The sequence below is a fragment of the Sorangium sp. So ce693 genome (genome assembly GCF_051521375.1).
Classification (GTDB): domain Bacteria; phylum Myxococcota_A; class Polyangia; order Polyangiales; family Polyangiaceae; genus Sorangium; species Sorangium atrum.
This window is the reverse complement of sequence record NZ_CP150347.1, coordinates 4845415-5306787: the sequence shown is the minus strand read 5'-3', so window position 1 is coordinate 5306787 and position 461373 is coordinate 4845415. Positions and strand designations below refer to the sequence as shown.

Sequence of the window (461373 nt, the reverse complement as noted above, 5' to 3'; positions counted from 1 at the left end):
TGTGAACCTCGCATCTCAGCGAGGTGTTTCCGGCTGCACGGCGGCGAGCGCGTCGTTCATCGGCACGTTGAAGACCATCGTCACGCCGATGATGCCGACGAGGAAGATGACACCTGAGCTCGAGCTGAAGCCTGCGTGTTCTCGTCTCGGCGTTCGGCGATCCGTTGGGCCTCGAATGATTCGCCAGCCTACCGGTGCGCGCCACGATTGGGAACGAAACGATGGCGGCGAATTCCGCTCTCCGGTGGGGCACGAAACCTTGGCGGCTGTGAGCTAGATCCATGGCGAAAGAGGCCGGCAGCTGCGGCCTTTGGTTCTCCGCCGCGAGAACGAAATCGGCCGAACCTGGGCCGTGGTCAGCTTTCGGATCAAGTCTGACCGCGGCGATCACGCATGAGCCGCCCTGGTGCGTGGCACGCTGCCTCGAGATCGAGGTCGCACGTCAGTGCGAGACGGTCGAGGACGCGCTCGCCGACCTCAAGGAGGCTCGATCTCTGCTTCGAGGGTGCCCCCGTCCCCAACGTGACAAAAATCTCCGATCATCGCCTCGGTCGATGACCGATGGACGACAACTTCGAACTTGGTGAGATTCGGGTTGACTCGACCGGTGGGGAGCCGCACTATCCGAAGTAACTGGACATTGCCCTTTGTGATGGCCGCAACGAGTAGCGGGCACCGCTGCCAGGGTAAGCGTTAGAAAGGAGCTTCGTCGTCCACCGACGCTCCTCCTACGCGGCCGTCGACCAAGGCCCAGTGAACACGGGGGGATCACATGCGCAAATCACGGTTGCTCGTTGCGGTGTTGACCGTTTTCGCGGTCGGAGCCGTCGCCAATTCTGGCTACGCAAAGGCGACCAAATCGGTGCGGGGGCAAGGGACAGGGACAGTTATGTGTACCTCAGGAGGTCCTACCCTTGCCGCAAGTATTACCTTCACGGGCACTTTCCAGAAGGGAAACGTGACGGGAACGATGCAAATGACCGGTACTACCGTCAACAAATCTGGAACTGTTGTCACGGGAAACGTAGGCAGCTCGACCTACACGCTTCATGGGATCGAGACCAACGCCTTTTGCGCCGGTGTGCGCAATGCGCCTGCGGAGTTTACGATCAGTGGGGACTGTGGACAAGGCGTAGAGATCGACTTCGTTTCATCGAACGGAGAGAGCGGGTCTTTCGTCGGCAATGTCGCCTGCCAATAAGCAAATCTGTGAGAGATCGACGCTTCGCGCGTTCGACGGCGAGCGCGATCGACTCGGCGGAAAGAGCTAAGGACCCGGGCCGCAGGTCGTGCTCGTCCTGCCAAAGCTCCGGAGGCCGCTCTTCGAACAGCGACTCGTACGTTGCGGCGAACTCATCGAACGCTACCTTCGCGTGCAGCGTGCTCTCCAGCCAGTAGCCCGGCTCGTGGTGCACGTACCGGTCAGAGAACCGTTTGCAAAAATCGATGTACTCGTTCGTGAAGAGCACGAATTGATGCCACGCCTCGTCAACGCGCGGGGAGAACGTGGGGACCGTGCGTGGAACCATGGCGTCGACCACGAGGAGATAGGGCATCATCTCGCCGAACAGCACGTTCGCCTCATGCGCGCTGACACGGATACCCGCCGGAGTCGAGCGTCTCACCTTCCGTTCGGTTGTGCGCTCCCCGCAGGCTGTGAACCTCGGTGTTTCCTATGCGGCCTCCCGGGCGGATCATTCGACCAACGGACGGGCGAGCGCGCCGTACGCCGCGCGCCGCGTGCGGCCCTCTGGCGCCGTACGACGGTCACCCAGCGAGGACAGTTTCGAGGGTTCGTTGCCCGGCGGCGCGATCCCGTGTAGGTCGAGTTTCCAAGGTGTTTCGATCGTCACCGTCCTCTTCGCCCCGCCCGGCCGGCGCCGCGGAGCTCGTCGTCGTCGGGGCCGGCTCGGCGGGCGCCGTGATCGCGGCGCGCGTCACGGAGCGCGCGGATCGCGAGGTCCTGCTGCTCGAGGCTGGCCCGGACTACCCGGACCCGGAAGGCCTGCCCGCCGATCTGCGGGACGGCACCCGCAACTCGTGGCTCGCGCACGACTGGGGCTATCGCCACCGGCCGACGCCCGGGCAGATCATGTTCCTCTTCCCGCGCGGCAAGGTGGTCGGCGGCTCGTCGGCCGTGAACACGTGCATCGCGGTCCGCGGCCAGCCGTACGACTACGACGAGTGGGCGGCGCTCGGCCTTCCCGAGTGGGGCTTCGACGCCTGCCTGCCCTATTTCAAGCGCCTCGAGGACGATCTCGACTTCGGCGAGCCGTGGCACGGCAAGGGCGGTCCGGTGCCGATCCGCCGCGCCCGGCGCGAGGAGCTCGTGCCGTGGCAGGCCGCGTTCGTCGACGGGTGCAGGGCGCTCGGCCACCCCGAGTGCGCGGACACCAACGATCCGCGCGCGCCCGGCGGCGTCGGGCCGCACGCGATGAACAAGATCGACGGACAGCGCATGAGCGCGGCGCGCTGCTACCTGACCGCCGAGGTGCGCCGGCGCGAGAACCTGCGGCTCCGGCCGCGCACGACGGTGCGGCGGGTGCTCGTGCGGAACCGCCGGGTCGAGGGGGTCGAGATCGAGACGGACGGGCGCGTCGAGGTCGTCGCGACGCGGAAGGTGGTGCTGAGCGCCGGCGCGATCGCGACGCCGGGGATCCTCCTGCGCAGCGGGATCGGGCCGCGGGCCGAGCTCGCGCGCCTCGGGGTCACGCTCGTGTCCGACGTGCCCGCCGTGGGGGCGCGGCTGCTCGACCATCCGGGGGCCGCCATCGGCCTGTGGCCGCGCCGCCGCGGCCTGATCGACGTCCTGCGCCAGCCGCTCGTCCAGACGATGCTCCGCTACACGTCGCGTGGCAGCTCGTACCCGAACGACATGATGCTCCAGCCGGGCTCGTTCTTCCCGCTGCACCCGCGCCTCACGATACCGGCGTTCGCGATCGCGTGCTGCATCGGCAAGCCGCGCGGCGTCGGCCGCATCGAGCACCTGAGCGCCGACCCGCACGCGCGGCCCCGCATCGTCTCGAATTTTCTCGTCGACCGCGACGACCTGTCGCGCGCGGTCGACGCGCTGGAGCTCGCGTACGAGATCGCCCGCACCGCGCCGATGCGCGAGCTCGGCTGGTTCGTCTGGCCGATGGAGCGCACGCTGAGGCGGCGCGAGGCGCTGGAGCGGTGGATCTACCGGAGCTGCGGCTCGGGCTACCACCCGTGCGGGACGGCCCCGATGGGGCCCGAGGGGGACGTCTCGGCGGCGGTCGATGGGCGCGGGCGGGTGCGCGGCGTCGAGGGCCTCGTCGTCGCGGACGCGAGCATCATGCCGACCATCCCGAGCGTGAACACGAACCTGACAGCGCTGATGATCGGCGAGCGGTTCGGCGAGTGGCTCCGCGACGGCGCGGTGTAGCAGCAACAGGCGCGCGCCTGGACGCGCTTTCGGCGTCGCCACCTCGCGCGCGCGGCGCTGGATGTGACGAAGGCGTTCCTGTATGACGACATCCACGACCCCTCGGCCCGCGGATGGTCGCAGGCTGAGATCGTTACCCCGGAGGTTCCATTGCCGTACCCCCCACACGTCATCCAACCCTTCAAGGACGAGCTCATCTCCATCGGTTTCCGAGATCTCCTGACTTCGGACGACGTCGACTCCTGGATGGCTGAAAAGACCGGTACGTCGCTGTTGGTCGTCAACGCAGTCAACGGCGTCGCGGCCGGGATGACGCGACCGGCTGTCCGTATGGCGCTTGAGGAGTCGACGATGAAGCCGAGTCGACTGGCGACGGTCTTTGCTGGGCAAGATCTCGACGCCACGGCAAAGGCCCGCGGCTATTTCGCCGACATACCGCAGTCCGAGCCCTCGATTGCCTTGTTCAAGGACGGCGAGTTGGTCTACTTCCTCCCTCGCCACCGCATGGAGCACCGCCTCGCCGACGACCTTGCGAAGGAATTGGCCGCCATCTTCGAGGAGCACTGCTCCTGAACGAGGCGAGGCCCCTATGTGCCGTAACGCAGCAGGATCGAGCCTACACGGCCACGATCCTGAACATCTCTACCGCCACGCCTGATCGCGGGAGGGGCTATCCGGCCGGCCAGATCTTCCACTTCTGCTGGGGAACGTTCGTCCATTGATACTGCTGGATCACGCCCTTATTCGCCGTGGACCCACCCCTGACGTCCAGCACCTTCCGGCTGTGTCTCGCGACGATGCGAAACCAGTGATTGCCAAGCGGGTCCAGACGGAACTGCTGTCTGTAATGCCAGCCCCACTCCCATAGGACGAGCTCGACCCCGTTGGACTGAGAGGCGGCGGTGACGTCCAGGACCATCGCGCGGGGCAGGCAATGCGCCGCGACGAACCTGAAGTGCCCTTGGCCCGTGTAGTTCAAAATGAACTGCTGGTGAGGTTGGTTGCTCCATACCCACTGATGGACCTCGGCTCCTCCCCAGGTGTTGCCGGCATCGATGGTGATGTCCATGTTGCTGTGCTGCGCGACGATCCGCATGGGCGTCCCGAGGGGGATCGTGGCGAACCTGAGGTAGAGATCCTGGATCCCCATGCCACGATCGGTTTCCCCATCGAAGCGGAAGCGTTGCTCTGTGTTGTTGAGCGACAAGAGGGCTGCCCTCGTCCACCCGAGGGTTCTGGTCGCCACGTGATCGTCCTCATTGTTGAAGAGCTTCAACAGCTCTGCCACAAGGGCCGAGACGATCGCGATGAGAGCAGCCCAGCCGGCCGCGTCCGTGTCCGGATCGCCCGCGAGCTCATTGGAGGCCTTCACGCACGCGTCGGCCACCTTGAACAGCGCGTTGGAGATTCCATCGAAGATCGCTCCTGCGTCTTTTTCCCAGCACTCGATGGTCATGGTGAGCCTTCCGTCGACCCGCCCGCAGAAGGCAAGATCTCCGAGAGCGAACCAGTCCCAGTCCCCATCGTCGCAGCTTCCGAACTCCCTGGACCTGAACTCCCATTTCTCACCGGTATCGCTCCCGGCGCCCATGGCCCAGAAGATCTCGTCGGAAGGTCCAAAAACCGTGTCGCCTGAACGTTTGATGGTCTGCATCTTGAACGGCTGGATGATGAAGGCCTCACTAGAGCTCAGGACCTCGCCGGACCCCGCCTCGGCAGGCGCGGGATCCGGCGCAGGCTTCGCCTTTGCTGCGCTGTTCATGAAACAGGTGACGCTGATGCCATACTCATTCTGGGCGGCGACGAACGCTTCGTCCGTCAAATCGATCCCCTGGTCCGGGGCCAGCTTGGCGACATCCACGATCCGCACGTTCGGCTGGGCCGCGACCTCTCTGGTCAGCGCGGGGAGAGAGTCTGCCAGGTTCTGCAGGGTGTAGGCCGTGTCGAGCGACAGCTCGGCGATCGTGTCGGGCAAGAACTCCCGCCTCCGGGAGCTTTGGGTCTCCTGGTACGCCTTGCCCCACGCCTTGACCTCCTGCCGGGAGATCCCGCACTCAAGGGCATCGACGAGGTCTTGCTCGAGGTCGCTGAGCTCGTGTCCCGCCTCGAGGCGCGCCGCGGCGTGGAGGGCCACGCCGAGGAGCGGGTTCGCCGCTCGGTTCTTCTGCAGCCTCCCGACCGACCTCGAGTTGGCGGTCGCGCCGCCCGACAAGTGGTCGCGGAGCTTCTTCACGCGCTCGGCCGCGCTATGGCCCAAGGGCTTCTCGGTCTTCGTCGTTGTGGTCATGACACACCATCTTTCGGGTTGATTTGTAGACTTTTCCGCGGCCCCGCCGGCCGCGGGGCGCTATCCTAGCGAACGGCCGGCGTAATGAACAGGGCCTTGGTCCGACGGGTCTCACGCCGGTAGCACTGCCGCATCCGGCATCTGACCCGTCGAGGATCCTCCGCAAATATCAACGTCAGGGGACGTGCAACCCAGAAACGAGTCGCTTGCTTCCAACTCGGTCAGCTCATGCGCTCCTTGCCATGCGGCGACTTCGGCGGCGAGGGAATTCATGCAATACTCGATGCCTCTGCGTAAATCGGCGAGCGTAGTCATCCGGCTCATGTCGATGCCGAGGGACACCATCGTCTGCGCCACGGTGGGCCGCGAGCACGCGATCCCAGACCTGGATGACGGGGCTGGAGAGTCCCGAATGGTTTCCTGCTGCCTCCGGGACTGCTCTACGGGGAAGAGCGCCTTGGGAACGTCGATGTGCTTGGTGGCTGTCAGGTTCCAGGATAAATCGACGACGCCGGTCACGTCGCCCTGCGGATCGCGCGCGGGGCAATACCAGGTCTCGAACTCGACATGATGAACCATCGATATCGACTGATTGAACTCACCGACGAAAGCCCGCTTCAGCGACACGTCCTCCCCAAAGAGCTCGAACAAGTTTTTTCCCGACAAGCTCCCCTCGCTTCATCCCCATCGTCTCCACGGCGACGCCGTCTTGGAACGTATACGTCCCGCGGCTGTCCAGGGCGAAGACTGCGAGTGGCACAGAGCGCAGGAGAGGCTGCAGAATACTGAGCTGCAGTTCCGCCGAGCCGGTCGGCGGTGCGTTCGGCGCCGCCCGCAATGATGCGAGTACTGACCTGCGATCCGAGGACGGCTGAATTCGCCATGAGAACAGGCCCGTCGCGTGCTGGAGCTGACCATCGCATGCGACAGGCGCAGCACTCTCGAGAACGCGCCGCCACGCTTCGTTGAAGGCGCCTCGGTCGTCGGGATGGACGACGCTCGCGAGGGGCGTACCCTCGACGGCGATGGGCCCAAGGATCCTTCGCGCCTCGCGGCTCCAGCGCCCCTGCGTTGTCGGTGATGATTACGGCATCCGACGACAGCGCGAGTACATCCTGAAGAAGATCCATTCGCCCACTATATTGGCTTAACATGAAAAGCACGAGAGATTGCTTCCACTCGCGCGTGAGTGTGTCCAGGGCGAATAAGCGGCGATTGGCCGATGACGCGTCTACGTTGCCCGGCGTCATCGAGCCGTCGTCGTGTCCTCACGCACATGAAGAATGCGCTCCTGCTCACCGGCGATCATCGACGCTTCAGCCATTTGATTTTTCTTGATGCGCATACGCATATATGCATTCGCGCTGGCAAGCACGAACGCAACCCCACGCAAGATGCGTCACTCCTTCAGGCCCGACGCATCTCCGGAAATGGAAGCGAGAGCTGCCCGAGCGGCGCCCTCTTGCGGTAGCCGCTCCGCGGACCGCGTTCCGAAGCATGCTTGTGGAAGGCGGCCCCGTGGGTAGAGTCGCGGTGCGATGACGAAGCGGCTGAGCGGGGAGGAGGGAGTCGAAGTCCCGAGCCTGACGACGGCGGTGCTGAAGCTGTCTGCGCCGCACGTCGCGTGGCCAGGCCGCGTGGACGCCCCCGCCCGCACGACGGGGCGCCCGCGTCGCGCGGCCGGGAAGGAGGAGCGCTCGGGAGCGGCCGAGGCCGCCGGCGTGCGGCGCCGCAAGCGCGCTGCCCAGCCGTCCGCGGAACGGAGCGCACGCTGAGGCGGCGGGAGGCGCTGGAGCGGTGGATCACCCGGAGCTGCGGCTCGGGCTACCACCCGTGCGGGACGGCCCCGATGGGGCCCGAGGGGGACGTCTCGGCGGCGGTCGACGGGCGCGGGCGGGTCCGCGGCGTCGAGGGCCTTGTCGTCGCGGACGTGAGCATCATGCCGACCATCCCGAGCGTGAACACGAACCTGACGGCGCTGATGATCGGCGAGTGGCTCCGCGACGGCGCCGTGTAGCCGCCGCCCGGCTGCGAGAGACCCCCTCGCCGGCCGCGACCACCCAGAGCAGGTGCCTGCGGCGGCAGGACCGGGTCGCCTGCCTCGTCGAAGCACGACTCCTAGAGGACCGATCAGGTTGATTTTGTGATAATTCTGGTCGCTTCGATGGAAGGCTCGACGGTCTCGTCGGGCCATGATCTCGTCCGCGTCCGGAGGTGCACGGATGGAACGATGGTCGCCGCCCGTGGAGCTGTCGCGGCAAGAGCAGGCGCTGATGAAGCGGCTGACGCGCGTGAGAGCACTGTTCGGCTTTCTCAGGCAGCACCGGCACGAGCTGTTCGATGAGACGTTCCAGGAGCAGCTGGAGGGCATGTACCGGACGACGGGGGCAGGCGAGCCGCCGCATCCACCGGCGCTGATGTGCATGGTCACGCTGCTCCAAGGCTACGTCGGCGCATCGGATGCCGAGGCGGTGGAGTTGTCCGTCGTCGACCTGCGCTGGCAGATGGTGCTCGGGTGCCTGGGTGCGGCGACGCCCCCGTTCTCGCAGGGCGCCCTGCAGGCGTTCCGAGAGAGGATGGTCGCGCACGAGATGGACCGGATGCTGCTGGAGAGGACCGTGGCGCTTGTTCGGTCCGGCGCGATGACGGAGGGCGAGAGGCGTGCGGTGTCCAAGGCGCTGCGCGTGGCGATCGATAGCCGCCCTTTAGCGGGGGCCGGGCGGGTTGAGGACACGATCAACCTGCTCGGCCATGCTGCACGCAACATAGTCCGCGTCGTGTCGAAGATCACGGAGCGTCCGCCCGAGGAGATCTGCCGCAAGGCGGGTATCCCGCTGCTTCTGGCTCCCAGCATCAAGGCCGGGCTCGACCTGGACTGGAGCGACCCGAAACAGAAGGCGGCAGCGATTCAGATCCTGGAGCGGCAGGTCTCGTCGCTGCAGCAGTGGGTCGACCGCCACCTGGACGACGTCGTCGAGCAGCCGCTTCGCACCTATCTGGAGGCGGTCACACAGGTTCGAGACCAGGACCTGGAAACAGCCGAGGATGGGACCGTTCGCATCCGGCAAGGCGTTGCACCTGACCGCCGTGTCTCCATTGAAGACGCCGAGATGCGCCACGGTCGCAAGAGCCGCTCGAAGCGCTTCGACGGCTACAAGGAGCACATCGCACGCGACCTTGACCTTCCCGTTATTGTCGCCTGCGCGGTCACGCCAGCGAATCGGCCCGAAGAAGAGGGTGCCGCGCCGATCGCCGAGGACGTCCAGCATCAGCGGCTGCGCCTCGTCGAGCTGCACATCGATCGCGCCTACGTCCACAGTCCCGTCGTTGACGACGTGATCCGCGCTGGCGGCCAGGTGTTCTCGAAGCCTTGGGGCCAGCGGGCTCGCAGCCCCGATCTATTCAGCAAGCGCGACTTCAAGATCAACCTGCGCGCCAAGACAATCACGTGTCCAGCGGGACAGATCGAGGTGTTCGAACCGGGCGATACTGTCGAGTTTGACCCTGAGGAGTGTGGCGCGTGCCCCCTCCGAGCCAAGTGCACGCAAGCTGCCTCGGGGCGAGGGCGGACCGTGTCCATCGCCGAGGATGAAGCTCTGCAGGGCAAGTTCCGGAAGTTGCAGCAGACCGGGCCAGGACGCGCCGTGCTCCGGCAGCGGACAGCTGTGGAGCATGCGCTCGCCCATATCGCGGCGCGGAAAGGACACTGCGCGCGCTACATCGGCGCCAGGAGAAATCTGTTCGACCTCCGGCGCACCGCAGCCATCCAGAATCTTGAGGCGGCCCAGCGGCTGATCCGGGAGGCTGCATAACATGTCGAAATTAGACGATTTTCAACATGTTCGGCGTTCTAGAAGGGGGAGGGCAGCAGGGGCACGGACCATTCATCGTCCTCCTGACTAACTTTGCGCGGACCGAGCGCTATGCCGACGTCATTCGCCGGAGTGTCGCGGTCTGATGCTCGGTTGACCGGGGCCGACAGTGAGGACGATGATCGCCAAGAGTTTGCGCGCGCTCAGGCTGCTCCTGGCTGTCAGCCTGCTTGCCATTGCCGTCATCGCCCTGCAGCACCTGGTCCGCCCGACGGTGGCGGCCGAGGTCGTCGCGAGCCTCCGCCTCGTGCCCGGCCGACGGGTCGCGCTTGCCGCCCTCGTCACGGCGGTGAACTACGCGGTCTTCAGCGGATACGAATGGCTGGCGGTCCGCTATGCAGGGGAGCGGCTCTCCTTCAGGCGGGCGGCGTTCGCTTCCTTCGTCGCGTATGGGATCAGCCAGAGCCTGGGCATGTCGCCCTTGACCGGCGGTGCTGTGCGATGGCGCCTTTACTCCGGTTGGGGAGTCTCGCCATGGGCGGTGGCCAGGATTGTTGCCTTCAACCTCCTGTCCTACTGGATGGACATGGCCGTTCTGGCGGGGCTGCTGTCTCTCGCTGTGCCCGTCACCCGGTTCTCGGTGGTCTCGGTGTGGCAGCGGGTCATCGGGGGAGTCCTCCTCGTGCTCGTCGCCGTCTACGTGGGGCTCTGCGCGCGAGGACGCCCGCTGCGCCTACGGAGCCTCACGCTAGCGCCGCCCGCGCCCCGGTTCGCCCTGGCTGGGATCGCGTTCGGCGTCATCGACTGGGCTCTGGCTGGCTCGGTCCTCGCCGCGATGGCCGGCGATGTGCTTCCGATCTCGATTCCGCGCCTCCTCACTGCCTTTCTGCTCGCGCAGCTCGCGGGCATCGCGAGCCAGGTGCCAGGGGGCATCGGCATCTTCGAATCGGTCTCGCTGCTGCTCCTCACGCGTTCAGGCGCTGCGTCCGCCCCCGCCCTCGCGGGGCGGCTGATCGCCTACCGAGCTCTCTACTACCTCGTGCCGCTCGCGCTCGCGCTGCTCGCGTGGCTCCTGCGCGAGCTGCAGGAGCGCGGCCGCGCTCTCTCCAGGATGGCCGTCGCCGGCCTGCAGGTCTTGTGGGACTTTTCCCCGTCGATCTCCGCGGCAGGCACGTTCCTCGCGGGAGCCGCGCTCGTCCTGACGAACGCCTATCCCGGCGGCGCCGCCTTCGGCCGGCTCAGCCGCTTCATCCCCGACACCCTTCTCGAGCTCTCGCGCCTGCTCGGGAGCGTTGCGGGAGCGGCGCTCCTGTTCCTCGCTCGGGGCATCCGGCGCCGGCTGGCCGGGGCCTTCCATTTGACCGTCGCCCTGCTCGTGGTGGTGACTCTCCTCGGCGCCGCCCGGGGACACCCGCCCTGGCACGCGACCGGCGTAGCCTGTCTGCTCGCCCTCCTCGTGCCCTTGCGGGCCCGCTTCTACCGGCGGTCGTCGCTGTTCGACGACGTCTTCTCCCCGGCCTGGAGCGCGGCGATCTCGCTGGTGATCATCGGCGGTGTGAGCCTCACCGCCTTCTCTCGGCGTCACGCCGCCTACTCGGCCCAAACACTCTGGCAGTTCCTGACCGCCAGCGACGCCCCTCGGGCGCTCAGGGCGTCGGTGGCCGCTCTGGCGACCGCGATGCTCCTCGCCTGGGCGAAGCTCATGCGACCACCTCCCGTCCGGGCACGCGCGGCGAGCCCGAGCGATCTCGCGCGCGCCGAACGGCTCGTCGGCGCCGCTCGAGATACCCTCGCCTGCCTGGCGCGCCTCGGGGACAAGTCGCTTCTCTTCAGCGAGAGCGGCAAGTCCTTCTTGATGTTCAGCGTCCAGCGGCGCAGCTGGATCTGCCTTGGCGATCCGATCGGGCCAGGCGACGAAGCGGCGGAGCTGCTCCGGCGCTTCCGGGAGCTCTGCGACGAGTACGACGGCTGGCCGGTCTTCTACCAGGTCCGGCCAGAATGGCTCTTCCGCTACGTCGATCTGGGCCTTCGCCTCGTCAAGATCGGGGAGACGGCGCGGGTGGATCTCGGCGCCTTCTCGCTGGAGGGTCATGAACACAAGGCGCTCCGCCAGATCCAGCGCAAGTTCGATCGCCCGCCTTACCGGTTCGAGCTGGTCGCCCCGGCGGACGTCCCGCCGATCCTCCCCGCGCTGAAGGCGACCTCTGATCTGTGGCTCCGCGCCAAGGAAACGCGCGAGAAGCGCTTCTCGAACGGCTATTTCAGCCCGAGCTACCTCGAGCGCTCACCCATCGCGCTTCTCCGCGACGAGAGCCACATCCTCGCCTTCTGCAATGTCCTGATGGTCGCCGAGGAGCTGTCCATCGACCTCATGAGACACCGGCCCGATTCGCCGCGCGGGGTGATGGATTACATGCTTCTACAGCTGCTGCTCTGGGGGCAGCGGGAAGGCTACCGCTGGTTCGACTTTGGAGTCGCGCCCCTGTCCGGCTTCGAGCAGCACCGGGGCGCGCCCGCGTGGACCCGCATCGCGCACATCTTGTTCGAGACCGAGAGACCCTACCACTTCAAGGGACTGCGAGCGTACAAGGAGAAATTTGGACCCGTCTGGTCTCCCCGCTATCTCGCCTATCCGCCGGGGCTGAATCTCCCTCAGGTGATCTCGGACCTCATCGTGCTCCAGTCCGGGGGCATCAAGGGGGTGCTAGGCCGCTGAGCCGCTTCGAGCGGCCCCTGCTCCGAGACTTTGTCGTGGCGGCGCTGGGGGAGAGCCGAGCGCGGGAGCGGGCCGCCCGTTCGGCCGGGTCAAGGTGTCACTGGATCGCCTCCAGCGCGTGCAAGGTGTATCGTTCTGGTCCTGCCCGTGACGCCGGGCGGAAGGCGAAGGGCGCCTCCGCCATCACGCGGCTCGCCGCGAGGCCGGCGCAATGGCGGCGCATGGATCCGCGAGGCAACTGGAAAGGTTGAGTCGTCGGATGGCGCTCCAGATTGAAAGCGAGGTCGTACGGGAGCCACATCATGAGATATGCGGCTCGGGATGCGCCCCGCCGCTCCCTGCTGCTGAATGCTCAACCGCGAAGGGCGCGACTCACCCCCCGTGAACGATCGCGGCGATTCTGCCGAGATCGATGGCGGAGCGTCCATCCGCCGTCACCGTCCATCGCGTCAGGCGAAATTGCAACCGTGAAGGTTGCGTCCGCGTGCTCATCTTGCCGTTCGTGGACAGCTCGCTGCCGTTTCTGGACAGGCGAATGGTCACGAGGCCCCCTGGCGACGGCGAATCTCGCTCCTCGTCCCAATTGCGTTCGCGAGAATCCGGAGGCGCGCATGGAGGGAATGCAGCTTGACGTGCCCGGATGTTTCTTCTAGTAACCGCCGCCGAAAGGCTCGAATTCGCACGGAGATGTTCAGAATGATGAAGGCGTTCATTAGGCCCGTATCGCTCGCTCTGCTCGCGGGCGGCTCGCTCGGCTGCGAGCCCAGCACCGCGAACGACCGCAGCCAGAACGACGTCGGCGGCGGCGGGAGCAGCGGCGCGTGCACCCCCGAGGACGACGGCAACCCCTGCACGGAGGACGTCTGCGAGGGCGGCGTGCCCACGCACGAGCCCACGGTGACGGGGACCGCCTTGCCCGATCAGGTGACCGGCGATTGCCGGCAGGCCGTGTGTGACGGCAATGGCGCCGTGACCCAGCAGAACGACGACGCCGACCTGCCCGACGACATGAACGCCTGTACCGACGACGTGTGCAGCGCGGGCGCGCCGTCGAACCCCCCGATTGCGGCGGGCGCCGCCTGCGGCCAGGGCCTCGTGTGTGACGGCAACGGCATGTGCGTCGGCTGCAACACGCCGGCCGACTGCGCGGGCACCGATGACGCGTGCAAGGCGCGCACGTGCGAGGCCGGCGTGTGCGGCGTGAGCTTCACTCCCGCGAACACGCCCGCGGGCATGCAGACCCCCGGCGATTGCAGCGCGATCGTGTGCGACGGCAACGGCGACACCACGACCATCGCCGACGACGCCGACCTTCCGCCCGACGACGCCGACCCCTGCAAGGTGCCCGCGTGCAGCGCCGGTCAGCCGGCCGTCGCCGACGCGCCGGACGGCACCGCCTGCGCGGACGGCGACGCGTGCACGCAGACGGACGCCTGCCAGGCCGGCGTGTGCGTCGGCGGGGACGTCGGCACGACCTTCGTCATGGGGTCCGTGGCCGTGGATGTCGAGGTCGCGGACCTGGATGGAGACGGCAAGCTCGATCTGATCACCGTCGAGAACGCAGGGAGCGGCAACGTCAGCGTGCGCCTCGGCCTGGGCGACGGCACGTTCGGCCCGCTGGTCAATTACGCCGCCGCGAGCAGCAACAGCGGCGTCACCGCAGCGGACCTGAACGGCGACGGCAAGCCGGACATCGCGCTCGTCTCCTCCCTGACCAAGAACGTGCACGTGCTGCTGAACCAGGGCGACGGCACCCTTGCCGCCGCCGTGGGTTACCCGACGAACGCGGGCCCGTATGACATCGCGGCCGCGGACGTGAACGGCGACGGCGCGGTCGATCTCGCCGTCGCGTATTTGGGCAACAACAACGTGAGCGTGTTGCTCAACCGGGGCGACGGCACGTTCGCGGCCAAGGTCGACTACCCGGTGACGAGCGGGATCGGCGCCGCCGTGCTCAGGGCCGGGGACCTCAACGGCGACGGCAAACCCGACCTCGTGTTCTCGCGCGGCAGCACGGCCAACGTCCTCCTCAACCAGGGCGACGGCACGTTCGGCGCCGCGACGTCCTACCCCGTGGGCGACCCGGCCATCCGCGCCCTGGACATCGCCGATCTGAACAATGACGGGAGCATCGATCTCGCGGCGGCCTACAGCAACGGGAGCACCTCCGGCGTGAGCGTGCTGCTGAACCAGGGCGACGGCAGCTTCGCCGCCGCGGTCAACCATGCCGTGACCCCGATCGCCAACGGCATCGCGGCCGGTGACATCGACGGCGACGGCGACGCGGACCTCGCCGTCGCCAGCTCGAACTCCAACGTCGTGTCGGTGCTCCTCAACGCGGGGGACGCGAGCTTCGGCGCGCCGACCACGTACTCCATGCCAGGCGGCGTCTACCGCATGACGGCGGGCGATCTGAACGCGGACGGCCGGTCGGACTTCCTCGTCGCGAACGGCGCCGTGCGGGTGTACCTCTCGACCTGCATGCCCTGACGCGCCGCGCCCGCACCCGCGGGCGCTTCCAATCCCAGCTTCACCACCATGGCCATCACGGCGCCAGCTCTCACAGGCTGCTCTCCGCGCGATGCTGTTGCTCCTGGGTGCCAGCGCTCGTGAACGTTCACGGCCGGCGTCGCGGCTGGAGGCGCGGAAGGCCCGCGGCCGCGCGCCCCGCGGACAGGGTCTCGGAGGGGCTCTCGCCGAACCGGCGCCTGTATTCAACGCTGAACCGCCCCGGGTGACCGAGCCCGAGCGCGGCCGCGACGCCCGCGACCGACGCACCGGCCGAGGGCTCGGCCAGATGGCGGCGCGCGAGCTCGAACCGGCGCCGACGCAGGAAATCCATCGGGGGCACTCCCCGGCACGCCACGAAGGCTGCCCGCAGGGACCGCTCCGGCACGCCCGCCGCGGCGACGATGTCGGCCAGGGTGATGGGCTCCGCGGCGTGCGCGGCCATGTATTCTTCCGCCTTGCGGACGCACGCCGGGGCCACGCGCGGCTGCGGCGCATCGAGGATCGCCGATTGGCTGTGACGGGCGTGCACCAGGAGGCTCGTGAAGAGCGCGCCGCGCAGCGCCGTGAGCAGCACCGGCGAGGCCCATGCCTGCTCGATCTGGCGGCGGAAGAGCTGCGCGATCTCGTGCACCGTGCGGCCCGGTCCGTTCTCGAGGTCGAGCGCCACATCGAAGCAGATCGGGCCGCGCAGCGCAGCGCCCGTGAGCGCGGTGAAATGGGCGTCGAGCGCTCCGCGATCGATCACGAGGGTCCGCCCGTGAAACTCCGCGTCGATATCGAGAACGCAAGATCGCCCTGGTGAGAAGAGCGCGCCCCGCCGGTCCGGCACGACGCGGAACGTCTCGCCCGCGTGGTGACCGGCGCTCTCTCCTCCGGCCGAGAGAGACAGGATGTAGTGCTTCCCGATGTCCGGCAGGGAGGCCTGCCCTCCGCCGGTCCAGTCGCCCATCACGACACGGGTCGCGCCGAAGGAGACGACCTCCAGCGCACAGCCGAAAGGTGTACCGCGCGTGGGCTCGAGGGTCGCCTCCGCGTAAACGCGGCTGAAGACCTCCCGGGCCTCGCAGACGTCGCGGGTGCGCACGAGCTGGGCCCGCGCGATCCCCGCCCCCGGCGCCTGCTCGGCGCGCGATGGCCCTTCACCCCGATAGCTCGTCCGGACAAAACGAAGCCCATCCCCCGGCATGAGCCAAGGGAGCGTGAATGTCTCGAGGATGTCAAGCCTTTATGAGCCAACCAGGTAGGACCGGCCGCGCGCGCCTACGCACCCGGGACGCTCATCGCTTTCTGCCCATCGAAATGCAGCAAGTTCGAGAGGCCAGTATAGATAATGAGCACACGAACTCTCACCCTTGCAGCTTCCTCGATCACGCCCGCCCGACCGATAAGCAGGCGACCGTGACAGCAATCCACGAACAATCGGAGAAAGGAGGGAGCGGGCGACGAGGCGGATCGAGGTGAGGAGGAGGTCCACGGTCATGGCGGCGTCGTGCTCGGCACGTCGGCCTCACGCGGCCAGCGGCGGCCGTGCGAGGATGTGCGGCGTGACCACAACGCCGCAGAAGCCGCGCAAGGATCCGCGCCAGGAGCGCTCGCGCAGCACGGTCGACGCCATCCTCGAGGCCGCCGGTCAGCTGATCGAGCGCGAAGAGGAGGCGAAGCAGGGCCGTGTATCGACCACGCACATCGCCGAGCGCGCCGGCGTCAGCGTGGGCTCGCTGTATCAGTACTTCCCCAACCGCGAGGCGCTGGTCGCGGCGCTCCTGCGCCGCTTCGTGCAAAAACGCTTCGCCGAGATCCGCCGGGTGCTCGACGAGGTCGAGCCGCTCCCGCTGGAGGCGGCGTTGCACCGGCTGGCCGGCCGGCTGATCGAGCTCGAGCTGGCCCACGCGCGCGTGATGAGGGCGCTCATGAAGTGGTTCGTGCGGGTGGGCGACTTCGATCTGATCGCCGACGCCGACCGCGAGGCCGAGGCCGCGCTGGCCGAGCTCCTGGTGCGCATCCGGCCGAAGACCCGCGCGGTGGATCCGCAGCTCGGCGGCTTCTTCCTGTTCCACGCAATGCGAAACACCCTGGGCATGGCGGCCTTCCGCGAGGACGACATGCTGCGCGCGCCGGCCGCGCAGGCCGAGCTCACCCGGCTTTTGTACGGCTATTTACGGCCGGACTGACGGCCGCCGGCGCGCGCGGGCGCGGCGCCGGGAATGCGAATGGGCGGCGCCGGTCGCGCTGCCTAGATCGAGGCGCATGCGTTCCTTCCAATGGGTCACGCGCGCCGAGCCACACCGGGCGCGCCGGCGCCGCATCCTGCGCGAGCACCCCGAGATCCGCGCGCTGTTCGGCTACGACCGGCGCACCATCGCGGTCACGCTGGCGGTGGTGCTCGCGCAGTTCGCCGTCGCCTGGTCGCTCGGCGTGCTCGCCGCGCCCTGGTGGGTGGTCACGCTGGCGGCGGCGACGTTCGGCGCGGTGCTCTCGCACTGGTGCGCGATGGCCATCCACGAAGCGGCGCACGATCTGGCCGCTCGCCGCGCGCGCTCGAACAAGCTGCTGGCGCTGTTCGCCAACCTGCCGATGGTGCTGCCGGCGGCGATGAGCTTCCGCCGTTACCACCTCGCGCACCACGCGCTGCTCGGCGTGGCCGGCGAGGACACCGATCTGCCGCGCTCGCTCGAGGTGCGGCTGATCGGCACCGGCCGCGTGCGCAAGTTCCTGTGGCTGTTCTTCTACTTCGTGGCCTACCTGGGCCGCGCCGCGCGCTTCGCCAAGCTGCCGAACCGCGACGAGTGGATCAACCTGGCCATCCAGCTGCCCGCCGCGTGGCTCTCGTGGCGCCTGCTCGGCGCGCCCGGCTTCGCCTACTTGCTGCTGTCGACCTTGATCGGCCACAGCCTGCACCCGGTGGCCGCCCACTTCGTGCACGAGCACTACGTGTACGCGCCCGACCAGGAGACCTACAGCTACTACGGGCCGCTCAACCACGTGACGTTCAACGTGGGTTACCACGTCGAGCACCACGACTTCATGAACGTGCCCGGCTGGCGCCTGCCCGCGCTGCACCGCATCGCCAAGCGCCACTACGACACGCTGGTCTCGCACCGCTCGTGGACCTGGGTGCTCTGGCACTTCATCACGGATCCATCCCTGGGCCCGCACGCCCGCATCGTGCGCTCCCGCGCCGTCCATGATGGCGCCATGAGGCGGTCGATCCAGGTCGGCGCCAGCGATGTGTAGCCGCCGCCCGGAGGCGATAGACCCGCCGCTGTCGGCGGGACGACCTCAGGACGGGCTGGACAAGGGGCAGGAGGCGCCGCCCGCGGGAGCGCTCAAGGCGCCGTTGCGCAGCCGCGACCTCGGAAGACGACCAGACCGCCGAGCTGGACACCCACGACGTCAGGGCACCCATTGCAGTCAAAATCGGTGATGCCGACGCCGAAACCGTCGATGTCCTCGAACGTGCCGGGGAATGGCGCTGGCTGGGCCTCGAACGTGCCCTCCGGCGTCTGGAGGAACGACCACATCTCGGCGGTGTTTCGGCTGACCGCGACGAGATCGCTCCGCCCATCGAGGTTCAGATCGGCGATCTGAAGGCCCCCGGAGACGAAGTACTGGTGATCATCGATGGTGAGCAGCGGCTGCGGCGCCGTCAGGTGGCCGAGATCGTCTTGCAGCAGGATCCAGACCCGCATCGGCCCGTCGGTGTACTCGTGCGTGACGGCGGCGACGTCCTGGCGTCCGTCGTTGTTCACGTCGCCCACCGCGACCGAGACGAACGAGACACCTGAGCTCGGCGGCGTGGTCTCGAAGAATACCTGCTGTCCGGACGTGTCGAAACCGCGCTCGACGTCGAGCGGAAAGACAGCGATGCCCGCGCCCACGCCGCTCATCGCGATCACCGCGTCGGGGTACCCGTCCCCGGTCACGTCGCCGGTGACGATGCCGGACATGAACACGCCGGCCGGCTGCTCGTGTGTCAGCTCGAAGCCGCCGCCGCCGTCGCCCCGGTAGATGAGGATCTTGCTGTTGTACCCGAGCCCGACGATGTCGAGGACGCCATCCCCGTCATGGTCCACGGCGGTCGGGGAGAACGTGGTTGGCCCGGCGATCGTCCTCGGGGGGTCGAAGGCGCCGCCGCCCTGGTTGTGGAGGAAGACGAGCCCTCCCTGCTGCGCGACGACGACGTCGAGCACGCCGTCGTCGTCCGCGTCGAGCAGCAACGTGTCTTCGACCGAGTTGGCCGGCGTGGAAGGGGTGTAGATGACTTCGCCGTTCAGCTCCCGCACCCGCGGATGCGTCTGCAAGTACAGGGCTTTGCGATCCGTGCTCACGAAGTCGAAGCGCCTGTCCCCGTCGATGTCGCCCAGCGACAGCTGACCCATGTACACGCCCGAGGACTCCGCGGGATAGAGGAGGCCGGGTTTCAGGTAGTAGCCGCTGCCGTCGCTCGGCTCCTCGCCAGGGAACGGGCCCGCGCATCGATCGCCCGCGCCGCCGCCGTTCGGCACATGGGCGCCGCCGCCGTTCGGCACATCGACGAGGCGCTCGGCCGTCCCCGGCCGGGCAACGGGCCTGTCCGCCGAGCCGACGTCAGCCTCCTCGTCGTCCTGCGGCGGATCGACCTGCGGCGGATCGAGCGAGTCGCTCTGGGAAGATGGCTCGGGAACGACAACAGAGCTCTCGCACCCCGAGCTGAATCCGACAAGCAAACAACAAGCTACCCACATGCTTCCGCTGCCGCGTCGCGCACACCTCATAGGTTACCTCCGCAAGACAAGTGAACCCCACGAACCTGAACGTCTCCAGGACACGCCCGTCCCCCCACGCCCTCAGCGGCTCGGCGACTACGATGCCGTGAACGGGCTATGCATTCATTGGAGAAGGAAAATCGCAGCGCGTCATCAGGGACGCGGCCGCGCGTTCTTGCCCGGAGCCGCTGTTCGGCGTCCGGAGCGCTCACGCCGCGCCGCGGGGGCGTTCCTCCCATGGAGGCCGGGACCTCCAGCTGAAGGCTGGCCGCGTGCACGTGGAAGTGGCTCTACTATGGCCCGGCCACCCGGAGCGCCCTCCGCAAGCGGCGCGAGCGCGCGGCCGAGGCCTCGACGGAGGGGCGCGAGCGCGCGGCCTGGTCGCCCAGCGTGTTGCTCGACCGCGAGATGCTGCTCCGCTCGTACCTGCCGTATGCCCTCGTGCACTTCGTCCTCCTGCCGCTCGCGTTCCTGCCGCTCGGCCGCGGGGCAGCGCTCGGCGTGCTCGTCAACAGCGTGGTGGCGGAGCTCCTGTCGAACCTGCACAGCTTCGCGGTGATCGCGCCGACCCACACCGGCCTGGATATCCCCATCTTCGAGGGCGCCGCGCGCAGCCGCGAGGAGTATTACGTCCGGCAGATCGTCGGCTCGGTGAACTACGAGAGCCCCGGCAGCGCCGCCGACGTCCTGCACGGCTACATGGGGTATCAGATCGAGCATCACCTCTGGCCGGACCTGCCGCTCCGGCAATACCCCGAGGTCGCGAGGGAGGTCGAGGCGCTGTGCCGCGAGGTCGGGCTCCCGTACCGCAGGGACTCCGTCTGGAGGCGGATCACCGAGATGGTCCGCGCGGTGATCTGCGACGAGGAGGTGCAGGCCGCGCGCGTCGCGATCTCCGACGCCGGCGCGCGCCGCGCCGGGCGGAAGGACGGCGGTGGCCTTGAGCTCGCTGCCTTGCACGGATAGGCTCCGAGGATCATCGATCTCGGGCTCGCGCGGACGTCACGGGCGTCACGGACGTCGGATTCAGGAACAGGGAGAGAGGGAGTCATGACGACGAATCAGGAACGACAGCTGGTGGTGACGTGGCAAGATCCTGCGCCGGCCGTGGAGAGGGTGAGATCGATGTCCGGCCTCGCCTACCTCACAGCCATGATGAACGGCGAGCTGCCGATGGCGCCCATCGCGAGCCTCCTCGGGCTGCGGGTCGCGGCGGTGGAGGCCGGCCGGGTCGTCATCTCCGGATCTCCCGGCGAGCAGCACCACAATCCGATCGCGATGGTCCACGGCGGCTATCTGAGCACGATGCTCGACTCCGCGATGGGCTGCGCCGTGCACGCGTCGCTGGAGGCGGGGGTCGGCTACACGACCGTCTCGCTCCAGGTCAGCTTCGTGAAGGCCCCGCGCGCCGGCGGGCCCGAGCTCATCGCCGAGGGCCGGGTCGTCCACCTCGGCAAGCGCCACGCGACCGCCGACGGGACGCTGCGCGACGCCGACGGCACCCTCTACGCCCACGCCACCACGACGTGCCTGATCCTGCGGTGAGCGCCGCCCGCGATGCCCGCAGCGCACGAAGGCGGGAGAGACGGAGAGATAGAGAGACAGAGAGACGGAGAGCGTGGCGGATCGCGGGGCCTGCCCCTGTCAGACGCTCCTCGTCTGCGACGTCCTCCCGGGACGCGGGACTCGGCACCTCGTCCCGCAGGAAGCGGAATCCTGGAGCGACAAACGGGTTGAAGTCTCACGCAAACAGCGAGAAGCCGAAACCCCAAAAGACGCCAGATTCTTGTTGTTTTCTTGGCGTCTTCTGGCGTCTTGGCGGTTCATTCCTCTGGTTTCCAAGCTGATCGGTGTTCCAGGAGCACCGAGGAATCCCAGCCGATCGCAGAGAATCGCTGTGCGCTCCTTGCCCTCTGTGCTCACTGCACCTCCCTGGCCGGATGCCGGGCGCTCGATCGACGGGGGCGAAAGGCATGTCCCGGAGGAGGCCCGTGGCTTGCTCTCTCCAGCGCAGGTGCGGTCGATGGCACCGGGAGGGGCGCATGTGGACTTCGAAGACGGGGAGAACCAGCGGTAGGTCAACAAGGGGGAAAGGCGTCGTCCAAGGGCTCGCCGGGCTTCTCGGGATCGGCCTCTGTCTCGGCGTCTCCAGCGCTTCCGCCGCTGGCACGACCCAGGCCGTCTCGCCTCAGACCCCGGCGCAGGGTCGTGCCGCGCCGCCGCAGCGGGCCGCGACCGTCACGCAGCGCGCCCCGCAGCGGGCCGCGAGCGCCACCTACGTCGCGAACCCGCGGAGGGCGCGCTGGATCATCGCGGGCGCGTCGACCCTGGGCGGCTTCTGGGCCGCGTCGGCCGTCCGCGGCGCCGCCCTCTCCCTCGGACAGCCGGAGGTGCGGATCCGGCTGGTGCCGCAGTGCTCCCAGGGCGCCTGCTTCCTCGTCCGGCGCCTCGAACGCACCTCGGCCAACCCCGCCTCGCTGCTGATCCCCCTCGCGGGTCCGTGGATCCACCTCGGCACGGGGCGGCCGACGGCGGCCAGCGCGGTCGGCCTCTCCCTCCTCGGCGCAGGGCAAGCCGTCGGCCTGGGGATGCTGCTCGGCGGCGTCGCCATGCCTCGGCAGCTGCGCGTGCCGCTGCAGCGCGGCCAGGTCCTCCAGGTGGGCGCAGCGCCGCTCGTCACCCCCGGCGGGCTCGGGCTCTCGATCAGCGGATCGATGTAGGCGCGGCCGTCACCGGGCGAGACCCAGGATCACCCCCACGCGCAGCCGCTCCTCGGGCGTGAACGAGCGCTCGAGGAGCGCCTCCTCGGCGGAGCGCCGCGCGTCGGGATCGGCCACCGTCGCCTCGATGTCGGCGCGCGCGCCGGTGAAGGCGTCGAGGCGCTGCCGCCAGGCCGCCCGCTGCCGATCGAGCTCCGCGAGCCGGTCCGCGGCCTCGGGGCCCACCGTCGCGACCCGGTGCGCGTGCATCTCCTCGTCCGAGGCGCCCGCGTCCCGGAGCGCCTGCTCCTCGGCCTGCTGCGCGAGCGGGCGCGTCGCCGCCTCGCGCGCCTCGCGGACGGGCTCCGGGAGCGCCGCCTCGACGTCGGCGATCCGCGCGTCGCGCTCCTCCGGCGAGAGGGCCTCGTCCGCGAGGATGCGGGACTCCTCGATCGCCGCCTCGATCTCCCGCTCCTCGTCGCCGAACAGCCGCTCCGCGGCCTCCTCGCCGAACCATGCGCGCCGGGTCTCGCGCAGCGCGGCGAGGCGCGCCGCCGGATCGGCCTCCTGCTCCACGCGCGCGCCGGCGGCCGCCTCGCGGTAGCCGAGGTACCGGTCGAGGAGCGCGATCGCCTGCTCCGCGGCGGGCCCCGCGGCCCGCTCGCGGATCGCCGCGACGATGCGGCCCCTGATCGCCGGCGCCGGCTCCTCGCCGGTGGCGCTGAGGAAGTAGTCGAACAGCCCGAGCAACTCCGGGCCGACGACCAGATCGCCGCGCTCGTCGACGGTCACCGCGCCGTCGACGTCGGTGCCGCGGAGCGAGGGCGGCGCGGCGTTCGTCGACGGGCGCGGCGCCGCGGGGGGCCGCGAGACCGACAGCGCCTGCCGGAGGCGCGTGGGAGACGGCGCCACGGAGAGCGCGGGCAGCGTCTCCTTCCGACCGACGCGCGCGGCCCCGTTCGACCGGCCGGAGGGCGCGGCCTGCCGGTGCCGCTCCCCCGAGACGAGGCGCCCCACGCCGATCGTCGCGACGAGCGCCATGGCCACGAGTAGAGCTGTCCTGCGACGACGCACCACGAAGAGCCCCCAGGAGGCTAGAGACCGATGCCCTTCAGCCGGCTCGCGTGCGACCGGAACACGGACTTCGGGTTCGGCCCAGACAGGTTGATAAACCCGAAGAGCTGATTGACCTCGTCGAGGTGGTTCATCCCATAGTCGTCGCGGAGCACCACCCCGAAATGGGAGCTGCACCTGCCCACCATCCCGTCGTTCGACTCCGAATACAGCTTGGAGATGAGCCCGAGCGTCAGGTCGGTCGGATCGATGAGGCTCGTGACGATCGATGTCCCCGACCACGAGAAGAAGCGCACGCCGCCCTCCTCGGCGGGGCCCTGCCCGCACCGGCCGTCGGGCAGCCCGGCCGGGTAACGCGCGTTGAACTCGCGCATCCCGGCGGCGGAGAGCGATCTGACGGCGGCGATCGCGTCCTGGGGCGCCGTGTGCCCGCTGAGCAGGCTGAGCACCGCGCCGAGGCTGTTGGCGAGGAACGAGAGCGCCCCCTCCGCGAACCCGCCCTCCCGCAGGTTCTCCTGGAGGAAACTGGCGAGCTCGGCCCCCTGATGCGGAGAGCCGATGGTGGTCACCGAGGCAATGAGATCCGGCCGCACCGCGGCGACATACCGGGCGTCGAGCCCGCCATGGCTGTGCCCGACCAGGTTGACCTTCCCGCTCCCGGTGCGCGCGACGATATCCTCGACCTGCGCGAGCAGCGCCTCCCCCCGCGCCTCGGTGCTGTCGAACTGGGGCACCTCGGTGGCATACACCTCCGCTCCGCCGGCGCGCAGCGCCGCCGCGATCCCACCGAAGTAGTCGATCACCCCGAACATCGCCTTGAAGCCGGCCATTCCGTGACAGAGCACGATCGGATACCGCGTCTGTGCATAGCTCTTCATCGCCAGCGCGCCCTCGCCGACCTCGGCGCGCTCCGCGTCCGCCGGCTCGTCCATCGACGCGGCGCATCCTTGCGAGAGCAGCACCACGACGGCTCCCGCCGTGCACCGCAATGCGTCAATCCACATTCGGCGCCCGGCCCATCGTTTTCTCTCGACTCTCTCCTGATTTCGAGCGGGTGTGACGGCGGTGGGGAGTGCAGCGCGCGTGCTGGAGGAATGAGCTCGTCTGATCACCTGTCACCTCTGATAGAGTATTTTTTTAATTCGAATCAAGCAGAACTCACAGGCTCTCAGCGCAACAAGCACCTCGCGTATCCTGGACAATCGGCAGGCCGGTGTCCTCCCCTCCACCGGTCACGTCGGTCCAGGCGGCGCGACAGGGCATCAGCGCAGGGGCGCCCAACCCCCCATGTCGCCGGCGAGGGCCGGGGATACGCGGGCGGACGAGGCGGAGGGCGCGAGCCCTCGGGGCGGCTAGGTCGCCGTGGCGCCGAGGACGATGCGCGCGTTCTCGGGCACCGCCGTCAGGAACCGCTCGCGCCGCCGCGGGTCCGCGATCCGCCGCGCCCGCGCGAGCAGGATCTCCCTGGCCTCCGAGAGCACCGCGGACGCCTCGCCGTGGGCGCCGGACGCCGCGAGCGCCTCGGCGTAGGCGAGCCGCACGAGCGACTCCCCTTCTTCCAGGGATCCGAGCGCCGCGAGCTCGCCGAACGCCGCCCGCGCCGCGCCGAGCGCCGCCGCGGCCTCGCCCGCGGCGAGCAGCGCCCGCGCGCGCACCGCCACGGCGGCCGCGCGCAGCCGGGGGGCCACGTGCAGCGCCGCCTCGGCCGCGCGCGCCTCCCGCTCGGCGGTCGCGGCGTCGCCGGAGAGGAGCGCTATCTTCGCGAGGTAGGTCCGCGCCACGCCCTCCATGCGGAGGTCGCCGCGCCGCTGGAACGCCTCCACCGCGCGCCGCTCGACGAGCAGCGCCTCGTCGAGCTTGCCGAGCAGCCCGAGCGCGTGGCCGAGGTTGTGCAGCGCCACCGTCTCGAGCTCGCGCAGCCCCATCCGGTCGGCGGCCTCCAGGGCGGCGCGCAGGACGGACTCGGCCGCCCCGAGCTCGCCGAGCTCGGCGTAGATGAAGCCGAGGTTCGCGCCGATCACGCACGCGCTGCGCCTGTCCCCGGCCTGCTCGAAGGCCGCGAGCGCCGCCTCCAGGCCCTCGAGGCACGCCTCGGGATCGCCCCCGGCCGAGGCGCGGATCGCCCGGAGCTGCTGCGCGATCGCGACGAGCTCGGCGTCCGGCGGCGGAGGCGCGCGGAGGTCCTCGTCGATGCGAGCGAGCAGCGCGTCGGCCTCGGCGTAGCGGCCGCCGAAGACGAGCTGCGCGCCGCACTCGCAGAAGCACGCGATCCGGGCGCGGCGCAGCGCGGCCGCGCCGGAGGACAGCGCCCCGGACACGGCGGATGGCGGCCCCGCGGGCGCGGCGGAGGTCGGCGCCGGAGGCGCGCAGGACGGCGGCGCCGCGGACGCGTGGGAGGGCGGCGCCGCGGACATCCCCTCGGCCACGGCGGCCCACCGCGCCACGCGGTCGACAGCGCCGAGCTTCCCGGCCGCGGCGGCGATCTGGGTGAGCGCCCGGAACCACCCGGCGCAGCCGGCGGGGAGCAGCTCGGCCGCGGACGCGCCCAGCTCCTCGGCCGCCGCGAGGTCGCCCGTCCAGACGCTGGCCTCGGCCGCGACCAGCCGGAGCGCGCCGAGATCCTCGCCCTCGGCGCCGCACGCCTCGCCGCACGCGGCGCGCTCGATCGCGGCGCGCAGGTCGTTCGCCTCGAGCGACTGCTCGGCCGCGCGGCGGTACCAGCGCACCGCGCGGCCGGGCTCTCCGCCGCGGCGGAAGTGCTCCGCCACGCCCCCCGGATCGGCGGAGGCGCTCCGCTCGAGCCACGCGCCCGCGAGCCGGTGGCCGAGGGCGCGATCGCGCTCGGTCAGCATGGCGTACGCGGCCTCGCGGACGAGCGTGTGGCGGAAGACGTAGTCGACGGCGTCGGCGAGGCCCGCCGACGCCGAGGCCGGCGCGACGAGCTCGCGGTCGGCGAGCGCCGTCAGCCAGGCCTCCACGTCGGCGAGGCGCTCCTCGCCGCCGAGCAGCGCCGCGACGCCGCGCTTCGAGAAGCGATCGCCGAAGATGCTGGCCGCCCGGAGCACGCGCTTGCCCTCGTTGCCCTCGGCGTCGAGCCGCGCCTCCACCGTGCCGAGCACCGAGTCGGGCAGGAGCTCCTCCTTGCCGCTCGCGACCGCGCGGATGAGCTCTTCCAGGTAGAACGGGTTGCCGCCGGCGCGCTCGACGAGGTGCGCGACCACGCCCTCGGGCACGGGCTCGCCGAGCGCGGCGCGCACGAGCTCCGCGCTCGCGCGGCGCGGCAGCGGGCCGAGCTTGATCGTCTGCACCTCGCGCTCGGCCCACAGGCTCGGGAACTGCCGGTGGACGTCCGGGCGCGCGAGCGCGAGCAGCATGAGCGGGAGCTCGCGGAGGTTCCGCAGCGTCGCGTCGAGCAGGCGCACGGTGGCGGCGTCGCCCCAGTGCAGGTCCTCGAGCGCGAGGAGCACGGGGCGCGCGGCGCACTCGGCGGCGAGCCAGTCCTCCCAGGCGGCCCCCACGCCGTCGCTCATGCCGGTGGCGCTCTGGCGCGCCGCCCGCACCATGCGGGCGTGCTCCGGCGACGGCGCGCCGGTGATCTCGCCGAGGAACGCCGCCGCGCGATCGAGCGCCGGGCCGCCCAGGTGACGCCCGAGCCGCTGCTTCAGCTTGCGCTGCCGCGCCCACGCCGGGTCGCGCGCGCGGAGGCCGGCGGCCCGGCAGAGCACGTCCGCGATCATGCCGAACGGCGAGCCGGGAGAGCCCGAGTCGGCGCGGCCCCAGAGGATCTCGATCGGCTCGTCCCGCTGCCGCAGGGTGGCGAAGAGCTCCAGGCGGAGCCGGGACTTGCCGGCGCCGGGCGGCCCGAGGACGAGCACCGCGCTCGCGAGCGCCTCGGAGATGCAGCCGGCGAGCACGCCGTGGAGCATCGAGAGCTCGCGGGCGCGGCCGACGCACGGGGTGCGCTTCCCGAGCAAGGCGGGGGCGACCTCGTCCACGGCGCGCTCGCCGTGAAGGAAGAGCGGCCCGCTCCGCGCCGCGGGTGCGGCGTGCGCGACGACGAAGCGCGGGCCGAGCATGTCGGCGGTCGCGCGGTCGATGCGCACCGCGCGCACCTCACGTTGATCGAGCGCCGCGCGGAGCTCGGCGAGGCCGCGGTCGATGACGTCGCCCTCGGCGAGGCCCGCGGAGATGACGCCCCGCCCCGTGATGACGCAAAGCGGTGCGCCCGGGAGCTCGCCGCGGAGGGCGAGCGCGCACTGGGCGGCGCGCTCGGCGCGATCCACGGCGCTGCCGGGGCCGGACATCATGACGAGCTCCACGCCCGGGACGAGCTGCGTGAGCCTGCCGCCGTGGAGCTCGACGAGCGAGCGGATCTCCGCGGCCCGCGCGCTCGTCGTGGGCGGCTGCCACCTGCTCGATCCGGGCGGCGGCTGCGACCTGCAAGAGGCGGGCGGCAGCTGCGACCTGCGCGATCCGGGCGGCGGCTCGCCAGGGGCCTCCTGCGCCGGCGGGGCGGGCTGCGGCGCCCGGGCTGCGCCGTGGCCGGGCTCGCCGAGGCCGGGCTCGCCGAGGAGGACGAGGCTCACGACGCGCTGCTCGCCCAGCGTGAGGGCGGCGCGGTCGCGCGGGGCGAGGCCGTGGGCCGGCGCGTCCAGCGGCGCGCCGCCCGAGAGCGTCGGCGCGTCGGGCGGCGCCGTCCACCCGCCCCCCATCGCGGCGATCCGGTCGAGCTCGGCCGCGACCTCGGCGCCGTCGCGCGGGCGGTCGCCGGGCTGCCTGGAGAGCATGCGCGCGACGAGCTCGTCGAGCGGCGCAGGCGCGTCCGCGCGCACGTCGCGGAGGCGGGGCGGATTCATCAGCAGCACCCTGCTGAGCGCGGCCATCGGGCTCGCGCCCGCGAAGGCGGGGCGGCCGGCGAGGCACTCGAAGAGGACGCACCCGAGGGAGAACACGTCGCCGCGCGGGTCGGGCGCGCTGTGCGCCTCGATCTGCTCCGGGGCCATGTACCCCGGCGTGCCGAGGACGCCGCCGGTGACGGTGACGCGCCCGGCGTCGCTGCTGGGCCGCGCGATGCCGAAATCGACGAGCTTGACCCGCCCGGCGTCCCCGCCCGGGAGGAAGAGGTTGCTCGGCTTGATGTCGCGGTGGACGATGCCGCGCGCGTGCGCGAACGCGAGGGCGTCGGCGGCCCGGCGCACGAGCAAGAGCCCCTCGCTCGCCGGCAGGACGCGGCGCGCGAGGCGCGCGGCGAGGTCCTCGCCGTCGAGCCATTCCATGGCGAGGTAGCGATCGCCTTCCGGGGTGCTGCCGTGCGCGACGTAGCGCACGATGCCCGGGTGGACGAGCGCGGCGAGGAGGGCGGCCTCCCGCTCGAACCGCTCGATCTGGATCTCGTTCCTCAGGCGGACGATCTTGAGGGCGACCGCCGCGCCGCCGAGGCGGTCGTATGCCTTGTAGACGGTGCCCATCCCTCCGGAGGCGGCCTCGCCCTCGACGGCGAAGCGCCCCGCGATGATCTCCGCGTGGCCCACGTCAGTCGTCCATGAGGAACACGGTGACGGAGCCGGGGTTCGGCGTCTTCTCGACGATGAGCTTGCCCGAGCCGCTGCGGATCTTGCCGCGGCAGTTCGGGAAGCTCCCGTCGCTGTTCGGCGCGTCGCACAGGCTGCCGCACGAGCCGGCGACCTGGATCGCGCACGTCTCGAGCGACGGCCCGCAGGAGCGCACGAGCGACGAAGGCTCGGGGGGGAGGCACGCGTGGTAGCGGCGCTGCGGGGCGAAGATGTTGCCGTAGTAGGTGGCCTCGCGCCTCGGGTAGGCCGCGCGCTCGCCCTTGTCGGCCCGGAGCTCCTCGCGATCCCCGCGGACGGAGATGCTCACCCTGTGCCCGAGATAGTTGACGCGGGCGAGGACGCAGCCGCTGACCCAGGACCGGCACGCTTCGTCGCAGGCTCCGCCCTCCTCGCCCCAGCTCGCCGCGAGCCCGAGCTCCCCCGGGAAGGAGAACTCGTCGTCGCCGACGGCGACGGTGAAGCCTTCGCCCGCGGGGAGCGCGCATCCCGCGACGTACTTCAGCAGCGTGCGCGCGGCCGGGTCACGGAGCGCCTCGGCCGTGAGCGGGTGGCCGGAGAGCGCCTCGGCCGTGAGCGCGTTCGAGATCAGCGCCTTCGACGTCAGCGCGTTCGACGTCAGCGCGTTCGACGTCAACGCGTTCGACGTCAGCGCGTTCGCCGTCTGAGCGGCCTGGGACGCGGCGTCCCCGGCGTCCTCGGCCGGGGCGTCCGGATCGAGCGCCACCGCGCACGCGCTCGCGAAGAGCGCCGCGATGGCCAGGAGGAGTGCAGCCAGCTTCGGCGAATGCTCCATGGATAACGCCCCCCTGGGATGCCCATGAGCGCATGGCCCACGAGCTCCCGAAACGACCGGCGCCGAGGCGCGGGCCAAGGGGTGCGCGCATCGAACGCCGGTGCGTGATCTTGTTCAGATGCACGAGCCGCGAAGAAGCCCACGAGTCGGAGCGGCCGATGGGGCCATCTCCGCTACAGCGACAAATGGAAAGATGTCACTGATACCCCGCCGGGCAAAGACCGACGCGCACGCAAGGGTCGCTTTTTTTGTGTCGAGGTGCGATCGCTCTGTTGGCGCTGTCGGCGCGAAACTCCCGCTCTGTCCAAGGCATCATGGACAGCGATGCTGGCACCGGGGACGGAGGAGCGATGGGGCGAGGTCGAAGTGCGATTGGCGGCGACACGATGGCCTGTCGCTGACAGCCAACCTTCCGGCCGGGAGGCGCCCCGAAGGCGCTCGGCGGGGTCGATCCATCCGACCGATGACGGCCTGGGCCTGCGCCTCCCGGGCCCCCGCGGTCGGCTTCCTGAGCTCCCTCGACGGACCTGCGGGCCGCCGGGGCGGCCGGCAGGAGGCGCCGAGGCCGGCCGAGCGCCGAGCCGACCGGTGCGTCGCGCCCCACGGCCGTCCGCAGCGGTCGCTCGACGGAGGGCGTGCGCAAGGCCCGGCGTGGGCGTGGATCGGCGTGAGACGTGGGACGTGGGACGTGTGAAAGGACGGCGGCTGAACGGGCTGCTCGGCGCGGTGCGTCGGCGCGCACGCGCACTTGACGCCGCTGCGTGTCGAGCATTACATGCCCCGGACCATGAAGGGCCATGCGCGCAATCTGATGACCGAGCGCGTGATTGCTTTGGAGCACGGCACGCCGGTCCTCGACATGTTGCAGCTGTTCGCCAACCATCGCCTGAGCGGCGCGCCGGTCATCGACGAGGGGCACCGCATCATCGGGTTCGTCAGCGAGACGGATCTCCTGGGCGTGCTCCTGCGCAAGGAGTACGCAGGCATGACGGCTGCAGACGTGATGAGCACCCCGCCCATCTGCGTGGACGAGTTCATGCCCACGGACGAGGTGATGACCCTGCTGCGCGCGAACCGGATCCACCACCTGCCGGTGGTGCGCGAGGGGCGCCTCGTCGGGATCATCACCCCGCAGGACATCCTGCGCTATTTCGTGGAGTGCGTGATGCCGCTCCCGCCGACCACCGCCTGACGTCGCGCGCCCGCCGGCGCGAGGCGTGAGGGGGACCGAGGACACCTGCCTCCCCGCGCGGCGCCCGACGCTGACGCGGCGGTGGGTCAATGTAGACGAGAGGTCACGAACCACTCCGGGGAGATGTACCCGTCGGGGCTCGAGATGGGGATCGTGCAGGTCTCGTCGAGCGCGGTATAGGACTCGATCCGCGTCTCCGTGTCGAGGTATCCGACCGCCGATGCGGTGTTGCACCCATCGTACCCAGGCGGCGCGCCGCCCCCGTCGTCGAAGCGCGCGCACTCGGCGTGGGAGAGCACCGCGTAGTGCAGGTGCGAATTGCCCGGATCGCAGGGGAAGCTGTCCTCCCCCGGGCACTCCGTCCACTTGGTGTCGCAATAGAGGTTGTGTTGCCTCGGGATGTCGTCCCAATAGGCGATCTTCCCGAGCGGCGTGTCGGTGCCGACGTCCTGTCCCACGAGGGCCATCGCCAGCTCATCCACGTCGAGGTGCCCGTAGAAGGAGCAGAACCGCTTCTCCTCGCCGTTCTCCTTGAAGCGGTGCTCGACGAGCGCGATGCCGAGGTACTGCGAGCAGTTGATGCCCGCCCGGAGGAGCTTGCCAGGGGCGATCGGGAAGACGTAGGTGCCCTCCGTCCGGCCGCTCGCCTTGCCGATGTCCTCGCCGAGGTGCCGGCCGTCATTCCAGTCCGGCTTGTGGCCTATGTTCTGGATCATCTTGTGGTCGGGAAAGGGGAACTGGAGGGTGCCAGTGGGCGCGATGCACGCGTCGTTCACCCTCTTGTTGACCATGCACCCCATGGGGCAGTAGGTCGCGTGATCGAAGCGGTAGACCCGCGTCCTCTCTCGCCCGTTCTGGCCGTCGCCTTCGCGCCCCTCGCACGGCACCCAGCGCGTCGCCGCGCCGTCCTCGCGCTCGCAATACGCCTTGCAGGTGTAGAGCATCCACGGGTCCCCCGCGGCGTGCAGGCCGGGGTTGTGGCCGCAGTAGGCAGGGTCGTTCAGGAGGACGTCATCGCTGTTGTTGCACAGGATCGCCTCCGGGTCGGAGGTGATGTCGCTGCACGTGTTGCCGAAGAACTCCGCGATCGACCTGCAGAACGAGCTCTGGGTCCCGTACGGATCCGGGCCGCAGATCCCGCACGCCGTGCCGCACGAGATCCCCGTGGCGTGCCAGCCGTCGGGGCGGTAGAGCTGCCGATCGCGGCACTCGAACACCTGCCCGCCGCGGCCGCAGACGCTCGCGCCCCGCCGCCTCGACGTCACAGGGACCTCGTTCCCCTGGTAATCGACGATCGCGTCGCAGCGCGACGACGGGCTCGGCTCGGGCGCCGGATCCGGGATCCCGAACGGCTCCTGAGGATCCACGGAGGAATCGCACACGTCGTGATGCCCCTTGGCGTTGCGCGGAAGGCACGCCTCAGAGCACTCCTGGTACGGCACCGGACGGCCCACGACGGCCTTCGTGGACTCCTCGGACGGCGGACAGTACGTCCAACCTTCGTAGGCGCACTGGTACAAGGTCCCGACGCGACCGGTGACCCCGTGTTGCCCGCAGAACAGATGGCGGCAGTAGCGGTTGCCCTCCGGCCCCGCGGCGGCGTACACCGCGTCGGGGACCGCGGGGCACCCCTCATCGCAGCGGTCCCAGTCGCGGATCGTCCTGGCGCCGTCCTGGGGCTGCGCGCCCGTGACCTCGTGGTAGTGCATGCCCGGCAGCTCCCGCACGGGCTTGCACTCGCCGCTGCCGCCGAGCGCGGAGCAGTCCCGATAAGGCACAGGGCGGGCGCCCGGCCCGGGGCAGGCGAAGAGCTGCGTCGCCTTTCCCTTGATGCGGATCAAGGGCTCGCCAAAGCTCCGCGCCAGGTCGTTGTTCCAGGGGCTACGAAAGACCTGATCACCGCAGAAGGTCTGGCCTTGCTCGACCGACTTCCATTTGCCGTCCTTGTCCTGGAACTGCTCCGGGCAGCGGCCGAACTCAGCGCCCTCGTCCTCCGGCGTGCCCGGTTCGCAGGGGCGATTGAGGTCGAGCCACCCCGCTTCTCCGCAGATCCATTCGCTGCGGTTGCCGTGCCCGAGGCCGCAGATCGTCTCGCCGCACGCGGTCGTGGTCACCTCGTTGTCGAAGCTGTCCTGCACCCCGCGGCAGGCGCTGCAGGTGCCTGCGCGCTGCGTGCACGAGAGCCCCAGGCTCTGCCACCCGTCCGCGGTGCACACCATCTTCACCCCCTCGCTGCCAGCGCCTGTCGGGAAACACACGCGTTGCCCGCACGTGCGCGGGATGTGCTCGCCGCCGGCCACGGGCGGGACCTCGCACGGGCACTCGCTGGTCGCGGCTTCGGTGCACGCCCCGCGCCGGCAGCCCCCCTCGCAGATCGTCCACTCGAGCGGGATCTGGCCCGCGCCCGCGCACTGGTACAGGGCCGCGGGCTCGCCGTTCACGACGTCCGCGCCGCAGAAGGTGCCTGCGCCAGGACAGGAGAGATCACCGCACCTGTTCCCCGGGAAGCTGCGCCAGTTGTCGTTCGCGCCGAGGTCGACGCAGTGATAGGCGATGAGGTCGCGCCCGCACACGAAGCTGTCACACCGGGTGTCCTCGATCGGGATCGCCTCGCCGTTGTAATAAAAGCCGCCGCTGCACGCGCACGCGTCGTCGTTCGCCTGCGCGCCCAGGGGCGGCGCCGCGACGGCGGGCGGGGGCGGCTCCCTGCCGCAGCCCATGCCGGCCACCACCCCGGCGGCGAGCAGCACGGCGAGCGTCCCGAGGAGGCGCACCGCCGGCACACGCCGGAGGCGGCTCGAGACAGGGCTTCGGTGCGACGGACTGCCCTCGACGCGATCGTGCATGCGCTGCATCTCCCGGCTGCTCTCAGCTCACTTCGCGATCTTGCGGACGTCCCCCGCCCGGGTCGCCCAGTAGACGAACGCCTCGTCGACGGCGATCGCGATCGCGTCGCGCTGGCCGACGGCGAGCGTCGTCACGGCGCCTCCGGCCTTCGGGACCTTGCGGATCGAGCCGACGCGGTTGGCCCAGTAGACAGCGCCGCCGTCGCCGGGATCGACGGCGATCCCGGCGGGGTTCGGCTGGTCGTCGGCGAGCACCGTGAGGTCGGCGCCGTCCTTGGCGAGCCGGAACACGAACCCGTTCGGGCTGCTCCAGAAGAGGTGTCCGGCGTCGACGGCGAGGGTGTGAGGCGTGAGGTTCGTCGTGTCCACCACCTGTCCGGACGCGATCTGGCGCCGCTCGGTGCCGTCCTTGCGGAGCTTCACGACGGTGCCGTCGGTCCGGGACCAGTAGAGGTGCTCCGCGTCGCTCGCGAGCGCGCCCCCGGGCTCGGAGAACACGCCGGTGATCTCCTGCGCGCGCTGTCCGCTCGCGAGGGCGTCGACGCGGTAGATCCCGCCCTGGGAGAGCGAGGTGAACCAGACCTCGCTGCCGTCGGTGACGACGGCCCAGGGGTCGGGGATCTCTGTGGTGAGCGGGATCGCGGCGCCGCCGGACAAGGGGTACCGGACCACGCCGGATGAGCCGGTGACGACGGCGTCGGCGCCGAGGAGCGCGATGTCCTCGAAGCGGTCGGCGCTGCAGCCCACGACCCCGGGAGGAGCGCCGTTGGCGAGGCACGTCGCGCCGCCGGAGACCTTGTCGACGCGGACGGCGATGCCGCCGGCGTGCTGGAAGCCGACCAGGTAAAGGGCGCTGTTGTCGAGGACGAGGGCCGAAGGCACCGCGAGGCCCGAGGCGAGCGAGGTGGCGCCCGGGGCGCACCCTCCTGCGCCGCAGACGCCGCCCGCGCAGTCGTTGCCGCACGCCCCGCAGTTGAACGGGTCCGAGGCGAGCGCGACCTCGCAGCCGTTCGCAGGCTCGCCGTCGCAATCGGCGTACCCGGCGTCGCACGCGACCTCGCAGGCGCCCGCGACGCAGGTCGCGGCGGCGTGGAGCGCGCTGCAGGTGTTGCCGCAGGCCCCGCAGTTGTTCGCGTCGCCTTCGACGTCTGCCTCGCAGCCGTTCGCAGGCTCGCCGTCGCAGTCGGCGTGGCCGAGGTCGCACGCGAGCGAGCACCTGCCGGCCGCGCACGAGGGCGTCGCGTGCTGATCGCCGCAGACGTTGCCGCAGAATCCGCAGTTGTCCACGTCGCTCGACGTGTCCCCGCAGTCGTCGCCGCCGCCCCCCGCGCCGTCGCCGTCGAGGCAGAGGCCGAACGCGCGGATCGAGCTGGTGAACGCCGCGCAGCGGGCATGGCCCCCCGACATCGCGGCCAGATCGCACTCGACCGCGAGCTCAGGCTCGAGCGTCGCGCAGCACGTATCGAGCAGCGCCTCGCACGGAGCCGCGCTGAACGGCTCGTCCGGGGCGAGCCTCGGACAGCGGCCCGCGTCCGCTGCGCCGCCGAGGTAGTCGAGGCACCGCGCCGCGTCGGACTCCCCCGCGAGGGCGGCGCAGCGCTCGCGCGCCCCCTCGGGGAGCGAGGGACAGCACCGCTCCGACAGATAACCGCAGCTCTCGGCCGCGGGGTCGACGTCGGCGCAAAAGCCGTTGTCCTTGGCGTCGCTCTCCAGGAACCGGTGACACAGCTGCTCGTTGCCCCGGAATCCGGTCGCGTGGCACGCTTCTCTGAGCTGCGCCGGCAGCGCCGCGCAGCACGCGTCGAGCAGGCCGGCGCAGCTCGGGCCATAAGGGACCACCGGCGCGCCGCCCTCGCCGGGCCCTCCGGTGCAGAGATCGACCGCGTTGGCGCTCGCGAGGAAATCGTCGCACGCGGCGTCGTTCTCCTGGCTCGCTGCGGCGTGGCAGCCCGCGACGAGCTCTTCGGGGAGCGCGGGGCAGCACGCTTCGTCGAGGTGTTCGCACCCTCGTCGAGACCCGCTCGCCACGGGGGCACACGCGCCGAACGCGGTGCCATCCGCGTTGCACTGCTGCGCGCCGAGCGACCCGTCGGCGAGGAAACAGGCGGACAGGGCGCCTGGCGAACAGATGGCGTCGTCACCGCAATCGGCGCCGAACAAGGCGAGCGCGAGGAGGAGAGCGGGGCGGAGGCGGGAGTCGTTGCGACGCATGAAAGTCGAGAATAACGCTAAAGTGCCCCGGAATGAGGTGTCAATTGGAGTTCCGAGCCGACGCACGCCTGAAACCGACGATCGGAACCGGGCATTGGCGCGGATCTCTCGGCCGATTACCGGCCGGGCCGGCGACGCGCCGCGCTCACGACATCGGCTGAATCGGCGGGCGCCGGCTGAGGCGTCCCCTCGAATTTCTCGGGAAATTCACAGGGAGGCGGGGAGACGGGGAGATTGGTGGGATGTCACTCCCCGTCTCCCCGCCTCCCTGTTCAATTTGCCGCTCGGGCGCCCTCCGCCCCCTACCGCCGGTCGAACTGGTACCGCGCCCGCTCGGCGCCCTCGATCTCCACGACGATGCGCTTCGGGCCGAGCCGCACGACAGCGTGCGCCGCGGCGGGGCGGCCCGGCGCGTCGTCGTCGAGGTTCTCGATCAGGCTCTGGAGCGTCACGTACGGGATGCCGCGGATCACGTCGAGGTGGTTCCAGTGCAGATGACCGTTGAAGACGGCGAGCACGCCGTGCTCCTCGAAGAGCTTCCGCATCGCGCGCCGCTCGCGCACGAGGCAGATGTGCGGGCTCCCCTCGAACCAGCGGTTGCCCCGGAGATCCTGATCGGTCGCGCTGTGGTGCATCAGCACGATCTTGGGCAGCGAGGACGCCGCGAGGTCCTCTCCGAGCCAGGCGAGCTGCTCTGGCCCGAGCGAGATGTCGTGATCCTTGCGCTCGCGCGTGTGGAGGACCGTGAAATGGAAGCCGCCGCGGTCGAAGGCGTAGTGGAGCCGCGTCGCCTCGGGTCTGCCCCAGGCCGACAGCAGCTCGGCCTCGCTCAGGTGGATCACGTCATGGTTGCCGGCGACGTGGAAGAGCTCGGCCTTCAGGCCGCCGAGCGCGGCCATGCAGGCGCCGTAGCGCTCCCGATCGGCCTCGGGCCCCTCGTCCTCGATGTCGTCGCCCAAGTTCACGACGAGATCGGGCCGCGTGACCTCGTTCATCCGCCTCACGAAGGCGCGGGTCAGGGCGGGCGCCTCGCCGGTGAGCTTGCGCAGCTTGCCCCCGAACGATGCCTCCGGGCCGAAGTGAAGGTCCGATACGAGCGCGACGACGAGCTCCATGCGCGCCTCGCCGCTCAGCCGGACTTGGCGCCGGGCTCCGGCGCCGCCTTGGAGCCGCCCAGGCACGCGGGAGAGCGGAAGTCCGCGCCCCCCTGCCGCTCCCACTCGTCCGGTGTCATCGCGCGGATCGTCAGGGCGTGCAGCCCGGCGCGGAACTCCTCGCGCACCACGTCGTTGACGCGGCGGTGGCGATCGAGCGGGCTCAGGCCCCGGAATGCCTCGCTCACCACGAGCACCTTGAAGTGGGTCTCCGAGCCCACCGGCACGCTGTGCATGCGGCTCTCGTTCTCCACCTCGATGTGCACGGGCTCGAGCGCGCGAACGAGCTTGCCGTGGATCGACTCCTGCTTCGTCCCTGTCGTCATGGCCGCGCGAAGCTTACCCTCCGCCGCGCCGCCGGTCACCCGTGCGACGCGGCCGCTCGCCGACAAAGGGATCGCCCGGCGCCCTGCCAACGGATGAGCCGCCCGGCGCGCCCCGGCCGAGCGTCACTTCGCCTGGGGATCGGCGCGCGGCAGACCTCGCTCATCGAACAGGAGAGCGATGTCGACGTGGAACTGCGCCCTGCGAGAGGACGGGGGCGCCTGATGGGAGCTCGGCGGCGCTTGATGGGAGCTCGGCGGCGCGCGATGGGAGCTCGGCGGCGCTTGATGGGAGCTCGGCGGCGCGCGATGGGAGCTCGGCGGTGCTTGATGGGAGCTCGGCGGCGCGCGGTGGGAGCTCGGCGACGGCGCGGAGTGACCGCGGTGCGCCTCGCCGTCCTGCGAGCCCATCGCGAGCACGTCCCGCTGCGGGGATGCCGCGCCTGGCTGCGGCCCGATGTTCTCCTCCCACGGCTGCGCGTCGCGCTGCTCCCACGGCTGCGCGTCGCGCTGCTCCCACGGCTGCAGGTCGCGCTGCTCCCACGGCTGCGCGGCAGGCGACGGAGGCACCTGCCGCGGAAGCGCATGCGCCGCCGGCGTATCCCGGCGTGGAGCCACCCCGGCCTGCTGCCGCGAGCTCGGAACGGCCTGTTGCGCGGACGTCTCCCGCCGTGCAGACGTCGCGGCGGGCGCCTCCCGATGCGCGTACGCCCCGGCCTGCTGCGAGCCAGCCACCGGTGTATCCCGCCGCACGTAGGCCTCGGCCGGATGCGAGCCCGCCAGCGGCGTATCCCGCCGCACGTAGGCTCCAGCCGCCGGCGATGCCTGCACCGGCACATCCCGCCGCGCATGGGCGCCCCCCCTCACCGAGGGCGGCGCAGACGCGTCCCGGCGCGCAACCACCGGGCCGGCGGCCGGCGGCGGCGGGAGCGGCGTCGGAGCGGGCAGCTCACAGCGCGCGCGCGACGAGGGCGGCCCCACCGTGACCCCCAGGCGCTCCGAGCGCGGCACGGGCGCCTCGCGGGCGCGGTACGCCGCCTCCCCCGGCGCCTCCGCGCGTGAGCGCTCCGGCCGCTGCGCAGCCACGGCAGCCGCCACGCGCTCGCGGTACGCGAGCTCCTGCGCGCCTGCGCTGCGCGGCTCCTGCGCGCCCGCGCTGCGCGGCCCGGAGCGCGGCAGCGGCGTCGCCTCGGGGTCGCGCCGCGACGAGGGGGCCGCCTTCATCACCCCGATGGTCATGCGCTCCGAGCGCGGCACCGACGCGCCCTCGTCCGCAGGCATCATCGAGTAGCGACCGGGCGTCTGCTGCCGCGAGCGCTGCTTGCGGCTCTCGCGCGCCGCCGTGGCCAGCATCGCCCCGAGCTCGTCCTCCACCATCGCCTCGTCGACCCGCACGAGCGTGCTGACCACGTCGCGCGCGATCTCCTCGAACGCCTCGGGAGCGAGCGCGTAAGTCGACGACGTGACCACGATGACCACCGGACGACGCTCTTCCGCGAGCGCGGCGGCCATCGATACAGGGCACGCCTTGACGATGATCCCCACATCCATCGCCGCCGTCTGGCAGCGCTGGAGCAACGCCTGATCGCCGCCGATGAGGAGGGCCGTCGGGATCTGGGCGCGAAGCGTGGCGTCGGAGATTCGCGGCATCGGTCCCAGGATCCTAACCCCGCTGCTGCACGCAGAGGTCAGGAAAATCCTGTCATCGGACATTCCACGTCATGTCTGGACAACGAGCTCAGCCGATGTGGGGTATTGCGCGCCGCCGGATCACATCACGGATGCATAGGTGCCGTGGGCAACTCCGTGAGATGGCACGCGGCCCAGTGTCCAGGGCGACGCTCCTCCAGCGGAGGGGCCTCGGCGCTGCACCGGTCCATCGTATAGGGACAGCGTGTGTGGAAATGGCACCCCGACGGCGGGTTCAGCGGACTCGGCACTTCGCCGACGAGGGGCAGCCGGCGGCGTGTGCGCTCCACGTCGGGATCCGGGATCGGGATCGCCGAAAGCAGGGTCTGCGTGTACGGATGTTGCGGTGAACGGAAGAGCTCGTCTGGACGAGCGCGCTCGACGATCCGGCCGAGGTACATCACCGCGATCTCGCTTGACAGGTGGCGGACCACGGCGAGGTCGTGCGCGACGAACACGTACGTGAGCGAGAGCTCGCGCTGGAGCGACGCGAGCAGGTTGACGATCTGGGCCTGGATGCTCACGTCGAGCGCGCTGACCGGCTCGTCCGCGATCACGAGCTTCGGCTTCAGGGCGAGCGCGCGGGCGATGCCGATCCTCTGCCGCTGGCCGCCGGAGAACTCGTGCGGATAACGCCGCATGTACGAGGGCGATAGCCCGACGAGCTCCATGAGGCGCGCCACCTCGCGGAGCGCCTCGTCGCGCGACGAGACGAGGCCGTGGGTGGAGAGCGGCTCGGCGATGAGGTCGTGGACCGTCATGCGCGGGTTCAGGCTCGCGTACGGGTCCTGGAAGATCATCTGCATCTCGCGGCGCGCCTTCCGCAGCGCGCGCGGGTCGAGCGACAGGATCTCCCGGCCGTCGATCTTCACGCTCCCCGACGTGGGCGGGACGAGGCGGAGGATGCCCCGGCCGGTCGTCGACTTGCCGCAGCCGGACTCGCCGACGAGGCCCAGCGTCGCGCCCCGGTCGACGTCGAACGAGACGCCGTCGACCGCGCGCACCGTGCCGACCTGCCGCTGGAGCAGGCCGCGGCGCACCGGGAAGTGGACCTTGAGATCGCGCACCGAGAGCAGCGGCGGGGGTGTTGCGGCGGTGGTCATGGCGCTCGTCCTGCGACGTCCTCGACGTGGCACCGCACGACGTGCAGCGCCTTCCTGTTGCCCTCGCCCGAGACGACGCGCGGCGGCGGCGCCTCCTCCCGGCACGCCGCGATCGCGTGCGCGCAGCGCGGGTGGAACGGGCAGCCCGACGGCAGGCGCGCGAGCGAGGGCGGCATCCCGGGGATGGGCACCAGGTCCGCGCCGCGCGCGTCGTCGAGCCGCGGGATCGAGCGCGACAGGCCGATCGTGTAAGGGTGCCGGGCGGCGTGGAAGATGGCGCCGACGGGGCCCTCCTCGACGATGCGCCCGGCGTACATGACCGCGACGCGATCGGCCATCTTCGCCACGACGCCGAGATCGTGCGTGATGAGGAGGACGGCCGCGCCGAGCGCCTCCTTCCGCTCCCCGATCAGGTCGAGGATCTGCGCCTGGATCGTGACGTCGAGCGCCGTCGTCGGCTCGTCCGCGATCAGCAGATCCGGGTCGCACAGGAGCGCCATCGCGATCATCACGCGCTGCCGCATCCCGCCCGAGAGCTGGTGCGGGTAGTCGTCGATCCGCGACGCCGCCGCGGGGATCCCGACCGCCTGCAGCATCTCGACGCAGCGCCGGCGCGCCTCGGCGCGGCCCATGCCGCGGTGGAGCTCCAGCACCTCGATGAGCTGCTCGCTCACCCGGAGGTAGGGGTTCAGCGACGTCATCGGGTCCTGGAAGATCATCGCGATCCGGTCGCCGCGGACGCGCTCCATCCGCGCCTCGCTCGCCTCCACGAGGTCCTCGACGACGCCGCCCTCGGACTCGAGCAGGATCTGGCCGCCGACGATCCTGCCCGGCGGGTCGGGGATGAGCCGCAGGAGCGAGAGGCTCGTCACGCTCTTGCCCGAGCCGGACTCGCCGACGATGCCGAGGACCTCGCCGCGATCGAGGCTGAAGGAGATGCCGTCGACCGCGCGGACCACCCCCTCCTCGGTGAAGAAGTGGGTCTTCAGGTTCTTGACCTCGATCAGCATGGCAGCATGGTCCGTGCCGGCGCGCGTCCCGGGAGGGGCGCGCCGCCCTTCAGTCCTTTCGGATGCGAGGATCCAGGGCGTCGCGGAGCCCGTCACCGAGGAAGTTGAAGCAGATCAGCGTGAGCGCGAGCATCAGCGCCGGGAAGATGAGCTGCCAGGGGAAGAGGTCCATCGCGTCGGCGCCTGTGGACGCGAGCAGGCCCCAGCTCGACAGCGGCTCCTGCGTGCCGAGGCCGAGGAAGCTGAGGAACGCCTCGGTCATCATCACCTCGGGGATGGTGAGCGTCGTGTAGACGATGATCGGGCCGACCGCGTTCGGAACGAGGTGCCGGAAGATCAGCGCGGCGTGCCCGACGCCGATCGAGCGCGCCGACTCGATGAACGGCTGTCCGCGCAGCGCGATGACCTGGCCGCGGACGATGCGGGCCATCGTGAGCCAGGAGATGCCGCCGAGGGCCGCGAAGACGACGACGATCTGGAAGACGGGGAAGTAGCTCGGGTCCGACGGCTCCTTGACGAAGAGGCCGAGCGCGACCTTCCAGGCGCGGTAGAGGACCGTCTGGTCGTTCGCGAAGAAGACCATGAGCAGGATGACGAGGATCAGGAACGGGAACGTGTAGAGCACGTCCACGATGCGCATCATGATCGCGTCGACCTTGCCGCCGAAGTAGCCGGCTACCCCGCCCCAGCTCACGCCGATGACGAAGCTCACGAGCGTCGCGACGATGCCGACCGCGAACGAGATGCGCCCGCCGAAGAAGACGCGAGCCATCAGGTCGCGGCCGAAGTAGTCGGTGCCCATCCAGTGGGCGAGCGACGGGGGCTGCGCGCCGAGCTTGAGATCCGCCTTGTCGTACCGGTAGCTCGACAGCTCGGGGACGAGGATGCAGGCGAGGATCATCGCGATGAGCACGACGCCGCAGGCGACCGCGGCGCGGTTCTTCCGGAGCCTCCGCCACGCGTCGCGACCGAGGCTCGAGCCCTGCTCCAGCGCGTCGAGCCGCAGCGGGCCGGCAGGGCTTGGCGCCGCGCCGCCCGCGCCGCCGGGGACAGCGGGCGGATCGCCGGGGGCGGCGGGCTGCGGGAGGGCGGCGTGGAGCATGGTCAGCGCAGCTCCACGCGCGGGTCGATGAAGGCGTACGCCACGTCGACGATCGCGTTGAAGAGCATGAGCAGGAAGCCGTAAACGAGCATGACCCCCATCACGAGGTTGTAGTCGCGGTTCGTGGCCGCCTCGACGAAATAGCGGCCCATGCCGGGGATGTTGAAGATCTTCTCCACGACGAGGGAGCCGACGAGCAGGCCGCTGAAGCCGGGGCCGAGGAAGCTCACGACCGGGAGCAGCCCGCCCCGGAGCGCGTGCTTCAGGACGACCTTGCGCTCGGAGAGCCCCTTGGCGCGGGCGGTGCGGATGAAATCCGAGCGGATCACCTCGAGCATCCCGCCGCGCGTCAGCCGGGCGATGTAGGCCGCGACCGGGAGCCCGGCGCAGATGACCGGCAGCACCATGTGCCGCCACGTCTCCCAGCGCGCCACAGGGAACCAGTAGAGCTTGAGCGAGAAGACGAGCATGAGCAGCGGGGCCAGCACGTACCGCGGCACGCTGAGGCCGACCATGGCGACCCCCATGGCCGCCGTGTCCTTCCAGGTGTTCTGGCGGATCGCGCCGACGATGCCGAGCGGGATGCCCATCGCGAGCGCGAAGAGCATCGCCCAGAAGCCGAGCTGCATCGACACGGGCAGGCTGAGGGCGATGATCTCGTTGACGGTGCGGTTCGGGTACTTGAACGTCGGGCCCAGATCGCCTCTGGTGACGAGCGCAAGGAGCCAGTCGCCATACTGCTTCAGCACCGGATCGTTCAGGTGGTACTTGGCGTCGAGCTGCCGCTGGACCTCGACGGGTACGGCCCGCTCCTGGTCGAACGGGCCTCCCGGAACGATGCGCACCAGGATGAACACGAGGGTGGCGACGAGGAAGAGCGTGGGAATGATGGAGAGCAGCCGCTTGATGGCGTAGGTGCTCACGGCGCGCCGCCTCCCGGCCGTCGAGCCGCGCCGTTCACCTCGTCATCCCGCCGCCTTCCGTGGATCCCGAGCGATGTCACGAGGTGCCTCCGTGCTGCCTTCCTTCAGCGCGGCGACCGCCGCGAGGGCGCGCCGCGCCTTCCCGCATATCACGGAACCGCCGGTCGACCGCGGCGTTTCGCGCGGCGCGACGTGACGCGTGGAGCGCCGCGGCCGAGGCGGCCTGCGCGCTGTGCCCGGCGTTCACCCGCGCCTGATCGCGGCTACCCCTTGAGCTTGCCCTGGTCGCGGAGCTTCACGAGCTCCGCGTAGCCGCCTTCGAGGACGCCGCCGACGAACACCATGGGGAACGTCGGAAAGCCGGCCCAGAGCTTGATGGCGAGCCGCTCCTTCCACCTGGAGAGGTAACTCCCGTACTCCAAATAGGTATATTTCACGCCCTCTCCGTCGAGCAGCTGGCGCGCCTTCTTCACGAAGGGATTCTGGGCCATCCCGACGACGACCACCCGGTCGCGGCTCACCGCGGCCGCGACCTCGTCGATGATGGACCGATGAAAGCCGGCGAGCTGCGATTTCACCGTGTCCGAGACATTCTCGGGAGCAAGCGTGGGACGTTCTGCCATGGAATGAGCACCTCCGCGCCGGCAGCGTACCGGCCCGAAGACGACACGGTCAACGGCCGGATCGCCCAGGCACGGCTCGAGTACAGCGCACGTCTGCACGCCCGAGAGAGGACCCTGGAGACACGGAGCGCCCGCGGCGGGGCCGCACTCCCCAGCTCCTCCGCGCCTCGAATCGAACCTCCGCGCGACGGTTCCGTCCGCTACGGGATGAGCAGCACCTTCCCCGTCGTCGCCCGCCCGGCGAGCGCGCGGTGCGCCTCCGCCGCCTCGGCGAGGGGGTATGTGGCGCCTATCGAGATCGCGAGCTCGCCGCGCGCGATCGCGCCGAGCACGTCGGCGGCGCGCTCGAGCAGCTCCTCGCGCGTCGCGGTGTAGTGGACGAGGCTCGGCCGCGCGAGGTAGATCGACCCCTTCTGGCTCAGGATCTGCGGGTCGAACGGCGGCACCGGGCCGCTCGACTGGCCGAAGAGCACCATCGTGCCACGCAGGCGGAGCGCGCCCAGGCCCTTCGCGAACGTGTCGCTCCCGACGCCGTCGTAGACGACGTGGACGCCGGCGCCGCCCGTGAGCCGGCGCGCCTCCGCCTCGAAATCGGCCTTCGTGTACAGGATCACCTCGTCGGCGCCCGCGTCTCGCGCGAGGCGCGCCTTCTCCTCGGTCGAGACGGTGCCGATCACGCGCGCGCCGAGCCGCTTCGCCATCTGGCACAGGAGGAGGCCGACCCCGCCCGCGGCCGCGTGGATGAGGCACGTGTGGCCGGGGCCGAGCGGGAACGTGGAGCGCACGAGGTACTGCGCCGTGATGCCCTGGAGCATCGCGGCCGCGGCGCGCCTCGCGCCGACGCCCGCGGGCACGGGGACGAGCTTCGCGGCCGGGATCCGGACGTGCGTCGCGTACGAGCCGGGGCCGCCGGTCCACGCGACCTCGTCCCCTACCCTCACCTCGGTGACGGACGGCCCCACCGCCTCGACGCGCCCCGCGCCCTCGAGGCCGAGCGGGATGGGCGGATCGAGCGTGTACAGGCCGCTCCGCTGGTAGATGTCGATGAAGTTCACCCCCGCGGCCTCGACGCGGACCACGGCTTCCCCCGGGCCCGGCGTGGGCGTCGGGAGCTCCTCCAGCGTCATCACCTCGGGGCCGCCAGCGGCTTTCGGTCGGATCGCGAGCATGCTGCCCATGTTGTCGAGCCGCGCTGGGCCGTCAAGCGACCGGCGCGATCATCGACCCGCATCGAAGCCGACGCGCATCGAACCCATTGATGTCCCGCGCACGCCGTGGATGATGCCCCCATGGCCCTCCATCCTTCCGAGTCGCTCTCCGCGAGCAACGCCTCTCCCGCCTCGCCGTCCTCCGCGCCCCCGCCTGTGACCGCCGCCTCGGCTGGCCTAGGCCGAGCAGACGCGACGGCCGCGCCGTTTCCCGCGGACTTCCTGTGGGGCACGGCCACCGCGGCCTACCAGATCGAAGGCGCCGCGAGCGAGGACGGCCGGACGCCCTCCGTGTGGGACGTCTTCTCGAAGACCCCCGGGAAGGTCTTCGAAGGGCACACAGGAGACGTCGCGTGCGACCACTACCACCGCTACAAGGAGGATGTCGGGCTCCTCTCGGAGCTCGGGGTCAAGAGCTACCGCTTCAGCGTCTCGTGGACGCGGATCCTCCCGGACGGCACGGGCAAGGTCAACCCGAAGGGGCTCGACTTCTACGATCGCCTCGTCGACGAGCTCCTCCGCGCCGGCATCGTGCCCATGTGCACGCTGTTCCACTGGGACTTCCCCCAGGCGCTCCAGGATCGCGGCGGGTTCCTCCAGCGCGACGTCGCCGACTGGTTCGCGGACTACACGACCGTCGTCGCCCGGCGGCTCGGCGATCGCGTGCCCTGGTGGGTGACGCAGAACGAGCCGCAGGCGTTCATCGGCAACGCGCTCCTCAACGGCGTCTTCGCCCCCGGGCTCAAGCTCCCCTACCGGGAGTACCTGACCGCCGCCCACAACCAGATGCGGGCGCACGGCAAGCAGGTGGACGCCCTGCGCGCCGCGACCAAGGCCGCGAAGATCGGCTACGTGCTCGCCACCCAGGTGCAGCGCCCGGCGACCGAGGATCCGGGAGACATCGAGGCGGCGCGCGAGGCGATCTTCTCGGTCTACGACAGGAACCCGTGGAACAACGCCTGGTGGATCTGTCCGGTGCTCGAGGGGCGGTATCCGGAGAGCGGCCTCCGGCTCTTCGGCGACGACATGCCCGAGTTCCCCGCCAGCGACTTCGACCAGATCAAGCGGCCGATCGACTACCTCGGGCTCAACATGTACTCGGCGGGCACGTGGCGGCAGGGCAAGGACGGCAGGCCGGAGCGCGTCGTCTCCCCGCCGGGCTACCCGCGCGGGACGCTCGACTGGCTGCAGATCGTCCCCAGCACGCTCTACTGGGGCTCGAGGTACTTCTGGGAGCGGTACAAGCTGCCCATCGGGATCACCGAGCACGGCCTGGCGACGCGGGATCAGGTCTTCCTCGACGGCAAGGTGCACGACCCGAAGCGCATCGACGTCATGCACCGGTACCTGCTCGGCCTGGCGCGGGCCGTCCAGGAGGGCGTCCCGGTCGTCGGGTACTGGGCCTGGTCGCTGCTCGACAACTTCGAGTGGGCCGAGGGCTATAAAGATCGCTTCGGGCTCGTCTACGTCGATTACGCCACGCAGCGACGGATCCCGAAGGATTCGTTCTCCTGGTACCGAGAGGTCATCGCGAGCGGCGGACGCTCGCTCCTCGGGCCGACCGCCGTCGCGTGGGACAACGTGACCGGCTGATCCAGGCGGCCCGCGGCCCGGTTCCATCCCGGGCCGCGCGGCCCGCCGCGCTGCGCCGCGGCCCGTCGCACCTCCGGCCCAAAGCGCGTCCCGAGGGCGCACCGGCGTCGATATCCGGCTTTCCCGAGGGCCTCATCCGTGCCCTCCTCGAACGATGATATCGTCGCGGCGAGGGAGGCAGGGATGAACAGAACCGCGTCTTACTTGAGGCATCTTTCTCTCGCGGCCGTGCTGGCCACGCTCGGATGCAACGTCAGCGTCAGCGTCGACGATGGGGAAGAGATGTCTGGGAGCGGCCCGGAGACAGGGGAAGGCGGCGCCAGCAGCAGCGTCAGCGCCAGCAGCAGCATCAGCGCCAGCAGCAGCAGCGTCGGCGTGGGCGGCAGCGCTCCCGTGTGCGAGGCGGGTTGCCTCGCGCTCGATTTCGCCCGCCAGTTCGACAACGTCGAGCCCCACGCCCTCGCCGTCGATGCTCAGGGCAACATCCTCGTGACGGGAGGCTTCGATGGCACCGTCGACTTCGGGGGCGGTCCTCTCGTGGGCACGGGCGACGTCGACGCGTTCGTCCTCAAGCTCGATCCGCTCGGCAACCACCTCTGGAGCCGGCGGTTCGGCGATCTCTCCGGGATCGAGACCCAGGTCGGGTTGGCCATCGCGGCCGACGCGTCGGGGAATATCGCTGTCGGGGGCCGGTTCGGTGGAGCGACCGATCTCGGCGGCGGCCCCGTGCAGAACGGGTGGAACTCGAGCGGCTTCGTCGTCCTGCTCGACGCTTCGGGACAGCACGTCTGGAGCAAGCACTTCGGAGAGGAGTCCGTGGCGGTCCGCAGCGTCGGCTTCCATCCGGCGGGCGGCGTCGTCGTCGCCGGTGACTACGTGCGAACCATGGATCTCGGCGGCGGGCCCTTGCCCGACGTGACGACGCAAACCGCCTTCGTCGCCAGGTTCGATGCGTCGGGCGGCCACCTCTGGAGCAAGAGCTTCGGCGGGCCGGGGGGCGCGATCGCCGAGACCCTCGCCCTGGACGCGGCGGGGAATATCGTCGTCGGGGGGAGCTTCCATGGCTCCATCGACTTCGGCGGCGGCCCGCTCCTCGCCGCGGGGCTCCCGGAGAACGGGGCGTCCGACGTCTTCGTCGCCTCGCTCGATCCAGCCGGCGAGCACCGATGGAGCCATAGGCTCGGCGGCGTCGACGGTGACGATCACGTCGGCACGGTCCTGGATGGGGCAGGCGGTGTGGTCACGCTCAGCTCCTTCTTCGAGACGTTCTCGGTCGGTGACACCACGCTGACGGGCGACGGGAGCAACGTGTCCGTCGCCAGGCTCTCCGCCGGTGGCTCCGCGATGTTCGCCAGGAGCTCCGCGAGAGCGCAAGCGCTCGCCGCCGACGCCGCCGGCAACACCTGGCTCGCCGGCACCTTCCTCGAGGGAACGGACCTCGGTTGCGGTACGATGCCCACGAATTTCTTGGGCCTCTTCGTCGCCGGGCTCGACCCGCGCGGCGAGGACTTCTGCAACGTCGCGTTCGAACCGTCCGAGTACGGAGGACTATCCCAGATTGCCGTCGGCCCGAACGGAGCCCTTGTCGCCGTCGGGAAGTTCAAGGGCACGATCGATTTCGGCGCCGGACCGATCTCGAGCCCCGAAGCGTCTGAATCGATGATCGTCGTGAAGCTCACCCGGTGACCACGCCCGGCTCGGCGCCGGGATGTGGTCCCTTCTCCATGGACGGCAGCGCGGCCCGTCAGGCGGCGCATCGAAAAGGAATGCAGCGCGACCCGCAGGACGGGGCGCGCTGCATCCCTTGGTCAGCCGGGCTTGCGGCCGATCGCGATGTTCGCCGTCACCGGGACACGCACGGCCCCGCCTGGCTCGGCGAAGGGCTCGATGACGGCGCGCAGCGGGCCGCGTAGCCGAGCGCGCCCATCGCCGTCCAGCGCGACGTAGAGGGGCATGAAGCGCAGGATCTCGTCGAGATCCGCCATGAGCTGGTCCACCGAAGCTCCGCCCCATGCGCCCTCGACCGCGTGCACGGCGACCTCGCCGCACCCGGCCCCGAGCATCTCGGCCTTCAGGCCCTCCGGCGAGCACAGCACGGTCATGCCCTGGGGCGGCGGATGGATCGGCGCGTCCGGGAAGGTGCGGCGATAGGCCTGCAGGAAGAGCGGCGCCGGGCCTGCCCCCTCCGGGCTCGACCATGTCGCCACGATGATCCGGCCCCCGGGCCGGGTCGCGCGGACGAGCTCGGCCATGCCGCGGCGCCAGTCGGGAAACATCATGACGCCGAAGACGGAGCAGCTCACGTCGAAGGTCGCGTCCTCGACCTCCAGCGCCTGCCCGTCCATCACCCGCGCCTCGCTCCCTGCGAAGGGCTGCAATCGCTCGCGCAGGCGCGCCGCCATGCCGCGCGAGATGTCTGTCGCGAGCACGCGCGCGCCCGCCTCGGCCGCGGCCAAGGTCAGGGCGCCCGTCCCTGCGGCGACGTCGAGCACGCGCACGCCGTGCCCGATCCCGCCCGCGAGCGACAGCGCCGCGCGCGCGAAGCCCGCCGTCAGCGGCTCGGCCCAGCGCTCGTAGCTGGCCGCCAGGGCCGTCCAGCGCGCTTCATCGCTGAAGTTGAGTGGTTCAACGCGGTTGGTCATCGGCCAGTCCTCTTGTCATCGATCATGGGAGACGAGCCTGTCACCGCCCGAGGAGCGCGTCACTGGCGGCGCTTTCGGTGGATCTGGCCTCCTTTTCGATCGCCGCACCTCCCCCGCGGCCACGCCACGGCGAGGGCGGCGCGCTCCGCAGGATTGTCGCTGGCTCCCTTTCGTGCTCCCCTGGTGATCGCGGAGGAGCCCGTGACATCGGTCGCTCCCTCGCCGGCGCGACGCGCAGCTCGGGGTCCTCCCCCACGCTCCGCCGACCGCCGGCCCGTCAACGCAGTCGTGTGGAGGCTCCCATGTCGATCGCTGGTCCCCTCTTAGGAATCGTGATCACCCTCGTCGTGCTGGGCGTCATGGCCGTGGTGTTCGTCACCGTCTTTCTGCCCATGATGAAGAACGCGAACAAGATGCTCGCGGGCGCGAACGAGATGATCCAGGCGCAGACGGCGGCGGCCAACCTCCGCATGACGGGCCTGCCCGCGCAGGCCCGCGTGCTCATCGTCCAGCCCACCGGCACGATGATCAACTACCAGCCGCAGTGCCGTGTCGACCTCGAGGTGTATCGCCCGAACGCGCCCCCGTACCGCGCGGCCATCCTCGCCGTCATCCATCAGATGGCGATCCCGCGCGTGCAGCCGGGCCTGGTCGTGCCGGTCAAGATCGACGCCGCCAACCCCAACAACATCGCGCTCGACGTCTGAATCCGCGTGGCGGGCGAACTGGGCTCAGGCCTGCGGGAGGGCGCGGCCCGAGCCCGGATGCCTCACAGGGGGATGTCGACGGGCACGAAGCAGGAGATGTTGGTCTCGATGCGGAAGTTCGATCCGTCGGTGTGGCGCTCCGCGTGGAAGATGTCCATCGCGTAGCTGTTGCCCGGGAAGATGCCGAGATCCTGGGCCTGAGCATCGAAGTCGATGACGCCCTCCGCGGGCCCGTGCATGCTGCCGAGGTCGAGCGCGAGCTTGCCGTTGATGAAGATCCAGATGTCGTCGTCGCCAATGAAAGTGAACTTCTGACCGGCGACGTAGCCGAACATCAGGTGGATCTCGGTGGTGAAGAGGAAGTTCTTGTCTCTGCCGGCCGGGGAGGGCCCGAACCCCTCGTCCGTTCCCAGCGGGAAGAACGCCGCGCTCTCGAACACGTACTGCCCCGAGCCGGGCGGCGACTCCTGGAGCGTGAGCTCCTTGGCCAGGGTCATGTTCACGCCCGGCACGTCACGGTACCACTGGTTGAAGCTCTCCTCGCTCGTGATGGTCTTCTGGGGGCCGACCCCGTCCCTGCAGCTGAGCGGGGTCGTCAAGTCCGCAAAGCAGCCCACCGAATCGAGGAACACCGGCTTCCGATCTCCGTCGAGCGTCGGCTCGATGAGGTGGCGACGGGGTTCGTCGCCCCTGAAGCTGGCCATCTCGAAGTCGGGGTGCGTCTCCTTGAAGTCGCGATAGGTGACGTCGAGGACGCTCTTGCAATCGCCGCCGCCGCCGCCGCCGGCGCCGGTGGTCACGTTGCCCCCCGTGATGGTCCCGAAGTCGTCGCCGGTCGAGCTGCTAACGCCGCTCGTCGGCGTCCCGCTGCTGCTCGCGGGCGTCCCGCTGCTGCCGCCGGATCCGGAGGTGGGGCCGCTGCTCTCGTCGGGCGCCGAAGAGCACGCCAGGGCCGCGGCTGCGAACGTCAGAAGAAAGAAAGAACGAGGGTACATGGTGCACTCCTAGGGAGCAGTAGCACAACCATATTTCGCGGCTTTTGTCAACCACGTCTCATGGCGATCGCGTGGTGAAGCGCTGCGGCAAGCTCGTGGAACATGCCTTGTTCGATGGAACAGGCGGTGGCCACGGCTCTTCCCCGCGCGTCCCGCGCCTCCCGCGCTTTTCGTGCTTCCCGCGCCTCCCGCGCTTGCCTTCCCCGGTTTCGCACGTATCGAATCCGGCCACCTCCCAGGGCGGGCTCAGGCTCAAACGAGGCGGTGTCCCCCGTCGACGCGCAGCACCTCGCCTGTGGTGAACCCGTTCCCCATGAGGAAGAGCGCGGCGTGGGCGATGTCCGCGGGCGCGCCGACACGGCCGACCGGGAGGCGGCGCGCGTGCTGCTCGAAGCGCTCCTGCTTGGCGCCGCCCGCGAGGGAGTCCCAGACCGGCGTGTCGACCCAGCCCGGCGACAGCGCGTTCACGCGCACCGGCGCGAGCTCCACGGCCAGGGCGCGCGCGAGCGCCATGAGCGCCCCGTTCACCGCGGCCACGACCGCCCCGCTGGGCCCCGGCCGCTCCGCCGCGATCCCCGCCGTGAACGTGAGCGAGCCGCCCGGCTCGATCCGCGCGTGCTTGGCGACGTGGAGGGCCGCCACGAGCTTCGAGTCGATCACGCGGCGCGCCGCGGCGATGTCCAGCGCGCGAATCGGCTGATAATGCCCCTCCACCGCCGTCACCACCACATGGCGCGCCGGCGGATGCTCGTCGAACAGACTCTGCATCTCGGCCTCCTGCGTCGCGTCGGCCGCGAAGGTGCGCACCCGGCGTGGCTCGCCGAGCTCGGCCGCGGCGCGCGCGAGGCGCTCGCGCGAGCGGCTCACGAGCGTCAGCGACGCGCCGCGCTCGAGGCAGGCCCTGGCCACGCCGAGGCCGATGCCCGACGAGCCGCCGATGACGACCACATGCTGATCTTCAAGGTTCATGAGCGAGGGGTAGCGCGCGCGCCTCGGGCAAACCATGGGATGCTGTGGCATGATCCATCCCATGAGCGGGATGATCTCCCTCGAGGACGTGCGGCTCTTCGCGGCCGTCGCTCACCACCTGAGCTTCGTGGAGGCCGCGCGGCGCACGGGGGTGCCCACGAGCACCGTGAGCCGCCGGGTGGCGCAGCTGGAGGAGGCGCTCGGGGTGCGGCTGCTCCAGCGCACCTCCCGCCGCGTCGGCCTCACCGGCGAGGGCGCGCGGCTGATCGAGCGCGCCGGGCCCCTGCTCGACGAGCTCGGCTCGGTGCTCGACAGGGCCGCGGATCGGGAGGACGAGCCCGCGGGCAGGCTCCGGGTGACGGCGCCCGTGATGACGGGCGCGCAGCGGATCGCGCCGGCGCTGTTCTCCTTCGCCGCCCGGCACCCGCGCCTGTCGCTGGAGCTCACGCTCACGAACGCGGTCGTCCCCCTTGTCGAGGAGGGCATCGACCTCGCCTTCCGCGCCGGGCCCGTTCAGGACGCCGACCTCGTGGCGCGGCGGATGTGGTCGCTCCCGTACGCGCTGGCCGCGTCGCCGCGCCTCGTGCAGGACGCGCTCGAGGGCCGTTCGCGGCTCGCGCGCGCGTCGCTCGGGTCCGTGCCCGCGGTCCTGAGCCACCCGGGCGCCGCGTGGCGCCTTCGCCGGCGGGACGGCTCCGTCGAGGAGGTCCGGCCGCGCGCGAAGCTCTGCGTGAACGACCCGCGGGTGGCGATCACGGCCGCGGCGCAGGGGCTCGGCGTGGTCTGCGCCCCCCGCGAGGTGATCGAGCAGCAGGGCAAGGCGCTCGTCGAGCTCACGGTCACGGGGCGCACCGTCGAGCCCCGCGAGCTCTTCGCTGTGTACCCGTCACGGCGGCTGCTCTCCACGCGGGTGCGGCTGGCGATCGACTGGGTGATGAAGCACCGCTGACCGCCCCGGCGCGCGGCGCTGCCGCGATCAGGACAGCTGGAGCTCGATCCGCTGCCAGTCGGCCGCGACCTCGATCTCGACGCCCCCGTCGATCGCGCGGTGCGACCTGGCCCCGACCACGGACCGCGGCCCCGGCACGCCGTGGACGCGGATCGTCTCCACCTCGCGGACCAGCGGCAGATCGCCGGTCGCGCTGCGCTCGAGCGCGAACGCGGCGCCGTCGAGGCCGCCCTCGATCCGGGTGACGCGCGACGCGCCGTGGCCGTCGCCCTCGTCCTCGACAAGGCGGCCGCTCACGCGCTCCGCCGCGTGGACGTGCCACGTGATCTCCTCCCAGCTGGCGCTCGTCGTGTGCATCCGAGGCGCGGTGAGCGCCACCGCGCCTCCGGCGCGCAGCCACACGGGGACCACGCCGAGCGGCGCATCGGCGATCACGTGGCGCCCGCCCCGATCCACGCTCCCCGCGCGCTCCAGGTTGGCGAAATCCATCCATGCGCCGGCGGGCAGGTACGCCAGCCGCTTCGACTGCCCTGGCCGCACCACGGGCGCCACGAGCAGATCGCCGCCGAACAGGAGCTGATCGGAGGCGTGGAGCGCCTCGGGGTCGTCCGGCGCCGCGAAGGACAGCGGCCGCAGGACGGGTATCCCCGTCTCCGCCGCCTCGTGCATGAGCGTGTACAGGGTCGGCAGGAGCCGGTAGCGCCGCTCGAGCGCCGCGCGCGCGAGGCCGAGGTACGGCTCGCCGAAGCGCCAGGGCTCCTGCGCCGGCCTGCCCCTCGCCGCGTGGTTGCGCATCAGCGGATAGAACAGCCCCGCTTGCATCCAGCGCACGAGCAGCTCGCCGTTCGCGCGCCCCGTGAAGCCCGGGATGTCCGCGCCCACGAACGGCACGCCCGAGAGGCCGAGGCCGATCAGCATCGGGATGGACGCCTCCAGGTGCGTGAAGTTGCTGGCGAAGTCGCCCGTCCACACAGCGGCGTAGCGCTGGATGCCGGCGAAGGCGGCGCGCGTCAGCACGAAGGGGCGCCGCCCCGGCGCGTGGCGCGCGAGGCCCTCGTGGGCGGCCCGCGACATGCCGAGTCCATAGACGTTGTGGACCTCGAGGTGGCGCCGGGCGCCGTGGCGCGCGTCGTCGGGGAGCGTGCTGCCCTCGATGGGGCCGAGGCCCGCGGTGCGCCCGCCGCTCGGCGCCGGCAGGCCCCTATCGGGGCGGACGGAGAAGCACGCAGGCTCGTTCATGTCGTTCCAGATGCCGGCGATGCCCGCGTCGACGAAGGGCTTCTGCAGATCGCCCCACCAGCGCTGCACCTCCTCGCGCGTGAGATCCGGGAAGACCGCCGGGTCGGGCCAGACCTCTCCCACGAGGGGGCCGCCGCGAGGCAGCCGGACGAGGTAGTCTCTCTCTCTCGCCTCCTCGTAGACGGCATATCCCTCATCGGCCTTGATCCCCGGATCGACGATCGTCACCAGCCTGACGCCCTCGGCCGCGAGCTCGCGCGCGAGCCGCGCCGGGTCGGGGAAGCGCGAGCGGTCCCAGGTCCAGACCCGATAAGCATCCATGTAATCGATATCGAGGTGAACAACGTCGAGCGGGAGGCCGCGCGATCGGTAGCCGCGGACGACGCCGCGCACGTCGTCCTCGGTCTCGTAGCCCCAGCGCGACTGGTGCGCCCCGAGGCTCCAGAGGGGCGGCATGGCCGGGCGCCCGGTGAGCGCGGCGTAGCGCCTCAGGACGTCGGCCGGGTGCGGGCCGGCCAGGAGGTAGACGTCGAGCTCGGGGCCCCGCGACTCCCATTCGATGCGCGTGGGATCGTTGAGGGCGATATCGACCTCCGAGCGCCACGGCTCGTCGAGGAAGAGGCCCCAGGCCGCCCCGCCGCGGAGGGCGATGAAGAAAGGAATCGAGGCGTAGAGCGGGTCGGACTCCACGTGCGGCGGGAAAGCGTCGGTGTTCCAGAAGGTGAATCGCAGGCCGCGCTTGTCGAGCGGGCCGACCTTCTCGCCGAACCCGAGGTAGGCCTCGCCCGGCGGCGCCGCGAGCGAGATCCGGGAGCGGATCTCGTCCACGGGGAACGCCGGCCGGACCTCTCCGGAGACCCCCTCGCACCGCGCTCGGATGTGGCCCTGTCCGTCGCCGAAGGTCCATGTGCCCGAGGCGAGCGATACCTCGAGAGAGGCGCCGTCGGCGCTCACGTGGAGCGCGTCGCCCTCGCGACGGGCGGAGAGCGGCAACGCGCCTTCGGCCACCACGGCGAACGAGCGCTTGGGAGGCAGCTCGGGGTGCGTGAAGCTCGTCACGGCGGACGAGGGGGCGTGGCGCACGCGCAGGACGCCGGGGCCTGGACAGCGGATCTCGATCGCGGCGCGGGCGCCGGAGAGGAGCACGTGAGTCGCGCCGATCGAGGCGTCGGTGAGGTGCATCGCGCGAATCTACCCGGGCCTGGCCGTCCTCGCCACGATCGCCCGTGAACCGCCGAGATGCCGTCTCGGTGGGTCCTTCCCTTGTTGACCTGGCGCTCGCCGAAGCAGGCGAATGGGCTGGCGCCGTGAAGGGCGCCCCGGGTCTGGATCCTGTCATTTCGTCCCGCGCCGCCCGCAGGCTACGCCGCGTTACGCGCGCTTCTGCGGTCGCGCGGCCTTGACGGCGCCCGCGCGCGCCGTACTCCTCGACGACATGAGCAAGCCGCCCGTCCTGCTGGTGCACGGCATCTGGGATTCGGCGGCGCGCATCGACTGCCTGCGCGCCGGGCTTGCGGCCCGCGGCGTCGATCGCGCCCGCGCCTTCGATCTCGTCCCCAACGACGGCCGTGCGTCGATCGAGCGCCTCGCCGCCCAGCTCGACGCCGCCGTGGAGTCCACGCTCGCCGGGGCGCCCGGCGGCGCGGTGGACGTGGTCGGCTTCAGCATGGGCGCCCTTGTGACACGCTATTACATCCAGCGCGGCCGCGGCCGCGCGCGCGTCCGGCGCTTCGTCTCCATCTCGGGCCCGCACCGCGGCACGCTCAACGCCATGTGGCTGCCCCACGAGGGCGTGCAGCAGATGCGCCCGGGCAGCCCTCTTCTGCGCGACCTCGCCGCGGACCCGGATCCCTGGGGCCCGGTCGAGGTGCACGTGCTCTACACGCCTTTCGACGTGATGATCGTCCCCGCCCGCTCCAGCGAGCTCCCCGGCGCCAGCACCACGCGCGCCGTGCCGGTCGCGCTGCACCGCTGGATGCTCTCGGACCGGCGGGTGCTCGACTCGGTGGCGGAGCTGCTGGAGCGCTGAGCGCCCGGCCCGCCGCTACTTCAAGGGTGGCGCGCCGGGATCGCTCACTGCCCCCCTCCCAGCCGCCCCGGCGGCGGCAGCTCCAGCACCGGCGGCGGCTCTCCGGCCGGCCCCTTCTGCCAGTCCGGGTCGATCCAGAGCCATTTGATGAGCTGCGTGTTCCGCGCGTTGGGGATGTACCCCCTCACCCACGGCTTCACCAGGGTCGGCTTCTCCTCGAAGTAGAGCGGTATCCTGCACATCCCGTCGAGCGCCCGCCGCTCGGCAGCCCGGAAGCGCCGGATGCTCTCCCCGAGATCGGCCGTCGCGGCCGCCTCGGCGACCGCCTTGTCGAACTCCGCGTCCGCCCAGCCGCTCCGGTTCTGGGGGCTCTGGGACAGGAACGTCCCGAGCCACGTCTGAGGATGGTTGTAGTCGGCCAGCCAGCCCAGCCGGATCACCTGGAAGTTGCCGTCGCGGAGGTCCTTGAGCATCACCCGCCACTCCTCGCTCCGCAGCGCCGCGGAGACCCCGAGGTGGCGCTTCCACATGTCCTGGATGGCCACGGCGACCTGTGCGTGCCCCTCCCCCGTGTTGTAGAGGATCTCGAGCGGCGGAAACCCCTTCGCCCGCAGCTCGTCTCCCTCGCGGACGACCTCGTACCCGGCCTCGGCGAGCAGCGCGCGGGCGCGCGCCGGGTCGTGGCCGACCTCGGGGCTCGAGAACGGATCCGCGCCGCGCGCCCTGTCCTCCGCCGCCTGCTCGGCATAGCCGGATCCGGTGATGTCGGGCACGTAGTGGGTCGCCGGCTTCCCGAGCCGCGTGATCTTCTCGACGAGCTCCCGCTTGTCGATCGCGAGGTTCAGCGCCCACCGGACGCGCGGATCGTCGACCGGCGGCTTCCTCGTGTTGAGCTCGTAATACACCGTGGAGAGGAACTCGGTGCGCCGGAGATCCTTCTTCCCGGACAGCCAGCCGAGGTGGTCATAAGGGAGCTCGCAGTTGTCTCCCAGGTAGTCGATGTCCCCCGCCTTGTAGAGCTGCAGCGTGGCGTTGTACTGGGCGATCTCCATCCAGACGATCCGGTGGATCCGGAGCGCGTCATGGCCCCAGTACGCCGGGTTCCGGTCCATCGTGATCTCGTACCGGAACTTCCACTCGTCGAGCCGATAAGGCCCGTTGACCACGATGTTCTCGGGGCGAAACCAGAGCTCCGGCTCGCCGCGCGCCTCGAACGGCTCGACGACGTCGCGGCGCACCGGGAACAGGGTGACGAAGCTCGTGAGATCGGTGAAGTACGGGGTCGGCTTCTCGAGCTCGACGTCGAGGGTCAGGTCGTCGCGGGCCCGCACGCCCACGGCGGCGTCGTCCTCCACGAGCGACGACGAGGCGATGAACCCGGTCGCCCCTCCGGAGCCGGAAGGCGGCGCGTCGTGCCGAGGCGCGGCCGGGTCGTACGTGGGGAGATCCGCGTGGGGCGCGACCAGCGCGTAGGCGGCGGCGTCCACGGGGGCGAGCAGGCAGCCCGGGAGGAAGCCGCGGCCCGCTGGCCCCTCGATCTCGAACCAGCGGTCGGCCGCGCCGTTGCAAGCGACCGGCGGACCGGCCGCGAGGAGGGCGACCTCGGCGCCCCGCCACCCGCCGCCTGGGGTGGCGTCGCGCGGCGCGGGCGGCGGGGCCGCGCCGGCCGCGTCGAACGAGAGCCGCTCGCCGGCGCCGGTGGCCTCGTCGGGCTCGGCGTACGTCACCGAGGTCACGCCGGGAGGCGGCGCCGCGAGGGGCGCCACCGCCGACGTCGCCCGGGCGGGCGACTGGCCGAGCACGACGACGAACGCGCCCCGCGGCAACGACAGCGCGGGCGGCGCGTCGGGCCGAGGCGCGCGGCGCAGCGTCGCGTCCTCGCGCAGCGCCTTCAGCTTGCCCAGGTTGAACAGCTCGCCGTTCTTGAGGACGTGCAGGTTCGTCGCGGCGAGCGAGGCCGTGGAGGGCCGCAGCACCCGCTTCCACGCGTACTCGAAGTCGTGCGCCGTCACCGGCTTGCCGTCGGACCAGCGCGCCTCCGGCCGCAGGTGGAACCGGAAGAACCGGTTGTCGTCGCTGCGCTCCCAGCGCGCCGCGACCCCCTGCGCCGCGTGGAGATCGCCGGGCGCGTAGCTGGTCAGCCCCTCGAACAGCTGGTGGAGCAGCGTCATGCTCACCGTGTCGGCGGCCTTGCCGGGATCGAGGTACTCCGGCTCGTCGGCGTTGTTGACGTAGAAGGTCGTGACGTCCTTGCCGACGCGCGCCGTCGTCCCGACGTAGCCCTCGGCCTCGCCCGCGCAGGCCGCGAGCGGGCACGAGAGGGCCGCGAGCAGCAGCGCGCCGCAGCGGCGCGAGGGCACAAGGGAGAGATCCGCGGCCCTAATCGGCGAACCCCTTCGGGTTCTGCTCCTGCCAGCGCCAGCTGTCGCGGCACATGGTCTCGAGATCTCGCTCCGCGCGCCAGCCGAGGAGCTCCACCGCGCGCGCCGGATCCGCGTACACCGAGGCGACGTCGCCGGGGCGGCGCGCCACGATCTCGTGGGCGACGCGCCTCCCGCTGACCTTCTCGAACGCGGCGACCATCTCCAGCACGGAGTGTCCCCGCCCGGTGCCGAGGTTGACGGTGAAGCTGTCGCCGACGGTGAAGATGCGGTTCAGGGCGGCGAGGTGCCCGAGCGCGAGGTCGACCACGTGGATGTAGTCGCGCACGCCGGTGCCGTCCGGCGTCGGCCAGTCGCCCCCGAACACCCGGAGCTTGTCGCGCCGCCCCACGAGGACCTGGGTGATGAACGGCGTCAGGTTGTTCGGGATCCCGTTGGGATCCTCCCCGATGAGCCCGCTCTCGTGGGCGCCCACGGGGTTGAAGTAGCGCAGCGATCCGAGCGACCAGCCCCCGGTGGCCGCCACGTCCCTCAGGATCTGCTCCACCATGAACTTGGACTGCCCGTAGGGGTTGGTCGGCCCGAGCCGGCTCCCCTCATCGAGCGGCACGCGCTCGGGATCGCCGTACACGGTGGCGGACGAGCTGAACACAAGCTTCCGCGCGCCCCGCGCGTCGAGCGCCTTGAGCAGGCACACGGTCCCCGCGACGTTGTTCTCGTAGTACGAGAGCGGCTTCTCGACCGACTCGCCGACGGCCTTCAGCCCCGCGAAGTGGATCGTCGCGTCGATCGGGTGCTCGGTGAGCAGCCGATCCAGGAGCGCCGCGTCGCGGATGTCGCCCTGGATGAATGTCACCGGCTTCCCGGCGATCCGCTCCACCCGCTCCACCGCCGCCTTGCGGCTGTTGCAGAGGTTGTCGAGGATCACCACCCGGTAGCCCGCGTGGAGGAGCTCCACGCAGGTGTGCGAGCCGATGTAGCCCGCGCCTCCGGTGACCAGGATCGTCTTGCTCATGTCGTTCTCCCGAGAGGGTCTGTACCGCGCTCGCGTCGATGAGGCCACGGCACAGGCCGCCGCGTCAACGGGGACCTCAGGGCGCGGCCGGCCCGGCGCCGCAGTCACGTCAGGGCACGTCAGCCACGTCAGGGCACGTCAGCCACGTCAGGGCGCGCCGAGCCGCCCCGGCGTCGGGAACTCGAGCTCCGGAAATGCGGTCTCGTTCGACGGGTTGTCGCGCCAGCTCGGGTCGTTCCACAGCCACCTGACGAGCTGCACGCCGCGCGAGTTGCCCTTGAACCCCTTGACCCACGGCTTCACCAGCGTCGACTTCGTGTAGAAGTAGAGCGGCAGCTTGGGCATGCCGTCGAGGGCCCGCTTCTCCGCCTTGCGGAACGCGCGGATGCTCTCCTTCGGATCGGCCGTCGCCGCGGCGGCGCGCATCAGATCGTCGAACTCCTGGTCGGCCCATCCGGTCCGGTTCTGTGGGCTGTACGAGAGCAGCGTGCCGAGCCACGTCGCCGGGTGGTTGTACTCGCCGATCCAGCCGAACCGCACGACCTGGTAGTGACCGTCGCGCACGTTCTTGAGCATCACCTTCCACTCCTCGTTCCGCAGCGTGACCGAGATGCCGAGGTGACGCTTCCACATGTCCTGGACCGCGACAGCGATCTGCTTGTGGCCCTCGCTCGTGTTGTAGAGGAGCTCGAGCGCCGGGAAGTTCTTCGCCCGGTACCCGTCGCCCTCCCGGACGACCTCGTACCCCGCCTCGGCGAGCATCGCGCGGGCGCGCTCGGGGTTGAACGAGACGTCCGGCGACGAGAACGGATCGACCCCGAGCTTCCTGTCCTCGGCGACCGCTTCGTCATAGCCCGATCCTGTGTAGTCCGGGACGTAGTGCGTGGCCGGCGTCTGCCCCGCCCGCGTGACCTTCTCGACGATCTGCCGCTTGTCGACCGCGAGGTTGAGCGCCCAGCGGACGCGGGCGTCGTCGACCGGCGGCTTCTTCGTGTTGAACTCGAACCAGTAGATGGAGAGGTACGGGTACCGCTGGAAATCCCGCTTGGTCGACAGCCAGTCCATGTGCTCGGCGGGCAGCGAGGTGTTGTCGCCCAGGTAGTCGAGATCCCCCGCCTTGTAGATGTTCATCGTGGCGTTGTAGAGCTCGACCTCCAGCCACACGACGCGGTGGATCTTCAGCTTGTCGTGGTTCCAGTACATCGGATTCCGCTTCATCGTGATCTCGTAACGGAACTTCCACTCATCGAGCGTGTAAGGGCCGTTGACCACGATGTTCTCGGGGCGGAACCAGAGCTCGGGCTCGCCGCGCTTCTCGAACGCCTCGATCACGTCCTTGCGCACGGGGAAGAGCGTCACGTAGCTCGTGAGATCGGTGAAGTAGGGCGTGGGCTGCTCCAGCTGCACGTCGAGCGTCAGGTCGTCCGTTGCCCGGACGCCGACAGCGCCGTCGTCCTCCACGAGGAGCGCGTCGGGCACGAAGCCCACGGGGGGGTCGCCTTGCGCGGCGCTGCCGGAGGGCGGCGCCGCGGGTTCGTACGTGGGGAGGCTCGTGTGCGGCGTGACGACGGCGTACGCCTCCGACCGCGGCGCGCCGCCCGCGCTCTCCTTGCCCGGGTTGCCGTTGCCCGCGGGGGGGACGAGCGCGCAGCCCGGGAGGAAGCCGCGCGCGCCGCCCCGCTCGATCTCGAACCACCGGTCGGCGGCGCCGTTGCACTTGCACGGCGGGCCCACGCGGACGATGTCGACGACGGCGCCCTGCCAGCCGCCGCCGGGCGCCGAGCCGAGCGGCGCCGCGTCGCCCCCTGCCGCGCCGCCTCCTGCTGAGCCGAACGAGAGTCGATCGCCTGCGCCGCCCTTCGCGTCGCCCTTCGCGAACGTCACGGCGGCGGAGCCCTCCGGCAGCGCCGCGAGGGGCGCGATCGCTGTGTCCACCTGGATCGGCGAGCGCGCCAGCACCACGACGAACGCCCCCTTTGGCAGATCGAGCGCGGACGGCGCGTCGGGCCTGGGGGCCGCGCGGAGCGGCGCGGCGTCCCTCAGCGCCTTGAGCTTCCCGAGGCTGAACAGCTCGCCGTTCTTCAGGACGTAGAGGTTCGTCGCGGCGAGCGAGGCCGTGGAGGGGCGCAGCACCCGCTTCCACGCGTACTCGAAGTCGTGCGCCGTCACCGGCTTGCCATCCGACCAGCGCGCCTCCGGCCGCAGGTGGAACCGGAAGAGCCGGTTGTCGTCGCTCTGCTCCCAGTGGGTCGCGACCCCCTGAACCGGGCGGAGGTCACCGGCGCCGTAGGTCGTCAGCCCCTCGAACATCTGCTGCACGAGCGTGGAGCTCGCCGAGTCGTTGGATTTTCCTGGATCCAGGTACTCGGGCTCGCTGCCGTTGTTGATGTAGAGCGTCTCTGTGTCCTTGCCGACGCGCGCGGTCGTCCCGGCATACCCGCCTTCGCCCTCGCTGCACGCCGAGAGCGCGAGGATCGCGAGCCCGATCGCCGCGGCGGCGCCGCGCGCCCCGCAACCGGCGCTCCCGCCGCCCCCCGCGCCGCCGGCACCTCGTCGCTCCGAAGCCCGTTGCATATCGCGCAAGTAGCATGGCGCTCCGGGGGCAGGAAGACAGGGTTGCCCGGTCCGGGCGCCGCACCGGAGATACGCGCCCTCCCGCGAGGCACGGCAAGGCTCCGCGGAACGCGTCCCAGACGGCACGGGCGATCGACGACAGCAAGGAAAGTCGACGACCGGTGTGCGATCACCGGCGCCAGAGCGCCTGCAAATCGAACGAGAGCTGGCGATGGTGCTTGATGGCCAGCAGATGGATCCGCTCACCGCTGAGCACGTAGAGCAACAGGTACTCACCAGCGATGTACTCCCGCAGCGACGAGTCGGAGCCGAGGCGGCGCTTCAGCGCCAGGATCCGCGCCTCGACCTCCGCGGACTGTGGCGCACGCGCAAGGAAGTCGAATCCGAGCAGGGGCGAGACTTCCAGGCTCGGGATCACGTCCTCGAAGACGAGATCCAGAAGATCGCCGAAAGCGGAAGAGAGCCCCGCCTCCTCCAGAAACCGCCGGATCTCGTCCAGGTTCCGCTCGAAGTTCACGGTGACCCGAACGGTGGCGCGGCGGCTCATCGGCCGTACTTGGCGCGGAGCTCCTCCACACTCATCGTGCGCCCGGCCTCGATATCGTCGAGGCCCCGATCCACCTCCTCCAGGAGCGTGAGGTGAATGTGCTCGCGTTCGAGGCGGTGATAGTGGTCCAGCCTGCGTGCATCGACGAGGGCGATGTAACCCTCCCCGTTCCGCGTGAGGATCTTCTCGTGACCCGCGCGAACCTCGTCTGCGAGCTCCGTGAGCCGGGCCTCCGCCTGGCTCAACGGAACGATGTCCTCGGGAGAAATCGCCATGCGGTGCCTCCGTCGCGTCGAGGTGCAACGATCTGGTAACGGATCCTTGGGGACATCGCAACCTGGCGGGGTGCAGCGGCCGACCTCCTCCGCCCGCGAGACGATCGCGGCCATTCCGAGGTCTTCGTGTAAGGTCGCGCGCGCGCCATGTTGCACGATCGCGTGTCCTCCTCGCCGCGCGCTCTCCCGCTCTGCTCCGCGGTGCTCCTCGCGCTGCTCGCCGCCGGCTGCGGCGGCGCGGCCTCCCCGGGCGCCGCGCCCCCGCGGGACGCCCAGTGCGATCCTGCGCACCTCGACGCGTGCGAGCGCGCCCTCGCCGCGGCCCTCGCAGAGGGCCGGCCCCCGCGCGAGCTCGCCCTCGGCTACGTCGCGGCCCGCGCCTCCCGCGACGCCGACGACCCGTGGGCGCTCTTGCTCCGCGACCTCGACCGGCGCGGCGGGACCGGCCCCCGCGCCGCGGTCATCGTCGAGGCGGGCGCGGAGCCCTCCGCCACGGCGCGAGCGCGTGCGGACGCGGCGAAATGGCTCCGTTCCGCGCCGCTGCCGCCCCCCGGAGCCCTCGGCGCCGACGCGCTGCTCCTCGCGCTCGGTGAGGCCCTCGGGTACGAGCACCTCGTCCACGCGCGCGCTCGCCACGGCGCGGTCCAGCTCTTTCCGGCCGATCCGCTCGCGCCGTTCATGGCCGGCCTCGCGCCGATCGCGCGCGGCGACGCGTCGCTCTCGCGGGTCGCGGACGACATCGCGCTCGCCGCGCTCGTCCGCCGCGCCTTCGGCGCCGCCGCCCGCTTCCGCTACGTCGAGGCCGCGGCCGCGGCCGACGCCCTCGCGGCCGCGGTGAAGGGGCGCGACCCGAACGACGAGCCGGTCCTGCGCGGCCGCTACGCGCTGCAGCTGCTCGCGACCGCCGGCGTCGCGCTCGAGGAGCCCGAGGACGACGCTCCCTTCGCGCCCTCGGCTCCCCGGCTCGACCCCCCGCCCGCGCCGGGCGACACGCCTTACGGCGACCTCCTCCGCGTGCGCACGGCCCGCGACGGCCGCGCGGCGTGGCGCGCCCGCGGCGCGGCCGTGCTGCGGGCCGTCCCCGCGGACCGGCGCGACGCGCTCGACGACCTGCTCGGCAAGGCGCCCGGCTGCGGCCGGGACCTCGCGCCCCCCATGGAAGGCCCGCGCGACCTCGTGTTCGCCGCGGCGCTCGCCGGCGCCCTCGCTCCGGGCGACCCTGCCGCCGCGCCCGCCGCGCCCGGGAGCTCTGCTGCGCCCGCGAGCACCGCGGCGGCGCCTGGACGACGGCTCCCGCTCGACATGTGGCTGCCGCGTTACGAGGCGCTCGTCCGCGCCGTCGACCAGACGAGCACCACGTGGGCCCTCGCGCCCAGCCTGCTCCACGAGCGCGGCCCCGCGCCCGCCGCAGGCCAGGCGGGCAGCGCCGTCCACCGCCGCGCCACCGAGCTGGGCCTCGCGCACCTCGCGGCGCTGCGCGCCCTCGCGGAGGCCGAGCCGCGCCGCTACCGCGCGCTCGCGCTGATCCCCCTCGCCTACAGCCCCGGGGTGCTCGCCGACGAGCCCCTCCGCGACGCCATCGTCGATCTCACGCAGGTCGCCGTGCAGCGCCGCATGGCCGAGGCGCACGACCCGGAGGCCGTCCTCGGCGCGGCGCTCGCCGGCGTCTTCGCGGGCATGGCGTACCCGCCCGAGGTGCAGCCCCCGCACTTCCTCGCGCTGCAGGGCGCGCTCACCGCCAAGCTCCGCGGCGAGCTCACCGAGCAGGCCGGCTGGGGCGTCGCCGGCCTCTACGCCGCCGACGCGCTGTACCGGCTCGCCTCCGGTCAGGCGCCGGATCTCGCGTTCTCGTCTACGCAGATCGAGCGCGCGCTCGCGTCCGCCCCGGCGCTGCCCTACCCCGGCCTCGCGGCGCTCGCCGCGAGCCTCTCCCGCTACGCCGCGCTCGGCGCCGCCGGCGGGCTGGATCCGCAGGCGACCGACGCAGCCAGGTTCCCCCCGGAGCGCCGGCAGGCGCGCGACGCGCTCCGGCGCGCCGTCGCTGGGCTCGCGGCGCGCGATGCCGACGTCGGCGCCGGCGCGGCCGACGCCGCGGAGGCGCCGCCGCCCCAGCTCGTCGAGGACGTCACCGCGCTGGCCGACGGCGTCCTCGCCGTGCTCCTCACCGAGCGCTCGCGCAAGCCGCCCCCGACCGGGGCCGCCTGCGCCGCCGGGCGCGGGCCGAGCCCCGAGGCCCGCCGCGCCCTCGCGCGGCTCGGCGACGTCCGCCGGCGGATCCTGCTCGCGCCGAGGTACAGGCAGGGCGACGGCCCGTGGGCGCGCCGGGCGCGGCTCCTCGTGACGCTCCTCTCCGACGCGATCGATCTCCTCTCGGCGCCCGCACGCGCGCCGCGCGCCGCCGGCGCGGCCGAACGCGTCGCTCCGCCGCGCTTCACCCTCCCGACCGCGGACGCCGAGGCCGCCGTCGCCGCAGGCCTCTCCGGCTGGGTCGACCGCGACCTCGCGGACGCGCTCACCGGCGGCTACGCGCTCGCCCGCGCGCTCCTCGAGTCGTCCACCGCGGAGCGCTTCGCCGAGCGGAGCGGCGCCCCGCTCGGCCGGGTGCTCCGCGGGCTCTCCGCGGCGTTCCGCGACGATCCGGCGCGGCGCGGCGGCGCCGGACGAGGCCCCGCCGGCGGCGCGCTGCTCGACGCGCTCGCGTCGCTCCCCGCCGCGCGGGACGGCGGCGACCTCAGGGGCCTGTTCGTCGGCTACGCCCGCGCGTTCTCGGCCCTCGGGCTGCGCGACCAGGCCGACCTCGCGCTGCTCGCCTCGCTCCTCGGCGCCGCCGTGCTGGGTGGGCCGCCGTCGCCGGACGCCATCGCGCTCGCGAACGACAGCGGCAGCCGGGTCGCCTGGGCGCTCTCGTACCTCGGCGAGATCGCGAAGGCCCGCGCCGGCATTGCCCCGGATCCGTCAACCTACGCGAGCGCCATGAGCAAGGCGTCGGACGACGCCTGCCAGGCGGCCGACACGGGCGACGTGCTCGCCCTCGTCGGCGCCGTGCGCGACTTCGCCGGCGGCCGGCGCGCCGAGGCGCGCGACGCCCTCGACAGCGTCCTCGCCGCCGCCGACGCCCGCGGCCTGCGCGTGCCGCGCATGACCTACCGCTACGAGGAGAAGACCGCGACCCGCGTCTTCTCGCTCAGCTTCGACGTCTCGTACGGCGCCGGGCTCCTCGAAGGCGCGAACAGCTTCCAGCTCGGCCTCGGCCTCCGCACCCGCGGCGAGCCCGAGGGCTCCCTCACCGCGGCGCTCGCGCCCGAGGGCTCGCCCCGGAGCGACGAGGACGCGGCGCGCGCCTACGTCAGCGCCGCCGCGCTCGCGGCCGCCTACCACTTCCTCGAGGGCGACGCCGAGCGCGGCACCGCCGCGGCGCGCCGGGCGATCGCCGCGCTCTCGTTCGGCCTCCGGTTCGGGCGGCGGGGGCTGCGCCCGGATCAGCCGCTCGCCTGGGGCCGGGACGCCCGCGCGCTGCTCGCGATCGACGCCCAGCTCGCGGCCGAGGCCGGTCACCCCTTCCTCGCGGGCGACCTCTGGACGCTCGTCCGCGGCCTCCTGCCGCCGGACGCGGACGACGCCGCGGTCGCGGCGCTCCTCGCTCCGCTCCCGACCGGCCTCGCCGCGGTCCCTGGGCTCGACCCGCTCGTCGCGAGGACCGCGCGCTCGCTCGCCGCGGTCGCCAGACCGCTCGCGTGCACCGAGGCCAGGGTCGAGCTCGGCGGCTACGAGGAGCCCGCCTGCGACGCCTACCCCCTCGCGCTCTCGCTGCGCATCGCCGACGTCCTCGGCAAGCTGCCGCACCTCCGGCACGCGGGCAGCGCGGCCGCGTGCCCTGCCCTGCGCAGCCTCGACGGCTTCCTCACGGCGGCGGAGCGGGGGACGTACGACCCCGACGCGTTCACGGCGGCCGTGGAGGCGCTGCGGCAGAGCGGCCGGCTCTACGACGCCGGCGTCATGCTGGCGCGGCAGCGCCGCGAGGGGCACTGCGGCCCCGTCGTGCTCGCCGCAGCGCGCGCGCTCGGCCGCGCTCCCTCGCTCGGCCCCGCGCTGCGCGCGGATCTGCTCAGCGTCGCGGTGCGCTGCGCGGCCGCGGCGCTCGACGCGAGCGTCGTCGACGATCTCATGGCGCTCGACGCCGAGACGCGCGCCCTCCCCGACCTCGGCCGCAACCTGAAGGTCGTGCTCTTCGCGACGGAGCTCGCCGTGCGCGAGCAGCGCTGGGACGTCCTCTCGCGGCTCTCGAAGCAGCCCGACTTCGTCGGCCGCTTCCGGGGCGAGAGCGAGAGCGCCGCGACGACGGCGCGCCTCATCGAGGCCGCCGCGGCCGTGCTCTCCGGCGAGCCTGCGCCGCGCGACGCCCCCGGAGACGGCGCGCGCGCCGCGCCGTGCGGCGAGGCTCTCGCCGGCGATCGCGCCGCGCTGTGCGCCGAGATCCAGCGCCTGCGCCCGGGCGCGCTGCCCGAGCCGCAGCGCCGGCAGGCCGCGCTGGAGGCGCTCACCAACCTGCTCGCCGCCGCGCGCGGACAGGCTCGCTAGCCTGCCCGCTGCCCGGCGCCGGGGTCATTCCGGCGGAGGTGGGGGCTCTTGAACCGCCAAGACGCCAAGACGCCATAAGGCGCCATGATTCTTGTGTTTTTCTTGGCGTCTGATGGCGCCTTGGCGGTTCCATCATGGCCGCAGGGCCGGGGACTCCTTCACCCCCGGCGCCGCGCGCCTACTTCACGCTGGCGGGCTTCGTCTCGGCCGGCTTCGTGTCCGCAGGCTTCGCAGCGGCCGGCTTCGTGTCCCCGGGCTTCGCAGCGGCGGGCGCGGCGGCGGCAGGCTGCGCTGCGGCGGGCGGCGCGGCGGCGGGCGCCGGTGCGGCAGGCGCAGCGGCGGGCTTCGCCTCCGCCGGCTTGGCGGCGGCCTTCGGGTCCACCGGCTTCGCGTCGGAGGCCTTCGCGGCGCCCTTCGGCGCGGTCGCGGGCACGCCGGCCGGCTTGAGGCCCTTGGTGGCGGCCGCGGCGCAGGCGAGCTCGACGCCGGTGTCCTTGCCGTCGAGCCGCATGATCTTGATCTCGACGCGGCGATTCTTCTCCTTCGCCTCCTCGGTCTCGCCCGGATCGGTCGCGCAGTGCGCCCCGTAGCCGGCGGCCCGCACGCGGTTCTTCTCGACCCCGAGCGCGGTGAGCGCCTTCACCACCGCCTCGGCGCGCTTCTTCGTGAGCGTCACGGCGGCGGCGTCGTTGGCGAGCTTCTCGGAGTAGGCCGCGACCTCGACGAACTGGATCTGCGGATGGTCCTTGAGGACCTGCGCGATGTTCGCGAGGAGTCCCTGCGAGGCGGGCTCGATATCGGGCTTGCCGGCGACGAAGGCGATCTTCTCGTTGAGCTTCACCTCGTTGCCGAGCACGGCGACCGGCGGGACGTCAGGACAACCGTCGTCGTCCTTGTAGCCGTTCTTGACCTCGGCCTCGGTCGGGCACTTGTCGGCGTCGGCAACGAAGCCGTCTCCGTCCGGGTCGGTCGACTTGCAGCCGTCCTTGGCGTCGGGCGGCAGGCCGTCTTCCTTCTCGGCGACGCACTTGTCGGTGCCATCGTCGAGCACCCCATCCGCGTCCGCGTCAGGGGGCGGCGCAGGCGGCGCAGGCGGCGGCGGCGCGGGCGGCGGTGCCGGCGCCTTCGCGGTCTGCTGCTGGGGCTCGACCGCGCAGCCGGCGTTCGCCGCGAGCAGCGACACTGCGAATGCCATTCCAAGCCATCTCGTCGTTCGCATCTCCTGGGCTCCTCTCCTTGGCGTCGTTGATTGGCGCCGAGCGCCAGCGTGTTTAGACGACTACGCCGGAAACTGCGAGATGGATTCGTACGGCGGCGCGCCCCGCTCCCCCTCGAGAGCGCGTCGGCCCCCCGCTCCGGAGGCGACGGCGCGCCGTCGCGATCGGCGCGATCTCGGCGCGTCGTTTGCCCCTCGGCGCGAGCCGCTAGAGCTTCCCCGACGGGAGATCCATCTCGTCGAGCCCGCCGCCCGCCTTCGATTTCGGCGCTGCTTTCCTCGACTTGAGCATCTGTTCCTTGAGCATCTGCTCCGCGGGCACCGACGAGGTGGGCTTCTGTGCGGGCGGCGGCGCCACCTTCGGGCGCGGCTTCGGCGCGGGGCGCGAGTTGCTCTCGTCCTTCTTGTCGAGCTTCTCGTGGACGGGCCCCGGCGCCGGGGCCTTCTCCGTCGGCGCGCGGAGCGCCTCGAGCGCGCGCTCGCGCGCCGCGGCGATCTCCGGCGCGTCGCGGCCCGCCGGGTCGAGCCGATCCGCCTCGTCGAGCTGGTCCAGGCACCGGCGGAAGGCCGCCTCGTCGCACGCGCGCAGCGCCTCGGCCCGGAGCGACCTCGCGCGCTCCAGCGCGTCGAGCGGCGAAGGCGGCGCGACCGGCGGCGGAGGCCCGTCGGGCGGCGCGCTCGGCTGCGGCTCGGGCAGCGGCGCGATCATCGGCGCTTCGCTCGTCGACCGGAGGAGCCGGGCGATGAGGATCGCGAGGATGGCCAGCGCCGCGACCGCGGCGAGCTCGGCCATCCAGCGCTCCCGCATCCATCGCCGCATCCGCGACACGCGCTGCCGCACCCGGGCGGCGGGCACCTGCTCCTCGGCGGCGATGCTCTCGAGCTTCTCGCCTTCGCCTTCGCGGGCCATCCACGACAGCGTCTGCCGGGCGTCGCGGCTCGCGGAGGCCTGCTCTTCCGCCCAGCGCGCCAGCTCCCGCGCCTCGATGGGCGGCGGGCTGACCGGCAGATCGGGCAGCTCCGTCGCGGCCTCCCGCGCCGAGCGCCGGTGATGGTCGGCCACCTTGTGGCGCGCGATCCCGAGGAGCCAGCGCCGGAGCTCCGTCGGGTCGACCGGGCGCCCCGGCGAAGCGAGCGCGTCGCAGAGGACGGTTTGCACCACGTCGTCGACCTCGCCGCTCGGGACCCGCCGCCGCACGAAATCCTCGAGGGCTCGGCGGAGCCCCGGCTCTGCCAGGGGGTTCGTCGCGGGGGTGCGGTCCTCGGTGGTCATCGGCGTGCTCATCGACCCTGCATCGCGCCGCGGCCGCGCAGTGTGACGCGCCCGATCGAGAATACTGCAGGCCCCGGCCGGGCGTCACACTCTCCGGCGCGGCGCCGACGGTCGGGCATGCTCCTCAGGCCCCCTCTCGTCCTCGCCGCGGCGTTGCTCGCCGCTTCCCTCACCCACACGGTCCCCTCCCTGACCGCCGCCCAGGGCGGTGCCCCTCGTGCGGCGCCGTCCGAGCGAACGCCGCCCGCCACGGCCGCGCGGCGCGCTCCGAGGGCCGCTGCCTTGCCGCCGGTCACCGAGATCCGGATCGACAAGAGCGAGCACACGCTCGATCTCGTCGCGGGCGGCAAGATCGTCCGGTCCTACCGGGTCGCCCTCGGGCCTGGCGGGCCGGGGCCGAAGCGCTACGAGGGCGACAAGCGCACCCCCGTCGGCACGTACCGCGTCGCGGGCCGCATCGACGGCCTGTTCCATCGGTTCCTGATCGTCAGCTACCCGAACGACGAAGACCGCGCGCGCTTCGCCGAGCTCAAGCGGCGCGGCGAGGTCCCGCCGGGCCGCGGCGTCGGGCACAGCATCGGCATCCACGGCGTCGGCAGCGCGCAGCTCGCGGGCGTGCACAAGGAGAGCGACTGGACGCTCGGCTGCATCGCCCTCGACGACGACGAGATTGACGAGATCGCGCGACGAACGCCGGACGGCGCCAAGATCGTGATCACCGACTGAACGGGCGGTGCTAGGGTAGCCGGTCAAATCGACGGGCTGTCCGTCGAGGATGAGAGCGCGACGGCCAGGCCGGCGCCGCCCTCGCGCCTGCCCTGGAGATCGTGCATGTCTCGCCGTTACTGGCTGATGAAGAGCGAGCCTCAGAAATATTCGTTCGCGCAGCTCGTGCGCGACGGCCAGACGATCTGGGACGGCGTCCGGAACTTCGAGGCCCGCAACAACATGCGGGGCATGAAGCAGGGGGATCTCGTGCTCTTCTATCACTCGAGCGAGGGCAAGGCGGTCGCGGGCGTGGCGCGCGTCAAGCGCGAAGCGTACCCGGATCCGACGGCCGACGCCGACGAGGACTGGAGCGTGGTGGACATCGAGCCGGTCGCGCCGCTCAAGGTGCAGGTCAGCCTCGACACGATCCGCGGCGACGAGTCGCTGGCCGAGATCTCGCTCTTGAAGCGGTCGCGGCTCAGCGTGGTGCCCGTCTCGAAGGAGCACTTCGATCGGGTGCTGAAGCTGGGCAAGACCAAGATCGCTTGACGCGCGGACCCGGGGAAACGAGTAATCCCGGCGTGAACCTCCGCCCCGGAGCCCGACCCCTCGCCGTCTTCTTCCTAGGCAGCATCCTCGCCAGCGCCGCGTGCGGCGGCCCGCCCACGCCGTCCCCGATCGAGGGAGAGCCGATCTGCCCCGATTTCGAGGTCGGCGCCTCGCGCGCCCACATGCGCGGGAGCCTTCGCTTCCCCGTCACGCTGACGGTGCGCGAGGGCAAGGAGCCGATCACCCGGACGACGCTCACCGGGCGCCGGTCCAAGGACGATCCGCCGAGCCGCATCCTCCTCTCCGACCAGGACGCCGAGTACGAGATCGAGTGGGCCCAGTGCGAGAACGAGCGCGCGCCTCGGACGCACGTGGTGGGGCGCGAGGCGAAGCACACCGCGGAGTACGCATGCGGCCACGCGACCGTGTACAAGACCGACAAGCTCGTCACCCGGAAGGGCGACGCCGCGTCACGCACGGTCCACTTCGCGGCGCCCCCGAAGGTGGAGTGCTGGGAGAGTGAGCTCCCCCCTGCGCCCCCTCCGCCCGCGCCCCCCGCGGTGCCCGAGGAGACGCCGCCGGACGCGGGCACCGACGCCGACGCGGGCGCCGCGCCGGTGGACGCCGGCGCCACGCCGGCCGACGCGGGCGCCAAGGCGACGGACGCCGGCGCGCCCCGCGACGGGGGCGCAGGCGGCGTCGCGAAGCCTCGCCGCGCGGGGGCCGCGGATGCCGGCACGACCCCGCCCGGCCCCTAGGGGCTCATCGCGCTCCCGAGGCGAGACAAGCCTCGATCCATCGCCGGCCGGGTTGCGCACGTAGCAGCATTTCGATGGCCGCCGAGAGCAGGTGAGAGCATCCCCGCATAGGCGTTAACCAAGCGCGTTCGGTCACGCTCAGGGCACGAAGCCCGGCCCCCCATTCACCCCATCATCGGTCACCAACGTAGACGTTTACGTAGTCGTAGTCGTGGTCGTGGTCGTGGTCGTGGTCGTGGTCGTGGTCGTGGTCGTCGACGGTAGGCCGTGAACGACCACGACCACGACCACGTTCACGTAAACGACCACGTTCACGTAAACGACCACGACCACGTTCACGTAAACGACCACGTTCACGTAAACGACCACGACCACGTTCACGTAAACGACCACGTAAACGTTCGGATGTAGGAGAACGCGGCGCGAAGCTTGGTGAACGTCTATGGGAGCATCCCCGAGGGGTGCGCCCATGAGCACGTAGGACCTGCCCTGCTCGGCCGCCCGCAGGTTCCGCCACGAGCTCCCGGAAGTGCCGCTTTTTCTCCCCCGAGATGCGGGCGATCTCGGCCGCCGAGACCTCGGGACCGATCCGTCAGCGCACGAGATCGTCGTTGCGCATCCCGAACACCGCATCATGGTCAGCGTGGTCGTCGGAGCCCCCCGCGGCCCCGACCGCCTCGCGCCAGGCCATGAAAAGGAGCTCGCTGGAGTCGAACAGCTCCCCGTCCAGATCCCAGAGAACGGCCTTCGGATGCGATGGTGACATGAACGAGCGCAGGGAACCGTCGGTCGCGCCGCCCCCCATTTCTTGCTATCGCTGCCCCGCGCGCCTCCGCCGCCGACTGGACGTCGGCCGCGCGCCGTCGCTGCCCCGCACGCGACCGCTGTCCTCCGGGGATCCCGTTCCCTAAGAACGTGGTCCACCGGCGTTTCCAACGCCCCTTCCAACCTCCCTTTCCGCCCCGGATTCACACACCGTCTCATGTCCGCTCCGCACATGCCACCGCCTCCGGCGCCCCGCCCGTCTCCTTCACCTGAGAGCTCCCGTGAAGCTTCCGGCGAGAGCTCTCCCCGGCTCCCGCCGCCCTCGTCGCGCGGAGGCGGGCTCGCGTCGCGCCTCGCCGAGCTCCAGGTGAAGCGGCCGGCGCTGCCGCTGCTCGTGACCGGGATCCTCACCGTCATCGCCCTCTTCCTGGCGACGCGGCTCCATGTGCTGACGGGGTTCGAGTCGCTGCTGCCGGCGTCGCGGCCCAGCGTGCAGGAGCTCGACCGGGTCGCGGCGAAGACGGCCGGCGTGTCCACGCTCTTCGTCGTGCTCCAGGGCGGCGAGGGCACCCCCACGGCCGCGCTCCAGCGGGCCGCGGACGCGCTCGTCCCGGAGATCGAGAAGATCGGCCCCCCGTGGGTCGGCAGCGTCGAGGACGGGGTGCACGAGGCCTACCGCTTCCTCTCGCCGCGCGCCGGGCTCTACGTCGAGCGCGACAGGCTCACCAAGCTCCGGGACGACATCGAGGCGCGCTACACCTACGAGGTCAGCAAGGCGACGGGCGCGCTGCTCGACGACGAGCCGCCCCCCGAGATCAACGCCAGCTCGATCGAGCAGAGCCTCGGCCTCCAGGGGGTCGACACGGGGCGCTACCCCGACGGCTACTACCAGTCGAAGGACGGCAAGACCGTCGTCGTCGCCATCCGCTCGAAGGTGATGGCCAGCGATTTCGCCGCCGGCTCCGAGGCGATCCGGCGCGTGAGCGAGGTCGTCGAGCGCGTGCGCCCCGCCTCGTTCGACGCGGGGATCACCCACGGCCTCGCCGGCGATCTGCAGACCGGGATCGCCGAGTACGCCGCGATCAACGAGGACCTGACCGACGTCGGCGTCTCGGGCGCGGTCCTCATCGCCGCCGTCGTCTTCCTCTACTACCTGCGCCTGCGCACGCTCGTCGCCATGCTGATCACGATCGGCATCGGCGTCGCCTGGACGTTCGGCGCCACCCAGCTCGCGCTCGGCCACCTCAACATGGCGACCGGGTTCCTCTTCTCGATCGTCGCCGGCAACGGCATCAACTTCGGGATCATCTACATGGCGCGCTACCTCGAGGCGCGCCGCGGCGGCGCGAGCCTGCTCGAGGGCGTGCGCATCGCCCACCGCGAGACCTGGCTGCCCACGCTCACGGCCGGCTGCGCGGCCGCGGCCGCCTACGGCTCGCTGCTCGTCACCGAGTTCCGCGGGTTCCACGACTTCGGCCTCATCGGCAGCGCCGGCATGGTGCTCTGCTGGGTCGCCACGTTCGTCGCGCTGCCGAGCATCCTCGCGGTGATGGACCGGATCGTCCCCCTCGAGCAGGAGTCGCCGGGCCTCCTCGGCAGGCTGCGGCGGCGCGCCCAGGGCGGCCTCGCGTTCGGCGCGCCGTTCGCGCGGCTGGCGTCGCGGAGCCCGGTCACGCTCACGCTCGCGGGCCTCGCGCTGGCCGCGGCCGGCCTCGTCGCCACGGTGAGCTACGTGCGCGCCGATCCGATGGAGTACAACCTCCAGAACCTCCGCAACGACGAGGGGGCCCGCGCGGCGCAGATCCGCCTGAGCTCGCTCGCGGAGGAGATCACCGGCTACGTCGGCACCGACGGCATGGCGATCCTCGTGGAGCGGCCCGAGCAGGTCGAGCCGCTCCGCGCCGCGCTCTACGCGAGGCGCGACGCGGCGCCCGAGGGCGCGAAGCCGTTCAAGGAGATCTACGCGCTCCAGGATCTGGTCCCGCGGGATCAGGAGGCGAAGATCCCGCTGCTCCAGGAGATCAAGGATCGCGTCCTCAGGGCGCGGAAGCGCGGCCTCGTGGGCGACGAGGACTGGCGCCGCATCCAGGCGGTCATCCCGCCGGACGATCTCGCGCCGTTCGGGATCGGCGATCTCCCGGCGGGCGTGGCGCGCGCCTTCACCGAGACCGACGGGACGCGCGGGCGCATCGTGTACATCAGCCCGATCACGCCCGAGAGCGTGCACGACGCGCACTACCTCTTCCGGTGGGCGGACGCGTACCGCGAGACGCGGCTCCCCGACGGCAGCGTCGTGCGCGGCTCGGGGCGCGCGGTCATCTACGCGGACATGTGGGCGGCGGTCATCGACGACGTGCCGCCGGCGGTGCTGTTCTCGCTGGCCGCGACGGTCCTCGTCGTGCTCGTCGCCTTCCGCGGCGGCCGCCCGGCGTTCGCGGTGCTCGGCGCGCTGCTCGTCGGCGTCTCGTGGATGGCGGGGTTGCTCGTGCTGATGAACGTGAAGCTCAACTTCTTGAACTTCATCGCCTTGCCGCTGACGTTCGGCATCGGCGTCGACTACGCCGTGAACATCGTGCAGCGGTACGCGCGGGAGGGCGCCGGCGGCGCGCTGACCGCGGTGCGCGAGACGGGCGGCGCGGTGATCCTCTGCAGCCTCACGACGACGCTGGGCTACCTCGCCCTGGTCCGCTCGCAGAACTACGCGGTGCGGAGCCTTGGCGTCTCCGCGGTCATCGGCGAGCTCGCGTGCCTCTTCGCGGCCGTGCTGATCTTGCCCGCGGCGCTCGTCTGGCGCGACCGGCGGCGCCCGAAGGGCGAGGAGGCCTTCCTCGCGGTCGGCCGCCCCACGACCTGAGCGCGCGCCGCGGCCGGATCAGGCCGCGCGGCGGCGCTTCGCGAAGTACGCCTTGATCGCCGCGACCTCCTTCGCTGTGAGCGCGGCGATGGCCGGGACGACCTGCGCTGGATCGTGACCTGCCGCGACCCCGAACTCCCGTGGAAACTCGAGGAAGGTCTTGTCCGGCCCGGTCGTGACGCGCCGGAGTCGGTAGGTCCCGGTGTAACGTTCGATGCCGAAGATCTGCCCGTGGATCCGGTAGGTGACGGCGTGCTCGGTCTCGGAGCGCGCGACCACCTCCTCCAGCGAGCTCTCCCCCGAGACGAGCGTGAACGCGAACCGCGACGGCACCTTCTCCGCGGAGCCGCCCTCCACGTAGCCGTACTCCTTGACGTTGTCCCCGAAGACGACGGGGATGAGCTTCGTGATGTCGCGGACCTCTTGCCAGACCTCCTCGATGGAGGCGTCCAGCACCGCCGAGTCGTAGACGTGATAACGCGCGTCGATCATGGCTCCCTCCTCCCGATGCCGCCGGCGCGACACCGCCATGCGCGGCGGAGCGATGTTATCAGGGGATGTCGCCGCCTCTCGAGCGCGCCCTCGTCACGGCGGCGTGCGCTCGGAAAGTGCGAATCGCGCCGACGTGGACGGACGGCCCGGTGCTCGCGCGGCGGCAAACCCGGGCCCTGGCCGCCCCCAGCGGAGTCGATCCGTCGTGGACCCGTCGCTCGTGCTCGCTCCAGCACACGCGATCCGTTGAAGACCCCCGGGCGCGGGCCCGTCGCGCTCACTCGATCCGTCGAAGACCCCCGGCGGCGGGCCCCTCGCGCTCACGCGATCCGTTGAAGACCCCCGGCTGCGGGCCGCTCGCGCTCACGCGATCCGTTGAAGACCCCCGGGCGCGGGCCCCTCGCGCTCACGCGATCCGTCGAAGACCCCCCTGCGGCGGGCCCGTCGCGCTCACTCGATCCGTCGAAGACCCCCGGCGGCGGGCCGCTCTCAACGGTTGCGATCCGTCATGGCCCCCTGCGCCGGGGTAGTGCTCAAAATTGAACATGAAGGCGGGAAGGCGGGAAGAAAAGATCAATGATCTTCCCGCCTTCATGTGAACTCTCTTCGGGCAAATTTGAGCACACTCTGCGCCGGCCCCCTCCTGACGGTTGCGATCCGTCATGGCTCCCCGGAGCTCTCTCCATGCCTCCTCGAGGGGCGCGTCGAGCACCGCTGAATCGTAGACGTGAGTTCGGGCTGCGAGCATCGATGGTCCTCCCCGAGGTGTCGCACGAGCGCGACGTCCTCCCGCGCAGCGGCCGATGCTCCCAGAACGCCCCGCGCCGCCGCGACCGCGCGCCCGTCACGGCGGCGCGCGGAGATCCGCGCAGCAGCGGACACCGGTCGAGTAGTCGAAATAGGTGAAGTCGTGCGACGCGACGCGCGCCATGCACCCCTCCCGGGTCGCGCGCGCGTAGAACCCGCCGACGAACGTCCCCTCCGGATCGTCGATCCACTCGTCGAGGTTGCCGACCATGTCGGCGACCGCGTCGTCCTCCCACGCGCTCGCGCACGTCGCGGTCTCGCCCGTTCGCCGCAAGAGAGGGGCCCCGGCGACGCGCACCAGGTTGAGCCGCGGATCGCTGTGCCCGAGCGTCACGTCGCGGTGGAGCACGCCGGCCGGGTGAGCCTCGCGGAACACGTTGCACCGCCCGTCCGCGTAGGTCGGTCCGTACGGGAACTGCTCGTCCCGCTCGCCGCGGCACGCCGTCCGCCACTCCTCGAGCGAGCAGAGCCGCTTGCCCGCGTTCCGGCACGCGAGCTCCGCCTGCGCGCCGGTCGTGTAGCCCTGCGGGAGCACGCCCCTGCGCGACACCGCGCGCGGCTCGAACTCGCGCTGCTTCTGCCAGCCGGGCAGCAGCGGCAGATCCATGCGGCGCGCCTCGTCGTCCCCGAGCTGCAGCCGCATCTTCGACCACACCCGCTCGACGGACGCGGCCGCCTGGCGCGACGGAGGATAGAACGCGGAGATCTCGAGCCCGGTCTCCTTGTCGAGCAGCACCGCCTCGTAGCGATCGACGCAGAACCGGCGCGCGACCCGCACCATCTCCGGCGGACAGCGCGGCTCCGCCGGCGGCGCAATCGGCCTCGGCCTCGGAGGCGCCCCCACGAGCGGCGGCGCCACGTCCGGCGCCCCGGCCCCGGCGTCCGCCGCGCTGGCTCCCGTGTCCGCCGCGCTCGGCCCCGCGTCCGCCCCGCCGCGCTCTCGCTCCGAGCGGCAGCCCGCGAGCCCCGTCCACGCGAGCGCCGCTGCGCTGACGTAGGCGAGCGCCGCTACCGCGAGGCGGCGGCCGGCGCGGGGGCACGTGGGGCGCTCGGCGGATCGCGCCCGCATCGGTTCAGCGGATCGCGCCGGCATCAGTTCAGCGGATCGCGCCGGCATCAGGTCAGCGGATCGCGCCGGCATACGGGTCGATGGACGCGGGCTCGCGGCAGAAGAAGCGGCGGAGCACGAGGTAGTGATGGATCGGCAGCAGCCGCGTCTCCTCCTTCATCGACAGCCCCATCCGGCTGATCTCGGCGCCCGGGAACGGCGTCTTCGGATAGCAGCGGACGATCCCGGAGAGCGCCTCGTACTCGTCGAGCAGCCCGAGCACGTGCCCCACCTCGTGAGCCAGCACGGGCAGCGACCAGCCGGCCCGCATCGCGCTGAAGTACGGCGTCCTGCCGCACGTCGGCGAGAGCGGCACCGCGAGATCGACCCGGAGCGCCCGTGCGCGCGCCTCGTCCGCGAGAACGAAGTCGAAGTCGTAGCGCACCGGCAGCCCGAAGGCGCGCGCGTCGCGGTTCCAGTACCCCTCGGCCTCGTCCGACCAGCGCGCGAGCAGGGCGCGGATCGCGGCCGGCGTCGCCCTCGCCCTGAACACGCCGGACCCAGGGCAAGCGTCCGTCGATCCCGAGCGCGCGTACGGCGTCCCGCGGCAGGCGATCGCGCCCCCGAGCCGGGCGGCCAGCCCGCAGTCGGGCAGCTCGAGCCAGCCCGCGCGCTCCGGCGGGTCGACCGCGATGCGCACGCCGACCTCCCAGGCGCCGCCGCGCCGCCGCACGAGGTAGCTCATCGGACCGAAGAAGAGGCCGTAGTGCGGCATCACCCCGGCGATCCGCCGCTCCCCCTCCGGCACGTCGCCGCGCGCTCCGGAAAAGACGCGGCGCGGCGCCGGCTGGCACAGGTACGCGTCCTTCGCGAGCGCGTCGGCCAGGATGTCCCGGAACGTCGCTTCCCGCCCTTCGAGGATCGCGCCGCTCAACGCCTCGAGCTCGGCGGCGATCGCCTCGACAGGGACCTCGCGCCCGGAGGCCGCATCACCCGCCGCGCTGCCCGGCGTGCCGGCCCCCCCACGTGGAGCCCCCCCGCTCGGGGCCCCCCCGCAGCCGGCCGCCCCCAGCGAGAGCGCCGCGAGCACCGGGAGCGCCCCGCGACACGGGTGAACGAGGACTCGCCACGGCGCCGGCGCGCCGCGCTGGACGCTTTGTCTTGCGCCTCCCGTCCGAAGCGAGTTACGTCGTGCATGGAACGCTGCACGCTGGCCGCGCGCCCCAGCCACCGAGGCTACGCCGCCGGACGCCGTGCACGCAGGGGGGGCTCGCGTGGGCGTGGAGGTCAACCCCGCTCACTTACGGGGAGTTGAATGAAGAATCAACGCGTCCGGAGTGAAACCGTGGAACCGGTCGGGCGTAGTGACGCGTAGCCGATGGGCTCAGCGCGGTCGAGAGGCCGGCGAGACCCGACGGGCTCCAGCGTGCGGGCGCGCCATTCTGGCGGGGCGCGCGGTGGGCTCGGTGATCGCGACGAAGACGAGCGTGGAGGATCAGATGACGATCGACATGGGCAAGACGTTGGCGTTGACGGCGGTGTCGGGCATGGTGGCGGGCCTCGCGGGCTGCGCCTCGTCGCCTCCGCCCGCGCCTGAGACGAGCGGCGCCGCCCCCGCGGCCGAGCCGGCGGCGACCGAGGCGCCTGCGGCCGCCGCGAAGGAGTGCTGTGCCGGCAAGAACGAGTGCAAGGGCAAGGGCGGCTGCAAGGGCGCCGGCCACGAGTGCTCGGGCAAGAACGAGTGCAAGGGCAAGGGCGGCTGCAAGCCGGCCGACTGCTCGTCGTAAGTTCGGCGCGCCCGGCCCGGCGGAATCCGGCGGATCCACGCGGATCCGCCGGACCCGTCGGGCCGATCTGCACGGATCCGCCAGGGCCCTTGGGCCGAGCTGCGCGGATCCGCTGGGCCGTGAGGCGCCGCGGCGCATCCCTCCACCCCTGATCCAGGCTCGCGGTGAACCATGGTGAACCTCGAACGGATGCGGCTGGGACTCCCCGACCTCGGCGTCGGCGTCGGGCTGCGCATCCCGCACTACCGCCACATCTTCGAGCACCAGCCCCGGGTCGACTGGTTCGAGATCATCAGCGAGAACTTCATGGTGGACGGCGGCATGCCGATCGCCAACCTCGAGCGCTTCCTCTCGAGCTACCGCCTCGTCCAGCACGGCGTCTCGCTGTCGATCGGCAGCACGGATCCGCTCGATTTCGACTACCTGCGCCGGCTGAAGGCGCTGCTGGCCAGGGTGGGCTCGCCCTGGGTGAGCGATCACCTGTGCTGGACGGGCGCGCACGGGATCAACCTGCACGATCTGCTCCCGTTGCCGTACACCGACGAGGCCGTGCGGCACGTCGCGGCGCGGGCGCGGGTGGTGCAGGACTTCCTCGAGGTCCGGCTCGCGCTCGAGAACGTGTCGAGCTACCTGACCTTCACGGCGAGCCGGATGAGCGAGTGGGAGTTCCTCTCGGCGGTCGCGGAGGAGGCCGACTGCGGCATCCTGCTCGACGTCAACAACGTGTACGTCTCCTCGTACAACCACGGCTTCGATCCGGAGGCCTACATCGACGGCGTGCCGCACCACCGGATCGTGCAGTTCCACCTCGCCGGCCACACGCACCAGGGCGCGTACATCCTCGACACCCACAGCGATCACGTGGTCGACGCCGTGTGGGCGCTCTACCGGCGCGCGGTCGCCCGCGCCGGCGACGTCTCGACGCTGATCGAGTGGGACGACGACATCCCCTCGTTCGAGGTCCTCGCCGCCGAGGCGGAGAAGGCGCGGGCGATCCGCGAGGAGGTGGCGCGTGCGCGCGCCGCCTGACCCCGCGCCCCCGGCCGGCCTCTCCGCCCTGACGCGGCAGCTCACCCGCATGTTCACGGCCGGCGCGCCGCTCGCGGACGACGCCGTGCTCGCCGGCCTGTGCCGCGAGCACGTCGCCGGGAGCGAGCGGCTCGCGCCCGCCGAGCAGGCCGACATCTACCGGCGGCAGTTCTGGCTGCGGCACAGGGACGCGCTCCGCGAGGACTACCCCGCGCTGGCGCACGTCCTCGGCGACGACGGCTTCGACGCGTTCGCGCGGGCCTACCTCGCGGCGCACCCGCCCGCGAGCTTCACGCTGCGCGACCTCGGGCGAGACGTCGCCGGTTTCGCGGGCGCCCACGAGGGGTTCCCCCCTGCCCTGCGGGATCTCGCGCGCGACGTGGCGCGGTACGAGCACGCCCTCGTCGATCTGTTCGACGGCGCCTCGCCCCCTCCGCTCGATCCGGCGAAGGTGACGGGCATGCCGGCGGACGGCTGGTCCACCGCGAGGATCGTCCTGCACCCGCTGCTCGCGCTGGTGCGGCTCGGCCATCCGGCGCACGTCCTCCGGAGCGAGCTCAAGCAGGGCCTGTCGCCCGCGCTGCCCGCGCCCCGCCCGGTCCACCTCGCCGTGTTCCGCGGCGCCGACCTCACGATCCGCTTCGAGGAGCTCGATCCTCAGGCGTTCGCGCTCCTCGAGGCGCTCGGGCGGGGCGTGCCGCTCGTCCCGGCGTGTGAGGAGGTGGCGAGCAGAGCTCGGGAGCCGGCCGGCACCGAGGAAGAGGGCGCCGGAGAGGGGGCGGGCGCGGCGCTGGCCGAGCGCGTGGGCGCCTGGTTCCAGCGCTGGACGAGCTGGGGGCTCATCGTCGACGTCGTGCCGGGCGCGCGCGCTGAAGGCGGCTAAGATGGCGCGGTGACCACCATCGTCCAGCGCACGCTCGAGATCCGCACGAACGGCCGGGGTTTCGTCGATATCACGCGCGAGGTCGCGCGCGTCGTCGCCGGCGCGGGCGTCGACGTCGGGCTCTGCGCCGTGTTCCTGCAGCACACGTCGGCGAGCCTCATCATCCAGGAAAACGCGGATCCGGCCGTCCTTCGCGACCTGGAGCGCTGGATGTCGCGCCTGGCCCCGGAAAGCCGCGACTACGAGCACGACGACGAGGGCCCCGACGACATGCCGGGCCACCTGAGGAGCGCCATCACCCGCTCGAGCGAGGTGATCCCGATCTCCGGCGGCCGCCTCGCCCTCGGGACCTGGCAAGCCCTGTATGTCTGGGAGCACCGTAGTTCTCCCCACGGGCGCCGCGTGGTAGTGACCGTGACCGGCACCACAGCCGGGGGTTGAGTGGTATACTTTGCGGCGTTCGCATACGGACGAGTGCTGGATGAGCGCTGCATGAGCACTGGATGAGCTCGGCGCCCCTCGGGGGCTGCTTGCCCGCCGCGTAAGGCAGGGCCTGCTCGGTCGTCGGCGCGCCACGCGATCCCCTCACCTTTCAGCGGAATCAGCGGGAAGAGAGCGATGAGCCTTCAGACGACGTTCATGGGAATCTTCGACACTGCCCGGATCTGCTTTCCGACCGTGGTGGACGCGATGATCGGGCGTGTGACCCTCGAGCGCTGCGATGAGCGGCTGGACTGGTGGGCGCGCAAGGTGCTCGAGGACGCGGACGTGGATCTGGTGGTGCGCGGGCGCGAGAACGCCTCGGGCGCGCGGCCGTTCGTTGTGATGTCGAACCACCAGAGCCTCTTCGACATCCCGGTGGTGTTCCGCGCGATCCCCGGGCGGCTCCGGATGATCGCCAAGAAGGAGCTGTTCAACGTGCCGATCTTCGGCCAGGCGATGAAGGCGGCCGGGTTCATCCGGATCAACCGGGGCGATCACGTCCAGGCCAGCGCGAGCCTGCAGGTCGGCGCGTCGATGCTGCAGGACGGGACCCGGGTCTGGATCGCGCCGGAGGGGACGCGGAGCAAGACCGGCGCGCTCCTCCCGTTCAAGAGCGGCGGCTTCCGGATGGCGATCGAGACCAACACGCCCATCCTCCCGGTGGCGATCGACGGCACGCGGCACGTGCTCCGGGCGAAGGATTTCGTGGTGCAGGAGCACCACCGGGTGGTTGTCACGATCATGCCGCCGATCGATCCGGCGCCCTACGGCGCCGGGGGCCGCAACCGGTTGATGCGGGACGTGAGGGCGGCGATCGCAGGGGCGCTCGGCCACGATCCCGGGCTGATCCACCGCGGCGCGGGCGTCGCGACGTCGCCGGCGTAGGGCGCCGGCCGGTCAGCTCGGAGTCACTCCGCCCGCCGCTCCGACACCTGCTCGCCCCGATGGGCCGCGCTCTCCGGGGCGTCCGCGCGGGAGCGGTGCTCCTCCGGCGGAGACGGCCGGAGCGCCCAGGGGCTGCGCTGCGGCGCCGCTGCGCCTTCTTCCCCGCCGGCCGGAAGGTGCTCCGCCGTGAGCCAGCCCCAGAAGGCCTCGGCCCAGCGCGCGCCGCCCACCTCGTTCGGGTGGATCTTGTCCTTCTGGCGCGGGAGGGGGCCCGGCACGAGCGCGTCGGAGTCGAAGAAGCGGCACGGGGCCGAGTTCGTCCGGATCACGTCGATGATGCCGGTGTCCTTGCGCCAGAGCGGCGGCGAGACCCACACGCAAGGGCGGCCGCCGATCGCCTTGACGATGCGGCGGATCGCGCCGGCGTGGGCCGGCGGGTTGACGTTCTCCACCTCGTTGGCGCCGAGGCTGATGATCACGAGGTCCGGCTGGTAGTTCGCGACAAGGAGCTCCATCCTCGAGGCCCACGTCACCGTGTACGAGCTCGTCTCCGCCTTCACCGCGTAGCGCACGTGGTGCTCCTGCATCCGCGGGCGGAGCGCCTGCGCGAAGCCCGCCACCGCGAACGAGTCGCCGACGTGGAGGACCGCCGTGTTGGGCGGGACCTCGAACTCGGGCGGCAGTGCGGCCGTTGGCGCGGCAGCGGCCTCGACCGGCGCGGAGGCCGCGGGCGGGCGGGCGGCGGCCGGCGCGGAAGCCTCGGACGGCGGCGCGGGCGCCGCCGCGGCCCCGGGGGACGGCGCGGGCGCCGGTGCGGCCCCGCACGCGATGCCCGCCGCGGCAACCCCGGCGAGCGCCCAACTACTGACCCGGATCTCCCTGCCCATGCTCGCTCCCGACGCCGCTTCCGCGCGGCCAGAGAGGGGCACGGCGCGCCCCGATGGGCACGCGCGCGCGGCTGCGCGGAAGATCGCGGCGCACTCTACGGCCGGCCGCGTCCGCACGGCAATCATTGAGCGAACGGCCCGCACGGCTTATTACATGCGCATGAGCTTCCGTCTGTTTGGAGTCTCGGTCGACGTCCAGCTCGGGTTCTGGCTCTCCGCCGCCCTGCTCGGGTACGGAATCCTGGCCAGGCAGCAGTACCAGACGTTCCTCGTCTGGATCCTGGTCGTCTTCCTGTCGGTCCTGATGCACGAGTTCGGGCACGCGCTCGCCATCAAGCGGCACCGGATCGAGCCGGAGATCACGCTGCATTTCATGGGCGGGACCACGACCTGGCGCTCGCTCCTGCCCGTCGGGCGGCTCCAGCACGTGCTGATCAGCCTGGCAGGCCCCTTCGCCGGCTTCCTCGTCGCCGGGCTCCTGCACCTCGTGCTCAGCTACACCCCGGCGCTCTACGCCCTCCCGGCCATGCTGCTGAGCGGGATGGAAATGCTCATCACGGTCAACGTGTGGTGGGGCCTCCTCAACCTGATCCCCGTGCTCCCGTTCGACGGCGGCCACGTCCTCGAGCACGCGCTCGGCCCGAAGCGGGCCCGGCTGACGGCGGCCATCTCGGGCGTCGCCGCCGTGCTCCTCGCCATCCTCTTCCTGAGGGCGGGGTTCTTCTTCTTCTCCTTCATCCTCGTCATGTCCGCGTTCCAGAGCCTTCAGAGGTTCCGCAGCGAGCCGGCGGCGTCGTCGCCCGCCATGAACCGCCGGCGCGCGGAGCTCCAGGAGGAGCCGATGCCGCCCGAGACGGCCATGCTGCTCGAGCGGGCGCGCCGGGCCGTGGAGGACGAGCGGACGGGCGAGGCGATGGCGCTCGCCGCCGAGGTGCTCGCGCAGTCGCCGGCGCCGCCGAAGCGCGCGCTCCGGGAGGCGCACGAGCTCGTCGGCTGGTCGCACCTGCTCCTCGGCGACGCGAAGCGCGCGGGGGAAGCGGTCGCGCAGGCGCGCAAGCACGGCGAGCCGGACCCGGCGCTGGTCGGCGCGGTGCACCTCGCGCTCGGGGACCTGAAGCAGGCGCGGAAGGCGCTCGAGGCGGCCCGGGAGGCCGGCGACGACCGGAAGGAGGTCGCGGGCCCGCTGATCCGGGTGCTCGTGGACCAGGGCGAGGTGGCGCGGGCCGCGGCCGTGGCGCTGGACATCGTGGAGCAGCTCTCGGAGGACGACGCGCGGCGGATGGCGGAGATCGCGTTCGAGCGCGGCGCGTTCGACTGGTCGGCGCGGCTCTACGAGGCGATCTTCCGCCGTGTGGGCCTCGGCGAGGACGCGTACGGCGCGGCGCGCGCGAGCGCCAAGGACGGGAACCTCGAGGGGGCGATCGAGCTGCTCCGGCGCGCCGTGGAGGCCGGGTTCTCGGATCGGGCGCGGGCGTGGTCGGACTCGGCGCTCGAGGCGCTCCGGGGCTCGGCGCTCGAGGCGGTGCTGCCGCGCCCGTGACCGGCTAGGCTCCGCCGCGTGCGCATCCAGGTGCCTTTCCTTCGCGTGGGGCCGATCGAGGTCCCTCCCCCCGCCTACCAGTCCGAGGGAGCCGTCGGGCTCGATCTCTGCGCGGCCATCGAGGCGCCGGTGACGCTCGCGCCCGGGGAGCGGAAGCTCGTGCCCACGGGCTACGCGGTCGCCCTCCCCGACGGCCACGAGGGGCAGGTGCGGCCGCGCTCGGGGCTCGCGCTGCACCACGGCGTCACCGTGCTGAACAGCCCCGGGACGATCGATCCGGACTACCGCGGGGAGATCAAGGTCGTCCTGATCAACCTGGGCGCAGCGCCGTTCACGGTGCACCGGGGCGATCGGATCGCCCAGCTCGTGATCTGCCCGGTCGCCCTCGCCGACGTGGTCCTGGTCCCCGCGCTCGCGTCGACGGCGCGCGGCGCGGGCGGCTACGGTTCGACGGGCGTGCGGCGCGAGGAGCCCTAGCTCCGCCGCTCGCGAGGGGCGCGAGGGGCGACAGAGCTCACGGCGACCTGAGCTCGTCGATCAGGAAGCTCCACACAGCGGCGACGCGGGGGACGTCGCGCAGGGCGCGGTGGCCGACGAGCCAGAGATCGTCCGTGGGCCACTCCGCCGCGCTCGCCTCGAGCGCGCTCGCGAATCGGAGCGGCGCGAGGGCGTGCACATGCAGGTACGGCTCGGGGACCAGCAGGGCGCCGAGCCCGATCTCCGCCGCGGTGAGCTGCGAGACGAAGAAGCTCGTGCGCAGGGCGATCTCCGCCCCGGGGGCGTGGCGCGCGAGCCAGCGCGCCGCCGGGAAGCTGGTGAGGTCGCGATCCCAGGCGATCCACGGCACGGCGTCCCACGCCGCCACGGGCCCGGCGTCCTTCACGAGCTGCTCCGAGGCGGCGGCGATCCAGCGGGCCGACGCGAGCTTCGTCACGACGAGGTCGGCGCCCTCCGGCCGGATCGAGCGGAGGGCGAGGTCCGCCTCGTGCCGGGTGAGATCGAGCACCCGGACGGACGCGTCGAGCTCGATGCGGATCCTGGGGTGGCGGGCGCGGAGGCGCGGGAGCCTCCGGGTCACGAACGAGTCGGCGAAGCCCGGCGCGACGCTGAGGCGGACGACGCCCTCGGCGTCGGCCTCGGCGCCCGAGGCGTCGCGCGCGAGGCGCCGGTGCGCGGCCTCCATCGCCTCGGCGGCGGGCAGGACGAGCTCGGCGACGCGCGTGGGGACGAGGCCGTCGCGGGTGCGGTCGAAGAGGCGCGCGCCGAGCGACGCCTCGAGCGCCGTCAAGCGGCGGCTGACGGTGGACGTGTCGAGGCCGAGGCGCGCGCCCGCCTGGCCCAGGCTCCCGTGCCGGTGGACGGCGAGGAAGACGCGGACGTCGTCCCACCGCGTGTCGCCCAGGTCCTGCGGCTTCGCGGGCATGGGCTGCGCTAGCGGTCCGACGAGAACAGCCGGAACACCGCGACCCCGATGCCCAGGACCACGAGGCCCACCGCGACGTGGAAGAGCCCGATCGGGCCCACGCCGATGCGCTGGCCGTCGAAGAGCAGCGACGCGGCCGCGAGGTCGAGGAGGGTGATGACGACGCCCGCGCCGGCGAGCCGCACCGGCAACGCGAACATCGCCATGAGCTCCGCGGTGCTCGGGCTGGGCCGGGCGGGCGCGCGCTCCATCATCGGGGGCGGCATCCTCGACGGCGAGTAGGACGGCCTCGCGAAGGGCGAGGGCGCGGGAGGAGACCAGTCGAGCGCGAGCGGCACCACCGGCTCGGTGGGGAGGCTGTGCGGCGGCAAGCGGCCGCCGCCGCGCTCCGGCAGGTGGAGCTCCCGGGCCGCCTCCGTGAACGCCGCCGGCGCCGCGAGGCCGGTGCTCTGGAGGAGATCCTGCGACCGCGTCGACCCCGGCGACGAGGGCGACGCGGGCAGCACCGAGGAGCGGGCGCGGGCGGCGGGCGGCGCGTGGCTCCGGCTGGGCACCGCGATCGGCGGAGCGCTCCGCGGCAGCCCGAGCGCCTGCTCGACGTCGTCCCAGAACGCCCCGATGTCCCGGAAGCGCTCGCGCGGGTCCACCGCCAGCGCCCGCCGGAAGGCGGCCTCCAGCGCGTCGGGCACGAAGATGCCCTCGCTCCTCGGCGTGGGGCGGCGCTTCTCGTCGAGCACCGTGCCCATCATCGCCACGTGATCCCCGCCGATGATCTCGCGGCCGGCGAGCGCCTCGACGACCGTCACGGCGAGCCCCCAGACGTCGGTCCAGGGGCCCGTCTTGCCGAAGCGCTTCGGCGCCCACTGCTCGGGCGCCCCGTAGGCCGGCGTGAACGCCGTCGAGAGGCCGCCCGACGTGGTGGCGGTCTGGCCGGCCATGACCGTCGCGGCGTCGCGGGCGCGGGCGATCCCGAAGTCGAGGATCTTGACGACCTCCGCGCCGTGGATCTGGGCGAGGAAGATGTTCGCCGGCTTGAGATCGCGGTGCACGACGCACGTGGGGCCGCTCGGCCCGGGGAAGTGGTGCGCCGCCTCGAGCGCCCGCGCGACGGGCGCGAGCAGCCGGATCACCTCCGCCGGCGAGAGCTGCGGCGCTCCGATCGCCGCGCGGGAGGCGATGTGGCTCGCGAGCGTGCGGCCCTCGAGCCACTCCAGCGCGATGAACGGCACGAAGGCGCCGGTCGCGGCCGAGATCACGTCGTGGTGCAGCGGCCTGACGACGGCAGGGATCGCGGCCGACAGGCGGAACAGCAGTTCCGCTTCCTCACGAAATTTTTCAAGAAACTGCACGCGCAGCTGCTCGGGCAGCGTCGCCGGGACCTTGAGGCATTTCAGCGCGACCGGCGCTCGAAAAGCCTCGTGGTACGCCCGATAGACGACGCCGAACCCACCTTCGGCGACGACCCGCTCTACCTTGAACGCCCCCTGGGTCGTGCCGACGATCCCGAACACATCATCGGCCATCCGCTGAGGGTACACGAGCTCGACGAGGCTTCGAAAGGGCGCGGATGAACGGATGATGCACGGACCGTGCTCGCACCCCAGCCCACCCGGCGGGTCCCGAGGAGCGCCCCCCGCCCCGGGGGGCCCGCCCCCTCGAGGCCACGGACCATCCGCCCAGACCACACTCGGTGGTCCGTTTTACGCCGCATCGCGCTAGGCTGGCCGCCATGCCGCCCCGCCGTCGTGAGGTCGATCGACCTCTTCGCAAAGAAGTTCGCCTGCTTGGACGCCTGCTCGGGGAAGTGTTGATCGAGCAGGAGGGAGAAGAGCTCTTCGCCATCGAAGAGCGCATTCGCACGCTGGCCATCCGTCGGCGCCGCGGCCCCAGCGACGGCCGCGCGCACGCGGCCGCGGAGCTCAGCAAGCTGCTCGCAGAGCTGCCCCACGATCGCCTCGAGCCCGTCATCCGCGCGTTCACCGTCTACTTCCGGCTCGTGAACCTCGCGGAGCAGCACCACCGGATCCGCCGCGCGCGCGCGTACGCGACGGATCCCGGCGCGCGGCCGCAGCGCGGCTCGATCGAGGCCGCGATGCACACGCTCAAGAAGGCCGGCGTGCCCGCCGAGCGCGTTCGCGCCGCGCTCAGGACGCTCGACGTGACGCTCACGCTCACCGCGCACCCGACCGAGGCAGCGCGGCGCACGGTGCTCGAGAAGCTCTACCGCATCGCGAAGAACCTCGAGGAGCGCGACCGCTGCCAGCTGACGCCCGACGAGTCGGCGCGCAAGCTCGCCGAGATCCGCGAGGAGATCACGGCGCTCTGGCAGACCGACGAGGTGCGCCGCGATCGCCCCACCGTCGGCGACGAGGTGAAGAACGTCGCCTGGTACATCGAGGAGATCCTCTGGGATCTGATCCCCGATCTGCCCACCGTGATCGGGCGCGCGTTCGAGGCCGCCTACGGCGAGCCGCTCGACGCGGAGATCGCGCCGCTCCGGATCCACTCGTGGGTCGGCGCCGACATGGACGGCAACCCGCTCGTCGTGCCCGCCGTGCTCGAGGACGCGCTGTTCGCCTACCGCATCCGCGGGCTGCGCCGGCTCATCCGGGCGGTGCGCGACCTCGGCGGCGCGCTGTCGCAGTCGGTCCGGCACGTGACGCCGCCGCCCTGGCTGCTCGCCTCGATCGAGGAGGACGCCGCCGCGATGCCCGAGGTGGCCGCGCACTTCGGCCCGCGCACCGAGGGCGAGCCGTGGCGCCGCAAGCTGCACTTCATCGAGGCGCGCCTCACCGCCACGCTCGAGCACGCGGAGCACGGCCGCGCCGAGGCGCGCGCGCGCTCCGGGCAGGGCCCCGCGCGCGAGGGGCGCGCGTTCGTGCGGCCCGAGGAGCCGACGGTCGGGGCCCCCTACCGCGAGCCCGCGGAGCTCGAGCGCGACCTCACGGTCGTCGCCGACAGCCTGCGCGCCGCGCGCTGCGCGAGCTCGGGCGAGCGGCGCGCGCGGGCGCTGCTCACGCAGGTGCACGCGCTCGGGTTCGCGCTCGCGGAGCTCGAGATGCGGGCGCCGGCCGAGGACGCGCGCGCCGCGGCGGCCAGCGTCGCGGAGGGCCGCGTCGAGCCGGCGCAGATGACGCCCGAGGCGCGCCGCGTGTTCGAGGCGCTGCAGCGCATCGCCGCGGCGCAGCGCGACGGCGGCGAGTCGTCCTGCCGCACGCTCGTGCTGTCGATGACCCACAGCGAGGACGACGTCCTCGCCGCCCTCGCGTCCGCGAAGGCCGCCGGGCTGTGGGACGAGGCGCGCTCGTGCGCGCGGATCGACGTCGTCCCGCTGTTCGAGTCGCTCGCCGCGCTGAACGACAGCGCGAGGATCCTGCGGGCGCTGCTCGCGCACCCGGAGTACCGGCCGCACGTCCTCGCGCGCGGCGTGCAGGAGGTGATGATCGGCTACAGCGACTCGGGCAAGGAGGTCGGCCTGCTCGCGGCGAGCGCGGCGCTGCGGCGCGTGCAGGAGACGCTGCCGAAGATCGCCGCGGAGGCGGAGCTGCCGCTCCGCGTCTTCCACGGCCGAGGCGAGTCGGTGGCGCGCGGCGGCGGACCGGCGCACCAGGCGCTGCTCGCCCTGCCGGCCGGCAGCGTCGGCGGCCGCTACAAGGCGACCGAGCAGGGAGAGGCGCTCGACCACAAGTACGCCCGCCCCGAGCTCGCGATGCGCACGCTGGAGATCATGCTGAGCGGCGTCCTCCTGCACACGCTGGGCGCGCAGCCGCGGCCGCCCACGGCGTCCGAGCTGCGCTACGCCGCGGCGTTCGACGAGCTCGCCGAGACGGGCCGGCGCGCCTACCGCGGGCTCGTCTGGGAGGAGCCCAAGTTCGTGGAGTTCTTCACGGCCGTGACCCCGATCGACGAGATCGCGCGCCTGCCGCTCGGCTCGCGCCCGAGCAAGCGGCGCGCGGGCGGCCTGGAGTCGCTGCGCGCGATCCCGTGGGTCTTCGCGTGGACGCAGAACCGGGCCATCCTCCCGGGGTGGTACGGCGTCGGCAGCGGCCTGGAGGCGATGGGGCAGCGCCCCGAGGGCGCGGAGCTGCTGAAGGAGATGATGGCGTCGTGGCCGTTCTTCCGGGCGGTCATCGACAACGTCGAGATGGTGCTCGCGAAGGCCGACATGACGATCTTCGCGGGCTACGCGGAGCTCGCGCCGGCCGCCGCGCGCAAGGCGGTCGCGCCGCGGATCATCGCGGAGTACAAGCGGACGCGGTCGTGGCTCAAGCGGCTCACGGGCAACCGGCGGCTGCTCGAGGGCAACCCGACGCTCCAGCGCTCCATCTCGCTGCGCAATCCTTACGTCGATCCCCTTTCATTCCTGCAAGTCGAGCTCCTGCGGGCGAGCCGCGGCGGGGACTCGGGGCGCGATCGCTCGCTCCTGCTCACGCTGAACGGCATCGCCGCCGGCATGCGCAACACGGGGTGAACTGCGCACGCGCGGAGCGCCACGCGGCGCGGCGCGCTCGCTCGACGCCGCGCGGCGCTGTCGTTCAACGCCCGGCGTCGTCAAACAACGAGTTCGATCGCGTGACAATCGCTCAGCCAACCTCGTCGTCGCGTGGTAGAAGGCCGGCGCCATGACCAGCATCGTCGAGTTCGGACGTCCCGACACCCTCCCGGCATCGGACAAGCGCCTGCTGCTCGTCTTCGACGGCGGCAACGCCCCTGGCTACTCCTCGGTCGCCGTCGCGCTGACGGAAGAGGCGGCGCGGCGAGGCTACGAGGTGTGGGCCGCGACCGAGGGCTTCCGCTCTCTGACCGCGGACGCGCGCGCCCAGCCCCAGTTCGAGCGCCTCATCATGAGCCGCCGCCAGCGCTACGACCTGCTCGCGCAGGGCATCCCCGCGCGCTCGATGGGGCGGCGCGTGCTCGACGCGGGCAGCGATTTCCGCAGCGAGCGCTACTCCGGCTTCCTCGATCGCGAGAAGCGCAAGCAGGCCGCCGCGACCTTCAAGGCGCAGGGGTTCACGCACCTCATCTGCGTCGGCGGCAACGGCACGTTCGAGGGCATCAAGGCGTGGCTCGACGAGTTCGAGGTGCGCCCGCAGGCCGGCTTCGTGAACGTCTCCATCGACAACGATCTGGAGGGCGATCGCGCGATCGGCTTCCTGTCCGGCGTGGAGACGGGCGCGACCATCGCGCGCGGGCTCTACGAGGACGCCTACACGCACAAGCGCATCTACATCCTCGAGATGATGGGCAACCGCAGCGGGCGGCACGCGCTGCACTGCGCGGTGGCTGCCCGGGCGCACCTCATCGTGCTCCCCTTCTTCCGCTTCCCCCAGGACGTGCTGAGCGAGCTCGCCGACGGCCTCAAGCGCGCCGACTACGCGCTCGTGATCGTCGCCGAGGGCTACGAGGCCGAGCGCCGCCGCAAGGAGCACCCCGGCGTGTCGGCGAGCGACTACCTGAAGATGCAGCTCGAGGGCGCGGGCCTCCGCGACTCGCCGGACAAGCGCGTGATCGCGGAGCCGTTCAGCCGGTACATCCGCGGCATCCGCCCCGCCTTCCTCGACGTCTCGGCCGCCTTCCTCAAGGGGTCGCTGCTGCTCGCGGCCTTCGACGAGGGGCGCACCGAGGTGATGCCGTACGTGCTCGCCGCGAACGACGTCGGCGTGCTCGACTTCGCCTCCATACGTCGCGAGGACGGGGTGGAGCGGGCGTTCCTGCCGCTGCTCGACCGGCTCGACCTGAACCGCTTCAAGACCTGGATCCTCGACCACTTCATCAGCCTCGGGGCGGCCCGACCGAGCCGCGCTCCGTCGCACGTCGGATGAGCTCCGCGCCCGCGCGGGCCGGGTGAGCCCCGCGCGGGCCGGGTGGACCACGCGCCGGACCGACGCGACGCCCTCGCAGCTTCACGCGACCGCTCGGGTCAGCGCGCCGGCGAGGTGCTCGCGCGCCCAGTCCTCGAACCGCCGCCACCCGACCTCCGGGTAGGCGGCGTGGAGCGCCCCGAGGTCCACGCCGTGGCCGACGCGCGTGAGCCAGCGGAACATGGCCGTGAGGTCCTCGCTGCGCGCGCGCACCTCGGCGAGCGGCACCTCGGCGTAGCGGATCTCGCGGCCGGCCACGCGGGACAGCGCCGAGACGGCCTCGGCGCCGGTGAGCTCGTCGGACGCGAGCTCGATGCGGCGCCCGAGGAAATCGCCCCGGCGCTCGATCACGAGCGCCGCGAACCGCCATACATCGTCCGCCGCGATCTGCTGCAGCGGGCAGCCCGCCGGGAGCGGGGCCGCGTACACGCCGCGCCGGAGGCCGAGGAGCGCGGCGGGCGTGAGCAGGCTCTCCATCAGGCAGACCGGGGCGAGGATCGTGCAGGGCACGCCGAGCGCGGTGATGTACCGCTCGACGGTCGCCTTGCCCTCGAAGTGGGGGACGCCCGTGCCCCGGTCGGCGCTCGCGACCGACGTGTAGACGAGGTGCGCGCCGCCCGCCGCCCTCGCGGCCTCGGCGGCGGCGAGGCCGAGCCGCAGCTCCGCCTCGGCGGCCGCGAGCCCGCCCTCGAGCGGCGAGCCCATGGCGAAGACCGCGTCGACGCCGGCCGCCGCGCGCGCGATCGAGCGGGGCTCGTCTGCGCTGCCCTGAACGATCTCGACGCCGAGCTCGATGAGCCGCGCCGCTGTCGGATCGCCAGGCCTGGCGGAGAACGCGCGGACGCGGTGCCCGCGGGCGAGCAGCGCCCGCGCGACCGCCCCTCCCGGCGCCCCCGTCGCCCCCATCACGAGCGCCCGCATGGTCGCGCTATGGAGATCCGCGGCGCGCTTCGTAAGTCCCGGGGCGCGCCGCGAGCGCCGTCGTCTGGAGCGCGAGCGAGGCGCCGGCTCGCCTGCGTGGCGTCACGCCGCGCGGCGCCGCGCTCGCCTGCGCGGTCAGGGCTGGCCGCTGATGACGTTCGCGACGGTGTAGGCGACCGCGGCGAGGGCGGCCGAGGCGGGGATCGTGAAGATCCAGGCCCAGACGATGCGCCCGGCGACGCCCCAGCGGACCGCGGAGAGGCGCCCGCTCGTGGCGCCGACCCCGACGATCGCGCCCGTGATCGTGTGGGTCGTGCTCACGGGGATGCCGAGCGCGGTGGCGCTGAACAGCGTCGCCGCGCCGGCCGTCTCGGCCGCGAAGCCGCCCACCGGCTTCAGCTTCGTGATCTTCATCCCCATGGTCTTCACGATGCGCCAGCCGCCGGAGAGCGTGCCGAGGCCCATGGCCGCGTGGCAGACGAGCACGACCCAGAGCATCGGCTTCGGGTCCTTGCCACCCTCCTGGAGGCCCGCGGAGATGAGGAGCGCCGTGATGATGCCCATCGTCTTCTGGGCGTCGTTGCCGCCGTGCCCGAGCGAGTAGGCGGCGGCGGAGAGCAGCTGTAGCCGCCGGAACCGGGAGCTCACTTTGCCGGCGGTCCAGCCCCGCGCGAGCCGCCGGATGGCGTGCATGAGCGAGAACCCGATGACAGCGCCCAGCAAGGGCGAGACGAGGATGAACGCCGCGGTCTTGCCGAAGACCGTCGCGTCGAGCACCGACAGCCGCCCCGCGCTCTTCACCGCCGCCCCGGCGAACGCGCCCATGAGCGCGTGCGACGACGACGACGGCAGCCCCCACCACCACGTGAGCAGGTTCCAGATGATCGCGCCGAGCAGGCCGCCGAGGATGACGTTCGGCGTGATGAACCCCGGCTCGACGCCCTTCGCGATGTTCCGCGCCACCGTGGGCTCGAACAGCGCGAACGCGATGAAGTTGAAGGCGGCTGCCCAGAGCACCGCGGTGCGCGGCGACAGGACGCGCGTCGAGACGACCGTGGCGATCGAGTTCGCGGCGTCGTGAAAGCCGTTGATGTAATCAAACACCAGCGCGATGATGAGGATGGCGAGGATGTAGGTCGTCATGCGTGCTCGAGCACGATGCCCTCGATGATGTTCGCGACGTCCTCGCAGCGGTCGGTCGCGTGCTCCAAGAGGTCATAGATGTCGCGCCACTTCATCACGAGGAGCGGGTCGTTCCCCTTCTTGAAGAGCGCCGCCAACCCGTTGCGGTAGTGCCTATCCGCCGCGTTCTCGATCTTGTTGATCTCGACGCAGAGCTCGAGGAGGGTCGGCTGTTTCTTCAGATCCCTGAGGGACTGGATGGCGGAGCTCATGACGGTGCACGCGTCGACGACATCCTGCGCGAGCAGCCGCGCGTCCGGCAGGGCGCTCGTGATCTCGAAGAGCACGAGCCTCACGCTCGCCGCCTCGATGCAGTCGAGCACGTCGTCGAGGCGGGTGATGAGCGAGTGGATCTCCTCGCGATCGAGCGGCGTGATCCACGTCTGGTGGAGGGCGGCCAGACACTCGTGGGTGATCTTGTCGGCCTCGTCCTCGAGGTCGGAGATCCGCTGCACCAGGGCCGGGGCTTCGTCGAGCCTGTCGAGCATCTCCAGGAGGAGCTCGCTCGCTGCGACGCTCTGCCGTGCGTGGTTGGCCAGCGCGTCGAAGAAGACTGCGTCACGGGTCAATCCCATGGGGCCGGGCGTTTACCCGTCTCCCCGCATCACGTCAACGAGTCGTCATGGGACGGACAAAAGCAGGTAACCTAAGGATCTTCGCCCACGTCGCGCGCGGCGTGGGTCCGGCACGCGGGTGACATGGGTATAAGAAGCAAGCTCATCGCGTTCGCGGTGGGGATCGCGATCCTCGCGGCGTTGGTGTTCGACGGCTATGTCCTGAAGACGCTCGGAGCAGAGCTCTCGGCGCACACGGAGGCCAACCTGACGACGCGGACGGCGCTCGTCACCGAGGTCGCCGCGAGATCAGGCGACCTCGCGGCCGAGGCGCCCGCCCTCGCGGCGGCGCTGTCGAAGGTCGCCGGAGCGCGCGTCACGTTGATCGATCCGCGAGGCGCGGTGCGGGGCGACTCGTCGGTCGCGCCGGAGGGGCTCGGCCAGCTCGAGACGCACGCGACGCGCGACGAGGTCGCCGAGGCGCGGCACCTGGGCACGGGGCGCAGCGAGCGCGTGAGCAAGACGACGCAGATGCGGATGCTCTACGCCGCGCAGCGGCTCGATCGCCCGGACGGGCCGTGGGTGGTGCGGGTCGCGTTCGAGCCGGTCGCGATCGATCGCAGCCTGTCCGCCGCCCGCACGCGCGTGGTGGAGGGCACGATCCTGGCCCTGGCGCTCGCCGTCGCCGCGGCGCTCGCCGGGGCGCGCGCCCTCTCCGGGCGGCTCGTCTACCTGACGGGCGTCGCGCGGGAGATGCGGGCCGACCTGGGCCGGCGCGCGCGCATGCAGGGGCGCGACGAGATCGCCACGCTCGGCGGCGCGCTCGACGACCTCGCCGAGAGCCTGGAGCTGTCGCGGCGCGAGCTCGGGGGCGAGGGCGAGCGCTTCGGCGCGGTGCTCGAGTCGATGCGCGAGGGCGTGCTCGTCACGGACGAGAAGGGCGACATCACGCTGGTCAACCCGGCGCTCTCGCAGCTGCTCGGCATCCGCAGGGACCCGGTCGGCCGCCCGCCGCTCGAGGTGCTGCGCTCGTCGAGCCTGCACGAGCTGCTCGAGGAGGTCGCGCTCGCGCGCGCGGCGGCGACGCGCGAGATCGAGATCGCGCCCGCGGCGCCAGGCGCGGCCGGGCCCCCTGGGCGCAGGATCCTGCTCGTGAACGCCGCGCCGCTCGCGCTGCCGGCGCAGAGCCGCGGGGCGGCGGGGGTCGTCGCCGTCTTCTTCGACGTGACGGAGCTGCGGCGCATCGAGGGCCTGCAGCGCAACTTCATCGCCAACGCGTCGCACGAGCTTCGCACGCCGGTCGCGTCGATCCGCGCGAGCAGCGAGACGCTGCTCGGCGGCGCGCTCGACGACCCGGAGGCCGCGCGCGATTTCGTCGAGGTGATCGAGCGGAACGCGACCCGGCTGCACCGGCTGGTGGACGATCTGCTCGACCTGTCGCGCATCGAGGGCGGCGAGCGGCCGCTCTCGCCGGGCACGCTCGACCTCTCGGTGCAGGCGGAGGCGGCGGTGGCGCTCCTGCGCGGGCGCGCCATGGAGAGGGACACCGACGTGACGATCGACGTGGCGCAGGGCACGCTGGTCGCGGCGGATCCACGCGCGCTCGACCAGATCTTGACCAACCTCGTCGACAACGCGATCCACCACACGCCGAACGGCTCGCACGTGGTGGTGCGCGCGCGGGCCGCGAACGGGCGCGTCGTCCTGGAGATCGAGGACGACGGTCCGGGCATCCCCCCGGTGCACCAGGCCCGCGTCTTCGATCGGTTCTACCGGGTGGATCCGGGCCGCTCTCGCGCGTCGGGCGGCACCGGGCTCGGCCTGTCCATCGCGAAGCACCTCGTCGAGGCGATGAGCGGCGACATCACGGTGACCACCGGCGCGGCCGGCGGGGCGCTCTTCCGGATCACGCTGCCGAGCGCGTCAGCTGGCGCCGCCCAGAAGAAGTAGGCCGGCGGCGGCGCTGGAGCCGGCCTCGTCGAGGCGGGGCGGGAGCTACGGCGCGCAGGCGGTGCGACAGGCGTCGAACGAGCTCTGGCACGCCGCCGGATCGGCGAGCGCGGGCAGGCCGCCGTCCGCGGGGAACTTCGGCGTGAGGCAGGTCTGGAGGATCGACTGGCACTTGGCGGCGCACGCCGCGAGCTTGGCCGAGAGCGCCCCCGCGTCGGCCGTGGTGGCGGTGCCGCCGTCCGTCGGCGCGCCCGCGTCCTTCGGCGCGCCCGCGTCAGGCTTCGGGGCCGCCGGGGCGGCCGGGGTCGGGGCGGCCGTCGTGGTCGCTGGAGGCGCGGCCGGGGTCGGCGTCGCGGCCGGCGCGGTCCCGGTCGCTGCGGGCGGCGGCGCCGTCGCGGTCGGCGCTGTGACGGCGCCTGGCGCCGGGGTGACCTCCTCCGGCTCGTCGCTGGACTTGCAGGCCGCGATCAGCAGCGCTGGCGAGGCGATCATCACGGCGAAGGCGGCGAGGAGCTTGTGAGCGCGCATGGGAGCTTCATGCTGCGCCTCCGCCGGGAACGCAACCCTTGCGCGCTCGGCCCGCGAGGCGCCGTGGCGAGGCGTGGCTCGCCGCGGCGCCGTGACGAAGCGTGGCCCGCGAGGCGAGGCCTCGCGCGGGCAGGCAGCGAGGTCTCCGGCGGGAGGCTCGCTCTCGGCAGGAGGGCTATTCCGTCCTGAAGATCACGTGGAAGCCATAGCGGGTCTCCACGACGTCGCTGAGCTGCTGGATGTCGAGCTCGAACGCCGCGTCGGCGAACGGCGGCAGGACGTCGGCGCGCTCCACGGTGCCGAGCGAGCCGCCGCGCGACCCTGCGCCGGCCTCGTCGCTGTACTGCGCCACCACCTCGCCGAAGTCGGCGCCCCCACGGATCTTGTCGCGCGCCTCCACCGCGCGCAGGCACGCCTCCTCGCGTGTGCGCGTCGTGCCCTCGGCGTGATCGGCGCCGGTATAGCGGACGAGGATGTGCTTCACGCCGATCCGCGGCGGCTCGTCGGGGCGGGCTTGCCGCGGCGCGCTGGCGGCTGCGAGGCACGCTGCGGCGCTCGAGGCGCTCTCCTCGGCACGGGCGGCGCTGTCCGGAGCGACGTGCGGCGCCGCCTGAGGGGCGCTGCACGCGGCGGCGAGCGCCGCGCCGAGGAAGGTGAGGAAGCCGAGAGGAGCGGATCGCTCGAGCTGGCGCATCGCGCCGCGAAGCATAGCCAGGCGTTCACGAGATCGGAACATCGGATGGGGCGATCGCGGCGGTGGCGACGTGGCGTGGCGGCCCGGCGACGCGCACGGCGTCAGGCGCGGATCCACCCCCGAGCAACCTGCGAAAGGCGGCGTGCCGCCGGGTCGGCCGGCGTCCCCGGTGCACGTCGGCTGCGTCCATGATGCACGGGGTTTGCATCGCGCGTCGCATCGCTGGTAAGAAGGCAGCATGCAGCGCCTCCTCCTCTCGGCGGCCCTGGGTGCCGCGCTCATCGCCGGTTGCAGCACCGCTTTCCGAGACAAACGCACGCCTTCCGGCGAGTTCTGCAGCGACATGCACGTCGTGCCGGCGGGCCAGCTGCCCGATCGCGAATACCATCGCCTTCAGCCGATCGCGAGCGATCCGACGGCCCGCACGGAGGCGGAGCGCCTCGAGTCGCTCCGCAAGGCCGCGTGCGGCGTCGGCGGCGACGCGGTCATCGAGGCGGTCAACGAGGAGATCCGCACCGAGGACGGCCGCTATGCCAGCGTCGCGAGCGGGACGGCGGTGATCTGGGTCCGCCGCACCGAGGGCGAGGCGAAGCCGTTGACGTTGCACCCGGCGACGCCGCCCGCCGACTCGGCCGCGCCTTCCGAGCCGGAGGCGCCGCCGGCAGAGCAGCCTGCTGCTCCTCCTGCTGCATCCGACGAGCCGTACGATGACGCGCCCGCGCCTGCGACCTCGGCCAAGCCCGGCAAGCCGGGGGCGAAGCCCCTGTCGTCCACCCCGCCGTCATCGGCCAAGCCTGCCTCCTCTGCCGTGCTGCCGACGCCCGCCCCGTCGTCGTCGGCCAAGCCCGCCACGTCATCGGCGCCCGTGAAGCCCGCGCCGAAGAAGTAAGCGCACCAGAAGACGTCAGCGCCGCGCGCGGCCTCCTGCCTGACGTCCAGCTCCCCTCTCCTCCCCGAGGCGCTCGCGATCGAGCTACGCCCGCTCTTCTCGCATCGGCGCTCGATCGCCATCGAGCCCCCTTCCATCAATCTCCGTAGGCCCGAGGAGGGAGTGGCCTTCGCGCAGCGCGCGCAGGGCCGATGTCTGAGCCCAAATGACAACGCTCCTCCGGCGTAGCCGGAGGAGCGTTGTCCCAGGCGAGTTCGGCCCTGCGTGCGCTGCGCGAAGGCCACTCCCTCCTCGGGCCGGGCCCCCGGATCGACGGCCTCCTAGCGACTCCCGCCGCCTCCAGGAGCAGGCGGCTGGCTCGACGAGGACGGCGCGGGCGCTGGTGCCGGCGCAGGGGTACCGGATCGCGGCAGCACGCCCGTATTGCTCGGAAGACCGCCCGCGTTGCCGCGGTTCGGCAGCGGCGCCGCACCGCCGGGCGCCCCGCCTGCAGGCGGAAGAGCGGATCCGCCGCTCGGCAGCACGTTCGACTTGAGGACCCCCTGCCCCGGCAGCGTGCCCTGGTTCGGCAGCGTGCCCTGGGTCTTCTGCGGCAGCACCCCGCCGGACGGCAGGAGCTGCTCGCCCCCCTCGGGCGCGCCGGTGAGCGGCTTCGCCCCCGCGGCGCCGTAGCGCAGGATGCGGAAGACGACGCGCCGGTTCTTCGACGTCATGAACTGGCAATCGGGCGACAGCTGATCGTCGTGCCCCTGGCAGCCGGTGTCGTCGTAGATCGGCTGCGTGTGCCCGTAGCCGACCGCCTGGAGCCGCGACGGATCGACGCCCTTCGCGATCAGGTACGCCATGACGCTCGCCACGCGGCGCTGGGACAGGGCCATGTTGTACAGGTCGGTCGCGCGCACGTCGGTGTGGCCCTCGATCCGCACCTCGCGGATGTCGGGGTTGTCGATCAGCACCTGCGCGACCGCTTCGAGGGTCGAGTTCGAGTCCTCGAGGATGATGTCCTTGTCGGTCGCGAAGTGGACCTGCTCGGTGATCACGATCTCGTCGCCCCGGATGAAGGCGAGCGGACAGCCGTCCTTCCCGTGCGGACCGGCGGGCTTGTCGGGGCACTTGTCGTCGCGATCGAAGATGCCGTCGCCATCGGTGTCCAGGTCCGGACAGCCGAAGTTCTCGGGGCTCCCGGGCACGTCGGGGCAGCGGTCCGCGGCGCCGATGAGGCCGTCGCGATCCGGATCGTCGTTGTCGCGCTGCTGCAGGCGGTTGATCTCCTCCTGCTCCTGGGACGTCTTCGGCTGCCACGTGATGACGTTGAAGAAGCGGATGGAGGGCGCGCCGAAGCCGCACGCCGCGCCGAAGCTCCCGCCGAAGGTGATCGTGATGCCGTGCTTGGTCTGCCAGCGCAGCCCGAGGAGCGCCTCCGCGGGGATCTGCCCCGGGTCGTCGGGGTAGCTCGTGAGCGAGGGGTAGCCGTACACCTCGCCGATGACCGACAGGCCCCAGCTCTGAACGACGTACTGCTCGGCCGCCACGCCGAACTGCGCCATGTCGCCGACGCGCACGCCCGCGAACTGGTTGTCGGGCCGCAGCCAGATGCCAGCGTTCGCGGCGAGGAGCAGGCCGAAGTTGAACCGGTAGTCGCCGATGAGCGTCGCGCCGCCGCTCAGCGCGCCGTCGCTGGTGAACGCGTTCTGGTCGCCCGTGGGGAAGTTGAGGTTGCCCGCGATGGCCATCCCGAACCCCTCCTTGACCTGCTCCTTCCGGTTCAGGTACGGGAGCGAGATCTTCGTGGACAGGCGGAGATCGCCGACCGAGGAGCTCTTGACCGACCCCTCGGTGCCGAAGCGGCGGAGGTTGCCGCCCTCCTGGAAGAGGACGAGCGGCATGGTCATCGTGACGTCGAACACGTCGAAGAAGCCGATGCCCGCGAGCAAGGCGAGCTCGAGCCGCCCCGAGATGGCGTCGACGGCCTGCCTCGTGTCGTCGCCCGCGACGAGCAGCACGAGCGGGTCGGCCGCGATGTCGCTGTAGAGGCCGACGGTCGGCGAGAGGTTCCCGATGACCTCGGACTTCTGGACCATCACGAGATCGCGCGGGGCCGCAGCCGGGCGGAAGACCTGGGCATCGAAGCGCCCCTCCTCGGCGAGCGCGGGGCCCCCGGCGAGGAGCGCCGACAGCGCGAGGAGCGGGGCGAGCAGCGGACGCGTTCTCACGAGGCACCTCCGCTGCGCCGGCGGCGCTTTCGCTCGAGCAGCGCCAGCGCCGCGAGGGCGACGAGCCCGGCGGCCCGCGGATCGGCGCCCTTCTGGCCGACGACCGACACGCTGCAGATCTCGGCGAGGGTGCCGCCGCACGCGACGTTGTCGGGCATCGGGCCGAGCGCGCACTCCTTGGCGTCCGCCTCGTCGGTCCAGCGGCAGTGCTCGTTGCCGAGGCAGTCCAGGTTCGACTTGCAGGAGACGTCGCAGGTGTTCGTCGCGAGGTCGCAGGTGTTGCCGCACGGACACTGCGTGTCGGCGTAGCACTCGACGCACTTCTCGCCGTCGCAGTGCGGGGTGTCCTCGGCGCAGGTCGCCATGCACCCCGGGTCGCACTCGTGGGTCTCGCGGTTGCACGTCGTGCCGGCGCACTGCTCGTCCGACGTGCAGCGCACGCAGACCGCGACCTCGGAGAACTGTCCGAAGCAGAACGGCGTGTCGCCGCCGCAGCTCTCGCAGCGCGGCCCGCAGCGCCGATCCTTGACGCACTCCTTGCACTCGCCGCTCAGGCAGTACTGGCCGTCGGCGCAATCCATGTCGTTGCGGCACGCGGCGCACGCCGTCCCGACGGGCCCGGGGAGACAGAACGGCACCGGGGGCGACTGCGGGTCGTTCGGGTCCTCGGGGTGCATGCAGTCGACGCAGCCCTCGCCGCAGCAGTTCGGCTGCGCGTTGCTCGGGATCTCGTCGACGCAGTGGCCCGTCGGGGTGTGGCACTTCTTGCCGTCGGGGCACTCGTCGTCGACGAGGCACTCGACGCACATCGCGACGCCGCCCGGCTCGACCGCGGCGCAGTTCATCTGGGCGCCGCTGATGCCGTTCGGACAGCAGTTGCAGGAGTTGCCGGCGCACCGATCCGCCGTGTCGCACGGGACGCAGGAGTGCTCGACGCAGATCTCGCCCCGCGGGCAGTCCGGGTCGATGTTGCACTCGTACTCCTCCTTGCACTCGTGCGACTCGGGGTCGCAGACGAAGCCGTCGCGGCAGTCCTCGCTGGTGCGGCACTGGGCGCACTCACGACCCGCGTTGGTGTTGATGCAGAACGGCGTGTCACCCTTGCAGGGCGAGCACTCCTCGCCGCAGTAGAACGCCGTGTCGCACGGGGCGCAGAGGGCGGCCTCGTTGCAGTAGTAGCTCCCAGGACAGCCGTTGGTCCCGGCGTGGCCGACGAACCTGCGCTCGCACTGCAGGCACTGATCGATATCGGGGAACGACGGCGAGCCGAACAGCGTCTGGAAGAACTGCGTCGGCTGGAAGACGGTGAAGCCGGCCTCGTTCAGCTTCACGACGGGCGGCTCGTCCGCAGCGCGGTGGAAGTCCTCGAACTCGCCGACGAAATAGGACATCTCGAGCGCCGCGTGCTCGGCGATCTCCGCGTGGTGGATCTCGATTGGGTACAGGCCTGGCTTCTCGAACGTCACGGTGTTCGTGAGGCGCCAGGTCGGCAGGCCGAGCTCCGGCGGCCGGGTCATGACCGGCTTCACGGTCGTGATGCTGTCGTAGAACGTGAGGCTCACGGCATCATCGGTGTAGAAGCCGATATGGACCGGCTTACCCGCAAGATCCTCCGTGACTTTCAGGAACCCGCGAAGGCGGGAGCCAAAGGGGATCTCCGTGTAGTTGACACGATCGTCCCACGGGAAGCTGCAGCCGCCGATCCCGCAATCCGGCGACAGGCCCCTGAAATCGCCATAACTCCGCGGGTTGTTGATATCACCAGCGGTGTTGTTGTTGCTCAGATCAAGGAGGGTTCGAATGACGTAGTCGAGACGTGGCTCCCCGTCCCTGTGCTTCGTGGGATCATCGATAAGCCCGTTGGTCCCGCCGACGAAATCGGGCAGGAAGACTTGCGCCGGCCTGTCTTTCGGGATGACCGACGCGGCGCAGAGACCGGTGCCCTCGACCTCAGGCAACTGCTCGATGGCGGGCTCTGAAACGGTGACCGGTTGCGGCGTCGGCTCCTCCTGCGCGTGCAGGGGCGACGACAGCGCCGCAGACAGGGCCACAGTCGCCGCAGCGATGCCTCGAATGCGCACGGCTCGCTCGCGGGTCCGCTGCGTCGCTCGCGGGTCGTCTGCACCCGAAGTTAGAAACACACTCCACAGGCTAGCCGCTGCGCGCCGCGGTCTGCAAGAGGAAGACGGCCAACAAGCACACGCTCCAATGTAGGGGGCGGTCCTCTATCGCCCCATGCTCCGAGGCTGCCCAGTGTGCGGGACGGCTGACCAGTCGCACGGGCGCACGGGCGATCGGCTGCATGCGCGCCGGAGGGGAACAGCGTGATCACGAGAACGGCACAAGGTTGACCTCCACGTGCGACGCGCGGCTCCCCCCGCACCGGATGACGCGCACGAGGCATCGGCACGATCTTGGCGCAATGCGGCGAGCCGCACAGGGGCGCCGGCGTTGGGGACATCCGCCGGTCAGGGCCACGGCCCGCTCGCGATCCTGGACGAAGCCGCCTAAAGGATCGCTTCATGACGACTACCTCGGGCCTCGCCATCGTTACAGGCGCCTCGTCCGGCATCGGCGCGGAGATCGCACGGCAGCTCTCGGCGCGCGGGCAGCCGGTGCTCGCCATCGGCCGGCGGGCGCACCGGCTGAAGGAGCTCTCCGCTCAGGCAGGCGCCGCCGGGCACGCGCCGATCCACCCGCTCGAGCTCGACGTCACCACCGAGGGCGCAGCCCTCCGCGTGCGGGATCGGGCGCGCGAGCTGGGTGGCGCGGCCTGGCTGGTCAACAACGCAGGAACGACGCGGCTCGGGCCCTTTCTGGAGGGCGACCCGGCGGCGCTGGCGATGCTTGTGCGGCTCAACTGCGAGACCGTCGTCGCGCTCTGCGCGGCGATCGTCCCCGACCTGGTGTCCCGCGGCGGAGGGCGCGTGCTCAACGTCGCGTCGCTCGCCGCGTTCCAGCCGACCCCGGGACATGCGGTGTATGGAGCGACCAAGGCGTTCGTGCTGTCGCTCTCGGAGAGCCTTGCCGTGGAGCTCGAGGGGACCGGCGTCACGGTGACGGCGCTGTGCCCAGGGCCGGTGACCACGGAGATCTTCGACGTAGGCGCGCCCGGCGTGCCGCGCAGAAAGCTGCCGTTCGAGCTCACGGCCGAGGGCTGCGCGGCGTACGCCATCGCGGCGGCCGAGCGTGGTAACGTGGTCGCCGTCCCGACCGCATTGAGCAAGGCAACGGCCCAGCTCTCGCGCGTCCTCCCTCGCGCGGCGCTACGCCGGCTCTCGGCACGAATAGGGCTCTCGGTCCTCGGCTATGGCGCTCGGGCGCGAGGCGTCCGAGGCTAGTGACGAGCGCCCGGCGACGATCGAAACCATGCTCCTGCGCGCCGCGTCAGTGTGATATCCTCCGCGCTAGCGTCGGGAATCTCGCCTTGCGGCTTCCGGGCGCGCACAAGCCCATGCAACGACAAGCACGACCTTACGCGCTCGCTTCCCTCCTCGGTCTGAGCCTGTGCGCCAGCGGGTGCGCGCAGCTCCTCGGTCTCGACGAGTTCTCCGACCGGGCGCCGGGCGGCACGGGTGCCGGCGGTCTGGGGGGTGCTGACCCCATGGGCGCCGGCGGCGCGGGAGGCGCTGAGGAGGAGGCGCCCACGTGCACGCCGGACGCTTCGGAGGTGTGCTACGCCGGCCCACTGGGCACCAGGAACAGGGGCGCGTGCCGAGAAGGAACGCGTACCTGCGGCGCCGACCGGACCTGGGGCGCCTGTGAGGGCGAGGTCGTCCCCGCGGTGGAGCGCTGCGATGCCGCGGATGACGAGAACTGCGACGGCCTCGAGTGCATCGTGTGGGTGACAGGGTACGAGCAGACCGGCGACGTCTACCCCATGGGCATCGCGAGCGATGCCGAGGGGAACGTATTCGTCAGCGCCGCCTTCTTCAAGACGATCATCATCGGCGAGGAGACCTTCTCGTCGGCCGATAGCACTGACGTGCTGCTCCTCAAGCTGAGCCCTGCCGGAGAGCTCCTGTGGGCCAAGCAGTTCGGGGACATCAGCGCGGACAACCCGTGGGGTCTCGCCGTCGACTCCCATGGAAACCTGGTTGTGGTCGGCGAGACGAACAGCGGGGCCCTCGACCTCGGCGACGGTCCGCTGCGAGCGGGGGCGTTCGTCGCCCAGTTCGACACGTCGGGTGAGCACATCTGGAGCAAGGGCCTGGGAGGGAGCAGCAGGTTCACCGCGGTCGCGATCGCTCCAGATGATGACATCGTCGTGGGGGGACATTTCTACTTTCCAATCGACTTCGGCAGCGGTGCGATCGAGCCTGCCGGCGGCGCGGACATCATCGTGGCGAAGCTCGACGGTGCAACGGGCCTCGTGACCAAGCCGGGCTGTTGGACACGAAGGTTTGGCGACACGGGATCTGAGACCACCAGCGCCGTTGCGGTCGATGCATCGGGGAATATCTTCGTAGCTGGGAGCTCCGACGGGGAGATCGACTTCGGCACGGGTAGCCCGCTCTCTCTCGAAAAGAGGCATTTCGTCATGAAGCTGACGCCGAGCGGGAGGATCGGTTGGGTCACGAAGCTCGATGGATCGGGCCTGGTGTCCGCCTCTGGCCTCACTGTGGATGCGTCGGGGCGTTCCGTTGTGGTGGGAGCCTTTTCCGGCGAGCTACGCGTGCAGAATTTCACTCTGACCGAAGCAGATCGCGGAGATGCCTTCCTGGTGCAACTCGAGGCAGATGGCGCGGTTGGCTGGGTGCGCGCATTCCACGGCGCCGGCGCTCAAACGGCATCTGGAGTCGTCGTGGACCAGCTTGGCAATCTCATCGTCCGTGGATCCGCCGAGAAACAGCTCGATCTCGGGGGCAACCCGCTCGTGGTGAACGACAACCCAGGCTTCATCGTCAAGCTGACGCGCGAAGCCGAGCTCGTATGGCGTCGCCTTCTGCCCGCGCAGACCAACGTGACAGCCGTCGCCAGCTCCCCCGCCGGTGAAACGCTCTTTGCGGGCTGGACCAAAGCGGTGGACGCCGACCTTGGCACAGGCCCCCTTCCCGGAACCAGCGACGGTTACAAGCAGCGCCTCGTCATCGCCAAGCTGGGCCGGTAACAAGCGCCAAGCTGGGCCGGTAGCAAGCGACCGCCCCGGCGGGCGGATCTCCGCATGGACCGAGGCCTTCGCGTGGCGAAACGCCCCACTGTGGCGCGCGCGCCGAGATGCCCGCTCCCTATCAGGCGGGGCCATCGGCCTCCTGAGCGCAGATCCCCGCCTCCCCTCGGCCAACCGAAATGGCACCCGCGTTGTCGCGTGGGACCATCGGTCCCCGCAAGCAGGTCTCGCCTTCCCTTGGCCGTCCGAGATGGCACCCACATTGCTTCGCTCATCGAACACCCCGACACGGGGCCGGAGGTCATTCGATGAGCAAGATTCTGCGTGGGATCGCGGCAGGCTACGGCGCGAAGAAGCTCGGCGGCGGGTGCTTCAGCACCATCCTCATCTTCGTCCTGCTCTGGTGGGTGCTCGGCCACTTCGGCGTCTTCCGCTGAGCGCCGCCCGCGCGCCGCTCAGCGCGCCCGCCCCTTCTTCCGCTGCGCCTTGCGGGCGAAGAACGCCCTCCGCGCGTCCGAGGACTTCGCGCTCTGCCGCTTCTTCACCTTCGGCGGGAGCTTCGCGAGCGGGACGTCGCCCAAGATGTCGCTCGCGCCGCGCGGCCCGCCGAGGAGGCCGCGCGACGTGAGCGACGCGCGCTGGTACGTGATGAGCTCGCCCGCCTTCTCGAAGGAGTCCTCGCGCACGCAGACGAGGCCCGCCCGCACGAGCCCGCCGAGGAGGTGCTCGAAGTCGCGCCGCTCGAGCGAGCCGTCGGCGAACGCCTCGCGGTAGAGCCGGCCTGTCGGCTGCTCGCTCTCGCGAAGGGCCGCCAGGATCTTCGCGATCGCCTGCGCCTCGTCGCGGCTCGGCGCCCGGAACTCCCGCGCGGCGCAGGCGGCAGGCGCGCAGACGTCGCAGAGGCCGCAGGGCTCGCCCGTGTCCTCCTGGTCGCCGAAATGGCGGACCAGGTGGAGCATGCGGCAGCCGTGGCCCTCGGTGAACCGCGCCATCTGCACGAGCTCGGCGAGCTTGTGACGCCGCTGCGCCTCGTAAGGCCCGCGCCACCCCGGCTCGCCCAGGGCGACACCGCCGTCCGGATCCACGCGCGCGCCGCCGTGGATCCAGAGCTTCTCGAGGGCCTTGTCCGCCACCTCGGGATCCATGTCGAGATCGCCCAGGATCGCCTCCTTCGGGCGGGGCTCGTCCGACAGGACCTCTTCGATCCGCTGGAGCACCGCCGGATCAGGGTAGTCGCGCTCGTGGAAGAACTCGTGCATTCGCCGGTCGACATACGAGTGCATCAGCACGGCCCGCGAGGGGAGCCCGTCGCGGCCAGCCCGGCCGATCTCCTGGTAATAGCCCTCGACGCTCCCGGGCAGCCCGGCGTGGACGACCGTGCGGACATCGGGCTTGTCGATGCCCATGCCGAAGGCGATCGTGGCGACGATGATCTCGGTGCTGCCGTCCAGAAAGGCCGCCTGGATCCGGTCGCGCACCGGGGCGGCGAGGCCCGCGTGGTACGCCTCGGCCGGGAGATCTTCCGAGAGGCCGGCGGCGAGCGCCTCGGCCTCCTTCCGCGTCGGCGCATAGACGATGGCCGGCGTCCGGCCCTCCTGGCCGAGCAGCGCGCGCACCCGGTTCAGGCGCTCTCCCGGGCTGACCTCGAGGATCTCGATACCCAGGTTGCTCCGCCTGAAGCCGTGGATGAACCGCGCCGCGGACGCGAGGCCGAGCTGCTCGACGATGTCGTCCTGCACGACCGGCGTGGCGGTGGCGGTCAGCGCGATGACAGGCGCCGGACGGAGCGCCGGGAGCCGCTGACCCAGCATCCGGTAATCAGGGCGGAAGTCGTGGCCCCATTTCGAGATGCAATGGGCCTCGTCGACGGCGACCAGCACGGGCTTCCGGCGGGCGAGCATCTCGGGGAACCCGGGCACGCGGAGCCGCTCGGGGGCGATGAAGAGGAAATCGAGCGCGCCTTCGAGGTAATCGATGCAGGCCTGCCGCGACTCGGCCCGGCTCCGGCCGGAGTGGATCCGCTCGGCGGCGAAGCCGCACGCCCGGAGCTTCGAGGCCTGATCCTCCATGAGCGCGATGAGCGGGCTCACGACGAGCGTCGTGCCGCCTCGGGCGATGCCGGGGAGCTGGTAACAGAGCGATTTGCCGGCGCCCGTGGGCATGACGAGCAGCACGTCGCTCCCCGCGGCTGCGGTCCGGCAGACGGCCTCCTGGTAGGGGCGGAAGGCGCTGAAGCCGAAGCATTGGTGGAGCAGCTCGACGAGATCCTCCGGCCGGCGCGCGGGCGACGAGGCGACCGCCGGCGAGGACGCGGCGCCCACCCCACGCGCCGGGGAGGACCCGACGGCCGCCGCGCGCGCGGGCGACGGCGCTACCGCGGCGGGGCGCGCCGGCGGCGACGTCGCTGCCACAGGTCGCGCGGGCATCGATGCTACCGCCGCGGGTCGCGCGGGCGACGGCGCTATCGCGGCGGGGCGCGCCGGCGGCGACGTCGCTGCCACAGGTCGCGCGGGCGACGGCGCTACCGCCGCACGGCGCGCCGTCGCCCCGGCCGCCGCAGGTCGCGCTGACGACGGCGCCGCCGCCGCGCGCGACCGCGCCTGCGCCCGAGCCGGCGCCGATGCTGCAGCCGCCGCGACCGCCTGCAGCGCGCCAGGCGATGCATCGCCCAGCCCGACCCCTGCGCTGCTGCCCGGAGCACGGCGAGGCGTCGCCTCGCGGCCTCGACCGGTCCCCGGCGCAGCGGCCGCGGTGCCGCCCCTCTTCTCGCGCGACCGCGCCTCGCCGCGCTCCTGGAACGGCGATGCCCCGACCTCCGGGGAAAGCGCACCGTCCCCTGCTGCGCGCCGCCCCCCGCTCACCTCCGCGACCACGTGGCGCACGTACGACTCGATGTCCGCCATGAACGACGGCAGATCGCCCTTGCCCCGGGCCATGCGGGCGAGCTTCGCCTCCCAGGCGCCCGTCATCGCGGGGCTCTTCACGTCCGCGTGGACGACCTCGATCAGCCCGACGCCCTTGTCGGTCGCGTGCAGCAGCTTGCCCTTGCGCACGATGTACTCGCGCCGGAGGAGCGTCTCGATGATCGCGGCCCGCGTGGCCGGCGTGCCGAGGCCCGAGTCCTTCATCGCCTCGGAGAGCTCCTTCTCTTCGAGGCTGCTGCCCGCGGTCTCCATGGCGGTGAGCAGCGTGGCCTCGGTGAAGCGCGGCGGCGGGCGCGTCTTCTTGGCCTGCGCCTCCGCGTCCAGCACGAGCTGCACCTGCCCTTTCGCGAGGCCAGGCGGGAGCCGCTGATCCGCGGTCTCGCGCTCGCCCTCGCCCGCTCCCCCGTCGCGCGCGTCGGGCCCATCACCGTCCGATTCCGCCTTCTTGCTGGGCCTCGCAGGAGGCTTGCCGAAGCCGATGTCGAGCACCTTCCACCCGACCTTCTCCACGACGCTGCCCGCGCTGTGGTAGCGGTCCACGATCGGCTCGCCGCCGCGCGCGCCCGCGCCGCCGCGCGTGGTGATCGCGGTGATGACGGTGGTGATCGAGGTGACGTGATCCTCGTGCCACGCCGAGAGGAGGCGCCGGCAGATGAGATCGAAGATCTTCTGCTCGTCGGTCGAGAGCTCCGCGCGCGAGGAACGAGCCCCCGTGGGGATGATGGCGTGGTGATCCCCGACCTTGCCGTCGTCGACGAAGCGCTTGCCGAGCGGCCGAGCCCCCGTCCCCGGGGCGAGCATCCCCCGATACGAGCCCTCGATCGCCTGCACCACCGCGCCGAGCGTGGCCGCGACGTCCGTCGAGAGGTGCCGGCTGTCGGTGCGCGGATAGCTGATGAGCTTCCTGCGCTCGTACAGCGCCTGGGCCACCTCCAGCGTCTTCTGCGCGGAGAAGCCGTAAAGGCGGTTGGCGTGCCGCTGGAGCTCGGTCAGGTCGTAGAGCAGCGGCGGCGGGAGGCGGCGAGACTCCGATCGGACCGCCTCGATGCGCGCCTCGCCGCGCCGGGCCCGCTCGATGATGCGCCGCGCCTCCTCGCCGTCCGGCGGCAGGCGCCTCCGCGACGGCGCGGTCTCGGGCCGCTCGCCGGCGTTCGGCGGCCCGCCGGCGGCCGGCGGCTCGCCTGCGAGCGGTTTGTCGTTGAAATACGTGCCCTTGTAGGACTCGTCGGCCGCGCCCGAGCCGTCCTCCCGGAGCGGGCAGAAGGTCGCGACGACCTCGAGGTACGGCTCGGGGACGAACCGCCGGATCGCGAGCTCGCGCTCGACGACCATGGACAGCGTCGGCGTCTGCACACGGCCGACCGAGAGATCCTGGTCGAAGACCAGGCTGTAGGCGCGCGAGAGGTTCATGCCGACGAGCCAGTCGGCCCGGCTACGCCCGCGCGCCGCGTCGGCGAGGCCGTCGTAGCCGCGCGCGTCCCGTAGCCGCCGGAGCCCGTCGCGGATGGCGTCGGGCGTGAGGGACGAGATCCAGAGCCGCTCGACCGGCTTCTTGCACCCGGCCGCCTCGTAGAGGTACCGGAAGATGAGCTCGCCCTCGCGGCCGGCGTCCGTGGCGCAGACGACGCGGTCGACGTCGCGCCGGCCCAGGACCTTCCGGACGATCTCGAACTGGGCCCGCGTCCCGGGCAGGACGACGAGCGGGAACTGGCCGGGAAGCATCGGGAGGAGGTCGAGGCGCCAGCGCTTCCAGGCGGGGTCGATCTGGTGCGGCTCGGCGATGGCGACGAGGTGCCCGATTGCCCACGTGACGACGTAGCCGCCGCCCTCGAGGAAGCCCTCGGCGCGCTTCGAGGCCCCGAGCACCGCGGCGATGTCGCGGGCGACGGCGGGCTTCTCTGCGACCACGGCGATCATGCGGCGACCATGCGAAACAGGCGAAACATGCGAGGACTGCGAGCGGCGGGCGTCGCCCGCGCCTCGCGCAGGTGCGTTGATAGCGCGAGCCGCGGGCGGGCGGTATGGGGAAGCGAGCGGGCAGCGAGGCCCGCGCCCGCCCGGCGCCTTGACACGCTGGCGCCGAGCGGGTTCACGTAGTGTCTGGACGCTCGCCGCCGCGCGAGGGCGCGCGACGGCTCAGGAGAGGGGCATCGAGATGCGAGACCTGAAGGGGATCGTCGAGGTGGAGCTGCTCGTCGAGGAGGGCGGCGCGCTCACGCCGACGCGGGAGTTTGTCCATCGAGAGACGACCTATGTCGAGGGGCGGTCGGGCCAGCGCTATGTGCTGCGCGTGCGGAACCTGACGGGCGCGCGCGTCGAGGTGGTGCCCACGGTCGACGGCCTCGACGTGCAGAGCGGCAAGGACGCGTCGTTCGACGCCCGCGGCCTGGTGATCAGGGCGCACGAGTCGTTCGATTTCACCGGGTTCCGCATCAGCCACACCGAGGTCGCGACGTTCCGGTTCGGGAGCATCGAGCAGTCGTACGCCGCGCAGATCGGCAAGCCCCGCAACGTGGGTGTCATCGGCCTGGCGGTGTTCGAGGAATTCGCGCCCCCGCCGCCGCCACCCCCGCCGCCCTTCGCGCCGCCCCCGCCGGCGTTCGGCGGGCCGCAGGGCGGTGGACTGCCGCCGCCGGCTCCGGGGTTTGGACCGCCCGCGCCCGCGCCTGCTGCTCCGCCGCCAGCCCCCGCGCCGGGCGCCGCGCCGGCCCCCGCGGCGCCGAAGGGACTCGGCACGACCTTCGGCGAGCGGCGCGAGTCGCGCATCACGTCGACGCAGTTCACCCGGGCGACACCCAAGCCCGCCGCCGTGCTGGTGATCCGCTACGAGCAGCGCGACGGGCTGAGGGCGCTCGGCATCGAGGTGGACGGGCTGCACCAGCGCGAGACCGCAAGCCCCTTCCCCGCCGAGACCGGCTTCGCCAAGCCGCCGCCCGGCTGGAAGGGCTGAGCGCCGGCGGAGCTCGCGGCAGACGGCTGCCGGTCAACACGCGGTTGACACGGGAGCCGTCCTTGCTGTCAAGCACGTCAACCCGTGGTTGACGTCGCGGCGCCACGACGCGCCGCGATGAGGATGTCCACGCCACGAGCGCTGCGCAGCCCCCAGCCACACACGTGAGCCGTCGGCAGGCGGGTCCGGGCAAATGGCATTGTCGTTGCTGGTCTCGCGGCGCGCGGAGGAGGCGCGGCGCCGGCCTGGTTCGGCGGCCGCCACCTCACGCGCGACCCGGACTGCGCGACGGGCTGGGCTCGAGTCGCCTCGTGCGTGCATCCAGCGCAACGACGGTGAGCCGCGCCATACGCCGTTGTCGCCCGCGGGAGCGCGGCGCCTTCAGCGCCCACGCGAGTTCTCTCGATTCGAAAGGAATCATCTCATGAAGGCCGCCGTCCTCTCGTTCGTCCTCCTCGGTTGCACGGGTTGCACGTTCCTGGCCGGTTGCTCCCGCGCAGCGAGCTCGCCTGGCCCAGGCGATGAAGCGGCCGGACAGGGCGGCGCCGGAGGTACCACTCCGGGCGCGGGCGGCCACGGCGGCGCGACTGCAGGCGCCCAGACCGGAGCCGGCGGCGCGCCGGGAGGCGGCGCAGATGCCGGCGGCTCCGCCACCACCGGCTCCGCGGGCGGCACCGGCGGCTCCGCCACCACCGGCTCGGCGGGCGGCGCCGGCGGCTCGGGGCCCGTCGATGGCGTGGGTACGATCCTCAAGGTGACGAACCTCGACGCCGACGGCCCGGGATCGTTGCGCGAGGCGATCGAGACGCGGGGGCCGCGCACGATCGTGTTCGAGGTCGGCGGGATCATCGACCTGAACAAGACACGCCTCGACATCACCGAGCCGTTCGTCACGATCGCCGGCCAGACAGCGCCCTCGCCGGGCGTCACGCTGATCCGCGGCGGGATGAAGATCCGCACGCACGACGTGCGGATCCAGCACCTCCGCTTCCGGATGGGCGACGCCGGGGCTGCGCCGGCGTCGGGGTTCGAGCCCGACGTCACGACGGACGGCGCCTCGGCGTACAACATCGTGATCGACCATTGCTCCGTGGCGTGGGGCGTCGACGAGAACCTGTCCGTCTCGGGCCCCCGCTTCGACGGTCCCGACGGCACCTCGCGCCGCGTCACCCTCAGCAACAACATCATCGCCGAAGGGCTCCTCGAATCCATCCACGAGAAGGGCTCTCATTCCATGGGCACCCTCGTGCACGACCACTGCACCGACGTCACCGTCGTCGGCAACCTCTACGCCAACAACAACGAACGAAACCCCTGGTACAAGGGGTTCGCGACCGGGGCGATCGTGAACAACGTCGTCTACAACCCCGGCAAATGGGCGATGCGCCTCGGCCCCGTCCTCAAGGAGTGGGAGAGCTCGGGCGTCACGCCGGAGCCACCGAGGGTCAGCATCGTCGGCAACTACATGCGGCACGGCGCCAACACCTTGCCGGGCCTCCCCATGATCGGCACCAACTCGCTGGGATCCGCCTACCTCGAGGACAACATCGCCGTGGACGCCCTCGGCGCAGCGGCGCCCATCGCCTCCCCGGACATCATCGTCCTCACCGAGAAGCCCGCGTGGCCCGACGGCCTCGTGGCGCTCCCCGCAGCGTCGGTCCTCGACGCGGTGCTCGCGCACGCGGGCGCGAGGCCCAGAGACCGCGACGAGGTCGATCTGCGCATCGTCGAAGACGTCCTGTCCGGCGACGGAATGTTCGTGAACAGCCAAGACGAGGTAGGGGGCTACCCGGCGGCAGCGCCGACCTCGCGACCGCTCGACGCGCCGACCGAGGACATCGAGGGCTGGCTCGATCGCCTCGCCGACGAGCTCGAATAGCAACCGTCGCCCGCGCCGTCGCCGAGCCCCGCAGCTCGTGGCCGCCGTTCGTGGATCGAGCGCAGGCCCGGGAGCGGGGCTCGCGATGACGTCGCCAGGATTCAGATTACAGGAGGCATCATGTTGAGAGCATCAGGGGGTTCGTCGGGGAACAATCGATCATGCAAGACACCACAGGCACGGGTGGATGGAACTACACGGGGCCAGACACGATGACGATCAAGCTGTACGGCGCCGCGTGGGAGCAGGTGGCGAGCAGCGGCGCCGGCTCGGTCAAGGTCATCTTCGGCTGCAAGGACGACCCGATCTTGGGCACAGCCTGCCGGGCGCTGCGCTCGGCGGGCTCTGGACGCCGATCGTGGGCTCGCCCCCGCCCAATGCGCGCCCTCCCCCGGAGCTCAGCGGCGCGGAGCACCCGCGCGTCAACCCGATCGTCAACCGGTGTCGACCGCCTGTTGACACGCCCACCCCAGCGTGCCTCCGCGCGATGCTCGATGTCCTGCCGCGCACCCTGGATCGCCGCTTGCATTCACCTCGACGAGCTCGACGCAGAAGCCAGCTGAGCGGCGCGAAGCGCGAGTTCCTGGTTGCCACCTCGACGGGTTGCGTCGAGGAGTCGACAGCGCCGTACAAGCGCTCCCGGGCCGCGGGTCGCCCATCATGATGCCGGAACGAGAGGTAACGAGATGAGATCTGGAATGAAGTCCGCTTTCACTTTGCTGTTCGTGCTCGGCACCGTCGGAGCCATGCAGCTCGGCTGTTCAGACGACGCCGCGACGCCGGACGACGGCCAGGGAGGCAGCAGCTCGAGCAGCAGCAGCGCCGCCGCGACCGGCGGGAGCACCAGCAGCACGGGCGTCGGCGGCGGCAGCAGCACCGCCGCGACCACGAGCAGCTCCAGCACCACGAGCGGCGCGACCACGAGCAGCTCCAGCACCACGAGCAGCTCCAGCACCACGAGCGGCGCGACCACGAGCTCCAGCACCACGGCCGCGAGCACCACGAGCAGCGGCGCGGGTGGAGAGGAGCCGCTCGGCGACGAGCTCCCGATGGAGATCCCGACGCCCACGAACGGCAACGGCGAGATCAGGACGCAGACGACGGTGCTCAAGAACGCCTCCCACGGCGGGCAGGACGTCTACGACTTCAACAACCAGAAGATCGGCGTGAACAACACGGAGGACTGCGACGACGGCGAGGGCCAGAAGACCGTGTTCGAGGTCGAGGACGGCGTCACCGTGAAGAACCTCATCATCGCCGGCGGCCTCCCCGGCGGCAACGGCATCGTCTGCAAGGGCGACTGCACGCTCGATCACGTCTACTGGGAGGATGTCTGCGAGGACGCCGCGACCAACAGCGCCGACGGGGCGACGATGCGCATCAACAGCTCCATCGCGCTGCACTCGGCCGACAAGATCTTCCAGCACAACGCCAAGGGCGGCTCCACGACCATCGTCACGAACTCGTACATCGCCGACTTCGGGAAGCTCTGGCGCTCGTGCGGCGACTGCACCGCGAACGGCGGCCCGCGGCACCTGATCCTCGACAACGTCAGGGTGGACCGCGTGAAGACGACGGTCGCCGGCGCGAACCAGAACTACGGGGACACGGTCACGATCACGAACCTCTACGTCAAGGGGGGCTATGACGCGGGCGACGACAAGCCGAAGATCTGCCAGGAGTACAAGGCCGTCACCGATCACATGGGCGAGTCCGAGAAGCTCCACGGCGGCGCGAGCCAGTGGGGCACCGCAACGTGCCGCGTGAGCAAGAGCGACGTGAAGAGCTGGTGATCGCGCGAGGGGCAGCGCGCGCCGGCGTCGCTGCCCCGGGCCCCCCGGCGCAACCCGCCGGCGCGGACCGCCGCGCCCGTGACGACCGCGCCGTCCACCGACGACCCCCGCGCAGCGCCGCTACGCGCCCGCGTCGAGCTTCCGGCGCAGGTTGTCGCGCGCGCTCGCCTCGAGGCGGGCGTGGAAGTACGGCGAGAGGAAGATCCGCTCCGCCGCGAGCAGCTTCTCGAAGAAGCGCCGCCGGCCTGCAGCGTAGAGCTCGGGCGGCACGGCGCTGTACTCCGCGGCGATCGCGCGGTCGTACGCGTCGAACACCGCCGCGTCGCTGCCCAGGATGGCCATGTCGCAATCGAGGAAGAGGGCCTCCTCGTCGCCGACGTCCGCCGGCCCGAGGGCCCCGTGGCGCGCCGTGAGCAGGATGAGCCGCTCGATGAAGCCCTCGTCGAGCCCCTCGCCGGGCAGCCAGCGCGCCACCGCCTCGCGCGCGAGCTCCGCGCTGCGCGCCTCGTTGTCGTGGCGGCCGGGCACGTACACGGCGTCGTGGAAGAGCGCGGCCAGGAACACCTCCCGCGGCCTCCGCCAGCCCAGGTCGCGGGCGACCTCGCCCACCCGGCGGAGCACCTCGCTCACGTGCGCCAGGTCGTGGTACGCGCGCCCAGGCTCGCCGTAGGCCGCGCGCACCGCGCCCCACAGCGGCTCGGGCAAAACCAGGCCGTCCGGGGCCTCCGGCGGCGCATCCCCGCCGGCGCGCGCCTCGATCGCCGCGCCCGCTGCGCTCTCACCGTCCGGCCTCACGCGAGCACCAGATCCTCGGGGCGGAACAGCTCCCCGTCGTACGTGGCGACGCGGCCCTTCTCCGTGGCCTTCGCGTGGTTCTTCGCGAGGTTGGCGCGCCCCTGGATCTCGCGATCGGTCAGGAAGCAGTCGACGTCGGCGACGCACAGCCCGGCCGAGATCGTCGGCGACCGCTCGACGCGGCGGTAGCGGCGGCGGGCGAGCCGCTCCTGGAGCGCGCGCAGGAAGTCCACCGCCCACGCGCGCGTCGCGTTGGGCAGCGTGATCATGTACTCGTCGCCTCCGAACCGGTACGCGTGCCCGTGCGCGAAGACGTGCGCCTCGATGCTCTCCATGAACGGCGGGAGCACGTGGAGATCGACCGCGGTCTCGGTGTGCTGGACGTTGAACGCCTTGAAGTCGTCGATGTCGATGAACGCCACGGCGATCGAGGCGCCGCGCAGCGCGCAGCGCGCCCGGTAGTGCGCCAGATCGGGGAGGAAGAGCCCGGGCGCCTCGAGGATGTGGAACTTCTCGTCGTACTCGCGCGGCCGGAGCGGCGGCGCCTCCGGCGTCACGGCCTCGGCGTGCCGGATCGACATGTAGTCGGTGAGCTGCGGCACCTTGAGCGCGCGCGTGGCCGCGAACCAGGGCGCGGCCATCAGCTGCTCCAGCCCGTGGACCTCGCGCCGGAGGTGCCGGATCGTCTCGGCGTTCACGGCCTTCTGCAGCGGCTCCTCGATCGCCGTGGCGCTGTCGCGCCGGAGGTCGATCAGGATGCGCTTGAGCAGCGGGCCCTGCGTGTCGTGGATCTGCGCGTGCGGCGGGCGCAGCTCGAGCTGCCGCCCGAGGAGGCTCAGCTGTCCGATCAGCTCCGTCACCTCCGGCGGCTCGTAGCCGCGGAACTCCTGCCGGATCACGTCCGCCACGTCGCGGCGGAACGCGTCCGTGAAGCGGGTGACGCACTGGGACAGGACCTTGGCCTCGGACTGCGTGAACTCGAGCACCTCACGAGGATAACCCGGCGGTGTGCGTCCAGCGCCCCGGGCGCACCGCGCGCTGGAAATCCGCCGGAAATTCGGAGATGCTGCCACGTCTCCCTCCCGCGCGATCAATGCACGACCCCACCCGGACGATCACGACCCTCCGAAGCGACGCGGTCGAGCTCCCGGACCTGCGCATCCTCGTCACCCCGCAGAAGAGCCCGCCGATCGAGGCCACCCTCGGCGTCGCGCCGATCGTGCTCGGCACGAGCGGCGAGTGCGACGTCATCATCCCCGACTCCCGCGTCTCGCGCCGCCACTGCCAGCTCCGGTTCTCGCCGCGCGGGGTCGTCCTCACCGACCTCGGCAGCAAGAACGGCACGTTCATCAACGACGTCCTCATCGTCGAGGGCTTCCTCACCCCGAGCGCCGTGGCCTCCCTGGGCGGCGTGCCCCTCACCATGCGCGTCGGCGGCGCCCCGGTCGTCGTCCCGCTCTCCACGTCGGCCAGCTTCGGCGAGGCCCTCGGCAGCAGCGTCCCCATGCGCGCGCTCTTCGCCCGCCTCGAGCGCGCCGCGGCCACCTCGGAGACGATCCTGCTGCTCGGCGAGTCCGGCACCGGCAAGGAGGTCCTCGCCCGCGCCATCCACGAGGCGAGCCCGCGCAGCGGCGGCCCCTTCGTCGTGTTCGACTGCAGCGCCGTCGCCCCGAACCTCATCGAGGCCGAGCTCTTCGGCTACACGAAGGGCGCGTTCACGGGCGCCCAGAGCGCGCGCGCCGGCCTGCTCGAGGAGGCGAGCGGCGGCACGCTCTTCCTCGACGAGATCGGCGAGCTCCCGCTCGATCTCCAGCCGAAGCTCCTGCGCGCGCTCGAGGCCCGCCAGGTGCGCCGCATCGGCGCCGCCGCGTACACGTCCTTCGACGCCCGCGTCATCGCCGCCACGCACCGCGATCTCCAGGGCCGCGTCGCGTCGGGCTCGTTCCGCGAGGATCTCTACTACCGGCTCGCCGTCGTCGAGACCGTCGTGCCCCCGCTGCGCGAGCGCAAGGAGGACATCCCGCTGCTCGTCGAGCGCTTCCTCGCGGCGCAGGTGCCGCCGCGCTCGCTCGCCGACCTGCCGCCGAACGCGCTGGAGCTGCTCCGCGGGCACCACTGGCCGGGCAACGTGCGGGAGCTCCGCAACACCGTCGCGCGGCTCATGCTGTTCCCGCACCTCGCCGAGGAGGCGATCGTCAAGGTGGCGCCGCGGCCCGCCGACATGAGCGTCGGCCAGTTCGCCGCGCTGCCGCTCCGCGAGGCGCGCGACATGGTCGTCGAGCAGTTCGAGCGCACGTACATCGCGATGAAGCTCCGGGAGAGCGGCGGCAACGTGGCGCGGGCCGCCGCGTCGATGGGCGTCTCCCGGCAGCTCGTCCACCGGCTGATGGAGCGCTACGGGATCCGCAGCAAGGGCTGACGAGCCGCGCGGCGCGGCGCGGTGCTCGGGCCGCGCGGCGCGGCGCTCAGAACGCGCCGCGGAGCGAGAGCCCGGGGCCGCCCGGCGCGAAGGAGAAGCCCGCGACCGGCGCGGCGGGCGCGACGGGATCGAGCTGGAAGTAGAGCACCGCGCCCAGGCCGGCCGCGAGGATCCCCACGCCCGCGGAGATCGCGCCGGCCTTCCACGTGAGATCGATCGCCTCGACGTCCTCCGCCGGGCATCCGGGCGCGCACCGCGTGCGGAGCTCGCTCCGGTCGAGGTGCCCCTTGACGCCGAGGACCGCGCCCACGCCGAGCCCCGCCGCGCCGACGCCGACGAGCACGAGCGGCCAGCGCTGCCGCACCCGCGGCGCGTCGGCGCCGGCCGCGGGGCGCGACGGCGCCGGCGCAGGGAAGCGCACCGCGATCGGCAGCGCCTTGTCGCCCGGCGGCACCGTGACCACGGTGACGACCCGCGTCCCCGCCGCGTCCTCGAAGGTCAGCGTATGGCGCCCGGGATCGAGCTCTATCGGGTCCTTCGGGAGCGCGTCGACGAGCGGCGCGCCGTCGAGGAGCACCCGGACCCGGCCCGGAGCGTGGCCGTCCGCGGACGTGGCCGACAGCGCGACGCTGGGCATGTCGCGCTCGACCTGCTCGCTCCAGCTCTGGCAGTCGCGGGCGAGCGTCGCCGGGCACGAGCTCACGCAGACGCGGAGCTCGGCGCGGGCGCGCAGCAGCGCCCTGTCGCGGAGGAGCTGCTGCGCCTGCTCATACGAGGCCGCGCACGTCTCTCCCACGCCCTGAGCGCGGGCGCGTGAGCCCGCGAGGAGCGTGACGGCCGCGGCGAAGGCGGCGAGGAGGCGCCCGTTCATCGCGGCGCAGGCTACACGCTTCCGTCGTTCACAGGCACTCTCGCTTGATCCGCCGGATGCCGTTGGCGTCCAGATAGTACGGAGGCACGCAGCGCGAACGCGGCCGCGCGCTGCGCGCGGGGGAAGCGGCGCGCACGCCCGCGGCGCGATCCGGCGCGGCGGCGCGCGCGGCCGGCTCCGGCGCCGGTGCGGCGCTCGCGGAGGCCCCCGGCGCGGTCGCGTCCGGCGCCGGCGCTGGCGAGGCCGCCGATGCCTCGGGCGCCGCCGACAACGCCGCTGGCGCCTCCGCAAGGACCTCCAGCGCCCCGACGCTCGCGGCGGGCGCCGCCACCGCCGGCGGCGAGGCGGCGGGCCGCGAGGACTCGCCGGCGCCGGCGCGCCCGTCCTGCGGCGCATCGGGCCCTGGACGCACGCTACAGCTCCTGCCGAGGGCGACCGCGAGCACCAGCGCGCTGGCCCCGAGCGCGAGCGTGGAGGCGCGGACGAGCTGCGCGCTCGCCAGCCGCGGCGGCGCCGCAGCGGCGACCGGCGTCGCGAGCGCCGACGCCGCGGGCCGCGCCATGTCCTCGACCGTCCTCGTCATGGTCGGAACCGTCACCGAGGTCCGCAGCGCGCGCCCGCGGCTGCCGGACGGCTGCGCGAGGCGCGCCTCGACGTCCCGCGGCGGCGCGTCGTCCACGGCGGGTCTCGGCGTCGGCGGCGTCGGGGCCGCGCTCCGCTGCGACGTCTCGATCGCGGCGAGGCTCTTCGCCCGCGCCTCGAGGAGCGTCCCCGCCGTGGTCTCGACCCACGCCCCGACCGCGCGCGGGCTCGCCGGCGGCAGCGCCTCCTCCAGCGCAGCGGCCATCTCCAGCGCGGTCGCGTAACGCCGGGAGGGATCCCTGTCGAGGCCGCGGAGCACCACCTCGTCGAGCGCCTTCGGCACGTCGCCGTACGCGCTCGGTGGCTGGACGACGCCCTCGAGGATCCGCCCGAAGATCTCCGCGTCGCACTCCCCGGTGAACAGCCGCCGCCCGGTGAGCACCTCCCAGAGCACCACGGAGGCGGCGTAGATGTCGGCGCGGCGGGTCAGGGGGGCTCCGCGCAGCTGCTCCGGCGCCATGTAGCTGAGCTTGCCCTTGAGCTGCCCGACGCGGCTCACCTGGCTCCGCACCGCCGCCCGCGCGATACCGAAATCGAGCACGCGCGCGATGCCGTCCTCGCCGACGAGGAGGTTCTGCGGCGACACGTCGCGGTGGACGATCTGGAGCGCGGCGCCCTCCTCGTCGGTCGCCTCGTGCGCCGCGTGCAGGCCCGCGAGGGCGCCGGCGATGATGGCCGAGCCGATCGGCTGCGGCACCTGGGCGCCTCGCCGGCCGGCCTCGCGCAGCAGGCTCGAGAGCGATTCGCCCGCGATGTACTCCATGACCACGAAGAGCTCGTCGTCGGCCTGCACGCTGTCGAGCGTTGTGACGACGTTCGGGTGGCGGATGCGCACGGCGAGCCGCGCCTCGTCGAGGAGCATCGACGAGAACTCGGGGTCCCTGGCGAACTGCGGGTGCAGGCGCTTGATCGCGACGGTGCGGGCAAAGCCATGCGCGCCCACGAGCCGCCCGAAATGGACGGAGGCCATCCCCCCGGAGGCGATCACGCCATGGAGCGTGTACCGATCGAGGGTCCGCCGCTCGCGCTCCTGGGCAGGTGCCATGGTGGCTCTGTTCTACAACATCTCGGCAGCGTTGCTGGACGGTAACCTGCGCGCCGCGCTGGCGTCAGGCGGCCAATGACGCCGGGCAGCGGAGAGCGCTCGACGCGGCAGATGGGTGTCTGCCGCCCCTGCCGAGGTGGGACCGGTGGAGATGCAACTGTATGTGTCCACAGTGTCAACTCACGGTTGACATGGATCAGCCTGGCGGCGCGCGCGCCGCCAGGCGAGGCCGAGCGCGCCGCGCGGTAGGGGTGCGGCGGCCTGCGGTTACAGGGGAACCTCGATCACGCTCTCGCAGGTGAAATCGACGCTCAGCTTCGCCACCATGTCCGCCTGGACCGTGGAGCAAGCGTCGACACACAGCACGATCTGCGTCGGACTCGCGGGGTCGTCGTAGCGCCAGGCGCCCTCGGTCGAGCAGCTCTGGTCGTACACGAGCTCCGTCGCCGCGCTCGATCCGCTCGTGTAGAGCACGCGGACCTTCTCCTTGTCGAAGGTGCTCCCGTCCGGCGGGAGCGGGATCGCCATGGTGCACGAGACCGAGGCGCCGCGGATCCGGTCGACCGCCGCCTTGAAAGCCGCCGTGGTCTGCGAGGGATCGCCGGTGTCGATGAGCACGGCGCGCTCCGTGCCGCCGGCCGCGGCGATCTCGTGCAGGTCGTCGAGGGTGTCCGGCGCGCCCTCGATCCGCGGGTTCTCGACGCCGATGACGTAGGTCGGGACGCCCTCCGCCAGCGCCGCCTGGACGTCGGCCACGACAGCGTCGATCGTGTCGGAGGCCTCGTCGCAGCCCTGCGGGTAGCCGTCCGTCACGAGCACGATCGCGTATTTCCCGGGGTTCTTCTGCCGCTGCGCCCCGATGAACGCGCTCGTGCCCCGCATCACCCACGCGGTCGGCGTACCGCCGCGCCAGTCATCCGAGCTCGCCGGCTCGATCGCGTCGATCGCCTCGGTGAAGGCCTCCGACGGGAGCGGCGTCAGCGGCACGTCCGGCGTCGCGTAGATCTCGGTCGAACACTTGTCGTCGTCGGCCGGGAAGAACGAGAGCGAGGCCGTCAGCCCTTCGGACCCGGGATCCGAGAAGAACTGCTTTGTCGCAGCGACGACAGGATCCCACTTGAGCGACTTGTCGTGCCAGTCCTTGTCGCCCTTGCCCATGCTGCCCGACACGTCGAACGCGAACGCCAGGTACACCGGCTGAAGGGATGCCGCCGCCGTCTGGGTGGCGCACGCTCCGCCTCCGCCCGTGGGGCTGGCGCCTCCCACACCGCTCGATCCGGGCCCGATCTCGCCGCCGATATCGAGCGAGCCCCCCTCGCCGGAGCCGGAGCCGACGCTTCCGCCGGAGCTCGCCCCTTCACCTTCTCCTTCTCCCCCGTCGCTCGGGCTGCTGCCGCACCCGAGCCCGACCGCAGCCACGGTCAGCACCGCCATGGCAACTCTAAGCAATCTCATGCCTCGACTCCTTGCACCACCGCGCGCCGGCACCGCGCCGCCGGCATCAAGCCACCTGGATTGCGTGTGGCCCCCAGGCGTCAGCTCTCCAAGCACACGAGATGCCAGGGCGCGGGGGCTCGGAGGCCGCTCACTGCACGGGCGCAACGTAGGAGATCAGCACGCCCATGTTCTTGATGAACGACTCCACCGAGATGCCCATCGGCGACTCCTCGGCCGGGTACGTCGCCGGCGCCTTGGCCGGGTCGTAGGGCGAGGTATCGTTGCGATCGCCCACGTGCGTGGTGGCGTAGGTGTCCTCCACGAACGGCTCGGCGGCGCCAGGACCTTTGTAAGGGTTCGTGATCATCGTGATCTTGGTCGGCCAGTAGCCCTCCGCGTTGAGCTCGCCGACGAGCCTCTGCGCGTCCTCCGCCGTCACCGGCGCGGTCGTCATCGTGGCGCCGGCGTACAGGTCCTCGAGCTTCACCTCGCGCAGCGAGAAGTACCGCGGCAGCGCCGCCGGCCCCGTGATCTTGAGGGGCGAGCCCGCCGTCAGCGCCTCGGGCGACATCGCCGCGAGCTCCTCGTAGCGGGCGCGCATGGCGTCGACGTCGAGCTTGCGCGCCTGCCCGTAGTGGCCGATGGGCTTCGCAGGGTCCTTGTCGAAGTAATACTCGCCGTTGACGACGTTCGATCCGCGCCGGTGGACGTAGAGCGGAATGTCGGTCCCGATCTCAATGTACGTGGGATGCGTCCGGTCGGGGAAGATCTCCAGCAGCTCCGAGGGCAGCTTGACCTTGTCCAGCCAGTCCAGCGCCTCGGGCACGCGGGCGATGTACTTCTCGTCCCCGGTCATGTTGTAGAAATTGAGGAGCTGCTGGATGTTGTTGGCCGTCGTGTGTGTGGTCAGCGCCTCCGGCTCGTAGGTGCGCGCCCCGGCCGGCTTGCCGTCCTGCGTGAATTGAAGGCCCCACGCGGGCTGCGGCGCGGGCTGCTGCAACGCGACGAAGTTGTCCATGGCGCGCTCGATGTTCCCGAGCAGCTGCGACTCGCCCAGCGCGAGGTGGCACATGATCAGGAACTTGATGTTCTCTCCGGCCACGTCGTCGTTGAAGGTGATGTGGCTCGTGTAGTCGGGCTCGCCGCCCTTGCCCATCAGCGGGAAGCGCTGCGGCCAGCCGCCCCCCTCGTACTGGCTCTCGGTGACGAAGCCGATCGCCTTGTAGAGGGGCCCGCGGAACCGCTCGTCCTTCTTCTCGAGGTACATGCGCAGGAGGAGCTGCGAGGCCACGGCGGTGCCCGCGTCGTCGAACGTCGCGTTGCCGTAGTAATGCTGGAACTCCTCGAGCCGCCAGCCGTTCTTGCCGATGGTGTCGTACCAGTCCTTGAGCGACTCCTCGCCCGCGAAGTCATAGATGTAGTTCCAGCCGCCGGCCTCGTGCTGCGCCTCGATCAGGGCGAGCGCGACCTGCTCGGCGGCCTTGTAGTAGAGCTCGTCGCCGGTGGCGTGGTAGGCGTCCAGGTAGAGGTGCCCCATCGACGGCGTGCCGGGCGGCTGCACCCACAGCATGGTGCGCTTCGCCTCCATCTCGCCCCAGCTCCTCGAGAGATCCGGGAGGTAGCTCCACACGTAACCGCCGTTGTACGCGACCTCCTCGCTCATGAAGGTGGCCGCGCGCTTCATCGCGTCGACGTACGGGACCATCTCGGGCGGCACTTCCTGGCCGGGACCAGGGCCCGGCTCGCTGTCCCCCCCGCAGGCGGCCAGCGCGAAGGGCAAGAGGATCGACATCGCGAACGTTCTGCGTTTCATAGGCTCCTCAATCGCACAGGGCCGCTGCGTCGGTCGCAGGGCCCGTCGAAAAGACATGATGATCTTGGTGAGCTGGCGTGGCTGACCGGATCCCCGCGCTCAGGGCATGTACTCCTCGCGCGCGGGGGTAAACACGTCGAGCACGACGGACGGCTCGAGCGCCCAGGCCTGGTGCTCGACGCCCCCGCGGACCACGAAGCTGTCCCCGGCCCGCGCCTCGAACTCCTCGTCTCCACACGAGAACTTGAGGTGTCCGGAGATGACATAGACCAGCTGATCGTGGGGGTGGCTGTGGCGCGCTCCGGCCCAGCCGACCTCCATGTGGTGCTCGACGAGCATCATGTTGGGGTTGTGGGCCAGCACCCGGCGCTTGAGCCCCGGCTCGGGCGTGAAGAACTCCACCGCATCGCCCGACACGCGAGCCAGGCTCGGGACATCGCTTCTCTTCAGATGAATCATGCTTCCTCCAGCGCCTCGCGGCGGCCCCGCTCAGGCGCGCTCCTCGATCCCGGCCCGCGCGGACCGGACCACAGCCAGGAACTCCCGCGCGCGCTCCGTGAGGACCTCGTCGCAGCCGGCCTCCAGCGCGGCGGCGTCGACGAGCTCGCCGCCGACGCCGAGCGCCACGGCGCCGGCCTCGATGAACTCGCGCGCGGTCGCGAGGTTGACCCCGCCAGTCGGCAGCAGCTTCACGTGCGGGAGCGGTCCGCGCAGCGCGCGCAGGTACTTCGCGCCGCCCATCGCGGAGCACGGGAACACCTTCACCGCGTCGGCGCCGGCGCCCCACGCGGCGATCACCTCGGTCGGGGTGAGCGCCCCGGGGAAGACAGCCTTCCCGAGCTCGCGGGCCGCATGGATGACCTCGAGGTTGAGCCCCGGGCTCACGATGAACTGCGCGCCGGCCTCGATGCACCCGCGGGCTGCGTCCGCGGTGAGCACCGTGCCCGCGCCGACGAGGACGCGGCTCCCCATCCGCGAGGTGATCTCGTGCATGACGGCGAGGGCGTCCGGGACCGTCATCGTGATCTCGAGGACCTCGATCCCTCCGGCGCACAGCGCGCGACCAGCCCGCACGGCGAGCGCGCCGCTCGACGCGCGCACCACGGGGACGACGCCGATCTCCTCGATGCGGCGGACGACGTGCTCGCGGTCCATCGCATGATTCATCGCGTGATTCATCGCTCGATCCTCGCGCTGGCCCCGCTCATTGCCCGCCGCACCTCGGCGAGCGACGCCATCGACGTGTCGCCCGGCGTCGACATCGCGAGCGCCCCGTGCGCGACGCCGCACTGGAGCGCCCACTCCGGGCTCTGCTCCGAGAGGAGCCCGTAGATGATCCCCGAGGCGAACGAGTCGCCGCCTCCGACGCGGTCGAGGATCTCGATGTCTCGCTGGGCGACCTCGTAGAACTCGCCCTTGCAGTACAGGATGCCTCCCCAGCCGTTGACGCTCGCGCTCCTGGCCGTCCTGAGGCTCGTGGCCACGACCGAGATGTTGGGGTACGCCGCGACGACCTCCGAGATCATCCGGCGGAACCCCGTCGTGTCGAGATCGCGATAGCCCTCATCGACGCCGGGCACCTCGAAGCCGAGCGCCGCGACGAAGTCCTCCTCGTTGCCGAACAGGCAGTCGACGTAGGGCATGAGGGCCCGATTGACCTCGCGCGCCCGCTCCTGACCGCCGAAGTTCTTCCAAAGCGAGGGCCGGTAGTTGAGATCGTAGGAGATCCGCACGTCGTGCTCGCGCGCGACCTCCATGGCCTCGCGCGCGACGCCGGCGGTGGTCTCCGAGAGCGCGCAGAAGATGCCGCCCGTGTGGAACCAGCGGGCGCCGCGCTCCCCGAAGAGGGCCTTCCACGGGAGGTCGCCGGGCTTCAGCCTGGAGGCCGCGCTGTGGCCGCGATCCGAGCACCCCACGGCGGCGCGCGGCCCGAACCCGCGCTCCGTGAAGTTGAGGCCGTTGCGCGCCTCGCGGCCCACACCATCGTAATCGACCCAGCGCACGGGGTAGGTGTCGACCCCGCCCTGCAGCATCAGATCCTCGATCAGCCGCCCGATCGGATTGTCCGCGAGCGCCGTGACGATGGCTGTCCGGAGCCCGAAGCAGCGCCTCAGCCCCCGCGCCACGTTGTACTCTCCCCCGCCCTCGCCAATGTCGAACGTCCGCGCGGTGTGAATCCGCCGCTCTCCCGGGTCGAGGCGCAGCATGACCTCCCCGAGGCTCACCTGGTCCCACGCACAGCTCTTTGCACTTCGGATCTTCATCTTCGCGCTCCTCAACGGCTCATCCACCCGCCGTCCACGACCAGCACGTGGCCGTGGACGTACCTGCTCGCCTCCGAGCACAGGAACAGCGCCGCTCCGGCGATGTCGCTCGGCTCCCCCCAGCGCCCCGCCGGGATACGATCGAGGATCTGTCGGCTGCGCGCCTCGTCGGACCTGAGCGCCGCCGTGTTGTCCGTCGTGATGTAGCCCGGGGCGATCGCGTTCACGTTGACGCCCCTCCCGGCCCACTCGTTCGCGAGCGCCTTGGTCAGCTGCGCGATCCCGCCCTTGGACGCCGCGTAGGCCGGCACCAGGATCCCGCCCTGGAACGAGAGCAGCGACGCGATGTTGACGATCCTGCCCGACCCTTGCTCCAGCATCTGCTTCCCGGCGAGCTGCGAGAGGCGGAACGCGGACGTCAGGTTGACCTCGATCAGGAGATCCCAGTCCTCCTCGGAGTACTCGACGGCCGGCGATCTCCGGATGAGACCTGCGTTGTTCACGAGGATGTCAATGCGCCCGAGCTCGGCCTTCGTCCTCCGGACGAGCTCCGCGTGCGCGGCGCGATCCGCGAGATCCGCGGCCATGCCGGCGGCGCGCCGCCCGAGCTTCCGCACCGCCGCCATGGTGGCCTCGCCCGGCTCGTCCTTGCCGTGACAGGCGATGTCCGCGCCCGCCGCCGCGAGCGCCGTCGCGATCGCGGCGCCGATCCCGGTGGCCGAGCCCGTCACGAGCGCGACCTTGCCGTCCAAACGAAACGGATCATTCGTCATTGTCTTATCCCTGCTTCAGCCGCGCGGCCTCGAGCCGCGGCACGAGCGCGTGAATGATGGCGAGCGCGAGCACGTAGGCGGACGCCGCCATGATGAACAGCGTCGAGTAGCTCCCGGTGAGCTGGAGGACGCGGCCCGCGATCTGCGCGATGAGCATCCCGCCGATGGCCCCGGCCATGCCCCCGAACCCGACGGCGGACCCCACCGCTTGCGACGGGAACATGTCCGTTGTGAGCGTGAACAGGTTCGCCGAGAAGCCCTGGTGCGCGGCCGTGGCGAGGCCCAGGAGCAGCACGGCGACCCACAGCGAGTCGGTGCGCGTCGCGAGGAAGACGGGCGCCACGCCGAGCGCGCAGACGAGCATCGCTGTCTTGCGCGCCGCGTTCGCCGTCCAGCCGCGGCGCATCAGCATCGAGGAGAACCAGCCGCCGGCGATGCTGCCCACGTCGGAGAGCAGGTAGATCGTGACGAGCGGCGGGCCGATCTGGAGGAGGTTCAATCCATGCTTGCGGTTCAGGAAGTCGGGGACCCAGAACAGGTAAAGCCACCAGAACGGATCGGTCATGAACTTGCCGATCGCGAACGCCCACGTCTGGCGGTGCGGGATCAGGCTGAGCCAGCCGACCTTGCCGGGCACCGGCGACGGCTCGCTCGTGATGTAGGCGCGCTCCTCCGGCGTGACGCGCGGGTTCTCCGCGAGGGGGCGATACAGGATCATCCAGGCGACGATCCACAGCGCGCCGATCGCGCCGGTCAGCGCGAACGCCGCGCGCCACCCCCAGGCCACCGCGATCCACGGGACGGCGAGGGGGCACACGATCGCGCCGATGTTCGTGCCGGAGTTGAACAGGCCGGTCGCGAGCGCGCGCTCCTTCTTCGGAAACCACTCCGCGATCGTCTTGAGGGCGCCCGGGAACATGCCCGCCTCGCCGATGCCGAGGGCGAACCGCGCCGCGGAGAGCCCCCCGGCGCTGCCGACGAGCGCGTGCGCCGCCGCCGCGAGGCTCCAGAACCCGACGGCAAACGAGAACCCGCGCCGCGTCCCGATGCGATCCATGAGGCGGCCCATCGTCAGCATGCCGATGGCGTAAGCGGCCTGGAACGACGTGACGATGTTGCCGTAATCGATATCGTTGTAGCCGAGGTCCTTCTGCAGCGTCGTCTTGAGGACGCCGAGGACCTGTCGATCGACGTAGTTGATCGTCGCGGCCGTGAACAAGAGGGCGCAGATCACCCACCGATATCGCCCGATGCCGGCCGAGAGCGGCGCGGCGCCGGCGCCCGCGTCGCGCGGCACCTCCGCGGGCGCGTCGGCGATGGCCGTCGTGGACTCCGTGTTCATCACCATGAAGCTATCCTCCTGAGTTCGAGCCGCCTGACGCTGGCCCGCTCCCCTGCTCGCTACTTGAGGCTCGCCTCGAGCCCGGAGCCGCGCTGGGCGAACTCCGGCTGGACGTTGACCACCCCGAACACCCGATCTTCGCGCTCGCGGTGCGCGGCCATGAGCCAGACGAAGTTGATGGAGTGCCCCGGCGCGGCGACGTTCGGGTGATACCCCGCCGGCATCAGCACGGCATCGCCGTCCCGCACCACCGTGACGACCTCGGGCGCCTCGGGAGCCGTGTAGACGAGCTGCACGCCGAACGCCGGTGGCGGCATATCGAAATAGACGTACATCTCCTCGAGCAGGTCCGTGTGCTCGTGCGGGGGCCAGCTGGTCCAGTGCCCCGGCGCGGAGCGCGTGAAGCCCGCGACGATGCGGCCGGCCTGCACGTTCTTGCCGAGCAGGATGCTGAGCTCGCGCGTCGTGGCGTCGCCGCCCGCCTTGAACTTGAGCGACGTGTTCTGCTCGACGTCCTTGTAGCGGACGACCTGGAGGGGATAGTCGCCCTCCACCTCGGCGCCGCACTCGACGAGATCGACGGCCGAGCTCGTGCGCACCTCGACGGCCGAGCCGCGAGGCACGTAGAGGGCGTCGTACTGCCCGAGCGCGATCACCTCCTCGCCGTTCACCTTCACGGCGCACTCGCCGGCCATACAGAGGAGCCCTACCTCGCGTCCGGAGGTCTCGAACCGCGCCTCCGGCGTGGTCCCGTCGAGCAGGATCCGACCGTAATGGAGGCGCTTCATGGGGCTGTCCGCCGGCGTCACGGAGAGCTTTCGCCCCGTGTGCGACGCCGTCGCGCGGACCACGACCTGCCCAGCGTTCACTGGCTTCATGGATAAGTACCTTCCCTCGATTCGTTAACGGAATTTACGAATGGACGCGGTGAATCCCCGGAGCCCCGCGGCTGCGTCAGAACGCCGGGCTGGCCTTGATGTTCCACTCGACGTTCAGGCCGATGAAATGCTCCCACGTGCGCTGGCTGAAGACGTCGTCCTGCGGATAGAGCGCCTTCGCGCCGTCGTCGCGCCGGGTCACGAGCCAGATGAACCGGAATTGAGGGCGCTTGAAATCACCCTTGCCTGCCACGTTCAGGAACGGCACGAGCCCGAGGCGTACGACGCTCGCGCTGTGGTGGCTCGCCGCGGGGTGCGCGCCCGCCGCCGCGGGGTCGGCCGGCGGCGGGACCCTCCCCCGCCGCTGCGCCTGATACGAGGCCTCGACGGCGACGCCTCCCCAGTCGCGCAGGTAGAGGTGCGGCCGCACGAGCAAGATACCCTCGTCGAGGTCGGCGAAGTCGAACGGCTCGCTGGCGTTGCGGAAGGAGCGCACGTATCCCGCGGCCATGAGGCCGAGCGGCCCCGTCTCGTAGTTGCCGCTCAAGGTGAAGAGGAGCTCGTGCGCGCCGGTCGCGGTGCCGTCCGGCGCGGGCTGGGTGGGCGCGCCGAACTCGCCGTACGCCGCGAGGTCGCCCGCATAGCGGAGGAACAGGTGCAGGTGCCCGTTGTTCACGCCGGTGAACGGGCTGATCTGCGCGCCGACGACGTACCCGGAGTCGCGCGGCAGGCGCTCGACCACGCCGGCCTCCGCCGTCTCGCGCGTGCCCGACGGCAGCTGGTGCAGCTCGCCGTACAGGACGCCCTTGACGCCGCCCTTCTCCCCGACCGGGACGGTGTGGCTCGCCTTGACGCTCGAGATGAGCCGCTGGCGATCGAGGAGGTTGACGTTCGCCGCGCCAGGCTGGTTGAGCGCCGGCGGGCGCTCCACCGTCTGGAGGTAATAGGGCGAGAGCGGCCGGTTGACGCCTGCGTGCGCCGCGAAGTACGTGCGTTTCGAGGGCAGGTCGTAGCGGACGCCTCCGCCCAGCGTGTTCAGCCAATCGAGCGGCCAGAAATCGAGCAGCTCGGCGTTGTCACCGCGGTAGAGGCGCGAGCCGACCCACACGGACAGGCCCTTGACGCCGAGGTCTCGCTCCTCGACGAAGGCGTTGCGCACCGACATGTTGATGTTCCACGGCCGCGCGTTGTTGTAGTGGAGGACGGGGGCGTCCACGACCAGGCGGACGGCGACGCGCGTGGTGGCGCCGGTGGACTCCCAGTGATCCTGCCGCTCCAGGTCCATCTGGATGTACGTGGACTCGTCGAGGCGCGAGCCTCTCCAGACGATATCGGCGTCCCGCCCCGGCCCCATCTCGGCGTCCGTGGCCGCGACGACGCGGCCGACGCCGCCGAAGAAGAAGCCGCTCTCCGGCACCGGCGCAGGTGCCGGGGTCGGAGGGGGCGGCGGCTGCCCGTTCACGGCTGCTGGAGGCGCCTCGGGCGCCGGAGTCGGAGTCGTCGTCGGCTGCGCGTTCACGACCGCTGGAGACACCCAGAGCGCCGCGCCGAGAAGGGCGGAGACCGCGCCGCGCCGCGGAGCGCGGCGGGCATCGTGCTCAGGGTCGCGAGAGAGATGGATGAGGGGATTCAAGGTGCGCCGATCTCGTGGTGTGTTGGAGCGGCAGCAGCGCAAGCAGCGGGGTTGTCGTCAGGGCAAAAGCGAGCCCGACGAGCACGCTTGGCGTGGCTCGCTCATCGATTGGAATGCTCGCAGCGCTCGCGCTCAGGCGCGCTCGCCAGCGTCCGTCAACGTTCACAACGATTCAAAGCAAGCGATGGGCCAGAGACGACCGGCTCGGTCGCAGCGCCACGATCCAGGCGTCCTCGCCGCGGCCAGAGTGCGAATTCCGATTCAGATGGGCAGCCGCCGTGGAGAGCCCCGTAAACCTCGAGTTGACACGGTTGACGTGACCGATACCGGCGGTTGACGCGCACCTCCCGCGAGGAGCCCGCGCGGCGCGCGGGCACGCGGCGATGGCGGCTCCTCGCGCGGGGCGCCCCCGCCGCGGTGGGGGTCGTCGAGCCTCCGGATCCCGCGCGCGGCCAGGCCGAGGGGCCGGGGGCGGCGCGGGAGGTCAACGTCTTGCGTTGCCATGGCCTTCGCGGTAAGGGGGCGGCAATGAGTGGTCCCGAACTCGGCCGCCTCATCGACGAGGTCGATCGCACGGTGGACGTCCAGTTCGCCGCAGCCGGCGATCTCGATGAGCTGAACCGCCTGTATGCCAGCCTGCTCGGGCGCCGCGGGTCGCTCAATGCGCTGATGAAGCAGCTGCCCGGCGCGGCGCCCGAGGAGCGCAAGGCGCTCGGCCAGCGCCTCAACGCCGTCAAGGGCCGCGTGGAGCGCGCCCGCGAGGAGGCGACGGCGAGGATCAAGCGCGCGGCGCGCGATCGCGAGCTCTCCGCGCCGCCCCTCGATATCACCCTGCCCGGCCGCTGGCGCGCGCCCGGGCGGTCGCACCCGATCATGAGGACCCTCGACGAGATCGTCGATATCTTCGTCGGGCTCGGGTTCGACGTGGCCGAAGGGCCGCAGATCGAGCTCGCGCGCTACAACTTCGATCTCCTCGGGTTCCCGGCGGATCACCCGGCCATGGACATGCACGACACGTTCTACATGGCCGGCGATCCCGGCCAGAACGTGCTCCTCCGGACGCACACGAGCCCGGTCCAGGTGCGCGAGATGCTCTCCCACCCTCCGCCGGTGATGATCGTCGCGCCCGGGGTCGTGTATCGCCGCGACGACGACGCGAGCCACAGCCCCATGTTCGTGCAGATCGAGGGGCTCGTGGTCGACCGCGACGTGTCCCTCGCCGATCTGAAGGGCCTGCTCGAGGTCTACAGCCGCCGGATGTTCGGCGAGGCCACGAGGACGCGCTTCCGGCCGAGCTACTTCCCCTTCACCGAGCCCAGCGCCGAGCTCGACGTGTCCTGCCTCGTCTGTTTCGGCGAGAACCGCGCCTGTCCGCAGTGCAAGGGGACCGGCTGGCTGGAGGTCCTCGGGTGCGGCATGGTCCACCCGACGGTGCTCCGGAACGTCGGGATCGACCCGGAGGAATACACGGGGCTGGCGTTCGGCATCGGCGTGGATCGCACGGCCAACATGAAGTTCGCCGTCGACGATATCCGCGCCTTCTACGAGAACGACGTCCGCTTCCTCGGAAGCCTCTAGGCCACTGCCCCTCGCCCGCAGCCCCGATTCCCCATGTTGATATCCTACAAGTGGCTTCAAGAGATCCTCGGCGCCGATCCCGGTGTCGACGCGGTGACCTCGGCGCTCGGCCGCGGCGGGCTCGAGGTCGACCGCGTGACGCACGTCGGCGCCGCGCTGCGCTCCGTGGTCCTCGCGAGCGTCGTGGCGACGCGGCCGCACCCGGCGGGCAAGAAGGGCCTCACGGTGGTCCGCGTGGACGCGGGCGGAGGCGGAGAAGGCGTGGAGGTCGCGTGCGGCGCGCCGGTCATCCCGGCGGCTCCGGCGCTCGTCTGTTATGCGCCCGTCGGGGCGCAGGTGCTCGACCGCAACGGCGCGCTCGTGACGTTGACCGAGAAGGCGGTCGCCGGCTTCGCGTCGCCCGGCATGCTCTGCGCCGAGGACGAGCTCGGGCTCGGGTCGAGCCACGAGGGGCTCCTGACCGTGGAGGGCGGGCGCCCGGGGCAATCGCTGCTCGACTGGGAGCCTCGCCTCGAGGACTGGATCATCGAGCTCAGCGTCACCCCGAACCGGCCCGACGCGCTGGGGCACCTGGGCGTGGCGCGGGATGTGGCCGCGGTGCTCGGCCTACCGTTCCGGCCGCCCGCCGTCGCCGCGCCGCGGGCGAACGGCGCCGGAGCGCCCGCGGCCGTGCAGACACGCGCCGCCGTGGAGGTGCGCGACGGGGACCGCTGCCCCCGGTATGACGGGCAGGTGATCGAGGGCGTCGGCGTGGGCCCCTCGCCGCTCTGGGCGCGGGTGCGGCTCGGCCGCCTCGGCGTGCGGCCGATCGCCAATGTCGTCGACGCGACCAACCTGGTGATGCTCGAGCGGGGGCAGCCGCTCCACGCGTTCGATCTCGACACGCTGCGGCTGCCGATCGAGATCCGGCGGGCTCAGCCGGGCGAGGCGTTCGTCGCGCTCGACGGGCAGAAGCTGTCCCTGGACGAGGACGACCTTGTCATCGCCGACGCGGACCGCGTGGTGGCCCTGGCGGGCGTCATCGGCGGCGCGGACAGCGGCGTCACCGCGACGACGCGGCGCGTGTTCCTGGAGTCGGCGTACTTCGAGCCGCGCGGGATCCGCAGGTCGGCGCGCCGGTACGGCTTCCACACGGAGGCGTCGCACCGCTTCGAGCGGGAGGTGGACCTCTCGGGGGTCCCCCTGTCGCGCGACCGCGGGAGCGCGCTCATCTGCGAGCTCGCGGGCGGTGAGGCGGCGGGCGAGCCGATCGACGTGTACGTGGCGCCGCGCGCGCCGCGCCGCCTGACGCTCCGGCTCCCGCGGTACCAGCGGATCATCGGGGCCGAGGCCCCGGCGCGGGCGCGCGAGATCCTGGAGACGCTGGGGCTCTCGGTGCTGGAGCAGAAGGCGGACCGGCTCCTCGTCGAGGTGCCGGAGCACCGGCCCGACATCGCGGAGGAGATCGACCTCATCGAGGAGGTCGCGCGCATCGCTGGTTACGACCAGATCCCGAGCCGGCTGCCGCGCGTGGGGGCCGCGCCCGCGGGCGCCAGGGGCGATTACCGGCTGCGGCGCAGGGTGCGGCAGATCTGCACGGGGATCGGGCTGCACGAGGCGGTGACGTACTCGTTCCTGTCGCCCCAGGAGCTGAAGGCGGCGCGCTACGACGACGGGTCGCTCCTGCGGCTGCTCAACCCGCTCTCCGAGGAGAAGTCGGTGATGCGGCCGTCGCTGGTCCCTGGGCTGCTCACGGTGGTGCAGCGCTCGCAGCGGTACAACGTGCCGCGGGTGCGGCTGTTCGAGGTGAGCCAGGTGTTCCTGCCGTGGCAGGACGAGGCGAGCGGCGCGAGCCAGCTGGCGCGGGTCGAGCGGCCGCCGGTGAACGAGCCGACGCGGCTCACGATCTTCCTGGCGGGTCCGCGCGACAGCTACCTGACGCGGCCCGAGGACGTCGATTTCTACGACGGCAAGGGCGCGGTCGAGGCGGTGGTCGCGGAGCTCGCGGGCAGCGTGACGCCGGCGTTCGACCTCTCGGGCGAGGCGCCGCCGTGGGCGCACCCGAAGAAGGGCGCCCGCGTCCTGCTCGACGGCCGCGAGGTCGGGTACGTGGCGGAGCTGCACCCGGACGTCCGCGAGGCGCTGGAGATCACGAGCGGGGCCGTCGTGGCGGAGCTGGATCTCGCGGCGGTCGCGGCGGCGTACCGCGCGCCGGTGGCCGCGAAGCCGAGCCGGTTCCCGGCGATGCGGCACGACGTGGCGCTTCTCTTGCCGCTCGACGTGCCGGCGGGAGAGGTGCTCGAGGTGCTGCGGACGACCGCGGGGGAGCGCTGCGAGAAGGTCGAGATGTTCGATCGGTACCGCGGCGAAGAGCTGCCGGCGGGGACCCACTCGCTGGGGTTCGCGCTGTGGTTCCGGTCGGCCGAGCGGACGCTGACGGACGACGAGGTCGACAAGTGGACGAAGGCCGCGGTGGACGCGGCGAAGGCGCGATTCGGGGCGCAGCAGCGCTAACCGAAGCTCGTTCGGTCACGCTCAGGGCACGAAGCCCGTCGCCCCCACCCCACCATCGCTCACGAACGTAAACGTTTACGTTCACGTTTACGTTCACGTGGTCGTTTACGTTTACGTGGTCGTGGTCGTGGTCGTGGTCGTGGTCGTGGTCGTGGTCGTTCACGACCTGCCGTTGACGACCACGACCACGACCACGACCACGTAAACGTAAACGACCACGACCACGATTACGTAAACGTTCTCAGGCCTTTCCTGGAGAAGGGGCCCCGCCGTACGCTCGAGCGACAGGCAAGCTGCGGGGCGGTCGGTCGAGGGCGAAGCGAGGGGACGATGCACGCATTGACGCGGAGATCGGGCGTGAAATCGAGCAGGAGCGCCGCGGGCCGCCGGCGGGGCGGCGCGCTTCACACTGCGACGGCGATGGCCTTCGTGACGGCGCTGCTCGCCGTCGCCGGCGCGTGCCTCGAAGGAGGGCTCCGCTGCGGCGAGGGCTCGTGCCCGATCGGCCATACATGCGCCGTGGACAGGGACGGCAACCCGGCATGCATCGTCCCGACCGAGGTCAATACCTGCGGCAACCGCGTCGTCGAGGACGGCGAGGCCTGCGATGACGGCAACGGCGAGAGCGGCGACGGGTGCAGCTTCGACTGCAGCTCCGACGAGCGCTGCGGCAACGGTATCGTCGATACGATACGCGAGGAAGAGTGCGACTGCGGCGCTGGCGAGTTCGGTCCCACGGACGCTCGATGTCGCGGTCGACAGAACGCGGATTCCGACGGTTATTGCCGGAAGGACTGCAAGGCACATTGCGGCGACGGCGCGGTCGCAGAGCACGAGCAGTGCGACACCGGCGCGCCGGTCGCCGGCTCCTGCGTGAACCTGCGCTATGATTTCGGTCGCCCCGGGTGCACGAGCACCTGCGACGCTCTCTCCACAGCTCCATGCGGCGACTGGAACTGGCGGTTCGAATCCATCGGCACGGTGTTGTCCTTCATGAGCGTGTGGGGGAGCGGGAAGGAGGATGTGTTCGCCGTCCTGGGAAACACGACCGCGCACTACGACGGCCAGAGCTGGCAGATGATGGACTCGCCGACGACAGAATTTGTCTTTGGCATATGGGGTACTGGACCGGATGACGTCTTCGTCGCCGGTCAGGACGGCACGATCCTGCACTACGATGGCCAGAGCTGGCAGATGATGGACTCGCCAACAGGGGAGAATCTCTTCTGCGTGTGGGGGAGCGAATCGAACGACGTCGTTGCCGTCGGTGACAACGGCGCGATCGTCCGCTACGACGGCCAGAGCTGGCACAAGATCGATGCGGAGATCTCAGCGAACTGGCGTCGCGTGTGGGGGAGCGGACCGGATGACGTCTTTGCTGTCGGCCTGGCAGGCGCCATCATGCACTACGACGGCGAGAGCTGGCACGAGATGGATTCACCGACGACGACCAGCTTGCTCGGCGTGTGGGGAAGCGGACCGGACGACGTCTTTGCTGTCGGCCTGGCAGGCGTCATCCTGCATTACGACGGCGAGAGCTGGCACGAGATGGAACACCACCTGTCGGCCGAGCTCTCCTTGGCTGGCGTCTGGGGCAGCGGACCGGGCGATGTCTTCGCCGTCGGTGATGCCGGCACGATCGTCCACTACGACGGCCAGCGCTGGCACCAGCTCGATGCGCAAACGACGGCCGACTTCATCGGCGTGTGGGGCAGCGGCCCGGACGACGTCTTTGCCGTCGGTCAGCTCGGTACGATCGCGCGCCACGACGGCCAGAGCTGGCAGAAGATGGAATCACCGGTGCCGGACGAGCTGGAGCTGCACGCCGTGTGGGGCAGCAGTCCGGACGACGTCTTCGCCGTCGGTCAGGCCGGCGCGCAGGACGGCGCGCAGGACGGCGCGATCCTGCACCACGATGGCCAGGTCTGGCGGACGATGGATTCGCCGACGTCGGCTCGTCTCGGCGGCGTCTGGGCGAGCGGACCGGACGATGCCTTCGCCGTCGGCCAGGCCGGCACCATCCTGCGCTACGATGGCCAGAGATGGCAGACGATGGATTCGGGCACCCTGGATTATCTCGATGGCGTGTGGGGGAGCGGTCCGGACGATGTCTTCGCCGTCGGTCAGGCCGGCACGATCGCGCACTACGATGGTGACAGCTGGCAGGTGACGCTCCTGGACTCAGGGGAATACCTCAATGCCGTCTGGGGGAGCGGGCCAGACGATGTCTTCGCCGTCGGTGACGAGGGCACGATCGCGCACTACGACGGCGAGAGCTGGCAGGTGACGCACTCGGACTCAGGGGAATATCTCCAGGCCGTCTGGGGGAGCGGGCCGACCGATGTCTTCGCCGTCGGGCTGGAGAGCGCGATCTTGCACTACGACGGCGAGAGCTGGCGCAGGATGGAAGCGCCGACGCTGGCATCGCTCTACGGCGTGTGGGGGAGCGGGCCGACCGATGTCTTCGCGGTCGGCACGGGCGGCGCGCTCTTGCGCTACGACGGCATCTCCTGGCTGACGCTCAACTCCACGACGAACTCCACGCTCGACGCCGTGTGGGGCCAGGGCCGGATCTCCTTCGTCGTCGGCCAGGACGCCGCGATCTACCGTCACATCGGTCCGCCGCCAGCGCGGTAGCAGCGCAGCCTCGCCCGCGGCGCGCCCGCTACTTCAGCGTCGGCTTGATCTTCCCCGCCGTGCGCTCGATCAGCTGCTCCTGCTCGCGCTTGCTCCGCAGCGCCGTCTCGGCCGCTTCCCTCGCCTTCCGCTCCTCCTCGGTGGCCTTGACCTGCGCATCGCGCACCTCGGCCTCGGACCGCTGCGCCGTGTCCCGCGCCGTCCTCGCCTCGCCCGCCGCCACGCGGGCCCGCCCGGCCTCGGCCTCCGCGCGCACGCGGGCCTCCTCCGCCTCGCGCTGCATCTTCTCGGCCCGCCTCCGCTGCGCCTCGCTCTCCTGCTGCGCCCTCTCGGCCGCGCTCCGCTGCGCCTCCTCGCTCGCCAGCGCCTTTTTGAGCGTGTCCTCCGTCCTCCGGATCTCCTCGAGCTGCTCCGTGATCACCGTGTTCTGGCGGGTCAGCTTCACGATCCCCGCCCCCGCCGCGACCACCAGCAGCGACAGCGCCGCGATGATCCCGGACACGAGGCGGCGCCTCCCGCGTTGCTGCTGATCGGCGAAGCGGAGCACCTCCTCCAGATAGAGCCTCTCCCGCTCCGGCAGCTCCCCGCGGTAGCGCTCGCGAAAGCCGCGCGCCTCCTCGGCGACCTTGCCGCGCCACAGCGTGTCCGCGGCGCGGCCGCTCGCGTCCCAGAGCCTCGCCGCCGCGCGCAGCCGGTCCAGGAACGCGGCGTCTTCCTGGTTCTCGTCGAGCCAGCGTCGGAGCGTCGGCCACCGCTCGATCAGCGACTCGTGCACGATCTCCACCGTGCTGCCCGCGCGGTCGCTCCCCGTCTCGATCGCCAGGAGCCGCGCGTCGGCGAGCAGCTCCACCACCCGCTCGATCTCGCCTCGATCCCCGGGCAGCTCGCAGAGCTCGCCCAGACTGGCCACCGCCCGCGTCCGCTCCGGCGTCACCAGGCGCTCCAGCACCGCCCGCGCGAGCTTCGCCCGGTGCCCGCTCATCCCGGCCAGCACCGTGTCGGCGTGGCTCGCCAGCGCGCCCGCCACGCCCCCGAGGGCCTCGTAGCTCGCCCGCGTGAGCAGCTTGCGCCCCCGATCGCGCATCTCCCACAGCCGGGCCGCGGTGAACTGAAGCAGCGGCAGCGCGCCGCGCGTCGTCTGCAGCGCGTCGAGGATGCCCTCGATCATCGCCGCATCCTCGATCTCGTGCCGCGCCGCCTCGACCGGGCTCATCAAGGCCTCGCGCAGCCCCTCGCGCCCCATCGGCCGGAGGAACACGAGGCCTCGCGTCATGATCGCCATGAAATGCTCGTGCTCGGCCATCCGCTCGAGGAAATCGGACCGCACGGACAGGACGACCCGGAGCGGCGAGGAGGCGTCGTCGGCGATCCCCGCCAGGCACGCGAGGAACGCCGCGCGCTCGACGGCCGGGGCGCCGAGCGTGAAGAGCTCCTCGAACTGATCGATGAACAGCACGAGGCGCTTCTGCGCGCGGCCCGCCCCCCCGCGCAGCGCGGCCCCGAGCAGGCCGGGCTCGGCGCGCAGCCGCTGGATCAGGGCCCCGCGCATCGCCGCGCCGCCCTGCGGGGAGAGCGCCCTCACGTCGGTGTTGAGGGTCACGCCGGGGTGGTCGAACAGGTCCGCCAGCACCGCCATCGGCTCGCGCCCGGGCCGCACGACGAGCGCCTCCCAGCCCTCGCCGGAGCGCTTGAGCGCCGGGATCACCCCCGCCCTCACGAGCGACGACTTCCCCACGCCAGAGGCCCCAGCGATCGCGAGCAGCGGCTGGCTCCGGAGGCGCGCGACCACGCCCGCGAGATCCTGCGCGCGGCCGAAGAAGCGGTCGGCGTCGGCCTCCTGGAACGAGGAGAGCCCCGCGAACGGGCTCTCGTCGGCGCCGAGGAGGATCTCACGGCGCCCGGGCAGCAGCGGCAGGAGCTCGACAAGGAGCTCCTGCGCAGAGGCGAACCGCTCGGACTTCCGCTTGCGCAGGCAGCGATCGATGATCGCGCCGAGCGCGCCGATCTCCGGACGGCGCGCGCCGACGGTGGGCATCGGCTCGTCGAGCGCCGGCACCGCGAGGAGGTCCATCCGGCCGCACGGGGCGAGCGGGTGCGCGCCGAGCAGGAGCTCGTGGAGCATGACGCCCACGGCCCAGACATCGCTCCACGGGCCGATGTCGATCCCTCTCCACTGCTCGGGGGACATGTACGCCAGCGTCCCGATGATCGCGCCGTCGCGCGTGAGCCCCGTGTCCCCGGCGACGGCGCGATCGCCCGAGAGGATCACCTCTTCCTCGAGCAGCTTGGCGATGCCGAAATCGACCACCTTGATCGCGCCCGCCGCGTCCAGCATGACGTTCTCCGGCTTGAGGTCGCGGTGGACGATGCCGGACGCGTGCGCGCTCGCGAGCGCGCGCACGATGGGGACCACCATGTCGACGGCCAGGCCGGGCGGCACCGGCGCCGTGGACACCGCCTCGCCCGCGTCCGCGGGCCTGCGCTGGTTCATCCAGGCGCGGAGGCTTTGCCCCTCGATGTACTCGAGCACCATGTACGGGGATCCGTCGTGCTCGTTCACCTCGTGGATCGTCACGATGTGCTCGTGCTTGCAGCGCGCGGTGGCCTGCGCTTCGACCAGGAAGCGCTGGACCCCGGCGCTGCTCAGCATGGTGAGGAGCTTGATCGCGACGAGGCGGGCGAGGCGGGTGTCGCGCGCGAGGAAGACCACGCCCATGCCGCCCCGGCCGAGCTCGCGCAGGAGCTCGTAATGGCCGATGCGGGCGCCGGCCGAAGGCGCCGACCTGGCCTGCGCCAGCAGCGAGGGCGGCGGTTCGGCCGTCGCGGTCATCCCGTGGCGCTGCGGCTCGCGGGCGCCCGCGACCACGCCGTCGGCCCTGGCGGTCTCCATGCCGGACAGCGCGGCCGCGGGGGGCGCTGCGCCGGCGATCACCGTGATTGCGTAGCCCGCATCCTCTGGCGAACTGCCGCTCATCGCAGGAGGCTTCTCGTCATCGTGATCGTGGGGCACCGCACCGCCGTGAAAGCATAGACGCGTCCGAGTTCACCAGCACAGCGTTTGCGCGCCGCGGCTCCGGCCCGCCCCCTGCACCGCGACCTCCTCGTGGCCGCCGGGCGCCCCGGGTAGTTCCAACAGCACCCCTGGCCCCGGCCACTTCACAGGAGGACCAGCACGGGTGTAGCCTGAACCACGACGTCTGCTCGTCGCGCCCAGGGCGGCCAGCGCGCGCTCGAGGTTCCGCGGCGCTCCGGAGGAGAGGCACTTGGCTGTCATCACGACGACCCGCAAGCGACCCGCTCAGGTCGGCCTCTCCTGTGTGAAGCGCCTCGTGCCCATCGCTCTCGTGGCCCTGTACGCCTCGCCTGCGGGAGCGCAGGCAGCGCCGCCAACGGCGGAGTCGTCAGCGCCGCCAACGGTGGAGTCGTCAGCGCCGCCGCCGAGCGCTCCAGCGCCGCCAACGGCGGAGTTGCCCCCATCGCCGCCGGCGCCAGCGCCTTCGCCAGCGGCGGAGCCGTCATCGCCGCCACCATGGCACCGGGGAGTCTCCGAGGATCGGAAGCAGAAGGCCCAGGCGCTGTTCGAGGAGGCGCGGGAGCTGCACCGGCGCATGATGCTCGCGGAGGCGCGGGCGAAGTACGAACAGGCGCTGGCTTCCTGGGAGCACCCCGAGCTCCGTCTCTACCTGGGGCGGGCGCTCGCGAGCATCGGTCTGCCGCTGCTGGCCTATGAGAACCTGCGCATGTCGCTGCAATGGGGCCCGGGGGCGCTCGATCCCGAGGCGGAGCAGGAGGCGCGCGCGGCGATGCGCGCGCTCGTGGAGCACGAGCTCGCGGTCATCGAGGTTCGCTGCGACGAGCCGGGCGCCGCCCTGCTGGTCGACGGCAAGCCTTGGTTCGTCGGCCCCGGCACCCGGCGCCGGATCGTGACGCCGGGAGAGCACGTCGTCACGGCGAGAAAGACGGGTTACTTCACGGTCGTCAAGCCCGTCGTCGTGCTCGCCGGCAAAGAGGCTTCGGGCCTGCTCGCGTTGAGCCCCGATACCGTCGTCACCAGCCAGAGGTGGCCCGCATGGATCCCCTGGGCCACGCTCGGGGCCGGCGCCGCCCTGGGCTCGGCCGGCGCCCTGCTGAAATGGCACGCTGGAGCAGCTCACGACGAGGCGGATAAGCGCTTCCAGACCAGCTGCACGCCGTCGTGCATGCCATCCGCCGGCGACGAGTACGAGGGCAGCGTCCTCGAGGACCGGCTCGCGATCGGCGCCCTCATCGCCGGCGGAGCGAGCGCGATCACAGGCACGGTCCTGCTCCTCATGAACAGGCCACAATCGTACCGCACCGACGATCGCGGCGGCGTGAAGCTCGAGATCCTCCCCGCCGCGTCGCTCGACGCTGCGATGCTGTGGGCCCGCTTCGTGCTCTGAGACGCGCCGCCGGACGGTGCCTCGCCCCGGCCTTCCCTCCGGGAGCGGAGACCCGGCGCGGGGCCTTCCCAAGAGGAGGCGCCCCGCCGTACGCTCGCGCCGCAGGCGCCCGGCGCGCCGCGGCGACCTGGGCGAACGGTGGGTTGGCACGACGAGCTGAGGGACGAGCAGAGGATGCGCGCATTCATCCGGAGATGGGGCGTCGAGCGGAACGGGGACGCCGCGGGTCGCCGGCACGGCGGCAGAGCGCTTTGCTACGCGGCTGCGCTGGCGTCCGCGATCGCGCCGATGACCACCCTCGGCGCGTGCTTCGACACCGGAGCCGCGTGCGGCGCGAGCTTCTGCCCGGCCGGCTATGTGTGCGACCCCGACCGCGAAGGCAACCCGACGTGCTTTGCGCGAGCCACGGGCAAGCGCTGCGACGTCCCGCTTACGCCGGACGGCAATACCTGCTTACAGGAAGACCTGAAGAGCGTGTGGGGGAGCGGGCCGAACAACATATTCGCCGTTGGCAAGGGGGGCACGATCCTCCACTACGACGGCAGCAACTGGAAATTCATGCCGCTCGGATCGATCCCACGGAATTCGCTGAACGCCGTGTGGGGGAGCGGGCCCAAAGACGTGTTCGTGGTGGGCGAAGAAGGCACCATCCTTCACTTCGACGGCGAACGCTGGGAAATCATAAAACACGAGTCGATCCCACAAATAACATTGAATTCAGTGTGGGGGAACGGGCCGCGAGACGTGCTCGCCGTCGGCGACGAAGGCACCATCCTGCGCTTCAAAGACGGGCAGTGGAAGGCCACGACACACGAGTCGGCTCCGCGAGCATCATTGAACGCCGTGTGGGGAAGCGGGCCGCAAGACATATTCGCCGTCGGCGAAAACGGCACCATCCTGCACTTCGAGGGCGAGCGCTGGGAAGCCGTGAACCACGAGTCAATCCCGCCAAAATCATTGAATTCCGTATGGGGGAGCGGGCCGCAGGACGTATTTGTCGTCGGTGAGGGCGGCACCATCCTGCACTTCGACGGCACAGACTGGACGGCCATCACATCGGCGCCGACAACACAGAAAACGTTGAATTTCGTATGGGGAACCAGGTGGGACCTTAGCCAGTATGTCGTCTACGTCGTCGGAGATGACGGCATGCTCCTGCGTCACGACAGCCTCGGCTGGAGTCGCCGCCTCCCCGCGGACGCTTCGCTCAATGCCATATGGGGCGACGCCCTGAAATTCCATATCGTCGGCGACAACGGCGTAGCCATCTCCGAGAGCGTCTCCGTGTCACCGTGGTAGCAACAGGCTACTTTAACGTCGCGTCGATCTTCCCCACGGCGCGCTCGATGAGCAGCTCCAGCTCGCTCTTGCTCCGCAGCTCCGCCTCGACGGCCCTGGTCTTCTGCTCCTCCTCGGTGGCCTTGACCTCGGCCTTTCGCGCCTCGGCCTCGGCCTTCTGCGTCTCACCCCGCGCCATCCGCGCCTGGTTGGCCGCGACGCGGGCCCTCTCGGCCTCTGCCTCCGCCCGGTCCCGGGCCTCCTCGGCGTCGCGCTGCAGCCGCTCGGCCCGCCGCCGCTGCGCCTCGCTGTCCTGCCGCGCCGCCTCGCTCTCCTGTCGCGCCCTCTCCGCCGCGCTCCGGGCCGCCTCCTCGCGCGCGAGCGCCTCCTTCAACGTGAGCTCCGCGGTCCGGATCTCCTCGAACTGTTTCATGATCACCTGGTACTGGCGGGTCACCTTCACGTATCCGCCCCCCGCGGCGAAGGCCAGCAGCGACAGCGCCGCGATGATCCCGGACGCGAGCCGGCGCCTCCCGCGTTGCTGCTGGTCGGCGAAGCGGAGCACCTCCTCCAGATAGAGCCTCTCCCGCTCCGGCAGCTCCCCGCGGTAGCGCTCGCGAAAACCGCGCGCCTCCTCGGCGACCTTGCCGCGCCACAGCGTGTCCGCGGCGCGGCCGCTCGCGTCCCAGAGCCTCGCCGCCGCGCGCAGCCGGTCCAGGAACGCGGCGTCTTCCTGGTTCTCGTCGAGCCAGCGCCGGAGCGTCGGCCACCGCTCGATCAGCGACTCGTGCACGATCTCCACCGTGCTGCCCGCGCGGTCGCTCCCCGTCTCGATCGCCAGGAGCCGCGCGTCGGCGAGCAGCTCCACCACCCGCTCGATCTCGCCTCGATCCCCGGGCAGCTCGCAGAGCTCGCCCAGGCTCGCCACCGCCCGCGTCCGCTCCGGCGTCACCAGGCGCTCCAGCACCGCCCGCGCGAGCTTCGCCCGGCGCTCGCTCATCCCGGCCAGCACCGTGTCGGCGTGGCTCGCCAGCGCGCCCGCCACGCCCCCGAGCGCCTCGTAGCTCGCCCGCGTGAGCAGCTTGCGCCCCCGATCGCGCATCTCCCACAGCCGGGCCGCGGTGAACTGCAGGAGCGGCAGCGCGCCGCGCGTCGTCGCCAGCGCGTCGAGGATGCCCTCGATCATCGCGGGATCGTCGATCTCGTGCCGCGCCGCCTCGATCGGCCTCATCAAGGCCTCGCGCAGGCCCTCGCGCCCCATCGGGCGGAGGAACACGAGGCCGCGGATCATCGCCGCCATGAAATGCTCGTGCTCGGCCATCCGCTCCAGGAAATCGGCTCGCACCGCCAGGACCACCCGGAGCCGTGACGAGGCGTCGTCGGCGACCCCCGCGAGGCACGCGAGGAACGCCGCGCGCTCGACGGCCGGGGCGCCGAGCGTGAAGAGCTCCTCGAACTGATCGATGAACAGCACGAGGCGCTTCTGCGCGCGGTCCGACCACGCGCGCAGCCACGCGCCCAGGAGGCCGGGCTCGGCGCGCAGCCACGGGGCCAAGGCCGAGCCCGCCGCCGCGGCGCCCTCCGGAACGGGCGTCGGCGGAGCTGCGCCCAGCGTCGCGGCGGCATGGCTGGACAGATCCGCGAGCGCTGCCATCGGCTCACGCCCGGGCCGCACGACGAGCGCCTCCCAGCCCTCGCCGGAGCGCTTGAGCGCCGGGATCACCCCCGCCCTCACGAGCGACGACTTCCCCACGCCCGACGCCCCGGCGATCGCGAGCAGCGGCTGGTTCCGGAGCCGCGCCGCCACGCCCGCGAGGTCCTGCGCGCGGCCGAAGAAGCGGTCGGCGTCGGCCTCCTGGAACGAGGAGAGCCCCGCGAACGGGCTCTCGTCGGCGCCGAGGAGGATCTCACGGCGCCCGGGCAGCAGCGGCAAGAGCTCGGTCAAGAGCTCCTGCGCGGAGGCGAACCGCTCGGATTTCCGCTTGCACAGGCAGCGATCGATGATCGCGCCGAGCGCGCCGAGCTCCGGGTGGCGCGCGCTGACCTGGGGCATGGGCTCATCGAGGAGCGTCACGCCCAAGAGCCTCCCCGGGTTGACGGGCGCGAGCGGGTGCGAGCCGATCACGAGCTCGTGGAGCATGATGCCGACCGCCCAGATATCGCTGGCTTGATCGATGTCCGTCCCCCTCCACTGCTCGGGGGACATATAAGGCATCGTTCCGATGACCGCTCCTTCGCCGGTGAGCCGCGTATTCTTGTGCTCGGCGGCCTCGCGCTCGACCGCGAGGCTCGCCTCGTCGTCGCGCAGCTCCGCGATGCCGAAATCAACCACCTTGATCGCCCCCGACGCCTCCAGCATGATGTTCTCGGGCTTGAGGTCACGGTGGATGATGCCGGACACGTGCGCTCGCGAGAGCGCGCGCACGACGGGGACCATCATGTCGACCGCCAGGCCGGGCGGCACCGGCGCCGTCGACACCCCTTCGCCGGCGTCCGCGGGCCTGCGCTGCCTCATCCAGGCGCGGAGGCTCTGCCCCTCGATGTACTCGAGCACCATGTACGGGTATCCATCGTGCTCGTTCACCTCATGGATCGTCACGATGTGCTCGTGCTTGCAGCGCGCGGTGGCCTGCGCCTCGATCAGGAAGCGCTGTAGACCGCTCCTGCTGAGCCTCGTGAGGAGCTTGATTGCGACGAGGCGAGCGAGCCGGATGTCGCGCGCCAGGAAGACCACGCCCATGCCGCCCCGGCCGAGCTCGCGCAAGAGCTCGTAGTGGCCGATGCGGGTGCCGGCCATGGGCGGATCGGCTCGCGGAATCGACGAGGACGGCGGAGCGCTCGCGTCGCTCACCGCGTCGCGCCTCGCCCCATGAACGCCGGCCGGCACGACACTGACCGTCGCCCCGGCGGCGGCGAGCGCGGTCCGCGGGAGCCCCCTGCCCACGAGCGCCGCGCCGGAGTCGGCCACGTCCACGAGGCTCTCGGTGCTGATGCCAGAGCGCCCTTCACGCTCGAGCGGCGCCGCGCCGGAGGATCGACGGACCGACTCCAGGGTGATCAGCTCGGTGGGCACCGCCACTCCTCCCTGTAAAAAGACATGTCCATCAAAATCGTCGCCTCCGCGACGGCTGGCGCGATGACGAGAGCATAGGCGCCCAGCGCAGCCGTGTACACACAGACCCGCCGCCAGAGCGCTTCACACAGGACATGCGCGGGCATATCCTGGAGCGCGGAGCTTGCTCATCGGCCCGGCGAGCGGGGCGAACGCACGATGTGGCATGACGGGCGAGCCGGAGGAGAGCGATTGGCTTTCATGGCGACGACCCGTAGACGACCTGTCCACGTCTCCCTTCCGTCGGCGAAGCTCCTCCTGCCCATCACCCTCCTGGCCCTCTGCGCTACGCCTGCGCTCGCCCAGGCGCCGCCGCCGTCATCGTCCTCATCGCCGCATCCTCCAGCGACAGCGGAGTCGCCGTCGCCCCCGGCATCGTCGGCGCCCCCGTGGCATCAGGGCATCTCCGAGGATCGAAAGCAGATGGCCCGCGCGCTCTTCGAGGAGGCCCGGAATTTTCACCGGCGCATGATGTTCGCCGAGGCGCGGGCCAAGTACGAAGAGGCGCTGGCTTTGTGGGAGCACCCCGAGCTCCGGCTCTATCTCGGGCGGGTGTTGAGGAGCATCGGCCTGCCGGTGCTGGCCTATGATAACCTGCGCCTCTCCCTGCGATGGGGGCCTGGCTCGCTCGACGCCGAGAAGGAGCAGGAGGCGCGCACGACGCTGCGGGCGCTCCTGGAGGAGGAGCTCGCCGCCATCGAGATCCGCTGCGACGAGCCGGGGGCCACCGTGCTGATGGATGGCAAGCCCTGGTTCGTCGGCCCCGGCGCCCGGCGCCAGATGGTCACGCCCGGAGAGCATGTCCTCACAGCGAGAAAGGACGGCTACTTCACCGTCGCCAAGCCCATCTTCATGGTCGCCGGCAAAGAGGCCTCCGGCCAGCTCGCCCTGAGCGCCGATACCGTCGTCGCCAGGCAGCGCTGGCCCGCCTGGCTCCCCTGGGCCACGCTCGGGGCTGGGGCGGCCGTCGCCGTCATGGGTGGCCGGTTGATGTGGCAGGCCGATGACCTTCATGGATACGCCCAGGAGCGGAGCGTGCGCGAGTGCGGTCGGTCGTGCCCTCCGTCCCCCGGCTTCCAGTACGACGCCAGCGTCAACGAGAGCTGGCTGGCTGCCGGCTCCCTCCTCGCCGGCGGAGCAACGGTGATCACGGCGACGGCCATGCTCTTCATGAACAGGCCACAGATCTACCGCACCGAGGACCGAGGTGGCGTGAAGGTCGAGATCCGGCCCGCCGCGGCGCCCGACGCTGCGATGGTGTCGACCTGGCTCGCGTTCTGAGCCGGCGGCGATGAGCCGGCAGGATCGAGCGGCGCGTTCACTCGCAGATGTCGATTGCCGTCTTGCACTTGCCAAACTGGCAATAGCCGCGCCTCCCGAGCGCCGGGTCCGGACATTCGACATCTGGACAATCGGCGTTCGTCGTGCACGCCTGGCCCGTCGCGGGAGTCGTCGCCAACGCCATGGCCCTCTCATAGAAGAAGACGCACAGGGCCCCTGCGTCGGGCTCGTGACGCTGATCCTCCACCTCCTGCAAGGCCTTCTTGTAGCTCTCGTTCTCCTCGAAGCACGGGTGTTCCTGCGGGAGATCGGCGGCCTCCATACCGACGTCGCTCTCGCAACCCTCCTGCTGCGCCGCACAGGCCATGAGGCTCTGGATCTGGTTGAAGACCGGCGTGCAGACGTTCATCTCCTTCACTGCCTGGTCGTGGAGTAGGCTCATCCTGGCCGCGCACTGCTCGGCCGCCACGCCCTCGCTCAGCTTCCCGCACTCGGCCAGCTTGTCGCAGCGGATCTCCTCGGGATCTGGCGGCGCTCCGGGCTCGCTCGAACAACCCGGCAGGGCCACAGCGACGGCGCAGACGAAGGGACCGCAGAGGAGGATGTTCTGGATCGTTCTCATGATTTTTTACCTTTCGCTGTCATCTCCGGCGAGCCGGGTTGGCAGAGCGTCATCGCATCCGGCGTGCCGCCCCTGCGCGCGATGGCGATCCGCAGCAGATCGGCCGCGCGATCGAAGAAGATCGGCCGCACAATCGAGCGGTCGGCCCGCGGCCGCTGTCCCGTCCTGGGCCAGCGCGCGGGTGGCAAACTTTGCCGTCGTGGCAAAGCTTGCCAGCCCTCGGAGGAAGAGGCGGCAAGGATTGCCATCGCGCGCCGCCCCCGCGCCCCGGACGCGCCGAGGCGACCACGACTTCCCTCCCGGACCGACGCCCCTTCCTCGGGCCGGCTCGCGACCCATCAGATCTCCGTGGTCTACTGTTTGCGTGCGCCGCTCGGGGTGCCCCCGGCGAGCTGAGGACGTCGTTCCAATCGCGAACGGGGCAACCGATTCGTTGGATCTCGAGGTGTCCTCGATGGCATCGAACCAGCCCTCAGCCGAGGTGCACGGTCGCTGAGCGAGGGCGAAGGCGAGGGTAGAATGCGACTACGGGGCAAGGAGCCGAGCCCAGCGGTCTCGGGTCGTCGGCGAGGCGGAGACGCGCTCCGTCATGCAGCGACGTCGGCGTTCGTGATGTCGTTGATCTACACCCCGAGTGGCATGCCGACAGGGTGCGCACAGGGCTCGGCTCGTGTTCTGAGCCCGAGCCTCACGCGCTCCGCTTCCCCTCCCGCGCCGAGATACCGAATTGCTTGAGCTTGAAGGTGAAGGTGCGGACAGGCATCCCGAGGAGCGCCGCCGCCCGCTTCTGGACCCCGTCCGCGGCGTCGAGCGCCTGACGCATGCGCGTGCGCTCGATTTCCCGGAGCTCCTCGGCGATGGGCTTGAAGCGGGCGGGCGCCGCGGCGGGCGGGGCCGAGGTGTTGTCCACCGTGGTCCGCGGCGGGACATCGAGCCCGGCGATGCGCTCGGGCAGCCCCCAGGGCTCGAGCGCCGGGCCGTCCGCCGTGGCGGCCGCGTACTCCATCGCGTTCTTGAGCTCGCGCACGTTGCCAGGAAACGGGTGAGCGAAGAGCGCGGCGAGCGCGGCCTCCGAGAGCTCGAGCGCAGGCCGCCCGGTCCGAGCGCACGCCTCGGCGAGGAACAGACGGGCCAGGATCGGCAGCTCACGCCGCCTGTGCCGGAGCGGGGGCAGCTCGACGACGGCGGCGCTCAGGCGGAAGAGCAGGTCTTGACGGAAGCGGCCGGCGTGGACCTCGGCCTCGAGATCGCGGTTCGTGGCAGCGACGATGCGGATGTCCACCTCGCGATCGCGGACGTCGCCGAGGCGGGTGATCCGCTTCGCCTCGAGCGCGCGGAGCAGCTTGGCCTGCGCGCCGAGGGGCAGCTCGCCGATCTCGTCGAGGAAGACGGTGCCGCCGTGCGCTCGCTCCAGCAGGCCGGGCTTGGGCGCCCGCGCCTCCGAGAACGCGCCCTTCTCGTAGCCGAAGAGCTCGCTCTCCACCAGCGCGTCCGGGAGCGCGGCGCAGTTGAGCGTGATCAGCGTCTTCTGCGCCCGCGCAGACCAGTGGTGCACGGCCGCGGCGGCGTTCTCCTTGCCCGCCCCCGTCTCGCCGAGGACGAGGACCGGCAGATCGCTCGCCGCGAGGCGCCGGATCAGCTCGAACAGCCGGATCATGGCCGAGTCGGCCACCACGATGGTGCGATCGCCGATGACGTGCCGGACGGCGGTCTGCGAGGCGAAGGCGATCGCCCCCGGAGCCGCGATCGACGCGGCGGTCCGCGCGCCCGCCAGGAGCGTCTCGGTGTCGCCGCCGTCGAACGGGTAGGAGGCCAGTCCGCCGCGCGCCTCGGGGGCCAGCGGCGCGATCGCCTCGAGCACCTGGAGCACCGCGGCGCGCGCCGCCTCTCCGCCGAGTTCGGGAAACCCGATCGCCAGGTGAGAGGCGCCGTCCCAGGCGACGATGTCCACGAGCCGGAGCGCCGAGAGCGCCCGATGCGCGAGCATCGTGCGCATCTGCACGGACCCGAGGGACACCACCGCCAGGCCGAACGGCCGCGCCGAGTCGGCGGCGCGCTCGATCTCCTCCTCCACGCGCCGGCGCAGCCGGCCCATCTCGATGAGGGTGCTGCCCCGGGGCGGCGCCTCGCGCCGGAGGATCAGCGTTGTATCGCCCATGGTGATGACATCGCCGGAGCCGAGCGCGCACGAGCCCTCGATGCGCTCGCCGTTGACGAGCGTCCCATTGTGGCTGCCGAGATCGGTGATCCGGATCTCGCCTCTGGAGAAGACGAGCTCGGCGTGCCGCCGGGAGACCGCCGCTGTGTCGAGCCTCACGTCGGCCTCGTCGCTGCGCCCCACGACGAGCACGCCGTCGTCGGGCAGGGCGCGCCTGTACGATGAGGAAGCGCCGATGACGAGGAGGTAGGAGTAGATTCCCGGGCTGTCCGGGGACTGCCGCAGATCGAAGGTCTGCGTCGTCAACGGCGAGCTCTCGGGGCCGCTCATCAGGCCGAGGCTATAGTCGAAGCCCGCGCCCATGCAAGCTGCGAGCCTCTCGGGTCAGCGACGGACCACAGCGCTTTCCGCGGCTCAAGCGTGGATGGCGTGGCCGGGGCGCTTCGAAGGAACCCCTCTCCCGCCCCGGAACCTTCGCCGCCGGCGCCTGTCAAGAGCGCTATCGAAGGAGGCACTCGTCATGGCTGAAGCTTTCCACATGGGCGGCTGGGGCATGTTTCCGACACTCGTCTTCGGGCTGCTGCTCCTGGCCGCATCCGTCCGTTATGCCATCTCGCCCGAGCGGCGCTTCGTACCCCTCCAGGTGAGCCTCGGTATCCTGACGCTGGTGGCCGGCGGGCTCGGGTTCGTCAGCGGCACCATCAAATCGCTCACGTACATCGGCGCGGTGGACCCCGACACGCGCTGGATATGGCTCGTCGGCATCGGCGAGTCGCTCAACAACATCGGGCTCGCGCTCGCGCTCCTCGTCCTCTCGTCCATCGCCGCCACCGTGGGGGCTTACCGCTTCTCGCAGATGGAGCCTGCCCGCTGACGGGGAGGCGTCCTGCTGCGGTCTCCGGCCCATCCCGCCGCCGACGCCGCGCTCGTCCGCCGTCGGCCAGCAGCCTCAGGGGGCCGGGCGCCCGACCGCCGCGAGCGCGACGCGCCGCTCGATCCCCAGGAACAGCAGCGGCAGCGCCACCGTGAACACGATCGACAGCCCCGCGACGACCGGCATGCCGTCGAGGCGGTGGTCCGGCAGCTCGTGGAGCAGCCTGGCCGACGAGAACGCGGCGAGCGCGGACGCCATGTGCTGCACGGCCGACTGCATCGAGGTGAAGCGCGCTCGCTCGGCGGGGCGCGGCACCTTCGACGTCAGCGTGTTGTGCGAGACGTTGCGGAACGTCATGCCCAGCATGAAGACGATGAAGATGGCGAGCACCGGCAGCCCCGGCGTATACGAGACGAACCCCGCGTACAGGACGCTCACGAGCACCACCGCCCCCACCGAGCCCGTCTGGAACGCGCCGAAGCGGTCCACCAACGGGCCCACGGCCCGCATCGCGAAGAAGCTCACAAGGCCCCCCACGAAGTAGAGCAGCCCGAGCCGCTCGCGCGGATACCCGAGGTTGTACTGCACGTACGCAGAGATGTTGGGGATCACCAGGAACGACGCCACCGTCAGGATCGCCGTCGTCGCGTACGAGAGCAGCACGATCGGCCGGCCGAGGAGCGCGCCGAGATCGCCGAGCGAGCTGCCGGACGGCCGCGCGTCGGTCAGGTGATCCCGCATCGAGGGCAGGAGGAAGATCGCGAGCCCGGCGACGAGCAGCCCGAGCGCCGCGACCGCGAAGAACGGCAGCGGAAAGCCCCCGCGACGCGCGAGCTCCAGCCCGGCGGGGACGCCGAGCACCGAGGCGACCGAGAACGAGGCCATCACGACGCCCATCGCCTTGCCGCGCCGCTCGGGCGGGATGACGTCGGCGACGATCGAGAACGAGACGGACGTCGCGGGCCCGCCGAACGCCCCCGCGAGCACGCGCGCCGCCATGAGGCTCGGGAGCCCCGTCGCGAAGCCCCCGGCCGCCGTGCCGGCGACGAGGCCGAGCATCGCCACGGCGAGCGCGCTGCGGCGGTCGAAGCGGTCGAGGAAGAACGCGCCGGCGAGGCCCGAGATCGCGGCCGCCGCCGTGTAGCTGCCGCCGATGAAGCCGATGCTGGACATCGGGATGCCGAGCGCGACCGCGAAGTCGGGCCCGAGCGGCATCACCATCACGAAGTCGAGGATGTTGATGAACTGGACCGCTGCGACAAGGAAGATGATGCTCGATTCGGAGCGCTGTCTGGACACGAGGGTTGACTCTAGTCGACTCCGAGCGCGCCCGCCCCGCCTCGACGCGAAAAAGCGCCGCGACTCGCCGCGCCCATGCCCTCACGCGCACCCTCACCGCTCCCCTGCTCACGTCGGCTCGCGCGTTGCGCGGGTTGCTCCCGGCGCAACGCCGCGTTGCGCGCTCGCACCGTTGTCCCTCCATGAGGTCCACCTTACGATGAGACGATGAGCCCCATGGATCGCCGCACCGCCCTCGGCGCCCTCGCCGCAACGCCCGTCGTCGCCGCGTGCGACCCCTCCCCGCCCTCGCCCGAGCGCACCGACGAAGCCGCGCTCGCCGCGGCGGACGTCGTCCGCGACGTGGCGCCGCTCGGGTTCCCCTGGGAGACGCTCGACCCCTTCCTGTTCTGCGTCCACCACGACGACGCGTATCCGGCCGGCAACGAGCGGATGGGGCCGGCCGCATCGCTCGCGGGCCGCGCCATCGGTCGCGACTTCGCGGGCAAGGACGGCTGGCGCATGTACCACGGCGACGTGGTCCCCGGCTTCCCGCAGCACCCGCACCGCGGCTTCGAGACCGTGACGGTCGTGCGGCGCGGGCTCGTCGATCACGCGGACTCGCTCGGCGCGGCCGCGCGCTACGGCCGCGGCGACGTCCAGTGGCTCACGGCGGGGGGCGGCATCGTCCACGCGGAGATGTTCCCGCTCGTCGAGAAGGACGGGCCCAACCCGCTCGAGCTCTTCCAGATCTGGCTCAACCTGCCGCGCGCCGACAAGCTCGCCGAGCCGCACTTCGTGATGCTGTGGGGCGACACGATCCCCAGGCAGATCGCGCGCGACGCCGCGGGCAAGGCGACGGAGATCACGATCGTCGCCGGCCGCCTCGGCGAGCTCCGCCCGCCGGCCCCGCCGCCGAGGTCGTGGGCGGCGCGCGCGGCGTCCGACGTGGCGATCTGGACGCTCAAGATGGCCCCGGGCGCGCGGTTCACGCTGCCGGCCGCCTCCCCCGGCACGAACCGCGCGCTCTACTTCTTCCGCGGCGCCGAGCTGCGCGTCGGCGCCCGCCGCGTCCCCGCGGCCCACAGGATCACGCTCCGCGACGGCGCCGCCGCGCTGCTCGAGAACGGCCCCGACGAGGCCGAGCTCCTGCTCCTCCAGGGCCAGCCCATCGGCGAGCCCGTCGCGCAACACGGCCCCTTCGTGATGACCTCGATGGCGGAGGTGCAGCAGGCCTTCCTCGACTACCGGCGGACGGGCTTCGGCGGATGGCCGTGGCCGAGCGACGGCCCGGTCCACGGGCGCGCGGAAGGCCGCTTCGCGCGCTACCCCGACGGCCGCATCGACAAGGCGGGCTGAGCCCCTCGTTACCGCGTGCCGGGGCGCCGATCCCTCACCTCGCGTCGAGCTCGGGCTCTTCGCTCCAGCAGTCGTTCGCGCTCGCCCGGTGTCGCGCGCGGTACTCCGAGGGGCTGACCCCCTCGGAGCGCCGGAACTGCTCGGCGAAGCGCGACGCCGAGTCGTAGCCGCAGGCCGTCGCGACCTCCAGCACGCCGTGGCGGCCCGAGCGCAGGAGCGCCTTGGCGAGTTCGAGGCGCTCCTTCCACAGGAGGGCCCTGAACGAGACCCCCTTCGCGCCGAGCCGGCGGCGCAGCGTCGCGTCGCTCACCCCGAGCGCGCGCGCGACCTCCGGGGCCGCCCACGGGCGCGCCGGATCGCGGCGCACCAGCGCCCGCACCGCGAGCGTCGGATCGAGCGACAGCGTCGACGAGGCGGCGCGCGCCTCGTCGAGCTGCTCCCGGTGCTGCAGGAGCAGGGTCAGGATGAGATCCTCCAGCCGGTGCTCGATGAGCAGCGCGTGCGCGCCGGGCAGGAGGAGCGTGTTCACGAGGTGGATCAGCGCCTGGATCGACGGCATCGCGGAGCGCAGGAGGTGCGGCCGATCCGCCTCGAAGCCGCCGAGCCCCCGCTGGACGCAGAGCGTGGGATAGCGGCGCTGGAGCCGCTCGTCGACCTCGCTCAAGAGCTCGATCGTGAACGAGCGGTACGCGCCGCGCTCCGGATCGGGCTCGTTCACCAGCTCGAGGGGGATGCCCTGCGGCACGAGCAGTATCTGCCCCTCCCGGGCGACGAGGCGCGTGTTGCCGTCCGGGCCGTCGAGGAAGATCCGCTTCGCGCCGTCGAGGATGAGCACGACGAGCGGCCGGGAGAGCCGCTGTATCGTTATCCGCTCGCGCGTGCGGGTGAAGACGCCGAGCCATCGGGCCAGGCCGGCGCCGCTCGCCGAGGACGTGCGCTCCAGGCGGGAGATGGCCTCTCTGAGCGCGCCCCAGGCCTGGGCTTGATCGGTGGGCTCGAGCAGTCGGGTGAGATGGGTCTTCATCGTCGCTCCTGATTGAAAAGGGCGCGTCTCTCGCCGCGGAGACACAGCGCAGGGCCGGCCGGGGCGGCGCAGCGTAACCGCGCCGCCCCTCGGCCCAAAGCGCTGCTCCGCCGGCTCACTTCACGTCGAGCAGGACGATCTCGCCGTCGTTGAAGAGCGGGACGAGCAGGCGGTCTCTCGCGCGGTCCCAGCCGAGATCGGCGGGGCTCGGGAGATCCGCCGCGAGCGTGGAGACGCGCGGCGCCGCGTCCCCGGCGGGGTCGATCTCGAAGACGGCGCCCGCGTCCCAGCTCGACACGAGGAGCCGGCCGTCGTCGAGGCGCACGAGGCCGTCCAGCGTGCCGGCGGGCAGGGAGATCTCGCGCTGGAGCTTCCCCGAGGCGTCGAGCGCGTCGACCCGCGCTGCGCCGAGGTAAGCCACCCAGATCTCGCCTTCCGCGCACGCCACGCCGTTCGGGTGCGGCAGCGCGGGATCCGCGATCAACCGGGAGACCTCCCCGGCCGGATCGACCGAGACGAGCGCATCGGTGCCGATCGAGGCGAACGCCCCGTCCTCGATGGCCACGCCGGAGTCCGAGACCACGATCGACCCGTCGGGCATGGCCGCGACGTCGTTGAGCAAGCCGGCGCCGGCCACCTCGATGTCCTCGATCGGCGCGCCGTCGCTCGCGTCGAAGACGCGGATCGCGTCGATATCGGCCACATAGAGCCTGCCGCCCGCGATGGCCATGCCCTTCGGGGCGTTCAGCGTCACGCCCTCCGACGCGCCGTCGATCCATGTCAAATCGAGGACCTCGCCGTCCGGCGAGACGCGCGAGATGAACGCGCGGTCGTCCTTCTCGACGGGTGAGCCGACGATGTTCGAGACCAGGTAAACGTCGCGCTCCTCGTCGTGGAGCACGGACTCGGGTGTGCTGAAGCCGCCGACGCGGCGGAGCTCCGGCGCGGCCGGGGCCGCGCTCTCGGCGCACGCCGGGAGGACGGCAGAGAGGCAGGCGAGGACCGCGGCGGCGCGTTTCGATTGCGTTTTCATGGTGTGATCTCTCGTGTGAACGGGCCGGCGACGCGCCGGCTGGTGCGCCTACCCTGCGCCGGGTCGCCGCGCGGCGCGCGCCCGCGGCGCTCATTGGTGCGCCCGAAACGCTCACGCCCCGGTCTGCGCCGCCGCCGGCGAAGGCACGGCGGCCCGCGCGAGCCGCGGAGCCACGCCCGGCCACGGCTCGTCTCGACCAGGGGAGAGCCGATCGTTCAAGGCGTCTCGGTCGTGCCACCCGACCCGAAATTGAAACCTGCAAGACAACGAATTACACGTCCACGTCGCTTGCTCGACCCCACGCGGCGCCGCCATGCATCGTCCGTGCTGAACGACGCGAACCCCCGCTCTCCGCAGGTGCGGTGCTGACGAATGAGCACGGGTCCAGCTCGAACGACGCGTGACGCGGGCGCCGGCGCCCGCGCGGGGCGAGCGCGCGAAACGTCTTGGTCGACATGCCCCGCACCTCCCGGGCCGCACCGGCGACACGCCGTGAGTCGAGAGCGGATATCGAATACTTGACAAGTGTTGCGCCCCCGACAATCATGCGTTCACTGTGGTCCGGCCGAAACGTGGTCCCCTGTAATGCAGTGTTTTTCAGATCCAGATCCCCAGACGCTGCTCAACGAGCAGGTCGCGGCGCTCCGCAGGCGCGTCGCGGAGCTGGAGCAGGCGCTGGCCGAGGCGCAGCAGCCGGGCGCGGCGACGCACGAGGCGCAGCCAGACGAGCGCGATCCTGGGCTCCTGGCCAGCCTCTTCGCGGCGGAGGCCTCGGGGTACGCCGCGATGCTCGACGCGATCCCGGCGATGGTGTTCTTCAAGGATCGACACCACCGGTACCTCGCCGTCAACAAGGCCTACGCGGCGCACTATCACCTCTCGGCCGACAGGATCATCGGGAAGCGCGATGAGGACATTTTCGTCGAAGAGGTCGCGCGCAGCTACCGCGACAACGACGAGAACATCATGTCGGAGGGGATCCCGCGGCTCAACGTGGAGCTCCAGTGGAAGCTCGAGGACGGGAGCGACGGCTGGACGCTGGAGAACAACGTCCCGTTCCGCGACGCGAGCGGGCGCGTGATCGGGATGGTCGGGGTCGTGGTCGACATGACCGCACGAAAGAGGACGGAAGAGGCGCTGCGGAGCACCGAGGCCGATCTCCTCGCCATCCAATCGCGCCTGCTCGAGACGATAGCCGCTCTCTCGACCCCGGTCCTGCCCATCGAGCACGGCATCATCCTCGTGCCGCTCATCGGCCATCTCGACACGGCGCGGGGCAGCCAGCTCATGGAGGCCCTCCTGCAAGGCGTGGAGCGCCACGACGCCGAGCTCGTGATCGTCGATCTCACCGGCGTCCCGATGATCGACAGCGCCGTCGCGCACCACCTCCTGCGCACGGTGCACGCCGCGCGCCTGCTCGGCGCCGAGTGCATCCTGGTGGGGATGTCCGCGAGCACCGCCGCAGCGCTCGCGAGCCTCGGCGAGACGCTGGAGGGGATCGTCCTCCTGAGAGATCTCCGGGCCGGTGTGCGTTACGCGATGGCGCGGCGGAAGGCCATGGCCCGCGTGCATTCGATGGCGCCACGTAGATGACGAGAGACATCGAGAGACACAAGGAGATCTGTCCCACTCCCCCGCACATATTCTTCCACTCATCCTTCCACGCGGCCTTCTCCGCGGCCTTCCACGCAACGGCCGGCCTCGCGCCCCTTCGAAGTCCTGACGCGCCAGGTCTCGCTTGACCCTCCAGCGAGGCGCCGGTTACATTCCGTTCAGGCTTTCGACGCTTCATTCCCGGCTGGTGTAGAGCGGGCCGGTTCACCTCTTCACCACCCCTCAGCGAGCTCGCCGCGCCCGGTGTCCCCCGCGCGTCGAGCGGTCAGACCCGCGATGACGCCGCGTATCCGCCCGTTGCCCCTCGACAAAGTCCACCCTGCCAATACCGCCCTCCTCGTCATCGACATGCAGCGGGACTTCGTCGAGGAGGGCGCGCCCTGCGAAGCGCGCGGGGCGCTCGAGATCGTGCGGAGAATCAACGCGCTCGTCGCGTGGGCGAGAGGGCGTGAGCTGCCCGTCGTCTTCACGCAGGAGATGCACAGGGCCGATCGGTGCGACTTCGGCATCGAGCTGGAGTTCGAGCCGCTGCACTGCCTCGAGGGATCCCGCGGCGCCGAGATGGTCGATGGGCTGCGGATCGAGCCGCAGGATCATCGGATCTTCACCAAGCGGCGCTACGACTGTTTTCTGGGCACCGACCTCGACCTGCTGCTCCGGTGCAAGCGGGTGGAGAACCTCATCTGCTGCGGTGTGTGCACGAACATCTGCGTGCTCAGCACCGTGCTCACCGCGAGGAACCTGGATTACCGCGTGCTGCTCCCGGTCGACGCCGTGGCCGGGACCTCACGGGAGCTCCACGACGCCGCGATCCTCTGCATGAGCAACGCGTTCGCCTACGTCACCGAGAGCGCCTCGGTGATGCAGCTCTTCGGCTGACGGATGCCCGGCGACCGAGCGCCGCGGGCCCCGTCGCGACAGTGCGAGCGACCGCCGCCGCGCTGGCTCGCGCTCGGCCGCCCCGTTTCCGCCCGGGTCCGTCTCGCGCTCGGCGCGGCGAGCTTCCTCGCCACCCTCGCGGCGTACGCCTGGCTAACGGGCCGCGACGGGGTGAACACCGCCCTCGCTCCCACGCTCGCGAGCATCGGGCGGGCGACGGCCGACGCGCTCGGCTCGGCGGAGCTCTGGCTCGACGTCCGCTACAGCTTCCTGCGGGTCACGGCCGGGTTCGTGGCCGCCGCGCTCCTCGCGGTGCCGCTCGGCGTGCTCGCCGGCGCGTTCCGATCGATCGCCGCGCTGATCGAGCCGCCGACCGAGTTCCTCCGCTATGTCCCGGTGCCGGCGCTGATCCCGCTCGTCATGATCGCGGCGGGCATCGGCGAGGGCGCGAAGGTCCTCCTCGTCTTCCTGGGGACCTTCTTCCAGCTGCTGCTCATGACCGCGGACGAGGTGCGGCGGGTCCCGGCGCCGCTGCTCCAGGTCAGCCAGAGCCTCGGCGCCACCCGGCGGGAGATCGTCTGGCGCGTGCTGGCCCCGGCCGCCCTCCCCGGCATCTGGAGCGCGCTGCGCATGTGCAACGGGTGGGCGTGGAGCTACGTCGTCGTCGCGGAGCTCGTGGCCGCCACCGAGGGCCTCGGCTTCCGCGTCCTCAGGTTCTATCGCTTCATCCAGACGCCCAGCATCTACGCGTACCTGGCGGTGCTGGGCGCGATCGGCCTGGGGCTCGACTGGGCGTTCGGCGCAGCGCACCGCCGGCTCTTCCGCTGGGCCAGGGGGCGCGACGCGTGACGCTCTCCGTGCGCGGCGTCAGCAAGGCGTTCGCCGGCCGTCGCGGCGAGACCAGCGCCCTCTGCCCGCTCGACCTCGATGTCGGCGAGGGCGAGTTCGTGAGCCTCGTGGGCCCCTCCGGGTGCGGGAAATCGACGCTGTTGCACATCGTCGCGGGGCTCGAGCCGGCGACCACCGGGACCGTCACGCTCGGCGGCGAGCGCGTCCTCGGCCCCGGCGCCGAGCTCGGCGTCGTGTTCCAGCAACAGACGCTCTTCCCGTGGCTCAGCGTGCGGGAGAACGTCCGCTTCCCGCTGACGCTGGCCCGCCACCGCGGCCGGGCGCGGCACGCCGGCCCCGAGCGAGAGGCGGACCGCGTCGAGCGCCTGCTGCGCCTCGTCGATCTGTGGGAGTTCCGCGACAGCGCGCCCGCGGAGCTGAGCGGCGGCATGCAGCAGCGCGCCGCGCTGGCGCGGGCGCTCGCCGCGCAGCCGGAGGTGCTGCTGATGGATGAGCCGTTCGGCGCCCTCGACGCCCAGACACGTGAGGAGATGCAGGGGCTCCTGCTCCATGTGATCCAGCATCACCGGATCACGACGCTCTTCGTCACCCACGACGTGGATGAGGCCCTGATCCTGTCCGATCGCGTGGTGGTCTTCTCCGAGCGCCCCGGCCGCGTCGTGGCCACCTTCGACGTGCCGGTACCGCGGGCGGATCGCTCGCCCGACCTCAAGCTCGACGAGGCGTTGCTGCGCCTCAAACGGGATATCCTCTCGCTCCTGCGGGGGAGGGCCCGCCCCGAGGAGCAGCGCCGCAGCTTGCTCCTCGGGCTCACGCATACGCCGAGGGGAGAGGATCCATGAACCGAAGGACCGTCGTGCTAGAGCTCGGGGCAGCGCTCGCCTGCCTCGTCCTGTCGCCAGGCTGCTCGAAGAAGGACGAGCCAGCGCGCGAGATGCCCGCCGCCGCGCCGGGCGAGAAGCCCGGGGCCGCGGCGAACGCGCCGGTGAAGCTGACCGTGGGACACGACATGTGGATCGGTTATGCGGGCGTGTTCATCGCGAACGAGCTCGGGCTGTTCAAGCAGGCTGGCCTCGACGTCGAGCTCAAGCCGTTCTCGAACCCCGGGGACACGCTGCCGGCGCTGGCCGCGGGGAAGCTCGATATCGGCCTGACGACCCTGCAGAACCTGGCCGTGCTGAGCGGCAACGGCGACACGGACGTCGTGGCCATCGCGCTCATCGACAGCTCGAACGGCGCGGATGCGGTGGTGGCGAAGGAGGGGGTCGCGTCCATGGCCGATCTCAAGGGCAAGACGGTCGCGCTCACCCTCGGCGAGGTCAATCACATGCTGTTCCTCGCCGGCCTGAAGAAGTCCGGGCTCTCCACGGACGACGTGAAGGTCACGAGCATGAGCGCAGACGATGCCGGGGCCGCGTTCGTGGCGGGGAAGGTCGACGCCGCGGTCACCTGGGAGCCGTGGATCACCAAGGCGACCAAGGGCGGCGGTCGCGTGATCTTCTCGAGCGCCAGCGTCCCCGACACCATCATGGACGCGGTGGCCGTGCGCCGATCGCGGCTCGCCGAGTCCGGTGACGCCTGCTCGAGGTTCATCGGCGCCATCGATCAGGGGGTGCGCGTCCTGCGCGGCGAGCCCGACAAGGCGATTCCCATCATCGGCAAGTACTTGAACGCTCCGCCCGAGGACGTGAAGGGCATGCTGGCCGGCGACAAGATCTACGATCTGGCCGACAACAAGCAGCTCTTCGGCACGGCGGAGAAGGCCGGCCCCGTGTACGCCTCGATGAAGGCGGTGGTCGACTTCTCGGTCGAGTCCAAGCTCGTCAAGAAGGCGCCGGCGCCGGAGTCGCTGCTCGACCCGAGGCTCGTCCGATGAGCCGCGACGAGGAGCTCATGGCGCGCGCGCTGGAGCTCGCGCGCGGCGCGCAGCGCGCGGGCGAGCCGCCGTTCGGCGCCCTGGTGGCCGCCCCCGACGGCACCGTCGTCGCCGAGGCGACCGACGAGGTGAACGCCCAGCGCGACTTCACGTGGCACGCCGAGGTCGGCGCCGTCCGCCGCGCCTGCGCGGCCGCCGGGCCGGACCTGACGGGCTACACGCTGTACACCACCGTGGAGCCCTGCCCGATGTGCTTCACCGCCGCCTGGCTCGCCCGGGTGAGCCGCGTCGTCTTCGGCTGCACGATGCAGGAGGTGACGGCGGCGACAGGCGGCGCGCAGCGCGAGCTGGCCGTCCCCGCGCGCTGGATGAACGAGAACTCCGGCGCTCCCGTCGATCTCGTTGGCGGTGTCCTCGCCGACTGGTGCCTCGCGCTCTTCAGCCCGTCGTGACGCGCTCGCCCGCGCCGACAGGACCGGCGATCCAGCGTTCAGGAAGCGCTTTCTGGAGAGCATCTCCGCCGACGCCCGCACGCTGACGCTCGCCCGCGCGTGGCTCGGGGAGGATCCCTCCTCGGCCCGGCACGTGCCCTCGTAGGGTTCCCGCGCGGGCGGACAGCATTGGTCCGGATTGAGTGTTGCTCAGGAAGCAGCCGCGCTGAATCGGTGCTCGATTCCGAGCAACGCGCGGGCAGAGCGCGCCGGAGAGACGCCGAGATCCGCGGTCAAACAGCGACATGGCGGCAACGGCGTCAAGGCACGCAGGTTGCAGATTGCCGCGCGCCAGCACGGCCATCGATCTCACACCGGCGACATCGGCGCGCCCAACCCCTTTCCGGAGTCTTTCATGACTGACCGTATCGCTCGTCTCAAGGCCTCGCCCTCCGTGGCTGTCAAGGAGAAGCTCGATTACCCCGTCATCGACACGGACATCCACACCAACGATTACTCGCCGGCGCTGGAGGATTTCGTCGCCACCTACGGAGGCGCCAAGCTCGTCGACGACCTGCGCAAGGCGCTGAGCTCCCGCCGCCGCAACGCCGAGAACAGCAGCGGCAAGGACTGGTACAGCCAGACGCCCGAGGAGCGGCAGCACTACCGCACGGTCAGGTCGCCGTGGTGGGCGCGGGTGACGCGCAACACGCTGGACGTGGCCACGTACCACCTGCCGGAGCTGCTCGCCGAGCGCCTCGAGGAGCAAGGGTCCGATTACTCGGTCCTGTTCCCGAACAACACCCTCGCGCCGCTCGCTGTGAAGGACCCGGGCTCGCGGCAGGCGCTCCAGCGCGCGATCAACCACTACCACGCGGAGCTGTTTCGCAAGTACAGCGACCGCCTCACCCCGGTCGCCGGCATCCCGCTGAACACGCCCGAGGAGGGCATCGAAGAGCTGGAGTTTGCCGTCAAGAAGCTGGGGCTCAAGGCGATCAACATCGCCGGCGGCGTGCGCCGCCCCATCAAGGCGATCGCGGAGAAGTATCCGCCGGCGCACCACCCGGAGATCGCGAAGTACGCGACGTACATCGATTTCTACGGCATCGACAGCGAGTACAACTACGATCCTTTCTGGGCGAAGGTTGTCGAGCTCGGCGTTCCTGTCCTCACCCATTATGGGAGCCAGGGCTGGACGGGGCGCTCGTCGATCAGCAACTACATGAACAACCACGTCGGCCACTTCGCCGACGGCTCGGAGGCGTTCGCCAAGGCGCTGTTCTTCGGCGGCGTCACCCGCCGCTTCCCCGGGCTGCGTATCGGCATGCTCGAGGGCGGGGCGGACTGGGGCGCGCGGGTCTACATCCACCTTGTCGACCGCTTCCAGAAGCGCGGCCCGGAGGGCCTGAAGCATTACGACCCGTCGGCGACCGACCGCGCGCTCTTCACCGAGCTCTTCCGGCGCTACGGCGCGGATCTCGCAAAGCTTTCAAACGGGCGATCCATCGAGGGCGAGCAGCTGATCGCCGACACGCTGGGGGCCGGGTACACGAGCGACGCCCGCCAGCCTGCGCCGGAGTACCGCAATGACTTCGCGGCCGCGGGCATCGAGAAGATCGAGGACATCCGCGACCGCTGGGTCAACAACTTCTTCTTCGGATCCGAGTCGGACGACCGCACCATCGCGTCCGCGTTCAACGCCAAGGCGAACCCGCTCGGCGTGAAGATCAACGCCATCTACTCCTCCGACGTCGGCCACTGGGACGTCCCCGACCTGACCGAGGCGCTCGCGGAGAGCTGGAAGCTCGTGGAGGAGGGCGTCCTCAGCGCCGAGGACTTCAAGGCGTATGTGTTCGAGAACCCGTACAAGCTCTATACGGAGGCCAACGCGAGCTTCTTCAAGGGCACGCGGGTCGAGGAGAAGCTGAAGCGCAAGGCGGGCGCCGGTGACGAGCGGCGCGGCCCGCAGCCGGGCGCGAGGAGCGAGGGTCTACCCGGCAAGCCGGTCGAAATACGCGCGTAGCGCCGCAGCGTCGAGCCCTGCCCCGAGCGCGAACATCAGCGCGAGCCTCGCCTTGGGCCCCGAGAGCGCGCCCGCGGCGATCACCCCGAGGTCCCGGAGCCGCCGCCCGCCGCCGGGCGCGCCGTACGTCGGCGTGACCCGACCGCCGGGGCAGCGCGAGCTCAGCACCACCGGCGTGCCGGCCTGCACCAGCGCGCCGATCGCCCCCTCCCAGCTCCCGCAGACGTTCCCCGCGCCCGAGCCCTCGATCACCACCCCGCGCGCCCCGGCATCGAGGAGCGCGCGCAGGAGGAGATCGTCCATCCCGGACGCCATCTTCACGAGGTAGACCCGCGGCTCGGGCGGCGCGAGCGGCAGCGTCGGCGTCCTCGCGAGGCGCGCGTGGACGCGGACGCCCTCGCCGTCGACCCAGCCGAGCGGCCCCACGCCCGGCGAGGCGAACGTGCCGAGCGCGGTCGTGTGGGTCTTCATCACGCACCGCGCGGCGTGGATCTCGTCGTTCAGCGCGACGAGCACGCCGAGCCCCCGCGCCGACGGGTCGACCGCGATCCGCGCGGCCGAGACGAGGTTGCGCGGGCCGTCGGTCCCCGCGGTGCTCGCGTCCCGCATCGCCCCTGTGAGCACCACCGGGGTGTCCCCGTCGAGCAGCAGATCCAGCGCGAACGCCGTCTCTTCGAGCGTGTCCGTGCCGTGGGTGACGACGACGCCGGCCACCTCGGGGTCACCCTGAAGATCGCGCACGGCGCGCGCGAGCGCCGCGATCCTGTCCGGGCCGAGGTTCCAGCTGCTCTCGAGGCAGAACTCGGTGACCGCGATCTCGGCGATGCGGCCGAGCGCGGGCACGTCGGCGACGAGCTCCTCCGCGCGGACGGCGGGCACGGCGGCGCCCGTCTTCGGGTCGACGCGGCTCGCGATGGTGCCGCCGGTGGTGACGAGGTGAACACGAGGCATGGATGGTTGTTCGCGTGAAGCCGATCAGCGCATGTGCGCGAGCGGGAGCCCCGCGACGGGCGCGCGGAACGTGAGGAGGTGGGGCATCGCCAGCGACCCCATGTAACACGTGCGGAGATCGGGGCCGCCGAACGCGATGCTCGTGGGCAGCTGCAGGGTGTTTCCCGCGCAGGCGCCGAGATCGGCCGGCTCGATGGTCCCGTTCCTCTGCTTCAGGGTCATCGTCTCGAGGACTGCAGGGCGCGGATCCTCGAAGACGGTCTGGTAGCTGCCGTCGGGGAAGATCACCGCGAGGCCGTTGCGACAGACGGCCGCCACCCAGATGTTGCCCTCGGCGTCGAAGGCGAAGCCATCCATGTACCCGCCGATGCCGAGGCTGTCGGGCCCGAACTGCTCGGGATCGCCGAGGCTGCCGTCGTCGCGCACCGGGAACCGGAGGAGGCGGCCGGGGACGGTCTCGACGGCGTACAGGAACCGCTCGGCGGCGTCGAGGCGCACCTCGTTCGTCAAGCTGAGGCCGTCGGCCACGATGCGAGCGCCCTTCTCGTCGACGAGCACGATGTACCCATCGCGGATGCTGCCCACGACCGCTGTCCACCACGGGAGATGCCGTGTCGTGACGGAGATCCAGAGGCGATCCTGCGAGTCGATGAAGCAGAAGTTCACGGCGCCGAGCGGCTTGCCGTCGATGGAGTCGAGGAGGACCTCGGACCGGCCGTCGCGGTGGAGCTTGTGGATCTTGCCGCCGGACATGCTGGCGACGATGAGGTTGCCCTGCCGATCCATCGCCATGCCGTTCGGCTCGGGCACCTCGGGGCCGAGGGTCGCCTGCCTGCCATCCGGCTCGATGCGCGTCGCGATACCGCGAGCATCCGAGGTCCAGAGCGTGCCGCCGGGCTCGACGATCACGCACTCCGGCCGGACAAGGCCTTGCCCGACGTACTCGATCCGAGACAGCTCGAGGGTGAAACCCCTGACAGATGACATCCAACGACCTCCCGGCACGGCGCCGCGCCGCGCTCGCTCGACGCGGACCAGCATAACACCCCCCTCGCCGATGGGGACATCTCGATCAGGCGCACCGCCCCGAGGCCGACAGGCTCGGGAACGAGATCGCTCAGGAGTTCGCCTTGAGCGCGGTGAACTCGCCTGGATCGTGGATGGTAGGGGGATTGGTCCCGCCGCCGATGAAGTCCTCCGTCCGGTCGTACATGCCGAAGTGGGTCACCGGCCTCGAACCGCCCCGCGCCGGGAAACCGTCGGCGCCTGCCTTGACACCGAGGGCGTTCATCAAGCTGCAGTAGTCCTTGTTGATCGGCGCGCTGGCGAGCGACGGATCGGTCCCCGTTTCTTGGGAGATCGCGTCGACCTGGTCCGAAGTGCCGTCGGAACACGTGATCTCGCTGTTGCCGGTCGTGAGATCGGGTGTCCGGAGACGTCGGCTTCCCCGGCTCGAAGAGGCCCGTGAGGCTGCTGAAGGCCTGCGACGCGTTGACGCCCCTGAAGAGGGTCACAGGGACCGAGTAGGAGATCGCCGCCTGAGGGTTTTCGTTCTGACCAGCCGTGTTCAAGGGCAACGGGGTGCCTTGCGGGCTGAGCTGTCGTGCGATGACGTGGTCCAGCGAGGGACCGGTCGGTTGCGCGTAGAACTTCGTGGGATCCGTGATCGTATTTGGAATTCGCTCGCCGGGATCGACCGGCGTCACGTCGAGCTGCGCGAGCGGCTCACGCAGCGCCGCGGATCCTCGCGGAGCGCCGGCGCACGCGCAGGGCAGCTAGCCCCCCGACGAGGACGAGCCATGTGGGTGTACCCTGGATTCCGGGCCCCATCTGGCAATGCCAACCACCGCTGCCGCCGCCTGGCGAGCCGCCGCCGACGCCGCTCTGCGCGCCGGTGTCACCGGCGCTACCCCCTTCGCCCGTCCCGCTGATTGAGCCTGCGCTCGTGCTCGTGGTGTCGTCGCTGCCGCCAGCACCGCTGGCATCGCCCCCGCTGCCGCCGGCACCGCTGGTAGCATCGCCGCTGCCGTCTGCGCCGCTGGTAGTATCGCCGCTGCCGCCTGCGCCGCTGCCATTCGCGCCACTTCCGCTGACATCACCCCCGCTGCCGCCTGCACCGCTGGCATCACCGCCGCTGCCGCCCGCACCGCTGGTAGCATCGCCGCTGCCGCCGGTGCTGCTCGCGCCACCGCCGCTGCCGCTGGGATCAACGCCGCTGCCGCCTGCACCGCTGGTAGCATCGCCGCTGCTGCCGCTGCCGCTGACATCACCGCCGGTGCCGCTGGGATCAACGCCGCTGCCGCCGGTGCCGCTGGGATCAACGCCGCTGCCGCCGGTGCCGCTGGGATCAACGCCGCTGCCGCCGGCACCGCTGACATCACCTCCGCTACCACCAGCACCGCTGGCATCACCACTGCCGCCGCCGGCACCGCTGGGATCACCGCCGCTGCCGCCGGCGCCACCCTCTCCGCCTGCGCCCGGCAAGCATACGCCAGCCTGGCACACCCCTGTGCTCGGGCCCTGCCCAGGAACATAGAAGTGCACGAGGGGGGACGGGTAGTACACACTGCCGAGCGAGCCGCCCGCCATCAGAACGCGGCCATCATTCAGCCGCGCCACCGCGCCATGGGTGAGCGGGATGTTCAAGGCTGGCCCAGGCGACCAGATGTCCCTCGCCGGATCGTAAAGTTCAACCGTATAATCGAGCGAATACGGGCCTTCCAGCTCACCCGCCACGAGCACCCTGCCGTCGGCAAGGAGCACCGTCGCATTGACATAATACCGCCGGGCGGCCATCTCCGCCGCTGGCGCCCAGGTGTCGCTCTCCGGATCATAGAGCTCGGCTGTCGTGAGGGCTACGCCATCGTGGCTTCTCCCCACCACGAGCACCCTGCCATCCTGGAGCAGCGTGGCCGCATGCGACGTGCGTGCCTGGCTCATCGAAGCCACAGGCGTCCAGACGTCGGCCGCCGGGTCATACACCTCCGCGCTCGCCGATTGGTTGCCGCCGCCCGTGACGAGCACCCTGCCGTCCTGGAGCAGCGTCGCCCTGTGCTGGAATCGCCGCACATTCAGGGGCGCGACGAGGGTCCAGACGTTCGTGGTGGGGTCATACACCTCCGCGGATTCGTCGCTGCCGGCCGCGACGAGCACCCTGCCGTCCTGGAGCAGCGTCGCCGTGCCGATACTGTGCTTCCGGAGCATGGACGCGGCCTGCACCCATGCTCCCGTGGCCGGGTTGAACCGGTCCACGCGATCGTCGCTGATCACGAGGACCGTGCCGTCATGCAGCAGCGTGGTGTGCACGATCGACCGCACCTGCGGAGCCCCCCCGATGAGCTGCCATTGGTCCATGCTCGGGTCGTAGCGCATCCACCTCCAGCGCACGGGGGAGCTGCTCTCCACCCCGACCACCAGCACCGTGCCGTCCTCCAGCACCGCGGCGATGCCCGCGCTCTTCATCTCGTCCGGCATCCGCGCCGCGGTCTGCCAGGCATCCGGCGTCCCCGCGACATCGCAGCGCGCGCCGTCCGGCTTCTCGGGCGCGGGCCCCGAGCACCCGAGCGCAGCATCGCATGCGGGAGCCTCGTGACAGCCGTCCGGCGGCTGGCAGCTCGCCGGGCTCGCTCCGACGCAGGCGCCCCCCTCGCACGTGCTCGTCGCGGAGCACACCTCCGCGTCGTCGCACGGGGTTCCGTCGGGCGCAGGGGCGCCACCGGCGCAGGTCCCCGCCTCGCAGACGCCCCCCTTGAGGCACGCGCCCGTGTCGTCGCAGGGCGTGCCCGAGATCGGCGTGCAGGCGCCGTCCTTCGTGGCGCCCGCCGAGGCCGCGCACGCGTCGCACGGACCGGCGCAGGCCGCATCGCAGCAGACCGAATCCGCGCAGAAGCCGCTCGCGCAGTCGCCGCCGGCCTGGCAGGCCGCGCCGAGCGGCGCGCGCTCGTGGAACAGCAGGGCGGCGCCCGTCGGCACCGGCACGCCGCCGGGCGAGCCGGACGCGACGAGCCCGCCGGCGATCAGGACGCTGCCGTCGTCGAGGCTCGTCGCCGTGTGATACCCGCGCGCCATCGTCTCCGGCGGCTCCACCTCGAGGGGTACCCAGAAAGCCTTCGCCGGATCATACAGCTCCAGCGCGGCGCTGAACTCGCTGTAGCGCCACTCGCTCAAGTAGGCGCCATTTTCGTCCTGGATTCCGCAGCGGTACGTCACCATGCCTCCTGTCAGGAGGACGCTTCCGCTGGGAAGCAGCGAGACGCCCAGGCCCATGTCGTAGTCCTCGGGCGGGTAGCATTCAGGATACGGGTAATAGAACGGGTCATGCCCCGGGATCGCGACCCAGAGGTTCTCCTCGGGGAGGTAAAGCTGCGAGGGGTGCGGGTTCGCGAACGGATATCCGCCCACGAAGAGGACGTCGCCGCTGGCGAGCCGCGTCGCGGGGTACTGCATGGCCCCGCCGAGATACCCGGAGGCCGGTGTCCAGGAATCGGTCTCTGGATCGTAGATGTTGCCGCGGCCGATGCCCGCCGCGAGCACGCGGCCGTCGCGGAGCAACGTCGCGCTCGTGGCGGTCATGCCGCTCAGCGACCGGATGGGCGTCCACGTGCCCGCGGCGTCATCATAGATGCTGCCCGCGAGGGCGCCCGACGCGCGGCCGAGCATCAACAGCTTGCCGCTCGGGAGGGTCACGGCGCGGGGCGCAGTGAGCGCCGGAGTCAGGGGCGCCGCCGCGCTCCACAGATCGAGCTCGGGAGAATAGACCTCGACATGCTCGCCGTCCGTCGAGAGGGCCAGCCCGCTCGGCAGGACGGCCGTCGCGGCGACGTCGCGGAGCGGGCTGCGGAGCGGCGCTGCGGGCGTCCACGTCTTGCTCGCCGGGCCGTAGACCTCGACGTCCCGGAGGAGCACGGTCCCGTCGCTGCCGTGGCCCCCCGCCACGAGCACCCGGCCATCCTGGAGCAACGTGGCCGTATGCCCGCTGCGCGGGGTGATCATCGGGGGCAAGCGCTCCCAGGACGGCGTTCCATCGGCCCAGACATCTCCCGCTGGCAACACCACCGCCGCGCAGGCCAGGGCAACGCCCAGGTACCAGCTCGTTCGCATTCAGTTTCTCCTTCGCCGCCCTCTGATGCCTCCCGGTCACTCGACGTTCAGCTCCTGGAACAACGTCGGGGCCAACGGGCGTAAGGCCCATGCCAGCGTCTTTGAATTATGTCGACGAAGCATTCCGCGCGACCCGGCGGTGTGCCTTCAAGCGCGTCCACGACCACGAGACGGATGCCGCGAGCCTGACGGGCACGGCGAGCGGGCCGCCGAAGCGGACCACGCGGCGGCCTGCCTCTCGCACGGCGCCCCTGCACGCGCTCGGCGTCAACCGACCGCTCGAGCTCGCCATGCTCCCAGCGCAGCATGCTGCGAGGTCCATTCCCTCGAGCCACGATCTTTTTCCATGAGATGTTCTCCAACCCTCCCGATCAGAGGTTTCAAACAAATTCTGGCAATTCGCAGCCATGACAGGCAATGGGCCACACCCGTGATTCAGCCGGAGTGCTCCCGTCCGGCCCATCGCTTTTTTGGCTCACGACGCGTGAAGCCCCCTTTTCGCCGTCGCCGGCTGTGCAATGGATCTGTGCGTCGATGCCGCTCGTCTTTCTGCCCGACGATCTCCGCTTCTTCCTCTGGGATGACACGGCCGTGGATCGGCTCGCGGCCCGGTCGCTCGGCGCAACGACCCCGGCGGAGGCGGTCGTGGTCTCCGAGGCGGGCCGGGCCGTGAGGAAGACCGGAGAGGCCGCGGCGCTCCTGGACGGCCTGTCCGCGCTCGCCAGCATGGCCCAGGACGACCTCGGGCGAGCTCCGCCGTCCGTCGCCGCGTGGAGCCTGGCGAGCAAGCTCGCCCTCGATCTCGTGGTGCGCGAGCGGGTCGTGCCGCGCGTGGTGCCGGCCGGCGCCGCAGGGGGGCGCACGGAGGCCCGCTGGGCGGTGTCGCTCGCCGCCCCGGAGGACGCCGCGCGCGTCGCGGTGCTCGCCCGGGCCATGCCGCCGGCCGCGCACGCGGTGCCAGCGGGCGCGCAGGCCGCCCCCGCTCACGAGGGCCGCGGGCGCCCCCGCGGGCCCCGCGCCGCGGAGGTCTGGTCCGCCGAGGCCCTGCTGCGTGCCTTCCTGGACGCCGCGGCCGACGCGCTCGCGCGCGGCGGCGCCACCGATCGCCCGGCGCGCGCGCCGCGCCCCGCGCACGCCCCGTGGGAGCATCGGCTGGTGCTTGCCCTGACGGGTCCGCAGCGCGCCTTCGCCGCGGAAGGGCTCGCCGAGCGCGCGCTCGTGGCCGATCTCGACGCATGGATCCGGCCCGCGCTCGGCGCCTGCGACGCGCTGCGCGCCTGCTTCCGGCTGGAGCTGCCCCAGGGCGACCGCGGCTTCGTGCTCCGCTTCCTGCTGCAGGCGACCGACGATGCCAGCCTGCTCGTGCCCGCCGCCGACGTGTGGAAGACCCAGGGGCGCACGCTGAAGGCGCTCGGGCGCGCCTTCTCCGACGCCGAGGAGGTCCTCCTCGGCGCGCTCGGCGCCGCGGCGCGGCTCTTCGCGCCGATCGCCCGGGCCCTCGGCGAGGCGCGGCCGGAGCGCGTGGACCTCGACCCCGCGGAGGCGTGGGCCTTCCTCGCGCAGGCCGCGCCGGCGCTGGGCGAGGCCGGGTTCGGCGTGGTCGTGCCGGGCGAGCTCCTGGCCTCGGGGCAGCGCCGCCTGCGCCTTCGCATGCGCGTCGGCGCGGCGCGCCGCACCGCCGGCGTCGTCGCGGGCAGCGCCGGGCTCGGCCTCGACGAGGCGCTCGATTTCGTGTGGGAAGCGGCGCTCGGCGACGAGGCGCTCTCCGCGCGCGAGCTCGCCGCCCTCGCGCGGCAGAAATCGCCGCTTGTCCGGCACCGCGGAGCCTGGGTGGTCGTGGTCCCCGAGCAGCTCGCCGAGATAGCGCGGCGCCTCGAGGCCGGCGGCGGTCGCATCTCCGCGCGCGAGGCGCTGGAGGGCGCGCTCGCCGGCGAGACCCACGTCGACGGCCTGGCGGTCCCCGTGGTCGCCGAGGGCGCGCTCGCGCGCGCGATGGAGCGGCTCCGCTCGGGCGCCGAGCGCGCCGCCGCGCCGCCCGCGGGGTTCGTGGGGACGCTGCGCCCGTACCAGGCGCGCGGCGTCGCCTGGCTGCAGACGATGGCGAGCCTCGGCCTGGGCGCCTGCCTCGCCGACGACATGGGCCTGGGCAAGACCGTCCAGCTGCTCGCGTTCCTTGTCGGCCGGCGGGCGGCGGCGCCCGAGGACACGCGCCCGACGCTGCTCGTCGCCCCGACGTCGGTCGTCGGCAACTGGGAGCGGGAGGCGGCGCGGTTCGCCCCTGCCCTGCCCCTCGTGCGGCACTACGGCGAGGGGCGCGCCCGCTCGGCCGAGGAGCTCGCGTCGCGGGCCTCCGGCGCGAGCGAGCGGCCCGTCCAGGGAAGCGACGGCGGCGCGCGTCGCGCGGGCGGCGGGCTCGTCCTGACCACGTACGGCCTGCTCCGCCGCGACGCCGCGGCGCTCGCCGCCGTCGACTGGGCGGCCGTCGTGCTGGACGAGGCGCAGAACATCAAGAACGCCTCGTCGCGCACCGCCCGCGCCGCGCGCGCGCTCCGCGCCCCGCACCGCGTCGCAATGACCGGAACGCCCGTCGAGAACCGCCTCGCCGAGCTCTGGTCGATCCTCGAGTTCGCGAACCCCGGACTGCTCGGCCCGCTCGAGGCGTTCCGGCGCGCCTACGCGGTGCCCATCGAGCGCTACGGCGACCGGAAGGCCGCAGAGCGGCTCCGGCGCGTCGCCGGGCCGTTCCTGTTGCGACGCATCAAGAACGATCCCGCCGTGCTTCAGGACCTTCCGCCGAAGGACGAGGCCAGGGTCTTCTGCACGCTCACGCGCGAGCAGGTGACGCTCTACCAGGCGGCGCTCGACGAGGCGATGCGCCGCATCGAGGAGGCCGAGGGCATCGAGCGGCGCGGGCTCGTGCTCTCGCTGCTGACGGTGCTCAAGCAGATCTGCAACCACCCGGCGCAGTGCCTCGGGGAGGCGGGGCCGCTCGCGGGCCGGTCAGGCAAGCTCGCGCGGCTCACCGAGATGCTCGAGGAGGCGCTCGCGGCGGGCGATCGCGCGCTCGTGTTCACGCAGTTCCGCGAGATGGGCGACCGGCTCGTCCGGCACCTCGCGCCCTCGCTCGACACGGAGGTCCTCTTCCTGCACGGCGGCACGCCGAGGCTCGCGCGCGACGAGATGGTGCGGCGGTTCCAGGACGATCCGCGGGGGCCGCGCGTGTTCGTCCTCTCGCTGAAGGCCGGCGGCGCGGGGCTCAACCTGACGGCGGCGAGCCACGTGTTCCACTTCGATCGCTGGTGGAACCCCGCGGTCGAGGATCAGGCGACGGACCGCGCGCACCGGATCGGGCAGCGGCGCGCGGTGCAGGTCCACAAGCTCGTCTGCGCGGGCACCGTGGAGGAGAAGGTCGACCGGATGCTGGAGCAGAAGCGCGATCTGGCGGCGCAGGTGGTCAGCCAGGGCGAGGCGTGGATCACCGAGCTCGACGACGCGGCGCTGCGCGAGCTGTTCGCGCTGTCGAGGGACGCCGTGACCGGCGCGGGCGAGCTGGACGATCGCGAGGAGCCGGAGCCGGACCCTGCGAAGGAGCGCGGCGACGCGCTGGACGGGCGCGGCGTGCCGGAAGGCGAGCGCGGCGCGCACGAAGGCGGCCGCGGCGATTCACCGCGCGCGCGGCAGGTGCGCCGCGCCGAGAGCCGGCGGGCGGGCGCGGGGCCTCGGGTGAACCGAGCGCGGGGAGGAGCGCCCACATGAGCCCGCCGGCGCGATGGGCGTCGTTCCACCGGGAGGCCGGGCCGAAGCCGCCGCCGCCGGCGCGAGGCATCCGGATGAAGCGGGCCGGCACGACCTGGTGGGGCAAGCGCTGGCTGGAGGCGCTGGAGCGGATGGCGCCGGACGACGCGGGCCGCCTTGCGCGCGGGCGCACGTACGCGCGCGCGGGCAGGACGCACGATCTCACGGTGAAGCCCGGCCTCGTGACCGCGCGCGTGACCGGCTCGCAGCCGAGGCCGTACAAGGTGATCCTCACGATCGCGCGCCTCGACGACGCCACCTGGGCGAAGGCGATCGCCGCCATGGCGAAGCGGGCGAGCTTCGCGGCGGCGCTCCTCGCGGGACAGATGCCGGAGGAGATCGAGACCGCGTTCCAGAGCGCCGGGACGAGCTTGTTCCCGGAGCGGCCTGAGGACCTGACCACGGCCTGCTCGTGCCCCGACGCCGCGAACCCCTGCAAGCACGTCGCGGCGACGCACTACGTGCTCGGGGAGGCGTTCGACAAGGACCCCTTCCTGCTGTTCGAGCTGCGCGGGCGCACGCGCGAGCAGGTGATCGAGGCGATCCGCGCCGCGCGGGGCGCTCCCGCGCGCGCCAGGCGGGCGGGCGCCGGCAAAGGCGCCCCCTGCGCCGGTGAGGCGCCGGCGATCGCGACGGTGACGCCCGGCAAGATGGCGGCGAAAGACTACGACGCCTGGCGCGAGGCGCCGCCGGCGCTCGACGTGGCGCTGGACCCACCCGCGGCCCACGCGGCGCTCCTGTCGCAGCTCGGCGCGCCGCCAGGCTGGACCGAGGAGCGCTCTCCGGCGGATCTCTTCGGACCGCTCCTCCGGGCGGCGTCGGAGCGGGCGCGGGAGATCGCGATGGCGGAGGGCGCGCCACGGGCGCGAGGGCGCGGCTGAGGCGCGCGTCAGCAGTTCCGCGCGGCCGGGGCGCTCGCCCGGGTCGCCGCGGCGCGCACCGCCGCCTTCTCCGACTCGGAGAGCACGACGTTCAGCTCGAGCACGTCGCAATCGCCGCTCCGCTCGACGTTCACGCTCACCTGGTCCAGGTCGATCCGCTCGTACTTCGAGATCACCTGGAGCAGCTCCTGCTTGAGCCGCGGCAGGTAGTCCGGTTCGCCCGTCGGGCGCACGCGCTCGCGCGCCACGATGATCTGCAGACGCTCCTTCGCCACGCTGGCCGACTTCGGCTGCGACTTACGGAAATAGTCCATGATCGACATGGCAGAACTCCCTCAGACGGTCGCCGCCTGGCCGCCAAAAATCCGGCTGAAGAACCCCTTCTTGGCCGGCTCCAGGAAGCGGTGGGGGCGCTCCGCGCCAAGGAAGCGCTGGACCACGTCGAGGTAGGCCTGCGCCGCGTCGCTCGTCGGATCGAGGACCACGGGCGTCCCGGCGTTCGACGCCTGGAGCACCGCCGGCGACTCCGGGATCACGCCGAGCAGCGGGATGCCGAGGAGCTCCAGCACGTCCTGGTGCGCCAGCATCTCGCCCTTGGCGACGCGCGCCGGCGCGTACCGCGTGAGCAGGAGGTGCGTCTTCACCGCCTCCTCGCCGAGCTCCGCCCTGCGGGTCTTCGCGTCCAGGAGGCCGAGCACGCGATCCGAGTCCCGCACCGAGGAGACCTCGGGGTTCGTCACCACGATCGCCTCGTCGGCGAAATACATCGCCATCTGCGCGCCCCACTCGATCCCCGCCGGCGAGTCGCAGAAGATGTACTCGAAGCCCGCGCCCCGCAGCTCGTCGAGGATGCGCCCGACGCCGTCGAGCGTGAGGGCGTCCTTGTCCCGCGTCTGCGACGCGGGGAGCACGTACAGCGAATCGAGCCTCTTGTCGCGGATCACCGCCTGACGGAGCGTCGCCTCTCCGCGGATCACGTTGACGAGATCGTAGACCACGCGCCGCTCGCACCCCATCACGAGATCGAGGTTGCGGAGCCCCACGTCGAAATCGATGGCGATCGTCTTGCAACCGACGGCCGCGAGGCCGGACGCGAGGTTTGCGGTCGTGGTGGTCTTGCCGACTCCGCCTTTGCCCGAGGTGACGACGACTACCTTTGACACCAGAAACCTCCTTGAGATGGTTCGAGAGACGTGGCCTGTCCTACGGCCGAGCCCGCGCGGATGCCCGCCTCCCGGCGTTGAGGGGGCGGCGTCGACGTGATGGGGGCTCGGCGCCCGCCCGATTCCATTGAGGCCGGGGACGCGCTCGACTGGGTACGTCATCGCGAACCGAACGAACAACTTTTTCGCGACGAAACTTGCAGCGTACCCCGGCCTGCGATCTGGATCCAAATTACCTACATGTAGGTGCGCCTGGCGGCGGCGAGTGCGCGCGCGCGCCGGGCGCGCGGCGACTCGACGAACTGGACTACGTGGCGGCTCACTTCCTTGTTCATCACCTCAAGCACGATTTCGTCGAAGGTCAGCAGATCGACGTCGTGAGAGCGATTGTCCCGGCGTCGCGTGGGCTGGTTCGCAGGCGCGCCGGGAGAGCACGAGTGGTTGCGGTCGCGAGCGCTTGCGCGCATAAAGTGAACCATGGGTCGATCACTTGGTTATCATTCTTACGGGACCATGCTGGCGATGGCGCTGGCAGCGGTCGCCGGCTGCACGGGAGACGTAGGAGATCCCGACGCTGCCGGGACGAGCGGAGGCGGCGTCACGCTGCCCGATGGGACGGAGAGCGCGAGCCTCCTCCCAGCGCGCATCCGCCGGCTCACCAACGCCGAGTACGCCGCCTCGGCGCGCGCGCTGACGGGGACCACCACCAACCCGAGCGAGGGCTTTGCGCCGGATTCCCGTCAAGACGGCTTCACGGTCAACGACGCGCAGCGCGTCGATCCCGTGCTGGCGAAGCAGCTCGCCGCCGCGGCGGAGGCGCTCGCGGCCGAGGTGAAGGGCAAGGTCGCGGAGCTCGCGCCCTGCGCCGATCCGGGGACGCAGGCGGAGAGCTGCGCCAGGGCGTTCATCACGTCGTTCGGCGGGCGCGCCTACCGCCGCCCGCTCGACGCGGCGGAGGCCGACGCGCTGCTCGCCGTCTATCAGGTCGGCGCGAAGGGCGCGACCTACGCGGACGGCATCGAGCTCGTCGCGCGCGCGGTCCTGCAGTCGCCGGGCTTTCTCTACCTGACCGAGATCGGCGATGGATCCGGCGGAGATGCGGTGACGCTGACTCAGCATGAGCTGGCGAGCTCCCTCTCCTACCTCATCACCGCTGGTCCGCCCGATGATGCGCTGATGGAGGCCGCCGCCGCGGGCGCGCTGTCGACCCCCGAGGGCCGGGAGGCCGAGGTGCGCCGGCTGCTCCAGACGTCGGCGGCGCGCGAGCGCGTCGTGCGGGTCGTCCGCGAGTGGCTCGGCGTCGACCGGATCGCGATGACGGCGAAGGACTCGAACGTCTACGGCGACTTCGCCGGCGCCAGGGCGTCGATGGAGCGCGAGACGGAGGACTTCGTCACGGAGGTCCTGACGAACTCCACCGGGACGGTCGGCGAGCTCCTGGGCGCCGACTGGAGCATCGTCGATGAGCCGCTCTCGAAGGTGTACGGCACCGGCATAGGGCGCGTGTCGTTCTCCGATCGGCGTGGGATCCTCAACCAGGGCGCGTTCCTCTCCGTGTATGCGCACGCCACGGAGACAGCGCCCGTGCTGCGCGGGGTGACCGTCCTGCGCCGCGTCGCCTGCGTCGACATCCCGTCGCCCACCGAGCTGAACATCAACGTCGTCCCGCCGGTGCCCGATCCGAGCAAGACGACGCGGCAACGCTTCGAGATCCACTCCACCGACGCCGAGTGCAAGGGGTGCCACAACAGCATCGATCCGATCGGGTTCTCGTTCGAGCGGTTCGACGGCATGGGCAAGGTCCGCGAGAAGGACAACGGGACCGACGTCGATAGCGCGGTCACCGTCGCGATCAGCGCCGATTTCGACGGTGCGTACGCCGACAGCAACGCCCTCGCGCAGGCCCTGTCCACGAGCCCGACGGTGCGCTCGTGCTTCGCCCGCAACGTGTTCCGCGCCTCGGTGGGCCGCAGCGGCAAGGCCGCCGCGGAGAGCGAGGAGTCGTTCTTGAAGGCATGGCAGGCCGTCCCTGAGGCAGAGCAGGGCAAGCTCGTCGAAACGCTGATCACCTACGTCAAGAGCAGTCTCTTCAGCCATCGGAGGCCCCAGTGATGCGCCGGTCGACCCGCCGTACGTTCCTTCGCGCCGTGGGGGCGAGCCTCGCGACGCTTCCCTTCGTCAACATGCTCGCGGACTCCGTCGCCCAGGCGGGCGGCGAGGAGCTGCCGCTCAAGTTCGTCGCCGTCTATCACCCCCACGGCATCGCCGCCGAGTACTGGGCCATGCGCGCGGGGGACACGGAGACGAGCTTCGACATCGCGTACGAGAACTGCTCTCTCCAGCCGTTCGATGACCCGGCGACCTACGGCCGGAGCTTCAAGGACAAGATCCTCGTCGTCGAGGGCATCGACCACCTGTCGAACGCCAACGGGCACGACTCGGCCGGCACGATGCTGACCGGCAGCCGCATCGACGGGAAGAAGCCGCTCAACCTCTCGCTCGACCAGTACCTCGCCGTGGAGAGGGGCCTCGGCGCGGACACGCGCATCACGAGCGTCGCGCTCGGGGTGGGCATGGACGGGACCGAGTCCGGGCAGACGCTGTCCTTCGGCGCGGGCGGCGCGCCGCTGCCGAAGATCATCCACCCGGTGGAGGCGTTCAACCTGCTGTTCGCGGGCCTCGTCGTGGGCGACGACCCCGAGGCCCAGGCCCGCGCGGCCCGGCAGCGCGAGCTCGGCCAGAGCGTCATCGACTTCGTGAAGGGCGACATCAACCGCCTGCGCACGCGCCTCGCGCCCGCCGAGCAGCAGAAGCTCGACCAGCACCTGACGTCGCTCCGCGAGCTGGAGAAGCAGTACGACGCGCCCTCGGCCGGCGGACCGGCGTGCGTCGTGCCGCCCCAGCCCGACGCGTCGAAGTTCCCGTCGGTGAAGCAGTACAACGGCGGCGAGCCCTACTTCGACGCCATCACCGACGCGCACGTCGACCTCCTGGCGCAGGCGCTCGCCTGCGGCATCACGCGCTTCGCCACGCTGTTCATGAACGACCTGTCCTACGCGAACAACCCGCTCGGGCTGCCGACGGACAACCACGGATCGGTCGCGCACACGTACGACGCCTCGCCGGTCGGCAACGACGGCCGCCCCGGCGCTGGCAACCCGGAAACCTGGGTGCCGCTCGCGAGGTTCAACCGGTACAGCTACTCGAAGATCGCGCGCCTCATGCAGCGGCTCGACCAGCTCGGCGCCCTCGACAGCACGCTGATCTACGCGTCGAGCGACATGGGGAACCCCGCCCAGCACAGCAAGCGCAACGTGCCGACGCTGCTGGCGGGCGGGGCGAACGGGAAGTTCAGGATGGGCCGGCGCATCAAGCTCAGGGCGGACTGCCCTGCCGACGCGCCGTGGTGCGGCGAGAGCGACGCCACGTTCACGCCCGTCACGAACAGCCGGATCCTCGTGTCGATCGCCCAGGCGTTCGGCGTCGAGATCGAGTCGTTCGGCTCCCAGCCCGACCCGGCGCTCACCACGGGCGCGCTCAGCGAGCTCACGTAAGCATTCTCCACCTCCTTCCTCGACGGGCGGCGCGCTGGCCGAGGCGCGCCGTCGGCGCGAGGCGAGGTGTGTAATCGCGCTTTCATGGCGCCCCTGCGCGCGGCGCCTTCAGCCGAGAGCTCCCACCTCGCCCTCACGCCACTCCTCATCGGCGATTTTCCGTGCCTATTGACAGTCACTTCGTCGACGTCGTATCTCAAAATTGCAAACATGGGTTTCAGGACGCCCACGACGTTGCAATGCGCCCGTCGAACCGACATGGTGCTCGTTTATCGCAGATGTCGGCTCCGCTGTACGGAGACCAGGACGCTTGTGGGACTCGCGTCCCAGATCTCGGCGTCGTGCTCGCCGGCCGCCGAGGAGGGAATGTCATGAAGATGACGGGACGATGCTGGATGACGGCCCTCGGGCTCATGCTGATGACGGCGGCGTGCGCGGCAGAGGACGCCGCCCAGTCGGACAAGCCGACCGAGGAGATCGCGCTGATCAAGCGAGAGCGGAGCCCGATCACCGAGTTCACGCCAACGCAGCTCGAGGATACCGTCGACCACCTCATCGGCGCGATCAACCAGAGCGGGCTCAAGCCGATCCAGGTGGTGGTCCTCTTGAAGCACCTCTCCACCTTCTTCGAGCCGATCGCCACCGGCGCCAACCGAGCCATGGGCGAGCTCGAGGCCGTGGGGAACGTGCTCGGCCCCAGCACGCAGATGACCACGGACGACGGCGCGGCGTCGCAGAACCTCCAGAATCAACAGATCGCGAACGCGATAGAGGATGGCGCCCAGGGCATCGGCATATCGCCCTACGATTTCCTCAACGAGGCCTCCATCAATGAGGCCGCGGCGCAGGGGCTCCACGTGGTGACGTTCGACACCGACCTGAAGGACTCGGGGCGCACGCTCTACGTCGGCGCCATACAGAAGTCCGCCGGCGCCAGGGCGGCGCAGGCTCTCCTCGATTCCAGGATCGGGGAATTGCCCCCCCCGCCAGGCACGGTGGTGGTCCACGGCGACACGTCAACGCAATGGTACGACGGGTCCCAGCGAACGTTCGGCGTCCTGGAGGCGCTCGGGGCGGCCGGCTACACGACCCAGGTGGTCCAGGCCGTCTTCATCAACGGCCAGGAAGGCTTTGACGTCGATCAGATGAAGACCCAGATCCTGAACGCGGACCCGCCCGTCGTGGGCATGATCGGCGTGTTCAACATCTCGTATCGCTGCGTGATGGCCGCAGAAGCCGCCAACAGGCCGGACATCCCCATCGTCGCGTTCGACTTCGATTCGAAGACCGTCGAATACATGCAGAAGAAGCGCATCAAGGCCACGGTCGTCCAGCGTCAGTACTATGAGGGGTACCTCGTGCCCTACATTCTCTATGGCATCCAGCACATCGGCCTCGATGCGACGAAGGAGATCCTTCGCCCGCTGATGACAGACGAGAACCAGATGCCCGACGAGCACCGGGTCAACCTCGGCGTCGACGTGGTCCCCGCGAACAAGGTCCAGGACTACAACGACTTCCTCGACCAGATCGGCTCGATCCAGTAGCGGCGCCGCGATGGCGGCGGGCTCGCGGCGAGGTTCCTCCCCGGTGCCGCGGGGGCCGTGGGGTAGACTGGGCCCATGACCGTCATCCGCTTCTATCGCTCCGGCGACGCTCACGGGTTCTTCTCCAACTTCTCTCTCCACCCGGTCACGCTCAAAGGCAAGGTGTGGCCGACGAGCGAGCACTACTTCCAGGCCCAGAAGTTCCCCGGCACCGAGCACGAGGAGGCGATCCGCAACGCCTCTGGCCCCGGCGAGGCGGCCCGCATGGGCCGGCAGCGGAGCCGCCCGCTGCGCCCCGACTGGGAGCAGGTCAAAGACGATGTCATGCGCGAGGTGGTGCTGGCGAAGTTCACCCAGCACGAGGATCTCCGGCGCGCCCTGCTCGACACCGGGGACGCGGAGCTCGTCGAGCACACCGCGAACGACGCCTACTGGGCCGACGGCGGCGACGGGAGCGGGCGGAACATGCTGGGCATCATCCTGATGGAGGTGCGCGCGCAGCTGCGCCGCTGACGCGTCGGGGCGGCGCTCTCTCATCGGACGGCCCGGGATTGCGGCGATGGGCAGGGCCCGCGCGGCGACCGGGCACGCGCCCCCCGGCGGCTCAGGCGCTTTGGCGGAGACGCCTGGGTCGGTCGGGTGTACCACGGCGCACGTCCATGAGGAGAGCCCCCCTGTCGATGCGCCGCGCCTTTCCCAGACTCCTCGCCGTGGCCGGGCTGGTCGCGCTCGCGTCCTGCGGAGGGCCCCCCGCGCCGGCGCCGCCGCGCTCGGCCGCGGCCCCGGCGCTCGCGGGGACCGCGCCGCCTTCCGCCCCCGCGATGCCGCGAAGCGTGGAGTCGCTCGTCGACGTCATCCCCGGCGATGCGGTGCTGGTCGTGAGCGTCCCGCAGGCCGGCGCGCTCCTCGCCGGCGCTGCGCCCCTGATCCGGGAGACGTTCCTCGAGGAGGTCACGGCGGCCCTGGCGCGCCAGCCCGGCCTGAGCCCCGACCTCGCCCGAGATCTGATGGCGTCGTTCGACGGCGCCGCGGCGTTCGTCGGGGGCGAGGCAGCTCCGCGCGAATCGCTGGGGGCGATCGTCGAGAACGGCTGCATAGCGGCGCGATTCCGCGACGGAGCCCCGGTCGAGCGGCTGCTGAAGGAGCTGCCGCGCGAGGCCGGCGAGGGCAGGTTCGCGCTCCGAGACGACGAGGACAGCGTGGTCGCCCACGGCGCGTGGCTCGCCGAGGCGCGGGTCGCCCTCGTATGCGCCCGGCCGGAGCCGTTATCGAGGGCCCTGCGCGTCGCGGGGCAGCGCGAGCCGTCGTTCAAGACATCCGCGCTCTTCCAGCCCGGGCGCGCGAAGGATCCATGGCTCGCGATCGACCTCCACCGGCTGCAAGGCAGCGGCCCCGAGCCCGGCTCGCGGCTCTTCATCGCCCTTCCCATGAGCCAGGATGCGACCGGGCTCCACGTGGAGCTCGCGCTCTTCGGACCGGAAGTCCCCGCGCTCGGCGCGGTGCTCTCGGCGACGGACCATGCGGCCATGGCGAAGCTGCCCCAGGGGGCGCTGGCGACGTTCGGGCTGTCCCTTCAGCGGTCGCCGGGAAAGACGGTGAGCGACGTCCTCGGTGCCTTCGACGGGCTCGCCGGCGAGCCCACCGCGGCGGCGGCTGCGGCCGCGCTCGCCGAGGTAGGGCTCGAGCTCGGCGATGTCGACAGGGCGCTCGGCGGCGAGGCCGCGGTCGGGATCTATCGCGATCCGAAGCACAAGCTCAGCCTCGCAGCCGGCGGGCGCGCCGAGGCGCTCAGGCACGGCGCCGTGCTGATCGCGCTGGCGACCGCGGATGAGGCGGCGCAAAAGAAGGTGTTCGGCGCGGTCGCCGCGCACATGAAGCGGACAACGAAGAAGCTCAGGTCCAAGCCTGGGTCGCTGGCGCACGATCTCGATGACGGCAACGAGCTGAGGGCAGAGACCCGGCCCGGGTTCGTCCTGATCGGCGCGGGCGACCGGGGCTACCTCGCTCAGGTCGCCGCGCGCTTCGGGAAGGACAAGGAATCGCTGGCCTCGACCCCGTCGTTCGCCGAGGCCCGGGCGCGCGCGAAGGGCGCCTCGCATTTGCAGCTGTACATCGACCGTCAGGCGTTCGCGGGCCTGCTCGACGGCCCTGTGGCGGCGAGCTTCGGCGCGCTCGCCGCATCGCCGACGCTGGTCTCGGTCGCGCTCGCGCCGAGCGACCGCGGGCTGGATCTCACGCTGAGCGGCCATGGCGGCGTCGAGATCCTCGGCGCCAGCGCGGCGCTCGCCGTCTACGGCGTCAAGCGTTACATCACCTCCGCGAAGGCAGCGGCGGCGAACGGGCCGCAGTAGCGAGCCGGGGCCGCGCCCGGCGCGCATCGCCCTGGACAGCGATGCTCCGCTGAAGAGGGCTGTCGCGCGACAGCGGCTCCGCGCTCAGAACTGCGCCACGCCGAACTGCCGCGCGGAGACCGACCCGTCCGGCCCGCTCCCGGTCGGGTGGCTCTCGGCGATCCCGCTGATCGTGCCGGAGACCGCGCCGCTGCTCAGCGCGCCGCTCAGGTACACGGTGACCGCCTTGAACTCCGCGGGATCGACCTCGGTGACCTCGTACGAGCCCTGGAGCGCGGAGAGATCGATCTTGTAAAAGAAGCTGGCAGCGTCGACCCGCGGGACCCTGAGCGTGACAGCGAACGACTCGTCGAACGCGCCGTCCTCGGTCGAGAAGGCCAGCGGGACGTCGATCTGCAGGTGATCCGAGCAATCCAACGCGAGCGCCGGCTCGGCGCCGCTCGCATCGCCGCCCTCTGCCACCGTCGATCGCACGAAGCGCGCGGCGACGAGCTCGCCGACAGAGACGGTCGCCGTCGTGCTGCCGCCCTTCGCCCACGTGAGCGGGGCGGAGCGCTCTCCGGAGATCTCCGTGAGCGCCGCTCGCGCCGAGAAGCCCAGCGGGGAGACGTCGTCTGCGCCGATGTCCTCCTTCTCCTCGTCGCACCCGCCCTCCGCGCCGTGGACTCCGCCGATCTGGCCGCCCTGCGGCGCGCCGCCCGCGCCATCGACGCACCCGAAGAGCCCGACGCTCGTCGCCACCGCGACCACCCAAGAAAGCCAACGCCGCTCGCGCATGTTCACGACCTCCTGCGGCGTACCTTGCGTTCGTTGTCGACGCGACGCCAGGTCAGCTTCGCACATTCCATAGGGCAAACTGGCCTCGACATGTGCGAATCTGCGGTACGTGGACCATGAATCCCTTGCAAAGGAGCTGATCCGCGCCCTGCGCGGTCGGCGCTCGCAGCTGGCCTTCAGCCGCCGGCTCGGCTTCCGCACCAACGTCGTTTACACGTGGGAGTCCGGCAGGCGCTGGCCGACCGCGGCCACCTTCCTCGTCGCCGCGCGGCGCGCGGGCGTCGACGTCGCGGGGGCGGTGAGGCGCTTCTTCCCGTCGCTGCCCGCGTGGCTCGCGCGCACCGATCCGGCGTCGGCCGAGGGCGTCGCGGCGCTCCTCTCGGAGATGCGCTCCATGTCGCCCATCGTCGACGTGGCGCGGCGCGCGGGCAGGAGCCGCTACGCGGTCGCGCGCTGGCTCTCGGGCGAGGCCGAGCCGCGGCTGCCGGACTTCCTGCGGATGGTCGAGGCCTGCTCGCTGCGCCTGCTCGATTTCGTGGCGCTCTTCGCCGACCCGGCGGCGCTCCCGGCGGCGAGCGCGGCGTGGCGCACGCTCGAGGCCCAGCGCCGGGCCGTTTACGAGGAGCCGCTGCTCCCCGCCGTCCTCCTCGCGCTGGAGCTGCCGGCCTACCGGGCGCTGCCGCGCCACGATCCGGGGTGGATCGCGCGGCGGCTCGGGTTCCCCGTCGAGGACGAGGCGCGTTGCCTCGATCGGCTCGCGGAGGCCGGCCAGATCCGGAGGAGCCGCGGGCGGTGGATCGTCGCGCCGATCCGGACGGTGGACACGCGCCCGGATCCGGACGCGGAGCACCGGCTCAAGTGCTTCTGGGCCGGCGTCGGGCTGGCGCGGCTCACGCGCAAGGCCGAGGGGCGCTTCTCGTTCAACGTCTTCACGGTCTCCGCGGCCGATCTAGAGAAGCTCTCCGAGCTGCACGTGAGCTATTTCCAGAACATGCGCGCGGTGATCGCCGAGTCGCGGCCTCCCGAGCGCGTCGTCGCCGTGAACCTGCAGCTCTTCCCGCTCGACGGGGGCTGAGCCGGCTGCGGACACCGCGGCGCCGCGCCGCCGCTCCAGGAAAGCCCACGCCGCGCCCGCTTCCACCGAGCGGCCTGCGCGGCTCACACGATGGCGAACGCCCGGACCGGGAACGTGCCGAAGGCGCGGACCTTCACCGGGACGGCGAAGAGGCGGGCTCCGGCGGCGGGGAGCCGATCGAGCCCCGTCATGTGCTCGCAGATCGGGATGTCCGCTCCGAGCAGGAGGGAGTGGACTGGCCGCGCGGGATCGGCCGTGTCGTCGATATTGTAGGTGTCGACGCCCACGAACACGACGCCTGCGCCGGCCAGGAGCCGCGCCGCGTCCCGCGTCAGGTACGGGTGTCCTTCGAAATAGCCGTCCGTGCGCCAGTGAGCGCTCCAGCCCGTGCGCACGAGGACGGCCTTCCCGGCGAGATCGAGCCCGTCGAACGCGTCAGCGTCGATCGCCCGCCCGGACCGGCCCCGCGCCTCGACCACAACGCTCTCCAGATCGGCCAGCGATTCGAGCGGCAAGCCGGCGAGATCCTTGCCATTCGCATAGCGATGAAACGGGCTGTCCACGTAGGTACCCGTGTTTGCGACCATGTCGATTCGGCCGATGTGGAATTCGACGCCTTCCGCGTAAACGCCGCGGGACTGCTCGCGTGAGAGGAAATCGCAGACGACGGGCGCCGGCACGCCGTTGTACGTCGTCATGCCGTGCTCGACGGTGTGGCTCAGGTCGACGAGTTTTCGTGAGACGGGGGTGGTCACGGTCCGCTCCTCGGGAGGGGCTCCGCGCGGCGGAGCCTCCTGTGCGCCCGGTCGGGGCCCCGAGCCACCGCCAGTTTCGCGGGAGGACGCGAGGAGATCCAGAAATCGGGCACGAGCCGGTCGAGTTGACATGTGCTCACATGCGCCGATAGAGTGCGAGCGCGGCGACACCTGGCCCGATGCTTCACGGGGGCGAACGTCGTGCCTGGGTGCCTCGGCGGGCGCGGGTCCGGGCGTCGTCGCTGGAGTGGTCACGGGAACGGAGCGTCGCGGGGGGGTCGAGATCGCCCGCGTGGAGAGGTGGATGTCTGGGATGAGTCGAACCATGCCGCGCCGCGCGTTCGTCCTGTCGGCGCTGCTGCTGTCCACCTGCGCCGCGGCGGGCTGTCGTTCGAAGAATGGCAGCGAGAACCCGTCCGCCGCTCCGGAGCGGGCGGCGACGCCGGCGGGGTCGGCGCAGGAGGCGGGGGCCGCCTCCGCGCAGCAGCCCCCGCCGAAGCGGGCCACGGTGGTCACGATCGCGAGGGAGCAGCAGGCCACCTGGGTGCGCAACTTCAACCCCCTGCTCCCCGAGGGGAGCGCGCGCTTCCCGACGGTCGCCGGCATCTACGAGCCGATGCTCGTCTACAACACGATGCGGAGCGAGTACACGCCGTGGCTCGCGACGAGCTACGCGTGGAGCGACGCGAACAAGAAGCTCACCTTCACGACCCGCTCCGGCGTCAAGTGGTCGGACGGACAGGCGTTCTCGGCGAGGGACGTCGCGTTCACGTTCGCGCTCATCAAGAAGCACGCGGCGCTCGATCTCGCGGGGGTGTGGCGGTTCCTCGGCGCCGTGACGGCGATCGACGACACCACCGTCGAGTTCGTATTGAGGCGCCCCTATGTGCCCGGGCTCAGCTACATCGGCCACCAGCCGATCGTGCCGGAGCACGTGTGGAAGGAAGTCGCGGACCCCGTCACGTTCGCGAACGAGAACCCCGTGGCGACAGGGCCCTTCACCGAGGTGAAGGTCTTCCAGAACCAAGTGTACGAGCTCGGCAAGAACCCGCGCTACTGGCAGGAGGGCAAGCCGGCGGTCGACGGGCTGCGCTTCCCGGCGTATCCGAGCAACGACCAGGTCACCCTGGCGCTCGTCAACGGCGAGATCGACTGGGCGGGCGCCTTCGTGCCGGACATCGAGCGGGTCTTCGTCGCCAAGGATCCGGCGAACCATCATTACTGGTTCCCGCTCGTCGGCGGCACCGCCACGCTGTACCCGAACGCCACGAAGAAGCCGTTCGACGACGTGCGCGTGCGCAAGGCCATCAGCATGGCGATCGACCGCGACCAGATCGTCAAGCTCGCGGCGGACAACTACACGCATGGCGCGGACGCGACGGGGCTGGACGACTCCTACGAGCGGTTTCGCAGCGAGAAGGCGGTGGAGGCGGGCGACTGGGTGAAGTTCGATCCGCAGCGGGCGAACCAGATCCTCGACGAGGCGGGCTACCCGAGGGGCGCGGACGGGATCCGGACGAGGCTCGGCAAGCCGATGCACTTCGACATCAACGTCGTCAGCGGCTGGTCCGACTGGGTCCGCGCTGTGCAGATCATCACGCAGAACCTGGAGAGCGTGGGCATCGCCGCGTCGATGAAGACGTATGACTTCAGCGCGTTTTACGCGGCGCTGCAGAGGGGCCTGTTCGATCTGTCGATGGGCTGGACCAGCGTCGAGCCCACGCCGTACAATTTTTATCGCGATCTGATGAGCGCAGATCTCGTGAAGCCGCTCGGCGAGGTGGCGCCGCGCAACTGGCACCGTTTCGGCGCAAGGGAGGCCGACGTGCTGTTCCACGCGTTCGAGTCCGCGACGGCCCCTGCCGATCAGAAGCGCATCCTGGACGGGCTGCAGATGATCTTCGTGCAGGCCGCGCCGGTGATCCCGCTCTTCAACAACCCGTCGTGGGGCGAGTACAGCACGAAGCGGTTCACCGGCTTCCCGACGATGGAGAACCCGTACGCGAAGCTGACGCCGAACAACCCCCCGGAGTATTTGCTCGTCCTGACCGAGCTCCGTCCGAGGTGACGCGCCCTAGAGCCGCGTGACCACGAGCCCGTCGTTCTGCACCGAGATGCGGGCGGGCTTGCCGCGGTGCTCGTCGGGGATCTCGTCGGCCATGAGGTAGCGGCCGGCGATCGAGACGAACTCCGCCTCGAGGCTCATGCAGAAGATGCTCGCGTCGGCGTTGTTGTGGGCGCCGGCCATGGCGCGGCCGCGGAGCGGCGCATAGACATGGATGTTGTCGTTCGCGATGAGCTCCGCGCCCGAGCTGACAGGCGAGAGGACCACGAGGTCGCCGTGCGGCACGTAGATGACCTGCCCGCTGCGCACCGGCTGCCGCACGGTGAGCCCTGCCGGCGGCGGCTCCCCGGCCGCGTCCGGCGCCGGGGCGGCGTCCCTCGGGCGCCGGGCGGGCGCCGCCGCGGCGCTCCCTGGCGCGCCGCGGTCCGGCGCGGGCCCCACCGCCACGGGGCCCGGCGTGGGGGTGCTCCCCTCGGCGGGCGCGGCCTGGCGGGACGAGCGCGTGAGCGGCGTCCGCAGCACGCCGAGGCCGGCGGCGACGGCCCGCTCGCGCTGGGCGTCCGTCGGGTTGCGCACGGCGATGGGCACGAGGTTGTGCTTCCTCAGCAGCCCGGCGAGGGCGCCGAGGTCGACGGGCTCGTCGCCGAGCTCCGCCAGGTCGAGCAGGATCGGCAGGTGCAGGAAGAAGTGCGGCATCTGCGAGATGTGGTCGGCGAGCTGACGCTCGACGGCCGAGACATTCGCCGTCTTCAGACAGAGCATCGTGATGGCAGGCATCGTGCCCTTGAGCGCAAACGCCTGCTGCTCCTGCCGCTTCTCCCCTCGCCTGCCCGACACCATCGCTGTCCTCGCTCGCAAAAAGGTGCTCCCGCGGCGGCACTGTAACCCGGATCCGGCGGCTCGCGCGGGAAAAACCGGTAGGCGCTCCGGGCCTCGCGGCGCGGCCGGCGCGCCGCTGCTTGGCTGGCCGGCTCGCGCGGTGCTAACGGTGGTTTGGCCATGCCGACCGCGCGCCGCGCCTCCGTACTGCGGCTCGATCCCCCGCCCGGTCCGCCCTCCGCCGCTTCCTCTCCAGCGTCCCCGCGCGCGACGCCCCGGCCCGTCGACGCGCTCGATCACCACTTCGCGCTGGAGGTGCCGCGCGTGTTCTCCGAGGCGGAGCGCGCCGCGCTCGTCGCAGGGGTCCGCGCAGCCCAGGCCGAGTGGACTGCCGACTTCGGAGGCGAGCAGTTCTCGCTGGGGCGCGCCTTCTACACGCACCTGGAGCAGGGGCGCTCCCGGGTCTATTTCGCCGATGCGGCGGCCTCCGACGCCCGCGTCGAGCGCCACCTCCCCGGGCTCCAGCGCCGGATGCGCGAGCTCGTCGCGGCGCTCACCGGCGGGCTGGCGCAGCCCCGGCGCGGGTTCTGCGGGCCCGGCGTCCATATCTTCCCTGCGGGGGAGAAGGTCGCGCGTGAAGGCGGCGTGGTGCACTTCGATACGGAGGGGCTCTCCGACTACCACCTTGCCCGCCGGCTCCGTGCGATCACGGTCGTCGTGATGCTGGAGCTCCCGGACGCGGACGGCGGGCTGAAGCTCTGGGACGTCCTCTACGATGGGCGAGACGACCCGCGCGACGAGGCGCTGTCCGCGCGGAGCCTCGTCGCCGGCTACAGCCCTGGCGGCGCGCTGGTCATCGACAGCTACCGCCTGCACCAGATACAGCCGTTCCCGGGCGACCGGGATCGCATCTCCGCGACGGTGCACGCCGCCGAGATCGACAGCGGCCGCTGGGAGACATGGTTCTAGGCCAGTCGGCGCGCGACGGCACGCTGTTCAAGCAGCCTTCTTGAACGGGCGGGACGTGGGCAGCGACTCGTAACATCCATGAAGTGAGCGGGGCGCGACCAGGCCTGAAGGATTGATTGCACGCTCGGCTGATCGCCCCGAGGGCTGTTTGAATCAGCCTTCGCGCCTACGCCGGTGGCCGGCCGTCCCCGGCAAACGCAGGGGCGATGGCGGCGGCCCCGAGCCACTCCCGCGCGAGCTCCAAGGTCTGCGCATTCTCGGAGACGTTCTGGAGGAAACCGTCGCGACGACGGAGATCGTCGATCCGCGCCGCGGTCGCGAGCAGGCGCTCGCGCGCGTCCGCGATGGCGGCGCGCGCCGATGGTTGGTCGCCGATCGCCTCGAGCGCCCGAGCGTACACGAGACGGGCGAGCTCCTCGCCCTCCTCGACCCTGCCGAGGGAGGCGAGCAGCGCCATCGCCTCACGCGCCTCGGCGAGCGCCTCGGACGGCCTCCCGCGCGCGTGGAGCGCGGGCACGCCCGCTGACGCTCACCCGTCGAGGAACCGCTCCAGCACCGGCACGAGCAGGGCGGGCGCGAGGTCGTGGGTGGCGCCCTCGATCGTGACCGCCCGTCCGCCGGGCAGCTGCGCGGCGAGCGTCTCGGCGACCCGGCGCATGACCGGCGCGCCCGCGCCGCCGGCGATCGCCAGCGTCGGCTGACGGACCTCCGCGAGCGCGGCGGTGATGTGCCCGTCGGCGACGATCGTCGCGTCGTAGACCAGGGTGTGCGCCATCGCCTCCAGCGCGGGGCGGAAGGGGGCGTGCCTGAGCTGGGCTACAACCTCGTCGGGGATCCCGACCATGCGCCGCTGGAAGTACTCCACGGCGTCCGCGGGGCATTCTTCTGATCAGAGGATCGGCGTCAAACGGAATCTAGGCGAGCACACTACACTGGCCAGGGGTCGTACCCTCCAGAGCGTGCGCCAGCGCCATCACCTCCATCACACCGCACGCGGTACACCGGCGAGCGGGGCCGGAGAACGGACGGATCAAGAGCTCGACCATACCGCTGCACAGCCGCGGTCTTCGGTCGACGGCGCCCGCGCGACAAGGGCGGGCCGCGCCGCGCCTCACGATTCTGCAGTGCCGCGACCACGCGCTGCTTGGACGCCCGCGTTCAACGAGCGACGGCCCGGCCCGAAGCGCTTGACCACGCGGACATCGATGGCCCCGAACTCGCCGGCGTCCACCTCGATTCCCGCGCGCGGAGCGGTCGCGGACCTCGACCCTGCGGCCTGTCTGCTCGAGCGCCATGTAGCGCGCCGTCGGCGCCCCGCGCACCTGCGGCCGCTCCGGAGCGAGAAACGCAGGCTTCCTGTCTGCTCCGGCGCCATGTACGACGCCAGCGCGATCGCGAGCTCGCCGGCGCCCTCTTCGACGCCGCGGCCGCTTCGCGGTCGACAGGGGCCGCGGCGCCGAGCCCGCGCTCGAGGAGCTCGCCGGCGACATGGCCGAGCTCGATTGATAACGATTATTACGTTGCTGAGCTCGCTTGCCGGCCCGGGTACCGGGTACCGGGCACGCGCCGAACACCGGTGTTCGGCGCGAAAGCCAAACTGTTTTCTACGGCGGACGCCGACAGGCGTCAGGAAGCAGGGAGCTAATGAGGGCAATTCCGCCTTGATGAGCGCTTCGGGTGGAGGGAGAATCGTCAACCACAACCCATGCTGAACGGAGCGTCGCCGTGAACCCGTTACCCCCTGGACCGAAATCGATCGACCCTGTGGCGTTCCTGCGCGTCCTGGTCGCCCCGCTGCCGGTTTTTCAAAATATGGTCGCGGAGTACGGCGATACGTTCCGCGCCCCGACCCTGAACGGTCCGTTCAACATCACGTGCGATCCGGACGCGATCCGCACCATCTATACCGCAGATCCGGACAGCTTCGACGCCTTCGGCGCCGGCGTCGCCGAGCCCGTCTTCGGGACGACCTCGATCGTCGTGTCGTCCGGGGCGCGTCACAAGCGCGATCGGAAGCTCCTCACGCCGCCGTTCAACGCCACTTCGATCCGCGCCTACAGCGCGACCATCGCCGAGATCGCTGCTCAGGAGGCCGCGCGCTGGACCCCTGGGCGCTCTTTCTCGATGCTGGAAGCGACGCAGAGCATCGCGCTCGACATCATCGTGCGCGTCGTGTTCGGCGTCGAAGGGCGCGAGCGAATCCGGATCGCGCGTGAGGCGGTCCTCCGGTTCGCCGACTCGCTGAGCCCCCTCATCTTCGTCTTCCCCTTTCTCCGGCGGGACTTCGGCGGCCTCGGCCCGTGGGCGAAGAACCGCCGCGCGCTCGCGGCCCTGAACGCGGTCATGGCCGACGAGATCCGAGCGCGGCGCGAGACCTACGAGTCGCGGAACGACATCCTGAGCCTGATGATGCGCGCTCGCTACGATGACGGCTCCGCCATGACCGAGGTCGAGCTCATCGACCAGCTCCGCGGGCTCCTCTTCGCCGGTCACGAGACGACCGCCGTCTCCCTCGCCTGGACGCTTTACTGGCTCCACCGCGAGCCTTCGACGCTCGAGCGCGTGCTCGCGGAGATCGACGCGCTCGGCCCACATCCGGATCCGAACGAGTATACCTCCCTCCCCTATCTCGAGGCCGCCTGTCTGGAAGGGCTCCGCATCCATCCGCCTGTGATCGACGTCGGGCGCGTTCCGCGCAGCCCGTTCGAGCTCGCGAGGTACACGATCCCGGCCGGCGAGGGCATCTGTCCGTCACCGTTGCTCCTCCATCACCGCGAGGACATTTATCCCGAGCCATCGCGCTTCCGGCCATCGCGTTTCCTCGATCGAAAATTCTCGCCCTTCGAATACATCCCTTTCGGCGGCGGCGGGCGCCGGTGTCTGGGCGCGGCGTTCGCGATGGCTGAAATGAAGATCGTTCTCGGCACCTTGCTCGCCGGTCATCGCTTCCGGCTCGCGAGCGACACGCCCGTCGCCTACGTGCGCCGGTCCATCACCATGGGGCCGAGGGGCAGCATCCCGATGATCTACGGCGGCAAGCGCGCCGTGCCTCCGGCGGCGGGACAGCCGCGAAGCAGCTGAGCGGCCTTGCCACCTGGGGCCCCACAGGCCGAGGGTGCGCTTTCATGCAATCGACGAAGGCCGGGGAAGCTGACCCCTCCGGTCTCACGGCCGCCACCCGGCCATGGCGGAGGCCGAGGACCGCCGAGGCCAGCCCTCTTGCCGCGACTTTTCGCGGCGGCGTTGGCGGGACCCCAGCCTGCACAAGGACAGCACGCGGCCTTCCCAGAGCTTCGGAAAGACGTCGCGCACCTCGGGGCGCGCCGCGGCCAGGACGAAGAGCGGCCGCTCCTCCAGCGTGCGCAACGCCACGTCGAGGAGCTGCACCGTCGGCCGATCTCCCCAGTGCAGATCCTCCAGCAGGACGAGCACCGGCGCCTTCGCGCAGGCCGCGCCGAGGAAGTCGAGGAACGCCTCGCGCACCTGGTCCGCCATGAGCGGGGCGTCACGCCGCGCGGATCGCAGCGCGAGGCTGTCCTCGTCCGGGAAGGGTGCGCCCACGATCTCGCCCAGGAACTCCGCAACGCGCCGCCGCTCGCCCGGGGCGATCCACGCCGCCACCTGCGCCAGCAGCTTCTCCCGCCGGATCTCCGGCGGCTCGCACTCGTGGATGCCGCACGCGCTCCGCAGCGCCTGGCCGAGCATCTCGAGGGGAGCGCCTGTGCGCAGCGTGTCGCCGCGCGCGATCCAGATCGACACCGGCTCGTCCCGCGCCCTGAGCTCCTGCAGAAGCTCGTTGGCCAGCCGCGACTTGCCCATGCCCGGCGGCGCCACGACCAGCGCCGCCTGCGGGGTCGCCTCTTCCACGGTCTCGGCGAGCAGCGCCCGCAGCATGCCGAGCTCGCGCTCGCGCCCCACGCACGGCGTGGCCTTGCCCAGGAGCAGGCGTGTGCCCTCGGCGACCGCACGCTCTCCATGCAACACGAAGACCCCATCGCCCTCGCGCACATCGAAGCGCGCGTCGAGCAGCCCCGCGACCACCTCGTCGAGCAGCACCGCGCCCGCCGCGCGGGACCGGGGTGTAAAGGCCGGGTCGGCCGGCGGGCGGGTGTCTCGCCCTTCAATGCCTCGTGGACCTCCTCGGCGCGGTATCCCTCGGTTTACACGATCTTGCGCAGATAATGGAACTTGGGATCCGTCAGATCGTCGGCCGTCAGCGCCCACCCCTCGTCCCGCGGGATCAGGTAGAGGACATCCGATTTGACGCTGGCGAAGCTCACGTGACCGAGGTTCTGGAGGATGTGGCCAAACACGTCGCGGCGCCACAGGCGATCCTTGGGAATGTCGCAGACCGTGCGGAGCATCCGATCCGTGGGTGAGCCCTGGATCAGCAGGAACGCCATCGTGAAGGTCAGGTAGCGGGGCTGGCCGCGGTACGGGTCCGGCGTCCCCGATGGCCCCTTGCGCGCGCCCTCCTCCGTGATCATGCCGCGGGACCACATGCCGTAATCGTTGAGCGCCCGGGAGTCGTCGTCGAAGTAGTCCCAGCACCCCTTCTCGATGGCGTGCAGATTGGACAGCAGCGCCATCTGCGCGCGGCGGTACTGGTACCACTTGTATTGCAGGCTCATCTTCTCGAACTGGACCTGGACGGCATCGTGCAGCGTGCGCTGCAGCGTGCTCCCGGGGTCCATGCGCGCGCACACCTCCATCGCGAAGATCGAGTGCTCCACGGTCAGCCTCCGTATCCGCCCGAAGCCCGGTTCCACGAGCCGCTCCGGCTGAGGGCCGCGCCGAGGATCACGCCGGTGCCGAGCGCCACGACGACTGGCACCGTCCCGAAGCCGTCCGGGATCGGCGACACCCCGCTCGACGCGGTGCCGCTCGAGAACGGCGTCGCGCGCTGCGTCGGCACGTACGATTTGCCCGGCCTCGGCGCGCTCGGCTCGACCGGCGCCGGGCGAGGGGGCGGCCCCCACGGATAATCCATCCAGAACCAGCCGTGCGACGCGGCGCGGCCGCCGTAGTAGTAGGGAGGCCAGTCCTCGGTCTCGTTCGCGGGCTTCGACTCCGCCGCGTCGGCGGCGAAGACGCTCGCGGCCATCAACGCGACGTCGAGGCGGCGCGACCGGAACGCAACGAAGTCGTCGTTGAGGTCGTCGGACTCGGTCGTGTCCCTCTCCGTGGGCACGATGACCAGCACATGGCGAACTCCCCTGTCCCAGAGCGCATCGGCGGACGGCAGCCTCGCGACATGCCGGTTGTCGAACTGCGCCGCGTCGTCCGAATAGGGCGAGAGCCGCTGCCGATCGAGGACGAGCATCGTCGCGCGGGGGCCGGGAACCGAGCGGGCGAAGAGCGGCTGGTAGTACGCCGCCGCGGCGAGCGTCAGGTGCGCCTTGACGACGCCCCGCGGGTGCGGCCAGTTGTCGAACGTGAACACCGGGTCGAACGCCTCCGCCGCGCCGGCGGCAAAGGCGACCGACTCGGGGCCATCGAGATCCACGATGACCGCGATGTCGCGGCGGAGGCCGCTGTCCGTCCGGGCGGCGAGGAGCAGCGACGCCAGCGCCTTGCCGCTCCGGTAGGCCCGGTCCATCGCAGGCGTGAAGATCGGCCGGAGCACGTCGCCGAGCGGCGTGATGGGCGCCGGATCCCCCTCGGCGACGAGCGTTGGCACGGCCGACGGCGACTCGAACAGCGCGGGCACGTAGTAGGCGCGCGCGCCCTCGTCCGCCGGCCTGAGGTCGGTGGACATCCTCGCGAGCGCGGCCCGGTCGAACGGCTTCTTCGACTCGCCGTCGAACGTCACGCTCTCCTGCGCGGCGCCGAAGCTCCAGCCGAACGTCCGCTGCATGTCGAGCGCCCGCTTCCTCTGCACCGCGGTCTCGTCGTCCGAGCACCCGTCGGCGGCCACGGCGATCGCGGCGGCCACCCCGACGAGCCCGACCGCGCCGAGCGCGGCCAGGATCGCGTTCCGCCGCGACGCGTCCTTCGGCGCGTCGGCCAGGCCCTTGTGCCACCAGCGCGCCCCGACGATCCCGGGCTTGTCGAGCACCTCGGCGCGCTCGAACGGCTCGTCCAGCCGGCTCACGCCGCGGCCTCCCCGGCGCCCTGCGGCGCACGCCCGGTCGGCGCCGTTGGCGCGGCCCCGGCCGCCCTGGCGTGGTCGCGCCGGAGCGCCTCGATGAACTCCGGCGTGAAGGTGCCGTCGATGCGCACCGAGTACCTGAAGTACGGGTCCGCCTCGACGCCGTGGTAATCGTGATCGTTGAACCAGTAGGCCCGGCCGGCGACCGCCGTCTTCCGCCGCGCCCGCTCGTCCCACAGGAACAGCCGCTTGTTGCCCGCGGGACAGAGCGTGATGAAGTGGTCGGGCTCGATGTCCGGCGCTCTCCCCTCCCCGTCGTGGTGCACCGTGCCGTGATCGTTGGCCTCGAGACCCATGATGTTGCAGCGCCCTATCGACGAGAACGGCAGGCGCTTCACGTAGGCGATCGTCCTCGGGAAGAACGATCGCGCCAGCCGGGTGAAGTCCTTGCCTTCACTCCGGCTCTTGTCGCTCCAGGTTCGGTTCGGGATGAGCTCGACATAGACCTTCCAGGGGAAGTACACCCCATGGCGGAACTTGAGCCACAGCATCTGCCGCCGCGAGAGCGGGATCTCTCGCTCCTCACCGAACTCGAGCGCGGCGCGCGCGGAACGATCGATCGACGATGGGTCGTCCGAGAGGCGCTGGAACGTGGCGAACTCCTCGTCGCCGAGGCCGCGGATCACCTCGCCGTAGTCGGCGAACGCCTCGCCCAGGCGCGACGGCGGCATGATGCCCATCGTGCGGTGGCTGCCGCCGGTGTAATCGATCGGCACCTGCGTGAGCCCGAGGCAGATCTCCTCGTGGATCTCGTCGAGCGGGGCGAGGTCGAGGTACGGCTCGAGATCGATATAGGGTCGCGCGAAGATGCCCTGGATGCCGGAGTCACAAGGAGGTTCGACCATGGGTCCGCCGCCGGAGCCGGGCGTCACCGCCCCGCAGGCCTACCCATATCACAAAGCGCACGGCGCCCCGCAAAAGCCCGAAACCCGACTGCGCATCGCGGCGGCGTGACGCGAGACCTTGGGCTTGTGAGGGCGCGGCGCGTTCTGTAGCGTGCGTCCCATGGGTCTGTCCTACGTCATGGGGTTCGGGCTGGGCACCACGCTCGCTCTGCTCGCCCTGCTGCGCATCGGGCAGAGGGTCTTCTCACCGGCGCACACGGTCGCCCGCGATCTCACCGAGAGCAACGCCGCCCGCCGGCTGCTCACGGTGGGCCAGGTCCTCGCGGTGTTCCTCGTCGCCGCCAACGCCGTGAAGAACTGCCTCGAGGGCGAGGGCTTCGCGCGCGACCTCCTCTGGGTGAGCGCGTTCGCCGTCGTGGGCCTGCTCCTCGTGCTCGCGACCGGCCACCTCGGGATCCGCCTTCTGCTCAGGGCGCGGCTCCCGGCCGAGATCGAGCGGGGCAACGCGGCCGCAGGGCTCGCGGCGGGCGCGCACTACGTGGCGACCGGGCTCATCACCTCGCGCGCGATCGCGGGCAAGGATCTCGGCGATCTCGCGATCTCCCTCGGCTTCTTCCTCCTCGCGCAGATCACGCTGCACGTGTTCATCTCGCTCTTCCGGGCGCTCACCACGTACGATGACGCCGAGCAGATCCAGGGAGAGAACCTGGCCGCCGCGCTGAGCTACGCCGGCGCCTCGATCGCCGTGGCCATCATCATCGCGCGGGCGCTCGAGGGCGACTTCGAGGGTCTCTTCATCTCTCTGAAGGGCTATGGCGGCGTGCTGCTCTATCTGTTCGCCCTCTACCCTGTGCGGCAGCTCCTCGTGCAGAGCGTGCTGCTCGGCGCGCCGCTCGCGCTGCGCGGCGGCCGCCTCGACGCGGGCATCGCGGCCGACCGCAACGAGGGGCTCGGCGCGCTCGAGGCGGCGACCTACCTCGCGACATCGATCGCCATCGCGCGCCTCCTATGACCTCCGCTGACCGCGCCTACGACGCCTTCGCCGCGAAGATCGTCGACACGGGCCTCATCACCGACCCCTGGTTCGACGGGGCCCCGCGCTTCCGCGAGGAGCCGGTGTTCGTCACCGCCGCCGAGCAGCGCGCCCTGTACCGCGCCGCCGAGGAGGTCGCGGCGGTCTACAACGAGCTTTGCCTGATCGTCGCGGACGAGCCGTCGCTGCTCGACGACTTCTTCTGTCTGACGCCCTGCCAGAAGGCGATGTGGCTCTCGTCACAGCCGCTGTGGCACGGCATCGCGCGCGCCGACGTCTTCCTGACGGACGAGGGCCCCGCGATCGCCGAGCTGAACTGCGACACGCCGACGGGCGAGGCGGAGGCGGTCGTGCTGAGCGCGCTCGCGGCCCCGGACCACCCGGGCGCGCGCGACCCCAACGGCGAGCTCGGCGCCCGGTTCTGCGCGATGGTGGACGAGGTCGCACGCGCGCTCCTCGGAGAGGCCGCGACGCGGCGCCTCGGCCTCGTTTATCCGACGGAGTTCACCGAGGACCTCTCGGTCATCCGCCTCTACAGGCGCTGGCTCACGGAGCGAGGGTATTCCGTGCTCCTCGGCTCGCCGTACAACCTCGGCCACGACGATCGCGGCCTGTCGCTCTTCGACGCCCCCTTCTCGGTCCTGCTGCGCCATTACAAGACGGATTGGTGGGGAGAGCGATCGAGCGTGTGGACCGACGAGCAGATCCCCGACGCCGAGCCGCTCGCCGGCCCGCTCGGCGCCGTGCTGTCCGCCGCGGCCGACGGGCGCGCGGCGATCCTGAACCCGCTCGGCGCCGTGCTGCCGCAGAACAAGCGCTCGATGGCGTTCATGTGGGAGCACCTCCATCGCTTCTCGCCGCACGCGCAGTCGGTGATCCAGCGTCACGTCCCGGTGACGTCGCGGCTGGAGACGGTGCACCCCGAGCTGCTCCTCGCGCAGCGCGAGGAGTGGGTCCTGAAGAGCGATTACGGCGCCGAGGGAGAAGAGGTGATCCTCGGGCGCCACACCCCCGACGACGTCTGGCGCGCGTCCCTGGCCAAGGCCCGGGAGGGGCGGTGGATCGCGCAGCGGTACTTCGCCGCCCTGGAGAACGCGCGGCGCGAGTCGGTCAACTACGGCATCTATCTAATCGCCGGCGAGGCGTGCGGCATCTACGCGCGCGTCCAGGCCGGGATGACGGACGCGGCAGCGCTGAGCGCGCCGGCGCTGGTGCGGTAGGAGCGTTCGCAGGCCGGACGCGCCCGCGGGCGGCTACTGCGCGGGTCGGGCCGGGGCATCCATGCTGCGCACCGCGCGGAACGCGTCGGCGGTGGCCTGCGTGTTCTGCGTCGTCACGATCTGGAGCCGGTCCCCCGTGCGCCGCGCCACGTGCACAAGGATGCCCTGCATGTCGGGCACGGGCTGGCCATCCGGGGTGATGACGCCCGTCAGCTCCCATGCCCAGCGGACGACAGCGAGCTCCGGCGTGACGAAGCGTGTCTCGACACGCACGCTGGCGAGGCGGCTCTTTGCAAAGACGGTCTTGTGAATGCCGACGTGATTCGCACGGATCTCTTCCCGCCCATGCCACCACATCCCGAAGATGTTCACGAAATCGGCGTCCTCCGCTTGAAGCGCGGCGAACGCATCCATGTCGTGCCGGTTCCAGGCGTCGTTGAAGGCGGCGACGAGCTGCTCTCCCAGCGCCCCCTGCTCGCGTGCGTCGGGCGCCGCCGCCGCGCTGGCCGGCGCTGGCGCCGCCGGCGCAACGGGCTGGGGCGTCGCGGGGGCACACGCGAGGACAACGAGCGGCAGCGCGACCATGGCGAGGGCTCTATGCATGGGGCGCCACTTACTGCGAACCGGCGCGGGACGTCAACCGGCGCCGCGCTCGATCGGGCTTCGGGTCGACCCGCTGGCTCCGAGGGCGGTAGAGCTGCCTCGATCACGTGGAACAGGCGTTGACCCGCTCGCACCGTCATCGAGGATCAGCGCTCGGCCGGATCGCATGTTGCCAGGACGACCGCGGATAGGTACGCTCGGGTGTCCGCTGGGTCCGCTGCGCACAATGCCCGGCGGCGCTGGAGGCGATGAACGGCGCTTGCGCTCACAGCATCCTGGAGGAGCTCGCGTTCACTGCGCGCCGCCAACTCAGCGTGACCTCATGATGCTTGAGGGCCAAGGTCGAATATCCGGTATCACGGTCGCGTACCAGGATGTCTGAGGAACGCGCCCCAGGTTGACATTCCCATGACCAGGGCGCGACGGCCCGGCGACCCGACCCAGGTTGACGGATGAGGAGAGAGATGCATCGATTTGTCTTCAGAACGTGCGGATACGTGGCCACGATGTGCCTGCTCGCGCTCGTGGCTTGCGGTGACGACGAGGCCTCCGACGAGACGTCCACGTCGACATCGGGGAGCGGGGGCGCCGGCGCTTCAGGCTCGGCGGCCTCGACAGGCTCGAGCGGCACGAGCGGGTCAGGTGATGGAGGCGGGGGCGCCGGCGCGACGGGCTGTCCAGAGCTCGCTGGCCGCGTCCCCATGCCGGAGCTCGGTCCGTGGATGTATGGGCCTCATCCCGGACCGTGCGCCCAGACGGACACGGAGATGGACACGGGAGTCGAGACGTCGATCGTCTACGAATACGACGGCCAGCATGTCATCGGAGCGATCGAGACGCGGGGCAGCGATACCCACACACACACCTTCGACTACGAGGGCGGTCGAATGATCCGCATGACCCGGACCGGCGCGGCCGACACCCGTGTCCTGGAAATCGACTACGACGACGACGCGCGGGCGATCACCTTCGGCAACGACGATTACTTCGTCCGATACGATCACGATGACCAGGGGCGCCCCGCTCAGCTGACGTTCGACCGCTTCACGGATGATCTGCCGACCATCACGACGGAGATCGTCTACGATGGTTGTCGTCTCGTCCGCCGGGAGCAGGGGGTGAGCCCGCTCGACGGCACGCCCAGCCCATCGATCCCGGCCTTTACCTACGTCTTCGACGGCGATCTGCTGGTCGAGCGTACCGGGGAGACGTTGCACACGGTTTACGACTACAGCTGCTGGTGATCAACCCGGCGGATTCGCCGGCGCGTGGCCCCCGAGCGCGCGCACGTCGTCCGCCGTATCGACGTCGATCGCTCCGCCCGCCCAGTCGATCGCCGCGACATCCTCGGCGCGCAGAAGGCGGCCGGCGCCCTGGTCGCCCTGGAGGCGCGAGAGCGCGTCCCAGCGAGATCGATCGAACACCGCCGGCGCGCCCACGACGCCGCTGAACCGCGACGCGGCGATCGGCGCGCCCGAGAGCCAGGCCTGCCGCAGCGCGGTGAGGTGCTCGACCGTGAGCAGGGGCTGGTCCGCGAGCGCGATCAAGAGCGCGTCGGCCTTCGAGGCCTCCGCCCACCGGACCGCGGCGCGGACCGAGGAGGCGATGCCCTCTTCCCACCCATCGTTCGCGATGTGCGCGACCTCCAGATCGCCGAGCGCGCGCGCGACCGCGCCGGCGCTCGCGCCGAGCACGACGCCGACCGGTCCGGATCGGGCCTCGACGCACGTGGTCGCCACGCGCCGGACCAGCGGCGCTCCGTCGAGCTCGACGAGCTGCTTGGGGCGACCGAGGCGACGTGAGCCGCCGGCGGCGAGCACGACCAGCGCCACGCGCGCATGCAGGGGTCGGGCGCGGGCGCGGAGCTTTCCCCCCTGCGCCCGGCGCGCGACGGCCTGGAGCTCGCCCACGATCGAGAGCGCGATCTGCTCGGGCGTCTCGGCGCCGAGATCGAGCCCTATCGGCGCGTGGATCCGCGGATCGTCGCCGGGGTGGCCGATCTCGGCGAGCAGATCGCGCGTGCGGCGCGCGGGCCCGAGCACGCCGATGTAGCGGGCGCGCGACGCGAGGGCGACCGCGAGCGCGTCGCGATCCGGCGTGAGCTGATGGTGCATGATCACGACGTATGGCTCAGCCGCGGCGTCGATGAGCGCGCGGAGACGATCCGCCGCGCCGCCGGTCGAGACGACGCGATCCGCGGCGCGGAACCGGGACGCCTGCCGGATCGTGGGACCGGCGACCGTGACCCGGAACCCGACGGACGTCGCGAGCGAGACGATGGACACCGCGTCGTGACCGCCCCCGAGCACGAAGAGCTGCGGCGACGGCGCGATCTTCTCGACGAGCACGGTGATCCCGAGCCCGTCGAGCTCCACGACGCCGGCCGGCCCCCGCGCCGCGGCCTCGATCGCGGAGCGCGCGGCCGGATCGGTCACCGGGTGCGCGAGCGCGCACGGCGGACCGAACGCGAGGCGCGCGCCGACCCGGACCGCGCCGGCCGTCGAGAGGATCACCGTGACCAGCGTGCCGGTGGTCTCCTCGGCGAAGCAGGCCGCGGCGAACGCGAGCGCGTCGTGCGTCGCTCCGGCCGCGACGTGCTCGAGCAGGACATCGACGACGCCGTTGCAGCCGAGCCCCACACCCCACGTCTCTCCGTCTTCGGTTGTCGAGTCGTAAGTGACCACCACGGCGCCATCGCGGCAGCGGTGCTCTCCGCGGAGCATCACGTCGCCCTCGAGGCAGCCGCCGCTCACACACCCGGATACCCAGCGATCGCCGGCGACGAGCATCCGCGCCCCCGGACGCCGGTACGACGACCCCGACACCCGCACGACGGTCGCGAGGAGAAACGGGGACCGCTCTGCTACCAATGTCGCCGCTTCGCGCACGATCCGCTCAAGCTCGTTCATGCGCTCGGCATCATTCACCCTTCATGAGGCCCCCGCCAGGGCGTTCGCCGTCGCTGGCGACGACCGGACCCTCTCCACGCCGCCCGGCCGCTCGCCGTCGGGCGTTGCGTTACAGGACGCCGGCGAGCCGCTGGCCGATGGTGAAGAAATGATAAGGACATGCGCAGTCGCTTGACGGCGCGCCAGCTCAAAAGTATGGCCTGGACGGCCATGAAGCTCGATGTCAACGGCGTTGTTCGTGACGTGGATGCCAGTCCGGAGATGCCCCTGCTCTGGGTGCTCCGTGATCTACTGGGATTGACCGGCACCAAATACGGCTGTGGCATGGCCCAGTGCGGCGCCTGCACGGTCCACCTCGACGGCAAACCTGCGCGCTCGTGCGTCCTGCCGGTGTCGAGCGTCGGGACGCGCAAGGTGACGACGATCGAGGGCCTGTCTCCCGACGGGTCGCACGTGGTGCAGCAGGCGTGGGCGCAGGCCGACGTCGTCCAGTGCGGGTACTGCCAGTCCGGGCAGATCATGACCGCGGTCGCCTTGCTCGAACAGAAGCCTGATCCGAGCGACGCCGACATCGACGCTGCGCTGTCCGGAAACGTGTGTCGGTGCGGGACGTACGTTCGTGTCCGCGAGGCGGTGATCCTCGCGTCGAGGCTCAAGCGAGGTGGCAAGTGACCGTCTCCCGGCGTGACTTCTTGCAAGCGACCGCGGGCTCGGCGGCCGGGCTCCTGATCAGCTTCTACGTCCCGCAGGGGGTCCGCGCCGCGCCGAAGGCTGCGCAGCCGCCCCCGCTCTCGCCGAACGCGTTCGTTCGCGTCGGCACCGACGAGTCCGTGACCGTGGTGCTCGCGCACTCCGAGATGGGCCAGGGCATCTGGACCGGGCTCGCGATGCTGATCGCCGAGGAGCTCGAGTGCGACTGGTCGAAGGTGCGGTCGGAGCACGCGCCGGCGGCGCCGGTCTACGGCCATCCGGCGTTGCAGTTCCAGATGACCGGGGGGTCGTCGACGACGAACGGCGAGTTCGAGCGGTATCGCACCGTCGGCGCGATGGCGAAGGACATGCTGCTGCGCGCGGCGGCCGCCCGGTGGAAGGTCGCGCCCGCGGCGTGCACCGCCGCGAACGGCGTCGTCACCCACGGCAAGGACAAGCTGACCTATGGCCAGCTCGCCGAGGAGGCGATGAAGCTGGCCCCGCCGGCCAAGGTGAAGCTGAAGGACCCCAAGGACTGGAAGCTGATCGGCACCCTCGTGCGCCGCATCGACACGCCGGAGAAGGTCACGGGCAAGGCGCAGTTCGGGCTCGACGTGCACTTCCCCGGGCTCCGCACCGCCGTGGTGCTCCGCCCGCCGGCGTTCGGCGCCAAGCTCGTCAAGTTCGACGCCGCCGACGCCCTCAAGGTGCCCGGCGTCGAGAAGGTCGTCCCCACCGCGAACGGCGTCGCCGTCGTCGCCGCGCATTTCTGGGCCGCCAAGCTCGGGCGCGACGCGCTCCGCGCCGAGTGGGCGCAGCCCGAGGGCGGCGGGGTCGACAGCGCCAAGCTGCTCGCCGAGTTCCACGCGCAGGCGCGGACGCCCGGCGTCGTCGCCGCCAGCGTCGGCAAGGTGGAAGACGCGCTCGCCGCCGCCAAATCGCGGCTCGAGGCGGAGTACGACGTGCCCTACCTCGCGCACGCGCCGATGGAGCCGCTCAACTGTACGGTCAAGATCGACGGCGATCGCTGCGAGATCTGGACCGGCACGCAGTTCCAGACCGGCGACCAGATGGCCGCGGCGAAGATCCTCGGCACGACGCCCGACAAGGTCCAGATCCACACGACGTTCCTCGGCGGCGGCTTCGGGCGACGCGCCAGCCCCGCGGCAGATTTCGTCGGCGAGGCCGTGATCGTCGCGAAGGCCGCCGGCGTGCCGGTGAAGGTCGTGTGGACGCGCGAGGACGACATGCGCGGCGGCTTTTACCGCCCCGCCTTCGTCCACCGGATCCAGGTCGGCGTCGACGCGCGCGGCGTGCCGACGGCGTGGGATCAGGTGGTCGTGGGCCAGTCGATCGTCGCCGGCACGCCGCTCGAGTCGTTCGTCACGAAGAACGGCGTGGACCTCACCTCGGTGGAAGGGATCGCCGAGTCGCCCTATGTCGAGCGGACGCCCGCGCTCCGCGTGTCGCTGCACTCGCCGAGGACGCCGGTCACCGTGCTGTGGTGGCGCTCGGTCGGCAACACCCACACGGCCTTCGCGGTGGAGAGCATGGTCGACGAGCTGGCGCACGCCGCAGGGCAGGATCCGCTCGCGTACCGCCTCGATCTGCTCAAGGACAAGCCGCGGCACGCGAACGCGCTGAAGGTCGCCGCCGAGAAGGCCGGCTGGGGCACCGCGCCCGCGCCGGGACGGGCGCGGGGGCTCGCGATGCACGAGTCGTTCGGCTCCATCATCGCCGAGGTCGCCGAGGTCTCGATCGAGAAGGGGCGCATCCGCGTCCACTCGGTCACCTGCAGCGTCGATTGCGGCACGGCGGTGAACCCGCTCGGCATCGAGGCGCAGATCCAGGGCAGCGTCGCTTTCGGCCTCACGGCTGCGCTCTACGGCAAGATCAACATCGCCGAGGGGAAGGTCCAGGAAAGCAACTTCCACGACTATCCCATGCTCCGGATGTTCGACATGCCGCGCATCGCCGTCCATCTCATCCCGAGCAAGGCCAAGATGGGCGGCATCGGGGAGCCTGCCACCGCGCCGATCGCGCCTGCCGTGGCGAACGCAGTGTTCGCGCTGACCAAGCAGCGGCTGCGCTCCCTTCCGTTTCGCCTCGCCTAGGAACTGACCATGATCCGATCCTCTCTTGTCCTCGCCTCTCTCCTCGCCGCGTGCGGGGGACAGACGCCCGGGGCCTCGCAGGCGCCCTCGCCGTCGCCGGTCAGCCGCGAGACCGCACTCGCTGCGTTCGAGACCGTGCGCGGCGTCCTCCAGCACCCTCGCTGCCAGAACTGTCACCCCGCCGGCGACGTGCCGCTCCAGGGCGACGAGGGCCGCCTGCACACGCAGTTCGTGCTCCGCGGCCCCAAGGGCCACGGCATGCCAGGCGCGGAGTGCACGACGTGCCACGGGCCGACCAACCCGCCGAACAGCTTTGGCGTGCACGTGCCGCCGGGCGTCTCGAAGGGCTGGCACATGCCGCCGCCCGAGATGCCGATGGTGTTCGTCGGTGTCGCGCCGGGCGCCCTGTGCGAGCAGATCAAGGATCCGAAGCGCAATGGCGGCAAGGACATGGCGGCGTTGCGCGTCCACCTCGACGATCCCCTCGTGACCTGGGGCTGGAACCCTGGCGCTGGCCGCACGCCCATCCCGACGCCGCGCGCCGAGTTCGTCGCTGCATGGGAGACCTGGGCCCGCGCCGGCGCGCCCTGCCCGGGTGGATGATCGACGGTCACGCGCTTCGCCGTCGGGCAGCGCCTGCTCTATGATGCGGCGCATGGGGTCGTCTCCCGCCTCGGCATCGGGTCCGTGTCGGCGCGCCGGCGGCACGTCGTCGGCTCTCCTTCAGCTCTTCGTGCTCGCGGCGCTCGTCGGGTGCAGCGTCGAGGAGCGCCGCTTCGTCGGCGGGGGCGGCGGCGCCGGCGGGACAGGTGGCGCCGCCGCGGGCGAGGCGAGCAGCGACGCCGCATCGAGCAGCGGCGCCGCGTCGAGCAGCGGCGCCGCGTCGAGCAGCGACGCTGTGTCGAGCGCCGGTTCCGGCGGCAGCTGCACGGGGCCATCGGATTGCCCTGCCCCGGCAGAGCCCTGCCAGGTCCCGGCGTGCGTCGCCGGAAGGTGCGGCACAGCGCCGCTGCCCGAAGGGACCGAGATCGCGCCGAAGGCGGACGACTGCCAGCGCCTCCTCTGCGATGGGCGCGGCGCTCAGGTCGCCGTCGCCGCCGATGAGCCGGAGGACGATCACAACCCGTGCACGTCGGACACCTGCGTGGGGACGACACCCAAGCACACGCCCCAGCCAGGGTCCTGCCCGGCGGGACGCTGCGACGACGCTGGCAACTGCGTGCCGGCCGAGTGCTCGCGTGACGCCGAGTGCGGCGCCTCGACGGAATGCCTCCGGTACACCTGCGATAACGGTCTCTGCGCGGCGCAGCCCGCGCCGGCGGGCACCTTCTGCAACTCCCTGCAAGATCAGTGCGACGGCGCCGGCAGGTGCATCGACTGCGTGAACAGCGGCGGGTGCGGAGAATGCTGCGTCTGCTCCGCGGCCGGCGTGTGCGTCCAGGCGTAAGTCGAACGCGGCGACGGCGAAGGCGGGCGGCGCCGCTACCGGTCGGCCGGGTCCTGGCAGTAGAAGGCCTTCAGCTGCTCGTAGAGCTCCGGGTGCTTCGCCCTGAGCTTCCGAGGCTTCTCGAAGAAGGCCTCGGTGACGACAGCGAAGAACTCGGCCGGGTTCGTCGCGCCGTACGGATCGATGACCGTGCGCTTGAGGGTCGCCTCGTCGCGGAGGAGGCGCTCGTACTCGCGGCCGAGGATGCGCGCCCACGCCGCGTACATCGAGCGCTCGGGCAGCTCGGGCGCGCCGTCGGCGGGGCCTTCTTCCTGGTCGAGCTGGTGCGCGAACTCGTGGAGCACGAGGTTGTGACCGTCGCTCATGTCCGCCGCGCCCGCGAGCACGCCGTCCCACGCGAGCACGACCGAACCCCGCGACCACGACTCTCCGAGCCGCGCGCGATCGCCCTCGACGACGATGCCCCCCTCCCGCACCTCCCGGCCGCGGGCCACGTAGGTGCTCGGGTAAACGAGCACGACCTCGAGCTCAGGGTAGTAGTCGGTCTCGCGGTGCAAGAGGAGGAGGCACGCCTGGGCCGCCACCGTGACCCGGATCTCGTCGGTGATCTCCAGGCCGCCGCACCCTTCGAACGGCTTCTCGTCCAGAAAGACCTGGATATGCCCGAGGAGCTCCTGCTGGTCCTCGGCCGGAAGGCGGCTGAAGCAGGGCACGTTCCGGTCGAGGATCTCGCGCCACGCGGGCGGAAAGGGCTCGCGGCGGACGGCGTCGCGCCGCCGCTTCCTGAGGAAGGCCAGCATCGACGACCACCTTACCCGCTCGCCTGGCGCCATCGGAAGAGCGGTGAGCGGCCCTCTCGGAGTGCCCGTACCGCAGCAGCGGACCACCACCGGCTGCTGCCATGGCAGCAACGAGGGGCCGCCGCGCAGCAGGCGTGCCGCCTGCGGCAGTTCGTCAGAGCCGGCTCTGCGCCTACGCCTACGCCTGCGCCGTCGCCTGCGCCGCGCCGGCCGCGCGTACGCCCGTCGCGGGCACGGCCTCCGGCGTCGATCCCGCCTGGGTCAAGCGCCGCTTCGCCTCGGCGACCACCTCGCTCGGCAGGGGGCCCTTCTTCGCGAACTCCAGGTTGTCGCGCAGGTGCTTCGGGTCCCGGGTCCCGACGATCGTGGTGCTGAGTCCCGGGTGCGACAGCGTGAAGCGCAGGGTGAACTCGATCCGGGTCTGGCCATCGAGCAGCTCGTCGAGCCTGGCTCGCTCCCACCGGTCCTGCATCGTGGTGCCCGGCAGCATGGTATTCGTGCGCTGCCAATCGGTGGGCGCGCCGCGCGCCACGCCGCCGCGGATGATCGTCCCGGCGCCGGCCTGGGCGGCCTTGCTGATCACCTCTTCATGCTCGCGCTGCAGCGCGGAGTACGGGATCTGGAAGGCGTCGAAGACGCCGAGCTCGATCTGCTCGACCAGGTTGGGCAGCGTGCCGGAGACGCCGAGGAAGCGCACCTTCCCCTCGCTCTTGAGCTTCAGCGCCTCTTCGAGGGCGCCGTCCTGCTCGAACTCCTGCCGGGTGAGGCTCCGGTGAAACTGCACCAGATCGAGGTGGTCCGTCTTCAGCAGGCGCAAGCTGTTCTCCACGCCGTGCCGGATGTTCTGCGCCGTGTGCACGTGCTCGCCCTGGGCTCCGCCGACCACACACCCGCATTTCGAAGCCAGGAAGTACTCGTGCCTGCGGTGCGAGAGGAAGCGCCCGATCCGCTCCTCGCTGCGACCGTAATCGATGGAGGTGTCGATGAAGTTGATCCCGGAGTCCAGCACGTCGTTCAGGATGCGCTCCGCCTCCTGATCCGAGAGCTCAGGGCCCCGCGGGGCGCCTCGCAGCTCCATGGCGCCGAAACCGAGGGTGGTGACGCGGACGCCGGTGCGTCCGAGCAGGCGAGTGGGCAAATCGGTCATGGTCTTCCTCCGAGAGCGAACACGAGCTGGTCGCGGCGGCTGGCTGCGCCGCTGAGCGAGGGATGTTTGTATTACGCGCCACACACAAGACGCGTGATTCGCGGCAGCGCTGGGCGCCCCGCAATCTGCATCTGCAGAGTCTGCAAACCGTGAGCCAAGGGCGGGCCAGGCGGAACGCCGCTTGACGCCGCCGCCCCTCGCAGAAACCCTGGCTCCTCCTCCGTGACCCCGCGCCCCGCGACCCAGCCGGCCACGGTCTTCGCGCAGGCGCTCGGCATCGCGGTCGTGACCGCGTCGCAGCGCGACGGCATGGCGCCGCCCGAGGTGTGCGCGCGCGTCGGCGTCGACCCTGCGGTGCTCGGCCGCCCCGACGCGCGGGTGACGCACGACGAGCTCTGCCGCGCGTGGGCCGCGCTCTCGGCTGCGGACGAGTCGTTCGGCGTGCGCGCCGCGGTGCTCGTCGACGCCGCGCCGCAGTCGCTCGTCGAGTACACGTTCGCGAGCGCGGGCGACGTGCGCGGCGCGGTGCGGGCGTTCCTGCGCTTCCAGCGGCTCATCCACGACGCCGCCGCGCACACGTTCGAGGAGGGGCCGGCCCACGTGACGTTCCGCTTCGCGCTCGCGCCGGGCCACACGGCCCCGAGCGCTGTGTGGGACTACCTCGCGGCGACCACCGTCCTGCGCTTCCGGCGCGCCGCGACGCCCCCCCGCGAGCCCACGGTCGTCCGCCTCGTGCGCCCGCCGCCCGCGGAGGACGCGCTCGCGCGCAGCGTCTTTCGCGCGCCCATCCGCTACGGCGAGCCGCGCGCCGAGGTCGAGTACCCGAGGGCGGTGCTCGACGCGCGGATGAGCACCACCGACCCGATGCTCTTCGCGCTCCTCGCCCAGCAGCTCGAGCGCGCGCTCGGCTTGCCCGCGGGCGAGCACCGCGTGCTCCCGCGCGCCGAGGAGGACGTGCTCGCGCGCGTGCGGCGCGAGCTGCGCACGGCGATCCCGCAGGGCGAGGCCACGCTCGACCGCGTCGCGGGCGCCGTCGGCCAGAGCGCGCGCAGCCTCCAGCGCCGCCTGTCCGAGCGCGGGACGAGCTTCCAGGCGATCGTCGACGACGCGCGGCGCGCGATGGCCGAGGAGCTCCTCGCGGCGCACCGCGCGACCGTGACCGAGGCGGCGTTCGCTGTCGGGTTCACGGACGTCGCCGCGTTCACCCGCGCGTTCAAGCGCTGGAACGGCGTGCCGCCCGGCGCGTGGTCCCGCCGCCGCTGATCTGCTCCGGCGTGGAAGCGGCGTCGAGCGGCGCCCGGCCGCGCCGGCCCCGAGCCACCGCGGCCGCCGACGTTCCCGCTCGGGACGCCCATGACGATGGACACGAGGGCGAATTTTTCCTGCCCCCCTACACAACGCTTCGGTAAGACCTTACACAGCCCGCCGTGGCGGCTGCCCGGCGCGAAGCGCCCCCATCGAGCGTCACGTCCTCGTGCTAGGATGCGCCCGCCCGCCAAGAAAGGTGCATGATGTGGCTCGATCGGGTCATCAAATCGCTTTTACCTCGTGAAGAGCACTTCTTCGACTTGCTCGAGCGGGGCGCCGACTGCGCCCTGCAGAGCGCCAACGTCCTCTCGGAGTGCTGCAGCGCCCGGAGCGCCAGCGAGAGGCAAGCCCTGGTCTCGCGCATCACCGACATCGAGCACGCGGCCGACGCGGTGATCCGCGACGTCTACGACGCTCTCAACAAGACGTTTGTCACGCCGCTCGATCGCTCCGACATCTACGCCCTCGCGACCGACCTCGAGAACGTCTCCGATCGCGTCCACTCCACGATGATGCGCGTCGTGGTCCACGCCATGGAGGATCTCCCGCCGGCGAGCCAGGAGCTCGCCGCCAAGATCCTGGAGGGGTGCAGCGAGATCCACAGCGCCGTCAAGCTGCTCCGGGGGATGAAGCGGGTCGCCGAGATCAACCGACATTGCAAGGCCATCGCCAAGCTCGAGCACGACGGCGATCAGATATTCCGCTCGGCGATCGTCGACCTCTTCAACACCGAGAAGGACGCTATCCACCTCATCAAGCACAAGGAGTTCCTCGAGGGGCTCGAAAACACGCTCGACGCCTGCGATGACGTCGCCAACGCGCTGGAGGCGCTGGTGATCAAGAACGCCTGAGGGGCGCGCCATGAACACTCTCCTCGTCACGCTGACCCTCGTGATCGTGGTCGCGCTCGTCTTCGATTACATCAACGGCTTCCACGACACGGCCAACGCCATTGCCACGGTGGTGAGCACCGGTGTCCTCCCCATCCGCACCGCCGTGATGCTCGCGGCGCTGTTCAACTTCGGGGGCGCGCTCACCGGCACGGCGGTGGCGAGCACCATCGGGAAAGGGCTCATCGTCCCTTCCGCGGTGACCCAGGTGGTCGTGCTCAGCGCCCTCGTGGGCGCGATCTTCTGGAACCTCTTCACCTGGTATTTCGGTATCCCGTCGTCGTCGTCTCACGCCCTCGTGGGCGGGCTCGTGGGCGCGGGCGCCGGGCGGGCGGGCACCGCGGCCGTGCAGGGCGCGGGGCTCTTGAAGGTGGTCAAGAGCCTGGTCATCAGCCCCCTCGTGGGGTTCGTGATCTCCTTCTTCGGGATGATCGCCATCTTCTGGATCGTCCGGCGCACCCGGCCGGCGGTGGTCAATCGGCGTTTCCGGACCCTGCAGATGCTCTCCGCGGGCTTCATGGCGCTCTCGCACGGGAGCAACGACGCCCAGAAGACGATGGGCATCATCACCATGTCGCTGGTCGCGTACGGCGTGATCCCTGCGGGTCACGGCGACTTCCACGTGCCGCTCTGGGTGGTCTTCGCCTGCGCGACGGCCATGGCCCTCGGCACGGCGGCGGGCGGGGTGCGGATCATCAAGACCATGGGCACCAAGATCATCGACCTCAAGCCGATTCATGGCTTCGCGGCCGAGACCAGCGCGGCGGCGACCATCTTGACCTCGTCGTTCCTCGGGATGCCGGTGTCGACGACGCACGTGATCACCGGCTGCATCATGGGCGCGGGCGCGAGCCAGCGGGTGAGCGCGGTGCGCTGGGGCGTGACCACGCGCATCCTCTGGGCCTGGGTGCTCACCATCCCTGTGAGCGCCGTGGTGGCGTGGGCCTGCTACCGCGGGCTCTCGTCGATCCTCGGCGGTTGAGCGTCGAGGCGCCGCGTCGCCACTGCTGACACTGCTGACACTGCTGTTCGCTTTCCAAGGAGGCCCCTCCGTGCACCGTCGCCATGCGCTCTGGATTCTGATGCTCTGCCTGACTCCCCTGCTCGCCGCGTGCGGGCATCCCTGGAAGACCTCCCGTCAGGCCATGCCGAACCCGTTTTACGGCCAGGGGCGCTTCGGGGTCGTCCCGATCGCGTTCAACGCCCTCCAGGTCGGCAACAGCTCCGAGGCCGACTGGATGGCGGAGAAGGACGCCGAGCAGCGGCAGAGCTGGCAGGAGGACAAGTCGGCGATGAACGAGGCGTTCACCGAGGCGCTCGTCGAGAAGGCAGCGTCGGAGGACGCGATCGTCGTCAGGGCGAGGAGCGCCGCGGACGCGCCGTTCTTCATCCGCGCCAACGTGACGTTCTACGAGCCCGGCGTCTTCACCGGCGTCTTCAACATGGACACGCTCCTCAAGGCGACGGTGCAGCTCACCGATCCGGCAGGGCGCGTGTTCGACGAGTTCTTGATCGAGGCGAAGTCGCCGGCTTCGTTGCTCAACCCGTCGAGCGGAGGTCGCGCGCGGGACGCGGCGAGCCAGCTCGGCAAGCTGACGGCGATGTACATCAGCCATCGGGTCCGGGGCGAGGACTGAACGCTCGCGAGGCGCGCTCAGCGCGCGATCTGCGCGAGCGCCGCCTCGGCCGACGGCGCGGCGAGCCCTAGCTCCGTCGCTCCGTAGCGCGCGAGCGCCCGGCGGTCTGCAGGCGAGAGCGGCCGCGCGCGGAGCTCCTTCGCCGCCTCGGCGGCGCCCTCACCGCAGGACGCGGGCACGCTCGATCCGTAGCGCAGCGCCCGGTGCGTCCGGATCATCGCGAGCACGTCGAGCGACGCGCCCGCGTAGTGCGCCACCTGATCGAGCAGGAACGTCGCCAGGGGCCGCGGCACGGGCACGCTGTCGAGCGCGTCGGTCAGGCGGAGCTCGTAGACGACGCGCTGCTTCGACGGCAGGAACGTGGTCCGATCGAACGTCGCGTCGCACGCGAGGAAGATCTGCGACGTCGGCACCAGCACGCGGACGGACGGGGCCACGTCCCACGCGGCGATCGTGTGGTTCCACGTCGGCCAGAAGAGGCCGACCCCGCGGACGTCGAGCCGGCGCGCGAGCCCGGCGAAGAGCGCCGAGAGCTCGTCGCACTCCGCCGTCGCCGAGGGCCCGGCCGACGACGCGAGCGGAGGGCTCTGCCTCCACGCGGCCCAGATGTGCCAGGCGGTCGGGTTGCGATCGGTGATGCTCCAGCGCAGCCGGAACGGACCGCCGTCGCGCGTCATCTCGAAGAGCGTCCGGACGCGCACGTAGTCGCGGACCCGCCCGGCGCTGCATTCTAGCCCGTGCTCGGCGCAGAAGCGCTCGGCGTCGAGGCGCCGCGCATCGGCGGCGCACGCGTCGATGCGCTCGCCGAGGCGGACGGCGAAGTCGCGCATCGGCAGCGCGTCCGGGAGCGCCTGGCCCTCGGTGGCGGCGCAGGTCTCGGCGCGCGCGGGGGCGGCGGGCGCGGTCAGCGCCGCGGCCAGCGCGAGCGCGAGCAGGGGATGCGGTCCGGGGGGCGAGCGGCGGTTCGGCATCCCCCTCCATCGCGCGGCGGCGGCAGAGTGTGACCGGCAACCCGGGTCGGGCAGCCGGCGCCGCCCGGCCGGCGGCGTCCGCCGGGCGCGACCGGCCGCGCTCACTCGATGGTCGACGCCGTGACCATGATCGGCGTGTCGTCGTGGTTCGAGATCTGCGGATAGGTCGGGTACCACGATCCGCCGATGTTGTTGGTGATCACCGACCGGTCGATGACGATGTTTCCGGAGTGATCGTTGCTCACGAAGAAGATCGCGCTCCCGTGGGCGTTCACCTCGTTTCGCTCGATCCGGGTCCCGCAGAGCGTGAGCGTCATCGTGTCGCCGTCGTTGTAGATGGCCCCGCCGCTGCCGCCGCCCGGCGTCCCGGCCATCGCGGGGTTGCCGCCGTTGCCGAGCGCGCGGTTGTGGGAGAACAGGCTGTTGATGACCGTCCAGGAGACGCCGATGCTGCTGATGCCGCCGCCGTTCGCGCACTCGTTCCCGTAGCCCTCGGCGCCGCCGAAGGTGCTGTTCACCACGTAGAGCGGAAGGCCGTTGTACTGCATGAACGCCCGGATCCCCGCGCCGCCGAGATCGGGGCCGGTCGGATCACACGTGTTGTTGAAGAAGCGTGAGTTGACGACCTTCAGGCGCCCGCCCTGCGCGAAGATGGCTCCGCCGCCCTCGTCGTCATCGTTCGTCGAGTTGCCCCCGAGGAAGGTGAGGTTCTGGACCGTCAGGCGCGGGTGGTCCTGGTTGTCGCAGCTCGGCGTCGTCCAGACCTGCGCCTCGTCGCAGGTGTTCATGTAGAGGATCCGCCGCTTCCCGCCGCCGCTCAAGGTCACGAGCCCGCCGCCGTCGATCACGATCTCGGGGCCGGTATCGTTGAAGATCTTCGCCGTCTCCTCGAGCGTGATGGTGATCGGCTCCGGGCCGCAGTCGAATGTGATGATGCCGCCGGCCGCGACGGCGCTGACGACCGCCTCGGAGGTGCAGCTCTCGGGCGTCCCGTCGCCGATCACCGTCTTCGGTGACGAGGTGTCGACGGCCTGAGCCTCGTCCGGAACAGCGCAGCTGCCATCCGGGTTGCCTGCCGCGGGGCCGCCGCCTTCGTGCGCTGGAGGCTCCGGCGTCGAGCCGCCCGAGCCCGGGCCGGCTCCCGAGGAGCTCGTCGCTCCGGCGCCACCGGTGCCCGTCCCCCCGTCACCCCCATGCTGGTCGTCCCCGCAAGCCGCAACCACGGTCGCCATCGACAAGCACAAGATCAGCCCCAGCGATCGCCGCATCACGCCCTCCTCGATCCAATGGTCGTTGCTCAGCGGCGTGGACACCTCTCGGGCCGGTCGCTCCTCGCGTGGCCAGTCGCCAGCATCATCGCAGGGTACCTCCGTCGTGCGGCGGTCCGCTCATCGATCCCACGGCGACCGAAGAGCCCATGGCACACCCGCGACACGGATGTCCCCCGAGATCAGCCGCTGCGCCCCGTGAGGTTGCGGGCACACACCAGGCACACACGTTGCAATGCGCGCTCACCGGAGGGACGAGATGCAAAACAAGGCGTGGATGGTCGCGGCGCTCCTGGTGGTCGGCTGTGGCGGGGCGGACTTGCCCGAGGGCTGGGAGGATGCGGAGGCGATCGAGGGCCTCACCCAGAGCGAGTGCAAGGCGGGCGCGTACGACGACACGGTGCAGGAGGCGCTCGTGGCGACGCCCGAGCGCGGCGCTGTTCGCCTCGAGTACCGCGCCGCGCAGTTCCGATGCGACCAGGAGGTGGAGGGGTTCGTCCGGATCGCCGGCAGCAGGGTGGATGTGCTCGTGCAGCCCGTGGACATGGACCCCGGGGCCGTGGCCGGGTGCGACTGCCGCTATGACATCGGTATGGCCATCAAGGGCCTGAGCAAGGGGGCTTTGGGCGTCGAGCTGTACCGCCGCTGGGACAACATCAACGAGCCGAACGATCCGAAGAAGATCGGCTCCACCGAGGTGCAGATCCCCTGAAGACGGCCGCAAATCGAGGCTGGAGCCGTGGAGCTCGGCCGCGCGGTAAGCGATGTCGGCCGAACAGCCGGCGGACGGATCGCTGCTCGCCTGGAAGACGCCCGTGATCCGCTCCTCGCTCGCGGACGAGCTCTGCTCGATAGGCGGGATGGGAGGGCCGCCCGGCGGCATGGGCCCGCCTCCCGGCGGCTGATCCAGGCGAGCCCGACCTAACCCGCTTGCCCCCTCGGGAGCGGCCATGCAGACTGGCCCGCACGCCATGGTCGAGCTGAGCCATCAACAGATCGAGCGCTTCATCGCCGATGGATTCGTCCGGATCGACGCGGCGTTCCCGCGGGCCCTCGCCGACGAGGGCCGCGCCATCCTGTGGCGTGACACCGGGATGGATCCGCAGGATCCGAAGACCTGGACGAAGCCGGTCGTTCGACTCGGGATGTACGGCCAGCGACCGTTCGCTGACGCCGCGAACACGCCAGTGCTTCACTCCGCGTTCGATCAGCTTGTCGGCCGCGGGCGCTGGCAACCGCAGAAAGCGCTCGGCACCTGGCCCGTTCGCTTTCCGTCGCCCGATGATCCGGGAGATGCGGGCTGGCACGTCGACGTGAGCTTCGGCACCGAGAACCCCGACTTCATGTCGTGGCGCGTGAACGTCGCGTCGCGCGGCCGCGCGCTGCTCATGCTGTTCCTCTTCTCGGATGTCGGCGAATCCGACGCGCCGACGCGCATCCGGGCGGGGTCCCACCTGGACATCGCGAGGCAGCTCGCGCCGGCGGGCGAGCCGGGGCTGACGTTGCGTGAGCTGGCCGCGAACGGCTTCGCCGAGACGGCCCACCGACCGCAGGTGCTTGCGACCGGCGAGGCGGGAACGGTCTACCTGTGCCATCCGTTCCTGGTCCACTCAGCGCAGCCGCACCGCGGCACGCGCCCACGCTTCATGGCCCAGCCGCCCCTGCTCCCGACCGAACCGCTGCGGCTCGATCGCGAAGACGGCGAGAGCTCTCCGGTCGAGCAAGCCATCCGCGCGGCGCTGCGCCGGGATCCGTGAGCATCGGACACGCCGCGACGCGCAGGCCGCGCGCGGCGAAGCACCGTCAGCCCGCGGCAGCGCGTGCCCCGCGCGCGCGCCGCACCCGGTCGACGGCGACGGCGACCACGATGATCGCGCCCGTCGCGATCTCCTGCACCCAGCTCGGCAACCCGAGGTGGACGCCGCCGGTCCGGATGACCGTGATGAGCAGCGCCCCGATCACGCTCCCCGCGACGCTCCCCTCGCCGCCCGAGAGCGGCGCGCCGCCGATGACCACGGCCGCGATGACCTCGAGCTCCAGGCCGATCGAGTCGGTCGGGTCGCCCACCGTCAGCGTCGCGAACTCCATCACCCCCGCGACGCCGGCGAGGAGGCTCGACAGCGTGTACACAGCGATCTTCACGCGCCCCGTGTCGATGCCGCACAGGCGCGCCGCGGCCTCGTTGCTGCCGACCGCGAACACGTGCCGCCCGAAGCGCGTGAACAGGAGCACGGCGAAGACCAGGATCGCCAGCGCCGCCGTCACCCACAGCCCCGGCGCGGCGAGGTCGGACGACAGCAGCGCGTCGAGCCCGCGCGGATCCGCGTCGATCTTCTGCTCGGACGCGAGCCCCTTCGCGGCGCCGCGCAGCGCGCTCATCGTGCCCAGCGTCACGACGAAGGGCACCATCCGCGCCCGCCCCACGAGCGTCCCGACGAAGGCGCCCACGAGGCCCGCCGCCGCCGCGGCGACGAGCGCCGCCGGGAGCGCCGGCACCCCCGCGCGCAGGAGCTTCGCGAGGACGACCGTCGTGAACGCGACGAGCGAGCCGGTGGAGAGGTCGATCCCGCCGGTCGCGATGACGAGCGTCATGCCGACGGCGCAGATGCCGACCACCACCGTCTGCCGCGCCATCGTGAGCAGGTTCTGGCTGCGCAGGAACGTGTCGGGCGTCAGCGCCGCGAAGAGCGCGTAGACGAGCAGCAGCGCGACGAGCGGGCCCACCCACGGCGGACGCTTCTTCACGAGGATGCCTCCAGGAGGAGCGACGCCTCGGTCCACGACGACGCGGGCCGCGGCGGGTCGAGGGTCCCCCGGCGGAGGACCGCGATGCGATCGCAGGTCGTGACGAGCTCGTCGAGCTGGCTCGACACGAGCACGATCGCCTTGCCGGCGCGCGCGAGCTCGCGGAGCAGCGCGAGCACCTGCGCCTTGCTCGCCACGTCGATGCCGCGCGTCGGCTCGTCGACGAGCAGCACGTCGACGTCCTCGCGGAGCAGCCGCGCGATCTGGACCTTCTGCTGGTTGCCGCCCGATAGCTCGCCGACGCGCTGCTCCGGCCCTCGTGCGCGGATCGCGAGCCTCTCGATCCAGCGCGCCCCCTCCGTGAGGAGCGACCTCGGCCGGGCGAAGCGCGGAGCGCGCGGCGAGAGCCAGACGTTCTCGGCGAGCGAGCGGCCGAGCATCAGCCCTTCCCCGCCGCGATCCTCGCTCAGCAGGCCGATCCCGCGAGGAGCGCGCAGCGCGACCGTCCCGCCGCGCCTGGGATCGAGCCCCGCCAGGATGCGGAGGAGCTCCGTCCTCCCCGAGCCGACGAGGCCGGCGATGCCAAGGATCTCCCCCCGGCGCAGCGTCAGCGACGCGCGCTTCGGCCGCTTCACGCCGGAGACGCCCTCGGCCTCGAGCACCACCTCGCCGCCGGCCGGACGCGCCGCCTCGGACACCGCGCCCGCGCGCGTCTCGGCGCTCGCGCGCGTGTCGGCGCTCGCGCGCGTGTCGTTAAGCGCGCGGCCCAGCATCTCGCGGACGATCTGGGCCGGCTCGGTCTCGCGCGGATCGCCCTCCCCCGCGACGCGGCCGTCGCGGAGCGCCGTGTAGCGATCGGCGTGCGCGCGCACGTCCGACAGGAAGTGGGTCACGAGCAGCACCGCGAGGCCGGCGTCTCGCAGGGCGCGGACGCGCTCGAACAGGCGCACGGCGTCCGACCGGCCGAGGCTCGATGTCGGCTCATCGAGGACGAGGAGCCGCGCCGCGAGCCGCCCGTCCTCGCGGAGGCCGCCCTGCGCGAGCGCCCGCGCGATCTCGACGAGCTGCTGATCGGCGACGCCGAGCTCCCCTGCCCGCGCGTCGAGCGGCACGCGGCCCGGATCGGCGGTGACGAGCGCGATCGCCGCCCGCGCCACGGCGCACGCGCGCGAGCGGTCCCGGATCCCGAGCCGCGCGCGCGCGAGCGGCTCGATCCCGAGCACCACGTTGTCGACGACCGTGAGGTGGGCGCAGAGCGTCCGCTCCTGCGGGACCAGGACGACGCCCGCGCGGCGCGCCTCCTCGGCCGACGCCGGCGCGTACCGCGCCCCCCCGAGCAGGATCGCGCCCGCGTCCGCGCGCTCCATGCCGAGCAGGACGCGCGCCAGCGTGCTCTTGCCCGCGCCGTTCTCTCCGAGCAGCGCGTGGATGCTCGCGGGCGCCACCCGCAGCGAGACGTCGCGCAGCACCGGGTTCGGGCCGAACGCCTTCGCGAGGCCCGTCACCTCGAGGAGGGGCGCGCGCTCTCCGCCCACGAGCCGCTCACTCCCCGAGCCACCTGGCGAGGTCGGGTCTCACGATCGCCTGCACCGCCGGATCGTCGAGGTCCTGCCTCGTGACGACGCGCGAGCCCGTGTCGATGCGCGCCTCGACCTTCTCTCCGTGGAGGTGCGCCACCATCGTCTTGATCGCGACGTACCCCATGTTGAACGGGTTCTGCACGACGAGCGCCTCGATGTCGCCCTCGCGCAGCGCGCCGAGGAGCTTCTCCGACGCGTCGAAGCCGACGAACTTCACCTTCCTCGCGACGTTCGTCTTGCGGAGCGCCTGCAGCATCCCGAAGGTCGTCGACTCGTTCGGCGTGAACACCCCGGCGACGGCCCCTTCCGCCGCCCTCTGCGCGAGCAGCAGGCTCTCGCTCTTGTGGAACGCCGACTCCGTGGTCGCACCGCCATACTGGTTCTCGCTCGCGACCGTGACGCCGGGCATCGCGCGGACCGCGTCGAGGAACCCCTTCTCGCGGTGCTGCGTGCTCGCAGAGCCCTCCTGGTAACGGAGCACGACGACGTTGCCGTTCTCGCCGATCGCCTTGCCGAGGTGCTCTCCGGCGAGCCTGCCGGCCGCCTCGTTGTCGGTGGCGACGAAGCTCACGTGATCGTCGCTGGCGAGATCGGAGTCGAACACGACCACCGGGATCTTCGCCTGCGCCGCCGCCCGCACCGGCGCCCTCAGCGCCGTGGCGTCGAGCGGCGCGAGCACGATGCCGGACACGCCCTGCGCGACGAAGCTCGAGACGACATCGACCTGCGCCTTGAGGTCGTCCTCCCGGAGCGGCCCCTTCCATACGACGTCGACATCGAGCTCACGCGAGGCCTTCACCGCGCCTGCGTGAACGCTCTTCCAGAACTCGTGTGTCGTCCCCTTCGGCACGACGGCGATGCGGAGACGCGCGCCGCCCGTCGCGCCCGGGCCTGCATCCGTCGACGTCGTCGCCGATGACGACGTCTTGGAGCACGCGGCGAGGACGGCAATCGCGAACGCGCACACGACGACATGGACGCTCATGGGCGCGAGAGGATAGTCGACGGATCGCTGCCACGCTCGCGCGGGCAAGCACGTCGTCCGCGCAGATCCGTCCGACAAGCACCATCTGAGTCCTCGGCTGCACCCGGCGCAGGCAAGCTCATCCCAGCGCGACGCTCGCGTGCAGCCCGTCATTCACCCGGGTCGAACCGACGAGCGCGCGCGCAGGTCGACCCGGGTCGGACGGCGCCGCTCAGTCAGCCCGGCGGCGCGGCCTTCGGCTCAGAGGCCGAAGAGCTCCTGGAGAAACACGCCGCCTTTCCCGGCCCCTGCGTGCGTGAAGAACAGGCGCCCCGCCTCGAAGTCGCCCGCCTCCGCCACCCACTCGGCCGCGTGGGCGCGCAGCCGGGCAACCGCATGCGGCGGGAACGCGAACGGCGAGCGCGAGCGGTAGACGAACGTGGCGTCGTAATCGACAGGATAGCTGGTGACCGCCAGGTAAAACCACCCTTTCCGCTCGAACACGAACGGTGACTCGGTGTAACCGCTGTTGCGCATCGCCGTCTCCGGCCCGAGCGTGAGCGCCATGGCCGGCGGGCTCCAGCGGACGAGATCGAGCGACGTGCGGTAGGCGACGCCGCTCAGGGGCGACTCGATCGACGCGCAGCGCGTATAGTACACCACCCACAGATCGCCGAGCCGGGCGAGCATCGGATCGCGGGCGACGCAGAACTCCTCGAAGAGCGTCCCCCCCTCGCGGCCCCAGGTAAAGCCGTCGCGCGAGCGCGCGATCCGGAAGCCGGATCGGTCGGGGTCGTGCGTGCCCACATGAAAGATCATGACCAGGCTGCCGTCCCGGTCCTCGACCATGTGCGGGGCCCAGATCCAGCGCTCGTCAGAGAGGGCGTGAATCGAGAAGCGCTCCGGGGCCAGCGTGAGGCTCGGTGAGACGGACTCCATCCAGCGCACCGGTCCGGGTCCGGGCGCGGTAGCGAGGACGAACTCGCGCTCCATGTCAGGTCGATAAGGCTCGAGGTGAAAGATCCCGGTGAGGATCCAGCGGCCATCGGCGAGCTGGATTATCGAGTGATCGTTCACATAGAACGGCCCCCCGGGGAGGCTCCCCGTGTCCAAGATCTTCACCGCGGGCCCCTGGGTGAGCCGAGGCGCGGGAGGTCCGGAGAAGAACCGCAGCGTGTACCCCCGTTCGCTCCAGGGCGCCTGGGAGTGTGTCGCGTCGATCTCCAGGACCGGGCGCCTGCCTGCGCTGCACTGTCCGGGGGGGAGGTCGATCCAGAGCGCGTCCTCGGCGAGCGACCGGACAGGGTTCGCCTGCATCTCGTGGAGCACGCCGACCTCCCGCCCGTCGAGCCTGACGCGCGCCGTCTGGGGGGCTCTCTCCGCGGAGTACGCGCGGAGCAGCAACAGGCCGCGCGCATCGGACGGGCATTCGACCTCGATCCGGGTGATCCTGCGCCCCTCGCTGGACCAGGATCGCCGCCGGAGCTCCAGCCGCTCGGCGTCGACGGCCGAATGCACCAGCCGCCGCCTCCCGGCCGCACGGACCTTCTGCTCACCGATCACCTGATGATCCGAGAATGCGTAAGCGAGGCCCAGAGAGCGCACCCGCAGCGGCGTGTAGGCGCCGGTCGGCCCGGCCTCGATGCCGAAGCGCATACCGGAGCGGCTCACGATGGGATCGGCCACGTGCAGGCGGTACAGGGAATGGACGAACGTGGCGTTCCTCCATCCATCCTCGGGATCGATGACGAGGAAGCGGAGCAGTCCGCTGAAGGGGTTGCTGTGCGCGCCCAGGAAATAGAAGCCCCCATTGAAGTAGTCCTCGGTGCCGGTCCCCATCTGCAGCGGGTGCGACATTCCGTCGGTCCGGATCATCTCGTCCCCCTCGAGGTACGTCCGATCGTTCGGCCGGCCGCCGCTGATCTCCTCGAGAAGCGCGACGAGCTGGAGCGGCTCGTCGCTCTCGAAGAGGGGCATCGTCGTCTCGCGTCCGGGGGCCATCTGATCGCGGAATTGCGCGATCAGCCGCACGCCTCGGCGGGCGGGCGCGAGGTCGACGGCCGCCTCCACACCCGCGAGCTCCTGCCCGGGCGCGGCCTCGAGCGAGAGCGCCTCCCCTTCGGCCAGCGGGATCGGCAGGCGCGTCGCGAGCCTGGCGGTCCCAGCGGCGTCGGGTGTCCACGCGGCGTGCAGCGCGCTCCGGAAGGTTGTCCATCCGCCGTCGGCGTCGGTGCCCGAGCTGGCGAGGCCGAAGAAGAACGACGCTGGTACGGGCGTCTGTCCGCCGATCCTCACCGACAGGTCGTTCAAGCTCCCCGCCGGGATCCGGACGTCGACCCCTGATACGGTCGCGGGCCCTGTCGCCAGGACGAGCGGCGCGCTGGCGTCCAGGCTCTCCCGGCGCGACGGGGCAGGCAGGGTGGCTGTCCAGTCCTCCGTCATGAACCGCGAGAGCGCCTCGGGCGTCGGTCCCGACGCGGCCCCGGGGCCCTCGCGGTAGGTGACCTGGTAATAGATGGGAACGCCCCGGAAGCGGACCTTGGCCTCGCTCGACCAGGCGAAGGGGACGTAGCTTGTATATGCGCCCGAGCTCGCGTCCACGTCGAGCACGAGAGGCGACTTCCAGGGGCCCCTACCCCCGAAGAAATCGCCGGGCGACCCGCGGAACGCCGTGTGTCCATCGACCTCGATCCATATCTCCTGGTCCGGCCTCTCGAGCTCCGCGCGGGGGGCGGTCATCCAGATCCGCGCGATTCTCCCCTCCCCGCGGGCGTGGAACAGGACCTGATGATCCCCCTCGAGCGCGACCCCCGGGCGATACCCATCATCGTTGCCACCTGCGGGGTCATGCGTGGTCACGCTCCGCGTGATCCACCCGGGATGAAAGGAGAGGAGATCCTCCAGCACCGGCGTGATCGACGCGGCGCCCGGCGCGATGGCGAGGGACGCGCCGAGGAGATGGCGGGCCGCGCTCGAGACGAGGCGATCCAGGAACGCGCCCGCGCCGCGCCCATTGAGGCTTCCGGTGTTCATGATCGAAACCTAATGGCGCGAACAACGCCAGGGGAGCGGGCTCGGCGAGGCACCTCCCTTGCACCACCGCGAAGCGAGAGCATGCGCGACGCACCGATCGCGCACTCGAGGGGGGCAATTCATGCGCACCCGCCGCGATCGACGCCCTGACGAAGGCTCGCCCCGCATCGGGTGGTGGGCTACTTACCCCACCCTGCCAGAACGCTGGAACCGCCAAGACGCCAAAAGACGCCAAGATTTTTGCAATTTTCTTGGCGTCTTTTGGCGTCTTGGCGGTTCACAAGACCCCGCATTCGGCCAAAGTACCCCACCACCCCGCATCGGGCCCCGCGCGTGGACGCGCGGCCTCCTGCTCGCGCTCCTCTCTCTATCGCCGCTCCCGGGCGCCGGCGACGCGCCGCGCTGCGCGCTCGCCGCTCCCCTGGAGCAACGGGACGCCCCGGGAATGTCCCCGAGATCGCGGATCCATCTCGATCGCGCGGCATACGCCGAGCGGCTCCGCGCGATGTGGATTGGCGCGTGCATCGCCAACTGGACGGGGCTTCGCACGGAGGGCGTCCGCATCCAGCGCCCCTTCTTCACCGATGCTGACTGGGGAAAGCCCCTGGGGCGCGACGGGGCGCCGATCGACTTCGTCCTCCTCGACCCCTGCCCGGCCGACGATGACACCGACATCGAGTATGTCTATCTCCACCTCATGACCGAGGCGGGGACGCTCTTCCTCTCCCCCGAGCAAATCCGGGACGGATGGCGCGCGCACATCAACGATTTCATCTGGGTCTCCAACCGGAGGGCGCGGGATCTCCTCGAGCGCGGCGTGCTGCCCCCCGCGACGAGCGATCCAGCGCTCAATCCGGACGCGCTCCAGATCGACGCCCAGCTCACCACGGAGATCTTCGGCGCCCTCGCGCCCGGCATGCCGGGGCTGGCGCTGCGGATCGCCGATCTCCCCATACGGACCACCGCGCGCGATCACGCCGCGCACGCCGCGCAGTTCCATGTTCTCCTCTTCTCGCTCGCGGCGACCGTCGATCTGGAGAAGCCGCGGCGACAGGAGATCGTGCGCATCGTCCGTGAGGCCAGGAGCTACCTGCCGGACGAGTCCAAGGCAGCCGATGTCATCGACTTCGTGCTGTCCGCCTATCTATCGACGAGCGATCGCGCCGAGGATCGCGACGACTGGGAGCGCGTCCGCGATGCCATTGCGGATCGCTACCAGGAGCGGGCCTCGGCGTACGGCTTCGTCTATCGGGGGTACACGGAATCCGCGATCAACCTGGCGACCGCGACGCTGGCCCTCCTGTTCGGTGAGGGGAGCTTCCGGCGCACCGTACAGATCGGCACCCTGTCCGGCTGGGACTCCGACAACGGCACGGCGACCATGGGCTCGCTCGTTGCGCTCATCGGCGGGATGGACGAGCTGCGCCGCGCCTTCCCGGGCGCGCGCCTCTCCGACCGTTATCATATCCACCGCACGCGCCCCACCCTGCCGGACCGGCTTCCGCAGGATCCCGAGGCCGAGGACACCTTCACGGATGTGGCGAGGAGGATGGCCGCGCTTGTCGACCTCGCCGTGCAGGAGGGAGCCGGCCAGGTCGAGCCGACCCGGTGGGTCCTCCCTCCTCGCCCCCGTGACGGCACAGGAGCCAGCGCGCGCGCCATCCCCGGCTCCGAGCCTCGGCCCCGCGCTCCTCGCTCGGCGAGATGACCTGGAGCTCAAGGCGCCTCGGGCCGAAGACGTCGAAGTAGGCCTTGGCCGCGGCGAGCAGCTGTTCACCTTCAGCCTCAACCCCATGATCACGTCCACCCCGTCTTCGTGGCGCCACCTCCGGCCCCGCTCGAAGCGCCTGTCGTCGCGCTCGCGGCACCGCCGCTCTCCGAAGCGGCTTGCTCGGAGATCGCGCCGCCAGAACACGCGAGAAGCAACGAGAAGCTCGTGAACCCGAATCGCATCTTCATGAGACCTCCGCGAGGTACCCTTCGGTTCACCAACGACCAGCGTGCCCTCCGCAAGGAAGCCCCTTGCCAGCACACGGCGGAATCTTGCCTCGAATCGTCGCGGACGTCGATACGCCGCTCGGGAAACCACTCGAGTTCTCTCCCAGGGCGCCGCAGCGCGACCGGGGCAATTCGACACGTGGATGAATCTTTGGGTGTGGTCGATTTTTCGGCGGGCGGCCGGATCGCACGCGAGCTGCTCATAGCGACCAGCGCGTGCAGCGTCGCTGCACGATGAAGACCTCCACCGCAAAGAGCTACGGCGACATTTCTGACATCCCGATGAGGTCGCGACTCGACGCTGCGTCTTTTCAGACCGTATCCCGCGCAAAGATCAGCGTCATCGACTATACTCGTCGTCGATCCCGGGGCTCCGGCGAGGCATGCACTGGAAAATTCCGCCTCTGGAGACCTCACGTCGCTAACTAACTTCGTGCCCGCGGACCGTGCTGGCACGCGTTCGAGAAGGAGTCGGCTCATGAGATTGCCTAGGATAGCCATTGCATTGCCAATGGCGGCTTTGATCGGCGCGGGGTGCGGAGGGGCCAACGAGGGCAGCGGGGACAGCGCTGGCTCGCAGAGCAGCACCGGCGCCGGCAACAGCTCCGGCTCCGGCTCCAGCACCAGCAGCAGCACCGGCACCGGCGTCGACGACACCTTCGGCGGAAGCGGCGTGGGCTCGAGCGGGAGCTCCGGCACGACCGGCAGCAGCAGCGGGGGCTCGACGGGCGCGGGGGAGGCGTGCGCCACCCAGTCGTCCCAGGCCGGGTTTCAACAGGTGTACCTCGTGTTCGCGTTCGACGTATCGGCCAGCATGACAGCGAGCGACGTGGAGTGGCGCAGGAAGGACCTCAAGTGGGATCCCGTCGTGGCCGCGACGAAGCAGTTCTTCCTGGATCCCGCGTCCGAAGGCTTCAAGGCGTCGCTCACCTTCTTCCCGGGCTCGGCTCAGACGACCCAGGCGTGCCAGGCCACCGGCTACTCGACGCCGAATGTACCGATGACGCCGCTCCCCTCCCCGGCGTTCGGCGAGGCGATCGATGTCATCGAGCCGCAGGTGAGCACCATGGGCACGTGGCGCACCAGCACGCCGACGGCATTCGCGGTCGAAGGCCTCACCGCTTACATCGAAGCGCAGCGCCAGCAGAACCCCGGGAAATATGCGATCGTGCTCGTGACCGACGGCTATCCGGAGGGGTGCCGGCAAGGCGGCAACGCGCTCGCGGACGTCGTGAGCAACGTCGAGGCCGCACTCTCCAACAACATCTCGACCTTCGTGATCGGGGTCGACAGTCCGCAGGGGGAAGGCGCGCCGCCTAGCCTCACCAACCTGCACGAGATCGCGGCTGCGGGCGGCACGGGAGAGGCGTCGATGCTGAACACCGGCGACCCCGCGCAGACGGCGGCCGCGTTCAAGACCGCGATCGATAAGATCCGCGGCGCCGCCGTCTCGTGCACGATCCCGATCCCGCCGGCGCCCGACGGGAGGAGCTTCGACAAGCAAAAGGTCAACGTGACCTACACGAGCGCCGCGAGCAACACGCCGACGACCCTCACGTACGATCAGGCCTGCTCGGCCGCAGGCACATGGCGCTACGACGAGCCTGCGAACCCGACGGCGATCATCCTCTGCGACGATACCTGCGCCGTTGTCCAGGCCGACGTCGAGGTCTCCCTGGGCGTCGACTTCACCTGCGAGGACGTGCTCCAAGTGCCCCAGTGATCGACGACGCCCGCTGGCCGACACGGGTCTTCGCGAGGAGGCGCCGGCCAGCCGCTCGTCTCCCGGTGCGCAGCCGGCGAGTGGGTACGCCTCACTCGCCTGCCTGGCGCCCGAGCCCGTATCACACGAATCTACCCCCGCACCAGGCCAGAGAGACCGACGCAGACCTGGAGAGAGCGCGCCGGCATCCGTACGAGATGCGGGCGCGCCGGAGCTCCTTCGGTCGAGGGAGCTCGTCCAGCTCAGCGCGTCGGTGCGACGTCAGTTACCACGATCGAGGAAGTCCATCAGCCACTGCATCGCCGGCCGCATGGTGCCGTTCTCCTGCTGGAGGCCGGTGCCGTTCCTCCACGTCTTGCCGACGATGTAACCCCACAGGGTGATCCCCGGGATCTTGGGGTGATTCCAGAACATGGTGAACTGCTCCTCCATGATCTGCTTCTGCCTGCTGTCGTTCGTTTCGCCGATGTCGTACTCGGTGATGTACACGGGCTTGCCGAGCTCGGCGAGCGAGTCGATGTACCCCTTGACCGTGTTGGTGTTGATCTTGAATGCGTCGTGCGCCTGTGCGCCGAGGGCGTCGACCGGGGCGCCCGCGTCGATCACCTTCTTCGCGATGTCCTTGAAGTGCCTGTGCTCGTTCTCGTACTCGATGTTGTTGTAGTCGTTGAGGATGAGCTTGGCGTTCGGGCAGAACTCGCGAGCCCACTTGAAGGCGTTGACGATCCAGTCCCAGCCGCTGGCGCCGTTGCCGCCGAGGCCGGCCGTGTACGAGGGCGTGGTGTGGGGCGGCGGCTCGTTGACGACGTCGATGTACTTCGTGTCCGGGTAGCGCTTGCAGAACTCTTCCATCCAGCTCCGCACGGCCTTCTTCTGCTCGTCCGGCGAGAGGCTCCCGACCCAGGAGGGTTGCTGGCTGCCCCACACGAAGACGTGGTGCTTGAAGATGATCTTGTTGTCCTGCGCGTACTTGTAGGTCCTGTCGAGCGAGCTCCAGTTCTTGTTCCCGCGGCTGCTCTCGACGGAGCCCCACTTGCCCTCGTTCTCGGGCGTGATCTGGTTCCAGTACTTCGCGAAGCCGTCGCGCACGGCGCCGCTCGTCGTGATGTTGCCGACGAACTTCGGCTCGGGCTCGGATCCGCCGGCCCCCGTGGACGCGCTGGTCGACGCGCTGGTGGACGCGCTGGTCGAAGCGTCCCCGCCGCCGACCCCCGTGGTCGCGCCGCCGGAGGTGGCGCCGGTCGTCGGGGGATCGCCCGAGCTGCTGCTGGTGGCAGGGCCGACGCCGGCCGTCGTGCTGGCGCTGGAGCTGCTGTTCGTGCTGTTGCTGGAGCTCGTGCTGACGCCGGCGCTGGTGCCGGTGCTCCCCGCTCCGCCCGAGCCGCCCACGCCGTCGTCAACCCCCTCGCCCCCATCCGCGCATCCAAAGAGGGTCGCCATTCCGAGCGCGATCCAGGCCGTGCTGCACAGCAATCGAGAAGAACGCTTCTTGTTCATGTTGGAGTTCCGCAAGTCGGACGATTGTCGTTGGTGAAGCTGGGAGCGGGAAAGCCGAGGGGCGGCGGCAAGAACGGCAGCGCCCACGCTCAGCGATACGCACGCCGTGCAACTCGCGACGGATGATTCCCGCCACGCCTGGAAGTGATCACGACAGGCGCGCGAAGCCTGCTACATCTCAAGTTCCCAGCTGAGAGGAAACGTGCATCGACAGCGCATGTTGCAATCATGAAGCAACTTTGCACTTCGAGCGGCGGCCCAGCTCGTTATCCCTGGCTTGCCCGCTGACGGCCCGGTCCGTGAACACATCACGGAGCCGGTACGGTAGAGCGGTCTCAGCGGCGTCGGGGGACGGCCGTGCTCTTGCGCACCACGAGCTCGGTCTCGACCACGACCCGCGACCACGAGCGCTGGCCGCTCTCGATCTGCCCGAGCAGGACGTGGAGGCACCGGCGCCCGAGCTCGGAGAAGTCCTGGCGCACCGTGGTGAGCGGCGGCGTGAAGTAGGCGGCCTCCGGGATGTCGTCGAAGCCGACGATGCTGATGTCCCGCGGCGTCTCGCGCCCACTCTCGTGGAGGAAGCGGAGGAGGCCGAGCGCCATCTGGTCGTTGGCCACGAACACGGCGGTGACGCCCGGCGTGCGCGTCAGCTGCGGGGCGAGCTCGTAGCCGGAGCGCGCGCTCCAGTCGCCCCGCAGGAGCGGCGGGATCTCGGCGCCGGCCGCCTGCAGCGCCGAGCGCCAGCCGTCGATGCGCTGGTCGGCCTCGAGCCAGTCGGTCGGGCCGGCGATGTGCCACACGGTCTTGTGGCCCAGATCGAGCAGGTGGCGGGTCGCGGACGCGGCGCCCTCGTGCTGGTCGACCGCGACCACCGGCACCGAGTCGTCCGGACCGCCCTCGACCGCGACAACCGGTACATCGGAGGTGACGTGCCGCAGCGCGTCCACCGCCGACCGCTGCGGGGCGATCACGACGATGCCGTCGGCCCCCTGGTCGCGCAGCCGCTGCACGGCCTCCAGCACCGGCGCTCGGCTGAACGACTTCAAGCTGGCGATGCTCACGCCATAACCCGCGTCGTGCGCCGCCTCCTCGAGCCCCAGGAGCGTCGACGCCGGACCGTAGAGCGTCGTGTCGAAGCTGACCACACCGAGCGTCCGCGACCGGCCGGTGACGAGCGCCTGCGCCACCGAGCTCGGCCGGTAGTCGAGCTGCCGGATCGCATCCAGCACCCGCTCCCTCGTGTCGCGGCGCACGTGGGGGCTGTCGTGAAGGACCCGCGAGACCGTCTGATACGAGACGCCAGCGAGCTTGGCCACGTCGACCATGACCGCCGCCCGTCGCCCGCCGCCCCTTTTGACGCGGCGCTCCGGAAGAGATTTGTCAGCCATCGGCGCGAGAGGATAGTCGCGGACCGGTCGATTGGAACGGAGTTCTTCAGTGTGAGCGTTCACATACTGGTCGGAGTTCTTCATTTCACTCGGCTTTCGCGTCACTGGGCGGGTGCGCGCCGGGGATCGTCGCCATCGGGATCGAGCGCGGCACCGACGCTGTTCGTCGTCGTAGAAGCCATTCCCGGTGGGCCCACGATCGATCCCGCAGATTTCACGCCGTCTCTCACATCTGGCCTATGCGAACGGCATGCCGGCCGCCGCCGGCGAGCGTGGCCCCGTCGATCAGGTCCACAGCCCGGCCCCTCCTCCCCTGGAGGGCGGGCTTCGGAGGAACGCCGCTGGCGCTCGTACTCAACCGGTTCAGGAATCGTTGGGGCACCAGCCGATTCCAGTTGACACGAGAGATGTGAACGCTCACAATTCGGGGAACATCCTTAGGCATTGCGCCCGCTAGGTCGTCGTCGTACGTCTATGCAGCGGGGCATTCGTCATCGATGTTAGCGCGGGGAGAGGCGGCGGGTCTGACCTGCTGCGCCGTGCGCTCGCCTCACACGCCATGGCCAACCAGGGTCGGCCCGCGCGGCAGCGGCGGTTCGTGAAGGGGTTACGCGGTGCGGCGCCAGATCATCTAGCGCAGCCCCGGACGTCAGCAAGGCACTTTTTCACACAAGGGCGGACTCACAGGAGGGATCGTGTGAAATTATCTTCTTTATTGGCCGCCGCCTTGGGGCGCGCGCCCCGCAAAGCGCCGAGGTGGCTCGATGGCCGAGGTCGCGCAGCAGGAGCCATGAAATCTTCCACTCACGATAGCGGCACGAACGCCGCGTGTGATCGATGGAAGGTGGAAACATTCACTCACAGCGGGGCGGCCTCCCGGCTGCTGCGAGCGGCCGCGTGCACTTCGCTCCTCGTTGCAGGGTGCGTGGGTGATATCGGCGGCAACTCGAGCTCCTCGGGCGTCTCCTCGGGCGCCGGCGCGAACCCGACGGGCGGGGGCACGAGCTCCTCGGGCGGCGGAGACGCCGTGTGCAACCCGCGGCTCGAACGACGGGTCGTGCTGCTCGCCGACCTGCAGTTCATCAACGCCATCCGGGATCTCCTGGGGGAGGAGGCCATCGAGGCGGAGCAGGCGCCGGACGCGCGGACGAAGCCGTTTGCCAAGAAGGGCCTTGTCGTGGGGACCTCCCTTGTGCATACGCGGCTCGCGAGGGCTGCCTACGCGGCCGAGAGCATCTCGGGGCGCTTCGAGCAGGTGACGGGGTGCACCCCCGACGGGGACGACGCCTGCGCCAAGACGTTTCTGACGAAGTTCGCGCAACGAGCGTTCCGCCGGCCCGTGGACCAGGCGGAGCTCGAGAACCTGTGGTCGGTCTATGCGCTCGGGAAGGAGACGAGCTACGAGCGGGGCGTCTCGCTCGCGCTCGAGGCGCTCATCGCGTCCCCCTCGTTCTCCTACCGCACCGAGCTCGGCGGCGACGCGGACGGCGACGTGGTGAAGCTCGCCGCGCACGAGGTCGCGAGCGAGCTCTCGTTCTTCTTGACGGACAGCCTGCCGGACGAGGATCTCGCCGCCGCCGCCGACTCCGGGGCCCTGAACGATCCGGAGGAGCTGGCGCGCCAGGCCGAGCGCCTCCTCGAGAAGCCCGAGACGCGCAGCAGCCTGAACACCACGCTGATCGCGGCGTGGGGGCTCAGCAACCTCTTCGGCACGGTGAAGGATCCGGGGCTCTTCCCCGAGTACACCCCCGCGCTCCAGGCGAGCATGTTCCACGAGACCGAGCTGCTCGTGGACGACCTCCTGTGGAACCGCGGAGCGGACGTGTCGGAGCTGCTCACCACGAGGGAGACGTTCGTGAACGCCGTGCTCGCGAAGGTCTACGGCGTGGAGCACACGGGATCGAGCCCGGAGGAGTTCAGCAAGGTCGAGCTGCCGGCCGACGAGCGCGCCGGGATCCTCACGCAGCCCGGCCTGCTCGCGGCGCTGGCCCGGACCGACAACACGAGCGTGGTGGCGCGAGGGCTCTTCGTGCGCGGCGCCCTGCTCTGCCTCGGGAAGATCCCGTCGCCCCCGGAGTCGCTCTCGGACGCGATCAAGGAGCTGCTCGAGGCCGACATGACCGAGCGCGAGCGCGCCGACGCGCGCGCCGCGAACTCCACCTGCGCCGCGTGTCACGCCCAGTTCGACGCGTTCGGCCTGCTGCTCGAGAACTACGATCCGGTCGGCCGGTACCGCGACACCCTCGATGGGGAGCCGATCGACGCGCGCGTCAACCTGGGCAACATCGCCGAGGTCGCGGGGAGCTACGCGAGCGCCGTCGAGTTCGCCGAGGCCGTCGCGCAGAACGACGGGTTCGCCGCCTGCATCACGCGGCACCTGCTGACCTACGGCACGGACGATGAGACGCTCGGGGTCCGCGACTGTCAGGTCGGACGCGTGATCGAGGCGCTGCCAGAGGGCCAGCGGACGCTGGCCAACGTCGTGAAAGGCATCGTGACGTCGTCCGCGCTGACCGAGCGCGCCAGGGAGGAATGACCGTGGGCTACAACCTTTCTTATGGATGGTCTCGCCGCCGCTTCCTGCAAGGCATCGGCGCCGCCGCGGGTCTCGTCACGGTGCTCAAGGGCCTCGAGTCGGCCGCGGAGGGCGCGGCGCCCCCGAGGCGCCTGCTGATCGTGCAGCGCCCCGTGGGCACCGTGTACGAGAACTACTGGCCGCAAGGCGACGGGACCAACTTCACGCTCTCCCGCATCCTGACCCCGTTCGAGGCCATGAAGTCTCGGATGATCGTGATGCGCGACCTGAAGCTGCCGCACGAGGGGTCCGTCGGCGGCGGCCACGAGCGCGGGACGGTGCTGATGTGCACGGGGACGCGGACCAAGCAGCTGTACCCGGGCAACGGCGGCGACGATCCGATGGCCGAGGCGCCGAGCATCGACCAGCTGCTCGTGAAGCAGTCGGCCGAGCTCCAGGGCACGCCGATCGCGTCGCTCCAGGTGTCCTGCGACAACCGCGCCGACACGCCCGAGGTGTCGACCCGCCACATGTCCTATTCGGGCGCGCGGGCGCCGATGACGCCCTACTACCAGCCGCAAGAGGTGTACCGGCGGGTGTTCGGCACGCTGATGCCGGGCGGCCCGACGAACGACAACCTGGATGCCCTGGCGCGGGCGCGCCTGCAGAAGAAGAGCGTGCTGGACTTCGCGATGAAGGACCTGAAGCGCCTTCAGAGCCTCGCGCCGAGCTCCCAGCGAGAGGCGCTGGAGGGGCACGCCGCCGCCATCCGCGAGGTGGAGGCGGAGTTCGACGCGGACCCGAGGGATCCCGCGACCTGCGGTATGCCCCAGGAGCCAGAGGTCATCCAGGTGAGCGGGCACATCGATCCCTACGGCGGCTCGCACGTCGTCACGGAGCGCGACGACGTGAAGCACGCGCGCATCGGCGCGCTCCACTTCGCCGTGATCAAGGCGGCGTTCCGCTGCGACCTGACGCGCGTGGTCACGTTCCAGTGGTCCCCTGGCACGAACCACGTGAGCTTCGGCGAGCTGTGGCCCCCCAACTCCTCCATCTTCAAGGTGCACCACACAACGAGCCACGATCCCGATACACCCGACACGCTCGAGTTCCTCACGCGGGTGGAAGAGTTCTACGCCGGCTACGTCGCCGGCTTCCTGAAGGAGCTCGCGGAGACCAAGGACGTGACCGGCGGGACGCTGCTCGACACCACGCTGGTCCCGTACATCACGGAGGTCGGCACGCGGCATCACAACTGGGACAAGATGGCGTGGGTGCTGTTCGGCGGCGCGGGAACCAAGCTGCGCGGCGGGCAGGTGTGGAACAACGGCAACCGCGGCGGCCGCTCCACCAACGACCTGTGGATGGCGATCGCGGCCTCCTTCGGAGCACCGGATCTCGTGATGGGGGACAAGGACCAGCGGACCTCGGCGATCGAGGGGCTGTTCGGGTGACCGTGGGCCTCGGAGCTCGGATACGGTAGAGCCGAGCCGGGCGTAGACGCCGCCTGCGAGGGGTCGTGAGGTGACGAGGATGAAGTCGATCTGCAACCTGCACGCCTTGAGCTTGGTGGCGCTCTGCGCCTGCGGCGAGGCCCCGGACAGCCCCGCGGCGACGACCGACGGCGGCGGCACGTCGGCGAGCGGCACCTCTGCGTCTGGCGGCTCTGCCAGCGGCGGAGCAACAGGCAGCGGAGCTCCGGGCTCGGGCGGCGCAGGCGGCGCAGGCGGCGCAGCACAGAGCGGGTCCACCGGCACGGGCGCCGGGGGGAGCTTCGTGCCCGGCGGCACAGGAGGAGGCGGCCCCGCTTACGTGCTCGACTGCGGCGCGAACGGCGTGGCCATCGAGAGCGCGGGGCCACCTGAGAACCGCGTCAACTACGTCATCGTGGGCGACGGCTACGACGCCACGACCGTGAACACCACGTACATCGAGCACATCGAGGAGGCGATGGCCAAGCGGTTCAGCAGCCCGATCGGCGAGCCGTACGGCAGGTATCGCAAGTTCGTCAACATCTGCGCCGTCAAGCTGGTGAGCCCCTCGAACGGCATCCCTGGAGCGCTCGGCTGCACGGGTGACGACGAGAGCCGCCTCGCAGAGTGCGACACCCGCAAGGCGGATCAGGCGCTCAAGGCGAACCTCCCCGAGGACTTCGAGGTCGACTGGCACGCCATCGTGTTGAACAACGATCGCTGGTGGAACACGGGCTCGGCCTGGATGCTCTGGTCCGGCGCGCACGCGGAGGCCGCCGGAGCGGCCCTGCACGAAGGTGGCCACGGCTTCCATCAGCTCGCCGACGAGTACTGCGCCAAGGCGACGGGCTCCGCGTGCGGCGCGAACACGTGCAGCGGCAGCGGCACGGAGTACGTCGAGGTGAACAGCACGGGCAACTGCGCGACGACGGCGGGCAAGTGGGACAAGTGGCTGGACTACGACGCCGCCGACGCCACGGGCGTGCAGGGCACGTTCATCGGCAGCCGCTACGTCGATGGCGGGCAGTACCGCCCGTCCTCGAACTCGATGATGAACAGCCTGTTCGGAGACAACAAGAACACGAGCTTCAATCCGGTCTCGCGCGAGAAGATGATCATGGACATCTGGATGCGCGTCAGGCCGATCGACTCGGCCGATCCGCCCGCGGGGGCCGTCACGGATCCGGAGACGCTCGCGCTCGACGTGATCGATCCCGACGTCATCAGCGTGGACTGGACGCTCGACGGCGAGGTGATCGCGACGGACGGCGGCCCCGTCTACAACGTCGCCGCGGCGGGCCTCGCATCGGGCACCCACACCATCGTCGCCAAGGCCTACGACAACGCCGGCGAAGAGCTGGTGCGCTACCGCAGCGGCGAGTGCCTCGACCCTCCTCCCTCGACCGATCCCCGCTACTACGATCCCTGCTGGGGTCGCGACAACTGGCCCCGCTCGCAAGAGACGGTGACGTGGACCGTGACGATCCCGTGAGGTCGGCGCGCAGGCGCGGGTCCGTCGCCGCGCTGCTGCTCCTCGGCGCGGCGCTTTACCTCGTGCATCGCTCTCGAGAGCCCGACGCGCGGCGGCCACCTTCCTCTCGGCAGGAGACGTCGCGAGAGGAGGCGCCGCGCGAGGCAACGCCGCGCCGTGGGTCGAACGAACCACTGGCGTCGGCCGGCAGCACCACGCTCGCCGCGGCGATCGACGACCTGCCCGTCATCGGGCCGAGCCCCGACGACCGACACGAAGGCCCCGCCCACCCCCACCCCATCACGCAGCGCCACGTCGAGATACAGCATGAGAACGGCCTGATCGGGCTGCTGAACGACGCGATGAGCGCGCGGAACGGCGCGCGCATGCGGGAGCTCGTGCACGAATATCGTCGCACGCATCCCGGCGACCCGAACCATCTCCAGGACGGCTACGAGATCATCGCAGACTGCCTCGCCGCGCCGGGCGAGTCGTCGAGAGCGGCGGCGGAGGGCTACTACGCCGAGCATCGCGCCTCGACCGTCAGGCGCTTCGTTCGCAGGATCTGCCTCGAAGGCGGCTGAGCCGCGTCCCCCGAGGCATCAGCCAAGCTCCTTCGGTCACGCGCAGGTCACACCCCCTCCACTCCACCATCGGCCACCAACGTGAACGTTCACGTGGTCGTGGTCGTGGTCGTGGTCGTGGTCGTGGTCGCGCTCGTGCTCGTGGTCGTGGTCGCGCTCGTGGTCGCTCCAGCCAGCGGCCCCTCGTCCCCTCCCCGTCCTAACCGCACGAGAGGAGAGTTGCAGCCTGGTTCATCCTCCGGGACCTTAGAAGCGTCGCGTTCCAGTAGATTATGATTGACAGCCACATTGTGAACGTTCACATTGAACGCGGGGCACATCCTTAACTGGCTTCGCCCGGCCAACGGGTCGTCATGCGCAAGGGAACATTCGTCATCGGGATCGATTTCGGCACCGACTCCGTGCGCGCGGTCGTCGCGGACGCGCGGAACGGTGAGCTCGCGGGGGCCTCGGTCGCGCCCTACCCGCGCTGGGCGCAGGGCCTCTATTGCGACGCGCGCGCGCACCGGTTCCGCCAGCATCCGCTCGACTACCTGCATGCCATGGAGGCGTCCGTCCGCGCGGCGCTGGACCAGGCGGGCAGCGACGTCGCCGCGCAGGTGCGCGGGATCGCGGTCGACACCACCGGATCCACGCCGGTCCTGGCCAACGCGAAGGGCAGACCTCTCTCGCTCTGCCCTGGCTTCGAGGAGGACCCGGACGCGATGTTCATCCTCTGGAAGGACCACACCGCGGTGGCCGAGGCGGCGCGGATCAACAGCGTCGCCCGGACCTGGGGCGGCGTGGACTACACGAAGTACGAGGGCGGCGTGTACTCGTCCGAGTGGTTCTGGGCCAAGGCGCTCCACGTCATCGAGACCAATCCGGCGGTCGCGCGCGCGGCGGTCACCGTCCTGGAGCACTGCGACTGGATCCCCGCCGTCCTGACCGGCACCGACGACCTCAGGCAGATCCGCCGGAGCCGCTGCGCCGCAGGGCACAAGGCGATGTGGCACCCGGAGTTCGACGGTTATCCCTCGAACGAGTTCCTGGCGAGGCTCAATCCGCGCCTGCCCGCCATCAAGGCCACGCTCGGCTCGCAGACCTGGACCGCGGACGTGCCCTTCGGGACGATCTCGCCCGGGTGGGCCGCGACGCTCGGTATCCCGGACAACGTCGTCGTCGCCGTCGGCGCCTTCGACGCGCACATGGGCGCGGTCGGCGGCAACATCCAGCCGAACCGCCTGCTCAAGGTCATGGGCACGAGCACGTGCGATATGCTCGTCATCCCGAAGACCGGCGCGCCGGAGGTCCTCGTCGCCGGGATCTGCGGCCAGGTCGACGGCTCGATCCTCCCGGGCGCGGTCGGCTACGAAGCGGGGCAGTCCGCGTTCGGCGACGTCTTTGCCTGGTTCAAGCAGCTCCTTAGCTGGCCGCTCCTCGCCATCCTCCCTGCCCTGCCCGGCGAGGGCCATTCGCTCCGGACGACGCTGGCCGACGTGACGCTCGCCGATGCGGCGATCGAGCGGATCATCCCCGAGCTGGAGCGGGCGGCCTCGGAGATCCCGCCGGCGCGGAGCTCCGTGCTGGCGCTCGACTGGCTGAACGGGCGCAGGACCCCGGACGCGGACCAGCGGCTCAAGGGCGCCATCGTCGGCCTCGATCTGGGCACGGACGCCCCGCGGATCTACCGCGCGCTCGTGGAGGGGATCGCGTTCGGATCGCGCGCCATCGTCGAGCGCTTCCGATCCGAGGGGCTCCGCATCGACGGCATCATCGGTGTCGGCGGCGTCGCGCGAAAGAGCCCGCTCACCATGCAGGTCCTCTCGGACGTGCTCGACATGACCGTCGAGGTCCGCGCCGGCGAGCAGCCGGTCGCGCTGGGCGCGGCGATGTTCGCCGCGACCGCCGCCGGCCTGCACGCCACGGTCGAGGACGCGCAGCGCGCGATGTCGTCTGGGACCGAGGCCCGGTATCTGCCGGATCCCGAGCGCGCCAGGCTCTATGACGCGCTGTACCGGGATTATGTCGCGCTGGGATCGTTCGTGGAGAGGGAGTTGACGCAATGAGCGGGATCGCGATGCAGGATCTTCGAGAGGGCTTCGAGGTGTGGTTCTTGACTGGCAGTCAAGACCTCTACGGTGAGGAGGCGCTGAAGCAGGTCGCCGAACACGCGCGGGAGATCGCCGCGTCCCTCGACGCCTCGGGCAAGCTCCCGGTCAGGGTCGTCTGGAAGCCGACGCTCAAGAGCTCCGAGGCGATCCTCGCCGTCTGTCGCGAGGCCAACGCGTCGCCGCGGTGCGCCGGCGTGATCACGTGGATGCACACGTTCTCGCCCGCGAAGATGTGGATCGCGGGGCTGAAGCGCCTGGAGAAGCCGATCGCGCACCTGCACACGCAGTACGGCCGCGAGCTTCCCTGGGACAGCATCGATATGGACTTCATGAACCTGAACCAGTCGGCCCACGGGGACCGCGAGTTCGGGTACATCGGCGCTCGCCTGCGCATCGACCGGAGGGTCATCGTCGGCCACTGGACGGACGGCGACGTCCTCGCCAAGCTCGACATCTGGGCGCGCGCCGCCTGCGCCATCCTCGACGGGCGGCGGCTCAAGATCGCGCGCTTCGGCGGCATGAACATGAGAGAGGTGGCCGTCACCGGCGGCGACCGCGTCGAGGCGCAGGTCAAGTTCGGCTGGTCGGTGAACGGCTATGGCGTGGGCGATCTCGTGGGGCGCATCGCCGACGTCGACGAGCGCGAGGTCGATCGCCTCGTGGCGGAGTACGACGAGGCGTACGCCATCGCCCCCGCCCTGAGGAGGGGCGGAGATCGCCACGGCGACTTGCGGTACGCGGCGCGGCAGGAAGCGGCGATGCGCTCCTTCCTGAAGGAGGGCGGCTTCGGCGGCTTCACCACCACCTTCGAGGATCTGCACGGGCTCAAGCAGCTCCCCGGCCTCGCGGTGCAGCGGCTCATGGCCGACGGATACGGCTTCGGGGCGGAGGGCGACTGGAAGTCCTGCGGCCTGGTCCGCGCCCTGAAGGTCATGGCGACGGGCCTGCGCGGCGGCGTCTCCTTCATGGAGGACTACACGTATCACCTGGTCCAGGGGCAAGAGCGCGTCCTCGGCGCCCACATGCTGGAGATCTGTCCCTCGATCGCCTCCGGGAGGCCGTCGCTGGAGATCCACCCGCTCTCGATCGGCGGCAAGGCGGACCCGTGCCGGCTCGTCTTCGACGCCGGCGCCGGGCCCGCTGTGAACGTTGCCATGATCGACATGGGCGGCCGCATGCGGATCGTCGCCAACGAGCTCGAGTCGGTGCCGCCCGAGAGGGCGATGCCGAAGCTGCCCGTCGCGCGCGCGGTGTGGATCCTGAAGCCCGATTTCAGGCTCGCCTGCGAGGCGTGGATCCTGGCTGGAGGCGCCCATCACTGTGCCCACAGCCGCGCCGTGACGATGGCGCACGTGGAGGACTTCGCCTCCATCGCCGGCGTGGAGCTGGTCCGCATCGGCGAAGGGACCGAGATCCGCGCGCTCAAGAACGAGCTCCGCTGGAACGATCTCTCCTACCGGCTGACGCACTGAGGCCATAACGTGAGCGCGACCTATCGAGAGCTGCGCGAGCGCGCCTTCACGGCGAACATGGAGATCCCGCGCCGGGGGCTCGCGATCTACACGTTCGGCAACGTCTCGGCGTTCGATCGCGACAGAGGCGTCCTGGCGATCAAGCCCAGCGGCGTCCCTTACGATCGGCTGTCGGCCGACGACATGATTGTGGTCGATCTGGAGGGGAAGGTGGTGGAGGGACGCCTCCGCCCCTCCTCGGACACCAGGACGCATATCGTTCTCTACGCGAGCTTCCGCGGGCTTGGTGGCGTGGTTCACACGCACTCGACCTACGCGACCGGCTGGGCGCAGACAGGCATGCCGATCCCGATCTACGGTACGACGCACGCGGATCACCTGGCCGAGGATGTACCCTGCACCGAGGTGATGCGGCCGGACGCCGTGGAGGGCGACTACGAGACGGAGACGGGGAAGCAGATCATCGAGTGCTTCAGGGATCGTAACCCGCTTCACACACCCATGGTGCTGGTGGCGGGACACGGCCCGTTCGCGTGGGGAGAGGACGCCGAGAAGGCGGTGTACAATGCGGCGGTGCTCGAGGAGATCGCGAGGATGGCGTTCATCACCCGCACGATCCACCCGGGCGCCGCTCGCCTGCCCGACGCGCTCGTGCGCAAGCACTTCGACCGGAAGCACGGGAAAAAGGCGTACTACGGGCAGAAGTGACGCCGTACGTCGGGGGACGACGGCGAGGATGAGCGAGGTGCCTCATGGGACGAGGCGACGGACGAGAGGAGACGAGCTGCGCGATGAAGAGGCGAAACTTTGTCACCACGGGGATGATGGCGCTGGCAGGGCTGGCGCTGATCGTGGTCGGGCCGGGCTGTCAAAAGGAAAATAAGCAGATCACGCTCGGGTTCTCCCAGATCGGCGCGGAGAGCGAGTGGCGGACGGCGAACACCAAGTCGATCGAGGAGTCCGCCAAGGCGGCCGGGATCGACCTCAAGCTCTCCGACGCGCAGCAGAAGCAGGAGAACCAGATCAAGGCCATCCGGTCGTTCATCGCACAGAAGGTCGACGTCATCGCCTTCTCGCCCGTGGTCGAGACCGGCTGGGAGCCCGTCCTGCGCGAGGCCAAGGAGGCCAAGATCCCCGTCATCCTGACCGATCGCGCCGTGGATACGAAGGACGACACCCTCTGGGTCAGCTTCATGGGGTCGGACTTCGTCGAGGAGGGCCGCCGCGCGGCGAAGTGGCTGGTCGAGAAGACGAAGGACCAGAAGGACCCGATCAACATCGTCGAGCTGCAGGGCACCGTCGGCTCGGCCCCCGCGATCGATCGCAAGAAGGGGTTCGAGGAGATCATCAAGGACAAGCCCCAGTTCAAGATCCTCCGCTCCCAGACGGGCGACTTCACGCGCGCCAAGGGCAAGGAGGTCATGGAGGCGTTCCTCAAGGCGGAGGGCAAGAACATCAACGTCCTCTACGCCCACAACGACGACATGGCGATCGGCGCGATCCAGGCCATCGAGGAGGCGGGGCTCAAGCCCGGCAAGGACATCCTCATCATCTCGATCGACGCGGTGAAGGGCGCGTTCGAGGCGATGATGGCCGGCAAGCTGAACGTGACGGTCGAGTGCAGCCCCCTCCTCGGGCCGCAGCTGATGAGCGCTGTGAAGGACCTGGTGGCGGGCAAGCAGCTGCCGAAGCGCATCGTCACCGAGGAGGGCGTCTTCCCGATGGAGACCGCCGCCCAGGAGTTCCCGAAGCGCAAGTACTGAGCGCGCGTGACGGTGGCGCCGCGGAGGCCGCCGGGGAGGACGTGAGCGATGCAGAGCGGAGCCGTGCCCGTGCTCGAGATGAAGCGGATCTCCAAGGGATTTCCTGGCGTACAGGCGCTCTCTTCCGTCGATTTTCGGATGCTGCCCGGGGAGGTGCACACCCTCATGGGGCAGAACGGCGCGGGCAAATCGACGCTGGTCAAGGTCCTGACCGGCGTCCACCCCCCGGATGATGGGCAGATCCTTCTCGAGGGCCGGGAGATCCGGCCCTCGAGCCCCCAGGACGCGCAGGCGCTCGGCATCAGCGCCGTGTTCCAGGAGGTGAACCTCTGCCCCAACCTCTCCGTGGCCGAGAACATCTTCCTCGGGCGCGAGGACGCGGGCGTGTTCGCGATCCGGTGGGGGGAGATGCGCCGGAAGGCGAGCGCCCTGCTCTCGGACCTCAACATCCACGTCGACGTCACCGCGCCGCTCTCGACCTTCTCCATCGCCGTGCAGCAGATCGTCGCGATCGCCCGCGCGCTCTGCGCCCGGGCGAAGATCCTCGTCCTCGACGAGCCGACCTCGAGCCTGGCCGAGGACGAGGTGAAGACGCTCTTCTCGGTCATCCAGCGCCTCAAGGCGCAGGGGATGGCGATCCTGTTCATCTCGCACTTCCTCGATCAGGTGTTCGAGATCTCCGACCGGATCACGGTCCTGAGGAACGGTCAGCTGGTCAGCGAGACTCCGGCCGCCGAGCTGTCGCGCATGGAGCTCGTCACGCGGATGGTCGGGCGCGAGGTCGCGGAGGACGGTCCGGCCCGGGCCGAGCGCGCGCGGGAGGCGACGTCGGCGGGCGGGCAAGCGCCCCTGTTGCGGGCGCGAGGGCTCGGCAAGAAGGGCTCGGTCAGCGACGTCGATCTCGACGTGCAGCGCGGCGAAGCGCTCGGCCTCGCGGGCCTCCTGGGCGCCGGGAAGACGGAGACGGTGCGGCTGCTGTTCGGGCTCGACGGGGCGGACCAGGGATCCATCGAGATCGACGGGGAGCCGGCGCGCATCGGCTCGCCGCTCGACGCGATCGCGCGCGGCCTCGGCTTCTGCCCCGAGGACCGGAAGGTCGAGGGGATCCTGGGCGACCTGTCGCTGCGCGAGAACATCGTCGTCGCCCTCCAGGCCAAGCGCGGCATCTTCCGCAACCTGTCCCGGGACGAGCAGGACGACATCGCCCGCCGCTACATCCAGCGGCTCGGCATCGTGGCCGCCGACGCGGAGGTGCCCATCTCCAAGCTGAGCGGCGGCAACCAGCAGAAGGCGCTCCTGGCCCGCTGGCTGGTGACCGATCCGCGCATGCTCATCCTCGACGAGCCGACCCGCGGCATCGACGTGGCGGCCAAGGGCGAGATCATGGGCCAGGTCATGGATCTCTGCGATCGGGGCATGGCGGTGGTGATCGTCTCCTCGGAGATGGCCGAGGCGCTGCGCTACTCGGACCAGGTCGTCGTCCTGCGCGACCGGCGCAAGGTGGCGGAGCTCGCCACGGCCAAGACCGACGAGCAGGCGGTCTACCAGATCATCGCGGGAGGTCAGCCGTGAGCGCCGCCGCCGCCTCCCTGCGCCGGCTCGCCAGCGGGAACACGTTCTGGCCGCTGGCGATGCTCGGCTTCCTCCTGCTGTTCAACCTCGTCAGCAACCCGCAGTTCTTCGCGATCACGGTCAAGGACGGCCACCTCTACGGCAGCGTCATCGACATCCTGAACCGCGCATCGCCGCTCATGATCATCGCCATGGGGCTCACCCTGGTGATCGCCACCCGCGGCATCGACATCTCGGTCGGCGCCGTCGTGGCCATCTCCGGCGCGGTCGCGGCGGTGCTGATCGGCGGCGAGCTCTCACCGAGCGGCGGGACCGGCATGGCGGACGCGACGCGTGTTCCGCTGCCGATCGTCATCTGGAGCGCGCTGGGCGTGGCGCTGGCGCTCGGCATGTGGAACGGAGCGCTGGTGTCGCTCTTCGGCATGCAGCCGATCATCGCGACCCTGATCCTCCTCGTCACGGGGCGAGGCATCGCCCAGCTCATCACGGGCGGCCAGATCATCACGATCTACTACAGCCCGTATCACTTCATCGGGAACGGCTTCCTCCTCGGGATCCCGGTCTCGCTGTTCATCGTGGCGGCCGTGAGCGCCGTCGTCTGGCTGCTGACCCGCAAGACCGCGCTCGGCATGTTCATCGAGGCGATCGGTGTGAACCCGGTCGCCTCGCGGCTGGCCGGGATCCGCGCGCGCACGATCACCTTCGCCTGTTACGCCGTGTGCGGCCTGTGCGCCGGCATCGCCGGGCTCATCGTGAGCTCGAACGTCAAGAGCGCCGACGGGAACAACGCGGGCCTCCTCTTCGAGCTGGACGCCATCCTGGCCGTGGTCCTCGGCGGGACGTCGCTCTCCGGGGGCAAGTTCACGCTGGCGGGGAGCGTCATCGGCGCCCTGATCATCCAGACGCTCACCACCACCATCTACTCCGCCGGTGTGCCGCCGGAGGTCAACCTGGTGGTGAAGGCGCTCGTCGTCTTCCTGATCACCATCGTGCAATCGCAGAAGGTCAGGGATCTCATCGCAAAGCAACGGACGAGGAGGGTGGTCACACCATGATCGACACCGCCGCCGTGACCGGACGGAGCGGCACCATCGCCGCGACCGGAGGGAGCGGCACCACCACTGCGACCGGGCGCTCCGTCCGGATCGACCCGAGGCACCTGCCGCTCGCGGTCACCAGCAGCCTGTTCGTGCTCATGTTCTTGGCCGGGTCGTACCTGTTCAAGGGCTTCTTCTCGCTGCAGGTGTTCCTCAACTTCTTCATCGACAATGCGTTTCTCTTGATCAGCGCCATCGGGATGACCTTCGTCATCCTCTCCGGCGGGATCGACCTCTCGGTCGGCTCGGTCATCGCGCTGACCACGATGGTCTCGGCGTCGCTCGTCGAGAAGCACGGCTTGAGCCCTGCGGTGGTCATCCCGCTCGTGCTGGCGATGGGCTCGGGCATCGGCCTCGTCATGGGGGTCGTCATCCAGTACTTCAAGGTGCAGCCCTTCATCGTCACCCTGGCGGGCATGTTCCTTGCGCGCGGGCTCTGTTACCTCATCAGCATCGACTCCATCACGATCCACAACGGTTTCTACGTCGACGCCTCGTCGCACCGCATTCCGTTCCTGTTCGACACCTCGATCACCTGGAACGTGGTCATCGCGCTCGCGCTGTTCGCCGCGGCCATCTACATCGCCCACTACACGAGCTTCGGCCGCACGGTCTATGCGATCGGCGGCAGCGAACAATCCGCCCTGCTCATGGGCCTGCCGGTGCCGCGGACCAAGGTGCTCATCTATACCTGGAGCGGGTTCTGCTCGGCGCTGGCGGGCGTCGCCTTCACGTTCTACATGGTGTCCGGCTACGCGCTGCACGCCGGCGGAATGGAGATGGACGCCATCGCCGCCGTCGTCATCGGCGGGACCCTGCTGACCGGCGGCCATGGTACGGTCGTCGGCACCCTGTTCGGTGTGCTCATCTACGGCACCATCCAGACCCTCATCATGTTCGAGGGCACGCTCAGCTCCTGGTGGACCAAGATCGTCATCGGCCTTCTCCTCCTGGTCGCCTGCCTGCTCCAGCGGATCTTCGAGCGGCGCGCCCGTACGGCGTGACACGAGGGGGATGAAGGGCGTACCGCCAGGGTCCGTGTGGCGCCGATAGGCACTTTCGTGCCCGATCAGCGATCATTTCGGCAGCCCTCGGGAATTCAAGGGTCCACAACAAGGAACTGAGAGGTCATCGTGCGCTCTTATGCAGCAGGGATTGTCACTTTCGTTGGATTGATCGCGATCGGGTGCGGCTCGGACGAGCCCAATCCCAGCCCGGCGGGATCGAGCACCTCGTCCGGGCCAACCTCGACAAGCTCCGCGGGTCAGGGCGGAGACGGCGGTGGAACCGGCGGCGACGGCGGCGACGGCGGAGACGGCGGCTCCGGGGGCACGGGTGGCTCTCCGAACGCCGGGGGCGGCGGGGCGGGCGGCGACGGCGACGCGGCCTTCGACGTGACGACCTACCAGAACCCCGTTCTGCCCGGCGATCACCCGGACATGAACATCTACCGGGAAGGCGACGACTTCTACCTGGTCGGGTCGAACTTCCACATGATGCCCGCCTTCGAGATCCTGCACTCGACGGATCTCCTTCACTGGGAGCGCATGAACCGGGTGGTCCATTCCACCGCTCCCGCGCTGGAGGCGCAGCTCGGCCCTGGCCAGGGCACCTGGGGCGGCTTCATCGTCAAGGCCGGCGATGTGTACCGGGTCTATTACTCCATCGGGGCCACCCAGCATTTCTCCTCGGCGCCGAGCCTCGAGGGCCCGTGGTCGGAGCCCACCAAGGTCGATATCTTCCCCTACACGCCGCCCGGCAGCGAGACCTCGTACGAACGAGGGACCGGCTCCGACAATTCGGTGTTCGTCGATCCCGACAGCAAAAAGACCTACATGGTCATCAAGAACGGTCTGTGCAAATGGGACGCGGATCATCCGAACGACTTCGGCATCAACCTGGTCACGGAGATCGATCCCAAGACCGGGATGCTGCTGCCCGAGTCGAGCGTCGACATGAGCTTCGTCAACTGGGACCAGGCGACCGGCGGCTGCGGCGACTTCACCAATGCTGACTGGAGCAAGTGGGCCGAAGGGCCGACGATGGCCAAGCGCGGCGACTGGTACTACTACTTCGTCTCGACGCACACGGCCTGCGGCGGCCAGCTGCACGCCTGGGCTTCGAAGAAGCTTGTCGGCAGCACCCCCGAGGACTGGACGTGGCTCGGCTATGTCCTTACCGGCGAGGAGCCGTACGCCGGCGTCCAGCACATCACGTCGCCCATCGGGCTGGAGGACGGCTCGTGGTGGGCCTTTGCCCACTCGTACGACTGCAGCAACGTGGGCACCGACGACACCAAGACCTCGAAGAACGGCGACTGGCAGGGGCTTGGCCGCGAGGGGCTGCTGCTGGAGGTTACCTGGGTCGACCAAGAGGTGAACGGAAAGACGATCCCGGTCCCGCGATTCCCGACCAAGAAGGGCGATCTGTCCGCGCCCAAGCTGCCGCAGAGCGGCGTGCCCTTCCTGCTGCCCGTGAACGACGATTTCTCGTCGGCCACGATCAACTCCGCGTGGACCACCTACGGCGCGTCGGAGGACAAGTACTCGGTGGCGGATCGCCCGGGGTGGCTGCGGATCACGCCGGGTACCGGAGGGACCGCGTGGGTCGTTCAGAAGGACACGCTGCACTCGAGCAGCATGGTCGCGAAGGTCGAGTCCACGCCCGCGGCCGACGGGGACGCGGCCGGCATCCGCGTGGGCAACGGCTACTGGCAGGACGAGCAGGTGCTTTCCTGCCCGACGTGGATGACCGACAGCGAGAAGTTCAGGCTCCCCGCCATCATGGACGTCTCGGTGGCGCGGGTCATGGAGGGCGAGGAAGACAGGATTCGCTTCTCCTTCCGGTCGCGCTCGGTGCAGGCCCCGGCCGAGGCGGGGGCCGCGTACAGCGAGCTCGCCGAGCCGGTCGTGGTGGGCGCGTCGGTCCCCGCACCCGCCGGGAAAGCGGTCTGGCTGAAGCTGGTCCGCTCCGAGCACAAGGCTACGGGCTGGTTCAGCACGGATGGAGTCGAATGGACCCAGGTAGGCGCCGAGATCGACATCTCCGCGCTCGACGGGTTCTATGCCATGGCTCACACCTGGATTGGCAACCAGGCCGGCATGTTCGCGACCAACAACCGTGCCTACTTCGACCTGTTCACCTACCGTGACGGATTCACCCCGATCCCGGCGGCGGAGGCGGACCAGCAGTCCGGCGCCCAGGTCGTGTCGAGCACGTCGGCGGGACCGGTGCTCGGTGATCTGGAGAGCGGCGATTGGGCCATGTTCGGGAGCGTCGACCTCGGCAGCGGGGGTGTAAAGTCGAAGGCGATCGCGCTGGAGGCCTCGAGCGCCGGGGCCGGCGGCACCGTGGAGGTCTGGATCGATCCGCTGGCAGGCGGCTCGATGATCGGCACCTGCGCCCTCCCCGGTACCGACGGCTGGGAGAAGTGGAAGACGACGACGTGCAACGTGATGCCCACGTCGGGCACGCACGAGGTCTACTTGAAGGTGAAGGGCGGCCAGGGCGAGCTCGTGCGCCTCGCATCGCTGCGTTTCGTGCCCGCCAAGTGACCTGTCCGCCGCGGGTGGCCAAAAGCCGTCGGCGGAGTCGTCGACGGCGGCCCCCTCCCCGGCCGGCATGACGCCAGGGGCAGCTCCCTCGCTGCCCCTGGGCCTGCACCTCCAAGACGTGTGGCGCGGTCCCGCGCGCCCTCGGGAGCCGTCGCGCGAGCGTACAACGGGCCTTCCGCCCTCACCGTGCCAGGCGTGATCAGATGGGTGCGCTCCGGGCATCTCCGAGCCTGGCCAGCGGGCTGCGTACGTTGGAACCCCGGTCTCGCCTCGTACGCGACAGCAAGTGAGGGCCTGCGTGCTCGTGTTTCTGCCTGCTCAGGCGCAGCTCACGCATGCGCCCGGGGTCGTCGTCCATTCACCTGAACAGCCGGGAAAGGCCACAGATGGCACACATCAAAAGCGAGCGCAGAGCCAAGCAGTCGACGCGATTCCATGAAGGAACCACCCGCGCAGGACGCGCCGGTCGTCCCTGTGCCGGCCCAGACAGGCAACCGCTCGGCGCGCTCTGGGACAGCTGGAGCCCGATGTTGCGGACGGGGCTCCTCTGCTGGATTCTCCCCCTCTCCTTCGCCGTGGTGGCGGGTTGTTCGGGATCGGACGGCGCGTCGCCGACGCCTGACGACCCGGGTGCGACGGCGGGAGGGGGCGCGGGCTCGCCGACAGGAGGCGGCGGTGCGGGCGCGACGACCGGAGGAGGCGCGGGCTCACCGACCGGAGGAGGCGGGGGCCCGCCGACGGAAGATCCGGACCCGCCCCACCCGGAGGATCCGGAGAAGTACGTCTCGTTCGAGCCCACCCCCGACAGCTTCCCCATGGCCGCCGAGGGCAAGGCCGCGCCGCTCGTCGTGAGCTCGAGCGATTACCCGGGCGTCATCCGGGTTGTGAACGATCTCAAGGCCGACATCGGCCGGGTCACCCAGATCGAACCGCAGGTCTCGCTCGACGAGATCCCGGCCGCGGACGATGTGGTGATCATCGGGACCCTGGGCAAGAGCCCGCTCGTGGACCGGCTGGTGACCGAGAACAAGCTCGACGTCACCGGCATCGAGGGCAAGTGGGAGACATCCCTCCTGCAGGTCGTGAGCGACCCGGCGCCGGGCGTTCGCCGCGCTTTCGTGATCGCCGGCAGCGACCAGCGCGGGACGATCTTCGGCGCCTACGACGTCTCGAGGAACATCGGCGTGTCGCCCTGGTACTACTGGGACGACGTCCGGGCGCACAAGCACCCTGCGCTGTACATCCTGCCGGGGCGCTACTCGCAGGGGGAGCCGAAGGTGAAATACCGCGGCTTCTTCATCAACGACGAGAACCCCGCCCTGGGCACCTGGGCCCGCAACACGTTCGGCCCGGCGCCCAACGCGAGCCACCAGGACGGCTTCGACCACGAGCTCTACGCCAAGGTCTACGAGGTGATGCTCCGCCTCAAGGCGAACTACCTGTGGCCGGCCGTATGGGGCAGGTCGCTCTTCGACGACGATCCCGAGAACCAGAAGCTGGCGGCCGAGTATGGGATCGTGATGGGGACCTCGCACGAGGCCCCGATGATGCGGGCGCAGGACGAGTGGAACCGCTATGGCAGCGGTCAGTTCAACTTCGACCAGAACACGGAGTTCCTGAAGAAGTACTGGACCGACGGCATCAAGCGGATGGGGAGCTACGAGAGCGTGGTGACCGTCGGGATGCGCGGCAACGGCGACCTCCCCATCGACAACGGCGGCAACATCGATCTGATGCAGCGGATCGTGAAGACGCAGCGGGAGATCCTTGGCCAGGTCACGGGCAAGGACGTCACCACCATCCCGCAGGTCTGGACGCTCTACAAGGAGGTCCAGGCCTTCTGGGACGACGGCATGCGGGCGCCGGACGACGTGATCATCAACTGGTGCGACGACAACTGGGGCAACATGCGCGAGCTGCCCGATCTGTCCGCGCAGCCGCGGTCCGGCGGGTACGGGCTCTACTACCATTTCGACTACGTGGGCGGCGGCCGGAACTACAAATGGGTGGACACCAACCTCCTCCCCAACATCTGGGAGCAGCTCCACCTGTCGTACCGCTATGGCGTCGATCGGCTCTGGGTGGTGAACGTGGGCGACATGAAGAACGAGGAGCACCCGCTCGAGTTCTTCCTGGACTACGCATGGAACCCCGAGCGGTGGCCGATCGAGCGGCTCCCCGTGTGGGAGAAGAAGTGGGCGGCGCAGCAGTTCGGGCCGGAGCACGCGGCCGAGATCGCCGAGGTCCTGACCATGTATTCGAGGCTCCAGTCGCGCCGGAAGCCCGAGCTGCTCAACCGGCTCATCACCGTCAGGGCCGGCGCGAACATCGCCCAGGACCCGAACAACGCCATCGTCTATTCCGATGGCAGCCCCTTCAGCCTGACCAACTACAGCGAGGCGGAGCGGGTCGTCGCGGAGTGGCAGGCGCTCGCGGCCGAGGCGGAGCGCCTCGACCATGAGTTGCCGGAGGAGTACCGGGACGCCTACTACCAGCTCGTGCTCTATCAGGTGAAGGCCAGCGCCAACCTGTACGAGCTCCGCCTGGCCGGGTTCAAGAACATCCTCTACGCCGCTCAGGGGCGCGCCGCGACCGGCGACATGGCCGCGGCTGCCGAGGCGCGGCTCGCCGACGACAGGGCGATGTCGCGCTACTACAACGAGACGCTGGCTGGCGGGAAATGGAAGGGCTTCCAGACGCAGCCCAAGATCGGCTACGGCGGAAACTACCCTGACTCGGGCTGGCAGCAGCCGGAGAGGAACAACACCGTCCTGGAGGACTTCATCTGGCCGTCGCTCAAGCAGATCAGCGTGCCGAGCAACGCGAGCATGGGCGTGGCCATCGACGGGTCCGACAAGTACTGGCCCGCCGAGCGGACGGCCGCGGTGCTTCCCGAGTTCAGCCCGTTCCAGACCCACCCGACGCAGTACATCGAGGTCTTCAACCGCGGCCAGCAGGCCTTCGACTACAAGATCGAGGCGTCCGTGCCGTGGGTGAAGATCACGCCGAACAACGGCAAGATCGAGAAGGAGGTGCGCGCCAGCGTGAGCGTCGACTGGAGCGCTGCGCCCGAGGGGACCACGGAGGTGCCCATCACCGTGACGGGCCCGAGCGGCAGCAGCGTCGTCGTGCAAGCCATTGTCAAGAATCCGGCCCTGAACCGCGCAGAGCTCGAAGGGTTCGTGGAGAGCAACGGTTACGTGTCCATCGAGGCCGAGCACTTCACCCGCGCCCTGAGCGCGGATCCGATCACCTGGCAGCTCATCCCGCACATCGGTCGGACGGAATCGGGCATGACGCCCTTCCCGGTCACCTCGGCCAGGCAGACGCCCGGCGGGGAGAGCCCGCGCCTCGAGTACAAGATGAACCTCTTCACGAGCGGGAAGGTGACGGTCTGGGCCTATCTGTCGCCGAGGAACAACGTGCGGCACTCCGATGGCCTGAAGTACGCCGTGTCGATCGACGACGGGCAGCCGCAGATCGTCAACATCACCACCGCGCTCAACGGCATTCCCATGAACAAGTCGTGGGAGAGGAACACGTCCGACAACGTGAACCTCACGTCGACCACGCACACCATCGCTCAGCCGGGCGAGCACGTGCTGAAGTTCTGGATGGTCGACCCGACGGTGGTGGTGCAGAAGCTCGTTGTGGACACGGGCGGGCTCAAGCCGAGCTACCTGGGTCCGCCGGAGAGCTACCGCGCACCGAGGTAGCGAGACGCGGGCGCGCGCGGTATGCCCAACCTGGGTCGGGTCACGGCATTCTCGCCACACTGAGACACTCCGCGACGTCCTCGACGTTCGCACGTTCGCGCACGGCTCGACAGCGCGCTGAGCTGTGCTCGTGGCGCGAGCGTCGGGCCGCACGCCTGGCATACGGCTTGCGACCCTTGCGATCGCGAGCCGGGGCCGACACGATCGAGGCCGCTCGACCCACCATGACCAATCGCTTCGACAGTCTGATCGCGCGCCTGCGCAGCGCATGGAAGCGCACCAAGCAGCCCACCGCGCCGCGCGCTTACCGCTGCCAGTGCGAAAGGCCGGTGTTCTTCCGCAACAGCGAATGCCTGGCCTGCAAGACGCCGCTCGGTTACGAGCCCGAGCGCGCCCAGGTCGTGCCGCTCAAGGCCGGTCCGACCGAGGGCGCCTGGCAGATCTGGCACGACACGGCGGACCCGCCGCGGCTCTACAGGCGCTGTGGCAACTTCGACCTGGCGTCGGGCTGCAACTGGCTGATCCCGGCGGGGACGGAGGCGCCCGCGCTCTGCGCCGCGTGCCGGCTCAACCGCACCATTCCAGATCTCTCCGTCGCCGAGCACCAGGCGCTGTGGCGCCTGCTCGAGACGGCGAAGCGGCGGCTCGTGTCGCAGCTCCTGGCGCTGAACCTGCCGGTGAAGTCCAAGATCGGCGAGGACCCGGAGCGCGGCCTCTGCTTCGACTTCCTCGCCTCGCCGCCCGACGGGCCCAGGGTGATGACCGGCCACGCCGACGGCGTGATCACGCTGAACATCGAGGAGGCGGACGACGCCACGCGCGAGCGCACCCGCGCCGCGATGCGCGAGCCCTACCGCACGCTGCTCGGGCACTTCCGGCACGAGGTCGGCCATTATTACTGGGACCGCCTGGTGCGCGACACCGGGTGGCTGGCGCCGTTCAGGGAGCTGTTCGGCGACGAGCAGCAGGACTACGCCGCCGCGCTGAAGGCCAACTACGAGCAGGGGCCGCCGGCCGACTGGCCGCAACGCTTCGTCAGCGCCTACGCCAGTATGCACCCGTGGGAAGACTGGGCCGAGACCTGGGCCCACTATCTCCACATGGTCGACACCGTCGATACGGCGCTCAGCTTCGGCATCGACGCCGACGAGGTGGAGCTCGATGTCGAGCCATGGGGCGCGGACGCGCTGTGGCGCCCGGACGACCGAGGGGCCGAGACCTTCCTGGGCTTCCTGAACGCCTGGGTAGAGCTGACGGCCGTGCTCAACGAGATGTCGCGCAGCATGGGCCAGCACGACTTCTACCCGTTCGTGCTGCCGCGCCCCGCGGTGGCGAAGCTGCAGTTCATCCACCTGGTGGTGAACGGGGCCTCGCCGGCGGAGGACTCACCGGCAGAGCGCTCGCCGGCGCCTACCGTCCGTACAGGCGCTGGAGCCGCTTCACGAACTCCGGCTTGAACACGCCGTCCACGCGGATCGAGTACCGGAAGAACGGGTCCGGCTCGACCCCGTGGTAATCCATGTCGTTGAACCAGTAGATGGGCGCGCGCACGACCGTGCGCTCCTCCCCCTCCCTGTCGCAGAGATAGAACCGCTTGTCGCCGCGCGGGTCGAACGAGATGGACTGCGCCGCGCCGATCGCGCTTTCCGGCTCGGTGTCCCGGTGCGCGGGCGCGTGATCGTTCGCCTCGAGGCCGAAGATCACGCACCGCCCGATCTCGACGAACGGCAGGCCCCGGATGAACTCGACCGTCCGGGGGAACACCGTTCTGGCCTCCGCCGAGAAGTCCTTGCCGGCGCCCGAGTGCTTGTCTTCCCAGCGGTCGTTCTCGAGGAGGTGATAGCAGACCTTCCAGGGGAAATAGACTCCGTAGCGGTACTTCAGGTACAGCATCTGCGCCCGCGTGAGCGGATGATCGGTCTCGTCCCCGAACGTGTACTCGCCCCGCCGGTCAGGATCGAAGGCGGACGGGTCGTCGCCGAGCGCGATGAAATCGCAGAACTCGTCGCGCGAGAAGCCTTCGATGACCTCCCCGTAATCCAGGTACGGGTCGTCGTGCACCCAGGGCGCGACCACGCCCATCCACTTCAGGCTGCCGCCGGTGTACGAGGGCTCGACGCGGCAGAGGCCGCGCACGATCTCGCGATCGAGCTCGGGGAAGCACGCCGTGTCGAGCAGCGGCGACAGATCGATGTACGGGCGGCCCCACAGGCCGCAGAGCTTGCTCATGCCGTCCTCGCTCCGAGCGGTACCTGCGCGCGACCATGCCGTCAAACGTGTGGACGCCGTGCACGTTCGCGAACGGGCCGCCGATCCACGGCCGCGGTCGGTCGCCGGACGGCATGGACGCGTGGCGCGGGCGGGAGGCCGAGCGATCGGGCGTGAAGCGCTCGGGACCGAACGCCGCGGGGGCCTCCCAGGAGGATGGGCCGTGGCGCAGACACCGAGTTCGACTCTCGCCCGAATTGTTCAGTCCACCGACATGAGCGTGACGTCTCGGATCGAGGCATAGGCGAGTATGCCTATACATCGAGTCAGCTGGCTTGGGTACGAAGTCGTGGCAGTCACCTGCATCGGGCGAACGCGGCCCCTTCGATGCGCGGATGAGTTGTCAATACAAGGCGACGAGGGTCTTTCGCCGCTTAAAACCTCGGCGCCAAACGGACACTGGAGAAATAAAATGAAGTCGACACGTCGTCACGTCGCTACGAAACTGAGCGTTCTCGGTCTCCTGAGCATCGGCATCTGGGCCTGTGGTGAGGCGAACGACGGTGGTACGTCCTCGACCGGCGGAGGCGGCCCTGACGGGGCCACCGGCGGCGCGGGGGCCACGGTCACGGTCGGCACGGGCGATACGGGCACCGGCGGCGCCGCAAGCTCGGCAGCCGTGAGCACCTCGAGCAGCAGCAGCAGCAGCAGCAACAGCAGCGCAAGCACCGGGGAGGCCAGCAGCACGGCGGCCGGCGGAGAGACGGGCGTCACGAGCGGGGGCTCGGACCCGGGTGAGTGCGTCAAGGGCCAGACCAAGGGAAATCAGGTCGCGGTCATCGGAGAATCGTTCATCGCCGCGACTCACGGCATCACGCAGCAGATCGAAAAGCAGGCCAAGGCCAACGGCTCCCTCGGCGCGAACGAGCGCTATATCGACAACTCGGTCAGCGGCACGACGTTGGCCAACGATCAAATTCCCAGCCAGTACCGCAAGGCCGCGGAGAACGGCATGATCAAGTACGTGCTGATGGATGGCGGCGGGAACGACTGCTTGTTGAGAGGGGACGGCGACGCGGCCCTCGCGGCGGCGGAGTCGCTGTTCGAGACCATGGAGAAGGACAGCGTCGAAAAGGTCCTCTATTTCTTCTATCCAGACCCCATCGGAAACCAGTACGCGTCGCTCAAGACCTGCCTCGATGCGCTCCGGCCGAAGATGAAGGCATTGTGCGACGGGCTCACGGCGCCGAAGTGTTACTGGTTGGACCTTCGTCCGACCTGGAACGGACACAACGAGTATACGCAGGACGGCATCCACCCCACCGCCGCCGGTAGCGTCGCCACCGGAGATGCAGTTTGGGAAGCGATGAAGACCAGCTGCGTCGCGCAGTGACGAGAGATCGACGTACGGGCGATCCCCCCAGGCCGCAGAGCTTGCTCATGCCGTCCTCGCGCGGAGCGCAGCGAGGTACCTCCGCGCGACCATGCCGTCGAAGGCGTGGACGCCGTCTTCCACCATGGCATACGTCGAAGGGGCGTAGCCCGGCGCGCGGATCCCGCGCTGCTGGCGCTCGCAGATGGCGCGGTCTTCCCGGTTCACGGCGTCCCAGAAGGCGAACACGTCGCCCGGATCGAAGCCTTTCGTGAACGCCGCTGGGTGGAAGTGCGTGTCGGCGATCACGAGCGTCCGATCGGGCGCGCGCGGGGCGAGCCGGTACGTGAGCAGGTAGTCGGGCTGGAGGCTCGTGAGCAGGCCCGGAAAGAGCATGGCGTCGCGCACGCGCCGCCGCTCCGCCTCGGGGACGATGAGCGGCCGCGCGCCGGGCGTGGCGCCGACCGAGACCGTGTCGGCGCCGGGCGCGAGGTCCATGATGCCGCCTAGCCACGGGCCGCCCCGGCCCCAGGACACGGCGTCGTGGCACGGGGTCAGCCGCTCGAGCGCGGGGTGCACGCGCGGGAAATGGTGAGACTCCTGGAAGTTCTCAACGCAGAGCTTCCAGTTCGCGGCGACCTCGTACTCCACCCGCCTGCCCCGCCGGAGCGAGCGCAGCCCGGGGCGCGAGAGCCACGGCGGCGCCTCGCCGATCGCGCTCTCGAGCGGCGGCGCGCCGGGGTCGAGCGTCACGAAGAGGAAGCCGAAGAGGGCGCCGGCGCGCGCCGGGAGGAGCCCGTGCGCGCCGCGGTCGAAGCCGGGCGGCGCGTGGGGCGCGGCGCGCAGCGCGCCGGAGAGCTCGTAGGTCCAGCCGTGGTACGGGCACTCGAGGTGCGAGAGGCGGCCGCACGGGCCGTCGAGCAGCGTCGCCGCCCGGTGGCGGCAGACGTTGTGGAACGCGCGGATCTCCAGATCGGCGCCGCGGAGGACGACGACGCCCGCCGGCGTGAGGGGGGCGAGCAGCCACTCTCCGGGGCGGGCGATCTCGTCCTCGCGGCCGACGCAGAGCCAGGAGCGTCCGAAGATCTCGGCCTGCTCGAAGGCGAAGACGTCCTCGTCCCAGTACGCGCGCGCGGGCAGCGGCCGGGCGCTCTGGAGCGGCGCGAGCACCGCGTCGAGATCGGCAGGGGCGAGAGGGAGCTCCGGCAACGCCGGCGATGCTACCAGAACGAGGGCGCGGATCGCGCTGCCCGGGAGCGGCTCAGGGGGGACGGCCGCGCGTCGATGCCGAAGGCCAGACGCGCGGCGCCGAGGTCGACGACGCAGATCTGGCCTTCAGCGTCGACGCGGGGCGGGCGCAGGTCGCCCTCGCACGTCTCGGTGATCCCGCGCGTGGCGACGCCGCTGACCGTCTCATTGCCTCCGCGGCGCCGGGACAAATCATGGATTGCACCCGAAGATGCTGGCGTTGCCGCAGGAGTAATAACACTCATTGCAGTTCACGCATCGGTCGTAGTTGGCATACGGATTCCTCCCGTCCGGATGGGCGTCCATGCACGCGCGGAAGCAGGCGTCATCGTCGTCCGCGCAGGTGACGATGCACCGGATGAACTCGATGCAGTCGTCGTCGAGGATGCATGCGTCGAGCTCATCGGCGCAGCTCCCCGCGTTCGCGCACCCGATACACCCCTTCGAGTCGTCGCCGCACTCGTCGAGGTCGTCACAGGTGAGGGGGGCGCTGCAGTCGGCGGTGTCCGTGCCCGCCGCGCAGAGCCCGGTGCCTCCGGGCTCGTCGCACTCGCCGTTGTCCGTGGTTGCGCACGGCTCGTCCACCGCGCAGTCCGCGGCGTCCGTGCCCTCCTCGCAGAGCCCGGTGCCCTCGGGCTCATCGCAGGTGCCGTTGTTCGTCCGGGAGCAGGTCGTGGCCGCGCAGTCCACGACGTCCGTGCCCTCCGCGCACGCGCCCGTGCCCTCGGGCTCATCGCAGGTGCCGTCGCCGGTCGAGGGACAGGGAGAGAGGCAGTCGGCTCGATCGGTCCCAGCAGGGCATTTGCCGGTGCCCTGGGGCTCGTCGCAGGTGCCGTCACCCGCGCTGGGACAGCGATCCGTGGAATCGAGACAGTCCAGGAGGGCCTCCTCATGGACGTCGCAGACCTCGGCCAGGTGATGACCGTCCACGCACCGGCCTTCCAGCCGGACACAGTCGATGTACGCCGTATACTCGTCCTGACAGCGCTCCTCGGACCGCTCGGCGATGGCGCCCTGCTCGGCCTCGCACAGGCCCTCTTGGTCGTCGGAGCAGCCCTCGCAGGCGCAGCGGGCCTCGCAGACCGTCCCGTAGACCGGCTCGGTCTTGCCACCGTCGCCCCCCGAGCTGGCGCAGGCCGCGAATAGACCGGCGATCGCTGCTGTGATCATCACGTGTCGGACACGCATGGGGTCTCCTCATCCTCTGGCTGAAACGAGAGGTCGTTCGCCGCGGCGCAGGGCGTCGACGCGACGCAGCAAGAGCGAGATGACATCGCTGGCACGGAAAGCACCAGGGCACCCTTCACTTGCGCACACCGCGCTCGACCGCCTTTCTCTTTGGTTGTGATTGTAAAATTCAATCCCGAAGAAAACGGCTACCTATACCAGCTCCGATGGCGGCCGGTCAATCACATGGCGAGGCGACGCTCGGACCTGCAGCGGGCGGAGCAGCGGCGGCCGCCGCGCTCGAGGCGATAGGGGCGGAACGACCGGAGCCTCGCGAAGCTCGGAGGTGCGCTCAGGCTCGCTGACGAGCTGAGGAGCAGGCGCCCGAAACCTCACGGACATCGGGTGGCGCGCTCAGGCGCGGGGAGGTGGTGAGGAGAGGAGAAAGGCGCAGGGTGGCAAGGAGGGCTCGCCAGAGCGGTGGAACGGGTGGAAACGAGTGGAGAAGAGGGCGTCGCGATCTTCAAAACGCGCTCCACAAGCGCGTAACGGACGCGACAATCGCGCGCGATCGGCCGTCGAAAAGCTGCTGCGTTCGTCGTTGACCCGGGGCGAGGAGGAGCGTGGACGAGGTAGGATGGGGAGAGAGCGCGGGCGCCCCTCTGCCCGAAAGCGCCGAGAAGGAGTAAAGAGGCGTTGGCATCCGCGCCGTTTCGACAGAAGATGCCTGCGCGCGTATCGCGCTGCGGCACCTCGCCTCCGACGGCCGGCGCCGCGTCACTGGACCCCTACCGGCTGGAGAGCAGCGGATGAAGATGCGATCTTTGGTGTGTCTCTTCGTTCTTGGCCTGATGACGACGACGGCGTGCGGCGATGACGAGTCGCCGGTCATCGGGACTGGGGGCGGCGGGGGTGCAGGCGGCGGCTCGGGCGGCGAAGGCGCCACCTCGGCCAGCAGCACGACAGGAAACGGCGGCAACGATGCAGGCGGCGGCGGTGCGGGCGGCACCGGCGGCAGCGACACGGGCGGCGGCGGTGCGGGCGGCACCGGCGGCAGCGACACGGGCGGCGGCGGTGCAGGCGGTACCGGCGGCGGCGACACGGGCGGCGGCGGTACGGGCGGGGCCACCACCTCGACCTCGGCCTCATCGAGCAGCGCCTCCACGACCTCGGCCTCGGCCACCACGGGCGCTGGCGGCGACGGCGGCGGCAGCGTCTCCTCGACCTCGGCCTCGGTCACCACGGGCGCTGGCGGCGACGGCGGCGGCAGCGTCTCCTCGACCTCGGCCTCGGTCACCACGGGCGCTGGCGGCGACGGCGGCGGCAGCGTCTCCTCCACCACTTCGGTCAGCGCGGGCGCTGGCGGCGACGGCGGCGGTAGCGTCTCCTCCACCACCTCGGTCACCACCGGCGCCGGCGGCGACGGCGGCGGCAGCGTCTCCTCCACCACCTCGGTCACCACCGGCGCCGGCGGCGGCGGCGTCACCTCCACGACCTCGGTCGCGACCGGCGTCGGCGGCGGCGGCGTCACCTCCACGACTTCGGTCACCACCGGCGCCGGCGGCGGCGAGCTCGGCGGCTCCGGCGCTGCCTGCGCCAGCGATGCGATGTGCGCCAGCGACATCTGCCTCGGGGAGCGAGAGTCCGGCTTGCCTTCCGGCTACTGTACCGCCGCCTGCCTGTCGGACGACGACTGTGGCGACGGCGTCTGCGTCCAGGTGGCCCAGACACTCGCCATCTGCATGTCCGCGTGCTCGACGTCGGCGGACTGCCGCGACGGCTACAGGTGCGACGACGGGTCCTGCTGGATGGGCTGCACCAGCGATGATCAGTGTACGGAGGTGGGCTCGTGCCACGAGGCGTCCGGCGGCTGCTACCTCCCGGACGGCAGCCCTTGCGAGACTGACGCCGAGTGCGGTGGCTATCTCTGCGCCACCGAGTTCGCGGACGGTTATCCGGGTGGCTTCTGCACGGGCGAGTGCGCGTCGGACAGCGACTGCGACGGCGGCGTCTGCGGCGGCTCTGGCTACTGCGTCGTCGAGTGCGCGACGGACAGCGACTGCCGCGTCGGCTATGCGTGCATGGAGGGGCTCTGCGCGGCGGCCTGCACCAGCGACGAGCAGTGCACGATCGAGGGCGCTACCTGCATCGCGGACCTGGGTCGCTGCCTCCCGCCGCCCGGCGATGGGGCCGACGGTGACGCTTGCACCGCGGACGGCGACTGCGCCGGCCTCTTCTGCGTCGTCGAGGCGTGGGGCTGGCCCGGCGGCTACTGCTCGGGCTACTGTGACGAATCGAGTCCCTGCGCCGGCGGCGGGGTCTGCGCATCGGACTACACCTGCAACAGCGCGTGCGCGACGTCGGCCGATTGCCGCGACGGCTATGAGTGCACGCCGGAGGGCTGCCTCCCGGCGCCGCCCGATGGCGCCGACGGCGATCCTTGCACGGCCGACGCCGACTGCATCGGCGGCCAGTGCATCACGGAGGAGTGGGGCTGGCCCGGCGGCTCCTGCTGGGGCTTCTGTGACGCGTCGACCCCCTGCGCCGGCGGCGGGGTGTGCGCGTCGGACGAGACCTGCAACCAGGCGTGCGCGACGTCGGCCGATTGCCGCGACGGCTACATGTGCACGGCGGCGGACGGCTGCGTCCCGGAATGATGACCCGATGACGGGCAGGCTCGCAGGCTGGTCCGTACGACCCGACGACGGACCCCTGCGGCTCCCGTGAAGCGATGAACCTCCGTCGCCATGAGAGGCGACGACGAGGCCTCTCCCACGAAGCGCGGCGCGGCTGCTCCACCACTCCTGGCGCAGCCGGCGCGCGCGCCCTCTCCGTCGCTCTACCCGCTCTCGATAGGCGCCGTTCGGCGCTCAGCCCTGCCCGTGCCCGCGCGAGCGGCGCAGGCGCAGGCCCGCGAGCGCGATGAGCGCAAGCGCTGCTGCCGCCCCGGGGCCCTGGCCGGCGGCGGTCCGGCAGCCGCAGCCGCCGCTCCCGCCGGTGGTCCCGGGCGCGACCCCGCCCGAGCTGGCCGCGGCCTCGGCGCTGCCCGTCGCCGCCGCGCTCGCGGTCGATCCGGCCGTGGCGCCCCTTCCCCCCTCGCCTGCGCTCCCGGCGCTGCCCGTCGCCGCCGCGCTCGCGGTCGATCCGGCCGTGGCGCCCCCTCCCGTGGCGCCCACTCCCGTGGCGCCCTCTCCCGGGGCGCCCCCTCCCCCTGCGGCCGCGCTCCCGGCGCTGCTCGCCGATGACGCGCTCGCCGAGCCCTCCTCGCGGACCAGCGCGAGGTACGCCTCGGCGAAGCGCTCGCCGAGCAGCTGGTACGCGGCCGAGTCGAAGTGATACGCGTCGTCGGGGGCTCGCACGGTGAAGTCGTCCGTGTCGACCCATGCGACCCGCGGGTCCTCCTCGGCCACGGTCACCTGCGCCGCGCGAACGGCGTCGATGTTGGCCTCTCTTCCTGCGGCGATGGGACCGCCGTTCGCGGGGTAGAGGTTGTCGCTGATCCGGCCGAGCACGACAGGGAGCCCGGGGACGCCGAGGTCCTCGCGGATCGCCCGGATGAAGCCGCGCAGCGTGTCGCCGTAGGAGAACGCGGCCGACCACCCCGCCTCGTTCTCGCCCTGCATCCAGACGAGCGCGGCGATCTCGTACGGCTCCCCCTCCGACTCGAGCCGCGCCAGGGCGCCGTCGAGCCGCGTCACCTCCTCGGGGTAACGGAGGGCGCGGTCGCCCTCGTACGTCGCGGAGTCCAGCTTGCCGAGGAGCGCGTGGTAGAGCTGCGATTTGTAGAGCACCTCGGGGTCCGGCGCGAGGCCGCGCCCCCAGTGATCGACGAGGTTGGTGCCCCCCTGCGCCATCTTCACGATCGCGATCCGGTGCTCCGGGTACGCCGCGGCCATCGCGCGGCCGAACGTGATCTCGGGCCCGTAGCGGCGGGCCTCGCCCTTCGGCTCGAGCGGCCCCCAGTCGGCGCTCGTCGCCTCGGCGTACGGCCCTCCCTCGCGCGCGTCCGGGTTGTAGTGGTCGTACCAGATGTCCGGCTGGCTCTGGAGCTCGACAGGGAGCTGGCGGCCCACGCCGTAGCCGACCATGTTCGACTGGCCCGCGAGGACGAACACCTTCACCGGCTGCGCGATCGCGGGAGCGGAGAGGGACAGCACGAAAGCCGCCAGGGCGATGCAAGACCGCTTCATGGCGCTGTCTATCCCCCGCGCGCGGTGGAACGTCAACACGGCGGGATCGCGATCGACCGGAGAGAGCGCGCGGCGCGCCGGCGCCGAGGTGATCGAGGAGCGAGCGCGGAGAGACCACGACTCACGAGGATGGAAGCCTCGTTTGGCAGGCGCACGCCTGCCCTCCTCAGGACACGTGTCGGGCGTTTGTGTGCCTGACGGACGCGAGGTCCCGTCGAGCTCGCCTCGCGGTCACGCCCCTTCGGGCGTCGCCTGATAAGCCGCGCTCGACGGCGCGTAGACCCCGTTGGTCGCATACGAGTAGCGGTGCGGCCGGATGTGGTGCTCGGCGTGGCGCGCGCACCAGAGCGCTGCGCCGCCCGTCTCTTGCCGGTGCTTCATGCACTCCGGGCAGGGCGGCTCGATCTCGGGGACCCGGCCGGCGGTCGCGTGATCCTTCGGCCGGACGATCCACACGGGGCAGCGCGCGAGCCGGGAGACGCGCTCCGCGACCGAGCCGAGGAGCAGCCGTTCGAGCCCGCGGTAGCCGTGCGAGCCGACGACCACGAGGTCGGCGTCCAGGTCGGCGGCGAGCTGGGCGATGTTCTCGGCCGCATCGCCGCGGCGGAAGTGGACGACGACGCGCTTCAGCCGCCCGCCGTCGAGCTTGTTGCCCATGGCGCTCACGCGCTCGCTCGCGCGCTGCTGGAGCTGCTGGAGCGCCACGTCGGGCTTGGTGGCCACCACGGGCACCCGCGAGAGCCCGACGCCGACCCAGCTCTCGGGCTCGGCGTAGACCGCGTGCACCTCGGCGTTCTCGCGACAGCAAGCGGACTCGAGCGCCTGATCAAGCGCGCGGTTGCTCGGCTCCGAGAAGTCGATCCCGACGACGACGATGAACCGATTCGTTTCGTTTGCGCTCGACATGACAGCCTCCTCAGCCTCCATGCGAGGCCCGACCAGCGGTCGCCTCGCTCTACCCATCTGCCCTTCTGCTCTTCTGCCCAACGTCCAGCACGCCGCGTGCCAGGCGTTCCGGGCGCCGGAGAGGAGCGCTTCGCGCGCGCTGGATCCCTCGCGCGAGCTGGGCTCTTCCCGCGAGCTGGACGCTCCGCGCGAGCCGAGAGCGAGCTCCTCTCGCCGCGAGCGCTGCGGGCGGGCGCCCCGCGAGGCAGCCCGCGGCCATTTGCGCCGCGGCGCAAACGGCGCGCGGAGGCGCAGACGTGACCGCGGCGTACCAGGGCCGCCGCCGCCCGCAGGCGATCTCGCGTGCGTGGCACGAACGGTGCTCATCCCACAGCACACCTCGAGCGAAGGACGCAGAGGCGAACGGGAGACGACGATGACAACCCTTGGACCTACCGGCGGAGAGCACCAGCTCCGGCACCACACGATCCGCACCGCGCACATCGTTGGAGACGACGGCGAGGAATCGGTCGTGGCGACCGTCTACTGTCCGTTGCGGGAGCGTTCGATGACGGCGCGAGAGTGCGAGTCGTGCCGTCGCTTCCACGCGCTGCATTTCGACAAGAGCTCGCGCACGACGTCGGTCGTCTGCCATGCCAGCCACGCGGCGCCGGACGCGGTGGAGGCGGATCCGCTGCGCAGCGTGGGCGTGGACGTGCCCGTGAATCCGGAGGCGCCGCTCGCCGAGATCATGACCAAGGACGTCATCTGCATCCGATCGGAGGTCTCCCTCGACGACATCACGGCCCTGCTCGTCCGCCACGAGATCAGCGGGATGCCGGTCGTGGACGCGGCGGGCAGGCCGGTCGGCATGGTGTCGCGGGCCGACGTGCTCCGCGCAGCAGAGGAGCGCGGCGACACCGAGGAGTCGCGGCCGGTGGCCTCGCGATCGGGCGAGCTCGCGCCGCTCGAGATGAGCCAGGGCTTCCATGTCTACGAGCCCGTCAGGGTCACCGCGCGCGACGTGATGACGCCCGTGGTGGTGCAGCTGCACGAGAGCGCCAGCATCCGGCAGGCCGCGTCGCTCATGGCCTACGAGGGCGTGCACCGGCTGCCGGTCGTCTCGGACGACGGAAAGGTCGTCGGCATCCTGTCGTCGCTCGACGTGCTGCGGTGGTTCGGGCGGTGCTGCGGGTACCTGATCCCGTCGGCGCGCAAGCGGGCCTGAGTAGATGGCTCGCCGATGAAGCGCACGCGCCGCACGCCCGCTGAGCCTCGCAGCGCGAACGCCGATCCCAGCGGCCCGCATCTTGCAAACCCGCCTCGTGGCCCATCGCGGCAAACCGAGCTCGATCGAAGGGCGCCGGTTCGATCAGCTCGTATAGATCATCGCGGACGTCCAGCGCCAAGGGAGGCCTTATGAGCTCTTCCACCATTCGCATCCAGGACTGCATGACCCAGAGCCCCCATTCGATCGGCGCCGATCAGAAGGTCGGCCTCGCCCGCACGCTCATGCGCGGACATCGCATCCGGCACCTGCCGGTGCTGAGCGGCGGCCGGCTGGTCGGCATCCTCTCCGAGCGGGACATCTACTGGATAGAGACGCTCAAGGAGCAAGAGGGCGATGAGCTCGCCGTCAGCGAGGCCATGTCGCCGTGCCCCTACGCCGTCGCGCCGAGCGCGCCGCTCTCCGAGGTGGTCCGCGAGATGGCCGAGCACAAGTACGGATCGGCGGTGGTGCTGAACGGCGCGCAGGTCGTCGGCGTCTTCACGACGACCGACGCGCTCGCCGTGCTGGCCGCGCTGCTCACCGAGAAAGCGATCTCCTGACGGCGAGCCGGTCGAGCTGGGCGCGGGCTGCCCGTGCGGGGTGAACCCGCATCGCAGCGTGGGGTTGCAGACCCGGACCGCGCAGCGCCGCGGGCCGTGCCCCGTGCCGCGCCCCACATGCCGGCGCCGGGGCGCGCCTCGCCGGGCTCGCGAGGTGCGCCTCCCGATCCTGCCGTGATATAGAGCGCCTCGCCCGTCCATGAGCCCTCTTGATCACAACGATGTCGCCGTGAAGCCCTCCGCCCTCGTGCCTTCGCTCGACGATCCGCTCGACGAGGGAGCCGGGGCGCCGGCCGCGCCTGCGTCGGCGTACGACGCGGCGCTGCGGGAGGCCGAGGAGCTCCGCAGGCGCCCCTATGTCTCCGCGGGCCCCGAGAACATCATCCGGCAGCACGGCAAAGGCCGGATGACGATCTGGGAGCGCATCCGGGTGCTCACGCCCGAGCCGCCGCGGGTCGTCTTCGAGAACTGGGGGCCCAACCTGGACGGCGCCTCGCTGGTCACGGCGATCCTGCGCATCGGCAGCCGCGACGTGGCGCTGTACGGCCACGATTTCACCGTCCGCGCCGGGTCGATGGACGCGACCAACGGCCGCAAGCTCGCGCGGCTGTTCCAGCTCGCGGGAGAGCGGGGGATCCCGCTCATCGGACTCAACGACAGCGCCGGCGCCTACGTCCCCGCGGGCGTGGGCGGGCTCGACGGCTACGCCGAGGCGTTCGCGGCGCTGCGCAAGATCAGCGGCGTGGTCCCGAGCATCATGTGCATGTTCGGGTTCAACGCGGGCGGCGGCTCCTACTTGCCGCGGCAGGGCAGCTTCGTCATCCAGCCGGGCGGCACGTTCTTCGGCCTGACCGGGGCGGCGGTCGTCAAATCGGTCCTCGGCGAGGTGGTGTCGCCCGACGACCTCGGCGGCCCGCGCGTCCACGGCGCCTCCGGGGTGGCCGATCTCACGGTGCCAGACGAGGTGGGCGCGCTGCGCACCACCGTCCGGCTGCTCGGTTACCTGCCGAGCAACAACCGCGAGAGCGCGCCTTTCCAGCGGACGAGCGATCCGGTGGGCCGGGAGACGACCGAGATCGACACGCTCCTCCGCAGGACGATCTCGTCGCCGACGGGATACAACACGCCGCTCGATATCAACATCATCATCCAGCGCATCTGCGATCACGGCGACTACTTCGAGGTGCAGCCGCAGCGCGCGCGCAACACGATCACCGCCTTCGGGCGGGTCGGCGGGCGCGTCGTCGGCTTCGTGGCGAACAACAGCGCGGTGGCGTCGGGCCAGATCGACGTGGCGGCCGCTTACAAGAACGCTCGCTTCATCCGCTTCTGCAACCTCTACAACATCCCGCTCCTCTTCATGGAGGACACCACAGGGTTCCTCCCGGGCAGGGAGCAAGAGGCGATGGGCATCGTGCAGGCCGGCCGGGCCATGCTCGACGCGATCATCGACGTGCGCACCCCGCGCATCCTGCTGCTCGTGCGCAACGCGTTCGGCGGCGCCTATGCCTCGTTCAACAACTACGCGACCGGCGCGGACGTCGTGCTCGCGCTCCCCACGACGCGCGTCGCGGTGATGGGCCCTGCCGGCAAGGAGTTCGTCTACAAGGACGAGCTCCGCAAGGTGCGCGCGCAGGCGAGCGCCAGGGAGAAGGCCGGCGTCAAGGAGCGGCTCGGCCGCGGCCTCGACGAGGCGAAGGCGAAGGCCGAGGCCCGCGACGAGGCCGCGGCGTGGCTGAAGGCGAGAGAGGCCGAGTTCGGCGCGCGCTACGAGCGGGAGCTCATGAACCCGCGCGAGGGGCTCAGCCTGGGATCCATCTCGCGGCTCGTGATGCCGCGCGAGCTCCGCTCGGTGATCGCAGAGAACCTCGAGTTCCTGCTGCGGCACTACCAGCCAGGGCCGTTCACCGGTGTTCAGCGGGAGTTCCATTGATCATGGATGGATTCGAGACCAGGCGAGGTTACGACCGCAACCCGAGGGTGGCGCGCGACCGCAGGCTCGGCCGCTCGGGCTCGGCGTGGGCGCGCTCCTTCGCCGCGGACGACGTGCGGCCGCTGATCGTCTGCCGGGGCCCGATCCGGAAAGAGGCGATGGATGTCTTCGCCCAGATGGGGATCGAGCATTACGGCATCCTCCTGTCGGAGAAGGACTCGATCGTCTACACGCACGCCCTGGCGCCGGAGCTGCGCTGCATCCACCCGGCGCACGTGCACAGGGTGAAGGACTATACCGGCGCCACCAAGGACGAGCGCGTCAAGCTGATGCAGGAGATCGTCGCGATCGCCCGGGCCGGCGGCTATACGCACGTGTTCGCTGGCTACGGCTTCATGGCCGAAGACGAGGAGTTCGTGCGCACGCTCGAGGAGGCGGGGCTCGTCTTCATCGGCCCGCGCTCGTCGGTGCAGCGCGCCGCCGGGCTCAAGGACGAGGCGAAGCGGACGGCGCTCGCGACCGCGGTCAGCGTGACGCCCGGCATCGACGACGCGACCCGGCGGATCGTGCTCCGCAGGTGGCCCGATCACGCGGCGCTGCGCGCGGCCGCGGCAGACCGCGGGCTGCTCGGCGAGGGCGCCGCGGGCGCGCGGCTCTCCGACGGGGTCCCGCTCGCCGAGGCGGCGGACGCGCTGCTCGCGGCGGCGTACGCGAAGCGCGTGGATCTCTACACGACCGACGAGCTCTGCGAGGAGCTCGAGCGGGGCGCGGCCGAGCTGCTCGCGCACCACCCGGGGCGGCGGATCCGGCTCAAGGCCATCGGCGGCGGCGGCGGCAAGGGGCAGCGGCTCCTCGCCGGCATCGCGCCCGACGCGGCGGCCCCCGAGGCCGCGGCGCGGGCGCGGGCGGCCGAGGTCCCCGCGCTGGCGCGGGAGGTCCTCGCGGAGGTGAAGGCCGCGGGCGTCGGCGACAACAAGAACATCCTGCTCGAGCTCAACGTCGAGGAGACGCGGCACAACGAGATCCAGCTGATCGGCAACGGCGCGTGGTGCGTCGCGCTGGGCGGGCGCGACTGCTCGCTGCAGATGCACGAGCAGAAGCTGCTCGAGGTCGCGATGACGCAGGAGGGGCTGCTCGAGGCGATCGAGCGGGCGCGCGCGGCCGGCGAGGTTCCGCTCGCGGCGTCGCTCGAGCGCGAGCTCGCGTCGCTCGCCCGGATGGAGGCCGAGGCGGAGCGGTTCGGGCAGGCGGTCGGGCTGAACTCGGCCTCGACGTTCGAGTGCATCGTCGAGGGGGATCATCACTACTTCATGGAGGTCAACACCCGGATCCAGGTCGAGCACCGGGTGTCGGAGCTCTGTTATGCCCTCCGCTTCGAGAACCCGGCCGATCCGGCCGACGCGTTCGAGGTGACCTCGCTCGTCGAGTGCATGGTCCTCCTCGCGCGCCACGGCGAGCGGCTGCCCCGGCCGATCCGCGTCCGGCGGGAAGGGTCCGCGGTGGAGGCGCGCCTCAACGCGACGAACGGCGCGCTGGAGCCCCACGCGGCCGGCATCATCGTGTCCTGGAGCGATCCGCACCCGCACGAGATCCGCGACGATCAGGGCATCTGCGTGAAGAACCCCGACACGGGGGTGTTCATGCATTACCGGGTCGCAGGCGCCTACGACAGCAACATCGCGCTCCTCGTGACCTACGGCGCCTCGCGCGAGGAGGCCTACCAGCGGATCTGCGAGATCCTGCGCACGACGACGCTGCGCGGCAGCGATCTCCACACGAACCTCCAGTTTCATTACGGGCTCGTGCACTGGTTCCTCGCGCGGAGCGTGTGGGCGAAGCCGACGACGCGCTTCGTGGTCCCGTACCTCACGCAGGTCGGCCTGCTCGCGGTGGAGCTCGGGGGGCTCGACTTCGACGCGATGTGGGCCGAGCTCGGCGTCCGCCACGAGCGCCGCCTCGCGGCGCGGACCGGCGCCACGGACGCGACCGGCGGAGGAGCGTTGAAGAAGGTCTTCACGCTGAAGGACACGCTGGTGCGCCGCCCCGTGGAGAAGATCTGCGCGGAGCCGCACCTCCTGTCGGCGTGGCTCAGCCGGAACATGGGGTCGTTCGAGATCCGGTCTGGGCGGGTGCGCTGGCTCAAGAACCCGATCGAGGTGCTCGCGGACACGTACTGGCTGCTCAACATGACGCCGCAGCCGCAGGCGCCCGCGGCCCATGTGATCTGGGATCACGACCAGGAGGTGCTCTCGCGGGCGCTCGGCTTCTACCGGCGCGTCGGCGAGCGGATGGGCCAGGCGGGCGGCGCGCCTCCGTGGCCCGAGCTGCGAGCGCACCTGTCCCGGGATACCGCGCCTCACGGCCACGACGCCGAGCTCTGGCGGCGGGTCCGCGGCTCCCACCTCGGCTTCCAGGCGGGCCTGGAGCTCCTCGACGCGCTGGTCCTCGCGGGGGACGCCGCGCGCTTCTTCGAGCTCCGCGCGCGGGAGGACGGCACGATCGCCCTCCCCGAGCGCCTGCTCGATCGCGAGCTCTCGGCCCGCATGCGCAAGGTCCTCGCGCCGCCGCCCGCCATGCGGGCCAACGAGATCGTCGCGGTCACCGGCGGCATGTTCTACGCGCAGGAGGCGCCGGACCGGCCTCCGTTCGTGACCAAGGGCAGCCATTTCGCTGCCGGCGATCCGCTCTACGTGATCGAGGTCATGAAGATGTTCAACAAGGTGCTCGCGCCGTGCTCCGGCACCGTCGAGGAGGTGCTCATCGACGGCGGCGACGGGACGATCGTGCAGAAGGGCCAGCCGCTCTTCCGCGTGAGGCCCGACGAGGTGCTCGTGGAGGAGGACTCGGCCGACCGCGCCCGCCGCCGGCGCGAGGCGACGCTGCGGTACGTCGACGCGATCTTCGACGCCGAGGGCACCTGAGGCCGCTGCGAGCAGGACAGCCTGCTCACGCCGCGGGAGGCGGGGGCAGCGGCCCTGCGCAGGGGAGCTCGACGATGAAGGTGGCTCCGGCGCCGGGCTCGCAGTCGCACCGGATCGAGCCGCCGTGGTCCTCCACGATCTTGCGGCTGATGTACAGGCCGAGGCCCAGCCCGCCGTAGTGCCGCTCCGAGACGGCGCGCTCGAAGCGCTCGAAGATGCGGCTGCGCTGCGCCGGATCGACGCCGATGCCGTGGTCCCGGACCGCGAGCCGGGCCACGCCGTCCTCGGCGCCCACGGCCATCTCGATGGGCTTGCCGGCGCCGAACTTGATCGCGTTGCCGAGGAGGTTGGTGACGACCTGGTCGAGGCGGGACCGATCCCAGCGCCCCACGACCGGCGCATCGCCGCGGATCGAGATCGAGCAGCGCGCCCTCGCCAGATCGGCCTCGAAGCGCGCAACCACCGCGCGGACGAGGGCCCCGAGGTCGACGTCGCCGAGCTCCAGCGCGCGCGGGCTCGACTCGATGCGCGAGACGTCGAGCAGATCGTTGATGAGCCGGGTCAGCCGGGTCGTCTGCCGCGAGAGACGCTCGAGCCGCTGATCCATGACCTGCGGATCCACAGGGCGCCCCGCGCCTGCCGCGCGGCGAAGGGACTGCACCGAGAGCGTGAGCGAGGTCAGCGGCGTATTCAGCTCGTGGGACGCGACGGAGAGGAACTCGCTGCGGGCGCGGACGGCCTCCTGAGAGGCGCGGTAGAGCCGGGCGTTGTCGATCGCGAGCGCCGCGCGGTGCGCGACCTCCTGCGCCAGATCGAGGTCGGCGCGCCCGTAGCGGCGCCCCGGCGTGCCCGAGGAGAGCGTGAGCGCCCCGAGCCTCTGCCCGCGCACCACGAGCGGCACCGAGAGCCCGGTCCGCGTGCCGAGCTCCCGGACCAGCCGAAAGTGCTCGTCGTCGACGCACATCGCTCGCAGGATCTCGTCGGGCAGCTCCGGCATGAGGAGCGGCTCGCCGGTGCGGAGGACCGTGAGCGACGGGTGGGGTGAGCCCCAGCGCGGCGGATACCGGAGCTGAAGCTCCTCGAGGACAGGCGCCTTGTCGGGATCTCCATGCGCGCCGGCCAGGCGGCGGAGCTCTCCGTCTTCCACGATATCGATCGAGCACCAGTCGGCCAGGGTCTGAACGCAGAACTCGCCGAGGCGGGCGAAGGTCACCTCGTAGTCGAGCGATTCCGAGAGGACGACGCCCGCCTCGGCGAGGAACGTGGATCGGCGCTCGGCCTCCTCGGCAGCCGTCCTCGCCGTCCGCTCCTTGGCGAGGAGCCGCGCGTTCTCCAGCGAAATCGCCGCTTGCGTGGCGAGCAGCTCCAGGGCGGCGAGCCGATCGGGGGTGAAGGCACCGTCGAGGAGGTTGTTCTCGAGGTACAGCAGCCCGACCACCTCGGCCTGCCTGAGGATGGGCATGCAGAGCACCGACCTGGGCCGGCTCCGGGCGAAGTAGACGTCGCTCGCGAACCTGCGCGCGTGGGCGGCGGCGTCGCTCAGGATGACCCGCTCCTTGGTGCGGCTCGCGTAGTGGATGAGCGACGCGGGGACGCGCGGCGAGCCTTCCAGCGGCTCCGAGCCGAGGAGGGTCGTCGTCGCCCCGCGCTCGCCGAGGCTCGCCTCCGCCTCGATCGAGAGGCCCTGGTCCTGGCACAGGAGGAGGCAGGCCCTCTCCGCGCCGCCCTGCTCGAGCACGATCCGGAGCAGCGTGCGCAGGAGCTCGTCGAGCACGATCTCACCGGAGAGGGTCTGCGAGGCCTTGGTCACCGAGGAGAGGTCGAGCTGATCGGAGTCCACCGCGACGGTGGCGGTGGGCGGCGGAAACCGCCGCTCGACGAGGTGGGGATTCTGCCGGTCGAGCTGCCTCACCTTGCCGTGGGCGCCCCAGCGGGCGTAACAGGCGCGGGCGTCGCGGAGGTACAGATCGGCGAACTCCTCGAGCCCTCGCGCTCGGTAGAACCGGGACGCGACCTCGTAGGCCACGGCTTCGTTGTGCACGAAGCCATTGTCGCGCGCCGAGCGGATGGCCTCCTCGAAGAGGCGCTCGGCGTCGAGATGGCGGCCCTCGATCCGGGCGACCTCGGCCTGGACGAGGGCATAACGGTTCTGGAAGTTCTCCGTGCAGTGCTCTGCCCAGAAGGACAGTTTCCGCGATTGCACCTCGAGCAGCGCCGCGAATTGCCGCTGTTCCGCGGCAGGCGCGTCTGCGTACATCGCCGTCAGCGTGAGCGCGTAGTAGAAGTGGTGCGTCGCCTCGTTCGCCAGGGCCATCACCTCGCGTAGCATCGGCGCAGCGCGGGCCGCGGCCTGCCGCGCCTCGGCGTATCGTCCGTCGATGAACGCCGCGACCTGCTTCATGATGTGAAAGAAGGCGACGCCGATCCCGAAGCCAGCCCTCTCCATCGCGAGGACATACTCCACCTCGTCATAGGTGTCGTCGTTGAAGCTCGTGGGCGCTCGCGTCGTCCCCTTCAGGCTCGCTGCGAATTGCTCCTCGGTCCGGAGGAGGCGGCGCGCCAGGTCGTGGTGGCTCTTCTCGGCCAGCGACGCGTACTTCCGCGAGGCCTCGATGAGCTGCTCGATCGAGCCGCCGCTCTCCACGACGAGCCACACCAGGTTGAAGGAAGCATAACCAGCAAAAACGAAATCCCCGACCTCGAAGCAAGCAGCATGAGCCTGCTCCATCATGGGAAGGAGCGCCGCGAAGCGCACGCACCAGACATGGGCGAGGGCCGCGTGGTGAAAGAGCAGCCTCCCCTTCAGCGCCAGGCCGTTGAACCTCTCGTTCAGCCTGAGCGCCATCTCGGAGAATTGACACCCCCATGATATGTTGCCGTACCTCGACACCAGCAGGGCGGCATAACAACTGTAGACGAAGGCGGACTCTTCGCAGTTTCCATACTCCAAGGAGAAGCTCAATGCCTTGGCGATGACCAGGGGCCAGTACGCCGGTCGCGTACTGTACGTCGGAGCCATCGCCTCGACGAGCAATCCGATGATGGCCCGCACGCGCTCGTCCGTGGTCGTCGGTGCGAGCGCGAGATCGGCGATGGCGCGCCCGCGCAGGAGGACGGGGACCCTCTGGAGCTCGGCCTCCACCGCGGCCTGGATCTCGTCTTCGGACTCCGGGAAGGTCACCCCGAAGAGGCGCACCGCCTCGACCATGGTGCTCACGGCGTCGCCGAGCCGCCCGGCGATCTGATAGAGGCGCAGGCGGAGCCGATGGGCCTTGGCGCGGTCGAGCGGTGAGCGTGCGCGCGCGAGGATCAGGTCGAACCGATCGTCCGCCCGCTGGAAGTCACCGATGAGGCACTCGCATTCGGCGAGATCCAGGTGGATCGCGAGCGTCTCCTCGTACTGCCTGTTCCAGGCGTCCTCGGGCAAGAGGGATGAAGCCTGGGCGAGGTAAATCTGCGCACACGCGTAGGCGATCGCGGCCTTCGCCTTCGTCCCTGCCAGGAAGTCGAGCCGGCAGAGCGCCTCCTTTTCGCGCGGATCGGTGATGAGATGGGCGCCGCGGTTCCACTGGTTCGCGACATCGAAGATCCGCTCCGCGATCGCGTCCTCGGGCAACCGCGACGCGAGGAGCCGGCCGATCCGGAGGTGCTCTGCGGCCCGCTGCTCCTCCGGCACCAGCGAGTAGGCTGCTTCCTGGACCCGGTCGTGGAGGAACTTGCACGTGCCGTCCAGATCGAGGACCAGCCCCGCCCGGATGGCCTCCCAGAGGTCCGCCCGCGTGCCCTCTTCCAGGCCGCCGTGGACCATCGCGAGGAGCGCGATCTCCGCGGTGTTCCCCAGACACGCGAGCTGTTTCAACGCCTCCTGCGTCGCCGGGGGCAGCCTCCGGAGCTTTGCGACCATCAGGTCGACCACGTTGTCCGTGAAGCCCTTCTCGCGGATCCTCGCGACGTCCCACCGGAACCGGCCGCTCCGCTCGTCGCGCTCGATCAGGCGCTCTTCGTGGAGCTCGGTGAGGAACTGGATGGCAAAGAAGGGATTGCCCGCCGTCTTGTCCTGGATCAGCTCGGCGAGCGGCGCGGCGTCCTCGACGGCGCAGTGGAGGGCCTCGCCGACGAACCTGGCGAGCGCTGCGGGCGGGATGGGACCGAGCACGATGTCCGAGACGCGGGCGCCCGCCTGCCGCACCTCGGAGAGGCTCCGCAGGAGCGGGTGAGAGGCCGACACCTCGTTGTCGCGGTACGCGCCGATGACGAGGACGTCCCGCACCTCCGCGTGGGTCAATATCTCCTGGAGCAGCCCGAGGCTGGCCGAGTCGGCCCACTGCAGGTCGTCGAGGAACAGCGCGAGGGGGCGCTCGTGCCGGGCGAACACGCCGATGAAGCGCTGGAATACCGTGCGGAACCGGTTCTGCGCTTCGATCGGCGGCAGATCCGGGGCAGGCGGCGGCCGCCCGATGGCGAGCGCGACCTCCGGGATCACCTCAACGATGAGCTGGGCGTTGATCCCGAAGGCCTCGAGGAGCCGCTGTTTCCAGACGGCGATCTGCGCCTCGCTCTCCGCGAGGATCCAGCGCACGAGCTCCCGGAAGGCCTGGACGAGCGTGGCATAGGGGATGTCGCGCTTGTACTGGTCGAACTTCCCGGAAATGAAAAAGCCCCCCTGCCGGACGACCGGCGCCTCGATCTGGTGGACGAGCCCGCTCTTGCCGATGCCGGAGTACCCGGAGACGAGCACGAGCTCCGGCGTCCCCGTCGCCGCCACGCGGTCGAACGCCCCCTTCAGGACGGCTATCTCCGCGTCCCGCCCGTAGAGCTTCTGGGGGATCTGAAGCTGATCGGACACGTCGCGCTCCCCCGGTGTGAACGGCTCGATCGTCCCGCTCTGGGTCCACTCGGCGAGGCACCGCTCCAGATCGCGCAGGAGACCGCGAGCGCTCTGATACCGGTCCTCGGGCGTCTTGGAGAGGAGCTTCAGGACGATCTGCGCGATAGCGTCGGGCACCTCGGGGGCGACCTCCGAGGCGCTCGGCGGGGCGTGGGCGATGTGACAGTGGACCCACTCGACGGGATCGTTCGCCTCGAAGGGGAGCCTCCCGGTGAGCATCTGAAAGAAGGTGACGCCGAGCGAGTACAGATCGGCGCGGCGGTCGACCGCCCGGTTGGTCCGCCCGGTCTGCTCCGGCGCGAGGTAGGGCAGCGAGCCTTCGATGAGGCGCGCCGGCTGCGTGGGCCGGTGCTCCCGGGGGAGACGGGACGCGAGGCCGAAGCCGGTGAGCTTCACCTCGCCGCTCGCGGGGATCACGAGGATGTTCTGGGGCTTCAGGTCCTTGTGGAGGATGTCCTTGCCGTGGATCTCCGCGACCGCGCCGGCGATGCGGACGGCGACTGGGAGGAACCGATCCATCGGCATCGGCTCGCCGAGCAGGCCATCGAGGGAGTCAGCCCCGTCGTCCTCAAGAACGAGGGCGGGCATGCCTTGGTACGTCTCGAGGGCAAGCGGCCGGACGACGGCGGGGGTGTCGAACAGCGCTCCGATCTCGTACTCGCGCCTGAGCTGCTCGAGCTCCTTCGGTCCGCTGCGCCGCGGGTCGAGCACCTTGAGGAGGACCGGGTGGCCGTCGGCGTCCCTCCGCGCGCGATGAACGACCGCCCTCCCCCCGGCGGAGAGCGTCTCGAGGATCGTGTACTGTGCGGCAGGAGTCATGGATGATGACCTGAGGGGGCGAAGCGCGACGTCGCTCGGGGCCATGGCTGCGGCTGCCGGCCCCATGAACTCCGCTCCAGGGTGGCCCGGTCAGGCGGGGCCATCCGGAAGGTGGGCCGCGGGAAAGCGGCGCGAAAATCGAACGGCTCGGGCTGCTACATGTAGGAGGCGATTGTACTCTTCGATGCCGGTGAGAAGGGCAACAATCTGGCCGACCCCCGCGGGTTGCGGTACCCTTATTGTCGAGGGGGCTCGCGCGATCGGATGACCGACGAACCCAGGGTCAAGGGGGTGGCGTTTCGCTCCGTCTATGCGAGCTTTGGCAAGCTGCGCGGCGAGCCTGTCCAGAAGCTCAGCCTCGATGCGATGTGTGAACCGCTGCGCGACGGCATCCGCTATGGCAGCCTCGTCTCCACTGGCTGGTACCCGATCGCCTGGTACAAGGACCTGTTCCAGGCCATCCGGCGCGCCAGCGGCGAAGGCAAAGAGCTCATCCACCAGATTGGCCGCCAGTGTACCCACGACGACATGAGCGGCATCTACAAGGTCATCGCGAGCCTCATCTCCCCTTCCACCCTCTTCTCCCTCGGCCAGCGCGTCTTCTCCAACTACTACTCCGCCGGCCACGTCCGGGTCCTCGAATCCCGCCGCGGCTTCACCCGCGCTCTCTGGATCCACTGCCACGGCTTCGATGAGAACATGTGGACCGAAGTCATCGGCTCCTGCGAGCAGCTCCTCGTGATCGGCGGCGCCAACCATGTCCGCCAGCGCATCATCGCCGGCGGCGGCGACAACGACGATCACCTCGAGTTGACAGCACACTGGAGCTGAGGCTCTGCGGCGAGCGTCCGTGAAGCGATCGCGGCCACGCAGGGCCCCTGCAGGCAGCGCCCCATGAAACGACGCGTTCACGTGGTTTTGCCTGAAGGATCGGCAAGCTCGGCGGCATCCATGCGGCAGGAGACGATCTCGATGAAGCTAGCACAGCCCGCGGCGGCCACCCGCGCGAGCACCCCTCGATTCCTGGCCTTCCTTCTCTCGACGGGCATGGCGCTCGCGGGGTGCACCACCGAGATCGCCGTCATCGGTCGCGACCTCGGCGCCACGACGTCGTCGTCGCCCGCCTCGTCCTCGTCCACCGCCGGCGGTGACGACCCCGGCATCCTCGATCCCGGCGCCGGCGGCGGCTCCGCCCAAGGCAGCGCCGGCGCCGGCGGAGACGAGCGTTGCGAGCCGAAGCTCGCCGGGCTGGTGCGCGACTTCAAGGCTTCCGGCTCTCCCGGCGGGCACCCCGATTTCGAGTCGTTCGTGGGCGACGGCCTGAAAGGGATCGTCAAGCCGGAGCTCGGCCCCGACGACAAGCCGGTCTATGCCCATGAGGGCAGCACGGAGCAGACGACCGGGCCCGAGGCGTTTTATCAATGGTATCACGACGACCCCACGGTCAACGTACGGATCCGGTACGACGTCCCTCTCGAGCTGAGCGACCGCGGCCTCGGAGAATTCGCGGCGCCGCAGTTCTTCCCGATCGACGATCAGGGGTGGGGCAACGAGCAGCGGGAGCACAACTACGGCTTCACCTACGAGCTCCACATGACGTTCGAGTACCGGCCCGGCGGCGTCTTCATGTTCGTCGGTGACGACGATCTCTGGGTGTTCATCAACAGGCGCCTCGCGATCGACCTGGGCGGGCTCCACGTCTCGACCCCGGCGCAGCTCGATCTCGACGCGAACGCCGAGGAGCTCGGCATCGAGCCCGGCAAGGAGTATCCGCTCGACTTCTTCTACGCGGAGCGCCGCGGCGGAGGGTCGAGCTTCACGATCATGACGTCGTTCAAGTTCACGAACTGCGCCCCGATCCTGAGGTAGCGCCGAGCGCGCTCACGTGCGCCTCGAGGCTCAGCCGCGCGAGCGGGCAGAGGCGCCATTGCTCGTCTCACGGCTTGACCTCGCGGCCGACCTTCCGGCAGACTCCCGCGCCTCGATCGCCTATGCCGCACAAAGTCTGCGTCGCCGCGCCGTTCGCGCTGGCGTCCGCCTTGCTCCTCCATGCCGAGGCCGTCCGCGCGTCGGGCGCGCTGGAGATCACCGGCGCTCCCACGAGCGCCAACGGGCTGAACGCACGGGTGCTCGCGCGGGGACCCGAGGCCACGTTCTTCAACCCGGCGCTCCTGCCGTACGCGGCGGCGACGACGCAAGCGGGCTTCTTCGTGCTCGTCACCCACGGCGACATCACCCTCGCCCCGCGCCCTCCGGGCGTCGACGTGCCCGAGTCGGTGTACGATGGCCAGATCCGGAATCCGGACGGCTCGACCTCTCGGCTCACCCACCGGCCCATGCCGGGGTCGAAGCTCCCGAGCCCGCGGGCTGACACGCGCGACCGGCAGACCAACACGTACGCGACCCTCGGGTTCGTGAGGCCGCTCTACGAGGACCGCCTCGTCCTGGGCTTCTACGCCCTGCTGCCGCTCAGGAGCTTCCAGGAGCAGCGGGCCTTCTTCGCCGACGAGCGCGCGCAGTACTTCTCGAATCGGCTGGAGTTCGAGCTGCTGGGAGATCGCTTGTCGGTCACCAGCCTGGCCGTGGCGATGGCGGGCCGGATCACCCGCTGGTTATCCGTGGGGGCGGGGGTCGACGTCACGATCGGCACCAGCGCGCGGACCGCCGTCCACGTGCCCGACGCGAGCGACCAGCGGACCGCCCTCATCAACCCCGACGTGGAGGTCGAGAGCGTCTTCGCTCCTTACTTCGCCTTCGCGACCAGCCCAGCCCCCTGGCTGCGCCTCTCGGCCACGCTCCACCTCGCCTCGGCGTCGGACACCGACGGTGAGAACAGGATCCGCTTCTGGAATTACACTTATCCGGAGGGCGAGAGCTCGGTCCCGCAGGCCTATCGCTTGACGCTCGGCCACCAGCCGACGCGCGTCAGCGTCGGGGCATCGGTCACGGGCCCGCCGAGCGAAGAACGAGGGGGCGAGCGCGCCGCGCGCTCGAAGGGCCCGGCGCTGCCCGCCTGGGAGATCGGCGGGCACGCGCTCCTGACGCGGTGGTCGGAGTACCGCGATCGGCACGCCGAGGCCCCGCCCGATCCGTGGTCGAGCACGGTGTCCGTGGGGCTCGGCGGCGCGGTCGTGCTGGGGAGCCGCAGGCTCTCTGCCGACGTGGCCTTCACGCCGTCTCCGGTGCCGGACCAGACCGGCAGGACCAACCACGTCGACAACGCGCGCCTCGCGGTCGCCGCCTCGTTCGAGACGCCGGTGTCGCTGTTCGGCGCCGACTTCGGGGTGGGAGCGTTCCTGCACGGCCAGCTGCTCGTGCCCCGGGAGGTGTCGAAGAGCCCGTCCGCCAGGAACCCCGTGTTCGACGAGGTCCCCGACAACCTGGTCGACATCGTGAGCGGCGAGCCGCTCGACGGCATCGACGGGCTGCAGACGAACAACCCAGGTTATCCCGGCTTCTCCAGCGGCGGGTGGCTGGCCGGCGCCGGCTTCATGCTGCGACTGCCCGAGTGAGCCACACAGCGAAGCCGGCGTCCTCTTGATCGATCGGTGACCCGGCGGCGCTGGGTCACGCGGCGCGCCGCGACCGCCGGGAGGGGCTTTACTGGAAGAGCGTGTCGGCCCTTTCCCTGATCCAGGCGCAGTCCACGTCGTCTGGTGTGCGGACCATCACGAAGGTGCTGTTGCACTCCTCCGGATCGGGATACGTCCTCGAGGCGGCCATGGTCGCCTTGAGGCTCGCAGGATCCGTCTCGAGCACGCTCTGCTCCGACACGAACCCGAGTCGACCCTCGATGCGATCGGTCGCGACCGCAGCGCCATCGAGCTCGGTCCGCGCCCGCTCGGCCACGTACACCGACCCGTCGATGAGCCCCTGGAGCTGAACCGTCATCCCCGGGTGTCCATCCTCGTCCTGATCGACGACGCGAGCGTCCGCCGGATCCGTGGGCAGCTCGTCCTGCGTCGGGTCGTCGAGCGCCGCTCCGATGACCTCGTGGAGGGGCCCGAGCTCGTAGCGGAGCCCCCCTTCGCCCGCCGCGAACGTGCCCTCGCGGGTCACCGGCGCGAGCGCCCCGCGGAAGCTGTCCGGGATGACGGCGTGCACGATCGCGTCCGGGTCCTCGGTGTAATGGTCGCAATATGTGCCCTGCAAGGAGATGGCGTCTCCATTCTGCTGCTGCGTGATGAGCATCACGCTGACGATGCGCGTCTGGAACGGCGGGAGACCCTGCGCCTGTGTGAGCTGCGACCCGATGGCGCGGTACGCCCAGGTGCCGGAGACATCCGTGACGTCCGGCGCCGCGGTCGGAGCGCAGCCCGGGGATTCCCCGCCCGCACCACCTCCCGTCCCCGCGGAGCCCGTGCTCGTCGTGGCGCCCGTCGTCGTCGCGCCCGCGTCGTCAGCAGGATCCGATCCGCAACCCAGGAGGGGCAAGGCAAGCAATCCAACGAACAGGTTGTACCTCATCCAAAGCTCCATGCATCGCTGGCCCGCGCGTCGAGGCGGCCGTGAAAATGGCCGCTTCCGGTCGTCCATGGCCAGCTCGCCCGCGTTCGGACGACCGGCGCGGTTGTTAGCATGAGCGCGCGCGCTGGAGGTGCGCCGACGCGCCTGCTCCTCATTTTTTCCGCCGCATCCCCATGCGCACGGCGAAGAGCAGCGCGACGAGCGCCGCGTAGCGCAGAGGCCCCGTCGCGTCCTTGTTGCGCAGAGGAAGCCCCGAGCACCTTCACAGCGCGACCCCGCCAGGGAGCCGTGTTTCTGGCAGGGACCGCGCCAGAGCTCCGCTCGCGACACCGACCTGCGCATCCAGCAACTTCCAGCATCTCGCGCAGGGCGCCTTGGACGACCTTGTCCTCGAACGCCGAGATTTCATTGGACGCCGCCGGGCGTCATGGCTCTCCGCCCTCAGCTCTCTTTCCCGATTCCATTCTCCACTTCACGGAGGTCTATCACACGATGAGGGTCGCGACCGACCGGGTGTGTGCGCGGCATGTGGACGGATCGGATCCGGATACTATATAATGAGCGTCGGCGTAGCCTCGCCGGCGCGAGAGGACGCTTGCGTGGTCCTGCGCCCATCTCGACTCGATTGCACCAGTACCACATCGGGGGACGACATGACGTACATCAGGAGACACACGGCGCTGCTGGCGATATTGGCCACGACCGGGATCATGGGCTGCATGACGGCAACCGGATCGAGCGACGAAGCGACGGGGATGAACGAGGAGATCGTCGAAGAGGCCTCGAGCGCCCTCACCCGGGCGCCCATCTATGCGGGGCCGAATGTCTTTGTCCGGCGTGTCTTTCTGCGCTTCACCCCCAACGCCAACGGCCCGGTGGCCATGGCCGTTCAGGTCGGCGCCATGGTCAGCCTCGTCTGCCACACGAGAGGCGATTATGTGAATGGCAACAACCTCTGGTACAAGCTCGACAATGGCTACTACGTCCCCGACGCGGCGGTATGGACGGGTACCAACTACCCTGTCGAAGCGCCCTGCGTAGACTAGAACGGCGTTCCCCAAGTTCGTTCCAGGTCCCCTCGCCTCGAGAAGACCATGGTGCCGTCGTCCACCGGGCCGAGCTTCATCGCGAGCAGATCGAGCACGTAGTTCTGGCGGAAGTACCACGGCGCCTTCGATCCCTGCTTGGGCAGGTGGTCCGCCGAGCGCCGCACGTAGCCCGACGTCAGGCCGAGCAGCGGCCGAGGATCGGGGACGGATTCGTCATGGCGCGGCAAGCACTGCCGGTAGCCGTGGCGATCCATGTGGTTGAGCAGCCGGCAGACGTACGTCGAGGCCAGCTCCGCGCGGAGCGTCCACGAGGCGTTCGTGTAGCCGAGGCAGAGCGCGAAGTTCGGGACGCCGCCCAGCATCAACCCCTTGTAGATGAACGACCTGCCGGGATCGAGGACGTCGCCGTCGACGGCGATGCGGATGCCGCCGCAGAGCAGGAGCTCCAGGCCCGTCGCCGTCACGATGATGTCCGCCTGGAGCTCCTTGCCCGACTCGAGCAGGACGCCGTTCTTCGTGAACGTCCGGATGCTGTCGGTGACCACCGAGGCGCGCCCCTCCTTCACCGCACGGAAGAGATCGGCGTCCGGCACGAGGCAGAGGCGCTGATCCCACGGATCGTAGCGAGGGTTGAAGTGTGTATCGATGTCGAAGTCGGGCGGCAGATGCCTGGCGACGCCGCCGCGGAGCATCCGCCTGGCCAGCTTCGGCGCGCGTTGACAGATCTGGTAGATGAGCAGGCTGAGCGCGACGTTCTTCCAGCGGGCGACGCGGTGGGCCATCCGCTCCGGCAGGTGCTCGCGGATCGCGTTCGCTATCGGGTCCTCCGAGGGCAACGAGGCGATGTAGCTCGGTGAGCGCTGGAGCATCGTCACATGTGCTGCGTCGGCGGCCATCGCGGGCACAAGCGTCACGGCCGTGGCGCCGCTGCCGATGACGACGACGCGCTTGCCCCGGTAGTCGAGATCCTCCGGCCACTGCTGGGGGTGCACGAGCTGTCCCTGGAAGTCGTCGCGGCCGGGAAAGGTGGGCGTATACCCGCTCTCGTAGCGGTAGTAGCCGCTGCAGATATAAAGGAAGCTGCAGGAGTAACGGACGAGCTCCTCGCCTGGGCCGACATCCACCTCGACGGTCCACCGCGCGTGCTCCGAGGACCATGACGCGGATCGAACCCGGTGATTGAACCGGATGTGCCGGTCGATGCCGAGCTCCCGGGCCGTGTCGCGCACGTAGTCGCGGATCGAACTCCCGTCCGCGATCGCCTTGGCCTCCTTCCAGGGGCGGAAGGAATAGCCGAGCGTGAACATGTCCGAGTCCGAGCGGACGCCAGGGTAGCGGAACAGGTCCCAGGTACCGCCGATCGCGCTGCGCCCCTCGAGGATCGCATACCGCTTGCCCGGGCAACGCGTCTGGAGGTGGTAGCCGGCGCCGATGCCGGAGAGGCCGGCGCCTACGATCAGGACGTCGAAGTGCTCGGTGGACATGCTGGGTTCCGGGGGCGAGCGCCGTGGCGCTCCAGGACCCGAGCATAGCGTGGCGGTTCACGGCTGAGCTCGGCGCCACGAGCACATTTCGGGGCGCCGTGCGGCGGCGGCGCGGCGGCGAGGAGGCGCGCCAGCGCGCTGCCGGGCGCTGGCGCGTGGGTGATCAGGTCGCCGGCGCGCCGCTCGCCGCGGGCGTGGCCATCCCTGCCGCCTCGCCGGCCGCCGGCTTCGCCGAGGCAGCGCCCGCCGGCCGGCGGGTGAAGAGCCCCGCGACGAACGCCACGAAGGCCGCGACGCCGACGATGAACAGGCTGTCTCCGACGAACCGCATCCAGCGCAGGGCCTCGAGGACCGGCTGCTGCAAGAACTCCGCGCTCCGCGCGTACCACAGCCCGCGCTCGACGCTGGCCCACGCCTGCGCGAGCCCGATCGGCAAGAGGCTCAGGAGGATCATGAGGCCGAGGCCGCCGTTCATCCCCCAGAACGCCACCCGGAGCCGCGCCTCGTTCCACACCGCGTCGGGGCGCAGGCGGCGGAGCATCGCCAGCACGAGGCCGAGGGACAACAGCCCGTAGACGCCGAAGAGGGCGGCGTGCGCGTGCACGGGGGTCGTGTTGAGGCCCTGCATGTAATAGAGGGCGATCGGCGGGTTGATGAGGAAGCCGAACACGCCCGCGCCCACGAAGTTCCAGAACGCGACGGCGACGAAGAACTGGATGGGCCAGCGATAGGCCTGCATCCACCCGCTCCGGTGCTGCATCTGCCAGGTCTCGTGCGCCTCCATCCCGACGAGGACGAGCGGCACCACCTCGAGGGCGCTGAAGCTCGCGCCGACCGCCATCACCGAGACCGGCGTGCCGCTGAAGTAGAGGTGGTGGAACGTGCCGGGGATGCCCGAGATGAGGAAGATGCAGGTCGACAGGATCGCCGCCCGCGCCGCGCTGTCCGAACGCACGAGGCCGAGCCGGGTGAACAGGAACGCGATCGCCGCGGTGGCGAACACCTCCATGAACCCCTCGACCCAGAGGTGGACGACCCACCAGCGCCAGTACTCCATGACCGACAGGTGCGTCTTCGCGCCGTAGAAGAGCCCCACGCCGTAGAACATCCCGATGGCGACCGTGGCGCCGGTGAAGAGCAGCACGATGTGCCGGCTCATGTCGCGCCGGGCGAGCGCGGGCCAGAGCGCGCGCAGCATCAGGAAGAGCCAGAGCGCGAGCCCGCCGAAGAGCGCTATCTGGAAGGCGCGGCCGAGGTCGACGTACTCGTACCCCTGGTGCCCGAACCAGAACGAGGTCTCGAGCGAGAAGCGCTGCTTGATCGCCAGCCACTCTCCCGCGAGCGAGCCGAAGACCACGAGGACGAGCGCCCCGAAGAGGACGTTCACGCCGAGCCGCTGCCCCCTCGGCTCACGCCCGCCCACCGCCGGCGCGAGGAACAGCCCCGTCGCGAGGAACGCGGTCGCGATCCAGAAGACGCCGAGCTGGACGTGCCAGGTGCGCGTCACCGCGTACGGCAGGATCTCCCCGAGCGGCAGCCCGAAGACCTCGTTCCCCTCGACGGTGTAGTGCGCGGTCAGCACGCCGAGCGCGACCTGGAGCACGAGCAGCGCGACCACCACGACGCAGTACTTCCCGACCGCCCGCATCGACGGGGTGAGCACCCACCCCGCAAGCGGATCGCGCGCCGGCGCAGGGTCCGACGGCTCCTCGCCGCGGCGGAACGCGTGGTACCAGACGAGCGCGCCGATCCCGGCGAGCAGCAGGACGATGCTCACGATCGACCAGATCACGTTGGCGCTCGTGGGGACGTTGCCGACCAGCGGCTCGTGAGGCCAGTTGTTGGTGTAGCTGGCGCCGGTGCCAGGGCGCTCCGCGGCCGCGGCCCACGAGGTCCAGAAGAAGAACGCCGTCAGCTTGTCACGCCGCCCGGCGTCGGGGACCGCGGCCGTGTGCAGCGCGTAGCTCTCGCGCAGGCCGGCGAGGCTCGGCTCGTCGCCGAAGAGCGCGCGGTAGTGCGCCGCGGTCTCCTCGATGGCCAGCGCGCGATCCTCGGGGACCGTGAGCGCGCCGGTCGCGGCGTCGTAGCCGTTGTGGCGCATCGTCCGCTGGAGCCGCGCCTTGAGCGCGGCCTGCGCCTCGTCCGGGAGCGACGCGAACGGCGCGCCGTGCTCTCGCTGGCTCCAGAGCGCGAGCTGCGCCTCGGCCTCGCGATGGAGCCAGTCCGCCGACCAGTCCGGCGCCTGGTAAGCGCCGTGCCCCCAGACGCTGCCGACCTGCTGTCCGCCGATGCTCTGATAGACCAGCTGCCCGTCCAGGATGTCGTCCTTCGTGAGCAGCACCCGGCCGGACGGCGTCTCCACCCGCTCGGGGATCGGCGGGGCCTTGCGGTACACCTCCCGGCCCGTGAAGCCGAGTATCAAGAAGCCAGCGGTGATGACGGCGGCGAGCGCCAGCCAGAGTCGTCGTAGGTTATGCATAGCGACCTCGTTGTTCGCGTGAGCCCCGGCGCGCCCGCGCCTCCGCGGCGCGACATCGGGAGCTCCGGCCGTGACGCCGGCCATGAAGCAGGCGCCGTGCCTCGCGCGTGCCCCCTTGTTTTCGCGGCGCGCGGCCATGCGCCGGAGGCGGGGGGCGCACCGTTTGCACGAAGGCGCACCCGCGGCTCGACCTCCTCTGCCAGAGCGAGGCCAGGACGCGTCGCGCCGGAGACCGCGGCGGCGCGCGCGAGCCGGCTCTTCAGCGCGCGCGAGCCCCGGCGCCGACAGGCTCGGCCTGGGCGCCGCCGCTCGCCGGCGGGCGGCGTCGCGGGCGCCGGGCGCGAGCCTGGGCCTACCGTCGCGCCGAGGCCTCCGGCTGGGGTATCCTCGGCCGCGCGCGCCGCTCCCCTACCCCGGCGCCGTCGCGGAGGCCCTCCCCATGTTCAAACGCATCGCGCACGTCTGTCTCAACGTGAGAGATCTGCAGCGCTCGGTCGACTTCTACGGCAAGCTCGGGTTCGCCACCAAGTTCCGCTTCACCCGAGAAGGCGCGCCGTTCGGCGCGTACCTCGAGATCGCCGCCGGCAACTATGTGGAGATGTTCGAGGACCGGAACCTCGGCGAGGTGGTCAATACCGGGATCGTCCACTTCTGCCTCGAGACCGACGACATGGACGCCGTGATGGCGACGCTGAGGAGCCGCGGCGTCCCGTTCACCGAGAAGAAGCTGGGCTGCGACAACACGTACCAGATCTGGCTGGCGGACCCCGACGGCAACAAGTTCGAGGTGCACCAGTACACGCCGACCAGCACGCAGTACACCGGAGGGGTGATCGAGGCGGACTGGTAGCCGCCGGCCGCAGGGCGGCAGCGGGTTGGACGGAGGGGCGCTCCCTCGCTTGCACGTGGCGAGGAGCGAGGAGCTCGGCGGGCTCATCGGTTGAGAGGCGCGGTGGACAGAGGAGCAGCCGAATGGCAACCAGAGTCCATGGACAACCGAAGATCATGCCGCCGGTGGGCCCGGCGCGGGGCGGCTCAGGTGCTCTTGGTCGGCGCCGGCGCGGGCGCGCTGGCCTCCTGCTCGCCCAAGCGCGCCGAGGTCACACCGCAGCCAGCGCCCACCGACAGGATCCTCACGGGCGCCGACGCGCTGGGCGACTGGACCACGGACGCGCCGGGCGTGAAGCGCAAGATCACCGTCGCCGACCTCTCCGCGCCCAACGAGGGCGAGTCGGTGAACAACAGTCCGAGCAAGGCAGATCGTCCAGCCGGTGTGTTCCCCAAAGTCCCGTCGGGATTCACCGTCGTCGAGCTCGCCACGGGTCTTGAGAAGCCGCGCGTCGTGCAGGTGGCGCCGAACGGCGACGTGTTCGTGGCCGAGAGCGCGGCGGATCGGGTGCTGGTGCTCCGGGACACGGACGGCGACGGCAAGGCCGATCTCCGCAGCGCCTACGCCGAGGACCTCAACCGCCCCTTCGGCATCGCCTTCTATCCGAGCGGCACCGAGGCGCCGACGCACGTTTACATCGCGAACACCGACAGCGTGGTGCGGTTCCCCTACAAGGCGGGCGACACCAGGGCCAGCGGCCCGGCCGAGGCGCTCGTCACCAACATCCCCTCGGGCAGGGAGGCCGTCGGCGGCGGCGGCCACTGGACCCGCGATATCGCCTTCAGCAAGGACAACCAGCGAATGTTCGTGTCCGTGGGCTCCCGCTCCAACGTCGATGACGACGACAGCGAGATCCGGCGCGCGTGCATCCTTTCCTTCACGCCCGACGGCAAGAACGAGGCGCTCCATGCGTCAGGCATCCGCAACCCGGTCGGCCTGGCCATCGAACCGGCGACGGGCGCGCTCTGGACCAGCGTGAACGAGCGCGACGAGCTGGGCGACAACCTGGTCCCCGATTACGTGACGCGCGTGCAAGAGGGCGGCTTCTACGGCTGGCCCTGGTACTACCTCGGCGCGCACCAGGATCCGCGGCACGAGGGCAAGCACCCCGAGCTCCGGGACAAGGTCATCGTGCCGGACGTGCTGATCCAGTCGCACTCGGCCTCCCTCGACCTGTGCTTCTACACGGGCCAGCAGTTCCCTGCCGACTACCAGGGGCACATCTTCGCCGCGGAGCACGGCTCGTGGAACCGCTCGAGGCGCACCGGATACAAGGTGATCCGCATCCCGGTCAAGGACGGCAAGGCGGCAGGGTACTACGAAGACTTCATGACAGGCTTCGTCACGAGCACCGGCGACGTGTGGGGTCGCCCGGTCGGCGTCGCGGTGGCCAAGGACGGCGCGCTGCTTGTGACCGACGACCAGAGCAACACCGTGTGGCGGGTGGCCTACGGCAAGTGAGACCTGGATGGGGTGCGGCCGGCGGGACCCTGGCAGGGTCAGGAATCCCGCCAGGGTTTGCTGCACGGCGAGGCGAGGCGCGGCGCGGGCCATCACCCGCGCCACACGCCCGCTCAGTAGGTCTCCGCGCACACGCCGTAGCCGCACGGATGGACCATGAAGGCGCCGGCGACGGCGCTTCGCGAGCCCGGGAAGGTCGCGAGCGCCGCCCCCGTCTCGATGTCGTAGAGGACGCCGTCGTAGCGCGAGTAGAGCGCCGTCGCCGAGACCGGCAGGATCCCGTAGTCGTCGTCCGAATCCCCGGAGTCGGTGCGGATGGGGATCCTCGGCAGCGGCGGCGCGTCGACCGGGTTGCCGAGCTCGTCGTAGATCGCGGAGGCCTGGCACGTCCAGCGGCTGCTTTCGAAATTGCGGATGTACGACTGGACGAGAACGTGGGTGTCGTCGAGCCAGCCGATCGCGCAGCCGGGCACCACGTTGACGAGCGCGCCGTCGTCGTAGAACTGCGTGAACCCGCAGCCTTCGGAGGGGGCGGAGTCCGTGACGACGAAGTGGTGACCGTCGGGGGAGACGAGCGGCGCCGGCCGGTGTCCGGTGTCCTGGAAGAGCGGCGCGCTGCCCGCCCAGTCGCTCACGACGCGCTCCGTCCTGTGCTCGTCGAGGCGGTAGGTGCATCCGACCGTGCTTCCGTCGAAGGACATCGAGAAGTCTTGAATCACCTGCCCGCGCGAGAGCGAGGCGAGCTGCGCGCCGTCCGGCAGCGAGAAGAGCCGGAGTGATTTGTCCGTGACCAGCGGATCGAAGGCGGCGCGCGCCGCGAGCAGGCTACCGTCCGCCGAGAGCAGCACCTTGTTGCTGTGGAACGGAACGACCGCCGAGGGCCCGGCGTCGAGCGCAGCCGTATCATAGAGGAGCGTCCTCCCCGAACCCGTCGCGAGGGCCACGTGCCCCGAGGGAGAGCCTGCGACGGAGTGGAGCGCGCCGCAGCCGAGCAGCCCCGAGCCCTCCGGATCGGTGAGGGTGCCCTTGTACGAGATCGCGCCGTACGCGTTCGAGACCGCCAAGCGTAGGTCCTTGTCGATGTCGACGCGGGTGTTCTGGATCAGCGGCGGCGCGTGTTCGGTCAGGGTCACCTCGGGGCCGTCGAGATCGATGATGTCGAGCCTCGACGATTGCGTGTGGAGCAAGGCGAGCGCACGCTCGGTCGGCGCGAACGTGTAGCGATAGTCGGCTCGGTCAGGGTACTCGGCGACGGGGACGGCTCCGCCTCCGACGCGATAGACCATGAGCGGAGAGTCCGCTCTGTTGTCCGCGAGCATCCAGAGATAGTCGCGCGTCCCCGCGAGTTGCTTGAGCGACGGCAGGTTGACGATGCCCTCCTGGATCGCCGCCTTCGAGTACACGCGCACCGTCGTGCCGACGGTGGTGAGAAATCGCTCGCCATCCTGGAACCAGGAGTGGAATGTGCCCGAGAGCTCGGGGGTGACCGTGGGAGGCGAGCCATCGGCGGGGAGCACGGCGACGCTATTGTGCAGGGGGCCCAAAGGCGCCGGTGCGATCCGCAGCGCGTCCGGCGCCGCGTAGACGTCGCCGTGGTGGCTCACCGCTGCGGACCAGCGCTCGACCCCCGCGTTGCTCCAGAGCGTGATCGTGCTGGTGGACTGGCGGCGCGTCCAGGCGTAGCTGCCGTCGCTCGCGAGCCCGGCCTGATCGTACTCGGTTGTCACGGAGGCCAGGACGGAGCCGTCGATGGCGCTGCGCAGCTCGAAGGCGCGCGTGGGGTCCGTCTGGATCAGCACCATGTTGCCGCGGAGGACCACGCCGCCCGGCAGCTCGAACGGCGGGATCCCGAACAGCGGGTCGCCGGGGTCGAGGCCGCCCGGCGCGTGTCCGTCGGCGATCGCAGCGCTGGAGTCGGTATCCCAGAGCATCCAGCGATCGTAGTCCCAGCTCAGCACGCGGCTCCCGGAGACGAAGAGCCGGGTGAGGCCTTTCTGGGTGACCGAGATCGAGAAAGGCCTCCGGAGGGCCGAACGAGATGCCTGCAGTGCCGCATGGCCCAAAGGCGGCGCTGCCCCCTTCGCCGCCGCCTCCGCCGGTGCCTGACGTGGAGCTCTCGCCGCCCGAGCCCCCGGCACCGCCGGTGCCTGACGTGGAGCTCTCGCCGCCCGAGCCCCCGGCGCCGCCGGTGCCCGACGTGGAGCTCTCGCCGCCCGAGCCTCCGGCGCCGCCGTAGCCTCCGGAGCCAGAGGTGGAAATCTCGCCGCCGGAGCCTCCGTCTCCTCCGCCTCCGCCCCCGGAGCCGCCCTCCGCACCGGTCGTCGTTCCAGGAGCAGCTCCGCCTCCGCCGAGGTTTCCGCCCCCCGCGTCGGAGCAGCCGAGGAGAGCGACGAACGACACCGCGACAATCTGGGTGGATCTCGTGCGCATAGCGCCTTCGATGCCGCCGATCCCCTGGCCATTCATTGCCAAGGCAGCGCCAGGGGGCGTCGCAGGGCTCGAGTCTGCGCGAGCACCGATGTTCCGCCCGGCTACCCGCCGCATCACGCTACCTGTCTGTCGAGGCTCCGCACGGGCCCTGTGGCGCGCTGACGTAGGCCTGACCGAGCTCGTTGAGCTCGCCGTCGTCGCCGAGCAAGACGGCGTCGCGGGGACGGACACGCTCGATGGCGAGCGACTCACCAGCGGCGCCGACAGCGACGTGTGCCTCGTAGAGGCCGCCGACTCCGCCGCCAACTTCGAGCTTTGACGGCGTCGCCCGGCGACCGCCTCCCCATCGTCGTTGCGCCCGACGCAGTCCCCGACTCGAAATCAGAATTGCGTGATGAATTTCCACGCCTCGGGGGCGTTCCAGCTCGTCGATTGCCCGGGGTCCTTCGGCTCCCAGCCGTGCGGGCCGTCGAACACGCAGTACTTGGTGGGGTGACCTGCGGAGCAGCCCTTGTACTCGGTACACGTGTGGGGCTGGCCAGCTGCCGGGAAGGTGGTCGCCGACGGCTCCTCCATGCAGCCGTTGACCTTCGCGAATTGGGCTTGTTTGACGCGACCGCTGGTCGGCATGGGGGGGCCGCTGCTGTCACCGCTGGCTTGCGACGCGTAGTAGGCGATCGGCTTGGTCAACGTCGCCGTGCAGGAGCCCGTGAGATCTGCCCCCGAAAAGAAGGCGACGCCTCGGAACACGTCCGCGCGGGTGCAGGCGAGAGCCAACGACATCGCTCCCCCGAAGCTGAAGCCGGTGGCGAAGATCCGAGTTTTGTCGATGCAGAGATCTCCCTCGAGCTCCTCCAGGATCGCGTCCGTCAGCTCCACGTCCGACTTGCTCCAGGAACCGGCGCCGTTCGCGGCGTCCGGCGCGACGAAGATGGTGGTAGCTCCAGTGTCGAGCGTCGCCATCGTGAAGTAGTTCCGGTTCGCCACCGACATGGCGGAGGAGCCGGACTCCGCGAAGGCGAACACGAGCCGATACGGCGTGTCCTTGTCGTAATCGCTCGGCACGCGAAGGATGTACTTGCGAGAGGCGCCGCCGAACGAGATGTCGATCGTGCCGTTTTGCAGAGTCTTCGCTTTGCCGCAGCCAGCGCTCTTGACCGAGTCCGTCCCTGTCGCGCCGCCTGCGCTGCCGCCGCCTTGACCGCCACCACCGCCCGCCCCCCCCATGCCCGCGCCACTCGCGCTGCCGCCCGCGCCGCCGCTGGCACCGCTGGAATCGGAGCCACCCGCGCCCGCGGAGCCGGGCTGGCCACCGCCCGAGGTGCTGCCCGCGCTCGCGGCGTTACCACCGGCGCCCGCCTGCGCTTGGCCGCCCGCGCCTGCGACCCCCGGGTCTTCCGACGGAGGGGTGCCGCTCGACGAACAAGCAACACCCGAGAGTGAGAACAGGGCGAGGACCAGGGAGGAGCAACGGGCACTTATCATCGGTAACTCCGTGCGCGCGAAGGGCGCGACTGGGACTCGACACTAGCTCATGGCCTCGCGACCAGCAATGGATTGAGGCGCGCCGGTTCATTTATGAAGCGACAGCTCAAAATAGGCGCATCACCATACCGGCCGCGAGCGCGCAGGTAAAAGAAGCCGATCGCTGCGCGAGGAAGTGCAGCGCGGCAGAGCGAAAGGGTGGGACCGCGAGCGTCGTGATGGCTCATTGCCAAGGCAGCGCCAGGGGGCGTCGCAGGGCTCGAGTCTGCACAATCGAAGTTGTTGTGTATCCCCTCCCCTCGATCGTGGAAGCGGCGACTCCGCGCTTGCCAGCGGCTCACAAACGAACGGTGACCGCCTTCCCGTCGTACGTCACGGTGGAATCGGGCGTGGGCGTGTCCGTCGTCGAGAAGCCGACCGCCTTGCCATCGGTGACGAGCACCACCTGGAACGTGCGCTTCGCCGGCATGCCCTCCCACGCGCCCTGGCGCGCCCCGATGGTCAACGCTCGCGCCGCGTCGTCCCAGGTCAGCTGGATGAGCGAGAACGCACCGCGCTCGTAATCGGTGCTCGTCCCCTGGTCCTCGTACAGCGTGAAGGTGCCGCCAGCGCCGCCATAGACCAGCAACGTGATGGGATCGGCCGCCTGCTGATCGACGTATTCCTGGGCCGGTCCGATGGGGACGATCGAGCCCGCGCGCGCGTAGACGGGGATGGCGTCGATGGGCGCGCGTCCGGTCGAACTGGTGCGACTCCCAGGTGCCGTCCGGCCAGTACTGCCAGTCCTGCACGATCACATCGATGGGGATGTGCCGGGACCGGTACTGCTGGAGGACGTCCAGGCTCTCTTGCTGCGACTGATAGCGATCGCACGACTGCCAGAACCCGAAGGCCCACTTGGGCAAGAGCGCCGCCGGCCCCGTCAGCGTGCGGTAGCCGGCGATCACGCCGTCGAGCTCGGGGCCGTAGACGAAGGTGTAATCGATGCCGTCGCCGACCTCCGACCAGAGCGAGATGTCGCGCGACGCGGGCGGCGGCTTCCAGAGCAGGCTGGCGATGCCGACGTCGATGTCCGCGGTCCACTGCAGGTGCACGGTGACTTTCTGACCGGCGTCGAGGTGCACGCGCGCCACGTCCGTCGACGGCAGCCACCCCTGACGCCAATGGTCGATCACCCGCTGGCCATCGACGTCGAGGCGGATCGCCCCCGATGAATACGTGTAGAACAGGTAATCGCCCGCCGTCGTCGCCTGCACGGTCGTGGTGATCGACGCGCCCGAGGGATCGGTGAACGACACCGCGCCGGTCGCCTTGTCGACACGGGCCGAGAGGGCGCTGGTGGAGAGGACGGTTTCGACCGCGGTCGACGTCACCTCGACGGCGGTCTTCTCGCAGCGGCGCGGGCCCGTCGCCGGGGTGGACCGCGAGAAGAAGGCGGTGTCGCCCGTGGGGGAGAAGGCCACCCGCACGATGTTCGGCGCGCAGGCCTCGAGCCGCAGAAGCCCAGCGCCCACCGGGACGGTGACCTGCTGCTCGGCGGGCGCGCCGCCGTCGCCGGCGCCGCCTTCCCCCCCGGCGCCGCCGTCTGAACCCGCGGGACCACCGACGCCGTCGCCGCCCCCCGGCGCCCCGGCGAGGCCACCACCACCACCACCACCGCCGCCGCCGCCACTGCTGCTACTGCCACTGCTGAGGGCGCCGTCCGCGCCGTCCGTGCCGCATCCCGCAGCCCCGGCGCCGAGGAGCACGATGACCGCCGCCACCAGGCAGCGGGGGCGAACGCACCGTGCACGGCGCTCGTCACTCGAGCTGAAATGCGTAAGAAATTTCACAAATACGCGGGTTGTTTCACGTTTGGCAGCACCCAGCCAACGATGGAGCCGGTTCAGACGCTCTGACGCGCCAGCCGATCGGCGCGTCAGAGGCCCCGGGATCAAGCCCCCGCGGCCGCCCTCGTCGCCCTCCCCGGTGAGGTCGTGGGCCGAATGTGAACGTTCACAAATCGGATGTCAATTCCAAACGGCGCGCCAGCGATCAGCCACGCGCCGATGGCAGACAAGCCTCCTCCGGAGCATCGCGTCAAGAGAGGTGGGCACCGCGCACGCGTGCAGCCAGCGGCAAGCTGCACATCGGCAGCCACAACGGCTGCGGGAAATCGCCACCGACGCAGCGGCCGCGGCCTGCCCGCCGCGTCACTCTCGATTCGTCGAGGCTCCGCACGCGCGCTGCGGCGCGCTGACGTAGGCCTGACCGAGCTCGTTGAGCTCGCCGTCGTCGCCGAGCAGGCTCGCGTGCCGCACGTTGTCGGCGCGGCCCGAGAACCACGCGTACTTCGCGATCCGAGGCTCGTTCTCGAGGTACGCCAGCGCGTCGACGAGGAACTCCTTCTGCTCGGCGAGGGAGCCCGCGCTGTCGCACGCGAACTCCGTGAGCCAGAGGGGCTTGTCGAACCGTGACTTGTACGTCTCGACGTGGTTGATGAGCCACTGGGCCTGGTTGTCGCCTTCTCCCTTGCAGCCGGTGTAGATGTGGATGCCGATGTAATCGACCCGGCACCCACTGCACGCGGCGAAGAAGTCGTCCAGGTACTTGAATGGATCGGTCTCCTGGCAATCGCCGCCGCAGAAGTTCACGGCCGGCGACACGAGCGCGAGGCCGCGCGCGTCGGCCACCGCTTCGACGTGCGGCCAGAGCGCCGCGGCCTCGGCCGCGGAAAGATCGGCCTGCGCCCCGAAGTTCGGCTCGTTGAACCCGAGCAGGAACCTCGCCCCCTCGGGGATCTCGGAGGCGATGCGGCCGGCGGCGGCGCTGTCGAGGTTGCCCCCGCCCCACACCATCGGTACGTACTCGACGCCGAGCGTCTTGTAATAATCGGGCCGGACACCCTCGTCCGGCACATGGGTCCAGTTGTACCACCAGGACACCGCCGGGGAGAGGACATCCATGTCGGCCTTCGAGTGATAGCCATACGCGAGGCCGCGCTTGCAGCCCGTCGGCTGAGCGCCGCCGCTGCCGCTCGAGCTGCCCGCGCCGCTGCTGCTCGCGCTGCCCGCGCCGGCGCCGGCGCCGGCGCCGGCGCCGCTCGAGCTTGCTCCACCGCTGCCGCTCGAGCTGCCCACGCCGGCGCCGCTCGAGCTTGCTCCACCGCTGCCGCTCGAGCTGCCCACGCCGGCGCCGCTCGCGCTGCCCGCGCCGGCGCCGTTTGACCCCGACGACGCCTGTGTCTCGTCGTCGCTGCCAGAGCACGCCGGCACGCCGGCGAAGGACGCGAGCGCGGCGATGAAGACCCACCGCACCGGAAGCTGACGGAAATTGTGCATGGTGTTCCTCGTTTTCATGGGGGTCACTCCGGCAGGCGCATCGAGAGCATGGCGTCGATCGAGCCGCGCGAGAGCCCGCCCGGCAGATCGGGGAGCATCTCGGCCGCGGCGGAGGGGATCCTCTCGGGGTGAATCACCGCGACCTGGATCGTGCGCTGCGCCTCATCGAGCAGGATCATGAAGTAGCGATCGCCGATGGGCCGGCGCCACGTCGGGCAGCCGTCCGAGGCCCCGCCGGCCTCGATGACGGGCCCCTCGTCGTAGGCCTTCTGCGCGCACGCATCCACGACCTCGACGTCCTCGGCGAACTCGTCGCGATCACAGCCGCTCCCGCAGACGCTGCCGCCGATGTGCCCCTCCTGGTACGAGCGGACACCGGTGCTCATGAACTCGCGATTGCTGTACTCGTTGTTGTCCATCACGACCTCGAACACGTTGATCTCGCCGCAGCCGTCGCCGACAGTGCCCGTCTTCGAGTAGCAGTTGCAGAGCCCGTTCCACTTGCGGCCGCCGTCGCGAATGAGCTCGGACGCCACGAACGCGACCCACGGGCCGGGGTGGCCCTGCCCACCGCCGTCGCATTTCTCGACGCCCGCGTCATCGAACGTCATCGACGCCAGGAAGACGATGAGCTTCGAGCCCGCCCAGCCGAGGTGCATGATGCCCGGATCGTCGGGACAGTAGTAGTCCTTGCCGTCACCGCACGCGAAGGGCTTGTCCTGCGTGAAGTACGTGACGCAGTCCTTCTTCGTGAGGTCGCCCGTGAAGTCGGCGGACGTGGCCTGCCCTTCCGTGACGAGCAGGTTGGAGCCAACGCCGTCCTTCGCGTCCCACGACGAGATCATCTGCCAGGCGGCCGGGTCGCTGCCGGGCTGGTAGACGGCGAGCTGCTTCACGCGGATGGCCTTCATGATGAGGGTCATCTCTTCATCGAACGGGGCGAGCTTGTCGCTCGTCGCGTGGTGCTCCGTCATGCAGCAGTGCCCGCCCCAGGTGTCGTCGCCGTCCTTGTAGTCGCACGCCGGATCGCCGGGCTCGCGGTCGATGCGGCGGGGCCACCAGCCGGGCGCGCCGATGTTCGTGAACGTCATCGTCCCGCCGCGTGTCGGCGTGCTCGGCTCAGGGACGTGGGGGCCGAGACCTCCGCCGGCGCCGGTCGTGCTGGCGGACGGGCCTGCGCCGGCGCCCGTCGTGCCGGTGGACGGGCCCACGCCGGCGCCTGTCGTGCCGGTGGACGAACCTCCGCTCGCCTGGCCACCCTGGCCGCCCTGTCCTCCGGCATCGCCTCCGTCACCGCAGGCGCACGCGAGGACGACGAGGGCAGCCTGCACGAACAACGACGAGCGCTTCATGCCCGTGACTGTCTCCGGAGCGCGCGCGTTCCGTGATGGAAAACGGAGGGGTCGGCGCGGATAGGTGATCGAGAGGCCCACATGAGCGCCGTTCGGGCCCGACCTGAGCCGATCGAGCGCGGTCGAGCCATGACCCATCCCGGAGCGAGATCGCCATGACCGTCGAGGGCCCTCAAGGTCTCTGCCCTCGATCCGGCCGCTGAGCTCGGCGTTCCCCAGGTCGAGCGCGCGGAACCGACGCTGCGCCGCGCGCGCCCTGATGAGCCTCGACGCTGGCGCCCTCGACGAACTCGCGCTCCAGAACTTCGGCGCCGACGCGTTCAGACGCTCGTCGAACTCGCACGCTCGCACACAAGATTGATGAAAAAGAGATCGGCTCCAATCGCCTCTCTCATGCCGGCCCGACGGGCGGCGGAGACAGCAGAGTCGACTCCGAAACAACTCCCGCGAGAGGGGCGACCCGCTCCACCCTTCCCGGTCAATGCGGCCCGGGCGGCGAGGCCTATCGCACCGGGCTCATCCGCAACGCTCATTCGAGGACGCGCGTTCGTCGGACTTGTTACCTGCTAGAGTGCGCGCGGGAATATCGGTCTCGCGATCCACCCGGCTCGGGCAGTAGGGGGAAGCGAGGACGGAATTCTTGTGTTGTCAATTTTCTTGCTGAGCAGGAGGCCTATGAACCAGCATGTTCGATGCGCCCTTTCGGCGTTGCTTGCGGCGGTGTCGCTGAGCGTGGCAGTGCCGCTCCGGGCGGAGGTGACCATCTCGGGGGATGTATCGCCCGCAAGCCCAGCGGACCCGTGGGACCTCGGCGATAGCCTTCTGCTGGTCGGCGGCACGATACCGGGCACGCCTCGCTCGGGGAGCGTGCTCGTCTCCAACAGGGGGCGGGTGCTCAGCCCCGGCGCCATCATCGGCGGGCCTTACGAGGGCTCCGGTACGGTCGAGGTGGTCGGGTACGGATCGCGGTGGACCAACGATGGCTCTCTCGCGATCGGCGCAGGCCACTTCGCCCTGGGCTCGCTCATCGTACGGAGGGGCGCCAGGGTGATCACCGACGATCTCCTGGTCAGCGGGCCCTACTTCCACGCCTACGGCGACGTGCTCGTCGATGGATACGACGCGACCCTGACGAGCCGAACCAATGCCTACATCGGTGACCTGTGGGGCGGCAGGATCGAGATCCGAAAAGGAGCGAGCTTCTTCTCGCACAACGTCTATTTCGGTGCCAACGCCCTGCCGGACCCTTTCCGCCCGATCGAGGCGTTCGTCACAGGCTCCGCGACGAGGTGGGTGAGCACGGGGGAGTTCGTCGTCGGCGCGGGCAGGGCCGCGCAGCTGACCGTCTACCGGGGCGAGCTCTCCACCGCGAACGCGCAGGTCCTCGGCAACGAGCTCGAGAACAGCGTTGTCAACGTGAGCGGCTGGGACGGCACCTGGACGAACGCGGGGCTGCTGTCGGTGGGGGGAGACGATGGAATCGGCGGGATCGTCCTCGGAGCGCTGGGGACCCTGGCCACAGAGGAGGTCGAGATCCGCTCGCGAGGCGGCGCGGCGTACATCTACGTGACCGACGTCTATGCGTCGTGGATCAACAGCGGTGACGTCACGATCCTCGCGTCCACGGACTCGCCGGTCTATCCGGCGCTGCAGATCGACGGGGGAGGATCCGTCCGCATCGACGGCCTCCTCCGGCTCGCGCCGCTGCCCGGCGCTCCCGGCGGCCCGAGGTGGGCGGTGCGGCTCGCAGACGGCGAGCTCACCGCGGGGGAGATCGAGGTCCAGGCCGGCGACACCATCGATTTCTACCGGGGGCGCCTCGAGACCAGCAGCTTCACGGGCGATCTCGCGAACCCCGCGCTCGGCACGCTGGTCGTGGGCGAGGTGTACCCCTCGACGAGCGTCGCCGGGAGCTACAGCCAGGGCTTGTTCGCCACGTTGAGCTTGACCGTCGCCGGGCCGAGCGCCGCGCCGCTCCTGTTCGTGGACGGGGACGTGAGCATCGACGGGGCGCTGGAGATCCACGCGGATGATGAGGCCATTCCCTTCCAGGCCGGCGACACCATCGCCGTGCTCGGCTGGAGCGGCGCCCTCCTGGGGACGTTCTCCGAGGTGACGATCGATGTGCCGCTCGCCCCCGGGCTCGCCTGGGACACCTCCGCGCTGTACACGACCGGCGAGATCGTCGTCGTGCCTGGTTGATCGCGGCGTGGTTGATCGCGGTCCGAGCCCGTCGCGGGGACGACCTGCGGCGAGACGGAAATCTAGAAGCGCCCTCGGACACCGGCCGACAGGACTCCCACCGTGAACTCCGCGTCCACCCCGGGATCCCTCGGCGGTGGGGCAGCGGGAGCGGCGGAGCCAAGGCCCTTCGGCTCATCGAACGCGAAGAGCCCGAACCCCGCGGCGGCGGCCAGGAACGACACCCCGCCCGCGACGGCCGCCGCCGCGCCGAGACCGCCGCGCGCGTCGACCGCGGCGTTGTAGCGATCCCGCTCCGACGGCGTGAGCGAGTCCGCGTCCTTCCTGTCCCGCAGCTCGACCGCCTCGCTCTGGCTCGCGAGGGCGAGGCCCCCGAGCACGCCGGTCGCGACGGCGCCCGCCGCGCCGACGCCGAGCGCCGTCCACGCGGCGACGCGGCGGGAGGTCATGCGGAGATCGGCGTCGAGCGCCACCGCCTGCTCGCGCGTCACGCGGAGCTCCCGCCGGAAGAGCTCGTATCCAGGCAGCGAGACCTCGACGACATGAACCCCCGGCTCGATCGCGATCGCTCCGGTCGTCGGCGCCGTCCCCCTCACCTGCCCGTCCACCGCGATGCGCGCGCCGCCCGTGCCGGTCACCCGCAGCTGCGCCGGCTTCACGCGCAGCACGACGTGCCGCGGCATCAGCTCGCCGGCCACCGCGACGACCGTGAGCTCTTCGTCGTAGTGCCCCGTCGCCTGCACCCGCACGCGGTGCGGGCCAGGAGCGACAGGCGCCACGAGCGGCGCCGCGACGAACGGCTGGCCGTCCACCGACACCCGCGCCCCCTCGGCCGGTGACGACAGCAAGAGCCGCGTCCCGCCCGCGGCCGGCCTCGCGGCGGTCGCGGGGCCGCCGCCCTCTGCCGTCGAGCCCTCGCCGCCCGCAGGCGCCGCGCCCTCGCCGGCGATCCGCGCCTCCAGCGGCACGAGCGACCCGAGGGCGGTCACCGCCTCCTCGCGGCGCGTCGCCTTCGGATCCTGGCGCAGGTACTCGCGGTAGAGGGCGATCGCGCGGCGCAGCGCGTCCGGCGACGGCTCCGTGAGGTACTGCCGCCGGCAGGCCTGCGCCGCCGAGAACAGGAGCGACGGGCTCGGCACGCGCTCGTGAGCCTCCAGGAACGCCTCCGCGGCGACCTGGTACTGGCCCGCCTCGTACGCCTGCGCGCCGGCGTTGAAGTAGTTCTCCGCCTGCGCGACCTGCTCGGGCGTCGGGCGCGCGTCCGCCTGGGCCGCGGCGGGCGCTAGGGCGAGGGTCAGCGAGGCCCAGAGGAGCAACCGACGGAAGGGGCGAGCCGCCACCCTCATTGCAGCACCGGCTTGCCGCGGAACACCTTCAGGAACGCGGAGCTCATCGCCACCGCGAGATCGTCGACGCCATCCCCGTCGACGTCGCCCGCGACCAGCGCGACGAAATCGCTGCCGGCCTCCGGCGGAGGGCCGGGAAAGGTGGTCTCGAGGCGGCGAAGCGCCCGCGCGCCGGCGTCGAGGTCGTAGAGCTCGAGCCGCCCGGGGCCGGCCACGGCGACCTCGAGCGCGACGTCGGCGTCGGCGTTGAGCAGCGCCACGGCGAGGCCCGCGCAGCCCCGGTCGCCCTCGCAGGGCTCCGGCGCGACGAGCGCCGTCTCGTCGAAGCCCCCGCCGGCGCGGCCCCAGAGCGCGACGATCTCGCCGCTGTCCGCGCGCGCGAGGAGATCTTGCTGCCCGTCGCCGTCCAGATCCGCGACGAGGGGGCGCGGCGCGTACTTCGGCGGGTTCACGTCCTCGACGATGGCCTTGAACACGTGCGCCGTCTCCTGCCGGGCCGTCTCGACGAGCTTCTCGCCGTCGGCCGCGTAGATCGCGAGCTCGCCGTCGTTCAGCCACACGAGCTCGTCGCGGCGGTCGCCGTCGGTGTCGATCGGCGCGAGCACGCACGCGTCGCACGGCGGCGCTCCCTCGCCGGGACGGCCGGACGCCTCGGCGCGCAGGTTGTCTCCCTCCGGCGAGACGGAGATCAGCCAGAGCTGCGTGCCTTCGGGCACGGGCCCCGGCCCGCCCTCCACGGCGAGCTCCGTGATCGCGGCAAGCCGCTGCTGGGGTTCGCCGTCGGCCCCGGCCGCGAACATGCCGCCCGCGACAGCGAGGAGCCTCACGGGCAGGATGGAGCTCGACGCGCCGCTACCAGGCGGCATGCCAGGACCAGGCGGCATGCCTCCCGGCGCTCCGGGAGGCGCGGCGAAGTAGAACGGCGCGCGGATGAGGCGATCGCGGCCCCCCTCGATGAGCGCGAGCCCGGAGCCGGAGCCCACCGGCGCGTCGGGCGGCCGCGGGAGGCCGCGCAGCGCGAAGAGCTGCACGCCCGTGGCCTCCTGGAGCACGCGGCCCGCGACGAGGCCGCTGGCGAGATCGAGGCGGCCGTGCCCGGCCGGCGCGGAGGGCGCGGCGAAGGCGTTGCCGTAGGCGATGTCGAGCCGCGTGGAGGGCTGCGGAGACGACGGCCGCGCCTGCTGATCGAAGTAGGCGATGTCGTTCACCCGATCGCCGTCGAAGTCGCCGACGGCGACATAGTGAGGCGGGCACTGCGTCGCGACGCGCTGCGTGTAGAACGTGCCGTCCGAGGCGCCGGTGTAGATCGTGATGTCGGGCAGCTGCGTCTCGGTGGCGACGATATCGAGGTGGCCGTCGGCGTTCACGTCGGCGGCGATCGCCTCGCACCCTCCTCCGATGGAGCCGCAGACCGGCGACTGGAACGGCGCGCCGGGGCGGCAGTCGAGCGGCACGAGCTCTGGCCCGGGGCGGTCTGCATCGAAGTCGCCGGCGACGAAGATCCGGTCCGGATCGGCGAGCGCGGCCTCGAGCTCCGCGTCGCCGAGCGAGAGCGCGCCCGTGCGCTGGTCGGGCGAGCCGGAGGACGGGAGGCTCGGGGTCGAATGGAAGCGCCCGTCGCCGAGGCCGTACGCGACGTGGATCTCGCCGAGATCGCCGTGGATGGCGTTCACGACGATGTCGAGGAAGCCGTCGCCGTTCTGATCGTGCACGGCGAGCGACGCGTTGACGTCCCGGATCCTCGCGCCGCCGCCGAGCTGCACCTCGGGCAGCGCCGCGAGCGCGTTCGAGCCCGCGGGGCCGCACACGGCGTAGATGCGGATCCGATCGTCGCCCCGCTTCGCCACGATCGCCTCGTCGCACGGCTCGGCGTCCGCGGCGGCGTCCCCGTCCAGATCGGCGGCGACAGCGGCCGCGATGTCGCCGGGGGCCACGACGTCGCCGTCGAGCGTCTGCGGCGTCGCGGCCGGGTCCGGCATGACGGCGATACGGCCGGGGCCGGCGCTCGCCGGCGGCTCGCCGCCCGTACCGCCGCCGTTCGCGCCACCGGTCGCGGCGGCTGCTCCGAGGAAGATCAGCGCGGCGTCGCGGCCGCGCAGCCGCGCCGACAGGAGGCGCGCGGCCTCGCTGTCGAGGCGCGTGGTCGCGTAGAGCGTGGGCGCCATGGCCGCGCTCTCGGAGGCGGAGAACACGAAGAGGCCGTTCGCGGCGCCCCCCTGCGCGGCGACCACGTCCCCGCGCCCTGCGACGATGAGCTCGAGCTGACCGTCGCTCGTGAGATCGCGCAGGATCGGGGCGGGTGACGTCTCCTCGCTCGACGCCGCCCGGGCGATCGGCAGCGCCTGCTCCGCCTGCGCGCACAGGCCAGGGGCCTGGCTCGGGAGCGCCGTAATCGTGGTGCTCTCTAGCGTCGTGTGCACGAGCTCGTCGCAGCCGTCGGCGTTGATATCGCCGGCCGAGAGCTCCATCGCCGTGACCATGGTGCGCGCCGAGAGCTCCTCGAACACGCCCGTGGGCCGCCGGCAGACGCCGTCCGCGCCGCACCCGTAGCCGCCGGGGCACACGAACCCTTCGGCGCCCCCGCAGAGGTAGCGGCACTGGTGCGCGCTCCCGGGAGCGCCGCAGCCTTCCTGCCCGTCGCAGGCCTCGTCAGGCGCCTCGACGACGCGGTTGCCGCAGACGTCCTCCTCGAGCAGCGAGAGGTTCGCGCAACCGGCCGCCGCGATCGCCAGGACGACCGACGCTCCGTGAGATGCCTTCATGGTCAGGGGGCTCCGCGGAAGCTGCCGAACGCCGGCTTCTCCAGATCGGTGTGGACCTTGCGCGGGTGGCTCGCCCGGACGCCCGACGGCGCCGTGGTCGACGCCGCGCTGGCCGCCCCGGCGGCCGGTGCGGGCGGCGCCGATCCATCCGCGGCTGCGCCCGGAGCCGCCTGGAGACCGGACGCGGCGCCTGCGACGGGCGGCGCGCCCGAAGGATCCGCGGCGCCGGACGGCGCGCCGGTGGCGCCCACGCCGGCCAGCGGCGCGCCGAGGGGGCCCACGGCGCTGGACGGCGCGCCCGTGACGTCGGCGGCGCCGGGCGGCGCGCCCGTGGCCGCTGTCGGGGCGGCATCGCGGGTCGAGGCACCTTCGCCGCCGGGGCGGAGCCACGCGATCGCCACGGCCATGGCGCCGCCAAGGAGCAGCACCGCGAGCACCCCGGCGCGGCGGGCACGGGTCCTCGGCGCCTGGACGGCTTCGGGGAGCGGTGCGAACGCCGCCGTCCGGGCGGGCTCGGCGAGCGGGGCGAGCGCCACCGTCCGGCCGACATCGACAGGCGCCACCGAGCCCGGCGGCATGGGCTGCGTCCGCCCCGCCGCGACGGCCCCGCTCCCGCCAGGGCTGCGCAGCGTGCCGGAGGAGCCGCCGTTCCCGGAGGCGCCGCCTCCGGCAGCGCCGCTGCCCTCCTCCGGATCGAGCGCGTCGACCACGGCGGTCGCCGCCTCGGAGCTGACGTCCTGCGACCCGACGGACACCACGCGCGCGCTGCTCCGGGGCCGCGAGGCGCCCGCGCCGTCGAGCCCCTCGAGGCCGAGCTTGCGCACCTGCTCGACGAACGCCTGGACCGCTGCGCCCGCCGACGGCGGGCGATCCTCGGCGCGCTTCGCAAGCATCGCCGTCACCGGGGCGTCGAGCTCGGGCGGGAGATCCGCGCAGGCCTCCGACGCCCGCGGCGGCTCCTGGAGGAGGTGCATCATCATCACGTCCATCATCGACTCGCCCTGGAAGACGAGCGCCCCCGTGAGCACCTCGTGGGCGATCACGCCGAGGGCGTAGATGTCCGAGCGATGGTCGACGCCCTTGCCGCGGACCTGCTCGGGCGACATGTACGCGGGCGTTCCGATGGCGACCCCCGTGGCCGTCTTGTGGGCGAGCGCCTCGTCCGCGAGCTTCGCCACGCCGAAATCGAGCAGCTTGGGGAAGTAGCGACCGCCCTTCTCGATCGCCACGAAGATGTTCTCGGGCTTCAGATCGCGGTGCGTGATCCCCGCCGCGTGCGCGGCGTCGAGCGCGTCGGCGATGCCCTCGAGGATGGAGACGGCGCGGCCCGGGGAGAGGCGCCCCTCGCGCCGGATCAGCGCGCCGAGCGTGAGCCCGTCGAGCAGCTCCATGACGAAGTAGTGCCGCCCGTCGACGACGCCGAAGGAGAAGATGTCGATGATGTTGCGGTGCCGGATGCGGTTCACCGCGCGCGCCTCGCCGACGAAGCGCGAGACGACGGTCGGGTCGGACGCGAACCGCCGGTTCAGCACCTTGATCGCGACCCGCTTGCCGATGAGGGGCTGCTCTCCCGCGTAGACGTCGCCGAACGTCCCTGCGCCGAGCATCCGCTCGACGCGGTACTCGCCGAGCATCGCGCCCGGCGGGAGCTGCGCGTCCTCGTCGGAGAAGGCCCCGTCCGGCAGCAGCGCGTCCCCGTGCTCCGGGCAGGTCGCGACATCCTCCGGATAGACCGAGCGACACGCGGGGCAGGTGGCCATCGACCGTCACGCCAGTCTAGGCGCCATCGCCAGCCATGAACAGCGCGGCGAGCGGGAGGAAGCGCGCCGCGCCGCAGGGTTTCCCGATGCAGCGTGGCCTGAGCGCATCCCCGCGGCGAGCTGCCCTACCGCGGCCCCGCGATCCGCCGCATGTCGTCGAGCGCCGGCACGGGCTCGTCCGCGATGGCCCACGCCTCGATCACCTGCCTCGCCAGCGCGCGCGCCTCGTCCACCTTGCCTCGTCGCGCGGCCCGGCGCGCGGCGCGCACCGTGGCGAGGCTCGCGCCGCCGAGGTGGCGCTCGCCCCCCGGAACGGCCTTCTCCAGCCGCTCGACGAGCTCCACCTCGCCCGTCCGCTCGAACACCGCGGCCATGGCGTCGGCCATCACCGCCGCGAACGGCCCCGGGTCCCGCAGCAGCGGCCGCCACGCCCTCGCCGCCCCGGCGTGGTCCGCCCGCGCGACCCGCTCGGCGCCGTCGATGAACGCGTCGGTGCCCGGCAGGATGCCCCCCGAGAGCCTCGGCCGCAGCGCGCGGAGCCGCGCGAAGCACCGCCGCGACGCCGCCGCCGTGGCGTGGGCGCAGAGGGCCGCGACCCGCAGCGGGACGTCGATGTGGTGGGCGCCGTCGAGCGGCGTCGGCTCCGGATCGAGGAAGCGCTCCACGGCGCGATCGGCCACCTCGCCGGCCCGGCCCAGGATCAGGCCGATCTCCAGCGCGCGCCACGCGATCTCGAGCCGCTGGACGCGCACCCATCCGGCGTCCTCGGCGGAGGGGATCATCGCCCGCGTCGCCCGCGCGAGCGCGGCGCCGAAGCGGGCCTCGCTCGCCTCGACCCGGAGGAGCAGGAGCTCGCTCTCGACCCGCTGGCTCGGGTATCCGCCCGCGGCGAGCGCGAGCGCGATGCCGCGCGCCTCGCTGCGCGCTCCGATCGCGAGCAGACGGCCGGCGAGGACGTCGGCCACGTAGGCGTCGAGCGGCGACAGCGCGTGAGCGCGCCGGGCGAACGCGAGCGCCCGCCCGGCGTCGTCGGGCAGAGGCTCCTCGAGCAGCCATGCATAGCCGTCCCAGGGCGCCCACGCCTGCATCGCGCGCAGCGCGCTCTCCGCGCTCGCGGTGCCCCGCGTGACGGTGGCGAGCTGCACCCAGGGCGCGCAGAACTCTCCGGTCGGGTTCTTCGGCTCGATCTGCACCGAGAGGAGCGAGAGCTCGGCGGCGCGGCCCGCATCGAACGGCTGGAGCAGGCACGACGCGGTCGAGGCCAGCGTCGACCGCCCCCACGACGACGGCTCCTGCTCGAACCGCCGCACGAGCTCCGCGGCGAGCGCCGGGTCGTCCACGCGATGGGCGAGCTGGTCGATGCGCGCCCGCGCCGCGAACGCGCCGGGCGAGGTCGCCTCGGCCGGCGGGAGCGCGATCGCGGGCGCGGGCAGGCCGAGGACGAAGGCGCACCGGTAGCGCTCTCCCGGCCCCATCTCCGCGAGCGCGCCGCCCTGCGCCTCGACCCGGGCGCACTCCTCGGCGAGCCCTCCGGCGTTGTGCACCATCGCCATCGAGAGATCGAGCAGGGCGAGGGCCCCGTCGACGTCCCCGGCCCGCGAGAACTCGGCGACCACGGGGTCGAGGCGCGCCGCCCTGGGCAGGTGCCCTGCCTGCACCATCGGGGTCATGGCCTCGCGGACCGCCTCGAACAGGGCCCGTCCGGCGCCCTGCGCGCGGGTGATCTCCGCGCCGTCCGGTCCGTGCAGCCGCAGGGCGACCCGGAAGGCCGCGCCGTCGCAGACGACCTCGCCGTCGATGTGCGCCGCGGCGCGGCGGCGCGCTGCCTCCACCGAGCGCGCGCGGGCCTCCGGCGCCGCGTAGGGATCGACAGGGAACCGATCCACGGGCGGGTGCGGGAGCGAGAGCAGCTCGGCCGGCACCAGGGTGCGCGCCGGGCTGCCGCCGAGGAGGATCCGCGCTCGCTCGCACACGGTCGCCGCCGCGGCGGCGCCGAGCCAGCCCGAGGGTGCGTCGACGCCCGCGGCATCGAGTACTGGGCAAGCGAGCACCGCGTCCGGCGCGTCGAGCGGCGAGCGCGGCGTGGTCCGGGGTGACGCCGCCTCCGGTGGTGCCCCGGGCGGCGCCTCGAGCGCCGCAGCGAGCGCGAAGGCGCCCAGGGCCGCGGCGGCGCCGCCGAGCCCGATCTGCCAGCGCGCCCGCCCGCGAGGCCTAGGCAGCGTGGCAGGGACGGCTCCCGGAGCGATCGGGACGGCTCCGGGTGCGATCGGGACGGCTCCGGGCGCGATCGGGATGGCTCCGGGTGCGATCGGGATGGCTCCGGGTGCGATCGGGATGGCTCCGGGTGCGATCGGGATGGCTCCGGGTGCGATCGGGATGGCTCCGGGCGCGACGGAGACGGTCCTGGTCGCGCCGTCGCGCCCCGCCATCGCGCCCTCGCCCTCCCCGATGGTCCTGGTCCCGCCCTCGCGCTCCTCGAGGGTCCTGGTCCTGCCATCGTCTCCCGCGTCAGCCACCGGCGCGCGCTCGCGCCCTTCGGCTGACGCCTGCGGGGCGGACCAGATCGCTTCGAGCGGAAGCGCCGCGCCGGGTTCGCCCAGCGCTCCGGCCAGCGCCTCCACCGCAGCGACCGCGCTCGCGAACCGCGCGGCAGGATCGGCCGCCGTCGCTCGCGCGAACCACGCATCGATCCCGGGCGGCAGCGAGACGCCCCGGCGCGCGGCGCGGGCCGTCGCTGGCTCCACGGGGCCGGAAGACGCGGCCAGCGCGAAGGCGATCGGGTCCTGGCTGCGCGCCGCCTCGTCCTGCCAGTAAGCGCTCCCGACGAGCAGCGTGAAGGCGATCATCCCCAGCGCATGGATGTCGGCGGCCGGCGTGAGCTTCCCGCCGCGGAGCTGCTCCGGCGCCATGTAGACCGGCGTGCCCGCCGCCGCCGTCGACTCGAGGCCGGCGCCGGCGTCGAGGACCTTGGCGACGCCGAGATCGAGGATCTTGAGGCGGGGCGCCTCGCGCTCGCGCCGCTCCAGGAAGAGGTTGCTGGGCTTCAGGTCGCGATGGACGATCCCGAGGCGGTGCATCTTGTCGAGCCCGAGCGCCGCCTGCCCGAGCCAGCGGAGCGCGTCGGCGGGCGAGCAGCGCCCCTTGCGCGCGAGCCGCTGGGCCAGCGTCTCGCCCTCCAGGAGCTCCATCACGAGGAAGGGCGTCGACGTCGCCCTGTCGACCCCCGCGTCGACGACGTCGACGAGGAACGGGCTGTCGACCCGGCCCGCGACCCGCGCCTCCAGCGCGAACCGCCGCCGGAGATCGGCGCGCTCGATCGTGTGCGCGTGCATCACCTTGAGCGCGCGCCGGCGGTCGGTCTCGATGTCGACGGCCTCGTACACGGCGCCCATCGCGCCCGCGCCGAGGCGCCGCACGACGCGGTAGCGATCGGCGATGAGCGTCCCTCGGACCAAAGCGCCCGCACCTCCGGCCGAGACCGCGATCTAGCGCCGGAACTGCTCGGGGTCGATCCGGTATCGCTTCAGCCAGCGCTGGATCTGCATCCGGGCCTTGCCCATGGCGCGCGCCACCGCGGTGACGTTCCCCCGGTGCTCGACGAGCAGCGCCACGAGCTCCGCCCGGCGCGCGTCGCCCTCTTCACCCGCGTCGCCCTCTCCCTGCGCGTCGCTCTCGCCTTCGCCCTCCCCCTCGTCCCCGCTGTCGCCGCCGTCGCGGCCTGCCGCGCGCGCGACCTCGTCGGGCAGGTGCCGGGGCTCGATCGCGCCGCCCTGCGCCAGCACGGCCGCGGTCGTCACGCACTGCGCCAGCTCGCGCACGTTGGCGGGCCACCGGTACATCAGCATCGCGCGCGCCGCGTCCGGGTGGATCTGCATGCCCGCCGCGCGCTCCGGCGCCGCGCGCCCAAGGAGCTCCCCGAGGATCAGGCCCAGGTCCTCGCGGCGGGCGCGGAGCGGCGGCAGCTCGATGACGTACCCCGAGAGCCGCGCGAGCAGGTCGGCGCGGAACTCGCCCAGCGCAGCGAGGCGCTGGAGGGGGCGGTGCGTCGCCGCGAGCACGCGCAGGTCCACGCGGACGGGTCGCGTCGCGCCCACGGGGCGCACCTCCTGCTCCTGCAGCACGCGCAGCAGGGCGGCCTGCGCGGCCGCGGGCAGGTCGCCGATCTCGTCGAGGAAGAGCGTCCCGCGGTCGGCGCTGCGCACGAGCCCCGGGCGGTCCTCCGTGGCGCCGGAGAACGCGCCCTTCCGGTGCCCGAACAGCTCCCCCTCGACGAGCTCGCGGGGCAGCGCGCCGCAGTTGACGGCCACGAGATCGCCCGCCCGCCCCGACAGCGCGTGGATCGCGCGCGCCATCACCTCCTTGCCCGTGCCGGTCTCCCCCTGGAGCAGGACCGGGATCGCGGAGCGCGCCACGACCGCGAGCTGCTCGAACGCGTCGAGCAGGGCAGGCAGGAGCGAGGCGAGGCCGGGCGCCGGCGCCGCATCGGGCGCGCCCTCGAGGAGCGCCGGAGCGCCGGGCGGGTGCGGCAGGGCGTCGCGAAAGACGAAGAAGGTGCGGCCGAGCTCGATGAGGTCGCCGTCTTCGAGCTGCGCGTGCTGGAGCGGGGCCCCGTTGACGAGGCTGCCGTTCTTCGAACCGCTGTCCTCGACCACCCAGCGGCCGAGGAGCCGGACGATGCGCGCGTGCCTCGAGGAGAGCCACGGATCGTCGAGGCGGAGGTCGAGCCGCCGGATCGAGCCGTTCCGCGTGGGCTCGATTTTCCGGGCCGCGCCGCGCCCGATCGTCACCTCGTCCACCTCGTGGAGCGCGATGCGCGCCGGCGGCGCGAGCGGCCGGTGGCTCTCCAGGACGAGGAACAGGAACGGGCTGCTGCGCCCTCCGGCCGGGGCCCCCGGCCCCCTGCTCACGGAGAGGGTGCTGCTCTCGAGCCCGCCTGACACGGATCCTGGGTACAGAGCCCGACCGGCGCGGTCAATGCTCGCGCGCGACCCGCGCGGCGCGGATCAAGGCCCGGGGGGCGAGAGCTGCGCGAACGCGTCCTGACAGCGGATCAGGTCGCCGGCGAGATCGCACGGGTGGTTGAGGAACACGGTGATCACGTGGTTCCAGGGCGTCCGTCCCGCAGCGGCGGCGCAGCCGAAATAGCTCCCGTTGCGCTCTCCCTTGCAGACCCGGGCGAGATCGGGCCGGGGCGGCGCCGCGGGGCTGGAGAGGCAGGCGCCGGGCGGGTTCCCGAAGCAGTCGGCGTCCCTGCCGGCGCACAGCCTGTCGGTGAAGTGCGCCATCGGACGGGACCAGACGTTGCTGTAACAAGCGTGCTGGCCGTACGAGAGCATCTCCCCCTTCGGAGCCGGGTTCACGGCCCCGAAGAGGTTTCCGTAGAACGCGCCTTCCCGGAACGTGAACACCTTGTCCTCGGGCGCGGGGTAGATCGCCGCCGCCCCGGCGGCGATCACGTCCGCCGCCGCGGGGGGAGCCTCCGCGGGATGGGGCGAGGCCACCATCACCGCGAACGACGACGGGCCGGGGACGCCCGCATCAGGACAGGTGAAGCCCAGCTCGGGGGTGGTCCCAGAGCGCCCATCCACGCTCAGGACGCCCTCGGCGACGAGGCCCGAGTACCACGGACGCGGCGCCATCGTCCGATGATCGCAGCCGTGGATGCCGTTGCACACGCGCACCATGAAGTAGCGAGTGGATGCGCTGGCGGGGCCGCCCGGCTTCAGCACGACCCGCGCCTTGGGCGTGCACGTGCCGACGTGGCGCCCGGCCCAGCCGCAGTCGCGAGCGGGATCCCCGGCGGTGGCGCCTGCGGCGCAGGGGGCATTGAGGCTCTTGATGGGCGGGTCGCCCGCGTCGCGGTACTCCGTCTCCACGGGCACGACCGGCAGGAGCGGAAAGAGCGCGCTGTCCTCGTCGCTGCGCGTGGAGAGGCGGACCTTCCTCCCGAGGGCGTTCGTGCGCGCGAGGACGCACGCCGACACGACCTCCTGGCACGCCGCGCTCGGCGGGCGCTCGAACCAGTCCCCGTGAGGCGAGGCGGTCCCGCAGAGGCCGAGCTCGCCCTCCCACGCCGAGACGCGCCGGCCTGGATCGAGCGCGCAGGAGACGACGTACTTGAGCAGCGATCTCGCGTTGGCGTTCAACTGGGGAGACGCGAGGTCGTCCGCCAGCGAAGGGTCGCCGAGGGCGCTGGAGCGGAGCAGGTCGAGGAGGGGTCGGTCCTCCAGGAGCGCGCCGGCGGCGAGCGCCTGGGCCGGCAGGCTGTTCCGGGGCATGAGCGCTTCGAGCGCCTCGGAGACGAGCTCGGGCGGCGCGTCGCCGCCGGTCCAGTCGGCGCCGGGATCCCAGGAGGCGCAGCCGGCCACGCCCGCGGCGGCGCACAGCGAAGATAGCCAGACGATGCTCATGCGCGACGTGCAGGTGTTCATTGCGACATCCATTTCATCGGCTTTGTCGGCTCGACGGTGAGCGCGCCGGAGAAGACGCCAGAACAACCCCGGTCACGGCAGGGCAATTCGCAACTGCCGTGCCACCTGCCCCGCCCGGGGCCCTCGAGCGCCGAGCCCTGGAGAGCGGCCTCGGAGCTTCGTCTCTCGCGCCGCTGCGGCGTTTCCAGGGAACAGCGCCAGCGCGAGCCTCCGACAGTCCTGTTGCACCTGTTGCGCTGCCTGTTGCACCCGCTCTGTGGCGCCCTCACCCCCGGGCTACCAGATCGAGCTCAGACGACGTTTCGGCCCGACCTGGTTCCCCCGGTCCGAAGCTCAACCACCCCGCGCCGGCCCGCGCTCGATCGCCCGCCTGGCGACCGCGGCCCCAGGGTGAGCCCGTCGCGCGCGGCGCTCGATCGGGCTGCGGCTCACGCTAACCTCCGGGCCGAGCACCCCAGCTCCGATCCGAGCCATGCGCCCCTGTCTCCTGGTTCTCGCGCGCCACGGCCGCACCGCCGGTAACCGCGGCGGCCCCGCGACGCCGATGAGCGGATGGACCGACACGCCGCTCGACGCGCGAGGGCGTGAGGAGGCCGAGGCGCTGCGCCGCCGCCTCGCCGGAGGCCCGGCGTTCGACGCCGTGTACGCCAGCCCGCTGAGCCGCGCGCTCGAGACGGCGCGGATCGCGGCCGGCGCGTGGGGCCCGGTCCGCCCCCACGACGGGCTGCGCGAGATCTGCTGCGGCGACGTGGACGGCCTCCCGATCGAGGAGGTCAAGGCGCGTCACGCCCCGCTCTGGGAGGCGCACCTGCGCCAGGATGACGACGATTTCCGCTGGCCAGGCGGGGAGAGCTACCGCGAGCTCCGCGCGCGCTGCCTCGCGGCGATCCGGACGATCGCCGCGGCGCACCCGGGGCAGCGCGTGCTCGTGGTCACGCACGCGGGCGTCATCGGCCAGATCCTCGGGGCGCTGCACGGCGTCCCGCCCGCGCGCTGGGAGCCGTTCCGCCCGGGCAACGCCAGCCTCACGTCGCTCTCGTGGCAGGGCGAGCGCGGCGTCCTCTTGCGCTTCGACGACCGCGAGCACCTCAGCTCCAGCACGCGTCGGCCCGGCGGATGACGCGCAGCCAATCCGCCGCGTTCCGCGCAGCGGCCGCGTGCGCGCCGGGTTCGCTCGCGCGGCAGGCCATCGCGAGGTGGTGCCCGAGCGCGCCCGCGAGCGCGTTGGACGCGGCCGCGAACCAGTAGACGTCGCGCAGCGGCCGGGTCAGCGCGGGGGCGAGCCCGCGCGCCGAGAGGTAGCCTGCGAGCAACGTATCGTGGCGGCGCCGCGCCTCCGGCTCCCAGTACCCGAGGGCCTGGAGCCACGAGCTCACGTCCTCCAGCGGCGAGCCGATCCGCGCGCGCGCCCAGTCGAGAAGCACCGGCTCCACGACGCCGTCGCGCCGGCGGACCATGACGTTGCCTGGGTGCACATCGCCGTGGATCACCGCGCGGCCGAGCGGCTGGAACGCGAGGAGCTGCCGGCGCATCGCGGGCAGCGCCGAGACGACCCGCCGCAAGGCGGGCAGCGTCCGGGCGAGCGCCGGGACCTCGCTGCGGGGAAGGCGCTCGGCCAGCGAGAGGGTATCCCGCGCCATGGCCAGGTTCTCGGCCTCGTAGTCCCACGCCGGCAGCGCGGCGCCCTGCGCCGTCTCCTCGTGGAGGCGCGCCAGCCGCTCGAGCACCCGGGCCGTGTGCCCGCTGTCGGCCCAGGGCCAGGCGTGCGCCGGCTCGATCCGCTCGAGGCAGAGCAGCCAGCGCCCGCGCCCGAGCCGTTCCGCGCCGAGCAGCTCGGGCGAGAAGCGCCGCCCGACGGACCTCGATAGCCGCCGGTAGACGGCCGCCTCGCGCGCGGCCGTGCCGTGCACGAGCTTGGCCACGAGCGTGACCTGGCGAGCCCCCGCGCAGCCGCGCAGCCGCGCCGTGACGAGCGCGACCTCCGAGCAGAGCCCGCCGGGGAGCGGGCGTATCTCGATGGCCGAATCGCAGACAGCATCGCCGTGGCGGGCGACCAGAAAGGCCGTCACCGCGGCGCGATCCAGGGCATCTCGCGTCATCCGTCGCCTCCCGGCGCCACGATGCGCCGAGGCCAGCTCACGATCCACCCTGCGCCTCGGATCCGATCCATGCGCCCGGCCGCGCCGGAGCGACGTACCCGGCCGCGCCGGAGCGACGCACCCGGCGCGGCGAGCCCGTTCGCGCTGGATCCGGCCGCCTGAACGAGTATTCTCCCGTGCGGGTGTCGCGGCGGTGGAGCGCCGCGACAGGTCTTCATGGGACGGTCGGGCCGCCTTCCCCCCTCGCGCGACGTCGCTCGCGCCTCGGTGGTCCATTGCGTCGATCCCCCTCTCAGGAGCTTGCCCCCGGAACCTGGGCCCCTGCGCGCCGCATCGCCGAGCGCGTCCTCGGCCCGATCGAGCGCTTCTTGCACGTCGAGGCCGCCAGCGGGATCGTCCTGCTGATCGCGTCCGCCGTCGCCCTCGCTTGGGCGAACTCGCCGTGGGGCGACGCCTACGAGCACCTCTGGCACGTCCCGATCACGCTCAGCGCCGGCTCGCTGGCGTTCACGCAGCCCCTCCACTTCTGGATCAACGAAGGGCTGATGACGATCTTCTTCTTCGTCGTCGGCCTGGAGATCCGGCGGGAGATCCACGAGGGCGAGCTCTCGGACGTCAAGCGCGCGGCGCTGCCGGTCGCCGCGGCCGTGGGCGGCATGATCGCGCCCGCGCTCGTCTATCTGTCGCTCAACGCTTCGCCGGCCACGCGGCACGGCTGGGGCGTCCCCACGGCGACCGACATCGCCTTCGCGGTGGGCGTCCTGGCCTTGCTCGGCAAGCGCGTGCCCCCTGCCCTGCGCGTGCTCCTGCTCGCGCTCGCGATCATCGACGACATCGGCGCCATCATCGTCATCGCGCTGTTCTACTCGTCGGGCGTCGCGTGGGGCGGCCTGCTCGTCGCGGGCGGCGGGGTGCTCGCGGTGCTGCTGCTCCAGCGCTTCGGCGTCCGCTCGCCCGCCGCGTACGTGGCCCCAGGCGCCGTCGTCTGGTGGGGCATGCTCCGCGCCGGCGTCCACCCCACGATCGCCGGCGTCGTCATCGGGCTGCTGACGCCGGTGCGCTCCTGGTTCGGCAGCCACGGGTTCGTCGCCGCGGCGCGCGACGCGGTGGACAGGGTCGCCGCGCTCACCGAGCGCGACGGCCACCGCGCGGACGAGCTGCTCAAGCCCCTCGGGCGGATCCGGCAGGCCCAGCGCGAGGCGCTGCCGCCCGTGGTCTCGCTCCAGGCGGCGCTCCACCCGTGGGTCGCCTACGGCATCATGCCGCTGTTCGCCCTGGCCAACGCCGGCGTCCGCGTCGACGGCTCCTCGCTCGGCCACGCGGCCTCGGGGACGATCCTGCTCGGGGTCACGCTCGGCCTGGTCGTCGGCAAGCCGCTCGGGGTCTTCCTCGCGAGCTTCGCGATGATCCGGCTCGGCGTCTGCGCCCTGCCGCGCGGCGTCGGCTGGCGCGGGATCGCGGTCGTGGGCTGCGTCGCGGGCATCGGCTTCACGATGGCGATCTTCATCGCGGGCCTCGCGTTCGGCGACTCTGCGATGCTCGCCGCGGCGAAGCTCGGCATCCTGCTCGCCTCGACCGTGGCGGCCGTGGTGGGCCTCCTCGTCGGCAGGCTCGCGCTGTCCGGGGCGCCGGCGCCCGGCGCGGCGCTGACGCTCGAGGAAGCCGAGACGTCGACGGAGCAGTGACCAGCCCTGCGGCGCCCTCCGGACGAGCCGACGGGCCCTGTCCGGCGGGCGGCGGTTCAGCGGCCCCTCGGGAACGGGCGCGCCGCGCTTCACCAGCGCGCCGCGGCCTGCTCCGCCGCCTGTCTGGCCTGCGCGACCGCCGGCGCGGCGATGCCGCGAAACCGCTCGACCACCGCCGCGGGCGCGGACTCGGGCGTCCCCGCCTGGAACGGCGGGTCGGGGGCGTACTCGATGGCGAGCTGCGCCAGCTGCGCGGCCTCCTCGCCCTGCAGCTTGGCGTCGATCCGGAGGCCGAAATCGATGCCTGACGTCACGCCGCCTCCCGTGATGCGGTTGCGATCCTCGACATACCGCGCGTCGACGGGCTCGGCCCCCAGGAGGGGCAGCATCTCGCGAAAGGCCCAGTGCGTGGTCGCGCGGTAGCCGCGGAGCAGCCCTGCCGCGCCGAGCACGAGCGACCCCGTGCAAACGCTCGTCACGTAGCTCGCCTGCTCCGCGCGCGCCGCGAGGAAATCGAGGACCTCACCGTCCTTCATCACGGCGATCGTGCCCTCGACGCCGCCTGGAACGAAGAGGAGCTCGAGCTCCTCGGGGCACGTGTCGAAGGTCGCCGTGGGAAGGAGGGTGATCCCCGCATCTGTCGTCACGGGGTCGAGCGTCTTCCACACGAGGTGTACCTTCGCATCCCTGAACGTATTGAACACGGTCTGAGGACCGATGAGGTCAAGCGCGGTGAAGCCCGGGTAAATCAGCATGGCGAACTGCTTCATCGGCGAGCTCTCTCCTCCAGGTGCCGTGGGCGCTTGCCCGGGACCGGCGTCGTCTTGCGCGCACCCGCCGAGCGTTTGCAGGGTGGCGAGCGCGGCGCCCGCAGCGGCGAGATCCAAGATTTGTCGGCGTCTCATGCGGCCTGTGTACGCGCTGCGATACGGCGCGACCATGCGACACGTTGTCCTGCGGCGCGATGTCGCATGAACGTGAACCCGCGGGGGGAGCAGGCGCGCTCGGTAGCCCCCGCGCGTGCTGGGCGTCGACCAGGGCGTCGCGCGGAGCGGCGCTGCGTGCCGAACGCACCTCGAGTCCGGCGAGGGTTCGGATTGCGCCTGGCATGATAGCCATCCATCGACGGACCGCGTCGTCTCGTGGAGACCCACGTTCACCTCCGCTTGACGCTCCGCGCGTCCCCTATCCATACTTGTGGCGACAAGCAGCCATACGAGACCGTCCTGGCTCTCCGGCACGAGCGGGTGTCGCGGGCCTACGGAGTTCGAACAGGGCGCTTCGCTCACGCGACCGCGACGACCACAACGGACTGACCGTCGGCGGCAGATGATCGGTGGGATGCGCTGACCGAGCAGCGCAGGCGCATGGCGTCCTTGCCTTTCGTGATCGCGCGGGCGCGCCGCCGCCGAGCCCGAGCAGCGCGCCGTGCTGCGCGCATTCCACAGCACAACGGAGGCATGGCGATGGAGGAGCGTCAGAGACAGCACGGCGGCACCGCGGAGCCGCCCGCCGGGCAAAGGGTCGCCCCCGCACCGGAGCCCATCTCACAGAGGACTGGACCGGAGGCTCGCGCGCGCAGAGGCGGGCCGGCGGAGCGAAGGAGCGAGCGGGCGCTCCTGTCGCCGTCCGAGGCGTGCGCGCCGCCGCCGTGCCCGACCCCCGAAGAGACGCGGATCCCGCGACGGCTGAACCTGGTCTTCGAGGCGGCTGGCGCCCTGGGCATCGCGGAGGTCGGGGCCGTCGCCGCGCTCTCGGAGGCGCTCGTCAACGAGGAGAAATACAAGGACACGTACATTTCCTATCTTGCAGGGACGTCCGCTGGCGCCATCGTCGCCGCCCTCCTGGGCGCCGGTTATACGCACACAGAGATCACGGATCTGTTCAGCATCGACACCGCAAAGCTCACGAGAACTTCCGGGCTCGCTCGCTTGCCGATCGTGGGCATGTACGCCGGCATGGCCTGGGGGCTCCTTACCCGGCTCGGATTCTTCCGGAGCGACACTTTCCTGCAGCTGCTCCGGGACGCACTGCGAGCCAGAGGCGTCAGGACCTTCGGCGACCTGATCATGCCCGGATGTGAGAGGGAGAGAGATCCAGCGCGCAGGTACAGGGTCCACGTCGTCGCCTCCGACATCACACGCGGGCGCATGCTGGTGTTGCCCGATGACGTCAACGCCGAGCTGTACGGGGTCGAGCCGGACGACATGGACGTCGCTCAGGCCGTGCTGATGAGCTCGAGCATGCCCCTCTGGTCCCCCCCGGTCCGGGTCACGGGCGCGAACGGGGTCGAGAGCTACATCGTGGACGGCGCGCTGACCAGCGGCTTTCCCATTCACCTGTTCGACGTCGTAGCGCCGGAGACGGAGGACACGTTGACCCTCGGAGTACGGGTGAGCTCCGAGCGGTATCACGCGGTGAAATTCCCCTCGTTCTACCACCTGGCCAGAGCCGCGATATCCACGGCGTTCATGGCTCGCGACGTGAGCGAGATCGCGAAGCGAGTGGACAAGCTGAAGTGGGCGAGGACAATCCAGATCAACACAGGCACTGCCGCGCCCTTCGAAAACCTGTCACCGCTGAGGAGGGAGAGCCTGTACAACGCCGGTTACCTCACCATGAAGCGAGCCGTTGACGGGAACGTCCTGGAGCGACGCGTCCCGGTCCGGGCTGCCGCAGCAGGGAGCGCGGGGCAGAGCGCATCGGGACCGACGCAGACATGATCACCACGTGGCCCGGGGAGAGACCCATGGACGAGCAGCACATGGAGAAGGAAGAGCCGCGCGCGGTCGCATGCACGACAGGGCCCGAGCGGAGCGAGCGGGATCTCTTGTCCCGTCACGAGCCGTGCGAGCCCGACGAGCCGGCGGAGGACACCGTTGAAGAGCAGTATCCTCCCAAGCGGTTGAACCTGGTCCTCGAAGGTGGCGGCCTCCGAGGGGTCGCGCTCGTCGGCGCGGTCGCTGCGCTCGCAGAGGCGCTCACCCAGAAGTACAAGGACACGTATATCTCGTACCTGGCAGGGACCTCGGCAGGCGCGCTCGTGGCCACCTTCCTGGGAGCCGGCTATACGCCCGCGGAGATCGCCAGCATCATCGGTGGCCCTGAGTTCGCGAAAGTCGCGGATCCAGCCGGGCCGAGCTTCATCCCGGTCGTGGGCAGGCCCATCGCGATGGCCTGGGGGGCCATCACGCAGCTCGGGATGCTCAAGGGCGACGCCCTCCTCTCGCTCTTCCGGGAGAAGCTCGACCAGAAGGGCATCAGGACCTTCCGCGACCTCATCATGCCCGGCTGCGAGAACGAACGAAACCCGGCCCGCAAGTACCGGGTCCACCTCATCGCCTCCGACATCACGAGGGGCCGCATGCTCGTCCTCCCCGACGACATCAGCGCCAAGCTCTACGGGGTCGAGCCCGACGATCTGGAGGTGGCCCTCGCCATGCGGATGAGCATGAGCTTCCCCTTCGTGTTCAGGCCGGTCCAGCTCACGGGGCGCGACAAGGTGACGAGCTACATCGTCGATGGCGGGCTCTTGAGCAACTTCCCCGTACACCTGTTCGACACCGGCGCGCCGGCGCCGGAGGAGACGCTCACGCTCGGCATTCGCGTCCTCCAGGCTCGGTATCACTCGATTCACACTCCTTTCATCGCTGCCCGTGCGCTCTGGGCCCTCGGCTCCACGGTGCAGGAGGCGCGCGATGTCGGCGATACAGCAAAGCTGGTCGACAAGCTGAAGTGGGCGAGGGTGATCGAAGTCAACTCGGAAGCGGCGCCGATCTTCAAAATCAGCACGAATCCGCTCGCGCTGTCGCCTGTCGAGAGAGAGCTCCTCTACAATGGGGGTTACTACGTCATGAAGCGAGCCCTCGGCGCCGACTTCCTGGAGCGCGGGCGCGCGGTGCACGCTGCCGCAGCCAGGGCCGAACGCGGAGCGCGAGGAACGCCGGGGGCGGCGGTGGTCCGTCCGCGGCACGGCGCGGGAGGGACCGAGGAGCCAGGAGGCCGATGAGCCTGCGGAACACCGCCCGTCCCCCCGCCGCACGACCGACCGCCCCCGGGGCTCACTCCTTCGATAGATAGGCGATCATGAAGCACATCTCCTGATTCGTCCCTTCCCCCCAGGGCACGTCCTGCGGCGGGAGGGAGAACTGCCCCTCGCTGTCCACCGTGTTGTCCCATGTGCACTCGGTGACGAAGCGATCGCCAGACCCCCAGCGAATCGGCTCGTCGAACATGTAGAGCGCCTGGTGGTGGAACTCGAACTCGCCGCGCGCGGCGCACTCGCTCGCCCCGCCGTCGCGCTCGATCCAGGCCCGGTAGGAGCGGCCGAGCACGTGCATGTGCGGCATGACGCCGTACACGAGCAGCGGCGGGCCCTCGTTCGGCGCGGCGCTCCGCTCGATGTGCGACTCGGCGCCCGCGGGGATCGTGAAGGGGACCGGGCCGAACACATCCATGTAGACCTCGGCGCGAGGCGCCTCGCGCGAGAGCTCCAGGCGGTAGCCGGACCGGTCGCGCGCGTCCGAGTTCCTGCGCCCGAAATAGTGCATCTGCATCACGAGCTGCTCGCCGAGCTCGACGCGGACCCCGGCGCCCTCCGGCAGCCGCGTCACCCCGACGCCGGGCGCCCAGCTGTGGAGCAGCTGCCAGTCGAGCTCGATGACCGGATCGCGGCACGGGAATGCGCGCGTCCCCGGCGGGACGCCGTAGCCGATGCCCGCGTCGCCGCCGAGATCCCGGTACACGGCCATGTGGTGCACCACGGCCGGATTGCCGACCTCCGCCTCGAACGCCGTGATCCAGGCCGGCTCGGAGAAGGGGTTGTCGACGATCGTGCAGAAGTACTCGTTGCCGTCGTCGTCGAGGGAGACGTCGTGGTCCTCGGGCATCTCGAGCGTGGCGTCGGGCACCTCGATGGTGTCCGCCCGGCCCCGCGGCGGCGGCGCATCGACCGGATCGCCGAGCGGAGCGCCGCCGCGCGCCCACGCATCGAAGAGGAGGCGCTCCTCCTGGCTGAGGCTCATCCTCTCCGCGCCTTCGTAGCTGCGGCAGCTCGGGTCCAGCACCGGCGGCGGCATGTCCCCCGCGCTCACCCGCAGCGACATGAGCGCGGCCAGCCGCTGCGCCGTCGCCGCGTCCGTCAGCGCCACCCCGCCGACGCCCGCGCCGTCGTGGCAGGAGGCGCACGAGCGCTCCACGAGCGGCTGGATGTCCCGGAACCACGTCACCTCCGGCCCCGGCGACGCGGGCGCCTCCCCGTCGCCCCCACACCCCGTCGCCCCCACCGCCCCGAGCACGAACACCACAACGCTCCGCGCCGTGCGCACAGCTTCGCCCCTCGTCATCCCACGCCTCCTGTCGTCGGCCGGCTCAGGAGCCGCATCTCCGCGAGAGCTCCTATCAATCGACCGTTTGAAACAGTTGTTTAATAGCCAGTCGGCGATGTGTCAAGGACCGAGCTCGACGACCGCGGCGTCGACGTGAGGACGGAGCGGCGCGTGTCGGCGCGCGGGCGGATGCCGGCACACATCCAGGACGGGGGGCCGCGCCGCGCGCGCTCGGCTAGGATTGCCGCCATGCGCAACCCCCGCCCTCTCCTGCCGCTGGCGACGGCCCTGGTCCTCGGATCCTTGCAAGGTGCCGGCTGCTCCGGCGAGTCGCCCGCCGACGCGGGCGCGACCGCCGGCGGGTCGTCGGGCCCCGAGGGGTCGCGCTGCGAGCCTTCGGGCGGCGGGCCGCACTGGCTCCTCGAGGGCGAGACCGTGACGTTCCCCGTGACGTGCGCGACCGGCCTCGCGCTCCCCGACGGCGCGATCGAGGTCGGCCCGCTCCCCGACGGCGCCACCTACGACGCGGTCGCGCGCGAGGTGACGTTCTCACCCGGGCTCGACCAGGCCGCCGTCTACGAGATCGAGATCCGCGTCGCGCAGACGTCCGAGGTCGGGCGCGTCAAGATCGGCGTCGCCGACGACTGGGCCGATCCGGCGAACATGCCTGTCGTCGATCCGGCCCGCTATCCCGAGGAGTACGGCCTTCCGGTGCTCTTCCTCTCGCCGACCCCCGAGGCGAAGGAATACGCGCCGGCCACGGTCGTCTACCGCGGCCACACGTACGCCGCCGAGGCGGAGCTCCGCGGCGAGAGCTCGCTCTCGTATCCGAAGAACAGCTTCACGCTCAAGTTCCCCAAGGAAGACAAGTTCAACGAGCCCGACGAGGCCGGCGGGTTCACCGATCGCCGCAAGGTCGTGCTCGTCAGCACGTTCGACGACAACTCCTATGTCCGGCAGCGCCTTGCGTACGACCTCTGGAACCGCCTCGATCCGGAGCACATCCAGATCAAGACGTACAGCGCGGTTGTGTACCTCGAGGGGCAGTACGTGGGGCTCTACACCGTCGCCGATCACGTCGACGGCTACCTGATGGAGGACCACGGGTATTCGCAGGACGGCAACCTCTACAAGGCGGTCAGCCACGCCGCGAACTTCGCGCTGACCGCGCGCGACGAGCCGAAGGAGACGCTGCACGACGGCTTCGAGAAGAAAGAAGGGACGCCGGAGGAAGGTGAGCCTGAGGCGTTCGCGGACCTGGAGGACCTCGTGAGCTTCGTCGCCACGTCCGAAAAGGACACGTTCGCCGCCGAGATCGGGTCGCGGATCGATCTGCGCGATTACGAGGACTGGTGGATCTTCGCCACGTTCATCATGGCCGACGACTCGGCCGGAAAGAACAGCTACCACTACCACGATCCGGCCGGAGGCGGCGTCTTCCGCTACGCGCCGTGGGACTTCAACGCGAGCTTCGGCCAGACGTGGGAGACGGAGCGCCAGCCGGCCTCGGATCGCGTCGAGTACTTCAACGTGAACCTCCTCTTCCAGCGCCTCCTGGAGGAGCCCTCGATCGGCGATCCGCTGCGCGCCCGGTACGGAGAGGTCCTGCGCGGCGCGCTCGACGACGCCGAGATCCAGGCGATCGTGGACGGCTACGTGGCGCGCATCGACGCGAGCGCGCGCCGGGACGAGGCGCGGTGGGGCGAGGCGTACCGGAGCTACGAGGGCTGGAGCTGGCGCGACGACTTCACGACGTACGAGGAGGAGATCGCTTACCTGAAGGCGTGGATCTCGGAGCGGTGGCAGCACCAGGACGCGCTCTACTGAGCGCCGGCGGCGCGCCTCGGCCCTGGCTGCGAACGACGGGTGGCTGAGCCGCGAACCACGTTACCCGGAGCGCGCCCGGCGATCACGGCGCGCGCTCGCCCCGGCGCCCCGTGGAGCCGATGCACGCACACGGCGGAAGCACACTCCCGCCCCGGATGCATATTTCTCTCTTCGTCCGCATCATGCGAGAGTGCGCGCGCATGCCTTCCACAGCGCCCTCTGCGATGCGCCTCGCTGTTTCGGAAGCGCTGCTGCTCGCGGTCGCGATGACCGCCAGCGCAGCGCGCGCGCAGCCCGCCGACGCGCCGCCGCCCGAGCCTCCGCCCGAGGGAGACGTGGGCGGGGCCTCCGTCCCTCGCGGCGGGGCCGGCGCGGTCGTCGTCCCCCAGCCGGGCACGGCCCAGCCGGCGCCGCCCACCGCCATCACCCCGCCGAAGCTGATCACGTACGCCCCGCCGGCGTATCCGGTCGAAGCCCAGCAGGCCGGCGTCGAGGGGAGCGTCATCCTCAAGCTCGACATCGACAAGACCGGGCGCGTCACCAAGGCCGAGGTCCAGACGCCGGGCGGGCATGGCTTCGACGAGGCCGCGCTCGCCGCCGCGCCCGGCCTCGTGTTCGAGCCGGCGCGGCGCCCGGACGGCACGCCGGCGCCGGCGCGCATCCTCTACCGGTACGCGTTCACGCTCACCCCCAAGCCCGCCGACACGGCGGCGCCGGCCCCGCCCGCCGACGTCGAGACCGTCGTCGGGACCGTCCTGTCGGCGAGCACCGGCGAGGGGCTCCCGGACATCTCGGTCAGCCTCCTCCGGCCCGACGGCGGCCGCGAGGACGTGAAGACCGACCAGCGCGGCAAGTTCCGCTTCAAGAACCTCCCCCCCGGCAAGTACCGCGTCGAGGTCACCGCCGCGGGGTTCGAGCCGTTCACGGCCGAGGAGGACATCACGGAGGGCGAGGCGATCGACGTGCGCTACCGCATCTCGCTCGCGAAGCCCAAGGACGGCCAGGCGCAGGGGATCGAGGTGACCGTGCAGGGCGAGCGCCCGCCGCGCGAGGTGACCCGGAGGACGCTCGAGCGCCGCGAGATCGACCGCATCCCCGGGACCGGGGGCGACGCGCTGCGCTCGCTGCAGAGCCTGCCCGGCGTCGCGCGCAGCGGGTTCGGGCTGCTCATCGTGCGCGGGTCCGCGCCGCAGGACACGCTCACGTTCATCGATCGCACCCCGGTGCCGATCATCTACCACTTCGGCGGCCTCTCCTCGGTCGTGCCGACCGAGATGCTCGAGAAGATCGACTTCTACCCGGGCAATTTCAGCGCCGTGTACGGCCGCGCCATGGGCGGCATCGTCGACGTCGGGCTCCGCTCGCCGAAGCAGGACGGCAAGTACCACGGCGTCGTCCAGCTCGATCTGATCGATGGGCGCGTGCTTCTCGAGGGGCCCGTCCCGTACCTCAAGGACTGGAAGTTCATCGCGGCGGGCCGGCGGAGCTGGGTCGACGCGTGGCTCGGGCCCGTGCTCAAGGAGGCGGGCTCCAGCGTGACGCAGGCGCCCGTCTACTACGACTACCAGTTCGTCCTCGAGGGCCGCCCCTCCGCCAGCGAGCGCGTGCGCGCGAGCTTCTACGGTTCAGACGACGCCTTCAAGATCACCCTGGACAAGCCGCCGGAGGACGAGCCGGCGCTGACGGGCGACTTCGGGCTGCACACCGCCTTCCAGCGCTTCCAGCTCAGCTACGAGAACCGCCTGGGGAACCGGGACAGGATCCTCTGGTCGCTGGCCCTCGGCAGGGACGTCTTCGATTTCGGGGTCGCTCCCCTCGCCTTCAACATCACCACGGCCTCGCTCGACCTGCGGCTGGAGTACTCGCACCGGTTCGCCAGGTTCCTCACGATGAACGTCGGGACCGACCTCTCGAGCGGCGTCGCGACGGTCAACCTCCACGCGCCGACGAGGCTGCCTGCAGGCCACCCGTCGAACCAGCCGTTCTCGACGCTCCCCGCGCAGGACCAGTCGTTCGACGGCCCGTACTCCCGGCCGGCCGCCTACGCCGAGTTCGAGGTGGTCCCCTCGCCGCGCGCGCGGATCGTCCCCGGGGTGCGCGTCGACTACGCGCTCGACACGCACACGCTCGACGTGAGCCCGCGGATCAACGCGCGCTACGACATCCGGAGCGGCTTCCCGCGGACGACGGCGAAGGGCGGCGTGGGCCTCTACTACCAGGCGCCCCAGTTCCAGGAGAGCGTCGAGCCGTTCGGAACGCCGGATATCAAGTCGAACCGATCCATCCATTACGGCCTCGGGGTGGAGCAGGAGATCACGCCGCAGATCGACGTGACGTTGGATGGGTTCTACAAGCAGCTCGATCGGCAGGTCGTCTTCTCGGCCGAGAAGGACGGATATGCCAACGACGGCACCGGGTACGCGGTGGGCGGCGAGGTGCTCTTGAAGTACAAGCCGGACGATCGCTTCTTCGGCTGGGCGGCCTACACCCTCTCGCGGTCGGTGCGCACGGACGGCCCCGGCGAGGAGGAGCACCCCACGCCGTGGGACCAGACGCACGTGCTGACCGTGCTCGGGAATATGCAGCTCGGCCGGGGCTGGGAGGTCGGCGCGCGCTTCCGCCTCGTGTCGGGCAACCTGCAGACACCCTATGTCTGCGATCCGGAGCAGAAGGGGTGTGATCCGAACCGGGTGAACGCGATCTACCATGCTTCCTCGGGCAAGTACTCGCCCTTCCCGCTCGGGGGCGACTACAGCGAGAGGATGCCGCTGTTCCATCAGCTCGACGTCCGCGTCGACAAGACGTGGCGATTCAAGAGGTGGCAGCTCGGGCTCTACCTGGACGTGCAGAACGTCTACAACTACCAGGCTGCGGAGGGCATCAGCTACAACTTCAACTACACGAAGCGGGAGTACGTGACGGGGCTCCCCTTCCTGCCCACGCTCGGGCTGCGAGGAGACTTCTGATGAAACGGACCCGACTGCCCGCTCGCCGCGCGCTGCTCGCCGCGCTCTCGACCCTGGCCCTCGGCATCCCCTGCTGCGCAGGGAGCGACCTGGCTCCGTCGTCCGAGGTGGAGGCGCTCCGCGTCCTGACCGTGACGGCGGACAAGCCGTACGCGGCGCCGGGCGAGCGCGTGACCTTTCAGATGACGTACGCCGACGCGCTGGGCGACGCCGACGGCAATCCGCGCAAGGTCGAGGTCGCGTGGATCGGGGGCTGCGTGAACCCGCCTGTCGGGGTGGATGAGCATCTCGGGTGCCTCCCGCAGTGGCTGGGCACCTACATCGCGGGGATGAGCCCGCAGCAGCCGGGAGGAGCAGGCGGCGGCACCAACGACGGCGGCGGCACCAACGACGGCGGCGGCGGTGGCGGCGGCATCGGTGACGGCGGCGACGGTGGTGGTGGCGGCACCAACGACGGCGGCAGCGGCGGCGACGGTGGTGGCGGCGGCACCAACGACGGCGGCAGCGGCGGTATCGGTGGTGGCGGCGGCAACGGCGGCCAGGAGGAGCCGACCTCTCTCTTCGAGCGGCAGGAGATCGACCCGGAGCTGAGCGGCAAGCCCAACGCGGTCTCGTTCACGTGGGCGCTGCCCGACGACATCCTCAGGCGCAAGGACGCAGGGCGCACCGCGGCCGGCACGAGGTACTCGTCGGCCTACGTGCTGTTCGCCTTGTGCGCCGGCAAGACGCGGCCGTCCCCGGCGCTGTCCGCAGCGCTGGCGGCGGTGCTGTCAGGCGCCGAGCCGTCCGCGGCGCTGCTGGACGACCTGTCGGTTCCACTGGAGTGCGTCGACGAGGACGGGAAGGTGCTCGGTCCGGACAGCTTCGTCGTGGGCTACACGCAGGTGTATGTCTTCCAGGACCAGCGACCCAACACGAACCCGCCCCTCGACGGCTTCACGCTGAAGCTGGACGACAAGGAGGTCGCGCTCGGCGAGAGCGGCCTCCCCCTCGTGGAGCCGTGCGTCCGGCCTGAAGCGAAGGCCCAGGGATGCAGCCCGGCAGAGCCGGACGCCGACGACTGCACGAGCTACGACATCGACGTGATCGTGCCGCCGGGCGCCGCCGACGAGGACGTGGAGGCCACGGGGCTCGGCGGACCGCCGGCGCGCGAGGCGATCTGGGTCGACTACTACACGGACGGGGGCGAGTTCGACGGGGCGCGGCGCCTCGTGAGCGACGCGGTGACGGGCCCCGGCGAGCGCCACGGGACCACCTGGACGCCGCCCTCGAAGCCGGGGCGCGTGTCGCTGTGGGCGGTCGTCCACGACGGCCGGGGCGGCTCGAGCGTGAAGCAGATGGAAGTCGAGGTGAAGGAGAAGAAGTAGCCATGCCGCCGCTCGATCTGCACGTCGCCCTGTTCGGCGCCTCCGGCGCAGGCAAGACGGTCCTCCTGGCGGCCTTCTACCGGGCGCAGACGCAGCCCTCGTTTCAGCAGGAGCACGCGTACAAGATCCAGGCGGTCAACAAGGCGCAGGGCAACCAGCTCCTCGGGCGCTTCTACCGCCTCGAAGAGGGCCGGTTCCCGGACGGCAGCACGCGCTTCGACGCGTACGAGTTCGATTTCTTCCCGAGGGACCTGCCGGACGCGGCGGTCCGCATCCACTGGTACGACTACCCCGGGCGCTGGTGGGAGGACGAGCCGATCGACGCGGAAGAGCGGGAGGCGATGCGCCAGGGCCTGCTCAAGCTCGGCATGAGCCACGTCGGGATCCTCCTTGCGGACGGCGCGAAGTACCGCAGCGAGGGGACCGGCTACATCCGGTGGCTCTTCGAGCACTTCGCCGACGAGTGCGACCGGCTGCGCCGGACCAGCGCCGCCGCGGGCGACGAGGTGAGCTTCCCGCGCGAGTGGATCCTCGCCCTCAGCAAGGCCGACCTGTTCCCGCCGGAGTACAGCGCGAGCGACTTCGAGCGCGAGGTCTGCCGCGACGCCGACGATCAGCTCGCGAAGCTCTGCGCCGTGCTCCGCGCCGAGAGCGCGTTCGGCCACCGCTTCATGCTGCTCTCGTCGGTCGACGCGCCGGTCGACGCCGACGCGCAGGTCGACCCGGGCACCTCGCTCGGCGTGCGCACGCTCGCCCCCGCGATCCTGGTGAGCACCGTCGAGGGCGCGGTCCGCGAGGCGCAGGCCACGAGGAAGGAGAGGTCGGCCGGAGAGACGTTCTTCCAGGGCCTGCGCGATCTGGTGACGTTCGTCGACTCCCTCGACGACTTCCTCCCGAAGCGATACCAGATCGTGAGCAAGATCCTGCGGTTCGTCTCGATCAAGGACTTCGCGACCACGCGGCTCGACAGGCTCCAGAAGACCCGCGAGGGCGCGATCCGGAGGGGCGACGCGTTCACGGCGGTCCTGACAGCGATGGCCGCGGCCCTGCGCAACGACGAGGGAGCGCGGGCCTACCACCAGAACCAGTAGGACAGCCATGCTCGCGCCCGCGCCAGCGTCCGTCGTCGAGACCTCGCGCCTCCTCTGGAGGACGCGCGGCGAGCACTGGGACTACGAGTTCATCTGCGTGCCCGAGATCCCGGCGCTCCCCGCCTGGCTCACGACGCTCGAGGCCATGATCGGCGACGCCGACGCGAGCGCAGGAGAGCTCCGTTATGGCCTGCTCGAGATCGACGAGCCCGGGCCGAGAGGCTCTCCCGTGTTTCCCTACGTGGCGACGCGGTTCCTCGATCCGGCGCGGAAGGACTGGACCGGAAGGCGGGTCCAGCACTTCGCCGTGTGGTTCCCGCCGATCCCGGAGGAGGCGATCGAGGGGCTACCCGGGGCGATCCCCGCCGACTGGCACCTTCGCGTGCTCGCCGGCCTCGCTGGGACGTACGGCTCCGGCGAGGTGTTCGGGCTGCCCGAGGCGGCGATCCGCGCGTCGAGGCGGGGTGATCGGGAGAGCCGGGCGGCGCGCGCGATGGCGATCGTGAAGCGCACGCCCCCGGTGGCGCTGCTCGAGGGCGAAGCCGCGCCGGCGCGGTGGAGGCGGTTGCCCACGCTAAAAAAAAAGCGCCTGGATCCTCCGGGCGCGGTGAGCCTGCAGGTGGCGGGAGCAGGCGATAACGGCAAGCGCCCGGGACTCGGCTGCTTCGCGGCCTGTCTGCTGGTCATCGTCGCCGTCGGTCGACTGATGATCGGATGGGTGGGGGGTTGAGGCTGAGGTATCCCTCAGGTTCTCCGGAAAATTCAATCGCTCATCGCGCACCTGCGCGGCTGTCCGCCAGCGCGCATGGCATGGTAGGAGCGGCTGCGGTGACACGCAAGCCATCCCTGGACGTCGCCACTCACGCCGGATGTCGGATGATCGTGGCTCGCCCCGCCGGCGCCTACTATGCTCGCCCCGATCGCCGCGCCAAAGGCGGCGCGCCATCAACGCATGACGGAGATCCGCAGTGAATGACCATCCCGCATTGACACCTGGCCGTGCCGCCGTCGTGACCGGCGCCGCCAGCGGCATCGGCCTCGCGGCCGCCGAGCGCTTCGCGCGCATGGGCCTGAAGGTCTGTCTCGCCGACCTGGACGGACCGGCGCTGCACGAGGCCGCCGGGCGCGTCGCCGCCGCCGCGCCCGGCGGCGAGGCCGACGTGCGCGCGGTGCCGACCGACGTCGCCAGGCTCGAGGACGTGCAGCGGTTGAAGCAGGTCGCCTACGACGCGTTCGGCGAGGTGGCGGTCCTGATGAACAACGCCGGAGTCGGCGGCGGCGGCAAGCCGTGGAAGGACGTCGACCGCTGGCGGCGGCTCATCGAGGTCAATCTGTGGGGCGTGATCCACGGCGTGCAGGCGTTCACCGAGACGATGATCGCGCAGGGCACCCCCTGCGCCATCGTGAACACGGGCTCGAAGCAGGGCATCACCACCCCGCCCGGCGACGCTGCCTACAACGTCTCGAAGGCCGGCGTGAAGGTGCTGACAGAGCAGCTCGCCCACGAGCTGCGCAACGTGGCGGGCTGCAAGATCACCGCCCATCTGCTGATCCCGGGCTACACATTCACCGGGATGACCGCGAGAGGCCCGGAGAAGCCCGCGGAGGCCTGGACCGCGGATCAGGTGGTCGATCGGATGATCGACGGCATGGCCCGCGGCGACTTCTATCTGCTCTGTCCCGACAACGCGGTGACGCGCGAGATGGACGAGCGCCGCGTGCAGTGGGCGGCGGACGACCTGATCCGGAACCGACCTGCGCTGTCGCGCTGGCATCCAGAGTACGCCGAAGCGTTCGCCGCGTTCATGGCGGGCGCGGCGAAGCCCTGACGGGGCAGGCTGCCCGGAGCGCGCGCCGCGCGCAGGTCGGGCGGGCTCGGCCCCGGGCAGCATAAAGATCCGTCGCTGTAACAGGAGAACTGCACAGGTTGTTTTCAGCCGCCCGAATTGAATGTTTCACTTCGTGTGATGGTCGGGCCCCTCACAACACGACACGGCAGAGATCCTGGCGTGTCGCGCGGCTCCTCATGTTGATGCAGATCGTGCGACGAGGTCCTCGACGAACGGTCGCCCGCGGCCCAGTCTACCCGCCAGCTGTATGGTCTCGCTCCCTGCCCGCCCGCTTCAGACCCACTGGTGCAACGAGGGCACGGTAAAGATCTGGTGTCCTGCGCCGGCGCTGATGGTCACGTGTGTCACCGGGGTGCTGGTGGAGGCGGGCGCAGCGGCGATCGAGGAGGTGATGTTGCGGCGGGTCGCCGAGGAGGGCCGAGTGCTGGTCTTCAACGACTGGGAGGCGATGACCGATTACGAGCACGTGACGCGCACGCGGCTGACCGAGGCGACGGTTTCCGTCCTCCATGCGATCGAGGGAGGTCACTTTCTGCTCCAATCCAGGGTGGTCATCTTTGGGGTTCAGATCGCGAATACCGCCATCCGGAAACTGACGGTCCATCCGTCCCGTGCGGTGTTCGAGCGCGCGCTGGAGGACGCGCTCCGCCAGCGCGCGCCGGAGGGCACGGGGTAGTGCTCGGGTCGGCCGGCACGGCTGGCGGGAAGCTACGATCCGGATGGATGCTTGTCTGTCAGCGTCCACGCGCTCCAGTGGGCGTAACGCGCGGAGGCGTGCACGCGCCGCCACCCGCGGTCGGCGAGCGCCTGCGCCAGCACCTCGCGGAGCCAAGCGTGGGTGACCGCGAGCACACTGCCGCGCTGGGCCGCGAGCTCGACCAACCACTCGGCCGCCTCGCCCGCCCGGCGCTGCACTGCAGCGGGCGGCGCCTCGCCGCGGAGCGCCCCGTAGGCCTTCCTGAGCCCGATCGCGAGCGCCCAGACCGCGAGCGGCGCCCGCGCGTCGCCGAACGGCGGCGCCGGCTGTTCCACCTCGCGCAGGAGCGCCGACGTGGCGATCTCGGCGCCGGGGACGAGCAGCTCGGCCGAGGCGCGGGCGCGCGGTAGATCGCTCGCGACCACCGCGCCCGCCTGCGTCGCCAGGCGGCGGAGCGCGGGCGGCGGGAGCTCCCCGGGCGCCAGGCCCGCGGCGTCGTAGGCGTCGCGCCAGCGCTGGAACCCGGCTGCGTCGATCCAGCCGGTGTGGACGTGCCCCGAGCGGCCGTGGCGGACCAGGATGATGCGCGCGCTCAACGTCGGCCGCTCCGTCGGCGCTCTCCCCGACGTTGCGGCAAGGATGGAGCGATGATCTCCGAGAGAAAATCGACGAACACGCGGACCTTCGGCAAGAGGTGCCGATTCTTCGGATACAGGGCGTGAATCGGCCAGGTCGTCGTCGGGAATTCATCGAGCACGGTCACGAGCGTCCCAGCGGCCAGCGCGTCCTTCGCGAGGAAGTCGAACATCGCGATGATCCCGCTCCCGGCGATCGCGAGGTGCCTCAGGACATCCACGTCGTTCGCGTGGAACGGCCCGGAGATGGGCACCTCGAGCACGGCGTCGCCGTCTCCGGTCAGGAAGTGGAACCCTGTGGGCCGCCCGTCGCGCAGGTACCCCACGCAATCGTGGTGCGCGAGATCGGCCGGCGTCGCGGGCGCGCCGCGCCGCGCGATGTACGAGGGCGCCGCGCAGTGGACGATGCGGCTCGCGCCGAGCCGGCGGGCGACGAGGCTCGAGTCGCCGAGCTGGCCGATGCGCACGAGCAGGTCGAGCCCCTCGGCCACGGGGTCGACGTGCTGATCGCGCAGCGTCAGGTTGACCCGGACGTCGGGGTAGCGCGCCGCGAAGCGCGGCAGACCCGGCGCGATCACGCCCCGTCCGAGCGCCACCGGCGCGTCGACGCGCAGGAGCCCCACGGGCTTCTTGCTCGCGCGCGCGATCGCCTCGGTCGCCTCCCCGAGCTCCTCGACGATGCGGACGCAGCGCGCGTAGAAGGCCTGCCCGTCGTCCGTCAGGCGGAGCGAGCGCGTCGTGCGCGCCAGCAGCGCCACGCCGAGCTCCTGCTCGAGGCGCATCACGCGCCGGCTCACCGCGGACGGCGTGACGCCGAGCCGGCGCGCGGCGCGCGAGAAGCTCCCGGTCTCGACGGTGGCGACGAGCAGCTCGATCGCGGCGAGCGAGATCATGATCTGTGCTGAAATAGCACAGGTGACGTTCCCTCGCGCGGACTACTGCGCCCGGAGGAACGGATCTACGGATGGGGTGTCCACGGAGGACAGGAGGACACGCCATGAAGACTGTCATCATTCGGAAGAACGCTTCGGAGTCGGACGCGTGGACGCTCGCCGAGCGCCCCGCGCCCAAGCCCGGTCCGGGGCAGGTGCTCGTGCGCGTCCGCGCCGCGTCGATCAACTACCGTGACCTCATGGTCGTGCGCGGCCGGTACGGCGGGGAGCGCAAGGAGGACCTCGTCCCGCTGGGCGACGCGGCGGGCGAGGTGGTCGCGATCGGCGCCGGGGTGCGGCGCTGGAAGGAGGGCGATCGCGTGATCTCGACGTTCTTCCCGACGTGGGCTTCGGGGCCGTTCCGCGGGGAGTACCGTGCCACGGCGCTCGGTGCGGGCGGGAACGACGGGGTGCTCGCGGAGCTGGTGGTGTTCGGGGAGGACGCGATCGTCCGCGCGCCGGCGCACCTCGGGTTCAACGAGGCGTCGACGCTGACGTGCGCCGGGGTGACCGCGTGGACGGCGCTGTTCGAGTCGGGGCCGCGGCCGGCGCCCGGGGCGACGGTGCTCGTCCAGGGGACCGGCGGGGTGTCGCTGTTCGCGGCGCAGCTCGCGCGCGCGGCGGGGCTGCGGGTGATCGCCACGTCGTCCAGCGCGGCGAAGATCGAGCGGCTGCGCGCGCTCGGCGTGACCGAGGCGATCGACTACCGGAAGCAGCCGGAGTGGCACGAGGAGGTGCTGCGGCTGACGGGCGGCGAAGGGGTGGACCGGGTGATCGAGGTGGGCGGCGCGGGGACGCTGCCGCAATCGCTGCAGGCGGTGAAGACGGGCGGGATCGTGAGCTTGATCGGGCTGCTGAGCGGGGTTGGGAGCCAGATCGATCCGATGCCGATCCTGTTCCGCGCGATCCGCGTCGAGGGGGCGGTGGTCGGGTCGAGGCAGTCGACCGTGGAGCTCGTGGCGGCGCTCGAGCTGCACGGGATCCGGCCGGTGGTCGATGAGGTCTTTCCGATCGAGCGGGCGAACGAGGCGCTCGCGAAGCTCGCGGCGGGGAAGCACTTCGGGAAGGTGGTGATCGGGCTCGACTGAGCGAAGCGGCGGCGTTCCCCGCGAGAGCGGTTGGCGCGGCCGGGCCCGCGCCCGCCGCTGGCGCCTACGCTCGGACGGCGCCACCGCCCATAGCGAGAATGAGCTTCGCCAGATCGAGGTCCGGCGGCTCCCCCGGCGTCAGTCGCCAGGCCCCGATTCCGAACCGCTCGCGGAAATCGCCCGCGAACCAAGGCTGACATGCCGACTCGACCGCCGGAACGAGGAGCAACCCGCCGCGGCATGGACCGCCAAACGTCTCCCACCGGAGCGCGTCACGGTAGATGTGGAGCGAGGTGAAGGAATCTGCGAGGGCCTCCCGCCGTACGCGGTACTTGGCGTCGAGACAGATCCACGAATGCGGCTCATCTGGTGACTCGAACGAGATCACGATATCGGGTCGACGCTCACCGGAGATGCTGTATCGGTCCGAGTTTCCCCGGGCGAGGTACCCGGGGAACGTCACGTTGTACCGAACGTCGATCAGCGCCCCGTCCTTCGGATGCCTCGCGGTGAACGCGGCCCCCGTCCCCAAGCCGGCGAGCAGCTCGTTCCCCGCCCCCTGACGCCAGGTCCACGTCCACCCATCGAGAACTCCGGCGAGCGCCCGCTGCACCGCGAGCAGCGTCCACAGCTCGTACAGCTCGAAGCTCGGGCGCACCGGGGCTTCAGCGCCGCTCAGCGATTCGCGCAGGCGGAATCGCGGCGACAGGAAGGGCCGAGCCAGCGCGTGGGCGCGGGCGTAGACAGGATCGTCCTGCACCGCGAGGAGCGCGGCCTCGGTGGCGGGCATGGGCGTCAGCGACCCGAGAAACGTGCGTCGCAGCGTGGTTGACAGCTCGTCCGCCGCGCCTGCGGCCGCGCGAGCTCGTGCACGGCACCATTGCGCGGTGTCCGGCTGCAGGCGTCGTTTGACCGCGGCGTCGCCGAGCACGACGCTGAGATCGCCGAGCACGCGAGCGACCCGCCCGACGAGCCAGGCAACGTAGCGGTTCACCGGGTGATCGACGGTCTCGTGCGTTACATCCTGCGGCACGTACGGGTCCTGCTGGCCGGCGCGAGCGGCCAACCAGGGATCCACCGCACGTGCAGCCGCCGGGTGTCTCGCCAGCCAGTGGAGCGTCTCTCGATCCGCGCGCCGCACGGCTCGCAACGGGACGTCCTCACGCGTGGACGCCGCGAGCTCCCGCGGCGCCGCGGCGATGGCCCGAATGGCGCGGAGGAGCGCCGGCACCAGCGGCAACAGGGCTATGGCTAAAACAGCGGCCGTGGTGCCCTCCGACTGGACGGCGCCGACGCCGCCGCCCTCGAGGCCGATGGCCAGGCCCGGCGACCACGCATCCAGGTCCGCGAGGAGCGCGAGCCATGCCCCGTCGGAGAGCTTCTCGTTGCGCGGGGCCACCTGGACGGCGACCTCCGTCTCCTGGGCGCCGTGCGCCACCTTGAGCACCGCCGAGCCGACCCAGTGGCCCACCTCGAGCGTGAACGCCCCGCGCTCCTGGCTCCAGGGCAGCTCCAGCGGTCCGAGCCACGCCCGCGGCGCGCCGGCGCCACGAGGCGCATCGACGTGGTAGGTCCTCGCCTCTTCGAGGTGCAGGACGCCGTCGACGGTATGCTGGTCCAGGCCGTCCGCGTCGCGGACTTGAAGGCTCATGCCCAGAACCGGGTCACGCCCGTGTGCTTGAGCAGATCCATCATCGTCGCGAGCTTGGCCTCGCACATGGTGAGGCCGCGCCGCTTGCAGATCCCCAGGAGCGTCTCGAGCGCGCCCTTGAACGCCGGCGTGTCCTCGCCGCGCAGGCGTGGCAGCACCTTCGAGAACACGGCCTGGTCGAGGAACGTCGCCTGCGCCGCGCCGCCCAGCTCCGGGACGGCGTGCATGAACGCGAGCACCTCGCCGGCCGCGCGGTAGCCGAAGTGACGACGGACCGCGCGCATGGCATCGTGCAGTTCGAGCAGCGCCACCTCCACGTCCGGGAGCCGCTTGCCCGGGCTCCTGGCCGCGGCGCGCTCGAAGAAGCGCTTGAGATCCACGTCCCAGAACTCGAGCGTGAAGGCCCGGTCCAGCACCTTGTCGCTGAACGGATGGGTCGTCTCGTCCATGTTGACGGTGCCCGCGATGTAGAGGTTCGTCGGCCAGGGGACGCGCGGGGGAACGTCGTTGACCTCGGCGCCATTGGCGTGGAGCACGAGCTCCTTGCCCGTCTCCATGGCCGAGAGGAACGGCGCGAAATAGCGCTCGACGCGGGCGAGGTTCATCTCGTCGAGGACGAGGAAATAGGGGCGCCCCGGATCGGCGGCGGCGCGCAGGACGAGGCGGAGCGCCGGCTCGGCCTGGAAGGTGGGGTTGGCGTGCAGGGCGTTGAAGTACCCGAGCAGCCCCGAGGGGTCCCGCCAGTCGGGCGAGACGGGCACGATCTCCCGGTGCGCGGCGGGGGAGAGCCCCATCAGGTCGCAGACCGCGCGGGAATAACAGAGCGTGACGGCGGTCTTACCGGTGCCCGAGAGGCCGGAGAGGAGCACGAAGCGCTTGCGTGGATTGCTGCGCCAGGCGGCGTGGAGGCTGGCGAGCTGGCGGTCCTCGAAGACGAAGTCGGCGATCTCCGGATCGGACTTGAAGCGCGCGAGGATATCGTTGAAGCCGGGATACGGGATCTCCCTCGATGCGACGGCGGTCGTGCCCTCGGTCGGGCTGGTATCGATGATCTCCTCGGGCGGAGGCTTCGGAAGCTCCTTCGGAAGCCGGGTGGCCCACGCGGCGCCATACTCCGTCAGATGGAGGCCGCCGCGCTCGTCGCGCTTGAGCAAGCCGAAATATTGGCTCCAGCTCCGGAGATCGTCGGGGACCCCAGCGGTGGTCCAGGTCGGATAGATCTTTTGCAGAGCGACGACCACGGCCGCGTCCGTCGCCCCTCGGTGCTCCTCGACGTACCGGAGGAGATGGGCGAAGCCGAAGACGCGCTGGAGGAAGCGTTCGATGAGGATGTCCGGCTGCTCACTCCCCAACAGCTCGTCGCCGTCCTTCGTGGCGTAGAGCAGGCCGTCGCGCTGCTCGATGAACCCGAGGCCCTTGGTGCGGATGATGAGCTGGCGCAGCGTCGGCGTCGGGACTTTGTCGAAGCTACCGCTCGCCTGAAGCACGCCCACGAGATCGTCTTGCGAGAGCCCCGGGAGGGCCGCTTGCACCACGGCGTGGTACGCGCCCGCGAAGTTGCGCACCGCGAGATAGCCCACGTACTGCTTGGCGAAGGGCCAGACCACGAGCGGAGGCAGCTTGGCGTCGGGCGGGGGCGTCGCTGCGGCCTCGGCAGGCCCATTGCTTTTCCACGGCGGCATCTGCCCAGCCGAAAGCCGCTCGTAGTTCTCGTGGAGCCACCAGCAGAAGGTCGAGCGCTGCACGTGCTCGGCCAGGGTCTTCTCCTCCCCGAGCACGGCCCGGAGCCGCGCGCGCATCTTCACCTGGGCCACGAGCGGGGGATCGCTCGTGTCACCCAGGAGGAGCTTGGCGATGTGCCGAACGGCATCGTAGCTGAGCACGCAGCTCAGCTCGGCTGGCAAGAGCGCGCCGACCAGCCGCTGGAGCTTGGCGTGCGGCCTGGGCTTGACCTCGCGCGCCACGGCCATACCGAGGATGCGCTCGTACTCGCCCTGGATCTCTGCGGCCCGGACCGCGACGTCGGGCGAAAAAGCGCGCCCACGGAGGCCGACGATGATGTCGACGAACTCGGGGTCGGCGAGGAGCGCGTCGATGTTGATGGCGTCGCCGTAGCCGGCGGGGGTGATCGCGCGGGCGTTCCAGAGCTTCTTCTGCGCAGCTTCGGTCCGCAGCTCGGACTCGGGGGCGTTGCGCACCCAGGAGAGGAAGTCGAGATAGTCTCTTTGCCACTTCGCCCACTCGGCAGGTGGGGTGAAGCCCTTCCAGACGGTGGTGAGCTGTTCGTCGGTCAGCATGATGATGCGCGGCGATGATAGCGGACCGTGGAAAGGTCACGCAAGATCCCGGACGTGTCCGAGACGCTGGCGCTTGCCGAGATGGATCACGCCCCCAGCCGCCACCTGTCGAGCGGGAGGAGCAGCTTCTCCTTGATGGCACCCTCGTCCTCGAGCGTGGAGAGATTCAGATCGAAGTAACGATGCGCGTATTCATCTCCGCCGACCCTGACCTTGTGCTCGGCCCCATTCTTCCTGTTAGCAGAGCGCGAGAGCTGGCTCCAGGCGGAGCTCCAATCGGGCTTCTTGGCTCGTGTGCGGTGCAAGCCGATCCGGAGCTCGGAGGCCGCCGCCTCGGCGGGCTTGAAGCAGGTAGGGTCAGGTTCCCCGTCGCAGGAGTCATCGTATCCGGTATCAGCGATGGCATGGATGTGGACCTTGGAATAAGCGCCGTTGCTGGATCCCTGCCAGACGCACTCGACCTGGTAGGCAGGCGTTAGGTCCCATGCCCAGTGCTCAGGCCGGAAGAACGGCTTCGTTGACTGGGGGAGCCTCGCGACGTTGATGGGAGCCCATCGTTCGAATTCGAAGCCCCGCTCGGCTAGAAATTCGTCTGCCAGTTGCAGCAGATCGCACAGCCGCCGATGGTAAGCATGCAGGAGCCTGTACGCGCGACGCACATCGACGAGCGCCCCATCCAGATCGACGTTCTTCTCGCTCACCGGATCCTCCACCGCTGGATCATGCACACCGAGCCTTCGCTCCCGAGTCGTTCTGCGACCGTTGGCAACGACGAGAACCACGTTTTCCTACGGTACCCCCACGCTTCGAGCGCCGCAGCCATGTCGCGCAGGATCGCCGCGTGCGGCGATGCGCGCGTCGAGGCCTCGATCGGATAGAGCACCTCGCGCAGATCCTCCCATTGGATCGTGAGCACCCCGGCAACATCGCTCGCGACCTCGCGCCGGACACGAGCAAGGTAGGCATGCCCCTCCTGCATCACGATCCCTCCCACCGCGATGAGCCATAGCTGCTTCTTCGAGTGCGCGGGAGCCGCCCGTGCCGCGCGAATCTGCTCCACCCACTGTGCCGGGTCCTAGAATCCTCGATGCTTGGCCTCGATCAGGAGCAGCGTGTCGCCCCACGAGACGAGCAGATCGGGCTCGACACGCACTTTGTTCCGCCCTCCATCGCCTGGCCGAAGGCTGGGCCAGAACGACCACGAGGGCACCCCCACGGGAGGGATCGCGGGCATCGGCGGACCATCGCCCAGGGGCTTGCTCGCGCCACGCAGGATGGCCCACGCGAGCTCGGCCGGCAGGTACTCCAGCCGCTCGAACACCATCGACGTGAGCGGGTCCTCGAGCTCCGTCAGCCCGTCCGCCGCCGTCTCCTGGGTGCTTCCCTCCTCCAGCGTGTCTCCGCCGCTTTCCTCGTCGACGCCGACCGCCACCCGGCCGAGCTTCCCGTGCAGGAGCGCCTTCAGCATGCACGACGAGGCTACAGTCGTACTGCGCCGGCTGTCATCCGTGACAGCGTGCTCGCTACCTACGCCGTGTCGTCGCACGTTCCTCGTGGGCGTCGCCGAGCACGCGGTCCTCCGGGGGGCGTCGAGACGGCTTCGGGCTTCTTGGCGCCGGGTGGAGCTAGAGAGGAGGTGTGTGCCGTGTAGTACGATGGTCGAGCCGCGAGCTCCCTCCTCGGCCCCAGCTCAAGGCCCGAGCACGTCGAGGAGGCGACCGAGATCCGGGCAGCGGCTCAGCACCTCGGCGCGTCGAGCCGGGCCTGGCCTGATCCGAACGCGCAGGAGATCCTCGTCGTCGCGCCCCTTCTTGTAGCGTCGCTCGGAGATGACCTGGAATACCCGATCCAGACACTCCGCCGGCTTGCGGTACTGGACTGCGAACTCCTCGGCGCCGAGCGTCGCCGGAGGAGGGACACACCTGTCCAGCAGCTCTTGAACCCGTTCGCGGCGACCTTCGGCGTGATCGAGGAGGGCGTCGGGGCACGCGACGAGCAGACTCTCCTTGCTCCAGCGGATACAGCGCACGTACAACCTCGACGACTTCTCCTCCGAGAGCGCAGATTCTCGCACGAGGTGGTCTTTCCATGACGCCTCGAAGGCGATCACCCATTGGTGCAGCGCTGCGCCGTCCCCTCCGGCGGGCGCTGGCCGCGCGCCCGGAACGAGGTTTTGCGGCCTGTCGGCGTCCGCGAGGCAAATGACGCGATCGGGCGGGAGCTTCGTCTGCTTGAGCGGCGTCCGCAGGAGCCTGGGCACCTCGTGCACGAAGTTGCCGGTGCCGCGGACGGGTCTCCCCTCCACGATCATCTCGGGAAGACCACGGTCTCTGCGCATGGCCTTGACGAGCAGGTGCAGCTCTTCGTGGTAGTCGTCCTCGTAGGCGATGACGATCGATCTCACGACACGGACATCCCGTCTTGAGGAGGCGACTCCAGCATGCCTCGGGCGCGCAGCTCCGACAGCGAATATTCCTTGAGCCAGGCGTCGAGCAGCTCCCCGTCGAGCGTCTCCACGGTGACGCCGGCGTCGCTCGAGAAGCGCGTGATGCCGAGCGACGCGGCGGGGTCCTCCAGGTGATCGAGCAGGCGGTCGGCGTGCGTGGCCGCCAGGATCGGGGTCTTCTCGGCGCGCGACTCCATCACCTTCACGAGCCGCCGCATCGCCCTGGGATGGAGGCTCCGCTCCGGCTCATCGAACGCGATCAGCGCGGGGCTGTCCGGCGCGTGCAGCGCGGCGAGCATCGCCAGGTAGACGCGCATGCCTTCGCTCATGTCGTCGAGGTAGAGGGTCGCTCCCGAGCGCTTGTCGCGCCACGTCAGGGTGATCACGCCTCGGCCGGGCCCGGGAGGGAATCGCATCTCGTCGCACCAGGGAAAGACGGCCTGCAGGTCGGCGAGCAGCGCGCTCCACGTGTCAGCGTATTCCTGCGAGAGGGTGTGGAGCGCGTTGAGGAGGTCGCGCCCAGACCGCTTGATGCGGCGCGTCCGCTCCACCGGCCGCGCGTTGATGGGCTCGTGCGCGCCCTCCGCGCCGTCGGGGGCGGCGCCGAGGGCGAACGACGGATAGAAGGCGATGCTTTGCAGCGCCTCCTTGACGTGCATCGGCGTCGGGTAACGCACCTCGTCCGAGATAGCCGCGAGGCTGGAGTTCGTGAGCATCGCGCTGTCCGACTCCACCGGGGCCACGATATCGTTCTTCTTTGTCTGGACATTGGCCGCCCAGGACGCGGCGCCGCCCTTCAGCGCGATGAACGGACGCTGGTCGAAGCCGTTCTTGTAAACCCGGACCTCTTCGTCGAGGACGGTAGGGCTCGCCCTGACGCTCCCGAAGCGGATCATGTATTCGACCGGCGCCCTCTCCCGCTGAAAGACGGGCGAGCGCTCCGAGAAGCGGGCAAGCAGCTCGATCTCGGTGCTCGTCCCGGCCCACGCGACAGCGGCCCATCCGCCCCGATCGAGGATCGCCCGCCCGGCCCGCCCGCCCGCGGCTGCGCAGATCATCGCGACTCCATCCAGGATGGAGCTCTTGCCGCTGGCGTTCTCGCCGATGAGCACCAGCGGTTTGCCTGGGGGCAGCGAGATCTCCACGTCCTTGAGCGCGCGGAAGCCTTGGATGCGGATCTTCTCGAGCATGGCGGCGCTCGCCGTCTATCGCGCGGATGCGGTTCGTCGTCCAGATCTCACGCACGCCGAAGCCACGGGGACGGGCCCAGGACTCCCACGCGCTGCGCAGCGGCCGATCGCTCGGAGCGCCGCCGACGATCCGTTCGCCGCGTTCGACGAGGCGTCGAGCGCCTCGCAGGACCGGGCGCAAGCGACAAACGTGTGGACGCTGACTACACCGCCAGCCACCGCACCGTCCCGGCGACGTCGAGCAGAAAGTTCTCGACGACCTCCAACGCGAATCTCTCGGGGAGGCAGTCCTGGAACTTCGATAGCCGGTAGCCCGGCAACCTGGCGAGCACGGCCTGGCGCAACTCGGGTGCGTCCCAGAAGGCCGATGACGACATCCTGCCGATCGTCCCACGAACGCTCTCGTGACCGATCCCGTCACCCTCGATGCGAAGCTGAAAGTTGTCGGCGACGACCTTCCAACCTTCCGCGACCTCGAACCCGTACTTGAGCGTGTGATTCACACGGCCTCCCGCGAAGGTCCACCAGCGGGCGACGCTGCCGTCGATCTGCACGGCGTGGCCCGCTCGCCGGAGCAGATCGCCCAGGTCTCCTCGCTTCTCCTCGATGTGCTTCATCCCGCGCTCGTCGACGTACGGGTAGCGAACGGCCTCCGTGAGCACCCGCTTCATCCTCTGGCACAGCTCGAACCCGAGGAGCTGCGGGATGAACCCGCCCCAGCTCGGTTTCACGCGACCGCCGCGGCGAACGACGCAAATAGATCCCCCGGCAGCGCATGCTGCAGCCGCCACGTGATTGCCATCGGCAATTCGCTCTCGTGCCGCACATAACTCGCCGGCCCCAGGAACCAGAACGCCCGCTCGTCGCTGCGCAGCCGCGCGAACAGCATGACCGCCGTGCCGAGGCCCTCGTGCTGCTGGTAGCGCCGCCCCGTCTCGCTATCGGCGCGGGTGGTCGACTGGCTCTCCCAGTGGATCAGCTGCCGGTTGATGGCATGGTCGCGGTAGCGCGTCGTCGGCGAGAACTGCCCGTTCGTCTTGTCGAGCGTGAACGCGAGCAGGTCGGCCCTGGCCTCCTTCGCCCAGTAAACACCCGTCTGCCAGGGTGCCACCTTCGCGCCGCCCCCAGCTCCGAACGCCGCCAGGATCTCGATGCGCGAGTAGCGCGCGTGCACCTCGAGCGGCACGTCCGGATGGGTCGCGAGCGCCCGGTGAACGTGATCCACGCGGGCAGCGAGCACGTCCATCACCTCGACGAGCTCCGCGCGCACCTGCGGATGCGCCCAGACGAGAGCGCACGCCTGCGCCAGGGTGGTCGCCTTGTCAATGGCGCGATCAGCCACGGTGGCGACGAGCATGCGCAGGAGGCGGCGCTCCCGCAGGTTCATCGCTCCCGGATCGGGACACGCGTCGGACGCGAGCAGCCGGCGAACCACCTCGATCCGCACGAAGTCGTCGACGTGGAGCAGCCGCCCGCACGCGCGCCGCAGCACCTGTTCGTGCGGTCCCACGCCCAGCGACGGGAGCCCGGCGTCATCACGGAGGTCTGACCACGACCGCTGCCCGGCATAGACGTCCTCGAGCTCAAGCCCGGTCTCTTCGAGGAACCGCGCAAGGCTTACGTCGCCGCTGCGGGCGAGCCGCCGCAGCTCGTCCACCTTGGCCGTCCACCCCGACGGCACCGCTTGCCGGATGTTGTCGAGCACGAGCTCCGATGCCTTCTGGTCGAGCTCCATGTGGCAGCCCGCAGGCAGAAACGGGAATCCGCCTTCGATCTGCTGAACGAGCTCCTTCCGGCTCCCGCCGAGCAGGGCTCCGAAGCGGCGATCGAAGCGGAACTCGCGCCGATGGTGCCCGACGAAGTCGAGCACCGTGCAAACGGTCTTGCCGGCGCTGCGCCGCAGGCCGCGCCCGAGCTGCTGCAAGAAGAGCGTGGGGCTGTCGGTCGGGCGCAGGAGGATCAGCGTGTCGACCGCAGGGACGTCGACACCCTCGTTGAACAGATCCACGGAGAAGACGACGTTGACCCGCCGCGCGCCGAGATCCGCGAGGGCCGCGCGCCGCTCGTCATCGGGGCTGTCCCCCCACACCGCGATCGCCGCGACACCGGCCTCGCGAAAGACGCGCGCCATGAACCGCGCGTGCTCGATGCTGACGCAGAATCCGAGCGCCCGCATCGTTCGCGTGTCATCGACATGCGCGGCGAGCTGGGCCACCACCTGACGGGCCCAGGCGTCGTTGGCTGTGAGCAGCTTGGAGAGGCCATCGACGTCGTAGCCGCGCCCGCGACGCCACGGCACATCGCGCAGGTCCAGCCCGTCGTGGATGCCGTAGTAGACGAACGGAACGAGCCGGTGCTGATCGATCGCGTCCCAGAGCCGCAGCTCCGCGGCGATCCGGTCATCGAACCAGCCGAGGAGCGGCAGCCCATCGCTCCTCTCGGGCGTGGCCGTGAGGCCGAGGAGCTCGACGGGACGCGCGCGCTCCAGCAGCGCGCGGTACGACGGCGCGGCGGCGTGGTGAAACTCATCGATGATCACCACGTCGAAATGGCACGGATCCAGGTCATCGAACCCTGCCGCCGCGAGGCTCTGGATCGACGCAAAGACATGCTCGAAGCGCCGCGGGTGACGGCCGCCGACCCACAGCTCGCCAAAGGCATGATCGCGCAGGCCGTGACGGAAGGTCGCGAGGCTCTGCTCCAGGATCTCCCCGCGGTGCGCGACGAAGAGCAGGCGTGCGCGGGGGAGCGCCTCCCGGAGCCGGGCGTAGTCGATGGCGGCCATGACCGTCTTGCCGGTGCCGGTCGCCGATACCAGCAAGTTGCGGTGATGCCCGCGCTCGCGGGAGAGCGCGATCTGCTCGAGAAGGCGCTCCTGGAACGGCTCGGCGCGGAGCTCGATCGGGCTGAGCATCACCGATGGCGCCGCGTTCGTTGCCTGATCGACGCGCGCGAGGAACTCCTCACGGTCGTACGGCACGAAGTCACCGCTGTTCCAGTAGCTCTCGAAGACGGCGGCGACCTTGGCGATGACATCCGGGTTGCGGGCGCCGGCCACGCGAACGTTCCACTCGAGCCCGCTCGTTTGTGCGGTGTGCGTCAGGTTGGAGGAGCCGATATAGGCGGTCGAGAAGCCCGACGCTCGATGAAACAGCCAGGCCTTCGCGTGCAGGCGAGTCGTCCCCGTGTCGTACGACACGCACACGTCGGCGCCGATCTTGCGGAGCGCATCGAGCGCCGTCGCTTCGGTCGATCCCGTGTACGTAGTCGTCAGCACCCGCAGCGCGCGGCCCGCCTGACAGTGCACGCGGAGCGCCTCGAGCAGCGGGGCGATGCCGCTCCGGCGGACGAACGCCATGACGACGTCGATGCGGTCCGCCGAGCGAACCTCGGTCAGGAGCTGGTGGCCCACCCTCGGCTCGCCAGGCGCGTTGGTGAGCAGCGCGGTGTCGAGGAGCGGGATGAGCGGCTCAGGGATCGTCTCCTGGCTGCCGTCCGGCTGGCGCCCGACAATGGCGTGGAGCACCGTCGCCGGCTCGACGGGCGCCTCGGGCTGGAGCTCCGCGCCGGCGATCTCCTGGTCGATCTGCTCGACGAGCCTCCGCGCCAGACCCACGCCGACGGCAACACGCTCTTCATCGGGCACGCCGGAGATGGCGCGTTGCACAACGCGAGCCAGGTGCAGTGCGATACGGTCGGCGGCCTCAGCGGCCCGGAGCGCCGCAGTGCGAACCTCCAGGCCGGCGTCGAGCTCGCGCAGGCCGGACGCCAGCGCCTCGGTGATCAGATCCTGGTAGAGACCGCGCCGGCTCGCCGTCATGGCCAGCGAGTCTACGGCAAGCGAGCGCACGTCCAAGAGGCATTCGGCCGGTTGCTCGGCGCAGCGCCAGCACCGGAGAGGCCGGCAAGCCCACGCCGGTAGGTGACGCCTACCGTAAGGCCATCGCCATCGGCACGCGCGTGCTGCCCAGGAGCCCCATCGCCGGAGTCGGCGCCACCGGCTGTGCGCGCGACCAGTGGACCGCACTCACCCGCTTCCCTGAGGATGGGCGGCTCCGCCTGGGCAACAGCCGCAGTGAGCTAGAGCTTCGCAGAGATGCACTCGGCCGCAAGAACCGCTGAAACCGGGCACGTCGAGCAGGCTCTCATCGCTCTCGAAACTCGCGGGGAGCGTCTTCGAGCTCGGCGAGGTCTAGCTGCCGTCGTGCGGGGTCACGCTCGTCAATGACCGACGACGGAGAGAGCCATCACCACGCAAGCGAGAATGAGCGCCGAGCAAATGGGCAACACGATCCAGAAACCGAGGTACGGCGTGGAAGGGTGACGGACGCGAACGAGGCTGACGACAAGGACGTAGAGCGCAGAGGTCAGCGCGAACGTAAATGCCAACGGTTTGAGCATTTTCGTTCCTTCAATCGAGAAGACATACAGGGAGAACAGAGTTGGCAGCGCGAGCAAAAGGACGATGAGGATCTTGAGGAACATGCCGAACGCTCGTCTTGTCGGTCAGGGTGTCAGGTTCGCAGTAACGGCAACTTTGCGCGGGATCCGAGTCTCAAGGTGGGCCGTCGACGCGTCCGCGCTCCGGCGGACAGGGAGCCCTACCGACTTCCCGAAGTGAAGAGGGAATTTCGCCGTCCATCCGGGAGGCCGGGTCGTCCGGGTCGCGGGTCCGGGAGCGCGCGGCGAGGTCGGCTCGGCCGGCAGGCCGAGGTGTTCCAGGATCGTCCTGGCGGTCGCCTTCTCGGTGATGGCGGCGAGGAGGCGCAGGCGGCCGGCGCACTACGCGCAACGGAGGGCGTCGAGCCCGAACGCTCGATGGAGCAAGCCGCGGGCATCACGGCGGGCCCGGCGGGTGCTGCTGCGAGCGAAACGTGCGAGCCCCAACGGCCGGCCCGCGGGGGGCCCAGCGCAGAAGAATTCAGCGCCGCAATTCATCGAGGAAACGGGCGGCCACCGCGGCCGGCGAGCCCTTCTTCTCGTCCACGGCCACGTTCATCTGGCGCATCTTCCGCGCGTCGATCGTCCCCGACAGCCCGCGCAGCGCCTCCAGCACCTCCGGGCGGGTGCGCGCGAGCCGATCGCTCACCAGCACGAGCGCGTCGTACGGCGGGATGGCCCGGCGATCGTCCTCCAGCAGCACCAGATCGTCGACGATGATCCGCCCGTCGGTCGAGAAGGCGGTGATCACATCCACCTGCTCCGCCCGCAGCGCCTCGTAGAGCAGCGACGGATCCATGCTCCGCGCCTCGCGGAACGCGAGGCCGTACACGCGCTCGATGGCGCGCCACTCCGGCCGCTGGAAGATCTCGTAGTCGCCCCCCACCCCCAGCGATCGCGCGCGCGCCCCGAGATCGCTGATGCGCCGGATCCCCAGCCGCTCGGCCTCGGCCCGCCGCATGGCGAGCGCGTAGGTGTTCTCGAACCCGAGCGCGGCGGCCACGTGGACGTTGTACCGATCGAGCAGCTCCCTCTCCACCGTGGCCAGCACCGACGCGCGGTCCGCGCTCTCCGTGCTCCGTCCCAGGACGTTCGCCCAGAGGGTGCCCGAGTAGTCGACGTAGACGTCGATCTCGCCGTTCTTCAGCGCGTCGAACACCACCGTCGATCCGAGCGATCCCAGCGTTCGCGCCGGCACGCCGGCGACGCGCTCGATCCTCCCGGCGACGATGCCGGCGAGGATGTACTGCTCCGTGAAGGTCTTGGCGCCGACGGTGATGGACACCTGATCGCGCGCGAGGAGGGCGCGCACGACCGGGGCGACCGCGAAGACCGCGAGCCCGGCGAAGCCGCCGAGACACAGCAGCACGAGGCGCCGGCTGTGGCGCGTGACGCCGGCGAGCAGGCCACGCACCAGGCCGTCCAGCACCAGCGCGAGCCCGGCCGAGGCCACACAGCCGATCAGCACGGCCGTGTAGTTGCGCGTCTGCAGCCCGCTGAAGATGTAGTCACCAAGGCTCGGCGCCCCGACCGGCGTGGAGAGCGTGGCGGTGCCCACCGTCAGCACCGCCGCCGTGCGCACGCCGGCCACGATCACCGGGAGCGCCAGCGGCAGCTCGACGCGGCGGAGCTGCTCGCCGGGCGTCATCCCCACGCCGCGCGCGGCCTCGATCACCGCCGGATCGAGGCCCGAGAGGCCGGCCGCCGTGTTCCTGAGGACCGGCAAGAGGCTGTAGAGGAAGAGGCCGATCAGCGCCGGCAGGTAACCGATGCTGCGCGCGCCCAGGGCCGCGAGCACGGGCACCATGAAGGCCAGGAGCGCCAGGCTCGGGATGGTCTGGACGACGCTCGCCACGCCCAGCACCGGCCCCTCCAGGCGGCGCGATCGCGTGACCAGCACGCCCAGCGGGACGCTCACGGCCACGCCCAGCGCCAGGGCGACCAGCGTGAGCCCGAGGTGGGCGGCGAGGTAGCGCGGGAGGAGGGCGAGCTGCTCCTTCACGAAGCGCCGCCTCCTGCGATCGTTCGCGCGGGCGCGCCCGCGATCAGCGACTCGACGGCGCGCGCCTGATCGAGCGGGCCGCGCACCAGATCGGCCACGTAGTCGTCGGCCGGCGCGCGCACCAGCTCGCGGCCGGGCGCGAGCTGCAGGAGGCGCCCGCCGCGCATGACGCCCACGCGATCGCCGAGGAGCAGCGCCTCGACGACGTCGTGCGTGACGAAGATCGCCGAGAACCCCAGGCTCCGGCGCACCCGCGCGAACGATCGCTGGAGGCGCTCGCGCGTGATCGGATCGAGCGCGCCGAACGGCTCGTCGAGCAGCAGCACGCCCGGCTCGGCCGCCAGCGCCCGCGCCACGGCCACGCGCTGCGCCTGGCCGCCGGAGAGCGCGTCGGGCCGCCGATCGCGGACCTCGGCTGGATCCAGCTCGACCAGCTCCAGCAGCGTGTCCACCCGACCACGGATGCGCCTCGCGTCCCAGCCGAGGAGCGCCGGCGTGATGCCCACGTTCTCGGCGACCGTCAGGTGCGGGAAGAGCCCGAGCCGCTGGAACACGTAGCCGATGCGGCGCCGGAGCGCGTGCGGCGGCACGGTGGTCACGTCCTCGCCCTCGACGCGGATGCGACCCGAGCTCGGCTCGATGAGCCGGTTCGTCATCTTCAGCGTCGTGGTCTTCCCCGATCCCGACCCGCCCAGCAGGACCACCAGCTCGCCCGGCTCGACGCGCAGGGAGACGCTGTCGACAGCGACGATTCCATCGTAGCGCTTGGTCACCTGATCGAGCTCGATCATCGCCGCCGAGAGCGTGGCTCCTCGCGTACGACCCGGAAGCTCGAAAAGACATGGGGATAGTCCCGGCGATACCAGTTGCGGAAGCTCGGCCGGAGGAACCCCTCGTCGGTCGCCCACGAGGCGCCGAACACAACGTCGTGCTCCCCGTCGAAGAAATCCGCCGAGTACCCGGGGTACGTGCGGGCGTACGCGACGAAGCCGGGCAAGGGCGCGAAGGGCGTGGACGTCCACTCCCAGCCATTGCCCACCAGCTCCTCGACGCCGAACGCGCTGGCGCCGTCCGGGTGGCTGCCCGTCGGCACCGGCGACCATCCACGAAAGCCGAAGTGGCCATGACGCGGCTCGCCCGGCGCGTGCCCCCACGGACGCGCGCGCACACCGCCGCTCGGCTCGCCGAACGCGGCGCGGCGCAGCTCGGCCTCGGTCGCCAGGCGCCCACCGCGCCAGACTGCATAGGCGCGCGCCTGCTCGCCCGAGACCTGCGCCGGCCAGCCCGACGCGACCTCGAAGGAGACCGGCCCGAAGATCGTCTTCACCGCCAGCCCGCCTCCGCCGCGCACGAACGTACGGGGCGTGAGCGCGGCCCGCGCGCCGTCTTCCATCGCCTCGAGGAAGGCCAGGTAATCGCCGTTCCGCACCGGCAACGAGTCGATGGTGAAGCCCGGGACATCGATCTCCGCGCGCCCGAACTCGTTGTCCCAGCCGAACGGGATCGCCTCGAAGTCCACGCCGATCACCACGCGGCCCGCCGGGACGCGCCGGGGCTCGGCCGCGCGCCCCCCGCCGCCCACGAACGCCGGCGCGCCGTCGGGGCGCCGCGCGGCGCCGTGCTCCTGAAGCATGTACATCAGCGTCTCGTGGTGCATCCGCTCGTGCTCGATCACGAGCTGGAGGATCCGCCCCCGCGCGCCGAGCACGTCCTCGGCGCGCGCCAGCACGTCGGGGATGCGCGCCCGCACGGCGCGGCGGACCTCGTCGCGGTACGCGATCACCTCGGCGATCGCCGGCCACGCGTCCCTCGACGCGGCGCGGGCGCCGTCCTCGCCGGCCGGATCGATCCCGCGCTCGAATAGCACGTCGAAATCGCTCCGCATGGGCCCGAGCCCGAGGACGCCTCGGCCGATCTGGTTCCACGCGAAGGCCGGGAGGTGCCCCAGGTAGAACGAGAAGGGGTGTCGCAGCGCGACGGGCCGACGCCCCATCGACGCCTCCGGGACGAGCGCGAACAGATCGTCGCTGCGGCGCCACGCGGCGGCGAGGAGCGCCTCGAACGAGGCCTCCGTCACGCGTCGCTCCGCCGGAGCAGGGCCAGCGCGAAGAGCTGGTCGGGATCGGTGTGCCACGAAGACACAACGAGCCCTCCGGCTCGGGCCGAGGCCTGGAGCGAGTCGCGCGTGAACTTGCAGCTCACCTCGGTGCGGATCTCGGCGCCGCGCTCGAGATCGAGCCGCAGATCGAGCGCCGGGATCTGCACGCGCATCCGCCGCGAGGCCACGAGGCGCATCTCGATCCACGCCCGCGCCGCGTCGTAGAAGGCCCGGTGCGCAAACGCGTCGGGCGCGAAATTCGCCCCGAAGCGCCGGTTGATCACGCGGAGCGCGTTGCGGTTGAAGGCCGCCGTCACGCCCTCCGGATCGTCGTACGCGGCCTCCAGCCGGGCCGTGTCCTTGACCAGATCGGCGCCGACGAGGAGCGCGTCCGACGGCTCCATGACGCGCGCGATCTCGCGGAAGAAGGCGCGCCGCTCGTCGGGGTAGAGGTTGCCGATGGTGCCCGCGAGGAAGACCACGAGGCGCCCCCCGCCCCGGCCGAGCCGCGGCAGGTCGGTGGTGAAATCACCGATCACGCCGCGGAACGTGTACTCCGGGTAGTCGGTGCGGAGGCGGCCGATCGACGTCTCCAGGAAGAGCCCGTTCACGTCCAGCATCGTGCACGTCTCGCCGCCGCCCACCCACCGCCAGGCGTCGAGCAGGATGCGGATCTTGCGGCCCGCGCCGCTGCCCAGCTCGACGAGGCGCCGCGGCCGGACGGCGCGCAGGATGTCTCCGGCGCGCTGCTCGAGGATGCCGATCTCCGTGCGCGTCGGGTAGTAGACCCCGAGGTGGGTGATCTGCTCGAACAGCTCGCTCCCGAGATCGTCGTAAAGGTAGACGGGCGGGATCTCGGGCAGCGATCGTGTGAGGCTCTCGCGCAATCGAGCGCGCTCATCGGGTGAAGGGTACGCGTCCTCCGCGAATGTGGAGCTCAACAGGACCTCCTTGAGGGAGCGCTGGGCAGCACGTCCATTGGGAGGAGAGCGGCGGACGTCAAGCATGGCTCCCGGCGTGCCGCCGTGGACGATGCTCGGTGAAACCCGAGCAGCGCGGACGTACTCAAGGGGTGTGCAGGAAACGGGGGCCGGATGTCCACCGCGAGACGACATCAAAGCGGATGGGGGTAGCGCTCATGGGAGTCTCCGGGAGTCATTGAGGGGCAGGGCATCCCGGTCGGCGGTCAGCGGTGCCGTGACCCTGTCGATCCCCGCACGGGCGCCGGCGCCATGGTCGGAGGCCAGGTAGCCGAGGCCGGCGACGTTCAGCGCCAGCGTCAGCCAGAACACGACGCGGAAGGAGCGCTTGCTGGATTTGTGGCGCAGCAACTGCTGCGCATACAGCGCGCCTGGCCAACCGCCGACCAGCGCGAGCAGGTGCAGGGTCTGCTCCGGCGTGCGCCAGGCGCCGCGCGCGGCGGCGCGCTTGTCCTTGTAATAGACCAGCAGCGTCACCAGGCTGGCGCCGACGTAGAGCCAGGGCAGCACACGCGGCACCCGCCCCAGGGCGGCCAGCGCTGTCACCAGCGCGAGGAAGGGCAGCGCCACCAGCAGGGCGCGGCTCGCCGGGCCCAGGCTGGCGCTGGCGCCGGCCAGTTCGACGTTTTCCGCGCGGACGCGGCCCTGCGCGTCGCGAGCCGCACGATAGCGGACCGTGGCGCCCACCGCGGGGCGCTGGCCGCGCGGCAGCGACTTGATGTGCACAAAGGCCTCGGGGCCGCCGTCAGCCGGCGCGATAAAGCCAAAGCCCTTGTCGTCCAGCCAGCGGACGATTTTTCCGGTGTTGCGCATGGGGTCTCCTCGATGTGCGGGCGCCGGGTCAGCTCGGTGCGGCGGGGCCGTCAGCGGCCCCACCGGGGTCACCGGATGGGGCCGTGTTCCGTGCACCATCATAACGCGGCCAGCGGGGGCGGCGGCACATCAAGCGGAAGCTCGAGGGTCTGAGCCCTGTCGGCGCCCTCGATTCCGGCGGCCTGAGCGGCCGTTCGGGGTGGCGCGCGGATCGAAGAGACCCTCGAAGGCGCCCGGCGGCGCGCGCGGTGCTCCTGTTCGCCAGGCTTACGAGCGCTCTCACCGAACGGCGCGCGCCTCCGCTTGGGCACAGGCCGCGCGTCTTTCACGAGCTGGTCTATTTTGTCGTCACACAGGACACGTCGTCCGCCGGAGAAGTCCAGTCCCCCACCGTTGACTCCAGCTCTTGAGACGGATAGTACATCACGAAATTATAACACATCTCATCCAGCGTCCGGTCCCCGAATTCCACGGCACTGTTGCCCGGGTTGTCCCACGCGCAACGCGTCCTCACGGTGTCGCCGCCTCGAAGGATGGTATCGTTATCGTACCAGATCTGGTTGTCGAAGTTCCACGGATCGGCGAGCCCCAGGTTGCTCGGCTCGCTGCCGTCCGTGGGCACCGTGTTGCTCGACAGGTGCTTGCCGAGGGTGTGCATGTGCGGCATGACACTGATTACCGAGAGCGCCCCCATATCCGGCGGGAACTGGTAATCGCAGCTCACGTCGAGCGAGCCGTGAGGCGGGATGTTGATGTCTTCTGTGCCGAACATGAAGATGCCGGCGTCGTTGGGGCGGAGCTCCGTCGTCGTGCAGACGTCGAAGCCGGTGCTGTCTTGCTGCCCGTCGAGGCCCTTGATGTTGCTGTAGTGCACCTGGACTGTGAAGTGTGCCGTGCCTTCCAGCGGGAAGCCCGCCTCTAGCGGCAGCTCCGTGGCCTTGCCGCCGGGCGCCCAGACGGCCAAAAGAGCCCCCATGATGTCTCCCCCATTGCACGGCGTGGGCGTCGAGGGAGACGCCTCATCCGCCTTGAAGAGCAGGATATGGTGTACAATGGTGCTGTTGTCGATGTGGGGCACGACCCCGACGAGGTGTCGTTTCTGGCCGATCTCTACATTGACCCCATAACACATATACTGGTCCTGGACGCCCTTCGGCATGACGTAAGGCGCGGACGGCGCTAGCAGGACATCCGGTGTGCAGCTCAGGGTCGGAGGGTCGATGGTTCCGCCGCCGCCCGGATCGACGCACGTGTCTTTACCGGCCGGCATGCCGGCGGCGATCCATTGATCGAAGATCGCGAGCTCCGCGGCGGTCAGGCGCTCGGTCGGGGGCGGAGGCATGGGGCGCGCGGTGTCGCGGGCGCGTGCGGCGACGAGCTCGTAGACCTTCTTGTTGGGATCGCTCACCGCGGGCGCGACCAGATCGCTCCGGTCGACCAGCGGGAACGGCGCGCCGAACTTCGGGGACGCCCCGTGACAGGTCTGGCACTTCGTCGAGAGGATCTTGTCGACGTCGCACGGCAGCGCTTCCGCGTTGCCGTTCTGCGGACCGGAGCCGGATGAGCCGCTGCTGCCCTTCTCGGCGTCGCTGCACGCGACGACCACGAGAGCGGATAGGAAGGACAGCGCCGAGAACAAATAACGACTACGATTCATGCGAGCTCCTCGGGGAAAAGTGCGACCTGAACCGGCGTTCGAGGGTATCGAGCGCTGATCTGCGGCTTTTCGGAAGGGCGGTCGAAGACCGAGATTCCGAAAAACGCCGTCGAATCGGGTGGAAGAAGAACGCGCGCCGCGAGCTCCCGAGACCAGCGGGAGACTTGGCGCGTGAGAGCACCGGCGACCCAGGTCTACGGACGGGCCGGCGACCTGGCGTCGGTGCTCCTTCGGTGAGTGCCCGCCCGCTCTGAGATCGTTCAACGGTGCGCATGTACCTCGAAGATGTCCTCGCCTGCCCTTGTGGCGGTCGGCGTCGGGTGATCGCGGACCTTCACGATCCCGAGGTGGTGACCGCTATCTTGGTCCACCTGGGGCTGCCGACCGAGGGGCCGGCCGTGGCCCGAGCGCGCGACCCAGCGGGGTGCGAGGCGGCGTGACGCGAGCGCGAGGAAGGGGGGCGACGGGGACGTGTGCCCGCCGGAGGCCACACGCCGCCAGCGCTGCGCCTGGAGCGGGCGAGCTGCCGCGGTCCGTGCATCGGCGGCGGAGCGCCGACGGGGGGCTCCGCAGCAGATCGCCCTTGGATGTCCTAGCCGCTTCGTCAAAGGCAAGTGAGGCTCACCGGCACGGGAAGTCGTCGAAGTCGCCGCAAACGGATAGATCGGTGCGGCCAGCGCCTACGGATAGATCCCACCGTCGCGAGCTTGTCGGCCTCGTCGAGAATCAACACCGGCACCAGGGAAGTCTTGGAGCCACGTCCACCGCGAGACGAGTGCCACTCGTCTTTTCTTGGAGGCATGTCCACCGCGAGACGAGCGCCACTCGTCTTTTCTTGGAGGCATGTCCACCGCGAGACGAGCGCCACTCGTCTTTTCTTGGAGCCACGTCCACCGCGAGACGAGTGCCACTCGTCTTTTCTTGGAGCCACGTCCACCGCGAGACGAGTGCCACTCGTCTCCCGCGTGGAGGAGCCGGCTCACCCGGATGGGTTCACGGCGTGATGCCCGCTCCGAGCGGTGGCGCCGGGACGGCTTCGGGCTTTGTGGCGGGGGCTCTTCGACGGGGCTTCGCGAGGTCGTCGACCATCTCGACGTAAGGCGCCAGCAGGAACGCGGCCAGCGCCTCGCTCCCCGGGATCTCCGGGTCGGCGTGGCTCTCGATCTTCTGGATCAGGCTCCGCAGCGCATCCCGGGCGGCGCTCCACTGCGGCCGGCCGTCGGTCGGCCCGCCCTCCTTGGCGAGGACCACGGTCGTGAAGCCGTAGGCCTCGCCGAAGCGCGCGTGGGCGGCGACGAGCTGCCGGTAGTGCCGGGTCCCGCCGAACTGCTCGATCACCGCCTGCGCGCGCTCCTCCTCCAGCGTCTTCATCCGCTGCACCATCGCGGCCCACTGGACCCGGGGCCGGCGCGTGATGAAGCGAAGCCCCTCGGGCGCCGGAAAGAGCTGCCCGTACAGCCAGCGCGCATCGGACGGCGACGGCGTCTGCCCATCCTCGGAGAGCCCGGCGGCGCCCGCGTTCCACTGCTCGAGCGCGCGCCATCGGTCGTCGCTGTCGGTGTTCGCCGCGCTCCGCTCGGCCTCGCTCGTCCCGGAATGGCGCTGGTCGGCCTGCGCGCTCGCCCGCACGCCGCGGAAATCCTGAAGCTCCGTCGCGGCCGCGTCGAAGCGCTTCCACGGCCTGTCGATGTGCGGCGGCAGCGCCGCGATGGGCTCGATCCCCCTGGGCAGCGGCGCGTCGCCCTCCTTGCGCTTGCCGCCCTTGGGCCGGAGCAGCGCCGCGATGCGCGCGCGCATCTGATCTCGGAGACCGATCACGTCGTCCGCGACGAGCTCCTGGGGGAGGACCATGGTCGAAAACATCGGTGATTCACTCACGGGGGAAACCTCCTGTGATGTCTGATGGGTTCTGGCCTGCCGCCGCGGCGACACGCCGTGGTTTCGCTGCGGCGTGGCTGCACGGCAACCCACGTGCCGGCGCGAGATGCGTGGAGGTCTCGGCGAAACGCCTCAGACAGCGAGGAGCTGAGCGCAACGTCCTGTCATGATCCGCAACGGATTGCGCTGTTGCGCAACGCTCCCGTCGGCGCGTCACGACCGCTCGTGTGGGGGACTCGCGACGCACAGGGTTCGCCGCTCCGCATGAAGTCGCGTTTCACGTCGCCGGGCTCAACGCCGGTCGCTGTCCAGCCCGCTCTCCTCGGTCAGCTCCGCCTTCTGCGCGCGCGCCGGCGGCACCTCGAGCCCTGCAGCGCGGGCCAGCCCCATCACCCCGTCCACGGCCGCCGCGATGTACCCGAACGGGTTCGCCCCATCGACGGCCGTGATGTGCACCTCTCCCATCCGCTGCTGGAACGCGGCGGCGAGCGCCGGCATCTGCTGCGCGACCGTCAACCGGATGATCTCCGGCGACACGGTGTTCTCGATCTCCCGGAGCGCCCGCGCGCGGTCGAGCTCGAGCTCCTGCGTGAGCCGCGCCTTCCTCGCCTCGATCTCGGCGATGGCGAGCTCGGCCTCGGCCACGAGCCGGCGCGCGCCTGCGATCGCCGCGCGCTGCCTGAGCAGGTCGATCTCGTGGGCGCTCGCGGCCATCTTCGCCGCGTGGCGCGCCGCCGCCGCCTCCGCCTCGAGCGTGGTCTTCTCGATCTCGGCCCTCAGCGTGAGCGCCGCGATCTGCTGTTCGTGGGCCAGCCGCGTCTCCTTCAGCCGCGCCTCGGCCGCGAGCTCCTCGAGCTTGCCCTGCTCGCTCGTCGTCTGTCGCTGCTGCTTGAGGCTGACGTCGGCCGCGAGCTTCCTGAGCTCGATCTCGCTGTCGAGCGTGATCTGCCGCTCCCGGGCCGCCCGCTCGGACACGAGCTTCGCCTCCGACACCCGTGCCTCGGAGGCGAGCTCCTCGAGCCGGGCCTTCTCGCTGGTCTCCTGGCGTCGCGTGCGCAGCTCGACCTCGGCGGAGAGCTTGGTCAGCTCGATCGCGCGCTGCGCCTCGGCCTCGCCCTGCCGGACCGCGCGCTCGGTGAGCAGCGACGCCTCCCTGGCCTTCCGCTCCTGCTCCTGGCGATAGTGCGCCTGCAGGTTGCCGAACACCGCCGGAGAGAGGATGCGGACGTCCTGGATCTCGATGGTATCGATGAGGACACCCCACCCCTTGTCGGTGGCGTCCTCGGTGCTGCCGCGCCCGGAGACGACGGGCACGATCTCTCGTATCAGCTCGCTGGCGAGCCCTTCCTTCCGCCGCGTCAGGCATTCCTCGACGGAGAGGTTCGCGACCAGCCGGCGCACGGCGCCGGCAAACATGTCGACGAGCAACGCCTCGAGCTTCTCCTGCGCGCGCTCCGGGAACGAGAAGTTCAGCATCCGGAACGCGATGAGCGGCTCCACGATGCGGTAGACGGCGAGCCCAGTGACCTCGACACCGACCTTCTCGAGGGTGACCTGGTCCGCCGTGAACTGGAGCTTCTGGACCGTGGTCGGCACGACGGCGACGCTGTCGCCCGGGAGCTTGAAGCACGAGGCGCCCTGACCGGAGGTGGGCCGGAGGCTACCCCGCCGCATGTGGATCAGGTACTCGCTCGGCTTCGCGCTGATACGGCCCCATTTCTTGAGCTTCTCTGGATCTTCGGCCGGCTTGCCGGCGCGCCAGCCCTGATCGTACCGCCCGCGACCGGCCGCCCCGGTCCCGTGATCGTCCGCGTGGAGGACCGCCGCGGCGCCGCCCGGCACGCCGCCCTCGTGGATGATGACCCTGCGCTGCTCGATGTGCGTCATGACCTCTACCTCGCGAGTCCGGCTTTCGCAGGAAGCGGGCCACTCAGGAGACACGGCGAAAGAGGCGTTCCCGGGCCGCGCCGCGCGCCAGCGACCCGCGACAGGCGCGGCGCCGATCCAGAATGGAGCGCAGCGCCGATCCAGGATGGAGCGCTGTCGCCCGGCCGCCCGGCCGCGGCGGTGGCCGCCTCCTCCTGCCGCGAGGCATCACGCCGATCTCGGCCACCGCCACCATGGTCCGGCCCGCCGGGTAGCGGCGAACAGTCCGGGCGATTTTCGTGACCCGATCGGCGTCGCGCGCTTCGCGCGGCTGATCGACCGCCGCGTCACAACCAGGGAACTACCCGGCGGTGCTGTACGAGCTCGCCATGAACCACGCGCGCCGACTCGGCGGGTTCCGTGCAGATCCAGAGGACGTTCTTTGCGGCATCCGCCGGCGACTGCGCCGACGACATGTCGTCGAACCACGGGCGCGACGCGTCGGTGTCCACGAGCCCGGGGCAGAGCGCGGCGATGGTGAGCCCGCGCTCTGTGGCCTCGGCCTGTCGCTGGCGCGCATAGATTTTCATCGAGGCGACCTGCGCGACCTTGGACGGGATATTGATCCACGCCGGCCAGTGGTGGAGCTCTGCTTCGCCGCGCTCGACAAGCTCGACGTACTCGTCCATGACGCGCTCGATGTCCTCGAGAGATCGCGTGGCGGGGTCGAAGCGGTCGTGCAGCCGCGAATCCAGCTTGCCGAGGGAGCCGAAGGAGCTCGCGACCACGAGGAACCGCCCGCCGTCGCGCAGCAGGTGCCCGAAGGCGCGGATCATCCGGTAGGTGCCGTGGTTGTTCGTGTCGATGAAGGTGCGGACCTGGACCGCCTGGGGCACGTCCTTCCCGATGCGCGCGGCCGCGTTCGAGAGCACGATATCTATCCCGCCGTGACGGCGCGCCACCGTCTCCGCCAGGGCCTGGACGCTGGCGTCGTCGGTCACGTCCAGCCGGGCCAGGGACGGCTGCAGGCCTTGCTCGCGCAGGCGCGCCACGGCCGCCTCGCCGCGCTCCGGATCCCGCGCCCCCAGGTACACGGTGCTGCCCGGCGGCAGCTCCTGGCACAGACGGGCCACCATCGCGTAACCGAGGCCCTGGTTCGCGCCTGTAACGAGTGCAATTTTCGACATCGATCCCTCCTCACCCTCGCGCCGCGAAGACGTGGTGTTCGAGGAGTGTTACCCCAGCCTGGCTCGGGGCGCGACGATCGTCGTTCGGCGTCCTCGCGGGCTTGCCACGCGCTCTCTCGGGATTAGGAAACGGGAGATGAGCACGAAAAGAGACCAGCAGGCCGCCGATCCCAGGGCCGCGGGGCAAGCAGGCGAACAGCGGCCGTCGAACGTCCAGAAGGATCCGCGCGACTGGAAGACGGGCGACGAGCCGATGACGGGCGCGCAGGCGTCGTACCTGCACACGCTCGCGGAGCAGCAGGGCGAAGAGGTCCCTGAGGACCTGACCAAGGCGGAGGCGTCCGAGAAGATCGACGAATTGCGGGACGCCGTGGGCGTCGCCGGCGGCGCGGAGGGGGCCGCCGGCGTCGAGAACACGCGCAAGGACCCCGAGCAGTGGAAGACGGGCGACGAGCCGATGACAGGCGCGCAGGCGTCGTATCTCCAGACGCTCTCCCAGGAGGCGGGCGTGGACTTCGAGGCGAACCTGACCAAGGCGGAGGCGTCGAAGCGCATCGACGAGCTGCAGGCCAAGACCGGGCGCGGGCAGAAGCTGCGGGAGTGACCGACAGGGCGCTTCAGCTCGCCGCCCCGGAGGCGTGGGGTCTCCGCTGAACGCCGCGCCCCGTTCGCCTTCTATTGCTGCGAGCGCTGATAGGTATTCCCGAAGCCGTCTTGCACCACGACGGCGAGCCCGTCCACCGCCTCCACCTCGAGCTTTTCGCCGATCACCCGCGTTCGAAAGGCCCAGCCGGCGGGGAGCGTCAACGTCTCGCCGAGCTTTGCGAGCGACGCCTCGTCCTGCTGCACCTCCTGCACGCTGTACGACTGCATGTCGTAGACCGCGCCCTCCGGATCGACGAGCTCGTAGACGGTCTTGCCCGCGTCGTAGCCCCACGTCGTGTCGCGTCGCACGGTGCGTGTCTCGTAGGGCTTCGCCTTGCTCGAGGCCTCGGCGAGCGCGACGGTGAGCGTGCCCGTCTTGCGCATCTCGATGCCGCCGAGCGTGCGCACCTCTGGATCGAGCACCTTCGAGCCCTCGAAGCTGTCGATCATCCAGTGGCGCGGGCCGTTCATGACCACCACGTCCGCCACCGTCTCGGCCTTCACCTCGGCCTCATCGACCGCTACCCACGCCGCCTCGAGGCACTCGTTCAGGCCCTGCGTGTTGTACACGTCGATCCTCACCGATCTCGCGCCGAGATCCGCGTCGCCGAGCAGGATCTCGCAGTAACGGCTCCCCCGCAGGGCCTCCTGCGCCGGCACGGGCGTCTCAGTTTCGACGGGCGCCGTGCTGCCACAGCCGACCGCAGCGAGAAGGAGCGAGACGAAAACGGAGAGCGACGACGGCTTGTTCATGGCGTGGACCTCGGGAAGAAGGCGATCGTGGAGCGCGCGGATCGCGCCCTCTTTCCCCTACTCCCGCAAAAGGTCCCGCGGACCCGACACGGCCTCGGTCGATTTTTCTCCGCGCTCCCTCCCGTTGAACGGCGCCATCAATCCGGCGCTCATCGTCACCGGCGTCTTCGCCCGTGCGCGGCCGCCCTGCCGCATAGAAGAGGTCGCTCACCTGCTCGTGGATCTCGAACTCCTCGCGTAGCCAGACGGAGGCATAACGGTCCGTACCGGGCCCGAGCACGGGCACATGGAACGCATCCGCCAAGGCGCCGCCGACACGCTCGAACGTCTCGAGTGAGAACGGGCGTGACGGAGAGACATCGACCCCTCGATGGCTCGCAAGGCGAAACCGCGCTTGATGTAGGAATAGATCCCCCAGGAGAGCCCAGCGAAGGTCAATCCACCGCACGTTGTCTCGAACGCCGCGATCGGCTCGGACAGCTCCATCCCCGCGGCATGGAACAGCGCAGCGAGCTCTTCGGGTGAGCAGGTGTCGCCCGCGTTCCACCGGAGATCGATGGTCGCGTAATGGGCCAGCGTGCGATCGGAGAGGTACGGGCGCAGCGCCTCGATCGGGTTCGCATAGTCGAGCACCATGCGGCCGTCGTGGTAGAGTTGCTCCGCCTTGAGGACGCGCCCTGCGTGCTCACGCAACACCTCGATCTCGACGTCACGGCCCGATCGCTTGGCGTAGACGTATCCCGCCTGCCCCGGCTCCTCGGATAGGGTCCGAATGGCACCACGCGTGCGCCGCTCCTCGGGAGAGAGCGGGCGGGGGGCCTCCTCCGGCGGGCGAGCATCCTCCAGCGTTTCGAGCCCCGCCACGTCGGCGCCGGCCTCCTCGGAGGCGGCGCCGCGAGCCGCCTCGATGCAACGGGCCACGTCCGCGAGCGAGCTCGTCCAGACGAAGGTCTCGCCTGCAAGATCGTCACGGAAAGGGTGACCATCGGCGATCACGCCCCCCGGATAGACCCAGAAGGTGTGGGAGGTGTCGCTTGCTTCCACCGCCGGCAGCGCGGCCAGCGCCCCCGCGAGCTGTGCGCCGAGGCGCGGGCGAAAGGCGGCACGGATGCGGTGCACCTCGAGCGGCTCACGATCGGGATGCGGTCCTTCACCTCGTCGAGGAACGCGTGGACCCCCGAGCTCGCGCCCCGCTCCCGGCCTCGTCAGCGGGCGTCTTGGCGCCGCCTCGCTTGGATTTCGCAGCTGGCGCCGTGGCTGCGGCGGCTTGCTTCTCCTGAGCGGCACGCTCGGCGTTGAGGACGAAAAGGCGGTCGATGGCCTACCGGAGCGGTCTCCAGCCTGGATCAAATTTGTTGCGCGGATTCCAGGAATCCGTACAGTTTTCCACAGCCTCGCCCGGATACCAGTTCACACCTCTCGGGCATACATTCTCGACATGAGTCAGGCGATCGGAACGCTCGTACGAACCCGCCGGTCGGAGGTGGGTTTCTCGCATGAGGAGCTCGCGGAGCTTGCACGCGTGCCGCTCGCGACGCTGGAAGCATTCGAGGAGGGGCAGGGAAACATCACCGCAGCGGCGCTGGACCGCGTCGCGTACGTCCTCTGCGTGGATGCGGGCGTCCTGCGGCAAGGCAGGATCGAGCGCTCGCCGACGGCCGCCCTGTTCTTCCGGCAGGGCGCCTTTGCGGACTTCCGCGACGTCGAGGATCGCCCCAAGGTCGTGGCAACGTTCGAGCGCGCGCTCGCCCTCCGGAAGGTCAACACCCTCCTCGGGAGACCCCCCGGCCTTCGCGAACGATTCGAGCCAGAGGAGCCCACCCCGGAAGCCTTCAAGGACGGGTACCGCCTCGCTCGCAAGTTACGGAGCGCGCTGGGAGACGAGAGCGGCCCTCTCGGAGACATGGCCGACCTGCTCGAAGAGGAGTTCGACGTCCTGGTGCGGGCCAAGGCGCTGTCGAGCGCTCGGATCGATGCGCTTGCGTTGAAGGAACCGCAAACCGGCGTCGCAGCGGTCATCTTGAACACAGCGAGCAAGCGCCGCTCCAATCCATGGGCGGCCCGCGTCGACCTTGCTCACGAGCTCGGGCACATCCTGTTCGATCCTCCGCAGGGAGAGATCAACCTCGTGGTCGATCAGGAGGGTGACGAAAGCAAGGTCGTATGGCACGGCGAGCGGCGAGCGCGCGCATTTGCCGCCGAGCTCCTCATGCCCGCGGAGGGACTGCGGCAGCTCCTGGGCCCCCCCCAGTATGAGATGGCCACGTCCAAGGCGCTCGATCTGCTGGCTCGGACCCGGCAGCACTTCGAGACCCCCATCGAGATCACGGTGAACCATCTGGTCAATCGCGAGTACATCGTCCACTTCCAGCAAGAAGCCGTGATCGAGCAGGCCAGGCGTACGAGCGGCGGCTCGGCGGCAGCCGTCCCTCTGTTGGATCCATCCCGGCACGATGTCCTCACCCGACGCGTGCTCGAAGCGCTCGATCGCGATCTGATCTCCGCCGGGCGCGCGCGGGAGTTGCTGCAGCTGACCGCCTGGGATGATTTGCCCACGAGCGCGTGAGCCAGAGCGTTACCATGGTTCGGTACCTCCTCGACACCAACGCGGTGATCCCGTTCCAGCGCGCCGGTTGCCTGAAGGCGCTCGTGGCTGCGGCGAAGAGCGTACCGATGGCCATGGTGGACGACGTGCTCGAAGAGCTCACCGTTCCCAGGAGGCCGACCGATCCCGAGACGAACCTCATGAAGGAGGCCGGCCGAGAGCTGCGCGGGAGCTCGGTGGAGCTCATCGAGGTGCTGGCCGGCTCGGAGGAAGACGCCACGCGGGGCGTCCTCATGGCGTTCGTGGATCGAGGAGAAGCAGCCTCGATCGCCGTCGCATCGCGTCGCTCGGATCTCATCTTCGTGACCGAAGACGTCCGGGCCGTCCAGGGCAAGCCCAAGCTTTATCGTGAGCTCCCAGGCGACGTTGGCAGGATCATTGGGCTACACGCCCTCTTGCGGGTGCTGGTCGAGCGCGGCGCGCTCGCCGCGGCGCTCGCCAGGGCGGTTGCGGCTTCCCGTGACCTCGATCCTCCGCTCTGGTGGACGGGGTGGACCGCCTCGCTCCCACCGGAGAAGCCGTAGCACCGCACACCGTCTTCCGCGCCCCGGAGGTCCAGACGCTGGAGAGGCTCGCTAGACGTCGAGCTTTCCCTGTCTGTCATCGCCCTCCCGCTCGCTCACTCCGGCAGCTCCGATGAGCGCCTGTCATGGCGGCGCAACAGCGGTTGTCCGCGCAGCGGTCACCTGTCACGCCGCCGTACCACCTCGCCAGGCAAGGCGCGGGCGATCCGCCGGCGACGCGCCCCTCTCACGCGTGGCACGGCGTATGCTCCTTGTCCCTGGCACACAGCGCGGCGATCATGGCCGCTTGTGTCCATGACCGGCAAGCTCGCCGTTGCCGTCAACGAAGGCTCGAAACTCTCTGGACGAGGAGATCGCGATGAAGCGCTCTGCTGGTGCGCACGGGATGGTGATGGGCGTCGGGCTCCTCATGGCGGCTTGCGGGCCGGCGTCGGAGTCGGAGATCGAGGCCGAGCTCGACGGGCCCGGGCTCGAAGCGACGGTGATAAAGCCCGGATCGCAGGACCCCAACGGCACCCCGAAGCTCGCGTGGCACACCTGGAAGCTGGAGGTCGCCCGCTGGCTGCGGCACCCGCTGCTCCAGAACGGCGCCATCAACCCGGCGATCGTCGTCACCGGCGTCTTCTCCGACGCGGGGGGTGAGGAGGTCTTCAATCACACGTTCCGCTGCGCCGTGGCAAGCGGCACCGTCGTGACCTACGGCAACAAGCCCTACCAGGGACGGGGGATGGTGAGCGGCGCCTCGGTCTGGACGGAGAAGGGGCTCTCCGACGACGTGATCGACAACGTGCTGGAGTGCGTGATCGCGTTCGTCAACGACAAGAAGGACGGTGTCCACATCCTGCTCACGGGATCCAACGTGAACGACGACGGCGGTGACCACGAGGGGTTCATCCACGGCGAGGCCGTCTGGTGCGCGAGCGTGGGCGCCGGCAACGTCGTCGTGGAGGTCTACCCGACGCGCTCGTTCGTGAGGGGGTGCGGGATCGACGCCAAGGCGGCGCTGGCTCAGCGGTACTGCTACCAGAAGAACACCTGCGGCCTCGTCTACAAGGATGTCCTCGAGTTCAACGCCGAGTGCCAGGCCGTGGGCGCGCCGGGGAGCGGCCAATACAACTGCAATGGCAAGGCATGCACCATGACGTGGTTGGAGGACCTCGCGCCCGACTGGTGCGATCCCCTCCCCCCCGGCTTCCCCCAGTGAGCCGCAACGCTCCGCTGACGCAGCTCACTCGTCAGCGCACGGCGGGGCCAGGCCCGTCGCTCGCGAGCCGCCGCGCCTCGACGAGGCGCGCGCCCACGGTCCGGGCGCGCAGCGGGTTCGCCTGGATCGCCGCCTCCAGGGCCTCGGCTTCCCGCAGCGTGGCCTCTCTCCGGGCGGTCGCGCCGGGCGCCGCCGCGGCGCGCAGGCGAAAGAGCCCGCCCTGGGCCACGAGCGCCCTGTCGAACCGCGGGTTCAGAGCGAGCGCCGCGCCCGCATGCCGGAGCCCCTCGTCGATCTCCGCCGCGGCGTTCTGCCCGCGTCCCGCCCGCAGGGCGGCGCGGGCCTCGTGGATCTCGGCCAGCAGCGCGTAGATCCGCGGATCGGCGCGCGGCTCGCCGAGCAGCACGGGCCGGAGCGGGACGAGCGCCGCGTCGAGCAGCGCCGCGTCCGGACGGCCCCGCTGCGCGCTCCACCGGAAGGCGAGGAGCTCCGCCTCGGCGCGCTGCGCCCGGTCCGACACGTCCCAGGGCGCCTCGACGAGCCTGCGATCCAGCGTCTCGCGCGCCACCTGGAGCGCGGCCGCCGGGTCCTCGACCCGCGCGAGCCGCACGCGCGCCTCGAGCATCGCCAGCATCGCCCGCAGCGACTCCGGATAGGCGGCCGCGCCCGGCGCCATCGCCCGCGCGCTCTCCTGGACGCGCGCGAGCGCCGGGCCAGGATCGGCCCCCGCGTCCAGCGCGTGCATCGCCAGCGCGTGATCCAGCCAGAGCCGCCAGTAGGGAGCCCCGGTCCAGGAAGGATCGCTCCGGCGCGTCGCCTCGATCACCGCGTGCACCCGCCGGACCGCCTCCTCCGGAGAGCGGCCGGCGCGGACGAGGTGCTCGACCTCGTAGAAGCCGGTGGTCAGGCGCGACGTTCGCGCGCTGCCGAACCCTGGATCGAGCGCCAGGACCTGGTCGCAGCGATCCTCGGCGCGCTCGAACGACCCCTTCGGGTCGAGGCCGCGCAGGGACTCGTAGCGGCCGCGCTCGGCGTGGACGACGCAGAGCTCGTTGAGGGCCCAGGCGAAGTCCGGCTCGCGCTGGAGCGCGGCCTCGTAGCCCTGGACGGCGCGCTCGAGGGCCTCGCCCTGGTCGCGGCCGATCAGGTCCGCGTGGTAGGCCCGCGCGCGGAAGACCGAGGCGGCCACGTACCGCGCCATGGCGTCGTCCGGGCTCCTGGCGAGCGCCTCCTCGGCGCGCGCGGTCGCCTCGGCGAGGGCCGCCTCCGCGTCCTCGCCCTCCTGCATCCCGCTGGCGACCCACCAGGCGAAGCAGCTGTGGACCCAGGCCAGCTTCACGTACGCCTCGGCGCTCCGCGGGCTCGCCGCGAGCGCCCGCCCGCAGGCCTCCCGCGCCCGCTCGAAGCTCGGGCGCATCGACGCGCCTTGCTTGCCGGCGGCGTTCATGGTCTGGGTCCAGAGCTCGCACGCGCCGGCGTGGACCGACGGGTCGGACCGGCCGTGGTCGGCGGCGATCCGGTACGCCTCGGCGGCGCCGTCGAAATGGCCCTTCATCCGCTCGAAATCGAAGGCGGCGTCGTGGCGGTAGCGGCTCCCCATCGCGAAGAGCACGTCGCCCTCGAGCTTCTTCGCCGCGTAGAGCCACGGCGCCCCCGCGAACGCGGCCCGGGCCTTCTCCAGCGCGTCCTCGTGCCTGCCCTCGGCGAGCGCGAGCAGCCCCTCGGCGTACGCGGGCGCGTCGACGGCGCCGCCGAGCGCCGCGCGGAGGTGCAGGACCGCCGGCGCCTTGAGCTCGGCCTCCAGCGCGGCGATGCGCGCCGCGCGCTGCGCCGGGTTGCGGATGCGCCGGGCCTGCTCCAGGCCGCGGCGGTAGAGCTCGGAGAGCGCCGCGCCGGCGGCGTAGTCGAGCCCCGGCGATCGGTAACCCGCCTGCTCGGCCGCCCGGAGGTGCTCGATGGCGGCGGCCGGCTCCTGGAGCGCCAGCAGGCCGCGGCCGAGCGCGTACTCCCCGGGGCCGCGGCCGCTCTCGCCCGCCTGCGCCATCCGGGCCTCCACGGCCCTGAGCCGGGCGCGGACCACGTCGCGCTCGCGCTCGACGTCGTGGAGCGGCATCGCGTGGGCGCCGACGAGGAAGAGCTCCATCTCCTTCACGGTCTCGCCGAGCTCGCGCGCGAGCTCGGCCTGCTCCGCGGCGGCGCGCTGGCTCCGGACGGAGAGGCCGGCGATGACCAGGGCCGCGACGACCAGCGCGGCCACGCCAGCGACGGCCGCCCGGTGCCGGCGCGCGGCCCGGGCCAGGCGTCGGCCGAGGGAGGCGCGGCGCGCGAGCACCGGATCGCCGTCCAGGAAGCGCTGCAGGTCCTCGCCGAGCGCGCGCGCCGACTCGTAGCGGGCGCCGGGCTGCTTCTCGAGGCAGCGCATCACCACCGCCTCGAGATCCTGGGGGATGTCGCGGTCCAGGGTCCGGAGCGGCGTCGCGTCCGCCTCCAGCACCTGGCGGAGCACGTCCATCACGGCGCCCCCCGTGAACGGCGGGCGGCCGGCGAGCAGCGCGTAGAGCGTCGCGCCCAGGCCGTAGACGTCGGTCCGCCGATCGAGGGCGTGCACCCGCCCCGCGGCCTGCTCGGGCGCCATGTACGCGGGGGTTCCGAGCAGGGCCCCGGTGAGGGTGGGCCCGCTCTCCCCCGCCTCGCGCGCGATGCCGAAGTCCATGAGGTAGGGGCGGTAGGCGCCGTCCGTGCCCCGCTCCAGCATGACGTTGCTCGGCTTCACGTCGCGGTGCACGAGGCCGAGCCGGTGCGCCTCGTGGAGCGCGGCGGCGATGGCCCGGGCCACGCGCACCTTCTCCTCGAGGGTCAGGTCGCCGCGGGCGTCCTGGAGCGAGGGGCCGTCGATGCAGCGCATCACGAGGAAAGGCACGTGATCGGCGACGCCGGCCTCGTGGACCTCGCAGACGTTCTCGTGGCGGAGCCGCGCCTGGGAGCGCGCCTCGCGCAGGAAGCTCCCGTCGATCTGCGCGCCCGCCGAGAGGAGCTTGATGGCGACGCGCCGGCCGAGCCGGAGGTCCCGCGCCCGGTAGACGACGCCCATGCCGCCGCGGCCGAGGAGGTGGAAGTCCTCGAAGCGCGCGTGGAGCGAGGGCGGTATCGGCGACGGCGCGGCGGGCGTGGACTCGCGCGCGGCGGCGGAGCGCCGGCTCTCCTCGCCGAGGCCAAGATCGGAGGTGGCGTCGGGCACGGCGGGCGTGGCCTCCGACGCAGCGGGCATGGCCCCGGGCGCGGCGGGCGCGGCCCCTGGCGCGGCAGCCGTGGCCGGGCCGGTGAGGGTCGCGTCATCGCGGCCGCGCCGCGGCCACGGCGGGGCGTCGACGCGGGGCTCGTCGCCGTCCACGGGCGGGATCATCGTGCCCGGAGGCCGTGGCGCTGGATCAGCCGGTGAACGAGCTGGCGGGAGACGCCCATCGCGTCGGCCGCGTGCGAGATGTTGCCCCCGTGCTGGCGGAGCTTCTCGGTGACGTAGGCGCGCTCCAGCTCCTCCAGCACGACCTCCCGCGCTTCGGGCAGCGGCAGCTCGAGGAGCCTGCGGAGGCGCGCGTCCCCGGGCCCTGCTGGTGCCGCGCCCGACGAACCCGCTCCGGAGAGCGCCGCGCCCGACGAAGCCGCTCCGGAGGGCGCCGCGCCCGAGGGATCGGGGCGCGCCGCTTCCGCGCTGGAGCTCCCCTGCGGCGCCGCCGGCGCAGCGCCGATGATCTCGTGGAGCAGCTCGGGGAAGAGGACGAGCCGCGCGACGGTGTTCCGGAGCTCGCGCACGTTCCCCGGCCAATCGTACGCCTCCAGCAGCGGGAGCGCGCCCGGCGGCAGGTCGGCGAGCGCGCGCGGCGGATCCCGCGCGACGAGGAAGCGCTCGACGAGGAGCGGGATGTCGTCCTTGCGCTCCCGGAGCGCGGGGACATGGACGTCCACCACCGAGAGCCGGAAGTAGAGATCGGCCCGGAACGAGCCGTCCTGGGCCTTCGCGCGCAGGTTCCGGTGCGTGGCCGCCACGATCCGCGCGTCGAAGGGGAGCCACTCGTTCGATCCGAGCCGCCGGATCTGCCGCCCCTCGATGGCGCGGAGGAGCTTCGGCTGGAGCTCGAGCGGGAGCTCGCCGATCTCGTCGATGAAGAGCGTCCCCCGGCTCGCCTGCTCGAGCAGACCCGGCCGCGCCGCCGCGGCGCCCGTGAACGCGCCCCGGGCGTGGCCGAAGAGCTCGCTCTCCACCAGGTTCGGCGCGATGGCGCCGCAGTCCACGACCACGAAGGGGCCGTCCTTGCGGCGGCTTTGCGCGTGGATCGCCCGCGCAAGCACCTCCTTGCCGGTGCCGGACTCGCCCAGCAGGAGCAGGGTCTCGTCGGTCGGGGCCGCGCGCTCCAGCCGGGCGAACAGCGCGCGCATGGGGAGGCTCCGCCCCGCGGCCTCGCCGAACGCGTCCGCGGCGGAGAGCGGCAAGACAGCCGCAGGGCCCGCAGCGCCGACGACGATCTCGGAGCCGCCGACCGTGGCGGGGACGCCCGGCGGGAGGAAGGCCTCGCGGATCCGGACGTCGCGGATCAGCGTGCCATTCTTGCTGCCCAGATCGCGCAGGAGCACCCCCTGCTCGGTCAACCGGATCTCGCAGTGCCGGCGCGACGCGCGTGGATCGGCGAGGACCAGATCGCAGTCGGCGCCCGCGCCCACGAGGAGGGGACGCAGATCGAGCGGCGTCGTGAGCGTGCGCCGGTCCGGGAGGGCGATGGTCACCGAGACGGCCGGGAGCCGGAGAGAGCGCCCCTGATCGAAGCTCGTGAGCGTGCAGGCCTCCCCGGAATCGTCGCCCATGATCGCCATGGTGCCCCTGGAGGGGGCCGCGTCAACCGGGAACCGGCGCGCGCGCGGGGCCGCAGCGGCGCCTGCAGCGCGCCGCCGGCGCGCCTGCAGGACCGCTGTCACGCCGCCGCGACAGCATCCGTCGCGCGCGCGCGACAGCTGTCCCGGCGGCGTGTCGGCGCGGCGCGCAGCGCTGGCCGAAGACGCGCGGATCAGCCTCGAAACGCGCCGATTCGTGCAGCAGACCGAGGCCGGCACATGCGTTGCGATGCGCCCCTCGAACGCGGCGAACGCGGATCGAGGAGGACACGGACATGACGTCTCGGAACAGCAGCACAGGCCACGTGGAGCACCAGGAGATCGCCGGCGCGCGGCGCGGAGGGCGGCTCGGGCTCGTCGCGCTCGCCGCGCTGGCGAGCGCCGTCTCGGCGAGCCGCCCTGCGGCCGCGGTGAGCGCCGAGCCCGGGCTGCGCGAGATCCGACTCGACCCGACCGGCGCGACCTTCCGCGCCGAGGTGATTGGCGACGAGCACTTCGACTACCTCCGGATGGCGGACGGCACCGCCGTCGTGCTCAACGACCTCTCGGGCGACTACGAGGTCGCGGAGCTCGGATCGGACGCGCGCGGCGCCCTCAAACTCGTCCCCTCCGGCGTGCTGGTCCGCGATCTCCGCGGGCACGGCGGCCCCGTGGATCCGGCGCTGCTCCAGCGCATCGACGACGAGGCGCTCGATACCTTGTGGGAGGCGGCGATCTCACGTTCCCGGGGCGCGCTCTCGTTCGCGGCGGCTCCGACGGTGATCACCGGGATCCGGCGCCCCCTGCTCACCATCCTGCTGGAGTTCACCCAGGGGGGCGGGCTCGCCACGCCAGGCGCGTTCACCGGCAGCTTCACCACCGACATCGCGTACTGGAAACAGACGATGTACGGGGGCCTCCCGGGCTCGGTGAACCATTACTATGCCGACATGTCGCGCGGGAAATTCTCCTTCACCCGCGCGAAGGAGACCCAGGGCACCGCCAACGACGGCATCGTCCGGATCAAGCTCCCGTTCGCGCACCCCAACAGCAAGAAGGATTTCTCCCTCCTTCAGCTCTACCTGAAGGAGGCGCTGGTGCTGGCGGATCCCTACGTCAACTTCGCCTCCTACGACACCAATGCAGACGGCAAGGTCCGCGGCGACGAGCTCAACGTGGTCTTCATCGTGGCCGGCTACGAGACCGCGAACACGAGCAAGACGCCATCCATCTGGGCCCATGCGAAGGGCTTCGAGGACCCGATCACCCTCGACGGGAAGGTCCTCACCGGCTATGCCGCGCTCGGCGAACGGCAGGTCCACTCCGTCGGCGGCGTGCCCACCACGATGCCGGCCACGGTGGGTGTCATCGTCCACGAGCTCGGGCACGCGGCGGTCGGCCTCCCGGATCTCTACAAGGGCCCGACCCCGCTCGGATCATGGTGCGTGATGGCGAGCGGGAGCTGGGGGAGCACGAGCGGCTCGCCCGCGGGCTCGACGCCCGTCGCGATGGGCGCCTGGAGCCGGATCCATGCCGGATTCCTAGCGCCGACGGTGATCGAGCCCGGGGCCCCGCCACAGGACATTGCCATCGTCCGGACGGCCGGCGCGGAGTTCCTCGGACAGGGCGTCGAGCCGACGATTTACAAGTTCGAGACCTCGGATCCGGACCAGTACTTCCTGATCGACAACCGCCAGAACGAGGGGTACGACCGCGGCCTGCAGCGCTGGTTCGACTTCGATGACGTCTCCGGCGGCGTGGCGATCTACCGCGTCGACGAGGCCAGGAAGGCGGGCGCCGGGAAGATCGCGGTCATGGCGAACAACCCGAGCTCACCGAGCTCCCTCGCCAACCTCTACAACGACGAGGGGGGCCGGACCTTCACGCCGCTCACCGACCCGAGCAGCGACGACGCGGACGGGCAGTTCACAGGGCTCTCGGTCACGGACTTCAACGTTTCCGGGCCGATCATGCTCGCGCACGTGAGCTACGTCCCCTTCGCCTGCAACGCGATCACCGCATCCGTGGCGGAGCACGAGATCCACGGCCGCGCCCACAAGCAGATCGTTGACCTCGGGGGCAACCAGATCTTCCTTGGATACCGCACGACGGGCGTGCAAGAGGCGCTCGGGTTCGACGAGGACGAGATCGTCACGCTCCACGTGGAGGCGCCCGGTCTGTGGAGCGTCGGGGAGTGCGACTGAGCGGCTTGGCCCCCTGCCCGCGGAAGCTCGTGACCGTCTCGATCAGCGCGCGGAGCTTCGGCTGCTCCTGCGTGCGCGCGGGAAAGTAGAGGCAGAAGCCGGGTCCCTTCGTGAGGAACGCCTCGAGCACGCGCTCCAGCCGGCGATCGGAGAGGTCGCGCTCGATGGCCTGGTCCGGCACGTACGCGAGGCCCGCCCCCGCGCACGCGAGCGCGACCATGAGCCCGATGTCGTCGGTGACGATGCCGCCGGGGACGTCGACCGTGATCGTCTTGCCCCGGCGTTCGAGCTCCCAGCGATAGACGACGCCGCTCGCGAGGAGGCGCTGGCGGATCGCGTGATGGCGCACGAGGTCCTCCGGCGTGCGCGGCCGCCCCGCCTTCGCGAGGTAGGCCGGCGAGCCGACGATCGACCACGACGAGTGGTTCGAGATCGGAACCCGCACCATGTCCTTCTCGACCGCGTCTCCGAGCCGGATGCCCGCGTCGAAGCCGGACGCCACGAGGTCGACGAAGGCATCGTCGAGCGAGACCTCGATCGACAGCTCCGGGTACGCCTCCCGCATCTGCGCCACGAGCGGGGCGACGAGCCACGCGCCGCTGATGCGCGGCGCAGTGATGCGGAGGTTGCCGGAGGGGCGCCCTCGGTAGTCGCCGAGCGCGGCGAGCGCGTCCTCGACGTCGGCGATCGCGGGCCGCAGGCGCTGAAAGAGGCTCTCGCCCGGCTCCGTGAGCGCCACGCGCCTCGTGGTCCGCTGGAACAGCACAACGCCGCACCGCCGCTCGAGGAGCTTGATCTTCTGGCTCACGGCGGTCGGGGTGACGCCGAGCGCGGCGGCCGCGGCGGTGAAGCTCTTGTGGCGGGCCACGGCGAGGAACGTCGTGAGCCCGTCGAGCGCGTCGGTCATGCTCGATCATGAACCGCAGGTTCATAAAGCATCAACATCTTCGCGCATTTTCTTCATGCTCGGGATGTTGCATCTTCCGTCGTGTGAGGGGCGCAGCGCCCCGGCCACGAAGAGGAGATCCCCATGGAAACGAGCAAGCACGAGCGGGTGTGGTTCATCACGGGCGCGTCGCGCGGCATCGGCGCGGAGATCGCGAAGGCGGCGCTCGCCGCCGGAGATCGGGTGGTCGCCACCGCGCGCGATCCGAAGAGCATCACGGACCGCTTCGGGCGGCCCGAGGCGCTCCTCCCCGTCGCGCTCGACGTGACGGACGAGGCGTCCGTCGCCGCCGCGGTCGAGGCGGCCATCGCTCGGTTCGGCCGGATCGACGTCCTCGTGAACAACGCCGGTTACGGCGTCATGGGCGCGATCGAGGAGACCTCGGGGGACGAGGTCCGGCGCGTCTTCGAGACGAACGTGTTCGGCCTCCTCGCGGTGACGCGCGCCGTGCTCCCGCAGCTCCGGAAGCAGCGCGCCGGCCAGATCCTGAACATCTCGTCGCTCGGCGGCTACCGGTCGGGCGCCGGGTTCGGCGTTTACTGCTCGACGAAGTTCGCGATCGAGGGGCTCTCGGAGGCGCTCCACGCCGAGCTCGCGCCGCTCGGCATCGCGGTGACGGTCATCGAGCCGGGCTACTTCCGGACGGAGTTCCTGGAGGCGAAGTCCGTCGTCGAGACGGGCAAGGTCATCGCCGATTATGCGGACACCGCGGGCAAGGTCCGGAGCTACGCGAAGACGGTCAGCCTCCAGCAGCCTGGCGACCCGGAGCGGCTCGCGCGCGTGGTCGTCGAGCTCTCCCGCGCGAAGAATCTCCCGCTCCGCCTCCCGCTCGGCAGCGACACCGTCGCTGCGATCGAGGCGAAGAACGCGTTCGTGGCGCAGGAGCTCGCCGCGTGGCGCGCCGTCGCGGAGTCGACGGACTTTCCGAAATGAAGCGGGGTTGACGCCCCGGAGGCACGAGCGCGCAGGGAGAGACGGGGGTCACGCGCCCGCCGCATCCGGGTCGTTCACCACGGGCGCCTCGATCTCGGGCCATCCTGACATCGGGTCCGAGAAGTCGAAGGAGCGGATCTCGTACGGGAACGCCCAGATGCACCCTTCGACGACGAGCATCGCGGCCGACGGTTCGAAGCGCATCTCCGCCCAGCAGAAGGCGATCCCGTCCTTCGCGTCATCCGGCAGGTGGTCGCGGCGCCTCCCGGTATCGAGCTCCACCACGGTCTGGCCCTGGTAGTCCTCGCCGCACACCAGGTAGTCGTGGCCGTTCGGGTGCGCCTCGACGAACAGGAAAGGGAACCAGTCGAAGTTCCTCTGCACGACGGCGATGGGATCGGCAGAGGCGGTCCTGTAGACCTCGCCCTGGGCGTAGTCCCAGGTGCCACGTCCCGTCGAGAAGCTCGACACCACGAGCCTGTACTTCCCCGTGGGGCTCGAGATCTCGCGGCGCGAGCCCTCCCGCTCGTTCTCCGGCCGGAAGAACGCCGCCTTGTCGGGCGCGCCTGCCGCGGATTCGTCCGTCATGTCTCCTCCGCGCCCACGGGCCTCGTCCGGCTGCGCTGCGCCGAGTGTACCCCGGGCGCCGGGCCCTTCGCTGTACCGGTCGCGCGACTGACACAGTGCTTTCGTGCGGCGCGTCCCCTGTGCCTTCACCGGCGAGCACCGCCTCCTTACGCTCCGGGCCATCCCCGACCGGAGCGTTCTGCGATGACCGAGCTGCTGCCCCTCCTGACCTATTGCTTCGTGATGTCGAGCACCCCTGGGCCGAACAACATGATGCTCACCGCCTCGGGCGCCAACTTCGGCTACCGCCGATCGCTGCCGCATCTCCTGGGCATCGGCGTGGGCGGCGCGGTCCAGACCTTCGTCGCCTGCCTGGGCCTCGGCGCGCTGTTCGCCGCCTACCCGGCGCTGCACGGCGTGCTGCGCGTGACCGGCGCGCTGTACCTGCTGGTGCTGGCGTGGAAGCTGACCGGCGGCGCCGCGGTCAAGGGCGCCGAGGTGCCGCGGCCGCTGTCGTTCGCGCAGGGGGCGCTGTTCCAGGCCGTCAACCCGAAGAGCTGGGTCAAGGCGATCACGGTGGCCTCGGTGTTCATGCCGTCGGGCATGGGCGTGGCGAGCGGCGCCCTGCTCGTGTCCGTCGTCAGCCTCGCCATCACCTTTCCGTGCACCTCGGCGTGGGCGCTGTTCGGCGTGGCGATCCGGCGATTTCTGACCGATGCGCGACGGCACAGGCTGTTCAATGGCATCATGGCCGGCGCGCTGGCGGTGCTGGCGCTCCTGTTCCTGCGTTGACCCATGTTCTCGCTCGACCGCGACTCCGCCGTTCCCCTGGCCGACCAGATCGAGGCGCGGCTGCGCGCGCTGATCGAGGGCGCGCAGCTGCCGCCCGGCGCGCGGCTGACGTCGATCCGCCAGCTGGCGGCGCAGCTCGGCGTGAGCCCCAACACCGTGGTGACGGCCTACGATCGGCTGGTGGCGGCCGGGCTTCTCGAGTCGCGAGGCACGGCCGGGTTCTTCGTGTGCGAGGCGGCCTCGGCCATGCCCAGCGAGGCGTGGCTGGAGGCCGGCGAGGAGCAGGAGCCGGTGTGGCTGGCGCAGCAGTCCAACGACCAGCGCGCCGGCGTGCTGCTGGCCAGCAGCGGCGCGCTGCCGGCGAGCTGGCTGAGCGACGCCATCCCTGCGACGGTTCTCCAGCGCGCGCTCGCCCGCAACGACGCCGGCATGGCGGCGCGCTGTCCGCCGCAGGGGCTACCCGAGCTGCGGGAGCGCATCGCGATGCTGATGCGCTCCCAGGGCCTCGCGGCCGACGCGGGCCGCGTGCTCACGACCTGGGGCGGCACCCATGCGATCGACCTGATCTGCCGGGCCTACCTCCAGCCAGGCGACGCGGTGCTGGTGGAAAACCCGGGCTATTTCCTGTTGTTCGGCCGCCTGCGGCAGGCGGGCTACCGCCTCGTCCCGGTGGCGCGAACGCCGGACGGCGTGGATCCGGGGACGCTGGAGGCGGCGTGCCGCGAGCACCGGCCCAAGCTCATGTTCCTCCAGAGCGTGCTGCACAACCCGACCGGCTGGGGCTCGAGCGCCGCCAACCTGCACCGCGTGCTGACGATCGCGCACCAGCACGGTGTCCTCATCGCCGAGGACGACGTGCACGGTCACTTCCACCCCGGGCATCCCACGCGGCTGGCGCAGCTCTCGGGGCTGGACGGGGTCATCTATTACTCCAGCTTCTGCAAGGCGCTGAGCCCGGCGCTGCGCCTCGGCTACATCGCGGCCGAGCCAGGGCGGCTGAAGCCCCTCTTGCGCGAGAAGATCTATTCGGTGCTGACGACCGGCGCGCTGAACGAGCTCGTGCTCCTGGAGGTGCTGTCGGCCGGCAGGTGGCGCAAGCACATCGATCGGCTGCAGCAGAAGCTCGGCGCGGCACGGAACGCAGCGGCGCGCCGGCTGCGCGACGCCGGCGTGCTGCTGGACCACCCGGGTGAAGGCGGGCTGTTCCTCTGGGGCGCGGCGCCGCGCGGGGTGGACGTCGACGAGCTGGTGCAGGACGCGTACCTCAACAAGATCCTGCTGGCGCGCGGGGCGACGTTCATGGCGGATGGGGCGGGCGATCCGCATATCCGGTTCAATGTGGTGTTCAGCCAGCATGTGCGGGTGGCGGAGTACCTGGGTCCGCGGTTTGCGGCCGTGGCGAGCGCGCGGGGGGCGATGGAGAGGGCGGTGGTAGGGGTTTAGCGGGCATCGGCGTTGACCAAGCTCGTTCGGTCATTGAAGCCCGCCCCCCATCGATCACCAGCGTGAACGTGAACGTTTACGTGAACGTTTACGTAAACGTTTACGTAAACGTTTACGTGGTCGTGGTCGTGGTCGTGGTCGTCCACGGCCAACCGTTGACGACCACGACCACGACCACGACCACGATTACGACCACGACCACGACCACGATTACGACCACGTAAACGTTCGATGTAGGAGAACGCGGCGCGAAGCTTGGTTAACGCCTATGGCGCGTAGCGGGGGGAGAGGGTCCCCGCGAGCGGGGTACAGAGTCCACTCTCCGCATCGCGGAGCATACGAAACGTCAAAGCGTTCGCCCGGTCAAGCGCGCTGCGGGACGCGCCCCGTTCCAGCTTAACGACCATCTGGTATGGTCTTCTGTTGCGCTCCATGGCGCGTCCCCAGCACGGGACGGCTGCCCCTCCTCCAGCCCCTGACGAGGTACTACATGTCCACCATCGGTCGTCGCCATCATCGTCGTCTGGTCCCCTTCCTTTCCCTCGCCGTGCTCGCGGTCGCAGGCTGCGGGGCTGGGGCGGAGCCTGAACCCCTCGCCTCGGATGCGCTCGAGGAGGGGGCGCTGGAGGTGAACTCGGCGCCATTGGCCCACCACCACGCCAAAAAGAAGAAGTGCCGCCGCCACGTCGGCGTCCACGCGGAGTGGTCCTCGGTGGCACCGCTGCCGGTGGCGCGAGAGCGGCACATCGCCCTGCTCATGCCGGACGGCCAGGTGTTGGTCGCCGGCGGCAGCGGCGATTACCCCTACCCCACGACGGTTGATTTCTACAATCCCGCCGCTGACACGTGGACGACCGGTGACACGCTGCCCTACCCCATGTCCCCCGTTGGCGCGGCGCTCCTCCAGGACGGCAGGGTGCTCTTCAGCCCAGGCGGGCTTGTCTACGATCCGATCACGGGCACGACGGCGAGCGTCCCGCTCACGCCCGGCGAGGCGGCCCGTGGTTGGGAGTTCGCTTATACCGCGCTCACCCTCCTGCCGGACGGGCGGGTGTTGCGCACGGGCGGCAGCGACGACGACCGGAGCCTCAAGGAGGCCGTGCTCTACGACCCCGCCACGAACACATGGTCCAGCGCAGCGTCGATGTCGGTGACCCGCTACCTTCATACGTCGACGCTGCTCCAGGACGGGCGCGTGCTCGTCGTCGGCGGCTACACGTTGAACGGCAACGAGATGCCCCAGGGCCGCACCAGCGTGGAGATCTACGATCCGGCCACGGGCGCCTGGGCGGCGGCGGCGCCGACGAACCTGCCCCGCATGCAGCACACGGCCACGCTGCTGCCGAGCGGGCGCGTGCTGGTGGCGGGCGGCGGCGGCAGGATCTACGGCGGCACCGACGAGGAAATCGAGATCCTCGTCGACGCCGGAGAGACCGCCGAGATCTACGATCCCGCGAACGACACGTGGACGTTGACCGCGCCGCCGAACTTCCTCCACACGTGGGCTTCCGCCGTCGCGCCCATGTCCCACGGCCGCGTGATGGCCGTCGGCAGCGACGGCGCCGAGATCTACAAGGAGGCGAACGGCAGCTGGACCGCGATCGACGAGCCGATCCAGAGGGGCTTCCACACCGCGACGACCCTGCAAGACGGCTCGGTCCTCATCACGGGCGGGTATGACGCGACCTACTTCAGCAATCCGCCAACCCTCGCGAGCGTGGAACGGTACGGAGGCTGCAAGAACTAGAAGAAGCATTGATGCACACACGCCGCTGCGCGCGGCTCGCCTCGCGCGAGGCGAGGAACGAGGCGACCTGTCTCACGCCCCGGCCTCGCGCCCGTCGCGGCCATGCCAGCAGGAAACCTCCAGCCTGTCCCCCAGCGGGATCTCCACCGACCCGTAGCCGCTGCCCGCGCCGCGCACGTACTCGAGGTACGGCCGCAGGTCATCCGGCGCGATGTCGAGATCGTCCGCAACGATGAGCGCGCCCCTCCGCAACCGGGGCTCGAGCATCTGGAGCACCGGCAAATAAAGGTTCTTCCATCCGTCCAGCAGAACGAAGTCGATCGGCCCCTCCACGTCCCGCAGCGTCACCAGCGCGTCTCCCTCGCGGATCTCGATGAGCTCCCCGAGCCCGCTCTCCTCGAGGTTGTGCCGCGCACGCCGAACCTTCTCCGGGTGCATCTCGCTGCCGATCACCCGCCCGCCGCCCCCGGCATCGCGGACGGCCGCGGCCAGGAACACCGTCGAGATCCCGAACGACGTGCCGAACTCCACCACCGTGCGCGCCCTCGTCGCGAAGGCGAGCAAGTGCAGCAGCCGCCCGACCTCGCGGGAAACCGGCAGATACGCGTCGGCGAGCATGTGGGCGAGCCTCTCGGGGTCGGGGCTCGGCCCGCGGCGCTCCAGGTCGCCGCGGACGCGGGCGATGATGCCCGGATCGCCGCTGTCGGCGTCCTGGAAGAGGCGGTCGAGGGTCCTTTGAACGCGCGGCGAATCGAGGGTGGTGCTCATGATGACGGGTCTCCTCCGGGCAGGCCCATGGCGACGGCTCCCCTGCCCTCGCGGCTGCCCTGGTCGACACCCAACCTGCGCCCGAACAGACATGACTTCCAGTGCATCTACGGTAAGTTATTGCTGCGTCCCATGCACTCCATGGATCTGAACCTGCTCGTCGCGCTCGACGTGCTCCTCGAGGAAGAGAGCGTCCTCTTGGCCGCGAAGCGGATGCACCTCAGCCCCTCGGCCATGAGCCGCACGCTCGCGCGCGTCCGCGAGGCCGTGGGCGACCCGATCCTCGTGCGCGCCGGCCGGCGGCTCGTGCCCACGCCGCGCGCCGCGGAGCTGCGCCCGCGCGTGCGCGCGGTGGTCGCCTCGGCCAGCGCGGTCCTCCGCGAGCGGGGCGCGCTCGACGTCGCCGCGCTCACCCGCAGCTTCGCCGTCAGGACCAGCGACGGCTTGCTCGGGCTCGTCGGCGCCCCGCTCCTCGACGCCCTGAGGGCCGAGGCCCCGGGCGTCACGGTCCGCTTCCTCCCCGAGGGCGACGAGGACGTCGCCGCGCTCCGGGAGGGCCGGATCGATCTCGACATTGGCATCATCGGCGACATGGGCCCGGAGATCCGCGTGCAGGCGCTCGTCAAGGACCGCTTCGTTGGCGTGGTGCGCCGCGGCAGCCCGCTCGCGTCCGGCAAGGTGACGCTGCAGCGGTTCGTCGAGCACGCGCACCTCGGCGTCTCCAGGCTGGGCAAGACCTGGGGGCCCATCGACGAGGCCCTCAAGAAGAAAGGGCTCGCCCGGACCACCGCGGCCGTGGCGTCAGGCCACTACGCGGCGCTGTGCCTCCTCGCCAGCTCCGACCTCGTCGGCGCGTTCCCATCGAACTGGCTCGCGCACGCGGCCCCGCGCTTCGATCTCGTCACGTTCCCGCTGCCCGTGACCACGCCGGCCATCACCATCTCGCAGGCGTGGCACCCCCGCTTCGACGCCGACCCCGCGCACCGATGGCTGCGCGACCGGCTCCGCCGCGTCTGCCGGTCGCTGGCGGAGTTCAGGGCGTAGCCGCGCCCGGCCCAGCAGCGCCGATTCGGGGCGTGTGAACGTCGATCATGTCGACCGCGTCGACCCGTGAGCAAGCAGCGCTGTGACGTGGAGGCGATCCCCTTCGACACATGAAAAGATGCTGGGATCACGCAACTTTTCTAGAAGAGCCGGATCGCAGTTGTCAGGGTGTCCTCTCACCCCGAGGCAGGCCCGGCAGTTGGGGCTTGACGCCTCCGAGCGGTTGGATTTCCTTCTCGCCCAGCAGCGTCAATACGTGGACGTCGCCAGCGATGTTCACGCCGAGCGCGTTCTCACAGGATGCGAGCTCGAACACGAGGACAGTGATGAACTTGCGAATGCTAACGTCTCCCGTTGCATCGGTATGGTTTGCGGTCACGGTGATCGCCTGCGCGCCCAGCAACCAGGGCACCCAGGTCGGCTCGCCCGGTCCGGCGAGCTCCGCGACTCCGGCCGACAGCGCCGCTCCGGCCACCACCGCGAGCCCGAGCGGCACGGCCCAGGCGCCCGCCCCGGCGGAGCCTGCGCCCCTCGGTCCGCCGCTCAAGCCCGCTGCCAAGGGAGCGTTCGCGACGGGTGAGTATCGCAACCTGTTCGCCGAGCTCGGACACAAGCCCGCCGAGATCGACGCCAAGATTGCGAAGGCCTACGAGCAGCTGTTCCACGGCGACCCCAAGGAGCAGGCCGTCCTGTTCCCGGCGGGGAAGAACGCGAACGGCCCCAAGGCGTACATCATGGACATCGGCAACAACGATGTTCGCTCCGAGGGGATGTCGTACGGCATGATGATCGCCGTGCAGGTCGATCGCAAAGACGACTTCGACGCCCTGTGGAACTGGGCCAAGTCCCACATGTACCATGCGGATCCGAAGCACCCCGGCTTCGGCTACTTCTCGTGGCAGATGCACCCGGACGGCACGGCCATGGATGAGAATCCCGCGCCGGACGCGGAGGAGTATTTCGCCACCGCGCTGCTGTTCGCGTCGAACCGCTGGGGGAACGGCAAGGGGATCTACGACTACAAGAAGGAAGCCTTCGCCATCCTCGACGCGATGAAGAACCGGAAGCCGATCACCGGGCCGGTCAACAAGGACAAGCGCAAGACGACGCTGCACTCGCTCTTCAACACCGAGCACAAGATGGTGCGGTTCACGCCCGACGCGGACAACTTCGCGAAGAACGGCGATCACACGGACCCGTCGTATCACCTGCCGGCGTTCTACGATCTCTGGGCGGCCTGGGGCCCCGAGGCGGATCGCGCGTTCTGGGCCGAGGCGGCCAAGGCGAGCCGCGATTACTTCGTCAAGACGACCCACCCGAAGACCGGGCTCGCTCCCGATTATGCCAACTTCGACGGCACCCCCAAGGGCGCCTCGTGGGACGCGGGGACCGCCAACTTCCGTCAGGACGCGTTCCGCACCGCGATCAACTGGTCGGTGGACGCGGCGTGGTGGGCGAAGGATCCGCGGCAGACCGAGCTGAGCGATCGCCTCCTCGCGTTCTTCGAGGCGCAGGGCCCCAAGTACAAGGGCAACTTCACCCTCGAGGGCAAGCCCACCGTCGACTACGACTCGCTCGGGCTCGTGTCGGCGAACGCCGTCGCGGCGCTGGCGGCTACCCATCCGCGGGCCTGGCGCTTCGTCGAAGAGCTGTATCAGCGCGAGGCGCCCACCGGCAAGTGGCGGTACTACGACGGCATGCTGTACACGATGTCGCTGCTTCACCTGAGCGGCAAATTCCGCATCATCACGCCGCAGGAGCATGCCGCGGCGCCGGCTGCCGGGAAGGCGCCGGCTGCCGGGAAGGCGCCGGCTGCCGGGAAGGCGCCGGCTGCCGGGAAGGCGCCGGCTGCCGGGAAGGCGCCGGCTGCCGGGAAGGCGCCGGCCGCGGCGCCGGCTGCCGCTGCTGCGAAGAAGTAGCTCGGCGGGCGTGGGGCGCTCGGATCACTCCGGTGATCGCGGCGCCCGACGCCGACTCCCCTCGCAAGGCCTGTCCCGCCGGGAGGTAGCGTTCCCGGACCTACACCGCGTCGCCGCGAGGCTGTCCTGCGCCCCCCTGGATCACCGAGCGACGCCGCGGAGCTCCAGCTCGCCTCCCGGCGAGCGCGCCGCGAGCACCGTGATCGTCGCAGAGGCCGACGGCCCGAACAGCTCGAACGCCGAGAGCCCGGGGACCTCGACCGCGGGCGCCGAGAGATCGGCCGGCCTCCGCCGCAAGGACGCATTGCCGTCCGCAGGCCGCTCCACCCACTCGATGAGCTCGCCGCGGACCTCGGGGAGCACGTACGGCCGGCCCGACTGCTCGATGCTCGCGGCCAAGGCGTCGCCGTCCGCAGGAGCGGTGATGTCCCCGATCCGCAGATCGAACTGCTCGAACTTGGGCTCCGGATGAAACGGCGCCCATTCGAGATAAGCCACCCCCCTCTCTCCAGCGCCGAGCATCGGGAAGGACTGTTTGCCTTCCCGGGAGCGCCGGGTGGCGCGCCTCGTGCGCCGGTCATAGACCACGATGTCCGCGAGATCGCGCGCGTCCTCGTCGAAGCGGCCGTCGGGATCCTCGGAGAAATCAGCGAAGGCGACGTGCGTCGCCGAGATGTCCGGGAAGCGCTGCTGGCCCGGGCCGGACGCGATCTGGACCGCCTCCTCCTCGCCGATCTCGTACAGGAAGACGTCCGTGTCGCCGCTCTCGTCCGCGGTCAGCCAGCCTGTCAGCACAACGGCGTCTCCCTCCACGCGCGGCTCGCCCGCGTGATCGAACGGGCCGCGGATCGTCTGCGTCTGGCCACCCCGGCGCACGCGCACCACGCGTGTTCCGCTGTCCGTCGCCTCCCAGACCACGACGTCGCCGGCGAGCGCAGGCCGGCGGGGCGTCTCGGCGGCCGGCGCGAGGAGGAGCTCTTCGCCCGTACCGAGATCACGCAGCCTCAGAGCGCCGCTCGCGTCGCCGGCCTCGCGCGCCGCGACGTAGGCCAGCCAGCAGCCGTCGATCGCGTAGGGGGGAGCTCCGGGCGCCTGCGGGGCGCCTGTGTCGACGTCCGAGGCGAAGACGGCGACGCCGTCGGCCGCGGAGGCATCGCATGCAGCGGGCGGGGGCGGCTCGGTGGGGGCGCCACCTCCGCCGTCCGGCGGGTGCGCCGGCGATCCGTCGACGGCCGCAGGCGAGCAGCCCGCGACGAGCAACGCGAGGGCGAACCGCCCGCTCCACCCACGGCGAGGGCTCGGTCCTCGAGGGTGGCAGGGGCGCGGGAGGATCGGAAAGACCATTTGTCCTGCCGCGCGGCCTCGCTGGTGCTCTTCCTCGAGCCTCGATGTGTTCAGTGCTCCGGAACCGCTGCCCTTCATAAAGAGTCCTCCGATACTGCGTTTGCCTGCCTCTTCGTCAGCAGCGCCTTCACGAGGGGGTTCACCCCACCTTCCCCTGCGATCCGGAGGGGGCGCGCATGCCGAGGCGCGCCATGCGCTTCTTCAGACCGTGGCGCGTGATGCCGAGGCGCTCGGCCGCGCGGCTGATGTTCCCCCCGGTCTCCGCGAGCGCGCGGCGGATCGGCTCGCGCTCGTCGTGCTCGGCCAGCGCGTGGCGCGCCTCGCCCGCGGGGCGCTCCGCGGCCGGCGGCGGAGCGGGACTGGCCGGCGGTCGCGCCTCGCCCGCGGGGCGCTCCGCGGCGGCGGGCGTCCGGCGCGCGCTCGCTCGCAGCGCGCTCGCCCGCACCCCCCGCGGGAGGTGCTCAAGGTCGACGCGGCGCACGCCCAGCGCGGCCAGGCGCTGGACCAGGTGCGCGAGCTCCCGCACGTTGCCGGGCCACGCGTAGGCGTCGAGCGCCGCGAGCGCTCGCGGCGCGATCTCGATGGGGGCGCCCATCCGATCCAGGTACCCGGCGAGCAGCAGCGGCACGTCGCCCTCCCGATCGCGGAGCGGCGGCACGTGGATCTCGATCGCGTTCACCCGGAAGAGCAGGTCCTGCCGGAACGCCCGCTCGGCGACCGCCTGCGCGAGATCCCGGTTCGTGGCCGCGACGATCCGCGCGTCGAACGGCCGCTCGTCGTCGCTGCCCACCGGGCGATAGCGCCGTGACTCCAGCGCCCGCAGCAGCACCGCCTGGCGCGGGAGCGGCAGCTCCCCCAGCTCGTCGAGGAAGAGCGTGCCGCCCTCGGCCCGGGCGAGCAGGCCGGGGCGCGCGCGCTCGGCCCCCGTGAACGAGGCCCGCGCGTGGCCGAAGAGCTCCGCCTCGAAGAGCGTGTCGGGCACGGCGCCGCAGTTGACGGCGACGAGCTCGCGCGAACGGCGCGGGCCGAGATCGTGGAGCGCGCGGGCGAAGAGCTCCTTGCCCGTGCCGGTCTCGCCGATCAGGAGCACGGGCAGATCGCTGTCGGTCGCCGCGTCGAGGCGCGCGAGCGCCCGGCGCAGCGCGGGGCTCTGGCCCAGGATGCCGGGGAAGCTCCTCCGCAGCGGGGCCGCGGGCACGACCGTGGTGTCGGCGTGCCGGAGATCGGGCGCGGGCTCCGCGAGCGAGGCGAGGCAGGCAGGCGCCGGGCCTTCGCGGCGCGGCTCCTCCGGCGCTCCGGGGCGGGCGAAGAGCCGCAGGAAGAGCCCCGCGAGCGACGCCCAGCGAGCGGCCTGCGCCTCCGTGACGGCATCGAAGCACGCCGGGCGGAACCGGTGCTCGACCACGAGGAGCGCGCGCGGAGGCCCGGGGAGCGCCGGACCCGGCGAGACCGCGCTCGCCGCCGGGGCGCGCGCGCCCGTCGAGGCGTGGTCTGCGCCGCCGCGCACCACGAGCCGCGAGCCGCGGCCGCCCGGCGTCTCCACGTCGCGCTGGTAGTGGACGGGCGCGGCCTGGCTCAGCGCGAGACGGGCCAGGTCGGGCGCGATGCGCCGCGCCGCCTCGGCGATCTCCAGCCCGTCGAGATCGGCGCCCCAGGCCGCGACCACCCGCCCCTGCTCGTCGACCACGGCGAGCAGCGCGCGCTCGGCCCCCGACTGCTGCACGAGGGCGCGGGCGAGCCCGATCGCTGCCTCCGCGGCGCCGTCCGCCGTGCCCCTCGCGCCGTCGCCCGCGGCCGCCACCGATGCGAGCCACGCCCAGAGCGCTTCATCCTCCCCGCTCGCCGCCGCTGTCATGCCTCGGCCAGCATACGCGCTGCCCGCCGCCGGTGCGCCCGGCCGCGCCGAGCGGAGCACGTCGAGCGCCTGCGCCTCCACCTCCGCGAGCATCGCCGCGCGCGCCCGCCGCGCGGCCCGGATCGCCCCCCGCGCCGCCCGCCGTGGCTCCGCTGGCAGCTTCGTGAGGTACACCTGCGCCTCCGCCACCTGGGCCCGCGCGTCCACGAGCGGATCGTTCGCTCGCACGCCCGGATCCAGCGCCGCGAGCGCCGCGAGCGCCCTCGGGCCGTCGCCGTCGAGCAACGCAACGTTCGCCCGCGCGATCACCAGATCGGCCTGGATCGCCGCAGGGAGCGACGCCGCGAGCGCCCACGCCTCCTCGATGCAGCGCTCCGCCGCGCGCGCGTCGCCGCGGCGCACCTCGATGTCCGCGCGCGCCGACAGGCACCAGCCGCGCCCCGCCACCTGACCCAGCGACCGCGCGAGCCGCATCGCCTCGTCGAGCGCGCGGAAGGCGTCCTCGTAGCGCGACGCCTTCCCGAGGGCGATCCCCAGGTTCATCAGGCACGAGCGCATGCCGGCTCGATCCCCGAGGCTCCGCTTCACCGCGAGCGACGCCTCGAACGTCCGCACCGCGTCGTCCACCTGGCCGCGGTAGAGCGCCACGATGCCCGCGTTGTGGTGGAGCCGCGCCACCTCTTCCACGTCGTCCACGCGCTCGCCTTCGACGTCGTCCACGCGCTCGCCCGCCGAGGGCAGCTTCGCCTGCGCCCCCGCGAGCCACGCCTCCGCCTCGCCCCAGTCGGCGCGCATCAGCGCCACGAGCCCCAGCGTCGACAGCGCGAACGCCTCGGCCGCCCCGCCGCCGAGCCTCCGCGCCGCCGCGAGCGCCGCGAGCGCCTGCTCCTTCGCCGCCGTCGCGTCTCCATCGCGCGCGCGCCTCTCCGCGCGCCGCCGCAGCGCGAGCACGAGCACCCGCTCGTCCCCCTGCGCCGCCTCGTCGAGCCACGCGACGACCTGCGGGTGCGCCGCGCCCACGCCCGCGTCGCGCGTCAGCCGCTCGAGCCTGCACAGGAGCGCCGGGGTCCTCCGGTCCGCGTCCTCGCCGAGCGCGAGCAGCGCGTCGATCTCCTCCGACCGCAGCCCGGCCTCGCGCGCTCGCGCCGCGGCCCGCTCGTGGAGCTGCGCGCGGCGGGCGCTCGTGCACGGCGCCGCCGCCGCCGAGAGGAGCGCCGACGCAGGCGCGCCGGGGTCCGCGAGCAGCGCCGCGGCGACCTCCTCGGCGATCTCCGGCGTGGCGAGCGCCGCCGCTAGGTCCCTCGCCAGGGCGGGAGCCGACAGCGTGGTGAGCGCGCCGGCCGCCGCCTCCCGCCTCGCGATGAGCGCGCCCGCCAGCAGCTCGCCGAGGGCTCGCTCGCCGGAGGCGCGCTGCTGCCCGCCGCCCCGCGCGTCCGCCCGCCCGCCGCGCCCGAACCCGAGAGAGCAGCGCGCCTCGGGCAGCGCGCCGCCCGCGATCGCGATCGCGGCGAGCGTCGCGCAGGCATCGGCCGACAGCCCGCGCACCCGCTCGAGCGCCGTGTCCTTCGTGAGCGGCACGCGGCCGAGCGACGCGAAGAGCCACCCCGGGTTCTTCCCCGACGCCACGGCGGCCTCTCGCACGCTCGCCTCGTCGTCCACGCCGAGCGCGCGGCACAGCGCGCCGAAGCTCGCGTCGCTGAGCGGCCCGAGCGCCACGCAAGCCGCGCCCTCGGGCGCGCTCCGGGCCGTCGCGATCACCTCGATCGCCGCGCCGCCGGGCGCCGCCGGCCGGCACCGGTACGCGTCGAGCGCGGCGCGGAGCTCGGCCGGGGCCTGATCCAGGTCGTCCAGCAAGAGCAGGAGCGGAGGCCCGTCGCGGGGCGGCGTCACGAACGGCGGCGCCTGCTCGGCGCCCCGGAAGAACGCGATGAGCCGCAGCAGGAGCGGGTCAGCATCGCGCGGGAACGCCACGTAGCGGGCGCTCCGCCCGGCGAGCAGCGCCCGCGTCACGAGTTCGCGGCCGAGGTGGCTCTTGCCGGCGCCGCTCGGCCCCGTGACATAACGCACGTGCCCCGACGGTGACGGCGCCTGCTGCAGCGCCTCGAGCTCGCGCTCCCGCCCGACGGGCGCGGGCGGCGCCCCGACGGCGATGCCCGCCTCCGCGGCCGCGACGCCGAGCTGCCGGAGCACCTCGCGGGCCTCGGGGGGGCGGTCTCGCGGGTGCAGCGCGAGCAGCGCCTCGATCACCTCGGCCACGCTCGGCTGGACCCACGGTGCGGCGTCGCGCAGCGGGCGCCGCGCGCGAAAGGGCCCGGGCGGGCGCCCCGCGGCCGAGCACCACGCGAGCGCCCCCAGGCTGTAGAGGTCGGACGCGGGCGAGGGCGCGCCCCCGGCGAGCAGCTCGGGCGCGGCGAACGCCGAGGTGAACGCGACGGCGCCGCCCGGCGCGCGCGCCCTCGAGACCGCCGCCCCGAGGTCGAGGAGCACGGCCTCGGCGCCGCCCCCGCCGAGGGGCCGCATCCGCACGTGCGCCGGCTTGAGATCGCTGTGCACGAACCCCGCGTCGTGCAGGGCGGCGAGCGTCCTCGCGACGCCGCCGAGCACGCCCGCGAGCCGCGCCGGGCGCTCTGCGGCCGGGCCCTCCTGCACCCACGCCGCGGCGTCGTCGCCGGCCACGTACTCCTCGACGAGGAAGGGCGCTCCCGTCCGCTCGTCCCGCCCGAGATCGTGCGCCCGCACCACGCCGGAGATGCGAAGGCGCGCGAGCAGCGCGAACTCGCCGAGCAGGGTGTCCTCGCGGAAGGCGCCCTGACGGAACACCTTCGCGACGAGCTCGCGCCCCCGCGCCTCGCGGTCGATCACGCGCCCCACGACGCCCTGCGCCCCCTGCCCGAGGATCTCGCCCGGCTCGTACCGAGGATGGGCCACGAACGGCTCGCGCCGCGGGGCGTGCATGGTGGAGAGGTTACTCGCGCGCGGCGCTCGCCGTCGCTCCCGCCGCGATGCGGGCGAGCAAGGGCTGGCCGTACGCGGGTTCGCCGAGGATCGTGAGCGCGCGGCGGAGACGCGGCTCGGCGAAGCGCCCGAGATCGTCGAAGTGGCGCTCGGCGTCGGCGGCGAGCGACGGGTCCGCGAGCCGCCGCGCCGCGCCGACGTCCGCTGCCTCGAGCTCGGGCGAGAGCACCTCGACGCGGAGCATCATGACGCGCACGACATCGGCAGGCGTGGGGATGATGGAGATCGGGATCGAGGCGTTGGTCCACGCCTCCGGAGCGAGGTAGAGCACACGGACGCCGGGCGTCCGGAACCACTGGCGCTTCCAGGTGTTCACCATGGCGACGGCCTCGTCGTGGTAGAGGCCGGTCGCGTCGAGGGCGTCGATCATGCTCGCGCCGAGCGACTCGACGAATGCGTCGAGCGGCGGCGCTCCGTCGAGCGAGGGGGCGCGCTCGACGAGCGTGCCGCCCGTGGCGATACCCTGGGGGTGCGCGACGAACGCCCCCGTCGAGGCGCCGACGTTGAGGACGAAGACGGCGCCGATCGCCTCGTCGAGGGTATTCTCGGCGGAGATCGCCCCGCCGGTGCCGGCCGTCACGCGGACGGGCAGGTCGAAGTTGCCGAGCCCTCGATAGAACAGGAAGCGCTCGTGCTGGGGCGCCTCCATCGCGCCGGGCACGCCTGCGATGCGGAGCGGGTTGGCGCCGACCTGGCGCGCGTGCGCCCACGTGAACCGATCGAGCGGCGCCTCGGGCAGGGGGATATCGCTGTCGCGCCCGAGGACCTCGATGTTGCTCCACTGGAGGAACCCGCGCGCGTTCGGGCCGTACATCTCTGAGCACATCGGCGAGCCAAAGGGGAAGTCGGGGTCGAACGCCGGGTCCGCGTACGTCGTCACGCCAGCAACGCTGCCGGGCGCGATGATGGGCGGGGAAAACTCGCGGACGGCAGGGTACCACTGCGTGAAGATCCCTTTGGGGAACCCTATCTCGACATGCGCGTCGAGCGGCTCCTCGGAGTAGAAGTAAGTGACCGGCGTCTCCATCTTCACGTTGACGCTCGTCGACATCGAGCCTTCGAGCGTGCCGGCTTCGAGCCGGTCATAGACGAAGGCGGGGAGGTCCTCCTCTTCGTGATGCAGCCCCGGTTGAAGCGAGCCGTCGGAGCCGACGACTACGGTGTCGGTGCCCCATTCGTGGACGATGAAGCCCTTGCCGGGGTACGCGAGATCCGGCGCCGGAGGCACGGCGGGCGCGGCCTGCTGGCCGGGAGAGGCGCCCTCGTGAGGCGCTGGACCGGCAGGATCGGCCGGCGCGTCGCCGGTCGAGCTGCCGCCGTCGGACGTTCCGGCGCACGCGGCGAGCAGGGTGGCGAGGAGAATGGGAAGCGTGAGGCTGTGGGATGTCGGTTCGGTTACCATGGTAAGGTCTCCTGCCAACCCCTGAAGCAGCTCTCGGGCCACAAGTCCAAACCATTGAATTTCAAAGGATATATCGCATCGCAACGGGGCGGTTACCAGAGGACGTGGTAACCGGAACGGCGGGGTGACCAGGAGCTGGTAACCGCTCGGCGTGCGCCTCCAGCTCCTCCGTTCGAAGGCCGTGGGCGTCGACCGGCACATGAACGACGTCGGCCCCCCCTGAGCCGTTCTCTCGGATGCTCCTGGACTTGGTCGCCGGCACGCCATCGAGAGCATAGACCTTGCAATGAGCCCGAGATGCGCGCTCGCGCGTCACGAGGTCGAAGATGCTGTTTCGGAAAAGGTTGAAAGGGTTGCACGTCGCGGTGCTCGCGACCGATGGATTCGAGCAGGTCGAGCTGACGATCCCGACGAAGGCGCTCCGCGCCGAGGGGGCCCACGTCGAGGTGCTCTCGCTCCGACGCGGGAAGATCCGCGGCCTGAACCTGTACTGGCCCGGCCGTACGGTGCGCGTCGATCGGGCGGTGGAGCAAGCGGCTCCGGCCGACTACGACGCCCTGCTCTTGCCGGGCGGCTTCATCAACCCCGACCTCCTCCGGCAGAGCCGAGCGGCGCGGGAGTTCGTCAGGGCCATCGACGAGGCGGGGAAGCCGATCGCCACGCTCTGCCACGGCCCGTGGATGCTCGCGTCGGCGGGGCGCCTGAACGGCCGGCAGCTCACGTCATGGCCTGGCATTCGGGACGATCTCGTGCATGCCGGCGCCGTCTGGCGCGACGAGGCCGTCGTGCGCGACGGGAACTGGGTTTCGAGCCGCGGTCCGCACGATCTGGCCGCCTTCACGCGCGCGATGATCGAGCTCTTCGCGGAGCGCGATTCGGCAGCGCCGAAGGGAGCGGCGTCACACGCGATCTCGGCCCCGCAGCAAAGCGCGCCTCCCCCGTGGGCCGTGGCCGGGATGGTGGCCCTGTCGAGGGCCTACACGGCGCGCCGGCTCCTCGGGGCGGCGGCGGTGCTCGGCGCCGGGATCCTCGCGCTCCGGCGGCTCGCCAGGCAGGCGTGACGACCCCGCGCCATGGCACCTCGGCGCCTGCTTCCGGGCGCCCGCTGCCATCCGCGGTACGTGGGGCATTTTCCGACGTTGAATCAGGACGGCGTGAGCCTCCCTCGACGCGGGTTCGACCCAAACGTTCGGCGCTGATGTGGAGCGTCGAGCCCACGCGCCTCGATGCCGAGCGGGCCCCGGCGGCATGGGCGGTGGCTTCGCGAACGGAGGATGGAGGACATCATGGTGCAAAAGAAGGTCTTCGGATTGATGGCCGGCGTCGCGCTCGCGGCCCTCGGGTCGGGCGTCGCGTTCGCGCAGGACAGCGGCCAGCCGGGAGGGACCGGCTCGGGCCGGGGACAGGGCTCTTCCTCCGGCACGAGGCAGGGCGGCGCCGGTCCGAGCCAGAGTCCCGCCGGCGGGACGTCCGGCATGAGGCAGGGCGGTACCGGTCCGAGCCAGGGTCCCGCCGGCGGGACGTCCGGCATGAGGCAGGGCGGCGCCGGTCCGAGCCAGAGTCCCGCCGGCGGGACGGGCAGCTCCGGCGGCCAGGGCGCCAGGTCGGGGGCGTCGCAAGGCCAGAACATGTGCGAGTGCGCGTGCAGCACGCCGGGCGCGAAGCCCCGCGGCTCGTCCGGCTCGGGCAGCGGTAGCCCGGGCGGTGGAAGCCGCTCCGGCACGCCTGGCGGCGGCAGCAGCTCCGGCGCGCCCGGCGGCTCCGGCACGCCCGGCGGCCATCGCTGACAGCGGCGATGGTGAGCACGAAACGTGATCGGGAACAGGCGAACGAACAGGCGATCTTCCTCGCCGGAGCGCAGGGTCTCTTTTATGTGATCGCCGGGATCTGGCCGCTCGTCAACCTACGTACGTTCGAGGCGGTCACTGGCCCGAAGAGCGACCGTTGGCTGGCGAAGACGACAGGTCTGTTGATCGCGGTCATCGGCACGACGCTCGTGATCTCCGCGCGGAGAAGCCGCATCCCGCTCGAGAACGAACGCCTGTGTCGGAGCGCCGGAGGAGCGCCAGCGCGGTGATGGGGACGCCGCGTGGCTGCCCATTGCGCTGCGTGTCACCGCCCGCCGTCATGCGGCAGAGCGCCCTTCTTCGCCCGCGCACCGCCCTGGCACAATGGTGCTGACCGGCCCGGCGGCGTATAGCCGCTCGCACCACCCATCCGCGTCTCGCCCAGCAAGATCCCGGCGATGCGTCATCTGTTCCCGTGTGGTGCGTCATCGCGTACAATCGATCCCACGATGAAATCTCCTGGCTTGTTCCGGTTGTTGGGATTGCTATTGGGCGCCGCAGCCGCTTGCGGCGGGGGCTCGAATCAGCCAATCGAGTCCGGGACCGGCGGCGCGGGCGGCAGCGAGCCCGATGGGTCCGGCGGAGCGAGCAGCGCGGGTGGAGCGGACGCTCAGCCCGGCGCCGGCGGCGCGGGCGGCCAGGCCGAGGCCACCTGGCCGACCGGTTGCGCAGAGCAGCCGGCGTCCATCCGGACCGAGGGCACACTCGTCGAGCTCGCATTCGAGCTCGTCCTCGGCGGTGAGCCGTTCCTGTTCGGCGAGCCGAACGTCGCGCCGGACGGCAGCACGGTCACGCCGCTCAACGTTCGCTTCTACGTCTCGCACGCGGCGCTGATCGGGGCGGACGGCGACCTCGTGCCCGTCGATATCGTCGGCCCGGACGGCGCCCCCACCCCTTACGGGGTCCACTTCTACAACGCCGAGGACCCGGGCTCGGCCGCGCTCCGGCTGCGCGCTCCGGCTGGCAGCTACGAAGGCGTCAGCTTCATCTGGGGCTTGCACCAGGCCTGCAACAGCTCCCGGCCCGAGACGAGCGTCGCGCCTCTGGCGGAAGCCTCCCAGATGACGTGGCCGCACACCGGCCACCTCTTCCTGCGCTACGAGGGCAACGTGGCTCCGCCGGACGAGGGGGATCCCGTCGATCCCGAGGGAGAGACGGCCGCGGTTCCGCCGGCGGTCCACATGGGAGGCAACCTGGTCGAGGATCTCGCGCCCAGGGTCGAGGTACGAGGCGCGCTGTCCGTGCCCGCGAGCGGCTCGACGGGCAAGGTCGTCCGGATCGTCATGGACGAGGTCTTCGCGGGCGCCACGGCGGACGTCGACATGACCGGGTTCGTCCCGCCGCCCGGGCCCGTGGGAGACGAGCTCCTCGCGGGTGAGCGCCTGCGGCGCGGCCTCCCCGATCGGACGGTGTTCACCTTCGGTCCGTGACGCCGCGCTCCAACCGTGGCGGGGCCATCGGCCTGGCGGCGCTGCTCCTCGCGGGCGGATGCGGCGACGACGGGCCGGCGGCCCCTGGACCTTTGCCGCCGCTCGTCACGGACGCCATCCCCGCCGGCTTTCCCGCGCGCACCGCGGCGGCCAGAGCGCCGACCGAAAACGCGCTCACCGAGGCGAGGGCCCAGCTCGGCAAGAGGCTCTTCTTCGACAAGCGCCTCTCTCGCACCGGCGAGATCGCGTGCGCGAGCTGCCACCGACAGGAGTACGCCTTCGCCGATCCGGTCCCCGTCTCCCAGGGGGTCGACGGCCGCCTGGGACAGCGGAACGCGCCCGCGCTGGTGAACCTCGCCTGGGGCGAGAGCTTCTTCTGGGATGGCCGCGCGGCCACCCTGGAAGAGCAGACCGGGAAGCCCATCGAGAACCCCGACGAGATGGATCTACCGCTCGCCGAGGCCGTCGCTCGTGTCGCCGGCGATGACGTCTATGTGAAGGCGTTCATGGATGCCTATGGCGGGCCTCCCGGCGAGGAGTCCTTGCGCAAGGCCCTCGCCAGCTTCGTCCGTTCGATCGTCAGCGCCGACAGCCCTTACGACCGCCACCGGCGCGGGGACGACACGAGCTTCGGAGACGCCGAGCGCCGCGGCCAGGCGCTGTTCCTGACCGAGCGGGCTGGCTGCTTCCATTGCCACCCGTCCGGAATGCTCACCAACGAAGGCTTCTTCAACAACGGCACTTACCTCGAGGGCGGCGACGTCGGGCGGCAGAGGATCACCGGACGCACGGGAGACCTTGGCAAATTCAAGGTGCCCGGTCTGCGGAACATCGCGGCGAGCGCCCCCTATATGCACGACGGATCGCTGGCGACGCTGGAGGAGGTGGTCGACCATTACGATCGCGGCGGGCTGGGCCATTTCTCGACGGATCCGCAGATCGACGAGCTGCGGCTCTCTCCGGACGAGAAGGCCGATCTGGTGGCGTTCCTGCGGTCGCTGACCGATACTGCCTTCCTCGACGATCCGCGGTACCGCCCCTGAGCGGCAAGCCCAGGATCTGCGTGGACCGCCATGATCACGCAGCTCCGGAAGAGCTTCAAGCGTCGCGCCGCCCGTCTCTCCGCGGACGCTCAGGGCAGCCATCGCGCGACGTCGACGATCTCCCGGGCCACCGCGACGACGCCTTGCGGTCCAGCGACGCGGGCGAACAACGGCGCCAGGTGCCCGAGGTCGTCCTTCGTCCAGTCGTCGAGGAGATCGGGCCGCGGCTTCCAGCCGAGCTCGTTCAGGAGTCTCTGGCAGAGGCGGCGCGCGTGCGGCTCGGTCATCCAGGCGGCCAGCGGGACCAGCGCGAAGAGCGCCTCGCCCTCGTCGCTCGGCTGTTCCAGAGCGCGCTCGACCAGATCGCGCGCAATCGCCGGCGCGTGGTCCGGCGAGGCCCCGGCGATCGCGACCAGGGCTGGCCAGTTGGCGCCGATCTCGCGTGACATGTCGAGGACCGCATCCGCCCCGAGAGCCCGGGTCCACGCAGCGGCGTTCCGCGCGAAGAGCAGGCGCGCGCCGTCGCTCGCCCGCAGATCGCCCGACAGCTGGGCCCAGGCGGGCTCGCGGACCGCGGCGGGCAGGTGCGCGAGCAGCGAGGATCGCACCTCGACCCGGTCCGACGGCTGGGGCAGCGTTTCCACCAGCGCGAGCCCGTCCTCCACGCGCCCCAGATCGCAGAGGCGCGCGGCGACGGCCGTCACCACCGGGCACCGGAAGCTTGCCGCAGCCGCGCACGCCTGGACCAGCGCGGACGCGGCGCCGGCAGGTGCGTGCGGCGCGAGCGCGCAGACGCTCCAGCACGCGTCCGGCGGAAGCCAGTCGCCCGAGAGCAGCGACAGCGCGAGCCCCAGCGCCTCCGACGCGCCCGCTTCCCGCTCCTCCGCGGGCAGGCCCGAAGCGAGGCGAGCGAGGACCATGTGCCGCTCCGAGGGGGGCAGCGCCTCGGACCATGCCCAGAGCCCGCGCACCGCCGCGGGAGACCATCGCGCGGCGGCCTCCGAGAGCAGCGGCAGCTCGTTGCTCCTCTCGTCGGCCGGGACCTCGGCGAACGCCTCGCGACCGAGGTCGCGCGCCTCGTCCTCGGGCAGCAGCGCCGCCAGAGACACGCGCGCGAGGCGGCTCTCTCTGGTCGGCTCGCGACCAAGCCGCGCCGCCGCCTCGCGCGCGGCCGTCACGCGCGCCTGCCCGTCGAGCGCCCACGCCACGGCGGCGAGCGCGCCCCCGCCGGCGTGCTCCTCGCTGGCGGCCTCGAGCGCCCAGCCGAGCACGACGGCGCGCTCGGCGTCGGGCAGCTCGTGCGCCAGCCGGATCAGGGCACCGGCGCGCTCCGCGGCGTCGGCGATCGGCCGCCCGGCCTCGAGGACGTCCTCGCCGACGCGCGGCATCTCGATGTCTGGTCCGGCGGAGCCCTCGCCTCCCTCGGCCCCTTCCTCTTCCTCCTCGTCCTCCTGCGCCGCCTGCGCAGCCAGCACACGCCGCGTCTCCTCGAAGCCAAGGATCGTCCGCACCGAGCTCGTCACGAGCAGGCAGCGGACCCGCGCGGCCAGCACCGCCACGACATCGCCTCCAGCCGCGGCATCGACCAGAAGGCGCGCCGCGCACGCCGCCGTCGCGTCCACGTCGGCGATGAACCCGGACGAGCCATCCGGGCGTGTCCGCCACACGTCGAGCCACGCCCTCGAGGCCAGCTCGATCCGCTCTGCGAGGCTCGCGCCGACCCGCTCCAGGTGAGCGCGCCAGTTCCGGCATACGTAGTCGGAGACCGTACCCGACGCGAACGCGCGCTTCCCGTGGTCGGCGAACCGGCGATCGACCACCGCACGCTCATGCGGCGCGAGCCGCCCTTCGATGGCCTCCGCCCAGGCCGGGTGACGGAGCGCGAGGCCCGACTCTCCGGCGGCGACCAGCGGTCCGCTCAGCTCGTTCCAGGCGCCGCCGCTCACCGTCGAGATCGCGAGGAGCTCCTCCTCCTCGATCGGCGCGAGCGCGCCTGCAAGCCATGGCAATACGGGGCGGATCGTGCCGCCGGCGCAGAGATCCAGGACGCCCGGAGCTCCGGCGGAAACGCTCGCAAGCGCCGGCGCCACAGCCGCAGGATCCTGCGCGAAGGCCTCAATGAGCGCGTCCACGAGAAGCGGCTCCCCGCCGCTCACCCGTGCGACGTCGTCCTTCACGCTGGCCGGCAGATCGCCAAGCCTCCGCCCGATCGCCTCCGCGACGTCGTCGACCGCGATCGGCGGCAGCGCGACCACCTCCGTCCCCTCCCGGAGCCCTCCCAGCGCCTCGATCGAGCGCGCCGACAGCACGGCGCGCACGCCGGGGCCGAGGTCTCGCAGGAATCGCTGCGCTGCATCGAGGGTCCAGGAGGCGCCCTCGTCGAACCCGTCGAGAATCACGACGAGCGGCCTGCTTCCGGGCGGGCGGCCCTCCTCGATCATGATCGCGAGGTCGCGCCGCATCTCCTCGACCCCGTGCGCCCGTTCGCCGATGCGCCGCGGCGTCCTAAGGAACAGAGCCACGCGAGCATAGAGGAGGTTCAGCGCCGTGGACTCCAGCGCCGTACCGAACCGGCGGCTCACGGGGACGAACGCTACCTCGTGCCGGCCCGCGCGGGCCAGCTCCAGCGCCCACGCGCCCAGCAGCATCGACTTGCCGCGCCCGCTCGGCCCGAGCAGCGCCACGCGCGCACCGCCATGCTCCAGCCACGCTTCGAGGCCCGCCACGGCGCCAGCGCGCGCTCTCCCGCCGAGGGGGGCGCTGCGGCAGCGCTCGACCTCGCGCCAGAAGTCGAGGACGCCGCGCTCCGCCGCCGCCGGGCCAGCGGCCGGCGCGTCCGGTGCTCGCGAAGGAGTGCTCATGTGCCTGCGAAGGGCGGCGTGCTCGATGGAGCGGTCCTGAACGGCATGGAGCGTCCCTTGTGCCAGACATTGCCGTTCCACGCCTTGCCGTCCGAGCCGATGACACCGTTCTTCTTGCCCGTGCCCCCGTTGTTCGCCGGGTGAAGGCCGAGCTCACGCATGACCTGCGCGCAGAACTTGCACGGATCCATGAGCAGACCGTCCTTGTCCGTCTTGGTCGTCATCTTGCCCTCCTTCACCTGTTTCTGCATCTCCTTCCTGATCTCGGTGTCTTCGGCCGCGGGGTCTTTCAATGTCTTGCCGTTCTTCTGGCGGTCCTGCCGGATGTCTTTCGCCAGGTTGTTCAGCGCCTCGATCTCGGCACACTGTCCGGCGCTCGATGGCTTCGGCCCCGCCACCTGGCCGTCGTCGAACTTCTTGTGGGCATTGTCGACCGCGGTCTGGAGCGCGGGGTCGAGCGGCCCCCCGAACGCGCTCGATCCGCGGTGCCTCTTGCCGCCGGCGGTCTCGATCTCGCTCGAGGCCTTGGCCATGAGCCCGTCCGGATCGATGAGCCGCGTCGGCTGGTTCTCCGCGTAGGCGAATCCATTGAGACCGCCGAAGATCCCGATCGGATCCGCGCTGATATAGCGACCCGCCTCGGGATCGTAATAGCGGTTGCGGTTGTAGCAGAGGCCGATCTCATCGTCCCAGTACTGCCCACGAAAGCGGATCGGCGTCGACACCGGCGCCAACGCGCTGCGCGCGGGCTCGACCTTTCCCCAGGCGCTCCGCCGCAGCTCGCACGCGACGGCGCCGTCGGGGCCGACGAGCCGCTCCGGCGTACCGATCTCGTCGTTCAGGTAATGATACCATTCGCCCTCCCCGGCGCGCTGCGCCCACGGCGCGCCGGCCTCGAAGACGTAGGTGCGTGCCTCTACGCTGGGGGCAGCCGCGTCGCCCGTGACCTGCCAAATTTCATGCACGAGCTCGGCGCCATCCCAGACGAACCTCGTCGCGCTCTCCGGCCGCAGCTCCCCGGTCGAGAGCCGCCGGGAGATCCGCTTGGCGACGCGCCGGGCATCCGGATCGTACGAGAACTCGACGACGGTGCCGTCGGCGCGCTCGACCGACTGCAAGAGCCCACGCGCGTCCCAGGCATATCGGGTGACCTCGAGCGCTCCGGCGGAGGTCCTGGCCCGCGTCTCCTTGAGGCGCGCGTCGTCGTCCCAGAGGAGCTCTGTGTCTCCCTTCCTGAGCAAGCGATTTCCAGGACCGTACGAGCGGTCCTTCTTGCCAGCGGCGACGTCGAACACGTTCCCGCAGGCGTCGTAGCGAAAGAGCTCGGCGCGCTCGTGCTCCGGGACGTTCGCCAGGATCTGGCTCGCAGGGTCGTACTCGAAGCGGCGCGTGCCGTACGCCTGGTCCCACGCCTCGACGAGCTCCGACGCAGGCGAGTATCGGTACGCCTGGTGCACCGTCACCGACGCCGGGGCCGGGCCCACCCATTCTGGTTCGTTCGGCCCGACGTGGACGCGGCTCGACGGCGAGCAGACGCGCCGCTCGACGAGGCGATCCATCACGTCCCACACGCTCTCGATCCGGCCGCCTCGCGGCAGGGCGCGGCAAACCTCACGCCCCGCGGCGTCGTACGCGATCCGGATCTCGTCTCTTCCGTCGAGGATCACCCTCTCGGCGAGCCCGCCGACGTTGCGAATCCACCTGGCGGAGTGACCGAGCGACGTGGTGCGTTCGACGACGTCACCCATCAGATCGAAGGTGCGCCGGATGGTCGCGGCCTCGCCGCCCACGATCTGGGTCTCCGACACGACCCAGCCGACGGCGTTGCGCTCATAGGTGAACGAGCCAGCGGGGCTGTCAGCGGCGATCAGGTCGCCGCGGGCGTCGTAAGTGAACCTCTCGACGCTGCCGTCGTCGAAGGTGCGCGCGATGAGCTGCCCGGCGAGGTCGTACGTGTACTCCGTCCTCTCGCCCGCAGCGTTCTGGAAGGAGATGATCCGGCCATTGTAATCGTACTTGGTTCGCGACACGCGCCCGTCGAACCCACGCTCGCTGGTCACCATCCCCGCGGTGTTGAGCTCGATCCTGTGGCGCTCCCCGAGCGCGTTCTGGATCTCGACAAGGCGCCCCTCACGGTTGTACCGGAACCGCGTGCTCTCTCCGTTCGGCTTGTGCACCTCGCAGAGCTTGTGGAAGCCGCCTCGCACGAACCGGGTCACCTGCTGGTTCGGCTGGAGGACCGCGGTGCAGTCCCCCATACCGTCGTATTCGTAGCGGGTCGTCCCGCCGTCGGGCCGGTAGACGCCGGTGAGGTTGCCGCGGTTGTCATAGGTGTACGACAGCACCGCGCCGCTCGTATCCCGGATCGAGCGGCACCGACCCCAGTAATCATAGGCCAGCTGCGTCTTGCCCCCGAGCGCGTCGGTCTTCTCGACCATGTTTCCGAGATCGTCATAGAGGTACGTCGTGCGGCCGCCGTTCGGCGCCACCGTCTCGATAAGCCGCCCGCGCCCGTCCTGGCGCACCTGGAACACCGCGCCGAGGGGGTCGGTCCAGATGAGCCCGTCGGGCGTCCGCCCGATCTCGGTGACGCCGCCCGCCGGATCGATCGCTCGGCGGACATGCCCGTCCGGATCGCGCTCGATCTTCGTCATTCGACCGAGCGGATCGGTGATGGAGAGCTCGCGGCCGAGGCGATCCCGCTGCCAGACGGTCATGGCGCCGACCGGATCGATGAACGTCCGGAGGTGCCCGTGCTCGTCGTACGTCCGGCTGAACACGGCCCCGGCGCTCACGGCCTTGTCGAGCTTGCCGAAGCGGTTCCCGAAGTAGCGATGAACCGCGATCGAGTCCGCGACTTCGACGTATCCGTCCTCTCCGAACTCCAGCTTGCAGTGGTAGATGCCTCTGGCGACCGTCTTCCCGTCGGCCAGGTGCGTCGGGACGTCCTCCGCCAGGCTGCGGTCGGGCCCATCGTCGTAAGCGCCCCACGTCTCGACGCAGCGGCGCCGATCGTCGTAGCGGAATGAGAACGTGAGCCCGGTGGGGCTCGTATGGGAGGTGAGGACGTGTTCCTGGTACGTGTAGCGCGTCGTGTATCCGTCGGCGTCGGTCGCGGACGAGAGATCGCCGGCCGCGTCGTAGCTGTACTGCGCGAGAGGCACCCAGACACCGCGCTCCCGCGCGTTCTTGATCTCGAAGGCGCCGATGCGCCCGTCGGGCGTCCGCCGGACCCGGACGATCCGTCCGACGCTGTCGGTGATCTCGGCGAGCACGCCGTCCCGGTACGAGAGCCTGATCTCGTTGTTGTATCGGTCCTTGATCGCGGTCAGCCGGTATCGCTTCCCCGTCGCTTCGGCGAACACGTACCAGCGGTCGTCGCCGGTATCGAGGACGAAGCCGCGCTCCTCCCGCGCGAGGACCCAGCCGTGGGGGCCCGGCGCGCCGGCGCCCACGGGCATCGCCTCGACATCGACCGGCCCATCGTCGGTCCAGACACGGATGATGCGCTGCCGCACCTCGATCTCCCACGCCAGCGAGTGGCTCCACCCGAACCCCAGCCCGACGTCGCGCTCGAACGCCGCCGTGGTGTACGACCGCACGATCGACAGCGGCAGCGGTCCCGGAAGCTCGACGTCGACGGCGGGAATCGTGAACACCCGGCCCGTCACCACGTCGACGGGGTCGCCCTTCGCAGCCATTCCCGATTTCTTGCCGCCATGGTGGTTCGGGCAGCCGGCGCCGTCGCCGCCTGCACTGCCACACGCGGACTTCCCGCCGCCGCTGGCGTCCTTGCCACCGTTGGATCCATTGCCGCCCTGTTTACCGCCAGAGCCGTTTCCTCCAGCGCCACCGCCCCCGCCACCGGCCCCGCCCCCTCCCATGATGAAGACGCCCGGGTTCATTCCAGGGATGGCGGGGATGTTCGGTACAGGCGCAGTGCGGGCCATGGTCGTCTCCCGGGTCTCGTGCGGTCTTGCCGCCGTGTGATCCAGACGAGCGTACACCGCCTGGCCCCCGGATGCACCCACGTGAGCCGCGGGCGGGGTGGCCAGCTCACCCGTGCTTGGAGCGTCGCTCGATCGTGGACACCGCGGTCAGGCGCAGGCGGCGCTCGAGCCGAGGCTCGCGATCATGCGCGCGAATCCGATGCTCGTCCGAGCACGACGCTCGTATTGATGCCGCCAAAGCCGAACGAATTGCTCAGGGCGACGCCGATGTCCGCCGCCTCGCTGGCCCGACCGACCAGCCTGCAAGGAGTCTCGAGGGGGTCGTCCAGGTTGAAGTTGCCGTGCACGAAACCAGCTCGCATCTGCACGAGCGTGGCCACGGCTTCAACGACCCCCGCGGCCCAGAGGCAGTGACCCGTCACGACCTTCGTCGAGTTCACCGGGACCTCCGCGCACCGCTCGCCGAGCACCTCCGCGATCGCCCGAAGCTCGACCTCGTCGCCCAGCGGCGTTCCGGTGCCGTGCGCGTTCACGTAGCTCACGTGGCTCGCGCTCGCACCTGCGTCGGCGAGCGCGCGGCGCATGGCGCCGACTTCGCCGTCAACGGACGGGCTCGAGCCGCTCTTCGCGTCGAGGACGATGCCGCCCCCGAGCACGCATCCGAGCGGCTCCGCACCCCTGGCACGAGCGGACGCAGCGCTCTCCAGCAACAGCGCGGCGCTCGCCTGGCCAGGGATGAGCCCCCCGTGGCGGCGATCGAACGGCCTGCAAGCTCGGTGCGGGGCGTCGAGGAAGAACTCGCCGCCGAGCGCGCCGATGCTGACGAGCGTCTGCATTTGAAAGAGCGACAGCTCGGCGAGCGCGCCGACGACGAGGCACGCATCGGCCTGGCCGCCGCAGACGAGGCGCGCGCCGTGAATGATCGCGACGTTTCCGGACGCCGACGCCCCGGCCACGCACATCCCCTCGCCGCGGATGTCGAACGCCTCGCTGACGCACCCAAGGACGTCGGTGTCAAGAATGCGGAGCGCCGCGCTCGGGCTCACGTAGGCGGGTTCTTGTCGGAAGGCCGGCAGCGCCTCCTGCTCGAATGCGTGCGTGAGGTTCTGCCCTCCGACGACGATGCCGATCCGCTCGCCGGAGAGCGCCGCGCCGGCCGGCCACAACGCCTCCGACGCCGCGAGGAGCGCGGCTTGTACGGCAAGAGGAGCTCGAGCGCCGAGCTTGCGCAGGCGCGGGTGAAGTTCGCCGGTCCGGCCTTGACCGCCGAACGCGACCTGAAGAACAGCCTCCGGCACCGGAGCCTCGATGTAGCCCGCGCGGGTCGAAACCGCGGGCGACGTGACCGTGAACGGCCGTGCCCCCTCGCGGAGCGCGCGCTCGAACGACGCGACCCCTGACCCAAAGGGGCCCACGATGCCCATGCCCGTGACAAGCACGCCTTTCATGCGAGCTCCGCTTCTCCTCGGGGCGTCGCCGTCAAGCGCTGAGCTTGCGATACAGGACGTCGACGAGCCCGCCGATGTTCTTCGCCTCGGCGAGCTCGCTGCCCGGCACCTTGATCCGCAGCGCCGCCATGGCCCCCACGACGATCTCCGCGCGATCGACGGAGTTGGCCCCGAGCTCCGAGAGACTCCTCTCCGGGCGCAGCAAGGTCGCATCCACCTCCGGAAGGACCATCACGATGTTTTCACGCACGATCGACAACACTTCATCACGCGTCATGACTCAACCTCCTCCTGGGCGCCCCTCATGCAGCGTCGCTGCATGAGCTTCATTTCCAACCGATGAGAGTTCAGCCGGCTGCCGGTCGGCCCCCCCCCGCGGCGAGCGGACCGACCGGGCTCGTGCCGGAACGAAAGCCTTGAGCCACGATGAGGCCGGTGAGCACCGTGGTCAGCAGCAAAATCAAGAACACGTCGCGAAACCCGTCGACCTGCGCCTGCAGCGGCGCTCGCAGCGGGCCCTCGCCCGAGGCCATGTCGACGTGCGACATGACACGCCACGACCAGAGCCCGGTGACCGTCGCGACGCCCACGGTCTGGCCCAAGAGCCGCGCCACCGACAAGAGCCCCGCCCCGATGCCCGTGCGCGCCGTCTGGATCGACGACATGATGGTCGCGCTGTTCGGTGTTTGGAAGAGCCCCACGCCGACCGCCAGGACAAGGAACTTCAGCGCATACTCGACCTTGCCTGTCTCTTGGGAGAGCGTGCTGATCGCGTAGAAGCCCACCGCCGTGATCAGCAGTCCGCCGAGGATGAGGCGGCGCGCGCCGAAGCGATCGCTCAGACCTCCCGCGAGCGGGGCAACCACGGTGAGCGCGATCGGGGTCACGGCGAGGAGCAGCCCCGTGGTTCGAACGCTGAGGGCGAGCACGTTCTGCAGATAGAAGGGCATCAAAACCAGGGTCCCGCCGAGAGCGATCGAATTCAGCACCGCCCCCGCCAGGTTCGTGCTGAAAAGCGCGTTCCTGAAAATCCGCAGATCGAGGAGGGGCGTCTTGACCTTGAGCTCGACGACGACAAAAGCGATGAACGAGCCCACGCTGACCGCCCAGAGCGCCGCCGCGCCCTCGGGACCCATCCCCGAACGCTCGCCCCCGGTGATCGCGATCACCAGGCTTGAGATCCCGAGAAAGAGCGCGGTGGCGCCCAGAAGATCGAACGACTCGTGCGCGGCCGGACGCGTCGACGGAATATCGCGCAGAGCGCGCACCGCCGCGAACAGGCCGATGGGGACGTTGATCAGGAAGATCCAATTCCAGCCCAGCGAGGAGACCAGAACGCCACCGAGCCCCGGCCCCAGAATGAGCCCCAGGGAGACGGTCGCGCCCATCATGCCGAACGCCTTCCCGCGCTCGGCCGGCGCGACGAGCTCGGTCACCAAGGCGGGCCCGAGCGCCAGCAGGATGGCGCTTCCGACGCCCTGGACCGCGCGTCCCAGGAGCAGCCACCCGGCGTTCCAGGGGACCGCGCAGACCGCGGAGCCCGCGGTGAAGATAACGATACCAGCGATGTACAACCGCTTCTTGCCGAAGATGTCGCCGAGACGGCCCATCGCGAGCACGAGCCCGCTCGTGACGACCAGGTACGAGAGTACGATCCACTGCAGGACCACAAACGAGCCGTGCAAGGCTTCCCCGATCGAGGGGAGCGCAACGTTGACGATGCTGCTGTCGAGCATCGACATGAAGATGCATACCAGCACCACCACCATTGCCCGGCTCAGTCCGCCCTTGACAACTTGATCGTTTTTTGCGTTTTCCATGATCTCACCCAGCCAGATAAGCGGCGTCCGCGACCGAGTCAAGAAATACCGGTTTCAGAGCCGCGCCTCCTCCCGCTCATCGCGCTGCGCGCGCCGCATATGGTCTTCTGCGCCGCGCATCAACAGCACAGCGATGGAATCGACGTGTCGCGATCGCCAGCTCTCGTAAGGGGTGCTCCTGACCCATTCATTGAAGGCGGCCATCGCCGGTCCGCACTGCACCTGATAATCCGTCTTTTGCTCCGCGCTGCCCCGCAGCGCCAGGCGCGTCGAGTGCACGAAATACCAGCGGAAAATGGCCGCCATTTTGGCCTTCGGGCTTCGCTCCATCTCCCGAAGACGCGCCGGGTTCGACCTTTCGAAATAGCTCCGCGTTTCGTCCCATACCTCCGCGAAGCTCCGGCATAGATAACGCTCCTCAATCCGCCGGCGGACCTGCGGGTCGATCTCGTCCAAAGACGAGTGGCGGCGATACAGCTCGTAGAGCTCATTGGCCCGAGGCGCGAAGAGAAGGCCTCGACCGACCACCTGCACGCGAGCTCCCAGCTCGAACATATCACCGGCGGGCGCGTAGGCGGTGTCGCCGAGGGCTACCCGCTGGAGCAGATCTTTGACCGCGTCGCTCGTCCCCGCCTCGACCGTGCACTGATTGATCGAGCCGGTGAGCACGAAGTCTGCGCCCATCAGGAAGGCGGCCGCGGCGGACTCGGGGGCCCCGATTCCCCCCGCCGCCCCGACGCGTACGCTCTTCGCGTAGCCTTGCGCCCTGCACACGCGATCGCGCAGCCGAAGAATGCATGGCAGGAGCACGATCAGGACACCTCGATCGGTGTGCCCGCCGGAGTCGGCCTCCACGCAAATGTCGCTCGCGACGGGCGCGCGCAGCGCGACCTCTGCCTCTTCTGCGCTGAGCCGCCCCGCAGCGCGCAGCCGCTCGACGACCGCCGGGGGAGCGGGACGTAGGAACGACTCGGCGATCTCCGCGCGCGAGACCTTCGCGATCAGACGGCGGCGCACAGCCGGCTCGCCGTCAGCCCCCCAGCGTGCCCCTTTGAATCGATACCACACCACACCGTCGCTGATCTGCGTGAACGCGGCCGCCTCGACGTTGACCACGTTGGCCTTCAAGAGCAGCTCTACGGTGGCCATTTCCAGCCTGGGGTCATCAAGGTTCGCGAGGAGATTTGCGCCGAACGCCCGCGTCGGACCGAGCTCTCCCTGGATCCTGTCGAGCTCCCGTTCAATCTGCGCGAGCGGCATTCCCCCCGTCCCGAGGAAGCTCAAGAGGTTCGCCCGCCCCATGCGAATGACGAGATCACTCGAAGCGATGCCCTTGTACATCGCCCCTGCCACATAGGCGAGGTCGACCCCGTAATCCTTACGAAATTCAGCGCTCCCAAGCATCAGGCGCGGGCTCCAATCTCGTCCGGCCGCGCGCGCGACGTCCCGCCGTGCACCGCCGCGTCGATACGCGTGATCGCCTCGCTGAGCATCTCCCGAGCGCCGCCGAACGGCGTCATGATCGGCACCACAGTCGCCTCCGTGTGGCCCGGCAGGATGTTCTTGACGAAGGTGGCCAAGGTCCCAGACGGGCTCAGATCGACGTACACGTAACGTTCCGGGTGCTCGAGCTTCTCTATCGTATCGGCGAAGCGCACCGGCGTCCGGATCACCTGCCAGATATGCCGGTGATCGAAGTGCGACACCGGGCCGGTGGTGGCGCAGGATATCAAGGCGACCCGGGGCGGCGCTGGCGGGGACGAGAGCTGCAGCGCTGGGCTGACACGCGCCAGCGGATCGAGCCACCGCGAGTGAAACCCGTACCGCACCGGCAAGCGGACCTGGAGGACGTTCCGCCCCCGCAGCTCCGCCTCGACCTGAGCAAGGGCACCGAGCGACCCCGCGACGACGAAGTGTCGCTCGAAATTGACCGAAACGAGCTCGCATCCGGCGAAGAGCCGGGGCTCGTCGTGGAACAGGCGCACGTCGCCGATGATGGCCGTCATTCCGGCTTCCGAGCAGCGCTCGACCACGAGCTCGGCTTGCCGGAGAACCGCCATGAACACGTCCTCGAACGGCGCCACGCCCGAGACCGCGGCCGCCGCGAACTCGCCCAGGCTGTAACCGATGAGCACGTCGGGCTCGACACCCCGCACGAGGAGCGCCTGGGCGAGCGCGAACTCCACGAGGACGATGGCCGGGTGCGTCTCCGAAATATGGTCGAACGGGTCGGCCCTGCTCCTCGACCTGTCGAACATGACCTCGATGAGCGAACGGCCCTTCACGCGCCGGAACAGCTCATCGCCGCGTAGGAGCCACGTCCGAAACGTCGAGTCCGCGTCGAAGAGCTCGCGCCCCATGTGATAGTGCTGCGAGCCTTGTCCGCCGAACATGAAGACGACGGGTCTGCCTCGGGCGTCCATGGGATCATCTCTCCGTGTGATTCTTTGCAAAGCTCACCGACAACAGATCTCGATCCGACCGACGGCGGCCGAGACGGGCCTGGTGCCCGCGCGACGTGAGCGAGGCGCGATCGTTCACTTCAAGATTCGCTTCAAGAGCGGCGTCAACACCGGTCGAGCAGCCACTTCGACCCACTCCGTCACGCCGCGCAACGCCATGTACCGGACGCTCTCGCTCCACCGAACGACCCCCGTGATCTGCTGCGTCAGCCCCGCGGCGATTCGGCCGTTCGCGTACGGGAGAGCGCGAAGGTTCGACACCACGGGGATCTTCAGCCTCGCGAACTGAAACGTCTCGACGAGCCTCCCGAACTCGGTCTTCGCCTCCTGCATGTAACGGGAGTGGAATGCGCCCCCGACCCGCAGGATGTGGTACACGGCACCGGCCTCCTCGAACACCTTCTTCGCCGCCTCGATCTCCGTCTTCGGCCCGGCGATCGCGAACTGCGAGGGCGAATTGAAGTTGGCCACATCGATGTTCACGATGTCGTTCTTGATGAACAGCTCGCGGATGTCATTCTCTCCGAACCCGACCACCGCGGCCATTCCACCGCCTTTTGACGCGCCCATGAGCGCGCCGCGCTTCTTGACCAGGCGCAGCCCGTCCTCGAAGCTGAATGCGCCAGCCGCGAGGAGCGCGTTGTATTCGCCCAGCGAGTGCCCCGCGCAATAGTCAGCGGGACCCGATCCGTCGCGAACCTTCTTCATGTAGGAGAGGGCGTTCACGACATAGATCGCGGGCTGCGTGTACTCGGTGTTGTCAAGCCTGCCGTCCCCGTCGCTCAGGCAGAGCTCTTCGATCGAGTAGCCAAGGACGTCGTTGGCGCGGGCGACGTACTCCGGGAACTCCGCGAAGAGCTCGCGGCCCATCCCACGCGACTGCGATCCTTGACCCGCAAAAATATAGGCCTTCATCAGGAGTACCTCGGTTCGGGGCGGTTCATCGGCCGGAGCGGCGTTCCCATGGAAACGTGCGAGCCTCGACGAAGTTGCGGATGTTCTCCTTCACGGTCGCCGAAGCGCCGAGCCGCGCCGTCTCTTCAACAGCGGCCTGCTCCATCGCCGTGTCGATGATCCACATCTTCCGAAAAAAACCCTTGAGCTCGCTCACCGTGTCGGCAGTGATTCGGTTCAGCCGTATGCGAATGACCCTCTCGAGCTCGTCCAGATCAGGGCCGAGGTAGTCGACGAGCTGCAGCCGGTGAGCCTCCTCAGCAGAGATGGACGCGGCGGTGAGCGTCATGCGAAACGCGGCCTGAAACCCGACGCGGCGAACCAGGTACGGGACGACGTTGGACGGAAGCAGCCCCCAGAGGGCCTCGGTCAAGGTGAAGGTGACCTTGGGAGTCGCGAGCACGAGATCGCTCGCGGCGACAAAGCCGACGCCGCCCGCCGTGACCGCCCCCGCGACGCGCGAGACGACGACTCGACGGGAGGTCGCCATCCGCTTGAGCGTGAGCATGTACTCTTCGGTCCTCTCGTGCATCGTCCGAAGGTCTACCTGATCGGCGAGCTTGGCCATCTCGTCGAAGTCCATACCGGAGCAGAAGATGTCCCCGTCGGCCTGGAGCACCACCATCCGGCAATCCGGAGCGGCCTCGGCCAGGTCGAGCGCCGCGTTCAACTCCCGGAGCAGAGCACGGTTGATCGCGTTTCTGTGCTCCGGTCGATGCAGCGTGATCCGCGCGGCGCCGCCGCTGTTCTCATAGCGAAGTGTCTCGAACGTCACGGCATTCACTCCTCAGTATCCGAATTCGAGCTCTACCCGAGCGCGGACCTCGGGCAATTTGAACGTGATCTCATGCATCTCGAGCTCGCGGCTCACGGCGCGAGGGAGCTCGTCGCGAAGCGCTTGCGTCATCGTCGCCTTCAGAAGCTTGAGCGATGTGACGGGCTTTGAAGCGAGATCCGCGGCGATGGTCAGGGCCTGCTGCAGCACGCGGTCGCGCTTGACGACCTGGAAGGGCACACCGCGGCGTCGCAGCTCCTCCCCGTGGAAGCCGTTGGCCGTCAGGAGCATCTCGTGCGCGAGCGCGGGCCCGAGCCGGTGCGGAAGAAGGCACGTCGCTCCGACGCCGGGCGTGAAGCCGTAGCGCATGAAGTTGGCGCTGTAGATCGACTCCTCGGCCAAGATCACGATGTCCGCGTACAAGCCGAAGACCAACCCGCCACCGAGGGCGTGGCCCGCCATCGCGGCGATCGTCGGGATCGGGCAATCGAGCAGCGCCCGATAGAAATGACCGACGGCGAAGGTGTAGTTGCCCTCGATGAGCTCGAGCAGCTCGCTCCGGCTGCCGCCGCAGCAGAAATGCCGTTCCAGTCCCGACACGACGACGCAGCGCACCTCCGGATGCCGGGCGACCTCGGCCAGCTTGTTCGTCAACTCTTCGATGAGGGCGCGCGAGAACATGTTCTTGCTTGCACGATCGCACAGCATCAAATGCGCGATGTGATCGGAGCGAAATTCGAGCAAAACGATGGGCTCCACCTGCTTCTCCCTCCGCGTCCCTAGGGGTTACCGTGCTGGGCGACGAGGACGTGCGCGTTGGTGCCGCCGAATCCGAACGAGCTGACGCCCGCGATCCGCCGCACCCCTGACGCCGGCCACGGCTCACACGCCGTGGGAACAGCGAACCGCCCGTCGGCCGAATCGAGGTGCGGGTTGAGCGTCCGCACGTGGAGATGCGGCGGGATCGTGCCGTGGTGGACCGCCAGCGCCGCCTTCATCAACCCCGCGATCCCGGCCGCGCCCTCGAGGTGCCCGATGTTCGTCTTCACCGATCCGATCCAGCACCGGGAATCCGGGGTTCGACGTCGATCGAGGACCTTCCGCAGCGCGTTGAACTCGATGGGATCTCCGAGCGGCGTGCCGCTGCCGTGCGCCTCCACGAATCCGACGTCCGAAGGTGTCACGCCGGCGTCCTCGAGCGCCTGCTCCACCACCGCCTGCTGCGCCGGGCCGTTCGGCGCGGTCAAACCGTTGCTGCGCCCGTCCTGGTTCACGGCCGAGCCGACCAACGTGGCGACGATGCGGTCATGGTCGCGGAGCGCGTCCGACAGACGTTTGAGCACCACCACCGCGCAGCCCTCGCCGCGCGCGAACCCGTCCGCCGCAGCATCAAAGGCCTTGCAGCGCCCGTCCGGCGCCAGCATTCCGGCCTGCGAGAGGGCGATGCTGACCTCCGGCGCGAGGATGAGGTTGGCGCCCCCCACGAGCGCGAGATCCGACTCCCCCGTGCGCAAGCTTTGACACGCGAGGTGGGCCGCCACGAGCGACGAGGAGCACGCCGTATCGACCGTCAGGCTCGGGCCGCGCAGGTCGAAGAAGTACGAGAGTCGATTGGCGGCAATGGCGAGAGATCCACCGGTTCCCGCGTACGGGCTGACGGAGAGCGCGTGCGTGAACAGGAGGCGCGCGTAATCGAAATTGCAGAGGCCGGCGAAGACGCCCGTTTTGCTGCCGGCCAGGCGCTGCGGCGACAGGCGCGCGGACTCCATGGCCTCCCATGCGACGGTCAAGAGAAAGCGTTGCTGAGGGTCCATCACCTCGGCTTCGATCCCCGCGATCCCGAAGAAGTCCGCGTCGAACCCGGTGACCTTGGAAAGAAAACCTCCGCGCCGGGAAATCATCTTTCCGGGCGTCCCCGGTCGAGCGTCGTAGTAACGGGCAACATCCCAACGCGAGCTCGGGATCTCCGACGTGCAGTCGCGGCCGGCGATCAGCGCTTCCCAGAACGCTCGCGGATTGTCGCTGCCGGGGAACCGGCACGCCATGCCGACGATGGCGATGGGCTCGTCCGATCCCACCGGGATGCCGCGGCGCGCGGGGATCTTGGCGAGGGCAGCCGGCGCGTCGACGGGCGCCGGGTGCTCGCTCGGCTTCGCGAGGTGCTCTGTCAGCAGGTAGTCAGTCATCTGCTTGACCGTCGGAAAGTCGAACGCGAGGGTCACCGGCAAGGTCTGGCCGATGTGAGCCGTGAGCATGTTGCGCAGCTCGACCGCCATGAGCGAATCCAGACCGAGCTCTTTCAGCGGGGTCGCGAGCGGCACCGCGCTCGACGTGGGCAACGACAGAACCTTGGCCACCTCCTGGCGCAGCGTGGACTCGATCTCCGACCTTTGCTCGGCGGGTGAGAGCGAAGCCAATCGCGCGATCGGCGACGATGCCGAAGAGGAAGGTGCCACGCGGCGCGGCGGCGCCCCGGTCTGGACGATCAGCGAGCGCCACAACGGCGGCACCTCGTCGGCCGCGGCGGCTTGCGCCGACACGGGCAGATCCAGCTTGAAGAGGCCGAGCTGGGGGTCGCTTCGAAGCCACGCGTCCTCCAGCAAGGCGAGGCCCTCCGCCGGGGTATGTGACCCGACGCCGAGACGCGCCAAACGCACGCGATCCGGCTGGCCGAGCGACGCCGCCATCCCCGCCCCGAGCCAGGCCCCCCAGTTCAAGCTGAGACCGCACAGTCCTTGGGTTCGGCGGTGGTGCGCGAGGCCGTCCAGAAAGCTGTTGGCCGCGGCGTAATTGCTCTGCCCGGCGGAGCCGAGCATCGCCGCCGCGGACGAGAACAGCACGAAAAAATCGAGCGAGAGGCCCCGCGTCGCTTCATGCAGATTCCACGCGCCCTGCGCCTTCGGCGTGAAGACCTGCGCGAAGCGTCGTCCGTTTTGCTGCATCAAGATCCCGTCTTCAAGAACACCCGCTGCGTGGATCACGCCCCGCAGCGACTCCCGTCCGAGCGACGACATCAGCGCTTCGACCTGCGCGCGGTCCGCGACGTCCGCCTGCGCCACCGTCACGCGCGCGCCCAGCGCACGCAGCTCTTCGACCTTGGCGAGCTGCGCGGGTGAGGGAGCCTTGCGCCCCACCAAGACGAGATGCGCGATCCCCTGTTTCTCAATCAACCAGCGCGCCACGAGCAGCCCGAGCCCGCCCAGTCCGCCGGTGATCAGCGCCGTCGCGTCGGGCCGCTTTGTCTCCAGGCCGGGCGCCCGAAGCACGATCTTTCCCACGTGGCGGGCCTGCGCCATGAAGCGAAAGGCCGCCTGCGCCTGCCTCATTTCGAAGCTCGTCACGGGGAGCGGACGCAGCCGACCGCCGGCGAACCCGGCCAGGATCTGGGTCAACATCTCCTGGATCCGCGCCGGCCCGGCCTCGAGCAGATCGAACGCGCGGTAGAGCACACCCGGATGCTTCGACGCAACGTCCGACACGCTCCGCACGTCGGTCTTGCCCATTTCCAGGAAACGCCCGCCCGGTGAGAGCAACGAGAGGCTTTTGTCCACATGATCACCGGCGAGCGCGTTCAACACCACGTCGACGCCGCCGGGCCGCTTCGTCCGGCTCCACGCTTCGGCGTAATCCAGCGACCGGGAGTCCGCGATCGTCTCGACGCCCATCGCCCGCAGCACCTCGTGCTTCGACGCGCTCGCGGTCGCCAGGACCTCCGCTCCCATCCACCGCGCGAGCTGCACGGCCGCCATCCCCACCCCTCCCGCAGCCGCGTGCACGAGGATACGCTCGCCCGCTCTCAGGTCCGCGAGCTCGCGGAGCGCGTACCACGCGGTCAAGAACACGGTGGGTATCGACGCCGCCTGCTCCCACGTCCACTCGGGCGGGCGCCGGATCACCTGGCGCGCGTCCACCATGACGTAGCGGCCGAAAGAACCCGGGACCAAGCCCATCACCGCGTCCCCCACGGCGACATGCTGCACGCCCTCGCCCACGGCCGCCACCACGCCCGCGCAGTCGCCGCCCAGGAGGCCCGCGTCGCCCGGGTACATTCCAAGCGCATTGAGCACGTCCCGGAAGTTGAGCCCGGCGGCTCGGACTTCGATCTCCACTTCACCCGGGCCCGGCGCTCGCCTCGAGGTCGGTGCCCATCGCAGACTCTCGAGCAAACCTCGCTTCGAGCTCTCCAGCCGGCAATTGGGCGTCTCCGGCGAGAATGTGTCGGGCTCGCGCGGCGCCTTCACCAGCCGAGCGACCCAGCGCTTGCCACTGCGCAGCGCCACCTGGTTCTCCGCGTCGCCGCTCACGACCTCGCGCCACAGCCCTCCGGCGAGCTCGTCCACATCGATCAGGCGGCACGACAGCTCTGGATGCTCCTGAAAGACCGCGCGCCCCAATCCCCACAGCGCCGACGACGCCATGTCCACGGCGTCCCCCGGCGCCACCGGTTGCGCGCCCTGCGTGACGCACAGGAGCCGCTTCACCCGCCCGCTTCGCACCAGCGCTTGCGTCAGCTCCAAAGCGCCCACGGCGCGACTCTCGGCGCGATCCGCCGGAGAGCCTTCCCCGTTCGCGCGCTCCCAGATCCGTACGACCCCTTCGAACGCGCCTCCCGCCTCGAGCTCGCGCTTCGCCTCCGGCCAGGTCGCGAATCGACCATCCCCTCCCCTCGCGCACAGCTCACGCACGAGCGGCTCCGCGGGCTCTTCGTGATCCGCCAGGATCAACCACCGGCCCCGCACCGGCGGGACCTCCACCTGCGGCGCAGACTCCACCCATTCAAGCCTGTAAATCGCCTGCTCCGTTGTGCTCGTGGACGCCCGTTGCAGGGCGTGTGACGGCGCTTGTTTGCACTGGAGCCCGGCGACCTCGGCCACCACGCTCCCCTCGTCGTCGAGGATCTGCACGTCTCCCGTCACGACCTCGCGGCGCGGGTCGCTCGTCAAGCGCGCGTGCACCCAGCCGCGCTCCGCCGCGTCGGTCCGCTGCGCGTACCCCGCCGCCCCGAACGGCAGATACAGCCGATCCTCGGCGGCTCCCCGCATCACGATCGACGCCAGTACCTGCAGCGCGGTGTCGAGGAGAACCGGATGGATTCCGTACTCCGGCGCCTGCTTCGCGCACCGCGTCGGTAGCCGCACGCGCGCGAGCATCTCGCCGGGCGCGGCCCACAGCGCTTCCATCCCACGAAACGACTCGCCGAGCCCCAGCCCCTGCCGCTCGAACGCCGCGTACGCCGCGTCCACGTCCTGCGGTTCGGCGCACCGCGCCCGCAACCCGGCGAGGTCCACCGGCGCCGCGCCTGCGCCGCCGAGCTCCGAGAGCACGCCCGAGACGTGCAGCGTCCACGCGCCGTCGCCGCTCGCCTTCCTGCTGTAGATCTTCACGCTTCGCCGGCCCTCGACCGGCTCCGCGACGACCACCTGCGCGTCTCGCCCCGCCTGATCATCCAGCACCAGCGGCGCAAGGACGAGCAGGTCATTGACCCGCACCTTGGCTCCCGTGACCTTCGCCCCGGCGGCCGACATCATCTCCAGGAGACCAGCCGCGGGGACCACCACCTTGCCGAGCACGCGATGGTCGGCGAGGTAGTGATCGTCACGCGGGCTGAGCCGGTTTTCGAACAACGCGCCTTCTCCGCCCAGAGCGACCTGCTCGCCGAGCAGCTCGTGCCCCGTTTCCTGGCCGCGGCGGCTTTGCGGCCTCGACTTGCTTTCGAACCAGTAGCGCGTCCTCTGAAATGTATAGGTCGGCAACCGCACGCGCCGGCGGGCATACGGCGCGTCGAATCGTTTCCAATCGACGCCCGCGCCACGCACAAACAGCTCGCCCAGGCTGCTCAGCATCGTCTCCCACTCGCCTCGCCCCTGGCACAGCGACGGCAGCCACGCGCACTCCGCCGCGTCCTCGATCCGCGCCGCCTCCGCGCCGAACCGCGCTGGATGCGGCCCGACCTCCAGAAACACGTCGATCCCCTTGGCGCGCAGCACCTCCACGCCTCGCTCGGCGGCGATGGCCTCTCCCACGGCGCGGCGCCAGGACTCTGCCCGCGCCGGCTCCAGCCTCGCCGTGAGCCCGGCCTCGTGAGGTAGGAAGAGGATCGATGGCGCCTTGAACGTCGCCTGCGCCGCCTTGTCGGAAGGCCCCGAGGTCGGCTCCGCCTGCGGCGACCGGCTCCGCTCGATGAGGAGCTGCAATCCCTCTTCCATCGTGAGCACGTCCGCCGCGCACGCCGCCGCGTACTCGCCAGCGCCGTGGCCCATGACCGCGTCAGGCATGGCGCCCCACGACCGCCACAGCTCGCAGAGCGCGAACTGAAGCGCGAAGAGCGCCGGCAGCGCATCCTCGGCTCCGTCGGGCGCGCCGCCGCTCGCGCCTTCGCCGAGCATCACCCCGAGCAGGCTCCGGCCCGCGATCCGCTTCATCTCCGCGTCGCAGCGATCGAGCGCCTGCCGGAACACGGGCTCTCTTTCGTAGAGCGACCGGCCCATTCCCGCGTAATGCGCACCTCCATCGGCGAAGAAAAAGCCGATCTTGGCCGGCTTGGACCGGTCGGCCCGACCGCGCGCGCACTCGGCCGCCGTCTCTCCTCGCGCGAACGCCTCGAGCCTCTCCTGGGCTTGCTGCTTCGTCCGGGCGACCACCGCCAGTCGCTCCGGGAGCCGGCTCCGCCCAGCGCCGGCGGTGTGCGCGATGTCTTCCAGCCGGTCCTCGGTCTCGGCGAGCTTTTGCGCGTACTTTCCGGCCAGCGCGCGGAGCGCCTCGGCGGTGTTCGCGCTCACCGGGATCACGTGGACCGGCCGCTCGACATCCGGCTTCGCCGACGCCGGCCGCGAAGGTGCCTCCTCAAGCACGACGTGAGCGTTGGTCCCGCTCATGCCGAACGAGCTCACGCCCGCCCGACGCGGCTTCGCGCCGCGCGGCCAGGCGAGCTCGCTCGTCGGAATCACGAAGGGGGTCCCCTCGAGCGACATCCGCGGATTGAGCGCGCGCAGGTGCAGATGGGCGGGGATACACTCGTGATGAAGCGCGAGGACGCTCTTCATCAACCCGGCGACTCCGGCGGCCGCCTCGAGGTGTCCGATGTTCGTCTTCACCGAGCCGAGCGCGCAGCTCGATCCATCCGCGCGGGCGGCGCCGAACACGCTGCTGAGGGCCTCTACCTCGATGGGGTCGCCGAGCGACGTGCCGGTGCCATGTGCCTCGATGTAGCCGATGTCGGACGGGGACAGCTTCGCCTGGGCGAGCGCCCGCCTGAGCAGCTGCTGCTGCGCGAGCATGTTCGGCGCAGTGAGCGCGGTCGAGCTGCCGTCTTGGTTGACGGCCGACCCTCGAATCAAACCCCAGATGCAATCTCCATCCCGCAGCGCGTCCGAGAGGCGCTTGAGCACGAGCACGCCGCACCCCTCACCGCGGACGAAGCCATTCGCGCGCGCGTCGAAGGTCTTGCAGCGCCCGTCGGGAGAGAGCGCCTTCAGCGGCACCAGAATGTCCATCGAACGCGGCGAGAGAATGAGGTTCACGCCGGCCGCCAGCGCCAGATCGCACTCTTGCGTTCGCAAGCTCTGACAGGCCAGGTGCGTGGCGACGAGCGACGACGAGCAGACGGTGTCGATCGCCACCGACGGTCCTTGGAAGCCGAAGACATACGACACGCGCCCGGCTGCGAAGCTGCTGGAGTTGCCCGTCCCGTTGTAAGCGTCCACGTCGGCCGGCGGCGCGGCGGTGAGGAGCTGGGCGTAGTCGGCGCTCGAAATGCCGACGAAGACTCCCGCGGGCGCACCGACGAGCCCGTCCGGGGCGTAGCCTGCATCCTCGAGCGCTTCCCAGGTCAGCTCGAGGAGCAGGCGCTGCTGCGGGTCGAGCTTCACGGCCTCGCGCGGCGCGATGTGGAAGAGCTCCGCGTCGAAGGCGTCGACCGAATCGAGGAGTCCCGCCCAGCGGACCTCCGGCGCCGCGCCCGCCGCCGCGTCGGGCCAGCGCGCGCGCGTCTCGCTGATCGCGTCGACGCGCCGGCTCAGGAGATCCCAGTAGGAAGAGAGCGTGTTGACCCCTCCTGGATACCGGCAGGCCATGCCCACGATGGCGATCGGCTCCGACCGGATCCGGTCGAGCATCTCCAGCCCATGCTGCGCCTTCATGAGCGCGATCTGCGCTCGATCGAGCTGCGAGAGTCCAGTCCCTGTGCCCTGGGTCATTTGAGATATTCCTCGATCGCCGACAGCGTTTTTTCGAGGAGGGCGTTCTTCTCCTCGTGCGAGAGGCTCAAGATGGGCGCGACGCTCATCGGAGCCGCCGGGTGTACGAGCACGTCGACCGGAACGTTCGTCTCGACGCGTGGGTCCCCGCTCGTCTCCGCCGCGAGCCGACCCGAGAGGTGCTCCGCCAGAGCGGTCACGTTGGAGTATGTCCAGATCAACGTGGCCGCGAGCTTCAGACCGAGACCGGTCTCGAGCCGATTGCGCAGCTCCAATCCCATGAGGGAATCGAGCCCCATGCCCCGGAAAGGCGCCGTCGGGTCGACCCTGGACGCATCCATCCGGAGGACAGTCCCCACCTGTTCTCGAAGGAAGCGCTCGACCAGCGCGCGGCGCTCCGAGGCGGACGCCTTGCTCAGCGCCTGCTGCATCGACTTGGCCGTCTTGCTCAATCCCCGGAGCTGGCCGGCCGCTTGGACCAGCTCGGAGAACAGGGACGAGGCGGCGACGTGCGGATGGCACTCGACCCACTGCCGCAAGTCGAGCGGTATGACGCCGAGCTGCACGCGGTCGCCGCCCAGCTCCTCGGCGAGGACGGCGATGCCCTCCTCGGGCGTCATACTTCGCATTCCCATGGTCGCCAGCCGCGCGCCTCGGTTGTCCTGCGCCGCCGCCAAACCGACCTCGGAGAACGCTCCCCAGTCGAGGCTCAACGCGGGGAGGCCGAGGGCGCGCCGATGATGAGCCAACGCGTCGAGGAATGCGTTGGCCGCGGCGTAATTGGCCTGTCCCGCGGCGCCGAGGAGCCCCGACGCCGAGGCGTAGAGGACGAAGAAATCGAGCGGTTGATCGCGCGTGAGCTCGTGCAGGTGCCACGCGCCCGCCACCTTGGGCGCGGTCACCTTCGCCAGTCGCTCGGCCGTCTGCCGCTCCAGGAGGGAGTCGTCGAGCACGCCGGCCGCGTGCACGACGCCGCGCAGCGGCGGCAGCTCCTTCGCGATTCGCTCCAGCACGCGCTCGACGTCGGAGCGCACCGAGACGTCCGCCGCCTCGACGACCACCTGGGCCCCGGAGGCCGTCATTCGCGCGACCGCCTCGATCTGCTCCGTGGTGTGCGCTCCGCGCCGACTCGTCAGCACCAGGTTGCGCGCCCCCTCGGACACCAACCACGCGGCCAGCGACAATCCGAGGCCGCCGAGCCCACCGACGACGAGGTACGTCGCGCCCTGGGCGATTCTCGTCGGGCCAAACGACGTCCCCGCGGACCGAAGCTTCGCCGCGGGCCCCACGCGCGCGACGAAGCGGCCCTCTTGACGAAGCGCGATCTCGTCCTCGCGATCGTCGACGAGCAGATGTCTCGCGAGCTCGTTCACCTCGTCCGGGAGCGGTCGCGGCGCCAGATCGAGCCGCGTGCAGGAGAGCTCCGGGTGCTCGGCCGCGATCGTTCGACCGAGCCCCCACAGCAGCGCGGGGCCGGGCGAGCTCGGGGTCGATGGCGCCCCAACCTGGTGCACGCCGCGCGTGACGATCCAGAGCCGCGGCGCGTCTCGCAAGGAGAGGCGCGAGAGCGCCTGTACGGCGTGGAGCAGGGCTCCGCAGTCGCGCTGCCCGACGCGCGCCAGCGAGGCGACGGTGATCTCATCGGGCGGCGGGCCGTCGAGGCTCCAGAGGTGCACGATGTCTCGACACGGCGAGGAGCCGAACAGATCCTCGAAGACCCGTGAGCCCTCCAGGGGGATCTCCGAAGCGCGTACGGACGTGGCCGATACCCCCTCCGCCCGCAGCGCGTTCGCGAGAGCATCCCCGACGCCGCCCTCGTCCGCGAGGATCACGACCCGGCCCGACCTGCCCGAGGCCGTGCGCTCGCGCTCCGGCAACGGCGCCGGATGAAAGCGGTGCTCAAGGCGGCGGATCTCCTCGCCCGCGACCGCGCCGCGCTCGAGCCGCTGGACGCGCAGCCCCTGCACGTCGACCAGCACGCCTCCGGACTCGTCCAGCAGAGACACGTCGCCCGTGAAGCTGCCCTTCGCCTCGTCGATCTCTCGGAGCCAAACGTGGCTCCATACGTTGCCCTCGAGCGGCCCCCGAACCCGCACGGACTTCACGCCTACCGGGACCATCGGCCCCGCCGTCGACGACCCCGACGCGGCCATCAACACCTGAAAGCAGCCGTCGAGGAAGTCGGGAGGGACGATGTAGCGCCTCGCCCCCGAGGTCCCGTCGCCCGCGAGCTGCATCTCGCCGAGCGCCTCCTTCTCTCCGACCCAGAGGCGTGCGATCCGTTGAAACGACGGCCCGTAAACGAGGCCTCGCTCCGAGAGCGCCCCGTAGTAGTCGCCGCCGCTCACGGCCGTGCGGCAGCGCGCGCGCACCTCGCGAGGCGGCTCCGGTGCGACCTTCTCCGGCTCGCCGAGCCGCAGTTTCCCCCGCGCGTGCCGCACCCACGACGAGCTCGCGTCCTCCCAGCTCGAGATCTGAAAGCCCATCGACCCCGGTTCGTCTTCCACGCAGGCGAGCTGAACGACCTTCGCCTCCTCCAGGAGAACGAGCGCGACGTCGAGCGAGAGATCCTCCACCACGTGAGCTCTTCCACCGAAGAGCTCTTTCGCCGCCGCGAGGGCCATCTCCACAAAGCCCGCGCCTGGGAAGATGATCGCGTCTTCGACCCGATGATCCTTGAGGTACGGCAACGCCTCGAGGCCGATGGCGCTCTCCCATACCGCGATCTTCTTCGGCGTCGAGAGCTCGATGCGCTCCCCGAGCAGCGGGTGCCCTCCGCGCTGCGGCCGTCGCTCCTTCGGCTTCTCCAACCAGTAGCGGTCGCGCTGGAACGCATAGGTCGGCACGGCCGTCCGCCTCGCGCCCGCAGCCGCGTAGACCTTCTCCCAATCGACCTCGACGCCGTGCACATGGAGCTGTGCGGCGGCCGTTCGAAAGCGCGAGGCGGCGTCCGCGTCGCGGTGGAGCGAACCGACAACGGCCTCGTGCCCCGCAAGCCCGAGCGGGGCGGCGAGGAGAGGATGAGCGCTCACCTCCAGGAGCACGGCGGCGTCGCGCTGCCCGAGCGCTTCGAGCGCCAGGTCCATCCGCACGGGCATACGCAGGTTGTCCGCCCAGTATCCGCCACCCAGCTCGGTGCCGATCGCCTGCTTGCCGAGCACAGTCGAGTAGAACGGCGTGCTCGCCTCGCGGGGCGCGAGATCGGCGAGCCCCTCACGGATAGCTCCCAGGATCGGGCCCATCTGCGGCGAGTGCGACGCATAGTCCACCGCGATGCGGCGGCAGAAGACGCTTCGATGCTCCAGCTCGACCAGCAGCGCCTCCAACCGGGAACGATCGCCCGCGACGACGGTCGACTCGCTCGTATTCACGACGGCCACCGACAGCCCTTCGTGTGTGGCCAGGAGGGCTTCCACCTCCTTCATCGGGAGGCCAACGCTGACCATCGCCCCGCTGCCGTCCAGCCGGCTCAAGAGGCGGCTCCGAACGCTGACGACGCGCGCGCCCTCCTCCAGCGACAGCGCGCCGGCCACGACGGCCGCGGCGACCTCTCCCTGGCTGTGCCCGACGACGGCGGCCGGCTCTACGCCGCAGGACTGCCACAACCGCGCGAGCGCGACGGCGACGGCAAACAAGACCGGTTGGACGATGGCCACCTTCTCCAGCGCGCTCCGCTGCGCATCGTCGTCTTGCTCCAGCAGCTCCAGCACCGAGAAGCCTGCGTGCTGACGTATCGCGGCGTCGCACGCGGCCAGCGCCTCACGAAACACCGGCTCGTCCAGCAACGTCCGGCACATGCCCGGGTACTGGCTCCCTTGGCCGGGGAAGATGAAGACGGCCCGGTCTCGGCGCGCCGTCGCGCGGATCGCGTCGGACGGCAGATCCCCTCGCGCCAAGGCGCGGAGCGCCTCCTTGGCCGACGGTGCGTCCGCCACCGAGACCGCGACGCGCTCCCGGAAGGCGGTTCGCGTCGCCGCGAGGCTATACGCGATATCCAGGAGCGAGCTGTCGTGGTCGTCCAGCCACGCCGCCAGGCGCTCCGCGTTGCCCCGCAGCGCCTCCTCCGTGTGACCCGACAACACCAGCGGGACCCGTGGCAATCTCAGCTTCGGCGGCGCCGCGCTCGGCGTGACCTCAGGCGCCCCTTCCAGAATGATGTGCGCGTTCGTCCCCGAGAACCCGAACGAGGACACACCGATGCGCCGCGGGTGCTCCCTCTGTTCCCACGGTATCGCGGTGGTCGCCACCTTCACCGGAGAGCGATCCCAAGCGATGTTCGGGTTCGGACGGTCGTTGAAGTGCAACGACGGCGGCACGCGGCGATGCTGCAGCGCGAGCACCGCTTTGATCATCCCCGCGATGCCCGCGGCCCCTTCGGTGTGCCCGATGTTCGTCTTCACCGACGTGAGCAGCAGGGGGCGGTCCGGCGAGCGCCCCTCTCCATAGACGCTCGCCAGCGCGTCGACCTCGATCGGATCGCCCAGGATCGTCCCCGTCCCGTGGCACTCCACGACGTCGATCGTGGCCGGCTCGATCTGCGCCTGCTTCAGCGCCCGGCGCAGCATCTGCTCCTGAGCGACGCCGCTGGGAGCGGTGAAACCGTTTGACGTCCCGTCTTGATTGACGACGCTGCTCCGGATCACGGCGAGGATCGGATCACCGTCCCGCTGCGCGTCCTCCAGGCGCTTCAGCACCACCATCCCGCAGCCTTCGCCCCGCACGTAGCCGTCGGCGTCGGCGGAGAACGCATGGCACCGCCCCGTCTTGGAGAGGGCTGTCAGGCGAGAGAAATAGACGTAGCCCTCCGGGGCGAGCAGGAGACTCACCCCTCCGGCCAGCGCCATGTCGCACTCCCCCGCCCGGAGTGCCTGCACGGCCAGGTGCACGGCCACGAGGGAGGACGAGCATGCCGTGTCGACCGGCATGTTGGGGCCGTGCAGGCCGAGCCAATACGAGAGTCGGCCCGCCATCGCGCTGTGGGTGGTGCCGAGGAGCGTGTACGGGTCAATCCGGTCCCTGTCACGGAGAGCGTCAATTTGGTACTCCGGCAGGGTCAAAATGCCGACGTAGACGCCTGTCGAGGAGCCGGCGACCCGCTTGGCGGTCATCCCTCCCCGCTCGAGCGCTTCCCACGCTGTCTCGAGGAGCAACCTCTCGCGCGGATCGATCGTCAGCGCCTCGCGCGGGCTGATCCCGAAGAAACCAGGATCGAACCGGTCCACTTCGCCGACGAAGCCGCCCACGCGGCAGTACGTGGTGCCGACCGTCCCCGGATTCGGGTCATAGACCGCGTCGACGTCCCACCGGTAACGCGGGATCTCGGTGATGGCGTCCCGTCCGTCATCCAGGAGCTGCCAGAACCCCTCCGGGCTGTCGACGCCGCCGGGAAACCGGCAGGCCATGGAGACGATCGCGATGGCGCCGTGCGCCCCTGCCTCCAGCTGCGCTATTCGCGCCTGGAGCTTCGTGACGGCCGCCATCGCGCGGCGCAGCCGGATTGTCTGCTCGTCGCTCACGACCTATGCCCCCGCCGAAGAATCGGCGCCCAAGATGTCATCGAGCTGCGCGTCGATTTCCACGTCCGACGCCGCCGCGCCCCCCGCCTCGCCGATCAGGTCCTCGCCCTTCGTCTGCCGCGGCTGTGCGTCCCGCGCAGCTCGCCCCTCGGTCAGCTCCACGAGGAGCGCGTGAGCCTGCTGCTCCTGCATCCCCCGGAGCCGCTGGAGGAGCTGCACCGGCGTGAGCGTCGCCGGAGCCGCCGGCCGGCGCAGCAATCCGAGGAGGTGCTCGGCGAGAGCGACGGGCGTCGCGTGTCTGTACAAGAGCGTCGGCGGCAGCTCGCACCCCAACGCGTCGCTCAGCGAACTGCGCAAGGACACCGCGCCGTACGAGTTCAAGCCGAGATCCGACCATGTCCGGGAGCGATCAAACGTCCAGTTGGTATTGAGCTGCTTGCGGAGGCGCGCCTCGATCGCCGCGACGAGGTGGTCGCGCCGGCGCGGCTCGGGCAGCCCGCCCAGCTCGGCGGCCAGCGCCCCGGAAGGCTCCGACGCGCCCGGACGCGGCGCTCGGCTCGCTTGAGATTGGAGATCGCCGGGCCGGAAGATCCCGGCCTCGAGCGCCTGGAGCGGCTTCGACAAGAGCTCGACCACGCGCCGAAGGAAGTGGCAGGCAGTCATGCCGTTGATCGCGCGGTGATCGTGCGTGAACGTGACGTGCGCCGCCCACCCCACGGCCAATCGGCCATCGACGACGATCGGCCTCCGCGACAGCCGGTGCAGCGCCAGGAGCCCGACCTGCGGCACGTTGAGCAGCGGCGTCGCGAGGAGCACCCCCGCGTCCCCCGGGCATGAGACGGTGAATGTGCCTCCCATGCTCTCGCTCGGCGAAAGCGCGTTGGCGTGCGCCCTCTCTCCGAGGTCGCGGATCTTCTCCGCCAGCTCACGGAGCGAGAGCCCCGCGCAGTCGCTCATGACGGGGACCGCCAGCCCTTCGTCCAGGTGCACGGCGACAGCCATGTCGACCTGGTCGTAGATCACGAGCTCCTGTTTGGCTTCGTCGAATCGAGCGTTCGCCTCGGGCACCTCGCGGAACGCCGCGATCGCCGCCTGCACGAGGAACGGCACGTAGCCGATATCAAGGAGCTGCTGGAGGCGGAACAGCGCATCCAGCTGGGCCTCCTCGACGACCATCACCGTCGGGACGAGCTGCGCGCGCGACAGGTTCTGCGCAGCCGCCCGGCCGACGCCCTGGAGCCGCCGCCGCGCACGGACGCCGACGCCGAGGTTTCCCTGCACAGAGGCGCCGAGATTTCCCCGCGCGGCGGCCCGCACCACATCCGCGGTGATCGGGCCGGAGTGCTGTAGGGCCTCGAGCGAGACGCCGAGCTCCGCGGCCAACTTGCGGACGCTGGGCAGGACCTGGATTGCGCCGCCCGCGGGCCGCCGCGAGCTCGCCTTGGCGTTCGCCTGGAGGATGGCCTCGACGTCCTCGCCGGCCTCACCGATGACGGCCAGCGGCTCGCCCACCTGGATGGTTTCTCCTGTCAGGGCGACCACCTTGAGCACCTTGCCCGTCCTCGGTGAGGGCGCGTCGACCGTCGCCTTGGCGGTGAGCACCTCGACGAGGGGATCGTCCTCCTTCACGTCGTCGCCTTCGGCGACGTGCCAGCGCACGACCTCTGCTTCGGCGATTCCTTCCCCGAGATCCGGCAATACGTAAACGAAACCCATATCAGATACCTGTCCTACGCCGCGAGCACTTGCTTGATAGCGTCAACGACCCGCGCCCAGTCAGGGCGGTGATAGTGTTCGACGCTGTAATAAGGGTACGGAGCGTCGTACCCGCTCACGCGCACCACTGGCGCGCGCAGGTCATACAGGGCTTCTTCCGCCGCGAGCGCCGCGATCTCGCTGGCCAGGCTGCATGACCTCGGCGACTCCTGCACGATCACCACGCGGCCGCTGGCCCTCACCGCGTCCAGGATGCCCGCTCTGTCGAGCGGCGAGAGCGTACGCACGTCGCAAATGTGCGCCGAGACTCCCTCCTCGCGGATGACATCCGCCGCCTGCACGGCGACGTCGATCATCGCCCCCCACGCGATCAGCGTGACGTCGCTCCCCTCACGCACCGTGCGCACCGACCCGAGCGGGACGACGTGCTCCGTCTCCGGCACCTCGCCCCGCGCGTGGCGATAGAGCTTCTTCGGTTCGAGAAACACAACTGGGTCCTGCGCGCGGAGCGCCGCGGTCAGGAGCCCTTTCGCGTCCGCGGGCGTCGAGGGCATGACAACGACCAGGCCGGGTGTGTGGCAATAATAGGCCTCCGGCGAGTCGGAGTGCAGCTCGGGGGCCTTCACGCCGCCGCCGCACGGCATGCGGATCACCATCGGCATCGCCGCGGCGCCCCGCGTCCGCCACCGGTACCTGCTCACGTGGGTGAAGATCTGGTTCAGCGCCGGATAGCTGAAAGCGTCGAACTGGAGCTCGCAGACCGGCCGCCAGCCCGAGAGACACAATCCAACGGCCATCCCCACGATGCCCGCTTCGGAGATGGGCGCGTCCACGACGCGATCGGCGCCGAAGGTCTGCTGCAGATCGGCGGTCACGCGGAACACACCGCCGCTGCGCCCGATGTCCTGGCCGAGCAGCATCGCGCGCGGATTTCTGTGTAGCTCTTCTCGAAGAGCAAGGTTAATCGCGTCAGCGAATGCGAGTAGGGTCATCTACCGATCCTCACGGTGATCCGTAGCGGGTGCGCACGGCGCGGAGTCGCTCCATGTCGCTCCGCATGGCTGGAGTTTGCTCTTCGAGGACGTGCTGAAAGATCAGCTCTGGGTCGGCGGTCGGGAGCGCCTCCGCCTTGACGATGCCCGCGGCCACCGAGGCCAGCGCTTCCGATCGGTACTGGGCCGCCTGCTCGTCGCTGAGCAGCCCGCGCGCCCGAAGGTATGCCTCCATTTGCCCGAGGCACTCCTCGCGCCGCGCCTTTTCAGCCTCCACATCGTCGCGGTACGCGCTTGGATCGTCCGGAAACGCGTGGGCTTGCGCCCGATAGATCACACATTCGATGAAGACGGGCCCCCCCCCGTCGCGAGCCCGCTCGGCCCCCTGCCGGGTGGCTTCGTAGACCGCGAGCACGTCGTTCCCGTCGACGCGCACGCTTGGAATGCCGTAACCCACCGCCTTGTCCGCCAGGTACATCGCCCGAGTCTGGCGCGATACGGGGGTGCTGATCGCCCATTGATTGTTCGTGCACACGAGCAAGACAGGGGCCCGCGTCACCGCGGCGAAATTGGCTCCTTCGTGGAACTCGCCCTCCGACGTGGCGCCGTCGCCGAAGAAGACCGCCGCGACCGTGTCGCGCCCTTGCAGCTTCTCGCCCCAAGCGAACCCCGCCGCGTGGGGGACGTGAGAGGCCACCGGAATGCAAATCGAGCCAACTCGCCACTCGTGGGGATTCCAGAACCCCTCGGGCTGACCGCGGCACCCCGCCAGGATCGTCTCGGGCGACATGCCCCGGAGCAGGCACAGCTTGTTCTCGCGGTACGACGGGAAAGCCCAGTCGGTGTCGCGCAGGGCCGCCATGACGCCCACGTGGATCGCCTCATGGCCCCACGAGATCGCCCAGGTGCCGATGCGACCGTGCCGGTGGTACACGAGCGCCCGCTCGTCGAGCACGCGGAGCGCGACCATCTGTCGATACATCATCAGCGCGTGCGAGTCGTCCGCCACGTCCGCGTGGGGGACATTCGACGCGTCGGGAGTGCCAAGGACGCGAAACAGCTCCGGGGAGTCACCGCGGCGGAGCGCCCATTCACATTTCATCTCTCATCCCCCATGCCCGAGGTCGCAAAAACGAGGTCTCCGTTGGCCCGACTCTTGACGTGGGCGCCCATCCCGTCGCGCTCTCGCGCCGCGCCGCTCCGGCCGGAAGCCGACGTCGCCAGCAGGTCCGCCTGAATGTGCTCGACCATCGGGCGCAGCGTCCGCTCCCCCATGATGCTGAAGTGGTTGCCCTCGATGACCCGGACGAGCAGGTTCGGAATGTAACGAGACCAGCCGTTGTCGGGCTTGGCGCCCAGCGCGTTGAAATCGGCGATCGTGTCTTCGTTGATGAACGCGTTCAGGTTGTCGATCACATCGTCGACCCCGTCGCTGGCCGCCCGCGGAATGCCCTCGTGCATCGTTACGTGGACCTGCCGCATCGTGTCCCTGGCGACCGAGGCCTCGAGCGGTTGATTGGCCTTGTACAGGATGGTCCGCCCCGGAAACTCGCGCGGGTCGTACACGATGTTCGCGATTCGCTCGGTGGCGAGGTTCTTCCGGAGCAGGCTCCGGAACGAGCCGTCTTCTGAGTTGGGCAGCGAGTGCTTGATGACGTTGTCGAGCGCCACCAGCTTCTCGCGCTCGTTCATCACATAGGTGTCCAACAGGTAGAGCGTGCCTACCTGCTCGCCGCTCGCCCGGAGCTGCTGCGCCATCTCGAAGGCGATCATCCCGCCGCGCGACCACCCGCCGAGATAGTAGGGGCCGCGCGGTTGGACCTCTCGCAGATGGCGGAGGTACACTGCCGCGAGCTCGGTGACGGTGCGGATCAGCGGCTCGCCGCTGTACAGGTTGTACGACTCGATGGCGTAGAGCGGCTGGCTCTTGTCGAGGTAGGTGGAGAGCTTGATGTACGCCTCGGCCCCCGCCCCGCCGGGGTGGACGAGAAAGAGGGGCACCTTGTGCCCCGCCGTGTTGAAGCTCAAGAACGGCACGTAGCGCGCCCCAGCGGGTACACTCGAGGGCTGCACCACCCCGGTTCGCTTGAGAACGAGCCGCTTCCGCTCGGGGGCGGAAGGAGACTCGGGAGCGTGGCTCGCCGGATCCGCGGTCCGGACGGGCGGCTCCGCCGCCGCTGGTGGCTCCGCCGCCGCTGCCGGCGCGGGGCTCGCGACCGACTCCGACCCCCGCGAGACCGTCGAGTCAGCGGTCGACGCAGCCGCGCCTTCGATGATCGAGGTGAGGCGGTCGAGCACGTCGCCCACGCGCGTGACGTCGTAGAGCGCCGCGGCCGTCAGGCGAAGCCCAAAGACCTCGTTGACTCGCATCACGAACTGCATCGTCATGACCGAGTCGACGCCTAGGCTGGTGAGCTCGGCGTCTCGATCGATCTTCGACTCGGGCAGCAGCAAGATGTCACTCAAAATGCGCACGCCCTTGGCGTAAACGTGCGACGCCGCGGGTTGCTCGGAACGCCCAGCGTCCTCGACTCGATCGACCGAGCGCAGCGCCGACGCCGGCGGCGCCGACACCGGCGGCGCCGACGCCGGCGGCGCCGACGCCGGCGGCGCTGACACCGGCGGCGCCGACATCACGTGAGGCGCCGTCGTGTGCTCGGTGGGCGGCGCGGTGCGATGGTCGAACCAGCAATGCTCGGTGGCGAAGGGGTAGAGCGGCGCGTCAAGCAAGCGGGCACCAGGCGTAACGCGCGCCCAGTCGACCTCAGCACCTTCGATGTAAAGCGCCCCGATCGAGCGCAAGACCGCTCGAAGCTCTTCGCCGTCGCCGCACTCTACGAGCCGGCGGTAGGCGGTCTCGAAGGCGGCCGCCGCGTGCCGCTCCGGCTTGACGCGGGCGTTCGACGACAGGACCGACGGGGGCGCTTCCCCCCGTAGCACGGCGTCGAGCGCCGCGCGGAGCTCGTCGACGCTCTGCACGACAAACGCGTGCCGCGACGCCCAATGGGCGCGAGTCCTGTTCAACGTGAACGCCAAGTCGGCCAGCGAGACGTCGCCGGCCACCGCCAACCAATCGCGGAGCTCGGTCACGCGCGTGCTCCGCGCACGCTCGTTCCGGGCCGAGATGCCGATCAACACGTGGGACCGCAGACTGCCCTCCGCCGGGACGTACCGGGGCGGCGCCTCTTCGAGCACCACGTGGGCGTACGTCCCTCCGAACCCAAAAGAGCTGACCCCGGCTCTGCGCGGCTCACCCGCCCGCGCGGGCCAGTGCCGCTTCTCGGCGGGGATGTAGATCGCGCTCCCCTCGAGGCTGATGTACGGATTGAGCTTCCGAAAACCGTGCAACGCGGGGATTGTCTCGTTCTGCATGGCCAGCACGGTCCGGATGACGCCGGTGATGCCGGCCGCCCCTTCGGTGTGACCCACCTGCGCCTTGGCCGACCCGACCGCGCAGAAGCCCGGTTCGGCCGTGTGCGCAGCAAACGCGGCCTTGATCGCGTTGATCTCGATGGGATCCCCGAGCGGAGTACCCGTGCCGTGCGCCTCGATGTAGCCGATGCGCGTCGGGTCGACCCCCGCGTTCTGCCACGCCTCGCGCATGACTTCGGTCTCCATCTTGGTGTTGGGCGCGGTCGGCGACGGCGTGTAGCCTCCGTGGTTCACCGCGGAGCCGGTGATGACGGCGTGGATCCGATCACCGTCCGCGATCGCGGCGGAGAGCGGCTTGAGCAAACAAACGCCGACCGCTTCCCCGGGGACGTAGCCGTCCGCGCGCTCGTCGAACGTGTGGCAACGCCCCGTCGGAGACAACGCGCCGATGCTGCAGAAATAGCGATAGTGCCAGGAGCTGAGCAGCAGGTTGACGCCCGCCACAAATGCGAGATCACATTTGCCCCGGCGCAGCGCGTCGCTGGCCATGTCGAGGGCGACGAGCGACGACGAGCACGCGGTATCAATGGTGAGGCTCGGCCCGCGCAGATCGAGGAAAAATGAAGGTCGGTTCGCGAGCATGGTCGCGGCGTTGCCGGTCCCGTCGTGAGGATCAACGACCTTGCCGACCCGGCCCATCTCCTGCGCGTAGTCGTAGAAGCAGCAGCCGACGAACACACCCGCTCGAGAGCCGCGTATCTTGACGCCGTAACCGGCGTTCTCGGCCGCGTGATAGAGCGTTTGCAACAGCAGGCGCTGCTGCGGGTCCATGAGCTCCGCCTCTCGTCGCGATATGCCGAAAAATTCCGCGTCGAACTCGGCGACGTCGCTCACGAACGAGCCCCACTTCGCGTAGGTCTTGTCGGCCTGTCGCGTGCCCGCCTCGAACCAGGGCCGGTAGTCCCAATGGTCGAGCGGCACCTCCCGCACCACATCCCGATCGAGCGCGGTGTTCCGCCAGAACGCCTCGAGATCCGGCGCCTCCGCCCAGCGCCCCGCCATCCCGATGATGGCGATGCGCTCGTCGGCTTGCCGGGGCGCGCTGCTCTGGACCGGCTTCGCGGTGGGCGTCGGCCGCGGAGGGGACTCAACGGTCACGCCGCAGAACGCGCGAAATTTCTCGCCGTATTCCTGGGCGAAGAAGGCGGTGAGGTCGCGCAAGTTCGGATATTCGAAGAACACCGTCGGATAGAGCTGAACACCAACCTCCTTCTCGATGCTGGCTGCGAGACCGACGAGCTGATTCGAATCGATCCCGAGATCCATGAAGTTGGTCTTAGGATCGAGGGGCCTTGACGAGCCGACCAACGCTTCCAATTTGCGAACGACGTAGCTCTCGACGAGATCGGTCGAGTCCGAAGTGCGAGCCTCGACGCCGTGGGCGACCAGAGGCGCCGGCGTGACGTCGCGCCTCGCCTGCTCCGCGGTCGCCGAGCTGTTCGTCGCTCGAATGCGTTTGCAGGTGAAGCCTCGGACGTCGACGAGCACGCTGCCGCTCGCGTCCACGAGCACGATGTCGATGATCGTGACCTCGTCGTTGGCCTTGACCAGCCGGGAGACGCTGAAGCAGCGGGCGGGGACCGCGGCATACTGCGTGAGCGAGCCGATAAAAATTGGAATGAAGGGCTTGGAGCGCGCGCCCTCCGGCAGGAGGACCGCCGCGGAGAGAATCGCCCCATCCAGCAGCGCGGGATGGACGCTCTCGTAGGTCGTCTCGAAGGCGAGCACATCCGAGAGCGCGAGCTCGCCGATCGCTCGATCACCCCTCACGTGGACCTTGCGGACCGTGTGGAGCGAAGGGCCGTGCTCGATGCCGTCGCGCCGCCCGTAGAGATCGTGCCCCGGAACAACCGCCGACGCCGCGCGCAGCTCCGCCTCGAGCTCGATCGCCGGAGGCCGCCCGCCCGGGGCAGGCACGTACTCACCGTGAGCCGGGATGCGCGAGCCGCCTGCCCCGTCCGCGTGTGTGAAGAGCGCGCGGAACTTTGTTTCGCCCGCGTGCTCCTCGATCTCCACCGAGACGTGACATGGGACGCCGGCGCGCACCTTCATGGGTTCGACGAAGGTGACGCGTTGGAGCGCGCACGCACCGCCGGCGCGCCCGGTCCGCCTCCACGCGTCGAGCGCCAGGCTCACGTACGTGACACCGAGCAGGACGGGCTCGCTCTGCACGAGGTGATCGCGGACGTACGCGTCCCCGAGCGAGAACTGGCGCGAGAACGCGGCGTCCTTCGCCGAGGGGCGCTGCTCGCCGCGCAGCGTGACGATCCGTCGCATCGCATCGTCGCGCGACAGCTCGCCTCGCTCGACACTCTCGAAGATTTTCCGTAAAGCCGTGTCCATTTGCCCGCTCCCTCGCGTCAAAGTGCCTGCGCGGTCATTCGCGTCGCTTGTTCCGAGCTCAGCTCGCCCCGCTCGAGGCGGCTGAGGATGTCCCACAGATGGCGTTCGTCGTGCCTCGGCGCCGGGGTTTTCCCGTCCGCCCAGAAGCGCCGACGCCGAAACGGTTGAGGGGGGCGCTCTTGCCGTTGCGCCGGCACCGATCGAGGCGCTTCCTCCACGATCATGTGGCAGTTGGTGCCGCCGAAACCGAACGACGAGATCCCCGCCCGGCGCACTCCCTTGAGCGGGCGCCACTCCTGCGTGCCCCGGACCGGGTAGAACGGCGATTGCTCGAACTGGAATCGCGCGTGGGGCTCGTCGCAGTGGAGCGTCGCGGGGATTGTCCCGTGCTGGAGCGACAAGATCACCTTGATCAAGCTCGCGATCCCCGCGGCCCGCATCAGGTGCCCCACGCTGGATTTCACCGAACCGATGCCGCAGTACCGCTTCGCCTCGGTCTGCTTGGAGTACGCCTTGGAAGCGGCCTTGACCTCGATGGGATCGCCGAGCAGCGTCCCCGTGCCGTGCGCCTCGAGGTACGAAATGGTGTCAGCCGACACCGAGGCGTTGGCGAGCGCCAGCTCGATCACCGCCTCCTGCGCCGCCTGATTCGGCACGGTCAAGCCCATCGTGCGGCCGTCGTTATTGACCGCCGATCCCAGGATGACGCCGAGGATCCGGTCACCGTCCTTCACGGCCTGGTCGTATCGTTTGAGCAGAACGAGCCCCGCGCCCTCGCCGAGGACGAAGCCGTTCGCCTTCTCGTCGAAGACGCGGCAAACGCCGGTATCCGACAGGACGCTGGCGCGGCTGAACGATACGAACTGGCGGTCGTCCAGGAGGAGCCCGATGCCACCCGCAACAGCCATGTCCACGGACCCGTCGACCAGCGCATTGCAGGCGTCGTGCACGGCGATCAGCGCCGAGGCGCAGGCGGCGTCGATGGTCTGGGCCGCGCCTTTGAGGTTGTAGAAGTCGGCGACCCGGGCCGCGACCATGTTCGAAATGGTGCTCACGACGGCCTTGGCGAGCTGCTTGTCGCTCAGGTTGCCCTCGACCAGGTTGATGTAGCTGCTCTGCGACGCGCCGAGGAGCACGGCGATGTTTCGCCCCTCGATCTCGCTGCGTGCATACCCCGCCCGGTCAAACAACTCCTGGGTCAGCTCGAGCACGATGCGCTGCTGGGGATCCATCACCACCGCGTCCTCGTCGGCGACGCCGAAGAACTCGTTGTCGAAGAGATCCACGCCTTCGATGAAGCCGCCCCACTTCGAGTAGGATCTGCCGGCGCTCTTATCGGGGCTAAACGATCGACCGACGTCCCAGCGATCGGGCGGCACCTCGGTGACCAGGCACTTTTCGCCCCGCAAGTTCTCCCAGAACGACTCCGGGCTCGGGGAACCCGGGAAGCGGCAGGCCATCCCGATCACGGCGATCCGGCGATCGGGCGCCCGCTCAGCGGGCACCGGCGCGGCGGCAGGCGACCGCGAAGGCGCGATCGGATCCATGGACGGGGCCGGAGCTTCCGTCCGCACGCCGTTCGCCTTGGCGCTCGGCTCCCGGACAAAACCCTCGGCGACCAGCGCCTTCGCGAGCTGGTGGACGGTCGGATTCTCGAGGATCATGCTGGGCGGCACTGGCAAGTGGACGTGCTGCTCGATCGCCGACAGGATCTTCATCATGAGGATCGAATCGACCCCCAGCGTGTCGAACGGCGCGTCGGGGTCGACGTCGGCAGCGTCGAGCCCGAGGGTCGCCACGCAGATCTGAGTCAACATGGCGACAGCGGCCTGCTCTCGTTGACCGGGATCGCCGCCCGTCCGCTGCGGCGGGGGCTCGTGCATCGCCGCGACAGGCCCGCGCTCGATCGCGCCCGCAGTGACCGTTGATACCTTGACGTCGTCGCCTTCCAGGCCGAGGTAACGAGAGACGGCGGAGACGCGCCCGCGTGCCACGGCGACGCGCGGAACGCCCCGCGCGAGGATCGTCCGGAACGCGTCCATCCCCTCCCCCGTCTCGAGCGGCTCAAGACCGAACGCGTCTCGCAGCCGCTGCTCGATCTCGGCGGTGACCTGCATTCCGCCGTCCCGCCAGAGCGGCCAGTCGATGGCTACGGTGATCCCCGAGCATTCGCCTCTCTCGCGCTGCCCTTCGCGCCACGCCGCAAAGTGGCCGAGAAAGGCGTTGGCGGTCGCGTAGTCCACCTGGCCCACGTTCCCCTTCAGCGCCGCCAGCGACGAGAACGCGGCGAAGAAATCGAGATGATGGCGCGCGGTGGCTCGATGGAGGTGAACCGCGCCGAACACCTTCGGCGACAGGACGCGTTCGAAGTCTGCGCGTGTCTTGTTGACGAGAAGCGAATCGTTGAGCACGCCGGCCGCGTGGATGATTCCGCGCAGCGCGCCGAGCTTGTCTTGGATCGCCGGGATCAACGCGTCGACCTCGTCCGCGCATGCGACGTCGCAGGAGAAGTACTCGACGGCCGCCGCGCCCGCGCGGCGCAGCGGCTCGAGCTTGGCTTCGATCATCGGATCGCGGGCGTGCCGCCCGACGAGCGCGAGGCGGGCGCCGAACTCCGACGCGAGCCAATGCGCGACGTGACGACCCACGCCGCCCATGCCGCCCGTGACGAGGTAGACACCACCGGCGACCGGCGCCGCCGCGACCGCCGACGTGCCGGCAGCGTCGGCCTCCAGGCGTCGCACACCCATGAAGCGCGATTGCCGGGGATCGACCCACCGCACGTGGCGCGGCGCGCCCTTGCTGAACAGATCTCGTGCGAGCACGTCGACCAGCACCGACGGCGCACGGCACGCCTCTCCAAGCCCAACAACCCGGAGGTCGTAGTCCGGCTTTTCCCGGACGACGCTCTCCGCAAAACCAGCCATCATCGCGTCGGCGCCGGCCAGCGGGTCATCCGTAAGGTACGCATGCAGGAGGCGAAGCTTCCTCGTCCCTGCCCGAGCCGAGGCGGCGACGAGATCGAACGTCGCGAGCGGGCCCGTCGCTATTCTGTCCTCCAGCGATTCCCCGGCCCCGCCGCGTTGCGCGCCGTGGATGGACCAAAGGTTGAGCACGTGACTCACCGCGATGCCACCGGCCGCAAGAGCGCTCCACAGCCGAGCAAAGTCCTCCGGGCGGCTTGGGTCGACGCAGTATTCGGCCGGACCGAGCTGCGCGAACGGCGCGTCGGGGGTCACCGAGATGATCGGCATCCGATGCTGCCTCTCGGAACACCAGGATTGGAGTGCACTCGAGAGACCAGCCCGCCCCTCGAGCACCAGCACGCCACGCGCAGCGGCCAGGTCGATCGGCACCTCCCCCGCGGGGCGGTCGCGCCAGTCGACCTCACACAACACGACGCGCGGGCTCGTCGGCGCCTGGATGGATTGCGTCTTGTTCGCATACTTCCGAACGGTGAGATTCTCGATGCTGACCCGCACCTGCCCATCGAGCGCGATCAGCTTGAGATCGACCTGACGCGACAGGCTGGGACCGGGGCCTTTGGATGGTTTGACATCCACGACGACGTACAGTTCGGAGTCGACGGGCCCGTACACCTCCACGGCATCCATGCTGAACGGAACCGACGAACCTTCGCCCTCGTCCTGCGCGAACCCGATGAGACTTTGAAGCGCACCGTCGAGGAGACCGGCCACAACCAGCTCTCCGCCTCGCGAAGGACGCGCCTCGATCTTCGCCACGAGCTTGGTACCCGCGCGCTGAACCCATTGCAGCGTTCGGAAGCTCGGGCCGTAGTCGATCCCGAGCCGCGCGAACTTCGCGTAGATCTCCGCGCCCTTCAAGACCGTGACCGCCTGCTCGAGGAGGGGCGCGAGGGCCACCGGGGGCAGGATCCGGGCGAGGTCCCTCTCCTCCCAGGAGCCGCGGCAATGAACGACGGTTCGCCCCGCTTCGTCGGTCGAGCTAAAGACGAACCGTCCGGCCTCTTCAAGCGACAAACGAAGTCGCGGCGCCGAGCCGCGGACCCGGCAGGCATCGAGCCAGACGCACCCGAAGAGCCGGACGGCCCGCTTGCCGCCGCGTTCGAGCGCGGCGCGGATCAGCTCCAGATACTGCACCGCTGGAACGATCGACTGCCCGGCGATTCGATGATCGGCCAACGTCGGCTGCTCCTCGGAGAGCTCGAACGTCTCGACCCCATGGCTCGGTTCCAAAACCGGCGCCGCGAACGAACCGCGGGAGAGGCCAGCGCCGTTCTCATACGCACCGTTCTCGCGCGCACCATTGTGATGCGCACCGTTCTCCTGGACCCGGGGGCTCACTCGATGCGACGGAGCCAGAGCCGGAGACGCCTTGCTCGCCGAGTCATTGGACGACACCTCGATCCAGCACCGACGCCTCTGGAACGGGTAGCCGGGCAAGCTCAAGGGACGGGAGGTCTCTCCCTCGTGCAGAATCGCCCAATCGACGTCCAGCCCTCTCGCGTAGAGCGCCCCGAGGACCGTCAGCTTGCGCGCGTAGGTCGCATCGTCTAGGCCGTCTCGCCGCCGGACCTGCTCGATCACGATGGTGAGCACCTCCGTGAAAAGGAGCGCGTCGGAGGCGCTCGTCTCCTTGGCTGAAGCGGGCCCAAGGACGACGCGCGGCCCCGCCTCGCCGCGGCGAGCGGCCTCCAGCAATTCTTGGAGCTCGCTCACCGACGAGGCAATCAGCGCGACGCGATGTGCAAAATGCGCGCGGCGGCGGTTCAGCGTGTAGCTCAGAGCTTGAAGGTCGATACGGCCATCAGCCTCGGTCAAGGCCTCGGAGAGAGCCGCCAACCTCTGCCGGAGGGCGTCCGGCGTCCGCGCCGAGACCGCGAACAGATAAGCCGGTTTGGGCGTGCTCGGGGCGATCGGCAATGCAGGCGGCTCGTCCACGATCAAGTGGGCATTGGTGCCGCTGAACCCGAACGAGCTGATCGCGGAGCGCCGCGGCGCGCCCTGCGGCGCCTCCCATGCGGCTACCTCGGTCTGAACCGTGAACGGCGTCTCCTCGAAGGCGATGTGCCGATTCGAACGCTCGTAATGGAGCGATGGCACGAGGGTGCGGTGCTTCATGCACAGCAGCACCTTGATCAGGCTCACGACGCCGGCGGCGCCCGACGTGTGGCCGATGTTGCCTTTCACCGAGCCGAGCGCGCAGAAGCGCGACTTCTGCGTGAACGTGCGAAACGCGCCGCTGAGCGCCTCTACCTCGATCGGATCGCCGAGCTTGGTCCCCGTGCCGTGAGCCTCGACGTACTGGATGCTCTCCGGGTGAATCCCCGTCCTCTCATACAGCTCGACGAACAGCGCCTTCTGCGAGATCGAGCTCGGCGCCGTGATCCCGTTGGTCCTGCCGTCTTGATTCGTCAGAGACCCCCGAACGATCCCCCAGATCCTGTCTCCGTCGGCGATCGCGTCGCTCAAACGTTTCAAGACGACAACGCCGACCCCCTCGCTGGGAGCGATACCGTCGGCTCCGTCGTCGAACGGCGAGCACACCCCCCGGGGCGAGAGCATCCCGAGCTTGCTCATTCCGATGTACGACGACTCGGTCAGATAGCAGGTCACGCCGCCGGCGATCATCATATCGGTGTGCCGGTTCTTGAGCGACTCACACGCCAGATGAATGGCCACGAGAGACGATGAGCATGCCGTGTTGATGGTGAGCGCCGGGCCCTTGAGGTTCAGGAAGTACGACGGACGTGAGGCGAGCATCGACTCGGCGATGCCCGTCGTGCCGTGCTCGCTGGGGCTGGAGCCCGACCGGATGATCACCTCTTGGTAATCATTGTTCATGATTCCGGCGTAGACGCCCACACGCCTGCCGCGCACGTCGTCCGGCGTGTAGCCGGCGTCCTCGAGCGCCGACCAGCACTCCTCGAGAAAGAGGCGGTGCTGGGGATCGATCCAGCTCGCCTCGGCAGGCGAGATATTGAAGAAGAGCGGGTCGAACTTGTCGACGTCGTCGAGAAATCCCCCCCACTTGCTGTATGTTTTGCCCGGCGCGTGGCGATCCGGATCGAACCAGAGCTGCGGATCCCAACGCTCGTGGGGCACCTCTCGCACCGAGTCGCGACCTTGGTAGAGATTGACCCAGAACTCCCGCGCATCGCGCGCGCCGGGTACACGGCAAGAGAGCCCGACGACTGCGATCGGTTCGTCCGGATCCGCGGCGCGGGCCGCCGGTGCTTGGGCCGGCTCTTCACGCCGCACCTCCGAAGCCGCGCTCGGCGGCGCTTCACGCCGCACTGCCGGAGCCGCGCTCGGCGGCGCTTCACGCCGCACCTCCGGAGCCGTGCTCGGCGGCGCTTCACGCCGCACTTCCGACACCGCGCTCGGCGGCGCTTCACGCCGCACCTCCGGAGCCGCGCTCGGCGGCGCTTCACGCCGCACCTCCGACACGGCGCGATGCACGATCGGACGACTCCTGGACCCGTTGCTTTCCTCTGGTGAGCGGCCGCCCGCGTGGGACGCCTCTGCGAGGATCTCCGCGACGTGCTCGGCGAGGTCGGCGATGCTGGGATAGCTGTAAAGAATACTCGCCGGCAGCTCGGTTCCCCACGCCTGATTGCAGCGCTTGACGATCTCGACGCCCAGGATCGAGTCGACCCCTATCTCTGCGAAGGCCGCCGCGTCCTTCAAGTCGTTCGGCGAGACGAGGAGCCCTGCCGCCACGACCTCACGAAGCTCTCTACGGATTTCGGCCTGCGCGCGCGTCGGAGGCGGCGCGGTCCGGGGGGCCGCGCTCTCCGCCGGGGGCGTGTCCACCTCCGCCGGGGGCGCGTCCACGATGGACGATGGCGCAGGGCCGGCGATGCCCACTGGCTTCAGGGAAATGCGCGACCCCCGAGGCGCTTCGACTCCAGGGCCGTCGATGTGCTCCGCCAGCGCGCGGATCGAGGGCAGGTCGTAAAGAGCCGTGCTCTTCAGCTCCACGCCGAATGCGCGGTTGACCTTCTTCACGACTTCGACCGCGAGGATCGAGTCGATCCCGAGCTCGGAGAACGATGCATCGGCGTCCAACTGCTCGTGGCTCAGCAGCAGTTCGTCGGCCACAATCTGCTTCAGGCGGCTGCTCGTGCTCACTTTCGCGCGCTCCAATCGATGTAGGTCACGGAGTTTCACTCCGAATGGTCTTCAAACGAATCTTGTGGTGAGAATCACCATTGAGCGCGGACGCTGGCGCTTTGTCAGACGGCGCTCCGCGGGGGACCGTGAGCGCTTTGAGCGGGCGTCTGGATTGCTGCGCAGGCACGGCCGGCAACACCGCCGGCGGCGACGCAGACAGCTCGTCGAACCAATAACGAATCCGCTCGAAGGGGTAACCGGGAATCGAGATGCGGCGCACCGCCTCGCCCTCGTACAGGAGCTGCCAGTCGAGTTCCGCGCCGGCCACGTAGGCATCGGCGATCGACGCGAGCGCAGGCCGGTCGCCCCGGCTCGCCGACGCGAGCGCCGTTCTCGGGTCGCGCGATCCATCTCGGGCGTTCAGCGCCGCGGCGTCCGCCTTCCCGCGAGCGGGCGCGGGCAAGTCGGGAGCGCTCTGAACCCGGTCGCGCTCCGCGACCAGGCGCTCCTCGAGCTCGTGGCGCGTCGACGCGACGATCGCACAACGGTGCGCGTGGTGAGCCCGCCCGGCGTTCAGCGTAAAGCTCAGCGCCCCGAGATCGACGTCCGCCTGGGAGCCGAGCCACTCGAGCAGATCGGTGATGCGGCGTGAGAGCTGCGAGGGCTTCCTGGCCGATACACAGAAAACATAGGCCGGTCGGCCGGCCGTCCGGCGCGGTACGTCGGGTGACTCCTCCAGGACAACATGCGCGTTCACGCCTCCGAAGCCGAACGAGCTCACGCCAGCGCGCCGCGGGATGTCGTCGTTTATCCGCGTCCACTCGATGGTGTCCGCGTGGACGAAGAAGGCGCTGTCGTCGAGCTGGATATACGGGTTCAGGGTCTTGAAGTGCACGTTCCCGGGGAGCTTGTGATGGCGGAAAGCCAAGAGGGCCTTGAGGAGCCCGGCCATTCCAGCGGCGGCTTCGAGGTGCCCGACGTTCGTCTTCACGGCTCCGAGCGCGCAGTAACCTCTCGTGGAGAGCGCGCCCTCCGGCGGGAATACCAGCTTGAGCGCGTCGATCTCGACCGGATCTCCGAGGCTCGTCCCCGTGCCGTGCGTTTCGAGGTACGTGATCGTCCGCGGATCAACCTTCGCCTTTTCGAGCGCGCGCCGGATGACCGCCGCCTGGGCCGGGGCGCGGGGCGCGGTCATCGAGTTGGCGCGACCGCCGTGATTGGTGGCGATCCCCTTGATGACGCCGTAGACAGAATCGCCGTCGGCCAGCGCTCGAGCGAGCGGCTTGAGCACGACCGCGCCGGACCCTTCCCCCTTCACGTAACCGTCGGCGGCGGCATCAAACGTCCGGCAACGTCCAGTGGGCGACAGGATCCCCAACCGGCTGGACACGACGTACGACCGCGGATTGACGATGACGCTCGCCGCGCCGGCGAGCGCGATCTCGCACTCGCCGGTCTCGAGCGCCTGCACGGCTCGATGCAAGGCTACGAGCCCAGATGAACACGCCGTATCAATCGTCTCGCTCGGCCCGACCAGGTCGAGCAGGAATGAGATGCGATTGGCGAGCATGCTGCTGTAGTTGCCGGTCGCCATATACGCGTGCGATTCGCCTTGCGCGGCGAGGAGGCTCTGATACTCGCCGAAGTTCATCCCCCCGAAGACGCCGACCGATCGCCCGGCAAGCGAGCTGGTCGAGTATCCGGCGTCTTCGAACGCGTGATACGCGACCTCGAGGAAGACGCGTTGCTGCGGATCCATCAACGCCGCTTCACGCCGGTTGATCCCGAAGAAATCCGCGTCGAATTTATCGACATCTCCGTGGAACGCCCCCCATTTCGAGACCGACTGCGCGACGCCCTCGCCGAAGTACTGCCGCCAGTCCCAGCGCGCGGCAGGGACCTCGGTTACGAGATCGCGCCGCGCCACGAGGTGTTGCCAGAACGCATCGAGATCGCGCGACTGCGGCATCGCGCCGCTCATTCCGATAATGGCAATTCCTTCGGGTTGAGCCGCGGGCGCGCCGCGGAACGAGCCACGCGGCGGCGGCGGCGCAGCGGCGGCCGAGGCGGGCGTGGCTCCTGTACCGGCGCCCGCGGCGCCGGTGGCCGAGGGCGGATCGAGATCGACTGCAGCCGGGGGCGCTGCGGCGGCGACGCGGCCGTTGGTCCCCTGCACCGGGGTGGTCGGAGGGGCGCCCGACGAGGAATGGATCGTCGGGGAATGTGCGGCCTCCACGTGGTGCGCCAGCGCCCGGAGCGTCTCGTACGAGAAGACGACGCTGGGCATCAGCTTTACTCCGAGCCGCGAATTCGCCTTCTCGACGAACGTCTTGAGCGAGATTGAATCAAGCCCCAGATTCGAGAACGTCTCGGCGGAGTCGATGTCCGCCTCCGGGAGCTTCAGTTGAGCGCCCACGAGCGCGCGGAGCTCCTCCTCGATCGCGACGGCCGACGGACCAGGGGTGCGCCCGGCACTCTCCGCCCCATCCGCGGCCTCGACGGTGGACACCGCGGACTGCTTCACGGTCGTGTCCGCCGCCGCGCCCGCGTCGAGCTCGCGTTCGCACGCGCGTGACAGCGTCTGTTCGAACAGCGCTCCGTCGCCGTCGATCACCATCAGGTGGGGCCGGCCGAGACCAAGGCAGCGCTCGAACGCCTCGATGCCGCGCGCGCTTGGGAGGGGGACGAGCCCCTGCGCCTCGCGCATCCAGCGCGCGAGCGCCGCCATCTGCGCCGGGCCCGGCTTCATGCCCCCATCCTCCCAAAGCGGCCAGCTGATCGCGGCGATACGCGGCCCCGGAGCGCCGGCGCGGGCAGCGGCAAATGCGTCGAGGAACGCGTTTGCAAATGCGTAGTCCACGTTCTCCGGATTTCCGATGACAGAGGAGATCGACGAGAACAGCGCGATAAAATCGATCCGGCGCGAGCCGACCGCGTGCAGCAGGTTCAACGTCCCCTGCACCTTCGGCGCGAGCACCGTGCGCGCCTCCTCGACGGCCTTCCGTTTGATCGGCGCGGCCGCGCCCACGCCCGCGGCGTGGACGATGCCGTGAAGGGCGCCGAACCGCCGCTCGGCGAGCTCGACGACGCCGATCGCCTGTTCTGCGATCGTGACGTCCGCGGGGACGTAGACGACTTCCGCCCCGAGCGCGGCGAGCCGCTCGATGTGGCGCTCCTTGCCTCCGTCCAGCGGTGCACGTCCGACGAGCACCAGCTTGGCGCGGTACGCCCGCGCGAGGTGCTCGGCAACGATGAGCCCAAGCCCTCCGCAGCCGCCCGTGATCACATAGACGCCGCCCTCTCGAACGCCAGCCGAGGCGGGCTCGGCGCTCACCCGCTCGAACCGCTCGATCGCGCGGCGCTCACTCGAGTACCGCACGCGCACGCCGCGGGTCGAGCCGTTCTCCAGCTCTCTTACCAACGTTGCGGCCACCGCGTTCGGAGGCGCCGCCGCGCCGCCAAAGGCAACGACCCACATGTCGAGCGCGGGATGCTCGAGCGCGACCGACTTGACGAACCCGACCATCGCCGCGTACACAGGCTGCGGTCCCTCGGCCTCCCGATAGCCGAACAGAAAGCGGACCTGACGCCTTCGCGCTACGAGGCCGCGAGCGAGGAAGAGCACTGAATAGAAGCTCTCGTCGAGCTGCGCATCGACTGCTCGCACTTCCGGCGAGAATCGGTGTTGCGCCCACAGGTGCGCCACGGCCGCGCAGCCTCCGTGGTCTCCCTCGATCGACGACAAAAGCCGCTCGTAGCCTTCGGGATCACCCGGATCGAGCTCGTACCGCAGCGCATCGACGCGGCGGTATTCCCGCCCCTGCTCGACGAGAACGACGGGGCGACCGCCGAGGTGGCGGCTCACGCGGGGGGCGAGCGCATCATCGACATCGAAGAGAAGAACGGCGCCGGGCGGCAGCGCGTGCGCGCCGGCCGCGGGCAAAGGAGCGTCCACGAACCTCGGCTCGTAGTAGCCGAGGTCGGTCCCGCACGCGATCGCCGCGCCCCGCGCGCCGCTCGCCTCGAGCCAGTGTCGCCGCTTCTCGAACGGATAGGAAGGCAACGGCACATGTCGAATTCTCGCGGTCCCGAAGATCGCGCCGAAGTCCACCCGCTTGCCCCGGCAATAGAGCTCGCTGAGGGCGAGCAACAGGCTGCGATATCGCTCGGGCGTCAGATCGCCGCGCGCCACCGTCGTCGCGAGATACTCCGAGAGCTCGTCCAGCAACGGCTCCGAGCCGTCCTTGCCGCTCGCGGCGGTCCCGCTCACGACAGCGGCGCACGGGCGCCCCTCCAGCCGGTGCGCGAGCGCCTCGTCGAGCTCATCGTAAGATTTCACGACCAGCGCGCAGGTGTGCGTGAAGTGGCTGCGCGTCATGGCGAGGTTGAAGCTCAGCTCTCCAAGCGTCACCTCCGAGCGGTGCTGTCCGATCCATCGCCGGAGGTCGCGCAGCCGTTCTTTGAGCGACCATTCGCTCTTCGCGGAGAGCACGAGCATCGAATACGGCCTCTCAGGAGGCGGGCCCGAAGGCGCCGGCGGAGGGGCCTCCTCCACGATGACGTGCGCGTTGGCCCCGCCGAATCCGAACGAGCTCACTCCCGCGCAGCGCGGAACCCGTCGGCCAGAAGCGTCGAGTCCACTCGTCCACGGCCGCGGGCGGTCGGCGATGAAAAAAGGAGAGCCCTCAAGGTTGATGTACGGATTGACGGTCTCGACGTGCAGGGTCCGAGGGATCATCTGATGCCGCAGCGCCAAGATGACCTTCACGAGCCCGGCGATGCCGGCTGCGGGCTCGAGATGACCGATGTTGCTCTTCACGGACCCGAGCCCGCACGACGCCGACGCGGTGGCGCCGCCTTCAGCGAACGCTTGCTTCAAGCCGTCGATCTCGACCGGATCGCCCAGCTCCGTCCCCGTGCCGTGGGTCTCGACGTAGCTTACGCTCCCGGCGCCGAGCCCTGCGTCGGCGAGCGCGCGGAGGATCACGTCGCGCTGCGACGCCGAGTTCGGCGCGGTCAGGGACGTGGCTCTGCCGCCGTGGTTGACCGCGCTGCCACGTAGGACGGCGTGGATCGGATCGCCGTCGCGAAGCGCCTTCGAGAGCGGCTTGAGGACGAGGGCGCCGGCCCCTTCGCCCTTGACGTAGCCGTTGGCTCGCGCGTCGAAGGTCTTGCAGCGCCCGTCCGGAGACAGAATGCGCATCTGACTGGGGTAGACGAACCCGAGCGGCGAGAGCATCAGGCTCACGGCGCCGACGATCGCCATCTCGCATTCGTTCCGGCGCAGCGCGCACAGGGCGCGATGCACGGCGACGAGCGCGCTCGAGCAGGCCGTGCTCACGACCTCACTGGGGCCCCTGAGATCGAGCAAGTACGAGATCCGGTTCACCAGGAGCGCGTCAATGTTCCCCGTTACGCGGAACGCGTCGCGCTCGCGGTGCGCCTCCAGCACCTCCTGGTACTCGCTGACTTGCGTTCCACCGAATACGCCGACGCTCCGGCCCGCGAGGGCCAGCGGATCGTGGCAGGCGTTCTCGATCGCGCTCCACACGACTTGCAGGAAGAGCCGGTGCTGCGGATCCATGAGCTCCGCCTCGCGCGGCGATATGCGGAAGAACGCCGCATCGAAGCAGTCGACGTCCGCGACGAACCCTCCCCATTTCGAATTCGTCTTCTGTGGGTCGCGCGTGGAGTCGCCGAAGAAGGCGCGGGAGTCCCAGCGCTCCCGCGGCACCTCCGTCACGAGGTCGTCCCCCGCCGCGAGGTGCGCCCACAGCTCGTCGACGTCCTTCGACTGGGGAAATACGCCGGCCATCCCGATCACGGCGATCGGCTCCGAGCCCGCCGGCGCGGTGCCGAGCGGCGGATCCCCCCCTCGCAGCGAGCCTTCTTGCCACCCCTCTTCTCGTCCCAGATCGCTTCGTCCCGGCTCTGTTCGTTTCACTTCTTCTCGTCCCGAGCGGGCGCCCTGCATCGCCGGTTCCGTCGCCGTCGTGAGTTTCTCCACGGGAGAACTCTCTGGCTCACCGGCGGGTTTCAGAAGATTGGGCCACTTCGTGATCAGGTAATCGGCGAGAGCGTGCAACGTTCCATATTGGAAGAAGAGATTGGGCGTGATCGGCAGCGAATAGGTTCGCGAGAGGCGCGACGCGAGCTCCTTGAGCGACAACGAGTCGAATCCGAACTCGGTGAGCGGCGCGCGCGGGTCGATGGACGATTCGGGTTCCTTGAGAATGCGCGCCGCGAGCTCCACGAGCGCGCGCTCGATCGATGCGGATCCCTGCGCTGACGGCCTCGATTGCGTCGGCCCCGACGGCACCGGCGTGTCCACAGACAACGACGCTGCCGGCTCGTCGGGCTCACCCTGTCGCTCGGCCCGCGCCGCCGCCGCCAACATGGGCCTTACCTTGCTCAACTCCCCTTCCGTCACGACGATGTGAGCCTCGCCCAACCCCAGGGAGAGCTCGAAGGCGCGCAGGCCGGACGCGGCCGACAACGGCACCAAACCTTGCGTCTTTCGCATCCACGCGATCCACGCCTTCTTGGCTTCCTCCGCGGGCCCCATCGCTCCGTCCGCCCAGAACGGCCAGGCGATCGAGAGGCTGAGCCCGGGCCGTCGCGCCAATGCGCGCGCCCGCATGAAGCCATCGAGGAAGCCGTTCGCCGCCGCGTACGCCGAATAACCGGCCGTCCCGGCAGCGGCCGCCAACGACGAGAACCCGACGAAGAGGTCGAGCGGAAGATGTCTCGTCGCGCGATCGAGGTGGATGACTCCCTCCGCCTTGACGGCCAGCAATCGCTCGAGCTCGATGGCGTCGAGATCGAGCACCGGCTTCGAGCCGCCCACGCCGGCGACGTGCAACACCCCGTGCACTGTCCCGAACGCGGCGACCCCGCGCCGCACGGCGGCCTCGACCTGGTCGAGGCGCGTCACGTCGCATTCGAGCGCCAGAACGTCGCCTTCTCGCGAGCCCGACGGCGGCGCTTTCGTCGGCAGCCGACGACCGAGAAGCACGAGCTTCGCTTGCCATTCGGTCGCCAACCATTCGGCGAATCGGCGGCCGAGCGCGCCGAAGGCGCCGGAGACGATGTAGACGCCGCCCCGCCGCAAGGGAACGGGCGACGGCGCGGCCTCGAGCGGAACATAGCTCTTGACCGAGCGCCTCCGCATCCCATCATAGCGAACCTCGAACGCAGCGTCGCCGGAGAGGACCTCGCGAGCCAAGAGCGACGCGCGGGCGGACGCGTCCAGATCAGGAGAAAGCTCTAGGACGCGGCAATAGAACGAGGCATGCTCCGCGAGCGCCGATTTCGCCCACGCGGCAGCCGCCGCGGCCAGCGGGGCTGACGACGGCCCCACGTGAACGGCGAGCACATCGATCGTCCGGTGCGGCGCCGCTCGAATCAAGGCCTGCGAGAGCCTCCATAACGAGCCGAGCGCCATCCGGTAGTGGCGAGCGCAGTCAGCCGATTCCTGGTCGACGTCCGGGGCACACCAGATCACCCGCTGCGGAAATCGATTCTCCGTGCGCAACCTATCTATCGCGGTCGCGTAATTGGTCTCATCGCCGGCGAGAACGGCAACGTCGAGCCCCGGCCATCGGGCGCGAAGCTCTCGCGCGTATTCCTGCCCGCCGACGACGAGAAGGGCGCCGGCCGGTTGGATGCTATCGACGGACAGCTCGGAGTGCACAAAGGCCGGGCCGAAGAACCCCAGGCTGATGTCCTGCTCGGGTTTTGGAATCCAGAACCGCTCTCCCTCGAAGGGGTAGCCCGGCATCGGTATCCGGCGGCGTTCCTGGCCCAAGAAGAGCCTGGCCCAGTCGATTACGCGGCCACGGACGAACGCCGCCGCGATCCCCTCGAGCGCGCGACCGAGCCGGCTCGAATCCGACATCGCGCTTGCCGCCGCTTCGACCGCCGCGTCGTGAACGGCGTCCGCGGCGCGCTCCGCGTCGAGGAATCCCTGGGGTCGTTCGCCGCGATCGACCGCGGTCAACGCCGCCTTCAGCTCCGCGAGCGACCCGACGACAAACGCGCAGCGCTTGGAGAAATTACTCCCGCTCATGTTGATCGTGAAGGCGACGTCGGCAAGCGCGTAGGTGTCACCCACGTCGTCGAGCCACGATCGCAGCGCACGTATCCGTGCCAACAGCGCCCGCTCCGTCTTCGCGGAGAGCGCGATGACCTCGGCGGTAGAGGATTCCACCTTTCGAGGCGATCGCTCCGGCGCCTCCTCGAGCACAATGTGCGCGTTGGTCCCGCCGAACCCGAATGAGCTGACCCCGGCGCGCCGAGGTATGGGATGTCGGTTCTCCCTCGCCCTGCGCTCCCACGGCGTGAGTCGGGTGACGATCGAGAGCCGAGTCCCGTTGAGCTTCAGATACGGATTGACGGTCTCGAGATGCAGCAACGGCGGCAGCTCCCGACGCCAGAGAGCTAGCAGGACCTTGACGACGCCTGCGACGCCGGCCGCCGCTTCCAGGTGCCCGATGTTCGTCTTCAGCGATCCGATGCGGCAGCGCTCGCCCTCCGACGCGCACTCCCAGGGGACCCCGAAGTGCCGGAACACACCCTTGATGCCGTCGATTTCGATGGGGTCGCCGAGCTCGGTGCCGGTACCGTGCGCCTCGATGTAGCCCAGCGTCTCCGGCCGGATACGCGCGCGCTCGAGCGCGTCGATGATGACCCGGCTCTGCGCCCCCGCTTCCGGGGCGGTGAGCGAGCTCACCTTGCCGCCGTGATTGACGGCGCTCCCCTTGATGACGCCGTACACGTGATCGCCGTCGGCCAGCGCTCGGTCGAGCGGCTTGAGGAGCAACACCGCGACGCCCTCGCCCTTCACGTAACCGTCTGCGCGCGCGTCGAATGTCCGGCAGCGCCCCGTCGTAGAAAGGACCCCGAGCTGCGCCGTCACGACCTGCGCCTTGGGGCTGAGGTTGAGGCTGACGCCGCCTGCCAGCGCGGCTTCGCACTCGCCGTTCTGAATCGCCTGCACGGCCCGATGGATCGCCACGAGCGAGCTCGAGCAGGCCGTGTCGACGGTCTCGCTTGGGCCGCGCAGATCGAGGAGATACGAGACGCGGTTCGTCAGAATCGACTGGGAATTACCCGTTCCAGTGTACCCGTCGTAGATCCGCGCACCGAAGACGAGATCCTCATAGCCGTGGAATTGCGCGCCGGCGAAGACGCCGACCCGGCGCCCCGCGAACGCGCGCGGCGAATAGCCCCCGTCCTCGATGGCGTGCCAAGCGTTCTCGAGGAACAGGCGATGCTGCGGGTCCATGACCTCGGCTTCCCGCCGCGAGATCCCGAAAAAGGCAGCGTCGAAGCGATCGACGTCGCGAACGAAAGCCCCCCAACGTGGCACGGCCTTCGCCAGGTCTCCGTCCTGCGCGTCGAAGGTGGAGAAGTCCAAGCGGTCGGTCGGCGCTTCGGTCACGGAATCTCTCGCCTCGACGAGGTTCCGCCAGAAGGCCTGGAGGTCCGGCGCGTCGGGAAACATCCCGCTCATCCCGACGACGGCGACGTCAGCCGGGCGGCTCGCGTCGGGGGCGCTTTGCCGGACGAGATCGAGCGGCTCGAGCCTTCGCCCTCGAAACCCTTCGAATCGGCGCGTCTTGCCGGACGCTCGATCCGGCGCGTCCGCCACGACCTGGTGCTCCGAGAGGATATGCGCGGTCAAGCGCGCGATGCTGTCGTGCGTGAAGAACGTGCTCGGAGCGAGATCGATTTGCAGCTCGTCGCTGATCGCGCGCGCGTAAGCCTTGAGCATGATCGAGTCGAAGCCGTGCTCGGGCAGCGTGCGCGCTGGATCAGCGGCGCCCTGCCCCCGCTTGAGGAGCGCATCGGCGATCCGACAGAGCACCGCCTGAACGCGCACGAACGTTTGATCTCGCGTCTCCTGCATGGGTCAGCCTCGGCCAGCTTTCGTGAGCAGCGACAGCAGCTTCGACGAGTCACCCTGCGCGGCGATCAGGGCCGGAGCCTCCGCGCGGAGCGCCTCGTCGAACAGCGCGAAGCCCACCTCGTTCGACAGTGAAACCATCCCGCGCGCAGCGAGCGCCGAGTCCACGTCATCGGTCACTCGCATACCGCCTTCGTGCCAATGGCCCCAAGCGATCGCGCGGGTAACCCCCGCACGCTCGGAGGTCACCCGCTGCGCCTCTCGCAACTCGGCGAACGCCAGCTGGAACGCGTTGGCCGCCGCGAAGTCCGCTTGACCCACGTTGCCCACGGCGCCGACGAGCGACGAGAACATCACGAAGAAGTCGAGCGGCTCGCGACGCGTGGCAATGTCGAGGTGAACGGTCCCCGCGATCTTCGGAGCGATGACCTCGTTCAGGGCATCGAGCCCTTTGGTCGCCACGAGACCATCACGCAGCACGCCTGCCGCATGAACAACGCCGTGGATCGGCCCGTACTCCGCGCGCACCCGCGCCACGAGCTCGTCCGCCTCATCCTGACGGGTGACGTCGCATCGCACGAACGTGACTCGGCTCCCCAAGGCGCGGCAGCGCGCCATGACGTCTTCCTGCCGCGGCGTGGGCGCCGATCGTCCAGCGAGCACGAGGTTCACCGGCGCGAGCCGCGCGAAGCGCTCCGCGAACAACAGCCCGAGGCCACCGAGGCCGCCCGTGAGCACGTACGTGCCGTGCGCGCGCACCGGATGCGGGGCCGGCGCCGGCAAGGGCGACACGAGCTCCCACGTCTTCGCCCAACGTCCGCCGCTATCGTAGCGAACCTCGATGTCGCCCGACCAGACGGCGAGCTCCGCTCGGAGCATGACCTCGGCTTTGACCGGATCGTCTTCCGACCAGGCGTCTTCCACCGCGCGCACGGTGGTGCGTGCTTGCTCCAAAGCGAACGCTCGCAGCAAGCCGGTCGCCGACGCGCCGAGAGGCTGCACGAGCTCGGGACGCCCGCCGTACCAAACCAAAAATTGCAACGGGCGATCCCACCGCGCGGCGACGAGAGCACGGGCCATCCAGTAGAGCGAGCGCACGCCGTGGTCGAGCTGCGAGTCGATCTGATTGGGCCGGTAGCCGAAGTCACCTTTGGCCCAACGATGGACGATGTGTCCAGGTACGAAGCTCTCGCCGCGCAGCGCTTCGAGCAGTGCGGTGTAGTGCTCGCCTCGGGTGACGTCGATCGCGTACGTCAGCGCGTCACACCGGCGGAACTCCGCTCCGGGTAAGACGAGGGCGACGCCCGCGTCGCGCTCGCTCTCCCGAACTCGTCGAGCGAGGCGATCGTCGGTGTCGAAGATCAGCACGCTCTCGCCGATGGTCGAAGGGGCTCTCACGTCGGGAGGGCGCGCCACGAGGCGCGGGCGCGCCAGCATCGGACCGCGCGTGACCTGATCGAGTCGGCCCCCGGCGCCGCGCGCCCCGCCCACGAGCTGAAAGAGCACCTGCTCGATGACGACAACGACCTCGCGATTTACGTCGAAAACGACAATATCGTAGGTCGGCGCCCCATGCTCGCTCGCAGTCGATCGGACACGCGCGAACCGCGGCTCGCGCGTGGCGTCCGCGATGGCGATAGATTCGATTCTCTCCACGACGGCCGGAGCCTCCGAGGATCGGGCGATCAAGAACTCCGCCGCCTGGAGCGCCGCGAAGAACGCTCGCCTCACCGGCTCTTGCCGGTCGCTCTCGGGTGCCAGGGACGAGAGCTCGACCCACGCCTCGTCCGCCGCCCACAGATTGATCGATTCGATGAGCCGCGCGTTCAGCGCATACTCCACCCCCCGATCCGCCAGCGTGTCGTAGACCGCCGCCGCCGTGGCGCGCTCGCGCGCCGCTCCGGAGGGGAACGTGTCCGGAAACGGGGGAACCGGGCCGCGGCTATCTGTTTCCCATTGCCCCTGCATGACGATCTCTTCCGTCGTCTCGCTCCCGAGCCCTATCTCGAACGAGGCCGTGTCGCCGTCGTCCCGCAGCCATAGGCACACGGGCACGCGCCGGCCGAGCACGAGGTGGTTCGCCCAAACGCAAGAACGCCATCGCAAGCCGTCAAACCGGCATCGCAACGCCTTCAGGCCGGCAAAAGCGAGCTCGAAATAGAACGCAGCATGGACCAGGGGCGCCCCCTCGACGCGATGCTGAAGGACGCTCGCATCATCGTCACCCAAGAGCTTCGCGAAGCCTTGACGACCCAACCTGGATAGGTCCGCATCCCAGAACGAATCCAGCGTCCAGGGCCGCGCGCCCGATATGGCCGAATGGGGCCTTTCGGCCTGAAACCAGAAGTCGACATCCGTGAATGGGTAGGCCGGCAGGTCGAATGGGGCCCCCTCCGACGGGTCGCCGCACACACGTCGCCAATCAATATCGGCTCCCTGCCGGTACCAGTCGCAGACGGCTTCCAGCGCCGCCCTGCGCGCCTCCGGCCCCGTGCCGCTCTCTTCCAAAGCGCTCGTCGCGGTCTCGAGCGACAGCCGCGGACCCTCGACATCGGCACGTCGCGGCGCCTCCCCGGCCGCCCGCCGCTCGAGCGCGGCCGAGAGGTCGTCGAGCGAGTCGAAGAGCCCGCAGAATCGCACGCCGAAATGGGTGCGTCCCACGTTCAACGCTCGACTCAAATCTCCCATTGAGATCCCGTTGCGCCCACGCGACAACCACTCGCGCATCGATCCGGCGAGGCGCCGAAGCTCTTGCTCATTTCGAGCCGAGAGCGCGACGATCCAGCTCTGTCCGACGGCGACGCGGCCGCGATCGCCATCGGCCGAGTCGGCTTGCCCGAGGAGGTCAACGTTCATGGCACGTACCAGTCACCGGGACAGGCCGAAGCGGCGACGTCCATTCTCGAAATGACCCGACGACCATCAATCATGGTTCTTTACCCGCTCACCGAACGCGAACGCGTCTATTCCGCCCTGGAACGCGCGAGTCCACCGAACGGGCCAGCTAGTGAGCCCAGTTGTATTTTCGATGATAGTTCGACCCGACGCTCTCCAGCACGAGCAAGCCGCTGTTCGTGAACTGTCGGTCGTAGATGTCTCGGTATCCGGAGACGTCGACCCGCCGATCGCGCACGCCAAACGTCCACTCCGAGTTCAGCGTCAGCAGGTTCTCATACTCGGCCATGTTGAGCCGATAGCGCTTTCGAAGCGCCTCTGCCGGGCCGAGGGCCCGCACCAGCTCCTGTCCGCGTCGAGAGATGATTCCGCTATAGAACTCCGAAGAGCAGCCCGAACCGTACGAAAAGAGCCCGACGCGCTTGGCGGAATCGAGCGGCACGGAATCGATCAGCCCGATCAGGGCGAGGAAGATCGATGCGGAGTAGATGTTACCGACCTCCGCGCAATACTTGAGCGACGGCGTCACGCGCTGTTTGAAGTCACGCTCGATGCTCTCCGGCGGGACCTTCATGTTGCGAAGCATGTTGCGGTGAGCACCCTTCACCATTCCACCGAACGGCGTGTGGAACACGAGGTAGTCAAATGCAGACTGAAAATCCGCACCTTCGACCCGCTCCACGTAGCTTCGAAAGCTCTGTTCCAGACAGTCGAGATAGGAGAGAAGAGACAGATCCGGATCGCCGGCCTCGACGTGCACGTCCGGCCGGCAGGTGTCCATGACCTCGTAACCATGATAGCCGTTCGCGCCGAAATCCAGCTCCAGGACGTGCGGCTCGTCGCCGACGATCATGGCCACGGCGCCCGTCCCCTGGGACGGCTCCGCGTATGTGTGCTTTGCTGTCGCGCTCGTGATGTCCGTCGCCACGACGAGCGCCTTCGCGCCTGGCGCCGCGTTGGACCTCACAAAATTGGCAGCCATCTGTAGGGCCGCCGTACCGCCGTAGCAGGCCTGCTTCACTTCGAACATTCGGCAGCGGCGGCTGAGCCCCAAGTAGTCGTGGAGGTAGTTGCTGAGCGATTTGCCGAAATCGAGCCCGGATTCGGTGGATGTGATCAATAGCTCGATCTTCTCAACAGAAGACCGATCGAGCGAATCAATGAGCGGCTTTGCCGCGTTCACACCATTCGTTACCGAATCCTCGCACGGCAGACATACGGACTTCTTGTCCATCAACAGGTTTCCGAAACGTTTCAATTCGAGGCCTCGGTGCTCGAATATCATCCGCACGTCGATACATGCCTGCCCGAGATAAGCGTTAATGCGCTCGATTCCGACGTCCATCGACCCTCTCCCGCAATCGACCCGTCACGATTTTTTACGACCTAGAACGGCAAACACAATGGCGCAGCCCGAGAGAGCCGAACAGCGCTCTCACGCCTGTCAGCCCCCTCATGAGCGCCTGCTCCTGCCGCGACATCCCCACCGGCGGCGACCATCGTTCCAGCCATGCACCTCCGGACGCGGATGAGATCGCGGTCCGGCCGGACCTTCGAGCATTGCATCGAAGGTACCTAACTTCTTACAAAATTAACCTGTTCGACGCTCTGGCGTCGCCGCCTCGAAATCTCATTGAAACCATTGAAATCGTTCAATGGCTGGCACACCTGCAAGCCTGTGCGACACACGTGTCGCCAAGAGCAGTCGCAGCGGCAAGTACCCCTCAAAACCTCCCATCGCCGGCCAACAAAGACGCATCGTGCGCCTGAGTTGCTCGCGTTTCAGCATGCAAGAGCACGATTTCGTCGTCGTGCCTTGGAGTGCTCGCGTCTCTTTGGCTGGCGCGGTATGATTCTGTCCGCCAGGCCACATATAACACTGCCGACAGATTGAGCAATAGGTATCTGCAAGCCGCATTACTTCCGCGCATGACGGAAATTTGCGTCGGCAATGAAACACGTATGGGGCCGAGCATCGGTACTTCACCCGCAGGCCAGGCAGGCGCATGCCTGGCGCCAGGGCAAGACCCGGCCGCTTTACCGCTTTACCGGCTCATGAGCCGCGCGAAGCGAGCACGAGCGAACCATGCTTTACACTACGCCGAAGGTGTTGTGCCGGACCCGATCCCGAGGCCGCGTCACCGCAGAAGGTCGTCGCGCCGCGCCCGTCGATAGTCGACCCGTTCGTGCCCTTCATCGTCGAGCAGCTCGGCAAGTATCCCTCGCTGCGCTCGAGTCGCCTCCTCGGCATGCTCAAGGAGCGCGGCCATCCGGGCGGTCCCGATCCTCTGCGCCGGGTGAGCGATCGGCCGTCTCCGCCCCAAGAAGCCCGCAGACTCAACAGCCAACACTCTTGACACTCCCCGTCGCTCGCGGCTCGCCAAGGGCGAGAAGCGGCACCGCCGCAGGCGGTACCGCTTCCGTTGTCCCCGCAAACCCGCTTCGGGAGTGATGAAATTCAAATTCTACTTCTGGCGGCCCGGTCCAGGTCGAGTGCGCTTGAGTCGAGGCTTGGCGGGGGCGTCGGTGCGGGCTGCGCGCTCTGGGCCCTTTGCACCGATCACCTCCGGCCGTTTCAGCAACGTCTGTATGGCCAGAACCTGCGCGGCCGTGGAGATGAAGCGCAAAGGCCGGCCCGCGGTGGTCCGCGATCCTTCGCCCACGCCGTGAGGCAGCGTCGGGTACTCGTCCAGAAGCGCCCGAAACGTCGATGTCGTCTCGGCCCCGAGCACGCCCTCGAGCCGGTCGAGCTTGCCGCGCGAGCGCCACGGCTTGCCCGCGTCGGCATCCGCCCCGAGCCCGAGGGCCACGCGCTCGATCTCTCGGGCCGTCTGCGCGTCGGACTGGTCGGCGGCCAGCTTTTTCAGCGTTTTCCGTATCGCGTCGGCGGCGAAGAGCGACACCCGGTGATGCAGGATGTTCCACCCGGCCATGAAAATCTTTACCGCGTCGTGCTCGATGATCACCGACACGAGCTCGTCCGGGCTCGGCTTCTTGCGCGTCGATCGCTCTCCGAGGAGTTGTTCGAGCCCGAGGTTGCACGTGCAGATGGCGGCTTCGACTGCCTCGAACGGCCGGAACGCACCGCCGTTGTAGCTGCATCCGGAGATGAGGACGTTCACGAGGTAGCTCAGCTCCATCAGGCGCTTCCCATAGATCTCCGCGTCGCGCGTCTTCACCTCGCGGATCGCCGACGTGAACGGGAGGTCTTCCCCGTGCTTCGTGCCGGCCGTGAGGAGCCCCGGCTCGGTCGCAGGCGGCAGGACGTCCGCTTCGCGCAAAACCTCGAGGAAGCCCTTGAGGTTCTGCTGATTCGCCGCATTCTTCGCCTCGAGCGCGTCCGACCGCCGAGCCGCCGCTGCGGTGGGTCGATCCTTCACCGCCGCCGCTCGGAAATGGGCGCGCGTGACGGCGTCGTACGTTCGGGACTGCAGTGTCTCTTCCAGGGGTGTGACCCTCGACAGATTGAGGAAGCTCGCCGCCGCCGAAGGGGCGACGAATCCCTCTTGCTCGCGCCGATCTTCCCGCTCACCGGCCACGTCAGACTCCAGCATTTCCTCGGAGGTGAGGACGTCGTACAGACCGCCGGATTCTTCAATGTACTCGGAGGAGATGGCGCAGCACCTATCGAGCAGCGTTCGTAGGAGGGTGTGATGCTCCTTGTCCAGCTCGACCAGAACCGAGAGAATGGGCTCCCAGCTCCGGTGGTTCTTGGCGATGACCCGGAACTCCTCGAACTCTTGGTACAGACAGCCCTCGAGCGCCTTCTCCACGAGATCGTCATCGTCCGAATGCGCCGAGCTCGACATCTGCACGCAGAGCCCGTCGATGTCGATCACCAGGACGTGCTTGCACAGGGCCAGCGTGACGAAGTCTTCGTCGAGCTCGGCGATCTTCTGCGCCGCGAACGCCTCACCGGCCTCGAGCATGACCTCGATCCAGAGGGCGAATCGATCTGCGTCGAACGTCTCGTCCTTGCCCGGGCGCTCGCTGCGCCACAAATCCTCGTCGAAGATTCCCTCGAGCTGCGCGGTCGTCGCGAGCGCGACGATCTCGCCCGCGTCTTCCAGGCCGATGTGATGAATAAGCTTGGTGAGCACCGGGGCCGGTAGGCCCTGCACGAGGTGGACGAGATCCGGCTGTTCAAGGAGTCGCGTCACGAGGTGGCGAGGACGGGTCGATGTGGTGAGCGGTGTTTTCATGATTTGCCTTCTTTAGCGCTCTGGACGCGCCTGTAAAGCGCGATCGTCGCGAGGGATGATGAGCAGGTGTCGCCGCTCGGCGCCCGCCCGACGCTTCAAATGAAATCTATTTTGAGCGGTTTCCAGGTTAACTGTACGTTTTCGCCGTGCCCTGTTCATGAAGGCCGTGGGAGGCGACGCTCGTGGGCGTGCATGCGGCGACGCACTTGGCCTGGCGCCCGTCACGCTCACCAGCCGGGGCAGCCCGCGCGCGCCGCTGCGTCCGCCTTCCGCCCGGTGTTGAAGACCGACACGATCCGCACATTTCAGCCCCTCCCGTCGTGATGTCGGGGGCGGGGCGGCACCGGCGGAAAGGTCGCCCCTGCGAGGTGCAGCAGTGGAGAGCCCCCATGTTGGTGACACCGGCATTGCGCTTGCAACTCGCGCACGCTGAGGCCATGGCCGCACACGGAAACCACCTCCGCTGACCGGATCGCGGAGCGCGTCAATGAGCGCCGGCACAGCTTCCAGCTCCAGCTCGACCGCGGTGATGGCGTGTCGTTCACGATCCCCGTGGTCAACGACTGAGGAGGTCGGGGTTGCCCCCATAGACGCCTCACCGTGGGTGACACCGCGGCGAGGCACCGGCGCAGCATGCCCGCTGCGCAGACACATGAGGTGACGATGAAGTCCACGACCAGTAACGCGGTTGATATGACGTCTGTGCGGCACAGGTTCGGGACCATGCGCGACAGTCAGCTTGCCGCTTTCCGGGAGCGCGAGAGCCGTCCAGTGCATCCTGCTCGCTGTCCTGTCTGGCGATCACGCGCTGCTGGTGGGCCCTCCCGGTGCGACGAAGAGCGCCTTGTTCTTCGGGTTCCTGTCGCGCTTCCCAGAGGCGCGGAAGTTCCAGACGCTGGTGAGCAAGTTCGGATCCGAAGACGAGTATTTCGGGCCGGTGGAGCTCAGCTCCCTGAAGAACGATCCCTGCGAGCGCAACCTCGACGGCCGGCTCACCGGGGTCGAGTGCGCCTTCCTCGATGAGGTGTTCAAGGGGTCCGGCTCGGCCTCGGCCCAGATCAAGCTCGCTGAGTGGGACGCGGCGCGGGCGGACGTCGACCGGGTGACGCTGCCCGAGCGCATCGTGCAGGAGCTCCTCCGGATCCGGAACGAGCTCAAGGCCAACGGGATCGTCGTCTCCGACCGGCGCCGGATCGCGGTCACCCGCGTGCTCCGCGCCGCCACGTGGCTGGACGACTGCGCCGAGGTCGAGCTCGATCACCTCGCCATACACCGGCGGAGGTCTATTCGGCCGAGCAGGGCCAACCACATGTCCGGTCTGCTACCGGCCGAGCAGGATGCCGGCTCGCCCATCACGGGGCGGACGGTCGCGCGCTGGATGCGGCAGGCGACGCGCCGCGCCGGGCTCGCGTGCTCGAGGGCCCGCACCCCCTCCGCCACACGGTCTGCTCGCACCTCGCGATGCGGGGGGGCGCGTCTGATGCCGCTCAAGGAGCTCGCCGGGCACCGCGACGTCTCGACGAGACCATGGGCCACATGCACCCGTCGCCGAGCACGATCGCGTTGCTCGACGGGTCGCCTGCCGGGGCGGTCCGTGGAGAAAACCTGGAACAGGCGGTGGTGCTGGTCGGAAAGGTCAGCAGTTCCGCGTAGTTATTTGGTGGGTCGACAGGGACTCGAACCCTGGACCTACGGATTAAAAGAGCCTGGGGGTGCCGAAGGAATTCGCGGGGTTAAGGGGCAAAGTGGGCAGGAAGGTGGGCAGGCGGGAGGCGGGGGGCGGGAGCTGGCGGTGGCGGCACTGAAGGCGGTGGCGGCGGGGGAGGCCATCGGGGTGGACATGCTGGTGCGGTTGGCGGAGCAGGTGGCCGCGGGTGCGGGGGCGGCGCCCTCCCCTGCCCTGTCGCCGCGAGCGGCGCTGGTTGCGCAGCTCGGGGACGGGCTGGGGGCCGCGGCTGCGGCGGGGGATGTCGAAGCGGTGCGCGTTGCGCACGAGGCGATCGGGCGGCTGCTGGGGCTACCATGGCAGAACGCGGCGGCCAGCGTCCAAGCTCCCGTGGTCGACCTCACGGCCGAACGCGGGAAGCGCGGAAGGTAGCGTGCCGTGCGAACCGCACCTATCTGCCGGGCAGCCGACCTGAATGGCGGCGATGAGGCGAGCCACGTCCGCTCCCGTTTCATCGGGTGGCACTCACTCTTCCTTCACCACGACGTAGCTCTCCCGCGTCACCCGCGCCCCTTGCCGCCTGTCGAACGAGATGAAGTCGAGACCGCGCTCAAGCAGCACCACGAAACGCGAACCGTCCTCCCGCGTGCCCGTAATGGTTCGCAGATGAACCCGCGCCAGCGGGTCGCTCGGCAGCACCAGCGGCCGCCATCCCGAGTTCCCCGCGATGCGCGCGATCCGCGCCTTTTGCTCGTCGGCGCTGAGCGTCCGGTGATGCCCGTGCCCCTGGTTCTCCTTCTCGGGGCTGGGCGCGTAGGTTTCGACCTCCAGGCTCTGGCAGCCACGCGCCCGGAAGAACGCCGCTGCTTCTTCGAGCAAGATGAGCTGCCAGTGGGTCTGCAGGTAAGGATCGACGATCCGAAGCGCGCGGATGGGCCGATGGTTGAGTGCTTCACCCGAGGCGTTGACGAACCAGCGGGCGAAGGTTGCGTCCGCGCCCTGCTGGCGCGCAGGCACGTTGTGAACGATGATGCTCGGGGCCGCCTCGTCCGGCTCGAAGTCCGATGCGGTGCACACCCGCGCGGCAGCGACAAGCGCCGCCACGCGCTCCCGGGCTGCCTGCCCGGCCGCGCGTCCCACGGTACGGAACACCCGGCATTTCTCGCGCAGCCACCCAGGACCGAGCGCGTCCGCGTCATGCGCTTGCTCCACGAGGAACACATCTTCGGAATCGGGCGCACCGGACGACAGCTTCCAGGCGAAATCCGCTGCGGCGCTCGGCGACACCTTCCGCACTTCCACCTTGCCCATCTCGATCGCCAACCGCAGCCGGAGCGCCGTGATTCGCTCCTCGTCCGAGTTCGGATCCGGCAGGCGACCGAGCACCACGCGCGCGCGCCCTGGGCCGTCGGCGTGCCGCACAATCCAGCGCAGCCAGCCATCGTCCGCCATCGCCTGCCGGCCGACGCTGGGCGCCACGACCGTGATCTCCGCGGTCGGCAGCCGCGCAAGACGCTCCCGGACCTCGACGCCGCCCCGGAACACCGGCTCGACTGGAAGACCGTCTCGCTCAGCCCGCTTCTCCAGGAGCGCCCAGCCGGGATCGAGACGATCGAGCAGCTTACGGCGCCGCAGGAGCGGCTCGTAACGCTGCGTCTCGAACGCGAGCAGGCAACGGTGACATGCCGTCGTGCAAGCAGGGTTGGAGCACCGCAGCCGCTGTCGGGCCGCGATCATCAGATCCTGCCAGCGCTCCCGCAGCGCCCGGCAGTGGCCCACCCCGCCGGCCACTTGATCGTACAGGATGACGTCGTACACGAAGCCTTGACCGACACCTCGCGGCGAGAGCAACCCGCTGACCTCGCGCGAATCGACCCCCAGAACCTCGCCCGCTGCGAGCTGGAGCGCCACCATCCACGTCGTCGCGAGGCGCAGGCCATCCTCCCCGCCGGGGAGCGCGAGCGCCCCCTTCAGCTCGATCCGGAGCGTCTCCGTGCGCAGATCGCCGGCGAGCACCATGTGGCGCCAATAATTCCCCTTGTTCTCGCAGCGCCCCTTACCACGCAGGCGTTGATGCTGCTCGAGCGCCTTGGGGAGCGGATCGACCTTGTTACCCTTCTTGTCGATCCCTGGCAGCTCCGTCTCGGGCTCGGCGCGGCCGCAGAGATAACAGATGGCGTAGCCGTATCCCTGCCGTTGCGCGCCCACCGCGGCCGAGCTCGCGCTCGCTCCGCTTCGGTCCGATTCCACGAGTGACCCTTCGGTACGCACCAGGATCGACCCCTCCTCGTCGTACGCCAGCGCTAGACCGGCGCTCACCTCTGCCGTCGGGCCTCCTTCGCGGGTTGCGTACACGGCCTCCGTCACCGGGCGTAGGGCGGTCCGGGCGCCGCCGGCCCAGCGTTGCGGCCGCCGCCCCCACTGCACGGCGAACCCCAGCTTCGGCTGGATGACCGGGATCTCCCGCAACCCCGGCTGCTTGCAGGTCTTGCACGCCTTCTCCAGGCCACCTTGGTTGCGAGCGAAATGGAACTGTCCACAGTTCGGGCACAGGCCGATGACCCGCTGCGCGATCACGCCGGGAGCGTCCGTACCGGTCCAGTGCCGGAGGAGACCGCGGGAGACGTGCACGTGCTTGCCCGCGATGACTTCGGCGCCCGGCGCGTATTCGCTCAGCGCGAGCGCCACATCGCGCTCGAGGCGGAGGCGCGGCTGCGAGGGTGACCGGCTCTCCCCCTGACTCTCCTCCCAGCGCTCGACGAGAGGCACCACCTGCACCGGGAACCCGTACCGCGGCAGGAACTGCGCGACGGCCAAATAACTGAGCAACGACTCGCTCGTCAGGTCGTACCGCTGGTACTCCAGCGCGCGAATCATCCCGCGATCCTGCGCCGCCTCCGGCTTGGCTCGCTCGGCGTCGAGCTGCATGTTCAGGACGCGAAGCTGGTGGCGCACTTCAGCGGCGATCTTCTCGATGTGCGTCCAGCAACGGTCGGCGATGTCGTCCATCGACATGCTCGCCAGCGCGGTGCGCGCCGTCAGCGCCCGCACCTCCGCGACGAGCGAGGAGTCGGCGACCGCTATGTCCACCAGCCACGCGACGAACGCGTGACACATGGTCTCCTGCTTGACGTCGACCCCGAGCGTCTTCCCGATCCGATCGCCGACCGCGGCGTCGAGGTGCTCGACCGCGGCGACGGCGTCCTCGAAGAACGCCTTCACCGAGCCGAAGACGGTGAGCGGATTCTGGGCGCTCACGCCAGCGTCGAAGCGCTGGAAGAACCGTGCCATAAGGTGCGCGTACACGTGGCGTCGACAGATCCGGGGGCTGTCGAGCTTGACCGCGGGGGGTGTGATCGGAAGCTTGAAGGGGCGCTCCGGATCGGCGAAGACCGCCTGGTCGAACGGCCGCGGTCGCGCGAACGTCAGCACCAACGCCGTGCCCTCCGCGCGGCGACCAGCGCGGCCAGCGCGCTGCAGGTAGTTCGACGGACCGGGCGGCACGTTGGTGAGGAACGTGGCGCTGAGACCGCCTATGTCGACGCCGAGCTCCATCGTGGTCGAGCACACGAGCGCGTTGCGCTCGCCATCCTTGAAGCGAGCCTCGCTCTGCTCCAGGTCTTCCGGGAGGATTTGCGCGGTATGCTCCTCGGAGTTCAGCCCCAGGAGCTCCGTCCGACCCTCGCCCACCGCACGCGCCACGATCCGGTCCCGGTCATCAAGCTCCTGCCCCAGCGGTATGCGGGCGAGCGTGCCCTCGCAGTGGCTCGTCGGGCAGACGTCTGCCACCGCGCGCGCCCACGACGTCCGGCACAGGCGGCAACGATAGAGCGGCCCCGCGCTCGACCGTCGGAAGCGGAGCAGGTGAAACACGATCTCCAAGCGCCCCGCTTCGTCCCGGCGCCGAATGGGCGACACCGACTGGGATTGCTGTTGCCCCACCGGCGCGACGCGGTCGAGCGCGTCCCAGACCTCTTCGAGGACCAGCACCGGCGTTACTGCAGCAGGCGCGCCCAGCGCCGCCAGCACCCGTTCCACGTAAGCCAGCCGGCGGCTCTCGTTCGCGGTCACCCCGGCGCCGGAGGGCATGAGCGGGACCGGCGTCTTCTCCCACGTGCCGTCGGCCGCGTCTTCGTTGGCGTCCGCGCCGGCCTTGCCCTTCCGAGGCTCCTTGACCATCGGGCGGTCGATGAGACGGCGCGGGAGAAAGTCATCATGGCCCCCGACGCGCAGGACCGTGCATGCGCCATCGGCGCGCGCCGTGTCCAGCAGGGTGGCGACGAGCGCGTTCCACATCTCCTCGGAGAACAGCTGGCGCAAGTCCGGATGCTTAGGCACAGGAAAAGCGAGCCCGTAATCGACCACCACGACGCCGTTCGCCTCCAGGTTGCCGAGACGTCCAGGGCGGCGTGAGAGCTCGCGAGCAACGACCATGCGAGCCAGATCCAGCGCGCTGGCAGCGTCGTGGTTGCTGAGCTCTCGGAGGCCTGCGTGGTCGCGAATGGCCGAGGCCAAGCATTCGAAGTCGACGCCCTCGGCGGCGGCGGCGGCGCGGGCCTCAGCCAGCTTGACCTTGAGGCGGGCCGCCTCCTCGAAGTCGTCGCGCTCCACGGCGGCCACGATGTCCCGCTGGAGGGCAGAGGCACGGCCCGACTCCCCCCGGCCGGCGCAAGCGTCGAGAGCTTCGACGAGGATCCGGCGGGCGAGCAGCGTATCATGCGACTCCTCCACCTTCGCCGCCAGCGACGCGGCTACCTGGCGGTTGTCGGCGAACAGCAGGAGGCGTCTCCCCCCACCGCGCAACCAGCGAGCGGCGGCGGCGCGATGTCGCGGGAGTGACGGATACACCCCATCGATCAATACCTGCAGCGCCGCGTCGGTGCCGACCTGAACGCGCCGGATGACGGGCAGCGCAGGTCGCTGGGAATCGCAGCGGGGGCAAGCCACGCCGGCGAGCGTCCGCTCGGGCCCCTTGAAGTTCCCGCCCGGGAATCGCCACAGGCGCCGGCCGTCCTCGGCGCCGAGCCGGCAGGGTGCCGAGCTGGTGTCGACCCACCGCTGTTCCGGCGCTCCGTCCGCCGTGAGGAAAGGGCTGCCGTCATCCCAACGATCCCTGAAGCAGAACAGGGCCACGTCGCTCTTGTCCTCTTTCCGCTTCCCGCCGCCGCCGGAGCCCGCCTGCCCTTGCACCCGCTGCGGCACCAGCGCCGGGAGACCATCATCACCAGCCCCTTCGAGCCCGAGCACGAAGGACTGACCGCAGGATTCGCACACGCGCAGCTCGTAGACGCCGCAGCCGCACCCGCACCGGCCCACCGGCTCGGTGTACAGCGTGCCGAGCGCGCCCCGAATCACCGCCTCGGGGCACTGGTCATTGAGGCAGGCGTAGACGCCGTGCGGTCCGCGCGCCGTCGCATGGATGCGCACGGGCAGGAGCGGGATCTCGCTCGCCGCGCTGCGGGCCAGCGCGAGCACCTCGAGGACGCGGTGAGCAGCCCGCCGGCGCACGCCCAGATCACCGTCCTTCCCGAACAGTACGTCGGCCAGCTGATCGATGCGGGTGGCGGCGTCGTTCAGATCGCCACGCAGCTTGCGTACCCAGGTGAGCGGCTCCAGCGCAGCATGGAGCAGGCGCGCGGCCGGGAAGTCATCACACGTCCGGAAGCCGGGGCGGAGCACGTCGACCACCTGTTGCGCCCGCTCACGGGAGACCTTCGAGCCGTCGAGCTTGACCTCGACATCGCCGTCCACCACCTCGTCCACGAGCGTCGCGAAGTCGGTGTCGAACGCCGCCACCGCGGCGGGCGCAGGGAGGGCCATCTTGACAGGCGAGGTCTTCGCCTGGGGGACGACGCGCCGCCCCTCGATAGGCTCGACGTCGGAAGGCGCCTTGGAGAGCAAGCTCGCGGCGAAGGAGCGGAGGCGCTCCCGGCCGTCCGAGATCCCCTGGTGCATCGTCGCCGACGTGGCGATCCCCTGGACTGCGCTCGGCTCCGCGATCCCCCAGCGAAGCCAGGCGCGCCGCATGAGGAGCGTGAGTTCGGCCGCCATCGCGCCGGCATAGACGTGCGCTTCGTCGATGACGACCATCTCCGGGCGCGCGAACCGGTCGCTGAAGATCGGCGCGTCGTCCGGCCGGACGAGCGCGTACTCCAGCATCGAATAATTCGTTACCAGGATGTGCGGCGGCTGCTCGCGGAGCTGCTCGCGCGAGATCAGCTCCGCGCGCGGCACGGGCAACCCGAGTTTATTGAGCTTCCGTTCTGCCACCTTCGTCTTCTCCGGCAGGCGGCTCGTGTAAAGGCTGAAGCGGATGGTCGGATGGTCGCCAAGAATCGCCCGCAGCCGATCCATCTGGTTATTCACCAGCGCGTTCAGGGGATAAAGGAGAAGCACGCGTACGCCGGGTCGCTTCAGGTCCGGATCGCGAAGGATCATGTCCAGCGCGGGGAAGAGGAAGCACTCGGTCTTGCCGCTGCCCGTGCCCGACGCGACGACGAGCGATTTCCCCTTCCGGTAGTTCTCGATCGCCTCGACTTGGTGCCGGTAGAGTGGGCGGTCGGCCGGCCATTGTGCCTCGCCGCGCGCGGCCTGGAGCAGCGCCGGGAGGTCGCGGTGCACGATCCCTGCTTTCGCCAGCTCGCCGGTCGTCTTCGGGCCGAGACTGGGCAGCTCGAAGGGAAAGTTCGCCTCCACGACGGGGGGCGCGACGAGCCCGAAGTCCGTGATCGCCTTGTGGACCGCATCGTCGATCGTCTGATCTCGGAAGCGAAACGATGACCGAACGAAGCTCGTCATCTCTGCCAGCGCCCGCTCATTGGCGGCATAGGCGTCCAGTTGATACCCGCTCATCGCTTCACCTTTTTCCCATCGACACGAGCAACCAGGCATCCAGAAGGTCGGGTACAATCTGGTCGAGCACCGCGATGGCGTTCCACGCGTCCTTCCTGATCCGCACGCCCTGCTCACGATACGCCGTCAAAAGTTGCGCCGCCTCGGCCACGCGCAGCTCGGCGTCGACGACCATGCGGCCGTGGCCGACCGAGAGCTCGCGCTTCGCCTTCGCCTCCGACTCGATCAACGTCGCTTTGACGCTCGGCGCGGCGCCGGGCGTACCGAAGACCCAGGCCCGCGGGAGCGCTTCTAGAAGCTCCTGGCTCGCCCCTTGGCGGAGCTTCAGCAACGCCGCCGCCCGGCGTCCACGCAGACTGTCCTGCGTCGCGATCTCGGTCAGGTCCGACATCCGGAGCGCGAGGCGCCCCTCCCAGTCGCGGGGAAGCTCGATGGGACCACCCTCACCGAACACCTCCGCCTTCATGGATTCGAGGAGCAGCGGGGCCTCCGGCCGCCCACCCAGCGCCTCCTGATACAGCGTCAGCTCGACGGCGCGCGGCATGGCGCGCGCCTGTTTGGCCGTCTCGATTAGCTCGGTGATCTCGTGGACCTCCTTGCGCCGCAGCGCTCGCGCGAGAGGTCGCCGCTCCGAGCGGGTCACGCCGAGCCAGGTGAAGCCGCGACACTCGGTGCGATACAGATCGAGCCACGCGAACCGGGCGCGCGCGGGGAGCTGCGCCGCCGCGGCGAGCAGGACCCAGGGCGCGCGCGCGGCGATGAGATCGAAGAGGTAAAACCACTCGAGCCCGAAGGCCGCGCGGCCCCGCACCGCGCCC

General features: G+C 70.7%; 319 protein-coding genes and 3 pseudogenes (1 of these 322 only partly in view). 143 read left to right on the top strand and 179 right to left on the bottom strand.

Annotated elements, in window-relative coordinates; all coding sequences use genetic code 11:
- Positions 1-15 precede the first annotated feature (15 nt).
- Entirely contained in the window at positions 16-108 is a 93-nt protein-coding gene (locus WMF14_RS19840) for a hypothetical protein (protein WP_437804248.1), read from the bottom strand.
- A 1001-nt stretch (positions 109-1109) separates the two neighbouring features.
- A complete protein-coding gene (locus tag WMF14_RS19835) occupies positions 1110-1574 on the bottom strand; it encodes a hypothetical protein (protein ID WP_437803053.1) in 465 nt (154 codons plus the stop codon).
- Positions 1575-1837: 263 nt separating this feature from the next.
- On the opposite strand from WMF14_RS19835, the gene WMF14_RS19830 reads away from it, so the two are divergent.
- Together WMF14_RS19830 and WMF14_RS19825 are read left to right on the top strand one after the other, a co-directional pair.
- On the top strand, positions 1838-3406 hold the full coding sequence (locus WMF14_RS19830; RefSeq protein WP_437803051.1) for a GMC family oxidoreductase: 1569 nt from the start codon (positions 1838-1840) through the stop codon (positions 3404-3406).
- 63 nt (positions 3407-3469) lie between these two features.
- On the top strand, positions 3470-3979 hold the full coding sequence (locus WMF14_RS19825; protein ID WP_437803048.1) for a BrxA/BrxB family bacilliredoxin: 510 nt from the start codon (positions 3470-3472) through the stop codon (positions 3977-3979).
- A gap of 97 nt (positions 3980-4076) precedes the next feature.
- On the opposite strand, the gene WMF14_RS19820 is transcribed toward WMF14_RS19825, so the two are convergent.
- Positions 4077-5693 carry an RICIN domain-containing protein gene (locus WMF14_RS19820; protein ID WP_437803047.1) on the bottom strand — a complete coding sequence of 539 codons (1617 nt, stop codon included), beginning with the start codon at positions 5691-5693 and terminating at the stop codon, positions 4077-4079.
- A 111-nt stretch (positions 5694-5804) separates the two neighbouring features.
- Complete coding sequence (locus tag WMF14_RS19815; RefSeq protein WP_437803045.1) at positions 5805-6344, bottom strand: hypothetical protein; 540 nt, start codon at positions 6342-6344, stop codon at positions 5805-5807.
- 973 nt (positions 6345-7317) lie between these two features.
- On the opposite strand from WMF14_RS19815, the gene WMF14_RS19810 reads away from it, so the two are divergent.
- From WMF14_RS19810 to WMF14_RS19795, 4 genes are all read left to right on the top strand, one after another.
- The gene (locus WMF14_RS19810) at positions 7318-7710 is read left to right on the top strand and encodes a GMC family oxidoreductase (protein WP_437803043.1); all 393 of its coding nucleotides are present in this window, start codon (positions 7318-7320) and stop codon (positions 7708-7710) included.
- Between the two features lie 205 nt (positions 7711-7915).
- Positions 7916-9505, top strand: a complete 1590-nt coding sequence (locus WMF14_RS19805) for an IS1182 family transposase (protein WP_437801052.1) — start codon at positions 7916-7918, stop codon at positions 9503-9505.
- Between the two features lie 178 nt (positions 9506-9683).
- Positions 9684-12221, top strand: coding sequence for a bifunctional lysylphosphatidylglycerol flippase/synthetase MprF (mprF, locus tag WMF14_RS19800; protein ID WP_437803041.1), 2538 nt, complete (start codon positions 9684-9686; stop codon positions 12219-12221).
- A gap of 696 nt (positions 12222-12917) precedes the next feature.
- The gene (locus WMF14_RS19795) at positions 12918-14711 is read left to right on the top strand and encodes an FG-GAP repeat domain-containing protein (RefSeq protein WP_437803039.1); all 1794 of its coding nucleotides are present in this window, start codon (positions 12918-12920) and stop codon (positions 14709-14711) included.
- A gap of 127 nt (positions 14712-14838) precedes the next feature.
- Here the strand turns inward: WMF14_RS19795 and WMF14_RS19790 are convergent, their stop codons facing one another.
- The gene (locus WMF14_RS19790; RefSeq protein WP_437803036.1) at positions 14839-15918 is read right to left on the bottom strand and encodes a helix-turn-helix domain-containing protein; all 1080 of its coding nucleotides are present in this window, start codon (positions 15916-15918) and stop codon (positions 14839-14841) included.
- Between the two features lie 358 nt (positions 15919-16276).
- On the opposite strand from WMF14_RS19790, the gene WMF14_RS19785 reads away from it, so the two are divergent.
- Together WMF14_RS19785 and WMF14_RS19780 are read left to right on the top strand one after the other, a co-directional pair.
- The gene (locus WMF14_RS19785; RefSeq protein ID WP_437803033.1) at positions 16277-16903 is read left to right on the top strand and encodes a TetR/AcrR family transcriptional regulator; all 627 of its coding nucleotides are present in this window, start codon (positions 16277-16279) and stop codon (positions 16901-16903) included.
- Between the two features lie 76 nt (positions 16904-16979).
- The gene (locus WMF14_RS19780) at positions 16980-17966 is read left to right on the top strand and encodes a fatty acid desaturase (protein WP_437803030.1); all 987 of its coding nucleotides are present in this window, start codon (positions 16980-16982) and stop codon (positions 17964-17966) included.
- Between the two features lie 92 nt (positions 17967-18058).
- Here WMF14_RS19780 and WMF14_RS19775 read toward each other — a convergent pair whose 3' ends face one another.
- On the bottom strand, positions 18059-19438 hold the full coding sequence (locus WMF14_RS19775; protein WP_437803027.1) for an FG-GAP repeat domain-containing protein: 1380 nt from the start codon (positions 19436-19438) through the stop codon (positions 18059-18061).
- 303 nt (positions 19439-19741) lie between these two features.
- Between WMF14_RS19775 and WMF14_RS19770 the strand changes: the two genes are divergently transcribed.
- From WMF14_RS19770 to WMF14_RS19760, 3 genes are all read left to right on the top strand, one after another.
- Complete coding sequence (locus WMF14_RS19770) at positions 19742-20443, top strand: fatty acid desaturase family protein (protein WP_437804247.1); 702 nt, start codon at positions 19742-19744, stop codon at positions 20441-20443.
- Between the two features lie 84 nt (positions 20444-20527).
- Entirely contained in the window at positions 20528-21022 is a 495-nt protein-coding gene (locus WMF14_RS19765) for a PaaI family thioesterase (protein WP_437803025.1), read from the top strand.
- Positions 21023-21519: 497 nt separating this feature from the next.
- Positions 21520-22197: a hypothetical protein gene (locus tag WMF14_RS19760; RefSeq protein WP_437803023.1), complete on the top strand. Its 678-nt coding sequence runs from the start codon at positions 21520-21522 to the stop codon at positions 22195-22197.
- Positions 22198-22206: 9 nt separating this feature from the next.
- Here the strand turns inward: WMF14_RS19760 and WMF14_RS19755 are convergent, their stop codons facing one another.
- The 4 genes from WMF14_RS19755 to WMF14_RS19740 all read right to left on the bottom strand — a co-directional run bounded on the left by WMF14_RS19755 (position 22207) and on the right by WMF14_RS19740 (position 29616).
- Complete coding sequence (locus WMF14_RS19755) at positions 22207-23217, bottom strand: lipase secretion chaperone (protein ID WP_437804245.1); 1011 nt, start codon at positions 23215-23217, stop codon at positions 22207-22209.
- A 53-nt stretch (positions 23218-23270) separates the two neighbouring features.
- Positions 23271-24182 (bottom strand): esterase/lipase family protein, encoded by a 912-nt coding sequence (locus WMF14_RS19750; protein WP_272098985.1) that lies wholly within the window; start codon positions 24180-24182, stop codon positions 23271-23273.
- A 420-nt stretch (positions 24183-24602) separates the two neighbouring features.
- Entirely contained in the window at positions 24603-28781 is a 4179-nt protein-coding gene (locus WMF14_RS19745; protein ID WP_437803021.1) for a serine/threonine-protein kinase, read from the bottom strand.
- A gap of 1 nt (position 28782) precedes the next feature.
- Positions 28783-29616, bottom strand: a complete 834-nt coding sequence (locus WMF14_RS19740; protein ID WP_437803019.1) for a hypothetical protein — start codon at positions 29614-29616, stop codon at positions 28783-28785.
- A gap of 775 nt (positions 29617-30391) precedes the next feature.
- Between WMF14_RS19740 and WMF14_RS19735 the strand changes: the two genes are divergently transcribed.
- Entirely contained in the window at positions 30392-30808 is a 417-nt protein-coding gene (locus tag WMF14_RS19735) for a CBS domain-containing protein (protein WP_272098979.1), read from the top strand.
- Positions 30809-30894: 86 nt separating this feature from the next.
- On the opposite strand, the gene WMF14_RS19730 is transcribed toward WMF14_RS19735, so the two are convergent.
- From WMF14_RS19730 to WMF14_RS19680, 11 genes are all read right to left on the bottom strand, one after another.
- On the bottom strand, positions 30895-33663 hold the full coding sequence (locus WMF14_RS19730) for a hypothetical protein (RefSeq protein ID WP_437803017.1): 2769 nt from the start codon (positions 33661-33663) through the stop codon (positions 30895-30897).
- 18 nt (positions 33664-33681) lie between these two features.
- A complete protein-coding gene (locus WMF14_RS19725) occupies positions 33682-35865 on the bottom strand; it encodes a hypothetical protein (protein WP_437803015.1) in 2184 nt (727 codons plus the stop codon).
- Between the two features lie 302 nt (positions 35866-36167).
- Positions 36168-36980, bottom strand: a complete 813-nt coding sequence (locus tag WMF14_RS19720; protein WP_437803013.1) for a metallophosphoesterase family protein — start codon at positions 36978-36980, stop codon at positions 36168-36170.
- A 14-nt stretch (positions 36981-36994) separates the two neighbouring features.
- A complete protein-coding gene (locus WMF14_RS19715; protein ID WP_437330182.1) occupies positions 36995-37345 on the bottom strand; it encodes a BolA family protein in 351 nt (116 codons plus the stop codon).
- 123 nt (positions 37346-37468) lie between these two features.
- Positions 37469-38992 carry a hypothetical protein gene (locus tag WMF14_RS19710; protein WP_437803011.1) on the bottom strand — a complete coding sequence of 508 codons (1524 nt, stop codon included), beginning with the start codon at positions 38990-38992 and terminating at the stop codon, positions 37469-37471.
- 125 nt (positions 38993-39117) lie between these two features.
- Positions 39118-40134, bottom strand: coding sequence for an ABC transporter ATP-binding protein (locus tag WMF14_RS19705; RefSeq protein WP_437803009.1), 1017 nt, complete (start codon positions 40132-40134; stop codon positions 39118-39120).
- Positions 40131-41144 carry an ABC transporter ATP-binding protein gene (locus WMF14_RS19700; protein WP_272098966.1) on the bottom strand — a complete coding sequence of 338 codons (1014 nt, stop codon included), beginning with the start codon at positions 41142-41144 and terminating at the stop codon, positions 40131-40133. The genes WMF14_RS19705 and WMF14_RS19700 overlap by 4 nt, the downstream gene beginning before the upstream one ends.
- Positions 41145-41193: 49 nt before the next feature.
- Positions 41194-42246 (bottom strand): ABC transporter permease, encoded by a 1053-nt coding sequence (locus WMF14_RS19695; RefSeq protein WP_272098964.1) that lies wholly within the window; start codon positions 42244-42246, stop codon positions 41194-41196.
- 2 nt (positions 42247-42248) lie between these two features.
- Positions 42249-43169 (bottom strand): ABC transporter permease, encoded by a 921-nt coding sequence (locus WMF14_RS19690; RefSeq protein WP_272098962.1) that lies wholly within the window; start codon positions 43167-43169, stop codon positions 42249-42251.
- A gap of 263 nt (positions 43170-43432) precedes the next feature.
- Positions 43433-43792, bottom strand: coding sequence for a glutaredoxin (locus WMF14_RS19685; protein ID WP_272098960.1), 360 nt, complete (start codon positions 43790-43792; stop codon positions 43433-43435).
- Between the two features lie 200 nt (positions 43793-43992).
- Complete coding sequence (locus WMF14_RS19680) at positions 43993-44961, bottom strand: quinone oxidoreductase family protein (RefSeq protein ID WP_437803006.1); 969 nt, start codon at positions 44959-44961, stop codon at positions 43993-43995.
- Positions 44962-45081: 120 nt separating this feature from the next.
- Here WMF14_RS19680 and WMF14_RS19675 point away from each other — a divergent pair, with 120 nt between their 5' ends.
- Positions 45082-46593: a GH1 family beta-glucosidase gene (locus tag WMF14_RS19675; RefSeq protein ID WP_272098956.1), complete on the top strand. Its 1512-nt coding sequence runs from the start codon at positions 45082-45084 to the stop codon at positions 46591-46593.
- A gap of 204 nt (positions 46594-46797) precedes the next feature.
- The gene (locus tag WMF14_RS19670) at positions 46798-48279 is read left to right on the top strand and encodes a hypothetical protein (RefSeq protein WP_437803004.1); all 1482 of its coding nucleotides are present in this window, start codon (positions 46798-46800) and stop codon (positions 48277-48279) included.
- Between the two features lie 122 nt (positions 48280-48401).
- Here WMF14_RS19670 and WMF14_RS19665 read toward each other — a convergent pair whose 3' ends face one another.
- Positions 48402-49235 (bottom strand): class I SAM-dependent methyltransferase, encoded by an 834-nt coding sequence (locus WMF14_RS19665; RefSeq protein WP_437803002.1) that lies wholly within the window; start codon positions 49233-49235, stop codon positions 48402-48404.
- A 302-nt stretch (positions 49236-49537) separates the two neighbouring features.
- Between WMF14_RS19665 and WMF14_RS19660 the strand changes: the two genes are divergently transcribed.
- Complete coding sequence (locus tag WMF14_RS19660) at positions 49538-49942, top strand: hypothetical protein (protein ID WP_272098950.1); 405 nt, start codon at positions 49538-49540, stop codon at positions 49940-49942.
- A 62-nt stretch (positions 49943-50004) separates the two neighbouring features.
- On the opposite strand, the gene WMF14_RS19655 is transcribed toward WMF14_RS19660, so the two are convergent.
- Both WMF14_RS19655 and WMF14_RS19650 read right to left on the bottom strand, forming a co-directional pair.
- Positions 50005-50937, bottom strand: a complete 933-nt coding sequence (locus tag WMF14_RS19655) for a fibro-slime domain-containing protein (protein WP_437803000.1) — start codon at positions 50935-50937, stop codon at positions 50005-50007.
- Positions 50938-51189: 252 nt separating this feature from the next.
- On the bottom strand, positions 51190-51906 hold the full coding sequence (locus tag WMF14_RS19650) for an SDR family oxidoreductase (RefSeq protein ID WP_272098947.1): 717 nt from the start codon (positions 51904-51906) through the stop codon (positions 51190-51192).
- Between the two features lie 49 nt (positions 51907-51955).
- On the opposite strand from WMF14_RS19650, the gene WMF14_RS19645 reads away from it, so the two are divergent.
- Positions 51956-52855, top strand: a complete 900-nt coding sequence (locus WMF14_RS19645; RefSeq protein WP_437802998.1) for a LysR family transcriptional regulator — start codon at positions 51956-51958, stop codon at positions 52853-52855.
- A 27-nt stretch (positions 52856-52882) separates the two neighbouring features.
- On the opposite strand, the gene WMF14_RS19640 is transcribed toward WMF14_RS19645, so the two are convergent.
- Entirely contained in the window at positions 52883-55276 is a 2394-nt protein-coding gene (locus WMF14_RS19640; RefSeq protein ID WP_437802996.1) for a glycoside hydrolase family 31 protein, read from the bottom strand.
- Positions 55277-55529: 253 nt separating this feature from the next.
- Here WMF14_RS19640 and WMF14_RS19635 point away from each other — a divergent pair, with 253 nt between their 5' ends.
- Entirely contained in the window at positions 55530-56123 is a 594-nt protein-coding gene (locus tag WMF14_RS19635) for an esterase/lipase family protein (RefSeq protein ID WP_437802994.1), read from the top strand.
- A 44-nt stretch (positions 56124-56167) separates the two neighbouring features.
- On the opposite strand, the gene WMF14_RS19630 is transcribed toward WMF14_RS19635, so the two are convergent.
- The 5 genes from WMF14_RS19630 to WMF14_RS19610 all read right to left on the bottom strand — a co-directional run bounded on the left by WMF14_RS19630 (position 56168) and on the right by WMF14_RS19610 (position 62915).
- On the bottom strand, positions 56168-58483 hold the full coding sequence (locus tag WMF14_RS19630) for a peptide ABC transporter substrate-binding protein (protein WP_437802992.1): 2316 nt from the start codon (positions 58481-58483) through the stop codon (positions 56168-56170).
- 19 nt (positions 58484-58502) lie between these two features.
- Positions 58503-59519: a UDP-glucose 4-epimerase GalE gene (galE, locus tag WMF14_RS19625; RefSeq protein ID WP_437802991.1), complete on the bottom strand. Its 1017-nt coding sequence runs from the start codon at positions 59517-59519 to the stop codon at positions 58503-58505.
- Positions 59520-59666: 147 nt separating this feature from the next.
- Complete coding sequence (locus tag WMF14_RS19620; RefSeq protein WP_437802989.1) at positions 59667-62093, bottom strand: peptide ABC transporter substrate-binding protein; 2427 nt, start codon at positions 62091-62093, stop codon at positions 59667-59669.
- 169 nt (positions 62094-62262) lie between these two features.
- Positions 62263-62640, bottom strand: a complete 378-nt coding sequence (locus WMF14_RS19615) for a hypothetical protein (protein ID WP_437802988.1) — start codon at positions 62638-62640, stop codon at positions 62263-62265.
- Positions 62637-62915 (bottom strand): type II toxin-antitoxin system Phd/YefM family antitoxin, encoded by a 279-nt coding sequence (locus WMF14_RS19610; protein ID WP_437802987.1) that lies wholly within the window; start codon positions 62913-62915, stop codon positions 62637-62639. The genes WMF14_RS19615 and WMF14_RS19610 overlap by 4 nt, the downstream gene beginning before the upstream one ends.
- 147 nt (positions 62916-63062) lie before the next feature.
- Between WMF14_RS19610 and WMF14_RS19605 the strand changes: the two genes are divergently transcribed.
- Positions 63063-67493 (top strand): hypothetical protein, encoded by a 4431-nt coding sequence (locus WMF14_RS19605; protein ID WP_437802985.1) that lies wholly within the window; start codon positions 63063-63065, stop codon positions 67491-67493.
- Between the two features lie 178 nt (positions 67494-67671).
- Here WMF14_RS19605 and WMF14_RS19600 read toward each other — a convergent pair whose 3' ends face one another.
- Together WMF14_RS19600 and WMF14_RS19595 are read right to left on the bottom strand one after the other, a co-directional pair.
- A complete protein-coding gene (locus tag WMF14_RS19600; protein ID WP_437802983.1) occupies positions 67672-68688 on the bottom strand; it encodes an OmpA family protein in 1017 nt (338 codons plus the stop codon).
- A 229-nt stretch (positions 68689-68917) separates the two neighbouring features.
- The gene (locus WMF14_RS19595) at positions 68918-69982 is read right to left on the bottom strand and encodes an RNA polymerase sigma factor (RefSeq protein WP_437802981.1); all 1065 of its coding nucleotides are present in this window, start codon (positions 69980-69982) and stop codon (positions 68918-68920) included.
- A 117-nt stretch (positions 69983-70099) separates the two neighbouring features.
- Between WMF14_RS19595 and WMF14_RS19590 the strand changes: the two genes are divergently transcribed.
- The 3 genes from WMF14_RS19590 (at position 70100) to WMF14_RS19580 (ending at position 71997) form a co-directional block, all read left to right on the top strand.
- Positions 70100-70708, top strand: coding sequence for a L,D-transpeptidase family protein (locus tag WMF14_RS19590; protein ID WP_437802979.1), 609 nt, complete (start codon positions 70100-70102; stop codon positions 70706-70708).
- A gap of 105 nt (positions 70709-70813) precedes the next feature.
- Positions 70814-71239 (top strand): EVE domain-containing protein, encoded by a 426-nt coding sequence (locus WMF14_RS19585; RefSeq protein WP_272098926.1) that lies wholly within the window; start codon positions 70814-70816, stop codon positions 71237-71239.
- Positions 71240-71271: 32 nt separating this feature from the next.
- Complete coding sequence (locus WMF14_RS19580; RefSeq protein ID WP_437802976.1) at positions 71272-71997, top strand: hypothetical protein; 726 nt, start codon at positions 71272-71274, stop codon at positions 71995-71997.
- A gap of 195 nt (positions 71998-72192) precedes the next feature.
- On the opposite strand, the gene WMF14_RS19575 is transcribed toward WMF14_RS19580, so the two are convergent.
- Positions 72193-72390, bottom strand: coding sequence for a hypothetical protein (locus WMF14_RS19575; RefSeq protein ID WP_437802975.1), 198 nt, complete (start codon positions 72388-72390; stop codon positions 72193-72195).
- Between the two features lie 199 nt (positions 72391-72589).
- Positions 72590-72763: a hypothetical protein gene (locus WMF14_RS19570; RefSeq protein WP_437802973.1), complete on the bottom strand. Its 174-nt coding sequence runs from the start codon at positions 72761-72763 to the stop codon at positions 72590-72592.
- A gap of 366 nt (positions 72764-73129) precedes the next feature.
- Here WMF14_RS19570 and WMF14_RS19565 point away from each other — a divergent pair, with 366 nt between their 5' ends.
- A complete protein-coding gene (locus WMF14_RS19565) occupies positions 73130-75616 on the top strand; it encodes an efflux RND transporter permease subunit (protein ID WP_437802971.1) in 2487 nt (828 codons plus the stop codon).
- An 18-nt stretch (positions 75617-75634) separates the two neighbouring features.
- Here the strand turns inward: WMF14_RS19565 and WMF14_RS19560 are convergent, their stop codons facing one another.
- The 3 genes from WMF14_RS19560 to WMF14_RS19550 form a co-directional block, all read right to left on the bottom strand.
- The gene (locus WMF14_RS19560; protein ID WP_437802969.1) at positions 75635-76108 is read right to left on the bottom strand and encodes an SRPBCC family protein; all 474 of its coding nucleotides are present in this window, start codon (positions 76106-76108) and stop codon (positions 75635-75637) included.
- An 844-nt stretch (positions 76109-76952) separates the two neighbouring features.
- On the bottom strand, positions 76953-77984 hold the full coding sequence (locus WMF14_RS19555) for a hypothetical protein (RefSeq protein ID WP_437802967.1): 1032 nt from the start codon (positions 77982-77984) through the stop codon (positions 76953-76955).
- Positions 77985-78036: 52 nt separating this feature from the next.
- Complete coding sequence (locus tag WMF14_RS19550) at positions 78037-79053, bottom strand: hypothetical protein (RefSeq protein WP_437802965.1); 1017 nt, start codon at positions 79051-79053, stop codon at positions 78037-78039.
- Positions 79054-79429: 376 nt separating this feature from the next.
- Between WMF14_RS19550 and WMF14_RS19545 the strand changes: the two genes are divergently transcribed.
- The 5 genes from WMF14_RS19545 (at position 79430) to WMF14_RS19525 (ending at position 83030) form a co-directional block, all read left to right on the top strand.
- Positions 79430-79750: a hypothetical protein gene (locus WMF14_RS19545; RefSeq protein ID WP_437802963.1), complete on the top strand. Its 321-nt coding sequence runs from the start codon at positions 79430-79432 to the stop codon at positions 79748-79750.
- A gap of 171 nt (positions 79751-79921) precedes the next feature.
- Positions 79922-80779, top strand: coding sequence for an MNIO family bufferin maturase (gene bufB / locus WMF14_RS19540; protein WP_272098909.1), 858 nt, complete (start codon positions 79922-79924; stop codon positions 80777-80779).
- The gene (locus WMF14_RS19535; RefSeq protein ID WP_437802960.1) at positions 80763-81662 is read left to right on the top strand and encodes an HvfC/BufC family peptide modification chaperone; all 900 of its coding nucleotides are present in this window, start codon (positions 80763-80765) and stop codon (positions 81660-81662) included. Before bufB ends, WMF14_RS19535 begins: the two co-directional genes overlap by 17 nt.
- Before the next feature lie 9 nt (positions 81663-81671).
- Positions 81672-82103, top strand: a complete 432-nt coding sequence (locus tag WMF14_RS19530; RefSeq protein ID WP_437802958.1) for a secondary thiamine-phosphate synthase enzyme YjbQ — start codon at positions 81672-81674, stop codon at positions 82101-82103.
- Between the two features lie 177 nt (positions 82104-82280).
- Positions 82281-83030: a lysophospholipid acyltransferase family protein gene (locus WMF14_RS19525; protein WP_437802957.1), complete on the top strand. Its 750-nt coding sequence runs from the start codon at positions 82281-82283 to the stop codon at positions 83028-83030.
- Positions 83031-83053: 23 nt separating this feature from the next.
- Here WMF14_RS19525 and WMF14_RS19520 read toward each other — a convergent pair whose 3' ends face one another.
- Complete coding sequence (locus tag WMF14_RS19520) at positions 83054-83650, bottom strand: SGNH/GDSL hydrolase family protein (RefSeq protein WP_437802955.1); 597 nt, start codon at positions 83648-83650, stop codon at positions 83054-83056.
- A 427-nt stretch (positions 83651-84077) separates the two neighbouring features.
- Between WMF14_RS19520 and WMF14_RS19515 the strand changes: the two genes are divergently transcribed.
- Both WMF14_RS19515 and dut read left to right on the top strand, forming a co-directional pair.
- The gene (locus WMF14_RS19515; protein WP_437802953.1) at positions 84078-85457 is read left to right on the top strand and encodes a M50 family metallopeptidase; all 1380 of its coding nucleotides are present in this window, start codon (positions 84078-84080) and stop codon (positions 85455-85457) included.
- 18 nt (positions 85458-85475) lie between these two features.
- Entirely contained in the window at positions 85476-85934 is a 459-nt protein-coding gene (gene dut / locus WMF14_RS19510; RefSeq protein WP_437802951.1) for a dUTP diphosphatase, read from the top strand.
- Between the two features lie 37 nt (positions 85935-85971).
- Here the strand turns inward: dut and WMF14_RS19505 are convergent, their stop codons facing one another.
- Together WMF14_RS19505 and WMF14_RS19500 are read right to left on the bottom strand one after the other, a co-directional pair.
- A complete protein-coding gene (locus tag WMF14_RS19505; protein WP_437802949.1) occupies positions 85972-86880 on the bottom strand; it encodes a LysR family transcriptional regulator in 909 nt (302 codons plus the stop codon).
- Between the two features lie 641 nt (positions 86881-87521).
- Positions 87522-88403, bottom strand: a pseudogene (locus WMF14_RS19500) (serine/threonine-protein kinase); the annotation flags it as partial.
- 206 nt (positions 88404-88609) lie between these two features.
- Between WMF14_RS19500 and WMF14_RS19495 the strand changes: the two are divergent.
- A complete protein-coding gene (locus tag WMF14_RS19495; protein ID WP_437802947.1) occupies positions 88610-91351 on the top strand; it encodes a phosphoenolpyruvate carboxylase in 2742 nt (913 codons plus the stop codon).
- A 151-nt stretch (positions 91352-91502) separates the two neighbouring features.
- Positions 91503-92702 (top strand): 6-phosphofructokinase, encoded by a 1200-nt coding sequence (locus WMF14_RS19490; protein ID WP_272098891.1) that lies wholly within the window; start codon positions 91503-91505, stop codon positions 92700-92702.
- A gap of 81 nt (positions 92703-92783) precedes the next feature.
- Here the strand turns inward: WMF14_RS19490 and WMF14_RS19485 are convergent, their stop codons facing one another.
- From WMF14_RS19485 to WMF14_RS19475, 3 genes are all read right to left on the bottom strand, one after another.
- On the bottom strand, positions 92784-93662 hold the full coding sequence (locus WMF14_RS19485) for an NmrA family NAD(P)-binding protein (RefSeq protein ID WP_437802945.1): 879 nt from the start codon (positions 93660-93662) through the stop codon (positions 92784-92786).
- A 135-nt stretch (positions 93663-93797) separates the two neighbouring features.
- On the bottom strand, positions 93798-94805 hold the full coding sequence (locus WMF14_RS19480) for an anion permease (RefSeq protein ID WP_437330140.1): 1008 nt from the start codon (positions 94803-94805) through the stop codon (positions 93798-93800).
- A complete protein-coding gene (locus WMF14_RS19475; RefSeq protein ID WP_437802943.1) occupies positions 94802-95419 on the bottom strand; it encodes a DUF47 domain-containing protein in 618 nt (205 codons plus the stop codon). Before WMF14_RS19475 ends, WMF14_RS19480 begins: the two co-directional genes overlap by 4 nt.
- 123 nt (positions 95420-95542) lie before the next feature.
- On the opposite strand from WMF14_RS19475, the gene WMF14_RS19470 reads away from it, so the two are divergent.
- On the top strand, positions 95543-97348 hold the full coding sequence (locus WMF14_RS19470) for an ATP-binding protein (protein ID WP_437802941.1): 1806 nt from the start codon (positions 95543-95545) through the stop codon (positions 97346-97348).
- Between the two features lie 45 nt (positions 97349-97393).
- Here WMF14_RS19470 and WMF14_RS19465 read toward each other — a convergent pair whose 3' ends face one another.
- Both WMF14_RS19465 and WMF14_RS19460 read right to left on the bottom strand, forming a co-directional pair.
- Positions 97394-97876 carry a hypothetical protein gene (locus WMF14_RS19465; RefSeq protein WP_437802939.1) on the bottom strand — a complete coding sequence of 161 codons (483 nt, stop codon included), beginning with the start codon at positions 97874-97876 and terminating at the stop codon, positions 97394-97396.
- 175 nt (positions 97877-98051) lie between these two features.
- Entirely contained in the window at positions 98052-98570 is a 519-nt protein-coding gene (locus WMF14_RS19460; RefSeq protein WP_437802937.1) for a peptidylprolyl isomerase, read from the bottom strand.
- A gap of 238 nt (positions 98571-98808) precedes the next feature.
- Here WMF14_RS19460 and WMF14_RS19455 point away from each other — a divergent pair, with 238 nt between their 5' ends.
- Entirely contained in the window at positions 98809-99459 is a 651-nt protein-coding gene (locus tag WMF14_RS19455) for a hypothetical protein (RefSeq protein WP_437802935.1), read from the top strand.
- A gap of 320 nt (positions 99460-99779) precedes the next feature.
- Here the strand turns inward: WMF14_RS19455 and WMF14_RS19450 are convergent, their stop codons facing one another.
- Both WMF14_RS19450 and traA read right to left on the bottom strand, forming a co-directional pair.
- On the bottom strand, positions 99780-101672 hold the full coding sequence (locus tag WMF14_RS19450; RefSeq protein ID WP_272098879.1) for an OmpA family protein: 1893 nt from the start codon (positions 101670-101672) through the stop codon (positions 99780-99782).
- A complete protein-coding gene (gene traA, locus WMF14_RS19445; protein ID WP_437802932.1) occupies positions 101669-103723 on the bottom strand; it encodes an outer membrane exchange protein TraA family protein in 2055 nt (684 codons plus the stop codon). The genes WMF14_RS19450 and traA overlap by 4 nt, the downstream gene beginning before the upstream one ends.
- 471 nt (positions 103724-104194) lie before the next feature.
- On the opposite strand from traA, the gene WMF14_RS19440 reads away from it, so the two are divergent.
- The 3 genes from WMF14_RS19440 (at position 104195) to WMF14_RS19430 (ending at position 107219) form a co-directional block, all read left to right on the top strand.
- Positions 104195-105013 carry an SDR family NAD(P)-dependent oxidoreductase gene (locus WMF14_RS19440; protein WP_437802931.1) on the top strand — a complete coding sequence of 273 codons (819 nt, stop codon included), beginning with the start codon at positions 104195-104197 and terminating at the stop codon, positions 105011-105013.
- A gap of 443 nt (positions 105014-105456) precedes the next feature.
- Positions 105457-106782 (top strand): SBBP repeat-containing protein, encoded by a 1326-nt coding sequence (locus WMF14_RS19435; RefSeq protein WP_437802929.1) that lies wholly within the window; start codon positions 105457-105459, stop codon positions 106780-106782.
- Positions 106783-107090: 308 nt separating this feature from the next.
- A complete protein-coding gene (locus WMF14_RS19430; protein ID WP_272098872.1) occupies positions 107091-107219 on the top strand; it encodes a hypothetical protein in 129 nt (42 codons plus the stop codon).
- 18 nt (positions 107220-107237) lie between these two features.
- Here WMF14_RS19430 and WMF14_RS19425 read toward each other — a convergent pair whose 3' ends face one another.
- On the bottom strand, positions 107238-111623 hold the full coding sequence (locus tag WMF14_RS19425; protein ID WP_437802927.1) for a DNA topoisomerase 3: 4386 nt from the start codon (positions 111621-111623) through the stop codon (positions 107238-107240).
- A 238-nt stretch (positions 111624-111861) separates the two neighbouring features.
- On the opposite strand from WMF14_RS19425, the gene WMF14_RS19420 reads away from it, so the two are divergent.
- Positions 111862-112656 carry a hypothetical protein gene (locus WMF14_RS19420; RefSeq protein WP_437802925.1) on the top strand — a complete coding sequence of 265 codons (795 nt, stop codon included), beginning with the start codon at positions 111862-111864 and terminating at the stop codon, positions 112654-112656.
- Positions 112657-113080: 424 nt separating this feature from the next.
- Positions 113081-114535 carry a pectate lyase family protein gene (locus tag WMF14_RS19415; protein WP_437802923.1) on the top strand — a complete coding sequence of 485 codons (1455 nt, stop codon included), beginning with the start codon at positions 113081-113083 and terminating at the stop codon, positions 114533-114535.
- Positions 114536-115193: 658 nt separating this feature from the next.
- Here the strand turns inward: WMF14_RS19415 and WMF14_RS19410 are convergent.
- The gene (locus WMF14_RS19410; protein ID WP_272098865.1) at positions 115194-115604 is read right to left on the bottom strand and encodes a hypothetical protein; all 411 of its coding nucleotides are present in this window, start codon (positions 115602-115604) and stop codon (positions 115194-115196) included.
- Between WMF14_RS19410 and WMF14_RS19405 the strand changes: the two genes are divergently transcribed.
- Complete coding sequence (locus tag WMF14_RS19405) at positions 115585-116328, top strand: pectate lyase (RefSeq protein WP_437802921.1); 744 nt, start codon at positions 115585-115587, stop codon at positions 116326-116328. The genes WMF14_RS19410 and WMF14_RS19405 overlap by 20 nt on opposite strands.
- Before the next feature lie 120 nt (positions 116329-116448).
- Here WMF14_RS19405 and WMF14_RS19400 read toward each other — a convergent pair whose 3' ends face one another.
- Positions 116449-117087, bottom strand: a complete 639-nt coding sequence (locus WMF14_RS19400) for an HD domain-containing protein (protein ID WP_437804243.1) — start codon at positions 117085-117087, stop codon at positions 116449-116451.
- Positions 117088-117119: 32 nt separating this feature from the next.
- Complete coding sequence (locus tag WMF14_RS19395; RefSeq protein WP_437802920.1) at positions 117120-118109, bottom strand: diguanylate cyclase; 990 nt, start codon at positions 118107-118109, stop codon at positions 117120-117122.
- A 107-nt stretch (positions 118110-118216) separates the two neighbouring features.
- Between WMF14_RS19395 and WMF14_RS19390 the strand changes: the two genes are divergently transcribed.
- Positions 118217-119542, top strand: a complete 1326-nt coding sequence (locus WMF14_RS19390) for a sigma 54-interacting transcriptional regulator (protein WP_437802918.1) — start codon at positions 118217-118219, stop codon at positions 119540-119542.
- Positions 119543-119588: 46 nt separating this feature from the next.
- On the opposite strand, the gene WMF14_RS19385 is transcribed toward WMF14_RS19390, so the two are convergent.
- From WMF14_RS19385 to WMF14_RS19335, 11 genes are all read right to left on the bottom strand, one after another.
- Positions 119589-120413: a hypothetical protein gene (locus WMF14_RS19385; protein WP_437802916.1), complete on the bottom strand. Its 825-nt coding sequence runs from the start codon at positions 120411-120413 to the stop codon at positions 119589-119591.
- Positions 120414-120441: 28 nt separating this feature from the next.
- Positions 120442-122100 (bottom strand): serine/threonine-protein kinase, encoded by a 1659-nt coding sequence (locus tag WMF14_RS19380; RefSeq protein WP_437802914.1) that lies wholly within the window; start codon positions 122098-122100, stop codon positions 120442-120444.
- 267 nt (positions 122101-122367) lie between these two features.
- Complete coding sequence (locus WMF14_RS19375) at positions 122368-123555, bottom strand: vWA domain-containing protein (RefSeq protein WP_437802912.1); 1188 nt, start codon at positions 123553-123555, stop codon at positions 122368-122370.
- A 130-nt stretch (positions 123556-123685) separates the two neighbouring features.
- Positions 123686-125350 (bottom strand): pectate lyase, encoded by a 1665-nt coding sequence (locus tag WMF14_RS19370; protein WP_437802911.1) that lies wholly within the window; start codon positions 125348-125350, stop codon positions 123686-123688.
- Positions 125351-125449: 99 nt separating this feature from the next.
- Positions 125450-125809, bottom strand: coding sequence for a cupin domain-containing protein (locus tag WMF14_RS19365; RefSeq protein WP_437802909.1), 360 nt, complete (start codon positions 125807-125809; stop codon positions 125450-125452).
- Positions 125810-125839: 30 nt separating this feature from the next.
- Complete coding sequence (locus WMF14_RS19360) at positions 125840-126505, bottom strand: bifunctional 4-hydroxy-2-oxoglutarate aldolase/2-dehydro-3-deoxy-phosphogluconate aldolase (protein ID WP_437804241.1); 666 nt, start codon at positions 126503-126505, stop codon at positions 125840-125842.
- A gap of 20 nt (positions 126506-126525) precedes the next feature.
- On the bottom strand, positions 126526-127614 hold the full coding sequence (locus WMF14_RS19355) for a PfkB family carbohydrate kinase (protein ID WP_437802907.1): 1089 nt from the start codon (positions 127612-127614) through the stop codon (positions 126526-126528).
- An 11-nt stretch (positions 127615-127625) separates the two neighbouring features.
- Positions 127626-128387 carry a 2-dehydro-3-deoxy-D-gluconate 5-dehydrogenase KduD gene (gene kduD, locus WMF14_RS19350; RefSeq protein ID WP_437802905.1) on the bottom strand — a complete coding sequence of 254 codons (762 nt, stop codon included), beginning with the start codon at positions 128385-128387 and terminating at the stop codon, positions 127626-127628.
- 4 nt (positions 128388-128391) lie between these two features.
- Entirely contained in the window at positions 128392-129729 is a 1338-nt protein-coding gene (locus WMF14_RS19345) for an MFS transporter (protein WP_437804240.1), read from the bottom strand.
- Positions 129730-129788: 59 nt separating this feature from the next.
- On the bottom strand, positions 129789-130607 hold the full coding sequence (locus WMF14_RS19340; RefSeq protein ID WP_437802904.1) for a 5-deoxy-glucuronate isomerase: 819 nt from the start codon (positions 130605-130607) through the stop codon (positions 129789-129791).
- A 76-nt stretch (positions 130608-130683) separates the two neighbouring features.
- Positions 130684-132069 carry a carbohydrate porin gene (locus WMF14_RS19335; protein WP_437802902.1) on the bottom strand — a complete coding sequence of 462 codons (1386 nt, stop codon included), beginning with the start codon at positions 132067-132069 and terminating at the stop codon, positions 130684-130686.
- Between the two features lie 699 nt (positions 132070-132768).
- Between WMF14_RS19335 and pheS the strand changes: the two genes are divergently transcribed.
- The 3 genes from pheS (at position 132769) to WMF14_RS19320 (ending at position 138948) form a co-directional block, all read left to right on the top strand.
- Positions 132769-133818: a phenylalanine--tRNA ligase subunit alpha gene (pheS, locus tag WMF14_RS19330; RefSeq protein WP_272098834.1), complete on the top strand. Its 1050-nt coding sequence runs from the start codon at positions 132769-132771 to the stop codon at positions 133816-133818.
- A 33-nt stretch (positions 133819-133851) separates the two neighbouring features.
- Positions 133852-136311: a phenylalanine--tRNA ligase subunit beta gene (gene pheT, locus WMF14_RS19325; RefSeq protein ID WP_437802900.1), complete on the top strand. Its 2460-nt coding sequence runs from the start codon at positions 133852-133854 to the stop codon at positions 136309-136311.
- A gap of 357 nt (positions 136312-136668) precedes the next feature.
- Positions 136669-138948 (top strand): glucosyltransferase-I, encoded by a 2280-nt coding sequence (locus tag WMF14_RS19320; RefSeq protein ID WP_437802897.1) that lies wholly within the window; start codon positions 136669-136671, stop codon positions 138946-138948.
- A 28-nt stretch (positions 138949-138976) separates the two neighbouring features.
- Here WMF14_RS19320 and WMF14_RS19315 read toward each other — a convergent pair whose 3' ends face one another.
- Positions 138977-141922: an nSTAND1 domain-containing NTPase gene (locus tag WMF14_RS19315; RefSeq protein ID WP_437802895.1), complete on the bottom strand. Its 2946-nt coding sequence runs from the start codon at positions 141920-141922 to the stop codon at positions 138977-138979.
- Between the two features lie 289 nt (positions 141923-142211).
- Between WMF14_RS19315 and WMF14_RS19310 the strand changes: the two genes are divergently transcribed.
- Positions 142212-143369, top strand: coding sequence for a hypothetical protein (locus WMF14_RS19310; RefSeq protein WP_437802893.1), 1158 nt, complete (start codon positions 142212-142214; stop codon positions 143367-143369).
- Positions 143370-143543: 174 nt separating this feature from the next.
- A complete protein-coding gene (locus WMF14_RS19305) occupies positions 143544-144668 on the top strand; it encodes a WD40/YVTN/BNR-like repeat-containing protein (RefSeq protein ID WP_437802892.1) in 1125 nt (374 codons plus the stop codon).
- Positions 144669-144675: 7 nt separating this feature from the next.
- Here WMF14_RS19305 and WMF14_RS19300 read toward each other — a convergent pair whose 3' ends face one another.
- Entirely contained in the window at positions 144676-147639 is a 2964-nt protein-coding gene (locus WMF14_RS19300) for an nSTAND1 domain-containing NTPase (protein WP_437804239.1), read from the bottom strand.
- Positions 147640-148182: 543 nt separating this feature from the next.
- Here WMF14_RS19300 and WMF14_RS19295 point away from each other — a divergent pair.
- Positions 148183-149040, top strand: a complete 858-nt coding sequence (locus WMF14_RS19295) for a hypothetical protein (protein ID WP_437802890.1) — start codon at positions 148183-148185, stop codon at positions 149038-149040.
- Positions 149041-149077: 37 nt separating this feature from the next.
- Here WMF14_RS19295 and WMF14_RS19290 read toward each other — a convergent pair whose 3' ends face one another.
- The 3 genes from WMF14_RS19290 to WMF14_RS19280 all read right to left on the bottom strand — a co-directional run bounded on the left by WMF14_RS19290 (position 149078) and on the right by WMF14_RS19280 (position 152183).
- Positions 149078-149662, bottom strand: a complete 585-nt coding sequence (locus WMF14_RS19290) for a hypothetical protein (protein WP_272098821.1) — start codon at positions 149660-149662, stop codon at positions 149078-149080.
- Entirely contained in the window at positions 149659-149910 is a 252-nt protein-coding gene (locus WMF14_RS19285) for a hypothetical protein (RefSeq protein ID WP_437802888.1), read from the bottom strand. Before WMF14_RS19285 ends, WMF14_RS19290 begins: the two co-directional genes overlap by 4 nt.
- Before the next feature lie 440 nt (positions 149911-150350).
- Positions 150351-152183, bottom strand: coding sequence for a sigma 54-interacting transcriptional regulator (locus WMF14_RS19280; RefSeq protein WP_437802886.1), 1833 nt, complete (start codon positions 152181-152183; stop codon positions 150351-150353).
- Between the two features lie 157 nt (positions 152184-152340).
- Between WMF14_RS19280 and WMF14_RS19275 the strand changes: the two genes are divergently transcribed.
- Positions 152341-152694, top strand: a complete 354-nt coding sequence (locus tag WMF14_RS19275) for a hypothetical protein (protein ID WP_272098815.1) — start codon at positions 152341-152343, stop codon at positions 152692-152694.
- 75 nt (positions 152695-152769) lie between these two features.
- Here the strand turns inward: WMF14_RS19275 and WMF14_RS19270 are convergent, their stop codons facing one another.
- Positions 152770-153993, bottom strand: a complete 1224-nt coding sequence (locus WMF14_RS19270; RefSeq protein ID WP_272098813.1) for an MFS transporter — start codon at positions 153991-153993, stop codon at positions 152770-152772.
- A gap of 207 nt (positions 153994-154200) precedes the next feature.
- Between WMF14_RS19270 and WMF14_RS19265 the strand changes: the two genes are divergently transcribed.
- Positions 154201-155331: a pirin family protein gene (locus WMF14_RS19265; protein ID WP_272098811.1), complete on the top strand. Its 1131-nt coding sequence runs from the start codon at positions 154201-154203 to the stop codon at positions 155329-155331.
- 34 nt (positions 155332-155365) lie between these two features.
- Here the strand turns inward: WMF14_RS19265 and WMF14_RS19260 are convergent, their stop codons facing one another.
- Together WMF14_RS19260 and WMF14_RS19255 are read right to left on the bottom strand one after the other, a co-directional pair.
- Positions 155366-156355 carry a helix-turn-helix transcriptional regulator gene (locus WMF14_RS19260; RefSeq protein WP_437802883.1) on the bottom strand — a complete coding sequence of 330 codons (990 nt, stop codon included), beginning with the start codon at positions 156353-156355 and terminating at the stop codon, positions 155366-155368.
- Positions 156356-156470: 115 nt separating this feature from the next.
- A complete protein-coding gene (locus WMF14_RS19255) occupies positions 156471-157388 on the bottom strand; it encodes an SMP-30/gluconolactonase/LRE family protein (RefSeq protein ID WP_437802881.1) in 918 nt (305 codons plus the stop codon).
- 585 nt (positions 157389-157973) lie between these two features.
- Between WMF14_RS19255 and WMF14_RS19250 the strand changes: the two genes are divergently transcribed.
- From WMF14_RS19250 to WMF14_RS19220, 7 genes are all read left to right on the top strand, one after another.
- Complete coding sequence (locus tag WMF14_RS19250) at positions 157974-158981, top strand: PAS domain-containing protein (protein ID WP_437802879.1); 1008 nt, start codon at positions 157974-157976, stop codon at positions 158979-158981.
- A 318-nt stretch (positions 158982-159299) separates the two neighbouring features.
- On the top strand, positions 159300-159881 hold the full coding sequence (locus tag WMF14_RS19245) for a cysteine hydrolase family protein (RefSeq protein ID WP_437802877.1): 582 nt from the start codon (positions 159300-159302) through the stop codon (positions 159879-159881).
- 3 nt (positions 159882-159884) lie between these two features.
- A complete protein-coding gene (locus WMF14_RS19240; RefSeq protein ID WP_272098801.1) occupies positions 159885-160730 on the top strand; it encodes an ABC transporter permease in 846 nt (281 codons plus the stop codon).
- A complete protein-coding gene (locus WMF14_RS19235; protein WP_437802875.1) occupies positions 160727-161572 on the top strand; it encodes an ABC transporter ATP-binding protein in 846 nt (281 codons plus the stop codon). Before WMF14_RS19240 ends, WMF14_RS19235 begins: the two co-directional genes overlap by 4 nt.
- Positions 161569-162606, top strand: coding sequence for an aliphatic sulfonate ABC transporter substrate-binding protein (locus WMF14_RS19230; RefSeq protein ID WP_437802873.1), 1038 nt, complete (start codon positions 161569-161571; stop codon positions 162604-162606). Before WMF14_RS19235 ends, WMF14_RS19230 begins: the two co-directional genes overlap by 4 nt.
- Positions 162603-163058, top strand: a complete 456-nt coding sequence (locus tag WMF14_RS19225; protein WP_437802871.1) for a nucleoside deaminase — start codon at positions 162603-162605, stop codon at positions 163056-163058. The genes WMF14_RS19230 and WMF14_RS19225 overlap by 4 nt, the downstream gene beginning before the upstream one ends.
- A gap of 394 nt (positions 163059-163452) precedes the next feature.
- Entirely contained in the window at positions 163453-165060 is a 1608-nt protein-coding gene (locus tag WMF14_RS19220; protein WP_272098793.1) for an amidohydrolase family protein, read from the top strand.
- Here the strand turns inward: WMF14_RS19220 and WMF14_RS19215 are convergent.
- The 4 genes from WMF14_RS19215 to WMF14_RS19200 all read right to left on the bottom strand — a co-directional run bounded on the left by WMF14_RS19215 (position 165028) and on the right by WMF14_RS19200 (position 171111).
- On the bottom strand, positions 165028-166011 hold the full coding sequence (locus WMF14_RS19215) for an asparaginase (protein ID WP_437802869.1): 984 nt from the start codon (positions 166009-166011) through the stop codon (positions 165028-165030). The genes WMF14_RS19220 and WMF14_RS19215 overlap by 33 nt on opposite strands.
- A gap of 24 nt (positions 166012-166035) precedes the next feature.
- On the bottom strand, positions 166036-166998 hold the full coding sequence (locus WMF14_RS19210; protein ID WP_437802867.1) for an SMP-30/gluconolactonase/LRE family protein: 963 nt from the start codon (positions 166996-166998) through the stop codon (positions 166036-166038).
- Between the two features lie 130 nt (positions 166999-167128).
- Positions 167129-167302, bottom strand: a complete 174-nt coding sequence (locus WMF14_RS19205) for a hypothetical protein (RefSeq protein ID WP_437802865.1) — start codon at positions 167300-167302, stop codon at positions 167129-167131.
- Between the two features lie 434 nt (positions 167303-167736).
- Entirely contained in the window at positions 167737-171111 is a 3375-nt protein-coding gene (locus WMF14_RS19200) for a kelch repeat-containing protein (RefSeq protein ID WP_437802863.1), read from the bottom strand.
- A 534-nt stretch (positions 171112-171645) separates the two neighbouring features.
- On the opposite strand from WMF14_RS19200, the gene WMF14_RS19195 reads away from it, so the two are divergent.
- Together WMF14_RS19195 and WMF14_RS19190 are read left to right on the top strand one after the other, a co-directional pair.
- Complete coding sequence (locus WMF14_RS19195; RefSeq protein WP_437802861.1) at positions 171646-174867, top strand: DEAD/DEAH box helicase; 3222 nt, start codon at positions 171646-171648, stop codon at positions 174865-174867.
- The gene (locus tag WMF14_RS19190) at positions 174864-175787 is read left to right on the top strand and encodes an SWIM zinc finger family protein (RefSeq protein ID WP_437802859.1); all 924 of its coding nucleotides are present in this window, start codon (positions 174864-174866) and stop codon (positions 175785-175787) included. The genes WMF14_RS19195 and WMF14_RS19190 overlap by 4 nt, the downstream gene beginning before the upstream one ends.
- Positions 175788-175795: 8 nt before the next feature.
- On the opposite strand, the gene minE is transcribed toward WMF14_RS19190, so the two are convergent.
- The 3 genes from minE to WMF14_RS19175 all read right to left on the bottom strand — a co-directional run bounded on the left by minE (position 175796) and on the right by WMF14_RS19175 (position 177429).
- Positions 175796-176110 (bottom strand): cell division topological specificity factor MinE, encoded by a 315-nt coding sequence (gene minE, locus WMF14_RS19185; RefSeq protein ID WP_437330091.1) that lies wholly within the window; start codon positions 176108-176110, stop codon positions 175796-175798.
- A 12-nt stretch (positions 176111-176122) separates the two neighbouring features.
- Complete coding sequence (minD, locus tag WMF14_RS19180) at positions 176123-176950, bottom strand: septum site-determining protein MinD (protein ID WP_437746851.1); 828 nt, start codon at positions 176948-176950, stop codon at positions 176123-176125.
- Positions 176951-177186: 236 nt separating this feature from the next.
- The gene (locus WMF14_RS19175; protein ID WP_437802857.1) at positions 177187-177429 is read right to left on the bottom strand and encodes a hypothetical protein; all 243 of its coding nucleotides are present in this window, start codon (positions 177427-177429) and stop codon (positions 177187-177189) included.
- Between WMF14_RS19175 and WMF14_RS19170 the strand changes: the two genes are divergently transcribed.
- From WMF14_RS19170 to WMF14_RS19150, 5 genes are all read left to right on the top strand, one after another.
- Complete coding sequence (locus tag WMF14_RS19170; RefSeq protein ID WP_437802855.1) at positions 177428-179062, top strand: DUF1592 domain-containing protein; 1635 nt, start codon at positions 177428-177430, stop codon at positions 179060-179062. The genes WMF14_RS19175 and WMF14_RS19170 overlap by 2 nt on opposite strands.
- Positions 179062-180504 carry a DUF1552 domain-containing protein gene (locus WMF14_RS19165; RefSeq protein ID WP_437802853.1) on the top strand — a complete coding sequence of 481 codons (1443 nt, stop codon included), beginning with the start codon at positions 179062-179064 and terminating at the stop codon, positions 180502-180504. Before WMF14_RS19170 ends, WMF14_RS19165 begins: the two co-directional genes overlap by 1 nt.
- A gap of 371 nt (positions 180505-180875) precedes the next feature.
- Positions 180876-182051, top strand: a complete 1176-nt coding sequence (locus WMF14_RS19160; protein WP_437802851.1) for a sugar ABC transporter substrate-binding protein — start codon at positions 180876-180878, stop codon at positions 182049-182051.
- Positions 182052-182126: 75 nt separating this feature from the next.
- Complete coding sequence (locus tag WMF14_RS19155) at positions 182127-182564, top strand: NADAR family protein (protein WP_437802849.1); 438 nt, start codon at positions 182127-182129, stop codon at positions 182562-182564.
- Between the two features lie 146 nt (positions 182565-182710).
- Positions 182711-184402 carry a hypothetical protein gene (locus WMF14_RS19150; protein WP_437802848.1) on the top strand — a complete coding sequence of 564 codons (1692 nt, stop codon included), beginning with the start codon at positions 182711-182713 and terminating at the stop codon, positions 184400-184402.
- Between the two features lie 84 nt (positions 184403-184486).
- Here the strand turns inward: WMF14_RS19150 and WMF14_RS19145 are convergent, their stop codons facing one another.
- Positions 184487-185179: a hypothetical protein gene (locus WMF14_RS19145; protein WP_437802846.1), complete on the bottom strand. Its 693-nt coding sequence runs from the start codon at positions 185177-185179 to the stop codon at positions 184487-184489.
- Between the two features lie 109 nt (positions 185180-185288).
- Between WMF14_RS19145 and WMF14_RS19140 the strand changes: the two genes are divergently transcribed.
- The gene (locus WMF14_RS19140; RefSeq protein ID WP_437802844.1) at positions 185289-186254 is read left to right on the top strand and encodes a DUF4423 domain-containing protein; all 966 of its coding nucleotides are present in this window, start codon (positions 185289-185291) and stop codon (positions 186252-186254) included.
- A gap of 83 nt (positions 186255-186337) precedes the next feature.
- Here WMF14_RS19140 and WMF14_RS19135 read toward each other — a convergent pair whose 3' ends face one another.
- The gene (locus tag WMF14_RS19135) at positions 186338-187009 is read right to left on the bottom strand and encodes a cyclase family protein (RefSeq protein WP_437802842.1); all 672 of its coding nucleotides are present in this window, start codon (positions 187007-187009) and stop codon (positions 186338-186340) included.
- Between the two features lie 325 nt (positions 187010-187334).
- Here WMF14_RS19135 and WMF14_RS19130 point away from each other — a divergent pair, with 325 nt between their 5' ends.
- Entirely contained in the window at positions 187335-189077 is a 1743-nt protein-coding gene (locus WMF14_RS19130; protein ID WP_437804237.1) for an ABC transporter substrate-binding protein, read from the top strand.
- A gap of 6 nt (positions 189078-189083) precedes the next feature.
- Here the strand turns inward: WMF14_RS19130 and minC are convergent, their stop codons facing one another.
- On the bottom strand, positions 189084-189914 hold the full coding sequence (gene minC, locus WMF14_RS19125; RefSeq protein ID WP_437802840.1) for a septum site-determining protein MinC: 831 nt from the start codon (positions 189912-189914) through the stop codon (positions 189084-189086).
- Between the two features lie 159 nt (positions 189915-190073).
- Here minC and WMF14_RS19120 point away from each other — a divergent pair, with 159 nt between their 5' ends.
- Positions 190074-190862: a hypothetical protein gene (locus WMF14_RS19120; protein WP_437802838.1), complete on the top strand. Its 789-nt coding sequence runs from the start codon at positions 190074-190076 to the stop codon at positions 190860-190862.
- A gap of 166 nt (positions 190863-191028) precedes the next feature.
- Here WMF14_RS19120 and WMF14_RS19115 read toward each other — a convergent pair whose 3' ends face one another.
- Entirely contained in the window at positions 191029-191379 is a 351-nt protein-coding gene (locus WMF14_RS19115; protein ID WP_437802836.1) for a hypothetical protein, read from the bottom strand.
- Positions 191380-191391: 12 nt separating this feature from the next.
- Complete coding sequence (locus tag WMF14_RS19110; RefSeq protein WP_437802834.1) at positions 191392-191727, bottom strand: alpha/beta fold hydrolase; 336 nt, start codon at positions 191725-191727, stop codon at positions 191392-191394.
- Positions 191728-192587: 860 nt separating this feature from the next.
- On the opposite strand from WMF14_RS19110, the gene WMF14_RS19105 reads away from it, so the two are divergent.
- The gene (locus WMF14_RS19105) at positions 192588-193943 is read left to right on the top strand and encodes a cytochrome P450 (RefSeq protein WP_437802832.1); all 1356 of its coding nucleotides are present in this window, start codon (positions 192588-192590) and stop codon (positions 193941-193943) included.
- Positions 193944-194027: 84 nt separating this feature from the next.
- Here the strand turns inward: WMF14_RS19105 and WMF14_RS19100 are convergent, their stop codons facing one another.
- The 4 genes from WMF14_RS19100 to WMF14_RS19085 form a co-directional block, all read right to left on the bottom strand.
- Positions 194028-194918: an AAA family ATPase gene (locus WMF14_RS19100; RefSeq protein WP_437802830.1), complete on the bottom strand. Its 891-nt coding sequence runs from the start codon at positions 194916-194918 to the stop codon at positions 194028-194030.
- A gap of 104 nt (positions 194919-195022) precedes the next feature.
- Entirely contained in the window at positions 195023-195595 is a 573-nt protein-coding gene (locus WMF14_RS19095; protein WP_437802828.1) for a hypothetical protein, read from the bottom strand.
- 2 nt (positions 195596-195597) lie between these two features.
- Positions 195598-196956 (bottom strand): hypothetical protein, encoded by a 1359-nt coding sequence (locus WMF14_RS19090; protein WP_437802826.1) that lies wholly within the window; start codon positions 196954-196956, stop codon positions 195598-195600.
- Positions 196953-197858 carry a hypothetical protein gene (locus tag WMF14_RS19085; RefSeq protein WP_437802824.1) on the bottom strand — a complete coding sequence of 302 codons (906 nt, stop codon included), beginning with the start codon at positions 197856-197858 and terminating at the stop codon, positions 196953-196955. The genes WMF14_RS19090 and WMF14_RS19085 overlap by 4 nt, the downstream gene beginning before the upstream one ends.
- 160 nt (positions 197859-198018) lie before the next feature.
- Here WMF14_RS19085 and WMF14_RS19080 point away from each other — a divergent pair, with 160 nt between their 5' ends.
- Complete coding sequence (locus WMF14_RS19080) at positions 198019-198870, top strand: DUF350 domain-containing protein (RefSeq protein ID WP_437802822.1); 852 nt, start codon at positions 198019-198021, stop codon at positions 198868-198870.
- Positions 198867-200111 (top strand): glutathionylspermidine synthase family protein, encoded by a 1245-nt coding sequence (locus tag WMF14_RS19075; protein ID WP_437802820.1) that lies wholly within the window; start codon positions 198867-198869, stop codon positions 200109-200111. The genes WMF14_RS19080 and WMF14_RS19075 overlap by 4 nt, the downstream gene beginning before the upstream one ends.
- A 33-nt stretch (positions 200112-200144) precedes the next feature.
- On the opposite strand, the gene WMF14_RS19070 is transcribed toward WMF14_RS19075, so the two are convergent.
- Positions 200145-200714, bottom strand: a complete 570-nt coding sequence (locus WMF14_RS19070; RefSeq protein ID WP_437802818.1) for an SgcJ/EcaC family oxidoreductase — start codon at positions 200712-200714, stop codon at positions 200145-200147.
- A gap of 464 nt (positions 200715-201178) precedes the next feature.
- Here WMF14_RS19070 and WMF14_RS19065 point away from each other — a divergent pair, with 464 nt between their 5' ends.
- Positions 201179-201958, top strand: coding sequence for a hypothetical protein (locus WMF14_RS19065; protein ID WP_437802816.1), 780 nt, complete (start codon positions 201179-201181; stop codon positions 201956-201958).
- Here WMF14_RS19065 and WMF14_RS19060 read toward each other — a convergent pair whose 3' ends face one another.
- Positions 201959-203623: an NTP transferase domain-containing protein gene (locus WMF14_RS19060; RefSeq protein ID WP_437802814.1), complete on the bottom strand. Its 1665-nt coding sequence runs from the start codon at positions 203621-203623 to the stop codon at positions 201959-201961.
- A gap of 210 nt (positions 203624-203833) precedes the next feature.
- Here WMF14_RS19060 and WMF14_RS19055 point away from each other — a divergent pair, with 210 nt between their 5' ends.
- Genes WMF14_RS19055 through WMF14_RS19040 form a run of 4 tightly spaced genes read left to right on the top strand, consistent with a single transcriptional unit; the run spans position 203834 to position 207874 of the window.
- On the top strand, positions 203834-204295 hold the full coding sequence (locus tag WMF14_RS19055; RefSeq protein ID WP_012235968.1) for a (2Fe-2S)-binding protein: 462 nt from the start codon (positions 203834-203836) through the stop codon (positions 204293-204295).
- Positions 204292-206427: a molybdopterin cofactor-binding domain-containing protein gene (locus WMF14_RS19050; RefSeq protein WP_437802811.1), complete on the top strand. Its 2136-nt coding sequence runs from the start codon at positions 204292-204294 to the stop codon at positions 206425-206427. Before WMF14_RS19055 ends, WMF14_RS19050 begins: the two co-directional genes overlap by 4 nt.
- 9 nt (positions 206428-206436) lie before the next feature.
- On the top strand, positions 206437-207030 hold the full coding sequence (locus tag WMF14_RS19045) for a hypothetical protein (protein ID WP_437802809.1): 594 nt from the start codon (positions 206437-206439) through the stop codon (positions 207028-207030).
- Positions 207031-207082: 52 nt separating this feature from the next.
- The gene (locus WMF14_RS19040) at positions 207083-207874 is read left to right on the top strand and encodes a hypothetical protein (protein ID WP_437802808.1); all 792 of its coding nucleotides are present in this window, start codon (positions 207083-207085) and stop codon (positions 207872-207874) included.
- Positions 207875-207909: 35 nt separating this feature from the next.
- Here the strand turns inward: WMF14_RS19040 and WMF14_RS19035 are convergent, their stop codons facing one another.
- Both WMF14_RS19035 and WMF14_RS19030 read right to left on the bottom strand, forming a co-directional pair.
- Positions 207910-208674 carry a zinc-dependent peptidase gene (locus tag WMF14_RS19035; protein ID WP_437802806.1) on the bottom strand — a complete coding sequence of 255 codons (765 nt, stop codon included), beginning with the start codon at positions 208672-208674 and terminating at the stop codon, positions 207910-207912.
- Between the two features lie 178 nt (positions 208675-208852).
- Positions 208853-209821 carry an aldo/keto reductase gene (locus WMF14_RS19030; RefSeq protein ID WP_437802804.1) on the bottom strand — a complete coding sequence of 323 codons (969 nt, stop codon included), beginning with the start codon at positions 209819-209821 and terminating at the stop codon, positions 208853-208855.
- A gap of 222 nt (positions 209822-210043) precedes the next feature.
- Between WMF14_RS19030 and WMF14_RS19025 the strand changes: the two genes are divergently transcribed.
- The 4 genes from WMF14_RS19025 (at position 210044) to WMF14_RS19010 (ending at position 213656) form a co-directional block, all read left to right on the top strand.
- A complete protein-coding gene (locus tag WMF14_RS19025) occupies positions 210044-211084 on the top strand; it encodes an AraC family transcriptional regulator (protein WP_437802801.1) in 1041 nt (346 codons plus the stop codon).
- Positions 211085-211329: 245 nt separating this feature from the next.
- The gene (locus WMF14_RS19020; RefSeq protein ID WP_272098642.1) at positions 211330-211980 is read left to right on the top strand and encodes a DUF47 domain-containing protein; all 651 of its coding nucleotides are present in this window, start codon (positions 211330-211332) and stop codon (positions 211978-211980) included.
- Positions 211981-211990: 10 nt separating this feature from the next.
- Positions 211991-213001, top strand: a complete 1011-nt coding sequence (locus WMF14_RS19015) for an anion permease (protein WP_437802798.1) — start codon at positions 211991-211993, stop codon at positions 212999-213001.
- Positions 213002-213071: 70 nt separating this feature from the next.
- Positions 213072-213656, top strand: a complete 585-nt coding sequence (locus WMF14_RS19010; RefSeq protein WP_272098638.1) for a hypothetical protein — start codon at positions 213072-213074, stop codon at positions 213654-213656.
- A gap of 17 nt (positions 213657-213673) precedes the next feature.
- On the opposite strand, the gene WMF14_RS19005 is transcribed toward WMF14_RS19010, so the two are convergent.
- Together WMF14_RS19005 and WMF14_RS19000 are read right to left on the bottom strand one after the other, a co-directional pair.
- Positions 213674-214627, bottom strand: a complete 954-nt coding sequence (locus tag WMF14_RS19005) for a hypothetical protein (protein WP_437802796.1) — start codon at positions 214625-214627, stop codon at positions 213674-213676.
- Positions 214628-214728: 101 nt separating this feature from the next.
- Positions 214729-215895 carry a hypothetical protein gene (locus WMF14_RS19000; protein ID WP_437802792.1) on the bottom strand — a complete coding sequence of 389 codons (1167 nt, stop codon included), beginning with the start codon at positions 215893-215895 and terminating at the stop codon, positions 214729-214731.
- Between the two features lie 259 nt (positions 215896-216154).
- On the opposite strand from WMF14_RS19000, the gene WMF14_RS18995 reads away from it, so the two are divergent.
- Genes WMF14_RS18995 through WMF14_RS18985 form a run of 3 tightly spaced genes read left to right on the top strand, consistent with a single transcriptional unit; the run spans position 216155 to position 217652 of the window.
- Positions 216155-216607 (top strand): hypothetical protein, encoded by a 453-nt coding sequence (locus WMF14_RS18995; RefSeq protein ID WP_272098632.1) that lies wholly within the window; start codon positions 216155-216157, stop codon positions 216605-216607.
- 52 nt (positions 216608-216659) lie between these two features.
- Positions 216660-216800 carry a hypothetical protein gene (locus WMF14_RS18990; RefSeq protein WP_437802790.1) on the top strand — a complete coding sequence of 47 codons (141 nt, stop codon included), beginning with the start codon at positions 216660-216662 and terminating at the stop codon, positions 216798-216800.
- Positions 216801-216845: 45 nt separating this feature from the next.
- Entirely contained in the window at positions 216846-217652 is an 807-nt protein-coding gene (locus WMF14_RS18985) for a phytanoyl-CoA dioxygenase family protein (RefSeq protein WP_437802788.1), read from the top strand.
- A gap of 46 nt (positions 217653-217698) precedes the next feature.
- Here WMF14_RS18985 and WMF14_RS18980 read toward each other — a convergent pair whose 3' ends face one another.
- From WMF14_RS18980 to WMF14_RS18965, 4 genes are all read right to left on the bottom strand, one after another.
- Entirely contained in the window at positions 217699-218640 is a 942-nt protein-coding gene (locus WMF14_RS18980; protein ID WP_437802786.1) for an ABC transporter permease, read from the bottom strand.
- Positions 218637-220175, bottom strand: coding sequence for a sugar ABC transporter ATP-binding protein (locus WMF14_RS18975; RefSeq protein WP_437802784.1), 1539 nt, complete (start codon positions 220173-220175; stop codon positions 218637-218639). The genes WMF14_RS18980 and WMF14_RS18975 overlap by 4 nt, the downstream gene beginning before the upstream one ends.
- A gap of 7 nt (positions 220176-220182) precedes the next feature.
- Positions 220183-221205, bottom strand: coding sequence for an ABC transporter substrate-binding protein (locus WMF14_RS18970; protein ID WP_437802782.1), 1023 nt, complete (start codon positions 221203-221205; stop codon positions 220183-220185).
- 240 nt (positions 221206-221445) lie between these two features.
- On the bottom strand, positions 221446-224217 hold the full coding sequence (locus WMF14_RS18965; RefSeq protein WP_437802781.1) for a DUF2961 domain-containing protein: 2772 nt from the start codon (positions 224215-224217) through the stop codon (positions 221446-221448).
- A gap of 445 nt (positions 224218-224662) precedes the next feature.
- Here WMF14_RS18965 and WMF14_RS18960 point away from each other — a divergent pair, with 445 nt between their 5' ends.
- Entirely contained in the window at positions 224663-225925 is a 1263-nt protein-coding gene (locus WMF14_RS18960) for an ADP-ribosylglycohydrolase family protein (RefSeq protein ID WP_437802779.1), read from the top strand.
- Between the two features lie 89 nt (positions 225926-226014).
- Here WMF14_RS18960 and WMF14_RS18955 read toward each other — a convergent pair whose 3' ends face one another.
- A complete protein-coding gene (locus WMF14_RS18955; protein ID WP_437802778.1) occupies positions 226015-226176 on the bottom strand; it encodes a hypothetical protein in 162 nt (53 codons plus the stop codon).
- A 550-nt stretch (positions 226177-226726) separates the two neighbouring features.
- Here WMF14_RS18955 and WMF14_RS18950 point away from each other — a divergent pair.
- A complete protein-coding gene (locus WMF14_RS18950; protein WP_437802776.1) occupies positions 226727-227938 on the top strand; it encodes a vWA domain-containing protein in 1212 nt (403 codons plus the stop codon).
- A 261-nt stretch (positions 227939-228199) separates the two neighbouring features.
- Here the strand turns inward: WMF14_RS18950 and WMF14_RS18945 are convergent, their stop codons facing one another.
- The gene (locus tag WMF14_RS18945) at positions 228200-229027 is read right to left on the bottom strand and encodes an endo-1,4-beta-xylanase (protein ID WP_272098613.1); all 828 of its coding nucleotides are present in this window, start codon (positions 229025-229027) and stop codon (positions 228200-228202) included.
- Between the two features lie 61 nt (positions 229028-229088).
- Between WMF14_RS18945 and WMF14_RS18940 the strand changes: the two genes are divergently transcribed.
- Positions 229089-229472 (top strand): hypothetical protein, encoded by a 384-nt coding sequence (locus tag WMF14_RS18940; protein WP_437802774.1) that lies wholly within the window; start codon positions 229089-229091, stop codon positions 229470-229472.
- A gap of 298 nt (positions 229473-229770) precedes the next feature.
- Here WMF14_RS18940 and WMF14_RS18935 read toward each other — a convergent pair whose 3' ends face one another.
- Entirely contained in the window at positions 229771-230823 is a 1053-nt protein-coding gene (locus tag WMF14_RS18935) for a LacI family DNA-binding transcriptional regulator (protein WP_437330048.1), read from the bottom strand.
- A gap of 925 nt (positions 230824-231748) precedes the next feature.
- On the opposite strand from WMF14_RS18935, the gene WMF14_RS18930 reads away from it, so the two are divergent.
- From WMF14_RS18930 to WMF14_RS18865, 14 genes are all read left to right on the top strand, one after another.
- Complete coding sequence (locus WMF14_RS18930) at positions 231749-233359, top strand: DUF1592 domain-containing protein (protein ID WP_437802772.1); 1611 nt, start codon at positions 231749-231751, stop codon at positions 233357-233359.
- Positions 233356-234792: a DUF1552 domain-containing protein gene (locus WMF14_RS18925; RefSeq protein ID WP_437802770.1), complete on the top strand. Its 1437-nt coding sequence runs from the start codon at positions 233356-233358 to the stop codon at positions 234790-234792. The genes WMF14_RS18930 and WMF14_RS18925 overlap by 4 nt, the downstream gene beginning before the upstream one ends.
- Positions 234793-234871: 79 nt before the next feature.
- On the top strand, positions 234872-236302 hold the full coding sequence (locus WMF14_RS18920; RefSeq protein ID WP_437802768.1) for a M64 family metallopeptidase: 1431 nt from the start codon (positions 234872-234874) through the stop codon (positions 236300-236302).
- Positions 236281-236865 carry a hypothetical protein gene (locus WMF14_RS18915; RefSeq protein WP_437802766.1) on the top strand — a complete coding sequence of 195 codons (585 nt, stop codon included), beginning with the start codon at positions 236281-236283 and terminating at the stop codon, positions 236863-236865. The genes WMF14_RS18920 and WMF14_RS18915 overlap by 22 nt, the downstream gene beginning before the upstream one ends.
- 353 nt (positions 236866-237218) lie before the next feature.
- Complete coding sequence (locus WMF14_RS18910; protein WP_437802764.1) at positions 237219-238913, top strand: ribulokinase; 1695 nt, start codon at positions 237219-237221, stop codon at positions 238911-238913.
- An 11-nt stretch (positions 238914-238924) separates the two neighbouring features.
- The gene (gene araA, locus WMF14_RS18905; RefSeq protein ID WP_437802762.1) at positions 238925-240430 is read left to right on the top strand and encodes an L-arabinose isomerase; all 1506 of its coding nucleotides are present in this window, start codon (positions 238925-238927) and stop codon (positions 240428-240430) included.
- A gap of 9 nt (positions 240431-240439) precedes the next feature.
- Positions 240440-241138: an L-ribulose-5-phosphate 4-epimerase gene (locus tag WMF14_RS18900; RefSeq protein WP_437802760.1), complete on the top strand. Its 699-nt coding sequence runs from the start codon at positions 240440-240442 to the stop codon at positions 241136-241138.
- 83 nt (positions 241139-241221) lie between these two features.
- Positions 241222-242193: an ABC transporter substrate-binding protein gene (locus tag WMF14_RS18895; RefSeq protein ID WP_272098593.1), complete on the top strand. Its 972-nt coding sequence runs from the start codon at positions 241222-241224 to the stop codon at positions 242191-242193.
- 48 nt (positions 242194-242241) lie between these two features.
- Entirely contained in the window at positions 242242-243765 is a 1524-nt protein-coding gene (locus WMF14_RS18890) for a sugar ABC transporter ATP-binding protein (protein ID WP_272098591.1), read from the top strand.
- The gene (locus tag WMF14_RS18885) at positions 243762-244820 is read left to right on the top strand and encodes an ABC transporter permease (RefSeq protein ID WP_272098589.1); all 1059 of its coding nucleotides are present in this window, start codon (positions 243762-243764) and stop codon (positions 244818-244820) included. Before WMF14_RS18890 ends, WMF14_RS18885 begins: the two co-directional genes overlap by 4 nt.
- Positions 244817-245866 carry a galactofuranose ABC transporter, permease protein YjfF gene (gene yjfF / locus WMF14_RS18880; protein WP_272098587.1) on the top strand — a complete coding sequence of 350 codons (1050 nt, stop codon included), beginning with the start codon at positions 244817-244819 and terminating at the stop codon, positions 245864-245866. The genes WMF14_RS18885 and yjfF overlap by 4 nt, the downstream gene beginning before the upstream one ends.
- A 129-nt stretch (positions 245867-245995) precedes the next feature.
- Positions 245996-248416: a family 43 glycosylhydrolase gene (locus WMF14_RS18875; RefSeq protein WP_437802756.1), complete on the top strand. Its 2421-nt coding sequence runs from the start codon at positions 245996-245998 to the stop codon at positions 248414-248416.
- Between the two features lie 527 nt (positions 248417-248943).
- The gene (locus tag WMF14_RS18870; RefSeq protein WP_437802754.1) at positions 248944-252132 is read left to right on the top strand and encodes a glycosyl hydrolase 115 family protein; all 3189 of its coding nucleotides are present in this window, start codon (positions 248944-248946) and stop codon (positions 252130-252132) included.
- Positions 252133-252356: 224 nt separating this feature from the next.
- Positions 252357-253589 (top strand): zinc-binding metallopeptidase family protein, encoded by a 1233-nt coding sequence (locus WMF14_RS18865; RefSeq protein WP_437802752.1) that lies wholly within the window; start codon positions 252357-252359, stop codon positions 253587-253589.
- Here the strand turns inward: WMF14_RS18865 and WMF14_RS18860 are convergent.
- Complete coding sequence (locus tag WMF14_RS18860; RefSeq protein ID WP_437802751.1) at positions 253543-254361, bottom strand: hypothetical protein; 819 nt, start codon at positions 254359-254361, stop codon at positions 253543-253545. The two genes, WMF14_RS18865 and WMF14_RS18860, sit on opposite strands and share 47 nt — an antisense overlap.
- Before the next feature lie 379 nt (positions 254362-254740).
- Here WMF14_RS18860 and WMF14_RS18855 point away from each other — a divergent pair, with 379 nt between their 5' ends.
- A complete protein-coding gene (locus WMF14_RS18855; protein WP_437802749.1) occupies positions 254741-255733 on the top strand; it encodes an SGNH/GDSL hydrolase family protein in 993 nt (330 codons plus the stop codon).
- Between the two features lie 45 nt (positions 255734-255778).
- On the opposite strand, the gene WMF14_RS18850 is transcribed toward WMF14_RS18855, so the two are convergent.
- Both WMF14_RS18850 and WMF14_RS18845 read right to left on the bottom strand, forming a co-directional pair.
- Positions 255779-256921, bottom strand: coding sequence for an aromatic ring-hydroxylating oxygenase subunit alpha (locus WMF14_RS18850; RefSeq protein ID WP_437802747.1), 1143 nt, complete (start codon positions 256919-256921; stop codon positions 255779-255781).
- 231 nt (positions 256922-257152) lie between these two features.
- Positions 257153-258148: a latent transforming growth factor beta-binding protein gene (locus tag WMF14_RS18845; protein WP_437802745.1), complete on the bottom strand. Its 996-nt coding sequence runs from the start codon at positions 258146-258148 to the stop codon at positions 257153-257155.
- A gap of 794 nt (positions 258149-258942) precedes the next feature.
- Between WMF14_RS18845 and WMF14_RS18840 the strand changes: the two genes are divergently transcribed.
- On the top strand, positions 258943-260784 hold the full coding sequence (locus WMF14_RS18840) for a hypothetical protein (RefSeq protein ID WP_437802743.1): 1842 nt from the start codon (positions 258943-258945) through the stop codon (positions 260782-260784).
- A 213-nt stretch (positions 260785-260997) separates the two neighbouring features.
- On the opposite strand, the gene WMF14_RS18835 is transcribed toward WMF14_RS18840, so the two are convergent.
- Positions 260998-262317: a sialate O-acetylesterase gene (locus tag WMF14_RS18835; protein ID WP_437802741.1), complete on the bottom strand. Its 1320-nt coding sequence runs from the start codon at positions 262315-262317 to the stop codon at positions 260998-261000.
- Positions 262318-262548: 231 nt separating this feature from the next.
- Positions 262549-263223 (bottom strand): universal stress protein, encoded by a 675-nt coding sequence (locus WMF14_RS18830; RefSeq protein ID WP_437802739.1) that lies wholly within the window; start codon positions 263221-263223, stop codon positions 262549-262551.
- Positions 263224-263638: 415 nt separating this feature from the next.
- Between WMF14_RS18830 and WMF14_RS18825 the strand changes: the two genes are divergently transcribed.
- From WMF14_RS18825 to WMF14_RS18810, 4 genes are all read left to right on the top strand, one after another.
- The gene (locus WMF14_RS18825; protein ID WP_437802737.1) at positions 263639-264430 is read left to right on the top strand and encodes a CBS domain-containing protein; all 792 of its coding nucleotides are present in this window, start codon (positions 263639-263641) and stop codon (positions 264428-264430) included.
- A gap of 191 nt (positions 264431-264621) precedes the next feature.
- A complete protein-coding gene (locus tag WMF14_RS18820) occupies positions 264622-265032 on the top strand; it encodes a CBS domain-containing protein (RefSeq protein WP_437802735.1) in 411 nt (136 codons plus the stop codon).
- Positions 265033-265231: 199 nt separating this feature from the next.
- Positions 265232-266965: an acyl-CoA carboxylase subunit beta gene (locus tag WMF14_RS18815; protein WP_276597224.1), complete on the top strand. Its 1734-nt coding sequence runs from the start codon at positions 265232-265234 to the stop codon at positions 266963-266965.
- Between the two features lie 2 nt (positions 266966-266967).
- Positions 266968-269886 (top strand): biotin/lipoyl-containing protein, encoded by a 2919-nt coding sequence (locus WMF14_RS18810; protein WP_437802733.1) that lies wholly within the window; start codon positions 266968-266970, stop codon positions 269884-269886.
- A gap of 25 nt (positions 269887-269911) precedes the next feature.
- On the opposite strand, the gene WMF14_RS18805 is transcribed toward WMF14_RS18810, so the two are convergent.
- Positions 269912-275593 carry a sensor histidine kinase gene (locus WMF14_RS18805; protein WP_437802731.1) on the bottom strand — a complete coding sequence of 1894 codons (5682 nt, stop codon included), beginning with the start codon at positions 275591-275593 and terminating at the stop codon, positions 269912-269914.
- A 264-nt stretch (positions 275594-275857) separates the two neighbouring features.
- Between WMF14_RS18805 and WMF14_RS18800 the strand changes: the two genes are divergently transcribed.
- The 3 genes from WMF14_RS18800 to WMF14_RS18790 all read left to right on the top strand — a co-directional run bounded on the left by WMF14_RS18800 (position 275858) and on the right by WMF14_RS18790 (position 279105).
- Complete coding sequence (locus WMF14_RS18800; protein ID WP_437802730.1) at positions 275858-276424, top strand: hypothetical protein; 567 nt, start codon at positions 275858-275860, stop codon at positions 276422-276424.
- Between the two features lie 141 nt (positions 276425-276565).
- Entirely contained in the window at positions 276566-277462 is an 897-nt protein-coding gene (locus WMF14_RS18795; RefSeq protein WP_437802728.1) for a fibro-slime domain-containing protein, read from the top strand.
- A 122-nt stretch (positions 277463-277584) separates the two neighbouring features.
- The gene (locus tag WMF14_RS18790) at positions 277585-279105 is read left to right on the top strand and encodes a hypothetical protein (protein WP_437802726.1); all 1521 of its coding nucleotides are present in this window, start codon (positions 277585-277587) and stop codon (positions 279103-279105) included.
- A gap of 88 nt (positions 279106-279193) precedes the next feature.
- Here the strand turns inward: WMF14_RS18790 and WMF14_RS18785 are convergent, their stop codons facing one another.
- Entirely contained in the window at positions 279194-280060 is an 867-nt protein-coding gene (locus tag WMF14_RS18785; RefSeq protein WP_437802724.1) for a hypothetical protein, read from the bottom strand.
- 653 nt (positions 280061-280713) lie between these two features.
- On the opposite strand from WMF14_RS18785, the gene WMF14_RS18780 reads away from it, so the two are divergent.
- Positions 280714-281106, top strand: coding sequence for a hypothetical protein (locus WMF14_RS18780; protein WP_272098555.1), 393 nt, complete (start codon positions 280714-280716; stop codon positions 281104-281106).
- On the opposite strand, the gene WMF14_RS18775 is transcribed toward WMF14_RS18780, so the two are convergent.
- Together WMF14_RS18775 and WMF14_RS18770 are read right to left on the bottom strand one after the other, a co-directional pair.
- Positions 281103-282593: a flavin-containing monooxygenase gene (locus WMF14_RS18775; RefSeq protein ID WP_437802722.1), complete on the bottom strand. Its 1491-nt coding sequence runs from the start codon at positions 282591-282593 to the stop codon at positions 281103-281105. The genes WMF14_RS18780 and WMF14_RS18775 overlap by 4 nt on opposite strands.
- 163 nt (positions 282594-282756) lie before the next feature.
- Positions 282757-285072: a nitric-oxide reductase large subunit gene (locus WMF14_RS18770; protein WP_437802720.1), complete on the bottom strand. Its 2316-nt coding sequence runs from the start codon at positions 285070-285072 to the stop codon at positions 282757-282759.
- A 439-nt stretch (positions 285073-285511) separates the two neighbouring features.
- Here WMF14_RS18770 and WMF14_RS18765 point away from each other — a divergent pair, with 439 nt between their 5' ends.
- A complete protein-coding gene (locus WMF14_RS18765; protein ID WP_437802718.1) occupies positions 285512-285922 on the top strand; it encodes a VOC family protein in 411 nt (136 codons plus the stop codon).
- Between the two features lie 138 nt (positions 285923-286060).
- Positions 286061-287422, top strand: coding sequence for a PQQ-dependent sugar dehydrogenase (locus WMF14_RS18760; protein ID WP_437802717.1), 1362 nt, complete (start codon positions 286061-286063; stop codon positions 287420-287422).
- A 113-nt stretch (positions 287423-287535) separates the two neighbouring features.
- Here WMF14_RS18760 and WMF14_RS18755 read toward each other — a convergent pair whose 3' ends face one another.
- Positions 287536-289353: a hypothetical protein gene (locus WMF14_RS18755; protein WP_437802715.1), complete on the bottom strand. Its 1818-nt coding sequence runs from the start codon at positions 289351-289353 to the stop codon at positions 287536-287538.
- A gap of 116 nt (positions 289354-289469) precedes the next feature.
- On the opposite strand from WMF14_RS18755, the gene WMF14_RS18750 reads away from it, so the two are divergent.
- Positions 289470-289658: a hypothetical protein gene (locus WMF14_RS18750; protein ID WP_437802713.1), complete on the top strand. Its 189-nt coding sequence runs from the start codon at positions 289470-289472 to the stop codon at positions 289656-289658.
- Between the two features lie 282 nt (positions 289659-289940).
- Positions 289941-290171 carry a hypothetical protein gene (locus WMF14_RS18745; RefSeq protein WP_437802711.1) on the top strand — a complete coding sequence of 77 codons (231 nt, stop codon included), beginning with the start codon at positions 289941-289943 and terminating at the stop codon, positions 290169-290171.
- Positions 290172-290233: 62 nt separating this feature from the next.
- Here the strand turns inward: WMF14_RS18745 and WMF14_RS18740 are convergent, their stop codons facing one another.
- From WMF14_RS18740 to WMF14_RS18720, 5 genes and pseudogenes are all read right to left on the bottom strand, one after another.
- Positions 290234-291337: an alpha/beta hydrolase family esterase gene (locus WMF14_RS18740; protein ID WP_437802709.1), complete on the bottom strand. Its 1104-nt coding sequence runs from the start codon at positions 291335-291337 to the stop codon at positions 290234-290236.
- A gap of 337 nt (positions 291338-291674) precedes the next feature.
- Positions 291675-291965 carry a DUF5110 domain-containing protein gene (locus tag WMF14_RS18735; protein WP_437804235.1) on the bottom strand — a complete coding sequence of 97 codons (291 nt, stop codon included), beginning with the start codon at positions 291963-291965 and terminating at the stop codon, positions 291675-291677.
- Between the two features lie 106 nt (positions 291966-292071).
- Positions 292072-292635 (bottom strand): annotated as a pseudogene (locus WMF14_RS18730) (TIM-barrel domain-containing protein); the annotation flags it as partial.
- 894 nt (positions 292636-293529) lie between these two features.
- The gene (locus WMF14_RS18725; RefSeq protein WP_437802707.1) at positions 293530-294657 is read right to left on the bottom strand and encodes a glycoside hydrolase family protein; all 1128 of its coding nucleotides are present in this window, start codon (positions 294655-294657) and stop codon (positions 293530-293532) included.
- A gap of 23 nt (positions 294658-294680) precedes the next feature.
- A complete protein-coding gene (locus WMF14_RS18720; protein WP_437802705.1) occupies positions 294681-296009 on the bottom strand; it encodes a DUF2403 domain-containing lipoprotein in 1329 nt (442 codons plus the stop codon).
- Positions 296010-296684: 675 nt separating this feature from the next.
- Here WMF14_RS18720 and WMF14_RS18715 point away from each other — a divergent pair.
- Positions 296685-298211 (top strand): hypothetical protein, encoded by a 1527-nt coding sequence (locus WMF14_RS18715; protein ID WP_437802703.1) that lies wholly within the window; start codon positions 296685-296687, stop codon positions 298209-298211.
- Positions 298212-298273: 62 nt separating this feature from the next.
- On the opposite strand, the gene WMF14_RS18710 is transcribed toward WMF14_RS18715, so the two are convergent.
- The 6 genes from WMF14_RS18710 to WMF14_RS18685 form a co-directional block, all read right to left on the bottom strand.
- Complete coding sequence (locus tag WMF14_RS18710) at positions 298274-299557, bottom strand: PEGA domain-containing protein (protein ID WP_437802701.1); 1284 nt, start codon at positions 299555-299557, stop codon at positions 298274-298276.
- The gene (locus WMF14_RS18705) at positions 299554-302319 is read right to left on the bottom strand and encodes an FG-GAP repeat domain-containing protein (RefSeq protein WP_437802699.1); all 2766 of its coding nucleotides are present in this window, start codon (positions 302317-302319) and stop codon (positions 299554-299556) included. The genes WMF14_RS18710 and WMF14_RS18705 overlap by 4 nt, the downstream gene beginning before the upstream one ends.
- 2 nt (positions 302320-302321) lie before the next feature.
- Positions 302322-304079, bottom strand: a complete 1758-nt coding sequence (locus tag WMF14_RS18700) for a serine/threonine-protein kinase (protein WP_437802697.1) — start codon at positions 304077-304079, stop codon at positions 302322-302324.
- 125 nt (positions 304080-304204) lie between these two features.
- Positions 304205-307534 (bottom strand): protein kinase domain-containing protein, encoded by a 3330-nt coding sequence (locus tag WMF14_RS18695; protein ID WP_437802695.1) that lies wholly within the window; start codon positions 307532-307534, stop codon positions 304205-304207.
- Positions 307535-307564: 30 nt separating this feature from the next.
- Positions 307565-309019, bottom strand: a complete 1455-nt coding sequence (locus WMF14_RS18690; protein WP_437802693.1) for a sigma 54-interacting transcriptional regulator — start codon at positions 309017-309019, stop codon at positions 307565-307567.
- Positions 309020-309082: 63 nt separating this feature from the next.
- The gene (locus WMF14_RS18685) at positions 309083-310510 is read right to left on the bottom strand and encodes a hypothetical protein (protein ID WP_437802691.1); all 1428 of its coding nucleotides are present in this window, start codon (positions 310508-310510) and stop codon (positions 309083-309085) included.
- Positions 310511-310982: 472 nt separating this feature from the next.
- On the opposite strand from WMF14_RS18685, the gene WMF14_RS18680 reads away from it, so the two are divergent.
- Entirely contained in the window at positions 310983-311630 is a 648-nt protein-coding gene (locus tag WMF14_RS18680) for a histidine phosphatase family protein (RefSeq protein ID WP_437802689.1), read from the top strand.
- On the opposite strand, the gene WMF14_RS18675 is transcribed toward WMF14_RS18680, so the two are convergent.
- Entirely contained in the window at positions 311599-312609 is a 1011-nt protein-coding gene (locus WMF14_RS18675) for a phosphotransferase family protein (protein ID WP_437802687.1), read from the bottom strand. The two genes, WMF14_RS18680 and WMF14_RS18675, sit on opposite strands and share 32 nt — an antisense overlap.
- A 275-nt stretch (positions 312610-312884) precedes the next feature.
- Here WMF14_RS18675 and nhaA point away from each other — a divergent pair, with 275 nt between their 5' ends.
- The gene (nhaA, locus tag WMF14_RS18670) at positions 312885-314294 is read left to right on the top strand and encodes a Na+/H+ antiporter NhaA (protein WP_437802685.1); all 1410 of its coding nucleotides are present in this window, start codon (positions 312885-312887) and stop codon (positions 314292-314294) included.
- Positions 314295-314383: 89 nt separating this feature from the next.
- Here nhaA and WMF14_RS18665 read toward each other — a convergent pair whose 3' ends face one another.
- Entirely contained in the window at positions 314384-315064 is a 681-nt protein-coding gene (locus tag WMF14_RS18665; protein WP_437802683.1) for a DJ-1/PfpI family protein, read from the bottom strand.
- A gap of 696 nt (positions 315065-315760) precedes the next feature.
- On the opposite strand from WMF14_RS18665, the gene WMF14_RS18660 reads away from it, so the two are divergent.
- Entirely contained in the window at positions 315761-317017 is a 1257-nt protein-coding gene (locus tag WMF14_RS18660) for a patatin-like phospholipase family protein (protein WP_437802681.1), read from the top strand.
- Positions 317018-317043: 26 nt separating this feature from the next.
- A complete protein-coding gene (locus WMF14_RS18655; RefSeq protein WP_437802679.1) occupies positions 317044-318303 on the top strand; it encodes a patatin-like phospholipase family protein in 1260 nt (419 codons plus the stop codon).
- A gap of 52 nt (positions 318304-318355) precedes the next feature.
- Here the strand turns inward: WMF14_RS18655 and WMF14_RS18650 are convergent, their stop codons facing one another.
- A complete protein-coding gene (locus tag WMF14_RS18650; protein ID WP_437802677.1) occupies positions 318356-319639 on the bottom strand; it encodes a hypothetical protein in 1284 nt (427 codons plus the stop codon).
- A 231-nt stretch (positions 319640-319870) separates the two neighbouring features.
- On the opposite strand from WMF14_RS18650, the gene WMF14_RS18645 reads away from it, so the two are divergent.
- The 7 genes from WMF14_RS18645 (at position 319871) to WMF14_RS18615 (ending at position 329398) form a co-directional block, all read left to right on the top strand.
- Positions 319871-321448, top strand: a complete 1578-nt coding sequence (locus WMF14_RS18645; protein ID WP_437802675.1) for a CotH kinase family protein — start codon at positions 319871-319873, stop codon at positions 321446-321448.
- A gap of 224 nt (positions 321449-321672) precedes the next feature.
- Entirely contained in the window at positions 321673-324414 is a 2742-nt protein-coding gene (locus WMF14_RS18640; RefSeq protein WP_437802673.1) for a TonB-dependent receptor domain-containing protein, read from the top strand.
- The gene (locus WMF14_RS18635; protein ID WP_437802671.1) at positions 324414-325781 is read left to right on the top strand and encodes a hypothetical protein; all 1368 of its coding nucleotides are present in this window, start codon (positions 324414-324416) and stop codon (positions 325779-325781) included. The genes WMF14_RS18640 and WMF14_RS18635 overlap by 1 nt, the downstream gene beginning before the upstream one ends.
- 2 nt (positions 325782-325783) lie before the next feature.
- Positions 325784-326872, top strand: coding sequence for a TRAFAC clade GTPase domain-containing protein (locus WMF14_RS18630; protein ID WP_437802670.1), 1089 nt, complete (start codon positions 325784-325786; stop codon positions 326870-326872).
- A 7-nt stretch (positions 326873-326879) separates the two neighbouring features.
- On the top strand, positions 326880-327602 hold the full coding sequence (locus WMF14_RS18625; protein ID WP_437802668.1) for a hypothetical protein: 723 nt from the start codon (positions 326880-326882) through the stop codon (positions 327600-327602).
- Between the two features lie 238 nt (positions 327603-327840).
- Positions 327841-328701: an SDR family NAD(P)-dependent oxidoreductase gene (locus WMF14_RS18620; protein WP_437802666.1), complete on the top strand. Its 861-nt coding sequence runs from the start codon at positions 327841-327843 to the stop codon at positions 328699-328701.
- Between the two features lie 373 nt (positions 328702-329074).
- A complete protein-coding gene (locus tag WMF14_RS18615; RefSeq protein WP_437802664.1) occupies positions 329075-329398 on the top strand; it encodes a hypothetical protein in 324 nt (107 codons plus the stop codon).
- A gap of 32 nt (positions 329399-329430) precedes the next feature.
- On the opposite strand, the gene WMF14_RS18610 is transcribed toward WMF14_RS18615, so the two are convergent.
- Together WMF14_RS18610 and WMF14_RS18605 are read right to left on the bottom strand one after the other, a co-directional pair.
- Positions 329431-330015: a histidine phosphatase family protein gene (locus tag WMF14_RS18610; RefSeq protein ID WP_437802662.1), complete on the bottom strand. Its 585-nt coding sequence runs from the start codon at positions 330013-330015 to the stop codon at positions 329431-329433.
- The gene (locus WMF14_RS18605; RefSeq protein ID WP_437802660.1) at positions 330012-330947 is read right to left on the bottom strand and encodes a LysR family transcriptional regulator; all 936 of its coding nucleotides are present in this window, start codon (positions 330945-330947) and stop codon (positions 330012-330014) included. Before WMF14_RS18605 ends, WMF14_RS18610 begins: the two co-directional genes overlap by 4 nt.
- Before the next feature lie 104 nt (positions 330948-331051).
- On the opposite strand from WMF14_RS18605, the gene WMF14_RS18600 reads away from it, so the two are divergent.
- Positions 331052-332074 carry a zinc-dependent alcohol dehydrogenase family protein gene (locus WMF14_RS18600; RefSeq protein WP_437802658.1) on the top strand — a complete coding sequence of 341 codons (1023 nt, stop codon included), beginning with the start codon at positions 331052-331054 and terminating at the stop codon, positions 332072-332074.
- Between the two features lie 64 nt (positions 332075-332138).
- On the opposite strand, the gene WMF14_RS18595 is transcribed toward WMF14_RS18600, so the two are convergent.
- The 19 genes from WMF14_RS18595 to WMF14_RS18505 all read right to left on the bottom strand — a co-directional run bounded on the left by WMF14_RS18595 (position 332139) and on the right by WMF14_RS18505 (position 356579).
- The gene (locus tag WMF14_RS18595) at positions 332139-333725 is read right to left on the bottom strand and encodes a DUF2357 domain-containing protein (protein WP_437802656.1); all 1587 of its coding nucleotides are present in this window, start codon (positions 333723-333725) and stop codon (positions 332139-332141) included.
- Positions 333722-336022 carry an McrB family protein gene (locus tag WMF14_RS18590; protein WP_437802654.1) on the bottom strand — a complete coding sequence of 767 codons (2301 nt, stop codon included), beginning with the start codon at positions 336020-336022 and terminating at the stop codon, positions 333722-333724. The genes WMF14_RS18595 and WMF14_RS18590 overlap by 4 nt, the downstream gene beginning before the upstream one ends.
- Before the next feature lie 86 nt (positions 336023-336108).
- Positions 336109-336723 carry a hypothetical protein gene (locus tag WMF14_RS18585; RefSeq protein ID WP_437802652.1) on the bottom strand — a complete coding sequence of 205 codons (615 nt, stop codon included), beginning with the start codon at positions 336721-336723 and terminating at the stop codon, positions 336109-336111.
- On the bottom strand, positions 336720-337082 hold the full coding sequence (locus WMF14_RS18580) for a hypothetical protein (RefSeq protein ID WP_437802651.1): 363 nt from the start codon (positions 337080-337082) through the stop codon (positions 336720-336722). The genes WMF14_RS18585 and WMF14_RS18580 overlap by 4 nt, the downstream gene beginning before the upstream one ends.
- Positions 337083-337097: 15 nt before the next feature.
- A complete protein-coding gene (locus tag WMF14_RS18575; RefSeq protein ID WP_437802649.1) occupies positions 337098-337490 on the bottom strand; it encodes a hypothetical protein in 393 nt (130 codons plus the stop codon).
- Positions 337491-337712: 222 nt separating this feature from the next.
- Positions 337713-338426: a hypothetical protein gene (locus WMF14_RS18570; protein WP_437802647.1), complete on the bottom strand. Its 714-nt coding sequence runs from the start codon at positions 338424-338426 to the stop codon at positions 337713-337715.
- Positions 338423-339658 (bottom strand): AAA family ATPase, encoded by a 1236-nt coding sequence (locus WMF14_RS18565; RefSeq protein ID WP_437802645.1) that lies wholly within the window; start codon positions 339656-339658, stop codon positions 338423-338425. Before WMF14_RS18565 ends, WMF14_RS18570 begins: the two co-directional genes overlap by 4 nt.
- 203 nt (positions 339659-339861) lie before the next feature.
- Positions 339862-340389, bottom strand: coding sequence for a hypothetical protein (locus WMF14_RS18560; protein WP_437802643.1), 528 nt, complete (start codon positions 340387-340389; stop codon positions 339862-339864).
- The gene (locus WMF14_RS18555; RefSeq protein ID WP_437802641.1) at positions 340386-343478 is read right to left on the bottom strand and encodes a DUF3427 domain-containing protein; all 3093 of its coding nucleotides are present in this window, start codon (positions 343476-343478) and stop codon (positions 340386-340388) included. Before WMF14_RS18555 ends, WMF14_RS18560 begins: the two co-directional genes overlap by 4 nt.
- A gap of 401 nt (positions 343479-343879) precedes the next feature.
- Positions 343880-344143 (bottom strand): hypothetical protein, encoded by a 264-nt coding sequence (locus WMF14_RS18550; RefSeq protein ID WP_437802639.1) that lies wholly within the window; start codon positions 344141-344143, stop codon positions 343880-343882.
- Between the two features lie 436 nt (positions 344144-344579).
- The gene (locus tag WMF14_RS18545) at positions 344580-346100 is read right to left on the bottom strand and encodes a glycine betaine ABC transporter substrate-binding protein (RefSeq protein WP_437802637.1); all 1521 of its coding nucleotides are present in this window, start codon (positions 346098-346100) and stop codon (positions 344580-344582) included.
- The gene (locus tag WMF14_RS18540; RefSeq protein ID WP_437802635.1) at positions 346097-346891 is read right to left on the bottom strand and encodes an ATP-binding cassette domain-containing protein; all 795 of its coding nucleotides are present in this window, start codon (positions 346889-346891) and stop codon (positions 346097-346099) included. The genes WMF14_RS18545 and WMF14_RS18540 overlap by 4 nt, the downstream gene beginning before the upstream one ends.
- Positions 346888-348177 (bottom strand): SUMF1/EgtB/PvdO family nonheme iron enzyme, encoded by a 1290-nt coding sequence (locus WMF14_RS18535; protein ID WP_437802633.1) that lies wholly within the window; start codon positions 348175-348177, stop codon positions 346888-346890. The genes WMF14_RS18540 and WMF14_RS18535 overlap by 4 nt, the downstream gene beginning before the upstream one ends.
- Positions 348174-349139 carry an L-histidine N(alpha)-methyltransferase gene (gene egtD, locus WMF14_RS18530; protein WP_437802631.1) on the bottom strand — a complete coding sequence of 322 codons (966 nt, stop codon included), beginning with the start codon at positions 349137-349139 and terminating at the stop codon, positions 348174-348176. The genes WMF14_RS18535 and egtD overlap by 4 nt, the downstream gene beginning before the upstream one ends.
- 195 nt (positions 349140-349334) lie before the next feature.
- Positions 349335-349991, bottom strand: a complete 657-nt coding sequence (locus tag WMF14_RS18525) for a DUF1294 domain-containing protein (RefSeq protein ID WP_437802629.1) — start codon at positions 349989-349991, stop codon at positions 349335-349337.
- 337 nt (positions 349992-350328) lie between these two features.
- Entirely contained in the window at positions 350329-351648 is a 1320-nt protein-coding gene (locus WMF14_RS18520) for a peptidylglycine alpha-amidating monooxygenase (protein WP_437802628.1), read from the bottom strand.
- Between the two features lie 993 nt (positions 351649-352641).
- On the bottom strand, positions 352642-353499 hold the full coding sequence (locus WMF14_RS18515; RefSeq protein ID WP_437802626.1) for a hypothetical protein: 858 nt from the start codon (positions 353497-353499) through the stop codon (positions 352642-352644).
- 318 nt (positions 353500-353817) lie between these two features.
- Positions 353818-355413 (bottom strand): SPFH domain-containing protein, encoded by a 1596-nt coding sequence (locus WMF14_RS18510; RefSeq protein ID WP_437802624.1) that lies wholly within the window; start codon positions 355411-355413, stop codon positions 353818-353820.
- A gap of 326 nt (positions 355414-355739) precedes the next feature.
- Complete coding sequence (locus tag WMF14_RS18505) at positions 355740-356579, bottom strand: SDR family NAD(P)-dependent oxidoreductase (RefSeq protein ID WP_437802622.1); 840 nt, start codon at positions 356577-356579, stop codon at positions 355740-355742.
- A gap of 136 nt (positions 356580-356715) precedes the next feature.
- On the opposite strand from WMF14_RS18505, the pseudogene WMF14_RS18500 reads away from it, so the two are divergent.
- Both WMF14_RS18500 and WMF14_RS18495 read left to right on the top strand, forming a co-directional pair.
- Positions 356716-356955: pseudogene (locus WMF14_RS18500) on the top strand (DUF3072 domain-containing protein); the annotation flags it as partial.
- Positions 356938-357183, top strand: coding sequence for a DUF3072 domain-containing protein (locus tag WMF14_RS18495; RefSeq protein WP_437804234.1), 246 nt, complete (start codon positions 356938-356940; stop codon positions 357181-357183). The pseudogene WMF14_RS18500 and the gene WMF14_RS18495, both read left to right, overlap by 18 nt.
- Positions 357184-357254: 71 nt before the next feature.
- Here the strand turns inward: WMF14_RS18495 and WMF14_RS18490 are convergent, their stop codons facing one another.
- Positions 357255-357977, bottom strand: a complete 723-nt coding sequence (locus WMF14_RS18490) for a hypothetical protein (protein ID WP_437802620.1) — start codon at positions 357975-357977, stop codon at positions 357255-357257.
- Positions 357978-358184: 207 nt separating this feature from the next.
- Positions 358185-359096, bottom strand: coding sequence for a hypothetical protein (locus WMF14_RS18485; RefSeq protein WP_437802618.1), 912 nt, complete (start codon positions 359094-359096; stop codon positions 358185-358187).
- Positions 359097-359244: 148 nt separating this feature from the next.
- Here WMF14_RS18485 and WMF14_RS18480 point away from each other — a divergent pair, with 148 nt between their 5' ends.
- The 3 genes from WMF14_RS18480 to WMF14_RS18470 all read left to right on the top strand — a co-directional run bounded on the left by WMF14_RS18480 (position 359245) and on the right by WMF14_RS18470 (position 362310).
- Positions 359245-360543: a helix-turn-helix domain-containing protein gene (locus tag WMF14_RS18480; protein ID WP_437802616.1), complete on the top strand. Its 1299-nt coding sequence runs from the start codon at positions 359245-359247 to the stop codon at positions 360541-360543.
- Positions 360540-361106 (top strand): hypothetical protein, encoded by a 567-nt coding sequence (locus WMF14_RS18475; RefSeq protein WP_437802614.1) that lies wholly within the window; start codon positions 360540-360542, stop codon positions 361104-361106. The genes WMF14_RS18480 and WMF14_RS18475 overlap by 4 nt, the downstream gene beginning before the upstream one ends.
- Before the next feature lie 358 nt (positions 361107-361464).
- Entirely contained in the window at positions 361465-362310 is an 846-nt protein-coding gene (locus tag WMF14_RS18470) for a hypothetical protein (RefSeq protein ID WP_437802612.1), read from the top strand.
- Positions 362311-362341: 31 nt separating this feature from the next.
- Here WMF14_RS18470 and WMF14_RS18465 read toward each other — a convergent pair whose 3' ends face one another.
- Positions 362342-365701 carry a protein kinase domain-containing protein gene (locus WMF14_RS18465; protein WP_437802610.1) on the bottom strand — a complete coding sequence of 1120 codons (3360 nt, stop codon included), beginning with the start codon at positions 365699-365701 and terminating at the stop codon, positions 362342-362344.
- An 8-nt stretch (positions 365702-365709) separates the two neighbouring features.
- The gene (locus tag WMF14_RS18460; RefSeq protein ID WP_437802608.1) at positions 365710-367167 is read right to left on the bottom strand and encodes a sigma 54-interacting transcriptional regulator; all 1458 of its coding nucleotides are present in this window, start codon (positions 367165-367167) and stop codon (positions 365710-365712) included.
- A gap of 302 nt (positions 367168-367469) precedes the next feature.
- Between WMF14_RS18460 and WMF14_RS18455 the strand changes: the two genes are divergently transcribed.
- Positions 367470-369377 carry a M6 family metalloprotease domain-containing protein gene (locus tag WMF14_RS18455; RefSeq protein WP_437802606.1) on the top strand — a complete coding sequence of 636 codons (1908 nt, stop codon included), beginning with the start codon at positions 367470-367472 and terminating at the stop codon, positions 369375-369377.
- Here the strand turns inward: WMF14_RS18455 and WMF14_RS18450 are convergent.
- A complete protein-coding gene (locus WMF14_RS18450) occupies positions 369325-370284 on the bottom strand; it encodes a LysR substrate-binding domain-containing protein (protein ID WP_437802604.1) in 960 nt (319 codons plus the stop codon). The genes WMF14_RS18455 and WMF14_RS18450 overlap by 53 nt on opposite strands.
- A 123-nt stretch (positions 370285-370407) precedes the next feature.
- Between WMF14_RS18450 and WMF14_RS18445 the strand changes: the two genes are divergently transcribed.
- Positions 370408-371256, top strand: coding sequence for an oxidoreductase (locus tag WMF14_RS18445; RefSeq protein ID WP_437802602.1), 849 nt, complete (start codon positions 370408-370410; stop codon positions 371254-371256).
- 48 nt (positions 371257-371304) lie between these two features.
- On the opposite strand, the gene WMF14_RS18440 is transcribed toward WMF14_RS18445, so the two are convergent.
- A complete protein-coding gene (locus tag WMF14_RS18440; protein WP_437802600.1) occupies positions 371305-371844 on the bottom strand; it encodes a hypothetical protein in 540 nt (179 codons plus the stop codon).
- A 183-nt stretch (positions 371845-372027) separates the two neighbouring features.
- On the opposite strand from WMF14_RS18440, the gene WMF14_RS18435 reads away from it, so the two are divergent.
- From WMF14_RS18435 to WMF14_RS18420, 4 genes are all read left to right on the top strand, one after another.
- On the top strand, positions 372028-372615 hold the full coding sequence (locus WMF14_RS18435) for a LysE family translocator (protein WP_272098467.1): 588 nt from the start codon (positions 372028-372030) through the stop codon (positions 372613-372615).
- A 3-nt stretch (positions 372616-372618) separates the two neighbouring features.
- A complete protein-coding gene (locus tag WMF14_RS18430; RefSeq protein ID WP_437802598.1) occupies positions 372619-374058 on the top strand; it encodes a PLP-dependent aminotransferase family protein in 1440 nt (479 codons plus the stop codon).
- A gap of 62 nt (positions 374059-374120) precedes the next feature.
- Positions 374121-374282: a hypothetical protein gene (locus tag WMF14_RS18425; RefSeq protein WP_437802597.1), complete on the top strand. Its 162-nt coding sequence runs from the start codon at positions 374121-374123 to the stop codon at positions 374280-374282.
- 266 nt (positions 374283-374548) lie between these two features.
- Positions 374549-375805, top strand: coding sequence for a Kelch repeat-containing protein (locus WMF14_RS18420; protein WP_437802595.1), 1257 nt, complete (start codon positions 374549-374551; stop codon positions 375803-375805).
- Between the two features lie 72 nt (positions 375806-375877).
- On the opposite strand, the gene WMF14_RS18415 is transcribed toward WMF14_RS18420, so the two are convergent.
- On the bottom strand, positions 375878-376573 hold the full coding sequence (locus WMF14_RS18415; protein WP_437802593.1) for an O-methyltransferase: 696 nt from the start codon (positions 376571-376573) through the stop codon (positions 375878-375880).
- 132 nt (positions 376574-376705) lie between these two features.
- On the opposite strand from WMF14_RS18415, the gene WMF14_RS18410 reads away from it, so the two are divergent.
- Positions 376706-377617 (top strand): LysR family transcriptional regulator, encoded by a 912-nt coding sequence (locus tag WMF14_RS18410; protein WP_437804232.1) that lies wholly within the window; start codon positions 376706-376708, stop codon positions 377615-377617.
- Between the two features lie 163 nt (positions 377618-377780).
- Here the strand turns inward: WMF14_RS18410 and WMF14_RS18405 are convergent, their stop codons facing one another.
- Positions 377781-378029 (bottom strand): hypothetical protein, encoded by a 249-nt coding sequence (locus tag WMF14_RS18405; RefSeq protein WP_437802591.1) that lies wholly within the window; start codon positions 378027-378029, stop codon positions 377781-377783.
- Between WMF14_RS18405 and WMF14_RS18400 the strand changes: the two genes are divergently transcribed.
- Positions 377998-379536 (top strand): glycosyl hydrolase family 8, encoded by a 1539-nt coding sequence (locus WMF14_RS18400; RefSeq protein WP_437802589.1) that lies wholly within the window; start codon positions 377998-378000, stop codon positions 379534-379536. The two genes, WMF14_RS18405 and WMF14_RS18400, sit on opposite strands and share 32 nt — an antisense overlap.
- Positions 379537-379677: 141 nt before the next feature.
- Here the strand turns inward: WMF14_RS18400 and WMF14_RS18395 are convergent, their stop codons facing one another.
- The 3 genes from WMF14_RS18395 to WMF14_RS18385 all read right to left on the bottom strand — a co-directional run bounded on the left by WMF14_RS18395 (position 379678) and on the right by WMF14_RS18385 (position 387152).
- Positions 379678-380880, bottom strand: coding sequence for a hypothetical protein (locus tag WMF14_RS18395; protein ID WP_437802587.1), 1203 nt, complete (start codon positions 380878-380880; stop codon positions 379678-379680).
- 139 nt (positions 380881-381019) lie between these two features.
- Positions 381020-385690 carry a sigma 54-interacting transcriptional regulator gene (locus WMF14_RS18390; protein WP_437802585.1) on the bottom strand — a complete coding sequence of 1557 codons (4671 nt, stop codon included), beginning with the start codon at positions 385688-385690 and terminating at the stop codon, positions 381020-381022.
- A 10-nt stretch (positions 385691-385700) separates the two neighbouring features.
- The gene (locus WMF14_RS18385; protein WP_437802583.1) at positions 385701-387152 is read right to left on the bottom strand and encodes a hypothetical protein; all 1452 of its coding nucleotides are present in this window, start codon (positions 387150-387152) and stop codon (positions 385701-385703) included.
- Between the two features lie 326 nt (positions 387153-387478).
- Here WMF14_RS18385 and WMF14_RS18380 point away from each other — a divergent pair, with 326 nt between their 5' ends.
- The 5 genes from WMF14_RS18380 to WMF14_RS18360 all read left to right on the top strand — a co-directional run bounded on the left by WMF14_RS18380 (position 387479) and on the right by WMF14_RS18360 (position 391472).
- Entirely contained in the window at positions 387479-388213 is a 735-nt protein-coding gene (locus WMF14_RS18380) for a type 1 glutamine amidotransferase domain-containing protein (RefSeq protein WP_437802581.1), read from the top strand.
- A gap of 225 nt (positions 388214-388438) precedes the next feature.
- Positions 388439-388939 carry a hypothetical protein gene (locus WMF14_RS18375; RefSeq protein WP_437802579.1) on the top strand — a complete coding sequence of 167 codons (501 nt, stop codon included), beginning with the start codon at positions 388439-388441 and terminating at the stop codon, positions 388937-388939.
- An 8-nt stretch (positions 388940-388947) separates the two neighbouring features.
- Positions 388948-389229 carry a hypothetical protein gene (locus WMF14_RS18370; protein WP_437802577.1) on the top strand — a complete coding sequence of 94 codons (282 nt, stop codon included), beginning with the start codon at positions 388948-388950 and terminating at the stop codon, positions 389227-389229.
- A 258-nt stretch (positions 389230-389487) separates the two neighbouring features.
- A complete protein-coding gene (locus tag WMF14_RS18365) occupies positions 389488-390429 on the top strand; it encodes an MbnP family protein (protein ID WP_437802575.1) in 942 nt (313 codons plus the stop codon).
- On the top strand, positions 390426-391472 hold the full coding sequence (locus WMF14_RS18360; RefSeq protein WP_437802573.1) for a cytochrome-c peroxidase: 1047 nt from the start codon (positions 390426-390428) through the stop codon (positions 391470-391472). Before WMF14_RS18365 ends, WMF14_RS18360 begins: the two co-directional genes overlap by 4 nt.
- A gap of 89 nt (positions 391473-391561) precedes the next feature.
- Here WMF14_RS18360 and WMF14_RS18355 read toward each other — a convergent pair whose 3' ends face one another.
- From WMF14_RS18355 to WMF14_RS18250, 22 genes are all read right to left on the bottom strand, one after another.
- On the bottom strand, positions 391562-394333 hold the full coding sequence (locus WMF14_RS18355) for a hypothetical protein (protein WP_437802571.1): 2772 nt from the start codon (positions 394331-394333) through the stop codon (positions 391562-391564).
- Positions 394330-398283, bottom strand: coding sequence for an RHS repeat-associated core domain-containing protein (locus WMF14_RS18350; RefSeq protein WP_437802569.1), 3954 nt, complete (start codon positions 398281-398283; stop codon positions 394330-394332). Before WMF14_RS18350 ends, WMF14_RS18355 begins: the two co-directional genes overlap by 4 nt.
- Positions 398284-398465: 182 nt before the next feature.
- Entirely contained in the window at positions 398466-399731 is a 1266-nt protein-coding gene (locus tag WMF14_RS18345) for a beta-ketoacyl synthase N-terminal-like domain-containing protein (RefSeq protein ID WP_437802567.1), read from the bottom strand.
- 31 nt (positions 399732-399762) lie between these two features.
- Positions 399763-400008, bottom strand: a complete 246-nt coding sequence (locus WMF14_RS18340; RefSeq protein WP_437718144.1) for an acyl carrier protein — start codon at positions 400006-400008, stop codon at positions 399763-399765.
- A 70-nt stretch (positions 400009-400078) separates the two neighbouring features.
- The gene (locus WMF14_RS18335; protein WP_437802565.1) at positions 400079-401551 is read right to left on the bottom strand and encodes a DHA2 family efflux MFS transporter permease subunit; all 1473 of its coding nucleotides are present in this window, start codon (positions 401549-401551) and stop codon (positions 400079-400081) included.
- A 54-nt stretch (positions 401552-401605) separates the two neighbouring features.
- Positions 401606-402955, bottom strand: coding sequence for a PfaD family polyunsaturated fatty acid/polyketide biosynthesis protein (locus tag WMF14_RS18330; protein ID WP_437802563.1), 1350 nt, complete (start codon positions 402953-402955; stop codon positions 401606-401608).
- Positions 402955-403974: an acyltransferase domain-containing protein gene (locus WMF14_RS18325; protein ID WP_437802561.1), complete on the bottom strand. Its 1020-nt coding sequence runs from the start codon at positions 403972-403974 to the stop codon at positions 402955-402957. The genes WMF14_RS18330 and WMF14_RS18325 overlap by 1 nt, the downstream gene beginning before the upstream one ends.
- Positions 403975-404088: 114 nt before the next feature.
- Entirely contained in the window at positions 404089-404928 is an 840-nt protein-coding gene (gene fabD / locus WMF14_RS18320; RefSeq protein WP_437802559.1) for an ACP S-malonyltransferase, read from the bottom strand.
- A 25-nt stretch (positions 404929-404953) separates the two neighbouring features.
- Positions 404954-405742, bottom strand: a complete 789-nt coding sequence (locus WMF14_RS18315; RefSeq protein WP_437802557.1) for an enoyl-CoA hydratase-related protein — start codon at positions 405740-405742, stop codon at positions 404954-404956.
- Between the two features lie 12 nt (positions 405743-405754).
- Positions 405755-406501: a polyketide synthase gene (locus WMF14_RS18310; protein WP_272098411.1), complete on the bottom strand. Its 747-nt coding sequence runs from the start codon at positions 406499-406501 to the stop codon at positions 405755-405757.
- 20 nt (positions 406502-406521) lie between these two features.
- Complete coding sequence (locus WMF14_RS18305) at positions 406522-413856, bottom strand: SDR family NAD(P)-dependent oxidoreductase (protein ID WP_437804230.1); 7335 nt, start codon at positions 413854-413856, stop codon at positions 406522-406524.
- A gap of 77 nt (positions 413857-413933) precedes the next feature.
- Positions 413934-419453, bottom strand: coding sequence for a type I polyketide synthase (locus tag WMF14_RS18300; protein WP_437802556.1), 5520 nt, complete (start codon positions 419451-419453; stop codon positions 413934-413936).
- Between the two features lie 3 nt (positions 419454-419456).
- Entirely contained in the window at positions 419457-421169 is a 1713-nt protein-coding gene (locus tag WMF14_RS18295) for a 2-oxo acid dehydrogenase subunit E2 (RefSeq protein WP_437802554.1), read from the bottom strand.
- Between the two features lie 14 nt (positions 421170-421183).
- Positions 421184-422161 (bottom strand): alpha-ketoacid dehydrogenase subunit beta, encoded by a 978-nt coding sequence (locus WMF14_RS18290; protein ID WP_437802552.1) that lies wholly within the window; start codon positions 422159-422161, stop codon positions 421184-421186.
- A 10-nt stretch (positions 422162-422171) separates the two neighbouring features.
- Entirely contained in the window at positions 422172-423263 is a 1092-nt protein-coding gene (locus WMF14_RS18285; RefSeq protein WP_437802550.1) for a thiamine pyrophosphate-dependent enzyme, read from the bottom strand.
- Positions 423260-427870, bottom strand: coding sequence for a beta-ketoacyl synthase N-terminal-like domain-containing protein (locus WMF14_RS18280; protein ID WP_437802548.1), 4611 nt, complete (start codon positions 427868-427870; stop codon positions 423260-423262). The genes WMF14_RS18285 and WMF14_RS18280 overlap by 4 nt, the downstream gene beginning before the upstream one ends.
- Before the next feature lie 83 nt (positions 427871-427953).
- On the bottom strand, positions 427954-435051 hold the full coding sequence (locus WMF14_RS18275; protein WP_437802546.1) for an SDR family NAD(P)-dependent oxidoreductase: 7098 nt from the start codon (positions 435049-435051) through the stop codon (positions 427954-427956).
- Positions 435052-435076: 25 nt separating this feature from the next.
- Positions 435077-444943, bottom strand: a complete 9867-nt coding sequence (locus WMF14_RS18270) for an SDR family NAD(P)-dependent oxidoreductase (RefSeq protein ID WP_437802545.1) — start codon at positions 444941-444943, stop codon at positions 435077-435079.
- 3 nt (positions 444944-444946) lie between these two features.
- Positions 444947-447796 carry an SDR family NAD(P)-dependent oxidoreductase gene (locus WMF14_RS18265; protein WP_437802543.1) on the bottom strand — a complete coding sequence of 950 codons (2850 nt, stop codon included), beginning with the start codon at positions 447794-447796 and terminating at the stop codon, positions 444947-444949.
- A gap of 148 nt (positions 447797-447944) precedes the next feature.
- The gene (locus tag WMF14_RS18260; RefSeq protein WP_272098397.1) at positions 447945-449180 is read right to left on the bottom strand and encodes a hydroxymethylglutaryl-CoA synthase family protein; all 1236 of its coding nucleotides are present in this window, start codon (positions 449178-449180) and stop codon (positions 447945-447947) included.
- Between the two features lie 793 nt (positions 449181-449973).
- The gene (locus WMF14_RS18255) at positions 449974-450105 is read right to left on the bottom strand and encodes a hypothetical protein (RefSeq protein ID WP_437802541.1); all 132 of its coding nucleotides are present in this window, start codon (positions 450103-450105) and stop codon (positions 449974-449976) included.
- Positions 450106-450300: 195 nt separating this feature from the next.
- Complete coding sequence (locus tag WMF14_RS18250; protein WP_437802539.1) at positions 450301-452037, bottom strand: DUF6178 family protein; 1737 nt, start codon at positions 452035-452037, stop codon at positions 450301-450303.
- A gap of 739 nt (positions 452038-452776) precedes the next feature.
- On the opposite strand from WMF14_RS18250, the gene WMF14_RS18245 reads away from it, so the two are divergent.
- A complete protein-coding gene (locus WMF14_RS18245; protein ID WP_437802538.1) occupies positions 452777-454135 on the top strand; it encodes a hypothetical protein in 1359 nt (452 codons plus the stop codon).
- A 93-nt stretch (positions 454136-454228) separates the two neighbouring features.
- On the opposite strand, the gene WMF14_RS18240 is transcribed toward WMF14_RS18245, so the two are convergent.
- Positions 454229-460555 (bottom strand): DEAD/DEAH box helicase, encoded by a 6327-nt coding sequence (locus WMF14_RS18240; RefSeq protein WP_437802535.1) that lies wholly within the window; start codon positions 460553-460555, stop codon positions 454229-454231.
- A 4-nt stretch (positions 460556-460559) separates the two neighbouring features.
- Positions 460560-461373 carry the 3' portion of a hypothetical protein gene (locus WMF14_RS18235; protein WP_437802533.1) on the bottom strand. Its footprint extends 2594 nt past the window's final position, so the window shows 814 of its 3408 coding nt (coding positions 2595-3408); the start codon falls outside the window, past its right edge; its stop codon occupies positions 460560-460562.

What these genes read in the sequence shown, in the direction of transcription:
- WMF14_RS19385 (WP_437802916.1), bottom strand. Translation starts at nt 120,413, where the DNA reads ATGAACGGGCGCCTCCTCGCCGCCTTCGCCGCGGCCGTCACGCTCCTC.
- WMF14_RS18590 (WP_437802654.1), bottom strand. Translation starts at nt 336,022, where the DNA reads ATGCTGACCGACGAACAGCTCACCACCGTCTGGAAGGGCTTCACCCCA.
- WMF14_RS19430 (WP_272098872.1), top strand. Translation starts at nt 107,091, where the DNA reads ATGAGCAAGATTCTGCGTGGGATCGCGGCAGGCTACGGCGCGAAGAAG.
- WMF14_RS19615 (WP_437802988.1), bottom strand. Translation starts at nt 62,640, where the DNA reads ATGAGCCGCCGCGCCACCGTTCGGGTCACCGTGAACTTCGAGCGGAAC.
- WMF14_RS19060 (WP_437802814.1), bottom strand. Translation starts at nt 203,623, where the DNA reads ATGAACGAGCTTGAGCGGATCGTGCGCGAAGCGGCGACATTGGTAGCA.
- WMF14_RS18510 (WP_437802624.1), bottom strand. Translation starts at nt 355,413, where the DNA reads ATGACGCACATCGAGCAGCGCAGGGTCATCATCCACGAGGGCGGCGTG.
- WMF14_RS19455 (WP_437802935.1), top strand. Translation starts at nt 98,809, where the DNA reads ATGCAGCGCCTCCTCCTCTCGGCGGCCCTGGGTGCCGCGCTCATCGCC.
- WMF14_RS18655 (WP_437802679.1), top strand. Translation starts at nt 317,044, where the DNA reads ATGGACGAGCAGCACATGGAGAAGGAAGAGCCGCGCGCGGTCGCATGC.
- WMF14_RS18820 (WP_437802735.1), top strand. Translation starts at nt 264,622, where the DNA reads ATGAGCTCTTCCACCATTCGCATCCAGGACTGCATGACCCAGAGCCCC.
- WMF14_RS18390 (WP_437802585.1), bottom strand. Translation starts at nt 385,690, where the DNA reads ATGCACGCCCCGCGGCGCGAGCCGTTCGTGGCCCATCCTCGGTACGAG.
- WMF14_RS19345 (WP_437804240.1), bottom strand. Translation starts at nt 129,729, where the DNA reads ATGAACACGGAGTCCACGACGGCCATCGCCGACGCGCCCGCGGAGGTG.
- WMF14_RS18725 (WP_437802707.1), bottom strand. Translation starts at nt 294,657, where the DNA reads ATGCACAATTTCCGTCAGCTTCCGGTGCGGTGGGTCTTCATCGCCGCG.
- WMF14_RS19485 (WP_437802945.1), bottom strand. Translation starts at nt 93,662, where the DNA reads ATGCGGGCGCTCGTGATGGGGGCGACGGGGGCGCCGGGAGGGGCGGTC.
- WMF14_RS19080 (WP_437802822.1), top strand. Translation starts at nt 198,019, where the DNA reads ATGGGTCTGTCCTACGTCATGGGGTTCGGGCTGGGCACCACGCTCGCT.
- WMF14_RS19065 (WP_437802816.1), top strand. Translation starts at nt 201,179, where the DNA reads ATGCATCGATTTGTCTTCAGAACGTGCGGATACGTGGCCACGATGTGC.
- WMF14_RS19145 (WP_437802846.1), bottom strand. Translation starts at nt 185,179, where the DNA reads ATGCGCGAGCGGCGTTGGCTTTCTTGGGTGGTCGCGGTGGCGACGAGC.
- WMF14_RS18555 (WP_437802641.1), bottom strand. Translation starts at nt 343,478, where the DNA reads ATGACGGCGAGCCGGCGCGGTCTCTACCAGGATCTGATCACCGAGGCG.
- WMF14_RS19740 (WP_437803019.1), bottom strand. Translation starts at nt 29,616, where the DNA reads ATGGAGCATTCGCCGAAGCTGGCTGCACTCCTCCTGGCCATCGCGGCG.
- WMF14_RS19760 (WP_437803023.1), top strand. Translation starts at nt 21,520, where the DNA reads ATGTGGACTTCGAAGACGGGGAGAACCAGCGGTAGGTCAACAAGGGGG.
- WMF14_RS19655 (WP_437803000.1), bottom strand. Translation starts at nt 50,937, where the DNA reads ATGTACCCTCGTTCTTTCTTTCTTCTGACGTTCGCAGCCGCGGCCCTG.
- WMF14_RS18600 (WP_437802658.1), top strand. Translation starts at nt 331,052, where the DNA reads ATGAAGACTGTCATCATTCGGAAGAACGCTTCGGAGTCGGACGCGTGG.
- WMF14_RS19340 (WP_437802904.1), bottom strand. Translation starts at nt 130,607, where the DNA reads ATGAAGCCAGTGAACGCTGGGCAGGTCGTGGTCCGCGCGACGGCGTCG.
- WMF14_RS19415 (WP_437802923.1), top strand. Translation starts at nt 113,081, where the DNA reads ATGAAGGCCGCCGTCCTCTCGTTCGTCCTCCTCGGTTGCACGGGTTGC.
- WMF14_RS18370 (WP_437802577.1), top strand. Translation starts at nt 388,948, where the DNA reads ATGGTGAGCACGAAACGTGATCGGGAACAGGCGAACGAACAGGCGATC.
- WMF14_RS19725 (WP_437803015.1), bottom strand. Translation starts at nt 35,865, where the DNA reads ATGCGTCGCAACGACTCCCGCCTCCGCCCCGCTCTCCTCCTCGCGCTC.
- WMF14_RS18700 (WP_437802697.1), bottom strand. Translation starts at nt 304,079, where the DNA reads ATGGCCACCTGCCCCGCGTGTCGCTCGGTCTATCCGGAGGATGTCGCG.
- WMF14_RS18240 (WP_437802535.1), bottom strand. Translation starts at nt 460,555, where the DNA reads ATGAGCGGGTATCAACTGGACGCCTATGCCGCCAATGAGCGGGCGCTG.
- WMF14_RS19420 (WP_437802925.1), top strand. Translation starts at nt 111,862, where the DNA reads ATGCGAGACCTGAAGGGGATCGTCGAGGTGGAGCTGCTCGTCGAGGAG.
- WMF14_RS19755 (WP_437804245.1), bottom strand. Translation starts at nt 23,217, where the DNA reads ATGGCGCTCGTCGCGACGATCGGCGTGGGGCGCCTCGTCTCGGGGGAG.
- WMF14_RS19380 (WP_437802914.1), bottom strand. Translation starts at nt 122,100, where the DNA reads ATGGCACCTGCCCAGGAGCGCGAGCGGCGGACCCTCGATCGGTACACG.
- WMF14_RS18640 (WP_437802673.1), top strand. Translation starts at nt 321,673, where the DNA reads ATGCGCCTCGCTGTTTCGGAAGCGCTGCTGCTCGCGGTCGCGATGACC.
- WMF14_RS18625 (WP_437802668.1), top strand. Translation starts at nt 326,880, where the DNA reads ATGCTCGCGCCCGCGCCAGCGTCCGTCGTCGAGACCTCGCGCCTCCTC.
- WMF14_RS19525 (WP_437802957.1), top strand. Translation starts at nt 82,281, where the DNA reads ATGAGCCTTCAGACGACGTTCATGGGAATCTTCGACACTGCCCGGATC.
- WMF14_RS18985 (WP_437802788.1), top strand. Translation starts at nt 216,846, where the DNA reads ATGCAGACTGGCCCGCACGCCATGGTCGAGCTGAGCCATCAACAGATC.
- WMF14_RS19735 (WP_272098979.1), top strand. Translation starts at nt 30,392, where the DNA reads ATGCCCCGGACCATGAAGGGCCATGCGCGCAATCTGATGACCGAGCGC.
- WMF14_RS19720 (WP_437803013.1), bottom strand. Translation starts at nt 36,980, where the DNA reads ATGGAGCTCGTCGTCGCGCTCGTATCGGACCTTCACTTCGGCCCGGAG.
- WMF14_RS19505 (WP_437802949.1), bottom strand. Translation starts at nt 86,880, where the DNA reads ATGCCCGCGAAGCCGCAGGACCTGGGCGACACGCGGTGGGACGACGTC.
- WMF14_RS19315 (WP_437802895.1), bottom strand. Translation starts at nt 141,922, where the DNA reads ATGAGCGGCAGTTCGCCAGAGGATGCGGGCTACGCAATCACGGTGATC.
- WMF14_RS19705 (WP_437803009.1), bottom strand. Translation starts at nt 40,134, where the DNA reads ATGACCACCGCCGCAACACCCCCGCCGCTGCTCTCGGTGCGCGATCTC.
- WMF14_RS18395 (WP_437802587.1), bottom strand. Translation starts at nt 380,880, where the DNA reads ATGGTCTTTCCGATCCTCCCGCGCCCCTGCCACCCTCGAGGACCGAGC.
- WMF14_RS18415 (WP_437802593.1), bottom strand. Translation starts at nt 376,573, where the DNA reads ATGAGCACCACCCTCGATTCGCCGCGCGTTCAAAGGACCCTCGACCGC.
- WMF14_RS19055 (WP_012235968.1), top strand. Translation starts at nt 203,834, where the DNA reads ATGAAGCTCGATGTCAACGGCGTTGTTCGTGACGTGGATGCCAGTCCG.
- kduD (WP_437802905.1), bottom strand. Translation starts at nt 128,387, where the DNA reads ATGACGAATGATCCGTTTCGTTTGGACGGCAAGGTCGCGCTCGTGACG.
- WMF14_RS18950 (WP_437802776.1), top strand. Translation starts at nt 226,727, where the DNA reads ATGGCGGCTTTGATCGGCGCGGGGTGCGGAGGGGCCAACGAGGGCAGC.
- WMF14_RS18760 (WP_437802717.1), top strand. Translation starts at nt 286,061, where the DNA reads ATGGACAACCGAAGATCATGCCGCCGGTGGGCCCGGCGCGGGGCGGCT.
- WMF14_RS19465 (WP_437802939.1), bottom strand. Translation starts at nt 97,876, where the DNA reads ATGCGCGCTCACAAGCTCCTCGCCGCCTTCGCCGTGATGATCGCCTCG.
- WMF14_RS18660 (WP_437802681.1), top strand. Translation starts at nt 315,761, where the DNA reads ATGGAGGAGCGTCAGAGACAGCACGGCGGCACCGCGGAGCCGCCCGCC.
- WMF14_RS19000 (WP_437802792.1), bottom strand. Translation starts at nt 215,895, where the DNA reads ATGCGGCGATCGCTGGGGCTGATCTTGTGCTTGTCGATGGCGACCGTG.
- WMF14_RS19795 (WP_437803039.1), top strand. Translation starts at nt 12,918, where the DNA reads ATGATGAAGGCGTTCATTAGGCCCGTATCGCTCGCTCTGCTCGCGGGC.
- WMF14_RS19780 (WP_437803030.1), top strand. Translation starts at nt 16,980, where the DNA reads ATGCGTTCCTTCCAATGGGTCACGCGCGCCGAGCCACACCGGGCGCGC.
- WMF14_RS18895 (WP_272098593.1), top strand. Translation starts at nt 241,222, where the DNA reads ATGAAGAGGCGAAACTTTGTCACCACGGGGATGATGGCGCTGGCAGGG.
- WMF14_RS18550 (WP_437802639.1), bottom strand. Translation starts at nt 344,143, where the DNA reads ATGTTCCTCAAGATCCTCATCGTCCTTTTGCTCGCGCTGCCAACTCTG.
- WMF14_RS18800 (WP_437802730.1), top strand. Translation starts at nt 275,858, where the DNA reads ATGACCGACGAACCCAGGGTCAAGGGGGTGGCGTTTCGCTCCGTCTAT.
- WMF14_RS19805 (WP_437801052.1), top strand. Translation starts at nt 7,916, where the DNA reads ATGGAACGATGGTCGCCGCCCGTGGAGCTGTCGCGGCAAGAGCAGGCG.
- WMF14_RS19035 (WP_437802806.1), bottom strand. Translation starts at nt 208,674, where the DNA reads ATGCTGGCCTTCCTCAGGAAGCGGCGGCGCGACGCCGTCCGCCGCGAG.
- WMF14_RS19220 (WP_272098793.1), top strand. Translation starts at nt 163,453, where the DNA reads ATGACTGACCGTATCGCTCGTCTCAAGGCCTCGCCCTCCGTGGCTGTC.
- WMF14_RS18790 (WP_437802726.1), top strand. Translation starts at nt 277,585, where the DNA reads ATGCCGCACAAAGTCTGCGTCGCCGCGCCGTTCGCGCTGGCGTCCGCC.
- WMF14_RS19475 (WP_437802943.1), bottom strand. Translation starts at nt 95,419, where the DNA reads ATGGGATTGACCCGTGACGCAGTCTTCTTCGACGCGCTGGCCAACCAC.
- WMF14_RS18255 (WP_437802541.1), bottom strand. Translation starts at nt 450,105, where the DNA reads ATGGCCGCGCTCCTTGAGCATGCCGAGGAGGCGACTCGAGCGCAGCGA.
- WMF14_RS19660 (WP_272098950.1), top strand. Translation starts at nt 49,538, where the DNA reads ATGTCGATCGCTGGTCCCCTCTTAGGAATCGTGATCACCCTCGTCGTG.
- WMF14_RS18710 (WP_437802701.1), bottom strand. Translation starts at nt 299,557, where the DNA reads ATGAGGGTGGCGGCTCGCCCCTTCCGTCGGTTGCTCCTCTGGGCCTCG.
- WMF14_RS19015 (WP_437802798.1), top strand. Translation starts at nt 211,991, where the DNA reads ATGAACACTCTCCTCGTCACGCTGACCCTCGTGATCGTGGTCGCGCTC.
- WMF14_RS19585 (WP_272098926.1), top strand. Translation starts at nt 70,814, where the DNA reads ATGTCTCGCCGTTACTGGCTGATGAAGAGCGAGCCTCAGAAATATTCG.
- WMF14_RS19470 (WP_437802941.1), top strand. Translation starts at nt 95,543, where the DNA reads ATGGGTATAAGAAGCAAGCTCATCGCGTTCGCGGTGGGGATCGCGATC.
- WMF14_RS18775 (WP_437802722.1), bottom strand. Translation starts at nt 282,593, where the DNA reads ATGTCCACCGAGCACTTCGACGTCCTGATCGTAGGCGCCGGCCTCTCC.
- WMF14_RS19020 (WP_272098642.1), top strand. Translation starts at nt 211,330, where the DNA reads ATGATGTGGCTCGATCGGGTCATCAAATCGCTTTTACCTCGTGAAGAG.
- mprF (WP_437803041.1), top strand. Translation starts at nt 9,684, where the DNA reads ATGATCGCCAAGAGTTTGCGCGCGCTCAGGCTGCTCCTGGCTGTCAGC.
- WMF14_RS18830 (WP_437802739.1), bottom strand. Translation starts at nt 263,223, where the DNA reads ATGTCGAGCGCAAACGAAACGAATCGGTTCATCGTCGTCGTCGGGATC.
- WMF14_RS19570 (WP_437802973.1), bottom strand. Translation starts at nt 72,763, where the DNA reads ATGTCACCATCGCATCCGAAGGCCGTTCTCTGGGATCTGGACGGGGAG.
- WMF14_RS18270 (WP_437802545.1), bottom strand. Translation starts at nt 444,943, where the DNA reads ATGCAGGAGACGCGAGATCAAACGTTCGTGCGCGTTCAGGCGGTGCTC.
- WMF14_RS18770 (WP_437802720.1), bottom strand. Translation starts at nt 285,072, where the DNA reads ATGCATAACCTACGACGACTCTGGCTGGCGCTCGCCGCCGTCATCACC.
- WMF14_RS18860 (WP_437802751.1), bottom strand. Translation starts at nt 254,361, where the DNA reads ATGAGCAAGCTCTGCGGCCTGTGGGGCCGCCCGTACATCGATCTGTCG.
- WMF14_RS18815 (WP_276597224.1), top strand. Translation starts at nt 265,232, where the DNA reads ATGAGCCCTCTTGATCACAACGATGTCGCCGTGAAGCCCTCCGCCCTC.
- WMF14_RS19695 (WP_272098964.1), bottom strand. Translation starts at nt 42,246, where the DNA reads ATGCTCCACGCCGCCCTCCCGCAGCCCGCCGCCCCCGGCGATCCGCCC.
- WMF14_RS18705 (WP_437802699.1), bottom strand. Translation starts at nt 302,319, where the DNA reads ATGAAGGCATCTCACGGAGCGTCGGTCGTCCTGGCGATCGCGGCGGCC.
- WMF14_RS19150 (WP_437802848.1), top strand. Translation starts at nt 182,711, where the DNA reads ATGAGGAGAGCCCCCCTGTCGATGCGCCGCGCCTTTCCCAGACTCCTC.
- WMF14_RS19665 (WP_437803002.1), bottom strand. Translation starts at nt 49,235, where the DNA reads ATGACCAACCGCGTTGAACCACTCAACTTCAGCGATGAAGCGCGCTGG.
- WMF14_RS19165 (WP_437802853.1), top strand. Translation starts at nt 179,062, where the DNA reads ATGCGCCGGTCGACCCGCCGTACGTTCCTTCGCGCCGTGGGGGCGAGC.
- WMF14_RS18675 (WP_437802687.1), bottom strand. Translation starts at nt 312,609, where the DNA reads ATGACGCGAGATGCCCTGGATCGCGCCGCGGTGACGGCCTTTCTGGTC.
- WMF14_RS18870 (WP_437802754.1), top strand. Translation starts at nt 248,944, where the DNA reads ATGTTGCGGACGGGGCTCCTCTGCTGGATTCTCCCCCTCTCCTTCGCC.
- WMF14_RS18845 (WP_437802745.1), bottom strand. Translation starts at nt 258,148, where the DNA reads ATGCGTGTCCGACACGTGATGATCACAGCAGCGATCGCCGGTCTATTC.
- WMF14_RS18505 (WP_437802622.1), bottom strand. Translation starts at nt 356,579, where the DNA reads ATGTCGAAAATTGCACTCGTTACAGGCGCGAACCAGGGCCTCGGTTAC.
- WMF14_RS19730 (WP_437803017.1), bottom strand. Translation starts at nt 33,663, where the DNA reads ATGCAGCGCATGCACGATCGCGTCGAGGGCAGTCCGTCGCACCGAAGC.
- WMF14_RS19365 (WP_437802909.1), bottom strand. Translation starts at nt 125,809, where the DNA reads ATGATTCATCTGAAGAGAAGCGATGTCCCGAGCCTGGCTCGCGTGTCG.
- WMF14_RS18440 (WP_437802600.1), bottom strand. Translation starts at nt 371,844, where the DNA reads ATGACGGACGAATCCGCGGCAGGCGCGCCCGACAAGGCGGCGTTCTTC.
- WMF14_RS19790 (WP_437803036.1), bottom strand. Translation starts at nt 15,918, where the DNA reads ATGCCGGGGGATGGGCTTCGTTTTGTCCGGACGAGCTATCGGGGTGAA.
- araA (WP_437802762.1), top strand. Translation starts at nt 238,925, where the DNA reads ATGCAGGATCTTCGAGAGGGCTTCGAGGTGTGGTTCTTGACTGGCAGT.
- WMF14_RS19200 (WP_437802863.1), bottom strand. Translation starts at nt 171,111, where the DNA reads ATGCGAACGAGCTGGTACCTGGGCGTTGCCCTGGCCTGCGCGGCGGTG.
- WMF14_RS18755 (WP_437802715.1), bottom strand. Translation starts at nt 289,353, where the DNA reads ATGCTCTGGGATACCGACTCCAGCGCTGCGATCGCCGACGGACACGCG.
- WMF14_RS19480 (WP_437330140.1), bottom strand. Translation starts at nt 94,805, where the DNA reads ATGACGACCTACATCCTCGCCATCCTCATCATCGCGCTGGTGTTTGAT.
- WMF14_RS18350 (WP_437802569.1), bottom strand. Translation starts at nt 398,283, where the DNA reads ATGGCCCGCACTGCGCCTGTACCGAACATCCCCGCCATCCCTGGAATG.
- WMF14_RS18795 (WP_437802728.1), top strand. Translation starts at nt 276,566, where the DNA reads ATGAAGCTAGCACAGCCCGCGGCGGCCACCCGCGCGAGCACCCCTCGA.
- WMF14_RS18490 (WP_437802620.1), bottom strand. Translation starts at nt 357,977, where the DNA reads ATGAACAAGCCGTCGTCGCTCTCCGTTTTCGTCTCGCTCCTTCTCGCT.
- WMF14_RS18330 (WP_437802563.1), bottom strand. Translation starts at nt 402,955, where the DNA reads ATGCTTGGGAGCGCTGAATTTCGTAAGGATTACGGGGTCGACCTCGCC.
- WMF14_RS18865 (WP_437802752.1), top strand. Translation starts at nt 252,357, where the DNA reads ATGACCAATCGCTTCGACAGTCTGATCGCGCGCCTGCGCAGCGCATGG.
- WMF14_RS19600 (WP_437802983.1), bottom strand. Translation starts at nt 68,688, where the DNA reads ATGGCATTCGCAGTGTCGCTGCTCGCGGCGAACGCCGGCTGCGCGGTC.
- WMF14_RS18765 (WP_437802718.1), top strand. Translation starts at nt 285,512, where the DNA reads ATGTTCAAACGCATCGCGCACGTCTGTCTCAACGTGAGAGATCTGCAG.
- WMF14_RS18455 (WP_437802606.1), top strand. Translation starts at nt 367,470, where the DNA reads ATGACGTCTCGGAACAGCAGCACAGGCCACGTGGAGCACCAGGAGATC.
- WMF14_RS18960 (WP_437802779.1), top strand. Translation starts at nt 224,663, where the DNA reads ATGTCCCCGAGATCGCGGATCCATCTCGATCGCGCGGCATACGCCGAG.
- WMF14_RS18780 (WP_272098555.1), top strand. Translation starts at nt 280,714, where the DNA reads ATGACGTACATCAGGAGACACACGGCGCTGCTGGCGATATTGGCCACG.
- pheT (WP_437802900.1), top strand. Translation starts at nt 133,852, where the DNA reads ATGTTGATATCCTACAAGTGGCTTCAAGAGATCCTCGGCGCCGATCCC.
- WMF14_RS18920 (WP_437802768.1), top strand. Translation starts at nt 234,872, where the DNA reads ATGAAGTCGATCTGCAACCTGCACGCCTTGAGCTTGGTGGCGCTCTGC.
- WMF14_RS18250 (WP_437802539.1), bottom strand. Translation starts at nt 452,037, where the DNA reads ATGAAAACACCGCTCACCACATCGACCCGTCCTCGCCACCTCGTGACG.
- WMF14_RS19425 (WP_437802927.1), bottom strand. Translation starts at nt 111,623, where the DNA reads ATGATCGCCGTGGTCGCAGAGAAGCCCGCCGTCGCCCGCGACATCGCC.
- WMF14_RS19305 (WP_437802892.1), top strand. Translation starts at nt 143,544, where the DNA reads ATGCGCGCATTCATCCGGAGATGGGGCGTCGAGCGGAACGGGGACGCC.
- WMF14_RS18285 (WP_437802550.1), bottom strand. Translation starts at nt 423,263, where the DNA reads ATGAAATGTGAATGGGCGCTCCGCCGCGGTGACTCCCCGGAGCTGTTT.
- WMF14_RS19820 (WP_437803047.1), bottom strand. Translation starts at nt 5,693, where the DNA reads ATGACCACAACGACGAAGACCGAGAAGCCCTTGGGCCATAGCGCGGCC.
- WMF14_RS19040 (WP_437802808.1), top strand. Translation starts at nt 207,083, where the DNA reads ATGGGGTCGTCTCCCGCCTCGGCATCGGGTCCGTGTCGGCGCGCCGGC.
- WMF14_RS19285 (WP_437802888.1), bottom strand. Translation starts at nt 149,910, where the DNA reads ATGGCAATCCTTGCCGCCTCTTCCTCCGAGGGCTGGCAAGCTTTGCCA.
- WMF14_RS18540 (WP_437802635.1), bottom strand. Translation starts at nt 346,891, where the DNA reads ATGATCGAGCTCGATCAGGTGACCAAGCGCTACGATGGAATCGTCGCT.
- yjfF (WP_272098587.1), top strand. Translation starts at nt 244,817, where the DNA reads ATGATCGACACCGCCGCCGTGACCGGACGGAGCGGCACCATCGCCGCG.
- WMF14_RS18340 (WP_437718144.1), bottom strand. Translation starts at nt 400,008, where the DNA reads ATGACGCGTGATGAAGTGTTGTCGATCGTGCGTGAAAACATCGTGATG.
- WMF14_RS19700 (WP_272098966.1), bottom strand. Translation starts at nt 41,144, where the DNA reads ATGCTGATCGAGGTCAAGAACCTGAAGACCCACTTCTTCACCGAGGAG.
- WMF14_RS18450 (WP_437802604.1), bottom strand. Translation starts at nt 370,284, where the DNA reads ATGACCGACGCGCTCGACGGGCTCACGACGTTCCTCGCCGTGGCCCGC.
- WMF14_RS19355 (WP_437802907.1), bottom strand. Translation starts at nt 127,614, where the DNA reads ATGAAGATCCGAAGTGCAAAGAGCTGTGCGTGGGACCAGGTGAGCCTC.
- WMF14_RS18460 (WP_437802608.1), bottom strand. Translation starts at nt 367,167, where the DNA reads ATGGGCGACGATTCCGGGGAGGCCTGCACGCTCACGAGCTTCGATCAG.
- WMF14_RS19225 (WP_437802871.1), top strand. Translation starts at nt 162,603, where the DNA reads ATGAGCCGCGACGAGGAGCTCATGGCGCGCGCGCTGGAGCTCGCGCGC.
- WMF14_RS19680 (WP_437803006.1), bottom strand. Translation starts at nt 44,961, where the DNA reads ATGCTCGCGATCCGACCGAAAGCCGCTGGCGGCCCCGAGGTGATGACG.
- WMF14_RS18925 (WP_437802770.1), top strand. Translation starts at nt 233,356, where the DNA reads ATGACCGTGGGCTACAACCTTTCTTATGGATGGTCTCGCCGCCGCTTC.
- WMF14_RS19210 (WP_437802867.1), bottom strand. Translation starts at nt 166,998, where the DNA reads ATGTCATCTGTCAGGGGTTTCACCCTCGAGCTGTCTCGGATCGAGTAC.
- WMF14_RS19495 (WP_437802947.1), top strand. Translation starts at nt 88,610, where the DNA reads ATGCCGCCCCGCCGTCGTGAGGTCGATCGACCTCTTCGCAAAGAAGTT.
- WMF14_RS18420 (WP_437802595.1), top strand. Translation starts at nt 374,549, where the DNA reads ATGTCCACCATCGGTCGTCGCCATCATCGTCGTCTGGTCCCCTTCCTT.
- WMF14_RS18520 (WP_437802628.1), bottom strand. Translation starts at nt 351,648, where the DNA reads ATGAATCGTAGTCGTTATTTGTTCTCGGCGCTGTCCTTCCTATCCGCT.
- galE (WP_437802991.1), bottom strand. Translation starts at nt 59,519, where the DNA reads ATGAGCAAGACGATCCTGGTCACCGGAGGCGCGGGCTACATCGGCTCG.
- WMF14_RS18380 (WP_437802581.1), top strand. Translation starts at nt 387,479, where the DNA reads ATGCTGTTTCGGAAAAGGTTGAAAGGGTTGCACGTCGCGGTGCTCGCG.
- WMF14_RS19765 (WP_437803025.1), top strand. Translation starts at nt 20,528, where the DNA reads ATGACGACGAATCAGGAACGACAGCTGGTGGTGACGTGGCAAGATCCT.
- WMF14_RS19155 (WP_437802849.1), top strand. Translation starts at nt 182,127, where the DNA reads ATGACCGTCATCCGCTTCTATCGCTCCGGCGACGCTCACGGGTTCTTC.
- WMF14_RS19250 (WP_437802879.1), top strand. Translation starts at nt 157,974, where the DNA reads ATGCAGTGTTTTTCAGATCCAGATCCCCAGACGCTGCTCAACGAGCAG.
- WMF14_RS18720 (WP_437802705.1), bottom strand. Translation starts at nt 296,009, where the DNA reads ATGAAGCGCTCGTCGTTGTTCGTGCAGGCTGCCCTCGTCGTCCTCGCG.
- WMF14_RS18265 (WP_437802543.1), bottom strand. Translation starts at nt 447,796, where the DNA reads ATGAACGTTGACCTCCTCGGGCAAGCCGACTCGGCCGATGGCGATCGC.
- WMF14_RS18630 (WP_437802670.1), top strand. Translation starts at nt 325,784, where the DNA reads ATGCCGCCGCTCGATCTGCACGTCGCCCTGTTCGGCGCCTCCGGCGCA.
- WMF14_RS18825 (WP_437802737.1), top strand. Translation starts at nt 263,639, where the DNA reads ATGACAACCCTTGGACCTACCGGCGGAGAGCACCAGCTCCGGCACCAC.
- bufB (WP_272098909.1), top strand. Translation starts at nt 79,922, where the DNA reads ATGGTGAACCTCGAACGGATGCGGCTGGGACTCCCCGACCTCGGCGTC.
- WMF14_RS18575 (WP_437802649.1), bottom strand. Translation starts at nt 337,490, where the DNA reads ATGCTGAAGGCGCTCCTGCACGGGAAGCTCGGCCGGGTGGCGGTCGGC.
- WMF14_RS18910 (WP_437802764.1), top strand. Translation starts at nt 237,219, where the DNA reads ATGCGCAAGGGAACATTCGTCATCGGGATCGATTTCGGCACCGACTCC.
- WMF14_RS19075 (WP_437802820.1), top strand. Translation starts at nt 198,867, where the DNA reads ATGACCTCCGCTGACCGCGCCTACGACGCCTTCGCCGCGAAGATCGTC.
- WMF14_RS19030 (WP_437802804.1), bottom strand. Translation starts at nt 209,821, where the DNA reads ATGACCGATTTGCCCACTCGCCTGCTCGGACGCACCGGCGTCCGCGTC.
- WMF14_RS18715 (WP_437802703.1), top strand. Translation starts at nt 296,685, where the DNA reads ATGAACCAGCATGTTCGATGCGCCCTTTCGGCGTTGCTTGCGGCGGTG.
- WMF14_RS18515 (WP_437802626.1), bottom strand. Translation starts at nt 353,499, where the DNA reads ATGGTCCTCCCCCAGGAGCTCGTCGCGGACGACGTGATCGGTCTCCGA.
- WMF14_RS18430 (WP_437802598.1), top strand. Translation starts at nt 372,619, where the DNA reads ATGTTCTCGCTCGACCGCGACTCCGCCGTTCCCCTGGCCGACCAGATC.
- WMF14_RS18280 (WP_437802548.1), bottom strand. Translation starts at nt 427,870, where the DNA reads ATGCGACGGATCGTCACGCTGCGCGGCGAGCAGCGCCCCTCGGCGAAG.
- WMF14_RS19240 (WP_272098801.1), top strand. Translation starts at nt 159,885, where the DNA reads ATGCCCGGCGACCGAGCGCCGCGGGCCCCGTCGCGACAGTGCGAGCGA.
- WMF14_RS19070 (WP_437802818.1), bottom strand. Translation starts at nt 200,714, where the DNA reads ATGCATAGAGCCCTCGCCATGGTCGCGCTGCCGCTCGTTGTCCTCGCG.
- WMF14_RS19590 (WP_437802979.1), top strand. Translation starts at nt 70,100, where the DNA reads ATGCTCCTCAGGCCCCCTCTCGTCCTCGCCGCGGCGTTGCTCGCCGCT.
- WMF14_RS19190 (WP_437802859.1), top strand. Translation starts at nt 174,864, where the DNA reads ATGAGCCCGCCGGCGCGATGGGCGTCGTTCCACCGGGAGGCCGGGCCG.
- WMF14_RS18325 (WP_437802561.1), bottom strand. Translation starts at nt 403,974, where the DNA reads ATGGACGCCCGAGGCAGACCCGTCGTCTTCATGTTCGGCGGACAAGGC.
- WMF14_RS18385 (WP_437802583.1), bottom strand. Translation starts at nt 387,152, where the DNA reads ATGGTAACCGAACCGACATCCCACAGCCTCACGCTTCCCATTCTCCTC.
- WMF14_RS18965 (WP_437802781.1), bottom strand. Translation starts at nt 224,217, where the DNA reads ATGAACACCGGAAGCCTCAATGGGCGCGGCGCGGGCGCGTTCCTGGAT.
- WMF14_RS19390 (WP_437802918.1), top strand. Translation starts at nt 118,217, where the DNA reads ATGCACGACCCCACCCGGACGATCACGACCCTCCGAAGCGACGCGGTC.
- WMF14_RS18935 (WP_437330048.1), bottom strand. Translation starts at nt 230,823, where the DNA reads ATGGCTGACAAATCTCTTCCGGAGCGCCGCGTCAAAAGGGGCGGCGGG.
- WMF14_RS18970 (WP_437802782.1), bottom strand. Translation starts at nt 221,205, where the DNA reads ATGAGCGTCCATGTCGTCGTGTGCGCGTTCGCGATTGCCGTCCTCGCC.
- WMF14_RS19170 (WP_437802855.1), top strand. Translation starts at nt 177,428, where the DNA reads ATGGGTCGATCACTTGGTTATCATTCTTACGGGACCATGCTGGCGATG.
- WMF14_RS18565 (WP_437802645.1), bottom strand. Translation starts at nt 339,658, where the DNA reads ATGCTCGAGAAGATCCGCATCCAAGGCTTCCGCGCGCTCAAGGACGTG.
- WMF14_RS19675 (WP_272098956.1), top strand. Translation starts at nt 45,082, where the DNA reads ATGGCCCTCCATCCTTCCGAGTCGCTCTCCGCGAGCAACGCCTCTCCC.
- WMF14_RS19265 (WP_272098811.1), top strand. Translation starts at nt 154,201, where the DNA reads ATGAGCCCCATGGATCGCCGCACCGCCCTCGGCGCCCTCGCCGCAACG.
- WMF14_RS19290 (WP_272098821.1), bottom strand. Translation starts at nt 149,662, where the DNA reads ATGAGAACGATCCAGAACATCCTCCTCTGCGGTCCCTTCGTCTGCGCC.
- WMF14_RS19710 (WP_437803011.1), bottom strand. Translation starts at nt 38,992, where the DNA reads ATGCCGCGAATCTCCGACGCCACGCTTCGCGCCCAGATCCCGACGGCC.
- WMF14_RS18335 (WP_437802565.1), bottom strand. Translation starts at nt 401,551, where the DNA reads ATGGAAAACGCAAAAAACGATCAAGTTGTCAAGGGCGGACTGAGCCGG.
- WMF14_RS18605 (WP_437802660.1), bottom strand. Translation starts at nt 330,947, where the DNA reads ATGATCTCGCTCGCCGCGATCGAGCTGCTCGTCGCCACCGTCGAGACC.
- WMF14_RS19275 (WP_272098815.1), top strand. Translation starts at nt 152,341, where the DNA reads ATGGCTGAAGCTTTCCACATGGGCGGCTGGGGCATGTTTCCGACACTC.
- WMF14_RS19175 (WP_437802857.1), bottom strand. Translation starts at nt 177,429, where the DNA reads ATGGTTCACTTTATGCGCGCAAGCGCTCGCGACCGCAACCACTCGTGC.
- WMF14_RS19635 (WP_437802994.1), top strand. Translation starts at nt 55,530, where the DNA reads ATGAGCAAGCCGCCCGTCCTGCTGGTGCACGGCATCTGGGATTCGGCG.
- WMF14_RS19205 (WP_437802865.1), bottom strand. Translation starts at nt 167,302, where the DNA reads ATGAACGCCCTCGGTGTCAAGGCAGGCGCCGACGGTTTCCCGGCGCGG.
- WMF14_RS18745 (WP_437802711.1), top strand. Translation starts at nt 289,941, where the DNA reads ATGTTCCGCCCGGCTACCCGCCGCATCACGCTACCTGTCTGTCGAGGC.
- WMF14_RS19515 (WP_437802953.1), top strand. Translation starts at nt 84,078, where the DNA reads ATGAGCTTCCGTCTGTTTGGAGTCTCGGTCGACGTCCAGCTCGGGTTC.
- WMF14_RS19260 (WP_437802883.1), bottom strand. Translation starts at nt 156,355, where the DNA reads ATGAAGACCCATCTCACCCGACTGCTCGAGCCCACCGATCAAGCCCAG.
- WMF14_RS18305 (WP_437804230.1), bottom strand. Translation starts at nt 413,856, where the DNA reads ATGCTCGACCGGATCCGGTCGGAGCCGATCGCCATCGTGGGCATGGCC.
- WMF14_RS19085 (WP_437802824.1), bottom strand. Translation starts at nt 197,858, where the DNA reads ATGGTCGAACCTCCTTGTGACTCCGGCATCCAGGGCATCTTCGCGCGA.
- WMF14_RS19555 (WP_437802967.1), bottom strand. Translation starts at nt 77,984, where the DNA reads ATGCGGGCGCGATCCGCCGAGCGCCCCACGTGCCCCCGCGCCGGCCGC.
- WMF14_RS19130 (WP_437804237.1), top strand. Translation starts at nt 187,335, where the DNA reads ATGCCGCGCCGCGCGTTCGTCCTGTCGGCGCTGCTGCTGTCCACCTGC.
- WMF14_RS19360 (WP_437804241.1), bottom strand. Translation starts at nt 126,505, where the DNA reads ATGGACCGCGAGCACGTCGTCCGCCGCATCGAGGAGATCGGCGTCGTC.
- WMF14_RS19595 (WP_437802981.1), bottom strand. Translation starts at nt 69,982, where the DNA reads ATGACCACCGAGGACCGCACCCCCGCGACGAACCCCCTGGCAGAGCCG.
- WMF14_RS19490 (WP_272098891.1), top strand. Translation starts at nt 91,503, where the DNA reads ATGACCAGCATCGTCGAGTTCGGACGTCCCGACACCCTCCCGGCATCG.
- WMF14_RS18665 (WP_437802683.1), bottom strand. Translation starts at nt 315,064, where the DNA reads ATGAAGCAGTTCGCCATGCTGATTTACCCGGGCTTCACCGCGCTTGAC.
- WMF14_RS19005 (WP_437802796.1), bottom strand. Translation starts at nt 214,627, where the DNA reads ATGCCGAACCGCCGCTCGCCCCCCGGACCGCATCCCCTGCTCGCGCTC.
- WMF14_RS18645 (WP_437802675.1), top strand. Translation starts at nt 319,871, where the DNA reads ATGCGCAACCCCCGCCCTCTCCTGCCGCTGGCGACGGCCCTGGTCCTC.
- WMF14_RS19045 (WP_437802809.1), top strand. Translation starts at nt 206,437, where the DNA reads ATGATCCGATCCTCTCTTGTCCTCGCCTCTCTCCTCGCCGCGTGCGGG.
- WMF14_RS18295 (WP_437802554.1), bottom strand. Translation starts at nt 421,169, where the DNA reads ATGGGTTTCGTTTACGTATTGCCGGATCTCGGGGAAGGAATCGCCGAA.
- WMF14_RS19295 (WP_437802890.1), top strand. Translation starts at nt 148,183, where the DNA reads ATGGCCCGCGCGCTCTTCGAGGAGGCCCGGAATTTTCACCGGCGCATG.
- WMF14_RS18990 (WP_437802790.1), top strand. Translation starts at nt 216,660, where the DNA reads ATGTCGGCCGAACAGCCGGCGGACGGATCGCTGCTCGCCTGGAAGACG.
- WMF14_RS19160 (WP_437802851.1), top strand. Translation starts at nt 180,876, where the DNA reads ATGAAGATGACGGGACGATGCTGGATGACGGCCCTCGGGCTCATGCTG.
- WMF14_RS18805 (WP_437802731.1), bottom strand. Translation starts at nt 275,593, where the DNA reads ATGACTCCTGCCGCACAGTACACGATCCTCGAGACGCTCTCCGCCGGG.
- WMF14_RS18595 (WP_437802656.1), bottom strand. Translation starts at nt 333,725, where the DNA reads ATGAGCCTTCAAGTCCGCGACGCGGACGGCCTGGACCAGCATACCGTC.
- WMF14_RS19280 (WP_437802886.1), bottom strand. Translation starts at nt 152,183, where the DNA reads ATGGGCGCGGGCTTCGACTATAGCCTCGGCCTGATGAGCGGCCCCGAG.
- WMF14_RS18355 (WP_437802571.1), bottom strand. Translation starts at nt 394,333, where the DNA reads ATGAGCACTCCTTCGCGAGCACCGGACGCGCCGGCCGCTGGCCCGGCG.
- WMF14_RS18650 (WP_437802677.1), bottom strand. Translation starts at nt 319,639, where the DNA reads ATGACGAGGGGCGAAGCTGTGCGCACGGCGCGGAGCGTTGTGGTGTTC.
- WMF14_RS18260 (WP_272098397.1), bottom strand. Translation starts at nt 449,180, where the DNA reads ATGGACGTCGGAATCGAGCGCATTAACGCTTATCTCGGGCAGGCATGT.
- WMF14_RS19460 (WP_437802937.1), bottom strand. Translation starts at nt 98,570, where the DNA reads ATGCGCCAGCTCGAGCGATCCGCTCCTCTCGGCTTCCTCACCTTCCTC.
- WMF14_RS18685 (WP_437802691.1), bottom strand. Translation starts at nt 310,510, where the DNA reads ATGAACACCTGCACGTCGCGCATGAGCATCGTCTGGCTATCTTCGCTG.
- WMF14_RS18470 (WP_437802612.1), top strand. Translation starts at nt 361,465, where the DNA reads ATGAAGCGCTCTGCTGGTGCGCACGGGATGGTGATGGGCGTCGGGCTC.
- WMF14_RS19405 (WP_437802921.1), top strand. Translation starts at nt 115,585, where the DNA reads ATGGAGATCCCGACGCCCACGAACGGCAACGGCGAGATCAGGACGCAG.
- WMF14_RS18785 (WP_437802724.1), bottom strand. Translation starts at nt 280,060, where the DNA reads ATGAGGTACAACCTGTTCGTTGGATTGCTTGCCTTGCCCCTCCTGGGT.
- WMF14_RS18525 (WP_437802629.1), bottom strand. Translation starts at nt 349,991, where the DNA reads ATGCGCAACACCGGAAAAATCGTCCGCTGGCTGGACGACAAGGGCTTT.
- WMF14_RS19645 (WP_437802998.1), top strand. Translation starts at nt 51,956, where the DNA reads ATGATCCATCCCATGAGCGGGATGATCTCCCTCGAGGACGTGCGGCTC.
- WMF14_RS18680 (WP_437802689.1), top strand. Translation starts at nt 310,983, where the DNA reads ATGCGCCCCTGTCTCCTGGTTCTCGCGCGCCACGGCCGCACCGCCGGT.
- WMF14_RS18635 (WP_437802671.1), top strand. Translation starts at nt 324,414, where the DNA reads ATGAAACGGACCCGACTGCCCGCTCGCCGCGCGCTGCTCGCCGCGCTC.
- minE (WP_437330091.1), bottom strand. Translation starts at nt 176,110, where the DNA reads ATGTCGATCATGGACTATTTCCGTAAGTCGCAGCCGAAGTCGGCCAGC.
- WMF14_RS19215 (WP_437802869.1), bottom strand. Translation starts at nt 166,011, where the DNA reads ATGCCTCGTGTTCACCTCGTCACCACCGGCGGCACCATCGCGAGCCGC.
- fabD (WP_437802559.1), bottom strand. Translation starts at nt 404,928, where the DNA reads ATGAAGGCCTATATTTTTGCGGGTCAAGGATCGCAGTCGCGTGGGATG.
- WMF14_RS19255 (WP_437802881.1), bottom strand. Translation starts at nt 157,388, where the DNA reads ATGAAAACGCAATCGAAACGCGCCGCCGCGGTCCTCGCCTGCCTCTCT.
- WMF14_RS18345 (WP_437802567.1), bottom strand. Translation starts at nt 399,731, where the DNA reads ATGAAAGGCGTGCTTGTCACGGGCATGGGCATCGTGGGCCCCTTTGGG.
- WMF14_RS19640 (WP_437802996.1), bottom strand. Translation starts at nt 55,276, where the DNA reads ATGCACCTCACCGACGCCTCGATCGGCGCGACTCACGTGCTCCTCTCC.
- WMF14_RS18435 (WP_272098467.1), top strand. Translation starts at nt 372,028, where the DNA reads ATGACCGAGCTGCTGCCCCTCCTGACCTATTGCTTCGTGATGTCGAGC.
- WMF14_RS19560 (WP_437802969.1), bottom strand. Translation starts at nt 76,108, where the DNA reads ATGATCGACGCGCGTTATCACGTCTACGACTCGGCGGTGCTGGACGCC.
- WMF14_RS19370 (WP_437802911.1), bottom strand. Translation starts at nt 125,350, where the DNA reads ATGAAACGCAGAACGTTCGCGATGTCGATCCTCTTGCCCTTCGCGCTG.
- WMF14_RS18840 (WP_437802743.1), top strand. Translation starts at nt 258,943, where the DNA reads ATGCGATCTTTGGTGTGTCTCTTCGTTCTTGGCCTGATGACGACGACG.
- WMF14_RS18740 (WP_437802709.1), bottom strand. Translation starts at nt 291,337, where the DNA reads ATGATAAGTGCCCGTTGCTCCTCCCTGGTCCTCGCCCTGTTCTCACTC.
- WMF14_RS18290 (WP_437802552.1), bottom strand. Translation starts at nt 422,161, where the DNA reads ATGACCCTACTCGCATTCGCTGACGCGATTAACCTTGCTCTTCGAGAA.
- WMF14_RS18835 (WP_437802741.1), bottom strand. Translation starts at nt 262,317, where the DNA reads ATGAAGCGGTCTTGCATCGCCCTGGCGGCTTTCGTGCTGTCCCTCTCC.
- WMF14_RS18445 (WP_437802602.1), top strand. Translation starts at nt 370,408, where the DNA reads ATGGAAACGAGCAAGCACGAGCGGGTGTGGTTCATCACGGGCGCGTCG.
- WMF14_RS19195 (WP_437802861.1), top strand. Translation starts at nt 171,646, where the DNA reads ATGCCGCTCGTCTTTCTGCCCGACGATCTCCGCTTCTTCCTCTGGGAT.
- WMF14_RS19685 (WP_272098960.1), bottom strand. Translation starts at nt 43,792, where the DNA reads ATGGCAGAACGTCCCACGCTTGCTCCCGAGAATGTCTCGGACACGGTG.
- WMF14_RS18375 (WP_437802579.1), top strand. Translation starts at nt 388,439, where the DNA reads ATGGTGCAAAAGAAGGTCTTCGGATTGATGGCCGGCGTCGCGCTCGCG.
- WMF14_RS18410 (WP_437804232.1), top strand. Translation starts at nt 376,706, where the DNA reads ATGCACTCCATGGATCTGAACCTGCTCGTCGCGCTCGACGTGCTCCTC.
- WMF14_RS19120 (WP_437802838.1), top strand. Translation starts at nt 190,074, where the DNA reads ATGCCGACCGCGCGCCGCGCCTCCGTACTGCGGCTCGATCCCCCGCCC.
- pheS (WP_272098834.1), top strand. Translation starts at nt 132,769, where the DNA reads ATGAGTGGTCCCGAACTCGGCCGCCTCATCGACGAGGTCGATCGCACG.
- WMF14_RS19230 (WP_437802873.1), top strand. Translation starts at nt 161,569, where the DNA reads ATGAACCGAAGGACCGTCGTGCTAGAGCTCGGGGCAGCGCTCGCCTGC.
- WMF14_RS19605 (WP_437802985.1), top strand. Translation starts at nt 63,063, where the DNA reads ATGTTGCACGATCGCGTGTCCTCCTCGCCGCGCGCTCTCCCGCTCTGC.
- WMF14_RS19610 (WP_437802987.1), bottom strand. Translation starts at nt 62,915, where the DNA reads ATGGCGATTTCTCCCGAGGACATCGTTCCGTTGAGCCAGGCGGAGGCC.
- WMF14_RS19375 (WP_437802912.1), bottom strand. Translation starts at nt 123,555, where the DNA reads ATGAGATTGCTTAGAGTTGCCATGGCGGTGCTGACCGTGGCTGCGGTC.
- WMF14_RS18995 (WP_272098632.1), top strand. Translation starts at nt 216,155, where the DNA reads ATGCAAAACAAGGCGTGGATGGTCGCGGCGCTCCTGGTGGTCGGCTGT.
- WMF14_RS19620 (WP_437802989.1), bottom strand. Translation starts at nt 62,093, where the DNA reads ATGCAACGGGCTTCGGAGCGACGAGGTGCCGGCGGCGCGGGGGGCGGC.
- WMF14_RS18810 (WP_437802733.1), top strand. Translation starts at nt 266,968, where the DNA reads ATGGATGGATTCGAGACCAGGCGAGGTTACGACCGCAACCCGAGGGTG.
- WMF14_RS18890 (WP_272098591.1), top strand. Translation starts at nt 242,242, where the DNA reads ATGCAGAGCGGAGCCGTGCCCGTGCTCGAGATGAAGCGGATCTCCAAG.
- WMF14_RS19650 (WP_272098947.1), bottom strand. Translation starts at nt 51,906, where the DNA reads ATGAACCTTGAAGATCAGCATGTGGTCGTCATCGGCGGCTCGTCGGGC.
- WMF14_RS19715 (WP_437330182.1), bottom strand. Translation starts at nt 37,345, where the DNA reads ATGACGACAGGGACGAAGCAGGAGTCGATCCACGGCAAGCTCGTTCGC.
- WMF14_RS19750 (WP_272098985.1), bottom strand. Translation starts at nt 24,182, where the DNA reads ATGGACGAGCCGGCGGACGCGGAGCGCGCCGAGGTCGGCGAGGGCGCG.
- WMF14_RS18955 (WP_437802778.1), bottom strand. Translation starts at nt 226,176, where the DNA reads ATGAAGATGCGATTCGGGTTCACGAGCTTCTCGTTGCTTCTCGCGTGT.
- WMF14_RS19440 (WP_437802931.1), top strand. Translation starts at nt 104,195, where the DNA reads ATGACGACTACCTCGGGCCTCGCCATCGTTACAGGCGCCTCGTCCGGC.
- minC (WP_437802840.1), bottom strand. Translation starts at nt 189,914, where the DNA reads ATGGTGTCGGGCAGGCGAGGGGAGAAGCGGCAGGAGCAGCAGGCGTTT.